General features: G+C 65.8%; 342 protein-coding genes, 3 tRNA genes and 1 pseudogene (2 of these 346 only partly in view). 146 read left to right on the top strand and 200 right to left on the bottom strand.

The window, feature by feature from the left end; all coding sequences use genetic code 11:
- A protein-coding gene (locus SH602x_RS02335) for a rolling circle replication-associated protein (RefSeq protein ID WP_479475273.1) crosses the window boundary here: on the top strand, positions 1-1,093 show its 3' portion. Its footprint begins 53 nt before the window's first position; the window shows 1,093 of its 1,146 coding nt (coding positions 54-1,146); the start codon falls outside the window, past its left edge; its stop codon occupies positions 1,091-1,093.
- Positions 1,090-2,226 (top strand): tyrosine-type recombinase/integrase, encoded by a 1,137-nt coding sequence (locus SH602x_RS02340; protein ID WP_479475274.1) that lies wholly within the window; start codon positions 1,090-1,092, stop codon positions 2,224-2,226. The genes SH602x_RS02335 and SH602x_RS02340 overlap by 4 nt, the downstream gene beginning before the upstream one ends.
- Positions 2,227-2,238: 12 nt before the next feature.
- Here the strand turns inward: SH602x_RS02340 and SH602x_RS02345 are convergent, their stop codons facing one another.
- The 5 genes from SH602x_RS02345 to SH602x_RS02365 all read right to left on the bottom strand — a co-directional run bounded on the left by SH602x_RS02345 (position 2,239) and on the right by SH602x_RS02365 (position 6,442).
- Positions 2,239-2,502 (bottom strand): hypothetical protein, encoded by a 264-nt coding sequence (locus SH602x_RS02345; RefSeq protein ID WP_479475275.1) that lies wholly within the window; start codon positions 2,500-2,502, stop codon positions 2,239-2,241.
- A gap of 118 nt (positions 2,503-2,620) precedes the next feature.
- Positions 2,621-2,702, bottom strand: a tRNA-Leu gene (locus SH602x_RS02350).
- Positions 2,703-3,099: 397 nt separating this feature from the next.
- A complete protein-coding gene (locus SH602x_RS02355) occupies positions 3,100-4,434 on the bottom strand; it encodes a hypothetical protein (RefSeq protein ID WP_479475276.1) in 1,335 nt (444 codons plus the stop codon).
- Positions 4,431-6,101, bottom strand: coding sequence for a radical SAM protein (locus tag SH602x_RS02360; protein WP_479475277.1), 1,671 nt, complete (start codon positions 6,099-6,101; stop codon positions 4,431-4,433). Before SH602x_RS02360 ends, SH602x_RS02355 begins: the two co-directional genes overlap by 4 nt.
- On the bottom strand, positions 6,095-6,442 hold the full coding sequence (locus SH602x_RS02365; protein ID WP_479470063.1) for a hypothetical protein: 348 nt from the start codon (positions 6,440-6,442) through the stop codon (positions 6,095-6,097). The genes SH602x_RS02360 and SH602x_RS02365 overlap by 7 nt, the downstream gene beginning before the upstream one ends.
- Positions 6,443-6,958: 516 nt before the next feature.
- On the opposite strand from SH602x_RS02365, the gene SH602x_RS02370 reads away from it, so the two are divergent.
- Complete coding sequence (locus tag SH602x_RS02370; protein WP_479474954.1) at positions 6,959-7,912, top strand: IS110 family RNA-guided transposase; 954 nt, start codon at positions 6,959-6,961, stop codon at positions 7,910-7,912.
- 48 nt (positions 7,913-7,960) lie between these two features.
- Here the strand turns inward: SH602x_RS02370 and SH602x_RS02375 are convergent, their stop codons facing one another.
- Positions 7,961-8,290, bottom strand: coding sequence for a hypothetical protein (locus SH602x_RS02375; protein ID WP_479470062.1), 330 nt, complete (start codon positions 8,288-8,290; stop codon positions 7,961-7,963).
- Between the two features lie 268 nt (positions 8,291-8,558).
- Here SH602x_RS02375 and SH602x_RS02380 point away from each other — a divergent pair, with 268 nt between their 5' ends.
- The 5 genes from SH602x_RS02380 (at position 8,559) to SH602x_RS02400 (ending at position 15,231) form a co-directional block, all read left to right on the top strand.
- Complete coding sequence (locus tag SH602x_RS02380) at positions 8,559-9,956, top strand: hypothetical protein (protein ID WP_479475278.1); 1,398 nt, start codon at positions 8,559-8,561, stop codon at positions 9,954-9,956.
- A gap of 431 nt (positions 9,957-10,387) precedes the next feature.
- Positions 10,388-10,879, top strand: coding sequence for a YciE/YciF ferroxidase family protein (locus SH602x_RS02385; protein ID WP_479470060.1), 492 nt, complete (start codon positions 10,388-10,390; stop codon positions 10,877-10,879).
- Positions 10,880-11,161: 282 nt separating this feature from the next.
- Positions 11,162-11,878 (top strand): SGNH/GDSL hydrolase family protein, encoded by a 717-nt coding sequence (locus SH602x_RS02390; protein WP_479475279.1) that lies wholly within the window; start codon positions 11,162-11,164, stop codon positions 11,876-11,878.
- 184 nt (positions 11,879-12,062) lie between these two features.
- Complete coding sequence (locus tag SH602x_RS02395; protein ID WP_479475280.1) at positions 12,063-14,219, top strand: serine/threonine-protein kinase; 2,157 nt, start codon at positions 12,063-12,065, stop codon at positions 14,217-14,219.
- A gap of 157 nt (positions 14,220-14,376) precedes the next feature.
- Positions 14,377-15,231, top strand: coding sequence for a ThuA domain-containing protein (locus SH602x_RS02400; protein WP_479475281.1), 855 nt, complete (start codon positions 14,377-14,379; stop codon positions 15,229-15,231).
- A gap of 161 nt (positions 15,232-15,392) precedes the next feature.
- Here the strand turns inward: SH602x_RS02400 and SH602x_RS02405 are convergent, their stop codons facing one another.
- Positions 15,393-16,283 (bottom strand): DUF6690 family protein, encoded by an 891-nt coding sequence (locus SH602x_RS02405; protein WP_479475282.1) that lies wholly within the window; start codon positions 16,281-16,283, stop codon positions 15,393-15,395.
- Positions 16,284-16,472: 189 nt separating this feature from the next.
- On the opposite strand from SH602x_RS02405, the gene SH602x_RS02410 reads away from it, so the two are divergent.
- Positions 16,473-17,678 carry a class I SAM-dependent methyltransferase gene (locus tag SH602x_RS02410; RefSeq protein WP_479475283.1) on the top strand — a complete coding sequence of 402 codons (1,206 nt, stop codon included), beginning with the start codon at positions 16,473-16,475 and terminating at the stop codon, positions 17,676-17,678.
- A 92-nt stretch (positions 17,679-17,770) separates the two neighbouring features.
- Here the strand turns inward: SH602x_RS02410 and hisG are convergent, their stop codons facing one another.
- Together hisG and SH602x_RS02420 are read right to left on the bottom strand one after the other, a co-directional pair.
- The gene (gene hisG, locus SH602x_RS02415; RefSeq protein ID WP_479475284.1) at positions 17,771-18,625 is read right to left on the bottom strand and encodes an ATP phosphoribosyltransferase; all 855 of its coding nucleotides are present in this window, start codon (positions 18,623-18,625) and stop codon (positions 17,771-17,773) included.
- Complete coding sequence (locus SH602x_RS02420; RefSeq protein ID WP_479475285.1) at positions 18,622-19,029, bottom strand: phosphoribosyl-ATP diphosphatase; 408 nt, start codon at positions 19,027-19,029, stop codon at positions 18,622-18,624. The genes hisG and SH602x_RS02420 overlap by 4 nt, the downstream gene beginning before the upstream one ends.
- A 253-nt stretch (positions 19,030-19,282) precedes the next feature.
- Here SH602x_RS02420 and miaA point away from each other — a divergent pair, with 253 nt between their 5' ends.
- From miaA to SH602x_RS02440, 4 genes are all read left to right on the top strand, one after another.
- Complete coding sequence (gene miaA / locus SH602x_RS02425) at positions 19,283-20,257, top strand: tRNA (adenosine(37)-N6)-dimethylallyltransferase MiaA (protein ID WP_479475286.1); 975 nt, start codon at positions 19,283-19,285, stop codon at positions 20,255-20,257.
- A 116-nt stretch (positions 20,258-20,373) separates the two neighbouring features.
- Complete coding sequence (locus SH602x_RS02430) at positions 20,374-21,267, top strand: EboA domain-containing protein (protein ID WP_479475287.1); 894 nt, start codon at positions 20,374-20,376, stop codon at positions 21,265-21,267.
- Between the two features lie 67 nt (positions 21,268-21,334).
- Complete coding sequence (locus SH602x_RS02435) at positions 21,335-22,237, top strand: TatD family hydrolase (protein WP_479475288.1); 903 nt, start codon at positions 21,335-21,337, stop codon at positions 22,235-22,237.
- A gap of 185 nt (positions 22,238-22,422) precedes the next feature.
- Positions 22,423-22,497 (top strand) — tRNA-Pro (locus SH602x_RS02440).
- A gap of 124 nt (positions 22,498-22,621) precedes the next feature.
- On the opposite strand, the gene SH602x_RS02445 is transcribed toward SH602x_RS02440, so the two are convergent.
- Positions 22,622-24,079 carry a hypothetical protein gene (locus SH602x_RS02445; RefSeq protein ID WP_479475289.1) on the bottom strand — a complete coding sequence of 486 codons (1,458 nt, stop codon included), beginning with the start codon at positions 24,077-24,079 and terminating at the stop codon, positions 22,622-22,624.
- Positions 24,080-24,113: 34 nt separating this feature from the next.
- Positions 24,114-25,277 (bottom strand): hypothetical protein, encoded by a 1,164-nt coding sequence (locus tag SH602x_RS02450; RefSeq protein WP_479475290.1) that lies wholly within the window; start codon positions 25,275-25,277, stop codon positions 24,114-24,116.
- Positions 25,278-25,503: 226 nt separating this feature from the next.
- On the opposite strand from SH602x_RS02450, the gene SH602x_RS02455 reads away from it, so the two are divergent.
- Entirely contained in the window at positions 25,504-26,160 is a 657-nt protein-coding gene (locus SH602x_RS02455) for a tetratricopeptide repeat protein (RefSeq protein ID WP_479470045.1), read from the top strand.
- Between the two features lie 256 nt (positions 26,161-26,416).
- Here the strand turns inward: SH602x_RS02455 and SH602x_RS02460 are convergent, their stop codons facing one another.
- From SH602x_RS02460 to SH602x_RS02470, 3 genes are all read right to left on the bottom strand, one after another.
- The gene (locus SH602x_RS02460; protein WP_479475291.1) at positions 26,417-26,875 is read right to left on the bottom strand and encodes a thioredoxin family protein; all 459 of its coding nucleotides are present in this window, start codon (positions 26,873-26,875) and stop codon (positions 26,417-26,419) included.
- A gap of 351 nt (positions 26,876-27,226) precedes the next feature.
- On the bottom strand, positions 27,227-27,970 hold the full coding sequence (locus tag SH602x_RS02465) for a hypothetical protein (protein WP_479475292.1): 744 nt from the start codon (positions 27,968-27,970) through the stop codon (positions 27,227-27,229).
- 295 nt (positions 27,971-28,265) lie between these two features.
- On the bottom strand, positions 28,266-29,381 hold the full coding sequence (locus tag SH602x_RS02470; protein WP_479475293.1) for a Gfo/Idh/MocA family protein: 1,116 nt from the start codon (positions 29,379-29,381) through the stop codon (positions 28,266-28,268).
- A gap of 263 nt (positions 29,382-29,644) precedes the next feature.
- Between SH602x_RS02470 and SH602x_RS02475 the strand changes: the two genes are divergently transcribed.
- Both SH602x_RS02475 and SH602x_RS02480 read left to right on the top strand, forming a co-directional pair.
- Positions 29,645-29,932, top strand: a complete 288-nt coding sequence (locus tag SH602x_RS02475; RefSeq protein ID WP_479475294.1) for a hypothetical protein — start codon at positions 29,645-29,647, stop codon at positions 29,930-29,932.
- A gap of 129 nt (positions 29,933-30,061) precedes the next feature.
- Positions 30,062-30,262 (top strand): annotated as a pseudogene (locus SH602x_RS02480) (tautomerase family protein); the annotation flags it as partial.
- A 62-nt stretch (positions 30,263-30,324) separates the two neighbouring features.
- Here SH602x_RS02480 and SH602x_RS02485 read toward each other — a convergent pair.
- The gene (locus SH602x_RS02485) at positions 30,325-31,275 is read right to left on the bottom strand and encodes a hypothetical protein (RefSeq protein ID WP_479475295.1); all 951 of its coding nucleotides are present in this window, start codon (positions 31,273-31,275) and stop codon (positions 30,325-30,327) included.
- 275 nt (positions 31,276-31,550) lie between these two features.
- On the opposite strand from SH602x_RS02485, the gene SH602x_RS02490 reads away from it, so the two are divergent.
- The 4 genes from SH602x_RS02490 (at position 31,551) to SH602x_RS02505 (ending at position 34,058) form a co-directional block, all read left to right on the top strand.
- Entirely contained in the window at positions 31,551-32,006 is a 456-nt protein-coding gene (locus SH602x_RS02490) for a DIP1984 family protein (protein WP_479475296.1), read from the top strand.
- A gap of 369 nt (positions 32,007-32,375) precedes the next feature.
- Complete coding sequence (locus SH602x_RS02495; protein WP_479475297.1) at positions 32,376-33,110, top strand: hypothetical protein; 735 nt, start codon at positions 32,376-32,378, stop codon at positions 33,108-33,110.
- A 233-nt stretch (positions 33,111-33,343) separates the two neighbouring features.
- Positions 33,344-33,658: a cupin domain-containing protein gene (locus SH602x_RS02500; protein WP_479475298.1), complete on the top strand. Its 315-nt coding sequence runs from the start codon at positions 33,344-33,346 to the stop codon at positions 33,656-33,658.
- A gap of 34 nt (positions 33,659-33,692) precedes the next feature.
- Positions 33,693-34,058: a VOC family protein gene (locus SH602x_RS02505; RefSeq protein WP_479475299.1), complete on the top strand. Its 366-nt coding sequence runs from the start codon at positions 33,693-33,695 to the stop codon at positions 34,056-34,058.
- A gap of 102 nt (positions 34,059-34,160) precedes the next feature.
- Here the strand turns inward: SH602x_RS02505 and SH602x_RS02510 are convergent, their stop codons facing one another.
- The 3 genes from SH602x_RS02510 to SH602x_RS02520 form a co-directional block, all read right to left on the bottom strand.
- On the bottom strand, positions 34,161-35,636 hold the full coding sequence (locus SH602x_RS02510; RefSeq protein ID WP_479475300.1) for a caspase family protein: 1,476 nt from the start codon (positions 35,634-35,636) through the stop codon (positions 34,161-34,163).
- A 106-nt stretch (positions 35,637-35,742) separates the two neighbouring features.
- Complete coding sequence (locus tag SH602x_RS02515) at positions 35,743-36,909, bottom strand: HEAT repeat domain-containing protein (RefSeq protein WP_479475301.1); 1,167 nt, start codon at positions 36,907-36,909, stop codon at positions 35,743-35,745.
- Between the two features lie 130 nt (positions 36,910-37,039).
- The gene (locus SH602x_RS02520) at positions 37,040-37,366 is read right to left on the bottom strand and encodes a hypothetical protein (RefSeq protein WP_479470033.1); all 327 of its coding nucleotides are present in this window, start codon (positions 37,364-37,366) and stop codon (positions 37,040-37,042) included.
- A gap of 266 nt (positions 37,367-37,632) precedes the next feature.
- Between SH602x_RS02520 and SH602x_RS02525 the strand changes: the two genes are divergently transcribed.
- Positions 37,633-38,505 (top strand): ThuA domain-containing protein, encoded by an 873-nt coding sequence (locus SH602x_RS02525; protein ID WP_479475302.1) that lies wholly within the window; start codon positions 37,633-37,635, stop codon positions 38,503-38,505.
- A gap of 8 nt (positions 38,506-38,513) precedes the next feature.
- Here the strand turns inward: SH602x_RS02525 and SH602x_RS02530 are convergent, their stop codons facing one another.
- The 4 genes from SH602x_RS02530 to SH602x_RS02545 form a co-directional block, all read right to left on the bottom strand.
- Positions 38,514-38,855, bottom strand: coding sequence for a hypothetical protein (locus SH602x_RS02530; protein WP_479475303.1), 342 nt, complete (start codon positions 38,853-38,855; stop codon positions 38,514-38,516).
- Between the two features lie 161 nt (positions 38,856-39,016).
- Positions 39,017-39,487 (bottom strand): DinB family protein, encoded by a 471-nt coding sequence (locus SH602x_RS02535; protein ID WP_479475304.1) that lies wholly within the window; start codon positions 39,485-39,487, stop codon positions 39,017-39,019.
- 248 nt (positions 39,488-39,735) lie between these two features.
- Positions 39,736-44,142 (bottom strand): PVC-type heme-binding CxxCH protein, encoded by a 4,407-nt coding sequence (locus tag SH602x_RS02540; protein ID WP_479475305.1) that lies wholly within the window; start codon positions 44,140-44,142, stop codon positions 39,736-39,738.
- Between the two features lie 252 nt (positions 44,143-44,394).
- Positions 44,395-45,594 (bottom strand): XylR family transcriptional regulator, encoded by a 1,200-nt coding sequence (locus SH602x_RS02545; protein WP_479475306.1) that lies wholly within the window; start codon positions 45,592-45,594, stop codon positions 44,395-44,397.
- A gap of 398 nt (positions 45,595-45,992) precedes the next feature.
- Between SH602x_RS02545 and SH602x_RS02550 the strand changes: the two genes are divergently transcribed.
- The gene (locus tag SH602x_RS02550) at positions 45,993-47,336 is read left to right on the top strand and encodes a sugar porter family MFS transporter (RefSeq protein ID WP_479477089.1); all 1,344 of its coding nucleotides are present in this window, start codon (positions 45,993-45,995) and stop codon (positions 47,334-47,336) included.
- Between the two features lie 113 nt (positions 47,337-47,449).
- Here the strand turns inward: SH602x_RS02550 and SH602x_RS02555 are convergent, their stop codons facing one another.
- Positions 47,450-48,841 carry an alkaline phosphatase family protein gene (locus tag SH602x_RS02555; protein ID WP_479475307.1) on the bottom strand — a complete coding sequence of 464 codons (1,392 nt, stop codon included), beginning with the start codon at positions 48,839-48,841 and terminating at the stop codon, positions 47,450-47,452.
- Between the two features lie 280 nt (positions 48,842-49,121).
- Here SH602x_RS02555 and SH602x_RS02560 point away from each other — a divergent pair, with 280 nt between their 5' ends.
- On the top strand, positions 49,122-50,123 hold the full coding sequence (locus tag SH602x_RS02560) for an AAA family ATPase (protein WP_479475308.1): 1,002 nt from the start codon (positions 49,122-49,124) through the stop codon (positions 50,121-50,123).
- 38 nt (positions 50,124-50,161) lie between these two features.
- Here the strand turns inward: SH602x_RS02560 and SH602x_RS02565 are convergent, their stop codons facing one another.
- Positions 50,162-50,437 carry a hypothetical protein gene (locus tag SH602x_RS02565; RefSeq protein ID WP_479475309.1) on the bottom strand — a complete coding sequence of 92 codons (276 nt, stop codon included), beginning with the start codon at positions 50,435-50,437 and terminating at the stop codon, positions 50,162-50,164.
- 344 nt (positions 50,438-50,781) lie between these two features.
- Here SH602x_RS02565 and SH602x_RS02570 point away from each other — a divergent pair, with 344 nt between their 5' ends.
- The 11 genes from SH602x_RS02570 to SH602x_RS02620 all read left to right on the top strand — a co-directional run bounded on the left by SH602x_RS02570 (position 50,782) and on the right by SH602x_RS02620 (position 67,463).
- On the top strand, positions 50,782-50,979 hold the full coding sequence (locus tag SH602x_RS02570; protein ID WP_479475310.1) for a hypothetical protein: 198 nt from the start codon (positions 50,782-50,784) through the stop codon (positions 50,977-50,979).
- A gap of 292 nt (positions 50,980-51,271) precedes the next feature.
- Positions 51,272-53,761: a serine/threonine protein kinase gene (locus SH602x_RS02575; RefSeq protein ID WP_479475311.1), complete on the top strand. Its 2,490-nt coding sequence runs from the start codon at positions 51,272-51,274 to the stop codon at positions 53,759-53,761.
- Between the two features lie 598 nt (positions 53,762-54,359).
- On the top strand, positions 54,360-56,132 hold the full coding sequence (aspS, locus tag SH602x_RS02580; protein WP_479475312.1) for an aspartate--tRNA ligase: 1,773 nt from the start codon (positions 54,360-54,362) through the stop codon (positions 56,130-56,132).
- A gap of 215 nt (positions 56,133-56,347) precedes the next feature.
- A complete protein-coding gene (locus tag SH602x_RS02585) occupies positions 56,348-56,818 on the top strand; it encodes a hypothetical protein (RefSeq protein ID WP_479475313.1) in 471 nt (156 codons plus the stop codon).
- A gap of 156 nt (positions 56,819-56,974) precedes the next feature.
- Positions 56,975-58,414, top strand: coding sequence for an efflux RND transporter periplasmic adaptor subunit (locus SH602x_RS02590; protein WP_479475314.1), 1,440 nt, complete (start codon positions 56,975-56,977; stop codon positions 58,412-58,414).
- Positions 58,415-58,624: 210 nt separating this feature from the next.
- Entirely contained in the window at positions 58,625-61,798 is a 3,174-nt protein-coding gene (locus SH602x_RS02595; RefSeq protein ID WP_479475315.1) for an efflux RND transporter permease subunit, read from the top strand.
- Positions 61,799-61,953: 155 nt separating this feature from the next.
- Positions 61,954-62,307 (top strand): hypothetical protein, encoded by a 354-nt coding sequence (locus SH602x_RS02600; RefSeq protein WP_479475316.1) that lies wholly within the window; start codon positions 61,954-61,956, stop codon positions 62,305-62,307.
- A 151-nt stretch (positions 62,308-62,458) separates the two neighbouring features.
- Positions 62,459-63,007 carry a hypothetical protein gene (locus SH602x_RS02605; RefSeq protein ID WP_479475317.1) on the top strand — a complete coding sequence of 183 codons (549 nt, stop codon included), beginning with the start codon at positions 62,459-62,461 and terminating at the stop codon, positions 63,005-63,007.
- A 163-nt stretch (positions 63,008-63,170) separates the two neighbouring features.
- A complete protein-coding gene (locus tag SH602x_RS02610) occupies positions 63,171-64,577 on the top strand; it encodes a hypothetical protein (RefSeq protein WP_479475318.1) in 1,407 nt (468 codons plus the stop codon).
- A gap of 23 nt (positions 64,578-64,600) precedes the next feature.
- Complete coding sequence (locus tag SH602x_RS02615; protein WP_479475319.1) at positions 64,601-66,016, top strand: hypothetical protein; 1,416 nt, start codon at positions 64,601-64,603, stop codon at positions 66,014-66,016.
- A gap of 19 nt (positions 66,017-66,035) precedes the next feature.
- Positions 66,036-67,463: a hypothetical protein gene (locus SH602x_RS02620; RefSeq protein WP_479475320.1), complete on the top strand. Its 1,428-nt coding sequence runs from the start codon at positions 66,036-66,038 to the stop codon at positions 67,461-67,463.
- Positions 67,464-67,521: 58 nt separating this feature from the next.
- Here the strand turns inward: SH602x_RS02620 and SH602x_RS02625 are convergent, their stop codons facing one another.
- Positions 67,522-68,001, bottom strand: coding sequence for a hypothetical protein (locus tag SH602x_RS02625; RefSeq protein WP_479475321.1), 480 nt, complete (start codon positions 67,999-68,001; stop codon positions 67,522-67,524).
- 126 nt (positions 68,002-68,127) lie between these two features.
- A complete protein-coding gene (locus SH602x_RS02630) occupies positions 68,128-71,526 on the bottom strand; it encodes an aminotransferase class I/II-fold pyridoxal phosphate-dependent enzyme (RefSeq protein ID WP_479475322.1) in 3,399 nt (1,132 codons plus the stop codon).
- Positions 71,527-72,564: 1,038 nt separating this feature from the next.
- On the opposite strand from SH602x_RS02630, the gene SH602x_RS02635 reads away from it, so the two are divergent.
- On the top strand, positions 72,565-73,560 hold the full coding sequence (locus SH602x_RS02635) for a metallophosphoesterase (RefSeq protein ID WP_479475323.1): 996 nt from the start codon (positions 72,565-72,567) through the stop codon (positions 73,558-73,560).
- A 328-nt stretch (positions 73,561-73,888) separates the two neighbouring features.
- A complete protein-coding gene (locus SH602x_RS02640) occupies positions 73,889-74,989 on the top strand; it encodes a hypothetical protein (protein WP_479475324.1) in 1,101 nt (366 codons plus the stop codon).
- Positions 74,990-75,293: 304 nt separating this feature from the next.
- Here the strand turns inward: SH602x_RS02640 and SH602x_RS02645 are convergent, their stop codons facing one another.
- The gene (locus tag SH602x_RS02645; RefSeq protein WP_479475325.1) at positions 75,294-76,727 is read right to left on the bottom strand and encodes a hypothetical protein; all 1,434 of its coding nucleotides are present in this window, start codon (positions 76,725-76,727) and stop codon (positions 75,294-75,296) included.
- A gap of 549 nt (positions 76,728-77,276) precedes the next feature.
- Here SH602x_RS02645 and SH602x_RS02650 point away from each other — a divergent pair.
- Positions 77,277-78,641, top strand: coding sequence for a Gfo/Idh/MocA family protein (locus SH602x_RS02650; protein ID WP_479475326.1), 1,365 nt, complete (start codon positions 77,277-77,279; stop codon positions 78,639-78,641).
- A gap of 221 nt (positions 78,642-78,862) precedes the next feature.
- Here SH602x_RS02650 and SH602x_RS02655 read toward each other — a convergent pair whose 3' ends face one another.
- The 22 genes from SH602x_RS02655 to SH602x_RS02760 all read right to left on the bottom strand — a co-directional run bounded on the left by SH602x_RS02655 (position 78,863) and on the right by SH602x_RS02760 (position 111,587).
- Positions 78,863-79,258 carry an HPF/RaiA family ribosome-associated protein gene (locus SH602x_RS02655; protein WP_479475327.1) on the bottom strand — a complete coding sequence of 132 codons (396 nt, stop codon included), beginning with the start codon at positions 79,256-79,258 and terminating at the stop codon, positions 78,863-78,865.
- A gap of 161 nt (positions 79,259-79,419) precedes the next feature.
- Complete coding sequence (locus SH602x_RS02660) at positions 79,420-79,995, bottom strand: rhodanese-like domain-containing protein (RefSeq protein WP_479475328.1); 576 nt, start codon at positions 79,993-79,995, stop codon at positions 79,420-79,422.
- A gap of 89 nt (positions 79,996-80,084) precedes the next feature.
- The gene (locus SH602x_RS02665; protein ID WP_479475329.1) at positions 80,085-80,399 is read right to left on the bottom strand and encodes an ArsR/SmtB family transcription factor; all 315 of its coding nucleotides are present in this window, start codon (positions 80,397-80,399) and stop codon (positions 80,085-80,087) included.
- A 30-nt stretch (positions 80,400-80,429) separates the two neighbouring features.
- Positions 80,430-80,984 (bottom strand): GNAT family N-acetyltransferase, encoded by a 555-nt coding sequence (locus SH602x_RS02670; RefSeq protein WP_479475330.1) that lies wholly within the window; start codon positions 80,982-80,984, stop codon positions 80,430-80,432.
- A 34-nt stretch (positions 80,985-81,018) separates the two neighbouring features.
- A complete protein-coding gene (locus SH602x_RS02675; protein ID WP_479475331.1) occupies positions 81,019-82,086 on the bottom strand; it encodes a TIGR02996 domain-containing protein in 1,068 nt (355 codons plus the stop codon).
- Positions 82,087-82,170: 84 nt separating this feature from the next.
- Entirely contained in the window at positions 82,171-82,614 is a 444-nt protein-coding gene (locus SH602x_RS02680; protein ID WP_479475332.1) for a hypothetical protein, read from the bottom strand.
- Between the two features lie 107 nt (positions 82,615-82,721).
- Positions 82,722-83,150, bottom strand: coding sequence for a hypothetical protein (locus tag SH602x_RS02685; protein WP_479475333.1), 429 nt, complete (start codon positions 83,148-83,150; stop codon positions 82,722-82,724).
- A 258-nt stretch (positions 83,151-83,408) separates the two neighbouring features.
- Positions 83,409-84,200, bottom strand: coding sequence for an aldose epimerase family protein (locus SH602x_RS02690; protein WP_479475334.1), 792 nt, complete (start codon positions 84,198-84,200; stop codon positions 83,409-83,411).
- A gap of 236 nt (positions 84,201-84,436) precedes the next feature.
- Positions 84,437-84,619 carry a hypothetical protein gene (locus SH602x_RS02695; protein WP_479470000.1) on the bottom strand — a complete coding sequence of 61 codons (183 nt, stop codon included), beginning with the start codon at positions 84,617-84,619 and terminating at the stop codon, positions 84,437-84,439.
- Between the two features lie 528 nt (positions 84,620-85,147).
- Positions 85,148-87,109, bottom strand: coding sequence for a S8 family serine peptidase (locus SH602x_RS02700; RefSeq protein WP_479475335.1), 1,962 nt, complete (start codon positions 87,107-87,109; stop codon positions 85,148-85,150).
- Between the two features lie 259 nt (positions 87,110-87,368).
- Positions 87,369-90,194: an HYR domain-containing protein gene (locus tag SH602x_RS02705; protein ID WP_479475336.1), complete on the bottom strand. Its 2,826-nt coding sequence runs from the start codon at positions 90,192-90,194 to the stop codon at positions 87,369-87,371.
- Between the two features lie 220 nt (positions 90,195-90,414).
- Positions 90,415-93,312, bottom strand: a complete 2,898-nt coding sequence (locus SH602x_RS02710; RefSeq protein ID WP_479475337.1) for a S8 family peptidase — start codon at positions 93,310-93,312, stop codon at positions 90,415-90,417.
- Positions 93,313-93,615: 303 nt separating this feature from the next.
- Complete coding sequence (locus SH602x_RS02715) at positions 93,616-95,820, bottom strand: HYR domain-containing protein (protein ID WP_479475338.1); 2,205 nt, start codon at positions 95,818-95,820, stop codon at positions 93,616-93,618.
- 187 nt (positions 95,821-96,007) lie between these two features.
- Positions 96,008-98,098: an HYR domain-containing protein gene (locus SH602x_RS02720; RefSeq protein WP_479475339.1), complete on the bottom strand. Its 2,091-nt coding sequence runs from the start codon at positions 98,096-98,098 to the stop codon at positions 96,008-96,010.
- A 615-nt stretch (positions 98,099-98,713) separates the two neighbouring features.
- Positions 98,714-101,131: a hypothetical protein gene (locus SH602x_RS02725; protein WP_479475340.1), complete on the bottom strand. Its 2,418-nt coding sequence runs from the start codon at positions 101,129-101,131 to the stop codon at positions 98,714-98,716.
- A 227-nt stretch (positions 101,132-101,358) separates the two neighbouring features.
- Positions 101,359-101,685: a tetratricopeptide repeat protein gene (locus tag SH602x_RS02730; protein ID WP_479475341.1), complete on the bottom strand. Its 327-nt coding sequence runs from the start codon at positions 101,683-101,685 to the stop codon at positions 101,359-101,361.
- A gap of 53 nt (positions 101,686-101,738) precedes the next feature.
- Positions 101,739-102,212, bottom strand: coding sequence for a hypothetical protein (locus SH602x_RS02735; protein WP_479475342.1), 474 nt, complete (start codon positions 102,210-102,212; stop codon positions 101,739-101,741).
- Between the two features lie 108 nt (positions 102,213-102,320).
- Positions 102,321-103,229: a DUF1559 family PulG-like putative transporter gene (locus SH602x_RS02740; RefSeq protein WP_479475343.1), complete on the bottom strand. Its 909-nt coding sequence runs from the start codon at positions 103,227-103,229 to the stop codon at positions 102,321-102,323.
- Positions 103,230-103,716: 487 nt separating this feature from the next.
- The gene (locus tag SH602x_RS02745; RefSeq protein ID WP_479475344.1) at positions 103,717-104,175 is read right to left on the bottom strand and encodes a hypothetical protein; all 459 of its coding nucleotides are present in this window, start codon (positions 104,173-104,175) and stop codon (positions 103,717-103,719) included.
- A 348-nt stretch (positions 104,176-104,523) separates the two neighbouring features.
- On the bottom strand, positions 104,524-108,195 hold the full coding sequence (locus SH602x_RS02750) for an FtsX-like permease family protein (RefSeq protein ID WP_479475345.1): 3,672 nt from the start codon (positions 108,193-108,195) through the stop codon (positions 104,524-104,526).
- Positions 108,196-108,198: 3 nt separating this feature from the next.
- Positions 108,199-109,524, bottom strand: coding sequence for a S41 family peptidase (locus SH602x_RS02755; protein ID WP_479475346.1), 1,326 nt, complete (start codon positions 109,522-109,524; stop codon positions 108,199-108,201).
- A 239-nt stretch (positions 109,525-109,763) separates the two neighbouring features.
- On the bottom strand, positions 109,764-111,587 hold the full coding sequence (locus tag SH602x_RS02760; RefSeq protein ID WP_479475347.1) for a hypothetical protein: 1,824 nt from the start codon (positions 111,585-111,587) through the stop codon (positions 109,764-109,766).
- Between the two features lie 280 nt (positions 111,588-111,867).
- Here SH602x_RS02760 and SH602x_RS02765 point away from each other — a divergent pair, with 280 nt between their 5' ends.
- The 7 genes from SH602x_RS02765 to pyk all read left to right on the top strand — a co-directional run bounded on the left by SH602x_RS02765 (position 111,868) and on the right by pyk (position 119,434).
- A complete protein-coding gene (locus SH602x_RS02765) occupies positions 111,868-113,565 on the top strand; it encodes a DUF1553 domain-containing protein (protein ID WP_479475348.1) in 1,698 nt (565 codons plus the stop codon).
- Between the two features lie 364 nt (positions 113,566-113,929).
- Entirely contained in the window at positions 113,930-114,229 is a 300-nt protein-coding gene (locus tag SH602x_RS02770; RefSeq protein WP_479475349.1) for a hypothetical protein, read from the top strand.
- Between the two features lie 180 nt (positions 114,230-114,409).
- The gene (locus SH602x_RS02775) at positions 114,410-115,732 is read left to right on the top strand and encodes a DUF1501 domain-containing protein (RefSeq protein WP_479475350.1); all 1,323 of its coding nucleotides are present in this window, start codon (positions 114,410-114,412) and stop codon (positions 115,730-115,732) included.
- A gap of 258 nt (positions 115,733-115,990) precedes the next feature.
- Positions 115,991-116,305, top strand: coding sequence for a hypothetical protein (locus tag SH602x_RS02780; RefSeq protein ID WP_479475351.1), 315 nt, complete (start codon positions 115,991-115,993; stop codon positions 116,303-116,305).
- Positions 116,306-116,370: 65 nt separating this feature from the next.
- Positions 116,371-116,664 carry a ribosomal protein L7/L12 gene (locus SH602x_RS02785; protein WP_479475352.1) on the top strand — a complete coding sequence of 98 codons (294 nt, stop codon included), beginning with the start codon at positions 116,371-116,373 and terminating at the stop codon, positions 116,662-116,664.
- Between the two features lie 110 nt (positions 116,665-116,774).
- A complete protein-coding gene (locus SH602x_RS02790; protein ID WP_479475353.1) occupies positions 116,775-117,872 on the top strand; it encodes a class I SAM-dependent methyltransferase in 1,098 nt (365 codons plus the stop codon).
- A 113-nt stretch (positions 117,873-117,985) separates the two neighbouring features.
- Positions 117,986-119,434 (top strand): pyruvate kinase, encoded by a 1,449-nt coding sequence (gene pyk, locus SH602x_RS02795; protein ID WP_479475354.1) that lies wholly within the window; start codon positions 117,986-117,988, stop codon positions 119,432-119,434.
- 267 nt (positions 119,435-119,701) lie between these two features.
- On the opposite strand, the gene SH602x_RS02800 is transcribed toward pyk, so the two are convergent.
- The 4 genes from SH602x_RS02800 to SH602x_RS02815 form a co-directional block, all read right to left on the bottom strand.
- Complete coding sequence (locus SH602x_RS02800; protein ID WP_479475355.1) at positions 119,702-121,147, bottom strand: DUF1501 domain-containing protein; 1,446 nt, start codon at positions 121,145-121,147, stop codon at positions 119,702-119,704.
- A gap of 29 nt (positions 121,148-121,176) precedes the next feature.
- Positions 121,177-123,906 (bottom strand): PSD1 and planctomycete cytochrome C domain-containing protein, encoded by a 2,730-nt coding sequence (locus SH602x_RS02805; RefSeq protein WP_479475356.1) that lies wholly within the window; start codon positions 123,904-123,906, stop codon positions 121,177-121,179.
- On the bottom strand, positions 123,903-124,934 hold the full coding sequence (locus SH602x_RS02810; RefSeq protein WP_479475357.1) for a hypothetical protein: 1,032 nt from the start codon (positions 124,932-124,934) through the stop codon (positions 123,903-123,905). The genes SH602x_RS02805 and SH602x_RS02810 overlap by 4 nt, the downstream gene beginning before the upstream one ends.
- A gap of 152 nt (positions 124,935-125,086) precedes the next feature.
- Positions 125,087-125,629 carry an RNA polymerase sigma factor gene (locus SH602x_RS02815; protein ID WP_479475358.1) on the bottom strand — a complete coding sequence of 181 codons (543 nt, stop codon included), beginning with the start codon at positions 125,627-125,629 and terminating at the stop codon, positions 125,087-125,089.
- 312 nt (positions 125,630-125,941) lie between these two features.
- On the opposite strand from SH602x_RS02815, the gene SH602x_RS02820 reads away from it, so the two are divergent.
- The 3 genes from SH602x_RS02820 (at position 125,942) to SH602x_RS02830 (ending at position 131,362) form a co-directional block, all read left to right on the top strand.
- Positions 125,942-126,976 carry an LLM class flavin-dependent oxidoreductase gene (locus SH602x_RS02820; protein WP_479475359.1) on the top strand — a complete coding sequence of 345 codons (1,035 nt, stop codon included), beginning with the start codon at positions 125,942-125,944 and terminating at the stop codon, positions 126,974-126,976.
- 93 nt (positions 126,977-127,069) lie between these two features.
- On the top strand, positions 127,070-130,696 hold the full coding sequence (locus SH602x_RS02825) for a protein kinase domain-containing protein (RefSeq protein WP_479475360.1): 3,627 nt from the start codon (positions 127,070-127,072) through the stop codon (positions 130,694-130,696).
- 54 nt (positions 130,697-130,750) lie between these two features.
- Entirely contained in the window at positions 130,751-131,362 is a 612-nt protein-coding gene (locus tag SH602x_RS02830; protein ID WP_479475361.1) for an RNA polymerase sigma factor, read from the top strand.
- A gap of 29 nt (positions 131,363-131,391) precedes the next feature.
- Here SH602x_RS02830 and SH602x_RS02835 read toward each other — a convergent pair whose 3' ends face one another.
- Positions 131,392-131,571 carry a hypothetical protein gene (locus SH602x_RS02835; RefSeq protein WP_479475362.1) on the bottom strand — a complete coding sequence of 60 codons (180 nt, stop codon included), beginning with the start codon at positions 131,569-131,571 and terminating at the stop codon, positions 131,392-131,394.
- Between the two features lie 75 nt (positions 131,572-131,646).
- Between SH602x_RS02835 and pdxA the strand changes: the two genes are divergently transcribed.
- Complete coding sequence (gene pdxA / locus SH602x_RS02840) at positions 131,647-132,630, top strand: 4-hydroxythreonine-4-phosphate dehydrogenase PdxA (RefSeq protein ID WP_479475363.1); 984 nt, start codon at positions 131,647-131,649, stop codon at positions 132,628-132,630.
- 373 nt (positions 132,631-133,003) lie between these two features.
- Positions 133,004-134,032, top strand: coding sequence for a YsnF/AvaK domain-containing protein (locus SH602x_RS02845; RefSeq protein ID WP_479475364.1), 1,029 nt, complete (start codon positions 133,004-133,006; stop codon positions 134,030-134,032).
- A gap of 81 nt (positions 134,033-134,113) precedes the next feature.
- Here the strand turns inward: SH602x_RS02845 and SH602x_RS02850 are convergent, their stop codons facing one another.
- Both SH602x_RS02850 and SH602x_RS02855 read right to left on the bottom strand, forming a co-directional pair.
- The gene (locus tag SH602x_RS02850; RefSeq protein ID WP_479475365.1) at positions 134,114-135,193 is read right to left on the bottom strand and encodes an aldo/keto reductase; all 1,080 of its coding nucleotides are present in this window, start codon (positions 135,191-135,193) and stop codon (positions 134,114-134,116) included.
- A gap of 252 nt (positions 135,194-135,445) precedes the next feature.
- Positions 135,446-136,423, bottom strand: coding sequence for a DUF1559 domain-containing protein (locus SH602x_RS02855; protein ID WP_479475366.1), 978 nt, complete (start codon positions 136,421-136,423; stop codon positions 135,446-135,448).
- Between the two features lie 317 nt (positions 136,424-136,740).
- Here SH602x_RS02855 and SH602x_RS02860 point away from each other — a divergent pair, with 317 nt between their 5' ends.
- From SH602x_RS02860 to SH602x_RS02870, 3 genes are all read left to right on the top strand, one after another.
- Positions 136,741-139,674, top strand: a complete 2,934-nt coding sequence (locus tag SH602x_RS02860; RefSeq protein ID WP_479475367.1) for a PAS domain S-box protein — start codon at positions 136,741-136,743, stop codon at positions 139,672-139,674.
- 277 nt (positions 139,675-139,951) lie between these two features.
- Positions 139,952-140,959 (top strand): non-homologous end joining protein Ku, encoded by a 1,008-nt coding sequence (ku, locus tag SH602x_RS02865; protein ID WP_479475368.1) that lies wholly within the window; start codon positions 139,952-139,954, stop codon positions 140,957-140,959.
- Positions 140,960-140,985: 26 nt separating this feature from the next.
- Positions 140,986-142,212 carry a tetratricopeptide repeat protein gene (locus SH602x_RS02870; protein WP_479475369.1) on the top strand — a complete coding sequence of 409 codons (1,227 nt, stop codon included), beginning with the start codon at positions 140,986-140,988 and terminating at the stop codon, positions 142,210-142,212.
- A 304-nt stretch (positions 142,213-142,516) separates the two neighbouring features.
- Here SH602x_RS02870 and ligD read toward each other — a convergent pair whose 3' ends face one another.
- The gene (gene ligD, locus SH602x_RS02875; RefSeq protein WP_479475370.1) at positions 142,517-145,258 is read right to left on the bottom strand and encodes a DNA ligase D; all 2,742 of its coding nucleotides are present in this window, start codon (positions 145,256-145,258) and stop codon (positions 142,517-142,519) included.
- A gap of 133 nt (positions 145,259-145,391) precedes the next feature.
- Here ligD and murJ (SH602x_RS02880) point away from each other — a divergent pair, with 133 nt between their 5' ends.
- Positions 145,392-146,924: a murein biosynthesis integral membrane protein MurJ gene (gene murJ / locus SH602x_RS02880; RefSeq protein WP_479475371.1), complete on the top strand. Its 1,533-nt coding sequence runs from the start codon at positions 145,392-145,394 to the stop codon at positions 146,922-146,924.
- Positions 146,925-147,032: 108 nt separating this feature from the next.
- Here murJ (SH602x_RS02880) and SH602x_RS02885 read toward each other — a convergent pair whose 3' ends face one another.
- From SH602x_RS02885 to SH602x_RS02895, 3 genes are all read right to left on the bottom strand, one after another.
- Complete coding sequence (locus tag SH602x_RS02885; protein ID WP_479475372.1) at positions 147,033-147,329, bottom strand: hypothetical protein; 297 nt, start codon at positions 147,327-147,329, stop codon at positions 147,033-147,035.
- Between the two features lie 495 nt (positions 147,330-147,824).
- Positions 147,825-149,780 carry a peptidylprolyl isomerase gene (locus SH602x_RS02890; protein ID WP_479475373.1) on the bottom strand — a complete coding sequence of 652 codons (1,956 nt, stop codon included), beginning with the start codon at positions 149,778-149,780 and terminating at the stop codon, positions 147,825-147,827.
- A 484-nt stretch (positions 149,781-150,264) separates the two neighbouring features.
- A complete protein-coding gene (locus SH602x_RS02895) occupies positions 150,265-151,692 on the bottom strand; it encodes a DUF1570 domain-containing protein (RefSeq protein ID WP_479475374.1) in 1,428 nt (475 codons plus the stop codon).
- Between the two features lie 283 nt (positions 151,693-151,975).
- On the opposite strand from SH602x_RS02895, the gene SH602x_RS02900 reads away from it, so the two are divergent.
- The 5 genes from SH602x_RS02900 (at position 151,976) to SH602x_RS02920 (ending at position 165,386) form a co-directional block, all read left to right on the top strand.
- Positions 151,976-152,785, top strand: a complete 810-nt coding sequence (locus SH602x_RS02900; RefSeq protein ID WP_479475375.1) for an inositol monophosphatase family protein — start codon at positions 151,976-151,978, stop codon at positions 152,783-152,785.
- A 274-nt stretch (positions 152,786-153,059) separates the two neighbouring features.
- Positions 153,060-156,530 (top strand): hypothetical protein, encoded by a 3,471-nt coding sequence (locus tag SH602x_RS02905; RefSeq protein WP_479475376.1) that lies wholly within the window; start codon positions 153,060-153,062, stop codon positions 156,528-156,530.
- Between the two features lie 230 nt (positions 156,531-156,760).
- Complete coding sequence (locus tag SH602x_RS02910; protein ID WP_479475377.1) at positions 156,761-163,459, top strand: hypothetical protein; 6,699 nt, start codon at positions 156,761-156,763, stop codon at positions 163,457-163,459.
- Positions 163,456-164,253, top strand: coding sequence for a hypothetical protein (locus SH602x_RS02915; protein WP_479475378.1), 798 nt, complete (start codon positions 163,456-163,458; stop codon positions 164,251-164,253). The genes SH602x_RS02910 and SH602x_RS02915 overlap by 4 nt, the downstream gene beginning before the upstream one ends.
- Positions 164,250-165,386, top strand: a complete 1,137-nt coding sequence (locus SH602x_RS02920) for a serine hydrolase domain-containing protein (RefSeq protein ID WP_479475379.1) — start codon at positions 164,250-164,252, stop codon at positions 165,384-165,386. The genes SH602x_RS02915 and SH602x_RS02920 overlap by 4 nt, the downstream gene beginning before the upstream one ends.
- An 82-nt stretch (positions 165,387-165,468) precedes the next feature.
- Here SH602x_RS02920 and SH602x_RS02925 read toward each other — a convergent pair whose 3' ends face one another.
- The 3 genes from SH602x_RS02925 to SH602x_RS02935 form a co-directional block, all read right to left on the bottom strand.
- Positions 165,469-166,392: a DUF1559 family PulG-like putative transporter gene (locus SH602x_RS02925; protein WP_479475380.1), complete on the bottom strand. Its 924-nt coding sequence runs from the start codon at positions 166,390-166,392 to the stop codon at positions 165,469-165,471.
- 294 nt (positions 166,393-166,686) lie between these two features.
- Positions 166,687-167,748, bottom strand: a complete 1,062-nt coding sequence (gene rlmN / locus SH602x_RS02930) for a dual-specificity RNA methyltransferase RlmN (RefSeq protein ID WP_479475381.1) — start codon at positions 167,746-167,748, stop codon at positions 166,687-166,689.
- A 115-nt stretch (positions 167,749-167,863) separates the two neighbouring features.
- A complete protein-coding gene (locus SH602x_RS02935) occupies positions 167,864-168,322 on the bottom strand; it encodes a hypothetical protein (RefSeq protein ID WP_479475382.1) in 459 nt (152 codons plus the stop codon).
- Between the two features lie 149 nt (positions 168,323-168,471).
- Between SH602x_RS02935 and SH602x_RS02940 the strand changes: the two genes are divergently transcribed.
- The 5 genes from SH602x_RS02940 to SH602x_RS02960 all read left to right on the top strand — a co-directional run bounded on the left by SH602x_RS02940 (position 168,472) and on the right by SH602x_RS02960 (position 171,879).
- Positions 168,472-169,641 carry a M20/M25/M40 family metallo-hydrolase gene (locus SH602x_RS02940; protein ID WP_479475383.1) on the top strand — a complete coding sequence of 390 codons (1,170 nt, stop codon included), beginning with the start codon at positions 168,472-168,474 and terminating at the stop codon, positions 169,639-169,641.
- 13 nt (positions 169,642-169,654) lie between these two features.
- Positions 169,655-169,975, top strand: a complete 321-nt coding sequence (locus SH602x_RS02945) for a (2Fe-2S)-binding protein (protein WP_479475384.1) — start codon at positions 169,655-169,657, stop codon at positions 169,973-169,975.
- Positions 169,976-170,204: 229 nt separating this feature from the next.
- Positions 170,205-170,501, top strand: coding sequence for a hypothetical protein (locus tag SH602x_RS02950; RefSeq protein WP_479469954.1), 297 nt, complete (start codon positions 170,205-170,207; stop codon positions 170,499-170,501).
- Between the two features lie 178 nt (positions 170,502-170,679).
- The gene (locus tag SH602x_RS02955) at positions 170,680-171,507 is read left to right on the top strand and encodes a hypothetical protein (RefSeq protein WP_479475385.1); all 828 of its coding nucleotides are present in this window, start codon (positions 170,680-170,682) and stop codon (positions 171,505-171,507) included.
- Positions 171,508-171,684: 177 nt separating this feature from the next.
- Positions 171,685-171,879, top strand: a complete 195-nt coding sequence (locus SH602x_RS02960) for a hypothetical protein (RefSeq protein WP_479475386.1) — start codon at positions 171,685-171,687, stop codon at positions 171,877-171,879.
- Positions 171,880-172,265: 386 nt separating this feature from the next.
- Here the strand turns inward: SH602x_RS02960 and SH602x_RS02965 are convergent, their stop codons facing one another.
- Positions 172,266-172,709: a hypothetical protein gene (locus SH602x_RS02965; RefSeq protein WP_479475387.1), complete on the bottom strand. Its 444-nt coding sequence runs from the start codon at positions 172,707-172,709 to the stop codon at positions 172,266-172,268.
- A gap of 126 nt (positions 172,710-172,835) precedes the next feature.
- Here SH602x_RS02965 and SH602x_RS02970 point away from each other — a divergent pair, with 126 nt between their 5' ends.
- Positions 172,836-173,048, top strand: a complete 213-nt coding sequence (locus SH602x_RS02970; protein WP_479475388.1) for a hypothetical protein — start codon at positions 172,836-172,838, stop codon at positions 173,046-173,048.
- Positions 173,049-173,082: 34 nt separating this feature from the next.
- A complete protein-coding gene (locus SH602x_RS02975; protein ID WP_479475389.1) occupies positions 173,083-173,292 on the top strand; it encodes a hypothetical protein in 210 nt (69 codons plus the stop codon).
- A 96-nt stretch (positions 173,293-173,388) separates the two neighbouring features.
- Here the strand turns inward: SH602x_RS02975 and SH602x_RS02980 are convergent, their stop codons facing one another.
- Entirely contained in the window at positions 173,389-174,672 is a 1,284-nt protein-coding gene (locus tag SH602x_RS02980) for an IS4 family transposase (protein WP_479475390.1), read from the bottom strand.
- A gap of 325 nt (positions 174,673-174,997) precedes the next feature.
- On the opposite strand from SH602x_RS02980, the gene SH602x_RS02985 reads away from it, so the two are divergent.
- Together SH602x_RS02985 and SH602x_RS02990 are read left to right on the top strand one after the other, a co-directional pair.
- Positions 174,998-175,228 carry a hypothetical protein gene (locus SH602x_RS02985; protein ID WP_479475391.1) on the top strand — a complete coding sequence of 77 codons (231 nt, stop codon included), beginning with the start codon at positions 174,998-175,000 and terminating at the stop codon, positions 175,226-175,228.
- Positions 175,229-175,306: 78 nt separating this feature from the next.
- The gene (locus SH602x_RS02990; RefSeq protein WP_479475392.1) at positions 175,307-176,080 is read left to right on the top strand and encodes a ThuA domain-containing protein; all 774 of its coding nucleotides are present in this window, start codon (positions 175,307-175,309) and stop codon (positions 176,078-176,080) included.
- A 10-nt stretch (positions 176,081-176,090) separates the two neighbouring features.
- Here the strand turns inward: SH602x_RS02990 and SH602x_RS02995 are convergent, their stop codons facing one another.
- The 5 genes from SH602x_RS02995 to SH602x_RS03015 all read right to left on the bottom strand — a co-directional run bounded on the left by SH602x_RS02995 (position 176,091) and on the right by SH602x_RS03015 (position 181,521).
- Positions 176,091-176,747, bottom strand: a complete 657-nt coding sequence (locus SH602x_RS02995) for a polysaccharide deacetylase family protein (RefSeq protein ID WP_479475393.1) — start codon at positions 176,745-176,747, stop codon at positions 176,091-176,093.
- A gap of 100 nt (positions 176,748-176,847) precedes the next feature.
- Positions 176,848-177,600, bottom strand: coding sequence for an SDR family oxidoreductase (locus SH602x_RS03000; RefSeq protein ID WP_479475394.1), 753 nt, complete (start codon positions 177,598-177,600; stop codon positions 176,848-176,850).
- A gap of 81 nt (positions 177,601-177,681) precedes the next feature.
- Positions 177,682-179,205, bottom strand: a complete 1,524-nt coding sequence (locus SH602x_RS03005; RefSeq protein ID WP_479475395.1) for an OprO/OprP family phosphate-selective porin — start codon at positions 179,203-179,205, stop codon at positions 177,682-177,684.
- Between the two features lie 242 nt (positions 179,206-179,447).
- The gene (locus SH602x_RS03010; protein ID WP_479475396.1) at positions 179,448-180,383 is read right to left on the bottom strand and encodes an energy transducer TonB; all 936 of its coding nucleotides are present in this window, start codon (positions 180,381-180,383) and stop codon (positions 179,448-179,450) included.
- Between the two features lie 19 nt (positions 180,384-180,402).
- Positions 180,403-181,521, bottom strand: a complete 1,119-nt coding sequence (locus SH602x_RS03015; protein WP_479475397.1) for a D-TA family PLP-dependent enzyme — start codon at positions 181,519-181,521, stop codon at positions 180,403-180,405.
- 386 nt (positions 181,522-181,907) lie between these two features.
- Between SH602x_RS03015 and thrS the strand changes: the two genes are divergently transcribed.
- Positions 181,908-183,914 carry a threonine--tRNA ligase gene (thrS, locus tag SH602x_RS03020; protein ID WP_479475398.1) on the top strand — a complete coding sequence of 669 codons (2,007 nt, stop codon included), beginning with the start codon at positions 181,908-181,910 and terminating at the stop codon, positions 183,912-183,914.
- 286 nt (positions 183,915-184,200) lie between these two features.
- Positions 184,201-184,701, top strand: a complete 501-nt coding sequence (gene infC, locus SH602x_RS03025; RefSeq protein WP_479477090.1) for a translation initiation factor IF-3 — start codon at positions 184,201-184,203, stop codon at positions 184,699-184,701.
- Positions 184,702-184,823: 122 nt separating this feature from the next.
- Here infC and SH602x_RS03030 read toward each other — a convergent pair whose 3' ends face one another.
- Positions 184,824-186,170, bottom strand: coding sequence for a glycosyltransferase family 4 protein (locus SH602x_RS03030; RefSeq protein WP_479475399.1), 1,347 nt, complete (start codon positions 186,168-186,170; stop codon positions 184,824-184,826).
- Positions 186,167-186,316 (bottom strand): hypothetical protein, encoded by a 150-nt coding sequence (locus tag SH602x_RS03035; protein WP_479475400.1) that lies wholly within the window; start codon positions 186,314-186,316, stop codon positions 186,167-186,169. Before SH602x_RS03035 ends, SH602x_RS03030 begins: the two co-directional genes overlap by 4 nt.
- A 103-nt stretch (positions 186,317-186,419) precedes the next feature.
- Between SH602x_RS03035 and SH602x_RS03040 the strand changes: the two genes are divergently transcribed.
- On the top strand, positions 186,420-187,601 hold the full coding sequence (locus SH602x_RS03040; protein ID WP_479475401.1) for a hypothetical protein: 1,182 nt from the start codon (positions 186,420-186,422) through the stop codon (positions 187,599-187,601).
- A gap of 27 nt (positions 187,602-187,628) precedes the next feature.
- On the opposite strand, the gene SH602x_RS03045 is transcribed toward SH602x_RS03040, so the two are convergent.
- From SH602x_RS03045 to SH602x_RS03060, 4 genes are all read right to left on the bottom strand, one after another.
- The gene (locus tag SH602x_RS03045) at positions 187,629-188,057 is read right to left on the bottom strand and encodes a hypothetical protein (protein WP_479475402.1); all 429 of its coding nucleotides are present in this window, start codon (positions 188,055-188,057) and stop codon (positions 187,629-187,631) included.
- Between the two features lie 492 nt (positions 188,058-188,549).
- Positions 188,550-190,226, bottom strand: coding sequence for a TolC family protein (locus tag SH602x_RS03050; RefSeq protein ID WP_479475403.1), 1,677 nt, complete (start codon positions 190,224-190,226; stop codon positions 188,550-188,552).
- Positions 190,227-190,279: 53 nt separating this feature from the next.
- Positions 190,280-191,623, bottom strand: coding sequence for an HlyD family secretion protein (locus tag SH602x_RS03055; RefSeq protein WP_479475404.1), 1,344 nt, complete (start codon positions 191,621-191,623; stop codon positions 190,280-190,282).
- A 29-nt stretch (positions 191,624-191,652) separates the two neighbouring features.
- Entirely contained in the window at positions 191,653-193,866 is a 2,214-nt protein-coding gene (locus tag SH602x_RS03060) for a peptidase domain-containing ABC transporter (protein ID WP_479475405.1), read from the bottom strand.
- A gap of 123 nt (positions 193,867-193,989) precedes the next feature.
- Between SH602x_RS03060 and SH602x_RS03065 the strand changes: the two genes are divergently transcribed.
- Positions 193,990-194,946 carry a LysR family transcriptional regulator gene (locus SH602x_RS03065; RefSeq protein WP_479475406.1) on the top strand — a complete coding sequence of 319 codons (957 nt, stop codon included), beginning with the start codon at positions 193,990-193,992 and terminating at the stop codon, positions 194,944-194,946.
- A 16-nt stretch (positions 194,947-194,962) separates the two neighbouring features.
- Here the strand turns inward: SH602x_RS03065 and SH602x_RS03070 are convergent, their stop codons facing one another.
- From SH602x_RS03070 to SH602x_RS03090, 5 genes are all read right to left on the bottom strand, one after another.
- Positions 194,963-195,805, bottom strand: a complete 843-nt coding sequence (locus SH602x_RS03070; RefSeq protein WP_479469927.1) for an ABC transporter ATP-binding protein — start codon at positions 195,803-195,805, stop codon at positions 194,963-194,965.
- A gap of 179 nt (positions 195,806-195,984) precedes the next feature.
- Positions 195,985-197,007, bottom strand: a complete 1,023-nt coding sequence (locus SH602x_RS03075; RefSeq protein WP_479475407.1) for an ABC transporter ATP-binding protein — start codon at positions 197,005-197,007, stop codon at positions 195,985-195,987.
- A 184-nt stretch (positions 197,008-197,191) separates the two neighbouring features.
- Positions 197,192-198,349, bottom strand: coding sequence for a prenyltransferase/squalene oxidase repeat-containing protein (locus tag SH602x_RS03080; RefSeq protein WP_479475408.1), 1,158 nt, complete (start codon positions 198,347-198,349; stop codon positions 197,192-197,194).
- A 337-nt stretch (positions 198,350-198,686) separates the two neighbouring features.
- On the bottom strand, positions 198,687-199,205 hold the full coding sequence (locus tag SH602x_RS03085; RefSeq protein ID WP_479475409.1) for a YcxB family protein: 519 nt from the start codon (positions 199,203-199,205) through the stop codon (positions 198,687-198,689).
- Positions 199,206-199,608: 403 nt separating this feature from the next.
- Positions 199,609-201,246 carry a Do family serine endopeptidase gene (locus tag SH602x_RS03090; protein WP_479475410.1) on the bottom strand — a complete coding sequence of 546 codons (1,638 nt, stop codon included), beginning with the start codon at positions 201,244-201,246 and terminating at the stop codon, positions 199,609-199,611.
- Between the two features lie 521 nt (positions 201,247-201,767).
- Here SH602x_RS03090 and SH602x_RS03095 point away from each other — a divergent pair.
- Complete coding sequence (locus tag SH602x_RS03095) at positions 201,768-203,270, top strand: sensor histidine kinase (protein ID WP_479475411.1); 1,503 nt, start codon at positions 201,768-201,770, stop codon at positions 203,268-203,270.
- Positions 203,267-204,649: a sigma-54-dependent transcriptional regulator gene (locus tag SH602x_RS03100; protein ID WP_479475412.1), complete on the top strand. Its 1,383-nt coding sequence runs from the start codon at positions 203,267-203,269 to the stop codon at positions 204,647-204,649. Before SH602x_RS03095 ends, SH602x_RS03100 begins: the two co-directional genes overlap by 4 nt.
- A gap of 34 nt (positions 204,650-204,683) precedes the next feature.
- Here SH602x_RS03100 and SH602x_RS03105 read toward each other — a convergent pair whose 3' ends face one another.
- A complete protein-coding gene (locus SH602x_RS03105) occupies positions 204,684-205,766 on the bottom strand; it encodes a hypothetical protein (protein WP_479475413.1) in 1,083 nt (360 codons plus the stop codon).
- A 113-nt stretch (positions 205,767-205,879) separates the two neighbouring features.
- The gene (locus SH602x_RS03110; protein WP_479475414.1) at positions 205,880-206,539 is read right to left on the bottom strand and encodes a hypothetical protein; all 660 of its coding nucleotides are present in this window, start codon (positions 206,537-206,539) and stop codon (positions 205,880-205,882) included.
- 333 nt (positions 206,540-206,872) lie between these two features.
- Here SH602x_RS03110 and SH602x_RS03115 point away from each other — a divergent pair, with 333 nt between their 5' ends.
- The 3 genes from SH602x_RS03115 (at position 206,873) to SH602x_RS03125 (ending at position 209,469) form a co-directional block, all read left to right on the top strand.
- The gene (locus tag SH602x_RS03115; RefSeq protein ID WP_479475415.1) at positions 206,873-208,207 is read left to right on the top strand and encodes a twin-arginine translocation signal domain-containing protein; all 1,335 of its coding nucleotides are present in this window, start codon (positions 206,873-206,875) and stop codon (positions 208,205-208,207) included.
- 68 nt (positions 208,208-208,275) lie between these two features.
- Positions 208,276-208,665, top strand: coding sequence for a cupin domain-containing protein (locus SH602x_RS03120; protein WP_479475416.1), 390 nt, complete (start codon positions 208,276-208,278; stop codon positions 208,663-208,665).
- A gap of 81 nt (positions 208,666-208,746) precedes the next feature.
- Complete coding sequence (locus tag SH602x_RS03125; RefSeq protein ID WP_479475417.1) at positions 208,747-209,469, top strand: hypothetical protein; 723 nt, start codon at positions 208,747-208,749, stop codon at positions 209,467-209,469.
- Between the two features lie 7 nt (positions 209,470-209,476).
- Here SH602x_RS03125 and murJ (SH602x_RS03130) read toward each other — a convergent pair whose 3' ends face one another.
- Complete coding sequence (murJ, locus tag SH602x_RS03130; RefSeq protein ID WP_479475418.1) at positions 209,477-211,123, bottom strand: murein biosynthesis integral membrane protein MurJ; 1,647 nt, start codon at positions 211,121-211,123, stop codon at positions 209,477-209,479.
- Positions 211,124-211,291: 168 nt separating this feature from the next.
- On the opposite strand from murJ (SH602x_RS03130), the gene SH602x_RS03135 reads away from it, so the two are divergent.
- Positions 211,292-211,831 (top strand): VOC family protein, encoded by a 540-nt coding sequence (locus SH602x_RS03135; RefSeq protein WP_479475419.1) that lies wholly within the window; start codon positions 211,292-211,294, stop codon positions 211,829-211,831.
- A 68-nt stretch (positions 211,832-211,899) separates the two neighbouring features.
- Positions 211,900-212,124, top strand: coding sequence for a FeoB-associated Cys-rich membrane protein (locus SH602x_RS03140; RefSeq protein ID WP_479475420.1), 225 nt, complete (start codon positions 211,900-211,902; stop codon positions 212,122-212,124).
- 266 nt (positions 212,125-212,390) lie between these two features.
- Here the strand turns inward: SH602x_RS03140 and trxA are convergent, their stop codons facing one another.
- Positions 212,391-212,720 carry a thioredoxin gene (trxA, locus tag SH602x_RS03145; protein ID WP_479469919.1) on the bottom strand — a complete coding sequence of 110 codons (330 nt, stop codon included), beginning with the start codon at positions 212,718-212,720 and terminating at the stop codon, positions 212,391-212,393.
- Between the two features lie 203 nt (positions 212,721-212,923).
- Entirely contained in the window at positions 212,924-214,087 is a 1,164-nt protein-coding gene (locus SH602x_RS03150) for a 3-dehydroquinate synthase (RefSeq protein WP_479475421.1), read from the bottom strand.
- A gap of 284 nt (positions 214,088-214,371) precedes the next feature.
- On the opposite strand from SH602x_RS03150, the gene SH602x_RS03155 reads away from it, so the two are divergent.
- Both SH602x_RS03155 and SH602x_RS03160 read left to right on the top strand, forming a co-directional pair.
- Complete coding sequence (locus SH602x_RS03155) at positions 214,372-216,465, top strand: hypothetical protein (RefSeq protein ID WP_479475422.1); 2,094 nt, start codon at positions 214,372-214,374, stop codon at positions 216,463-216,465.
- Positions 216,466-216,511: 46 nt separating this feature from the next.
- Positions 216,512-218,146 (top strand): S1C family serine protease, encoded by a 1,635-nt coding sequence (locus SH602x_RS03160; protein ID WP_479475423.1) that lies wholly within the window; start codon positions 216,512-216,514, stop codon positions 218,144-218,146.
- 52 nt (positions 218,147-218,198) lie between these two features.
- Here SH602x_RS03160 and SH602x_RS03165 read toward each other — a convergent pair whose 3' ends face one another.
- From SH602x_RS03165 to SH602x_RS03195, 7 genes are all read right to left on the bottom strand, one after another.
- Positions 218,199-218,822 (bottom strand): hypothetical protein, encoded by a 624-nt coding sequence (locus SH602x_RS03165; protein WP_479475424.1) that lies wholly within the window; start codon positions 218,820-218,822, stop codon positions 218,199-218,201.
- A 19-nt stretch (positions 218,823-218,841) separates the two neighbouring features.
- Positions 218,842-220,860 carry a sensor histidine kinase gene (locus SH602x_RS03170; protein WP_479475425.1) on the bottom strand — a complete coding sequence of 673 codons (2,019 nt, stop codon included), beginning with the start codon at positions 220,858-220,860 and terminating at the stop codon, positions 218,842-218,844.
- 358 nt (positions 220,861-221,218) lie between these two features.
- Complete coding sequence (locus SH602x_RS03175) at positions 221,219-221,911, bottom strand: response regulator transcription factor (protein ID WP_479475426.1); 693 nt, start codon at positions 221,909-221,911, stop codon at positions 221,219-221,221.
- Positions 221,912-222,155: 244 nt separating this feature from the next.
- Positions 222,156-224,039: a thioredoxin domain-containing protein gene (locus SH602x_RS03180; protein WP_479475427.1), complete on the bottom strand. Its 1,884-nt coding sequence runs from the start codon at positions 224,037-224,039 to the stop codon at positions 222,156-222,158.
- A 319-nt stretch (positions 224,040-224,358) separates the two neighbouring features.
- A complete protein-coding gene (gene htpG, locus SH602x_RS03185; RefSeq protein WP_479475428.1) occupies positions 224,359-226,245 on the bottom strand; it encodes a molecular chaperone HtpG in 1,887 nt (628 codons plus the stop codon).
- 116 nt (positions 226,246-226,361) lie between these two features.
- Positions 226,362-228,386: a prolyl oligopeptidase family serine peptidase gene (locus tag SH602x_RS03190; protein ID WP_479475429.1), complete on the bottom strand. Its 2,025-nt coding sequence runs from the start codon at positions 228,384-228,386 to the stop codon at positions 226,362-226,364.
- Positions 228,387-228,453: 67 nt separating this feature from the next.
- Complete coding sequence (locus SH602x_RS03195) at positions 228,454-230,046, bottom strand: serine/threonine protein kinase (RefSeq protein WP_479475430.1); 1,593 nt, start codon at positions 230,044-230,046, stop codon at positions 228,454-228,456.
- Between the two features lie 204 nt (positions 230,047-230,250).
- On the opposite strand from SH602x_RS03195, the gene SH602x_RS03200 reads away from it, so the two are divergent.
- A complete protein-coding gene (locus SH602x_RS03200) occupies positions 230,251-230,892 on the top strand; it encodes a LuxR C-terminal-related transcriptional regulator (RefSeq protein WP_479475431.1) in 642 nt (213 codons plus the stop codon).
- Between the two features lie 74 nt (positions 230,893-230,966).
- On the opposite strand, the gene SH602x_RS03205 is transcribed toward SH602x_RS03200, so the two are convergent.
- From SH602x_RS03205 to SH602x_RS03215, 3 genes are all read right to left on the bottom strand, one after another.
- The gene (locus SH602x_RS03205) at positions 230,967-231,791 is read right to left on the bottom strand and encodes a 3-keto-disaccharide hydrolase (RefSeq protein ID WP_479475432.1); all 825 of its coding nucleotides are present in this window, start codon (positions 231,789-231,791) and stop codon (positions 230,967-230,969) included.
- Positions 231,792-231,971: 180 nt separating this feature from the next.
- Positions 231,972-232,973, bottom strand: a complete 1,002-nt coding sequence (locus SH602x_RS03210) for a transglutaminase-like domain-containing protein (RefSeq protein ID WP_479475433.1) — start codon at positions 232,971-232,973, stop codon at positions 231,972-231,974.
- A 175-nt stretch (positions 232,974-233,148) separates the two neighbouring features.
- Positions 233,149-233,559 (bottom strand): hypothetical protein, encoded by a 411-nt coding sequence (locus SH602x_RS03215; protein WP_479475434.1) that lies wholly within the window; start codon positions 233,557-233,559, stop codon positions 233,149-233,151.
- A gap of 391 nt (positions 233,560-233,950) precedes the next feature.
- On the opposite strand from SH602x_RS03215, the gene SH602x_RS03220 reads away from it, so the two are divergent.
- On the top strand, positions 233,951-235,006 hold the full coding sequence (locus tag SH602x_RS03220; RefSeq protein ID WP_479475435.1) for a hypothetical protein: 1,056 nt from the start codon (positions 233,951-233,953) through the stop codon (positions 235,004-235,006).
- Positions 235,007-235,121: 115 nt separating this feature from the next.
- Here the strand turns inward: SH602x_RS03220 and asnS are convergent, their stop codons facing one another.
- The 5 genes from asnS to SH602x_RS03245 all read right to left on the bottom strand — a co-directional run bounded on the left by asnS (position 235,122) and on the right by SH602x_RS03245 (position 246,179).
- Positions 235,122-236,516, bottom strand: a complete 1,395-nt coding sequence (asnS, locus tag SH602x_RS03225) for an asparagine--tRNA ligase (RefSeq protein WP_479475436.1) — start codon at positions 236,514-236,516, stop codon at positions 235,122-235,124.
- A gap of 45 nt (positions 236,517-236,561) precedes the next feature.
- Positions 236,562-238,382: a divalent metal cation transporter gene (locus SH602x_RS03230; RefSeq protein WP_479475437.1), complete on the bottom strand. Its 1,821-nt coding sequence runs from the start codon at positions 238,380-238,382 to the stop codon at positions 236,562-236,564.
- Between the two features lie 223 nt (positions 238,383-238,605).
- A complete protein-coding gene (locus SH602x_RS03235) occupies positions 238,606-239,676 on the bottom strand; it encodes an NAD(P)/FAD-dependent oxidoreductase (RefSeq protein ID WP_479475438.1) in 1,071 nt (356 codons plus the stop codon).
- Positions 239,677-240,339: 663 nt separating this feature from the next.
- The gene (locus SH602x_RS03240; protein WP_479475439.1) at positions 240,340-245,139 is read right to left on the bottom strand and encodes a DEAD/DEAH box helicase; all 4,800 of its coding nucleotides are present in this window, start codon (positions 245,137-245,139) and stop codon (positions 240,340-240,342) included.
- Positions 245,140-245,294: 155 nt separating this feature from the next.
- Positions 245,295-246,179 (bottom strand): CAP domain-containing protein, encoded by an 885-nt coding sequence (locus tag SH602x_RS03245; protein WP_479475440.1) that lies wholly within the window; start codon positions 246,177-246,179, stop codon positions 245,295-245,297.
- Between the two features lie 315 nt (positions 246,180-246,494).
- On the opposite strand from SH602x_RS03245, the gene lysS reads away from it, so the two are divergent.
- The 5 genes from lysS to SH602x_RS03270 all read left to right on the top strand — a co-directional run bounded on the left by lysS (position 246,495) and on the right by SH602x_RS03270 (position 252,794).
- The gene (gene lysS / locus SH602x_RS03250; protein ID WP_479475441.1) at positions 246,495-248,072 is read left to right on the top strand and encodes a lysine--tRNA ligase; all 1,578 of its coding nucleotides are present in this window, start codon (positions 246,495-246,497) and stop codon (positions 248,070-248,072) included.
- 62 nt (positions 248,073-248,134) lie between these two features.
- On the top strand, positions 248,135-249,763 hold the full coding sequence (locus tag SH602x_RS03255; RefSeq protein WP_479475442.1) for an ABC transporter permease: 1,629 nt from the start codon (positions 248,135-248,137) through the stop codon (positions 249,761-249,763).
- Positions 249,764-249,788: 25 nt separating this feature from the next.
- Complete coding sequence (locus SH602x_RS03260; RefSeq protein ID WP_479475443.1) at positions 249,789-250,583, top strand: ABC transporter ATP-binding protein; 795 nt, start codon at positions 249,789-249,791, stop codon at positions 250,581-250,583.
- Positions 250,584-251,067: 484 nt separating this feature from the next.
- Positions 251,068-251,925 (top strand): branched-chain-amino-acid transaminase, encoded by an 858-nt coding sequence (gene ilvE / locus SH602x_RS03265; protein WP_479469894.1) that lies wholly within the window; start codon positions 251,068-251,070, stop codon positions 251,923-251,925.
- A 101-nt stretch (positions 251,926-252,026) separates the two neighbouring features.
- Positions 252,027-252,794: a hypothetical protein gene (locus SH602x_RS03270; protein WP_479475444.1), complete on the top strand. Its 768-nt coding sequence runs from the start codon at positions 252,027-252,029 to the stop codon at positions 252,792-252,794.
- Here the strand turns inward: SH602x_RS03270 and SH602x_RS03275 are convergent.
- The 3 genes from SH602x_RS03275 to SH602x_RS03285 form a co-directional block, all read right to left on the bottom strand.
- On the bottom strand, positions 252,781-253,176 hold the full coding sequence (locus tag SH602x_RS03275; RefSeq protein WP_479475445.1) for a DNA polymerase ligase N-terminal domain-containing protein: 396 nt from the start codon (positions 253,174-253,176) through the stop codon (positions 252,781-252,783). The genes SH602x_RS03270 and SH602x_RS03275 overlap by 14 nt on opposite strands.
- The gene (locus tag SH602x_RS03280) at positions 253,173-254,534 is read right to left on the bottom strand and encodes a CPBP family intramembrane glutamic endopeptidase (protein WP_479475446.1); all 1,362 of its coding nucleotides are present in this window, start codon (positions 254,532-254,534) and stop codon (positions 253,173-253,175) included. The genes SH602x_RS03275 and SH602x_RS03280 overlap by 4 nt, the downstream gene beginning before the upstream one ends.
- Before the next feature lie 125 nt (positions 254,535-254,659).
- On the bottom strand, positions 254,660-256,333 hold the full coding sequence (locus tag SH602x_RS03285) for a 30S ribosomal protein S1 (RefSeq protein WP_479475447.1): 1,674 nt from the start codon (positions 256,331-256,333) through the stop codon (positions 254,660-254,662).
- A gap of 293 nt (positions 256,334-256,626) precedes the next feature.
- Between SH602x_RS03285 and SH602x_RS03290 the strand changes: the two genes are divergently transcribed.
- The 10 genes from SH602x_RS03290 (at position 256,627) to SH602x_RS03335 (ending at position 267,255) form a co-directional block, all read left to right on the top strand.
- Positions 256,627-257,208, top strand: coding sequence for a hypothetical protein (locus SH602x_RS03290; RefSeq protein WP_479475448.1), 582 nt, complete (start codon positions 256,627-256,629; stop codon positions 257,206-257,208).
- 590 nt (positions 257,209-257,798) lie between these two features.
- Complete coding sequence (locus SH602x_RS03295; protein ID WP_479475449.1) at positions 257,799-260,684, top strand: ribonucleoside-diphosphate reductase subunit alpha; 2,886 nt, start codon at positions 257,799-257,801, stop codon at positions 260,682-260,684.
- Positions 260,685-260,881: 197 nt separating this feature from the next.
- Positions 260,882-261,550 carry a hypothetical protein gene (locus SH602x_RS03300; protein WP_479475450.1) on the top strand — a complete coding sequence of 223 codons (669 nt, stop codon included), beginning with the start codon at positions 260,882-260,884 and terminating at the stop codon, positions 261,548-261,550.
- 54 nt (positions 261,551-261,604) lie between these two features.
- Positions 261,605-262,036: a GIY-YIG nuclease family protein gene (locus SH602x_RS03305; RefSeq protein ID WP_479475451.1), complete on the top strand. Its 432-nt coding sequence runs from the start codon at positions 261,605-261,607 to the stop codon at positions 262,034-262,036.
- Positions 262,037-262,195: 159 nt separating this feature from the next.
- Positions 262,196-262,750, top strand: coding sequence for a DUF1572 family protein (locus tag SH602x_RS03310; RefSeq protein ID WP_479475452.1), 555 nt, complete (start codon positions 262,196-262,198; stop codon positions 262,748-262,750).
- Between the two features lie 193 nt (positions 262,751-262,943).
- Entirely contained in the window at positions 262,944-263,183 is a 240-nt protein-coding gene (locus SH602x_RS03315; protein ID WP_479475453.1) for a hypothetical protein, read from the top strand.
- Between the two features lie 448 nt (positions 263,184-263,631).
- Positions 263,632-264,684, top strand: coding sequence for a ribonucleotide-diphosphate reductase subunit beta (locus SH602x_RS03320; protein ID WP_479475454.1), 1,053 nt, complete (start codon positions 263,632-263,634; stop codon positions 264,682-264,684).
- 258 nt (positions 264,685-264,942) lie between these two features.
- Positions 264,943-265,845 (top strand): DUF72 domain-containing protein, encoded by a 903-nt coding sequence (locus SH602x_RS03325; protein ID WP_479475455.1) that lies wholly within the window; start codon positions 264,943-264,945, stop codon positions 265,843-265,845.
- Positions 265,846-265,961: 116 nt separating this feature from the next.
- Positions 265,962-266,375 carry a hypothetical protein gene (locus SH602x_RS03330; protein ID WP_479475456.1) on the top strand — a complete coding sequence of 138 codons (414 nt, stop codon included), beginning with the start codon at positions 265,962-265,964 and terminating at the stop codon, positions 266,373-266,375.
- 37 nt (positions 266,376-266,412) lie between these two features.
- Positions 266,413-267,255, top strand: coding sequence for a DUF1559 family PulG-like putative transporter (locus SH602x_RS03335; RefSeq protein WP_479475457.1), 843 nt, complete (start codon positions 266,413-266,415; stop codon positions 267,253-267,255).
- Between the two features lie 2 nt (positions 267,256-267,257).
- Here the strand turns inward: SH602x_RS03335 and SH602x_RS03340 are convergent, their stop codons facing one another.
- The 4 genes from SH602x_RS03340 to SH602x_RS03355 all read right to left on the bottom strand — a co-directional run bounded on the left by SH602x_RS03340 (position 267,258) and on the right by SH602x_RS03355 (position 274,623).
- Positions 267,258-269,231 (bottom strand): WD40 repeat domain-containing protein, encoded by a 1,974-nt coding sequence (locus SH602x_RS03340; RefSeq protein ID WP_479475458.1) that lies wholly within the window; start codon positions 269,229-269,231, stop codon positions 267,258-267,260.
- Between the two features lie 339 nt (positions 269,232-269,570).
- The gene (locus tag SH602x_RS03345) at positions 269,571-272,201 is read right to left on the bottom strand and encodes a WD40 repeat domain-containing protein (protein WP_479475459.1); all 2,631 of its coding nucleotides are present in this window, start codon (positions 272,199-272,201) and stop codon (positions 269,571-269,573) included.
- A gap of 239 nt (positions 272,202-272,440) precedes the next feature.
- Positions 272,441-273,772 (bottom strand): MFS transporter, encoded by a 1,332-nt coding sequence (locus SH602x_RS03350; protein WP_479475460.1) that lies wholly within the window; start codon positions 273,770-273,772, stop codon positions 272,441-272,443.
- Between the two features lie 410 nt (positions 273,773-274,182).
- The gene (locus SH602x_RS03355; protein WP_479475461.1) at positions 274,183-274,623 is read right to left on the bottom strand and encodes a hypothetical protein; all 441 of its coding nucleotides are present in this window, start codon (positions 274,621-274,623) and stop codon (positions 274,183-274,185) included.
- 246 nt (positions 274,624-274,869) lie between these two features.
- Between SH602x_RS03355 and SH602x_RS03360 the strand changes: the two genes are divergently transcribed.
- Positions 274,870-276,141, top strand: coding sequence for a glycosyltransferase (locus tag SH602x_RS03360; RefSeq protein WP_479475462.1), 1,272 nt, complete (start codon positions 274,870-274,872; stop codon positions 276,139-276,141).
- A 40-nt stretch (positions 276,142-276,181) separates the two neighbouring features.
- Here SH602x_RS03360 and SH602x_RS03365 read toward each other — a convergent pair whose 3' ends face one another.
- Genes SH602x_RS03365 through SH602x_RS03385 form a run of 5 tightly spaced genes read right to left on the bottom strand, consistent with a single transcriptional unit; the run spans position 276,182 to position 281,667 of the window.
- The gene (locus tag SH602x_RS03365; RefSeq protein ID WP_479475463.1) at positions 276,182-276,964 is read right to left on the bottom strand and encodes a DUF1295 domain-containing protein; all 783 of its coding nucleotides are present in this window, start codon (positions 276,962-276,964) and stop codon (positions 276,182-276,184) included.
- The gene (locus tag SH602x_RS03370; RefSeq protein ID WP_479475464.1) at positions 276,961-278,070 is read right to left on the bottom strand and encodes an SAM-dependent methyltransferase; all 1,110 of its coding nucleotides are present in this window, start codon (positions 278,068-278,070) and stop codon (positions 276,961-276,963) included. The genes SH602x_RS03365 and SH602x_RS03370 overlap by 4 nt, the downstream gene beginning before the upstream one ends.
- On the bottom strand, positions 278,070-279,368 hold the full coding sequence (locus SH602x_RS03375) for a class I SAM-dependent methyltransferase (protein ID WP_479475465.1): 1,299 nt from the start codon (positions 279,366-279,368) through the stop codon (positions 278,070-278,072). The genes SH602x_RS03370 and SH602x_RS03375 overlap by 1 nt, the downstream gene beginning before the upstream one ends.
- Positions 279,365-280,369, bottom strand: coding sequence for a DUF1365 domain-containing protein (locus SH602x_RS03380; protein WP_479475466.1), 1,005 nt, complete (start codon positions 280,367-280,369; stop codon positions 279,365-279,367). The genes SH602x_RS03375 and SH602x_RS03380 overlap by 4 nt, the downstream gene beginning before the upstream one ends.
- Positions 280,366-281,667 carry an NAD(P)/FAD-dependent oxidoreductase gene (locus SH602x_RS03385; RefSeq protein WP_479475467.1) on the bottom strand — a complete coding sequence of 434 codons (1,302 nt, stop codon included), beginning with the start codon at positions 281,665-281,667 and terminating at the stop codon, positions 280,366-280,368. The genes SH602x_RS03380 and SH602x_RS03385 overlap by 4 nt, the downstream gene beginning before the upstream one ends.
- 244 nt (positions 281,668-281,911) lie before the next feature.
- On the opposite strand from SH602x_RS03385, the gene SH602x_RS03390 reads away from it, so the two are divergent.
- On the top strand, positions 281,912-282,328 hold the full coding sequence (locus SH602x_RS03390; protein ID WP_479475468.1) for a DUF2177 family protein: 417 nt from the start codon (positions 281,912-281,914) through the stop codon (positions 282,326-282,328).
- 240 nt (positions 282,329-282,568) lie between these two features.
- Positions 282,569-284,035, top strand: coding sequence for an arylsulfatase (locus tag SH602x_RS03395; protein ID WP_479475469.1), 1,467 nt, complete (start codon positions 282,569-282,571; stop codon positions 284,033-284,035).
- 27 nt (positions 284,036-284,062) lie between these two features.
- On the opposite strand, the gene SH602x_RS03400 is transcribed toward SH602x_RS03395, so the two are convergent.
- The 15 genes from SH602x_RS03400 to SH602x_RS03470 form a co-directional block, all read right to left on the bottom strand.
- Positions 284,063-285,418 (bottom strand): serine/threonine-protein kinase, encoded by a 1,356-nt coding sequence (locus tag SH602x_RS03400; RefSeq protein ID WP_479475470.1) that lies wholly within the window; start codon positions 285,416-285,418, stop codon positions 284,063-284,065.
- Between the two features lie 111 nt (positions 285,419-285,529).
- On the bottom strand, positions 285,530-288,748 hold the full coding sequence (locus tag SH602x_RS03405) for a UvrD-helicase domain-containing protein (RefSeq protein ID WP_479475471.1): 3,219 nt from the start codon (positions 288,746-288,748) through the stop codon (positions 285,530-285,532).
- Between the two features lie 94 nt (positions 288,749-288,842).
- Positions 288,843-289,652, bottom strand: coding sequence for an ABC transporter permease (locus SH602x_RS03410; RefSeq protein WP_479475472.1), 810 nt, complete (start codon positions 289,650-289,652; stop codon positions 288,843-288,845).
- Positions 289,649-290,452: an ABC transporter ATP-binding protein gene (locus tag SH602x_RS03415; protein WP_479475473.1), complete on the bottom strand. Its 804-nt coding sequence runs from the start codon at positions 290,450-290,452 to the stop codon at positions 289,649-289,651. The genes SH602x_RS03410 and SH602x_RS03415 overlap by 4 nt, the downstream gene beginning before the upstream one ends.
- Positions 290,453-290,522: 70 nt before the next feature.
- Positions 290,523-291,050: a cytochrome C oxidase subunit IV family protein gene (locus SH602x_RS03420; RefSeq protein WP_479475474.1), complete on the bottom strand. Its 528-nt coding sequence runs from the start codon at positions 291,048-291,050 to the stop codon at positions 290,523-290,525.
- Positions 291,051-291,160: 110 nt separating this feature from the next.
- Positions 291,161-292,327: a cytochrome c oxidase subunit 3 gene (locus SH602x_RS03425; RefSeq protein ID WP_479475475.1), complete on the bottom strand. Its 1,167-nt coding sequence runs from the start codon at positions 292,325-292,327 to the stop codon at positions 291,161-291,163.
- A gap of 184 nt (positions 292,328-292,511) precedes the next feature.
- Complete coding sequence (locus SH602x_RS03430) at positions 292,512-294,215, bottom strand: cytochrome c oxidase subunit I (RefSeq protein ID WP_479469865.1); 1,704 nt, start codon at positions 294,213-294,215, stop codon at positions 292,512-292,514.
- Between the two features lie 119 nt (positions 294,216-294,334).
- Positions 294,335-295,585: a cytochrome c oxidase subunit II gene (gene coxB, locus SH602x_RS03435; RefSeq protein ID WP_479475476.1), complete on the bottom strand. Its 1,251-nt coding sequence runs from the start codon at positions 295,583-295,585 to the stop codon at positions 294,335-294,337.
- 60 nt (positions 295,586-295,645) lie between these two features.
- A complete protein-coding gene (locus SH602x_RS03440) occupies positions 295,646-296,587 on the bottom strand; it encodes an SCO family protein (protein WP_479475477.1) in 942 nt (313 codons plus the stop codon).
- A gap of 47 nt (positions 296,588-296,634) precedes the next feature.
- Positions 296,635-296,955 carry a hypothetical protein gene (locus tag SH602x_RS03445; protein WP_479469862.1) on the bottom strand — a complete coding sequence of 107 codons (321 nt, stop codon included), beginning with the start codon at positions 296,953-296,955 and terminating at the stop codon, positions 296,635-296,637.
- A 55-nt stretch (positions 296,956-297,010) separates the two neighbouring features.
- Positions 297,011-298,270, bottom strand: coding sequence for a quinol:cytochrome C oxidoreductase (locus tag SH602x_RS03450; RefSeq protein ID WP_479475478.1), 1,260 nt, complete (start codon positions 298,268-298,270; stop codon positions 297,011-297,013).
- A 59-nt stretch (positions 298,271-298,329) separates the two neighbouring features.
- The gene (locus SH602x_RS03455) at positions 298,330-299,979 is read right to left on the bottom strand and encodes a quinol:electron acceptor oxidoreductase subunit ActD (RefSeq protein WP_479475479.1); all 1,650 of its coding nucleotides are present in this window, start codon (positions 299,977-299,979) and stop codon (positions 298,330-298,332) included.
- A gap of 63 nt (positions 299,980-300,042) precedes the next feature.
- Positions 300,043-301,527, bottom strand: coding sequence for an NrfD/PsrC family molybdoenzyme membrane anchor subunit (gene nrfD / locus SH602x_RS03460; protein WP_479475480.1), 1,485 nt, complete (start codon positions 301,525-301,527; stop codon positions 300,043-300,045).
- 67 nt (positions 301,528-301,594) lie between these two features.
- The gene (locus SH602x_RS03465) at positions 301,595-304,894 is read right to left on the bottom strand and encodes a TAT-variant-translocated molybdopterin oxidoreductase (protein WP_479475481.1); all 3,300 of its coding nucleotides are present in this window, start codon (positions 304,892-304,894) and stop codon (positions 301,595-301,597) included.
- A gap of 88 nt (positions 304,895-304,982) precedes the next feature.
- Positions 304,983-305,690, bottom strand: coding sequence for a cytochrome c3 family protein (locus tag SH602x_RS03470; RefSeq protein ID WP_479475482.1), 708 nt, complete (start codon positions 305,688-305,690; stop codon positions 304,983-304,985).
- Between the two features lie 604 nt (positions 305,691-306,294).
- Between SH602x_RS03470 and SH602x_RS03475 the strand changes: the two genes are divergently transcribed.
- Positions 306,295-306,867, top strand: a complete 573-nt coding sequence (locus SH602x_RS03475) for a hypothetical protein (protein ID WP_479475483.1) — start codon at positions 306,295-306,297, stop codon at positions 306,865-306,867.
- On the opposite strand, the gene SH602x_RS03480 is transcribed toward SH602x_RS03475, so the two are convergent.
- Both SH602x_RS03480 and SH602x_RS03485 read right to left on the bottom strand, forming a co-directional pair.
- Positions 306,828-307,283 (bottom strand): hypothetical protein, encoded by a 456-nt coding sequence (locus SH602x_RS03480; protein WP_479475484.1) that lies wholly within the window; start codon positions 307,281-307,283, stop codon positions 306,828-306,830. The genes SH602x_RS03475 and SH602x_RS03480 overlap by 40 nt on opposite strands.
- Before the next feature lie 130 nt (positions 307,284-307,413).
- The gene (locus SH602x_RS03485) at positions 307,414-307,821 is read right to left on the bottom strand and encodes a hypothetical protein (RefSeq protein ID WP_479475485.1); all 408 of its coding nucleotides are present in this window, start codon (positions 307,819-307,821) and stop codon (positions 307,414-307,416) included.
- A gap of 387 nt (positions 307,822-308,208) precedes the next feature.
- Between SH602x_RS03485 and SH602x_RS03490 the strand changes: the two genes are divergently transcribed.
- The 5 genes from SH602x_RS03490 to SH602x_RS03510 all read left to right on the top strand — a co-directional run bounded on the left by SH602x_RS03490 (position 308,209) and on the right by SH602x_RS03510 (position 314,307).
- Entirely contained in the window at positions 308,209-309,012 is an 804-nt protein-coding gene (locus SH602x_RS03490) for an ABC transporter ATP-binding protein (RefSeq protein ID WP_479475486.1), read from the top strand.
- Entirely contained in the window at positions 309,009-311,381 is a 2,373-nt protein-coding gene (locus SH602x_RS03495) for an ABC transporter permease subunit/CPBP intramembrane protease (RefSeq protein WP_479475487.1), read from the top strand. Before SH602x_RS03490 ends, SH602x_RS03495 begins: the two co-directional genes overlap by 4 nt.
- Before the next feature lie 18 nt (positions 311,382-311,399).
- Positions 311,400-312,686: an amidohydrolase family protein gene (locus SH602x_RS03500; protein WP_479475488.1), complete on the top strand. Its 1,287-nt coding sequence runs from the start codon at positions 311,400-311,402 to the stop codon at positions 312,684-312,686.
- Positions 312,683-313,183: a TrmH family RNA methyltransferase gene (locus SH602x_RS03505; protein WP_479475489.1), complete on the top strand. Its 501-nt coding sequence runs from the start codon at positions 312,683-312,685 to the stop codon at positions 313,181-313,183. The genes SH602x_RS03500 and SH602x_RS03505 overlap by 4 nt, the downstream gene beginning before the upstream one ends.
- A 200-nt stretch (positions 313,184-313,383) precedes the next feature.
- Complete coding sequence (locus SH602x_RS03510) at positions 313,384-314,307, top strand: hypothetical protein (RefSeq protein ID WP_479475490.1); 924 nt, start codon at positions 313,384-313,386, stop codon at positions 314,305-314,307.
- Between the two features lie 89 nt (positions 314,308-314,396).
- Here SH602x_RS03510 and SH602x_RS03515 read toward each other — a convergent pair whose 3' ends face one another.
- From SH602x_RS03515 to SH602x_RS03540, 6 genes are all read right to left on the bottom strand, one after another.
- Positions 314,397-315,779, bottom strand: coding sequence for a hypothetical protein (locus tag SH602x_RS03515; protein WP_479475491.1), 1,383 nt, complete (start codon positions 315,777-315,779; stop codon positions 314,397-314,399).
- The gene (locus tag SH602x_RS03520) at positions 315,776-316,945 is read right to left on the bottom strand and encodes a lactonase family protein (RefSeq protein WP_479475492.1); all 1,170 of its coding nucleotides are present in this window, start codon (positions 316,943-316,945) and stop codon (positions 315,776-315,778) included. Before SH602x_RS03520 ends, SH602x_RS03515 begins: the two co-directional genes overlap by 4 nt.
- A gap of 120 nt (positions 316,946-317,065) precedes the next feature.
- Positions 317,066-317,278, bottom strand: coding sequence for a type II toxin-antitoxin system HicA family toxin (locus tag SH602x_RS03525; protein ID WP_479475493.1), 213 nt, complete (start codon positions 317,276-317,278; stop codon positions 317,066-317,068).
- Positions 317,275-317,520 (bottom strand): type II toxin-antitoxin system HicB family antitoxin, encoded by a 246-nt coding sequence (locus SH602x_RS03530; protein ID WP_479475494.1) that lies wholly within the window; start codon positions 317,518-317,520, stop codon positions 317,275-317,277. The genes SH602x_RS03525 and SH602x_RS03530 overlap by 4 nt, the downstream gene beginning before the upstream one ends.
- 50 nt (positions 317,521-317,570) lie before the next feature.
- Positions 317,571-317,957 (bottom strand): group I truncated hemoglobin, encoded by a 387-nt coding sequence (locus SH602x_RS03535; RefSeq protein ID WP_479475495.1) that lies wholly within the window; start codon positions 317,955-317,957, stop codon positions 317,571-317,573.
- A gap of 40 nt (positions 317,958-317,997) precedes the next feature.
- Entirely contained in the window at positions 317,998-320,733 is a 2,736-nt protein-coding gene (locus tag SH602x_RS03540; RefSeq protein WP_479475496.1) for an efflux RND transporter permease subunit, read from the bottom strand.
- Between the two features lie 251 nt (positions 320,734-320,984).
- Between SH602x_RS03540 and SH602x_RS03545 the strand changes: the two genes are divergently transcribed.
- The 3 genes from SH602x_RS03545 to SH602x_RS03555 all read left to right on the top strand — a co-directional run bounded on the left by SH602x_RS03545 (position 320,985) and on the right by SH602x_RS03555 (position 324,797).
- Positions 320,985-322,331, top strand: coding sequence for a hypothetical protein (locus SH602x_RS03545; RefSeq protein WP_479475497.1), 1,347 nt, complete (start codon positions 320,985-320,987; stop codon positions 322,329-322,331).
- A 474-nt stretch (positions 322,332-322,805) separates the two neighbouring features.
- Positions 322,806-323,783, top strand: a complete 978-nt coding sequence (locus SH602x_RS03550; RefSeq protein ID WP_479475498.1) for a lysophospholipid acyltransferase family protein — start codon at positions 322,806-322,808, stop codon at positions 323,781-323,783.
- A 33-nt stretch (positions 323,784-323,816) separates the two neighbouring features.
- Complete coding sequence (locus SH602x_RS03555) at positions 323,817-324,797, top strand: hypothetical protein (RefSeq protein ID WP_479475499.1); 981 nt, start codon at positions 323,817-323,819, stop codon at positions 324,795-324,797.
- Positions 324,798-324,835: 38 nt separating this feature from the next.
- On the opposite strand, the gene ribD is transcribed toward SH602x_RS03555, so the two are convergent.
- The 5 genes from ribD to SH602x_RS03580 form a co-directional block, all read right to left on the bottom strand.
- Positions 324,836-325,936, bottom strand: coding sequence for a bifunctional diaminohydroxyphosphoribosylaminopyrimidine deaminase/5-amino-6-(5-phosphoribosylamino)uracil reductase RibD (gene ribD / locus SH602x_RS03560; RefSeq protein WP_479475500.1), 1,101 nt, complete (start codon positions 325,934-325,936; stop codon positions 324,836-324,838).
- 30 nt (positions 325,937-325,966) lie between these two features.
- Positions 325,967-328,135, bottom strand: a complete 2,169-nt coding sequence (locus SH602x_RS03565) for a tetratricopeptide repeat protein (RefSeq protein WP_479475501.1) — start codon at positions 328,133-328,135, stop codon at positions 325,967-325,969.
- 198 nt (positions 328,136-328,333) lie between these two features.
- Positions 328,334-329,071, bottom strand: coding sequence for a ribonuclease III (rnc, locus tag SH602x_RS03570; RefSeq protein WP_479469839.1), 738 nt, complete (start codon positions 329,069-329,071; stop codon positions 328,334-328,336).
- Between the two features lie 159 nt (positions 329,072-329,230).
- Positions 329,231-329,686, bottom strand: a complete 456-nt coding sequence (locus SH602x_RS03575) for a hypothetical protein (protein ID WP_479475502.1) — start codon at positions 329,684-329,686, stop codon at positions 329,231-329,233.
- Positions 329,687-329,873: 187 nt separating this feature from the next.
- Positions 329,874-331,259 (bottom strand): bifunctional folylpolyglutamate synthase/dihydrofolate synthase, encoded by a 1,386-nt coding sequence (locus tag SH602x_RS03580; protein ID WP_479475503.1) that lies wholly within the window; start codon positions 331,257-331,259, stop codon positions 329,874-329,876.
- Between the two features lie 443 nt (positions 331,260-331,702).
- On the opposite strand from SH602x_RS03580, the gene SH602x_RS03585 reads away from it, so the two are divergent.
- The 3 genes from SH602x_RS03585 (at position 331,703) to SH602x_RS03595 (ending at position 336,633) form a co-directional block, all read left to right on the top strand.
- Positions 331,703-332,662 carry an ABC transporter ATP-binding protein gene (locus SH602x_RS03585; protein ID WP_479475504.1) on the top strand — a complete coding sequence of 320 codons (960 nt, stop codon included), beginning with the start codon at positions 331,703-331,705 and terminating at the stop codon, positions 332,660-332,662.
- Positions 332,663-332,728: 66 nt separating this feature from the next.
- On the top strand, positions 332,729-335,041 hold the full coding sequence (locus tag SH602x_RS03590; RefSeq protein ID WP_479475505.1) for an ABC transporter permease: 2,313 nt from the start codon (positions 332,729-332,731) through the stop codon (positions 335,039-335,041).
- Entirely contained in the window at positions 335,038-336,633 is a 1,596-nt protein-coding gene (locus SH602x_RS03595; protein ID WP_479475506.1) for a hypothetical protein, read from the top strand. The genes SH602x_RS03590 and SH602x_RS03595 overlap by 4 nt, the downstream gene beginning before the upstream one ends.
- A 144-nt stretch (positions 336,634-336,777) precedes the next feature.
- Here SH602x_RS03595 and SH602x_RS03600 read toward each other — a convergent pair whose 3' ends face one another.
- The 5 genes from SH602x_RS03600 to SH602x_RS03620 are packed head-to-tail and all read right to left on the bottom strand — an operon-like array spanning position 336,778 to position 345,804.
- Positions 336,778-340,767, bottom strand: coding sequence for an ion transporter (locus tag SH602x_RS03600; RefSeq protein ID WP_479475507.1), 3,990 nt, complete (start codon positions 340,765-340,767; stop codon positions 336,778-336,780).
- 56 nt (positions 340,768-340,823) lie between these two features.
- Positions 340,824-342,071, bottom strand: a complete 1,248-nt coding sequence (locus tag SH602x_RS03605) for a glycosyltransferase (protein ID WP_479475508.1) — start codon at positions 342,069-342,071, stop codon at positions 340,824-340,826.
- A gap of 23 nt (positions 342,072-342,094) precedes the next feature.
- Positions 342,095-343,741: a lipopolysaccharide biosynthesis protein gene (locus SH602x_RS03610; protein ID WP_479475509.1), complete on the bottom strand. Its 1,647-nt coding sequence runs from the start codon at positions 343,739-343,741 to the stop codon at positions 342,095-342,097.
- Entirely contained in the window at positions 343,738-344,595 is an 858-nt protein-coding gene (locus tag SH602x_RS03615) for a polysaccharide deacetylase family protein (protein ID WP_479475510.1), read from the bottom strand. Before SH602x_RS03615 ends, SH602x_RS03610 begins: the two co-directional genes overlap by 4 nt.
- A 39-nt stretch (positions 344,596-344,634) precedes the next feature.
- On the bottom strand, positions 344,635-345,804 hold the full coding sequence (locus SH602x_RS03620) for a GNAT family N-acetyltransferase (RefSeq protein WP_479475511.1): 1,170 nt from the start codon (positions 345,802-345,804) through the stop codon (positions 344,635-344,637).
- Positions 345,805-346,329: 525 nt separating this feature from the next.
- Here SH602x_RS03620 and SH602x_RS03625 point away from each other — a divergent pair.
- The 3 genes from SH602x_RS03625 (at position 346,330) to SH602x_RS03635 (ending at position 350,723) form a co-directional block, all read left to right on the top strand.
- Positions 346,330-348,342 (top strand): GumC family protein, encoded by a 2,013-nt coding sequence (locus SH602x_RS03625; protein WP_479475512.1) that lies wholly within the window; start codon positions 346,330-346,332, stop codon positions 348,340-348,342.
- Between the two features lie 83 nt (positions 348,343-348,425).
- Entirely contained in the window at positions 348,426-349,877 is a 1,452-nt protein-coding gene (locus tag SH602x_RS03630; protein WP_479475513.1) for an O-antigen ligase family protein, read from the top strand.
- Positions 349,878-349,904: 27 nt separating this feature from the next.
- Positions 349,905-350,723 (top strand): WecB/TagA/CpsF family glycosyltransferase, encoded by an 819-nt coding sequence (locus SH602x_RS03635; protein WP_479475514.1) that lies wholly within the window; start codon positions 349,905-349,907, stop codon positions 350,721-350,723.
- Positions 350,724-350,874: 151 nt separating this feature from the next.
- Here SH602x_RS03635 and SH602x_RS03640 read toward each other — a convergent pair whose 3' ends face one another.
- Entirely contained in the window at positions 350,875-351,504 is a 630-nt protein-coding gene (locus SH602x_RS03640) for a BMC domain-containing protein (RefSeq protein ID WP_479475515.1), read from the bottom strand.
- 168 nt (positions 351,505-351,672) lie between these two features.
- On the opposite strand from SH602x_RS03640, the gene SH602x_RS03645 reads away from it, so the two are divergent.
- On the top strand, positions 351,673-353,184 hold the full coding sequence (locus tag SH602x_RS03645) for a PLP-dependent aminotransferase family protein (RefSeq protein WP_479475516.1): 1,512 nt from the start codon (positions 351,673-351,675) through the stop codon (positions 353,182-353,184).
- A gap of 86 nt (positions 353,185-353,270) precedes the next feature.
- On the opposite strand, the gene SH602x_RS03650 is transcribed toward SH602x_RS03645, so the two are convergent.
- The 4 genes from SH602x_RS03650 to SH602x_RS03665 all read right to left on the bottom strand — a co-directional run bounded on the left by SH602x_RS03650 (position 353,271) and on the right by SH602x_RS03665 (position 356,741).
- The gene (locus SH602x_RS03650) at positions 353,271-354,788 is read right to left on the bottom strand and encodes a radical SAM protein (protein ID WP_479475517.1); all 1,518 of its coding nucleotides are present in this window, start codon (positions 354,786-354,788) and stop codon (positions 353,271-353,273) included.
- 34 nt (positions 354,789-354,822) lie between these two features.
- Entirely contained in the window at positions 354,823-355,299 is a 477-nt protein-coding gene (locus SH602x_RS03655) for a hypothetical protein (protein WP_479469822.1), read from the bottom strand.
- Positions 355,296-356,003, bottom strand: a complete 708-nt coding sequence (locus tag SH602x_RS03660) for a hypothetical protein (RefSeq protein ID WP_479475518.1) — start codon at positions 356,001-356,003, stop codon at positions 355,296-355,298. The genes SH602x_RS03655 and SH602x_RS03660 overlap by 4 nt, the downstream gene beginning before the upstream one ends.
- Before the next feature lie 81 nt (positions 356,004-356,084).
- Complete coding sequence (locus tag SH602x_RS03665) at positions 356,085-356,741, bottom strand: hypothetical protein (protein ID WP_479475519.1); 657 nt, start codon at positions 356,739-356,741, stop codon at positions 356,085-356,087.
- A gap of 293 nt (positions 356,742-357,034) precedes the next feature.
- Here SH602x_RS03665 and SH602x_RS03670 point away from each other — a divergent pair, with 293 nt between their 5' ends.
- Positions 357,035-357,391: a hypothetical protein gene (locus SH602x_RS03670; protein ID WP_479475520.1), complete on the top strand. Its 357-nt coding sequence runs from the start codon at positions 357,035-357,037 to the stop codon at positions 357,389-357,391.
- Between the two features lie 191 nt (positions 357,392-357,582).
- Here SH602x_RS03670 and SH602x_RS03675 read toward each other — a convergent pair whose 3' ends face one another.
- Both SH602x_RS03675 and SH602x_RS03680 read right to left on the bottom strand, forming a co-directional pair.
- On the bottom strand, positions 357,583-359,598 hold the full coding sequence (locus SH602x_RS03675) for an ABC transporter ATP-binding protein (protein WP_479475521.1): 2,016 nt from the start codon (positions 359,596-359,598) through the stop codon (positions 357,583-357,585).
- Positions 359,599-359,962: 364 nt separating this feature from the next.
- A complete protein-coding gene (locus tag SH602x_RS03680; RefSeq protein WP_479475522.1) occupies positions 359,963-361,168 on the bottom strand; it encodes a hypothetical protein in 1,206 nt (401 codons plus the stop codon).
- A 216-nt stretch (positions 361,169-361,384) separates the two neighbouring features.
- Between SH602x_RS03680 and aroF the strand changes: the two genes are divergently transcribed.
- Positions 361,385-362,431 carry a 3-deoxy-7-phosphoheptulonate synthase gene (gene aroF / locus SH602x_RS03685; RefSeq protein WP_479475523.1) on the top strand — a complete coding sequence of 349 codons (1,047 nt, stop codon included), beginning with the start codon at positions 361,385-361,387 and terminating at the stop codon, positions 362,429-362,431.
- Between the two features lie 172 nt (positions 362,432-362,603).
- On the top strand, positions 362,604-363,374 hold the full coding sequence (gene tpiA / locus SH602x_RS03690) for a triose-phosphate isomerase (RefSeq protein ID WP_479475524.1): 771 nt from the start codon (positions 362,604-362,606) through the stop codon (positions 363,372-363,374).
- Positions 363,375-363,379: 5 nt separating this feature from the next.
- On the opposite strand, the gene SH602x_RS03695 is transcribed toward tpiA, so the two are convergent.
- The gene (locus SH602x_RS03695; RefSeq protein ID WP_479475525.1) at positions 363,380-363,682 is read right to left on the bottom strand and encodes a hypothetical protein; all 303 of its coding nucleotides are present in this window, start codon (positions 363,680-363,682) and stop codon (positions 363,380-363,382) included.
- Between the two features lie 194 nt (positions 363,683-363,876).
- On the opposite strand from SH602x_RS03695, the gene secG reads away from it, so the two are divergent.
- Together secG and SH602x_RS03705 are read left to right on the top strand one after the other, a co-directional pair.
- The gene (secG, locus tag SH602x_RS03700) at positions 363,877-364,344 is read left to right on the top strand and encodes a preprotein translocase subunit SecG (RefSeq protein ID WP_479469814.1); all 468 of its coding nucleotides are present in this window, start codon (positions 363,877-363,879) and stop codon (positions 364,342-364,344) included.
- 50 nt (positions 364,345-364,394) lie between these two features.
- Positions 364,395-365,276, top strand: coding sequence for a YicC/YloC family endoribonuclease (locus SH602x_RS03705; protein ID WP_479475526.1), 882 nt, complete (start codon positions 364,395-364,397; stop codon positions 365,274-365,276).
- 20 nt (positions 365,277-365,296) lie between these two features.
- Here SH602x_RS03705 and SH602x_RS03710 read toward each other — a convergent pair whose 3' ends face one another.
- The 8 genes from SH602x_RS03710 to SH602x_RS03745 all read right to left on the bottom strand — a co-directional run bounded on the left by SH602x_RS03710 (position 365,297) and on the right by SH602x_RS03745 (position 377,178).
- Positions 365,297-366,706, bottom strand: coding sequence for an undecaprenyl-phosphate glucose phosphotransferase (locus SH602x_RS03710; protein ID WP_479475527.1), 1,410 nt, complete (start codon positions 366,704-366,706; stop codon positions 365,297-365,299).
- Between the two features lie 158 nt (positions 366,707-366,864).
- Positions 366,865-367,965, bottom strand: coding sequence for a BRCT domain-containing protein (locus SH602x_RS03715; RefSeq protein ID WP_479475528.1), 1,101 nt, complete (start codon positions 367,963-367,965; stop codon positions 366,865-366,867).
- 328 nt (positions 367,966-368,293) lie between these two features.
- A complete protein-coding gene (locus tag SH602x_RS03720; RefSeq protein ID WP_479469810.1) occupies positions 368,294-368,527 on the bottom strand; it encodes a hypothetical protein in 234 nt (77 codons plus the stop codon).
- Positions 368,528-368,708: 181 nt separating this feature from the next.
- The gene (locus SH602x_RS03725; RefSeq protein ID WP_479475529.1) at positions 368,709-370,070 is read right to left on the bottom strand and encodes a 3-keto-disaccharide hydrolase; all 1,362 of its coding nucleotides are present in this window, start codon (positions 370,068-370,070) and stop codon (positions 368,709-368,711) included.
- 50 nt (positions 370,071-370,120) lie between these two features.
- On the bottom strand, positions 370,121-371,080 hold the full coding sequence (locus tag SH602x_RS03730) for an SMP-30/gluconolactonase/LRE family protein (RefSeq protein WP_479475530.1): 960 nt from the start codon (positions 371,078-371,080) through the stop codon (positions 370,121-370,123).
- Positions 371,081-371,194: 114 nt separating this feature from the next.
- The gene (locus SH602x_RS03735; RefSeq protein ID WP_479475531.1) at positions 371,195-372,649 is read right to left on the bottom strand and encodes an endo-1,4-beta-xylanase; all 1,455 of its coding nucleotides are present in this window, start codon (positions 372,647-372,649) and stop codon (positions 371,195-371,197) included.
- A gap of 306 nt (positions 372,650-372,955) precedes the next feature.
- Positions 372,956-374,428, bottom strand: coding sequence for a DUF1501 domain-containing protein (locus tag SH602x_RS03740; protein WP_479475532.1), 1,473 nt, complete (start codon positions 374,426-374,428; stop codon positions 372,956-372,958).
- Between the two features lie 272 nt (positions 374,429-374,700).
- A complete protein-coding gene (locus SH602x_RS03745; protein ID WP_479475533.1) occupies positions 374,701-377,178 on the bottom strand; it encodes a DUF1549 domain-containing protein in 2,478 nt (825 codons plus the stop codon).
- A gap of 321 nt (positions 377,179-377,499) precedes the next feature.
- Between SH602x_RS03745 and SH602x_RS03750 the strand changes: the two genes are divergently transcribed.
- The 3 genes from SH602x_RS03750 to SH602x_RS03760 all read left to right on the top strand — a co-directional run bounded on the left by SH602x_RS03750 (position 377,500) and on the right by SH602x_RS03760 (position 383,493).
- On the top strand, positions 377,500-381,030 hold the full coding sequence (locus SH602x_RS03750; RefSeq protein ID WP_479475534.1) for a PPi-type phosphoenolpyruvate carboxykinase family protein: 3,531 nt from the start codon (positions 377,500-377,502) through the stop codon (positions 381,028-381,030).
- 25 nt (positions 381,031-381,055) lie between these two features.
- Positions 381,056-382,105, top strand: a complete 1,050-nt coding sequence (locus tag SH602x_RS03755; protein WP_479475535.1) for a cell division protein ZipA C-terminal FtsZ-binding domain-containing protein — start codon at positions 381,056-381,058, stop codon at positions 382,103-382,105.
- 143 nt (positions 382,106-382,248) lie between these two features.
- Positions 382,249-383,493: a PQQ-binding-like beta-propeller repeat protein gene (locus SH602x_RS03760; RefSeq protein ID WP_479475536.1), complete on the top strand. Its 1,245-nt coding sequence runs from the start codon at positions 382,249-382,251 to the stop codon at positions 383,491-383,493.
- 292 nt (positions 383,494-383,785) lie between these two features.
- Here SH602x_RS03760 and SH602x_RS03765 read toward each other — a convergent pair whose 3' ends face one another.
- From SH602x_RS03765 to SH602x_RS03800, 8 genes are all read right to left on the bottom strand, one after another.
- Positions 383,786-384,889 (bottom strand): slipin family protein, encoded by a 1,104-nt coding sequence (locus tag SH602x_RS03765; protein ID WP_479475537.1) that lies wholly within the window; start codon positions 384,887-384,889, stop codon positions 383,786-383,788.
- A 624-nt stretch (positions 384,890-385,513) separates the two neighbouring features.
- Positions 385,514-385,586 (bottom strand) — tRNA-Ile (locus SH602x_RS03770).
- Positions 385,587-385,874: 288 nt separating this feature from the next.
- Entirely contained in the window at positions 385,875-387,104 is a 1,230-nt protein-coding gene (locus SH602x_RS03775; protein ID WP_479475538.1) for an IS4 family transposase, read from the bottom strand.
- A gap of 297 nt (positions 387,105-387,401) precedes the next feature.
- The gene (locus SH602x_RS03780) at positions 387,402-389,291 is read right to left on the bottom strand and encodes a sulfatase-like hydrolase/transferase (protein ID WP_479475539.1); all 1,890 of its coding nucleotides are present in this window, start codon (positions 389,289-389,291) and stop codon (positions 387,402-387,404) included.
- A gap of 102 nt (positions 389,292-389,393) precedes the next feature.
- Positions 389,394-390,746 carry a type IV secretory system conjugative DNA transfer family protein gene (locus SH602x_RS03785; protein ID WP_479469798.1) on the bottom strand — a complete coding sequence of 451 codons (1,353 nt, stop codon included), beginning with the start codon at positions 390,744-390,746 and terminating at the stop codon, positions 389,394-389,396.
- Between the two features lie 327 nt (positions 390,747-391,073).
- Positions 391,074-392,204, bottom strand: a complete 1,131-nt coding sequence (gene rsgA, locus SH602x_RS03790) for a ribosome small subunit-dependent GTPase A (RefSeq protein ID WP_479475540.1) — start codon at positions 392,202-392,204, stop codon at positions 391,074-391,076.
- 20 nt (positions 392,205-392,224) lie between these two features.
- A complete protein-coding gene (ftsH, locus tag SH602x_RS03795) occupies positions 392,225-394,264 on the bottom strand; it encodes an ATP-dependent zinc metalloprotease FtsH (protein WP_479469796.1) in 2,040 nt (679 codons plus the stop codon).
- 231 nt (positions 394,265-394,495) lie between these two features.
- Positions 394,496-394,972, bottom strand: a complete 477-nt coding sequence (locus tag SH602x_RS03800; RefSeq protein WP_479475541.1) for a hypothetical protein — start codon at positions 394,970-394,972, stop codon at positions 394,496-394,498.
- Between SH602x_RS03800 and SH602x_RS03805 the strand changes: the two genes are divergently transcribed.
- Entirely contained in the window at positions 394,971-395,153 is a 183-nt protein-coding gene (locus SH602x_RS03805; protein WP_479475542.1) for a hypothetical protein, read from the top strand. The two genes, SH602x_RS03800 and SH602x_RS03805, sit on opposite strands and share 2 nt — an antisense overlap.
- A gap of 96 nt (positions 395,154-395,249) precedes the next feature.
- A complete protein-coding gene (locus SH602x_RS03810; RefSeq protein WP_479475543.1) occupies positions 395,250-396,401 on the top strand; it encodes a S1C family serine protease in 1,152 nt (383 codons plus the stop codon).
- 2 nt (positions 396,402-396,403) lie between these two features.
- On the opposite strand, the gene SH602x_RS03815 is transcribed toward SH602x_RS03810, so the two are convergent.
- A complete protein-coding gene (locus SH602x_RS03815; RefSeq protein ID WP_479475544.1) occupies positions 396,404-398,485 on the bottom strand; it encodes a thioredoxin domain-containing protein in 2,082 nt (693 codons plus the stop codon).
- Between the two features lie 488 nt (positions 398,486-398,973).
- On the opposite strand from SH602x_RS03815, the gene SH602x_RS03820 reads away from it, so the two are divergent.
- Together SH602x_RS03820 and mqnC are read left to right on the top strand one after the other, a co-directional pair.
- Entirely contained in the window at positions 398,974-399,816 is an 843-nt protein-coding gene (locus SH602x_RS03820) for a menaquinone biosynthetic enzyme MqnA/MqnD family protein (RefSeq protein WP_479475545.1), read from the top strand.
- Positions 399,797-400,963, top strand: coding sequence for a cyclic dehypoxanthinyl futalosine synthase (gene mqnC / locus SH602x_RS03825; RefSeq protein WP_479475546.1), 1,167 nt, complete (start codon positions 399,797-399,799; stop codon positions 400,961-400,963). The genes SH602x_RS03820 and mqnC overlap by 20 nt, the downstream gene beginning before the upstream one ends.
- A gap of 222 nt (positions 400,964-401,185) precedes the next feature.
- On the opposite strand, the gene fliM is transcribed toward mqnC, so the two are convergent.
- The 3 genes from fliM to SH602x_RS03840 all read right to left on the bottom strand — a co-directional run bounded on the left by fliM (position 401,186) and on the right by SH602x_RS03840 (position 405,071).
- Positions 401,186-402,211 carry a flagellar motor switch protein FliM gene (fliM, locus tag SH602x_RS03830; protein WP_479475547.1) on the bottom strand — a complete coding sequence of 342 codons (1,026 nt, stop codon included), beginning with the start codon at positions 402,209-402,211 and terminating at the stop codon, positions 401,186-401,188.
- A 65-nt stretch (positions 402,212-402,276) separates the two neighbouring features.
- Positions 402,277-403,548 carry a glutamate-5-semialdehyde dehydrogenase gene (locus SH602x_RS03835; RefSeq protein WP_479475548.1) on the bottom strand — a complete coding sequence of 424 codons (1,272 nt, stop codon included), beginning with the start codon at positions 403,546-403,548 and terminating at the stop codon, positions 402,277-402,279.
- 266 nt (positions 403,549-403,814) lie between these two features.
- Positions 403,815-405,071, bottom strand: a complete 1,257-nt coding sequence (locus SH602x_RS03840; protein ID WP_479475549.1) for an SGNH/GDSL hydrolase family protein — start codon at positions 405,069-405,071, stop codon at positions 403,815-403,817.
- A gap of 415 nt (positions 405,072-405,486) precedes the next feature.
- Here SH602x_RS03840 and SH602x_RS03845 point away from each other — a divergent pair, with 415 nt between their 5' ends.
- Both SH602x_RS03845 and SH602x_RS03850 read left to right on the top strand, forming a co-directional pair.
- Positions 405,487-408,423 carry an HYR domain-containing protein gene (locus tag SH602x_RS03845; protein ID WP_479475550.1) on the top strand — a complete coding sequence of 979 codons (2,937 nt, stop codon included), beginning with the start codon at positions 405,487-405,489 and terminating at the stop codon, positions 408,421-408,423.
- A gap of 238 nt (positions 408,424-408,661) precedes the next feature.
- Positions 408,662-411,154, top strand: coding sequence for an HYR domain-containing protein (locus SH602x_RS03850; protein ID WP_479475551.1), 2,493 nt, complete (start codon positions 408,662-408,664; stop codon positions 411,152-411,154).
- Positions 411,155-411,257: 103 nt separating this feature from the next.
- Here the strand turns inward: SH602x_RS03850 and SH602x_RS03855 are convergent, their stop codons facing one another.
- The 12 genes from SH602x_RS03855 to SH602x_RS03910 all read right to left on the bottom strand — a co-directional run bounded on the left by SH602x_RS03855 (position 411,258) and on the right by SH602x_RS03910 (position 421,829).
- Positions 411,258-411,644, bottom strand: coding sequence for a hypothetical protein (locus SH602x_RS03855; protein ID WP_479475552.1), 387 nt, complete (start codon positions 411,642-411,644; stop codon positions 411,258-411,260).
- A gap of 162 nt (positions 411,645-411,806) precedes the next feature.
- Positions 411,807-413,342, bottom strand: a complete 1,536-nt coding sequence (locus SH602x_RS03860; protein ID WP_479475553.1) for a hypothetical protein — start codon at positions 413,340-413,342, stop codon at positions 411,807-411,809.
- A gap of 124 nt (positions 413,343-413,466) precedes the next feature.
- Positions 413,467-413,931: a carboxypeptidase-like regulatory domain-containing protein gene (locus SH602x_RS03865; protein WP_479475554.1), complete on the bottom strand. Its 465-nt coding sequence runs from the start codon at positions 413,929-413,931 to the stop codon at positions 413,467-413,469.
- Between the two features lie 102 nt (positions 413,932-414,033).
- Positions 414,034-415,350, bottom strand: a complete 1,317-nt coding sequence (locus tag SH602x_RS03870) for a PQQ-binding-like beta-propeller repeat protein (protein ID WP_479475555.1) — start codon at positions 415,348-415,350, stop codon at positions 414,034-414,036.
- A 299-nt stretch (positions 415,351-415,649) separates the two neighbouring features.
- The gene (locus SH602x_RS03875) at positions 415,650-417,386 is read right to left on the bottom strand and encodes a recombinase family protein (protein ID WP_479475556.1); all 1,737 of its coding nucleotides are present in this window, start codon (positions 417,384-417,386) and stop codon (positions 415,650-415,652) included.
- 122 nt (positions 417,387-417,508) lie between these two features.
- Positions 417,509-418,078 carry a DUF2213 domain-containing protein gene (locus tag SH602x_RS03880; RefSeq protein ID WP_479475557.1) on the bottom strand — a complete coding sequence of 190 codons (570 nt, stop codon included), beginning with the start codon at positions 418,076-418,078 and terminating at the stop codon, positions 417,509-417,511.
- 2 nt (positions 418,079-418,080) lie between these two features.
- Positions 418,081-418,302 carry a hypothetical protein gene (locus SH602x_RS03885; protein WP_479475558.1) on the bottom strand — a complete coding sequence of 74 codons (222 nt, stop codon included), beginning with the start codon at positions 418,300-418,302 and terminating at the stop codon, positions 418,081-418,083.
- A 26-nt stretch (positions 418,303-418,328) separates the two neighbouring features.
- Positions 418,329-418,778 (bottom strand): hypothetical protein, encoded by a 450-nt coding sequence (locus tag SH602x_RS03890; protein WP_479475559.1) that lies wholly within the window; start codon positions 418,776-418,778, stop codon positions 418,329-418,331.
- Between the two features lie 14 nt (positions 418,779-418,792).
- The gene (locus tag SH602x_RS03895) at positions 418,793-420,193 is read right to left on the bottom strand and encodes a terminase large subunit domain-containing protein (RefSeq protein WP_479475560.1); all 1,401 of its coding nucleotides are present in this window, start codon (positions 420,191-420,193) and stop codon (positions 418,793-418,795) included.
- Positions 420,190-420,567, bottom strand: coding sequence for a hypothetical protein (locus tag SH602x_RS03900; protein WP_479475561.1), 378 nt, complete (start codon positions 420,565-420,567; stop codon positions 420,190-420,192). The genes SH602x_RS03895 and SH602x_RS03900 overlap by 4 nt, the downstream gene beginning before the upstream one ends.
- Positions 420,568-420,649: 82 nt before the next feature.
- A complete protein-coding gene (locus tag SH602x_RS03905; protein ID WP_479475562.1) occupies positions 420,650-421,258 on the bottom strand; it encodes a recombinase family protein in 609 nt (202 codons plus the stop codon).
- 145 nt (positions 421,259-421,403) lie between these two features.
- Positions 421,404-421,829, bottom strand: coding sequence for a hypothetical protein (locus SH602x_RS03910; RefSeq protein WP_479475563.1), 426 nt, complete (start codon positions 421,827-421,829; stop codon positions 421,404-421,406).
- Between the two features lie 376 nt (positions 421,830-422,205).
- Between SH602x_RS03910 and SH602x_RS03915 the strand changes: the two genes are divergently transcribed.
- Together SH602x_RS03915 and SH602x_RS03920 are read left to right on the top strand one after the other, a co-directional pair.
- Positions 422,206-423,348: a DNA cytosine methyltransferase gene (locus SH602x_RS03915; RefSeq protein ID WP_479475564.1), complete on the top strand. Its 1,143-nt coding sequence runs from the start codon at positions 422,206-422,208 to the stop codon at positions 423,346-423,348.
- 66 nt (positions 423,349-423,414) lie between these two features.
- Complete coding sequence (locus SH602x_RS03920) at positions 423,415-424,782, top strand: transposase (protein WP_479472661.1); 1,368 nt, start codon at positions 423,415-423,417, stop codon at positions 424,780-424,782.
- Positions 424,783-424,836: 54 nt separating this feature from the next.
- Here SH602x_RS03920 and SH602x_RS03925 read toward each other — a convergent pair whose 3' ends face one another.
- The 7 genes from SH602x_RS03925 to SH602x_RS03955 form a co-directional block, all read right to left on the bottom strand.
- Positions 424,837-425,493 (bottom strand): type II restriction-modification system restriction endonuclease, encoded by a 657-nt coding sequence (locus SH602x_RS03925; RefSeq protein WP_479475565.1) that lies wholly within the window; start codon positions 425,491-425,493, stop codon positions 424,837-424,839.
- A gap of 309 nt (positions 425,494-425,802) precedes the next feature.
- Positions 425,803-426,678: a hypothetical protein gene (locus SH602x_RS03930; protein ID WP_479475566.1), complete on the bottom strand. Its 876-nt coding sequence runs from the start codon at positions 426,676-426,678 to the stop codon at positions 425,803-425,805.
- A 157-nt stretch (positions 426,679-426,835) separates the two neighbouring features.
- The gene (locus SH602x_RS03935) at positions 426,836-427,177 is read right to left on the bottom strand and encodes a hypothetical protein (RefSeq protein ID WP_479475567.1); all 342 of its coding nucleotides are present in this window, start codon (positions 427,175-427,177) and stop codon (positions 426,836-426,838) included.
- 1,260 nt (positions 427,178-428,437) lie between these two features.
- A complete protein-coding gene (locus tag SH602x_RS03940; RefSeq protein ID WP_479472661.1) occupies positions 428,438-429,805 on the bottom strand; it encodes a transposase in 1,368 nt (455 codons plus the stop codon).
- A gap of 271 nt (positions 429,806-430,076) precedes the next feature.
- Positions 430,077-431,300 (bottom strand): polysaccharide biosynthesis/export family protein, encoded by a 1,224-nt coding sequence (locus SH602x_RS03945; RefSeq protein WP_479475568.1) that lies wholly within the window; start codon positions 431,298-431,300, stop codon positions 430,077-430,079.
- Between the two features lie 86 nt (positions 431,301-431,386).
- Positions 431,387-432,889: a tetratricopeptide repeat protein gene (locus SH602x_RS03950; RefSeq protein WP_479475569.1), complete on the bottom strand. Its 1,503-nt coding sequence runs from the start codon at positions 432,887-432,889 to the stop codon at positions 431,387-431,389.
- 384 nt (positions 432,890-433,273) lie between these two features.
- A complete protein-coding gene (locus SH602x_RS03955; RefSeq protein ID WP_479475570.1) occupies positions 433,274-434,233 on the bottom strand; it encodes an MBL fold metallo-hydrolase in 960 nt (319 codons plus the stop codon).
- Between the two features lie 166 nt (positions 434,234-434,399).
- Here SH602x_RS03955 and SH602x_RS03960 point away from each other — a divergent pair, with 166 nt between their 5' ends.
- Positions 434,400-435,221, top strand: coding sequence for an AAA family ATPase (locus SH602x_RS03960; RefSeq protein WP_479475571.1), 822 nt, complete (start codon positions 434,400-434,402; stop codon positions 435,219-435,221).
- 39 nt (positions 435,222-435,260) lie between these two features.
- Here SH602x_RS03960 and SH602x_RS03965 read toward each other — a convergent pair whose 3' ends face one another.
- The 3 genes from SH602x_RS03965 to SH602x_RS03975 are packed head-to-tail and all read right to left on the bottom strand — an operon-like array spanning position 435,261 to position 439,366.
- Entirely contained in the window at positions 435,261-436,274 is a 1,014-nt protein-coding gene (locus tag SH602x_RS03965) for a calcium/sodium antiporter (protein ID WP_479475572.1), read from the bottom strand.
- A gap of 50 nt (positions 436,275-436,324) precedes the next feature.
- Positions 436,325-437,278: an endonuclease/exonuclease/phosphatase family protein gene (locus SH602x_RS03970; protein WP_479475573.1), complete on the bottom strand. Its 954-nt coding sequence runs from the start codon at positions 437,276-437,278 to the stop codon at positions 436,325-436,327.
- Positions 437,279-437,332: 54 nt separating this feature from the next.
- Complete coding sequence (locus SH602x_RS03975; RefSeq protein ID WP_479475574.1) at positions 437,333-439,366, bottom strand: DUF1559 family PulG-like putative transporter; 2,034 nt, start codon at positions 439,364-439,366, stop codon at positions 437,333-437,335.
- 270 nt (positions 439,367-439,636) lie between these two features.
- Here SH602x_RS03975 and SH602x_RS03980 point away from each other — a divergent pair, with 270 nt between their 5' ends.
- The 8 genes from SH602x_RS03980 to SH602x_RS04015 all read left to right on the top strand — a co-directional run bounded on the left by SH602x_RS03980 (position 439,637) and on the right by SH602x_RS04015 (position 449,251).
- Complete coding sequence (locus SH602x_RS03980; RefSeq protein ID WP_479475575.1) at positions 439,637-440,890, top strand: DUF58 domain-containing protein; 1,254 nt, start codon at positions 439,637-439,639, stop codon at positions 440,888-440,890.
- Between the two features lie 53 nt (positions 440,891-440,943).
- Positions 440,944-441,801 carry a dihydropteroate synthase gene (folP, locus tag SH602x_RS03985; protein ID WP_479475576.1) on the top strand — a complete coding sequence of 286 codons (858 nt, stop codon included), beginning with the start codon at positions 440,944-440,946 and terminating at the stop codon, positions 441,799-441,801.
- 102 nt (positions 441,802-441,903) lie between these two features.
- A complete protein-coding gene (locus SH602x_RS03990; RefSeq protein WP_479475577.1) occupies positions 441,904-442,410 on the top strand; it encodes a hypothetical protein in 507 nt (168 codons plus the stop codon).
- 156 nt (positions 442,411-442,566) lie between these two features.
- A complete protein-coding gene (locus tag SH602x_RS03995) occupies positions 442,567-443,667 on the top strand; it encodes a hypothetical protein (RefSeq protein WP_479475578.1) in 1,101 nt (366 codons plus the stop codon).
- A gap of 90 nt (positions 443,668-443,757) precedes the next feature.
- Entirely contained in the window at positions 443,758-444,804 is a 1,047-nt protein-coding gene (locus tag SH602x_RS04000) for an RluA family pseudouridine synthase (protein WP_479475579.1), read from the top strand.
- 320 nt (positions 444,805-445,124) lie between these two features.
- Entirely contained in the window at positions 445,125-446,786 is a 1,662-nt protein-coding gene (locus tag SH602x_RS04005; RefSeq protein ID WP_479475580.1) for a DUF1800 family protein, read from the top strand.
- A gap of 141 nt (positions 446,787-446,927) precedes the next feature.
- Complete coding sequence (locus SH602x_RS04010; RefSeq protein WP_479475581.1) at positions 446,928-448,232, top strand: DUF1501 domain-containing protein; 1,305 nt, start codon at positions 446,928-446,930, stop codon at positions 448,230-448,232.
- Positions 448,233-448,246: 14 nt separating this feature from the next.
- A complete protein-coding gene (locus SH602x_RS04015) occupies positions 448,247-449,251 on the top strand; it encodes a WD40 repeat domain-containing protein (RefSeq protein WP_479475582.1) in 1,005 nt (334 codons plus the stop codon).
- A gap of 8 nt (positions 449,252-449,259) precedes the next feature.
- On the opposite strand, the gene SH602x_RS04020 is transcribed toward SH602x_RS04015, so the two are convergent.
- Positions 449,260-450,231 (bottom strand): YihY/virulence factor BrkB family protein, encoded by a 972-nt coding sequence (locus tag SH602x_RS04020; protein WP_479475583.1) that lies wholly within the window; start codon positions 450,229-450,231, stop codon positions 449,260-449,262.
- 308 nt (positions 450,232-450,539) lie between these two features.
- Here SH602x_RS04020 and SH602x_RS04025 point away from each other — a divergent pair, with 308 nt between their 5' ends.
- On the top strand, positions 450,540-451,802 hold the full coding sequence (locus tag SH602x_RS04025; RefSeq protein ID WP_479475584.1) for a hypothetical protein: 1,263 nt from the start codon (positions 450,540-450,542) through the stop codon (positions 451,800-451,802).
- A gap of 16 nt (positions 451,803-451,818) precedes the next feature.
- Here the strand turns inward: SH602x_RS04025 and SH602x_RS04030 are convergent, their stop codons facing one another.
- Complete coding sequence (locus SH602x_RS04030; protein ID WP_479475585.1) at positions 451,819-452,913, bottom strand: LCCL domain-containing protein; 1,095 nt, start codon at positions 452,911-452,913, stop codon at positions 451,819-451,821.
- Positions 452,914-453,180: 267 nt separating this feature from the next.
- Here SH602x_RS04030 and SH602x_RS04035 point away from each other — a divergent pair, with 267 nt between their 5' ends.
- Together SH602x_RS04035 and SH602x_RS04040 are read left to right on the top strand one after the other, a co-directional pair.
- A complete protein-coding gene (locus SH602x_RS04035) occupies positions 453,181-453,702 on the top strand; it encodes a hypothetical protein (protein WP_479475586.1) in 522 nt (173 codons plus the stop codon).
- A gap of 302 nt (positions 453,703-454,004) precedes the next feature.
- Positions 454,005-454,796, top strand: a complete 792-nt coding sequence (locus SH602x_RS04040) for a LysM peptidoglycan-binding domain-containing protein (protein WP_479475587.1) — start codon at positions 454,005-454,007, stop codon at positions 454,794-454,796.
- A 69-nt stretch (positions 454,797-454,865) separates the two neighbouring features.
- Here SH602x_RS04040 and SH602x_RS04045 read toward each other — a convergent pair whose 3' ends face one another.
- Positions 454,866-456,707 (bottom strand): sigma 54-interacting transcriptional regulator, encoded by a 1,842-nt coding sequence (locus tag SH602x_RS04045; protein WP_479475588.1) that lies wholly within the window; start codon positions 456,705-456,707, stop codon positions 454,866-454,868.
- A gap of 461 nt (positions 456,708-457,168) precedes the next feature.
- Here SH602x_RS04045 and SH602x_RS04050 point away from each other — a divergent pair, with 461 nt between their 5' ends.
- A complete protein-coding gene (locus SH602x_RS04050) occupies positions 457,169-458,221 on the top strand; it encodes a mandelate racemase/muconate lactonizing enzyme family protein (RefSeq protein WP_479475589.1) in 1,053 nt (350 codons plus the stop codon).
- A 147-nt stretch (positions 458,222-458,368) separates the two neighbouring features.
- Here SH602x_RS04050 and metE read toward each other — a convergent pair whose 3' ends face one another.
- Positions 458,369-460,657: a 5-methyltetrahydropteroyltriglutamate--homocysteine S-methyltransferase gene (metE, locus tag SH602x_RS04055; RefSeq protein WP_479475590.1), complete on the bottom strand. Its 2,289-nt coding sequence runs from the start codon at positions 460,655-460,657 to the stop codon at positions 458,369-458,371.
- A gap of 102 nt (positions 460,658-460,759) precedes the next feature.
- Between metE and SH602x_RS04060 the strand changes: the two genes are divergently transcribed.
- Positions 460,760-461,373 carry the 5' portion of a LysR substrate-binding domain-containing protein gene (locus SH602x_RS04060; protein ID WP_479475591.1) on the top strand. Its footprint extends 313 nt past the window's final position, so 614 of the gene's 927 nt are visible here — the first part of the coding sequence; the start codon lies at positions 460,760-460,762; its stop codon lies off the right edge, out of view.

Genomic DNA, 461,373 nt, shown 5'->3' on the forward strand with positions numbered 1-461,373 from the left:
GACGTTGACCGTCGATCCGTCGCTCTTCGAGGGCGATCCGCAAGCCGCCTTCGAGTACCTCTGCGCGAAGCGCTGCGTCGCGGAGTTGGTTCGCACGCTGAGGGATCAAGGGCTGCTCCTCTCCGATCGGTATTTCTACGTCATCGAGTTTCACAAAAACGGGTTTCCGCATATCCATATCATCTTCGACGCGAAGTTCATTCCGCATCAAGCGATACAGGCTCGGTGGAACCTCTTTCGCCCGGCATGGGCTGGACCGATTGAGGGGAACCGACCGGCCTTCGGAATGGTGCGATTCTCGCGACGCGAGGACGGCAAGCGGGCCGAGTTCGAGAGCGCGGAGCATGCCGCGTTCTACGTGACGGCGTACCTGACGAAGCATCCCGAGTACGGCTATCCGGAGTGGGTGCTGAACAGCAAGCGTCGCATCGTGCGCTATCGAAGCAGCCGCGGCCTCTTCAACTTCGCCCCCGGCTCCGAAGAGACGGCCCCTGCCGAAGTCTTTGAAGAGGAACCGATCGCCGCCGTGGCTGTCCCTGGGCCTCAGGGGGACGGGGTCGAAACCTGCTGCGGCGATGAAACCTGCTGGTGCCCGGTCTGCCGCGGCGACGGTCTCTCGACGGTCGCAGAACGTGTCAGTCGGTGCGGAAAAGAATCGGTTCTGCTGACGCGCTATCCGGCGGGCGAAGATGGTGTCGAGCGTCGGGAGTTCCGCCGCCGTCTGGTCGTTCCGTTCGATGAGGTCTCGCAGCGCCTCGGGCGGGCTCCTATCGCCGGAGGCGTCGATCTCGCTCCTGCCGAAGCGGCGGAATTGGAAAGGCAGTTCGGCTACGTTCCTTCTGCGATTCTGGCCGATCGGGAGAACCGCTCAGGGCTCTGCTGCCCGTTCGGCGACGATGAACGGCACGGATCGGTGCGGGCGTTCCTGACGCATCTGCGAGAGTCGCATGGCGTCTCCGGCGAACGGGCGTTCGATCTGCTGGAGGGGGCTATCGACGCGCTCCCTGCCGGCGAAACGCGAAGCGTGTGGGGCGATGCCGTCGAACGTTTGCTCGTCCAATTCGGCGGGGACGTCGAGGAGGCCGCGTCGTGATTCAGAGCGTCAAGGTACTCGTTCTCGCGACCGATCAGCCGACGCGGTGGAAACTCCGATGGCGCGATCCGCTCTCCGGGAAGGTGAAGCAGCGTCGCATCGACGCCAAGAATCGCAAAGAGGCGACTCGGCAAGCGGGAGCGCTCGAACAGCAGATCGGCGAAGGAGCCGTTCTTCAGACGCGACCTCTCCTGTGGACCGAGTTCAAACGACGCTACTTCGCCGAACATGTTTCAAGGCTCGCCATCGGGTCGCGAGGGAACATCGCGACCTCGTTCCGGCACGTAGACCGAATCCTGCGATTGCGGCACGTGGGCGAACTCGATGCGCAGAGAATCAGCTACTTCCAATCTCAGCTTCGCGAAAAGGGGGTCGCCGCTGCGACGGTCAATGCGCACGCTCGCAACCTGCGAACGGCTTTGAACTGGGGCGTCGAGATGGAACTGCTAGCGAAGTGTCCGCGAATTCGCTTCGACCGCGAACCGAAGGGTCCGAAGATGAAGGGCGGCCACGTCGCCGAAGCGGACTTTATGCGGTCGCTCGAAGTGCTGCCGGAGATCGTGCCGCCGGAAGCCGTCGAGTCCTGGCGGTTCTACCTGCGAGGCATGTGGGAGTCGGGCCTGCGGTTGAAGGAGTCGCTTGCGCTCTCGTGGGATGATCCCAACCGCTCGCATGTCGATCTCGCGACACCTCGCGGCGAGAAGATCGTCATTTTGGCCGAATGCGAGAAGGGCCGTCAGAACCGAATTTGGCCGATGCCCCCGCGACTGGCATTGCTCCTATGCGCGGTCCCTGCTGAACGGCGGACGGGCCTCGTCTTTCGAATCGCCGGTCCTCGGGGCGGGCTGACCGACGACAAAGCGGTGTCACGTACGGCCGGCAAAATCTTCGAGCGTGCGGGCGTGCAAGCGGTGTTCGGCCCCAGGTCGAGACGGGCGACCCTGCACGATCTGCGGCGAACGTTCATCCTCCGGATGAAGCGGGAGCTACAGGACCGGTACGATCTTCAGCGGATCTCGCGGCACAACGATTTCAGCACGACCGAGGACTATTACCTCGGTGATGATGACGCCCACCTGCAAGCGAGGCTCTGGGCAGCGTTCGACGCCGGGGGCGGTAGTGGGTCAGTTTGACGTGTCGTGCTGCTAGGCCACCCAGTAGTCCGGTCGAACAAGCGCGTCGATTTGAGTAAGCGGCCAAAAAATGATTTCAGCCGTCCTCCCGCCGAAGCGAAAGTTCGGACGCCTTCCTACGAAAGAGGTCGGGTGCAAGTCGCCGCTGTCAAAGACGGGGATCGGCTTCGACAGCGCAAGATAAGAGCCGACGTAAATCGCGGCAAACAGCATCACAACTGCAACGCACTCGACGATGCCATGGATGCTCCGCCCTCTGTCACCACCATCGCTCATGTCGCGCCTCGCGATAGACCGACTCGGCAAACGGACGCACTAGGTCGGGAGCGGTCCGCTTGTGCCGGCTGGGGCGGAAACGGTAAAGTAAGTGACGATTCGAGTGACATCGAGCAAGTGCGAGAGGGGGGACTTGAACCCCCACGTCCGAAGACACCAGATCCTAAGTCTGGCGCGTCTGCCAATTTCGCCACTCTCGCGATAGGGCGTCGCAGGCGAACAAGGTTCGCCCGCTTATGCGATCCGCCGGAAACCCGTCCAGGCCGCTCGGACGGCGCCGCTCTGAAGCTTCGAGAGCCTCTGGCTTAGGGAACCAAGGGGCTCGCCGTGTTCGGATCCGACGCCGACAAGCCGTCAATCTAAATCGCGGGGCGGCGAAAGTGAAGGTGGAAGAGCCAGGCGGAACAAGTCGCGGCGGCGAGACGCCTTTCTGAGCGGGGGGTGTGAACCCCCCGAGGTATCGACGCGAGAGGCAGGCGCCGACGTCGGGCGTTCGGCGCTCGTGCCTGCCCGGCAGATCGAAAGCGAACGCGAGCGAGACACCGGCCGGAGACTCGGGGGGTTCACACCCCCCGCTCAGAAGAAGAACGTTCAATCTCAACACTCCTCCGCCCACGCTTCGGGGCAGACGAGCGGATGGGAGGGAGCGTCACCGGGCTGATGGCCGGGGGAGGCGTGACAGGTCACGGCGTACGCCGCTTCGCCCAGTTCGATCGCGGCGACGATCTGCCGGAAGGCGGCGACCTTCGGACGCATGCGAAGCGCCGACCACGCGTCGGAAATCGATCCGACGGGCCGGCAGGGTCCGCGAGGAAGGAAGATCGCGCCCGCTGCGTCGATCCGCAGCGCCAGGTCGCCCGCGGTGCGGGGGCCGCCGCGAACGATCTGCTCCATCGAGCGGCCCCGGGCGTGGATCGGCGGGAGGAAGGCGATCGGCGTCGTGCCCCGGCTCCCAAGGTCCTCGACGAAAGTCGCGAGTTGCGGAAGCTGGGCCGGCAGGAATTTCTCGCCGGACGTCTGATCGCCGACGACGGCGTAGGTCTCGACGTAGTTGCCTCCCTGCCCGACGAACCGCTCGATGGCGGGCTCCAGCGCGTCGAAGGCGTCGCTCGTCAGGCCGAGCTCGATCACCGCGGCGATCTCCCGCTCGTTCGTCAGGCGGATGGCCCGTGCGAGCGCGTCCCAGTCGGCGTCGCCGAACGCCCGGCGGTGTGCCGCTTCCGTCAAACCGACGGGCAGGACAAGATAGTCGAGGCCGAGCTCGATCCACCGCAACAGCGCCGCGCTGCCGATCGTTTCGCCCGCCGTCATCCGGACGCCCGCGATCAGGCCGCGATCCTCGGCGTACTCGATCGCGCCGGCGAGCGCCGCAGCGCCGGCGTAGGCCTCTCGCGGACTTCCCTCGGGCAGCAGAAAGCGAACGTGCGGGATGCCCGCGCTGACGAGCCAGTCGACGGTTCGCTTGAGGGCGGCGAGATCGTCGACCGCATCGACGTCGCCTTGCAGCGGCTCGATGCCGTGCGTGCCGTCTCCCTCCAGCGGATCGACCAGCGCCATGGCCGGGTAACGCCGATCGGGCCGGCCCAGTTCGTCGATCGCCAGCGTCGCTTCCTCGATGAGAGCGCCCGCTTCCCCGACGTGCAGCTTCTCCCGAATCGCGTCGGAGGCGCTGCCGTTAAGGAGTTCGTACACGACGAAGCAGCCGACCGGCGAGAGCCGCAGCGCTTCGGAAGCGTCCGCGATCAGAACCCCGGCGCCGCTGTCGTCGACGCGAAGGAAGAGCTTGCGAACGCCGTTCTCCGTTTCGCGACGGAACGGATGGACGCCGAGGGGCGCCCGCGGCGGCTGGTAGACGTCGACCCGGGAGATTTCCGGCTGGGGGAAGATCCAGCTTGCGAGCGTCTTCCGCCAGTCGCCGTGGGCGGCGTTCATCGGGGCTCTCCGTCGAGGTCGACGAGAGAAGAAGACTTGACCGGCGCGGCGACGACGCGGAACTCGCCGGAGGAGCGCTTGCCGCGGACGGACTTCGCTGCCGATTCGTCCAGCTCCAGCGTCACGAGGCCGCCGGCGCTTTCCTGGGAGCCGCATCCGCCAGAAGCACAGCCGCCCGAGGAACATCCGCCGGACGAGCAGCCGCCGACGGAGCCGCTGCTGGAAGACTCTTTGCCGGTCGAACAACCTCCGCCGGAGCATCCGCCGCAGCCGGGTCCGCCGCGATCGCGGGCTTCGCGTTCGATCCGGCAGCCTCCGCCGCAGAGCGGAAGGTCGGGGCACTCCCAGCACTTCTCCGGCAGGCCCGACGCGGCGGGATCGAGTTCGCGGTCGCGAAACGAGCGGAACAGATCGCCCCGCCAGATCTGCTCCCAGGGATCGCGGAGCAGGTTGCCCGCTGCAGCGTAGAACGACTGGCAGGGAAGGACGTCGCCGTTCGGTTCGACGCAGAGCGAATACTCCCCCGCGTTGCAGCGCTTGGCGCCGATCTCCAGTTCGACGGGCGACAGCCGGCAGTATTCCGTCGGCGTGTACCACAGGAACTTCATGCCCAGTTCGCGGGCACAGTCGCGGATCTCGATCAGCCGCGGAACCATCTCCTCTTCGCGGAGCGCCTGGCCCGTCGATGCTCCGCCGCCCGAGTAGATCATGCCGTTGATGGCGAACGTCTTCACGCCGATCGAATGGAGGAACTCGACCGTGCCGACGATGGTGTCGGCGTTCATCCGCATCAGCGTGGTGTTCGTGATCGCGTGCAGGTCGGATTCGATCGCGTTCTGCAGCCCGCGGACGGTCTGATCGAACGAGCGGGCGTTCATCATCGCGTCGTGCAGCTCGGGCACGTGGCTGCCGAGCGTGACCTGCACGTGGTTCAGCCCCGCGTCCGCCAGTTCGCGAACGTAAGCCGCGTGAGACATGCGGCGCCCGTTCGAGTTCAGGCCGCAGATCGGCCCGGCGGCGTTCGCGTGGGCGATCAACTCGGGCAGATCGGGATGCAGCGTCGCTTCGCCGCCCGTGAAGATCAGATGCGGGACGCCGACCTCGACCAGACGATCGATGATCCGCTTGCCGTCCTCCAGTCGCATGTGGCCGTGGCTATGCCGGTCGGCTTCGTTGTAGCAATGCGGGCAGTCGTTGTTGCACTGGTACGTGACGGCGAGGTCGGCCTTGTAGGGCGCTTCCACCGATTGCGAGAAGAGGGGCGCCGTCTCGGCGGAGAAGCGTCGCGTCGTCTCGCAGGCCGAACAACCGAGGTCGGCGCGGCGAAGCTCGTCCGCCAGATCGAACGCGGCGGAGAGATCGCTGGCAAGCGCCGTTCGCGAAGCGCCCAGGTAGAAGGAATTCAGCCGGCGGTTCGCTTCGCCGCGACTGACGCCGGAGAGGGCCCACTCGACCAGCAGCGCGCCGGAAGCGTTGAAGCGGATGACGTCGGTGACGTCGACGAAGAGCAGGCTCGACCCGTCGCGATCGATCCGGTGATGGATCCGCCGGTGACCGCCCGGCAGTCGCAGATCATACGTTCGCATGCCGGGCGCCAGGTTCGGCAGGGGCTGCGCGTACGAACGACTCGGCAGGGCCTGGCGCAGGAGTCCGGCGAGACTCACCATTTCGGAGCCTCTTCGATCTGATAGTTGGCCCCGCAGAAGGGGCAATGGACGAAGACCGTGCCCGCCTTGTACGTGATCGCGTCCGACGAAAGCTGGGCGCTGCACTGGCGACAGGTGAGATTCTCGAGCTTCACGTCGCCCGAGAGATCGAGTTCCAGCTTCTGCACGTGCGTGACCGTGGACTTCTTGAGCCAGGTCATTGCGACGAGAGCGACCGCCGCGAGCAGACAGAGGGCGCCGATGGCGACGCGGGGAATCGCGTTCCCCTGCCCCGCCGCGACGAGGAACAGCAGGCCGAGCAGGCCCAGCACGACCGCGATGATGACCGCGAGAACTTTCACCGGTCGTCAGCTCCGCCGAATCGCGAGGAGGTCGCGTACGTCCGGCGGCAGCATAACAGATCGCGAGAGCGAAGTGAGCGCGAGCGCCTTAAAGGCTAGCGGGGGACGGAAGTCCCCCGAGTTCGCGACGCCTAACTCGCGGAGCGAGTCGGGCGAGACGCATTTCGACGGTAGGAGCAGGGTTTCGCATCGCCGATCGCCGGCGGTTCCAGGCTCGTTCGGTATCTGCCGATGACCGAACGACGGACTCGGGGGACTTGTATGTTGCCCCGGAGGTCGAAGATGGCGAGAAACAAGGTCGCGTCGGTTCCGCGAAGCGAGCGTAGCGAGCGAAGCGGAACCGACGCCGCGGTCGCGAGGTCGAGGGGGACTGGGACGAAGATCCCGTACGGAAGCCGGACCCGCGCCGCGAACATTCCGAAATCCCGAACAGTCGCCGGGGCCGGCGCGGTCGATGCGCCGCTTCGCAAGCGTCGGGGCCAAGCCGAGCCCGCATCCGCAAGTAAGGGAACGCGAATGAACGCCTTCGTCGGAGTCGACGTCAGCAAAGACCGCCTCGACGTCCATCTTCTGCAGGAGGGCGAGCGTCCGCTCGTCCGGGCTTTCTCCAACGACTCCGAAGGGGTCGACGCATTCCTCGCCTGGCTGCGAGAGCGTCCGATCGAACGGGTCGTCTGCGAAAGCTCCGGAGGCTACGAGCGCCTCTTCGTCGCCCAGGCGTGCCTCGCCGGTCTGCCGATCGTGCAGGTCAACGCCAAGCAGGTTCGCGACTTCGCGAAGTCCTGCGGCCAGCACGCCAAGACCGACAAGCTCGACGCCCTGGCGATCGCCCGGTTCGCCCAGGCGATCCGTCCGGAACTTCGTCCGCTCCCCGACGAAGCCGAACGAAAGCTGAAGGAGACGCTGGCCCGACGGGCCCAACTCGTCGCCATGCGAACGATGGAGAAGAATCGCCTGCCGCAGGCTGCGACGGTCCGCGTCCGCCGGTCCATCGAGGCCCACCTCAAGTTTCTCGAGAAGCAGCTCGCCGGCGTCGACGACGACCTGGACGAGGCGATCCGGAACTGCCCGGCCTGGCAGGAGAAAGTCGATCTGCTGAAGACCGTCCCGGGGATCGGCGACCAGACCGCCCGCGTCCTCGTCGCCGATCTGCCCGAACTGGGCCAGGGAAAGAGCGCGAACGTCTCGTCGCTCGTCGGCGTGGCGCCGATGAACTGCGAGAGCGGGAAATGGACCGGCAAGCGCTCGATCCGCGGCGGCCGCGCGAGCGTGCGGGCGACGCTCTACATGGCGACGCTGACGGCGACGCGCTGCAATCCCGTCATCGCCGCGCATTACAAGAAACTCCGCGCCGCCGGCAAACCGGCCAAGGTCGCCATCGTCGCCTGCATGCGAAAACTGCTGGAGATCCTGCACGCCATGGTCCGCAAAAACGAGGCGTGGCGAGAAAACCTCGCCCCCGCCGCTTGAATCAAGACACAGTCGCTTCCGTCCCCCGCTGGCCCGGATCCAGAAGCGTCACCCGCCCTCTTTCCGCATGGCGAGGCTCTGGAAGGTGAGTACGGCGCCGATCGAGATCAGCGACCAGCCGATCCACCGGGGCGGGGAGATGACGCGGTAAGGCTCCGGCGTGCCGGTCGCCGAGATCATCATTTCCTGCGGGCTGCCGGCGCGGACGCGATCCAGTTTCTGGGCCAGAAATCTGGCCGCCGGTTCGTTGAGCGTGAAATTTTCGACGAGGCGAAATTCGGTCCCGATCGCGAGCGCGAGCAGGCCGATGAGCAGAAAATGATGTCGCTTGAGATCCATGGCGTCGGCATCGGGCGCGGGGGCGGGAGGCGTCGTCACGCCGTCTTCTCTACCATCGGCGCCGCCGGGCGGAAGCGATCAGAAGCGCCTCATTCCCGCCGCCTGTATCGCGAAAGCCGGTTCCGCGGACGACGCCCCCTCGGCGGGTTCTCGCGAGCGAACGGGCGGTCTGCCGCGAGCGTCCGCCGCTTGTCGGTCTGTCGGGCCGTGGTTATCGTCAGAACCTGCGCATTTTGGGATCTGCAGCGGCTCGGGCGGAACGCCGAGTCCTTCCCCTCCGACCGAACTCGACGCCCGGGAACCCTGCATGAACGAACGCGGAACGATCCTCCGGGCGATCGCTTGGAACGATCTGTTCCCGTGGCTGCTCTTGCTGCGCACGTTTCGCCTGTCGATCAGCTTCACCGTCATGGCCTTGGCGACGCTCGGCACGCTGCTGACGCCGGTCGGCTGGTGGGCGGCGGAGGCTCTGTTCGTCAGCGACGAGATGCGGCAGGTCGGTTCGACCGACGGCCTGGTCTCCGGGTCGCTGAATGAATGGGCCGCGGATCGTCGCCAGATCGTCGACGGCGCCCAGGCGACGAACGTGCCGGACGCGTACCCCCTGCTCGTGGAGCGGCGTTGGTCGTTCGGCCAGGCGTGGGAGACTGCCTGGGAAGGACTGTCGCGGCCGTTTCTGCGGATCGCCGAACCGTTCCGGATGCTGCTGGTCACGAACGCCAATCCGGCGACCTACGCCTATTTCCTGATGGGCGGCCTCTGGACGCTGCTGGTCTGGAGCCTGTTCGGCTTCGCGATCTGTCGCCGGGCTGCGCTCTATCTCGGTCGCGAGGAGAAGATCGGCTTCGTCGAAAGCCTGACCTTCGCGGCCAGACGCCTGTTCGCGTCGTGGACCGCGCCGCTCTACCCGTTCCTGGGCATGATCCCGTTCGCGGTCGTGCTGTTCGCGGCGGGTCTGCTGATGCAGTCGGACTTGGGCGCCGCGATCGTCGGCGCGCTCTGGATCTTCGCACTCCTGGCGGGCCTGGCGGTGGCGCTGTTATTCCTCGGCTGGTTCTTCGGCTGGCCGCTGATGTGGCCGACCCTGGCGGCGGAAGGCTCCGACGCGTTCGACGCGCTCGGGCGATCCTACGCGTTCACGTTTCAGCGCCCGCTGCACTACTTCTTCTACATTTGCGTGGCTGCCGGGGTGGGGGCGTTCGCCTTTACGTTCGTGCAGTTCTTCGGCGACGCGGTCCTCTACCTGACGCATTACCTGGCGACGTGGGGGATGGGGATCGAGCGGGCGATGGAACTGGCGATGGCCAACGACCGGCCCGACGCGTCGGGGCCCCTCGCGTTCGCCGCGGACGCGATCCGCTTCTTCGATTCGGGCGTGCGGGTACTGCAGGAGGCGTTCCTGTACGCCTTTTTCTTCAGCGCGATGACCGCGATTTACCTGCTGCTGCGCAAGGACGTCGACCATACGGAACTCGACGATCTCTATATGGACGGCGACGTCGAACCGTACGACCTGCCGCCTCTCTCCAGCGACGCTCGCGGCGTCCCGCTTCCGCCCACGACGCGTCCGGCCGCCGACGCGGCGAAGGGAGACTCCTCCGCCCCCTCCGCGTCTGCCGGCACCGCTTCGTCAGCCAGTTCTGCGGTCGACGAGTATCCGTCCGACACCGAACCGCACCGCTCGTTTCCCGACGAGACGAACTAACCGATTGCTTGCGGAACGCCTTCGTGGCGTTCTGCAAGCCTCGCCAGGTTCGGAACAAGTTCCTCGCGGCTCGCGAGAGGGCGGCGAACCCGCCCCCTCGTCGTCGCATCCTGCGACGAACGCAAGCTGACTGCCGTTTGCAGCAGCCTGCTCCCGGCGCCGGAAAAGTTCCTGCGGCGTCGGACCGATCGCTCCGGCGGAAAAGCTGCCGGACCTTCCATCCTCCCGCTGTCGGCGGGGAGGTTCCGCGAAGGTGACGCGTGGCCGCTAGGACCCCGCTTTCCCGCAGTCATTCGCGGCTCGCCCGTCGTTCAGGCGGTTCTTGAGCGCCAGCATGCATTCCCCGGCATGGCGTTTGCGATTGTTCGTAACCGTTCGCGGCGGCGAAACGTTCAGCCGCCGGACGTGACTATCGAACGGAGGAAAAGACCATGGCTACCAAGCGCACGCTGGAAGACGCTTTCGTCGACGAACTGAAGGACGTCCTGAGCGCGGAAAAGCAGATCGTCGCCGCTCTTCCCAAAATGGTGAAAAAGGCGACTCATCCGAAGCTCAAGAAGGCCTTTCAGGATCACCTCGAAGAGACCAAGGTGCAGGTCCAGCGCCTGGAGAAGGTCTTCGAATCGCTCGGCAAGGCGCCCCGGTCCAAGAAGTGCGCCGCGATGGAAGGCATCCTGGAAGAGGGCAAGGAAATCCTGGAAGAAGATGCGGATCCCGAAGTGCACGACGCGATGCTGATCGCGGCCGCGCAGAAGGTGGAGCACTACGAAATCGCGACCTACGGCACGCTCTGCACCTGGGCCGAACTCATCGGTCAGAACGAGGCGTACGGTCTCCTTAAGGAAACGATGGCCGAAGAAGAGAACGCCGACAAGCTGCTCACGACGATCTCCGAGACGGTCAACCAGAAGGCGAACGTCTAAAGCGAGTCTCGCGAAACTGTAGCGGCCTGTGCGCCGGCTACGCGACGATACAGATCGCCGGGAACGCTACATGTGAGTGCGACACGCACTAGTTCGCTTTCGCGATCCGATCGCACGATCGATTCTTCAGGGACGGCGGCCTATCCCGGCTGTCGTCCCTTTTTCGTGTTCCCCCGCTCATGCCAGCAGCACGGTCCGTTTCGATTCTTCCGATGGGGGGGCTACAATGATCGGCGAAGGCGTCGCCTGCTCGTCCTGGTTCCCTCCTGCCGCTTGTCCGAAATGAACCCTTCGCTCACCCGACGCGCTGCGGTCGCCTGGATCGCGTCGACCGTCTGTTCGCTGGCGCTGTCGTCCGGCGTCGAAGTCTTCGCCGCGGAACCGGAGAGCCAGGAACCCGAACGCTGGCAGTCGGAGATCGATCGCATGGCTGCCGCGGACGCCAAGGATCCGCCCGCGAAGGGAGGCGTGCTGTTCCTGGGAAGTTCCAGCATTCGCCTGTGGAAGCTGGACCAGTCTTTCGCGGGCAAGGACTACCTCAACCGGGGCTTCGGCGGTTCGGAAATCTCCGACTCGCTGCGCCTGCTCGACACGCTCGTCTTCCCGCACGAGCCGCAGACGATCGTGTTCTACGCGGGCGATAACGACCTCGCGAAGGGGCAGTCGCCCGAGCGCGTCGCGGCGGACTTTCGCGAACTGAGCGAACGGATCGCTGAGCGACTGCCCGAGACCCGGATCCTGTATATCGCGGTCAAGCCGAGCCTGAAGCGCTGGTCGCTGATCGACCAGGTGCGTGCGACGAACGACGCCATCGCGAAGTATTGCGAGGCCACACCGCGTCGCACGTTCGTCGATATTGCCGCGCCGATGCTGGGCGAGGACGGTCTGCCGCAGGAGAAACTCTTCGTCGCCGACGGCCTGCACATGTCCCCCGCAGGATATGAGATCTGGACGAAGCTGGTCGCGGCGGAGTTGGAAGAGGGCGAAGCGAAGGAATAGGGTCGGCGCGTACCGACTTCCGTAGGGTGGGTCATTGACCCACCTTCTTTCTTGTCAGCCTTCCCGCCCACGTCGAACGGCGTCCTGACGCAACCACATGGTGGGTCAATGACCCACCATGCGAAGACTTCGATAACGCACGCTTACTTCTCGCTACCCGCATCACCAACGAATCGGCCCATCCATGAGCGAACGGTTCGGTCCCTACGAGGTCGTGCGGCTCCTCGGCAAGGGAGGGATGGGGTCGGTCTTCGAGGCCGTTCACGAAACGACCGGCGAACGGGCGGCGGTCAAGATTCTGAACCAGCAGTTCTCCGCCGACCCGCACTTTCGCGCCCGCTTCGAGAGCGAAATCGAAGCGATGAAGCAGGTCGTCCATCCGAACATCGTGCGGCTCTTCGCGTTCGGCGAACAGGACGGCGCGCTCTTCTACGTGATGGAGATGGTGCCGGGGGCGAGCCTCCAGGATCGCATCGTCCAGGGGAAGCGCTTCACGGCCTACGAGACCGCCAGGATTGGCGTCGGCATCTGCAACGCCCTGAGGATGGCGCATGATCGCGGGATCATTCACCGCGATCTGAAGCCGGCCAACGTGATGTGGGACGGCGCCGACGTCGTGAAGCTGACCGACTTCGGCATCGCGAAGCTCTTCGGCGGCTCCCAACTCACCGGCGAAGGGGGCATCATCGGTACGGTGGAGTACATGGCGCCCGAGCAGGCGGCGGGCAAGCCGGCGTCGGTGCGGTCCGACCTGTTCAGCCTGGGCTGCGTGCTGTTCGCGATGCTCTCGCGGAAAACGCCCTTCGTGGCGAAGACCATTCCCGAGATTCTGCACAACGTTCGCTACAAGGAAGCGCCCCTCATTTCGGATCTGGTGGACGAGGTTCCGCCGGCGCTGGAGAAGCTGATCGAGAAGCTGCTGAGCAAGGATCCGCAGAACCGCGTGCCGACCGCGCTGGCCGTCGGAAAACGGCTGGAAGAGATCCGCGCCGAACTCGAGCCCGACTCGCCCGCACCCGGAACGTCGGTCGGCGGACCTGCCGCGACCGGTCCGGCAGCGGGCGGCGCTTCTTCGCCGGGACATGCAGCCAGCGGCGCGTTCGACACGGATCTGCACCGGCGGGTGACGAAGCCCGAAATTCCGCCTCCACCCGCATCGAGGCCGGCCGATAAAACGGCGGGCGGCGCCGCTCCGGCGGGATCGTCCCAGACGGCAGCGGACGGCGCGACGGTCTTCGAGCCGAAGCGATCCGTCACGCGGCCTGCTGCTTCTTCGCCCGCGTCGCCCACGAACCCTGCTCCGCCCGTCAATACCGACGCGCCGACGCGAGCTTCCGCGAACGATGCGGCGATGGGCGCGACGGGAGAGTTCGCCCCGCCCCCGAAAGCTTCCTCCCCGGTCAGCGAGCGCGCGGCAGCGACCGGAGTCGGAGGCGCGACCTCCGAGTTCACGCGTCAGCCGACGCCGCGAGCGGGAGCCGCCGCCAAGGCCGACTCGCAATCCTTCGTATTGGGTCGGGGAACGAAAGTCGCCACCGGCCGAAGTCCCAAGCCGGGCGTCGCCGGCGACGCCGCGGAGGACGACGACGCCGCGTCGCGGTTCATGACCGTCGAGGAGGAACTCGCTCGGAAGCGGGCGGAAGAGCCGACGGCCTGGGACGCGACGAAGCGCTCGCTCCTGATCGCGGCGCCGCTGGCCCTGGCGTTCGTCGCGCTCCTCACGGGAATCATTCTCTTCGCCATGCCGGCGAGCGCGGACGATCTTTACAGCCGCATCATGCAGACGACGGGCGCTCTGGAGCCGGCGCAGTATGCCGCCGCGATTCCCGACATCGACGAGTTTCTGCGGCGCTTCCCCGACGATTCACGAGCGAGCGAAGTCGAAGGCCTGAAAGAAAGCTGGTCGGCGGCGAAGCAGCGGAAGAACGCCCTGCCGCTCGCGAGCGGCGACGTCCTCGCTCTTCGCCCGCCCGTACAGCGGTTCTATGAAGAGGCGCTGGCAGGCGTCGGCACGGATCCCGAGGGTTCGCTGAACCAGCTCGACGCGCTGTTGGCAGCGTTCGACGAGCGTTCGGTCGGCGAGGCGGGGAAGCCGTTTCTCGCGGATGCTCAGAAGCTTCGCGACGATCTGGCGGAAGCTCTCGACGCCCAGCGCGAACTGGAACGGGGCGTCCTGAAAACCCGCATCGCCGACGAGAAAAAGCGCCTGGAGACCAAGCAGGCGCCCGACGCCCGCGAAGCGCTCGCCAGTCTCGCCGCGCTCTACGCCGACGAACCCTGGGCGGCGGATCTCGTCGCGGAGGCGCGGGGTCTGGCGACTTCCGAGGCGAAGACGCCTTAGTATGCTGATAGAGCGTTCGCTCGACGCGATCGACATAACCTCTGAGCGGGGGGTGTGAACCCCCCGAGGCTGCGTCGAACGTCGCGGCAAAAACTCGGGGGGTTCACACCCCCCGCTCAGAGATTCCCCCTGCCTTTACCCCTCCCCGAGAATTCACATGCTCCTGAAGTACCTGGCGGCGGCTGCGCTGTTCGCGGCGACGCTCTTTCCCGCTCTCTCGTTCGCGGACGAGGCGCAGAAGCCGGTCCGGATCCTGATGCTGACGCAGAGCGCTGGCTTCAAGCACGGCGCGGTCACCCGGAAGGAGAACGCGCTCTCCCCGGCGGAACGCGTTCTGACGGAACTCGGCATCAAGAGCAACCTGTTCCGCGTCGACGCCACGCAGGACGCGGCCAAGGACTTCACCAAGGCCAACCTGCAGAACTACGACATCGTCTTCTTCTATACGACCGGCGACCTGCCGATCGCGAAGGAGGATCTGGACTACTTCTTCAACGAATGGCTGAAGCAGAAGGGGCACGGCTTCATCGGCGCCCACTCGGCGGCGGACACCTTCCATAACTACGAACCTTACTGGGACATGATCGGCGGCACGTTCAACGGCCATCCCTGGAACGCGGGCGAGAAGGTCGCGATCAGCGTTCACGATACGACGCATCCCGCGTCGAAGCCGTGGGGCGAAGCGTTCGAGATCACCGACGAGATCTACCAGTTCAAGAACTGGCAGCCGGAGAAGGTCCGCGTGCTGATGAGCCTGGACATGGCGAAGACGGCGCTGAAGAAGCCGTACCACGTCCCCGTGCTGTGGGTGAAGGAATACGGCGACGGCAAGGCCATGCACATGAGCCTGGGCCACCGCGAGGACGTCTGGGAGAACCCGACGTACCAGGAATCGCTCCTCGGCGGGATCAAGTGGGTCCTGAACATGGAACCCGGCGACGCCACGCCGAATCCCGAAGTCTCCGCCGAGCAGGAAGCCCTCGCCAAGCAGGCGACGGAAGCGGCGAAGTAGGGGCGCCCTCGCCGATCGCAATAGGACGAACGGCGAGCGGAGGGCGTCAGCCCTCCGAGTCTTCCCGTCGGTTTCTTGGTAGGGTGGGTCATTGACCCACCGTGGACCCGACGCCGATCGCAGGGAGAAGGTGGGTCAATGACCCACCCTACGAAGAGGCTCTACAAACTCCAGCGCTTCGCCTGGTGCGTTCGCTGAAGCAGAGCGGACGCCTGGGGACTGACTTGCATGTGGGAGCTGGGGCGGTTGATCTCCAGCGTCACGTAGTACTGCGTGCGGGGCGAATCGGCGCGGATCACCGGCGCCCGCGCGACGTGCAGGACGCTCGTCGGCATGCCGTTCCACTGGGCGATGTACATGCCCGCGTCGAGGCTCGCCTGCTTCTCCAGCTTGTACCCCTGCTCGCAATGGGCGATCAGTCTCGAGGCGTCGCCGGTGAAGCCCTGCAGCGAGATTCGCTGAAGCTGATCCTGTTCGTCGAAGTAGTACGTGATCGACCCGGCGAGGTCCGAGATGTCCGGACCCGTCACGACGGCGACCCGCATGCCGAGCAGAAAGTGCTCCGACTGGGTCGTCGTGACGCGAGACCAGTTCTGCGTGATCGAATCGGGGGTAAGATCGAAACGGATGACCTGGTCGAACGGCATCGGCCCGTCGCCGGGTCGCATCGGCGTGACGTACGCCGCGTTCATGCCGGTTCCGCCCGCGGTCGAAGCGAGAAGACCCGGCGATGTCGGATCGATTCCGCCGTACGCTTGGCCTTCGTGCGCTCCCGGTAGACTGGCGAGCTCGCCGGAGAGCGCGGCGGTCGTCGCGACGCGTCGATGCTGCAATTGGCCGGCGACGTCCGTCGGCCAGGGACGCGAATCGCCGAGCGTGACGGGACCGTAACCATTCGACGAATCGCCGGAGGAGACGGAGATCGCATCGCTCGACAGACCGGCCACCCGTTCGCGCACGGTCTGCATCGTCCCCTCGTCGAACAGGACGAAGGGGGCGCCGAGCGCCGAGGCGAGCGCCGGGATCATCCAGAGTCTTTTGCCGTCCGACATGGCGTCAACGCAATCGAGAGAGAAAGCCGTTCGTCTATCATCGGTCCGGTCCGCTCCGCGGTTCGGTCGATCGTTCCGGGACGGCGCCGGGCGAACGATTCTCCCTTCCGGCATATCGCGGTCGAATCCTTTCCGCGGCATGTCGCGCATGATCGGGCATCGCCGTTTCACCCATGGAACCGGAACTTCGTGAACGACCCCACCTCTGCCCCTTCGCTGGACGTCGACGGTTTTTCGCTCGCCGAGTGGAAGCAGTTCGCGAGCGCCGGTGTCTCGGGCGATGCGCGAAAGATCTCGCCGCGGGAGCGGGCCTTTCGGGACTGGCAGGCGCGTCTTCGCGACCGGGCGACGAAGAAGTTCCCGCACGCGGAGGACATGTTCTTCGCGGAGACCCTGTTGCAGCAGGCGTCGAGCCTGGCGATCGGTCGGTACAAGGCGAAGCGCCTCGCCGGCGTCGGTCCCGTGGCCGATCTCTGCTGCGGTCTGGGCGGAGATCTGATCGCTCTGGCGGAGGTCGGCGAAGTGATCGGCGTCGATCGGCATCCGGTCGCGGCCCTGCTCGCGCGGCAGAACCTCTCCGCGTTCGGGCTTCATGCGAACGTCGTCGAAAGCGACGTGGAATCGTTCGATCTGGAATCGGTCGCGGCGTGGCATGTCGATCCCGATCGGCGGACCGCGACGTCGCCTGAACGAAGCTCGCGGACGGTCCACCTGGAATCGTTTTCGCCCGACGTCGAGTGGCTGCGTGCGGCGCTCGGGCGTAGGCCCGATGCCTGCCTGAAACTGGCGCCCGCGACGCCGGTGCCGGACGATCTCGCCGCGCTGGGGACGCGGGAATGGATCGGCGCCGAGGGAGAGACCAAGCAGCAGCTACTCTGGACCGGACGCTTTCGCGAGGCGAACGTCGATCGGGCGGCGACGCTGCTCGATGACGCCGGCGAGCCGATCGCGCGGTTCGCCTCGAACGTCGGCGACGAGGAGACTTGCGAACTGGCGGACGGACCGGACGCTTTCGCCTACGAGCCGCACTCCGCGCTGCTGACCGCGGGACTGGCAGAGCGCTGGGCCGCGTCGCACGGCCTGTCGCGGGTCGCGTTCGGCGTCGAGTACTTCGTCGGCCCGGCGCCGATTGATTCCCCCTGGAGCGCCGTCTTCGCCGTCGAGGAAGAGCTTCCCTTCGATCGCCGCAAGCTGAAGGCTTGGCTGCGCGAGCGCAAGGTCGGCACGCTGGAAATCAAAGTCCGCCGCGCCCGCGTCGTGCCGGAAGAACTCCGCCGCGAATTGAAGGTTCCCGGCGACGAATCCCGGACGCTGCTCGTCTACGCCGAGCCGTCAGGGAAACATCGGGTGATCGTCGCGAAGCGAGGGGCGTCTCTTCCTGAGCGGGGGGTGTGAACCCCCCGAGGAATGGTCGGCGGACCTTCGCGGCGAACGACTCGGAGGGTTCACACCCTCCGCTCAGAGCAGGCGATCGCGACCGTCGGCCCCTACAGCCGGCAGTTCACGATGCTCGTTTCAAGGATGGCGGAGGCGCCGATCTGGTCGAGGCGTTCCATGGCCTCGATGACTTCGCCCTGGCGGACCATGGCGCGGACGGCGAACCAGCCCTGCTCGTCGAGCGCCGTGACGGTCGGCGAATTGAAGCCGGGCGTGATCTTCTTGGCCTCTTCCAGCTTGCCGGCCGGGACGTTGTATTCCAGCAGCGAATAGCTTCGCGCGATCACGACGCCTTCGATCCGACGGACCACGCGATCGGCCTGGGCCGTGTCGAAACAGCTCGGATTCTGCACGAGCACGGTCTGGTACGTGCCGATCTCCGACAGGATTCGCAGCCCGTTCGCAGCCAGCGTGCTGCCCGTTTCGACGAGGTCGACGATCGCGTCCGCGACGCCGAGCGAGATCATCGATTCGACCGAACCCGACAGGTGCACCAAGTGGACCTGGGCGCCGTGACGCGCGAGGTACTTCTCGGTCGTGTTCGGGAAGCTGGTCGCGACGCGCTTATTAGTCAGATCGCCCGGCGACTGCACGTCCGACTCTTCCGGCACGCAGACGGCCAGACGACATTGTCCGACGCCCAGTTCCAGGCGGGTCAGCACGTCGGCGCCCGACTCGGCCACCAGGTCGCTGCCGGTGAAGCCCATCTGCACCGCGCCTTCGGCGCAGAGGACGGGGATATCGTCGGCGCGGAGGAACGTGATTTCGATCGTCGAGTTCTTCACCCGCGCGAAGAGGGAGCGCTCCTGGCGACGAAAGCGGAAGCCGGCCTGCACCAGCAGATCGGCGCTCAGTTCCGACAGACGCCCCTTGCTCGGAATGGCGATGCGGAAGGGGTCGCTCATGCGGAGTCCTCGTTCGTGTTCGTTCGGGTTGCGGTGCGCGACGCCTTCTCTTCCAGTCCGGAGATGCCGAAGCGCCGGGCGAGTTCGGCCTCGACTTCTTCCAGCGGGACGTCGCGATGGGCGAGCAGGACGAAGAGGTGATAGACCACGTCCGCCGCCTCCCGCACCAGATGGAGGCGTCCCTCGTCGCCCGGTTCGCCTGCGGCCTCGACCGCTTCTGCCGCTTCCTCGGTGACCTTCGCGCCGATCTTCGGCACGCCGCCGGCGAAGAGCTTCGACGTATACGACTTCTCCGACGGGTTCTCCTTGCGTTCCCGGATGGTCCGCATCAACGCCGAAAGGACGCCGTTCGGAACGCCGGCGTCGGCGAAGCTCGATTCAGGTCGTCCCGTATCGGATTGCATGGGGGCCCGGGTTGCACAGAAGGACCGCCGGCGCGAACAATACGTCGCCCGCCGGTTTCCAGAGAGTCGGGTCGAACGGAGGCGAAAACGCGGGAAATACCCCCTTTCGCGGGCCGTCGCGACAGGTCGCTATCGTAACAGCCGGTCGACGATTGTCTATCGGACCCATTGTCTATCGGACCCAGGGGCGCCCCGCCGTTCCGAGGGCGACCGCTCAAGACGCTCTCCCCAACTTTCCGCTGTCGCCGTCCCAATGACTCCCATCGAACGCATCCCGGGCGTGCCTGAGACGACCGCTGACTGCTGGTTCGTCACCGGGCCGACGGCGGCGGGAAAAACGCGGGTGGGGCTCGCCCTGGCCCAGCGGATCGACGGAGAGATCCTGTCGCTCGATTCCATGGCCCTGTACCGCGGCATGGACATCGGGACAGCGAAGCCGACGGCGGAGCAACGGGCGCTCGTTCCGCATCACCTCTTGGACCTGGTCGATCCGACGGAAGAATTCAGCCTGGCCCAGTACCTGACGCACGCGGTCAGGGCCGTCGAAGCGATCCGCGCGCGGGGGAAGCAGCCGATCTTCGTCGGCGGCACCCCGCTCTACCTGAAGGCCCTGCTCCGCGGGGTCTTCGAGGGGCCGCCCGCCGATCGGGAGCTGCGCCAGGCGCTCGAGGCTGAGGCAGAGGAGTTCGGCTCGGAGGCGCTGCACGAACGGCTGGCGCTGGTGGATCCGCTCTCCGCGTCGAAGCTTCACCCCCACGATACCCGGCGGCTGGTCCGGGCGCTGGAGGTCTTTCGTGCGACCGGCCAGCCGATCAGCCACCTGCAGTTGCAGTTCGACGACGGGAAGCCCTCCGCGGACCGGCGCGCCTACTGGCTCGCGTGGGATCGCAGCGAACTCCACCGGCGGATCGAGGAACGGGTCGATCGGATGATCGAACAGGGCCTCGTGGAAGAGACCCGCGGACTGCTCGACCAGTTCGGCGAACTCAGCCGCACGGCGCTCCAGGCGGTCGGCTACCGCGAACTGATCGCCCATTTCCGCGACGGTTCGCCGCAGTCCGAAACGATCGAGACGATCAAGGTCAGAACGCGCCAGTTCGCCCGGCGCCAGGAAACGTGGTTTCGCAGCCTGAAGGAACTGCGGCGGATCGAGCTCTCCGCCGCGAAATCGCCCGACGCCATCGCCGACGAGATCGTGCAGTCGGCTGAATCTGAGCGGGGGGCGTGAACCCGCCGAGGTTTCCTGTGGCGACAGCCCTACGAAGCGACGCAGGCTCGGAGGGTTCACACCCTCCGCTCAGAGGCTCGTAGAATAGAGAACCCTTCCCTCCGAAACGCCTGCCGATGAACGCCCCGCCGGACGAAATCCGCCGCACGCTGGCCGAGTGGCTCGAATCCCGGCTGCAGCCGCCCGCACGCGACTGGCTGGCCCAGCGCAGGGATCTGATTCGCGAAGGCGACGCGAAGGCGCTCTATCTCGGCATCGGGCTGGTCGGTCGCAAGCTGCCGAAGGACGATCTCGCGTTGTCGCCGGACGAACTGCGCCGCGCCGCGGAGGTCCGCCAAGGCTGGGATCCGTCGCGGTGGTCGGTCGACCAGACGGCACGCCTGCTCCTGCTGTTCGAGGCGCCGCTGGCTGACGAGGCCGCTTGGACCGGCGCCCTCGATACGCTCTTCGCCGCCGCCGACGTGGGGGAGCAGGTCGCCCTGTATCAGGGCCTGCCGCTCTATCCCTTCCCGGAGGCGCATCGGTTCCGGGCGACCGACGGACTGCGCACGAACATTAAAGGCGTTTTCGAGGGCGTAGCCCATCGCAATCCGTACATGGCCGAGCAGGCGAGCGAGGCGAGCTGGAACCAGATGGTTCTGAAGACGCTGTTCATCGGCTCCACGCTGCGACCGATCGTGGGCCTCGACCAGCGAGCGAACGCGACGCTCGCGCAGATGCTGATCGAATACGCCCACGAGCGCTGGGCGGCGGGTCGCCAGGTGACGCCCGAACTCTGGCGCTGCGTGGGGCCGTTCCTGAACCATGGTCACGCAGCGGAGATGGAACGTGTCCTTTCCAGCGCCGACGTCAACGAGCGGACCGCCGGCGCTCTCGCCCTCGCCGCGGCGCCTGCTGACGTACTCCTTCCGACGCGCGAAAAATTCGCGGCGGAACTGAACCGAGTCAGCATGGCCGGCCTGGAATGGGACTCCCTGGCGCTCGAACCGATCGTGCCGGCGACAAGCTGACGACCCGATCGCGCCGGCGAAGAACTGAAGTCGACGACTTTCAACGAACCATCGAACGAGCCAGACGATGCGCATTCTCGATCCGCACGCTCACATGACTTCGCGGACGACCGACGACTACGAGGCGATGGCCGCGCAGGGGATCGTCGCGCTGATCGAGCCGGCGTTCTGGCTCGGTCAGCCGCGGACCAACGTCGGATCGTTCCAGGACTACTTCAGCAGCCTGGTCGGCTTCGAACGTTTTCGCGCGGCCCAGTTCGGCATCCGCCACTACTGCGCGATCGGCTTGAATTCCAAGGAAGCCAACAACGAGGGCCTCGCCAAGGACGTGCTGGAGATCCTGCCGCTCTATCTGGCGAAGGAGGGCGTCGTCGCGGTGGGGGAGATCGGCTACGACGACCAGACCCCGGCAGAAGAGCACGCGTTCCGCGAGCAGCTCGCGATGGCGCTGGACGTCGACCTGCCGGTGATGGTCCACACGCCCCATCGCAACAAGCATCGGGGGACGCTCAGGAGCATGGACCTGTGCGAGGAGGTCGGCGTGGCGCCCCACCTGGTGGTGATCGATCACAACAACGAAGAGACCGTGAAGGACGTCCTCGACCGGGGCTTCTGGGCCGCCTTCACGATCTATCCCAAGACCAAGATGGGGAACGAGCGGATGGTCGAAATCGTCCGCAAATACGGCAGCGAGCGGGTGATCGTCGACTCGGCCTGCGACTGGGGCGTCTCCGACCCGCTGGCCGTGCCCAAGACCGCCCGACTGATGCTGGAACGAGGGATCGCCGAGGAGGACGTCCTGAAGGTTTGCTACTCCAACGCCCTCGCCGCGTACGGCCAGAGCGCCGCGATGCGGGAGGACGACTGGCTAAAGCCCGCCCCCATCGATCAGCGGACGCTGTTCGAAGGAAGCTCCGTCCTCCGCGGCGGCCAGGCTCCCCGGGTAGAATCGGGCGAAGTGATCGACTGAGTTTTCGACCGCTTCTTCCGCGAGAATGCGGATCCCCGATCCGGGCGGCGCCACGTCGAATCGAACAGACGAAGCGGCGAACCTGCCCCGCCCTTTCCCGGTCCCTGTTTCAGAGTTCCCAGACGTCGCGAGCGGCATTGACCGTGCGGCGGCGCGCTCGTATCTTTAACCCTTCGCAATCGCACCGGGGTGTAGCTCAGCCTGGCTAGAGCGCTACGTTCGGGACGTAGAAGTCGCAGGTTCGAATCCTGTCACCCCGACTTGGACGTAAAGTCCATTCCGAAAAGCAGTAAGGGCGACGGCCGGCAGGCCGCCGCCCTTCTGTTTTGGACGCCGTCATACCTTCGGCGATACCTTGGGTGCGACGATCGGTACGAGAGCCCGTTAGTCCCCTGCTTCTTCCAGCGCTTTCGCTTCCGCTTCGGAAACGTAAGGCTCGCCCAAGACCTGGCTCGCGAAGCCGGTCTCGAACGTTCGCATCTCCGGAATGTTCTCCGGTCGGAAGTGGGCGACGGAGTGGATGATCGCCTGCTCGCCCCGGACCTCGTATCGCAGCGGGCGATCGTCGACCGGATCGAGCGGAACGGCTGCCAGGTACTTCGGGACGAGGGCCGCCAGCGTCGGCGGCCACTCGCCCTGTTCCTGTCGATAGCGTTCGCAGGCGCAGCAGGCCTCGGCCACGCGTGCCTCCGCCTGGACGCGGATGCCGGCGTTGACTACGGCGCCGAATGCAAGCTGAACGTCGAGCGTGACTCCGTATCGCAGCTTGTCGAGCTGCGAATTCTGCAGTTCTGCCAGGCGCGTCTCGACCGTCCGGGCGGCACGATCGGCGGCTGGAAAGCCCTCGGCGGCGCCTTCTAGAAACTCGCGATGCAGCGTGAGATGCATCGCCTGGTCTTCGCCTCGCAACGGATAACGTCGGAGATCGTCTTGCAGTCCGACACTGCTCGGCGTCTCCGTATTGAAGTGCATCAGGCCTTGGTGTTGATGGCCCTGTACAGCGCGCGGCATCTGCTTATGGAAGTCCTGCCGCGCGAACGCGAGTTGGAGACGCTGCAGGTCCTCCGGCGGAAAGTCCGCTCGATCGATGAGCTCCATCGCCAGATCGACGTCGACGCCGAAGATCGCGAGCCGAATCAGATAACAGATTACGTCCGGAGCCTCGGACAGCGTCTCGCTCGCCGCGACCAGCGTGAGCAGACTGTCGGTCGCCCGAGTCATCTCGCCGCGCGACGCATGAACCTGCGTTTCGAGCGAGAGGAGGTTCGCGAGCGTTCGCAGCTCCTGGATGTTCGTCAGGTCGCCGTCGAATCCCTTCTGGAAATCGAGCGGGAACCGAACGTCCCTCGCCGAATCGCGCGCGGCATGCGCCTGCTTTAGAGCGTTTGCGGCCGTGTCGGCGAGGAACGGTTTGACGCGTGCGAGCGTCGCTTCGTCGTACAGGCCGCGCTTGTCAAAAGTCGGCGCCGCTTGCGGGATACCGAGGATCGGCATGTTCCGGGCCTGCGGATGCTCGCCGACGGTCCCCACTGCCTCGACCACAGCCAACCAGCGAGCCGTGGCCGCCTCCGTTGCCTTAGTCTGGCCGTAGAAGGCTTGCATCTCGGCGGGAGTCACCGGGTCGCCCGCGTCTCGCGCCCGGCGAATCGCCTCCTCCGCGGCCTGCCTGTCGGCGACGACGAGAACGGCGCCGACCGCCGCGAGAATCACGAGCGGCAGCACGAGCAGGAGCCCGACCCAGACGAGGCAACCCCAGCGCGCGCGACGCTTCGCCGTTCGCTCCTGGCTCTCCCGCGCCGCTTCCGCTGCGAGCTGATCGCTATCGGGTTCTTCGTTCGTCATTTCGTTCGCCGAAGCCGCCGGCGCCCCATGCCGGTCACGGCGCTTCCCGCTCGCTCAAGATCAACTTCGTGCCTTCGATCTGAAACTCGACGCCGACGGGGTGGAGGGTCTGGCGGAGGAGGTCGTCGCGTTCGACTTCGACGGCGTCGAGCGTGACGCGGGACTTGAGGCGCTCGATCAGGTCCTGCGGGAACTGGACCTCCAGGCCGAGCTGCTCCGCCATCTTCTTCACCACGCTGCCGGCCATCTCGTTCTGCACGCGAAGGGTGTACCGCTTCTCGCCGGGTCCTGCCGCGGGGATCGTGCGGGGCGTTTTGTCGCCGGTCGCCAGTCGCGACACGCGGACGAGCTCGGCCCACGGTCCCTGGGCGTACAGAATGCCGTCAGTGCGTTCGAACTTGACCTGCGGGAACCGCTCCGCCCAGGTCGTCGGCGCGATCGAGGCGGCCAGGCGTCCGTTGATGGCGGTCAGGCCCTCGTCGTTGCCGTCCATGGAGCCGATCTCGATCGCCGTGCCGCTGTTCCGCCAGGCGAACGTCTTGTCGAACGGCGCGAGAACCAGCGAAAGCTGCGTCGCGGCGTCGGCGTCGGGCAGCGCGGCCCCCGGCCAGAGATCCTGCGGGATCTGGTCGAGGCCCTGAATCTCCAGTTCGAACGCGGCGCCGATCTGTTCCAGGATCGCCCGGGGTTCGGACGCCGGCTCCCACCCGAACGGCTTCTTTTCGGCGAGCCGCTTCGGGCGGGTTCCCGGCGCCTTGGTCGCTTCCGCCCGGCGAAGCTCGGAATAGGCCTCCACCCGCTCGGCGACCTTCGGCAGGCCGACGTACAGGACGTCGCCGCAGCGGCCCGTCGCCGCTTTCTCGGGCGCCAGATGGCGTCCGATCGCTGCTTCGAGGGGCTCTCCCGTCGTCCGCCAGGCCCGTTCGACGCTCGGATCGAGCCGGCGATCGAGCCAGATGGCAACGCCCGTCGACTCGGAAGTCCGCACCAGCGCCTCCCGCCGCGTGAGCCCCTCGCGCAGGAACTCCTGCGGCTGGGACAGTTTCTGGCGAAACGCCTCGCCCGTCGCATATTCGGTCGCCTGCGGCGTGGCCCAGAGCGGGAACTCGGCCGCCCGAGCGCCGGAGTCGACGCCCAGAAGAAGCGCAAGGGCGAGCCCGGTCCGAAGCGAGAGGGAGTTGGCCGGATGCTTGATCAACGCTTGTTCCCCTGCGCTAGCCCTTTTCGTGACAGCGCTTGCGCCTTCGCTACGACGCTCCGTCCGTTACGAATTCCCCAGACGGAAATGGGCGAAAAACGTTCAAGAAACCTGTCGCTTTTTCGCAACATGCCGGGAGGCCGCTCGTTGTTCGCGGGGGGGCGCCTAACTAAACTCACGAGACGTTACGACGATGATTCATCGATCGAGAAAGCGCTTGCCCGCCATGTCCCGCCCCAGCCGACGTCCAGCGCTCGATCGTATTTACGAGAGCTATCTGAAGCACGAGCGAACGGCTCGCTTCATCGGCGACGTTTCGAACCATTATACGACGGCCACCATCGCCCGCCTGTTGCAGACGGGCGATCGGATGACGCGTCGGGCCGCGGCGCTGGCGCTGGGGTTCCTGGGTTCGGAAGAGGTCAACCACGCGCTCGGCATGGCCCTGCATGACGAAGACCGCGGGGTCCGCTTCCTGGCCGAGAACGCCCTTCGCGAAGCCTGGCTCCGCGTCGGCACCGAGGACCAGCGTCGCCGCCTGCGGGTGGTGATCCGCTACTGCCAGTCGGGCCGCTATCACGAGGCGATCGACGAAGCGACGAAGCTCTGCGAAGAGGCGCCGAAGAACGCCGAGGTCTGGAACCAGCGGGCGATCGCCTGGTACCAGCTCAAGGAATACAAGAAGTCGGCCCACGACTGCATGCAGGCCCTGGAGCGGAACCCGTACCACTTCGGCGCCGCGGTCGGTCTGGCCCATTGCTGCCTGGAACTGAACGACGGCTTCGCGGCCATCGATCATCTGCGCCGGGCCGTGAGCCTGAACCCGAACATGGACGGCGTGCAGGCCCAGCTCGAGTTCCTGGAACGCTCGCTCGAGTCGTAAGAAGACTCGTCAGCTCAACGAATCATGCTTGGCAAGCGGGGGGCGGAAGTCCCCCGTGTCTCATTTGCGATCTGAGATTTCGTAGGTCAGGCATTGCCTGACGGCTACTTCAGACCGTTCGACGCGATCGAATCCGCTCGCTTGTGAAGTAGCGCGGCCACGATGCCGACCGGCGATCTGCCGTCGTCAGGCAATGCCTGACCTACAGGAACTCGCTCGTAACGAGTTCTCCGCGTCTCGAAGCGAATGCCGTCGTCTACTCCAGATGCGGCTGCACCGCCTGGTAGATCTCTTCGGGCGAGTGGACGCCGACCATGCGATCGACGACCTGGCCTTCCTTGTAGATGATCAGCGTCGGAATCGCGCTGACCTCGTAGGCCGCGGGGATCGAAGGCTCTTCGTCGACGTCGACGACCACGAAGCTCGCGACGTCGCCGTACTGACGCTTCGCATCGGCGAACAGGGGTTTCTGGTCCTGGCAGGGAGGACACCAGGTCGCGTAGAAGTCGACGACCGTCGGCTTGGGCGACGAGATCGTGGCGACGAACTCCTCGGGCAGCGTGCTGAGATCGACGGAACTCGCCTCAGTCGTCGTGCTTCCGCCCCGCTCCGCCTGCCGCACGTTGCATCCGGCGATGCCGCCGACGTAAATCGCACCGGCGGCGAGGAGGCTCGTTCCCGCAATGAGTCGGGTCCACGAGAAGCGAGCTTTCATCACGAGAGCCTTTCGAGAGCGGGAGTCGAACGGTGATCGTGCATTCTACGCGTCGTCGATCGGTCGCGCGCGGTTTCCGAGCGGGAGGCGTCAGCCCGTTTCGGTAGGTCAGGCATCGCCTGACGGCTACCTCGAGTCAGGACGCACTTCGCGATCGTTCATCTTTCCGACGAACGAACGCAGGTTCGAGCAGTCTTAATCGCGTGTGTGCCATGCCCACATCGCGTCAGCAGGGTGGGCATGTAAGGTTCGGCCGGCCCTGAAGCATGCCCACCCTTCCTTCGGAGAGGTGGGCATGGCACACAGAACCGTTGAGCATGGCGAATATGACTGGCTCGACGGCTACGAAAATCAGTTCCCCGCCTTGCGCATCGCGCCGAGTAGACCGCCGATCTGCGGATGGACTTCCGAAGGCGCGGAGACGACGAGCGCCTGCAGCGGGGCGTAATATTTGATCGTCGAGGCGCCGCCGTTGATCGCCCAGGAATCGGGCGAGATGGTCGACGTGATCAGATCGACGAGCGCCGTGCCGTAGTCGCGGATCGTTCCGCCGCCGAACGCGACCAGTTCGCCGCTCCCTTCGCCCGAGTTCGCCAGCGACTGCGCCACCAGATGCATCGGCCCGCCGTTCAGCCCGGCATCGAGAAAGGCCGAATCGATCGACCCTGACAGCGCCTGCAGGTCGGCGATCTGCTGCCGACGATCGACGGACCGTTCGATCTGCTTCACGCTCGGCCGCACGCTGGGAGCGACCGCCGCGCGGGTTTCGGCGACGGTCGGAGGCGGAGCGAGATCGAAGTCCTGCGCCAGATCGTCGCGCCAGTTCCGGATCCTGCCGCGGATCTTCAGTTCCAGCTTCTCCAGCGTGGGCGAGCGCCCGTACTTTTCGTGACGGACGATTTCCTGATGCAGGCGGACCAGCTTCTCCAGCGCCGGCGCCGCGTCGATCGTCTCGTCCGCCTCGCGGACCTGCTTCAGCGCCGCGTCGATATCGTCGTCGATCGCGTCGAACTTTCGCGGCTCGTCGCCCGCTGCGGCCGCGGCGAAAACGAACAGCCCCAACCCCCATGCCGCGGTCGCTATGGTCCGTCGCATCGTCCCCGCCTCACTTCCTGACGCCCCGTCTCCTTCGTTGTCGCGCATCGACGGATGGAAGGCAAGGTCTTTCGTCTCGGACGGCTTTCGCTTCGCCGTTAGGGTTTCCTCGGCGAGCGGAGGGTGTAAGCCCTCCGTGGCGTAGCTGAATGCGCCGACATCGCCGGTCAGCACGCCGTCCGCTTCGTCGCATGCATTCCGAAACTCGATCGTCGCTGCGCCCAGTCGACGGCCTCGGGGGATTTACATCCCCCGCTCGCCTCGGACAGAGAGTGCGAATCGCGAATTTCGCGATCTACTCCAGCGTGAACGCGGGGAGCTTCACGACTTCGCCCCCCTTGAGCGCGCTCTGATGGGCGCAGATGCCGACGCAGGTCCAGTTGGCGCTGGTCACGGCGTTGGGCCAGGGGTCGCGGTCCTCGACGAGCGCGCTGACCATCTCGTTGACCAGATGCGGATGCGAGCCGCCGTGGCCGCCGCCCTGGATGAAGGAGAGATGCTCCGCGTCCTGAATCGACTGCGTGAACTTGCGGATCGGCTCGGGCAGCAGGTGGGCGAAGTCGGGCACTTCGATCTTCGACGCGATCTCGTGCTCCGGCTTCTTGGCCGTGTGCATGACGTGCGGCTCGCCTTCGACGAGCGACCACTCGAAGGACTTCTTCGTGCCGTAGACGTCGAACGATTCGCGGTACTGCCGCGCGACGTCGTACAGGAAGCGCCAGATGTGGGCGCTGACGTCGGAGTCCTTGATCTTGATGTGACAAGATTCGACGGCGAAGGAGTTGCCCGACTTCTTGGCGATGTCTTCGCGGACGGTTCCGCTGCCGAAGCAGCTGACGTACTCCGCGCGCCCGTCGAGGATGCCCAGGACCGGGCTCACCACGTGCGTGGCGTAGTGCATGGGGATCATGCGTTCCCAGTACTCGGGCCAGCCGTCCATGTCCTGCGGATGGGAGGCGGCGAGGTGCTGGATCTTGCCGAGCTCGCCCTTCTTGTAGAGATCCTTCAGGTACAGGAACTCCCGGGCGTAGACGACGGTCTCCGCCATCATGTACTTCTTGCCGGTCTCCTGCACGAGTCGGCAGATCTCTTCGCAGTCCTCGATGTTCGTCGCCATCGGGACGGTGCACATGACGTGCTTGCCGGCCTTGAGCGCCTCCTTGCTCATCCAGGCGTGGTCGGGGATCGGGCTGTTGATGTGGACGAAGTCGACCTGCGGATCGGCCAGCGCGTCCTCGTACTTCGTATACCGGGCGCCGATGCCGAGTTCGTCGCCGACCTTGTTCAGATGGGCCTCGTTCCGCTGGCAGATCGCGTACGGATTCGCGTCCGGATGGGCCTGGTAGATCGGCAGAAACTCCGCGCCGAAACCGAGACCGACGACGCAGACGTTGACGGGCTTGCGAGGCATAGCGTTCAAGGGATCAGGGAGAGAAGCAGTGCGAGAAAGCGCCGGCGAAAACGCCGCCTACGACGCCGGTTTCATTCGGCCCGATGGTAGCAGGCGGAGGGGTCGTTCGCTACGACGGCAGGGCTACCTGGCGAGTAGGATGAAACGGTCGCCTCAATCGCCGTTCGCTGCCGTTTCGCGCGGTGGTTGGTTTCGCGAGAGGCACTTCCGAATTGTCGCGTCGCCGGGACTTGGACGAGGAATCTGAGGAAGGAGGAACGGGGATGATCACGAAGGAGGATGCGATCCGTATTGCCTCCGAGTTCGTTCTTCGAGAGATGGGACGACCTCTCGCTCTGGAATTCATCAGCCACAAAACCCGGGCGATGAGGGAGATCGACGTCCGGCGCCCGTCGCTTCGTGCCTCGGAATCTGAACAGCGACGCCTTCTGGAAAACTACCGCGACCACTGGTGCGCTTCATTCGCTTTGGAGATCGATGGAACGCCGATCGATGCAGGGGTGTTCGTGCGCGTAAGAGACGATTCCGGCGAAGCGAGCTGGGGTCCATAGTCGAAGGTCCCGTTGAGAGAAGCGTTGCGCCGCGTGCTCTGAGGGCAAGTCGCGTGCTTGCGGAGCCACTCCATCCAACGAAGCCGTTGTTAGACTGACGCTCGTTCAGCCTTCTACCACAAGAGCCGCCGCATGCCGTACGTCAACGTGCAGATCACGAAGGGAGCCACGCGAGAGCAGAAGGAGACGATCGTGCGGGAGATCACCGACACGCTGGTCCGCACTCTCGGCAAGAAGCCCGAACATACCCACATCGTGCTGCAGGAGATCGACGAGGAGAACTGGGGCTTCGCGGGGATGCTGACCGACGAGTGGCGCAAGAAGGGCTGAATGCAGTCTACGGAGGCAGGCCCGTGCAGCGGCGGGCTGCGGGACTGCCGAAGCTTCGTCGATCAGGCCATCAGGTAAAGAAACGCTTCGTCAGCGCGCTTTCGCTGGGCGTCTTTCTCGATGAATCGCTGGAGGATCCCGTAGCCGTACAGGGTCTTGATCCGGTGCGTCAGGCGGGCTTCGTCGCGCTTCAGCATCCCCTTCCAATAGTCTGGATCGTGGGGGTCAAGTTCGGCCTTGGGTACGGCGCCCAGTTCGTTCTGCACGTCGGGGAGGGTCCGCCACAGCCGAATGTGTTGATGGTGAGCGGGCAACGCGCGCTTCGCCAGAGACTTGAATCCGAAGCGATCCATCTCCGTGATCGCCGCGGCGTGATTCACGAGGTGCCAGAGTCCGCCGAACCCCTGCTTCTTCACGGCGGCGGTCGCGATCAACTCTTCGACCGTGACGTCGACCATCTGCTGAATTGAGGCATAGGGTCGAAGCGAGCTGGCTTCGGGAAGCTCGACCTGATCGCCGTTCAGCCAGCCTCGCTCTTTGCCGTAGTAACCCCGGCCGGCGTGCGCCGTATCGAAGCCTGCGATCAGCTTACGAATGCCCTCGACGACGGTCGGCGTCGCGAAGTCGGCATGATCGCGCAGGGCACGAATCGCAATAGACGCGAAGATGATGTTGTGACCGGACTGCCGCGTCTCTCCGACGTTCTCTTCGAGAGCTTCGGCGATCGCGTCGATCGTGCCCGGCCCGGGGCGCTCTTCGGCGGGCGGAATGAAGAGATCTGCGGGCGCGATCCCTGCCTGCTTGACGTTCCACCAGATCGCTTCTTCGCCGGCGATGACTCGCTCGATCTCGCCTTCGACGCCTCGAAAGACTTCGTCGGGCAGATCGCTCTGGTCTTCTCCGAAGAAGTAGCCGGCCGCGACCGCGGCGCCCAAGTGCCCGGCCATCGTCCCGGCCTTGTGCGCGTTGGCGAGACCGTAGACGCCGGTCTGGAGGTACTTGAAATCGATCATGGTCCGTCGTCTCCTGATCGATTCACTCTACCATCGATCTTTCACGCCGACCCGACCTTGTCGTCTTCGGATCGCTAAGTCTCCAACGCGAACCGCAGCGACCAGCCTATCGATCGGTCGTTCTCCGGATGGGCAAGGGGTCAGCATGAATCGGGGCGGCAGAATCGTGCGAACGACCGGCGCCTCGGCGATCGCTCGGCCTACAATCGTTCCCTTATCGCTCACCAGCCTAAGATCGTGGCCGACCGTCTTTGAGACGTCACGAGGGACGAACCATGAAACTTGCCGAGGCGCTCGCTGAGCGATCCGACGCGCAGAAGCGGATGGAGCAGTTGAAAGCTCGCATGCTGCGCAACGCGAAGGTTCAGGAAGGCGAGACCCCAGCCGAGGATCCCCAGGCGCTCCTTGCCGAGTACGAAGCGCTGGCAGGACGTCTCGTCGAAATGATCCGGCGCATCAACTTGACCAACGCGGTCGCGACGGTCGCCGGAAGATCGCTGACCCAGGCGCTGGCAGAGCGGGACGTTTTGAAGCTGCGTCAGGCGACGCATCGCGATCTTGCGAACGCCGCGACGGTGACGCAGTCGGTCGCGACGCGATCGGAAGTGAAATTTCGTCCGACTGTATCCGTCGTCGCAGTTCAAAAGCAGGCGGACGCGATCGCGCGGGAACTGCGCGAACTGGACGCCCGCATTCAGGAGGCGAACTGGCTGATCGACTTGCTCGAGTAGCGGAACGCAGGTAGTCGAATCGAAGCGGTGAGCACGAACCCTTCCGGCAGGGTATGCCGGGTTCTGGTCCGCGCTCGGGGCGGCGCTGGCGGGTTCGATCCCCGCACCTCACGATGCATGCCCAGAACGCTTACAAGAGTATGACGCACGTAGATCCCGCACCACCGCGTGCTGGGCTTCGATTCGACGAGGGCGGGCAAGGGGAAACCGGCGTCTTCGCGACGCCGGGCGTTCCGCGAAAGGGCGACGTTTCCGGTGAGATTCGATCCGCCGATCGGCTCGCCGGTTCGCCGTGAGAGGTATCGTTTCGTAGGGCGCCTCAAGACCCGCATTTCGAAGAAGAGCTTCCTCGAACCCTGCTGAAACTCCATGCTTCGCATCCCTGAATTCGGCATGCTGATCGACGCGGCAGAGAACTGCGGGCTCGCGTCGCATGAGGGGCTCACGCTGTACGGTCCGATGGACGGCAGCTTCGGCGTCGGGATTACTAAACCGCAGCCGGGCGACGATCCGCAGGGGCAAATGGAGGAGCAGTACGCCCTGATGGCGGCGCTCGGTCCGGTGGGCGATAAGGGGGCGACGTTTCTGAATCGCAAGGGCGACCCGAGCGTCCCCTTCATCGGCGCGATCCGGAACCCGCATACCGAGCAGCTCTACCTGCTGATCCCCTACAACAACGTCGGCCTGGACGAGACGCAGTTGCGCAAGGCGATCGCCGGCCTGGTCGTCTGCATCGGCTTCGTCAGCCCCGCGATGGAGCGATGGGAGAGCGTCCTTCGCGGGCGGGCCTTCACCGCCGCTGATCATTACCAGCGGCAGCTCGGGTCGAGCGACGGCGCCTCGCTGGAAGTGACGATCCTCTTCCGTCCGGACGGCATATACGAGCGCCGCACGACGGGCCACGTCAGCGTCAGCAGCGGCGGGCTCTCCCTCGGTCGCGTCCGCGACGACCGCGAGACCGGACGCTGGGACGTCGTCGAGGCCGACGGCTCCCCTGCCCTGCGTCTGGAGAACGCTGCCGACGGCGAACAGGTTCTCTGGTCGTTAAGGCGGACGGAGACGACGTTTTTCTTCGAGGATCGGCCGTTCGTGAGGACGGGGTGAGCGGACCTTTCATCGACCGCAAGGCGAGCGGGGGATGTGAATCCCCCGGGTTCGTCGATCGACCGCAGCGATAGTCGAGCGTCGGCGGATCAAGTTCGTCCTAGACGGATGCAGCGTCAACGGCTGAAGAGCGCGAGCCGGCCTCGGGAGGGTCACGTCCCCCGCTCGCCGAAAGAATCGAATACGAAGAGCGTTACCCGATCTGAAATCAGTCTCTCCGACTTGGCGCCGCCGTGAACGAATACTCCATCCGTCAACTCGCTTCCGAACTTCCCTACCCCGACTCGGGCAAGAAGAGCGTCGTCGTGCAGGATGACGAACGGACGAAGGTCGTGCTGTTCGCATTCGCCGCGGGAGGCGGGCTGGCCGAGCATGTCGCCCCCCTGCCGGCGATCCTGCAGATCGTCGCGGGCGAAGCGGCGCTGACCGTCGGCGACGAGCAGGTCGCGGGCGTTCCCGGTACGTGGATCTCGATGCCGCCTGCGACGCCGCACAGCATTTCTGCGTCGCAGCCGACGCTGTTGCTGTTGACGCTGCTGAAGAGCTGATTGCGACGGACTCGAACGAACGAAAAGGGGATCGATGGCCGGAAAAGACCGGACGTTTCGCGCGACGGCGCTGATCGTGGCCTGCACCGACGTGAAGCGCTCGGAGGCGTTCTATCGTGACATGCTGGGGGCGACGATCGTTCCGACCGACAACGGCATCGGCCGGCGCTTTCGATTCGGAGAACTCGAAATCGTCCTGATGCCCAACGCGGTAAAGGCGAGCCCGGCCGAGTTTCCGACGCACGCGATGCCCATCCTGCGGCTCGAAGTGGACGACGTCGCCGCGACGACCGAATGGTTCGCCGAGCAGGACGTCCCCATCGTCGATCCGGGCGACGATCAGTTCGTGATGATCGCCGACCCCGACGGACTGGTGATCGAGGTGTGGCAGGCGGAATAGGCGGCCAGATCATGACGAAGTTTCGCTCGCTCGCGGGACTCGCGCTCCTCGTTTCGGCGGCTGATCCGTCGACGGAATGCCGGGCGGCGCTCGAGGGCGAGTTCACCCCCCCGGCAGCTTCAGCGTGGCCCCCGCCCCCGCGAGATAAGCCACCGCCTTCGACGCGTTCTGGATCAGCGAGGCGAGGTCCCGGCGACCGTCGGAGAGGAACGCGATCCGGGCGGCCGTCGCGTGCATCTTCACGGGCAGGCCGGGAAGCTGGAGCGTGAACCAGGTCGCTTCGCGATCGTATTCGAGCTCGTCGGCGAGCGCGTCCGAGTCTTCGATCTCGTCGATCTTCGCTTCGACGTCGAGCGGCGTTTCGAGTTCGATCACGACCCGGTCGAACCGTTCGTTGAAGATCCGCAGGAACTCCGGATCGCTGACGATCTCCGGCCGGCGAAAGGCGCTCGCCTGCGTCGTGATCCGGTACCGCGCCGCGTCGTCGGGATCCTGGTCCAGCGACAGATCCGCGTCGAAGGCCGGCGTGCGGATCGACGCCGTCGGCCCCTCGCAGGCGAAGTTGACCTCGCGCCGCTTGAAGTCGAAGGACGTACGGATCTCCTCGAACAGCGCCTCGGCGGCCTCGCTCACTTCGCGAGCGCCGGCCCCCTGCACGAACTCCCGCTCCCAGCGACTCCCCGAACCGAGCGCCTGCTTCGGCTTCTTGTAGCCCGACAGGTCCTTCACGCGTCCGCTCGTGAAACCGGCGAGCGACGCGCGGGGAAGCATGCCGGCGCCCGACGACTTGCCCTTGCGCCCGGCGAGCAGATCGTCGAGGTCGGCCAGCGGGCGCTCGTCGTTCGCTGAGCCGAGACGTCTCGGCGTCTGCGTGACGGCGCCGGCGATCGCTTCGCGGAGCGTGCGCGGTACGGCCTCTTCGAGATGGGCCTGCAACGTCCCGACGGTGAGGAATCGCTTCCTCGCGAGCGCGGCCGGCGCTTCGCCGCGGAGCGCCTGCACGACGGCGTGCGTCCAGAGTCCGTGACCCAGCTTGCGACTGGCATGCGACCGTTCGCCCCGTCCGCAGGAGACGAAGACATGCCGGCCAGCGCCCCCTGCGCAGAATTCGCGGAGCTCGTCCTCCGCCGCGGATGCGTCGAGATCCTGCGGCTCGCCCTCGACAGCAAAGCCGCCATGCGTCATATCGAGGAAGACCGTGATTCGTCCGGCCTTCGACGCGGCGAACGTCGCGAGCAGATCGGCCAGCGGCAGACTCGTTCCCTCCGCGTCGTCGGTCTGCGTGTCGTGCATTGCGAGGAGCGTCTCGCCTTCGATCGTGATCCCCTGGCCCGCGTAAAAGCCGATGATCGCGTCGTCCGGCCCCGCGTTCTTGAGGAAGCGTCGCAGTCGGGATCGCACGGAGGTCAGCGTCGCCTGGACGCCGGTCAGCACGACGGATTCTTCGGTCGCGGCGCCGAGTTCGTGCCAGGCATCGGCGGACGCCTTCGCGTCATTCTCCGCGAACAGCGTCGGCGGAATGGCTTCGTCGAGATAGGTCTCCGCCCCCACGGCGAAGACCAGCGTTCTTCCGCTCATATGCTAAAGATGACCTGCGGATGCGTTCGATTTCCTGAACGCATCGTACGCGGTCGGCCTTGCATCGTGGGGCCCCCATTCCGTCGAAGCGGCGGAGCGACCTGCCTTACTTCTTCCCTGCGATGAGGGCGATGGCCGCCGTCGCGGCAGTGCGGACGACGGGGTCGTTCTCCGCTCCGCGGAGAGCGGGCAAGGCAGCTTCGGCGCCGGGACCGATCTGACCGAGAGCGATGGCCGCGTCGATGCGGACCTGTTCGCTGGGACTTCGCAGTTCGCGAATCAGGCCCGGCGTCGCGGGCGCGGCTGCGGCGCCGTAGGTCGCGAGCATCTGGGCAAGGCAATGCCGTTCGACGACGACGCTGCCCTCCGCGTTCATCATCCGCACGAGATGGGGCAGCAGATAGTCGCGCGGACCTTCGCGACGCTGAAGCGCCGCCGCCGCGCGATCCGCCAGTTTCGGCTCGTCCAACGCCCTCATTAGCGCCGGCTGAATCCGAGCGGGAAAGTGCGGATAAAGTTCGTCGAGCGCCTCGACCAGCGCGGCATCCTGATGGGCGTTCATGGCTTCGATCAGGGCGGGAACGGCGTCGCTTGCGGCCGGTCCCATCTTCGCCAGCTGATCGGCGGCGCCGTTGGGCTTTCGCTCTCGCTCGTTCTGCAGCAGCGGAACGAGGCGTTCGACCGCTTTGGAAGCGTCTCCGTCCAGCCGCCATTCGACGAACGCGGCCAGGCTGGCAAGTCCTTCGTCCGGTGTGTTGCCCGCGGCTTGAACGTCAGGCAGCGTTTCTTTCGCGAGAGGTCCGATCTCGGCGACGACCTTCAGTGCGTAGGTCCTGCCCTTCGGCATCGGATGTCGAAGCGCGGCCTTCAGAACCGGCAGCGCCTGAGCTCCCTGCGCCACGAGGCCCCGATAGGCGATCATTTCTTCGCCAGTGCCGTACCACGCCTCCGGCTGCGCGAACGCGTCGAGGATCTCGTGCGTCACCGCGTCGTCGTACTGGCCGGTCGCCGAAAGGCCCAGCGCGGAATAGACGCGAATGCGATCGTCGGGATCCGCGAGCGAGTCGCGGAGGACGCTGCGATATTCCTCGCCCAGCGATGGAACCTCTTCCAGCTGCGAGAACAGCCAGAGCCTCTCCTCCGGCGTCATCTTCTCCTTCGAGGTCGTGAATACCTCCGGCGTGGAGGGAGCCGCGAAAGCCGTCGCGTCGAGGAAGAAGCAGCCGCCGAGGGTCGCGATAAAGATACTCGACGCTCGAATGCGGTTGCGCATGCCGGGACTGTCGCTGGCGGTGAGGAAGCGTCGCTCCCATTCTAGGACCGACGGACCCGCTTCCTCGTAACGCCGGCGTAAAGGCTGCCACGGCGAGCCTCGTCTACGTCGAGCGCCAGGCGCGGCACGCTCACCAGCCGGCGTACCCGGGACCATTGATCGGTCCGACGCCGCGGTGATACCGGGTGCCGATGGTCGTGCCGTCGCCGCCGTAATAGACCATCGGCGGGCCGCCGTAGTAGACGACGGGAGCGCCGCCGTAGAACGGTTGAGCGAAAGCGCCCGCCGGTCCGCCATAGTAGCCGCCGCTGCCGTAGCCTCCGCCGTAATCGACGACCGTACGCGGATAGTATCCGAAATGTCGATAGCCCCGCTGCGCGTCAGCGGACGGGACGAACGCGAGCGCCGCGATCAGGGCGATGACGCCTGCCGCGAGAGACTTCGTCGCGAAACGCATGAATCAGGTTCCTTGAAGGATTGGGCGTCGAGGGGCAGCGAGTCCGTCCGCGCTGCCGGTTCCCGGCTTCGGCAGGGCGCTATAGTCGCGCCGATCTCTCAGGTTAATTGCCGACGCGAAAGAATCGTCAGAATGATGGGAAGGATCCCTTCGCGAAGTTCGCGAAGGCGAACGGACCGGTACGTGCCTTTCCTGAGGCCGCCGCACGAACTAGAGTCGGGCGCTGCTCCTCTTCCCTCGCTCTCGTTTCTTATTAGGCCTTCGCGATGACGCGATTTCAGCTTGGACGTCGGTCGGCTCTGCAGGCGCTCGCCGCGCTGGGATCGGGTCTGCTCGTGGCGGGCGAGGTCGGCGCTCAGGAGCCGAAGATTCCGAATGACGAAGGGAAGACCGAAGGCAGCGAGAAGCTGCCGGCCAAGGCGCTGCTCTTCTCGGGCACGGGCTGGTATCGCCATCCCGAGATTCCGCAGTGCAACGGCTGGCTCGTCAGGACGCTGGGCCAGGCGGGGTTTCAGGTCGACGTGACCGAGACGCCCGGGGATATCACGCCCGAGCGACTGGCGACGTACGACCTGCTGCTGATGAACAACTGCAACGAGCTGACGACGCTGCTCAGCGACGCCCAGCGCGAGGCGATCGAGAAGTGGTACGCGGGCGGCAAGGGGATCGTCGCGCTCCACGCGGCGCTCGTGCATAACACGGAATGGAAGTGGTTCTACGATCTGGCCGGATGCGACTTCGACAGCGACTCGGTCTTCTCGAAGGCACGGGTGAAGGTCGATCCCGCCGCGGCGGATCATCCCGCGGTCAGCGGCCAGCCGGAGGAGTTCTACTACGAGGCCGACTGGACCAATCACGACAAATCCGTGACCGGCCTGCCCGGCGTGACGGTCCTGCTCCGCGTCGACGAATCGACGTACGAACCCGTTCGGCCTTACTTCCAGGAGCGAGGCGGCAAGCCGATGGGCGAAGACCATCCCATCGCCTGGCTGCGTCCCCACGGCGGCGGTCGATTCTTCTATACCGAGCTCGGCCACGACCTCCGCTCGCTCGACACGCCCTTCGGCAGGAAGCACCTTGTCGAGGGAGCCAGATGGGCCCTAGGCGGCGAAGCGCCAGCGGGGAGGCGAGTCCGCTGAAGGTCGCGTCAGTCGGTGAGCAAAACGACGCCGACGAAGGTTTGGGCGATGCCGGAAGCGAGCGTCGCGAGCGCGACGAACCACATCTGGTCCGCACGAGTCTTCGCGAAGAACGCGAACGGAAGCGTCAGTCCGCCGAAGACCGCTGCGAAGAATCCTACGGACATGATGGCGGCTGCCAGGGCGTGGAATTTCCCTCGGTCTCCGAAACGCATGCCGGGGAAGATCCGGTCGATGAGCGAATCGTGACCCGCGGCAAGCAGGCCGACGAGCGCGAGAAGAATGAACGAGGTCAGACCCAGCGACACCGCGATCGCGAGCAGAGTTCGAGCGATGAGCGAGATCCACATAGGACCATCGTAACTCCCGAAGACTCGGACCGCGGAGCGGTCGCTTCGTCGGGTGGGCCTTGGCCCACCTTCTTCGACCATTCGCTGGCGGAGCGTCGATCGAATGGCGAGCGGGGGATTCACATCCCTCGCTCGCCGAAGGACCGGATTCGAAGCCGCTCTCACCCCGGCAGCCCGAGGGCGACGCGCTTGTCATGCACGAAGCGGAGGTGATGGTCCATGTGAGTCATGCACTTCATGAACGCGTCCTCGAGCGTGACGGGCCCGCTCACGCTGTGGAGGCCGACGCGGGTCATCGCCTCGTCCGGAACCGTACGCAGGATCGAGGCCATCTGCTTTCGCGTCAGCTCGATCAGGCCGATCTCCGTCTCCAGGTCGCGCTCGTTGTAGGCCAGCGCGGGCGCGAAGAGCTGCGGGTCGGCGAACTGCAGCGTCGGTCGCTCCTCCGCCAGGATCCGCTTCATACGCTCGGCGAACAGGGCCTCCGAATCGGCCAGGTGACTGACCACCTCCAGCACGCTCCACTTCCCCTCGATCGGCCGCGCCGTGAGTTGCTCTCGCGTCATCCCCGCCGTCGCCTGCTTCACATGCTCGGCGCCGACGAGATAGAAGGAGAGGAGGTAGTTTTGCATGGGGGGGCCGCTCCTTCTTCGTAGGGTGGGTCATTGACCCACCTAACCCAACGGCGGCTGGCGGAGAAGGGTTGTATACGGCAAGACTTCGCACAGATCCTGCGTCGGACGCCGAAACGCGGCCAATAGAATAGGTGGGTCAATGACCCACCCTACTGAATACGCTGCGCGGGAGCTCGGGGGACTTTCGTCCCCCGCTCAGGAAGAGAAGAGATCGAGCGCCGAAAGAATTCCTCGATCGCCTGTCCCTACTCCCGCATCTCCGCCGTCGCGGCCATGACGATGGGGGCGGTGTCGTCGGGGCCTTTGAGGAAGGCGACGGAGGCGAGGGGTTCCGCACGCTCGGGGCGGACGGTCAGGAAGCGCAGCTGCTGCCCGCCCGGAAGAGCGAAGGCGAACTTCGACTCGGGGACGTCGACCCGGCGGATGTAGTCCGCGAAGTGAACGCCGTTCTTCAACTCGTGATCCTCCGTCTTGCCGTCGGCGTACGTGAAGCGGACGACCAAGGTCGTGGTGCCGCTCTCGCTGGCGGGAGAGCCCCAGCCGGAGACGCCGGAGAGCAGGTGCACCGCCGCGACGGGACCCGACAACGGAAGCTCGACCTGCTTCGGCATTTGCGGCGGCAGGTAGCCGGTCGGGCCGTACATCAGCAGCGCGTTCTTCACGCGGCCTTCCTTCGGGTCGACGAGCGCGAAGGGGACGCCTTCGAACGTCTTCGGGTTCCAGTCGTCGAAGACCAGCCGTTCCTGCCGGGCGTCCTCGCTGTAGAACATCCCCTTCGTGCTGACGGCGCTTGCGACCTTGGACAGGTCGAGCGGGACGTACTTGCCGCGCTTGGTCATGTAGGCCAGGAGGTCGGTCATGGCCGCGACGTCGAGCTGCTTCTCGAAGCCCTCGGGCATGAGCGACTTGGACGACGCGACCAGCTCTTCCAGATCCTCGCGAAGCAGGTTGTGCTTCTTCGCCTCGGCGTCGATCAGTTCGATCGACGTGCGGGTCTCGCTGGCGAGCAGGCCCGAGCGGACGCGACCGTCGGCGAGGATCGCCTGGTAGACGCGGAAGTTCCCTTCCACGCTGCGGCTGGGGTCCAGGATGTGGATCAGCAGTTCGTGCCGCGGGTGAACGGCCATGCCAGTCAGATCGGGGCCGATGGCGGTCCCTTCGCCCTGCATCTTGTGGCACTTGCCGCACTCTTTGACGAACAACTCCTTGCCGCGTACGGCGTCGCCCGGCTCGGTCAGCGCCGCGTGGTAGGCGTCGATGGCGGCCTGGCGATCGGCATTGGGCAGACCGCCCGCGTTCATCAGGATCTCGGCGGCCCGCTTCTTGATCGCGGGATCGGGATGCGCGGCCAGCGCCTGACGCTGATCGAGGGCCAGATCCGACAGCGGGATGTCGTTCTCCGCGAGCGCGGTGACCAGCCGATCGGTCCACTCCGCACGCGAGAGGAGCATCGAGAGCGCCCGTTGACGCAAGGAAGGCGTGAGCGAACTAAAGCGATCGGCGATGCCGGAGGCGACGGCGACCGACTGCGACTTCGCCAGCGCTTCGAGCAGGCCGACGGAGACTTCCGGCGGCGTCTGCGGCTGGATCTGTTTCAGGATCGAGGCGACGACCGACGCGTCGTTCGGACGGAAGGCGACCAGTTCCTGAGCGGCGAAGAGGCGCTTCTCGCTATCGAGCGAACTGTCCGCGATCTGCTTGACGTAGCCCGCGACCAGATCGCCCGCGAAGCTCTCCATCTTCTCGCTGCCGAGCGAGAGACCCAGCCGCACGAGGACGGATCGGAGATCGGCGGGCGCGGCGGCCATGGACTTCGCCAGACCCTCGTCCGCTGCGGCAGAGAGCTTGGCGGTCGCCTCCTTCGGCAGGCCCTTTTCGAGGCCGACTGCGATCGCGGCGATCGAGCTCTCCGCGTGCTCAGTCTGGCCCATCGCGACGAACAGGTCGTTCAGTTCGTCCGTCGGTTTGCCGCGGGCGAAGTGCTCGGCGACGCGAGCGACGACGGCGTCGAGTCCGGCAGGACGCTGCTCGGAATCCTCGTGCTGATTCTCGTTCGCCAGCGCGATCTTCAGGAACGGCAGGGCGTGCTTCGCCGCGGCGGCGGTGACGGCGTCGGCGAGCCACTTGTCCTGCAGCGTCGGCTGATCGCCGGCGACCGTGAAGATCTGCTCGGCGAGCGTCTCGTCGGTCGGGAATTCGCTGGCGCGGAGGAGCGCCGCGAGGCGGACCTGGGGATCGATCGTGAAGAGGACGCCGCTGCCGACGAAGGCGTCGAGCGATTCGTCGTCGATCGATTCGGCCGCGGCGCGCATGACGCCGGCGGGCTTGTTGACCAGCGAATCGGCGATCGCCTTGCGCACGGCCTCCTGCTTCGCCGTAGGAACCGGAACGGCGTCGAGCAGCCAGATCGCGTGCATCGCTGCGGGAGCGAGACCCGCTTCGTCAGTCTTCGCGTTCTTCACCAGATCGACGAGCGCGTCGGTGACGTCGCCGGCCCGGCCCTCTGCGATCAGGCGATGGGCATGGCGACGCCAGAAGAAGTTGGAGTCGGAAAGCGCTTCGACGAGTTGCGCCTGCGTCGCGTTCTCCAGCGAGGCGATCTTCGTCGGATGCGTCGACTCGTCGCCGACGTACTTCAGGCGATAGATCCGGCCATGCTTCTTGTCGCGGAGGTCGGTGACGTAGGCGGCGCCCTTGCCGGTCTCGAAGCCGGCGGGCGTGGGGTTGTGCTGAACGACGATGTTGTACCAGTCGATGATCCAGACCGATCCGTCGGGTCCGACCTCGGCCATGATCGGCGCCTGCCATTCGTCGACGCCGGCGATCAGGTTCCAACTGTTCTTCGCGACGAACGTGCTCCCCTGCGGTTCGAGCGTGAACGTCGCCGTCAGGTGGGCGGTCGGCTCGCTGACGAAGGCGGTGCGGTTCCACCACGCCTTCGGGAACTGCCGGGCGGTGTAGAGGGCGTGACCCGCGGCGGCGGTGAAGCCGCCATGATGGTCGACCTGCCGCACGACGTCGGTGATCGGGTGAATGCGATCGTTCGTTGCGATCGTCCCCAGCACGCTGGGCGACCAGCCGCGGACGGCCTCGTAGTAGCGATTCGCGACCGGCATGTGAACGCTGGGATTGCCGTTGGCGGTCGAGCCGAACAGGATCCCCTCCTCGCTGACGGCGACGCCCCAGCAATTGTTGTTCACGTTGCGGAGGAATTCGAACTCGCTCACGACCAGCGGATCCTGCATGTTGCGCGTGGGCGCGACGCGGAAGCGGTAGAAGCCCTGGCGGAAGTTGCGATCCTCGCCCGCGATCTCGCCCCGGAAGCCGGCATAGCCGACCTGGCCGTAGTACCAGCCGTCGAGCCCGTAGGTCAGGCTGCTGGGCCCCGCATGCGTGTCGTTGGTCGACCAGCCGGTGAAGAGGACGCTCCGCACGTCGGCCTTATCATCGCCGTCGTCGTCGCGGAGGAACAGCGTCTCCGGCGCCTGATGCACGATCACGCCGCCGTGGGCGAAGGTCAGGCTCGTCGGGATGGAGAGCCCTTCGGCGAAGATGGTCGTCTTATCGATCTTGCCGTCGCCGTTCGTGTCTTCGCAGATGCGGATCCGGTCGCGACCCTGACCCTTCAGTTGCAGTTCGTTGGGGTAGTCGACCGTTTCGAGCAGCCAGAGCCGGCCGCGCTCGTCCCAGTTCATCCCGATCGGCTTGCCGATCTGCGGCTCGGACGTGACGAGTTCCAGTTCGAAGCCGACCGGGTGCGTGTAGAGCTTTCGCGAGTCCTCCGGGGACAGGGGGGCCTGGAACTCGGTGACAGGGTCGCCGACGGTGCCCCACTTCTCGCCCGCGGGATAGAAGGGGAGCTTGCCCTGCATCTTCTGCGTCTCGGGCAGATCCTGAGGCAACTCCGTCATCTGCGGAGCGTCGCGGAAGGTCGGCGCCTTCGACGGATCGTCCTTCACGGCCCAGCGGATGCCTCGCTCGACCAGATTGACGAAGCCGGGGTTCGTGAACGTTCGCGCATCGTGACCCCACGCGGTGTAAAAGACGCGACCCTTCCCCTGCTCGCGAACCCAGGTCCAAGGTTCAGCGGAGTTGTTCCTCTCCTCACGGACCTCCAGGACCGTGCGGCCCTCGTCGTTGTGGCGAGTGTGGACGTAGGTCTCGTCGAACGATTCGAACCCGCCGAAGCCCTGCATGATCGGGTGATCGGGCGCGACGATCTTCGTGCGGAATGTGCCCGTCCCGTGGCGCTGGAACTGGGCGCCGACGAGGTCGATGTAAGCGTCCGAGTTGCGGAAGCAGTACGACGCGCAGTGCAGCGGGATAAACCCCTGGCCCTGCTCTTCGACGTAGGCCAGCAGCGCCTTTTCCTGCTCGGCAGGGAGCTCGTCGATGTTGGCGTAGACGATCAGGCCCGCGTAGTCGGCGAGCGTGTCGGCGTTGAGCGCCTTCACGTCGTCGGTGTACGTCAGGTCGATCCCCCGCTCCGCGAGCGCCGGCGCCAGTTCCTTGAACCGTAGCGGCGGCTGGTGATGGCCGTTGTCGCCTAGGAAGAGGAGCGACAGGCGTTCGCCCTCGGCCTTCGCGGGAGCGGCGAAGAACGACAGCGCGAGGAGCGAGAAAGCGATCAGACCGAACAGACGCTTCGACACGGCAACGTTCCTGTCACGTCGGGAGAGACGGGGGAGGAGGTTCGATGACTAGAGACAGGCGAGCGGGGGACGTCAGTCCCCCGAGGCCGTCGATCAAGCAGAGCGGAGATCGAACGTGAGAGAACCGACCGGACGACGGCGGGCGCTCCCTTTCGCCGGAGAACTCGCGATCGAGGTCGATCTCCGACCTTCCATATTCGCCCGGCGAACGATCACGGGCCATGACAAATAACGCAAACTGCCTGAGATATTTTACCGCCCGGCGTCCTCGTTCGCCCGGACCTGGCTGTCGCCGGAGCGGCCCTGGACGGACCGGCGGTACTGACTGGGCGTCTCTCCCGTTTCGCGTTTGAACGCGAACGAGAGGTACTCGACATGCTCGAAACCGGCGCGATTCGCGATCTCCGCCAGCGACATATCCGTTTCCGCGAGGAGATGCTTCACGCGGTCGATCCGCAGGCGCTGGATCTCCTGATGCGGCGTCCGTCCGAGAAGCTTCCGGAAGCGACTTTCCAGGACTCGCCGGGAGACGGGAACTTCCTTCAGGATGTCGGAGACGTTCATGCCGAAGCAGGCGTTCTCCCGGATGTAACGGAGCGCGGAGGCGACGTCCCGGTCTTCGATCGCGAGCACGTCGGTCGACTGTCGCGTTTCGACGCCGAGCGGATCGATGAAGTGGCCGACCGGAGGGACCGTCTCGCCCGCCATCATCAGGTCGAGCAGCCGGGCCGCTTCGTACCCGGTCCTTTGCACGTTGGGAATCACGCTGCTCAGCCGCGGCGAGGCCAGTTCGCACACGAGCGGATCGTTATCGACGCCGATTACCGCGATCTCTTCCGGCACGGCGACGTCGATATCCCGGCAGACGTCGAGAAGCTGCTGCGCCTTGATGTCGTAGCAGGCCATGATTCCGACCGGCTTAGGCAGCTTGCGGATCCAGCGGGCCATCCGCTGACGCTCGCGGGTCCAGGAATAGGCCGGATCGTTTCGCGAGATCGAATCGTAAACGTGAACCTGGCGCCCGGACTCCTCGACGATCTGAACGAAGCGATCCCGACGCCAGACCGACCAGTTGAAGCCGGGGTCGCCGCAGTAGGCCAGATCGCGAAAGCCTCGCTCCATCAGATGATCGGCAGCGAGGCGCGCGATGGCCTCGTCGTTCGTTTCGACCCAGGCCATGTCGGGACAGATCCGCGCGGCGCTGACGTCGATCACCGGCAGCCCCGTCTTGCGCACGGCAGCGGCGATCTCATCCGTCTCGATTCGCGCGATGATGCCGTCTCCTTTCCATCGCGACAGCCAGTCGGGCGGCGTCGCCCCGCGTTCCTGTTCGGGAACGTAAAGCGACCAGGCTTCGTGCCGCCGCACGTATTCGAGCGCCCCTTCCAGCACGCCGCGGGCGTAGGCGTTCGAGGTCTCGATCAATAGCGCGACGGAGCGGCGGCGTTGCATGGTCAGGCGTCTTTCGTCGGCATCGCCATTTCGCTTCGGAGAGTTCTGCACGTCTGGGCGTCCCCTGGCTGGCTCGCCCATACGTGCAGCGAAGCCCGCGGAGGCATGCCGCCCGGGATTCGTTTTCTCCAGCGTACTCGGCGAAGAGATGCCGTTTCGGCGAGCGCTCGCCGAACGCTGAGTCGATGGCCACCCTGCATGAGCGGAACGCCTCGCACCGTTAGTGCGTGTCGCACTCACATGTAGCGTTCCCGGCGATCTGAATCGCCGCGTCATCGGCGCACAGGCCGCTACAGTTTCGCGAGACGCGATCTAGAATGTCCGCTTCTCTTCTCGGGGCCGAGGATCGTCAAGGGCTGGCGTGGGTCGGTCGCGCCTGCACAGCGAGCCTCGTCGCCATGACCGGTCGCCTCTTCTTCTGGTCGCTCACCTCGGCGCTGGCCGGATTTCTGTTCGGCTTCGACACGGTCGTCATCTCCGGCGCCGAGCAGAAAATCCAGACGGTCTGGGAACTGTCGGCGTTTCAGCACGGCATCGTCACGAGCGCTGCGCTCTGGGGGACGGTGCTCGGCGCCCTCGTCGGCGCCTGGCCGACCGATCGATGGGGACGGAAGCCCACGCTGATCGCGATCGGCCTCTTCTACTTTTTCTCCGCCGTGTGGTCGGGAATGGCGTTCGGACCGATCGACTTCTGGATCGCCCGGTTCCTGGGCGGACTGGGCGTCGGCGTCGCGACGGTCTGCGCCCCGCTCTATATCTCCGAAATCGCGCCGGCTGCCTGGCGGGGACGGCTGGCGGGCCTGTTCCAGTTCAACATCGTGTTCGGCATCCTCGTGGCGTTCGGATCGAACGCGGCGCTCGCAGGGGTGAGCGAACACGACTGGCGCTGGATGCTGGGGGTCGAGGCGATCCCCGCGGTCATCTATGCCCTGCTCTGCCTGACGCTGCCCGAGAGCCCGCGGTGGCTCATCACGAAGAAGCATGACCTGAAGAAGGGTCTCGAGGTCTTGGAGCAGATCTCCCCGCAGGAGGATCCGAAGAAGATCGCGGAATTGGCCGATCAGATCGCCGCTTCGTCGACGGAGAGGTCGGCCCGCGAGCCCTTCTTCACGATGCGGCTATTCCGGCCGATTTCGCTGGCCATTCTGATCGCCTTCTTCAACCAGCTCTCGGGCATCAACGCGATTCTGTACTTCGCGCCGCGGATCTTCGAGATGACGGGACTCGGCGAGCAGGCCGCGCTGTTGAGGTCGATCGGCATCGGCGTCACGAACCTGATCTTCACGTTCGTGGGGCTGTGGCTGATCGATCGCGTGGGGAGAAGGACGCTGCTCTATATCGGGTCGACGGGCTACATCGCGTCGCTGGGGCTGTGCGCCTGGGCCTTCTTCTCGGAAACGTATTCGATCGTGCCGGCCTGCATCTTCGCCTTCATCGCCGCGCATGCCGTCGGCCAGGGAGCCGTGATCTGGGTCTTCATTTCGGAGATCTTCCCCAACGAGCATCGGGCCGAGGGGCAGTCGCTGGGGAGCTTCACGCACTGGATCTTCGCGGCGCTGCTGACGACCTTCTTTCCGCAGATGGTCACCGCGTTCGCGCCGGGCTACGTGTTCCTCTTCTTCTGCGGCATGATGGTCCTGCAACTCGTCTGGGTCGCGCTCGCCGTGCCTGAAACGAAGGGCGTACCGCTCGAGGAGATCGCCGCCCGGCTGGGCATACGCCCGCGGGACGATCTCTCGTAGGTCAGGCATTGCCTGACGGCTTCTTCGTGGCGGCGCCGATCGGCGATTCGCCTTCCCGCGAACCGGATACTTTGCGCCGTCCGCTTCCTCCGCGTCGTCAGGCAATGCCTGACCTACGGAAGCAGCGCTTCTTCCAAGGCCTCGCCGTCGCAGGCGAACTCGGGCAGGTCGAGCAGCTTCGCGATCGTGGCGGCGACGTCGATGTTCTCCGCGCCCGAGAGCTTGGCGCCCTGCTTGATGCCGGCGCCGGAGAGAACGCACAGGGCGTTCATCTTCTTCAGGTCCGAGACGAAGCCGTGCGACCCGAGGGAGGTTTTCGCCTCGACGTTGCCGGCGACGAAGGCTTCCCCCTCGACGGACCCTGACACGGCGTAGCCGTCCTGCGCCACCAGGATCGCGTCGGGCGCCTGGGCGTACTCCCGGGGATGCGGCATGCCGTACTTCGCGAAGTCATCCGGACGCACGACGGCGGCGACCCCTTCCTGACCCTCGAAGAGCTTCGCCGCCCGATCGCGATCGGCCTCGGCTTCGCCCGGGTGGGTGCAGTAGACCAGGCCGATGCCTCCCTCCGGAACGACATGCACCCGGGCGTCGGTCATCTTCCCGGCGGCGACCGTCAGCAAGCCCTCCTGCCGAAGCAGGACGTTGGGGCAGATCGCCTTCGGCGTCATCGCGAAGCCGTGATCGGAGACGACGATGATCGTCGTCGAGTCGCGGATGCCGGCGTCGTCGATCGCCTGCACGATGCGGGCCAGGCACATGTCGGCGTAGGCGTTGGCCGTGTACCCGGGCTGCGACTGCGCGCCCTCCGCGTGATGCGTGGCGTCGACGTTCAGCAGGTGGATCAGCGTGAGGTTGGGCTTCCGTTCGCGGATCAGGTGGCAGGCCGTCTCGGTCCAGACCAGATCGCGTCCGACGATGCTGCCGGACATGAAGGACTTCTGCGTGTCGTCCTGCAGGATGCCCTCGGCGATCAGTTCGTCCCGCAGTCGGGGCGTCATGTGCTCGACCTGCTCCGGCACGTCGGAGAAGCTGTCGTCGAGCGTCTGCGAGCCGCGCGTGCAGGGCCAGTTGACGTCCGCCGTGGTCAGGCCGGCAGCATGGGCGGCGTCGAACACGGTCGGCGCGTGGACGAGATCCTTCTGATCGCGACGAGGGTCGACCGTGACCGGCTGATCGGCCCCTCCCCGGACGAGCACGCCGTTGGCCAGCACGCCATGCTTGATCGGATGGACGCCGGTCACCATCGACGTGTGGTTCGGCCAGGTGACCGACGGGTTCGAAACCTGCATTCCTTCGGGCGCGTGACTCCCCTCCTTCGCCAGCCGGCGGAGCGTCGGAACGGGCGCCTTCGGATCGTCGAGCAGGAACGCCGCGAACCCGTCGATGCTCACGACGACGACGTGGCGGTCCTTCGCCTGGGCGAGCGCCGACGAGGCGCCCATGCCGCCGGCGACGAGGGCGAGCGTCAGGATCAGCGCGGGCCGGAAACGGAAAGATCGCATGTGCGTCGCTTCGGAGGAGGGAGATCCGCAGGCGGGGCCGCCATTATCGTCCGCCGCGACAGGCCCCACAACAGAGTCCCTTCCGCGGCTGGACGCCGGCAGCGGAACTCCGACGCCGCACCGGTCGACAGGCTCGCCAGACTCCACTTGAAGCCCGTTCTGAGCTAGGATGATCGGACGCCCGGATCGCCGGACGCGGGCAGTTCGCTGCCCCGCATGCGGCGCCCGAGAAGCTTTTCCCCAGGTCGTCTCTCCGTTCTTTGCCCAGCAGCGAGGCTTCGTGACCGCCGTCCCGGAACAGCAGCACGAATCGTCCCCTGAGGCTTCGTCCCTGGTCGCCGCTTCGACGGCTCCGGTGGAACTGGCGCAGCGGCTGCTCACGCATATCGGCAACGTCGTTCTGGGGAAGCGCGACCTGGTCGAGTTGTGCCTGGTCGCGATGCTGGCGGGCGATCACGTCCTGCTCGAAGACGTCCCGGGCGTCGGCAAAACGCTGACCGGCAAGGCGCTCGCGAAAAGCATCGCCGGCAGGTTCAGCCGTCTGCAGTTCACGCCCGACCTGCTCCCCAGCGACATCGTCGGCAGCACGGTCTACGACCCGCGGGAGAGCCGCTTTTACTTCAACGAGGGGCCCGTCTTCGCGAACATCGCGCTGGCGGACGAAATCAACCGCGCTCCTCCGCGGACGCAGAGCGCGCTCCTCGAAGCGATGAGCGAGGCGCAGGTCAGCGTCGACGGCAAGACGTACAAACTGCCCCGCCCGTTCGTGGTGATCGCGACGCAGAACCCGTACGAGTTCGAGGGGACCTATCCGCTCCCCGAGAGTCAACTCGACCGGTTCCTGCTGCGCGTCTCGATGGGCTACCCGAATCGGGAGACGGAGAAGCGGGTGCTCTCCTCGCACCTGGCGGGAGAGCCCGTCGACCTCCTCGAACCGATCGTCACCTGCGAACAGGTGGTCGCCATGCAGGACGCCGTCAGGGCGGTCCGCGTGGAGGACTCGCTGTACGACTATCTCCTGTCGATCGTCGAACGGACCCGGCGCCACGACGAGATCCACCTCGGCGTGAGCACCCGCGGGGCGTTGTCCCTGTTCCGGGCGAGTCAGGCGCTGGCGTTTTTGCGGAAGCGGGATTTCGTCATTCCGGACGATATCAAGACGCTCTGCGTCCCGGTGCTGGCCCACCGGATCCTGCTCAAGGGGACGCTGCTGGCGGCCCAGCGGGAAGCGGCGGAAAACTGCATCCGCCGGATCGTCGATTCCACGGATGCGCCGGTGTAAGTGAGCCGCCCGTCTTCGCGAGACGGCGGCGGGCGGCGCTAGGTCCCCTTCTTCCCTTCGGAACGCTTCTTCGGCGAGCCGTCGCGACCGGGGACGCTGCCGGGCGGAGCGGCTTCCTGCTCGGTTTCGGGGGCTCGTTCGAGCGAGAACGGACGGCAGGAATAGCCGTTCTCCCTCCAGCCGGACCAGTCCGGCGAGCTGACGTTCTTTTCCTTCATGGAAGAAACGAAGGCGATGATCGCGCGCAGCTCGGTCGGCTGAACCGATCCGGGTTGCGGAACGCCTTGCGAATCGACGACAGCCCAAACGGGCATTTTCCCTGCCCTTGCTGCAAGAAAACGGAAGCTTGCAGGTATCCTGCCCCGCTCTGCCCCATTTCGTCAAGCAACTTTGACGGAAGCGGAGAGAATCGCCCCGAATACCTGATATCTCGGTCGAAATCGATCCAGGGCGGTCGATAAATAACCACCCGACTGGGCGGTGGGCGACCAGGCCGGTATCTCGGCCACCGCGCCGGAGACGTAACTCCTTGCTGAAGACGAAACGGACACGGGAATTAACTGGTCCCTTACGTAAAGCCGTTTCGGGCGGTGGTATTCGCCCGGTATTTGCAGTGACTCGGGGGACTGGGGAAAGGCGGCGCGAAGGGAGGTAGGAAATGTTTTACGTTTGGGCCGTGGTGAACGGCGAAGGGCTGCCGATGATCGACGCGATCGAGTCGGACCCCGATTCCGCGATCGCGAAGTTCCTCCGCACTCGTCCGCCCGAGTCGCCCCTCGACTGGAGCGCCTGGCAGGCGCTCGGCTACGCCTGCGAACGATTCCGCCTCGCGAAGGAGAACGGTCGGGAGCGGTAACTGAACGGGCGGGAACCGGCGGATCGCCCCGCCAGGATTTCCCTTGCCAAAACCGCCCTGCGGGAATCATCATCAGAGAAGGCAAATCTGTCGGAACGATGGAGACGGCGGCCCTGTCGTCTGCGTTAAGTCCGGTAGGTGAAGCGGTTTTCGCGTCGCGAAGCGCTTCGCCCCCTCCTTCTGCTGCCTTCTCCCGCCCCCCCCGCCTCGCGTGAATCCGCTCGAATACCTTCGATCGTTCCGTCGACGACCGTCGACTCTGTCGCCCCGCGCGACGTGGGCGATGCAGTCGATGTCGTATTCGCTCGGCAGGACGCGGCTTTTCTTCAAGAAGCAGCTCTGGGTCTGGCCGATCGTCGGCGTGCTGCTGCTCGCAGCGACGGGGCTTTACGTACGCAGCGCCGTCGAATCGACGATGCGGTCCAGCCTGCAGTCGGAATTGCAGACCCTGCTCGACATCGAAAAGGCGATGCTGCTGACCTGGCTGGAAGCCCAGGAGGCGAACGCCGAATCGCTGGCGAACGACATCGACCTCCGCACCGACGCGCATGCCCTGCTGTCGCAACTCGAGGCGACGCACGCGGTGACGATGGGGTCCGAAGCGACCCCTCTGGAAGGAAACGCGACGCCCCGTGCCGAAGCGGCGCCGACCGTCGCTGTCGATCCCGGGCCGGTCGCGACGTCTCTTTCGCCCGACGCTTCGCGAACGGCGGCGCTGCTGCGACAAGCGCTGGCGAAGAAGATCGCGCCCGATTTGTCCGCGCACGATTACGTCGGCTACTTCATGGCCGACAAGTCGCAGCGAATCATCGCCGCCGCCGACGAGTCGATCGTCGGCCGTCAGGAAGTGCCCGAGTACCAGGCGTTTCTCGCGAAGGCGTTGCAAGGGGAGACGACCGTTTCGCCCCCCTTCCCCAGCGTCGCGCGGATCAAGGACGAATCCGGCCACTTGAAGACGGGCGTGCCGACGATGTTCGTCTGCGCCCCGGTCCGGGACGAGAACTTCCAGGTCGTCGGGGCGCTCGCGCTGCAGATTCGACCGGGGCAGGAGTTCACGCGCATTTTGCAACTCGGACGCCTGGGCGAGACGGGCGAAACCTATGCGTTCGACGCCGACGGGCTGATGGTCTCCAATAGCCGGTTCGACGAGGAACTGATCCTGCTGGGCCTGTTGCCCGATCAGCCCGGTTCTCAGTCGATGCTGCAACTCTCCGTCCGCGATCCGGGCGGCGACATGACCGCCGGTCATCGTCCGGGCGTTCGTCGGGCCGAACTGCCGCTGACCAAGATGGCCTCGGCCGCGACGGCCGAGAATTCCGGCATCGATCTTGACGGGTACTCGGACTATCGCGGCGTGCCCGTGGTGGGCGCCTGGACCTGGCTGCCGAAGTACGGCATGGGCCTCGCGACGGAGGTGAACGTCTCCGAGGCGTATCGCCCGCTGACGATCCTGCGGTGGACGTTCTGGGGCCTGTTCGCGCTCCTGGGCGCGACGTCGGTCGCGATCTTCGTCTTCACCGTGATCGTCGCCCGGCTGCAGCGCGAGGCGCAGAAGGCCGCGGTCGAAGCCAAGAAGCTGGGACAGTACGCCCTCGAAGAAAAGCTCGGCCACGGCGGCATGGGCGTCGTCTACAAGGGGCGGCATGCCATGCTCAGGCGGCCCACGGCGATCAAGATGCTCGACCCCGACAAGGTCACCGACGCCGCGATCGCGCGGTTCGAGCATGAAGTGCAGATCACCTGCCAGCTCAACAACCCGCACACGGTCGCGATCTACGATTACGGTCGCACGCCCGAGGGCGTCTTTTATTACGCAATGGAGTACCTCGACGGCATCGACCTGCAGAACCTGGTCGACGACCACGGACCGCAGGGGGACGGTCGCGTCGCGCATATCCTCAAGCAGATCTGTGAATCGCTGTACGAAGCCCACTGCACGGGGCTCGTCCATCGCGACGTGAAGCCGGCGAACGTGATGGTGACCCGTCGCGGCGGCATCGCCGATATGTGCAAGACGCTCGACTTCGGCCTGGTGAAGGCGGTCGACGAACGCAAGCTCGCGAACATCTCCGGCGATCGGGCTCTGACCGGAACGCCGCTCTACATGTCGCCCGAGGCGATCCAGTCCGCCGCGCTCGTCGACGCGCGGAGCGATCTCTACGCCGTCGGCGCGGTGGGATACTTCCTGCTGACCGGACGCCCCCCGTTCGAATCGTCGAGCCTGGTCGAACTCTGCCGAATGCACGTCTCCGAGACGCCTGTTCCGCCGTCGGAGCGCGACGGAGCGCCCTGCACGGCCGAGATCGAAGCGGCGATCATGAAGTGCCTGGAGAAGAACCCGGCCAAGCGCCCGCAGACCGCCCGCGAGCTGGCGAAGATGCTCGAGGCGGCGCCCGTCGTGGAGCCCTGGTCGACCGACTACGCCGAGGCGTGGTGGATTCGCCGGGATAACGAGATCGCCGCGGCGGCCAGCGAAGCGGCGAACGGTCCCTCTCGCGGTTCCGGCCGGCGGAGAAAATTCGGCGCCTCGCGCGGGGGCACGTCGCGATACGCCGGATCGACCTCTCGCGCGGCGTCAGTGCATGGTTCCCGCGCCGGCGTCTCGCACGGCAGCGATCCGGAAGACGCCGCCGCTCCGCTTCCGGTCGGCAATGGCGCGGGCGCCCTTCCCCGCCGCGGCGCAGCGCGTCCCGGCAACGGCGCAGGGCCCCACACGATCGACCGCCCCTCGCCCAGCTTCCACGGCGAGACGATGCAGTTCCGCCAACCGTCGGACGAGTAGCAAGCGCGTCGCGTGCGTCGTTCATTCTTCGGCGAGCGGGGGATGTTAATCCCCCGAGTCCGTCGATCGAGCGCAGCGTCGATCGAGCGCTGATCCAGTCGATGCCGGCGTACGGCTCGCGACGGCGCATGGCCGGCGCCCGTTCCCGTAGTGGTTCGTCTACCGTTCGGTGTCAGGCTTCGGCTCTTGTGTGCCATGCCCACATCGCGAAGCAGGGTGGGCATGTACGGTTCGGCCGGCCCTTTACATGCCCACGCTTCCTGCGGAGACGTGGGCATGGCACACGTACCCTTACATCGAGCGCTTGACGAATCGGCAGTTCAGGCCGTGCCTGACGACGCGGAGGAAGCGTTCGCCGGCGAAGAATGCGGGTCGAGGGCGGCGTCGGAACAGGGACGGGCCCTCACGAAGTAGCCGTCAGGCGGTGCCTGACCTGCGGGAGGGACGTCGGGAACCTTTTCACTTCCCGCCGCTCCTTCTAGAATCAGCCCTTTTCCGCGACTGCGCCGCCCGGCGGGATGACTGTGCCTAACTTCTGAAAGGCCAGACGGTTCCGGCGCTTCGACACCCGCGATCGCACGCCCGTCAGGAGTTTTCTTTGCTACGCACCCACACTTGCGGCGAGCTGCGACCCGAGCATGTCGGCCAGGAAGTGACGCTCTGCGGCTGGCTCGATCACAAGCGCGATCACGGCGGCGGGGTGTTTCTGGACCTCCGGGATCGGTACGGCACGACGCAGGTCCTCGTCGGCGCCGAACTGGGCGCCGAGATCGTCGAACGCGCGAGCAAGCTCGAACGCGAATCGGTCGCGAAGATCACCGGCAAGGTCGAACCCCGCCCCGCCGGTCAGGACAACCCGAAGCTCGCCACGGGCGGCATCGAGGTCAAGGCGACCGCCTTCGAGATTCTGAACCCCTGCCCCACCCCGCCGTTCTTCCCGGGCGGGCAGGAACTGCCGGGCGAAGAGCTCAGGCTGAAGTACCGCTTTCTGGACCTGCGTCGCAAGAAGATGCAGGACACGCTCGCCCTTCGCAGCGGCATGATCCAGAACATGCGGGCGTTCTTCCACGAGCGCGACTTCCTGGAAGTCGAAACCCCCATGCTGGGGCGCAGCACGCCGGAAGGGGCGCGGGACTTCCTCGTTCCCAGCCGCGTCCATCCGGGCCACTTTTACGCCCTGCCGCAGTCGCCGCAGCTTTATAAGCAGATCCTCATGGTGGCGGGGTACGACCGCTACGTGCAGATCGCGCGGTGCTTTCGCGACGAGGACCAGCGGGCCGACCGCCAGCTCGAGTTCACGCAGCTCGACCTGGAAATGTCGTTCGTCGATTCGGACGACGTCATGGGGATGATCGACCAACTGATGGTCGGCCTGGCCAAGGAGTTCCTGGGTATCGAGCTGAAAACGCCGCTGCCCCGGATGACGTACGACGAGGCGATGCGGCTGTACGGCCACGACGCGCCGGACCTGCGGTTCGACTGCCGGATCTTCGACTGCACGGACCTGGCGAAGGAGTCCGACTTCCGCGTCTTCAAGCAGGTCGCGGAGGAAGGGAACTTCGTACGCGGGTTCAAGGCGCCCGGCGCCGCGGCGATTTATACCCGCCGCGTGCTGGACGGATTGACCGAGTACGTGCAGCACGACTTCGGCGCCAAGGGAATGGCCTGGTTCCGGATCGAACCGGACGGCACGGTCTTCTCCCCGATCGCGAAGAACTTCAGCGAGGATCTGCTGAAGAAGTTCGTCGAGCGTTTCGACGCCAAGCCGGGCGACCTGATCCTGTTCAGCGCCGACACGTGGGAGGTCACCTGCAAGGCGCTGAACGGTCTCCGCCGGAAGGCAGGCGCCGACCTGAAGCTGTACGATCCTGCGGCGATGCACTTCTCGTGGATCGTCGAGTTCCCGATGTTCGACTGGGACGCGGAAGAAAAGCGCTGGGTCGCGATGCACCATCCCTTCACTGCGCCGCTGAAGGAGCATCGCGAACTGCTGAAGACCGACCCGAAGGCCTGCCGCGCGCAGGCGTACGACCTGGTCATCAACGGCTTCGAGGCGGGCGGCGGCACGATCCGGATCCACGACGGCGCGGAGCAGTCGCAGGTATTCGAACTGCTCGGCATCGACGAGACGGCCGCGCGCGAAAAGTTCGGCTTCCTGCTCGACGCGCTGAAGTACGGCGCTCCGCCGCACGGCGGGATCGCGCTCGGCATCGACCGGACGGTGATGCTTTTCGCGGGGCTGGACAACATCCGCGACTGCATCGCCTTCCCCAAGACGCAGAAGGCGATGGACGTCATGACCGAGGCCCCCGGCACGGTCGACGCGAGGCAACTTCGCGAGTTGTCGATCCGGACGACGACGAAGGAGTGAGCGGTCTTATTGGCGAGCGGGGGATGTAAATCCCCCGAGTCCGGTTCGCGATCTTCGGTCGCGAACGCGGTTCTGGTCGACGGGAAACCTTGATCGCCATCGCTCGCTCTTCGCTACGCTCGATCGACAGACTCGGGGGATTCACATCCCCCGCTCGCCGTTCGGGAATCTTTCGGCGTTGTACGGACAGGGGCGCTGGGCCTAAGATTCCCCATATGGTCCGCAGCGCTCTAGTTCTCCTGACGGCGATCGCCGTGCTCTGGCACGCGACGGCGGGCTGCTGCGCGCATCACGACCATGCCGCGTCGACGGCGTCGCCCAACGGATCCGCTTCGTGCGGGTGTCCTGCCCATGCTTGCGGCGAGGAACCGGCGGCGCATTCGGACGCTTCCGAGCGTTCGAAGCATGCCGAGGCGTCGGACGGCCGGACGCATCTGGGCAGCCCGCACGATTCCTCCCGCGACGGCTGCGGCGAGCATTGTTCGTTCCCGCAGACGGACGAGAGCGGCGCGTCGCTGCTCAAGCATTCGCTGGCGGCATGCGATCTGACGCTGCCCGTCGCGACGCTGGTCGCGTCCTGGAGCGTCTCGCAGCCGGAACCGAGGCGAGCGTTCGACGCCCCCCCGCCCTCGCACGTCGGCCACGCTTTGCGCCGACATCTGGCTCTCGGCGTGCTGCTGGTTTAGCGGCTCCGCCCGCCCGTTTGCGCCTGCTGCGCAAGGGCTCCCGGCTTGCATCCCTGTAGGGTGGGTCATCGACCCACCTGATGCAGCGCTTGGACTCGAAGAAGGTGGGTCAATGACCCACCCTACGAAGAACGCCGCCGCCGAAAAGCCTTTCCCATGAATATGCGCCTTCCTCGTTTGCGTACCTTCGCCCTTGTCGGGACCGTCGTCGTCGTGCTGAGCGCCGCCGGCGCTCTGGCGGCTACGTATCGCCTTTGGTTGCCCTGGGCGACGACCAGGCTGGCGGAGCTGCGCGGCGCCGCGACCGCTCCTGCCGACGATCATTCCGGCCATGATCACGAGGGCGAAGACCATGCGGGCCACGATCACGGCGACGAGGGGAACTCGATCAAGCTCTCCGACGCGGCACTGAGGAACGTCGGGTTCGAGCCGTTCGCGCTCGAACTCCGGCCCTACGAGAAATCGACCTCGATCCCGGCGCTCGTCGTCGAACGGCCGGGTCGCTCGCAACTGCTGGTGACCGCCCCGCTGACGGGCGTGGTCACGGAGATCCACGTCATTCAGGGCGTCGCCGTCGCGGAGGGCGATCCCCTCTTCGAGCTGCGCCTGACGCATGAGGATCTGGTTCAATCGCAAAGCGAGCTTCTGAAGACGTCCGAGGCGATCGCCGTCGTCGAGCGCGAACTGGCGCGGCTGAAGACGCTGGACCAGGGGGTCGTCGCGGGGAAGCGACTGCTGGAACTGGAGTACGAACTGCAGAAGCTGCGGGCGACGCTGCAGTCCGACCGGCAGACGCTCCTCCTGCACGGCCTGAACGAAAACGACGTCGCCGGCATCCTGCAGACGCGGCAACTGGTCCAGTTCGTCACGATCCGGGCGCCGGCGCATGACCACGCGGGCGAGAACTGCAAGGAAGACCATCTCTTCACCGTCGCCCAGGTGCCGGTGAAGAAGGGGGAACTGGTCGAGATCGGAGGGCTCCTGGCGATGCTTGCCGACCACTGCGAACTCTACGTGGAGGGGATGGCTTTCGAGGACGACGCCGACGAGCTTCGACAGGCGATGGTCGAAGGGCGCAAACTCTCCGCCACGCTGAGCTCCGTCGGCGGAGGTTCGGGCACGGGCGGCCCGGGTTCAGGGAGTCAGGGCGAAGTAACCGACCTGTCGATCCTCTACCTCGCCGACACGGTCGATCCCGACTCCCGCGCGTTCCGCTTCTACGTCAGTCTGCCCAACGAAATCGCGGCCGATCGACGCGACGCCAGCGGCCTGCGGTTTCTCGACTGGCGTTTCAAGCCGGGCCAGCGGATGACGCTCCGGGCGCCGCTGGAGACGTTCGAGAAGCGCTTCGTGCTGCCCGCGAACGCGGTCGTCGACGACGGGGCGGAGACGTTCGTCTATCGCCAGAACGGAAGCGCGTTCGAGCGCGTGCCGGTGCATGTCGCGATGCGGGACGATCGGTTCGCCGTACTCGGACCGGGCGGCTTGCTCTTCCCCGGCGACGTCATCGCCGGAACGGGCGCCTACCAGATCCATCTCGCCCTCAAGAACCAGGCCGGCGGCGGCGTCGATCCGCACGCGGGGCATAACCATTGAGTCTTGTAGGGCTGGCGCCCTCGCCTGCCACGATGCTGGTACGAGGGTTCATGGCAGGCGATGGCGCCTGCCATGCAAGAAGACACCGTTCTGAGCGGGGGGTGTAAACCCCCCGAGGTTTGAGCGCTGCGAAGAGATCCGGACTCGGGGGATTTTCATCCCCCGCTCAGGAAGAAACCGAACGTACGAGCTACCTGAACCGAGCCTGACATGCTGAACGCCGTCATTCGATTCTCGCTGCGGAACCGCCTGCTCGTCTTCGCGCTGGCGGCGTTCCTGACGGCGTACGGCATGTGGCAGGCGATGTCGCTGCCGATCGACGTCTTCCCCGATCTCGATCGACCGCGGGTCGTGGTGATGACCGAGGCCCATGGCCTGGCGCCGGAAGAGGTCGAGACGCTCGTCACGATTCCGATCGAAACGGCAGTCAACGGCGCGACCGGCGTCGAGGCCGTGCGCAGCCAGTCGGGCGTCGGCCTGTCGGTCGTCAACATCGAGTTCGACTGGGGGACCGACATCAACGTCGACCGCCAGATCGTGACCGAGCGTTTAAGTACGATCTCGGGCAGCTTGCCGGAAGACGCCAAGCCGCAGCTCATGCCGATCAGCTCGATCATGGGCCAGATCCTGATCGCCGGCATGTACGCCGAGAGCGGCGACGTCACGCCGATGGAACTCCGGACGATCGCCGACTGGAACGTCCGCCAGCGCCTGCTGAAGATCCCCGGCGTGTCGCAGGTGATCGTCATGGGAGGCGATCGCAAGCAGTTTCAGGTGCTGGTCGATCCGGAGTCGCTTCTCCGCATGGGCGTCACCCTGCACGAGGTCGAGCAGGCGCTGGAGGAGAGCAACCAGAACGCCTCGGGCGGCTATCTCGACCGGCAGGGGCCCAGCGAGTACCTCGTCCGTTCGCTCGGTCGCGTCACGACGAAGGAGGAGATCGAACGGATCGCCGTGAAACGCGTCGGCCGGCAGTCGGTCGCCCTGTCGCAGGTCGCCCGGGTCGTCGAAGCGGGGCAGACCAAGCGGGGCGACAGTTCCGCGTTCGCCCGCGATCAGGCCGGCGTCATGCAGGGCGGGCCCGGAGTCGTCATCACCGTGAGCAAGCAACCGGGCGCCGATACCCGCGCCGTCACGGACAAGGTGATCGCGGCGCTGGAGAAGGTCGACGAGGAACTTCCGGGCATCCGCATCCTGCCCGACCTCTACCTGCAGAAGGACTTCATCGACCGGGCGGTCGACAACGTGATGGAAGCGCTTCGCGACGGCAGCCTGCTGGTCGTCGTGATCCTGTTTCTGTTCCTGATGAACTTCCGCACGACGTTCATCACGCTCACCGCGATCCCGCTCTCGATCTTCGCCACGGCGCTCGTCTTCGCCGCATTCGACCTGTCGATCAACACGATGACGCTGGGGGGCCTGGCGGTCGCGATCGGCGAACTGGTCGACGACGCGATCGTCGACGTGGAGAACATCTATCGTCGCCTGCGGGAAAACCGACACGCCGCGGCGCCGCTGCATCCCCTGCTGGTCGTCTATCGGGCGAGCTGCGAGATCCGCAACTCCATCGTCTACGGCACGATCATCGTCGTACTGGCGTTCGTCCCCCTGTTCGCCATGTCGGGCATGGAGGGGCAGCTCTTTCGACCGCTGGGCGTGGCGTACGCCGTGTCGCTGATCGCGTCGCTGGGCGTCTCGCTGACGGTGACGCCCGCGCTCAGCTACGTCCTGCTCGGTCATCTGGCCTACAAGGGAACGCATACCGACAGCCTGCTCGTGCGCTTTCTGAAGAAGATCGCGGGCGGCGTGATGCGGGCGAGCCTGACGGTTCCCTGGCTGGTGCTCGCGCTGGCGGGCGTCGCCACGCTCGTCGCAGGAATCGGCGTATCGCAGCTCGATCGGGATTTTCTGCCGCCCTTCAACGAGGGGGCGATGCAGATCAACGTCGTGCTGCCGCCGGGAGCGTCGCTGCGCACCAGTCGCGAGGTGGCCGAGAAAGTCGACGCGACCCTCAGCGAGCTGGACGACGTCGTGGCCTTCGTCCGGAAGACGGGTCGCGCCGAACTCGACGAGCACGCGATGGACGTCAACATCACCGAGTACATCGCCACGATCGATCCGGAGTCTCCCCGCAGTCGCGAGGAGGTGATCGAGGAGATCGAGGACGCGCTGGCCGACGTCCCGGGCGTGGTCATCGCGGTCGAACAGCCCCTCGCCCACCTGATCAGCCACATGCTCTCGGGCGTCAAGGCGCAGGTGGCGGTCAAGCTTTACGGCGAGGATCTGCAGGTTCTGCGTCGCGAAGCCGCGAAGATTCAGGCCGCGATGAACGGCATCGAAGGGATCCGCGGCCTGCAGATGGAGCCGCAGGTCGAAATCCCGCAGCTCCGCATCGAAGCCGACGGTCAGAAGCTGTTCGAGTACGGGCTCACGCGGATGGACGTCAACGAGCTGGTCGAGACCGCCATGCAGGGACGCGTCATCTCCGAAGTGGTCGACGGCCAGCGGCGGTTCGATCTGCTCGTCAGGCTCGACGAGCCCTACCGCGAAGACCTGCAGGCGCTGCGGCGGCTGCGCATCGAAACGCCCGACGGCGGAGCGGTGAAGCTGGAGGACGTCGCGCGGATCTACGAATCGTCGGGGCCGAACGCCGTGAACCGCGAGCAGGTCAGTCGGCGGGTCGTCGTGCAGTGCAACGTCAGCGGCCGGGGACTGGTTGACGTCGTCGACGACATCAAGGAACGCGTCGGCCCGATCGAGGCGGAGTTGCCCGAAGGTTACTTCATCGAGTACGGCGGCCAGTTCGAGAGCCAGCAGTCGGCGTCTCGGACGATCGCGATCCTGTTCTGCGTCTCGCTGGTCGGCATCTTCCTGGTGCTGTTCACGATGTTCCGTTCGATCAACCTCGCGCTGCAGGTGATGGTCGCCCTGCCCACGGCGTTCATCGGCGCGGTTGCCGCGCTCTACGTGACGGATCAGACGCTGACCATCGCGGCGATCGTCGGGTTCATCTCCCTCTGCGGCATCGCCTCGCGCAATGGCATTCTGCTGATCGATCACTATCTCCACCTCGTGAAGCACGAAGGAGAAACGTGGTCGAAGGAGATGATCATCCGCGCGGGCAAAGAACGGATGTCGCCCGTCCTGATGACGGCGCTCGCGTCGGGGATCGGCCTGGCGCCGCTCGCGCTCGCCGCGGGCGAGCCGGGGAAAGAGATTCTCTATCCGGTGGCGACGGTCATCATCGGCGGATTGATTTCAAGCACGGCGCTGGAGTTCCTCGTGCGGCCCGCGTTCTTCTGGACCCTCGGCATCGGCGCCGCGAGAGGGACGGTCGAGCACGAGGAATCGAAGGTCGAGTTGACGGACGTAAGCGACGGGTGACCTCCTTCCCGTAGGGTGGGTCATTGACCCACCTCGGCCCCAAGCATTAAGTCGAAGAGGTGGGTCAATGACCCACCCTACGAAAGTCGGACTCGAAGAACTCCGCCGCGTCGAATGACGTACGGAACTTTTTCACTTCAAGAAGGATCGAAAGCATGTTCGTTCGGATGCAACGGAAACAGACGGCTCTCCTGGCGGGAGCCCTCCTGGCGGGCTTTTTCGCGTCAGGGCTGATCGCGCCCGCCTTCGCCAGCGGCGCGGAGATCGTCAAGTTCCGACTGACCGCCTGGAAGGCCCAGCACTTCCCTGACCCGGCACAGGCGAAGACCTTCGCCGATACGGTCGCCCGTCTCGGTGCCGAGGCCAAGACCGGAGCCCACGGCGATCACGTCGACGTCACCTATCGCTGCGTCGAATGGCGCTCGCTTCAGGCGCCGTCGCACGAATCGGCCCACTCGTGGGAGACCTGGCTGAAGGCAGCCGGTTTCGAGACGCAGCATCAGCACTGACGGACTTCGGATCGACGCGTCGTTCGATCGATCTGGCGAGCGGAGGGCGTGAGCCCTCCGTGTCTTCGGCACGACGAACGAATCGGAATCACGGAGGGCTGACGCCCTCCGCTCGCCTTACGCACTTTCTCTCAGCTCAGGATCCTCACGAATGTCGCATGCATTTCGATTCGGCGCCGGCCTCGCGCTATCCGCAGTTCTTCTGTTCCCGTTCGGCTGCACGAAGACGGACGAAGCGATCGTCGTCGACGGCGCTCCGCCCGCCCTGCCCGGCGGCGATGAGGGGCATAGCCACGACGCCCACGGTCCGCACGGCGGCGAGATCGTCGAGATCGGCTCGGACGTCCATCATGCCGAGATCTTGCATGACGAGACGGCGAAGTCGGTGACGATTCATATTCTGGACGCGTCAGCGAAGGCGGCCGTGCCGATCGAAGCGGCCGACGTGACGATCAACGTCACGCACGAAGGGGAACCGATGCAGTTCAAGGTCGCCGCGTCGCCCGAGGCCGACGATCCGGCGCCGCTGACCTCGCGATTCGCCTCGACCGACGCGGCTCTCTCCGACGAACTCCATCACGCCCACGACGATGCGACCCTCGTGGTCTCCATCTCCGGCAAGCAGTACCGCGGCAAGCTCGTGCACGATCATGATCATGAAGGGCATGATCACGATCATGAAGGTCATGACCACGATTGACCCCGTCCGAACAGGCGAGCGGGGGACGTGAGTCCCCCGAGGCCGCGTCTGGCGAGGACGCAACGCCGGCGACGAAAACGATCGAACCGCTCTGGACCAGAGGGTACGATGCCCGGGGCGAATCGTCGCCTGCGGCTTCATCGTCCACGAGCCGACTCCGCTCATGCTCCGTTTTCTTCTTCGCCGGATACCTCGGTTCGGCTTCCTGACGCTGTTCGCCGCGATGCTGCTGTTCGTCAGCGTCGCCGGCTGGGCGAAGTGGAACCTGGATCTCTGGCAGGAAGAGGAGGCGCTGCTGGCGGATCTCGCCGAAAAAGGGTTGGCGGTCACGTATCGACGGGGACTCGCCGATCCCGTCGAAACGGACGCGTTTCCGGGACCTTGGACGATTCCTCCGGCCTGGTACGCACCGATCGTCGAGCGCTTCTCGCGGATCGAGGAGATGAAGTTCCGGCACGGCGAGCCGCAGGAACTGCTCGAACGCGCGGCCCGGCTGCCGTACATGCGATCTATCTCGGGCAACGGACGCCCTGACAAATCGCTTTCGACAGAATCGATCGCCGCCCTCGCGGGATTGGAAGTGACGCCCCTGCCGACGCCTGAGCGGACGGTCGATCTCCCGCCGCTGCCGCGGGGCGAAAGCGTCGAAGGGGAAGCGAAGGCGTTCGCGATCGAAAGCATGATCGCGGCGCTCGACGCCGACCGACCGCCGCCGCCGCCGAAGCTCGGCACGATGTACAACGTTTACTCGAAGGGCCACCGGATATTCGCGGCATGCGACGCCGGGAAGAGCCTCTTCCTGTGGGACGGCCACGTCGAAATCAGGACGCCGGACTCAGATGAAACGTTCGTCTGCGAAGGGGCGAAGTTTCGACAGGTCGGTCGAAAGGAGGCTTCGGCGTTCGGTAAACCCTTCGCAGCATCCTCGCCCCTGCCCGGCTTCGAACCGCGTACGGCGCTGAAGGAAAATCTCGACGTGTTGCGCTTCGATGCGCAGTTCCGCGCGGCGCTCGGCGACGTCAACGCGATCCAGGTGGAACGGATCGACGAGACGTCCTATCGGTTCGATCTACCCGCCTTCGTCTTGAAGTTCACCTCGGCGCCTTGCGAAGACGCTTACGCGATTTCGCTGATCGCGAGGTCGGACCTCGACTGGGCCATCGAGTCGTGGGACGTGCAGGGGACGCGAACGGGCGACGTCTCGAAGTTTCCGTTCATCGGTCCGATCGCCAGCCTCTCCTGCCGGAGCGTTCTCAGGCGGGAACGCGACTGGATCGTCCCCGAATCGTGGACGGTAGATCTCGTGATGGGGAGCTTGCGAAGTCCCGCCTATCCCGACCAGATCGATCCGATGCGAGACTCCGTCGTCGCGAAGTACGACTTCACGTCCGACGTCGACATGTCGCACGTGACGCCGGAAGTCTTCGACGCGAAGATGCTTCCCCCGCGAGAGCTCCCCAGGCTGCCGTGGCATCGCGTGACGTTCGGGCTATCGCTCGCGCTGTTCGCGTGGGTTGTGGTGCGGAAGCTCGTCGAGCGAAAGCGGCCAGAAGAAGTCTTGCATGTATAGATCCCTTAAGACGAGGTCCGCCCATGCTCCGCTTTCTTCTTCGCCGGATACCTCGGTTCGGCTTCCTGACGCTGTTCGCCGCGATGCTGCTGTTCGTCAGCGTTGCCGGCTGGACGAAGTGGAACCTGGATCTCTGGCGGGAAGAGGAGGCGCTGCTGGCGGATCTCGCCAAGGCGGGCGTGGACTATTCCTATACACGCAGCTCGGGCGTCGTCGTCGAAACGAAGCAAGCCTGGAAGCAGCCCTGGAGCGTCTGGCATTGGACGCCGCCGATGCTGTGGCGGATCGACAGCCTCTTTCTGCGGGGTCCTGTTCCGCGGGAACTGATGGAGCGCGCGGCGACGCTGCCGTACGTCAGGACGGCGAACCTGGGCGGCCCGCTGATCGTCGCGCCGACGATGCCTGCGGAAGCGATCGCCAGGAAACTCGGACTCGAACCGGAAGCGCTCGACGCTCAGGACCTGAAGACGAGCGTTGCGAAACTGCCGCGCGGCGAGCCGATCGAAGCATCGGCCATGTCGGCGCCTCTCGGGCGAACCATCGAGGCATGGAACCATCCGGCGAAGGCTCCGACGAGCGGAACGGCGGACACGCTGCTCGTGCTGCCCTTCCCGATGCGCATCGTTCAGGCCCGCGGCGATGACATTCGCTTCGTCGCGAACGACGGCTCTTTCTCGACCTGGACGCCTTGGTCGAACGAGGCCTTCATCGAAACGCCGGCAGGATTCGAGCAGATCAATCGTCTCGACGACGCGGAGCAGACGAAGGATCTGTTCGTTCGCGCGAGCCCGCAGATGATCGCGTTCGATCCGAAGGTCGCTCTCCAGGAGAACCTCGGGACGTACGGGATCGATAAACAGTTCGAGGCCCTTCTTCGCGATCCGGATCAGGCACGGGTCGAGCGGATCGACGAGGCGACGTATCGCATCGACTTGCCGGCGATCGTCGTCGACTATCCCGCAGTCGATTGCGAAGACGCGTACACGGTCACGTTGATCATACGGTCGGATCTCGACGGGGCGCTGGAAGCGTGGGACGTGCAGGGCATTCGCGACGAAGGGCCGGCCGCGCCTGCCGGATTGCCGCCGATCGCCAGCGTCTCCTATCGCGGCACGTTGCGACGCGAAGGCGATTGGGTCGTCGTCGAAGAGTGGGTGAACGACCGGTTGCAGCAAACGCCCGCCGCGGCGCCGGGTCAGCCCGCGACGCTGACTCCGTTCCGCACCGCCGGGATGGGGAAGTATGACTTCGCGTCGAACCTCGACCTCTCGCACGTTATGCCGGAAGTCTTCGACGCGAAGATGCTTCCGCCGCGGCGGGAGCTTCCCTGGCTACGGTGGCATCGCGTGACGTTCGGGCTGTCGCTCGCGCTGTTCGGATGGGTTGCGGTGCGGAAGCTCGTCGAGCGAAAGCGGCCAGAAGAAGTCTTGCATGCATAGATCCATAGAAGGTCCGCTCATGCTCCGTTTTCTTCTTCGCCGGATTCCGCGATTCGGCTTTCTGACGCTCTTCGCCGCGATGCTGCTGTTCGTCAGCGTCGCAGGCTGGGCGAAGTGGAATCTCGATCTCTGGCAGGAAGAGGAAGCGCTGCTGGCGGATCTGGCGGAGGCGGGAGTCGGGGTCATGTATCGTCGTGACTCCGGCGAGGTTCGCGATATGAGGGCGACGCCGCCGCAGTCGTGGCAACCGGCCTGGCTTCCGCTGACGTCGCTTCGCTCTCGCATCATTCGCATCGACTTCTTCGATCCGATCCCGCGCGATTTACTGGACAGGGCTGCGAGCCTCCCGTTCGTCACGCTGATCGACGCACGGGATAACCCGCCAGGAACTGCCTCGCCGGAGTCGATCGCCGCGAAGGCAGGCTTCCGCCTGGAGCCGCTGACGGCGCTCCCGATTTCCGCGAACGTCAATCCCTTGCCGCAAGCGAAACCGATCGAGGATTCCGAGGCCCGGCGGGCGATCGAACGGTTCGTGGAAGCGTGGGACTCGCGGGAATCGCGTGAGCCGCCCTCGAACACGACGGCACATATCGTCGGCGCGTCGTTCGCCGAAACTCGCGGCTTCTTCGCGCGAGACGGATCGACGGCGTTCAAAGCGCTGGAAGGAAGCTTCGAACTGGACAGGCCGGAGTCCAGCGACGCGTTCGTCTCTACGCCGGACGGCTTCGAACAGGTCTTTCGCTGGAACGATCCGGGACGAGTGCGGGAGAGCTTCGCTCCCGACGCGTCGCCGGGCCTTTACGACCCGCAGGAGAGTCTGCGAGCCGGTCTGAAGAGTCGTCTGGTCGACGCGAAGTTCGATGCGGCGCTCCGATCGAGCGCAGGCGTTCGCGTCGGACAGATCGACGAACGGACCTATCGCTTCGACTTGCCGCCGCTTTCGGTCGAAGGCTTCGACGGCGACGTCTACGCGATTTCGCTCGTCGCACGGGCCGATCTCGACTGGACGCTGGAAGCGTGGGACGTGCGGGGTAGCCGTAGGGAGGGCGCCGTGCCTCCTCCGAACGTTCCGCAGATCGACAACGACGTCTATCGCGGCGAACTGCGTCGGGAGGGCGCCTGGGTCGTCGCCGAGAAGTGGACGCTCGGTCGCTTGTACGGATCCGCGGGACCGACGGTTCCCGATGCGATCGCCGCCCTCATTCCGGTCAATTACGTCGGAGTCGCCCGCTACGACTTCACGACTGACCTCGACCTGTCGCACGTGACGCCGGAATTGTTCGACGCGAAGATGCTTCCGCCGCGGCGGAAACTTCCCTGGCTGCGGTGGCATCGCGTGACGTTCGGGCTGTCGCTGGTCCTGTTCGCGTGGGTCGCGGTGCGGAGGCTCTTCGGGCGGAAGCGAGGCGACGAGAGCGGGCTGCTCGCCGATCGCGCGGCCGCGTAGGATCGCAGGCGCCTTCGGCGTCGTTCGAGTCCAGCGGTTCGCTCCGGACTTCCCCAGCTCAGCGTTCGGATACCGCGCTGCGTCGACGCGAAGCGACGTCGAACGTCATGCCCAGCGCTGCGAGAGCGACGACGATGAGCGCGGGCGCCGCAGCGAACATGCGAATGATCAGGATCGCGTTCCGCCGCGGGATCTCCTCGATCGACGTCACGAACCATAGTTCGATCGCCAGGAACGCCAGCCACGCGAAAGCGAGCGCCGCGATCGCGTAGACGGCCCAGCGCACTCCGAACGCAGCGGAGAGCCCCAGACTAACGAGCGTCGCGCCCGCGAGGGCGAGGATGATCCACTCGACAGCGTCCGCGGACACCAGCCCCGCGAACAGCGTCGGGCCGCCGATCAGGACCGCGAGGAGACCGACGAGAATCCCGCAGAACCGAGAACCGGCGCCTTGCCGCGGGAGGTTCGCATCGGACGGGCGTCCTTCCGAGGGAGAAGGCCCGGCTCCCGTCTGCGGCGATGCGTACGGATTCGTCATGCCGTCAGCGACGATGGAAGCGATGCGGGTCGATACTCCGCACGACGACGATGACGAGATCGAACGATCTCGTTTACACGGCCTCGGGGGACTGTCGTCCCCCGCTCGGCAGAAGCGAGATTTCGCTCAGCCCTGACGCACGGTCTCGACCGTTTCGGGCTCGTGCGAGTCGCGGCGGCGGAGGCGTTCGAGGGAGTCGGCGGTCGCTTCGACCGTGGTCCGGATCTGGGCCTCGGTGTGCATGCTGCTGATGAAGAAGCGGACGCGGGCTTCTTCGTCGGCGACTGCCGGGTACAGGATCGGCATGGCATGCACGCCCTGCTCTCGCAGCGACTGCGACAGTTCGAGGGCCAGGATCGACGAACCGGTGATCACCGGCACGACGGCGGTGCCCTGGCTCGATCCGGTGTTGAGGCCGGCCTCGCGTGCCAGCCGCAGGAAGAGCATCGAATTGTCCTGCAACTTCTTCACCCGGTCCGGGTGCTTCTTGAGCTGCCGGAGCGACGCCAGCGCCGCGCCGACGTTGCCGGGCGAGATGCCGCAGGAGAAGACGAAGAAGGGGTTCGTGTACTTGAGGTACTCGATCAGTTCCTTAGAGCCCGCGACGTAACCGCCGCAGCTTCCCAGCGACTTGCTGAGGGTGCCCATCCAGAGGTCGACCTGGTTCGGGTCGAGACCCTGCGCCTCGCTGATGCCGCGGCCGGTGGCGCCCATCGTGCCGAGCGAGTGGGCCTCATCGACGTAGAGCCAGGCCTTGTGAGCCTTCTTCACCTCGATGAACTTGGCCAGGTCGGGGAAGTCCCCGTCCATGCTGTAGACGCCTTCGACGACGATCATCGCCCGGCGATATTCCGCCCTGAGATCGGACAGCAGTTCGTCGAGATGCTGCCAGTCGTTGTGGCGGAACGCGCGGCGGCGGGCCTTCGACGCCTCGGCGCCCGCGACGATGCTGTTGTGGGCCAGCGCGTCGTGCAGGATCAGGTCGTCCTTGTCCATCAGGTGGCTGATGGTGGACTGGTTCGTCGCATGACCGGCGGAGAACAACAGCGACGCGGGGACGCCCAGGAATTCCGCGATCTCGCGTTCCAGTTCGTCGTGGATCGTCTTCTGTCCGCTGACGAGCCGGCTGGCGGATACGCTCGTGCCGAAGCGATCGATGGCCGCCTTGGCGCCCGCCTGGACGACCGTGTCGGCGGACATGCCGATGTAGTCGTAATTCGAGAAGTTGATGACCCGCTGCCCCTCGATCAGGGCGGTCGCCGACGTCACCGACTCGTGCGAGTGAAAGAAGGGGTTGCGCGTGCCGGAGGCCTCCAGCATCCGCATCGACGCCTTCAGGCGCTCGTACTCCGGCAGCGAATCGAAGCGGTAGAAGCTCTCCGGGATTTCGCCGGTGTGGGAGCGCTTCGAGGCGCCGTTGTGCGCCTTCTGAAGCGGATGCACCTTCTGCGGCGCGGGGCCGAGATGACGCTCCACCGCGAGCGCGACCGAGCGGACGGTCTCGATCTCGGCCAGGACTTCGTCGGGAAAGCGCCCGCCGAACGCGTCTTCCAGCGTCGCGGCGATCTGCGTTCGCTCGAGCGAATCGAGTCCCAGTTCCAACAGGTTCGTTTCCAGCGTCAGGTCGCGAGCACGTTCCTGGCCGATGTCGCGGATCGCTTGAAGGACGATGGCTACGACGGTCGAGTCGGGCTGAGCCACTTCGCCGTCGGTGCCTGAAAGCGGAGGCGTTTCGCCCGGCTTCACGGTCGCTCGGGCGGCCATCGCGTCGCCGGCGGTCCAGCGGGCGATCTCGATCAGCTCGCCCTTGAGGTATTCCTGCTTGCACGCGTGGCGCTGAATCTTGCCCGATGACGTCTTCGGGATCGATTGCTTCCGCACGAGGACCACCCCGTCGGGCGGCACGTCATGCTCGGCGGAGACGGCCTGACGCACGCTCTGGATGATGGGGTCGTAATCGAGCAGCGGCGAGCGTTCGACCTCGCACACGACGATCAGCCGTTCGCGTCCCGCCTGGTCGACGGCGAAGGCCGCGGCGCCGTTGGACTGGATCTTGGGATGGGCCCGCTCGACGGTCTGTTCGATGTCCTGGGGATAGCGATTGACCCCCCGGATGATGATCAGATCCTTCAGGCGCCCGGTGACGAAGAGCTCCCCTTCGTAGAGGAAGCCGAGGTCGCCCGTGCGGAGGAAGGGCCCCGTCTTGCCGTCGGCGAGGTACGCGTGGAACGTCTCCTGCGTGACGTCAGGCTTGTGCCAGTAGCCGAGACCCTTCGACGGGATGTCGATCCAGATCTCGCCCACTTCGCCGACCGGCAGTTCCTGGCGGATCTGCGGATCGACGACGATCATCCGTTCTTCGGCGACCGGCTTGCCGCACCCGACTAGACGACGACCGTGCGAATCGTTCTCGTCGGCGAGCGCGACGCGCTTCGCGTCGAGTTCCGTACCGTCGAACGTGCGGACCACGGGAGGATCCTGCTTCTTGCCGCCCGTGACGAGCAGCGTCGTCTCGGCCATGCCGTAGCAGGGATAGTGCGAGCTATGCGCGAAGCCGTACGGCGCGAACTTCTTGGTGAACTTTTCGAGGGTCTCGACGCGGATCGGCTCGGCGCCGTTGAAGGCGAGCGTCCACTTCGACAGATCGAGCCCTTCGCAGTCGGCGAGGTCGACCTTCTCGTTGCAGAGTTCGTAGGCGAAGTTCGGTCCGCCGCTGATCGTGATGCCGTAGGTCGAGATCGCCTTCAGCCAGCGAACCGGCCGCGCCAGAAACGCCATCGGCGACATCAGGACGTTGGGGCGCCCGATGAACATCGGCTTGAGCACGCCGCCGACCAGGCCCATGTCGTGATAGAGCGGCAGCCAGGTCATGCCGCTGCCCCCCGGCAATCCCTGGAACAGCTCCGCGATGTACTGGCAGTTCTTGATCAGGTTGCGATGCGTCAGCATCACTCCCTTCGGCGTGCCGGTGGAGCCGGACGTGTATTGCAGCATCGCCAGATCGGTCGGATCGATGGCAGGCGCTTTCCACTGATCGGCGAGGGCCGGATCGAGCGCGTCGGTCGCCTGCCAGATCAGGTTACGAAGCTGCGGCGCTTCGTCGAAGGCGTCGGGCTGCTGATCGAATTTTTCGAGTTCGACGGCGACCGTCAGCGCGATCTTGGCCTCGGCATCCTGCGCGATCGCCTGGATGCGGGTGACGGTCCGGTTCTTCTTCGGAGGATAGGCCGGAACGGCGACCGTGCCGGCGTAGAGACATCCGAAGTAGCCGATGACGAAATCGAGCCCGGGCGGATAGAGCAGCAGCGCCCGCTCGCCTTGCAGGTTCTTCGACTGCAGGAACGCGGCGCACGCCCGGGCCGCGCGGTCGAGCTCCGCGTACGTCAGATCGACGCAGTCGTTCTCTCCGTCCCGCAGGTAGCGGAAGGCGAGATCGTTCGGCTTGTGTTCAGCCCAGTAGCGAAGCCTGTCGACCAGATGACTCTTCGGCGGGTGGTACGGCAGGAAGGCTTCGTCGAGGTTCACCTATGCGGTCTCCGTACGGCGGATCGAAACGCGGCTGCCGGGGCGTCGTGTTACCGACGGTCCCGACGCCGGGCTGTCAGCCGTCGCCAAGTCGTTCGAGGAAAGGCTCGCGCTCCGTCGACGCCCGGCGACGATTTCGCGCCCCGTCAGCGTTCCGTCAAGAACGCCGGGGCCGTCGAAGATCGCCGGCCAGATCGTCGCCGCAGTCGTGCAGGCGCTATGCGTCACCCGGCATAGCCGAGTTCGACGCTCCATTCGTGCATCGCCGACGAACGAACTGGGGTTCGTCGCCCGACCGATGCGCCGGTCACTGATTCACTACTTCTCCGCCGCTGCTTTCCGCCGAACGCTTCGCGATCGGCGGCGATTACGCGATATCCGGCAACGCCGATTCGACGCTCCGCTCGTAATCGTCGTCGAGCGAAACGCCCGGGAAGTTCCGTGGGTTCCGCTCGTACGTCCGACGTCGAAAGGGCTCGCAGCGCGCAAAGCGGGCCGAAACGCCGTCGTGCGACGAACAAGCAGGACGCCGATTCCAAACTTCGTCCGGCGCTCGGGGCCGGGCTGAACGTTTTCGCTTCCAATTGCACGGATTCAGCGGATTCACCATCTTAACCCGGTCGTGCCGACGGTGACAATTCGCTAAACCCGGCGGACCGCGGAAGATATTCCGGTAGTCTTCGCGCGCAAACGCCTCTCTGGGGGAATGTCCCGCGATGCCATAGCGGGTTTCCCTAAGAGCCGGGGAAGGCCTGCCTTTGGCGCGCTGCTTCGGTATTTCTGACGAGCGGAGGACGTCGGCTCGCCGTGCTTGCAGTGAATGCGTCGCCAAGAAAACACGGAGGGCTTACTCGCTCCGCTCGCCCCGGACAGGCTCTCGTGGAAGCCAAGCCCAGATAGAATAGGCGTTAAGCTTTCCGCGAATCGGCATGAACCCTGCTTCTCTCCCTTGGCTCCTGCCGAGAGGTGCGTTCCTGTCGACCAAGGCGCCGCTCTCCGGCGTGACTTTCTGATGCCCGATTCCTGAATTTCGATGCGATGGGACAACTGATCGCGGCGCTGCCGGATGGGCCGCTGGACATCGTCGGCGACGTGCATGGCGAGCTCGAACCGCTGCGAAATCTGGTTCGCCGGCTCGGCTATCGGGCAGACGGATCCCACCCCGAGGGGCGCCGGCTGATTTTCGTGGGCGATCTGGTCGATCGCGGCCCCGACAGTCCGGGCGTCGTGCGACTCGTCCGCGACTGGATCGAGGCGGGTAACGCCCAAGCCGTGGTCGGCAACCACGAATTCAACCTGCTGCGTCGCCTGGAACGGATGGGCAACGCCTGGTTCTATGGTCGCCAGGAATCGAACGACGGACGCGGCCCGGTCGATCCGCAGGTTCTGGCCGACGAAGCCTTTCGCGAGGAGTTCGACCGTTTCGCGTCGCAGCTCCCCCTGGCGCTGATCGGCGAGCGGCTGATCGTCGTGCATGCCTCGCCTCATGAAGCGTCGATCGCCCGCGCGGAGCAGACGTCGCTCGGGCTGCTGGCGTTCTACGACGAAGAGCACGACCGGGCGAAGCAGATCGCCGAGCGTTGGCCGGAGGGATCGGTCGACTGGGGCGTCGCGATGCAGAACGAAAACGCCGTCCGGGTCATCGTTTCGGGGCCTGAAGAACCTTCGGCCCGAGTCTACGTGAGCGCGGGCAAGCAGCGAAACAAGCAGCGCGTGCGGTGGTGGGATCGCGAACTGCCCGGCGTTCCCGTCGTCTTCGGCCACTACTGGCGGATCGCCGAACCGACCGACGCACCGGAACTGCACGTCTTCGAGGAGGACGACCCGTTCGCGTTCAACGTCCCGGGCCGCGCGATCTGCATCGACTACTCGGTCGGCAAGCGGTGGCTCGAGCGTCGCGTGGACAAGACCTGCGGCTTTCGCGCTCAACTCGCGGCGCTCCGCTGGCCCGAGTGGCGGCTCGTCACCGACGAAGGCCACGAGATCGACCTCCAGCCGGCGCTCACCCCCGATCGCGTCAGCGCGGACGCGTAGCTTCCTGTCCATCGAGCGTTGCCGGCATGGGCGACAGCGAGAATCCGTATGAGTCGCCGCGTGAGCCGGGGGAGGCTCCGCGCGAGGTTCCGCGGCAGAAGGCCGTTCTGTGGAAGACGCTTCTTCAACTCGCACTGGGCGTCGTGGTCGGCGTCGCGTTAGCGCAAGCAGCGTTGCGATTCATGCAGTGGATTTCTCCGTAGCCGGCCTTGGTGCGAGGAAGGCGCCGGACTGCAGATTCCTTCGCCTCTTGGAACGGCGTCGGGTAGTCTGAATCAGCCGGATGCACGCCCTTCTCTTCAGCCTCGAACGCGGATCGGGCGGAACCATGACGCCTTCTGAAGCGCTCGACGCGCCCTCGCCGCGGAGCGAACGTCCGCCTTCGCGCAGACTCCTTCCCCGCTTCGGACTTAGGTCCCTCTTCGTCTTCGCGCTGCTCTTCTGCCTGTTCTTCGCCTGGGTCGGCAGGAACTTCGTGCAGATCCGACGAGAAGACGCCGCGATCGAAACGCTGAAGCAGTCGGGCGCGACGATCTACGTTGGGAGCGCCGAGGGGTGGAGGAATCATCCGGCGACGCCCTATCGGTTCGAATCGGCGAACTGGGACAGCGTTCCTTCCTTCGCGGCGCGACTGTTCGGCGCATCCGGTCGGGCGCCGGTTAGGTGGGTCGATCTCACGGGCGACGACCCCGAGGACGAAGCGCAGCGCGAAGCTCTGGCGACGCTCGCCCGATTCCCGGAACTGGAGATCGTCGGACTTTCCGGCTCCGCATTCACGGACGATTCGCTGGACGCGCTGACGCCGCTGCCGAACCTGCAGGAGCTATCCCTTCAGTCGACGGCCGTTACCGGAGAGGGATTGGCCCGTATCGCTTCGCCGGAGCGGTTCCGCCGCGTGGTTCTGAAACCGGCGTCCCCTTCCAGGGACGTAATCGCCGGACTTTCGGCGCTGAAGGAGTTGCGCTACGTGCAGATCTTCGACGGGCCGGCGTCGCGGGCGGATATGGAGGTTCTCGCTTCGCTGCCCGAACTGGAGTCTCTCAATCTTTTGCTCGTGCGACCGTCTGACGCAGACTTCTACACTGGGCTGGCGAAGGCCGAGGGGCTCAAGGAACTCCGCGTCGCGCACAGTTCGCTCAGCGATGCGGACGTGAACTCGATCGTCAAGCTGACGCGCCTGGAGCGTCTGGTGATCGACGGCATCACGGACGACGGCCTCGAGCAACTCCATTCGCTGACGAATCTTCGGTGGGTCAACTTCAAGGAGCCCGTTACGCCCGCAGCCGCTCTCGCATTCTCGGCGGCGCACGAAGGCTGCGTCGTCACCGATTGGATTTCCGAGGGCATCCAGTACTACCTGTCGGGCGAAAAGATCGACCGCGAAACGGCGTTGAAGTACGACGCTACCGCAGCATCGGCCGATGACTGACCCGTCTGCCAGACCCGCGAGTCGAGATCTCTTGGACATCGTCGTCCGCGCGACTTTACACTTCAGGGTTCGGTCCTTCGGGCCGCTGCGAGTAGGCGTCACGCGATGCCTGACCTGCCGGTCGGTCTATCGTTCGGCGTCAGGCTTCGGCTTCTGTGTGCCATGCCCACATCGCCGAAGGCAGGGTGGGCATGTACAGGGCCGCCCGAACCTAACATGCCCACGCTGCTTCGCGACGTGGGCATGGCACACATGAGTGACGTCGAACGATAGACCGATCACGACGCCAGCGACGCACGAACCGTTAAGGCACGTTGCGTCGAAAGCTTCGCAGCGTCGCTTTCAATGCCTCGGCAGAGGCTTCCTGCTGTTCGTGCAGCGCCATGTTGAGCAGGTACACGAAGCGCTCCTCCTGCACCAGCGCGAAGAACATTCGCGAACGAGCAGGCGGCTCGTCGGACGGGCGACTTTTCGTAGGCGCCTGACGAGTCTGATGAAGTCGAATCGCGGCTGCCGCGGCTGCGATTTCGCAGGTGACGAATCGCAACGGCAGTCCGTCCGGCGTCGTCTCGCACAGGTCTTCGATCACTTCGCCCGGCAGGTTGCCGAGCAGCATCGCCGTCGAGTCGAAGTCGCGTACCGCCAGCATGCCGACCTGTTCGTGGAGGCGAAGAAGACACAACGACGAGTGAGGCGGCGAGGGGTCGATCGTCACGCCCGGCGCCGGCGTCAGGGCGATGCCGTATCCCTGATGCACGTAGCGTTCGCCCTGTTGGACGAACGCTTGCGAGTCTGAATTCCCTTCCTCCAGCGCGAGCTCTCGCAGGGCCCGACGGAGCGCCGACTCCTCGAAGCTTCCCGCGGGAGCGCGCATCCTTCCCAGTATCCAGTGGGGACGAAAGCGAAGGACCAGCACGATCGGCAGCGCGATCGCGCGGATCAGCAGGCCGATCGGAATCGCGAGCGCCCGCAACACGGCGATCGTCCAGATCATCCCTTCCGTGATCGCGGCCGGATCGCCGACGAACTCGCCGGGCACCGGCGACGCGACCTGTCGAGCCGGCACGTGGTGCAGACTCCAGCCCCGGTCGCCCGGGGCCGTTCGCGGCACGTAGACGATCGCGTGAATGCGGTGACCGGCGACCTCTCGAATCGCGTGGGGATAGGCGTGCACGCCGAGTTCCTGCCAGTCCTGATAGTCGAGCGCGAGCGCCGGCGCTTCGATCAGATCGGCGAAGGCGTCGGTCAGACTCTCGGCGAAGACGCGCTTCTTCACCTGCAGCGCGCGCAGTTCCGGTTCCTTCTCCTCGATGCCCAGCGTCTGGGTCAGCAGCCGCGCGTCGCCGTTTCGCCCCAGGCGAATCGCCTCGGCGTCGAAATCTTCGCCGCCGAAGTACCGCGGATTCGAGCAGAAGCTGGCGATCGTCTCCCCCTCGCGGAGCAGCTTGTACCCCCAGATATCGCTGTCGTGCAGCCAGCATTCGAGCAGGATCGGCCCGAGCCTTCGCAACTCGAAGATCAGCCGGTCGCCTTCGCTCCAGACTTCGCTGTAGCAGATCGCGACACCCCGTTCGTTTTCCGCCAGGACGAGCCCCCGCCCGCCCAGATGCTGGACCCAAATCTGCGACGGGCGGTCGTTCGGCTCGAAGCCTTTGGCCGACAGCCAGGCGCTGATCGCCGGTTCGACCTGATCGATGCGACCGTTCGGCAACCAGTGCGTTCGGAGATTCGCGCCCAAGCGGAGATTCCTTCGCGAACTTGCGCAGCAGGACGACGCAGCGCGGACGACGCTACATTCTGCGCTTCGCCCAATTGAATGAGGAGACCGACGGCGCGTAGCGATCGGGAGCAGAACGACGATTGCGGTAGAAACGCCCGATCGCGCGATCCCGTACTGCCGGCGCCACGCACGAGACTGAAAGCGACAATTTCTGAATCCCCCCAGGAGGCGAGTTTTACGCTCCCGCAGTGACGCTTCCGGTCGCGAAGAGTCCTTTCGCAACGGTCCCTGAAGCCCCCAAGCCCCCGTCGGTCGCTGACTTACGGGGGTTTTCTTTTGCCCAGCGAAAATACCCGTCGTTGAGAACGCAATTCAATTGCAATGCGTTGTCTGGCTCCCTTAGGAGGTTCTTTAGGAGAAATCCTGCACCGCTGCTTTACAGACCTGCGACAATCGATACCATAAGAGGACCCTCTCAGCCGGCGATCTCTTGTTCGCCGGCCACCGTCGAACCGACCCTTGCAGATGTAATCGCTTCCCCAGACTTGCCTCCAGCGACGAGAACGCATGGCTTCGCGAAACCCCTCGGCTCCTCGTAACAACGATCGCCGGGCATTTCTGAAGACTTCCGCCGCGGTCGCTGCCGCGGGCATGGCCGTTCCCTACTTCTCGACTTCGCTGTCGGCTCAGGAGTCGAATCCCGCCGACAGCGGACGCTTGAAGCTGGGCTGCATCGGCACGGGCAGTCGCTGGGACGGCGTCGGTCCCAACGCGATGGAGTTCGCTGACTGCGTCGCGGTCTGCGACGTCGACAAGAACCACGCCGCCAAAGGCGTGAAGAAGGTCGAAGAGCGTCAGAAGCGGACCCCCGTCGTTCACGAGGACTATCGCAAGCTCCTCGACGACAAGTCCATCGACGTCGTCACGATCGTCACGCCGGACCACTGGCACACGAAGATCGCGATCGAGGCCCTGAAAGCGGGCAAGCACGTCTACTGCGAAAAGCCGCTGACCCTGACCATCGACGAAGGCAAGCTGATCGGCCAGGCCGTCGAAGAGACGGGCAAGACCTTTCAGGTCGGCACTCAGCAGCGCAGCGAAATGGGCGCCCTGTTCCTGAAGGCGGTCGCGCTCGTTCGCGACGGGCGCATCGGCCAGCTTCAGGAAATCGAATGCCGCATCGGCGGCGCTCCCGCGAGCGGTCCGCTCAAGACGGAGCCCGTTCCGCCCGAGCTCAACTGGGATATGTGGCTCGGCCAGGCTCCGATGGTCGACTTCATCCCCCGCCGCTGCCACTACGAATTCCGCTGGTGGTACGAATACTCCGGCGGCAAGATGACCGACTGGGGCGCGCACCACGTCGACATCGCTTCGTGGGCCTCGGGCAAGGACAAGACCGGCCCGGTCAAGGTGACCCCCGTCAGCGCGACGCATCCCGTCCCGCTCGACGAGCGGGGCATGCCGACCCGCGACAACGAATACAACGCCGCGACGAAGTTCAACGTCGCGCTGCAGTTCGCCGACGGGCTGAAGATGATCATCCGCGACGACGAAGAGAACGGCGTGCTCTTCACCGGCACGGAAGGTCGCTTCTTCGTCAACCGCGGCAAGCTCACCGGCAAGCCGGTCGAGGACCTGAAGGAGAAGCCGCTGCCCGAGGATCTGATGACCCAGATCTACGGCGGCGACGACTTCACGAAGGGCAACGCCCACATGCGGAACTTCTTCTCCTCGATCGCGGCGGAGAAGCAACCCGTTTCGGACGTCTTCACCCATCACCGGGCGATGACGAACTGCCACCTGGCTAACATCGCGATCCGCCTGGGCCGGGAGATCCAATGGGATCCCGATACCCAGCAGGTCGTCGGCGACGATCAGGCCCGCGCGATGCAGTCGCGCGAGCCGCGAGCGGGTTACGAAATCGACGCGTAGCGTCTCGGATACAAGTTCTCTCCCACAGACCTTGGAGTGCCCTCTCCCGCCTGCGACAGAGACCGCTAAGGGACGTTCGCGGAACCGCTACCCCCCGCATCCCGAAGCCTTTGCCGCCCGATTGTGTAGCCCTATTCGGCTCTTCTTTTTTCTCGGAAGCAGGTCTGGTTCCCGCCAGACCTGCTTTCATTTTGCGCCGACGGTTCGAAGGCGTTCGCGGCTCAGCGATCGAGCGCTTCGTCGCCGAGTTCGGCGTCTTCTTCGCGGATCACGCCCTCGCCGGCGAAGGAGACGTTCCCCTTGTGGTTCGCCAGCCGATCCTTCGTATCGCCCAGGAGCCGGACGAGTTTCTTGACGCTCGCCTTGAGCGCCTGATCCGCGGTCGCCGCCTGATGAGTCACGCTGACCGGTTGCTGACCGGCGGGTCGGGCCTCGATGACGCAGCGAATGTCGTCGTCAGCCGTCTTGGCGCTGCTGTTCTCGTCGCTGAGTTGCACCTCGACGCGAGTGATCCAGTCGCCGAATCGGCGGAGGCCCTCCTCCACTTCGGTCCGGACCTTCGCGGTCAGCTCTTCGCTGCCCTGGATGTTGTTGTCGGTGTTGACCTGAATCTGCATGGTGACCGCCTGGGTTAAGTTACGCGGGCGCGACCGTTTCAGTCCGCTCGCAAGTTTCGTCGCATCGAGAAGCGACGCGGCGCTGTTCGCTATAACCGCTGCGCCCTCCTGCGAGCGTAACGCAATTAGCGTTCCGTGATTCGGTCGTCGCTCGAAACGCCTCACGAAATCCGGCACGCGGCCCCGCTCTGGTCGTCGCGGACCTGGTTCCACGGCATCCGCGCCAGCAGCAATCCCATGCCGCAGGTGTCGGTCACCCCGGCGAAGACGAGTCCCGCGCCGACGAAACCGGGAAGGATCAGGAACCACGGGCTGACGAAAGCGCCGAGCGCGACGCCGACGACCACGAGCGATCCGGCGGCGATCCGGACCTGGCGTTCGAGCGAGACGGCCTTCCTTCCGCGAACGATCGGCAGGCCCGCCTGCTCGCACGCTTGCGAGCCTCCCTCGACGTCGATCGCGTCGATGCCCGCGACGCGGAGCTTCTCGCACGCCTGCTTGCTCCGTCCGCCCGATCGACAGAGGACGTAGATCGGCCCGCTCCCGGAGGGTTCGCCGAGCGAACCCGGCTTCGATGCTTCGAGGGTCTTCGCGTCCAGGCGGTCGAGCGGCACGTTGACGGCGCCTTCGACGTGGAACTCGCGAAACTCCATCGGCGTCCTCACGTCGATCAATCGGGCGCGGGACTCCGCACGGAGCGCTTCCTGCAGAAGTCGGGGACTGACGGAACGGCTCATCTCGAAACTCCCTGGCGAAAAGCGACGCTCCGAACTATCGAAAGGTCGCGAAATGACGATCTATCGGCGCGAAAAAAAGGAAGAACGACCTACTTCGTGCCGAACCGGCCTTCGACGCAGGCGAGAATCCCGGCCAGTTGCGGCTCGGCGACGGAGTAGAAGACGCTACGTCCGCGCTTTTCCGACGAAAGCAGACCCGCATGCTGCAGGAGCCGGAGGTGCTCCGACGCCATGTTCGACGGGATCGAACACGCCTCCGCCAGTTCGCCCACGGCGAACTCCCCCTGGAGCAGCATCTGGATCATCCGCAACCGGTGCGGATGCGCGAGCAGCCGCAGGCACTCCGCCGCTTCGGCGAGCGCTTCCAGTTCGGTCAATCGCAGGCGTTTGGTTTTCGCGGCCATGCGTCTTAGATTAACTGAAATGTCGAAAGGTTACGACACGTCTGGAGAATCGCCGAAATCTTTCGGCGGCAGGTTCAGATCGAACCAGTACCGCCGCTTCGCTTCGCCGCCGTCGGCGGGACGGTGCAGGGACTCGAAGACTCCGCCGGACTTCTCGATCGTTCGGCGCGAGCCCGCGTTGCTTTCGTTGCAACTGACGAGCGCCCGCCCGACGCCTCGTCGGCGCAGCTCGGCGAGCGACGCTTCGAGCATCCGTGTCGCGATCCCTCGCCTGCGCCAGGCGGGCAGCACGCCGTACCCGACGTGTCCGCCGAACTGTGCGAGAGCTTCGTTCAACCGATGCCGGACGCTCGCCATCGCGACGAGCTCGCCGTCGACGAACCCGCACAGAATCGTCGCCGGCACGCGGCCCTCCTGAACGTCGATGCCAGCCTCCTCCGCCCGCCGGCGATCGATCCACTCGCCGAACGTCTGCCCCGGCGCCGGTCTGGCCCAATGGAACGCCGGCGCCTCGTCCCACGCCGCGACGGCGTCAGCGAACGCCGCTTCGTCCTCGAGTTCCAGGCGACGGATGACGAGGTTCATCGGAGGATCTTCGCGTCGGCTGCGATCGGTCGCATCACGTATGGATGGCGAACGAGCGTCCGGACAATGAAACGAAGCGTCCGGTCGAGGTACGTTTTGGTTCGCCGCTGTCGATCCAGGCGACGCCATCTTCGACCGACTTTTCGTCGTCAGAAAGGAACGGATAGAACACGCAGAGGTTCGGATGTCGATGACGCGACCGCGCCACCAGCCGGCGGGACCGCCCGCCGAGCGAAAGATGGGGCAGATGAAGCAACCGCAGCTCCGCGAGCCCCGGCCAATCCGCCAGCGACGCGATCGGTCTTCCTTCGATCACGAGACCGACGAGCGCCAGGCAACGCAGGTTCGTGGGGCGCCACTTGTCGAGCAGCCGCTCGAGCGCTTCGGACGCGTTGTCCCTCGGAAGCTCGAGGAAGAGCGACTCGATCGGCTTGGCGCCCAGGAACGCCGCCAAAGCCTCGGCCTTCAGATAAGGTCCGGTCGCCAGCGCCCGCACGCCGTCCGTCACGGCGGCGAACTCCTGGGCGCGAACGAGCGACGTGAACGGCGCGAAGCCCTGATTAGGCCCGTGGGCGTAGTCGACGATCCGCTCGATACCTCGCCAGATCGCCCTGCCCCCGCGACGCAGCTCTTCCGGTCCGTGGGCGCTGCCGCTCATCGAAGAGACGCCGCGCAGCGGGATCGAGCGCCGCAGTTCGTCGCCGAACGTTTCCAGCCCCTGCCGGCCGATGGCGACGTTCTCGACGAAGCCGCCGCAGTACCAGTGTCCCGTCGTCGCCTGGCGAACGAGATCGGGGAGGTCCTTCCAACCGGGCGTTTCGCAGACGTTGCAAGTCTCGAAAGCCGCCCTCGCCCGGTCGTCGCGTTCCAGCAGCTTCCGCGCCAGCGGGCGCCACATGCGAAACGCGAAGCCCCAGCCGAGACTTTCGATCGCCTGCTCGATCTCCAGCGACGCGCGGAGCCACTCGCCGCGCGGATCGCCTCGTTCGTCGAGCCAGTCGGCGAAGATTAACCGCGGCGCGCGATCTGCCGGCTGGGCACAGATCGCGTCGACGAACGGCTGCTCGTCGGTCGTCGGCTGCTCGAAGATCGCGTCGGACATGGGGAACTCGCCGTTCCGAAGGCGCCGGTCAATTCGCCGCTCATCTTCGCACAGGGACGTTCGCCGTTCGAGGAAAGCGGCGTTTCAGTCGAACGACTCGCGTCGCTTGCGCGCGGCGAGGCGGTCGATGAGTCGCAGGGCGCGGCGCTCTTCCCGGCGACGTTCGGCTTCGATCGTAATCTGCACGGCCCGCTGTCGATCGCCGCTCTGCCAGGCGCGACGCGCGTGGGGATTCGCGAGATCGACGCCGGGCGGCGGCTTGCGAAGTTCTTCCGCCGCGACTTCCAGCCGCGCGAGCGCAAGCCCGACGGACTGACAGCGCCCGAGATACTCTGCCGCGCGCTGCACGTCTGCCCTGTCGGTCTCGGCGGAGAGATCGCACAGGAAGTCGTAGGCGACGGCGATTTCCGCCGGGCTTGGTTCGTCCCATGCCCCGCCCAGGAACAGGCAGGCGACGGACGCGAAGCCCTGCTCGCTCAGAGCCTTCGCGGCGAAGAGACCCCAGCCGGGAATGGGCGGTCGCGACAACTCGTTCTCCGTACGCTTCGCGACAGGTCCAATGCATCGCTCATTGTTCCGCGAAGCGTGCAATCTGGCGAGCGGAGGTACTCCGCCCTCCGCTCGCCCCGATCGCGCTACGCTCGCGCGGCCATCCGTTCGCGCCGTCGCTTGGCGTCGCGACGCTCTTCGCGGCGCTGGCGAGCGAGCGACTCCTTCATCGCACGGGCCAACTCGCCGCGAAGCTCCGCCCGGCGGACGCGTCGGTTCTTGATGACGATCGTCTCCGGATCCGAGGCCGGAATCACCGGCGCCGCCGCCTCGATGAACGCGAGCCCGAACCCGATCTGCCGACAACGACCGAGGAAGATCGCGGTGCGCTGCACGTCCTCGGAATCGGTCGCGACGTACAGATCGCCGAGGAAGTCGTAGGCGACGGCGATTTCCTCGGCCGGCACATCGTCCCAGGGGTAACCGCGCAGCAGAGCCGCGACGCGCGGGAACCCGTTCGCGTGCAGAGCGTCCGCGGAAAACGTCATCCACGGGTAAGCGTACCCGGCGGCCATGAGAGTTCGATTCGCCTCGCCACGACGATCGTCTTCGCAGCCGCGCGATCGCTACTCGCTCACGGCTCGAAAGAGTTCGTCAGAAGCAGGAGCGACCGGAAGTCGAGACGGTTCGCCTTTAAGCGAAGAAGTCGGCGAGCGGAGGGTGTGAGCCCTCCGTGCTTGCTGCGTCGCGATCCGTTCGGACACGGAGGGCTTACGCCCTCCGCTCGCCTAGTATCGTCCGGCAACGACGTTGCATAGTCGCCGATTCGGCGTTCACTCGCTAGCGGCGGCGTCGCCGGGGCCCGGTTCGGGCACGATCGACATGCCGTCGGAAGCGCGAAGGTTCAGGCGGTAGGAGCGGCCCTCTTCGAGCTTGATGGAGACCGCTTCGCCGTGAGCCGCGCGGATGCCGAGCGCCTCGGCGGCCGCGCGATCGTTGGCGATCTTCCAGAAGTCGTTCCAGATCTTCTGTTCGAACTCGCTCGGGGCTCCCCCTTGAGCGTACTTCGCGGGCAGCGAGTTCGGCTCGTCCAGCACGAAGCCTTCTTCCGGCTTACGTTTCTCGCTGAAGATCCGACGAAAGAGGGCGATCGAAGTCGCACGATCGATGTCGGCTTCCTCGACGTACTTGTCGTCGAACTTCACGACCCAGTAGTCGACGTAGATCTGGTCGCCTTCGATCGGCAGAACCTTCGGGTCGCCGATCTCGTTTCCCTGGTCGTCGAGCTCGACGAATTCGACGGTGGTCGTCAACGCGCCCGCTTCGTCGGTCTCTTTGCCGAGGACTCGCAACCGCGCGATGCGAGAGTCCATTTTGAGCAGGCGCCGAGCGGTCTCGAGCTTCTCGACCTCGACGTTAAGCGATTCGATCTCAGCCTGCTTGGCCTTCAGATCGTTTTCAGCCTTCGCGAGGTTCGCGTGGAGCGTATCGAACGCACGATCGTTCTCGGTGTACTTCGTCCAGCCGAGGAAGCCGGCCACGCCGAGCACTCCGCAGACGGCCAGCGCGAGGACCGTGCGAATGAAGCTGTTGATCGAATTTACGCCGTCCGACATGCGTCCCATGGCGATTCCTTCTCCCTCGTCAGGTTCTCGGCGAGCGAGCGATCGCCGTCGAAAGCCTAGCAGAGGAAGCGGAAACCGCCAAGTTTCGCACGGACTCCGCCGACGTTCGCAGGACGCCCGGGGGCAGTCGCGCGGCAGGCGTCGGTTATAGCGACGATCGGCGGACCTGCCGCGTCTCGGAAATGCCGATCGGGCGTCGAAGGCATATCCCTTCGGCGCCGATCAAGGATCGGCCCTCAGCACGCCGCGCGACGGCGACGCGATTCCTGGCGTTCGCGGAAGATCCGCTGGGCCAGCTCGCGTTGACGCGTATCGCTCAGGCGGTGACGGGTATCGCGTTGTTCGTTATCCCACGTCGAGCGAATGCGCGAGCAGGCTTGGCGGATTTCGTTTTCGGACGGCAGATAGGAGTTCGTCATCGAATCATTCCTTCGGTTCTCAGGCGAGCGAATTCCTCGCGGGCGTTCTTCCCAGACGCGAGGCGCCCCGGCAGGACCTTCCTGCAACGCACTCCCTCTGAAGCGAATGGCGTGCCATTTCATCCTTCACCACCGCGAATTAATCAATCGCAAGATGCTCGAAGCCATCTGACCGGCACGAATAGCTCGTCTTCCTTCGTTTTCGCCCGCATTTTCGCGATTCGAAGGCCTGCGGAACGTCGGCGCCAGCGCAACCGATACTGCGACAGGTCGTCTCGTAACGAGACGGAATCCGCGGGGAGAGAGAGAAGCTCCGCGAGCTACGGCATTTCGCTGCAAGGCGACTCGAAATACAGCGCGGTCACGAAACGGCCTGCCATCAGATTTATCCGCATTCATGGATGTAATCACGAGCGAGAGCCGCTTGGGGCGATCCCTGTGAGCGTTCGATCGAACGAAAAGAGCCTCGCTCGCGAGTGCGAACGAGGCTCTGGATCGGGAGGTTCGGGACTCGACGGACCGGTCGCCTTAGCGGCGCCGGCGGTTCTTCGGCTTGTCCCGCGCCCGCGTCGGTTCGAGCTCGGGCGAGATCTGAATGTCGTAGTACGCGTAGAGCGTCGAGTAGTACAGGTAGAGCGCCGCGGCGCCGGTGATTTCGTCGCCGGTCGCAGAGTACGAGTAGTACGCGTACGACGTGGCGTAGTACGTGTAGACGAGCTGCCCGTACTTCACCTCCGAGTAAGCCGCGAAGGCCTGGCCCGGCGAAACATCCTGATTCCAGTAGACCACCGTGCCGGCGAGCAGAGCGTAGTAGTACGCCTGCTGAGCCTGGTTGTAGGCGTCGGTGGAGAGGCTCGACTTGGGTCCGTAGTAAAGATCCAGGAAGGCGTAGTAGAACCCGTTCCCGAGCAGGTTCGTCGCCTCGGCGCCCAGTTCGCGGAAGTCGCGACCTGCCTCGCGGTCGGGACGGTTGCCTCCGCCCGGCGGCGGCGGCGGCTGGGAGGGCGGCGGAACCGCGTTCAGCGTCCTCAGGAGGTTCAGCCTTCCGCCGGTCGAGCAGAAGCCGTCGAGGCTCGCGACGGGATCGACGTGGTCTTCGATCAGGCGCTTCACGCGGTCGTAGTTGAGATCCGGATTGATCGCGTAAATGAGCGCCGCCGCTCCGGCGACGAGCGCCGCCGAGCCGTGGGTTCCGTCCTCGCTGCGGTAGGCGTCGTCGACCGTGTCGTCGATGTCGCAGCCCCAGATCCCTTCGCCCGGCGCGCCGAGGTGGACCGCGTCGGGTCCGTAGTTCGACGTCGGCAGCCGGTCGTCGGCCGTGGCGCCGGCGCCCTCGATCGTCGCCAGGACGGTGATCTGGTTTTCGAGGTCGTAGTTGGGCGGATAGTAGTCGGAGGCCGCGAGTTCGACGTTGCTGTCGAAGTCGCCCGCGGCGCAGACGACCAGGATCTCCTCGTCGAGCGTCGCGTCCATCGCGTTGGACAGGATCAGCGTGTCGAAACCGATCACCCAGGGGATGAGGATGACGTCCGCTTCTTCTTCGATGGCGTAGTCGATCGCTTCGGCGACGTCGAGCAGGTTCCCGAACACGGGCGAGCGTTCGTCGAAGACGCGGAGGTTCATCAACTGGATGTCCCAGCAGATGCCCGCGATCCCTTCGTCGTTGTTCGCTTCGGCGCCGACGACGCCCGCGACGAACGTTCCGCGATCGCCGGCCAGGCCGTTGCGCTGCGGTTCCGGATCGTCGTAAGGCGAGGGATCGTTGTCGTTCTCGAAGAAGTCCCAGCCGTTCGTGTCGTCGACGTAGCCGTTGTTATCGTCGTCGTCGCCGTCTCCGGCGTCGAGGTTGTCCTCGTCCTCGTTCTCCCACATGCGATTTTCGAGATCGAGGTGTTCGTACAGGATGCCGTCGTCGATGACGGCGATCGCGACGTTCTGGGCCCGGCTCTGAACGTCCCAGGCCTCGGGCGCTTCGATCCGATCGTAGTACCACGACTGATCCGCCTGGTACTGGGGATCGCTCGGGATCGCCTCCAGACCGCGCGTCGCGTGGAGGCTCCTGCGATTCGTGCGGGTCTCGCCCCGAACGGGCCGGAACAGGTAGTTCGGCTCGACGCCCGCGACGCCCTCCACCTTTGCCGCGGCGGCCGCGGCGGCCGCGCCTGCCTCGGGCGGCGTCTTCAGCTTCAGCAGACGCACGTGCCGGCAGGCGGTCGTCGGATAGCCGGTGGCCCGTTCGACCGCAGCGCGGACTCTTTTCACGTCGGCGTTCTTCTTGACCGCGACGGCGTACTCGCCCGGCACGGCCGGACGATCGACGGCTTCGACGGCTGCAGCCGCCGCATCAGCGTTATTGACCGGAGCGTCGGCGGCCTCGACCTCGGGGACCGTTAAAAAGAGCGACGTCGCGAGGCAACACGCCGCCAGGACCGACGTCGCCGCCCCCCACGTGGCGCGTCGCGCGACGGCCGTAAGGGAAGTCGTTTTCATTCCAGGAATCCTGCGTCGAAAGACGGGAGAAGATGACGCCCGCGATGGCGGGTAGTAACGCCCGCTATAGCGGGAAAGATTGGGCGGGAGACTCTGAGCGGCGACGTCCGGACGGCGAGCGCCGTCGATCGCATCGAGAAAAACCGACCTATCGAATCGAGCTTCCGTTATAGTTCGCGCGTCGCGTTTCCGCCACGGAAAATCGTCACCATCGAAATAGACGGCCGTCGTTCGGCGTTCCGCCGACACGCTAGTCCGTCTACCTTTCCGTCAGATCCGCCGCGGCATAGGCCGTGCCGTAGGCCGCGTAGCCGTAGGCTGACAGCAGGCTCTCGTCGCCTGTCTCGGCATAAGCGCGGAGCAGCGCGTTCGCCGCCGCTCCGCCGTACGCAGCTTGCGCGGCGCGCAACTCGGCGTAGAAGACCTCGCTCTCCGCTGACGCCTGACTCGCCTCTTCCGGCGCCGCGAACGCGAGCGCGGCGTCGCCGTACGCGGTCGCGGCCTTCGCGCAGGCGAGACCGGAGAGCGCCGCTGCGCTCGATCCCTTCGCGGCGGCGGCCTTCTCCGCCTGCTGAGCCGCGGCGGCGAAAGAGCGGTCGGCATCGCTTCCGCGAGGTCGTCGCTTCTTCAATTTCACGGTCACCTTGACGATGTCGGAATGCTTCGCCCCGGCTGCGTCGGTGACGGTCAGCATCACCGTGGTCGTTCCGACGGGAAAGCGACCTGCCGGCTTCGCCCCCTTACCGGGCGCCAGGCGGACGCCCTTCGACGCCTTCCACGCGTACTTCAGCGCGTGCTTGTCCGGATCGGACGAGCGGCTGCCGTCGAGCCGCCGGCGGACGCCGCTCTTCGAAGTCGTGGCGATCGTGATGTTCTTGCCGGCGAAAGCTCGGGGCTTGCGATTGACGACCGTGACGGACTGCACCCACTGGGACGCGTTGCCGAACGAGTCGGTCGCGGTCCACAAGACGCGATGCTCCCCGATGCCGAACTGCGTCCCTGCGCCCGTGCCGATCGTGACGCTTCCGGGCACGTTGTCGGTGACCAGGGGCGGCGTCAGCGTTCGCGTCGCGAATGTCTTCCCTGGATCGCAGAACGCGACGATCGCTGCCGAGGGAACGATCGCCGGCTTTTCCTGGTCGATGACGACGACCCGCTGGGGAGCAGCCGCTTGATTGCCCGCTTCGTCCGTCGCGGTCCAGACGACGGTCGACTCGCCGAGGGGAAACTGGGACGGCGCGTCGCTGGTCAAGGTCACGGGATGCCCGCTGCCGTCCTGCGCCGTCGGCACGGGCAGGCGAGCCTGCGACGCGTAGGCCTTGCCCGGGTCGGTCGTCAATACCGCGTCTGACGCGACGACGATCGTCGGAACGGCCGTATCCTGCACCGTCACGGTCGTGCCGGCGGTCCCCATCGCGAAGCCGTCGCTCGCTTCGACGACGACCGAGTGAACTCCGTGAGCGTAGTCCGCTCCGAACGTCACCGTCGCGCCGGACGGAACGGCGGTCTGGGTCTTCTTCACGACTCCGCCGACCTTCCAGGTCACCGTAAGCGGATCGGCGTCGGCGTCGGCGACGACCGTCGACAACTCGACGAAGTGATCGCCTTCGACGCATTCGATCGTTCGCGGAGCGAGAGCCGCGACCGTCGGCTTCACGTTGGAACGAACGTAGATCGTGAAGTTGCGGCTCACTACGACGCCGAAGCTGTCGCGATAGGAGATCGTGATCGGACGCCACGTACCGACGTCGGCCGCAGACGGCGTCCATTCGAACGTCGCCAGGAAGGGCGCCGCCGCCGTACCCGGACCCTTCGTGCCCGCAGGGGGCGTCATGATCGCACCAGGAGGCAGGCCGCTGACTTCGAGCGTCAATTCCTCGTCATCGTCCGCGTCCTGACCGCGGAAGGTCGCCAGAAACGTCGAGTCCGCCGCGGCGATCGGCATCGATCCTTCGGCGATCTGACTCTGGATCGTCGGCGCCGTGTTGAGTCTCGGCAGAGCGACTCTGAAGGGAGCCGCACGCACGGGTCCGGGCGGCGTCGGCCAGTAGGTGCCGACGCCGGTGAAAACTGTGCCGTCGGCCGAACAGGAATGAATTTCGTTGAGTTGGATCCAACCCAGGGCATCCAGATCGATTCCGTAATCGTCGATCAGCATGTCCGGCAGAGACCGCGGCTGGCCGTCGATCCAGATGCACGCATCTCCTTCGGGAGACATGACGTTGGCCATCCCGACGATGATACGACCGTCGTCTGAAATGTCGTAGGCGCGTGTGAGGCCGGGGACGGGGTTCGGGAGTTCTTGCATACCGCCCGCCCGTGTCCAGCGAAAAGCTCGTTGACCGGAGGCGGTCTGCGAATAGCCGACGACGATCTCGCCGTCCGCGCTGACTGCGTGAGCTTCGCTGGTGCCCGGCGACCCGCCGAGGAAGCCAAGGTTCTCCATCGCGCCGTTCTCCCAGCGAAACGCGCGCATGAAGAACGAATCCGGCGTCGACGACTGGCCTACGATGACGCTGCCGTCGGGCGTGACCCCGTAGGCTGCGCTCATGCCGCTGGGAGTGTTCCCGACTGTGCCGAGACTATGAATGCCGGCCGAGTCCCAGTAGCAGGCATGTTCGAAAACGCCGTTCGTCGGAATAGCCGAACCCGCCACGATCTCGCCGTCGTCCGAGATCGCGAAAGCGGAACTCGACTTATCGGCGCCCGGGAAGATCGGAAGCGCTTGCAGCCCTGCCGAAGCAGTCCAGCGAAACGCGCGACTGAGATGGATCGTCTGCGAGAGTCCGACGACGATGCTGCCGTCTCCCGAGACGCCGTGCGCTTCGCTTCGGAAGTCATATCCAGGCAGCGGTCCCAGGTTCTGATAGGCGCCCGCGTTCCACCGCGAAGCGAACCAGGCGCTCGACCCGGAATAGCCGACGACGGTCTTTCCGTCGCCCGAGACGCCTCGACCTTGTGCTTCGGTATGGTCCGCGGGGCTCGGCAGGCGTTCGATCGTCGCCGTCGTTTGCCCCCACGCCGCAGCGGGAGTGGAACTGATCGCCAGAACCGCGAACGCGAGGAGCACGTAGGGCCGGAACATGGGCGACCTGTCTGAAGCGGCTGGCGGAGGGAGAAGGAAGAGTGGCCGCGCGCGAATAGGGGGATCCTGCCCGAACGCCTTATCGGCGCTCGCGAGATCCATCGAAGCGTACCGGCGCCGATTGATCGACGCCGGTCTGCGGATGCGTTTCTCTGCTGCAAGCAGGCCGGGACCTGACGGCCCCGGCCTTGAAGGAATCGCTAGGGGCTGCGAGTACGACCTACCGCTCTGTCAGATCCGCGGCGGCGTAGGCCGTTCCATAGATGGCGTAGCCGTACGCGGCGAACAGGGTTTCGTCGCCCGATTCCGAGTAGGCCGCCAGGAGGGCTCGGGTCGCCGCTTCGCCGTAGGCGGCTTGCGCGGCGCGGAGCGTCGCGTAGGAAAGCTCGGCGTCGTCGATCGACTCCCCTTCCTCCCACCGAACGGCGGCGCCCGCGGCGTCGCCGTATGCCGACGCCGCCTGGGCGTAGGCGAGACCCGCGATCGCGGCTTCGCTTCCTGCGCCGGAGGCGAAGCTGCTGCCGGCCTGCTGCGCCGCGAGCTCGAAGGACCGGTTAGCGTCGGATCCCTGCGAGCGAGGTCGTCCGTTCTCCAGTTTCACGGTTACCCGCACGAGGTCGGAATGCCGGGCGCCGACGGCGTCGATCACGATCAGCCGCGCGACCGTCGTGCCGATCGGGAAGAGGCCGGAAGCCTTCGGGCGCTTGTTCGGGGCCAGCCGCACGCCCTTCGCACTCCAAGAGTACTTGAGTCGGTGCTTGTCCGGGTCGGAGGACCGGCTTCCGTTCAGCGTGACCTGTGCGCCCTTCTCCGACGACGTCGTGACGGTGATGTCGCGACCGGCCCGCGCCTTCGGCTTGCGGTTGACGACGGTCACCTTCTGCTTCCGCGTCGCTTGATTTCCGGAAGCGTCCGTCGCGGTCCAGACGACCGTCGTCGTGCCGAGCGGGAAGACCTTTCGACCGCTCTTCGATACGGTCGTCCCCGGTGCGTTGTCCGAGACTCTCGGCGGGGAAAGATCGATCGTCGCGTACTTCTTCCCCGGATCGCAGAACGATTTCACGTTCGCGATCGGCACGATGACCGGCGCCTCCTGATCGACGACGATCACCTTCTGCGTCGCGCTGGCGGCGTTGCCGGTTTCGTCGGTGGCCGTCCACGTGACCGTCGTCTGTCCGATGAAGTAGAGCGTCGGCGCGTCGTTCGTCAGCGTCACGGGATGGCCGCTGGCGTCCGATACCGTCGGCGCCGGCAGGACCACGCCCGAGGCGAACGCCTTGCCCGCGTCCGTCGGAACGGTCACGTCGGCCGCGACGATGACCGTCGGCGCGATCGTATCCTGCACGGTCACCGTCGCCCCGGTGGAGGCCGAGGCGCTGCCGTCGGAGACGGTCGCTTCCACTGCGTTCGCGCCGTGGGGATAGTCGAACAGGAACGAGACCGCGCTCCCGGAGGCGACGGCGCTTTGCGTATGTCGCAGCGTGCCGCCCACCTTCCAGGTCACCGTCAGCGGATCGCCGTCAGGATCCTGCACGGTCGTCGCGAGCGTGACCAGATGCTGACCGTTCACGCACTCGATCGTCTGCGACGCGATCGGCGCGATCGTCGGCGGCTGGTTCGGATCGACTTCGGCGGTGAGCGAGAAGGAGAACTGCGCGATCGCGTCGAACTTATCGCGAAAGCGAATCGTCAACGGATAGGTGACGCCGACGTCGCCCGCCGTCGGGGTCCAACTCAGCGTCGTCAGGAAGGGACTGGACTGCTCCGTCCCTTGAATCGGATTCAGCGACGCGCCCGGCGGCAGGCCGTCGACCTCCAGCGTCAGGTCGTCGCCGTCAGGGTCGATGCCGGTGAAGGGGGCGGCGAACGTATTCCCCACCTGCGCGGTCTGCAACTGGTTCGCCGGGAGAGGGGTATCGATCGAGGGAGCGTCATTCGTCTCCTGCTCGATCAGTTCCAGCGCGTCGAGTGCGTTGACCAGCCGGAACGCCAGTCCCGTGTGCGTGACGTTGTCGTCCTCGTCGTCGCCGTCGACGATCCCTTCCGCCGACTGGCTCATCCAGGTCTCGATCTGGTTGACCGTCGGCATCGATCCGGTCCGCTTCTTGTAATAGTCCTGCATCAGCAGCGCGACGCCGGCGAGAACGGGCGAGGCCTGACTCGTGCCGTGCATCGTGGAAGACGCCGTGTTCGATGTCCATCCAGAGGAGGTGAGCGCGGCGCCTGGAGCGAACATGTCGGTCTGAAAGACCGAGGAAACGTTCGAGTGCAATCGCTGAGAGAACGGCGTGATCCGCCGGGGCCCGGTCGTGAACGCGGACGCGCCGCTGCCGTAGTTGACCGGGCCGATGTTGGCGTCGTAGACCGCGCCGACGCTCGTCGTCCCGGAGCAGATGCCGGGGAAGCCCATCCCCTGCACGCTGCCGAAGTTGAAGAAGGAATTCCCCGCCGAGACGCAGACCACGACGCCTGCGGCGCGAAGCTGGTCGATCACCGCCTGAATCTGGAGGAACTCAGTGAACGTAGGAACGCTGGTATGGTTGCCGCTGTCGCCCAGCGACATGTTCACGACGGTGATATTGTACGTGGCGCGGTTGTCGCGTGCGTAGATCAGCGCGTTCAGCAGCCAGGACCAGGCTCCGCCGCCCGAGTTCGGGAGAACCTTCATCGCGAAGACGTTCGCCCCCGGCGCGATGCCCGTATGGATGGCGCCGTTGGCCATCGTGATCCCGGCGACGTTCGTTCCGTGACCCTGGCCATCGGTGAAGATCAAGGGATCGCCGCCGTAATCCGACGTGAAGTTCCTCCCACCGACCAGGCGACCCTGCTGGAAGTCCACGTGCGTCGGGTTAATGCCTGTATCGAGCACGCAGACGGTGAGGCCCGCGCCGTTGACGCCGTAGGTCGACCGTGCCAGGGGCGCGTCGATCAGGCCGCCCGACTCGACGAGCTGACCTCGAAAGTCGCCCCGCTCGAAGCTGATGACTTCGCCCGGCGGAGCGATCGGCGGCGGCTCCTGCGACCAGCCGCTGGTCGCAGTCAGGCTCGCGGCGAACAGGGCCCAAGTGCCGATAAGGAAGAGCCGGGCGCCGGTGGGAACATAAGGAGTGCGTGGCATGGAGGCGGGCCCTCGAATCGAGGGGAGAGAAGGAGAGACCGCTCCCGGTCGAGACGCCCGCGTCCTTGCGAGAAGAAGGAAGAGAAAAGTCGCCGTCTGGGCCCTGCCCTTTCGCAGCTCGCCCCAGACGTCGTACGCCCCATTGAAACGCCCCGCACGTCAGGGATCAACTGTCGTGGATCGGTTTTCTCCGGCTTTTCATCGGCGGACGGCGCCGGAACGACTCGTAGCTTCGGCGCCAATGCGAGAGAGGCCGGACCGCGCCTCGCGATCCGACCTCTCGAAGAACCGACTCGTCGGCGACTACCGCTCTGTCAGATCCGCCGCCGCGTAGGCCGTTCCGTAGGCCGCATAGCCGTAAGCCGACAGCAGGCTCTCGTCGCCCGTTTCGGCATAGGCGCTAAGTAGCGCCTGCGTGGCGGCCTGGCCGTAGGCCGCCTGCATGCCGCGCAGTTCGGAGTACCCGGGCAGCGCGTCGGCTTCGGACTGTCCGTCCTCCCAGCGAACGAACTCGCCTGCTGCGTCCCCGTAGGCCGCCGCCGCGTTGGCGTACGCGAGTCCGGATAGCGTCGCGCTGCCGGAGTTCTTCGTGCGGACCGCCTTCGCCGCTTCCTGCGTGGCGTCGGCGAAGGAGCGGTTGGCGTCGGCGCCGCGGGGTCGTCGCGTAGCATTCTTCAGCCTCACCCGCACGCGAACGGTGTCCGTATCCTTCCCGCCGCCGGCGTCGGAGACGGACAGGGTCGCCACGGTCGTTCCGATCGGAAAGACGCCGATCGGCTTCGGGGTTGTCGCCTTCGAGAGCTTGACCCGCTTCGCCGTCCACTTGAACTTGAGCGCGTGCTTGTCCGGATCGGAAGAGCCGCTGCCGTTCAGGGCGACTCTCGCTCCCCGTTCAGACGACGTCGTGATCACGACGTTCTTTCCCGCGTCGGCGGTCGGCTTGCGGTTGGTGACGATCACCTTCTGGTTCTTCCGCGCGACGTTGCCTGCCGCGTCGGTCGCCGTCCAGACGACGTTCGTCGAGCCGATCGGGAAGCGCGGACCCGCCTTCGTCTCGACGACGACCTGGCCCGCGGCGTTGTCCGTCACCTTCGGCTTCTTCAAATGCACGGTCGCGAACGTCTTGCCCGGATCGCAGAAGGTCCGGACCGGCGCGAGCGTATCGAAGACCGGCCCTTCGCGATCGGCGAAGATATCCGGGATCGTTACGCGGAACGCGGTACGCTCGGTCCCGAACGTCCCCTCGCCGACGAAGACCGTGCCGTCCGCCGAACAGAAGTAGATCCAGTCGAGCGAGACCCAGCCCTCCGGAAGCGTTACTCCGCGTACTGCGAGCAACTCTTCGAGCGAGTGCATCCGGTTGTCGATCCAGACCTGCGCACCGGGGTGGTCCGACCGCGGCGAGCCGCCCCCGGCCAACACACGGCCGTCGTCAGAGACATCCTGCGGGGCGACGACGCCGAACCCCGTGGACCCCAACTCCGTGGCGACGAGCTTGCCGTCGATCAGGTCGAAGCGGGCGGGAAAGCGCACGTTGTCGTGAACGGTGTTGCCGACGATCAACTTGCCGTCGGGCGTCATCGCGCGATGCTCGCCCGGCAACTCGACGACGCTTCCGTCGCTGAGCCAGCAGACATTCGCGTACTTGATGAACGCACCCGTGCTGGAATACCGCTCGAGCGATCCGACGATGACCGATCCGTCGCCGGAGCAGAGATCGGCGGTCCCTTGCGTGTGACCGTCGGGGTTGGACCCCAGCAGAGGCAGCGCCGTGACCGACCCGTCGGCATTCCAGCGTACCGGGCGACCGTCGAAGCCGCCGTCGCCGGCGATGAAGACGTAGTCCGATCCGACGGCGATGGTCCCGTCGATCGAGGTGGCGGTCATTTGAAGCGGCAGGTTGTCTCCCGCGTACAGCGTCTGCAACATCGTCGCCTCGCCGGCAGCGTTCCAGCGGAAAGGCCGATAGCCATCGTTGAAACCTTCGAGGGGCGGCATCTGGCACCAGCCGTACATATAGGCGCCGTTCGGAGAGACGGTTGACACGAAGCCGTTGGTGGAGACCCCGAGCCCGACGAACGGAGCAGGCAACTCGCGGATCGCGCCGCTGGCGTCCCAAGAGACCGGCGGGCTGCCGTGGAAGCCCGAGGGGTGGCTGGCTGTTTGGCAATAGCCTCCGATCAGCGATCCGTCATCGGAGATCGGCTGGCGGAAGCCAGTCCCCAAGTACGTGCCGGCGAAGCCCGGTTCAGGCAGCAGGCCGAGAATACTGGGATTTCCCGCAGCGTCCCAAACGACGGGTCGATAGATGCCGTCGAGGCTCCTGCTGAACGTCGCGACGACGCGAGACCCGTCCGCCGACATGCCGTCGAGATACTCGAAGCTGGTGAACGGCGGCCGGGCCAGACGCTCGAACTTGCTCCCCTGGGCCGACGCAGACGCGGCTAATAGACAAACGGAGAGCGCGAACGAGGCCACGCTCAAGCTGCGACTGAAACCTTGGGGCATCGAACGGGCCTTATTCGAATGCATGACGGAAGCTCAGGCCCGATCGACGAGCGAGCGAGGCGATCGTCAGATCCTAGTCGTGCGGCGGGTTCCATGCAATTGCGCGGATGCGTTCTGGCTACGAAAACAGGGCCGTGACCTAACGGCCCCGGCCCTTTTCGAATAGCGCAGGACTCCGCGTTCAGCCCTACCGCTCGCTCAAATCCGCTGCGGCGTAGGCCGTCCCGTACGCCGCATAGCCGTACGCGGCGAGCAGGCTTTCGTCGCCTGTTTCGGCATAGGCGCTGAGCAGCGCATCAGCCGCCGCTTGACCGTACGCCGCCTGAATCGTGCGCAGTTGGGAGTACGTGACCAGAGCGTCGTCTTCCGACTGACCTTCCTCCCACTGGACGAACTCTCCCGCCGCGTCGCCGTAGGCGCAGGCCGTGCTGGCATAAGCCAGGCCGGTCAGCGCCGCATCGTCGCTCACGCCGTTCGCGGCGGCGCTACCCGCATGCTGCGCGGCGTACGCGAACGATTGGTTGGCGTCCGAGCCGCGGGGTCGCTGTTTCCCATTCTTCAACTTCACGTTCACCGTCATCGTTCTTTTGTGCTTCAGACCGCCGGCGTCGGTCACGGTCAGCGTCACGACGGTTCTGCCGACCTTGAAGATGCCGGTCGTCTTCGGCGCCGTCCGCTTGGCGAACTTCACTTTCTTCGCCTTCCAGGCGTACTTCAGCGTGTGCTGGTCGGGATCGGACGAACGCCGACCGTCGAGCACCACCCTCGCCCCCTTTTCCGACGATGTCGTGATCGTGACGTTCTTCCCGGGGATCGCCCGCGGCGCCTGGTTGATGACGATGACGTTTTGCGTCATCGTCGTCTGGTTGCCTGCCGCGTCGGTCGCCGTCCAGACGACGCTCGTCGTGCCGATCGGGAACTGGGTTCCCGACGTCGTCGCGACCGCGACCTCGCCGGGGACGTTGTCGGTCGCGCTAGGCTTCGGGAGTTCGACGGTCGCGAAGAGCTGCGCTGGATCGCAGTACCTCGAGACGTCCGCCAGCGACGCCATCGCTGGTGCTTCCTGATCGACGACCGTCACCTTCTGCGTCGCCGTCGCCTGGTTGCCCGATTCGTCCGTCGCGGTCCAGGTGATGAAGGTGTCGCCCAGCGGATAAGTCTCCGGCGCGTTGTTTTCGATCGAGACTGGATGGCCGCTGGCGTCGGTCGCCGTCGGCGGAGTTAACGTCACGTTCGTCGCGAAGTCTGCGCCCGCGTCGGTCGGAACTTCGACGTCTGCCGCGACGATGACTATCGGGGCCACCGTATCCTGGACGGTGACCGTCGTGCTGGCGATCGTCGTGTCGTATCCGTCGTAAACGTCCAGCCGCACAGCCGTCTCACCGTGCGGATAATCGTGCTCAAATGAAACGACGGCGCCGGTCGCGAGACCAGTCTCGGACTTTTTCGATTCGAAAACGCCCTCTGCGTTCTGCACGTACCACGTCGCGTCGAGCAGGTGGCCATTCGCATCGGCGATCGTCGTGGACAAGCCGACGGTATGGAGTCCGTCGATGCATTCGATCGTCGTGGGCGCGATCGACTGGATCGTCGGGGCGTTATTGCCGACGGTCACGTTGAACGAACCCGTGATCGAGCCGCCCAGCCCGTCCGTCACGCGCACTCGCAGGACATGCGTCCCGGCGCTCGCGAGCGTATGCGATCCGGTCGCCGTCAGGCTGCCCGTGCGCGTCAGATCGTCGTAGGCGCCGTCGTTGTCAAGATCGAACTCGAACTTGATCGTCTCGTTGCTGGCCACGCCGCCCGGATCGGTCGCCGTCGCGGTGAACGTGAATGGCGATCCCGCGACGACAGGCTGCGACCACGTCATGCCTGTGAGCGCCGGATTCTTGTTCGTGACTGTGACCGTCCTGGAAGCGCTGTAGTTGAGCGTCCGCTGCTCATAGGAGTACGGAACGTTCGCTGTGACGGGAACCCAGACTTGCCCGAGCGCATTCCAGGTGTAGACGTCTGCTCTGACTTCGTCCATGCAAGTGACGGACGAGCTGATCGACGCGGCGTTCGCTCCCGGCTTCGTATAGGAGAAGTTCTTGGTGGACGAGAATGACAGAGAGTTGACCGCGGTCTTCGCGATGCTCGTCGTCTGTCCGTTTCCGCCGACGATCGATCCCGACACGTCCTTAATGTAGCCCCCGCCGCCCCAGAACAGGTCATACCGTGCGGTTCCGCTGACGATCGTGTTCTTTCCGCCTGCCAGTCGTGCCGGCGGCGTATACACCAGATTGAGCCTTAGTCCCGAAGAACTTCCTTCATCGACGGGATTCGGGGTCGCCGTTAAGGTGGCCGCGATGCCGAAGGCCTGCGCTTGAGAGAGAGCCGGTAGAAATCCGGCGAGTAAGGTGATACAGAAAAGAGCCGATCGCGTCATCGATGTGAATCCCTTGGAGTGATAGACCGCCAGCCCGCGTTCAATGCGACTGGGAAGGTAGAGTCTTGGATGCGTAATCCGGCCCGCGATTCTCTCAGAGGCCCAGCGGGAAGTTCGCGTTACCGGGGCGGTCAATGAAAGTCGGACGATTGTTCACGAATCGGAATTTGCTGAACGGATCGCAGCTTATTTACCCAAGCGAGCTCGCGAAGCATAAACGGACAGGAATTCATCCCGTTTTGTGACTCGCGGGCGGATGTACACTCGCGAAGGTGCCCCTTCGCCGCGGGGGACTTCGGCATGCCGAAGTCGCGTGCGGTTTCTCGGGCACGGGCAGGTGCCCGCCTCTGAATGAAGGTGGCGCCTTCGTTCAGGTGAAGAAACGCGAAAGGCCTGACGCTAACTAGGTCTCGAGCGGCGACAGACCCGCAGCGGCGAGCGCCGTTGGTTCGGCGACGCTGCGTCTCACCTCCCCGCCGTCTGCTCCAGCTCGATCTGCTTGAAGATCGGGAGGTGGCGGTAGTAGACCTCCAGCGTGCAGGCGGCGAGGGCGGTCATATAGAGCCGACCGCCGGCGCTGGCGTGGGGGCCGCGGGGAGCCCAGGAGCCCGCTTCGGCGCCGCGCTTTTCCTGGCTATGCACCAGGACGTCCCGCATCTTCTCGTTCCAGCGCTCCCACGTCGGGCCGCCCAGATGATGCATCGACTGGGTCGCGTAGTACCAGTAATAGACGTCCGGCGCCTTCTCGTCCGGCGGATAGTTCCGCTCGCAGTAGCCGAGCCCCGTCTCCAGGCCCGGCTCGTCGCGACCCCACCCCAGATAGATCCGGCAAAGGAGCGCTTCCGCCGTCATAATAGGAGTGGCGTTCTGGCCCGGCTGATAGGCATAGAATCCGGTATCCAGCCCCCGCTCCAGCGCATAGAAGGCTTGCACGCCGGCATCCAGCGCCGCGACCGCGTCGGTTCGATCCTCGGGCCGGGGGCGTTCGATCTCGAGCGACTGCGCCGCCGCTTCCAGCCGACTGCGGAAGATCAGCGCCGGCTCGCCTCCCAGCAGTTCGGTCGCCTCGATCATCTCTCGCAGACGTCTGGCCAGCTTCTTCGAGAGCGGCTTCGTCTGGTCGACCTCCAGTTCGCGGACCTCTTCCAGAACCTTCGACAGGTCAGCCAGCAGCGGCCCCGACTTCTCGGAGAGCTGCGGATCGAGGACCGAGTTCAGATAACTCTGCGACCTGGTCAGGGTCTCCTCGGGCACGGAGAGCCCTGCCGCGCGGGCGCTCTGCAGGGCCATCAACTGCCAGCCGACGACGCTGGTGTCGCCCGGCTGCTTGGGCGCATAGCGCCAGCCCCCCGCGTCATGCTGGGCCGCGGCGATGAAGTCGATCGCCTTCTGCGCGGGCTCGTGGAAGACCTCGTCGCGGGTCATCGCGTAGGCCTCGCACAAAACGATCGCTCCCTGGCCATGTGCGTACATGCCCGCCTGGCCGACGGAATCCGCGCGGAGATCGCCGTCTTCCTTCTGCATGCGGATCAGACGCCGCAAACCGCGGGAGACCGTATCGCGATGCATGCCCGTCGTGTGCGTCTGCCCCGCCCCGAGGAAGGGGAGCAACGCCAGCGACGTCGCCGCGCTGTCGCTCTTCTGCGATCCGCCGTCCTTGACCTCCTGCAGCGACCAGCTTCCGTCGGGTCGCTGTTGATCGGCCAGCCATCGCAGGGCGCGTGCCACCGCCGCCTCGGTCAGCGTGGTCCCCCCCTCCTGCGTGACGAGCTCCGCCCGAAGGCGCGGATCGCGCAGCAGGTAGGTATCCCGCGGCCCCGCGGCGTTGGCGACCTGCCGACGAACGTCCTCCACGGGGCGCAGCGTCGGATCCTTCGCCTGCGGATCGAGGCGCAGTTCCCGCGCATCCTGATCGGCCCGGATCAGCGTCTCGCGCTGCACCACGTCGGAGAGATCGACCGTCTCCGGAATCGGCAGATCGAACGTCGCCTCGTCGTCGGGCGTCACGGAGATGTCGCCCCCCTCGCGCGGATCGGCTGCGACCGCTGCAGAGAGGAGGATCATATCGGGCTCCGGCTCTTCCTCCGGAATCGTGAGCAGCGCCAGGATCGTCAGCAGGATGAAGTGCAGGATCGCGCTGAAGATCCAGGCCGGCACCGAATCGAAGAAACCGTCGACCAGCGTCGCCACGGCGCTCTTGCTGCGCAGCGCCTGTTCCGACCGCGCTTCCGCTGCCGTGCGACGGCGTCGCACCACGCGAACCTCCGCCTCCGGCGGTTCGGATGCGGGAGCAGGCGGCAGGGGCGGCGTCGGAGCGGGAGCCGTCGGGGCGACAGGAGGCGCCGCGCGGGCGACGGCGGCGGCAGGTTCGGGCGCGGGAGGCTCGGTTTCGCGGACGCGACGCGACGGAGACTCGACCGGGGCAACGATCGCGGCAGGACGTTCCCGCTTCGTCTGACGACGCGCGGCCTTTTCCGCTTCGCCCAGCATCTCCTCGGTGATCTCGATGCCCGTCCCGCAGCGCCAGCAGTCGGCTCGCATCAGCCAGAGCCGCACGGACATCGGCGACCCGCAGTCGGGGCATCCGCACAGCAGCGCCCCGCCCTCCAGCCGCACCGCGGGGCGACGCCGCGGTCGCGTCCGATCGCTGTCGAGACTCTCCCACGCGATCGATTCGGGATCAGGCGCCTGCGTCGGGGCGATCGGCCAGTCGGACAGCGCCGGGAGGGGCGAGCTCGATTCCAGGCTGACCCTGGGGGGGCCGGCGACTCCCGCAGCGGGCGATCGACGACGACCGTTCCCGGTCCGGGAAGAGTGACCGTTCCCGTTCCGGGAATCCCCGGCGACGGGCGAAGAGCGGGGACGCTGCGGAGAGTCGGACATCCGTCGGCAGGAGCGACTCCTGCGGCAAAGCGAATCGGCAGCGAACGATAACGCGAAGACGTTCCGCCGGGCGGGCGTTTTTTCCGGTCGGCGAACCAGATGGTCGCCCGGACTCAGGTCGTTAGCCTCGCCCCTGCGAAAAACCGTCGCTTCATCCTACCGGCGAGCCCTTGCTCGACCAAGGTCGCGCTCTGTACGTCCGGGCCTGACGCCGACGACGCTTCCCCCTACCGCTCTCCCCGCTTTCGCAGTCTTTCCCGGCGGAGGATGGCTTCGTTCTTGACCCGTTCGGGGACGCCCGGCATGGCGAGCATCTTGTCGAGATCTTTGGCCGCCTCGGCGTGTCGCCCGAGCGCGTCGTAGGCCAGCGACCGGTTGTAGACCGACATCGCCTTGATGTCGTCGGGCACGTCCTTGTCGGCGATCACGACGCCGTAGTCCTCGATGGCGCCGGCGTAGTCCTTCTTCTTGGACTTCGCCATGGCGCTCCGGTAGATCCCGAGCGACTTCTGCCGCGACGAGAAGATCCCTTTGAGCCACGTCAGCGGGTTCATGCCTGCTCGCCCTGGACCGAAGAACGGACCGCGAGTCGTTCGCGGCTTTTTTCCTACTTCGTCAGTTTAACCTCGAAGTCGTTCGGTCCGTCGGGGCTGATCTCGTATTCCAGGCCGCTGGTGGCCGGATTGTTGTAGCGGGCCGGAATGAGCGAGGCGCCTCCGGACATGTAGTCCATGCTTACCGGACCCGCCGCGCCGGGATCGGCAGGCGTCGCCGCAGGACTCGCCGCCGGGGCGGATCCGGTGGCGAAGACCGCCGCTTTCGCACGGCCCGGGATCGCTCCTCCGTCGCCCGGTTCGAAGGTGAAGACGTCGACGATCCTGCCGTCGACGATCTTCCCTTCGGCAGATCGCGCGCCCGCGACTTCGAAGATGATCTTCCCTTCCTTGAGCGGCTGACCTTCGTAGGTCACGTTCCCCGTCACGGGAACGCGGGAGGGACGACCGTCGCAGCCCGAGAACGCGGCGGCGGAGACGATGGCCGACAGGAATAAGGCGAACGATCGGATCACGACGCGCTTCATCGGGCGGGGTTCGTAAGTGAGAGAGAGAGAGCGACGAATCGTTCTGGCGAGCGGAGGGCGTCAGCCCTCCGTGTCATTCGTAGCGAAACACGTATCTGGAGATTTCGCTTACGGCAACTGCGTCGATTCCCCGTTCGCTCGCGACGCGGCGCCGCGATAGGCGACCTGATCGATCGTCTCCGGAACGAATCGGACCGACCCGTCGCCCATGCAGAACTGCGCCCCGCCCGGATGAAAGCTGCGAAAACCGATCGACTCGTCCCAGCGCGCGTTGGCCTGCGTCGGCAGGGTCTGCTGCAGGCTCTGGTTCAGATAGTTGATCGGGTGGGCGGTGGTCCCCCAGCACTGCGTCCCGAAGTTTTGCGTAATGCACATGGCGCCGATGCATTCGCCCAGCATGAACGTGTTGGTCAGTCCGTCGGTCACGCCGGCGAACTTCGTCCCCCAACCCCAGCGTCCCGACATGCCGCGGACCTGCGGCGCTCCGAAGCCCGTGTTGCCGTAGTCAGGCGTGGCGCCGACGCCGGTGCTGTTCTTGTAGTCGCCGATGACAGTCCCGTAGTCGCACTGCGAAAGAGCCCACGTCGGCCCCGCGAAGCCTTCTTCCTCGCGGATCTCCTCCGCCAACGCATCGGACGGGCACAGGAACATCGGCATCGGATCCTTCAGCAGCGCATAGTTATTCGCTTCCCAGGCGTTGAGGGAAAAGTTGAGGCCGTCGTAGCGCGCCGTCTGTTCCATGAACGGCAGCATCCGCGGCATCCAGCCCCATCGAAACTTCGTTCCCGCGCCGGGGTCGTGGAACGTGTCGTACGGAACCTTCTTGTACGTGTCGTGATAGTTGTGGAACGCGATGCCGAGCTGCTTCATGTTGTTGCCGCAACTCATGCGATTCGCCGCCTCGCGCGCGGCCTGCACGGCGGGGAGCAGGAGCGCCACCAGCACGCCGATGATGGCGATCACGACCAGCAGTTCGACCAGCGTGAAGCCGGTCCGAGATGAACGCGCACGCGCCATGACGGAAGTCCCCTGAAGGCGGTGTCGATCGGCCTTCGAACGCGAGCGCGGCGATCCGGAACCGTCGGTTCGGCGGGATGCGCTTCGGCGCAGGCTTGATCGATCGGAGACCGAGCCGGAAAGAAGAAAGGAGGAGAGAGCGAGTCGCGAGGAGATCGTGACCTAGCGTACGAAATCGCAAGTCACGATGCAAATAGAAATGCGCCGCAGCGGTCGCGTGAAAGAAAAGTGTTGCCGCAGCGCCGGGCCGAGTTGAAAGATTGCCTCGCAGGGAGACGGCACGCACTAGCACGTGCAAACGTCGTTCAAGTTCAGGGGCGCCATGCAACTCGTCGACGAGTTCCGCCGCAGGTCGCGCCTGGGCGATCGGACCGCCCGCTACGGGCATCGCCCCTTCTATTACCTGCCCCATCTGCCGGTCTGCGGCGACGGTCCGGCCTTTGCGGAGGACTCGGAAAGCGAAGCGCCGGAAGCGACCGGCGAACGATCACTCGCCGAGGGCCACGGTCGCCCGGCGGATCAGGAGAAAGTTGGCGCCCTGGTACTCGGTGACCGTCGCCTCGACGCTCCACAGCCGGGAGCCGGTCGAATCGCGGAGGGCGCTCACGACGCGCTCGAGGGCGAGGTTCTCCAGCGTCCGAAAGCTGGCCGAGCCGTCCTCGGGGTAGAAGGTCGCCCGCTCGCCGACGAGGTCGAACCGTCCCTTCAGGGTCAGGATCGTTCCCTCGCGCAGCCGCTCGGGCGTTTCCGTCGCCGCATCGCGCGGGACCTGACCGACGAGCTGCCGCTGGCCGCCCGCGGGAACGGAGACGTTCGCGCCGCCGGCGTTTCCGTAACCGCGTGTCCCGGCAGGACCGTCATCGCCGGTCACGTGCGTTCCGACGACGCCGACTCCGACGAGCAGCGCGGCCAGAGCGACGAAGCGGAGCGTCCAGTTCGCGAGCATCGTCATTCTTTCCAGGCTGAAGTCGTACCGGGATCATCGGGCGGAAGCGAAGAATCGCTCAACCCTCGCACGGTTCCGCTCTTCTCGGGCGGCGCTGGCTCTGCCAGTGTCGAAGCGGCAAAGAGCCATCCACCTTCAAATGGATCGGCCCGCAGCGCCGGATCCGCCCAAGACGGAACTAGGGAACCCCGACCGCTCACGGTCGAATCGGACCAGGGGCAACACTGGCAGAGCCAGTGCCACCCGAAGGAGCGCACGAACCTTACATGGACCTGGCACAACGACCCCGTGATCCTCTTCCGGATCATCGACCCGGCGTCGGCGGCGCTTGAGTCGATCGGGGGCGGCTCATTCTCCCCGCAGAGCCGTCAGAAGCGGCAGACGGAACAGAAACCGCGTCGCCAGCCAGCTCGTAATCGCGCCGACGCCGACGATCGCGATCGCCAGGGCCCCGATCGCCCCCCAAGGCGCGTCGAGCCCGCGCAGAAAGACCTGCGGCAGCGCCGCGGCGCCGGCGGCGATCGCCCCCAGGCACAACCCCACCGCCAGCAGCGCCAGGTTCTCCGTCAGCACCGCGCTGCCGACGCGGGCGCGCGAGAAGCCGACGGCGCGGAGCAGCGCCAGTTCCCTGCGGCGTTCGAACACGTTCCGCATCTGCGCCGCGGCGACGCCGAACGCGCCGAGCAGCAATCCCAGGGCGCCGAGGCTCTGGAACGTCTGGAGGTAGGTGTTCTGTACGGCCAGAAACCCGGCGAGTCGTTGATCCGCTTCCTCCAGCGTGAGTCCGTCGCTTCCGAGCGCCGCGTGCAACGCCTCTGTCGCCTCCTCGCGCTTCGTCGGGTCGGGCGACCGCGTGTCGACCAGGAAGAAGCGGAAGCCGGGCGACTCGGGAAACTGCTCGATGAAATCCTGCTCCGACAGGAGCAGGCCGCCTTGCAGGATCGTGTCAGCCAAGAGTCCGCTCACGCGAAATTTCACCGTCTGCCCCGCGCCGTAGTCGACGGTGAACGTTTCGCCGATCCCGCCGTACAGCTTGAGCGAGTACATCGCCGTGTTCCGGTCGATGATCACCGGCACCGCGCCGTCGAAGTCCTGCTCCAGCGCCAGCCAGGGGTTCTCCTCGAAGCCGGGCTCGACCGCGCCGAACGCGAAGCCGGCGTAGCCCGAACCCGATGTGCGGTTGCGCCGGACGCCCAGGCGCTCGATGACCTCCCGGGGCAGACCCCACGCCTGCGGTCGCGTCGCCTGGTACAGGTTGTTGCAACTGGCGTCGTCGCCGATGCGATACCGCATCGGAAGCATCTCGACCTGCGCGAGTTCGTCGGCACGCGTCTTGAACAGCGAAAGCCTGCCCGCGTCGCTCAGGGGGTTCTCGAAGATCGGGCGATCGACCTTGGCCAGGAACTCGAATCCGCCGGTCCCCTGCTCCGTCGGCGCCAGGCGAAAGGCGCTCACGCCGATCACCAGGAAGGCCGCGATCGCGACCGAGGAGATCGTCAGCACGCTCCTTCCGGGATTGCGCCGGGCGTTCTCGAACAGGAAGCGAAACCAACCGAATCGCGTCGTCGTCGCGCCCCGCGTGCCCGAGCGCAGCGCGCCCCACACGATGGCCAGACCGCCCGTCAGCAGCAGCGCCCCGCCGCCCAAAAACGCGCCGGCCTGCTCCATGCCGCCGAGTCGCACCGCGAAGAGCGCGAGGCCGACGCCGGCGATCACGGCGACGATCCCCAGCGGAATCGACCAGCGCTGCAGGAAGCTGCCTCCCTGAAGACGTCCGCCGTCGTCGCGACCGCCGCGCAGCAGCGCGCGAACGGAGGAGCCGCGCGTCCGAAAGGTCGCCCAGGCGATCGTCGCGCAGGAGGCGAGCAGACCGGCGCCGAATCCGGCCAGCAGACTGACCGGGTCGAAGTGGAACGTCAGGCTGGTCGTCGAGATGGCGCCGATCCACCACGTCGTCAGCGCCAGGATCATGAGCTGCGCGTAGCCGACGCCCAGCAGCACTCCGACGAGCGAGCCGACGGCGGCGACGATCGCCCCCTCGGCCAGAAAGGCCAGGCCGATCTTCGCCCTCGTCCAGCCGACCGCGGCCAGCAGTCCGACCTCGGTCGAACGCATCTCGAGCCCCAGCCGGAAGAGCATCAGCACGAGCGCGAGCGCCGAGCCGAGGATGAACATGCTCAGCATCAGGAACAGCACGTCGAACGGCGTCGATCCGCTCGACGCGACAAGCCCCTCCGCCTTGACCGGCCGAAAGACCAGGCGACTCTGCATCGCGTCCGACTGCACGGTTTCCGTGAGCGCGCTGGCCAGCGCCGCGGGGTCGTCGACGTTCTTCGCAGGAATGCGGAACGAACTGACGTGACCGAAGCGGCTCCCCCACAACTTTCGAGCGACGCCCGGGGAGACGAAGGCCTTCGGCGTCGTGCGGTGGTTCGTCCAGTACCCGTCGTCCTTGGGGCGGGTGGTTCGCGTCATCTCGAAGGGCGCGTCCCACGCGTCGATCGACTCGCGATCGGAAAGGCCCGGCGCCTCGGGCGTCAGATTCGGATCGTTCGCCAGCGTCGGCGGCTGTTCGTAGATGGGCGGAATATCGCGACGCCAGCCGCGCGCCGGATCGGTCAGCGGCGTCACCGCCTTGACCGTAAAGACGCGGGAGGTCTCTTCGTTCGTCCCCTCGACGCTCTCGGGCAGGTAGTACCACAGGCGGATTTTCGCCCCCGGTCCGACGCCCAGATCCTCCGCCGCCCAGGAGTTCAGCACGATCTCGTCGTCGGCCAGCGGATCGATGGTCGCGCCGTACACGTCGCGCAGCGGAAAGCCCTCCCCCAGTTCGATCCCCGTCACCAGCGAATACGGGATGCCCTTCGGCGCGTCGTTCTCTTCGTCGCCTTTCTCGCTCTCGTCGTTCTCGGCGCCTTCTTTCTCGCTGGCTGCGTCCTCCGGAGCGGAGCCTTCGACTTCGATGAAATTCGCGAGGTAGGTCAGGACCGGAATCGCGTCGAGATGACGCATCCGTTCGTCGAGAACCCGCTCGACGTCGGTCGGAATCAGCAGCCGGTCGCTGGTGAGCGACCAGTAGTCGTAGACGACCTCGGGCGCTTGCGCCTCTTCGGCTTCCGCGTCAACCGCTTCGTTTTCGGCCGGGAAAGCCATCCGCTCGCGCGTCAGCGACAGGCCCAGATCTTCCAGTCGCGGATCGAGCGCCGCCTGGAGCGTGCGCTGCGCCTCCGCGGAGGCGTACGTCCTCGGATTCTTCCCCGCGACGAGCAGCACGTTCGCCTGCCCCTCGCGATCGACCTCCCCTTGCAGGAACGTCCGGTCGATGAAGGCGACGGGACTGGGGATCTGCGACGGGAAGAGCCCGAAGCGCCCCATTCCTTCGCTCGGCACGATCTCGACGACCTTCAGCCGGGCAACAGTGATCGAGCGACGATCCTTGCGACCGAGCGACGCCTCCTCCGGCACGCCCAGTTCGTCGGGCACGCGGACGAGCACGTACGCTTCGCTATCGGGGTCGCGAACGTCCTCCGGCGAGAGCCCGATACGCTCCGCGGCGACCTCGTTGAGAATGATCTCGTCGCGAGCGAGAACGCGGGAGCCTGTCCGTCTCATGACCGAGTGGGACGCCGCAAGATCGACTTCGTCCCACAGACCGAAGAACTCGGGCGGCACGCCCCAGAGCGCGACGTCGCCGGCGAAGCTGCCCGGCTCGTTCTGCCGCGCGAGCGTCGTCTGCGGATACCAGACCGCGGCGATGGCGCCGGCGTACTCTTCCTCGACGGGCGGCGCCTGTTCCAACTCGCTCGCCAGCTCTGCGCGGAACCAGCCGGTCGAGATCATCGCCGAGTCGACGGCGCCGAGTCGTTGCACCGTCAGGTCGGCCAGGCTCGCCCGCATCGACGCGCCGATTTCCAGCGCCCCCACGACGATCGCCGTCGCCGCCGCCACGCCGAGCGCGACCGAGAAGTGCATCCGCGCGTGATGCCGCGCCCCTGCCAGCACGAGTTTCCAGAAGGTCATGCGTTACGCCGCCTCGTTCGCTCGGGCTCGCTGACGAATCTTCTCCCGCGCGACCTCCAGCGCTTTCGCCAGTTGCGGATCGTTGGCGGCGATCGTGTCGTCGACGGTCGTCGTTTCCGGAGCGGCCTGCACCAGTTCGACGACGTCGCGACGCCGGCGCCAGCGATACCTGGCGATCCGCTGCTCGTCGGTGAGCGGAACGAGCATCCCTTCGTTCGGCGAGACGCCCCACTCTTTCTCCGGCCCGTCTTCCTCGAAGCGATGAATGTTCTTCTCGCTGGGACGCCAGTAGGAGGCGGTCGTGAGCTTGAGCGCGCTTCGGCCCCCCTCCATGCGGATGACCGTCTGCACGGTCCCCTTGCCGTAAGTACGCTCGCCCACGATCGTCGCCCGGTCATGATCCTGCAGGCAGGCGGCGAAGATCTCCGCCGCGCTGGCGGAGTTTTCGTTCACGAGGACGACGATCGGCACGTCGACCGGAAAGCGGACGGCAGGCTCCGCGCTGTAGATCCGGCGGACCTCGTTGTCGCGGCCGCGCGTGCTGACGATCGTGCCGCCCGAAACGAAGGCGTCGCAGGCGTCGACCGCGGGATTCAACAGCCCGCCCGGGTTGTCGCGAAGATCGATGATCAGCGCCTCGACCGGGTCTTGCTCGAAAGTCGCCAGCGCCGCGTTCAGTTCGTCGCTGGTCTTCTCGCCGAAGTTATCGATCCGCAGGTAGCCGACGTTCGGGGAGCCCTGGAGGCGGAAGGACCAGCCCCCTTCCGGCTTTCGCAGATCGCCGGTCACCGAATCGAGCACGAAGGCGTAGCGTTCCATCGAAAGTTCGATCGGGTCGGCCACGTCCTTTCGTCGGATGGAGACCTGCACCGGCGAGCCCTCCGGCCCGCGAAGCTGTTCGATCGCCTTGTCGACGCTGCCCAGTTGCACCAGCGTCAGGTCGTTGACCGCGACGATCTCGTCGCCCGGCAGCACGCCCGCTCTCTCCGCCGGCGAACCGGGGAGCGGCGTCAGGATGACGAGGCGATCTTCGGCGGCCTCAGGGTCGATCATCACGCCGATGCCGACCTTCTCCTGGTTCATCAGCTCGTCGAACCGCTCCATCGGCTCGGGCCGGATGTAGCCCGAGTAGGGATCGAGGTCCTTGAGCATGCCGTCCATGGCGTTCTCGAAGAGTTGCCTGCCGGAGACCTCCTTGATGTAGTTCTCTTCGGTGATGGCGATCGCCTGGGCGATCTCCGAGGCGTAGCGGTTCGTGCGGGCCTTGTGGTAGCAGACGATGCTGACCATCGACGCGACGAACAGGATCGCCAGATTGCGAAGGGGCATACGAGCGAAGCGATCGACGGATCGCGCAGGATCAGCGAGGAGAGCGGAGAGCGAGAACGCTCCGGCACGGCGAATGTCGCCGACGATTCCTTATCTTACCGCTTCCGCCCGACAGCGACCAAGCGGCGACGCGTGTTGATCGCTCAGGCTCTTGTAGGGCTGGCGCCCTCGCCTGCCATCGCAGCGGGAACAAGCTCTCCTGGCAGGCGAGGGCGCCAGCCCTACAAATAGGACGCCGCTCAAAAACTCAAAAACGGCGTCGGCACCAGAACCGCGTGCTGCTCGAAGAGCGACCAGCTTCCGTACCAGCAGAAGTACTGCGTCAGGAACACGAACGTGGCGTAGATCGCCGCGATGGGAACCAGCGCCATGCGGCTGATCCAGCGGAACAGAAAGAACCGCGGCTGCTCCCGCTGCGTTCCGCGGGTCATCGCCCAGCCGGTCAGCAGCCGCGCGGGATACATCAGCCCGACGAAGAAGAGCGCCTCCAGCCAGCCGAACTCCGAAGGGGGCATCTCGATCTTGAGCAGATAGAGCGGCAGCGCGAGCGCCAGCGTCACGAAGATGCCGAGCCAGAACACGAACGGCGCGCGGTTGAACGCCCGCCGGACCGCGAAGACGTCGAACATCGCCCGGAAGCGATTCTCCGCCGCGAAATGGGCCTGGAGAAACGGCAGGTAAACCATCGCCAGGCCGAACAGGAATCCGCCGGCCAGCGCGGACACGATGCCTGCCCCTTCCGGCAGTCGGGCGCCCCCGATCAGCAGGATCACCGGGAACGCGAGCCACAGGATCGTTCCGACGAAGCCTCGCAGGCCCAGCCAGAAGTAATAGGGCAGCCGCAACGAAACGACGAAGTTCCAGACCGTATCCCGGGCCTCCGCATAGGGGCGCCCCCGCAACATCCCGGCCAGCAGCACGGCGGGCGGAAACCAGGTCGTCAGCGGATGGTAGTGCGTCAGATCGTCGGCGAACTTCGCGAACCAGCCGGTCCCCCCCTGATGCGGTAGCGCCGGCGAAAGGATCAGCCGCAAGAGACCGCGGACGATCCAGACCGCGAAGAAGAAGGGCGCGAACAGAGGCCAGAAGAAATGTCGCAGTCGCCCCCCTGCCGCCCAGGCCATGACGATGTTCGCCACGCCCAGGATCATGCAGACGATCAGGGCCAGCGCGAGCAGTCGCGAGTTGCGACTCTCCGGATCGATGAGGTAGGCCGAATACGAAACGTCGGCCAGGAACCGCAGCGGAATCAGGATGGCCCACGTGCCGACGACGACCGATCCGATCCGGGCGAACGTGCGGATGCCGATGAAGCCGCTGGAGAACTTCTGCGTGCGGACCATTCGCCCCACGACTTCCAGCAGATACCCCAGCGACAGGAACTGCACGATCGGAATCGTGGAGAGCGCCGCCAGCGTCGCGAGCATGCTGACCGCGCCGAGGCACCATTCCCATCCCGATCCGATTCGCTCGGCGACGCGGAACGGCCAGGTCTTCGGCCGCGGTCGGGGAGCGACGTTAGATGGCGTCGCATCGACGGGCGTCGCATCGGGGCTCAGCAAATTTTCTTCAGGCGAGCGGAGGGTGTCAGCCCTCCGTGTTTCTTCGTCGTGTTGCTCGTAGGTCAGGCCGTGCGAGACAGATCTGGGACGAACGGCCGGCTCGTCGAGATCGCCTTCGACCTCCGGCTGTTCGATGATCGCGACCGCACCGGGATAGCCGTCAGGCGATGCCTGACCTACAGGAGGCGACGGACTGGTCGACGATGCGAAACGGGGCGTCTTGCTGACCGACGGAAGCTCCGGCGGATCGCGAAAGGGGGGCTCGTCGGTGACCGAAAGGATCTCGATGCCCTCGTCGTCGGCGGGAAGATCTTCAGCGAAGGCGGCTTCCGCGGCCCCTGCCTGGAACCCGGGCGACACGCGATAGAACGAAGCGCGAACCGGCGGCTGGCGCGGCGGCGGATCGTCCCGGCCCTGGTCGGAGCCGATAAGCCCCGGGTCGAAACCTGCACGCGTGGCATCGCTGCCCCGATCGATCGACGTTTCGCCCGTTCGCGTCACGAAAGACTTTCCTGCGTAAGTTCCGTAGGGCAGGCGCCCCGCCTGCCATGGAATCTCGTACCCGCTTCGCGGCAGGCGGGGCGCCTGCCCTACAAGAGAATCTCGTTCTCCGGGCGGGGTTCCCCTTCCTCTTTCGTAAAATATCCAGGAGTCTTGCCTGCGGATTCGAAGAAACCGAAATCCGGAGCGAATCGCTCTCCGCGGGTGCCCGCGCGGACCGGCAGCTTGTCCCCCGGCGCTTCTCTCGAAACTTCCGGCGTTCCCAGGCAGTAACTGAATTATGAACGCCTTCCTCCGCCGACCGCTGACGATCGCCGTCGCCAAGAACGCCCTGTTCGTCGGTTTATGCGTCGCCGGGGCGGTGTCGCTGGCCGTCATGCTGCTGCAGCGGGATCGCATCCCGGAACCGCCGGAGGTTCGTCTGGCGACGGCGCCCGAAGACGATTTCCTGCAGGCGGTCGAGCGGATCGACGCGGAGTTCCGTCAGTCCTGGGGGACGCAGGATCTGCAGCATGCCGGACCGGCGCCCGACGAACTGATCATGCGCAGGCTGGCCCTAGCCCTGATGGGGACGACGCCCTCGCTGGAGGAAATCCGCGCGTTCCAGGCTGAACCCGCGGATCGTCGCATCGCCTGGTGGACCGCCCGGGTTCTCGACGACAAGCGGAGCCACGATTATCTGGCCGAGCGTTTCACTCGGGCGTTCGTCGGCACCGATCAGAGTCCGTTTCTGTACCTGCGACGCCGGCGGTTCGTCCTGTGGCTGTCGGAGCAGATCGCGGCCAACCGCCCCTACGATTCGATCGCGCGGGAGATCCTGACGCAGGAGGGGCTCTGGACCGATCGCCCCGCGACGAACTTCGTCACGGCCACGATCGTCAACGATCAGAACGAGAACCAGCCCGATGCGGAACGGCTGGCCGCGCGCGTCACCCGGGCGTTCCTCGGCATGCGGATCGACTGCCTGCAATGCCATGACGACAACCTCGGCAATCTGAACCTGGGCGAGGTCGCCGACGTTCGGGGAGGTTCGCAAGAGGATTTCCACCAGCTCGCGGCCTTCTTTTCCGAGGTCTCGACTTCGCTGGCCGGCATCCGCGATACGAAGGACGAAGCGTACGAATACCAGTTCCTGCATGACGAAGAGAAGACGCTGGTCGAGCCGAGCGTTCCCTTCCTCGCCGACCTGTACGAGCCGACCGGCTCGCGTCGCGAAGCGCTGGCGAACTGGATCACGCATCCCGACAACGAGATGTTCGCCCTCGCGACGGTCAACCGCGTCTGGGCCATCCTGCTGGGTCGCCCTCTGGTGGAGCCGGTCGACGACCTGGGCCTGTTCGACGAACGCCCCCCCGGGATGAAAGCGCTGGCCGAGGACTTCGCGCGGAACGGCTACGACCTCAAGCGTCTGATCCGCCTGATCGCCGCGACGGAAGTCTTCCACTCGTCGAGCGAAGCGAATTTCGACATCACGTCCGAGCATGAAGACGCCTGGGCCGTCTTTCCGCTGACCCGTCTGCGGCCCGAGCAGGTCGCGGGCAGCCTGTCGCAGGCGACTTCGCTCCGCACGATCGACGAGAACGCTCACATCATCAGTCGGATCACCCGCTTCGGTCAGGAGACCGACTTCGTCCAGCGTTACGGCGACAAGGGCGAGAACGAGTTCGTCGACCGGGGGGGCACCATCCCGCAGCGGCTGTTGCTATTGAACGGCGAACTGCTCGACGGCGTGACCGACGAGGAGAACTTCTTCATGGTCGCCGGCGGCCGCATCGCCAGCCTCGCGCCGGATGCGGAAACTGCTGTCGAGACCACCTATCTCTGCACGCTCACCCGCAAGCCGACGCCGAAGGAGGCCGAGTACTTCGAGCAGTTCCTGACCGAGGGCGAGAAGGAAGGCGCGAACGAATACGCCCGTCGCGTCGGCGACCTCTTCTGGATCCTGATGAACGGCACGGAGTTTTCGTGGAATCATTAAGCGAGGGCGGCGCCTCTTCGTAGGGTGGGCCTTGGCCCACCTGTCGTCATCACCGAGCTGCCGCGTGGGGAGGGAGTAGATTTCGACGCGGAGAACCGTCCGGATTGAACGTCGTGAAGACGTAAAGCCGGCTCGACATCGAACGATTGTGTGAATGACAGGTGGGCCAAGGCCCACCCTACGAAAGCAGAGCATCCCAATACGACCGAACGTATGTAGCTGACAGGCACGAATTGAACGTCGAAGCTGGAATATCGAATGACGCGAGAACGCGATGGATCAGTCGGGCGATCGCAGCGACTGTCCCACTCGCGGCGATCGTCGTCGTCCTTCTCTCTCCGACGGCGAATCTGGAACTGGCGCTGTGGCTGACGATCGGCTGCCTGATCTATCTGCCGATCGCAACATTGTGGAGCTGTCGGGAACCGGGCATGGGTTTTTCTGGATCGCGTTCGGACGCTCGTTCGCCTCGATCGTAGCGATGGTCGCGGGCGGAATACTGGGACTCGTCGTGCATCTGATGTTTCATCGAGAGATTCACTTCGAGCCGATCTCGATGTGGGCGTTCGTCGGTTCTATCGCTAGCCTTTCCGCCAGCCTTCTGTTTCCCTGGTTCGGAGATGCGTCCCTGGTTGTCGCCGACTTCTTCATCAGCGGGATTTAGTCTTCGTAGGGTGGGTCTTGACCCACCTGTCGCTTGCACCGAGCTGTCGCATTGGGTGCGCATAACCTTCGACGCGCAGATACGTCCGAGCCGAACGTCGTGAAAAACGACCTCGACTTCTTATCGATCGATCGTGAAAACGGCAGGTGGGTCAAGACCCACCCTACGAGAGAACGAACCATGAACCGAACCTTCGATCCTGCCTGCCATTCGTCCGCCCATTTCTCGCGCCGGGGCTTCCTCGCTGGCGCGACGGCGGCGGGTAGCTGGCTGGGGCTGTCGGCCATCGCGTCGAAACTCGCGCAGGCGGAAGAGGCGGCGCCGAAGGGAGCGCCGGCGAAGTCGGTGATCGTCCTCTGGCTGCAAGGGGGACCGAGCCAGCTCGAAACGTTCGATCCCCATCCCGGCTCCCCGATCGGCGGACCGACGAAGGCGATCGAGACCAGCGTCAAGGGTCTGCAGTTCGCCGAGGGGTTCGAGCGCGTCGCCGAACTGGCCGATCGCATGGCGATCGTGCGGAGCGTGACCAGCAAGGAAGGGGATCACGAGCGGGCGACCTACAACCTTAAGACCGGCTTTCGCCCCGATCCGACGCTCGTTCATCCCGCGGTCGGCGCCGTGGTCTGCCACGAACTGGAAGACGAACTCGACGTGCCGCGGTACGTGTCGATACTGCCGAGCCAGTGGCCGGGACGGGGGGGCTACCTCGGCGATCAGTTCGACGCGTTCCAGATCGGCGATCCGGTCGGTCGCATCCCCGATCTGCAGTCGCCCGTCGCTGACGAACGATTCCAGCGCCGGGTCGAGGCGCTGCAGCGGATCGTGGAGCCGACCTTCGCCGAGAAGCGGATGAAGGGTCTGGACGAGAACAAGACGCTCCATCTGAAGAGCGTCCGCTCGGCGCTGAAGATGATGTCGTCGGAGCACTTGGCCGCGTTCGACGCGACCACCGCGACGAAGGAGCTGCGCGAATCGTACGGCGACACGGCCTTCGGTCGCGGCTGCCTGACCGCGGTGCGACTGATCGAGCGGGGCGTTCGCTGCGTCGAGGTCGAACTGGGGGGCTGGGACACCCACGCCAACAACTTCGAATTCGTGAAGGCGAACCTCGTCACGCTCGACCAGGCGTTCGCCTCGCTGATCAGGGATCTGGAAGACCGCGACCTGCTGAAGCATACGCTCGTCGTCTGCATGGGCGAGTTCGGTCGCACGCCGAAGATCAACCCCGCCGACGGTCGCGACCACTGGCCGCATGGCTTCTCGCTGGCCCTCGCCGGCGGCGGCATCCGCGCGGGCGTGGTCCACGGCGAGACCGCCGCCCATCCGAAGCTGGCCGAGGACAAGCCGCTCGACGACGTGCAGTCCCCCGTGACCGTCGAGGACGTTCACGCCACCATGCTCTCCTGCCTCGGCATCGACTTCGAGCAGGAGCTGATGACCCCCATCAAGCGGCCCATGATCATCAGCCAGGGGAAGGTCATCGAGCGGCTGATCGAGGCGTAGAGGGACCGTCTCTTTCGTAAGGTGGGTCATTGACCCACCTGCCGTTTTCACGGTCGATCGATACGGATCCCCGGTACGTCTAAGGCGGTGAGTTCAAGAGGGTGCCACTGGCTTTGCCAGTGCTGGAATGAACGGCCCGGTCGGCCATGTTAGAGGGTCGATCCAGAGTCGGCACTGGCGGAGCCAGTGGCACCCGAACTTCTTCGGCTACCCACACGATTAAGCGAGGCGAAGCCCTACGAAACTGAGGCCTAAGCGATGTGGATTGCTTTCTTCGTATACCTGACCGCGGCGGCGATTCTCTATCGCACTGCGGCATGCGGCAGCTTGCGTAAGCTCGAAGCTTCTCGTACGACTTCCGAGGCTGAATTCCGCCAGGCGGTCGTGAGCTGCCGGATCGAGGGAACGGTGGGCTCGATCGCCTGCCTCGCGATGATGATCGGCAGTCCGTATGCGGCGCTGGGCGTCGACGGAGAAGAAGGACTCGCGATCGTTCTTCTCCTCGCCAGCGGGTTCCTGTTCTGGCTATCGTTGCGACTCTGCGTCTGGGGCTGGCGAACGCGAATCGCCTGACGGCAGCGCCGAAGACCTGATACTTTCGCGGCGAATCGTCCGCGTCTCGCCACTCGAAAGGTCCCATGCCCGATACCTGGATCATCGTCCTCGCGGTTCTCGCCGGCTGCGCGATCGGGCTGGTCTTCGGGCTTTACCTGCTCGTGCCGCGGACCGATCCCAAGCTGGAGGCGTTGCGGCGGCAGGCGGACGCTAAGCCGACCGGCCCTGCCGTGAACGCGGTCGCCTCCCCCGACGCCGCGACGCACGAAGCCGCCAAGCTGATGCGGGCAGGAAAGAAGATCGAAGCGATCAGGGTCTATCGCCAGATGACCGGCGTCGGTCTGGCCGAAGCGAAAGAGGCCGTGGAGCGGCTGTAGGGCGTTCGCTTCCAGGCGAGCCGGCGCTTCCTCGGAGTTCCGAGCCTGCGCGTTCACGCGTACATTGAGCGCCGGGAACGGGGAACGATCGGACGTGCGGGAGCGTGAGCGTGGCGAGCGAATCGGGGAGCGGCGAAACGGCGACGTTTCGCGTCGAGCCGTTCCCCCAGGAAGAGTTACTGCTGCGCGCGGCGGATGAGATCTCGGGCGAACGCCTGATCTGCACGTCGGCTGGCGCTGCGCAGTTCGCCGGATTCGTCGCCCGGTCGCGACCGCAGATGGCCGTGCAGTGCCTCTTCATCGATCTCTACCGGGCCGATCGGGCACGGGAGGCCTGGCACGACGGGCCGCCCAACCTGGAGATCCTCTGTGCGGCTGATCTCCCGCAAGCGGCGCCCGACCTGCCGCAGGAGACCGCCGACGTCGTCGCGCTGCCGTTGTCGTCGAGCGGCGACGCGGAACTCGCGCGGGAACTCCTTCAAAGCGGGCACGAACGGCTGAAGAGGGGCGGTCGGCTCTACGCGTCGACGAACAACCCGCGGGACACGTGGCTCGCCGGGCAGATGGCGGCGATCTTCGACAAGGTCGAGCGGCGCGCGTCCGAGACGGGCGCGCTCTACGTCGCTGCGAAGACCAAGCCGCTCAAGAAGATCAGGAACTTCGCCTGCGAGTTCGCCTTTCGCCATGAAGGCAGACTGCTGCGGGTCGTCAGTCGTCCGGGCGTCTTCTCCCATCGCCGGGTCGATCCCGGAGCGCGGCGGCTGATCGACGCCATGCACGTCGCGCAGGGCGAACGGGTTCTCGACATCGGCTGCGGCTCGGGCGTGGTCGCCCTGGCGGCGGCGTCGATCTCGGAGGAGGCGACGGTCCATGCGGTCGATTCCTCGATCCGAGCGGTCGAGTGCGTCGAACGGGGGGCGCTGCTCAACGGGCTGACGAATCTGACGGCGGAGTTGAACGCCCATGGCGGCTATCGCGGCGCGGGCGACTACGACCTGGCGCTGGCCAATCCGCCTTACTACGCGAGCTTCCGGATCGCCCGGCATTTTCTCGAGGCGGGCCGCGAAGCGCTTCGGCCGGGCGGGCGGATCCTCGTCGTGACGAAAAGTCCCGAGTGGTATGCGGAGCAGATGCCGCAATGGTTCGACGGACTCGCATTCGAAGAGGTGAAGGGCTACTGCGTGATCCGCGGCATCGCTCGACCTTGACTGTAAAGACCGCTGTCTGCTAGCGGCGCCGTTCTGCCTTCATCGTGCGAATATGGATTCGACGGGAGGAGATCTCGCCTTCCGCCGATTCGCCGCGCCGCTATAAATGGGCCATGTATCTACCGCGCCATCACACGAAAATCGTCGCCACGATCGGTCCCGCCACGGACGACCCGGTGAAGCTGGAACAGCTCATCCGGGCAGGGATGAACGTGGCCAGGCTGAACTTCTCCCATGGCGACTTCAGCCAGCACGCAGGTCGCATCGAGCGCATCCGCGCGGCCGAGAAGGCCGCAGGCGCTCGCGTCACGATCATGGCCGATCTCCCGGGGCCGAAGATGCGGCTGGGCAAGATCGATCCGGAGCCGATCCACCTTTTGCCCGGCGATCCGTTCACGCTGACGAGCGACGAGATCGTCGGCGACGCGACGCGGGCGTCGATGAGCTTCGAGCCTCTGCCGCGGGTCGCGAAGAAGGGGGATCGTCTGTTTCTGGACGACGGCCTGGTGCAACTGGTCGTCGAGGAGGTCGTCGGAAACGAAGTCCGATGCACGACCGCGATCGGCGGCGATCTGCGTTCGCGGAAGGGACTCAACCTGCCGGGCATCGACCTGGGCATCAGCGCCTTCACCGACCATGATCGCAAGTGCCTGGAGTTCGCCCTCGCCCACGGCGTCGACGCGATCAGCCAGTCGTTCGTCGAACGGGCAGCGGATATCGAAGCCGTTCGCGCGGCCGCCGAAGCGCTCGGCAAGCGTCCCTTCATCATCGCCAAGATCGAACGGGCGGGCGCGCTGAATCATCTGGACGAGATCCTGCGGGCGGCCGACGGGATCATGGTCGCGCGCGGCGACCTGGGCGTCGAAGTGCCGATCGAACAGATCGCCGTGATTCAGAAGCAGATCATCGCCAAGGCGACGGCGGCCGGCAAACCGGTCATCACCGCGACGCAGATGCTGGAGTCGATGACCTCCAGCCGGATTCCGACGCGTGCGGAAGCGACCGACGTCGCCAACGCCATCCTCGACGGAACCGACTGCGTGATGCTGTCGGGCGAATCGGCGATGGGAAAGTTCCCCGTCGAAGCCGTCGCGATGCTGACCAAGATCGCCGCCAGCGCCGAAGCGCACCGCGAGTCCGTACGGTCCGGCCTGGGGATCCCGCTGAAGAACCCGACCATGCCGACGACCGCGGAGGAGACGATCGCCGCGGTCGTGCAGTACTCCATCGGCGTCGCGCCGGCCTCCGCGGTGTTCGTGCCGACGCATACGGGCGGAACGGCCCGGATGCTGTCGCGGTACAAGCCGCGCGTCTGGGTCGTCGCGGTGAGCCGGGACGAAGCGGCCTGCCAGGCGCTCGCCTTCTCGTACGGCGTGCGGGCGATCCATACGGACGCCGAGCCCGAAGACTGGCGGAGCTTCATTCACAACTGCTTCCAGCAGCTCGGCCTGCCGCTCGGCCTGACGATCCTGCTCGACGGACCTTCGCGACGCGATCCGAACGCGAACTACCGCGTCGAGTTCGTCCTGCTGGGCGAGGACGCGGGGCACAAGCGTCCGTAGGGGTTCGATGAGTCCCGGGCAGTCGGTCGAGCCTTAAAAGGCAGTCTCTCCTCTGGGCGCCACTGGCTTTGCCAGCGCTTTTCCGGAGGCCGGATCGCTCGTGTTAGGCAACCTTTCAAGCTGCGGCACTGGCAGGGCAGGTGGCACCCGAAACTCTTCGATCGACCTAACGAATAAGGCTCGGTCGACTACCAGCCGCGACGCGGGCATGGCACACAGCCACGGAGGGCTGACACCCTCCGCTCGCCGGGGATCCCGCAGGAGCGATCAGGCGACGATGTCGGTCACGACGCGGCCATGCACGTCGGTCAGTCGATAGTCGCGCCCCGCGTACTCGAACGTGAGCCGTTCGTGGTCGAAGCCGAGCAGGTGCAGGATCGTGGCGTGCCAGTCATGGATGTGGACCGGGTTCTCGACCGCCTGGTAGCCGAGCTCGTCGGTCGATCCGTAGCTGAGGCCGCCTTGCACGCCGCCGCCCGCCATCCAGAGGGTGTAGCCCTTGTTGTTGTGATCGCGTCCGGTGCCGCTCTGGGCGTAAGGCGTTCTGCCGAACTCGCCCGCCCAGATGACCAGGGTATCTTCGAGCATCCCCCGCTGCTTCAGATCGCGCAGCAGCGCGGCGACGGGGAGATCGGTCGCCTGGCAACTGGTCTTGAGCGCGCTGTCGATCAGGAAGTGATGGTCCCACGACCCGGGCGCCGTGATCTCGATGAAGCGGACGCCCGCCTCGGCCAGTCGCCGGGCCAGGAGGCACTGCCGGCCGAAGCGGGCCGTCGGCAGATCGGGTCCGATGCCGTACTCGTCGAGCGTCGTTTGCGACTCGCCTGACAGCTCCAGCAGCGCGGGCAATTCGTCCTGCATCCGGAAGGCGAGTTCGAACGATTCGATCGCCCCTTCGACCTCCGGGTTTCGCACGTCCCGTTCGAGCTTCTGCGAATCGAGGTCCCGCAGGAAGTCGAGCTGGTGGCGCTGCTCCTCCCGGGTCATCCATTCGTTGGAGACGTTCCGGAGCGGCGGACCCGGTTCCTGATCGATCCCCAGGATCGCGGCGTAGAAGCCGGGAATCTGGTTCGCCCCGATCTTCGTCGCCTGGTAGGGCGCCGGGAGAAAGGCGTTGCCGTAGTTCCGCGCGCCGCCGTTATCGGTCGGCGGGTTGATCGTGACGAACCCGGGCAGGTTCTGATTGGCCGAGCCCAGGCCGTACAGCGTCCAGGCGCCCACGGAGGGACGCGTGAACTGAAAGCTGCCGGTATGCATCTGCAGGAAGGCCTGCGCGTGGTTGGGCAGGTCGGTGTGCATGCTCTTCACGAAGCAGAGGTCGTCCGCCTGCTTCGCCAGTTCGGGCATCAGTTCGGAGATCCACTGCCCCGACTGGCCATGCTGCGAAAAGCGGAACGGCGACGGCATCAGCGCCGCATTCCCCTTGAGCGGACTGTCGGCGGTTTTGCGCCCCTCGGCGTCGTTCAGCTTCGGCTTGTAGTCGAACAGGTCGACGTGCGACGGGCCGCCGTTCATGCAGAGAAAGATGACCCGCTTCGCGCGTGCGGGAAAGTGCGTCTCCTTCGCGGCGAGCGCGCTTCCAGCAGGCGACGCCAGGCCGACCGTTGGGCGCTGGGCGAGCGCCGCGAAGGCGAGGTAGCCGAAACCGGAGGCGAGCGATTTCAGCGCCGTACGACGCGAGGGTCGAAGATGATCGTCGTGAAAGAGCGGCATGGAAGATCCTGGCTTGCGGCGGGCAGCGGTTAGTCGAGTTGACGGAATTCGGCAGCCGAGAGGAGCGCCTGACAGAAACGATTCCAGCGTTCTTCGTCCGCGGATGATTCGGATGCAGCATCGGATGCGGAGGCGAGGTAGGCGGACGCGCGATCGGCCTCGTGAGTCGTCGGCGTGCGACCGAAGCAGAGGCGAAAGGCCAGGTCGATGCGGGCCTCGTTCGTCTCCGCTTCCTCGCTCAGCCGCGCGGCGAAGGCTTCCGCCCGCTGACGGACGAAGGGACTGTTCATCAGGTAGAGCGCCTGGACCGGAACGTTCGTCGTGTCGCGCTTTCCGGTGACGAGGGCGGGCTCCGCGAAGTCGAACAGCTCCAGCACATCGGGCAGGCGGTCCCGGATCACCGGCAGGTAGACCGAGCGCGTCGTCGAACCGTCGAGATCCTCCGGCAGCGCCTTGTCGAGACCGATCAGCGAGATGGGCTTGTCCTGAATCTTCTTCGCCACCAGCGAACCGTCCGGTCGGGCGGGATCGAGTTCGCCCGAGACGGCGAGCATGGCGTCGCGGATCGCTTCGGCTTCCAGTCGACGTTTCGGCATCCGCCACAACAGCCGATTGTCAGGATCGGCCTGGAACGACTGCTCGTCGAAGGTCGACGCCTGGCGGTAGGTACGCGTCAGCACGAGCCGCCGGATCAGACGCTTCAGCGACTGCCCTTCCTGCACGAAGTCGACGGCCAGCGTGTCGAGCAGTTCGGGATGACTCGGCGGTTCGCCCGTACGGCCGAAGTCGTCGACCGTGCGGACGAGTCCGTCGCCGAACAGGTGGCTCCAGACGCGATTGACGAAGACGCGCGCGGTCAGTGGATGTTCCGGATGCGTCAGCCATTGAGCGAGTTGCAAGCGTCCGCTGGCGTCTTCCGGCATCGGCGGAGCGTTCTCCGTGCGCAGTGCCTCCGGGTAGCCGCGGGGAACCGGATCGCCGGGGCGAGCGACCTCGCCTCGCGTGAACAACGGCGATTCCGACGGCGCGGGATCGTCGAGCACGCCCATCGTCACGGGAACGGCCTTGCCGTCGTCGCCGATCGTCTGCAGCTTCCCGACCAGCGGCCCCGTCTGCCAGATGTTGCGGAGCGCGTCGGTCAGCGTGAACTCCTTCTTCGGCTTCAGGCCAGCGAACGCCGCTTTCTGCGCTTCGTCCATCTCCGCCTTCTCGGCCTGGAGCGCGGCGAGCTGCGTCTTCATCTCCGCGTAGCGCTTCTCCGTCACCGATTCGTGCAGCACGACCTCGTCGTCGAGCTGCGGCAGGCGGATCAGGTCGCCCCCCTGCTGACTGGCGGGCGAGACGAACGTTCCGAAGTAGGTCTGCGAGCTGCCGAAGATCCCGGCCAGCGCGTAGTAATCCTTCATCGAGAAGGGATCGAACTTATGGTCGTGGCACCGCGCGCAGGCGATCGAGCTGCCGATCAGGGCTCGCGACAGGCTGTCGATCTGCTCGTCGATGAGGTCGGCCTGGAACTGCTTCTCGTTCGACTCGGACAGGTTCTTCGTGCCGACCGCCAGGTAGCCGGTCGCGACGAGCAGCTTCGCCCGCTCGCGATCCGACTCGTACGGCAGCAGGTCGCCCGCGATCTGGTCGGTCAGGAAGCGATCGTACGGAACGTCGGCGGCGACGCTGTCGATGACGTAGTCGCGGTAACGCCAGGCGTAGGGAAACGGGATGTTCGCTTCCTTGCCGCTCGATTCGCCGAAGCGGGCGACGTCGAGCCAGCGCCTGCCCCAGCGTTCTCCGAACGCAGGCGACGCGAGGAGACGATCGGCCTCGGCAGCGATCGCGGCGTCGATCCCGCTGGCGGCAGCCTCGGCGAGGAAGCTGTCGACCGCTTCCGGCGCCGGGGGAAGGCCGACGAGATCGAAGTGCAGGCGCCGAACCAGCGTCTCCGGCGAGGCGTCGGGCGAGGGAGAGAGCCCCCGCTCGGTCAGCCGCGCGAGAACGAACCGATCGACGTCGTCCCGGGGCCAGGTCTCGTCCGCGACCGCGGGCGGCGGCGACGCGACGGGCCGCCGGTAGGACCAGAAGTTCTTCGCTTCGGCGAGCAGCGCCGCCTGGTCGGTCGAGGTCGTCGAAGCGCCGTCGCGGGGGTCGTGAGCGCCCCGTTCGATCCAGCGGCGAAGGTCGGCGATAACCTCCTTCGGTAGCTGCGGCTGATCGGGGGGCATCTCCAGATCGCGGTCCGCATGCTCGATCGCCGAGAGCAGCAGGCTGGCCTCGGGTCGCCCGGGAACGACCGCCGGTCCGCGGTCGCCGCCGGCCCGGATCGAGGCGCGATCGTCGACGCGGAGGCCCCCTTCCGCGGCGCCGGCTTCGGACGAATGGCACTCGTAGCAATGCTTCACGAGCGCCGGCCGGATCTTCGATTCGAAGAACGCGACCTCCGCGGCGTCGGGAGCGTCGGGCTTCGTCGGTTCTTCCGCCGCTGCGATCGCAGAGACGAAGAGCGTCGTCAGGAAGAGGGCGCTAGCGGTTCGACCAATGTTCGACGTCCAGGTTATCGGAGAGGTTCGGGTGCCACTGGCTCCGCCAGTGCCGAAGCTGATTCGATCGTCCAACACAGTTGACCGGGACGTCGGGGCCGGCACTGGCAGAGCCAGTGGCACCCCGCAAAATGCCTGACGTCGTACGATCGACAGCGCGCTAGTTAGACGCGACATGGGGCTCGCTTCGGAGAAGGCGAAAGGCGGCTCGGAGGGGGCGTGATTCATTCTTCCGGCGTCGGCGAATCGGATGCGGCGGAATCAGGTTCGAACGCGCGCTCGGAAATCTTCGCGTCTTCGTCCACGTGATACGGCAGGCGATAGACGGCGTCGTCGAGGTCGGCCGTTTCGATCAGCGTGTAGGTCATCGTTCCGCGGGGCCGGCCGTCGTCGAGCGTCCAGAGGATCAGCCGGACGAGCGTGTCCGACTCGTCGATCTCCAGGAGCGCCGACGAAAGGAAGGGATGCGAGCGCCCCGGTTTGAGCGTCGCCAGCACCCCGGTTCGCCTCGGGCCCAGCGTCCGCGTTCCGACGTCGGAATCTGTTCCGCTGTCCGCTTCGCCCGAAACGTCGCAGGTCTGCAGATCGAAGTCGGCCAGAACGTCGTCGAGCAGTCGGGACGCCGTCATGGAGTTGATCGCGCAGTAGAGTTCGATCTCCGCCGGCGTCTGTCCGCCGGAGAATCGCATTCCGCTGGAACGGGAGGGGCTGAGCCAGATCGTTTCCGTCTCATCGCGACCGTAGACGAGACGGACGTCGTTCCAGCGGGTCTCGGCCCAGAACCGATCGCCTCGCGTCCAGAGGATCGTCTCGGACGGCCCCCGCAGCAGGTTCTTGCCGTCCCAGTACGACGGATCGGGATGGAACGTGCCGCGGTACGACCGGTCGCCGTGCAGTCGCAGGGCCGCCCGCGCGGCATGCACGACCTGCGCCGCGTCCGCCGTCGAGGGCGAGAGCCAGCGCCCGATGAAGAAGGCGGCGACGACGACCGCGATCGTCGGAACGGCCCAGGCGAGTCGTGGGGCACGCCAGGCCTTCGTTCGTCCTGCGCTCCGTACGGACGGCGCTTCTTCTGCCGTATGCAACTTCGAGGCGAGCGTCAGCGGTTGAGGGCGAACGGACGCCGCTTCGACGTTGCGCAGACGATCGATCAGCGCGGTCGCGTCGATCTGCGACGCGCGCCGTTCGAGATGCTCGCGCACCAGTCGATCGACATCGGCCGCCGAAGGTTCTGAATCGTCGAAATCTTCGTTCACTTCATCCCTCTATCAGTTACTGCACAACGCCTTCGTGGCGTTGTGCAGGCTCGCCAGGTTCGGAACAAGTTCCTCACGGCTCGCGAGAGGGCGGCGAAACCGCCCTCTCGTCGTCGCATCGTGCGACGAACGCAGGCTGAGCGCCTTCGGCATCAGCCTGCTAAATACGGCTTCAACCGTTCCGCCAGTCGCGCTCGCCCGCGGTGCAGCAGAACGCGTGCGTTGCCGGGCGTCGTCTCCAGCGCCTCGGCGATTTCGATCGCATCGTGACCCAGCGAGTGCAGCTCCACGGCCGCGCGCTGTTCGATCGGAAGTTCGGCGAGCGCGGCGTCGATCGCCTGGCTCAGTTCGCTGAACAGCGCGGTCTCGAGCGGTCCGCTCGCCGGAGAGATGCACGCGTCGCTTTCCTCGCCCTGCATCTGTTCCAGACTCAGGATCGGTCGGCGACGCTGGGTCCAGTTGATGCAGGCGTTGGTGATCGACTTGAACAGCAGGCGAGCGCCGTCGGTCGGCAGGTCGTACCGATCGGCCTTCGCCAGCAGTCGCTGAAAACAGTCCTGAACGAGATCCTCCGCGACGGCTTCGTTCCGCACGAGCGTCCGCGCATAGGCGAGCGCACGCGGGGCGGTCTGGACGATCCAGTCGCCCGTCGCTTCCGCAGCGATCGAAGAAGCGTCATCAGGAAGACGCCGCACGCTTACCCTCGCCGAAAGCCGGCTGCCGGACGGACCGATGACCGCTGGTCGAAGAAAGACGGCGACTTCTCGCGCTCTATTCTTCCAACACGTCCGACCGGCAGGCGTTACAGAACCCTGTCAGAAATTTTCAGGCCAGGCGTCATTCTCGTCGGCGAAGGGGTTTTCCCATCGCGAAATTCTTAGCCGTCCAGGATCGACGGATCGACAGATCGTCGAATCGGCTTGGAACGGCGAGAAACGATCGCCTCGCTTGCTCGCCTCCCTAAGATGCCGGTAGCTTTCGCGTTCCCTTCGTCATCTGGCGTTCCGATGTCCGTCGCATTTCCCGTTCTTTCCGTTCTTGACCTGGTCCCTGTCGGCGAAGGTCGAACGCCGGGCGAGGCGCTGCGACTTAGCCTGGAACTGGCGCGGCACGTCGAGCGGCTGGGTTACCGCCGTTTCTGGGTCGCCGAGCATCACAACATGCCCGGGATCGCCAGCGCCGCGACGGCGGTCGTGATCGGCTATCTCGCCGGCGGAACGTCGACCCTCCGGATCGGCGCCGGCGGCATCATGCTCCCGAACCATTCGCCGCTGGTGATCGCGGAGCAGTTCGGGACGCTAGCCTCGCTCTATCCCGACCGGATCGATCTGGGGCTGGGGCGAGCGCCGGGTACGGATCAGCTCACGCTTCGCGCACTCCGGCGGGATCCGGCGACCGCGGAGAATTTCCCGCAGGACGTGCTGGAATTGCAGGCCCTGCTCGCGGAGCCTGAGCCGGGACAGGCGATCCGCGCCGTGCCGGGCGCGGGGACGAACGTTCCGCTCTGGATTCTCGGGTCGAGCCTGTTCGGCGCCCAGCTCGCGGCGGCGTTCGGTCTGCCCTACGCCTTCGCTTCGCACTTCGCGCCGGACGCGCTGTTCGACGCCCTGCGGATCTACCGCGAGCGGTTCCAGCCGTCGGAACAGCTTAGCCGGCCCTATGCCATGGCGGGGGTGAACGTCGTCGCGGCGGAAACCGACGCGGACGCGCAACGGCTGTTCACGTCGTTGCAGCAGGCGTTCACGAATCTGCGTCGCGGTCGTCCCGGTTTGCAGCCTCCGCCGATCGACGACATCGAAACGTACTGGACGCCCCTCGAAAAGATGCAGGCGTCGCAGATGCTCCGGCAGTCGATCGTCGGATCGCCCGCGACCGTTCGGGCAGGGCTCGAGAACTTCGCCAGCGCGACCCAGGCCGACGAACTGATGGTCGTTTCGGCCATCTATGACCCGGCGGCCCGTCTACGGTCGTACGAGATCCTCGCCGACGTCGCCCATGAGCTGGGGGCGTCTCCGGCGACCGCGGTCGGAAACAGGAACTGATCCACTTTTCACGCGGGTTCGTGTACAACTTTCGGGAGAGACGCATCGATACGCTCCGCTCTGTCGTTGATCGACTGACCGCAGGAAGGACCTATGCAGAACGGCGACGACGGTCGGCTGCTCGACCTTCTGGAGGAATGGGAACGGCGCGTCGATGCGGGCGAGCGTCCCGAGCCTGAAGATCTGGCCGGAGACGATCCGGAGCTCGCGGAAGAGCTGCGTTCCGCGATTCGCGACCTGGAAGACGCGCATTGGCTTGATCGGGCGACGACGGGCGAGGAAGCGTTCGAGACCGTCGGCCTGCAGGTCGCGGAACCGTCGCTCGGATCGACTTCGTATCCGCTGTTCGGCGATTCCGACAGCACGCGCGGCGGTTTGAACGGCGTGACCAAGGGAACGCATCGCGACGGCGCGGCTCGCAATGGCCCCTCTCGCAACGAGTCAGGGACCGCGAACGGCTCGCCGGCGGATGACGGCGCCGCGGTCGGCCATCGGTACGAGATTATCGAGCCGCACGCGAAGGGGGGACTCGGCGTCGTCTACAAGGCGGTCGATCAGGAACTCGATCGCGAGGTCGCGCTCAAGAGCGTCCGGCGGGACAAACCGCTGGATGACGTCCGCCGGGCCAAGTTTCGCCGTGAAGCGAAGATCACCGGGCGACTGGAACACCCGGGCATCGTGCCGGTCTATTCGCTCGGCGTCGACGGTCGCGGCGAACCGTACTACGCGATGCGATTCGTGCAGGGCGAGAACCTGAAGGCCTGCCTGGAACGGTTTCACGCCGAGCGAATCAAGGAGCGGCGACCGCTCGACGGGGCCGAGTTGCGGAGTCTGCTGCGGCGTTTTCTGGCCGTGTGCGACGCGGTCGGATACGCGCACGATCAGGGCGTCGTGCATCGCGATCTGAAGCCCGACAACATCATGCTGGGAACGTACGGCGAAACGCTGGTCGTCGACTGGGGACTGGCGAAGCGCTTGCGGGAAGCGGACCCGCCCCGGTCGCGCTCGAAGCGTCGTACGCTTCCGGAAACCTCGCTGGAAGACTCGGCGGAGACGAAGGACGGCGCGCTCCTGGGAACGCTCGCCTACGCGCCGCCCGAGCAACTGGCCGGACGCCTCGACGCGATCAGTCCGGCGTCCGACGTCTACAGCCTCGGCGTCGTGCTGTACGAAATCCTGACCGGAGCGCGACCGATCGAGAGTCAGTCGATCGTCGAGCAGGCGAAGCGGGTCGAGCGCGGCGAGCACGTCCCCGCGCGGGAGCGTCTTCGCGAGGTTCCTGCCGCGCTGGACGCGATCTGCCGCAAGGCCTGTGCGGTCGAACCGCTCGATCGGTACGCGACGGCCAGGCTGCTGAAGGAGGACGTCGAAGCGTGGCTGGACGATCGACCGGTCCGCGCCAAGCCCGATACGATCGTCGACCGGTGTCTGCGCTGGTCACGGCGGCATCCCGCGCTGGCCGCCGGTTCGATGATCGCGATCGTCGCCGTGGGTCTCGCCGCGAGCGCGCTGTTCTGGATCGACGGTCGACGAAGGGAAGCCGTCGCCGCCGCCGAAACCGAGCATTACTACAACGAGCGGGCGATCCTGAACGAACTCGTCGCGGAACGACAGGCCGGATGGACGCTCGCGGCGGAGCGGCAGATCGCGAAGATGCGGGAAGCGCCTCTCGCGCGCAAACCGGCGGAAAGAGCGACGCTCGCGAGCGTCGAATGGTCAGCGGCGCTGGGCCGGGAACTGACGCCGGAACCCTGGCCGCTCGACAAGCTCGATTATCAGCCCTACCGCGCGGCGCTTTCGCCCGACCGGAAACTGCTCGCCCTGCCGCAGAGCCGGGCGGCGATTCGGATGTGGTTCGCCTGCGCGATCGCGGATGCCGAGACGGGCGAGGTCGTCCGCCGGCTCACGTACTTCGCGTTCCCCTCGCTGCCCAGCTTTTCGACTTCGGGCGGGAAAGCGAAACCGACGTCGCCCAACGGCATGCGCGCCGCCGGGTTCAGCGACGATAACGCCTGGATCGCGGTCGGACTCCGGCACGGCGAGTTGCTCGTCTGGCAGATCGGCACGACGCCCGACGATTCGCCGATGGTGTTCGACAGCGGCTGGTCGGAAGCGATCGGGGAAATCGTCTGGCTGAAGAACGGCGCTTCGTTCGTCGTCACGTGCGGGGCCGAACTGCAACTCTGGAAGCGCGACGGCGATTCGTTCACGAAGGCCGCCACCGCATCCATTCCGGGTCGGTCGGGCCGCCTGGTTCGGGAGCCAGAGACGGATCGTCTGTTCGGCGTGGTCGACCGGAAGGTCCAGGCGTTCGACGGAGCGACGCTGAAGCCGGCGAAGGTCGGAACGACGAAGTGGAGCGAGCTTCCGCCAGGCAGCGGATTCCTCGCGTTCGGCGGCGACGCCGGCGTGCAGGCGTTCGATCTGGCCGATCCGGCAGATCCCTTCACGCTGTTCACCTATGAAACCGTCGGCAGCGATGCGCGGGTCCACCCCGTCAGTTTCAACCGGGACGGATCGCTGGCGGTCGCCGGCACGGAGAGCGAGAGTCAGTACTCGCTGCTGCTCTTCGACGCGGCCTCGGGCGAAATGCTGTCGCGGCGAAAGGTCGCCTCGGGGAACGACGTCGTCCCGGTCTGGGCCGACGATGACACCGTGCTGCTGATTCAACCCTTCGGCGTATCGCGCTGGAACGTACGCGGCATGGCGGCCCATCGCACCGTCGCCATGTCGGCCCGCCCTGCGGTCGACGCCGATTGGGCCGCCGAGGGAGGGCTCGGCCTGGTCTCCGTGCCGAATCGAATCGTGAGCGTGCGCGTCGACTCGCAGGGACAGGCTCTCGACAGTCGCAGCGTCGGCGTCGCGGGAGACTGGCGCGTTCGCGTCAGCCCGTCCGGCGATCGGGCGGCTCTGCTGACGACGGCCGAGGACTCCACGTGCCGGATTCTGCGGGGCGTCATCGACGCCGGGACGGGAGAGTTGACACTCGACGGAAATCCCGAGCTCCTGCCCGAGTGCGAGGTGGCGATCTGGAACGCGGACGGACAGTCGCTGTGGTCCTACCGGGGGCATGACGATTCGAGCTCGACGGGCGGCAACGCCAGGATCGAGCTGCGATCCTGGCCCAGCCTGACCGGGGCCCATCGCTGGGACGGACCGTCGCGGGAGACCGTCGAAACGGGCGAGGGACAGGTTCAGGCGCTCGCCGCGAATCGCTTCTGGACCGTGGGAGGATTTCGCAGCGGCAGGCTGTTCTGCCTCGATTCAGGCGACGCGACGGAAGCTGCCGAAGTCCGGAGGGTGAGCGATCAGCGAATTCTCGCGCTCGATGCGTCGTTCGGGGAGAACGAGGCGTTCGTCGGCCTCGAAGACGGGCGACTGCTCGCCGTGCGTCTGCCGGATCTGGCGACTGAAAAGCTCGACAAGTACGAAAACGCTGTCGTCGCGGTCGACCTGAGCGCCGACGGAGCTCGCCTGTTGAGCGTGTCCAAAGCGGGCCGCCTGGCCATCCGCGGACGGGACGGCGGCGAATGGCGTAAGGCGCTGGAGATTCGCCTCGGAGTGCCGATCGTCGACGCCTGCTGGGCGGACGACCTCGGGCAGTCGCTCTGCGTGCGACTCGAAAACCAGCGGGGCGTGCGCATTCTCTCCATCCCGCCGACCATCTGGGGGCGTGCCGTCGAATACGAGTCCGTTGCGACCGCGACCGCTTCGCGTTAGAGTCGCAGTAGCAGGTCGGGCAGGACCTGTCGGAAACAGGCGACGGGAGCGACGATGGGAGATCCGGACGAGTCGGTTTTCGCCGAGTGGGAGCGACGTCGCCTCCAGGGCGATCCGCAGGCTTTCGACGAACTCCTGCGTCGCACCGGACGGCGGCTCGAGTCGCTCGCGCGGAAGATGCTTCGCGGCTTTCCTAAGGTCCGCCGCTGGGAAGATACCGCGGACGTGCTTCAGGAATCCCTGCTCCGGCTCGACAAGGCGCTCCGCGAGGCGCCGCCGAACGACGCGCGACACTTCTTCAACCTCGCCACGGTGCAGATTCGCCGAACGCTGCTCGACCTGGCTCGTCACCACCAGGGGCCCATGAGCGATGCGGCGAATCACGATTCGGCCTTCGCGTACGCAGAACGTCGGGGGGACGCGATCCCGCTGGCGGTCGTCGATCGCGAGCCCGTGTCGCTGGAAGACTGGACCGCCTTCCACGAGGCCGTCGGCATGCTCCCGGACGAAGAGCGCGAGGTGTTTCAACTGACCTGGTACCAGGGCCTGACGCAGAAGGAAGCGGCGAAGCTGATGAACGTCGACGAGCGAACCGTCCGAAGGTATCGCCTGTCCGCGAAGCTGACGCTCGCCCGGCGGCTGAAAGAGTCGGACACGCCGAGGTAGATCGGCTCAGTTTTCGGAAAGCGTGTCGCTCAGTTGTCGTCCGGACCACCGACGAGTTGAATTCCGGTCACGATCTCGAAGACCGCCCACGCCAGAATCGCGACGAAGAAGATCACGATAAGCAGCACAAGATACCCAAGCGCCTTTAGAAAATCGCTCCCGCGATTCGGCGCGCTGCCCTGACTCTTTAAGGTCTCGCGTTCGTCCATCGTCACCGCCCCTGATTGCCTCAGCTGAATTCTACGCCTCCCGACTGCCGTACCGTTCGTCGACCGAAAATCTGCATGAACCGTCCCCGCATCGCGCTCACGATGGGCGACCCCGCCGGCGTGGGTCCGGAGATCTGTCTGCGCGCGCTGGCGAACCCCGAGATCGCCGAAGTCTGCACGACCGTCGTGTTCGGCGACGCGGAGACGCTCGCGCAGTGTGCCGCACGGACCGGACTGTCCGCCCCTTCGCGAACGATCTCGCCGGCGGAACTCGACGGCGTCGATACGCCCGCCGTGCTGGACCTGGGCGTGTTGCCGGTTTCCGACTTCGAGCCGGGGACGATCAGCGCGGCCACAGGTCGTGCGGCGTTCACGTACGTCGACCGTGCGATCGACGCGGCGCTCGCCGGTCAGGTCGCGGCGGTCGCCACCGCTCCGCTCAGCAAGGAGGCGATGCATCTCGCCGGGATCGATTTCCCGGGCCATACGGAGATCTTCGCCTCGCGCACGAACGCCGCACGGTCGTGCATGATGCAGTATTCCGAGGAGATCACCTGCACCTTCGTCACCGTGCACGTCGGTTACCGGGACGTTCCGGCGCTGCTCACGCAGGAACGCATCCTGGAAGTGATCGAGCTGACCGCCGCGGGGCTGCTGCGGATCCGGGGGCGAAAGCCGAAGATCGTCGTCTGCGGCCTGAACCCGCACGCAGGCGAGCATGGCCTGTTCGGCGATCGCGAGGAGGAACGGATCATCCTTCCGGCGATCGAGGCGGCCCGGGCGTCAGGTCACGACGTCGAAGGGCCCCTCCCGCCTGACACGGCCTTTCTTCCGTGGAAGCGAAAGAGCACGGACGCCTTCGTCTGCATGTATCACGATCAGGGGCACATCCCGGTCAAGGCGCTCGCGTTCGACTCTGCAGTGAACACGACGCTCGGACTGCCCTTCGTTCGGACGAGCGTCGATCACGGCACCGCGCTCGATATCGCCTGGCAGGGAACGGCGAACCCCGGCAGCCTGTTCGCCGCGCTGCGGCTGGCGGCGAAGCTGTCGCGTTGATTCGCGCGTAGTTCGAATCTGCTCATTAGGCCCCGCTGTAATCGGCTGCGCGGCAGACGACCGCTGCGATCGTTCTGCACCATCGATGAAATGGCGAGGCGCCGCGATCGGCTGCCGGAACGGCGACGAGAGGTTGCGTGCGCTTGCCAGCTTCGCATGCTCCACCCCTCTGCGGGCGGTCATCGGAGGTTCCTGACGTTCTTCGGCGGTCTTGCGCGTTCTTTCGAGGTTCAGGTACGCGCGTTGCGTCAACCCGCTACTCGAAACCTGATGCGGCGGACGGAAACGGACCGGTCCGCCAGAAGGAGACTGGCCCCGCAATCGCGGACGCGCCGAGCCTCCGGGTACGGAGAACTTTCGAAGGAGAACGATCATGACTAAGCGAGAAATGCAGCGTCCGGCTGTCGGAGTATTCGAGGATCGGACGAAGGCTCAGCACGCGATCGCGGAGCTGAAGCGCATGGGATTCACCGATCAGCAGATCGGCGTCGCCGCGCAAGGCGAGCATAAGGACGAACTGGTCCACGCGAACCATGAAGAAGGCAATCATGCCGGCTCCGGAGCCGCGGCAGGCGTCGCCGGCGGTCTGGGCGTCGGAGCCCTGTGGGGACTGGGCATCGTCGCGGGCATGCTGCCGGCGATCGGTCCGGTCATCGCTGGCGGCGTGCTCGCCAGCATCGCAGCCAGCGCGGCGGCAGGCGCCGCGGCGGGCGGTCTGGTCGGCGCCCTCGTCGGCATGGGCATCCCTGACGACGAAGCGGAATACTACGAAAACGAATTCCGTCAGGGTCGCACGATCGTCACCGTGCAGTCCGGCGATCGCTTCGACGAAGTTCGCGGCGTGATGCGTCGCTTCGGCGCGTACGACATGAGCAATCGCGACGAGCGTCGCGAGACGACCGCGTCGCCGATTACGCAGAACCGCACTGCGGCGACCCAGGAACGTGCGTCGCTCGGAAACCGCGGCGCCCTGAACGCCTCGGACCGCGACTCGACGCACATGGAGCTTCGCGAGGAGCGCCTGACGCCGCATAAGGAAACGACCAGCGCGGGCGAGGTCCACGTACGTAAGGAAGTGGTCACCGAACGTCAGCAGGTCGACGTGCCGGTCGAGCGCGAGGAGGTCGTCATCGAACGCCATCCGACCGCCGCGCACCGTGCGTCGGGAGCCGTCGGCGAGACCGACGAAATCCGCATCCCGGTGAAGGAAGAGCACGCGACGATCCAGAAGGAGACCGTCTCGAAGGGCGAGGTGGACGTCACGAAGCGGACGGTCCGCGGCGTCGAACACGTCGAGGACACCGTGAAGAAAGAACGCCTCCGCGTCGACAAGGAAGGCCAGGCCAATGTCCGCGACGCGGCCTGCGACACCGACCTTCGCGACAAGACGAAGCGCAGCTAAACGCGAAAGCGATCGCGGCGAACTTGAGGCTCGGCGGAAACAGTCTTCCGCCGAGCCCTCTTTTCGTATGGGCCTGGGTACTTAGACGCCCTGGTAGCTCGCGACCGCGGCGGAGATGACGGAAAGCTCGTCGGCTTCCAGTTCGATCGAGCCGGCGCCGCAGTTATCGATCGCCTGCTGCGGGTTCCGGGCGCCGCACAGCACGTGCGAGCAACCTCGCTGGGCCAGCGTCCAGGCCATCGTCAGTTGGGCCAGGCTTACTCCCCGGCGCTCCGCGATCGGACGCATCGGCTCGAGCATGGCGTTCGCCTTCTGCACGTTCTCGGCGGCGAAGCGGGGCTTGTAGCGTCGCAGGTCGTCCTCCGGGTACTCGCGATTCGGGTCGATCTTGCCGGTCAGCAGGCCCTGCGCGAGCGGGCTGTAAGCGAGAAACGCGATGTTCTCGTCCGCGCACTTCGGTAGGTTCGTCGATTCCATCTGCCGATCGAGCATGGAGTACTTCTCCTGATCGGCGTCGACCTGACCGACCTTCGCGTACTCGTCGATCTGTTCAGGCCTGGCGTTGGAGACGCCGATCGCGCGGATTTTGCCCTCCCGCTTGAGCCCTTCGAGCGCGCCCATCTTTTCGGCGATCGGAACCGAGTCGTCCTGCCAGTGGGTCTGGTAGAGGTCGATGACGTCGACCTGCAGGCGCTTCAGGCTGCGTTCGACCTCTTCGCGGATGCCGTCGGCGCCGCCGTAGATGAAGACCTCGAAGCTGTCCTCGCCCGACTGACCGGGTTGATCGATGATCTTTTCGCTGGTCGTGAACTTCTTGCCCGCCCGGCGAAGCTGCTCGGGCGAAAGGTCCCAGCGCATGACGCACTTCGTCGCGACGAGGACCTGATCGCGTCGGTCCCTGATCGCCTTGCCGACGATTTCCTCGCTCCGTCCGAAGCCGTAGATCGGCGCCGTGTCGATCAGGTTGCCGCCCGCGTCGAGGAAGGCATGGATCGCGCGGATCGATTCCTGTTCGTCGGTTCCTCCCCAGGTCCAACCTCCGATGGCCCAGGCGCCGAAGCCGATAACCGAAGCCTGGATGCCGGACTTTCCGAGCGGTCGCATTTTCATCGCGGAGACGTTCCCTTCGCTGTCGTAACCGGTCGTGCGTCGGCCCGACATTCGGCGACGCGATTCGAGGCGGCAGTTTAACGGACGGTCGTCGTTCGAGGGGCCCGGCAACGTAGCGGCTGGCGGACTGCTTGTCCGTCGTCCGCTGAACTTCAACTGCTCCTCCGGGCGCCACTGGCTTTGCCAGCGCTTTTCCGGAGGCCGGATCGCTCGTGTTGGATGGTCATTCGAGCTTCGGCACTGGCGGAGCCAGTGGCACCCGAAACTCTTCGTTCAACCGAACAGTCACCGAGAGACGCACCGCTATGGTCCTTCGGGAACTTCGCCGCCGCTGCGCGACGCGAGGGCCTGCCAGGTGGCGAGATCGACTTGCTCGCTCTGAAAGGCGACCGAGCCGTCGCAGCGGAGGAGCAGCGCTCCGCCGGGGTGGGCGCTGCGCGCTGCCATCCGCCCCTTCTGCTGGCGCATGTCCATGCAGTCCCACTCCGCGGAGTTCGGCGGAGCGGAATGGTTGTAGAGCGTGTTGCCGTAGTTGCCGAGAATCCACTTGCCGCCCCGTTCGACGAACCAGTCGCCGGCGGCAGAGGCGCCGCACGCCGCGTCGTTCGGATCGGTTCCGAACGGCAGCTCTCTGACCGCCCGTTCCGAGGCCGGACTCGGGACGGAGGCAGGCGGAGCGCCTTCGCCGAGCGGACGCTCGCTGAAGGCGGCCGTGTTCGACGTGCCGTCTGTGACGGAGGCGAATCGCGTCTTGGAGTCGAGGTAAAAGACGCCGTCCGCGGATGTGAGACTGCCGCCGTCGCGCGTGCCGGTTCCCGCACAGGCGGCGTAGTTCGTGGCGCCGTAGAGACTGCCGGGGACGCGGTCGCCCGTCGGATCGCTCGGACAAAGAAGCGTTTCGATGCCAAGGATCGCGGCGTCGTAGTTCGCGTCGCCGGAATAAGTCGTGCTGCCGACGCTGAAGGTGGTGGGCGCGGAGTCGAGATCGAGCCGATCGGCGACCTGGTTCTGCTCCAGATAGGGGAGCAGGTAGGCATGTGCGGAGAAGACCTTCGGCAGCGGCGCGCCGCGACCGGGCGGAAGTCGCTTGCGGGCGCTTTCGAAGTTGTGGAGCGCCAGCCCGATCTGCCGCAGGTTGTTGCCGCACGACGAACGCCGCGACGCCTCGCGGGCCATTTGCACCGCGGGCAGCAGCAACGCCGCCAGCGCTCCGATGATCGCGATCACGACCAGCAGTTCGACGAGCGTGAACGCTCCTCGCGAATGTTCGACCCTGCGCATGCCGCTCCTGCTTCCTTCGATCCGATTCCGGCCCTTCGCCGTCTTCTCCGTCGACAAGCCGTTAAGCAGGATTGGCGATTCCCGGCGTTCGTCGAGCCGACGGCGGCGGAATTGGGGGCAAGTCTCCCCCTCGGAAAGGCGGCGTTCAGGAGAATTTCCGGCGCCGGCCAGAGGGAATCTCCTGGTAACGCGGGCGTTTCGATTGTGCTCGGACGGGCAGCGCCGGAAGATAGGCGGTGCGCTGGGCCGGGATCGATGCTGCGTCCTTTCGGACGCGGGCGTTTCGGCGGCGTTCGCCGATGCACGGCGGGTTGCGCATGGACTCCCTGGACGAATCGACCATCGCGCCTCCTCGAGCCTATGCCTCACCCGGCGACGCTCCTGAGCGAAGCGAGAGCGTGGGTCTGGAGGACGTGCTCATCACGTCGGAACTGGCTGGTCGCAGCATGCGACCGCGCAGCTTCGATGCGGAGAACCGGGCGCTGATCGCGCTGGCGGAAGAACTGGCCCTGCGTCCTGAGAATCTGCTCTGCAAGCTCGCGCAAACCATTCTCGAACTCTGCGACGGCGGTTCGGCTGGCGTCGCGATTCTCGAATCGGACGATTCGGGACATCGCAACTTTCGCCTGGGAGCGGTCGCCGGTCGCTGGGCCGGTAGCCTCGATCGCTGCTTCCCCGCCGACGCCTGCCCTTCGTGCGTCGCGCTCGCCCGCGGCGCCACGCAGTTGTTCGACCGACCGGGGCGGCATTTCCCTGGTTTGGACGGCGAAGGCGCCGCGATCTACGAGTGCCTGGTCACTCCCATCCTGTTCGAGGGGAAGGCCATCGGCACGCTCTGGGCGATGGCCCACTCGCGGGAACGGCGCTTCGACGCCGAGGATGGCCGCCTGCTCGAAAGCCTGTCCCGATTCGCGGCTGCCGGTTATCGCACGACCGCCTCTCTGAATGAGGCGACCGCAGCGCGGGACGAATCGCAGCGCCGGATCGAGGAACTCGACGCCGCGCATCGGGCGCTGCGGGGGAGCGAGCAGCGACTCGCCCTGCTCGCCAGCGCGGTGCCGACGCTGATCGCCACGCTCGATCGCGACGAAATCTTTCGCTTCTGCAATCGCGCCTACTGCGAATGGATCCGCCTGCCTCAGGATCGGATCGTCGGACGGCACGCTCGCGACGTACTGGGCGAGGAGGCTTATCGGGCGATCGCCGTTTCGCTGGAATCGGCCCTCGCCGGACGGGCGGTCGACTGCGAAGAGAAGCTGCGACTCCCCAGCGAAGAGCGGAAGTACCTCCTTGCTGCGTACATTCCCGAACGCGACGCCGCGGGCGAGGTCGTCGGCGTCTACCTGGCCGCGAGCGACATCACCGACCGGCGTCGCGCCGAAGAGCGGCTGCTCGCCAGCGAGCGTAACTTCCGCGCGATGTTCGAACTCGCCGGATCGGGCAAAGCGCAGGCCGATCCGAAGTCGCACCGCTTCACTCGCGTCAATCGCAAGTTCTGCGAGATCACGGGCTATCACGAGCGCGAACTGCTGCGGATGACCTGGGCCGATCTGACCCATCCGGACGACGTCGGCGACGACTGGCCCCAGATCCAGGCGGTCCTGAACGGCGAGCAGGCGAGCTGGACGCGGGAGAAGCGCTACCTCCGTAAGGACGGACGCATCGTCTGGGTCATGGTCTCGGGGAGCGTCATCCGCGACGCCGCGGGCAATCTGACCAGCATGGTCGCGACCATCACCGACGTCACGAGCCGCCGCACGGCGGAGGACGCCGTGCGCGCGAGCGAAGCCAGGTACCGCGCGATCGTCGAGAGCCAGTCGGAGATGATCTGCCGCTTTCGAACGTCGGGCGAGATCCTCTTCGTCAACGCCGCGTACGCGCGGACGCGTGGGTCGACGCCGGATCAGTTGCTGCACGCGAATTTCTGGGACTTCGTCGACGAGGAGGATCGCCCTGCCGTCCTCGCGAACTTGGGAACGCTCGGCCCCCAGACGCCGTCCTGCCGGATCGAAAATCGGTTTGTCACGTCCGACGGACCGCGGTGGACGCTCTGGACGAATCACGCGATCGCGTTCGACGAAGCGGGCCTGCCGACCGAGGTGCAGTCGACCGGCATCGACGTGACTGAGCTCCGCGAGGCGCAGGATGCTCTCAAGACCGCGGACCGGCGCAAGGACGAATTCCTCGCCATGCTCGGTCACGAGCTGCGCAACCCGCTCGCTCCGATCCGCAGCGGTCTGCAACTGCTGACGCTCGACACGACCATCGCGCCGGAACGCGACGAAACGCTCTCCGTCATGAGCGGACAGGTCGACCACCTCGTCCGGCTGGTCGACGATCTGCTGGACGTGTCGCGAATCGTGCGCGGCCGGATCGCTCTCAAGCGCTGTCCCGTCGATCTTCGCGACGTCGTGCTCCGTGCACGGGAGGTCGTCGCCGGCGACGTGGCGAGCCGCGATCAGATCCTCCGGATCGATTTGCCGGAACATCCGCTCTGGGCGGACGGCGATCCCGTGCGGCTCGCCCAGGTGCTGGAGAATCTGCTCGTCAACGCGTCGAAGTACAACGTCCGAGGCGGACGAATCGAGGTTTCGGCCCGTCGCGACGGCGCCTCGATTACGATCGGGGTGCGCGACACGGGCATCGGCATCGACCCCGAGCTGCTGCCGACGCTTTTCGAATTGTTCACGCAGGCCGGTCGTTCGATCGATCGGGCCGAAGGGGGCCTGGGGCTGGGACTGGCCCTGGTGCAGAATCTGGTCCATCTCCATGGAGGGACGGTGAGCGCTCACAGCGACGGTCACGACTTAGGAAGCGAATTCACGGTGCAGTTGCCTTCCATCGAAGCTCCGACGCGAATGGAACAAGAACCCACTCCGGCCGGCCCGCCCCGCGGTCGCCGCATGCTGCTGGTGGACGACAACGCGGCCGCGCTGTTCGTCCTGTCGAAACTGATCGCCAAACTGGGCAGCCACGAAGTCGCGACCGCCGCCGACGGTCCCGCGGCGATCGCGCAGGCGAAGGCGGTCCGGCCGGAGATCGTGCTCCTCGATATCGGCCTGCCCGGGATGGACGGCCTGGAGGTCGCGCGACGAATGCGGGCCGATCCTGATCTGGCGGGCACGAAGCTGATCGCGCTGACCGGATACGGCCAGGACGAAGACCGCCGCATGTCGCAGGAAGCCGGCTTCGATCGGCACCTCGTGAAGCCGGTCTCGATCGACGACTTGCGCGGTCTGCTCGCGGAGTAGGTCGCGTACGTCGACGGGCGATTCGACGAATCTGTCGGAACGTTCGAGAGCCATGCCCACGTCGCGCAAGCAGCGTGGGCATGTTCGGTTCGCGCGGCCCCTTTTCATGCCCGCCCTTCCGGAGATGTGGGCATGGTCCTCCGAGAGTTCGGGGCGGCTGTCTGAACGCCCGTGAGGTCCGGCGCTGGCGCTTCTGGCGCAAGCTTTGCTAGCTACGCGTGGGGCAGGATGGTCGGTTCGACGCAGGAGGCGTGCGCCCGCTTCCGAAGCGTCCCTCATGCCCAGTCATGCCGCCTGGAAAGGCTACGTCCGCGTCAGCCTGGTCTCGATCCCCGTCGCGGCGTTCACCGCCGCGAGCCGTCACACGTCGCGCGGGATCGAACTGAACCAGTTGCATGCGACCTGCAAGAGCCGAATTCGCTACCAGAAGGTCTGTCCGATCCACGGCGAAGTTTCGTCGGACGAGATCGTCTCCGGCTACGAATACGCCGAGGGGCAGTACGCCGTGATCGACAAGGCGGAGATCGACGAGATCCGCCTGCCGGGCGACAAGTCGCTCGCCGTCGACGCGTTCGTGCCCGGCGATTCGATCGACCCCGTCTATCTGGCCGGCCAGACGTACTACCTGACGCCGGACGGACCGGTCGGCGAGAAGCCCTACGCGCTGTTCCGCGACGCGCTCGAAGAGGAGTCGCTGCACGCGGTCGGGAAGGTGGTGATCTCCCGTCGCGAACGCCTGGTTCGCCTGCGCGCGTCGGGACCGCTGCTCGCGATGGACGTGCTGCAATTCGAGGCCGAAACGAAGCCGCGCTCCGCCTTCGAAGACGAAGCCCCCGCCGCTTCCGCCGCCGCTCATGAAAAGAAGCTGACCCGGTCGCTCCTGGAGGCGATGACCGTCGAGGCGTTCGATCCCTCGCAGTACAAGGACGACTACGTCGAGCGGATGACCGAACTGATCCAGGCGAAGGTCGAAGGGCACGAGCTGGTCACTCCGCCGCCTGAGGTAGAGCCGAACGTCATCAACCTGATGGACGCCCTGCGCGAGAGCGTCAAACGCATCTCCAAGCCCGGCGCCGCGGCGGCGAAGAAGGCCGCTCCGAAGAAGGTCGCTCCGAAGAAGTCTGCATCCAAGAAAGCCGCTTCCAAGCCTGCGGCGGAGAAGCGCGCGACTCCCGCGAAGAAGGCCGCCTCGGCGAAGAAGCCCGCGCGGCCTGCCGCCGCGAGCGTGGCCAGCCGCGGCGCCGCGAAGGCGAAGAAGAAGACGGCGAAGCGGAAGTCGGGTTGAGACCGTTCGAGCAGGGAGGTCCGAGCATGAGCGCGGAATCGAAGCCGCGAAAACTGCCCCTCGCCGGCGAACGGGTCGCGTTCGTGGGCAAGCTCGCGTCGCTGTCGCGAGCCGAGGCGAAGCGACTGGTCGCCGAAGCGGGCGGACAGACCTGCCGGCGGTCGGACGGTCGGGCCTCGCTGATCGTGATCGGGCAAGGCAGCTGCCCCATCTCGCGGACCGGTCGCCTGCCCCTTCCGCTTTCGCGAATGGGCGTCGAGCGTACGGGGGGGTCGAATCCCCGCGTCGTGCGGGAGGAGGACTGGCTCGCTCTGCTCGGTCTGTCCGAACGGAGCGAAGCGATCCGCACGCGGTATTCCCTTTCGGAGATCGCCGAGCGGACGAAGATTTCCGCCGAGCGCATTCGCCGCTGGATTCGCGCAGGACTGCTCGCGCCGGTCGAGACCGTCCGCGGGGTCGACCTGTTCGACTTTCCGCAGATCGCGGCCGTCCGTCGGCTGGACGACCTGGTCCGTGCGGGCGTCGACGCGAAGCGACTCAAGCGGACGCTGTCGCGGTTGCGGCGCTGGCTGCCCGAGGCCGAGCGGTCGCTCGTGCGGCTGGACCTGCTCGACCGGCGGATGACGCTCCGCGACGACCGCGGCGAACTGATGGATATCGACGGCCAGCGCCTGTTCGACTTCGCGGAAGAGGAACAGACCGCTCCGCGCCGCCTGTCGATCGTGGCGTTCGCCGAGCAGCGCGAGAACGCCGATCGACGCGAAGCGCCGGGCGATCACGCTGCTCCCGACATCGAGCGGGAGTTCGAACGGGCCTGCCGACTGGAATCGCAAGGCGATCACGAGGCCGCGGAGGGGGCTTATCAGGAGTGGCTTGAAAAGTACGGTCCCGACCCGGACGTCTGCTTCAACCTGGCGAACGTGATCCGCGCGCTTGGCCGGCTGGAGGGAGCGATCGAACGGTATCGCCAGGCGATCGAGCTCGATCCGGAACATGCCGCCGCGTGGCTCAACCTCGGCATCGCACTCGCCGATGCCGGTCGCTGCCAGGCGTCGGTCGCCGCCGCGAAGCGAGCCGTCGCGCTCGACCCCGACAACGCGGCAGCCCTCTACAGCCTGGCTGACGCTCTGGACGAAACCGAGTGTGCGTCCGAAGCAGGCGAATGCTGGCGAGCCTATCTCCGCCTCGACGACGCCAGCGAGTTCGCCGACCACGCGCGGCAGCGGCTGGAAGAGCTCGGTCCAAATTCGTAGGTCAGGCACCGCCTGACGGCTACTTCGACGGTGGTCGCGTCTCTGTGCCATGCCCACATCTCCGAAGGAAGGGTGGGCATGTAAAGGGCCGGCCGAACCCAACATGCCCACCCTGCTGCGCGATGTGGGCATGGCACACATGACAACTGAAGACTTGTCCGACCAGCAGGTCAGGCATTGTCTGACGGCTACTTCGACGGTCGTCGTCCCTCGATCGCCGCTTTGTCTTTTCGCCGCGTTAGCTCACGCTCGATCCGTTCAGCGATAGCCGTCAGGCAATGCCTGACCTACGAAAGGGCTGCCGTTACGGCTTCGCGTCGACCTGCTTCAGCATGGCGGCGGTCAGCGACTGCCGCGTCTGGAGCAGCTCCTCCCACGGATCTCGCTTCAGCGTCGAGAGCCGGTCGGCGATGTTGCCGAGATGGAAGCTGTCGGACTTGACGCCCTGGCCCAGTTCCTCCCAGGCGATCGGCGTCGAGACCGGGGCCCCGGGCTTCGATCGCGTGGAGTAAGGGGCGATGAACGTGGCGCCGCGATCGTTCCGCAGGTAGTCGAGGAAGATCTTCCCCGTGCGGCCCGCCTTCGACATCTTGGTCGTGAAGGCGCTGGGCGCATCGTCGCGGACGCGCTCGCAGAGCGCCTTGGCGAAGGCCTTCACGTCGTCCCAGCCGCGACGACGATCGAGCGGCACGACGACGTGCAGCCCCTTGCCCCCCGTGGTCTTGAGAAAGCTCGCGAGCCCCAGGTCGGAGAGCCGCTGCCGGAAGTCGCGAGCCGCTTCGGCGACGCGCGGCCAGGCGACGGACGGATCGGGATCGAGATCGAACACGACCCGGTCGGGCCGTTCGAGATCGTCGATCCGGCAGCCCCAGATATGAATCTCCAGCACGCCGATCTGCACCAGCGAGAGAATCCCCGCCAGGTTCTTCGCGGCGAGATAAGGTTCCTCGCCTTCCTTGATGTCGATTCGCACGAGCGCGTCAGGCACCGCCGCGCCGGCGTGCTTCTGGAAGAAGCACTTCGCTCCCGCCCCTTGCGGACAACGGACCAGGCTGAGCGGACGGTTCATGACGTGCGGCAGGATCCAGTCGGCGACCTCGACGTAGTACTTCGCGAGGGCGAACTTCGTGATCCCCTGCTCCGGATAGAGCACGCGGTCGGGATTCGTGAAGGTCACGCCTTCGAGTTCGGCGACGTCGTCGTCAGTCATGGCCCGGCGCCTCTTTCCGTGGACTTCGGATTCGTCGGATGCCGAAAAGGTCGACGCCGACTTCTTCCGCTTCGGACCCTTTCGCTTTTCGGCCGCGACGACGTGCTTCGCCCGTTCGAAGGTGACGCTCTCCGCGGGCTTGTCTTCGCGGAGGCCCTGGAAGGAGGGATGTCGCAGCAGGCCGTCGGTCGTGCGGTTGGAGTACTCCACCTGCACGACGAGCTCGGGTCGCACCCAGACCGTCTGCTCCTTCACCGGGTTGCGGTCGAGGTTCGCGAACGGACTCGCCTCCGTCTGCCGCGCCATGAGTCGCTCCCGCAGGTCGTCGAGCGCCGCCTGATCGAAGCCGGTGCCGACCTTGCCGGAATAGATCAGGTCGCCGTTCTCGTCGTGGGACCCGACGAGGATCGCTTTCAAGCCCCGGCGGACGGCGGTCGACTGGGAGAAGCCGCCGATGACGAACTCCTCCCGCCGCGAATGCTTGATCTTGAGCCAGTCGCCGACGCGTCCGCCGCGGTAAGGCGCGTCGGGTCGCTTGCTGATCGCCCCTTCGAGTCCCAGCCGCTTCGCGCTCTCGACGAAAGCGGCTCCGTCGCCGACGACATGCTCCACGTACTGCACGCGTGACGTTTTTTGCCTTGCGAGGACCTGTTCGAGCGCTTGCTTCCGATCGACCAGCGCCGCGCCGCGAAGGTCGAAGCCGTTCAGGTAGAGCAGGTCGAACGCGAAGAAGACGAGGTTCTTCGAGTTCTTCTCCCGGAGCGCCGCCTGCAACATTTCGAACCGGCTGGCGCCCTGCTCGTCGAGCGCGACCGCCTCGCCGTCGAGAATCGCCGATTCGACGTTCAGTTCGCCGAGCGCCGTCGCCAACTCGCGAAAGCGCGCGGTCCAGTCCAGGCCGTTTCGCGTGACGAGCTTCGTCGACCCGTCTTGCACGTACGCGATCAGTCGATATCCGTCGAACTTGATCTCGTACAGCCGCTCCGGATCGGCGGGGACATTATCGACCAGCGTCGCCAGTTGGGGCTCGACCCCTTTGAGGAACGGCGCCTTCTTCGCTTGGGGGATCGCCGCTTCCTCGTCGCTGCGTGAACGGGACGACTTCTTCGCCGGCGTCGCCTTGGCGGGGGACGTGGATTTCGTCTTCTTCTTCGCGGTCTTCTTTTTCGTCGCGGGTTCCGACTGCTCGTCGCGTTTCGATTTCCAGACCCGACCAGGCGAGGCGGCGGTTTCGTCGATCGTGCGACCTGAAAGAACGCTCTCCGGACGATCGTCGAGGACGTCGTATTCAGAGAGGGGCCGAACTTCGTCGTCCTTTTCCTTGATGAGCAGCCAGTTGTTTCCGTCGCCGCCGCGGGAACGCATCCGCACCAGCGTCCATCCGCCGCGAAGCTTCTCCCCGTCGAGTTCGAACTTCAGCTTGCCCGCCGCCAGGGATTCATGCGGATCGCCGAGGGGGGTCCACGTTCCGCGGTCCCAGACGATGACCGTGCCGCTTCCGTACTGGCCGGGCGGAATGATCCCCTCGAAGCCGGCGTAGTCGAGCGGGTGGTCCTCGACCTCGACCGCCAGGCGCTTCTCCCGCGGGTCGAACGACGGCCCCCTCGGCACGGCCCAGCTCTTCAGCGTTCCGTCCAGTTCCAGGCGGAAGTCGTAATGCAGCCGGCTGGCGTCATGTTTCTGAACGACGAAGGAAAGCGCCTTCGCCCCACGCTTCTTCGCGGCTTTCTTCCTGGCGGCCTTCTTCTTCGTCGACTTCGCCGTGTCGGCAGAGCCGGTCGGCTCGGGCGTCTGGTCGAAGCGACGCTTCCGGCGGTATTCCTCGAGGGGAGCCATCGCGAGACCCTCAGGTCAGCTGATTCAGAGTTGCCGGGGAATTATGGCAGGCAGCCGAGTTTCGACGAGTCGCCTGCGATCGTCCCGGGCGACGTAAACTTGGGCGATCCTGCTCCGACACGACGAAGCGCCGATGGCGGAAACGCCCGATCAAGATAAGCCCTCCGCCGGTTCCTTCTCGCTTCGTTCGGTCGCGGGCGTGACGGCGTTGTCGTTCGCGCAGCTCGCGCTGTTGTTCGTGCTGCAACTGGTTCTCGCCCATGCGTTCGGGGCGTCGCTCGACCTGGACGCCTACCTCGCCGCGTACGCGATTCCGCTGACGATCGGCGGAATTATTTCCGGCGCGGCGACGAGCGTCTTCGTTCCGCTCTACCATCGCCGCAAGTCGGAAAGCGGGACCGCTGCGGCGGAGAGCGAAGTCGCCTGCGTCCTGTTTTCGCTCGCGATCGTATCGACGCTCTTCGCCGCAGGCATCGCGCTCGGGGCGGAGGAGATCTGCCGGTTGCTGTATGCCGAGCTTGTCGAGGCGGATGTCGTGACGCTGCTGGCGATCCTCGCGTGGCTCATTCCGCTGAGCGTGCTGACCGGCGCCTACTACGGGATCGAGCACGCGCGCGGAAACTTTCTTTATCCCGCGGCATGGGGCGTCGTCGGGCCGGTCGCGACGATCGTCGGTTTTCTCGCCCTGTCGGATCGGTCGGTCGAAGCCCTCGCGTGGGCGACGCTCGCGGGCGCAGCCGTCGGACTGGTCGGGCTCGCGGCGAAGACGCCTTCGCCGCGCGGCTTGGCGTTCGCCGGTTCCTGGACGGCGCTCGTGCCGTTTCTCGCGATGGGCGCGCCGCTGCTGCTCGGACACGCGGTCTCGCGCCTGGATCTGATCATCGATCGTCCGCTCGCCGCGGCGCTTCCCGAAGGGAGCATCTCCCATCTGGGCTATGCCTGGCGGATCGTTCTGGCGGCGGCGACGATCGCGACGACGGGTCTTTCGGTCGTGATCTTCCCGGCCCTCGCGCGTCGCGCGGCCGCGCGGGAGATGGACAAGCTCGGACGCGATCTGGCGGAAGGATGGCGCTTCCTCGTCGTGGCGCTGATTCCGATCGTCCTCGGAATCGGAGTCTGCGGCGAATCGATCATCGCCGCCTGCTTCGAACGGGGCGAGTTCTCTTCGCACGATACGGAGCGCGTCGCGACGCTGCTGAATCTTTACCTGGGCGCCCTGATCGCGGCGGTCGTCGGCGAGTTGGGCGCGAAGACCTTCCTCGCGTTCGGCAGGACGTGGCTGCCCACGGCGATCGGCGTGTCGGGCTTCGCGCTGGGAGTCGGGCTGAAGTTCGCGCTCGTCGATCGCTTCGGCGCGAATGGTATCGCCGCGGCGACGTCGGCCTACATGCTGCTCAACGCGAGCGTCCTGCTCGTCGCGGTCGCGCTGCTCCGGCTGCCCGGTTCAGCGCGGGGGCTGATCGCGACGATCGTCCGATCAGGAATCGCCGCGGCGCTGAGCGTCGGCGCGGCGTACGTCGTGATGCAGCACGGATCGATCGCGAGCGTCGTCGCCGGGCTGTTCGTCGCGGTCGCTGCGTACGTCGCCCTGCTCTACGGCCTGGGCGACGAGTTCGTCAGGCGAGGCGTCGCGGCGGCAGCTTCCGCGACACGACGGACTTCGTGAGCGGCTCCGCGTCAACTGAGTTGGACGATCGAAACAGCTTCGGCACTGGCGGAGCCAGTGGCACCCGGAACTCTTCGATCAACCTTACAGAGAACGATCGACGGGCCGCTAGTTTCGGCTGAAGCCGAGGACGGAGGGTTCGGCGCCGAGGGGCGACTTGCGGTACTTCTCGTAGCACTCTTCGCACAGTTCGTACGTCGCTTCGAGCGGTTCGTAGTCGGTGACGAGCCCCCCGGCAGTCGACTCGATCGCGTCGAGCTCTTCCACCACTTCCATCAGATGATCGCGGTCGTCGTCGGACGCGAGGACGTTCGCGTGCGGCAGCGCCTCGATCCGGAGCGCGTACCAGACCTCGTTCTCCGTTTCGATTTCCCGCCGACAGCGGTCGCACTCATGACGCATCATCTGACGTTCCTTCAGGACGAGAACGACGGGAGGAGACCATCGGTTCGATTCCGCGAAATATTCGCGAGTCGCGTCGACGTCTCCTCGCATGTCCGCGCTTGATCGCTTCGCGCACGGACGTCGGTCGATGACTTCATCCTAACGTCGCTCGATTCGGAGCGGCAACGGGATAAGCGGACGAATGTGGACGCTCGAAAATTCGCTTTCGCGTTTTTCGTCGCGCGCTCTTGACGAAGCCTCTGCCGGTCGGGCGATATCGAACGAAGCGAGCCTCGCTCGAAGCGAGTGACGCCGCGCTGTCAGCGACTGATGTAGGGCTGGCGCCCTCGCCTGCAATGAGGCTGGTACACGATTCTGGCAGGCGAGGGCGCCAGCCCTACAAGAGCCGGAGCTTCGAGACTTACCTGTCGAACGAAGCGAGCCGCGCTTGAAACAAGCGCGGCTCGCGATCGATCGTGTTCAGTTCCGCTCGACTTCAGCGAGCGGGGCTCGACGTCAGCGCGGCGTGACCGGCAACCGCGCTCGCAGGTCGCCTCCGACGGGCAGCTCCGCCGAAGCCTGGCGAACGCCCGACTGCGAAGTCCCTTCGAGGAAGTTGTCGATCTGCGACGACTCCTTCAGCCGGTCGAACGTCTTTTCCATCTCCACGCGGAGCTTCTTCTCATGGATGTCCTTGTAGAGTTCGTCTCGGACCGAGGCGAACTCGGTCACGACCGGCTCGGTGCGACCCGTGCATCGCAGCACGAGGAACTTGTCGCCGACGGCGATCACGCCGGAGAGTTCGCCCTTCTGCAGTCGGAACGCTTCGGTCTCCAGTTCCGGACGTCCGCCGAACTGCTGGATCGGCGGGATCTTTCCGCGATTAGCGCGGGAGACGGGCTCGACGGAGTACTGGTACGCCAGTTCGCCGAAGAACTCGTCGGTCGGGTTCTGACGGGCCATCTCCCAGCACTTGGCCGCCTGACGCTGATTGGTGCAGACGATGGCGAGCGCCTCGACGCGCTGTCCGAAGTTGGCCTCGAAGCCCTTCTGCAGATCGTCTTCGGTCACGACCACTTCGGAGTCGACGAGCTTCTTGAGCGCGACCGAGGGCCAGACCGCGTCGCGAACGTAAAGCTCGATCGTCGAGGCGTCGTCCTTGGTGACGTACTTCAGCCAGGCGTCGATGTCGGGCGTGCCGTCCGGCTTGGAGTAGCCGTAGAGTTCCGCGGCGCGGGCGATCTCTTCGTCGAGATCGGCCTCTTCGACCTTCGCGTCGCGCTTCCGCATCTCCTGTTCCAGGATCAGGCGATGCACCTCGCCGGTGAGAACGTCCGAAGCATGACGCTCCAGGCATTCGTTCGAGAGCTGCTCGATCGTGACGGGGACGCCGTTGACCGACGCGGCGACGCCGGGCATCGACTGCCGCAGGGCGTCGTCGTTGTAGACGTTCTTGATTTCGGATTCGTTCTGCAGCTTCTCGAACAGGTTGGCCGCGACGTCGCGCATCTTCCGGTCGCGGAGCTGCTCGACGATCTGCGCCTCGGCGTGGGCCTTATGTTCTTCCGGCAGGAAGACCGGGCCTTCGTGCTGCACGCACTTGAAGATGAAGTGCTGACCCGCGGCGGAGACCACGGGCGAAATCTCGCCTTCCTTCAGGCCGAACACGACGCGTTCGATCTCGGCGTCGCCCATGTGCTTCCGGACGGGCGGAATCCAGCCGCGACCGCTCGCGCTCGTGCGGTCCTCGCTGTAGTCCTTCGCGAGGGTGCCGAATTCGTCCGGGTTCGCGACGGCCTGCTCGCGGAGCTGGGCCAGTCGCTGCGGATCCTTGCCGGAGATCATCTGCACGCGGACCTTGGGACCGAATTCGGTCTCCATCTGTTCGGCGATGTCCTGCGGCGAGACTTCGATCTGGTTAGCCGCGACCTTGCGGAGCGCGAGCATCGGCCAGACGATTTCGTTCATGTACTTCGAGGGGGGAATGTCCCGCTCGATTTCGAGCATCTGCAGGTAGCGTTCCCGCGACAGGCCGAATCGCTGTGCGATGCGATCGACTTCGTCGTGGACGTCTTGTTCGGTGACCACGACGCCGGCGCGCTCGCAGGCGGTCAGGATCAGACGCTTGTTGATCAGGTTCTGAAGCACCTCTTCGCCGTAGCGGCGGAGGCATTCTTTGGCGAGCTGATCGCGGGAGATGGTCTCGGCGTTGACGACGGCCATGACCTTCATCTCGCTGAGCTTCGGCTTGCGCGCCTTGGCGCTCGCGGGGGTCTTCTCCGCCACGGTGACGGAGACGCCGGGAGCGGCAGGCCGCGTCGCCGCCTTCGGCGGACCAGTCTGCGCCTTCGCCGGACCGGTCTGCGCCTGGACCGCTTCGCCGGCGAAGGCGCCAGCCAGCGCGATCGCGGCTGACTTCAGGAACAATCCGGACGCCAGCGCGGCGCGGCGGTTCGCGAGAAACTTCGACATCGTTCGTCGCTCCTTCAACCTTCTCGTCGCTCTTCGTGAGCGTCGACCTGGGCAGTGACTTCCGGAGCGATCGGACCGGAACGCACGCGAAAGTCGCGAAGCGCACGCCGATCGCCGGACGGTTGCGCGGGAGAATACGGGGAGCGGTCGCCAGGCGTCAAGGCGAATCGGCCGACGCTGAACTTTTCGAGTGCAGTTCGCAGTTCGCAATGGGCACGAAAGTCCTGATATCGAATCCGCGACGCCTCAAAAACGAGACGTCGCGAAACGGACTATCCGTGTGCCATGGCTGGCTCGTCCAGCCGTGCAGCCTCTCGAAGCGCTCGTCCAAGGGGGAAATCCGCTCGACGCAGCTCGATCGTGTAAGCCGAGAGCCTGCGGGACGACCGTACTCCGCTTTCGGCACGGCTGGACAAGCCAGCCATGGCACACGGGAGACTCGCACGCGTCGAACTCGCCAGCGGCGCGAACCGTGAGTTGCACTCTACGGTTTCGGCGCGAGGGACCGCATGAACGTCCGCCACTCGGCGTCGAGCGAGCCGACGTCGGCGCCCAGTTCGTCGGTCAGCAACTGCCGCAGACGCTCGGGCGGAAGCTTCGCCCCCTTGGATTCTTCGCCCACGGATCGACAGAAGCGGAAGAACTCCGCGGGCCGGGTCTCGGCCAGAAAGTAGGTCGCGCCCCAGGCGTAAGCGTACGCGTCGAGCGGCGCCAGCTTCGCTCCGCCGACGGGCGATCCGTCCTCCAGCGCCTCGGCGAGCGTGTACGAGTCGGGCTGATCGAGCAGTTCGATCAGCCGGGCGTGACGTTCCTTCAGCAGCGCGCCGGGCCCGGCCCAGTCTTCGCCGTCGTAGCCTTCGAAGTAGGTCGCCAGACCTTCGTGCAACGATCGGGGCGGGTTCGAATCCGAGGGAAACATTCCGGATAGGGCGAGGAGTTGATGCACCGACTCGTGCACGACCGTTTCGACATCCGCCCGTTCTTTCGCGGCCTTCGCGACGAGTTGCATCGCGTCGGCCCGGCGGGTGATTTCCGCGAGGTTGGGGTGGTTCTGGGCCTTCGCCTGTTTCCGTTCCGACTGCATCGCCGCGGCGAGCGAGAAGTAGGGGGCAAAGCGTTTGCCCGTCGACTGGTCGTAAAAGACCGAGACGCCGGGGTCCGCGGCGAAGAAGCCGGTCGCTTCCGGAAACGTCGGTCCGTGCGATTCGCGAAGTCTCTGATAGTCGGCAGCCTGCGTACACCAGACGCCCACCAGCGGCCGGTCGGGCAGCTTGAGGTCGAGTCCGTCGAGGACCAGCAGAAAGAAGAAGGCCTCGCTCGTCCGCTCCATCAGGGTCGCGCGCGCCTCGGCGAGCGCTTTCGATGCGTCGTCCGGCGCTGGATCGATGACGTACAGCCGCACCCGCAGCCGATCGAACGCTGCGAACGGACCGTTCTCGCCGAACGTCGTCCGCTCGAGGGCAGCCTGGTCCCGGTCGCCCGGCGCCGCGTCGTACGCCGCGACGAACTTCGTCAGGCGCGCGACCTTCGGATGATCCGGCGCGAGCTCCTTCAGCGAAGCGAGCGCCACCCGGAACAGGTCGGGGCGTCCGGCCTTGAGCGCGAGGCGTCCCGCGGCCAGCAAAGCCTCGACATCCTTCGCACCGGCGGCATCCCGAATCAGCTTCGGAATAGCGTCGCGGTCGGACGGGATCCGGACGAAATCGACTTCGTCCCGGGCGAAATAGACCGAGCCGAACCGTCCGTGGCGGATCGAGATCATGCGACCCCGGAGGCGGATCGTGCCCGGAATCGACAGGACGACGTCCGTGTCCGGGAGGCGGTACGTCACTTCGTCGCCGCGAATTGCGTGAACGGCCGTCGCGAACGCGATGCACGCCGCGACGCAGCCGACGACCGAAACCGTTCGCATCGGGAGACGGAAGAGGGAATTCGACGACGTGGGAGACAAGGCGAACGAGCGACGAGGAGCGAACGGACGGAACGAAGCCGCCCCTCAATCGTAACTGACCGGCTGCCGACAGGTCCAATCGAAGACGTGGCCTGGCGGAGGCTGGGTACGCCTTCGTGCCGGTCGTCCAGACTTTGCGCGTCGGGGCGGGAGGCTATGATGGCCGACGCTCAAGGAACCGCGGTCGCTTCCGCGGATTTCGGCAGCTTCCGGCGCTTCGTTTCTTCCTGACGACTGGTATTCCATGGACGCCTCCGATTCTCGCTCCGACTTCCGGAGCCTGTGCGTGGAGGCGGCTCTCGTGGGGGGCGAAGTCCTCGATCGCTGGCGGGGCAAGTTCAACGCCCGCGAAAAATCGCCCGGGGATCTCGTCACCGAGGCGGATTTCGAAGCCCAGCAGGCGATTCAACAGTTCCTGGAGCAGCGAACGCCGGAGTTCGCGTTTCTCGCAGAGGAAGCCGACGCCTCCGACCTGGCTCGGCTGAAGGACGAGTATTGCTGGATCGTCGATCCGCTCGATGGGACCGTGAATTACGCCTACGGGCTCGCCCCCTATGCGGTTTCGATCGGTCTGGCCCACAACGGTCGGATCGTCGCGGGCGCGATCTGGGATCCGCTGCTTCAGGAGATGTTCTCCGCTGCCGTCGGAGAGGGCGCCTTCTGCAACGAACAGCCGATCAAGCCGACCGCGTGCGTCGATCTGGATCAGGCTCTCATCGGCGTCGGTTTCGCCCCGCGCATTTCGCGCAAGCATCGTCAGATTCAGCAGTTCCTGCGCGTGCTGGAAGACTCGCGCGGCATTCGCCGGCTCGGATCGGCGGCGCTGACCATCTGTTACGTCGCGGTCGGGCGGCTGGACGCGTTCTGGACGGAAACCGTGAAGACCTGGGACGTCGCCGCGGGGATCGTCATTGCCGAGGAAGCGGGGGCGACGGTGAGCCGGGTCGACGGTCAGCCGCTGGACCTGGCCGATCCGAAAATCGTCATTTCCGCGACCCCTGCCCTGCACGAACGGTTCGTGGAACTGCTCCGAACCGCGCCTGCGGAGTCGTGATTTCCGATTGCGGCTAACGAATCCGGGGGGAGCGGCGATAGATTCCGGTGACGAGCGGCGCTACGGAATCGTGCTGACGCGGTTCGACTTAAACGCAAGGGCCGCTTGCATATCCGTTCCAGCCGGCAAGGTTTTCCGTACCGGAGCGGAGGGGGAAACGCTCGATTCTGCGTGCTCAGCGGTAGAATAGAGGGCGTCGAATTCACGTCGCCGGTCGTTGCCGCTTTCGCTGGGAAGCGGCTGCCGCTTTTCTTCTTCGTCTTGCGTCCGCCTCATGGACCGTCGCCCGCGAATGATTCGCGAATCGCTGCGCCTCACGGCGACGGCGCTTCTGGCGGCCGCGTTCGCCCTGTCGACGCCTGCCTGGACGGCGGCCCAGCCTGCGAGCCCGGTCGCGCCGGGATCGTCGCCCGGTTCTTCGCCGGGGGCCTCATCGAGCGCCGCAGCGGTCGATCCGCCTGCGACCGGCTCGTCGACGCCGATGCCTGCGACGCCCGCGCCGCCGCGGGTGGACGAATCGCCGCTCGAGACGTTTTATCTGTTCGACGAAGAGGGGAACCTCGTCCCGGTCATCAAGGCGTACACCTACGAGGAACTGGAAGAGTTCCTGCGTCAGAAGTTGGCCGCGGACGGCGGGGAGGAGTCGCCGCGAGCTTATTCGCTGCAGGAAGTCGACGTCGACGTCCGCATCGATCCGAAGCGCGTTTCGGCGACGGCCAAATTCAAGATCAAGCTGCACCGTTCGGGCTGGGCTCGCGTGCCGCTGCGATTCGACGGAATGGCCCTGGAAGGCGATGCTCAGTCGCCGACGGGAAAGGCGTTCGACCTGGAATACGACGGGGCCGAGGGCTGGGTCGTCTACGTCGAAGGCGAACCGGATGAGACGCTCGAGCTTTCGCTCCCTCTGATTTCGACGGCGACTGACGCTTACGCCGATCAGACGTGGCGGGCGACGTTGCCCAGCGCGACGAGTTCCACCGCCCGGTTGTCGATCGCGGGCGGCCCGTGGCAGGTCGAAGAGGCTCCCCGCGCAATCGTTCGCGAGCCGACGTTCGACGGCCAGAGGACCTCCATCGCCTTGCGGCTGGTGGGCGAGGCGGCGATTTCCTGGTCGAAGCCGGCTGAATCCGAGAGCGCGGTCGCGACTTACGAAGCGATCGAGACGTCGCGAATCTCCGTCGACTCTCAGACCGAGGCCGCCTGCGAGTCGTCATTCCTCGTGCAGCCGCTCGACGGTCCGCTCAAGACCGTTTACGTCGTGCTGCCTCAGGGGGCGAACTTCGTTCCTGCGGCGGGAGCGCCGTCGCCGGGTCAGCCGACCGTCATGATCGCGACTCCGGAAGAGCGTCAGCGGATCTTGCCCAGCGGCGGAGGCGGGACGTTGCTGCGGGTCGACGCGGCGATGCCCGCGATGACGAGTTTCCGCTTTCCGCTGGTCTACCGCGCGGTCTCTTCGACCTCCGACCGGATCGTGCTGGAGCGTCCCCGGCTGGTGCGCGCGGTGCGGCAGTCGGGGACGGTCGAAGTCATGGACTCCGACAAGTGGAACCTGGGCTGGACGCCGCGCGGATCGCTCGAGCGAATCGATCGTTCGGCGGATGATGGAGACCAGCCGGGCGCCGCCGCCATGTTCGCTTACTCGCAGGCGCCCGCGCCGCTCGAAATCGCCGTCGAACCGCGGACGAGCCAACTCATCGTCGACCCGGTCGTGCGGTTCGACGTCGGACGTCGCGAGACCGTGCTGGACCTGCGTCTGACGTGCCGCTTTCACGGCGTCGGCGAACTCAAGGTGCAGTTGCCCGGCTGGACGGTCACCGAGGTCGGTCCGTCGACGCTGGTCGACGGGGAACGGCTAAATCTCACGCAGGTCGATCCGCTGAGCGTGCCCTTCGCGGCGGGCTCCAACATCAAGTCGGGCGAAGCCGAGATTCGCATCCTCGCGACGAAGCGACGACCCGAGGGCGAGACGCGAATCGAACTGTCGATTCCGCGCATCGAGGAGGCGGTCGTCAACCCGGCGATGATCGTGGTGCAGTCCGCCGACGAGGTGCAGGTTCTCGAAGTTCGGGACGAGACCCAGGGCCTGGCGCCGGACGTCTGGACCTCCGAAATCGCGCTGGAGGAGCGACAGCAGGCGCCGATCGTCTATCGAAATTACGGCGACGTGAGCGACGCCCGGATCGTGCTGACCGCGGAGGCGAAGTCACGCCAGTTGGCGGTCGACGAACGTACCGAACTGACGGTCAGCGCGGAAGGTATCGCGGTCGAACAGCGCTTCGCGGTCCAGTCGTCGTATGGAACGCTGGACCGCCTGGATTTCTGGATCCCGGTCGAGCGCCTGCTCGAAGGGTCGGCGCCGGCGGTAACCGTTGACGGCGTCGCGGCGACTCCGACGCTGATCGAGAACGTCGATCCGACGCTGGAAGCTCCGCTGGAAACGCCGGTTGGAATGAAGCGTTTTCGGATCGCGATCGGGTCCCCCCGCGCGGGCCTGACGACGGTCGGCATGCGCTGGACTCGCGACTTGCCGGTAGGCGCCGGAACCGCCGAGGAGAGCGTGCGCCTGGCACAGGTCATTCTTCCGGCGGACGCCCAGCGCACGGTGCAACCGGCGGTCGCACGTTCGGCGGCTCCTGCGCGGCTGGAGATGGTCGGCGATCGCTGGCAGGCGACTAGAGAATCCGCCACTTCTGCCGAAGGGGTCGATCGGTTCATCGCCGCGAACGCCGCGAGCCTCTCAGCCATCGACTTCCGCCGCTCGCTGCGACAGATCGTTCCCGACGCGGACCCGCGGGCCGAACGGATGTGGCTGCATACCGAGGCGAGCGCCATGGGCCTGCGGCAACGATTCGTCGTTCGCGTGCGAAATCCGGAAGGCTCGCTGCGGGTGCGCCTGCCCGAGACGGCGTTGCCGGCCTCGGCGGTGGTGGCGTGGAACGGCGTCGAGCAACCTGCCGCGCTGGACGGCGAACTCCTGGTGGATCTCTCGGAAGCAGGTCCCTCGGCGCTCGACGCTGACGGAAGCGTCGCCCGTCAGGCGCCCGGTACGCTCGAGATCTGGTACGCCGAGACGCGCGATTCGTCCTGGAACGGTTTGTCGTCCCCTCTTCCCGAGACGAACCTGAAGACCGAAGGCGCTCCGTTCCACTGGAGCGTCCGTCTGCCGCCGGAAGAGACCGCTCTGGCCGCGCCCCGGGGCATGCGAGCGGAAACGAACTGGAAGTGGACTGGCTGGCGCTTCGTGCCCGAACCGGCGCTGACGCTGCGCGAACTGGAACAGTGGACGGACGCGACCAGGCAGCCGCCCGTCGCTTCTCGAACCGGCATCGTCGTCTACAGCGCCTTTCAGCCGCCCGAGCGAGTTCGTCTGGTTGCCGTGCCGCGAACTTGGGCTTACCTGCTGTATGGCCTGGCGGCGTTCGCGCTCGCCTCCGCATGGATTTACGTTCCGCGCGTACGGCGGGCGTGGGTCGCGTTAGCCGCCGCGGTGGCGATCGCGCTGCTGGCGCTCTGGGCGCCGGAATTGGCGCTGCCTGCCGCACAGGTCGCCGCCTTCGGCTTGGCGTTCGCGGTCGTTGCGGCGGCGATCGACTGGTGGATCAACGGTCGCGCCGCGCCCGCCCCGTCGGTTCGTTCCGTTACGACTTCCCGTCGCGGACATTCCGAACAGGGGACGCGACTCGAAGAGAAACGCGAAGTCTCCACGCAGTCGTTGCAGTCTCCTCAGGCTGAAATCACGGCCTAGCGGTTTGTACATCGTTATCCGTCGGCTTGATCGAAGAGTTTCGGGTGCCACTGGCTCCGCCAGTGCCGCAGCTCGAACGGTCGTCGAACATGAGTGATCCGGCCTCCGGAAAAGCGCTGGCGGAGCCAGTGGCACCCGGAGGACAAGAGGACTTCTACCGAGACTCGAACTACTAGCACGATCCTTCTACGCCGACTTGCCCGGAGGGCTCCGGCGACCGCACACGCAACATGACCCGAACCCGCACTCCCTCGAATTCGTCGCTCGATGCGTTTGACGCAGCGCAAGCGGGCGACGATGCGCGGGGGAAGTCACTGTGCGGGTGCGGCGGATGGCTGCGGGGGTTCTTCGCCGCGGCGGCGCTGCTCTCGATGCTCTGCCCGGGGCCTGTCTCCCTGCTGGGCCAGGAATCGACGCTGGACTTTCGGAGAACCTACGTTCCGCGTGCGGAAGTCGAGAAGGTCGGCGCCGGGTTCGTGCCGCTCCCGCGAGACAAGTTCGAGGCGACCGTCGCTCGCCTGCGCGAGGCGCCGTCGGCTGTCGAGCCGGCGAGAACGCGATTGACCAGCGCGGTCTGGATCGGGATCTTCGACGGCGAGAACGTCAGCGGCATCGCTCGCTGGACGCCGGCGAAGTCGGCCTCCTCATCGACGGACGCGACTGCCGTTCTGGGATCGACGAACCTCTTCCTCGATCCCCCTTTCGCGACCGAGCACGTTCCCGCGATTCCCGACTTCGCGGTCGCGGCGATCGAGGCGCACGGAGACGCCGCGGCGCTGGCGTCGGACACGAACCGGCCCCGTCTGTTTCTGCGTGCGGACGGCCTGCTCGGCGGCGAGTTTCCTCAAAGCCTTCCCGCCACGACGGCCTGGTCGGCCCGCACCGAGGCGACGGACGTTGGAACCCGCATCGCCGAATGGCGGTTGCCCCAGTCGCTTCGCACGACGCTCTGGCTGGCGGTTCCCCCCGGCGTCCAGGTTTCGACCGACAGCGACTGGCTGGTCGAGCGAGTCGCCGAGGGAGAGTCGGGAGGCGAAGTCGCGCCGTCCGCGATCTATCGGCTGCAAGGCCATCCGCTCGCGGAGGAGACGCTCAAGCTGCGCTTCGCGTCCGTGAGCGAGCCGACGCCGGAGGAGTTCCTCTATCGCGTCGCCAACCGCTACGTCCGCTCGTTGCAAGGGCTGGACGTCGAGTATGACGTGACGCTCGACTGCCGCGCGGGCGAGTTCGACCAGGTGCGATTGCTCTTTCCCAGCGCCGTTTCGCCGATCGAGGCGCTGCATGGCGAGACGCGGCTGGACCTCGTACGAAGCGAGGCCCTGCCCGACGCTACCGGCAGCGTCGAGTGGGTCGCCGAACTTCCTGCTGCCGTCGCTCCGTCGGTAAGCGAACTCACGGTGCGCGGCATCGCTCAGTTCGAGGCGACGGGCGACACGCCCCTTCCGCAGGTTCGCGTCGCCGGCGCGACCTGGGCGGGCGAATCGTCGACCGTCGTCGCCGAACCGCCGCTCGAGATCCAGGGGATCGTCTGCGCCGACTGCGTTCCCGCGGCAGGTCCGGACTCTGGCGGATCGGGCGGTGAACGTTATCGACATCGAAGCGAACAGTCTACCGTCGCGGCACGTTTCGGCCGTCCGCCTGGACGCGGCTCGGTCGAGTCCGTCCTGTCGCTGCGGGCCGGGCGATCGTCGCTGGAAGCGTCGCTGTTCGCGGAAATCTCCGCATCGGAAGGCCCGATCTTCGAACAGCAGTTGCGCCTGCTCGGCCCCTGGAGTCTGGACCGGATCGAAGTCGAACCGGCGGGCGCCCTGCTCGACTGGTCGATCGACGAACGCCGGACGATCCGCCTGCGATTCCGCGACGGCATTCTGCCCGGGCAGTCGGTCCGCGTCGGATGCGAGGCCCATCTGCGGGTGGACGACCCGAACTCGGTCCGTTCGGGCGAGACGCTCCGCGTGTTCGAGTTCGTCGAGAACGTGCAGGAAAATCGGGCGATCGCGCTTTTCGACGATGCGTCCTTCCGCTTTCGACCGGTCCGGATCGACGACTGGCGGACGCTGACGCGAACGGATCTTTCCGCCGCGCAGCGGGCGAGTCTGGGGTCGACCGCTCCCCGAGCCCTCCTGAAGGACGACGCGGCGTTTCGCGCGATGGAGTTCGCTTTCGAAACCGAGGAGAGTCGCCTCGACGTGCGATCGACGACCTCGCTGGAGCGCTCCGGCGCGTCGGTGGCAGGACGCATTCAGATCGAATGCCTGTCGCTTTCGGCGCCGATTGACCGGCTGCTGGTCGTCTTCTCTTCGCCGTTGCCGCCCGGATCGCGATGGAGTGCCCCCGACGCGGAGGACGTCCCCTTCGACGCGCAGCGGATCGGCGACGCTCCCGCGACGCCGGACGGGGGCGAGACGTGGGAGTTGACGTTCGCGCGACCGGTCGCGACGCCCTTCGAAGTTCTCGCCGCGTACGAACTGCTGGAGGAGAACTCGCTCGCCGCGCCGCTCGCGTCGGCGCCGGCGGCTCTCTCGCAGACGGGACGCCTTTCCATCGAAGCCGACCTGCTCGCCGAACGCGAAGCGACCGGCGTCGGTCTCGAACGCGTTCCGGCGGCAGACGATCCGGACGAACCGGAGGCGATTCGGTTCCGTTACGATCCGGCCCGGCGGCATAACGCTTCGCTGGAACCTGCTCCCGGCAGCGGTGGTCCGGCTTTGTCGCTGAGCGCGCCCGTGGCGTTGTCGACCGAGATTTCGTCCGCGGGACTGCATCATCTCGCGATCTATCGAGCGCAGGCCGCTTCGCCGTCGATGCCGACGAAGCTCCGCATCGCGGCGCCGACCGGCGCTCTACTGAACGAAGTCCGTGCGATCGGCGAGCAGGAAGAAACCGCATCCACCCCGGGCGCGAAGGGCGTCGTCGAACTGGCGGCTCCGTCGGGCCTGCATACGATCGAGGTGCGATTCTTCCAGCCCCTGCCGGCGTTCGCGCTCTGGAGCGAGCAGAACGTCTCGCTGCCGCAGATCGAGAACCTGCACGCCGACGTCATCGAGTGGCGCGTCGATCCGCGCGGCGCCGTGGCGTTCGCCGTCGATGCCGACGGATGGCGCGGCGCCGAGGACGACGACGCGACCGGAGCGGACGCTTCCGCTTCGGGAGAGGCGTCCAGCGAACCGGCGACCGGCGATTCGTTCGGCGGGCGAGCCTTCGTCGCCCTCTCCGCCGACCGGCCGCTGAAGCTGGACGTCTATCGCACGGATCTGATCCTTCAGGCCGCCTGGATCGCTTTCTTCGCGACCGCGGCGTTCGTCTGGGCGCTCGCATCGCGTTCGCCTGCGGCCAGCGCCATCGTGATCGCCGCACTCGCGGCGGCTCTCGCGTTTCTGCCCGAGCAGGCGGAGGCGCTCCGCTGGGGCGCGCTCTACGGCGCGGCCGCGGGTCTCGTCTGCTGCGCGTCGTTCCGCAAGTTCCGAATCGCCGCGTCGTCGTCCGAAGAACCGCTCGACGGCAAACGAGGCGACGGAAAACGCGGCCTGGCGACGGCGTCGATCCTGGCGACGCTCGCGCTCGCCTCCGCCGGGGCGCTTTCCGCATTCGCACAGGAGGTCGCGGCGCCGAAGTCGGAGTCGCGAACTTATCGCGTGCTGATCCCGACCGACGACGCGGGCCGTCCGACGGGCGCCTACTACTACGCCTCGCGAGAGTTTTACGATCGTTTCCTCGCGGTCGAGCGCGAGCTCGCGCGACCCGCGGAGGAGTGGCGGATCGTCGATGCGGCCTACGAAGGGACGATGTCGCCCGGGCTGATCGACGGCATGCCGCGGCTGTCGCAACTGACGCTGCAACTGGAGATCGAGACCTTCGCCGACGGCGTTGTGGCGACTCTTCCGCTGAATCGTCGGTATGCGGAGTTCGCCGGCATGATGGAGGACGCCGGCGCCGGCAGCGTCGAGGTGGAATGGAACGAGACGGGCGACGCGCTGTCGCTGCGCTTCGAACAGAAGGGCCGCCGGGAACTCGCGATTCCCTTTTACCCGCTGGTCGTTCCGGATCTGCCCGGCGGAGCGCGCTCGGTGAAGATCCTGCCGATCCCCTGGGCGAAGCTCTTCGTGACCGGACCGGCCGACGCTCTGGACGACCTGAGCGTGACCGGCGCGCTCGGCGCGGGAGAGCGACGGCCGAATCGCGAGAATGTGGAGATCGATCTGGGGCAGGCGAGCGAATTGACCTTCAGCAGTCGCCGGGCCGCGAGCAGCGCGAGCGCGGGACCCGCCCTTCGCTGGACCGCCGGTTTGATCCTGTCGGGCGACCCCGCCGCCTGCCGCATCGACGCACGGGTGACGGGCGAAGCTCCGCTCGGCGTGCTCGTGTCCCGCTCGACGGTCGAAGTCGGCCCGGGCTGGTCGGTCGACGCCGCGTCCGCCCCGGGCGCGAGCTACCGCATCGAACACCTCGCCTCGAAAACCCCGGGACTTCGTCGCTTCGACGTGGTCTTCGACGAACCGCGGGCGGGCGAGATCGTCTTCGACTTCGGGCTGCTTCCCGAATCGTCGCAGGAGGCCGGCCTGTTTCGTACGCCCCGTCTGACGATCGACGGCCTCGTCCCGGCGGCGACGTTCGCGACGCTGGATAAGAAGTTCGCCGTCAACGCCGAGTGGACGCCGGTCGCGCCGGGCCGCGCGGCGACGGCTCGGGAAGTTCCCGCAGCGCTGGAACTGCCCGTCGCGGAGGACCTCGTGCGCCTGGCGCCGCCTGGCGAGTCGGCGAACTTCGTCGTGCTCGATTCGATCGCGTCGCGGTTCTATGCCGTGCAGGCCGAGTTCTTCGTCTCGCCTGCGGACGTAAGCGTGCGGTACGAAATCGCCATGCCCGTCGGGACGGAACGCTGGCAGGAGATCGATCTTCCGGAGGCGATCGAGGTAGCGGACGTTTATCGGGCGCCGGCGAACTCGCGCACGCCCCTGCTCTGGCGCCGGGACGCCCGTCGACTGTTCGTGAAGCTGCCGACGAGCGGAGCCGTTCCGGAGCCGTCCGCGCCGATCGTGATCGACGCGTCGATTCGCGGTCTGCGGGACGGATCGGCGAGTCTCGCCACGCCGACGCTGCGACGCGCCTCTCTGAGTCAGATCGATCTGAGGGTCTACCGGAGAGCGGGACTCGACGTCTCGATCGAAGCCGGAGCAGGGTTTCAGGTCAACCCGTCCTTCGTCCCCGGCGCCTACATCGAAGGCAAGGGTCGCGGCGTCGGAGCCTTCCTGTCGGTCAAGAGCGTCGAGGCCTCGAACGGAGTTGCGCCTGCCCCGCCGGCGCTCCGTTCGCGTCCTGCGGCGCCGGGCAGCGCAACCCTGTGGACCAGCGTCGCATCGCAGGACCTTCGCCAGACCGCGCGGTTCGACGTCGAGGTCGACCCGGGTTCCGGCCTGATCGATCGACTCGCGACGGAGGCCCCGGCGACGCTCGGCGCTCCGGAGGTCGTGTCGCCTGCCGGAACGTTGACGGTGCGCGAGTCGGCCAATCCGGACCGTCGCTACTGGATCTTCGTGCCGCTGCAACCGCTGGGGCCGGGAGCGTCGGTGACGCTGTCGGCGCCGCTGGATCCCGCCGCCGCAGGTCGCCCGGCGCTGCGACCGATCCGCCTGCTCAACGTCGCGACGAGCGATCGGTTCGTGCTGCTTCCGGAGAGGCTGGAGGACGAGGAGGTCGCGTGGTCGGTCACGCGTCTCCAGCCTGCGCGCGACGACGAACGGATCGGACGGCGCATCGCCGCGCTCGGCGGCGACGCGATCGCGTTCGAAGCGCCGGACGAGACCTTCTCCGCTCGCGCCCGGCGGGTCGATCCGCAGACGGCGACGCCGCTCGCGATCCACTGGACCGAACGCCGCCTGCGATTCGAGGCGCCCGGAGAGTACCGCGCGGTCGTCGCGTGGGACGTCTCTCCGCAGGAGCATGCGACGCTCGAAATCGGAATGCCCGCGGGCACGACTCCGACGGCTCTCGACGTCGACGGCATCCCCTGCCGCTGGACGCCCACGGCGAACGGCATCCGGGCGACGCTCCTGCCGACGGCGCTGCCGTTCCGGCTGACGCTCGCCTACCGCGGCGCGGTCGCGGCGGATAAGGTTTCGGCGGAAAGCGACGGAGCGACGTTGACCCTCGCCTCGCCCGTCCTGGGCGACGGCGTTTCGCGAGCCGATGCGTGGATCGTCGAAGCGTCGTCCGCCGCGCCTTGGTCGATCGTCGCGAACGAGGCGAGCGATCGTACGTCGCTCGACTACGTCGAGGCGCGTCTGGCCGCGTTCGAGTCGACCTTCGCCGCGGCGGCGTCGCGGACCGACGGCTTCGCGCCGGAGGAGACTCGCTCCTTCGCGCAGATGCGGCTCGGCGATCTGACGGCGTTGCAGCGTCTCGCGCAGGCGGAGCCGGCCTCCGCGAAGCGCGACGAGGCGCTCGCCCGGATCGAGGCGTCGATGAAACCCTACCGCGAAACGCTGCGGCAGTTCGCGACGGCTTCGAAGTCCGACGCCGATCTTCTCGGCGACGCCGCGAGCGCGAACGATCCGCCGTTCGAGCCGGGAGGCGCCAAGCTCCTCGCGATGCGGCTCGGCGACGGCGCGAATCTGTCAACGATCGATCTGGCCGTGACCAGTCGTACAGAAGCGAGGCAAGTTCCCTGGCGGCGCATCGCGGAGACCTCGGCGATCGTGCTCCTCTGTCTGGTCGTCGCGTTCTTCGGGCGAACGCTGCTGCGCTGGTTCGAGCAGATGCCCCTTCCGATCGGGACGCTCGCGTTCGTGGCGCTCGCGCCGCTGTTCGTTCCCGCAGGCTGGATTGCCCCGGCGATGGCGCTCGCGTTCCTCGCGTTCGCCCTGGTGGCGGCCCGGCGCTGGTTGCTGCCCCTGCTCCCCGCGCGAGGGCGTCGCGCTCCGGCGCCATGATTCGCGCCGAGGTCGACGCCAATCCGTTCCGCGACGGGCCGGACGACTTTCCCCGCCCGGTCGTGTGGGCCAGGACCGCGTCGGACGCTCCCCCCTGGATCAGTCGGCTCGGCGCGGAGAAGGCGACGTTCCTCTGCGAAGGGATCGCCCAGCGCGACGCGCTGAAGCGAGGCGAGATCCTGGAACTCTTCGCCGGATCGTCGCTCTCCACCGCCGCTCTCTGCCGAACGATTCGGGGCGCCGACCGCGTCGTCGCAGGCGATCTGCGGTACGCGATCCGACCGCGGCGGTCGCCTGACCAGCCGGGTCGCGACTGGGCCTACGCCTGCGAGGAGAACTTCGACCGGATCGGCGCCGCGTGGAGGATGCCGTCGGGCGCGCGTCCGCGATTCGTCGCGCTCGACGCGGCGCGGCTGCCGTTCGCATCGGGCTCTTTCGCCGCCGTGCTGATGCCCGATTCTCCGCGCGACGCGGGGGAGCGCTTCGCCGCGACAGGTTCTGACGATCGACGCCTCTCCGGAGGGGAGTCCGATTTGGATTATGCTGCTCAGCAGGCGCTCTTCGTCGCTGCGGTCGCCGAGGCCAGGCGCACGCTGAGGCAGAACGGCGTGCTCGCCGGCACGGCGCCGCGAAGCTGGACCCGCGCGGTCGACGCGCGGGCGTGGGCCCGCTGGCAGGTCTTTTCGTCGGAGCGGATCGACGACGAAGTGACGGTCCTCGCGATCGGCAGGCGGCTCCGCTTTCGGACCGAGGGAGCGCTCGACCCCGTGGTCTACTTTCGAGGCGTGCGATGAATCGGAAACCTGATCGGCGAATGTTTCTGTCCGCAGGCGCTGCCGGGCTCGCGGCGGTTTCGCTGTACGACCCGCGGCGGTCGTTCGCGGATGAGCGACCGTCGCCCGAGGAAGATCTGTCGGACGTCGTCGCTGAAAAGCTGCGCGCGACGAGCGTGCCTGCCGCCGCGATGGCCGTCCTCGTGCAGGGCGAACTTCGCGGCGCAGGAGTCGCCGGCGTGCGCAAACGCGGAACGGACGTCCGCGCGACGATCGACGACAAGTTTCATCTCGGCTCGTGCACGAAGGCGATGACCGCGACGCTCGTCGGGAAGTACGTCGAGCGGGGCGACCTCGCCTGGACCGCCACGATCGCGGAGCTCTTCCAGAAGCTGAAGATTCACGAAGGCTATCGCGACGTCACGATCCGCCGGCTGCTGAGTCATGTCGGCGGCGTCCCCACGAAGATCGAGAAGGATCTCTGGAATCGCCTGTTTCGCGACCGCGACATGGCGCCTCGGAAGAGCCGGGAAATGCTCGTGCGCGAAACGCTCGCAGCGCCGCCGCGGGAGGAACCGACGAAGTTCGAATACTCGAATACCGGCTACACGATCGTCGGCTCGGCGCTGGAACGGATGCAGGACGTCGCGTGGGAAGAACTGCTCAGGAGAGAAGTCTTCCAGCCGCTCGACATGACCAGCGCGGGCTTCGGCGCGCCGGCCACGAGGGACATGGTCGACCAGCCATGGGGTCACCGTCCGGATCCCGTGCCGCCGCATCCGTTCGGCGACAACCCGCCTGCGATCGGACCGGGAGGGACCGTCCACGCCTCAATTCGCGACTGGGCGAAGTTCGTGCGACTCCACCTGAAGGGCGAGCCCCAGGGGATCGTCGGCGCGGAAACGCTGGCGACGCTGCACGAACCGGTCGAGGGCGGGGGCGGCTACGCGCTCGGCTGGCATTCGCTGAAGCGATCGTGGAGCCGCGGCCCCGTGCTGACCCACAACGGGACCAACACGATGAACTTCGCCGTCGCGTGGCTCGCCCCGCAGGAAGGCTTCGGCGTGGTCGTCGCCTGTAACCAGGGGGGCTCCGAGGCGGAAGGTTTGTGCGACGCGCTGGCCTCGTACGCCGTCGACCGCTACGCCGGTTGACAGGAGCGCATCAGGCGCATGAAAAACGCCCGCTCGAACGGAGCGGGCGCTTTTCTTGACTCGTGCGAGCGACAGTCCGCGATTAGGGGGTCAGGTCGCCGGCGGTCACCGGGACGCTCTGCAACGCGGCGACGGCCGCCGGCAGCGTATCCCCGCCTCGCGGCGTCATGATCCTCGCGAAGACGGTCATGTCGATTTCCTGGCTGAGCGGTCGGACCGAGCCGTCGGCGAAGACGTTGTTGAAGATGTCGGAATGATTCGCCGAAGGGCGAGCGTACGCATACCCCGTCGACCCGGTGTCCGGCGAGTTGATGACGTCCATCGCCGTCCCGCCCAGTTCGGCGGCGTCGACCGCCCAGACGAAGCCCAGGTTGTACTCGTTCAGGTCGGTCCAGGTCGTCGCGTTGCGGTTCTCGGTATACAGCAGCGTGTTCGAGGCGCCGTCCCCCCTGGTGACGTAGAGCATGTTCACGTCATGCTGCGGGAACGCGCGGGCGTCATGGAAGATGCCGTTCGCTTTCAGGTTCCGCGGCAGCGTTCCGACCGAGCTCGCGATCGGCGAACCAAGTTCGTCCGGGCGTCCCACGTTCGCGACGTACGACAGGACCGGTCCGTCGCCCGCGTCGGCGTCCGCCGCGCAGACGAGCGTTTCGACGTACTGCGCGGACGCCATCGTCGGGTCGCGATTCACGATTTGATCGTACGCATTCTGCTGATCGATGAAGGGCAGAATCCGCACGGCCCAGGGAAGAGTGTTCGTAAGCGCAGGACCGTTCTCGGCCCAGGTGACGCTGCTGGGGAACTTCTTCTTTCCGGTCTCGTAGTTCTGCGTCCCTTGCGCCAACTGACCCAGCCGGGCCTGGCAGGTCGCCCGGAGCGCGGCCATCCGCGCGGCGTTCACCGCCGGCAGCAACAGGGCCATCAGAACGCCGATGATGGAGATCACCACCAGCAGCTCGACGAGCGTAAAGGCGGATCGTCCGGTCCGAGATCGCGAATGGGGCACAGCGGAGCCTCCCAGAGAAGAGCGAACGGGCGCGACGGGGGGACGAATCGTCCGAATGAGCGAGTCGCGCACGCTCGATGACTGATTCATTTTTGCAAGCGCCGCGACCGATGTCGAGTCGAACGGCTCTTTCGGAAGCGCGAAAATTCGGCGAATCTCGACTGGTTTTTTCGTAGGGCGGGTCGCTGACCCACCTTTTTCCGGAATAGCGAGTCGCGTTGGCGTTCGGCAGATCGCCGCGAACAGGATCTCGTCGAACCAGTCGTCGAGCGACAGGTGGGTCAATGACCCACCCTACGAAAGATCGCTCGATTCCAGCGAAACGAGCGGCTTTTCCTGCTCCCGGCGGAGCTGGCCGCAGGCGGCGTCGATCTCGTCCCCCTTCCGCTCGCGGACCTGAACGTTGATCCCCGCGTCGGTCAGAATCCGGCAAAAGCGGTGGGTCGAATTGCCGGAGGGCGTCTTGTAGGGCAGACCCGCGACCGCGTTGTAGGGAATCACGTTCACGAGCGCCGTCTTCCCGCGGAGCCGCCTGGCCAGTTCCTCGGCATGCTCGGGCGCGTCGTTCAGACCGCCCAGCAGGACGTACTCGAACGTGAGCCGGCGACCCGATTCCTCGTAGTAGCGATCGGCTTCCGCCAGCACGGCGTCCATCCCGATCTTGTCGTTCACCGGAACCAGGCGATCGCGAATCTCGTCGTTCGGGGCGTGGAGCGACACGGCCAGGTGGTACCTCGCGCCGCGATCGACCAGCCGTCGCATGGCGGCCGGAAGGCCGACGGTCGAGATCGTGATCCGCCTGGCGCTGATGCCCAGTCCGTCTGGCGAGCTGGCGACGTCGAGCGCCGGCAGCAACCGGTCTAGGTTCGCGAGGGGTTCGCCCATCCCCATCACGACGATGTGGCTCAGCCGTTCGTCCTCGGGCAGGAGCCGTTGCAGGTGCAAAGCCTCCTCGACGATCTCGTCGGTGGAGAGGTTTCGCTCGACGCCGTTCAGTCCGCTGGCGCAGAAGACGCAGCCCATTGCGCAGCCGACCTGCGTGCTGATGCAGATCGTGCGGCGGTCGCCCTCGCGGATCAGGACGCACTCGATCCGCTTGCCGTCAGACATCTCGACCAGCAGCTTCTCCGTACCGTCGGCGGCCTTCTTGTGGAGCGCCACGCTCGACGACAGGACGACGAAGTTCGCCGCCAGTTCGTCGCGCAGCTTCTGCGGCAGGTCGGTCATCGCCGCGAAGGAATCCGCGCGCTTCTGCAGAATCCACTTGCGGATCTGCTTCTCGCGGAACTTCGGCTGGCCATGCTCGACGAGCCAGGCGACGCGTTCGGATTCGGGTAAGGAAAACCAGGCTGGCATATGCGTTCGAGCGTTCTTTCTTCGTAGGGTGGGTCATTGACCCACCTTCGTTTTTCGCTTGTGCGGTTGAGGCGCTCTGACGATGGATGGTGGGTCAATGAACCACCCTACGTGATCAAGACGCCGTGCTCGATTCGCGCGCTGCGACGATTCCCGCGATCCGTTCGGCGGCGAGGCCGGACGCGACGTCGTCGCAGAACTGGTCGAGGTCGTCCCACCGCGCGTGACTGCAAAACTTCACGACCCAGTTCTTCGACAGCGGACTGATGCAGAGGACGACGCGACCGTTGCGGAACGCTTCCCACATTTCGATCGCCGTCCCCATGGAGGCTTCCGGGATGTAAGCGACGACGACGTCGACTTCGCCGCACATCTCGTTGTGCCGCAGGAAGACGCCCCGGGCGGCCTCCGCGCTGTAGGAGAGCGAATCGGAGTGGCCCGCGAACGGATCGTAGATCTCCGCCTGCGGAAACGCCGCCGCGAGAGCCTCGGTCAGCCGCGTGCGATACGATTGAGTATGCATGGCGTCGCCGAAATGCGACCCCTGCATGATGCCGGCCAGAAAGAAACGCAAGCGGAAATCCTCTCGTCGGGTCGACGTGCGGGCGATTCCCCGTATTGTGAGATCCGCCGCCGGCCGCGACTAGGGCCGCCCTTCCGCGACCGCCCCGTCCGCGACGCGTTCGGCGACTGGCGGTTCGACCCTCTAAGCCATCGAACGGAATGAACGTCGGGACGCTTCTGGAATTACTGGCTCTGCCCGGGAAAAGCGGGCAGGAGCGGCTCGTCGCCGACTATGTCCGGGCGGCGCTGATCGGGATCGGCGTGCCGAACGAGTGCGTCTTCGAGGACGACGCCTGCGAGCGGACCGCGATCCGCGGCGACGCCGGGAATCTGATCGTGCGACTCCCCGGGACGCGCCCCGGCCCCCGGCGGCTCTTCACCGCCCACATGGACACGGTCCCGATCTGCGTCGGAGCGAAGCCAGTCGTCGAGGAGGGTCAGATCACCTCCGAAGATCCCGAGACTGGTCTCGGGGGGGATAACCGGACCGGCGTCGGGGTGTTGCTGGAAACGCTCGCCGCGCTGGTCGCCCGGGGGGCGCCCCATCCGCCGACGACGTTCTGCTTCTTCGTGCAGGAGGAGGTCGGACTGCACGGCGCCCGCTGCGTCCGGGTGGAGGATCTGGGGCATCCGGCGTTCGGTTTCAACTTCGACGGCGGATCCCCGGCGAAGCTGACGATCGGCGCGACGGGGGGCTATCGCCTCTCCATCGAGGTCTTCGGTCGCGCCAGTCACGCGGGCGGAGCGCCGGAAGAAGGGGTCAGCGCCATCGTCGCCGCGTCGCGGGCGATCGCCGATCTCGCAGCGCGAGGATGGCTGGGAAAGGTCGAAAAGGAAGGTCGCACCGGCACGAGCAACGTCGGCGTCTTCAACGGCGGGCAGGCGACGAACGTCGTGACCGACCGCGTCTCGCTGCGCGCCGAAGCCCGCAGTCACGACCCCGCCTTTCGCCGGACGATCGTCTCGGAAATCGAAGAGGCCTTCCTCGGCGCCTGCGTGCAGACGACCAATATCCGGGGCGAATGCGCCCGGGCGGAATTCGAGGGGCGGCTCGATTATGAATCGTTCGCCATCGACCCGCACAGCCGCTGCGTCGCGATGGCGCAGCAGGCGCTCGAACGACTGGGGAGCGCGCCCGAACTGGCGATCTCCAACGGCGGTCTCGACGCCAACTGGCTCAACGCCCACGGCATTCCGACGGTGACGCTCGGCTGCGGGCAACGATCGATTCACACGGTCGACGAGCGGGTCGATCTGGCCGATTACGCCCTGGCCTGCCGGACCGCGATCGAACTGGCGACCTGCGAGGACGCCGCGAACGGCGACTGACGAACGGAAGACGATGCGCGACCGCGACGACGAACTTTGCCTCTGTTTTCACGTCACCCGGCGGAAGGTCGAAAACTTCCTCCGCGTCGAGCGACCCCGGCGGGTCTCGCAGATTTCGGAATGCTTCGGCGCCGGGACGGGATGCGGGTGGTGCCGGCCCTTTTTGCAGAAGCTGTTCGACGCTTACGCCGCCGGCGAAGATGCCGAGTTCCCGGACGCCGCCGCCTACGCCGCCCAGCGGGCCGACTACCGCCAGAAGAAGAACGACGAACGCTCCGCCGTCGAACCCCCCGAAGCCGTTCCTGATGCTGCGTCCGACGAGAACCCCGGATAAACGGGGGGGGTGAAGGCCTCGGGCGAGCGACGCCGGCGCTTTCGCTCCAGGCGCCGGCGCTGCCATCGTTTTCGATGACGGAGGCTGCCGAGACGTTCGCGATTGCCCATGAAACGCCCCCGCCGGGCGGTAGCTGGTCAATTCTTCCGAAATTGTTTATATTGGCCGGCTTACGGTCGACCGCCGGTTCTTTTAACGCCGGCGTCCTCTAGCGCTCCACGAAGTCGGCATGGCACGGAAAACGGTCAATCGCGAGAAGGTCAAGGAGCAGATTCAGACTGAAGAATCGGCTGCCGTCGCGGCGCCGAAGAAGAAGCGGAAGGCGTCGACGACGCCGCGGAAGAAGCGCACGAAAGTCGCGCCGATCATCCGCTACAAGGTCTTCTGGGCGATCTACAACCAGTCGATGAAGCGGGTCGCGACTTACGACTACGCCGACGAGGCCGCCGCGAAGGAAAAGGCCGAAGATCTCTCCAAGAAGACGCCCCACTTCGTCCTGCGGGTGAAGGAAGAGATCGCCGAATGACGGCGTAGCGTTCCCGAGCGGAGTTCGGCGCCCATCGAGGATTTAGCGTCTGTCCGAAAAGTCGGCATCCTGCCTCCTTTCGGACGTTTCGCCTCCGCAAGACTTTGCGGAGTCGCGGCGACCTCCGTGTCCGCCGACGAGGCTCTCCGGTTCGCCTCTTTCAGAAAGTCGATCGGTCATGCTTCTCTCTGCCGGTCTGCGTTCATCGGTCCCCCGGGTTCTCGCGCTGTCGTCCGCGATCGCGCTGACGTCGCTGGTCGTCGGTTGCGGCGGAACTGAATCGCCCGGGCCGAGCGCTCCCGCTCCTTCGATCTCCGGCGAAACGCCGACTGGCGAAGCTCCTCCGAGCGAAGCGCCGGTCGCCGCGGAATCGACCGACGAGGTCAAGCGGATCGTGAACGGCGAGGGGTACGACCTCTCGACCGAACGCGAATTGCCGAATCTCAAGGCGGGAACCGCGAAGCTGACCGTGTCGGCGCCGAAGGGATGGGTCCTGCCGACGCGTCGACAGGAATACGTGGTCTGGTTCGCGAAGGAACTGGGCGAGGAATTCCCGCGGATCTTGGTGACCGCCGAGCCTGCCCCCGTGGGCACGCCCGACACGACCGAAGCGAACGTCGGACAGTTCGCGCAGCAGGTCGCCGCGACGGTCTCGAATCCGCTCGAATCGCCCAAGCCGCTGATCATCGGCGGCGTCCCCTGCGTTCGCTACGTGACCGAGGCGAAGGCCCGTTCGACGTCGCTCGAGGAGCAGGTCCTGAAGACGGTCCAGCAGGGACAACTCTTCACGGTCACGCTGCAGGCCGCCGTCGTCACGCAGGGGGAGAGCCCGCTGCCGCAGTACCGCGACGCCGGTTACGCCGTGCTCGCCAGCATGAAGTTCGAAGCCGGCGAGGCGGCGACCGAAACGCCTGCCGCGCCGGAATCGCCTGCGGCGCCGGCCGCGGAAAGTCCCGCTCCCGCGTCGGATGCGCCGGCTGACGAAGCCGCTCCGGCGGGAAGTTGAGCGACCCGATCGCCTGACGCGAACGACCGTCGGAACCCCGTCGCCTGCGCGGACGAATCTTTCGCGAGCGGTACTTGTGGCTCGCGAGGCGGGCGGGAATCATAGAGCCAGCCAGCCCGCGAAGACTGGTCCCTTCTCGACCGGTCTCTCGATCGACGCACCCCGGATCAGACAACGATGGAACGCTTCAAGCTCCCGCTCGTCGGCTTCAACTTCGCGTTCATCATCTACATGCTGATCATGGCGACGGGGCTCGTCAGCCCGGCTCCCGACTCGATCGCCGGCGTGATGATCCAGGCCGCGATCGGCGCCGCGATCGGACTGGTCGTGGCCGGGCTCATCTACGCGGCAGTCGCCTTCGCCGGGAAATAGCGATAGTCCCAGGAGCAGCCGCCGGCAGAACCCGCTTGCGGTTTGCGAGTCTACTCCGGGTGGCCGCGATTGCTTTGCAATCGGGGTCGCCGAAGGCGACAAGAGGAATCGACCTGATGTTCAAGGAATGGCGACGGACTCGACGCAAGGTCCGGCCGTCTTCGTCTTGCGGCTTCATCGCTAGTCGGCGGGACGCCCTTGAGCGTCAGAAGTCGATCCAGAATGGCATCGTGTACCAGAACGCGAACGTCATGATTGCGACGAGAGAAGCGACCACCGCTCCAATCCCCACGGCTTTGACGATCGGTCTGTTCGACTTCGGCATAACGCGACGCTTAGTCTGATCCAACGACGCGTTCGAATCAGCCACTACCGCCTGCTGTCGATCAGGCCTTGTCCTTCGCCGAGTCCGTGCCGCGGGCGGACGCCTGCTCCTCCGCGGCCAGCAGTTCCAGGGCCGCGGCGATCCGCTCGCCGGGAAGGTTCGTCCTGAGATCGCTCTTGCCGAAGCCGGGCATGGCGCCCGCTTTCACCGCTTCCTGCTGGGCGTCTTCGTAGCCGCTGATCAGCAGGGCCTGCATCGGCCTCGCTGCGGCGTCCGGACGGTTCTTGCCGAAATGGCGCCGGATCCAGTCGATGCCCGAGCCGCCGTCGCGATCGAAGACCCGGTTCACCAGAATCAGATCGACCTCCCGCTTGGCCAGCGCCGCGTCCGCGTCGGCGGCCCGATCCGCCGTCAGCACGGTCGCGTCGAACCGCGACAGCAGGTAGGAGTTCAGCGACGACTGGTCGAAACCGCAGTTTCCGACGCAAAGAACGGTTGGCTTCATCGTTTTCCCGGCAAACGTAGCAAGAAACGGGGCGGCGTCGCGAATGGTTTCCGGCAGGAAGTTTCGTGAAAGTCTCGAACGGTCGCCTGCGACCTGAAGCAGACTACTGCACAGAAGGGGCGAAGCATGTTCGCAATCGGCGTAATAGAGATCCTGATCCTGCTGCTGATTCTGTTCGGTCTGGCAGCCGGAGTCGTCGTCGTCGTCGTCCTCGCCACCGCCTCGCGACGAAGCGACGCGATCGTCGGCTCGCCCGGCGCGTTCCCCTGTCCGAAGTGTAAGGCGTTCGTTCCGTCAGGAAAGCGGTCGTGCCCCGCCTGCGGCGTCGCGGTCGGCTGAATCCGGAGGCAGGATAGCTTTGCAGGAACCCATCATGGGCGTCAGCTTCGCCGGACTCTTGTTAGTCGCCTTCGTCGTCGTGCTGGTCGTCGGGGCGCTGCTCGTCGTCGTCGCAGCAGCCGTGTCGGCCCGTCGATCGTACGCACCAGAGACGAACGCTGACGCGGCGCCTTGCCCGCAGTGCGGGGCCCTCGTTCCGCTGGCGAAGCGAAACTGTCCGGCGTGCGGCGTCCGCGTTTCCTGACGACGCCGTTCTTCGCTCTCGCGCGAAACTAGCGGTCCGCCCATCTGCCGATGTCAGGTTGAATGGAGCGCTTCGGGTGCCACTCAACGCCGTGCGTCAGATGAGTAGGCGGAGCGGCTTTAGTCGCGTGGCCAGTTGAAGTTGTCTCGCGCTGGGCGGCTGGATTCCAGGCGGCTGAGGAGGGCGGTGACGTTTCTTTCGCGGGTAGGGTCGCGTCGCTTTCGGGCGCAGCCGGACGTACCGGTCCTTCTTGCAGTCGGCGAAGACGCCCGCGCAGCTTCGGCGATCGCGACAGGCTCTTCGAGGCGGAGCGGCCTTGTGCTTCCTCGGCGGCGAGCCTGCCCGAAACGTGCGTCGCACGACCTGCATCGCCGCGGCGTAAGAGACTTCCGCGGGATCGTCGCCGGCAGCGGACAGATCGCGGGCCGCCATCAGCCCCAGCAGCCAGACCCCCAGCACGCACCACGTCAGTTCCAGTTCGCATCGCGACGGCGTGCGGCTGCGCAGCGTGCGACGCTCGAGCGTCTGCTTCGTCGTGCGATAGAAGACCTCCACGCCCCAGCGCCGGTCGTAGAACGCTTCGGCCTCGGCGTCCGACACCCGGTCGTCGTCCGGCACGCTCGTCACGAGATAAATCGGAAGCTTGCCCGGCTTCCGAACGACGATCAGACGCAACTCGATCGGCGGCAGGCCGGCGTCCTGCTTGTCGGCAGGCCAGAGATAGACCGTGCGACCGGGAACGTCGCCCGGATAACGCAGGCCGTCGATCAGTCGCACGTTGCCGCCGACCCGCATCAGGAAATGGCGTCCCTTCGCCAGCAGCGCGGCGCAGAGGTCGTAGCCGACGAAGCCGGCGTCGGCGACGACGAGCGCATCGCCGGGGAGTTCGTCGACCATGTCGAGCAGATGCGTCCGTTCGCCCGCCGTCCCCGGTCCCGTGCGAAACGCCCAGGGAAGTCCCAGCCGCAGATGATAAAGAACCGTCAGCGACATCTGCGGCATGCCGTCGGGCTTTCCGACGTCGCCCAGCGCCCGCTGGTTGGCCGGCGTGCGAGGACAGGCGAGTCGACTGCCGTCGACCGCGAAAGGCTCCCAGCGTTTCTGCCGACGACCGGCTCGCGAAGCGCCTGCTTCGTCCGAAATCCCGAGCATGACCTCGCGCAAGCGGGCGACGACGCGAGGCACGAGACGCTCCCTTTCACGAGCCAGGGCGTCCATCCAGGCGTTGTACGAGTTCGCCTTTCGCCAGGCGGGACGGATCGTGCGCAGAAACGTTTCGACGACGCGAAAGCGCTCGACCGCTTCCTTCGGCTCGGCCCAGGCCATGAACAGGCCCGACCAGACCAGACGATGCGGCGTCCAGACCGAGCCGCCATGCACGATCAACGCTGAAAAAGCCGCACAGGCAGGACCTCGCGCATCGCCGCGGCCAGTCGCTCGGGATACGATGCAATCATGTTGGGGCCTCTCGATCGGATCGGAACTTTAAGCGGAACCGATGATGACCGGAGGCCCCAACTCTTCCTAGAGCAATGCCTTACCGACCCGCCCCGAGCCCTCTTCCGCACGGCGTTGGGTGCCACTGGCTCTGCCAGTGCCGAAGCTTGAATCGTCGTCCAATATGAGCGATCCGGCCTCCGGAAAAGCACTGGCGGAGCCAGTGGCACCCGGAGAAGATGCGATAGATGAATCAGTAGGAGAAGCCATGCAGACACCTGCCGAAGCTTTTCAGGCCTGGGTCCTACCGCTCGGCATCGGGGCGGTCGTGATCGTGGGATTGATGCTGGCCGCGTTCGGCGTCGTTCTGGCGATCGCGTCGATGCGAAATCGGTCGTCGGATCCGCTCGTCGCGGACGCGGTCCGTTGCGGAGCGTGCGGCGAACTCGTGCCGTCGGCGAAACCGGGCTGCCCCCGCTGCGGCGCCCGGACCGCGTGAGCGTTCGATTACCATGGAGTCCGCGCTGATCGCTCGTCGCGATCCGTCAGCGCGGCGACTCTTCCAGGGAACGCAACGATGGCCTCTTCGACCCGCGGCGCCGGACGCCTCTCCCGTCGGACTCTCTTCGCGCTGTTCGTATGGAGCGCTCTTCTGTCCGTCGTCGGCGCTGCCGCGCAGGCGCAGCAGGAAGCGATCATCCTTGCCCCGCCGCTACACATTCACGTCATCGCGGCGTGCAAGGAATACGAGGCGCCGGCCTCGCTCCAGCGTTGGGCGAAGGCGTACGCGGCGCAGGGGGATGTCCGCTTCACGTTCTCGATCGGCGAGGACGGCGACGAGGATCTGCCGAACCTGGACGAGGTCGCGAAGGCCGATCTGGTCGTGCTGTTCGCGAGGCGCCTGAAGTTGAAGCCCGAACCGCTGGCGAAGATCGCCGCGCGCTGGGAAGCGGGAAAGCCGATCCTCGGTATGCGAACGGCCAGCCACGCGTTCGACAACGAGACGAACGCCCTGCTCGACGGCCAGGTCTTCGGCGGCGCCTATCAGAACCACCTCGGCGATCTGCCCGTCGAAGTCACGATCCGCGAATCGGCGAAAGAGAGTCCGCTGCTCGAAGGGGTCAAGCCCTTCGCTTCGAGCAAGCTCTACAAGCAGGGCGAACTCTCGGAGAAGGCGACGGTCCTGCTCGACGGTCGCACGGGCGACGAGACCTACCCCGTCGCGTGGACGCACGAGTTTCGCGGCGGGCGGATGTTCTACACGTCGCTCGGCGTGCAGACCGACTTCGACGATCCGAACTTCCAGCGCCTGCTCGATAAGGCCGTGCAGTGGTTGACGGCGAAGCCGTAGCTCATCGCGATCAGAGCGAACCGCAATCCGCGAAGGTCGTCCCCGGCAATGCCTGAATTCCTTCGACGAACTTGCCGAAATGTTCGGCGGTCGTTCGATGGATGTCGTGCGCCAGTACGACGCTCCGCTCCTTGTTTCGGATCTGATCGAGGCCGTGCCGAACCCACCGGTCCGGCTGATACTCGTCGTTCCAATCGACGGTGTCGACGTTCCACAGAATGGACTCGTATCCCAGCTCCTCGGCGATCGCTTCGACCGCACGGCTCGTCGCTCCGTAGGGCGGGCGGAAGAGCTTCCTCTCGGGCAAGAAGTCTTCAATCAGGCCTTCGCACTCGGAAATTTCCTCGCGAACCTGATCCGGCTTCAGTTTCGTGAGGTCCTGGTGCGAGTAGGTGTGATTGCCGATGCAATGACCCTCGTCGACGGCTCGCTTCAGCAGGTCGACGCCATGCCGTCGGACGTTGGCGCCGAGAACGAAGAAGGTCGCCCGGGCGCCGGCCGCCTTGAGCACGTCGAGAATCGTCCTGGTGTGCGCGGGATGCGGCCCGTCGTCGAAGGTGAGATGGACCGTTCTCGCGATCGCCTTTTCATCGCCCACGGCCTGCCCGCCGAGCATCGCCGCCGAGAGCGCTGCGACGTTGAACGTTCGCCGGTTCATGCACGTCATGGGAAGCCCCTTCGAGGTTTGCGCTGATCGTCTCGCTTCGATCAGCGGCAAGGACAGCACGGCGAAACGAGGGATCGTTCCGAAGGCCGTGCGTCGTCGATCACACGTAGTGCTGCACCAGCGGCTTAACGAAGATCTCGGGCACGTGCGCGCGGGGAGGCAGCGACGCGATCGCGACCACCAGGTCCGCGACGTCGGAGGGGAGCAGCATCGAGGCGCGGCGCTCTTCGCTGACCGGCGCGGGGCGCTGTTCGAGCAGCGGCGTATCGACCTCGCCCGGGTAGACGTTGGTGATGCGGATGCCCCGGGGAGCGAGCTCGTTGCCGACCGACGTGCCGAGCGCGGTCGCGGCGAACTTCGACGCGCAGTAGGCGATGCCGCCCAGTTCGAGCGCCCGTTTGCCGGCGATCGACGAGACGTTGACGATCAGCCCCCGCTTACGCTGCAGCATGGGGGGCAGTACGGCATGCAGGCAGTTGTAGGGACCTGTCGCGTTGATCGCCATCACGCGATCCCACTCCGCGGGGTCCATCTCCGTCATGGAACGCTGCTTGATGTTGATCCCGGCGCACATCGCCAGGATTTCGATCGGCCCCTCGGCCTCGCGTTCGCGAAAGAAGCGTTCGGTCGCCGCCCGGTCGGCGACGTCGAGAATGCCGCAGGCCGCCTCGCCGCAGTCGTTCAGCCCGGCCAGCGCCTGCCCGAGCTTGGCGAGCGCCTGCTCGAGCACGTCGGCCCGGCGCCCCGCGATGCAGACCTTCGCGCCGGCCTTGCAGAACGCTTCGGCGATGCCGAGTCCGATCCCGGTACCGCCGCCCGTGACGACGACCTGTTGCCCCTTCAGCGAACTCATGAATGCGAACTCTAGCGAGCGAGGGAGAGCCTGACGACGAAGCGTCGCATTGTAGAAGGTCTCCTCCCCGTCGCCAGCTAACTAGAAGTCGCACGCGAAGCGAAGGCCGCTGGTCCAGAAGTTTCCGGAGGTGAAGCCGGCGACCGGCTCGCGATCGTAGATCTCGCCGTAGCCGAGGTCGTACTGCAGCTTGGCGTGGGCAGTCCAGTGCCAGTTGAGCGCCAGCGTCGCGTTCTGTTCGGTTCCGCCGAGGATATCCTCGTCCGTCAGATCGATGTACGAATAGCGAGCGCCGACGTTCCACGCTCCCCAGCCTCTGCGTTCGCAGGGTTTCCAGGGGGTCCAGGGGTTGAACGGTTCCAGGCGACCCAGTTGCGCGGTATCCCGATCCCACGGAATGTGTTCGCCGGTGAGGGTATAGGAAACGTAAACGTATCCGCCGTGGAATCGCAGATCTTCCGGAGCGCCGGCGACGACGTCGTTGCGCTGGACCCAATTCGTCATCCACTCGCCGACGACCTGTAGAGGGCCTTCGTTATAGACGGCCTCCAGTCCAGCGATTTCATACCATTCGGCGCCGGCGATTCTGCCGGTATCGACCCAGCGGCTGTCCGAGCGGGCCTCAGGACGAGCTCGAAATCTCGCCTCGTTTTCGTTGGTATCGGCGTCCGTAGCGTCGCCGTCCGGATGCGCCACCATGATCGAAGAGCCGAAGTACGCGTACTGGCGCCCTTCGCATGCCCAGAGGAAGGTGTTCCCCAGCCGGCCATTTCCGGAGAGCTGCATCGAGTCTCCGATGACGCGTCCGTCGTCTTGCGGATTTTCGAGCGTGAAGAGCCCGTACTGCCAGACCCAAGTCTGCTGGTCGGATACGCCCCACATGCAGGCGCCCAGACGTCGAGCGTCTTCGTCGTCGCCGTCAGCGATCGTCGGTCGCTCCATGAAGACGTTGTATCGGCTGCTGTTCCACTGATCGAGCGACAACGGACGCTTCTGTAGGCCTACCAGCAACTTCTGGTTGAACGCCAGATTGTCGAAGCCCAGGTAAACGTCCTTGAACTCAGGCTCTGACGGATTGTTGAATTCGATCTGCATGCGATAGAAGAGATCCTGCGGGATCGTTCCGGAGATCTCCAATCGAACTCGTCGGAAGGCGATGCGATCCTCCGGATCCGTGCCGTAGTTCGCGGCCGTCGGATCGCTATGTTCGAAGAACCCGATTCCTTCGCTGTTGTCGTGGAAGTTCCAATAATCGAGCTGAATGCGCCCGTTGATCTTCATCGTGGGCTTTTCAGCGTCCGCCTCCTTCTTTTCCTTCTGGGCGTCCTGGAACTCGCTCCAGTCTTCTTCGAGCGAACCGAAGCGCTTCTCCAATTCCTCCAGCGCTTTGAGTCGCTCTTCGAGATCGGTATCGAGCGAGCCGTCCTGCGATGCGTTCCCGGTCGGAGGCACAGGCGGCGACAGAACGGAGTCTTCCGCCGCCGACTGGCTGACGAAGGCGCTCGGTCCGTAGTACGGAAACGACTGTCCCTGAACCGCAGCGGCGATCAGCGACGACGCCGAGAACGCGCAGACCAGCGACGAACGCATGAACGATTGACGCACCTGTACCGCTCCGACCGAAAGAGAGGCTCGTTCGGCTGACGCCGATCCCTCCCTCTTTTCGGACGTTGCGGGAAATGCGCGTTAATCTGATGCAAATCTTAACAATCGGATCCAGGGCGATCTAAGTCTCTGACGCTGCGTCGGTTACGGACGTTCAAGCGGTCTCGGATGGCTTCCGCACAGTGACTGGCTCAGTCGGGTCGCGCCGCGCGTGCGGGTGGTAACGATCGGAGGGAAGCGGACTACTTGGCCGCGCCATCCGGCGAAGCGTCACGATCGGCAGAATCCGCAGCGTCGCGCGCCTCCTGAAGCGCTTCCCGGATGGAGAAGACGACCGGCACGCCGACCTCCATCTCGACCGCCAGGCCGAACCGCAGCGCGGGCTGAAACGTCCAGCGCCGAACCGCTTCTTCCGCGGCAGCATCCAGCAGCGCGGAGCCGCTGCTCTGGGCGATCGCCGTCGTGAGGACGGTCCCCGTGCGGCTCACCTTCGCTCGCACGATGGTCCGCCCCTCGAGGCCCTGCTCCAGCGCGGCGGTCGGATAGACCGGCGGCGGGTTGCGCACCAGTTGCGGCAGAGCCTCGGCTTCGGCGCCGAGCCGAACTTCGGACGCGATCTGCGAGGGCGAGTCGACCGCATGCGATCGGGCCGTACGGTAGGCGTCGGCGACTCGCTCCGCCGCGCGCGGCGCGGTCGAATCCTGTCGCCGGGCGAGCGGACGCACGGCGGGCTGCTTCGCCGAGGGAGACTCGCCCGGCGGGGCGAGCTTCGTCGGCTCGCCCTTCTCCGAAAGGACGACGGTTGGCGCCGCGATCGTACGGCTCACGTTCACGGGGGCGGCGGTGAGCAGATCGTGCGACTCGGCCGCGTCCTCTTCGGAGTCGCTCTCTTCGCGCAGCAGCGACTCGGTCAGTTTCTGCGGACGAACGACGACCTCCGCGCTCGGCTCGCTCGCTTTCGACGCGAACGCCAGCGTCAGTTCGATGCTCGCCCGATCGCGCGGGAGAGCGAACAGGCGGACCGATTCGTTCGTGGCGACATAGTAAAGCGCGGGCGCAGCCGCCGCATGGACGTACGCGCTGACGAAGAGTCCCACGCCGAGAACTTCCAGCGCGAACCGGCGATGAGCCGGCGCCTGGGAAGTCGCTTCCTCGGGAAGTTCGAAGGACTGCGTCATGACTCGTTCGCAAGACGCCTCAGACTGTCAGCCGCCGATCGCGGGCGATCACTTTCCAGGGCGAGTCGATCTGTCCGTTCCTGACGACGACCATCTCCCGGTGGAGCGCTGAACTGGGGCAGATGTGCCAGGGAATGCCGAAGATCCCCTGCCCGATCGCCAGATCGAATCCGACGGGTCGCTCGAGCACGAGATGTTCCTCGTTCTGCATCGCGATGGTCGCATCGGGAAAGGCGGGGAAGAACAGCCGTTTCTCCATCGGCGGATCGCTGGCGACGGACTTGCTTCCCGCATCGAACGTCAGCCGCGTCGGAGAGGGCCGACTGATCGCCCGAGTGAAGATCGCTGCCGCGGGCTCGAACGGCAGGTCGGGAAAGGTTCGGCGGTAGCCTTCGTCCCAGAATGACGTCGTCCCGGGGCTGAGCCGCAACGCCGGATCGTCGAAGGTCGCCCAGACCGGGAAGGAACCCGTCCCGCCGACGACGAGCTCTTCGACGGCGTGTCCCGCGCGAACCAGTCCGTCGCGGAAGGCTCCGATTCGGTCCCGCAACTTCGAGACTTCGACGGTTCGTTGCGTTACGTCCGCTTCGCGACGATGACCGTCATAAACGTGGAGTCCGCGTGCCCGAACGGCGTCGCTCCGATCCATAAGAGCGTACAGATCCGACCCTCGTTCGTCGAGCGGCGCGCCGGTGCGGCCGAGCCCCGTCTCGACGTCCAGGAACAGGTCGATCGTCGCGTTTCGTTTTCTTGCCGCCGCTTCGACGAAGGCCAGGTTCTCCGCCGAATCGACGAGCGCCGAGAACCGCACGCCGGGATGACGCTCCCGCAGGTCGAGCATCCGATTCGCGTTCGGCCCGACCAGCGGATAGGCGAGCAGCACGTCCCCCGCGCCGGCGTCGGCGAGCGCCTCGCACTCGGCGATCGTGGCCGCTTTGTGGGCGAGAACGCCCCGTTCGACGTACAGCCGCGTCACTTCCAGCGTTTTGTGCGTTTTGCAGTGCGGACGCAGCCGCTCGGGTCGTCCGGCGATCTGAATCGTCTTTTCGACGTTCGCGACGACGGTTTCGTAATCGACGACCAAAGCCGGCGACAGGACTTCGTCGAAGATAGGGCAGGCGATCTGGTCGAACCGCATCGTCTGAGGCGCGTCTTTATCTTGGCGGAAGAATCTGGGTGGCGCCGGTTGTCTCAACCGGCGTCCGCGAAGCGGATCGGAGGCCTCGGGATCGACGTGAACCGACGGGTTCGGTCACCCATTCCTGTCGTCCTCGAAATCGAATCGCGAACGTCGCGTGGGATCGGTCCTGAGGCCTCCGACGGGCTGCGCCCGCGCTGGTTGGGGCAACCAGCGCCACCCGGGCTAGCAGCCGAACTGCACCGTGCGGCCAGCGGCTCCGCCCTGTCCGAAACCCTGAAGCTTTCCTATCTTAGACGCTTTCCATCACGCGGGCGAAGGGTCGAAAGGTCCGAGGCATTGCGCGCTCGGGATCGGCTTTTCCGCTGAACGAAGGAACTCTCCGTATGCTGACCGTATCGCTCCCGAACGGCGATCGGAAGACCTATGACCGCCCCGTCACCGCCGGCGACGTCGCCGCGGAAATCGGCGCGCGTCTGGCCAAGGCGGCCGTCGCCGCGCAGGCGAACGGCAAGATCGTCGGCCTGACCGAGACGCTTCCGACCGAGGGCGAGGTCTCGCTGCGACTGCTGACCGAGAAGGATCCCGAAGCGCTCGGCGTCCTGCGGCACTCCTGCGCGCACGTGATGGCCCGCGCGGTCATGCGGCTGTACGACGGCGTGCTGCTGGCGTTCGGTCCCACCACCGGCAGCGGCTACTACTACGACATCGACTGCGAAACTCCGATCACCCAGGACGACTTCCCGGCGATCGAGGCGGAGATGCAGAAGATCGTCGACGAAGACGAGCCCTTCGAACGGCTGGAGCGCAGTCGCGAGGAGGCTCTCGCCGTCTGCGAGAGCCTGGGGCAGTCGTTCAAGGTCGAGCATATCGAGACCGAACTGGCCTCGCACCCGAGTCTGTCGTTCTATCGCCAGGGGGAGTTCATCGACCTCTGCCGCGGACCGCACATCCCTTCGGCAGGACGCATCGGCGCGTTCAAGCTGACCAGCGTCGCGGGCGCCTACTGGAAGGGCGATTCCAACCGTCAGCAGTTGCAGCGTCTGTACGGCACGGCCTTCTTCGACAAGAAAGCGCTCGACGAGCATCTGGAGCGGCTCGAAGAAGCCAAGAAGCGCGACCATCGCGAACTGGGCAAACGGCTCGACCTGTTCACGATCAGCCCGCTGGTCGGTTCGGGGTTGATCCTGTGGATGCCGAAGGGGGCGACCGTCCGCGGCGAACTCGAATCGTTCATCAAGGACGAGTTGAAGAAGCGTCGGTACCAGCCGGTCTATACGCCGAACATCGGGCGGATCGAGCTGTACGAGACCTCGGGGCATTATCCGTACTACGCCGATAGCCAGTTCCCGCCGATCGAGGTGGACCAGAACGAGCGCTATCTGCTCAAGCCGATGAACTGCCCGCACCACATCCAGATCTACAAGGCCCGGCCGCGGACCTATCGCGATCTGCCGCTCCGGCTGGCGGAGTTCGGGTCGGTCTATCGCTTCGAGCAGTCGGGCGAACTGTCGGGCATGACTCGCGTCCGCGGCTTCTGCCAGGACGACGCCCACATCTTCTGCACCCCGGACCAGGTCGCCGACGAGTTCCGCGGCTGCATCGAGATGACGCAGCTCGTCCTCGACTGCCTGGGGATGAAGAACTACCGCGTGCGGCTCGGTCTGCGCGATCCGAAGAGCGACAAGTACGTCGGCGGCGACGAACTGTGGGACAACGCCGAGCGTTCGATTCGCGAGGTCTGCGAGAGCGTCGGCATCCACGCGACCGCCGAGCAGGGCGAAGCGGCGTTCTACGGTCCCAAGGCGGACTTCGTCGTGACCGACTGCATCGGGCGGGAATGGCAGCTCGGCACGGTGCAGCTCGATTACAACCTGCCGAGCGCGGCCCGGTTCGACCTGGAATACACCGGAACGAGCAACTCCGCCGAGAAGCCGGTGATGATTCACCGCGCGCCGCTGGGATCGTTCGAGCGGTTCGTGGGCGTGCTGATCGAGCACTTCGCGGGGGCGTTCCCGCTGTGGCTGGCGCCGGAACAGGTCCGCATCCTGCCGGTCAGCGAGAAGTCGACCGAATACGCGAAGGAAATCGAGAACGCGCTGTTCGCCGAGGGCTTCCGCGTCTCGGCGGATTACCGATCGGAAAAACTGGGTTCCAAGATCCGGGATGCGCAGCTCGAACTGATTCCTTACATGCTGGTCGTGGGCCCGCGGGACGCCGAATCGGGCACCGTTTCGGTTCGCGATCGCATCGAAGGAGATCTGGGCGCCATGCCGCTCGACGCGGCGATCGCCCACCTGAAGAAGGAAGTGGCCGAGAAACGCGTCCGCCAGACGTTCAGCGCCGCTCCCGCACCTCCGGCGACCGAATCGGCGGCGGCGAACGAGTACTGATTCGACTTTTGGCGAGCGGAGGGCGTGAGCCCTCCGTGTTTTTCGCGTCTGCGATCGGCCCGGGCACGGAGGGCTTACACCCTCCGCTCGCCAGGAGCTACGCTTTACGGGTTACTCGGATTCGTCCGTCTTGAGGAGTCGTTCTTCTTGACGAATAGAATTCGATTGCGGCATACTTGCCGGTACGGTGCGGCGATTCCGCCGCTGTTTTCGCGTTCGGCGCGACGCCATATTCCACGGCGAGCGGCTGAACGCCACGATTCCTCTGCACGAAAGGGCGCCTGAGATCGACCGCCAACAGACTCGAGTGAACGAACAGATCCGCATCACCCCGATCCTGGTGATCGGCGAAGAAGGTCAGAAACTGGGCGTGATGGCCACGCTTGCGGCTCTCACTCGTGCTCGCGAACTGGAACTCGACCTGGTCGAGGTCTCGCCGACGGCGAAGCCTCCCGTTTGCCGGATCATGGATTACGGCAAGTACAAATATGAAAAGGGGAAGAAGCAGCGCCACGCGCCGCAGGCCAAGCTGAAGGAAATCCGCCTGCGTCCCAAGACCGGCGACCATGACATCGAATTCAAGGTCAAGCAGGCCAAGGGCTTCCTGGAACACAAGGACAAGGTGCAGGTAACCGTCGTCTTCCGCGGACGCGAGCTGGCGCACATCGAAGAGGGCCGCCGCGTGATGGACGAGGTCATCAAGGATCTCGCCGACATCGGCAAGCTCGAGTCGCCGCCGCAGCAGAACCAGAAGCGAATGATCTGCACGATCGCCCCGAAGGCATAACGCCGGGCCTGTGTGCCATGGCTGGCTTGCCCAGCCGTGCCGAACGGCGACGCGAAACTGCACGGCTGGACGAGCCAGCCGTGGCGCTCGGAGAAGCGACCCGGTCCAGGGAACTCGTTCCTTCAGGCGCTCTCCGCCGGAACCGGGGGCGAAGCGATCGCCCGATCCCGCAGCTTCGCGAGGAGACGCGCGAACAGGGCCCGCGTCTCCTCCGCCATCGCGGCCTCGTTGAGACGTCCGAGCACGCCGCGTCGTCCCTCTTCCGACCACCGCCGCAGACGGTCTTCGTCCGCCAGCGCGTCGTGCAGGGCGTTCGCCAGCGCGGTCGGTTCGTTCGCCTCGAACAGGCGGCCCCCTTCGACCCGGGCGAGCATCTCGGGAAAGGCGCCGTGGTCCGGAACCACCACCGGCAGACCGAGCGCCATCGCCTCGAGCGCGTAGAGCCCCTTCGGCTCTTCGAAAGTCGCCGGTACGGAGAAGAGCGACAGCGAACGGAGGAACTCCACCTTCGCCGCCCGGTCGAGTTCCCCGTGATACTTCCAAAGTCCGCCGAGACCGGCGGCGTCGAGCTTCTTCCACTGCTCGTTCGCGTAGTCCCTGCGGTGGTCGCCCAGCCACCCTGCGACGTGAAGTTCCACGTCGTTCGTGCCTGGTAACTGCTTAAGGCGAATGAACGCGTCGACCAGCAGGTGCAGGCCCTTCTCCGGCGCCAGCCGCGCGAGGTAACCGATCTTGCGTGGCGGCGCGGACAGATTCCGCCTGGGTTCGACGGCCGAAAGTTCCCGCGTATCGAGGCCCAGCGGGACGACGTGCAGCTTGTCCGGCGGAATGGCGAAGCGATCGCCCATCTTGCGGGCGTAGAACTCCGAATGGACGAGGAAGCCGTCGATGTGGCTGACGAGCCGGCGGATCTCTTCGACGCACCGGGACTGAAAGGGCTCGGGAAGCTCGTCCAGAAAGACGTCGTCCCCCTGCAGCGTCGCGACGATCGCGGCCCGCGGGAGCTTCTCGCGGATCGCCGGGACGCTCCCCGCGATCAGGACGTTGGAGAGGCAGACGACGTCCGGAGACTCTTCGCCGAGCCACGCGGCTAGCTTCTCGACCTCCCGCCGCTGATGGCCGTGCCGCCCCTGCAGCATCGAGACGGCGAGCGCGCCGAGATCCCGGTAGTTCATCGTCGCCGAGCCCGACGTCGCCCAGCGGAGGAGCGCCGGACTTTCGAGGAGCCGATCGACGAACGCGGGCAGATGCCGAAACAGGGGGACACGCTGCTGCAGAAAAACGCTGACGCCGCTGAAGAAGACGCGGTCGATGCTGACGTTCCCCTCGTCGGTCCTTATCGGCGTGTAGAGCGGGACGAGCATCGCGTCGACGCCGATCCGCTGCAGCGCAGCCGCGAGCGCGTTGTCGTGCATGCAGCTTCCGCAGAACATGCCGGCGGCCCCGGCAGTGAGATAGACCGCTTTCATAGACGCTCCTGCGGCGCCGCGACGTTGTGCGAACCGTCCATCTTCGGGTACAGGACGAAGCGTTCGGCGCCGTCGCGGCTCTTGGTCGTAACTGTCGCATTATCCGCAGCCGCGACCGCGGGACCAACCGGCGTGGTTCCATCCATGGCGGCGGATGGACAAGGCGCCGCGGGCGGGCGATTGGCCGAATCCCGCCCTCGTCGCAAGAATGCAGAAGCGACTCGAAACGAAAATAGCGGGAGAGACGGCGTGCGACGGCGAATCGAATCGACGATCATCGGAATTGCGGCAGCGGCGTGCGCCTCGCTCGTTCCTGGACGGACGACGCACGCGGCGACGCCGCCTGAGGTCGTGCAGGAGCACGGAGACGTGAAGGGGCAGGAGCCCGAGTTCGGACAGGAGCAGGAGACGGAACCGATGACGCTTCGCGGATCGGACGCGACCGGTTCGGTCGGCGAGGAGGCCGTGAAGGCGACTCGCCCCTGGAACTGGAGCGTCGCCTACTTCGCGCTGGGCGAATCGCAATTCTGGTCCGACGAATCGGAGCGGGCCGGCTACCGCATTCAACGGAACTCGGAAACCAAGAGCTATCGCCTGGTCTCCCCCACCGGAAAGCGACTGGTCTCCGGAGACTTCAAAACGTGCCGCGCGCATCTTGATCGCATCGCCGCGGACGAGGGTCTTCCTCCGCACGAGCGGGAGGTCGTGATCTGCCTGCATGGGCTCTGCCGGACCCGGGGGAGCATGGCCTCGCTCGCCCGCACGATCGAGGAAGAGACGGGTCTCGAAACGATCAACATCGGCTACGCCAGCAGTCGCGAACCGATCGACGCGCATGCCGCGTCGCTCGAACGGATGCTGGAACGGATGCCCGAGGTCGATCGGGTCCACTTCGTCGGCCACAGCATGGGGAATCTGGTCGTCCGGCGGTTTCTGGCGCGCCGGGCTTCGGGCGTTTCGACCGCGACGAAGCCGGAGATCGGGCGCATCGTGATGATCGCGCCGCCGAACCAGGGATCGCGGGTCGCAGGCTTCTTCGCGAAGAACCCGCTGTTCGGCATGATCTGGGGGAAGAGCGGCAAGGAGATCGCCGGCTGGACCAGCGAGCTGCAGCGCGAACTCGAAATCCCCGACGGCGTCGAATTCGGAATCATCGCCGGCACGAACGAGTGGGGTCAGGGCTACAACCCGCTGCTCTCGGGCAACGACGATCTGATCGTCTCCGTCGACGAGACCAAGCTTCCCGGCGCCGCGGACTTCCGCGCGACGCCCGCGCTGCACTCCTTCATCATGCATGACAAGAGCGTCAAGCAGCTGACGACCCGCTTCCTGCAGACGGGGCTGTTCGGATCGCCGGAAGAAGCTCTCCCGCTGCCGAAGGCGACCGGCGTCGCCGAAGCGCAGGCTCAATCCGCGGAGGAGCGGCTGTAACGGTCGGCGCCTCATTGCGCGGATCGTTCACTCGACCGGGGATTCCTCCGGCTGAACGGAACGCGGCAACGCGAAGAGCGCCGGGGCGACCGCGGTGAGCCCGATCAGGAAGTAGTAGAGCGCGCCCGTCAGCGAGTCTCGCCGGAACAGGATTTCAGGCGGGGTCATCCCTCGCGACGAGAGGCCGACGGCGACCTCGGCGAGCAGAAACGACGCCGCAGCGGCGACTCCCGCGGCGAAGAGCTCCTTCCAGGTCAGTCGGCGGAAGATCCGGCTGACGATCCCTGCCGCGAGGAGGATCGCCACGAGCATGGCCGGCCCCTCCGCGAGTTCAGCGTTGCGCGGTCCCAGTTCCGGGGCCACGGCGGCCGCACGAACGACGCTTAGCGCGTAACTCGCGCCGAAGATCAGGGCGAAGTACAGGAGCGCGGCCCCCACGAGTCGCAACGGCGTCATCGGGCGGCCAGCGATCGGAGCGAAAGGCTGATCAGTCAGAAGGCCTGATCAGGGGAAAGTTCGATCAGGTAGCGTAGGCCGACCGCCCGCTTGCGGAAGACCCCGTTCTGCGATCGATCTTCCCGCCGGCGGCGCCGAATCACGATACGTCGTCGGTCTCGGCGAGGTACACGATCAGGGGTGGCCCGGGCTTCTGGGTGGCCGCGATTGCTGTGCAATCGGGGCGGCGTCAGCCGCAAGAGGTAGGCGGCCGGACCTTCGATCGCAACGTGCGGATTGCAAACGGCGACCGCTACAGGGTGGCGCCGGTTGTCTCAACCGGCGCGGGCGCAGCCCGTCGGAGGCCCCCGAGCGAATACGACGCAAGATCGCCGTTCTGCGTCGAGAGAACGCTTCGACGGAACCCGGCTGCGAGGATTCCGACGTGCCGCTGAGGCCTCCGATCCGCTGCGCGGACGCTGGTTGAGTCAACCAGCGCCACCCACTCGCCAATCAAGGCGCGCCCGGACGGAGCGCGTCGACGCCGAGGGCGGCGCGATAGGCGGACTCGGCCCGGAAGAAATCGCCCAGGGCTTCGTAGAACGCCGTCTCGGAATCGATCAGGTCCTGCTCGCGCAGATTGACCGTGAACAGCGTGCTGTCTCCGTTGTCGAAGGAGAAGCGCTCCAGTTCGACCAGTTGGGCGCTCCGGTCGCGGGCTCGCTGGGCACGCTCTGCCCGTTCGGCAGCGGCGACCATCGCGGACACGGCATCGCGCACTTCAGCCGCGATCGAGTCCTCGGCGTACTGCCGATCGCTCTCCAGCGCCATGATCCTGGCGCGGGCGGCCCGCATGCGGCCTGCCCCCTTACGGGCCTGGACGGGAAGTTCGACCGAGAGGCCTGCCTCGAGTTCGAAGGGCTTCTTGTCCCCGCTCGGAGTCGCGCGCTTGCCTACGTCCTGCGACGCGACCACGATTCCCTGAACGTCCGCCAGGGTCAGGTTCTCCCCCTGGGCCAGTTCGATGCGTTGTCGTTCGATATCGAGCGCGATCGCACGGAGTTCGGGCCGCTGTACCAGCGCCGACTGCACGTCGCGCTCGGCCTGCGTCCCGTCGAGTTGCGGCAATTCGGGGAACGCGGGCGGAAGCCACTCGATGGGAGGAATCACCGGATCGCCGGCCGGGGTTCGCAAGAACAGCGACAGCTTCAGCGCGGCGGCCTGCAACTTGCGCTCGGACGCGATCAGCTTTTCTTCCCGACGGGCGAGTCCCCGGTCGTTGTCGATCAGATCGATTTCGGCGACGTCCTGCTGGCGGAACCGCTCCTGGATCTGCAGCGTACGGATTCGAATCAGTTCCAGCAGCCGTTTCTGGATCAGGTACTGCTGCCCCGCTTCGACCCAGGTCCAGTAGGCGTACGACGCCTGCAGGGAATAGTCGAGCAGTTTCGACTGGATCTCCGGCTCGACGGCCTGTCGGTCGACGCGAGCGGTCCAGAGCTTCGCCCGCCACTCGTCGATCGACCGATTCCGCCAGAGCGGGACGCCGACCGCGGCCTGGAATTCGCCTCCCTGGTCGGTCTGTCGTTCCTTGTACCAGGGCTCGAACTCGCCTCGCCCCGCACGGTACTGGAACGCCGAGTAGCCCCCCTGATTCCAGGGCTGCTCGACGCCGAGTTTCGACTGGTAGTTTTCGTAATAGCCGAGCGGCTGGGCGATATGCTCGCCCTTTAGCTTGGTATCCCACTCGCCGAGAGCTTCGAGAGTCTTGCCCTCGTAGACCGCCCGCTTCCAGAGCGCCGCTTCGGTCAGCGGAAACGTTTCCACCAGCGACACGAGGACGTCTTCGAGCGCCAGCGGTCGCTCCTGGCCGAACGGCATCGCGACGGCGCCGGCAGGAGCGGCGAACTCCGGAAGCTCGCGCTCGACGGGGGCCGCTTTTTCGGCTCCTGCGGCAGCGGGGTCCTGCGGAGAAGGGAGCAGGTCCGCGGCGCCTCCGCTCGCGCCCGCGCCAGCGCCTCGGTCATCGCCAGGAGGAAGCGGCTCCTGGGCGGCGACGAGCTGCACCTCGGGCTGAACTTGCTCAGGCGGGGCCGCCTCAGACGGCGTTTCGGGGGCGCCGATCGATGTCGCAGGTTCCGGCGTCGATGTGCGCAGCGCCGCGTCGGGTTCCAGCGGAGCGCCGGACATCCGACATCCGACTGCAACGCAGGCGAGCAACGAGAAAGAGAGCGCACGACCGATCATTTCGGTAAATTCGGCTTTACCGGCTTCTCTTCTTTCTCCTTTTTTCGCTCCTCCGCAGGGATGTTCGGCGGGAAGCCGTTCATCTGGCGCCAGATCTCGTAGCCGATCGGCACCGTATCGAGCATGACCCATCCGTTGACGCGCGAGCCGCGACGAAGAAAGGGTTCGCTGGGCCAGTCGTCGAGGGACACCGGACGCACGAGTACGCGGAGCGTGCCGTCTACGTTCTGCTGGGGATCCACCGCGGCGACTTCGCCGTCGAAGACGTTCACCGAGGCCGCCCGCCAGCCGGAGAACTGAATCGCAGGCAACCCTTCGAACTGCAGACGTACCGGGCGCCCGACCGTGACCAGGGGGACGTCGAGACCGCGCACGTTCAACTCGACCGCCAGGTCGTCGGTATCCGGTATCAGCTCCAGCAGCGGTTGGTCCTGCTTGACGTAGTCGAACTCCCGATTGAACAGGATGCGATGCACGATGCCGTCGGCCGGAGACAGAACTTCGTTCGACAGTTCGAATTGCGAGATCTTCGTATCGAGTTCCGCGAGCTCCTTTTCGGCGAGCGAGACTTCTCCCAGCGCTCCCTGAACGAGCGCGGCGATGGACGAGATCTTCGCTTCGGCTTCCTGCCGGTAGCGATCCCGGTCCAGTTCCTTCGACGCCAGGGACCGCGCGGAGGCGGCGAGGTACTTTTCCGCCTGCTCGCGTTTCAGCGTCGCCGCACGGCTTTCCGTTTCCGCCTTCAGCGCCTCCAGGCCCGATTTGATGCCCTTGTCGGCCAGGGCCTTCTGCGAGCGATAGTTCTGCGTGGCCTGGCTTTCGTACGCGATCGCCGAGTCCAGATCCCGCTGCAGGGCCTCGATCTTCGAACGCATCTCATCGACGAGCGCGTCGGCCGAGGCGAACGTCTGATCGCGATAGGTCTCGATCAGCCCCCCCTGCTCTTCGTAGAGCCGGACTTTGACGCGGGCCGCTTCGAGCTTCTGTTCCTGGCTGACGCGCTGCAGCTTTAATCGTTCCAGGTACTGGGGGTCGTTGTCCTCGATGCGGAACAGGAAGTCCCCCTGCTTCACGCGAGAGCCTTCGAAAACCGTATCCGACACTTCGACGATGCGTCCGGAGATGCGAGCTTCGACCGTCGCCTGGCGTTCGTACGGCGCGAAGGCGGAGACCATCCCCGTGCCGCGCGATGACTGCTGCCAGGGGAGAAAGAGCATCGCCCCCGCCGAAAGAATCAAGATCGCGAAGAGCGCACGACCCATGCGCCTCGCCGCGAGGGACGAGCGCACGAGCCGCATCGCCGGCAGTTCGAGCGTGCGAGTCGGCAAAGCCATCAGCATGGGAAGTTCGCGAACGAAAGGTATCGCGCTCAGGCGTGAGTCAGGTCGGGGGCGGACGAAGTTTCCGGCGAACGATTCGCATTCCCGCCCGGCGCGGTTCGCCGGTGCGTACGCAGCAGGCGATCGAACTTTCGCTGGAGGTCGCGCCGCCCGGTGACGACGATCAGGGTCCACGGGTGCGATCCGTCGCAGAGGCGATCGAGGATCCGCTCCGCCGTGTCGTCCGGCAACGCGTCGAGCGTGCCGTCGATGACGAGCAGCCGCGGCGCCGCCAGCGTCGCCCGGGCGATCGCGAGCCGAATTCTCTGCGAACGGGAGAGAGGGACGCCGTCGGTGAGCAGTTCGGTCTGAAGGCCTTGCGGCAGCGCGTCGACTTCCTCGTCGAACTCGGCGTCGACGAGCGCCTGCCGGAGTTTGGAGTAGCTTCCGCTCGGCGCGGCGATCGCGAGGTTCTGTTCGAGCGTCCCGGCGAAAATCTCTGGATCGCCGACGAGTACCGCCTGTTCGCGCAGCGAGTCGGGCCGCACGGCCCGCAGGTCGACGCCGTCGATCTCCACGTGCCCCGAATCGGCGTTCCGCAATCCGACCAGGGCTTCGACGAGGCGACTCTTTCCGCTTCCGGGCGGTCCGATGATCGCGACGCGTTCGCCCGCTTCGATGGTGACGCGTCCCGCCGCTGATTCCTCCTCCAGATCGTCCCCGAAGCGTCGCAGGTCGCTCAGTCCGGCGGCGTCGAACTCCAGGGCGGCCGGGTCGCGAAGGGAGGGCAGCACGCGCAGGCGCTGGTCTTCGAGAGGAAGGTCGAACAATTCCCCGATTTTTCCCATCCCGGCCATCAAGTCGTAGAACGACTCGATGTGTTTTCCGAACTTGGCGAACGCGCCGACGATGGTCGCGATGATCAGTTCCGAGGCGACCAACTGGCCGAGCGATAACTGCCCCTGAATCACCAGCCAGCCGCCCAGGCCCAGGAGGGCCGTCAGCGCGACCGCCTGCAGGGCGATGGCGAAGGCCGACTGGCGCAGCACGACGCCGAACTGATCGCCGCGATAGTGCAGCCACTGGACGGCCAGGCCGTCGGCGCGGTCGAACGCGTAGCCCGCTCCGCGCGACGACCGAAACAGGACCGGGTGTCGCGCGAGTTCCTGAAGCCACGCGGCCGTTCCGTACTTCGCTTTGGACTCTTTGATGGCCGTGCGAATGCCGCCCGCCCCGAGCGCGAAGATCGTGATCGCCATGCCCGCGAGCACGGCCACGCTGAATCCGATCAGGAACGTATGGTAGAAGCCGAGAACCACCATACCGATGAGCGTCTGCAACAGGATCGCGATGCCGTCGAGCAGCAGCGTCGCCGTCGCCTTCTGAACGGTGACCACGTCGAAGAAGCGGTTCGCCGTCTCCGGTCCGTACTTCTCGCGCCAGACGCTCGACGGGACCCGCGGCAGACGATAGGCCAGATCCTCCACCGCCCTGACGAAGAACCGTCGCTGGAGCAGTTCCACGACCCAGATCTGGACCAGCCGCACGAGTCCGCCGAGGCCGAGGAACGTCAGCAGCATCAGCGAGAGCACGAACAGCGGCTGCACGAACTGGCTGAACGCGACCGTGTTCACGAGCGCCTCGACCGCCAGCGGGGACGCCAGCGCGAGGCTCGAGACGACGAGCGAAAAAATCGCGACGAGGATGACGTCGCGGCGCTCGAGCTTCAGGAGCGCGAACCCTCTTCGCAGCGGCGAAGGGGTCTTCCCGCTGCCTGACAGCGCGGACATGCCGAGCGCTCGATAAGGGAGCGTCGCCTGCCCCAGCGTCCACTTCGCCTGGCCGAAGTCTGATGCAAGCCGCTCGACCTCTCGCGGAGAGACGACTCGCGGCGCGGCGAGGCCGGAATAGAGCGTCGCCTGCACCTTGTCCTTGTCGCTCTGCGCCAGCACGCAGATCGTTTCCGAGCCGCTCGCACCGACGACGGCGAACGCCGGCGCGCCGCTGCGCACCGCGTGGTGGACTTCCTTGAACGAAGCATCGATCGTCCGGCAGTGCAGGCCCGTCGTGCGCGCGACCTCGACCATCGCCTGGGACCAGAGTTCCCGGAGGGGTTCGTCGACGGTCTCCAGAATCTCGTGGACCGCGTACCGGGCCGAGTGACGGTCGAAATGGACGCCGCACGCCTCCGCGAACGCTTCCGCGGCCGCGAGGACGGTGTTATCCGCAAGTCCGGTCGAACCCGCGATGCGGGGCTCGGCCATCGGACGGATTCCGGACAGAGGGTCGGGAGTCGGGGACGTCATTCGGTCGGCGTCTGAGGGCGAAAGCGCTGGCGTTTATTAAATTACGTTCATTCTCGGCTCGTTGGCACGTCTATATTTCCTATGAGCCTATCGCTTCTGCTTATATCCTTCGTCGGGTCGTTCATGGACTGGCTGAATTTTCACCAGCTTCTGTACTTTCGTGAGGTAGCGCGGGCCGGAACGATCTCCGCGGCCGCGCGAACGCTTCACGTTTCGCAGCCCGCCGTCACCGCTCAATTGCGGCAACTCGAAAAGCGACTCGCCGGCCCTCTTTATCGACGGAAAGGGAACGGACTCGAACTGACGGAACTGGGACGGACGACGCTCGCCTACGCGGAGGACATTCATGCGCTCGGACGGGAGTTGTCCGCACGCGCCCGGGAAGCCCGCGAGAGGACGCCCCGGCTGCGCGTCGGCATCCCGGACACGATTTCGAAATGGGTCGTCAATCGGCTGCTTTCGCCGATCTTCTCTCGCGCCGACGGGACGTGGCTTTCGGTCCGCGAAGGCTCGCTCGATCGACTGGTCGACGAACTTCTCGATCACCGGACTGATCTCGTGGTCAGCGACCGACCCAACTTCGCGTACGAGGCGAAGCGCCTGCGGCAGACCCTGCTGCGCACGTCCGAGGTATCGCTATTCGGAACGGCTCGGCTGATCGAACCCCTGCGCGAACGGTTTCCGCAGTCGCTGGACGGCGCTCCGTTCCTGCTGCCGGGCGAGGACCTGCCGATGCGTCGCCGCCTCGACGAATGGTTCACCGAGATCGGCGTGACGCCGAAGGTCGTCGCGGAAGTGGACGACAGCGCCCTGCTCAAGGTCTTCGGCAGCGAAGGACACGGCATCTTTCCGGCTCCGACGTGGGTCGCCGAAGAAGTGATCGCCCGGTACGACGTCGCCGAACTCGGCGCGGCGAAAGGCCTGAGCGAACAATACTACGCCCTGACCGCCGCGCAGCCATCCAGAATCACCGCGATCGACGACCTGCTCCTGAGTTTCGCCCCCGGACTGATCGACCGTCCGGGAACGCGGGCATGAAGGCGATCGCGGCGGATTACGCCTCGCTGTAGGCGATTCTGCGGCGTCCCCGTTCGACCTCGGGATCCGGGATCGGAGCGGCGGAGAGGAGCGACTGCGTGTACGCGTGTTGCGGCGATGCGAACAGCTTCTGCGCGGGAGCCAGTTCCACGATCCGCCCGCGATACATCACCCCCACGCGGTGGGCGATGTGCTTCACCACGGCCAGGTCGTGCGCGATGAAGAGATAGGCGAGCCCGAATTCCCGCTGTAGATCGGTCAGCAGGTTGATCACCTGGGCCTGGATCGAGACGTCCAGCGCGCTCGTCGGCTCGTCGCAGATGATCAGCTTCGGATCGGCGGCCAGCGCCCGGGCGATGCCGATCCGCTGTTTCTGCCCGCCCGAGAATTCATGCGGATAGCGGTTGATCATCTTGGGGTTCAGCCCCACGACGTCGAGCAGCCGCATGGTCTCCAGCGTCCGCTCGCGGGAGTTCTTCTTCCCCAGAAGCCGCATCGGTTCGCTGACGATGTTGCCGACGGTCATCCGCGGATTCAGCGACGCGTGCGGATCCTGAAAGACCATCTGGATCTCGGGAATCCCGCCCGGTCGAACGTGAGCGATCGAGCGACCCTCGTACAGGACGTCGCCGGCGGTCACCTCGACCAGTCGGGCGATCGCCTTGGCGGTCGTCGACTTGCCGCAGCCCGATTCGCCGACGAGGCCGAGAGTCTCGCCCGGGAAGATTTCGAAGTCGACCCCGTCGAGCGCCTTCACCGTCGGCGCGCTGCCGAACAGGCTGGTCGAGCCGAAGTGAACCTTCAGCCCGCGGACCTGCAGCAGAGGGAGTCCTTTGGACGATTCGCGACCGTCAGTCATGAGCGCTCTTTCGCTGTCGAGCGAGTTGCTTCGGGATTTAGCAGCTTCAATCTGTGTGCCATGCCCACATCGCCGAAGGCAGGGCGGGCATGCAAAGGGCCGGCCGAACCTGCCATGCCCACCCTGCTGCGCGACGTGGGGATGGCACGCATGCACCACGTCGAACGATCACCTGATTGCTAGGCTGTTCGTTCAGCGAGGGGAATCGCGTTCGCCGGCTTGTGACGGATATCGAACCAGCAGGTCTTCTCCCCTTCGCCGTCAGGTCGCGGCATCAGAGGCGGACGTTCCGAGACGCACTTGTCCGGTTCCATGTAAGGGCACCGTGGATGGAACGGGCATCCGCTGGGGGGACGCGTCATGTCGGGCGGCTGGCCTTCGATCGGGATCAGCCGCGTCTCCGTCGAATCCCACCGCGGCACGCTCTTCAGCAGGCCCAGCGTGTACGGCATGTAGGGCTGGCGGAAGAGGTTCGTCGCAGGCGCCCGTTCCACGATTCGCCCGGCGTACATCACGATCACGTCGTGACAGACGTTCGCGACCACGCCCAGGTCGTGCGTGATGAACAGGATGCTCGTGCCGAACTCTTCTTGCAGTTCCCGCAGCAGGTCCAGAATCTGCGCCTGGATCGTGACGTCGAGCGCGGTCGTCGGTTCGTCCGCGATCAGCACCTTCGGATTGCAGAGCAGCGCCATCGCGATCATCACGCGCTGCCGCATGCCGCCCGAGTATTCATGCGGGTAGCTGGCCAGGCGCCGGCGGGCGTCGGTGATGCCGACCCGTTCGAGCATCCGGACCGCATGCTCGCGGGCCTCCTTCGCGGTGTGGCCCAGGTGGCGCCGCGTGACCTCGGTCAGTTGCTCTTCGATCGACAGGTACGGATTCAGGGCCGTCATCGGCTCCTGAAAGATCATCGCGATGCGACTGCCGCGAATTCGTTCGAGTTCTCGCTCGCCGGTCTTGAGAAGATCGATCCCCTCGAACCACGCCTCGCCGCCGACGATGCGGCCGGGAGGCTCGGGAATCAGCCGCAGCAGGGCGAGATTCGTGACCGATTTGCCGGAGCCCGATTCGCCGACGATGCCGAGCGTCTTGCCCGGCATCAGGTCGAAGCTGACGCCGTTGACCGCCTGAACGACGTCTCCCTCGTCGACGCGGAACTCGACCCGCAGGTCGCGTACGGAAAGCGCTGGCTCCGTCATGAGGCCTCGAAGCGGCGAGGGAACGTGATCGACGCGGCAGGCGCCGCAGTGACGAGTCTACGTTCCCCGGGCGCCTCGAACCAGAACGGGCGAGCGGAGGGCGTCAGCCCTTTGTGTTCGAATCGACAAGAGCGTCGACGACCTCGGGGGACTGTCGTCCCCCGCTCAGGAAGGAAGAGCGACTTCACTCGCCCGCTGCCGCCGCCGACTTCGGGCGGCAGTAATCGAGCGCGAGCAGCGCGAAGGAGGTGGCGAGGTTCGCGTCGCCTTCCATGAAGCGCTCGTTCTCGTTGGCCCAGGATCCGTCGGGCTGCTGACGCTTGATCAGCTCCGCGGCGAGCTCCTTCCGCCAGTCGTGCTTGACCCCTTCGGCGTCGGTCAGCAGGTCCTGCCCCGTCGCGTCGAGCGCCTTCGCGAACGTGTGGTAGTAGTAATACAACCCGGCGTTGCCCTGCCCCGGATGGTCCGTGACGGAGTAATGCTTCGCGATCCAGGCGGTCGCCGCCTTCACGCGCGGATCGTCCTTGTCGACCCCGGCGTAGAGCATGCTCTTGAACCCGGCGTAGGTCATCGAGCCGTAGCTGTCGAGTCCGCCCGCCGCGTTCTCGCGATCCGATCCGCGGCTGTCGAGGACCGGCGTGTAATAGAAGCCGCCGTCGTTGACCTTCGCCGAGAAGGGCGTGGTGTTGTACTGCGATTCGAGGTTCTGGCAGCGCGAGACGAAGACCAGCGCCTTCTGGATGGCTTCGTCGTCCTCACTCGCGCCGGTCGCCTTGAGCGCGTCGAGCATGAAGGCCGTGTTCGACAGGTCGGGACGCGTACTGCCTCCGTAGCCGGAACCGCCGTAGGAGTAATCATCCCGTTCGACGTTCTCGCCCTCGTCGATCTGGGCGCCGCGGATGTAAGCCTCGGCTTTCTCGATCTGTTCGGCGTACGTCTTCGCCGTCGCTTCCGTCGACGTGAAGCACATGATCGCGGCGCACGTTTCGTAGTTCTTGGTGAACGCCTTCGGGGCGTAGATGCCGCCGTCTTCCTGAGCCAGGCTGGCGAGATACGCGAGCCCTTTAGCGACCGCCGGATCCTCGGCCGGACGACCATGCCGAAGCAGGGAGGTCACGGCCAGCGACGTGGGACCTGAGCCGACCTGACGGGAGAACGAGCCGTCCTCCGCCTGGCCGCTCTGAGACAGATAGGCGATCCCCTTCTCGACGGCGGTGGCGAACGCGGCCTGATCGGGACCGACGGCTTCCTGAGCCGCGAGTTGCGGGGCGACTGCCCCGACGAAAGGGGCGGCACAGACGATCGCGATCGAGGCGCAGGCGCGAAACGTGAACGGCATCATGGAACTTCCTTCAGCGAGTCGGGAATCGGACGCCTGCGTCCGCGACACGGCGTGTCGGGCGCGAAGCGACGAACGGACGGGCTGATCGAAAGCGGAGCTAGGTGCGTGTCGCACGGACGTGCTGCATGCCCGGCGGTCGGAATCCTCGCGGAAACGACGATCAGGCCGCGACAGTTTCGCGAAACTCGCTCCCGCAGGCGATGAAACCGCAGGGCGTGGCTAGCGTTCGATCGGTAAGCAGGCGACGGAGATCGCCGACCGCAGTTTCTCAACCCCGCTCGGCCCCGTCAAGTTTCGCAGCCCGCAAGGTTCGACCGAATCGACGCGCGCGTTCGAACTATCGCGCTCCGGACCCGACCGGCTCGAATCGCTCGGAACGCGGCACGATCGAGGAGCCGCGGAAGCGCAGTTCGCGCAGCGTCTCCAAGGCCTGGCGGAATTTCTCCTGCGTCCCTGAGGGACAGTGCAGGTAGAACGCGTCGAGCGGCGAACCGAGTCCGCGCTCGCCGCTGCAGTAGAGCAATAGCCCCCCGCCGCTCCGCTCGACCCGGTCGATCTCGTTCCAGAGGACGCGACGCTTCCAGAAACCTTTCCGGATGAGCACGCCCTGCGGCTGAAAGGTGAACCGCGTCGGCACGAAGGAGGGAATCCCCGAGGCGATCAGCACGGTCAGCGCCAGCGCGGCAACGCCAGCATGCAGCCAGTAGGCGATTCCAGCGGTCGCGACCGCTGCGAGCACGCCCCAGGCGAGGAACGTCAGCGGCCGCTGTCGGACGGGCCATGTCGTCGACTCGAGCGCCGGCAGCTCCGCCAGCAGGCTCGCGAACGATCGATTGGAGGATCCGACGCTCGGCATGACTCTCTCGAAGCCTCGGTTTTCGCCTTCGACCAACGCTGGTTGACGCAAGCGGCGCGAAATCTAGTGTCGCAGATCGATCCTCTATACCAAAATCTTAACGTTTACCGGAGGATAATCTCGCATAAAGGTTTTTCGTTCGCGCCTCGCCGCGAGGGTCGGCAGAGAGAGTCGACCACGCAAGCGTCGCGACCCGGCCTGCTGATATATGTCTCGAGATGGCCGTTCGGTTACGTGAAATCGGCGGCCGCGAATCGGTTTCTCCCGCTTTGCATTCCCCGTCGGTCGTTCCGGCCCAGCCTGCGCCGCACGCAACAGGAAAGAGGGGAGACGCCTGGCGCGCCTCCCCTCTTTCGTACTTATCGTCCCGATCCGGGCGCCGGCATGAAGCGCCGGAAAAGCGTCACTTCATGACGACGTACCGCGAACCCTGCCCCGTCTTCACCAGAAGGAGCGCCCCTTCTTCCGGATCGACCTGCTTCAGCATGGCGACGGCGGCTTCCGCGTCCACGACATCCTGACGATCGACCTGGACGATCGCCATTCCGGGACGGAGCCCCGCCGCGGCGGCGCGACCGTTCGGATCGACGTTCGAGATGACGATGGCGGGAGCCTTCGCCAGGCCGAGCGACGCCGCGGTCGCGGGATCGACGTCGGAAAGGGTCAGGCCCCAGTCCTTCGCCTGGACTTCGTTCTCCGGACCCGAGCCGCCGCGGGTCGGTCGCGAGGCGACGCCGTAGTCCGAAGGCTGTTCGGCAGGAGCGACCGAAACGTCCTGACGCTTTCCGTCGCGAACGATCGTGACGACGCTCTTCGTTCCGGGCTGGACCTGTTCCACGGCCAGTTGCAGCGATCCGGCGTCATCGACGTTCTTGCCGTCGAAGCTCAGGATCACGTCGCCGCGACGCAGGCCGGCTTCAGCCGCGGGAGCGCCTTCGAAGACTTCCGAGACCACGACGCCGTCGCCTTCGGGGACGCCGAGCTTTGCGGCCAGTTCAGGAGTCACCTCCTGAATTCCGACGCCGAGGTACGACCGGCGAACCTTCCCCTCTTCGACGAGTTGCTTGGAGACCCACTTCGCCATATCGACCGGGATGGCGAAGCCGATTCCTTCGTTGCCGCCCGAGCGGGAGTGGATAGCCGTGTTGATGCCGATAACGCGACCGTCGAGGGTGACGAGCGGGCCGCCGCTGTTGCCCGGGTTGATCGCCGCATCGGTCTGGATGAAGTTTTCGCGGTCGTTGATGCCGATGCCGCGATGCTTCGCGCTCACGATGCCGGCGGTGACCGTCTGTTCGAGACCGAACGGCTGGCCCAGCGCGAGGACCCAGTCGCCGACTTCCAGCGCTTCGCTGTCGCCCAGTTCCGCCGCGACGAGGCCCGTGGCGCCGGAGATCTTCACGACGGCGAGGTCGGTCTTGGGGTCGGTGAAGACTTCGTCGGCGACGAATTCGCGACCATCGCCGAGGCGGACGGTCACCTTTTCCGCGTTACGGACCACATGGTTGTTCGTCAGGATGACGCCCGCCGCGTCGATGATCACGCCCGAGCCGAGCCCTTCGCCCGATTGCGGTTGAAACTCGAAGCGCTGCATCCCCTGGCCGCCGTTACCAGGGCCGCCATTGCCGGGGACGCCGTTCTCTCCGAAGTACTTCTCGAATGGCGTGCCCTCGAACGGATTGCCTCCGAAGCGCCGTTCGAACTCCTCGAACGGAATGCGCTGGCCTTGTCCTTGACCCGGACCGCCTTCGCCCATGGTCATCTCCTGCGGACCGACGGTGGTCTCGATGGCGACGACGGAGGAGAGCGCCTTGCCCGCGGCGAAGCGGAAGGCCTGCGACAGATCGTTCGCCGAAGCGATCCCTTCGCGAGCCTTCTCCGGCGCGACGGGAGGAACGGAGGCGTCCGCCGCGACGGCGGCGTAGGTCCGCGATTCGATGTCGCCGCGCATGATCGCGGCGCCGAGCATGCCGCTGCCGACGCATCCCGCTCCGATAGCGACGCCTGCGGCAGCCCGACGAAAGTAAGTGACTCTTCGCATTTCTGAAAACTCCTGACTCGATTCGAAGTCGGACGTGTCGATGTCTGGCGCGGTCGGTCGCATCGGCGACGCCGCGACTGAGGACGTGGGAATCCTTCGCCGGGCCCAGCAAGGCCCGCGGCGGAGCGCGACCGGTTCGGACCGCGCGACTCCCGCGATCGTTCGCGGAAAGACCCGGCGAAGCGACGGCGAAGAAGGGAATGGCACATCGCGTGCCTAATGTCTTCGCCAGGTCGAAATGCGAGCGCCGCGAGGCGCCGAGGCGACGCGGGATTCGCGGCGCTGCGTGCGGCGTCTGATCGCGGCGAAGGGTCGCGTTTTTCCTGTCCTGTACGACGCGTTCGACGCGTCGGTTCGCGATCGGCGACAGGGGGCGCGAACGAGCCCCGCAATTCGTCCGATCGCATCCGGCGAAGACCGGCTAACTTTTTCCTCGCGGAAGATCGCCGCCTTCGGCGTGGCATAATGCCTCGGCGGGGGAGTTCCGCCCCGACACCTTTCGAAGAGACTGCGACGACCTCATGAAGGTCACCTTCAAACTTCTGATCGTTTACTTCTTCGCGCTGCTGCTGATGACGGCGGTGTCGAGCTATCTGACCGTCTCTCGTATCTACGAGAGCTACGAGATCAGCCACCGGGCGCTGCTGGACAGCGTCGCGGACGAACTCGAGCGCGATCTGGAGCAGGCCTTCGCCCTGCAGGGGCCGTCGGGTCCTCCGCGCCTGCTCGAAGAGCGTCGGGACGATTTCGACGCCCTGCTCGGCGGTTCGAACGTCGCCGCGGTCGAGCCGTTCCCCACCGAGGTGCGGCTGAAGTACGCGTCCGCCGTTCCGCAGGTCCTGCGGGCGGTGTGGGTGGACGGCGAAGGCCATCGCATCCTCACGGTCTATCGCCCGGTCGTGCATGGCCCCGAAGCGATCGGCGCCCTGGAACTGACCGGCTCGATCGACGCCCTCGACGAGGAAGCCCGGCGAACCATTCTGCAGAACCTGGCCCTGCTGGGAGCGGCGGCGACGCTCGGGCTGGCGATGGCGTATGCCGCCGGCGTGAAGTGGATCGCCCGGCCGCTCGATACGCTGATCGACAAGACCCGCCGCATCGGTCAGGGCGACCTGAGCGGGCCGGTCACGATCCAGACGCGGGACGAATTGAACGAGCTCGGCCGCTCGATGAACGAGATGTGCGACCGGATCGCGGCCCAGCAGGATGCCATTCGACGCGAGACGGCGGAGAAGCTCGCCGCGACGGATCAACTCCGTCATGCCGACCGGCTGAAGACGGTGGGGCGCCTCGCGGCAGGCATCGCGCATGAACTGGGGACGCCGCTCAACGTCGTCTCGGGTCGGGCAGGGATGATCGCGTCGGGCAATCTTTCGCCTGAAGCGATGCAGTCGAACGCCGTCATCATCAAACAGGAGTCGGAGCGCATCGTGCAGATCGTGCGGGGGCTGCTCGACTTCGCTCGCCGCAAGCCGACGCAGACGCTGGAATTCGACCTCGCCGAACTCGTCGCGCGGACGACGCGGCTGCTGGAGCCGCTGGCCGAAAAAGCGGGAGTCGCCCTCGACGTCAGCGGCGTGACGACGGACGTCGGAGATGCACAGACGACGGTCGTCGGAGACTCCGCCCAGATCCAGCAGGCCCTGACGAACCTGGTGATGAACGCGGTACAGGCGTCGCAGTCAGGCTCCGTCGTGCGGGTACGGCTGGAAGAGCGGACGCTCGATCCGGCGGCGTTGCCCCCGGCGAGCCTGCGGGTCGGTATGGTGCCCGATCCCGGAGCTGCTGCGGCGAACTACGTAACGCTGATCGTCGAAGACGACGGTTCCGGTATCGCGCCGGAGAACCTCGCGCACCTGGTCGAACCCTTCTTCACCACGAAGGACGTCGGCGAGGGGACGGGGCTCGGGCTCTCGATCGTTTACGGCATCGTGCAGGATCATGGCGGCTGGCTGGAGGCGGATTCGACCGTCGGCGCCGGCTCGACCTTTCGTATCGTCCTTCCGCGGGAGAGCGGCGAATGACCGGACGGATACTCGTCGTCGACGACGAGCCGAATATGGCCGACCTCCTGCAGGAGGACCTCCGGCGACGGGGCTTCGACGTCGATGCGTTCACGACGCCCGAGCAGGCGCTCGCGGCGCTGCGCGAACGGGACTACGACACGCTGCTGACCGATCTGCGCATGCCGCGGATGTCGGGCCTGGATCTCTGCCGCAAGGCGGCGGAACTGAAGCCCGACGTCCCGGTCGTCCTCATGACCGCGTTCGGCAGCATGGAATCGGCCGTCGAGGCGCTGCGCGCGGGGGCGGACGACTTCATCACCAAGCCGGTCGAGCTCGACCTGCTGGCGCTGACGCTGCAACGCTCCATCGACCGGGCGCGGATGCGTGACCGGGTGAAGACGCTGGAATCGGCCCTCGATGAGTCCGCCACGTTCGGCGAACTGGTCGGCGAGAGCGATCCGATGAAGCGCCTGTTCGATCAGTTGCGGCGCGTCGCCCCCAGCGACGCCAGCGTCCTGATCACGGGCGAAAGCGGCGTCGGGAAGGAGGTCGTCGCACGGGCCATTCACGAACACAGCCGGCGCAGCGCCGGCCCCTTCATCGCGGTGAACTGCGCCGCGATTCCCGAAACGCTGATGGAGAGCGAACTGTTCGGGCATGCCAAGGGAGCGTTCACCGACGCCCGCACCGATCGGGCCGGCCTGTTTCGCGAAGCGGAGAAAGGCACGCTGTTTCTGGACGAGATCGGTGAGATGCCGGTCGCGCTCCAGGCCAAGCTCCTGCGTTCGCTCGAAAGCGGCATGGTCCGCCCCGTGGGCGGCGCACGGGAGATGCCGTTCGACGTCCGGATCGTGACGGCCACCAATCGCGAACTCGAACAGGCCATCATCGATCAGGAGTTTCGCGAGGATCTCTACTTCCGCATCAACGTCATCCAATTGGAAGTTCCGCCGCTCCGGCGTCGCGGGGCGGACGTGCTCCTGCTCGCGCGGCACTTCCTGAAGATGTTCGCCGCACGTACCGATCGTCCGGTTCGCCGGATCTCCGAGGCGGCGGCGGCGAAGCTGCTGTCCTACGACTGGCCCGGCAACGTCCGCGAACTGCGGAACGTCATCGAACGGGCGGTCGTGCTGACGCAGTTCGACGCGCTGGCCGTCGAAGACTTGCCCGAGAAGGTGCAGAAGTTTCAGCGCGACCGGCTGGAGGTTCCCGGCGCCGTACACGAGGACGAACTCGTGCCGCTGGACCAGGTCGAACGGCGCTACATCGAGCATGTCCTCGAACGGAGCGGCGGGAATCGCACCCTGGCCGCGAAGATCCTCGGCCTCGACCGCAAGACGCTCTACCGCAAGCTGAAGACTTACGGCATGGAGGAGGAGAAGTCGCCGGCGCCGTGAGAGACGTGTTCGAGCTGGCCTGAGTTCTGACGCGCTACCGGATTCGCGGCGCTTCGGCGCCCTTGGCGTTGAACGGCTCGATCCAGAGGAAGGCCTGCTCGGCTTCGTCCATGCGGACCTCGCACTTGAGCTTCGCCTGGTAGAGCAGGTTCTCCATGATCCGCAGGTACGTCAGCGTCTTCTTGGCCGGAAGCGTCACCTTCGCCGCCGTCGGATCGACGCCGTTGCGGGCCATTCCGTTGTAGTCCCACAGAAACGGAATCTGCACGCGGGAACGGATCGCGGCCGCGGAATCGGAGAGCGCGACGTCGGTGATCTCGACCTCGCTGACGTGCTTCGTCAGGTTCGGCGCCGCGGCGAGGACCGATCCCGCGAGCGGCCAGCCGACGGGCCAGACTTCCGGCGCCTCGCTCGCGTCGGCGATGACCAGCTTCGCCTGGTTGCCGCCGATCGAGACCGGGTAGAACGCCAGCCCCGCGGGACGCAGCGCCGCGGCGAGCGCCGTGCCGCAGGCCATCCCCTGCAACTCGTCCTGAACCGTTTCAGGCGACTTGCGAAAGACTTCCTGCGCCTTGGTCGTGACCTCGAACGGGAGACCGACGGCGCTGGTCAGCGTGCGCGCGACGTCGCCCGGACGCTTGCCCGCCGTCGACTCGGGCGCGAGCGTCTTGAGTTCGCCGTGCAGCGCGACGAGTCCTTCCGCCGACAGGCCGAACGCCAGTTTCGGGGCCGCCAGTTCTTGAGCGCCCTGCATGCTGAGCTGGGACGCCCAGGTCTTCACGGCGGCCGCCGAACGGAGCGGGAAGCGCTCGTTGGGAGCGACGAAGCCTTGCGAGCCGTACAGGACGGTCGCATGGTAGCGCCGGCTCGCCCCTTCGCCCGATTCTTCGAGAGCCGGTTCTTCCGACTGCTTCGCAGCGCGAAAGTGGACGCCCTGCATGCCGACTTCAGCGAATTCCTGCGCCAGTTCCTGCGTGGTCGTGATCGGCATCCGCGGACTGACCGCAATCTCGACGTCGACCCGCCCCTGGGCGTGCAGGCTGGTCGCGGCGAAGAATCCCGCGACCGCGACGACGACCGCGGCTGCGGGCTTTCTGAAGTTCATTCCGTCGACCATGGATCGTCCTCGCATCGAGACGTCGAACTGCCTGCCCCGTTCGTTCAGTCTGAACGAAGCGGACGTTCCCGAATAGCACATCGCGTCCTGTGACGAGCTTCGAACCGTGCGGCTCAGTCCTGCTTGATCGACAGGTTGCTGAACAGGATGTCGTACAGATGGGGCGATCCGAGCGTCTTCCGCGCGACGGCGGCGAGCGTGATCTTCACCCCGGCCAGCTTCGGATCGAACAGGTCCTTCGCGTCGGACTTGGCGATCGTCGACCGCAGAGCCTCCCGCATCGCTTCCCGGCGATTCGCGAGCGCGTGGTCGAACTCCGCCAGATGCCCCTCGTCGACGAGACCGAAGAGCTGCGACTCGAACAGGTAGGTCGTTTCGTCCGGACCCTGAAGCGTCACGAAGACCTCGCCCAGGTCGACTTCGACGAGCTGCCGCGGACGCGCGATGAAGGCGATGCCGGTCTCCAGTTCTTCGTCGGTCGGACCGTGCGACGCCGGCGCCTCCGCGGTCGCGCCATGTCCGCCGTGCGAGTCGCCGCCATGCGCGTCGGCGCCGTGCCCGCCGTGAGAACTTTCGCCGTGAGAACTCGCGCCGTGCGAAGATGCGGCGCCGTGGCTGTCGTGACTAGCGGCGCTCCCATGGCCCGAGTCGCTGCCGTGGCTGCTGCCGTGCCCGGAGGAAGCATGGCCGCCGTGACCGCTATCGCCGCATCCGGCGAGCGCGAGCGACGTGAAGACGATGATCGCGGCGAACAAGCTGCGTTGCGTAGGCATGGCGTCTTCAGGCAGAAAGGCAGACGAACGAGAATCCGCGGGCGACGCCGATAAGGCGCCGCCGGACGAGCAAAGATAGCTTCCGGTTCGTTCGCCCGATCCCGCGGCGGCCAAGGCATTCGGGGTCGGCGCCGCCGGCAGAACCGTCATGGACCGTCGTTGTCCGCACGACCGGTCGTGGCTATCTTCGGTTAGTGCGTGTCGCACTCCCATGTAGCGTTCCCGGCGATCTGACTCGCCGCGTATTCGGCGCCCAGGCCGCTACAGTTTCGCGAGACGCGATCTAATCTCGTTCTTCGTCGCGATTCCCCTCCTCTTCCGCCGGTCGCGCTCATGTCCGCCTCTCGACCCGGACCTGCTTCGCCGTCGCCCCGGCCTTCGCGACGATCGTTTCTGCAAGGCGCCGCGGCCGGCGCGGCAGGTCTCGCCGCAGGGTCGTTACTGTCCCGCACCAGCTTCGGCGCCGACTTCCCGGGCGGAAGCGTTCCGGGCGTTCCTATCCGGGCGTTGACGTCGGGGCCGAAGTTTCACTGGTTCGGCTATTACGACAAGGAGCAGTTCGACCCAACGAACCGCTTCGTCCTGTCGAACGAGGTCGACTTCGAACATCGCACGCCGACGGAGGCGGACACGATCGGCGTCGGGATGATCGACCTGGAGAAGGGCGACGCCTGGAAGGAACTCGGACGGAGCGCCGCGTGGGGCTGGCAGCAGGGATGCATGCTGCAATGGGTTCCCGGCACGCCGTCGAGCGTGATCTGGAACGATCGCGAGGGCGACCGGCATGTCAGCCGCGTCGTCGACGTCGCGACGGGCAAGTCGCGGACGCTTCCCAGGCCGATCTACGCGCTCTCGCCCGACGGTCGTTCGGCGGTCACCTCCGACTTCGCGCGGATTCAGAACCTGCGTCCCGGGTACGGTTACCAGGGAATCGCCGATCCGTTCGTCGAAGAGCGAGCGCCGAAAGACTCGGGCATCTGGCGCGTCGACCTGGAGACGGGCGAGGCGAAGCTGATCGTCTCGCTGGCCGACGTCGCGAAGATTCCGCACCAGGGCGCGGCGCTGGGCGACGTCTGGCAGTGGTTCAACCACCTGCTGATCAGTCCCGACGGCGAGCGGTTCATCTTCCTGCATCGCTGGCGCGACAAGTTCGACCCGGCGACGGGCAAGTTCAGCGATCCGTTCCACACCCGCATGTTCACCGCCAAACTCGACGGCAGCGATCTGTTCGTGCTCGATCCGTCCGGACATACGTCGCACTTCATCTGGCGCGACGAGCGGCACGTCTGCGCGTGGACCAAGCCCTACGGCAAGGGCGCGGCGTTCTATCTCTTCGAGGACAAGACCCGCAACGCGGAGGTCGTCGGCGAAGGGATCATGACCCTGAACGGGCACAATACCTACCTGCCCGGCACGAACGGAGAATGGATTCTGAACGACACCTATCCCGACAAGGATCGCCGACAAAATCCGTATCTGTTCCACGTTCCGACCGGCAGGCGCCTTCCGCTGGGGGGCTTCGTTTCGCCGAAGGAATACGCCGGCGAGTGGCGCTGCGACACGCATCCGCGGAGCAGTCGCGACGGGCGGCTGGTCACGATCGATTCGCCGCACGGCGGCAACGGCCGCCAGGTCTATCTTCTGGACGTGAGCGGCATCGTCGGATGATGCGGCGTCGGCTACGCTGAAAGAGCGGCGCCGGAGCCGCGATTCGCGCTGATACAGGGAGCTGATCGATGCAGGTCAAGTCGACCGAGAGCGTGCCGTCGCAGAAGGTCGTCATGCCGGGCGCGAGCGGGTGCACCGTTCGCTGGCTGGTGAGCGACGAGGACGGCGCTCCGAATTTCGCCATGCGGGAATTCGAGGTCGCCGTCGGCGGCTTCACGCCCCGCCATAGTCACCCCTACGAACACGAGGTTTACGTCCTCGCCGGCGAGGGGGTCGTCTACCGCGGCGACGAAGCTCATCCGCTCAAGCCGGGCGACGCGGTCTACGTCGAATCGGACGAGGTGCATCAGTTCAAGAACGTCGGATCCGCGCCGATGCGGTTCCTCTGCATGGTGCCCAACAGCGTGAGGACGTTGCCCGTCACGGCAGCGCCCGAGTGCGAACAGGTCGAACGCTGAGAGTTCGATTCGCGAGGCCGACCCAGGCCATTCACGAAGTCGATACAAGCCTTTCGCGAAGCCGATACAGGAAGAGCGACGATGCGAACGAGCCGCCTGGCGGGAATCGGATATTCGGGAGCGCTGGCTCTCGCGGCCTTCGTCGGATGCGAGGACAAGGCGCAGACGGCGCGCGTCGCCGAGCTTGAAGCTGCGGCCGCCGTCGCCGCCGAGGAGGCCGCCGCCCTGAACAAGGCCCGGGCGGACATGGAGTTCGAGCGCGACAGGGCGCTCGCGGATCTGAAGGAATCGCTGACGTCGCTGAAAGCGGAACAGGCACGCGTGACGGCGATTTCCGAGGAACGAGCGAAGCTCTCGGCCGCGATCGAACAGGAAAAGGAGCTGACCCAGACGGCGAAGCAGGCACAGGCCGCGATCGAGCAGGAGCTACTCGCCGCGAAGACCGCCGCCGAAGCCAAGGATGCGCAAGTCGCTGAGGCCCAGGCGGCCGTCGCCGCGAAGGATCAGGAGATTTCGACGATGGCCGACGCTCTCGCGACTGCGAAATTCGCGGCTGCCGAAGCGAAGACGATGGGCGCCGAGCTGGCGACGACGAAGAAGGCGCTCGAAACTTCGACGGCGCAGGTCGCCATGCTGCAGACGGAACTCGACGCCGCGAAGAAGGTCGCGGGCGAGCAGGCGATCGCGCTCGAAGAAGCCAAGGCCGAAGCCGAAGCGCTCGGCAGGAAGGTCGCCGAACTGGTCGAGCAACTGAAGAAGGCGGCGACCGACGGCGGCGACGAACCGTCGAGCGAAACGCCGTAATTCGCGACTACTTTCGGCGTCCCTTCCGCGCGGCGAGCAGTTCCTGCCCCTCCGTCATACGCAGGACATACGACGCGGCGAAGTAGACGGCGCCCCCCGACACGGTCGCGGCGACGATATACAGTGCGTCTCCGAGCGCTCCGCTTGCGGTCGCGAGGTCGGAATCGCCTGGCAGCGTCATCCGCACGAGGCTCAGGCACGCGAGCATCGCGCCTGCCGCGACGGCGCTCTTCGCGAGCGTGCTGATCCAGCCGGGATCGAGTCCCTGCCGACGGATCGCGGCGTAGAACGCGAGTCCCGCGGCATGTGCGTAGGCAAGCGCCGACGTGCTCCAGGCGAGCGCCAGTTCCTGACCCGCGAGCGCGGCGAGCGCGTCGACGACGAACGAGACGGCGATGCAGGCGAGCCCCCAGATCGCCGCGAAGCGAAGCGCGCCGGTCGCCGCGAGTCCCCGCACGAGAATGCCCCCCCAGGCCGCCGGCGGGATGAGGAACGAGTAGGCGATCACCCACTGGCCGATGCGCTCGGCGGCCTCGGGTCCTGCCTCGCCATGTCCGAACAGAGCCCGCGATAGCGGCTCGCCGACGAACCAGACGCCGGCGCCTGCCGGGACGGCGAGAAACGTCGCCCAGCGGAGGGCTCGCGTCCACTCCTTGCGGACGGTCGGTTGCGACGAGCGCGAGGCGGCGGCCGCGATGGCGGGCAATGCGACGGCGCCGATCGCGCTGGCCGCGATGCCGACGGGAAGCATGCAGATCCGCTCGCTGCAGTACGCGGCGGAGGCGGCGCCCTCGGCCAGTCGGAGCGACCAGTTCTCCGAGAACGGAAGGTAGGCGTAAGCGGGGAAGCCCTCGCTGCGCGACGCGGCCCAGGCCCAGGCGCCGTCGAGCGCCATGCAGAGCGGCACGACCAGCAGAGCGACCGTGACCCCCGGCGCGCGAAGCGCGAACCGTCGGGCCAGGCGAGTCTCTTCGGCGTGCGGCACGCTCCAGGTCAGTCCGGCCCTGTGCGCTGCGAAAGCGAGCATCAGGAACTGCACCGCTCCCCCGAGCGTCAGCGTCGCGGCGAGCAGCGTCGCCGCGTCGACGGCGTTCCGGTTCGGACTCGCGAAACAGAGCGCCAGCGCGGCAAGCCAGACGACGTTGAGCAGCGCCGAAGCGAAGGCCGGAATGCGAAAGCGACCGATCGCCTGCAGCGTTCCCGCCAGCAGCGACGAGCCGACGATCAGCGGGAGGAAGGGAATCGCGATCGCGAACAGTCGCCGCGTCAGTTCGTCGCGCGTGCCGAGAGCGCCCCACGAGAAGAGCGCCAGCGACGCGCCTTCCGCCAGAATCAGAAACAGGACCGACAGGAGGAGCCACAGTCGGAGCGCCGCTCCGAGGAACCGCGAAGCCGCTTCGAGCCGATCGCCCTGTTCGCGTTCGAAGCGCCGCGCGACCTCGGGAACGAATTCCGCGGTCAGCGCCCCCTCCTGCATCAGCCGCCGCGACAGGTCGGGCAGGCGCAACGCCGTGACGAGCGCGTCCATGACGTCGCCGATGCCCAGGAGCGCCGCGAGGAGCGCATCGCGGAGCATGCCGAGCGCGCGGCTCAGCGCGGCAGCGGCGCCCGTTCCCCCGGCCCTGCGAAAAAAGCGGCGCGTCTCGTCGGACATCATGCCCTTCGTGGAATCGGACTCGACGAGAAGTTTCGACCATCCCGATCGTCTTGAGGAGTCGGACGAACGGTCGAATCGAATGTGCGGGCGGTTAGAATGGTCCTCTCGTCGGAATCCTCCGGCCCCGCCCTCCCTGGCTGCTCGCCTCACGAGGAAGAACGTACCATGCGCCACGGTCTCGGATCGCTGATCGCCCTGATTCTCCCGCTATCGCTTGCCCTCTCGCCCATGACGCACGCCCAGGAAAACGAGTTTTCGACCGACGTCTTCGACCTCGGCGTGGTGGTGTCCGACGTGGAGAAGTCGGTGAAGTTCTACACCGACGCGGTCGGAATGCAGAAGGTCGGCGCCTTCTCGGTCGACGCCGAGACCGCGACGTCGGCGGGACTGACGACGAACCAGAAGCTGGACGTGACCGTCATGGCCTGCAGCGACGGCGCCACGGCGGCCCGGCTGAAGCTGATGGCGTTCCCCGATGCGCCTGGCAAACCGTCCGACAACTCGACCATTCATGCGCAACTCGGATTCAGCTACCTGACGCTGAAGGTGAAGAGCGTCGACGCGGCGACGGCGCGGCTCGCCAAGGCCGGCATCAAGCCGATGGGCCAGGGTCCGACGCCGATCCCGGGCCGCGAGCCGGCGGTCTACATCCTGCTGGCCCACGATCCGGACGGCAACATTGTCGAATTCGTCGGCCCCAAGTAGGTCGAAGGGTCTAGAATTCCTTCAAGCGGCGACGGTTCGACGCCGCTCCTTCGCCGACAGGCCCATCGATGGCGGACTGGGTGCAATTCGGGATCGTGGCGCTCGTCGTCAGCGCGGCGGCGGCCTACCTCGGTCGTCGCGTCGCAGCGGTCCTGCGCGCCCGACAGTCAGCCGATTGCGGCGGAGGCTGTTCGGGCTGTCCGAAATCGGCGGCCCGGAAGCCCTACGAATCCATCGGCCCGAAGCTCGTCCAGATCGACGGCTTCAGCCCGCCTGGTCGTAGTCAGGCATAGGCCTCCCGTAGAGCGTTTTTCACCGCCGTGTCGCGTCTTGAACGCTCCGGTGTGCCACGGCTGGCTTGTCCAGCCGTGCCGAATCCGGCAAAGCGCCAACACGGCTGGGCAAGCCAGCCGTGGCACACAGTACGAAGCCGCTACATCCCAATGAGACTCGCGACAGGCGTATGTGCGCGCGAAAAAAGGCGAACCGCATCGCTGCGGTCCGCCTTGCCAACGTGGTTCGCTTTCGCATCCGTCCGGGAAACTGATTCCCTGGGGACTTAGCTCGTCGCGCCGTCGAGGGCCGACTGCAGACGGTTCTTGGACTGCACGCCCATCATCTTGTCGACGACCTGACCCTGCTTGAAGACGAGCAACGTCGGGATGCTCTGGATGCCGTACTTGATCGCCAGATCGCGATTGGCATCGACGTCGACCTTGCCGATCTTCGCCTTGCCGGCGTTTTCGTCGGCGAGCTGATCGATGACGGGAGCGATCTGACGGCAGGGGCCGCACCAGGTAGCCCAGAAATCGACGAGCACGGGCTGGTCGGAGTTCAGGACCTCCGTTTCGAAGTTGCTCTGGTTGAATTCCGTGACGTTGCCCGCCATCGCTGAGGCTCCTTTCGTCTAAGTGCGTTTTCCGATCCGGCGTATTATCGAATGCCGGCGTCGACCGTCAACCGACCGTCGAGACGCCGTTCATGCGCCGGCGACTGGTCTTTAGAGAGCCATTCGACTCGCAAGGTTACCGCGAGCCGGGCCAATCCGCCGGCAGCCCCCCTCGGGCGGCGCCGGCGGAACGATTCTACCAATCAGGCAGGCTCGGCGACGAAGGCACGGACCGTTCCGATCGCTTCCTGCATGGCCGCATAATCGACTTCGTGCACTTCGAACGGTTCGCCGACGTCGTGCAGCATCGTCAGGGTCAGCCTTCCGCCCAGATGCTGGCGGAATTCCTCCAGACCCCGGAACAGGGCTGCCGGGTTCTCCAGCGTCTCGTGATCGAGCGGCAGGCCCAGCTTCGCCAGGCACGTCAGCACGTCGCGGACGCGCGCTTCGGGAAAGCCGAATTTGAGCGAGGAATAGACCGTGTCGATCGCGACGCCGATGCCGACCGCTTCCCCGTGCAGCAGCCGGAAATCGCTCAGCGGCTCCATCTTGTGGGCCGACCAGTGTCCGAAATCGAGCGGACGGGCCTCCAGCGCCTCGAACGGGTCGCCCCCCTGCGTGATGTGTCGCAGGTGCCAGTGAGCCGACTGCTCCAGCACGGGGCGGAAAGCGTCCTCTTCCCGGCGGCGGATCGACTCGGCGTTCGCGCAAAGTTCGTCGAAGAAGGCGGGGCTCTTGAGCAGGGAGACCTTCACCGCCTCCGAAAAGCCGCTGACGAACTCTCGATCGGGCAGCGTTTCCACCATTCGCAGGTCGTTGACCACGCCCCACGGGACCGCGAACGAGCCGAGCCAGTTCTTTTTCTGAAACAGGTTGACGCCGTTTTTCACGCCGACGCCCGAATCGCCCTGGCCTAGCGTGGTGGTCGGGATCCGGACCAGGCGCAGGCCGCGATGCGCGATCGCGACGGCGAAACCGACGGTATCGAGCGCCGCCCCGCCGCCGATGACGACGACGTAGCTCCGCCGGTCGAGGTCCGCGGCGTTGAAGACTTTCAGCATCCGTTCCAGGATGTGAACGTCGTTCTTGATCGCTTCGCCGCCCGGGATGACCTGCAGGTTGCCGACCATTTCGAGATGGTCGGCGCTGCGGACGAACGCGCGGATACGCTGCGGCAGGTCGGGATTCGCGTCGAGGACGTTCTGGTCGATCCAGAACTGCACCCGGGCGCCCCGATCGTGCGTCGGTTCCAGCAGATCTGCGAGCGTCTGAGCGTCCTTGCCGAAGACGTCCCGCGTCACCCGAAAGCGATGCGTGAACGGCACGGCGAAGGCGTAGTCGCGGCTGACGGCGTCCATCGGCTCCATGGCGTACGTCGAAGGGGTTGCGTCGAGAACGTTCAGCGCCGAGCGTACAGGAATCCCGCGTCGCTCGCTCGATAAGGGCTTCGCAGACGTCGGTATTCGGCGAATAGGGGGCGGGCGATCCCGGCGGGGATGCGGCAGGTCCCCCTATCCTACGCGGCGGAAAGGGCATCGTAAACAGTTGACGGTCCGGCCTTTGCATGCCGGCGGAGTCGAATCGAGCTTCGCCGCTGTCCGCTGCCTATGATAGTCTTGAGGCACCGCCATTCACTTTTCAGCGTTTCGCCGTGCAACGACCGCCGCAGTTTCCCTCCGAAAGCCCCGTCGGCCCGCCGGACCCTCCACCCCCGGGCCCGCCGCGGGAAGCGCCGTCGAACGGACGCGACGCTTCGGCGGAGCTTCGGACCTCGACGAGTTCGCCAGGCGCTTCGCCGACGACGCCGGTTGCGCCTCCTCCGCCGCTGGAGATCGACGCCGAACTTCAGCCGGCCCCGCGGTACGACGAAGATCGATCGAGCGATCTGGCCTCTCCCGTTCGGCGACGCCGCACGTCCGAGAGCGGCAGTTGGGGCCTGCTGGCCGGAGCGTTCGGCGTCGCGGCGCTGTTGCTCGGCGTGGCGGTCGCGTTGCTGGTGATTTTCCGCGAACGTCCGCCCTCGCCGGTCGAACCGCGCGCCGTCGCGTCCCGCGGCAGCGATTCGAAGCCGGTCGTCGACGCCGATTCCGCTGGCGCCGCCGCGACGACGCCGACCGGGGACTTCGTACCCAGCCTCTCGAAGGCGGATCTCGATTTTCGGCGTCGCGAGATCATCGCTCCTTACGTTCACTTCGTACGCTCGGACGGCGACGCCGGCCTCAAGAGCGCGACGGGTATCCTGGCCGATCCGCAGGGGCTGTACGCGGTCCCGCTGTCGTCCGTGCGCGGCGCGGATCTCGTCGTGATCTCCTCGGCGTCGGGCTTGCGAACTTCAAGGACTGACGCCGGCGTCGAATCGCCCGGCGCCGCGGCGGTCGATCGCGAATGCGACTGGCTTCTGATCGCGGCCCGTCCCCTGCCTGGAGCTCCGGTGGTCGCGTTGTCGAGGGCGTTCGACAAGCCGCCGAAGCAGGGCGATCGGGTGATCGTCGCCGGCGCCAGCGAGAGGGGCGACGTTCGAGCGTTCGAAGCGGAAGTTCGCGAAGCCCCGGCAGCGGACGCGCTGGCCGAACCGATGCGTCGGGCTCTGACCGCGCGCGGCTGGAGTCTCGAGCGGTTCGACTGGCGCCTGGTCGGTCCGGTCTCGGAGAATCTCCGTCCCGGCGCGGCGTTGCTCAGTCTCGACGGCGTCTGGCTCGGCGTGGTCGCCTCGGCGACGCCCGACGGAAAGACGCTGCTCGTGGCGACGGGGCCCGAACTTTCTTCCATGTTCGACGCCGTCGGCCCGCTGACTACGGGTTTCCAACGCCTCGACGCGCCTGCCGAAGAAGAGCTCGCCGCCGATCCTTCGATCGTCGGACCCGATGCGACTGAATCGAACATCGCTACGGCGGAAGCGGCATCGTCGGGAGCGCCTTCGACAGAGCTCGTCGGGGCCGCGCCCTTCGGCGCCGAGATGCCCGCCGAAACGGCGAACTCGGAAGAACAGGAGTGGATCAAGGCCGCGGAGGAACTGGGCGAGCTGCTCGCGCGACTCGAAGCGAACGGGCTCTACGCCGAATCGCTGGAGGAATACCTCGACCTCGCGGACCTCGCCGAGAACGTCACCGCCTACGGCAAGCGGATCTCCTCCACGCCGGAAAGCGCCGGACGCGTCGCCTGGGAAGCGGAACGCGATGGGGCGCTGGAACTTTTGGCGTCGCGTCCGTGGGAGAAGGACTTCGCCGCCGCCGCCCACAACGAACTTGCGGGCAAGCACGTCGATGCCGTGAAGGGGATCCTCTTCTACGGCGAAGTGACTGCCGCGAAGGACGAAATCGCCGGCGCAGGCGGAACGCAGCCGATCCTGTTTCAGGCGGTCGGACGTTCCGATCAGTACGTCGTCGATATGACGAAGAACTCGGACGATTTCGTGAAAGGGTCGAAGTGGATCGTCGTCGGAACCGCCGATCCGCGGATGAAGATCAGCCTCCGCAAGAGCGCGGACGATCCCGGCACGCTTTGCCCGATCCTGGAGGCGAAGTATCTGATCTCGCGCCCCGGCGACCCGGCGCCGAAGAAGGCTGACGCGACGCCGGGCGCGAGCGAAGAGGCCGCCGAAGCGGTCGACGAAACGCCGGATCCCGCCGAGGACGCGATGCCTGACGCGACCGCTGGCCCCGACGAGTCGGAAGAGACGCGCGCCGCGGTGGACCCGGGCGAAGAGACGATTTCGGATCCTGACGCTGCCGAAGCGACGCCTTAGGCTCGCTACTGAACAGGACGGGAGGGAGACGATTTCCGAGCCGCGTTTGCCCGTCATCGCCGACGTTCGAGAGGATCGCGCCAAACCGGTCGCCGGCGCTTCGCGCGCCCGCATCTTGCGCACGGCCCTCCCCTGGGCGCTGACCGTCGTGCTGGGCATCGCGGTCGCGGCGACGGCGTTCTCGACCGGCGATCGCGGCTTCGATTCGCTCTTCGCGAACGGCAGCCGTCAGACTCGGCCCGACATCGCCCCCCCCGTACTGGTTGTCGAGGGCCCTGCCGAAGTAACTCCGGTCGCTTCCGAAGCGAACGTACAGCCGAGTATCGAAACCAGCGAAGCGCCGCCTGAGGCCCAACCGCGCGAAGCTGAACCGCAAGATGCCGATCCGCCGAGTCCCGCAACGGCAGCGAACGACGTCGCCGCGACGTCCTCCGAGGACGCTTTCGCGGATATCGAAACCTGGCTCGACGCGATCGTCTCGCTGGAGACGGGACCGGCGGAGCGTCGCGAACGAGTCGGCGCCGGGCTGCTCGTGTCGAGGGAAGGAGACGTTCTGACCTGCATGCATGTCGTGCGGGGGCTGAGATCCGTGACGATCGTTCTTCGCGACGGCGCCGCGTACGACGCGACGGGCTATTCCGCGATCGACGAGCGCCGCGACCTCGCCGTGTTGCGCCTCGATCGAGTTCCGCAGGGGGCGAAGGTCTTTCCGATCGAGACCGCCGCGGAGGCCCTGCGGCTGGAGCCTGTCGTCGCCTTGGGGCATCCGGAAGGATCGGGGTTCGCCGCCTTCGAGGGGAATGTATCGAACATCCTGCGACCGGACGATCTGACGTCGCGGTCGCGACGATTCCTGGAGCAGTCGCTCGGCGCCGCGGGAGACGTTCTGTGGGTGCAGCACACCGCGAAGTTGCTGCCGGGATGCAGCGGCGGTCCCCTGCTCTCCCGATCGGGCGAACTCCTCGGAATTAACGCCTGGACCGACGACGAATCGGGTCTCGGCTATGCGGTCGCCGCGCGACACGTCGAAGCGATCGTCGAGCAGTCGATGTCGCGAAGCGACGTCGAACCGCTGGCCGAAGTCGCTGCGAGGAACATCGACTGGCGCGATCTGGAACGCGATCTGTCGGCTGCCAACGTCGAGCGAACGCTGGCGGCGGCGGAGGCATTCGACTGGCGTCCTCAAAGCGAAGACGAGGTACGCACGCTGCGCGAGCTGGCGGCGCTGGTGACGTTCGCGAACCAGACGTCGCACTCCCTCCGCACGCAGAGCGGTCTGGAGGAAAGCGTCGTGCAGGACCTGCGCACGGCGAGCGACCGCGCGGAGACGACGCTTCGCGAACGGAAGTGGGATCCGCTGGTGCAACTCGCGCTGATCAACGAAGGCGCCGAGCGAACGCTGCACGAGCCGCAGGGAGGCTGCTTCCTGTTCGTGACCGCCGTCGAATCGTTCACGGGACGCGACGGGTCGACCGGCTTCCTCGGCGAACTGACCGGCGGGGAACGACGGATCTTTCTGCGCACCGATTCGCTGCTGGAACGTCCCGAGCCCGGCTCGCACTGGCTGGTTCTGGCCATCCGGCAGCAGAACGAGAGCGTTCGCTTCGGCGCCAATCCGCTCGACCCGGAGGTCGTTCCGCAGCTGCGCGTCGGGGCGCTGATTCCGCTGGCGCTCCCCTGATCGCAGGAGCTTTCTGTAGATGCGGCGATTGCCGCAGGAGCGACCTCGCGCGCTATTCGGCCATTTTCGCTCCGGGCGATCGAAGACGCATCGCATCGGCGATCTCGTAGAAGCTCTTCGAACTGCCGCAGCGAGGAATCGCGTACCAGCGATCTCCGACGCGCGTCACGACGATCCGCATTCGATACTCGAGGCCGTCGTAGCTCTCTGCGACGACGTCGACGGTCTCGAATGTCTCTCCGTAGTAAGTGCTCAGCATCTCGAACTGAAGGGCGGCGACCTGCTTGTCCTCGCTATCGAACGCCTGGATGGCCATCGCGCGAATGGGCTTCTCCGGGTCGATCGGCCGGGGCAGGTCGTAGACGGTGAATGAGTCTTCGCCATGACGGAACTCAGCGCGGTGCAGACACTCCGCGAATTTCTGGAGCGTGCCGATCGGTCCGTCGCATACGCCTAGACAGAGATGTTGAACGAAGATCGCGGGAGACTTCGTCGCACAACCGCGGAAGAGCGTCTCCGCCGCCGCTTCAGGCGAGTCCGCGCCTTCACGGCGAAATTCGAAGGGAGGCAAGGCTGCGTCCGCTGCGGGCTCTTGCGCCGTCGCACGATCGAACATCGCGGTCACCGAACTCACCGCGATGACCAGACAGAACACGACGTTGCAGCGATTCGTCATCGTTCGATCTCCGTATGCCTTACGCTTCGATCGGGAGCGACAGAACGAACCTCGCCCCGCCGGCGAGCGGCTGGTAGACGAGATCTCCGCCGAGCTGACGGGCCATCCGTCGGGACAGCGCGAGGCCGAGCCCCACGCCCGGCGCGGATCGGGCCGCTTCTCGATCGGTTTTCGAGAACGGACGAAAGAGCTTCGCCCGCTGCGGCGGCGGGATGCCGGGACCGTCGTCGCTGACGGCGATCTCGACCCGCTTGCCCGTCACGGTCGCAGCCAGCGCGATGCGCTTCGCCGATTCGGTCCGTCCGTACTTACAGCAGTTGTCGATCAGGTTGAACAGGATCTGCTCGACGACGCCCGGGTCGGTCCGGCAAATCGCCGCCGCCGCGAGCGGGTCGATCTGCATCGACCATTCCATCTCCGCCTGCGACGCCCGTTCCGCCAGAGGGCGATTGCACTGGGCGAGCAGTTCGTCGATCGCGACCGATTGCAGGGAGGCGTTCGGCCGCCCCCGTTCGAGCCGCGCGTAGGCCAGCACGTTCTCGACCAGGTGCGACAGGCGTTCCGCTTCCAGGCGCAGCGTCCTGACGTACTGCCGTCGCCGCTCGCCCTCGGGCACCATGTCTTCGGAGAGCATCTCCGCGTACATCCGCAGCGTCGTCAGCGGCGTCCGCAGTTCGTGCGTCACCGCGGAGACGAACGAAGCGCGTCGCTCGGCGAGCTGAATCACCCCGTGCAGGAAGTACGCGGCCAGCGCCGCCACGACGAGGTAGCACGACCACGCGGCGAGCGCCGACAGCCGCATCGGGGCGAACCAGTCGAGCGTCGCGGTCGGCGTCGGCACGGTCAGTTGCAGCGGCAGCGTCGCGCTCAATCGGCTGGCGTCCGCGACGGTCGGTTCCGTCGCCGGAGCCACGTCGGCTTCGGGAACCAGATCCTTCACGCCTTCCAGGATGCGCTCGCGAAGCTTGTTCCAGTCGAGCCAGCTTCCCTGGATCCGGATCTCGTTCCCCTTGGTCGCCCGGCGAGCGAGGAGCAGTTTGCCGTCGATCCAGAGCGCCTGGCTGACCCCCTTGGCGCTGAACTCGGTCTCGACCAGTTCGCTGAGATCGTTCGCCTGCAGAAAGTTCTCCTGGGCCTGCTGGCGGATCTGCGCCTGGTAGTTCGCCCGGGCGCTGCGGTTCGTGTAAGTCTGCGCCGCCTCGGGCGGAGCGTAGGCCTGCGCCGCCTGTTGCAGCGGGGGGACCGCCTGCTGGTTGAGCGCCTGGACGCCCGAATCCTGCTGCTGCGGAGGCACGCCGTAAGGCGACTGGATGTAGGCGCCCTGCTGCGACGAGACCTGCTGCGACCGGTTCGCTTCCGGCAGCTGCACGGGTTCCGCCATCGGCTCTGCCGTCGGTTCGATCGGCGGACCGACGCTTTGCGGGACGTACGCGTTGTTGTCGTAGAAATCGCCGTTGAAGAGCGACCAACTCGTGTTGACCGAATTCGCGACCGCGGGCAGGTTCTCCGCCGGGAGGCACGCGACGAGAAAGTCATGATCGAGGTCGGGCTTCAGCTCCTGAAACCGCTGCTCGTACAGCGGCATCTTCGCCTGCGCGTCTTCGAGCGCCGGATTGCCCGACAGATCGACCAGCGCCAGATCCTGCTCCGGGATCTGCGGCGAGACGACGCGACCCGACGGATCGATCTGAAAATGGAGCAGCGTGAATTCCGACGGCTCCGTCAGCAGGGGCGAGACGAAGTAATCGCGCGGGAACGTCGCGATCGTCCCCTTGCCCCCGCCTGACTGCGGAAGCGGTTTGATCGGTTCGTAGAAGAACGCGGGCAGCGTCGCCTGCTCTGCCACGATCGGCGCGAGGATCTCCGAATCGATCCGCCAGAGCGCCTGCGAGACGCGATCCTCCAGTTCCGCACGCTTCTGCGCGAGCGCTTCCGCCTGTTCGATCTTAAGCGCGAAGTGCGTCAGCGCAGCGAGAGCCGTTCCGACCGCGATCACGCTGACGGCGTAGAGAATCCAGAATCGCCAGGGATACCGCATACGCCTACGTCATCTTTTCGAACTCGATGATGCATCGAGGTAGCGGTCCGACTATCGCTAAAAGTCATCTTCTCCTCCGGGTGCCACTGGCTCCGCCAGTGCTTTTCCGGAGGCCGGATCGCTCGTGTTGGACGACCGTTCAAGATGCAGCGCTGGCGGAGCCAGTGGCGCCCGCAACTCTTCAATCAACCTGACAGAGAACGATAGACGGACCAGTCGGTGTGCCATGCCCACGTCGCGCAGCAGCGTGGGCATGTTGAGTTCGGCCGGCCCTTTGCATGCCCACCCTTCCTTCGGAGATGTGGGCATGGCACACGGACGAAATTCGATCTGCCAAAAGTCGCCACCTCATTCGACTTTAACCGAACATGTACCCGAGACCGCGCACCGTGCGGAGGATCTTGGGGTCGTGCGGATCGTCGCGCAGCTTCGTTCTCAGGCGAGCGACGTGCATATCGATGGTCCGCGTGGAGACGCCGCGCGGCTCGATCTTCCAGACGTGCGCGAGCAGTTCCTCCCTCGCGATCGCGCGTCCCCGATTCAGCGCGAGATACCGCAGCAGGTCGGCCTCGCGCTCGGAGAGCTCGACGGCGGCGGCGTCTTCCTCGAACCGTAACTCACGGCGGTCGAAATCGATCTGCACGCCCGGCGCTTCGCAGAGACTGGTTCCCTGCGGACGCCCCGGGCAGCGCCGCAGCACGGCCTCGATCCGGGCGAGCAGTTCCTTCACGCTGAACGGCTTCACGACGTAATCGTCCGCGCCCGCCCGCAGGCCCGCGACGCGGTCGCGCTCGTCCCCGCGCGCGGTAAGCACGATCACCGGCTGGGCCGGCCGCGCTCTCCGCACGGCGGCGAGGATCTCCAGCCCGCTCCCGTCGGGAAGGACCAGGTCGAGCAGCATCAGATCGTATGGCGACGTCATCGCCAGCCGTTCGCCTTCGCGGGCCGTTCCGGCGTCGAGCGTGCGATAACCTGCGAACGCCAGCGCGTCGACGATCCCCCGGCGAATCGCGGCGTCGTCTTCGACGGTCAGAACGGTGATGGGAGACATTGCGGCGGTTTTCGGATTCGAAGTTTCTGGCGAGCGGGGGATGTGAATCCCCCGAGGCCGGTTCGCCGTCCAGGGACGCGAACGCAGCGATGGATCGACGGAACGTTCGCCACGTCGTTCGATCTCGCCGAACGGACCGGCTGCCGCTTCTCTTGTCGACTTCGTCGACCCAGATTGCAAGAAATCTGGGCCACCCATTCCCTCATCATCCACCGGCTGCGCTTCATTCTATTCGGGAAACCCGTCAGTTCCCGAACAGTCCTTCGCCTTCGATTCCGGTGAAGACGCCCTGCGGAACGAGTCCGATCCAGGGATCGCTCGACGGCGTCAGGAACAGTTCGCCGTAGACCCGCTCGTTGAACGCGACCAGGTCGGTCGGCAGGCCGTCGTCGAGAATCCACTCCAGAATCGTTCGGCGGTGGAGGTACATGTTCCGCGCCGTGTCGAGGGCGATCGATCGTTCGAACGACTCGATCGTCGACGAGGGACAGGTCGATTCCGTCGGCGCTTCCGGGTCGGAATGCAGGCGGTGCATCAGGTTCTTCGACGATTCGTCGAGCCGGCTACCTTCGGCGAACGTCTCGGCGATGCGGTTCCAATCCGCCTCGCTCGTTTCGGCGGTCAGCCGCGGAACCTCTTCGCGACCGACGACGGTCTCGACGAGCGGACGTTCGACGCCCCCCTTCGAAGTCGCCACGAGCAATGCCCGCCACGCTTCCGGCGTGTTCGGCATCAGGGCAACCGGAGCCGCCTCCGCCTGCGGGAGGATCGGCGTCAGCTCCGCGACGAGCGGCCGTTCGACGATGCCCTTGCCGACCGCGAGCGGAACGGCGTCGATCGCCTGGGGAACGGCGACCGGCGCCGCGGCCAGGGGCGCGTTCGGCACGACGCTGTTCACGAGCGGGAACTCGACGGCGAGCTTCGAGGGCGAGATCGGAGCTGCTTCGACGGCCGTCGGCGCCGGAACCGTAGGCGGGGGAAAAGGGGTCGGCGGACCGACCGTCGCTGGAGGACCGTAGGCGGACGCGCCTTCAGGCAGAGGGGGAAGCAGCGGGGCGGGGTTCTCCGGAAACGCCGCCTTCGGAAGGTCGGTCGCGTTCACGACTTCTTCGACCAGCGGCAGTTCCTGGAATGTCTTGCTCGTAGCGCGCGACGCCGCCTCGATCGCGGTCGGCACGGGAAGGATCGGCGGTCCGTTCGGGATCTCGGGCACTGGCCGGATCGCGGTTGTTTCGGTAGCGGTGGAGGCGATCGAGACCGTGGGAAGTACGGGCGTCGGATCTCCAGGGATCGGGTTCAGCGACTGGCTCCACGAGGTCAGCAGGGAGCCGAGTTGTCGCTCGTAGTCGCTCCGAAGGCGGTTCGCCCGCTCGTACGCGGGGAGCGCCGCGAGGTCGCCGTGCTTGCGCAGCCCCTCGTTCAACCAGGTCTCGAACGATTGCGGACTGACCAGGCCCGGCATCGCGTCGAGCAACTGGCCGTCGGCGTTCACGAGATAGTGGATCGAGTTGCCGGTGACGGTCCGTTCGAGCTTGCGACCGTCGCCGTAATCGACGGTGATGACCGGAACCGGGCGGACGCTGGTCCAGCAGAGGACGTAGTTCTCGCGCAGCAGCGTCGCGATCCGCTCGTTGCCGTAAAGCGCCACGCGGAAGAAGCGGCTGTTCGCGCAGCTCAGGTTGTCGGTCAGGCGCCCCATCATGAAGAGCCGCAGCACGGGCTTGCCCGTTCGCTCCGCTTCCGCCTGGGCGAGTTCCCAGTCGGTGTACCAGAAGAGACGCGAGACGTCGGCGTCCTTCTGCTGGGCGGTCAGGTCGATCAGTCGACGCCAGCGGGAATCCTGATCGACATGCGGGTCAAGGACGTCCGGACCTGCGGTGCAATCGATCATCCAGCGGAAGTAAGCCTTCGAAGCCCGTTCGAGTCCCGCCGGTCCTTCCTTCCGGAGATTCTCCGCCGCGACGGCGATCTGGTCGTCCGTCATCCGCGGGACATCGAGCGCTTCGCTCGCAGCAGCATCGGGCGTCCGGACCGGATTCGCCGCTTCGTCCGCCAATCCGCTCGCACCGGCCGACAGCGCCAGCGCGAGTCCCATCGCGGCCAGCGCCATGCTCTTTCGCGTCGTCATCGCCCTTCCTCCCGTGCAGAAACGAAGACCTGTCTCTCTTTCCGCGACTATACGCGAACGAGCGTCAGGTTCTCGTAACCGGTCGGTAACGGGAGCGTTCTCGTAGGGCTGGCGCCCTCGCCTGCCTTGCAGCGGGTACACGATTCCCTAACAGGGGAGGGCGCCAGTCTCGTAGGGTGGGTCATTGACCCACCTGCCGCACGGACGAGGCGAGCAGTTTACGTTGTCCGCTCACTGACTGGCGCTGAAGGTGGGTCAATGACCCACCCTACGACGAAGAAGAGAACGTACTACGACGAAGCAGCGAACGTACTGCGTCCTACTCCGGCAGCGTCCGCTCCAGCAGGCGGAAGGAGCGTTTCGCGAGTTCATGCGGGCTGTCCAGGTACCCGTCGAGCAGCGCGGCGAACTCGTAGAGGTTCTCGATCAGGTCGCTCGTCAGCTCGGGAGAGTCGCCCTTCTCCCGCAGACGATCCAGGCGGACGATCAGCGGGTGACGGCGATTCAGTTCCAGCGTCCGCGGAGGAAGCGGCGCCTGTTCGCCCATCATCCGCATCAGGCGTTCCATCTGGGCCGACTGCTGTCCCGCGTCGCTGGCGAGGCAGACCGGCGAATCGACCAGACGCTCGCTGTAACGAACCTGCTTCACGCGGTCGCCCAGCGTCTGCTTCATGACGTCGAGCAGCGCGTCGGACGCCGCCGGCTTGCTCGCGTCGGAGGCATCCTCCGCTTCGCCCAGCAGTTCGCGCAGCTCTTCCGGCGTCATTCGGTCCGCCGACGTCATCGGCAGGTCCTTGTACTTGCCGATCGACGAGAGCACGATCTCGTCGGCGAGGTCCAGCAGGTACAGCACGGGGATCTTCGCCTGGCGGAAACGCTCCAGTCGAGCGTCGCGGTCGAGTGCGTTTCGCGTCGGGCCCGAAAGGAAGACGATCGCCTTCTGCCGGTCGGGCATCTGCGAACGATAGTCCGCCAGGCTGACGCTTTCGCCTTCGGTCGCGAAGGAAGCCTTGAATCGCAGAAGCTCGGCCAGGCGCTCGGACTGCGCCCGATCGACGTACCCTTCCTTCAGGATGCGTCCGAACTTCTCCCAGAAGGCGCGGTACTTTTCCGGTTCCTCCCGGGCGAGATCCGCCAGCCGATCGAGCACGCGCCCGGTGAGTCGCTGGCCGATCTTCCGGACGAGCGCGTTCTCCTGAAGAACCTCGCGCGACACGTTCAGCGGCAGATCTTCCGACTCGACGACGCCCTGCACGAACCGCAGGTATTCGGGCAGAAAGTCCTTGTTCTCCCGGTCGATCAGCACCCGGCGAACGTAAAGCTGAAGCCCCTGCTCGGCGCGGCCGAAGCCCATCGTCTCGAAGTTCTCGTTCGGCACGAACAGCAACGCCGAGAACTGCACCGGCGCGTCGGCGGACAGATGCACCGTCGCGACGGGCTCCGCGTCGTCGTGACTGAGCAGCTTGTAGAATGCCTGGTAGTCCTCCGGCTTCGCCTGCGTCGGCGGCTCGCGCCACAGGGCCGAGGTCTGGTTGATCCGCTCGCCGTTCAGGCGGATCGGATAGGGGAGAAAGCTCGAATACGTTTTGACCGTCTGCCGGACGGTCGACGACTCGGCGTAGGTCTGCTCGCTCTCCTTCATCAGGATCTCGATCCGCGTGCCGCGCGGCAGATCTTCGTCGAGCTCCTCGACCGAGTAGCTGCCCGACCCGTCGCTCTCCCAGCGGATGGGCTTCGTGCCGGGAAGCGCCGAGCGGGAAAGGATCGTCACCTTCTCCGCGACCATGAAGACGGCGTAGAAGCCGATGCCGAAGCGACCGATCAGTTGCACGTCGGAGGCCGCTTCGGGGCGATCCTTGAGCTGTTCCAGGAACGTCGCGACGCCGGAGTTCGCGATCGTGCCGAGGTGGGTCTCGACCTCTTCGCGGGTCATGCCGATGCCGGTGTCCTGAATGGCGAGCAGCCGCGGCTTGCCCGGCTCCGCCGACTCGATGCGGATCTCCAGTTCCGCCTCGGGATCGACGATCTCCTGCTGCTGCATCTTCAGGAAGCGGACCTTCTCCAGCGCGTCGCTCGCGTTGGAGAGGAGCTCCCGCAGGAAGGCTTCCTTCGACGAGTAGACCGAGTGAACCAGGATCTGCAGAAGCTGCTTGATCTCGGCGCGAAACTCGATCGTCTCGGCGCCGTCATGAGTCGTGGCGTTCATCGTCGTGCTTGTGAAGAAGGTTCTTGTAGGGCTGGCGCCCTCGCCTGCCAGATACCTGGTACTCGCATCGATGGCAGGCGAGGGCGCCAGCCCTACAGGAGAGGAAGCTGGCGCTCTTACTTCTGTGCCGACAGCGGCGGGCCGGGCTTGGGCTGCCAGAACTCGTCGAAGAAGTCGGCGGCGACGACCTTGCCGGCAGCCGTGCCGCTGGGCGGAGTCGTCAGGTCGAAGATGGTCCAGTCGGGCAGCTTCGGGTTCTGCTGCGAGTTCGTCTTGTCATGCTGCTCGCGGAACGTGGGGCCGCTGTTGATGACGACGTAGCGATCCGGCGCGAAGGGGTTCGGGTAGATCAGCGCCGGGGCGTGAGTCGCCGCGTCGAACTTCGAATCGCCGATCGCGATCGTCGAGGCGTTCCATTCGATCGGCAGCTTCTCGACGACCTTCGCGATCGCGCGAGAACTTTCAGGATCGCCCCACAGCATCAGGTTCGCGGACTTCATCTGCTCGGGCGTCAGTTCGTTCCCCTTCACGACGATCGGCTCGCCGCGGAACGTCGCCTTCCAGCGATCGAGGAAATGTGCCAGTTCGAAGTCGACCCACTTCTGCAGCGTCTCGTTCGACGACTTCCCTTCCGGCAGCACGACGATGAATCGCGACAGGAAGGCGTCGTCGATGGGACCTTGAAGGCCGGGCTTCTTTTCGATTGGAATCTCCATCATCGGTCCGCCGACCCAGGCTTCCGCCGCTTCATGCCATGCGCCGTCGCGTTTGACGAAGACGCCGTGCGGTGCATCTCCGCGACCGCGACGACGCAGATCGACCTTCTGTCCGTCGATCACCGCTGCCAGATTCGCATTTTCCTGAATCGGCGAGTCTCGCTCGATCCGAAAGGCATTCACGTTCTCGGTAGTGACGTTGACGCCTTCGGAAGTGAGCGCTGCCGAGATGCGGCTGTCCTTCCAATGCTCTTCAAGAGCCGTCGCCGTGAGCCATCCCGACGAAGGGTAGCGCAGCGTCCGGGTCTGAAGCTCCGCGTGCTTCGGCGCCGGATCCTTGCCGCCGCTGGCCGTCTCTCCGAGACGCTTCAGCAGCTCCGCCAGCGTCGCCGGTTCGTACTTGTGCTCGACGCCGGGCCCGATGAGGTGCGTCAGTTCCTCGCCTTCCGCCTTGAACGCTTCTTCCATCACGCGGGCGGCCTGGATCTGTTTGTCGTTCTCGCCGCTGTAAGCGTAGACCGGCAGGCCGAACAGATTGCGAACGTAGCCCGGCACGTCGTACGCGCCCCACAGCCGCTGTTCGTACAGGGGCGGATACTTCTCGGGCGTCAGGTTCTGATAGCGTGCCGTCTCGGCGAAGCCGGCGCCGGGGCTCGCCGCGACCCAATGATTCGGATAGTGCGCGGCGATATGCCAGACTCCGGCGCCTCCCATGGAGAAGCCCATCAGCACGATCTTGCTGCGGTCGATCGGAAAGCGCTCGCAGAGATCGTCGACCGCTTCCAGGACGTCGATCTCGCCCGCCGATTTGAAGCCGATGCACTGCCTTCCGAAGGGATGCATCACGATCGCGCCGGGCGGCTGAATCTGTCCTTTCTTCGCGAGCCGGTTCGCGATGAAGTGCAGGTCGGTCTCCTTGTCGCCGCGGCCATGCAGGAAGACGTACAGCGGGATGCCGGACTCGGGCAGATCGTCCGGAATCTCGACGCCGTAGGGCTGGGGCGAATCGTCGACGCTCGACCGATACGCGAAGACGCCGGTCCCCGATTCCTTCATCCACGGAGTCTGGTTCTTCTGGAGCGCGACCAGACGTTCCTTCGCGACGGCGAGCAGCTTCTTCGCCTTGTCGACGTCTCCCTTGCCGTAGAACTCGTCGAACTCGATCGCGAAGCGGACGGCCTTGATCAGCGCCGCGACGTCGGCCTCTCGTTCGTGGTCGGCGATCGTCGCGAGCCGCTTCTCCAGGAACTCCAAGTCCTTCTCCAGCGCCTGCCGATCGGATCGCGATAGGGGCTCTCCCTTCGGCGGAAGGACGCGTTCGATCTTCGCGAATTCCTGTGCCGCGAGAGGCGAAAGCGCGAGCGGCAGGACCGCAGCCGCGAGGCAGAGGCTCGCGATCGCGAGCGTGCGGAACGAGGTCGTCATGGGCGGGAATGCGGAGAAGGGGGAAGACGGCCAACGCGGCGAACGCTGAGCATCCGAGGACGGACCGCTACTCCTGCGGAACGTCTTCCGTCACGCGGAGGTTCTGCTCGGCGACCTGCACCAGGGGGAGCAGATGCTCGTCGTCGCGATAGAGCGAAACGATACTTTGCCAGAGCTTGCGGGCCTCGGCAATCCGCCCCGCCTCGACGTGCTCCTCCGCCTCGTCGAGCCGCGACTGCACGAATTCCGACTGCTCGGTCGTGGCCCCTTCCCGTTCCAGACGGAGCGCATCCCGCTCCGCCAGCTTGTACCAGACGCGATCGTCCGACTCCGGATCGAGCGCCTTGACCAGCGATCGGTACTGTTCGATCGCGCCGACCCGGTCGCCGAGCTGTTCCGCCTCCCGCCCCTTCGCGTAGAGACGTTCGGCCTCGGTCTTGAAGGGTCGACCGTACTCCATGCGGATGCGGAGCGCTTCTTCGGAGAGGTACATCTCGGTCGCGTCGAGCTGCTCCCGGATCTCGGGAGTCAGTTCGTCGTCCGGATGCCGGCGGAGCATAGGTCGCAGGATGTCCTGCGCGCTGCGCATTTCGCCGCCCTGACCGGAGGCGACCATCGCGGCGGTGTCGTCCAGCCGACGGGCGTCGGGTTTCGGAATCAGCATCCAGACGATGACCCCGACTAGAGCGATCAGCAGGACCGTCATGCCGCCGATGGCGAGGATCGGAAATGCCTGGCCGACGTCGAACTCGGGAGCGTGAGGATTCTCCTCTTCGGGTTTCCGGTCGAGCCGTTCGAGCGCCTCGCTCTTCAGGTCGGGAGCGATCTGAAGAGGACTGAATCCGCGCGCTGCGTGCTCTGCGACGCCGACGCGTTGCCCAAGGGCTTTGCGGCCCTCTTTCAGCGCGAGCTGCACGGCGCCGGCGTTGAAGGGTCGGGCCGCCGGATCGGGCGAGAGCAACTGCAGCACGATCCGATCGAACCAGTAGGGACAGTCCGTCGCGACGGTCATCATCGACGGCGGTTCGAACGCCAGCCCTTCCGTCTCGGGGGGAGGCCCTCCCGTGACGCAGGCGTAGGCGAGCGCGCCGAGCGACCAGAGGTCGGACTTCACCTGCGGAGCGTCTTCGTTCCGAATCTCCGGCGCGATGTAGCCCCGTTCTGGATGGCCCTTCGGACGTCGGTCGCGATCCCACAGTCCCGTGAGAGAAACGAGCCGCGGCGAGCCGAGCGGGTCGAACAACACTCGGTCGGGAAAGAAGGCGCCGACGTAAGCGTCCCGCGCATGCAGGTACGCCAGCAGCTCGATCATCGGTTCGAGCAGGTCCCAGCTCTGCTCCCAGCTCAAGCGACCGCGGCGATCGAGCGTCTCCGCGACGCTTTCGCCTCGCACCTGTTCGTAGGCGTAGCAGGCCTCCTGCGGTTGCAGGAAGCCGCCGAACGACTTCGCGAGCGCGGGATGGTCCAGCTTTTTGAGCAGCTCGAAGTCTTCGAGCAGGCGACGCTGGGCCTCCGGATTCCCGTTCAGCAGCGGAATGGGGATCCGCTTGAGCGCGACGACCTTTCGTTGTTCTTCGTGAATCGCGCGGTAGACGCGCCCCCGCCCGCCGCTGCCGAGCGATTCTTCGAGGAGGAAGGGTCCGATTCGGCCGCGCGCCATCGCCGTCTGGTTTCGATTCCGGGACTGCGAGGCTCGAACCGCCTCGGCATGCGTATCATCCTAGCCCGCGCGGCCCAGGCGCGAGAGGGGACCCGGCAGGCGAATGCCCGCCGGGCGATTGCTGGGGACGCGGAAAACGTCGCATAAGGGCACGTCATATGCGTACCCTCACTGGCGTATCCCTCTTGAACGAGCTCCGACGTCATGATGAGCGTAGATTCCAAAGGCTCCGCCACGCTGTTTCACGTCGACCCCTATCCCATCTGGCGAGAAGGCTTCGCGCAGGCATTGCAGGGCGCCGAATTCCGGCTCGTAGGCGCTTCCTCCGACGGTCGCGAAGCCCTGGAGGCCTTGCGAGATTCGCCTGCCGAAATGGTCGTTTCCGAGGTCGAGCCGTTCGGCATGAGCGGGTTCGATCTGTTCGAGCGTCTGAAGTCCGACGGGTTTCGCGGACGCTTCATTTTTCTGACCGGCGACCTGAGCCCCGCGCTCAAGGCGAAGGCGCAGCGCGTCGGCGCGGCGGCGACCGTGTCGAAAGGGGTCGAGGAGGAGGACCTTCTGAGGACGCTCAACCGGGTTCGCCTGGGCAAGTCGGCGTGGCGCAAGCGCGATCTGTCGAACGAGCCGGAGCCGTCGCTGGCGACGCATCGGCTGAGCGTGCTGACGTCCCGCGAGCGCGAAGCGCTGGAACTGCTCACGCGCGGCATGACCAACCGCCAGATCGCCGATCAATTGACGATCAGCTACGAAACCGTCAAGGAACACGTGCAGCACATCCTGCGGAAGTTGCCGGCGGACGACCGCACCCAGGCCGCGATCTGGGCGGTGCGGAACGGCCTGGACTGAAAGCACGAAAAAAGGGCCGGTCCTGAGACCGGCCCTTTCGCGTTGCGCCTGGCGCCTTGGGGTTCGGCGCTCGCTTACTCGTCCTTCTCGGGCGGAATCGCCGGCGGGACTTCCGGAACGGTTTCCGGCGGAACGGCGGCTTCGATCTTCGGATCGTCGATGTGTTTCGCCGGATCCAGACCGACGAGCGGCTGGACGTTCTCGCGGACCCAGATGTTGCGGAACCGCACCGGGTTGCCGTGGAACTGCAGGTGCAGCGGCGCCTTCTCCGGATGCGATTCGTACTTCGGCGCGGCGATGTAGGACGTTCCGCCCTGAAGTTCGAAGTGATTCTGAACGACCAGCCCGTTGTGCAGGACGGTCACGTACGCCGGGGCGACCAGCTCGCCCCCCGCGCTGAACTGGGGCGCCTTGAAGATCACGTCCAGCGACTGCCATTCGCCGGGCGGACGGGAGGCGTTGACGATCGGCGGGGATTGCTTGTAGACGGACGCGGCCTGACCGTCGAAGTAGGTTTCGTTGTCGTACGAGTCGAGGATCTGCACCTCGTACCGTCCCATCAGGTACAGGCCGGAGTTGCCGCGGCCCTGCCCTTCCCCCTTCACTTCGGAAGGCGAAGCGAATTCGAGGTGGACCTGACAGTCGCCGAACTCGCGCTTCGAGGTGACGCCCGTCTTGGCGGAGGTCGCGACGCCGTCTTCGACGATCCAGTTGTCGCCGTCCTTCCACTCCGACATGTCGCCGCCGTCGAAGAGCACGATCGCGTCGCTCGGAGGGGCATCCGGTCCGCCCGGATCGACGACCGGCGGTTCGGGCCAGATGATCCCGCTCTTGTATTCGCGCTGCCAGGCGTAGACGACGCCCGTCGCGGTCGCCGCGGCGGCGAGCGTCAGCGCCATGGCGCGCCTTGAGAGAATTCGCGAGAGAATGCGTGGGGGCCGAGTCATGCGATTCCTTCCGAGGAGGCGGGAGGTTCAGCGGCTTCGAAGCGTAAGCCCGGCATTATAGCGCATCGAGCGTCGCGAGAACCTTCGCGACGGCTATCGCGAGCTCGATCGCCGCGCCGCTTCAGATTCGGCTCAACTGACCGTTTCGGTCAGGAACGTAATCCTGGGCGGAACCGGAGCGTCGGTTGCCGCATACGATCCGGCGACGTAGCGAATCGGTTTCTTGGCGCCGGCAGGCAGAAACGAATCGCCGCGCTGCAGGATCGGACGCGCATCGTCGATCGCGCCGAACTGCCGCGCCCCTGCGGACTGGCAGGGAATCCAGCGACGCTCGCCCTGCGCGTCCTCGAGACAAAACTCGGGATAGCAGTGTCCCGGCACCCAGACCGATCGCGCGGGCACGCCCTGGTTCCGGCACAGGGCGATGAACAGGCTGGTCAGTTCTTCGCAGTCGCCGACCTTGCTCTTCAGCGCCTCCTTCGCCCCCTTCAGATTCGGGTCGAACTTGTACTCGACGTTCGCCTGCACCCAGTCGTAGGTCTTCTCGACCTGCTGCCAGGACGTCAGTTCGAGATCGATCAGATCCTCGGCGATCTTGCGGATCTCGCGGTCGTCGGTCTCGATCATCGGCGAGGGGCCGAGGTAAGCGTCGAGATCCTTGCCCGTCGGCAGGTACCACTGATCGTCGCCGCGCCCGTAACGCACGAAGCGGTGCGTCACCTCGTAGGTCAAAACCAACTTCACGGTCTCGGCGCCGCTCATCGCCGGAATCGAGGCGGTCGCCTGACGAACGCCGCCGGCGAGCGTTTCTTCCTTGAAGCCGCGGACCTCCGGCGAACGGTCCTCGTCGATCAGTTCGACGACCTGGTCGGGCCAGTCCATCGGCGTCGGGAAGGTCACGACGCCGCCTCGAACCGCGCCCCCCTGGGCCGCGATTTCGAAGCCGAACTTCCAGCGACTCTTCTGCTCGCGAACGATCGCGGCGTCCGCCAGAGCGAACGTCCTGCTCGCCCAGGAGAGTCCCGCCGCGGCAGCCAGTCCGGCGCCGAGGAACTGCCGACGGGAAGCGCCCGTGTTAACAGCGAAAGGGCCGGCGGCGAACGGTCGAGCAGGCGGAGAAGGTTCGCGATTCACGACAAAAGGCGCCTTGGTCGGTCGAAGCGTCCAGAAACGAAACGAGCGGTCGCAGAGGCGACCGCCGACGTTCCGCTGCTTCGTTCATCGTATTCCGCTCGGCCCCGGGAGGCGAGCGGAACGTCTCTCCGCGGTCGCGGCTTCGACGAGCGAAGCCGCGTCACGCAGGTTCGACTCAGTTCGCCGGACCGGGCAGAACGATCGTGCCGCCTTGCGAGCCGCCGATGATCTCGCCTTCCGAGATGATCGATCCGCCGCTGAAGGAACCGTCGCTGAACGAGCCGTCCATTCCTTCGTAATAGACGCCGCCGTCCATCACTTCCATGCCGGGCGAGTAGGCCGTATAGCCCCCCTCGCAGCCGACGCAACCGACGCACGTGTCGCAAGCGCCGTAGCCGCTAACGACCGGCTGGTACCGATCCCGCGTACCGAACCAGTTCCAGTCGCACAGCCCGCCGCGAGCGGGCTGTGCGCCGCCGCATTCGTCGCCGCGAAACAGGCTGCAGTTCCGGAACGTGTCCCGGAAGCATCCGGTCGTGGCGAAGCACGTCGCCATCAACGCCGCCATCAACGCCAACCGTCTCATCGTTCCGTCTCCACGCGAATCGCGTACAAGCTCTGTCGCATCGGTATCGCCGAAGCGACCCCGGTCCTCGATCGGACGCCGATGCGAGGTTCGACCCTGAGCTTCGAATTTCGAGCCGAGCAACGCTACATCGCCGTTCACGAGGTGCAAACGCCACGCACGTTTTTTTTCGGCAACGTCCAGACCCGCTTCCGGAGAAGGACGTTTACTGCGTGCTACACTTCAGGTGTCCATAGAGGGACGCGGCGCGCGGCGAACGGCCTCGCGACCGGCAGGATCGTCAGGGACGACGCGATCGTTTTTTTCGATGCCGACGGAGCGGCGGGCGAACTATTCGTCCCGGCGCACGTCGAAGTCGCATCGCATCCTGACTCTCCTCCCGATCGACAGCATGGCCGCGACCCCCTCCACCTGCCTGGCCGCCCGCCGCGTCTCGCTGAAGTCCTTCGGCTTCGCGACGCTTCTGATCGCGTGCGGATCGCTCGGTCTCGCCACGCCGTCGAACTCGCACGCGTTTCAGGTACGTCCGCAGGATTCGATCTGGATCGTTTCCACGCGGTGTCTGAACGGCTGCCCCGCCGTCGGTCAGGCGAACTCGCTTTCCGCGACGCGCTATGCGGACGGCAGTTGGCGGTCGCAGTCGTTCGCGGACCTGGCGGCGGAGACGTCGCCCGAGCGGACGGACGTCCTGTTCGTGCACGGCAACGGGGTCGAACCGAACGAAGTCGGCGGCCTGATCTGCCAGATCTACGGTTCGCTCACCGCGTGCGACGGTCCGGCCGTGCGTCTGATCTTCTGGTCCTGGCCCAGCGATAAGGTCGCCGGCCCCGTTCACGACGTCCTGGCGAAAGACGAGCGCTCGTTCGTCGAGATCGCCTGGCTCCGCGAGGCGCTGAGCGAACTTCCCCACGTCGGCGTGCGATCGCTCGTCGGTTACAGCTTCGGCGCCCGGATCGTGGCCGCGGCGACGGCGTCGTACGACCCGCAGCGGATCGCGGTCGTTCCGGCCGGCGAAGCCGCTCCTGCCCAGGCAGTCGCAGCCCTTCCGCCGCAGCGGGCGATCCTGATCGCGGGCGCGCTGGACCGGACCAAGCTTTGCCCGGGGGGAGCCTACTCGGGCATCTATTCGCGGCTCGACCGGGTCTCGGTCTGGTTCAATCAGGCCGACCCGCCGCTGAAGCGTTACGGCTTCATCGACAACGGCGCCGACGCACTGGGCGTCGTCGGCCTGCCCAACTGGTCCGCCATCGGCTCCGCCCAGATCGATCAGGCGAACGTCACCAACTGGATCGGGCGTACGCACTGGCTCAGCGCGTATCTCGAAAACCCCAGCGCCCGAAACCTGCTCCGCCGGCAGGCGCTGTGGGAAGACGCGCCCGCGGCGGACGTCGCTGCGACCGACGCGTCCGCCGAAGCGCCGTCGCAGGCAGTCGCCGTTTCGCGGTAGGGCCCGGTTCGCGCGAAACGCAGCTCGCGGATCCGGGCCTCGCCATCGACGCCGAGGAACTCCGGCGGCGAGTCGACGCGGGCTGAGCGTCGCATCGACTCCTCGACGGACGACTCTAAAACTCCGCGCTGCCCGGCGTACGCGGAAACGGAATGACGTCGCGGATGTTCGTCATGCCGGTGATGAACTGCACGGCCCGTTCGAGGCCCAGGCCGAAGCCCGCGTGCGGCACGCTGCCGAACTCGCGCAGTTCCAGATACCACCAGTAATCCTTGGGATCGAGGTGGCTCTCGATCATCCGCTGCGTCAGCACGTCGAGGCGCTCTTCGCGCTGGCTGCCGCCGATGATCTCGCCCACGCGGGGAGCGAGCACGTCCATCGCCCGGACGGTTCGTTCGTCCTCGTTCAGTCGCATGTAGAAGGCTTTGATGCCGCGCGGGTAGTCATGCACGATGACGGGCCGCTTGCAGAGCTCCTCGGCCAGGTACCGTTCGTGCTCCGATTGCAGGTCGCTCCCCCACTCGGGAGCGTACTCGAACGACTTGCCGCTCTTCTGCAGGCGCTCGATCGCCTCGGTGTAGGACATCCTCACGAACGGTCCGGAGACCATCGACTTCAGCGTTTCGAGGACCGTGTTATCCACGCGTTCGTTGAAGAACTGCAGGTCCTCGTCGCACCGTTCGAGCGCGTCCCGGCAGAGCCGCTGCACGAACCGCTCGGCCAGGTCCATGTCGTCTTCGAGATCGAAGAACGCCGCCTCCGGTTCGATCATCCAGAACTCGGCCAGGTGCCGCGACGTGTTCGAATTCTCCGCGCGAAACGTCGGGCCGAAGGTGTAGATCTTCCCGAGGGCGCAGGCGTAGATCTCCCCTTCCAGTTGGCCGCTGACGGTCAGATAGGTCGGTCTGCCGAAGAAGTCCCGCGAATAGTCGACCTTCCCCTCCTTCATTGGCGGCTTCGCCGGATCGACGGTCGTCACGCGGAACATCGAGCCCGCCCCTTCGGCGTCGCTCGACGTGATGATCGGCGTGTGGACGTAGAGGAAGCCTTCCTCCTGGAAGAAGTCATGCACGCTGCGACTGACGCAGTTGCGCACCCGCGCCACGGCGCCGAGCGCGTTGGTTCGCGGTCGCAGGTGGGCCCACTCGCGAAGCTTTTCGAACGAGTGCCGCTTCTTCTGCAGCGGGTACTTCTCGGGATCGGCGCCCCCCACGAGCGTCACCGACGACGCGACCAGTTCGGTCGCCTGCTCGCCCCCCTGCGACGCCTGGATCGTCCCTTCGACGATCAGACTGCATCCGCCGGTCAGATGCTTGACCACGGATTCGTAATTCGGCAGGTCCGCCGGCGCGAGCGCCTGGAGGTTGCCGAGCGACGAGCCGTCGTTGATCTCCAGGAAGCTGAAGCCCGCCCTGGAATCCCGGCGGGTCCTCAGCCAGCCCTTCACGACGACGGTCTTCCCGATCGCGGCCGACTGTCTGGCCGCGACGACGCTGATCGGCTCCGCCAATTTCGATCCTCCTGGTGATTTTCTGACGCGTCTGCCGCCTGGCGCTTACAGCGCCTCGGCTTCTGGTTCGGGCGGCTTCTTGCGGATGACCTGCACGATCAGCACGAGCAGCAGGAACCCGCCGACGATCGGCACGCTCAACCAGCCGAGCTTGACGCCGTTGAACGACTGATTCCAGAGACTCCACAGGCTTGCGGATAGAGCGACGCCCGTGGAGACGAACATGAGCAGGTTCCAGACGATCCGCTTTCCGCCGCGGGGCATCTCGTCGCCGAGAACCGTCTTCTGGTTCATCAGCGCCATGAACGAAATGTACGCGATCGGCAGCAGGATCATCGCGAAGACCGACGTCGGAATCGCGACGTAGAAGCCGGCGTCCTTCCAGATGAACGGACCCAGCACGCCGGTCACGGCCACCAGGCATCCGATGCGGTTGGGCCAGCCCTTCGGCGGAATCCCCAGCATTTCGCAGACGACGAAGCCGGAGATCAGCATCAGCATCACGATCGTCGAGAGCGTCATGCCCAGCACGCCCAGGCCGAACGCGTAGTTCGCGACGTCCTCCCCCACGAACGGCTTCAGCGACGCGGAAAGTTCGAAGGCGTTCCGATCCTTAAGGTGAAGCGCCAGCTTCCGCTCCGCCGGAGAGAGCGCGGGCAGATCGGCTTCGCGCGCGTTCTGTTCGTCGGCGGAAAGCTTGCGATAGGCCTCCGCGGCGGCGGGATTCGACTGGGCCAGCAGATCGACGCGGTAAGGCTTTTCGAGTTTGAAGTCGACGACTTCGCCTTCCTGCAGTTCGATGACGCCCGGCTTGGGGTGGAACTGGGCCGAGGCCGCGATGACGACGCAGGAGATGGCGATCGTGAAGGGAATCACCATGCCGGTCGCCAGGTCGAAGATCGCCAGGCCGCGGAACTCCTTGGTCCAGCGCTTGGCCAGCATGGAGTAGGGGAAGAAGAAGGTCATGTTGATGCCGACGGCGGTCGCCGCCGCCGAGATCAGGATGCCCCGCTGCTTATCGACGATGTAGTCGTGCCAGTAGGTCGCGTTCGCTTCGCCCGCCTGCGATCCGACGGCCTGAAGCAGGTCGTCGAACGCCGGCGAAGGCCGCAGCATCTGCATCGGATCAGGCAGAAAGCCGCCCGCGACGGCGGACCAGTCGATTTCGTTTCGCAGCGCGATGACGACGCCGACGAAGCAGACGACGACGCTCATGACCATGATCTTCAGGATCGTCTCGTAGACCTTGATCCCCCAGCCGCCGCTCTCGTAGAGCCAGGCGACCGTCAGCGACGCGACGAAGATGATCGCGCACAGGGTGGCGGTGGTCATGCCGCCGCCCGCGCCTGCGGCGAGCGGAAACGATTCCGGCAGCATACCTGCCCAGAAGGCCTCGACGCTCGTCATCAGTTCGGTCGGGAGCAGGTTCTTCTCCAGCACGTCCGTCGAGAGGGCGTACTGCGGCATGGACCAGACCATGCTCGCGGCGAGCGACGCCAGGGCCCAGCTCCACCCGAGCACCGGATTCACGCGGCGATTGATGAGACCGAACGGGCGCTTGCCCGTCGTGGTGGTGACGTAGGCGATCGCCGACAGCATCACGACGCCCAGGATCATCGCGAACGGCTGCACCCAGAGCATGGTCAGCCCGGTCAGCACGCCCAAATACATCGCCGACGCGAGCGACCCGCCGCCCAGCGTGATGGCGCTTTGCAGCCAACCCGGCCCCGAGAGCCGCATGTAGGCGCCGAGCGTCGGAAAGAACCCGCGGCTTTGTGCATCGACGAGAAAATCGCGATCGCGATTGACCTTCGCGATCGGCTCGGGCGAAACGCTCGTTTCCTCGGGAGCGACGTCGGTAGCCATAGGGTTTCAGCCGGGGGAGAGGCGGCGGCGAAAGCGATGAGGGAGGGAGCGACTCTCGAGAGCGGACGGCGCAGAATGCCCGTCAGGGGCTCGATCGAGTCGGCCGCCCAGAATAGGCCAACGCCGCGCGAGGGTCAAACCGGCAGCCCGGACGGGAGGACCGTCCGAGACTGCTTCGTGCCCCAGCCTGGGGTTACCCGACGGCTCTCAGCGAGTGCCGCGCTCAGTGAATGCCGCTCGCGCCGAGCCAGCGTTCCGCGTCGAGCGCCGCCATGCAGCCCGTACCGGCGGAGGTGATCGCCTGCTTGTAATAGTCGTCGGCCACGTCGCCCGCGGCGAAGACGCCCTCGACGCTGGTATTCGTGCGGAAGGGCTTCGTCCAGCGAACGTAGCCGTGCTCGTTCGTTTCGATCTGACCGCGAAGGAATTCCGTATTCGGCGTATGGCCGATGGCGAGGAAAAGCCCGGATACCTTGATCGTCCTCGGAGCGTCCCCCTTCGTGCTCGTCAGCCGCACGGCGGAGACGCCCTCGTGATCGTCGCCGAGGACTTCTTCGACCTCGGTGTTCCAGGCCATTTCGATCTTGGGATTCGAGAGCGCCCGCTCCTGCATGATCTTGGAGGCCCGCAGCGCGTCGCGGCGGACCACCATGTGGACCTTCGACGCGAACTTCGTCAGGTAGGTCGCCTCCTCCACCGCGCTGTCGCCGCCGCCGACGACCGCCAGTTCCTGATTGCGGAAACGCGGCAGCGCCCCGTCGCAGACGGCGCAGGCGCTGACGCCGCGGTTTTTGTACATCGCCTCGGAATCGAGGCCGAGGTAATTCGCTTTGGCGCCCGTCGCGAGAATGATCGTGTGCGTGCGATGGACGTTCCCCTCCAGCGTCTTGACCGTGAACGGTCGCTGGGAGAGATCGACCTCGACGACGTCGTCGGTGACGACCCGCGTGCCGAAGTTGCGGGCCTGCTGACGCATCAGGTGCATCAGTTCCGGCCCCGTCACGGCGTGCTTCCCGTCGTGACGTTCCATGTAACGCCGTTCGGAATCGTCGATCGCCGAATCGAGGAACGGCGCCAGATCGCCCGACGGGAAGCCGGCGTAGTTCTCCACCTCGGTCGTCAGCGCGAGCTGCCCCAGCGGCAGCGTGCCGTTGACGGCGTTCTCGTTGGTGATCGCCCCTTCGAAGACCAGCGGCGAAAGCTCGGCCCGGGCCGCGTAGATCGCGGCCGACCAGCCCGCGGGACCGCTGCCGATGATGATGACCTTCTCGACCTTGTCCGCCTGAACGCTCACGGAGTTTCCTCGATGCGGGATGCGATCGCCTGCGCCGGTTCCGTGACGGCGCCGAAACCGTCCGTCAGGGAAAGCGGATGATTATAGAGGCCCCGGGCAAGGCGTAAACGCGGCGGTTATCGAGGATACGCCCCTTTACCGCAGTGCGAACAGTTTTCACCGTCGAAGTGGTAACTGAAACGGCAGTGCGGACACGGTCCCGCCGAGCCCCACCTCGCGCGATCACTTGGAAATCTGAGCCAACCGCATGCGGAACACTCGCCTTGCGTGCTGAAGGTGAGAACGTTCGAGCATTCCGGACAGAAATGCGTCGGCTCAGGCGGTGGCGGGGGAGGAGGAGGCTCTCGGACTATGTTCCCGGGCGGACCCGGAAATCGTGCATAGTGGTCATCGTCATCGTCTGGATGCTTGGAGCACATACGCTCGCGATATCGGCGCGCGAACTCTTCTCGCATAGGCCACGCATCGAAGCACCGACGATGCATGACGGTATCCGAGTATCGACAGAACGGGTCAGCTTTATCCGTGATGAAGTGCGTCGTGCCGATGATGTCGTCGCCGACGCAAATCGGTTCTCGACACAACGAACACGGCATTCCGATAGAGAAAAGCGCCATTCGACCATACGCCTAGAGAATTGCGGTGACGGATACTCGTCCCCCGCTATCGTCTGCCCTTCCAGAAGTCCCACCCCGGTCCTCCTGCGGCGGGCGGAACGGGGCGGGCGATGCGTCGCGGAAGAAGCGGCGGCGGTTCGACGGGCTTTCGCCGGGCGTACTTCAGCAGGTAGGCCGCCTGGTCCTTCAGCTCGGCGGGAAGCGAACTGCGAAGTTCGATCTTGTCTCCCTTTTTCCGACCGATCAGGCGCCCCTCGAATAACAGCAGGCGATTGCTCGCCGACGACGGCAGACGATTTCCTGGCAGCAGGATGCCCAGCAGGTTCAGCGGGTCGGCCGCGGAGATCAGACAGGCCCGATCGAGCGTTCCGATCTTCGGCGAGCGTCGTTCGCGGAGGCCTCGCAATTCCTCGACGATCCCTTCGAGCGCGTACTGTTCGCCCGAAACGCCGCGGACGAATCGACCGCCGCGGATCTCTCCCCGCATCTCCAGCCGGCGGAAGACGGGAATCAGTTCGCGCCAGGCGGGCGCCGCCGCTTCCCGGGCGAGCAGTTCCCGGAAGACGACGCCGTAGCGATCGAGCAGTTGCCGGCACCAGCGCTCCAGCCGGTCGTTCTCCGAAATCGGCGGCGCCGTCGCCAGGAACCGACCCGGAAAGGCCGACCACCGACCGGCGGGACCGGCAGGCGACGATCGCGAACAGAAGCGTTTCTTCCGACCCTTCGATTTCTCGCCCACCAGCGAACGGAGGGACTCGAACGAATCGGCGGTGATGCGCCCCTGCCCCACCAGTTCCCGCAGTCGGTCGCGCAGATCCGGAGGCGCCATGCCGACGAGCGAAGCGATCTCCTGCGCGAACAGGGCGCCGAAGCGTTCGAGCGCCGCGAAGGCCCGCTCTCGCACGGCTTCCGCGACGGACCGATCGTCGGCCGAGGCGACGGCGGGAATCTCGACCGCCGGGCAGGCTCCGCCCGGTCGCTCGCCCCGAAGTTCGGGCGACAGCCACGCGGCGATCGACTCCCGGAAGCAGATGGCGATCGGCATCGCCCGCGTGAACGACTTCGGCGGCTCGGCCGTGCCCGGTTCGAGCGGGGTCGAAAGACTTGCCGGACACCGAAGCTTGCCCCAGACCAGTTCGCCGGCGAGGAACATCGCGTCGAGACGCTCCGCCCGGTAATCCTCCGCCCGTGACGCGAGCAGCCAGGGCTCCCACGCTCCGGCGGCGATTTCGAAACCCTGCAACTGCTGCAAGACCTGCCGCAGCCCCTCTTCGCCGCGAACCTGGGTCTCCGGCTCGACATGCATCCGCCGCGTGAGATACCACAGGAAATCGTCCGGCTCGACCGGCTGCACCCGCGAACGGAGCCCTTCCAGCGTGAGCCGATGGATGCGAGCGAGCAGTCGACGATCGCACCACTCGACGGCGCTGGTCGGATCGGCGCCTTCCTTGGACGACTCGTTAGCTCGTTCCGTGTAAGCGCCTCGCAGCACGACCCCTTCGCTCTCCAGCGCTTCCAGTGACGCGAAGACCGACGACGGCGTGAAGCGATAGGCCTCGGCCAGTCTGGCCGCGGTCGTCGGCCCCTCGTGCGGCATGCGTCCGCGAATCACTTCCACGCGCAACTCGTGCGCCTCGCGCGGCTCCCGCTTCAGACGCTCAGGCAGTTCGATCGCGGGCGAGAGCACGCCGTCGGGATAGAGCGACTGCGCGAAGTCCTGGTTCTCCGCGGCGAGCCAGAAGGCGTCGCCGTCCGGCAGCACGATTCGCGTCGCCCTGCCCTGCTCCGTCAGACGATCGAACGACGTTCGCCACCGCGCGGCAGCACGCTCCGGCCAGACGATCCAGCCGAGCAGCGCCTCGTGCAGGGCGTCCGCGGTAGCGGGGTCAGCCTCCGCCTCGCGACGCACGAGTTCGATCGCCGCGGGGTCGAGCCGGGCGAGGTCGCGGAAGTCCTCGACGGAGAGCGTCCGGCGGACCGAGACCGCCCGCGTGCGACGCTGTTCCTTATCGGCAGGATCGAGGAACGAGTAAGGATTCGCGTTGATTAGGCTGTGACTGAACGGCGAAGGCTCTCGCGTCTCCCGCGCGACCAGTTCGACCTCGCCCGATTCCATGCGCTCAAGCAATGCCGTCCAGCGGTCGATATCCATCGCCTCGACCAGGCAGTCGCGGATCGTCTGCTGCACCAGCAGATGATCGGGGATTTCGCGGTCGCCGTGATGATTTTCGAAGCAGCCGGTCTGCTCCGGGAAGACCGCGGCCAGCAGATCCTCCGCCCGGTAGCGTTGCAGGTGGGGCGGCACGCGGCGACCCTTCTCCCGGCGAACAATGCCGAGCGCTCGGGTCGCGTTCCAGCGCCAGCGAACCTGGAACATCGGCGCCGCGAGGAGCGCCTGTTCGAGCAGGTATTTGCAGTTCGACGTGTCGACCAGCTTGAACAGGTTCTCGACCGGGAAGCTGTGCTGCGGCGAAAGCGAGAGCAGCACCCCGTTTTCGTCCGCCGCGGCTTGCAGTTCGAAGTCGAAGCTCCGGCAGAAGCGCTTTCTCAGCGCGAGTCCCCACGCGCGATTGATCCGCATGCCGAAGGGCGCGTGGATCACCAGTTGCATCCCGCCCGACTCGTCGAAGAAGCGTTCGAAGACGATCTTCTTCATCGAGGGAACGACGCCGACGGCCGCCTGCTGCGCGGCGATATATTTCAGCGCGAAGCGAGCCGCCTTGCGCGACACGCCGCACGTCTGTTCCAGTTCGCGATAGACCGGGCCGTAACGCCGGGGGTCGAACGCGTCCGCTCCGCGATCGGACTGGCCGCGAACGTCGTCGTAGCGATAGCCCTCGACCGAACCGTCTGTCCGGACCGGATCGACGCCGTGACGCAGCAGGGCCTGTTCGAGATCCTCGCGCAGACTCGAAATTTCTTCCGACAGTTCGTACGTACGCCCCGGCGCCTCGCCTTCCCAGAACGGAACGTCGGGGGGTGCGCCTTCGGCGTCGCGGACGAGGACGTCGCTCCCCTTCATGCGAAGGATCCGCCAGGAAGAGCTTCCCAGCAGAAAGACCGAGCCGATCTGGCTGTCGACGGCGAAGTGTTCGTCGATCGAGCCGACGACGGTCTGTTCGTCTTCCAGCAGCACGCGGTAGTCGGCCATCTCCGGGATGGCGCCGCCGTTCACCAGCGCTCTCAGCCGGGCGCCAGGTTTGGCTTTGACTCTTCCGCCGATGCGATCGCGATAGACGTACGACGTCTGTTTGTTCGATTTGGTGATGCCGGTCTCCAGCATCTCCATCGTCTTGTCGAACGTCGCCCGGTCGAGATCGCGAAACGGGGACGCCCGGCGGACGACGTCGTACAGCGCGTCCTCGTCCCAGTCCTCCGACGCCGTCATGGCGACGATCTGCTGGGCCAGAATATCGATCGGCTGATGCGGAATTTCGATCCGGTCCAGCGCGCCGCGCTTCGCCCCGCGAACGAGCGCCATGCACTCGATCAGTTCGTCGCGCGTCAGCGGAAAGAGCTTGCCGTGCGGTCGCTGCCCCAGCGAGTGGCCCGAGCGTCCGACGCGTTGCAGCAGCACGGCGATCGAGCGGGGCGACCCGATCTGACAGACCAGATCGACGTAGCCGACGTCGATGCCGAGTTCCAGCGAAGCCGTCGCGACGATCGCCTTGAGTTCCCCGTTCTTGAGTCGCGTTTCGGCTTCGTGCCGCATCTCCTTCGACAGCGAGCCGTGGTGGCTGCAGATGCAGTCCTTGCCGAGCGTCTCCGATAGATGATGCGCGATCCGCTCCGCCATCCTCCGCGTGTTGACGAAGACGAGCGTGCTGCGGTGGGTCAGGATCAGTTCGCACAGCCGTTCGTAGACGAGTTCCCATTGATCGCCCGAGCAGACCGCCGAGAGCTCTTCCATCGGCGTCTCGACCTCCAGCGTCATCTCGCGGGAGTGACCCAGGTCGACGATGCGGCAGGGACGGACCTGATAGGAAGGAGATTCCTCGCCGCATGTCGGCAGATCGGCTACGACCTGTGTGCTATGGCTGGCTTGTCCAGCCGTGCTGATTGCGGGCAGCGTCCCGATCGGGCTTGAATCCGGAACCTGACGGTCACAGCCGGTCGTGAGCATCCGGCTGGAATCACGGCCAGGCAAGCCAGCCATGGCACACGGGACCGAGACCGTTCCGGCGACGGAGATCGGTTCAGCCCCCACCAGAAACTCCGCGATGCGCGAGAGGGGGCGCTGCGTCGCGGAAAGGCCGATCCGCTGCATCGGCTGGCCCGTCAGCGCCTCCAGCCGTTCGATCGAGAGCGTGAGGTGCGAGCCGCGTTTGTCGCGGGCGAGGGCGTGAATCTCGTCGACGATCACCGTCCGGACGCTGGAGAGGACGCCCCGTGCTTTGGGCGAGGTGAGCATCAGGTAGAGCGACTCGGGCGTCGTCACCAGAATGTGCGGCGGCTTCCGCATGATCGCCTGCCGCGCGGAGGGGGACGTATCTCCCGTGCGGACGGCGGTGCGAATCGCAGGCGGTTCGCGTCCCTCTTTCTCGAACTCCGCGGCGACCCCTTCCAGCGGCGCGGCCAGGTTTTTCTGAATGTCGTTGGAGAGCGCCCGCAGCGGCGACAGGTAGAGCGCCTGCACCCCGGGCGACAGATCCTGCGACTCCCATCGCCGCACCAGATCGTCGATGCAGACCAGGAACGCCGCGAGCGTTTTACCCGAGCCGGTCGGCGCAGCGAGCAAGGCATGCCCGCCGGTGCGAATAGCGGACCAGCCCTCCCGCTGAATGGGCGAAGGCGAGCCGAAGGTCCCCGTAAACCAGCGGGCGACCAGGGGGTGAAAACCGTCCATGCCCCATCCGTGCTTCTTGTAGGGCAGGCGCCCCGCCTGCCTCCTTTGTAGGGTGGGTCATTGACCCACCTTTTCTTTTGAACGACGCGTTGCGAATTGCGGGCGGCTGTCGGTCGTCCAACGCTTCAGGTGGGTCAATGACCCACCCTACGAGATCAGTTCCGCTTCGTCGCGTACACCACGCACCAGTACCGATCGGTTCCCGTGCCGGCGACGCCGATGCCGACGTGATCCCACTTCAGGTCGCGGATGTTGTTCTGTTCGCCCGTTGTCCGGGCATGCCAGACGGCGAAGGCCTCTTCCGCGGTCGCGTAGCCGCCCAGCACGTTCTGGGCGATCTTCGTGAAGCGGTAGCCTGCCTGTCGGGCGCGTCGCTGCACGGTCTGACCGTTCGGGCCGAAGTGCGACTCGGTATCGTTGGCCAGCATCCAGTCCGCGTGATTCTGGGCGATCCGCATCAGGTCGCGATCGACGGTCAGCGGCTCGAACCCGAGGCTCGCCCGGTCGCCGTTGTGCAGGGCGAGCAGCTTCCGGAACTCCTGCGTCAGCTTCGGTTCGTACGGCGCCTGCGCGAAGGAGGTGTAGTACGACGAGAGATAGGCGTAGTAGAGATAGACGTAGCCGTAGTAGGCGTTGTCGGAGTACGCCGTCTTCAGCGCCCGCTCTTCGTAGTACGACGCGTAGTAGGAGTAAGTCATCTGGATCCGCCAGTTGGCCCGATAGGCTCGCCAGCTGACCGTGCCGTCGAAGTAGCCGTAGTACGCCGTGTTCCAGAGGTAGTCCGCGTAGTCGAGCGCCGCCTGGGCATAGATATAACCCTGCGCCAGATCCGGATCGTTCAGGTCGTTCTGGAACGCCCAGTAGGCGTAAGTCCATCCCGCGTGCGTCAGAGCGTAGGTATCGTTCTCGATCCGCGCCGTACGGCCGAAGTTCGCTTCTGCCGTTTGCGCCGAACCGAAGCAGGCCGCCGCGATCAGCAGGATCGCCAGCGCCGTGCGCCGCGTGCCGGTTAGCCCGAAGGTGAGTATACGCTCGTTCATGTTCGTCCGCTGCGCCTTCCCGGCCGGTAACCGGCGTTTCGTCCTCGCCTGCCCCGCGTCCTGTTCGTGACGAACGGGCTGATTCTGCGGGTCGGAAGGAGGATGCGTGCCCCGGTCCGATTGTACTCCAAGCCCTTGCGGTGCAAGAACCTTCGGCTGGAATCGGCCCGGTCGCGGAGGCGAGTAGCCGTCTGGAAGGGGGAAGGCAGGTTCCCCTAGAATGAACTCTTCCGCGGCAAGGCCCTCTTTGTCGTAAACGGCGCAGCAGAAAAGCGTTGCGTCTATCAATCCGGCGCTCACCTGGCGACTTTACGCATGTCTGACGACGCGACCGCTGCCCGACCTGCAGGAATCGACGAATACGAAGCCGCCCGGCGGGAGAAGCTCGCGCGCCTCGAGGACCTCGGCGTCGATCCCTGGGGGAGGCGTTTCGACGATCGGTCGATGATCTCCGACGCCCGGACCCGCTCGGCAGAGATCCGCTACGTGCTGGAGGGAAGCGACGCGGAGGTCCCCCTTCCCGATTTCCAGGCGCCCGGCTTCGACATGCGGGCGTGGAAGGGACAGGTCGGCAAGGGGAACTTCGTCGGCCCGAAGGTCCGCGTTGCGGGGCGCGTGCAACTTCGCCGCGACAAGGGGAAGCTCCACTTCGTCGACATCCACGACTGGACCGGCAAGATCCAACTCTTCATCGGCCAGACGCAGGTCGGCGAGCGGAACTGGAAGATCGCCGAACAGGTCGATCTGGGCGATCTGGTCGGAGCCGACGGCACCCTCTTCTTCACCAACACGGGCGAGTTGTCCGTGTTGGTCGAGGAACTGCATTTTCTCGCCAAGTCGCTGGAGACTCCGCCCGCGAAGCATGAGGGCCTGACCGATCCCGATCTGAAGCAGCGCCGGCGGTACGTCGACCTGGCGTACTCGGAGGATGCGCTGCCGCGGTTCCTCGACCGGAGCAGGATCGTCCGCTCGATCCGCGACACGCTGCATGGCCAGAGCTTCGTCGAAATCGAGGGTCCGACGCTCCACGCGATCGCGGGGGGCGCCGCGGCGCGTCCGTTCGTGACGCACCACAACGCGCTCGACATGCAACTCTACCTGCGGATCGCGCTGGAACTCCACCTGAAGCGCGTCATGGTGGGCGGGATCGAGCGGGTCTTCGAACTGGGGCGGGTCTACCGCAACGAAGGGCTCAGCCCGCGGCATAACCCCGAATTTACGATGCTGGAGGTCTACCAGGCCTACGGCAACTACGAATCGATGATGGACCTGACCGAGGCGATCGTCGCCGACGCACTGGCCGCGATCGGTCGCAGCCCGGTCGTCGAATGGGGCGGCGTGACGATCGACCTGACGCCGCCGTTCCAGCGGAAGACTTACTTCGAACTCTTCGAGCAGCACGTCGGCATCGCGCCGCACGACGAGGGGAAAGTCGCCGACATCGCGAGGCAGATCGGCTTCGACGTCGAGGGCGTTCACCCCGACGTGCTGATCAGCAACGTCTTCGAGGAGAAGGTCGAAGACGCGCTCGTCGGCCCGATCTTCGTGACCGACTATCCGGCGTCGATCTGCCCGCTGACGAAGCGGAAGACGTCCGATCCCCGGGTGGCCGAGCGGTTCGAACTGTACGTCCGCGGGATGGAACTGGCCAACGCCTATACGGAGTTGAACGATCCCGACCTGCAGGAGCAGCTCTTCCGGACGCAACTCGCCGGCATGTCGGCGGAAGATTCGATGGCGAAAATGGACTATGACTTCGTGCGGGCGCTCCGGTATGGTATGCCCCCGGCGGGCGGTCTCGGGATCGGCATCGACCGGCTGGTAATGCTCCTGACGGGCTCGCCGTCGATCCGCGACGTGATCCTGTTCCCGGTGCTTCGCCCGGAAGAGTGAACCGCGCCGCCCGATAGGTAACGCCTCGCGAAGGATCGCGGGTCTCTCCCACGGAAGGGAAGATGTACAAGTTCCTGCTCGCCTGGCGCTATCTGAGGACGCGCTACATCGCGCTCGCGTCGATCGTCAGCGTCACGCTCGGCGTGATGACGCTGATCGTCGTCAACAGCGTTATGGAAGGGTTCGTCCATGAGATGAACCTCCGCCTGAACGGCGTGCTGTCCGATCTGACCTTCGAGGCGCCCGGCTTCGAAGGGATCCCCGATCCGAACTGGCACATGGCCGAGATCAAGGACTGCCTGGGCGACGACGTCGTGGGCATGACCCCGATCGTCCGCGTGCCGGGCCTGCTGCACCTGAACCATCGCGGTTCGTCGTTCACGCAGCAGATCGTCGTCGTCGGCATCGACAAGAACAGCTACGGCGAGATCGGCGACTTCGAGCAGTTCCTGCTGAACCAGAAGAACCGCGAGCAGTTCAGCTTCGACCTGCAGGAAGAAGGCTATCCCGAACGCCTCCCCCCCAGCGGATGGAACTACCGCCGGACGTGGTCGGCCATCGAAGAGATGGACGCCGAAGCGACGTCGGACGCCGCGTTGGCGGACGAAGAAGCTTACGCCGGAACGGTTCCTGAGATCTTCAGCGAGGGCGAGATCGCTCCCCCGACGGTCGACGTCGAACAGGCGATCGGCGACTTCGACCCGACGAACCCGATCGCGATCGCCGCGACGGAGGTCCCTTCCGGCGAACTGCCCGTCGATCCGTTCACCGCCTCGAACGCTCCCAGGCGGGCGCTCTTCAATCCGGCCAAGACGCAGCGGTCGGGCATCGTGCTGGGCATCTCGGTCGTCAGCACCAAGAAGCGTCATCCCGAAACGGGCGAGGCGCTCGACTGGTTTCTGTGCCGCCCCGGCGACGACGTCTCGGTGAGCCTTTTCACCTCCGCGACGCCTCCCAAGCCGACGTACGAGCGGTTCACGGTGACCGACTTCTACGAAAGCAAGATGTACGAGTACGACTCGATGATCGCGTTCGTCGACATCGAGAAGGTACAGGATCTCCGCGGCATGATCGATCCGCTGTCGGGGCGCCGGGCCGTGACGTCGGTCCTGATCAAGCTCCGCGACGGCGCCTCGCTCGAAGTGGCTCAGGCCAAGCTGCAGGAGCGCTTCCCGCCCGAGAAGTTCCCGTATCGCATTCAGACGTGGAAAGAGATCCAGGGGCCGCTGCTCTCGGCGGTGCAGATCGAGGTGACGATCCTCAACATCCTGCTGTTCCTGATCATCGCGGTCGCCGGCTTCGGCATCCTCGCGACCTTCTTCATGATCGTGGTCGAGAAGACCCGCGACATCGGCGTGCTCAAGGCGCTCGGAGCGCCCAGCGGCGGCATCATGAGCATCTTCCTCGGCTACGGCTTCATCCTGGGCGTCGTCGGCGCGGGAGCGGGCGCCGTGTTCGGCATCCTGTTCGTCGCGTACATCAACGACATCGCCAAGGTCATCGAATGGATCACCGGTCGCGAGGTCTTCGACCCGACCGTGTACTACTTTCAGGAGATCCCCACGATCATGGAGCCCTTCATGATCCTGTGGGTCAGCAGCGGAGCCGTCGCCATCGCGGTCGCGGCCAGCGTTCTGCCGGCGTTGCGAGCCGCGCGACTCCGTCCGGTGGAGGCTCTGCGGTATGAGTAGTCTCGACGTTCAGCGGCCAGCCGCGATGAATCGCTCCTCGGCCGTCATCGAGCCTTCGATCGCCGGCGCGATCGACAAGCCGAGCCAGACGCCCGGCGCGCCGAAGCTGCGCCGCCGTGCGACCGAGCGCTCGACGCTGATCCGCGCTCGCGGAATCAAGAAGACGTTCCGCAAGGGAAAGCTCGAAACGGCCGTCCTGAAGGGCGCCGACTTCTCCGTCGCGGACGGCGAATTCGTCACGATCGTCGGCAAAAGCGGCTCGGGCAAGACGACGCTGCTGCATCTGCTCGGAACGCTCGATCGACCCGACGAGGGGGAGATCACCTTCGACGGAAAGCGGATCGACGAACTCTCCCGACGAGAGCAGGACCGCTTTCGCAATCGCGAGATCGGAATCGTCTTTCAGTTCTATCACCTGCTGCCCGAGCTCACGACGCTGGAGAACGTCCTGCTGCCGACGATGATCCGGGACGGGCTGTTCCGTTACTGGTCGCGTCGCAAGGCTCTGCGCGAGCGTGCGCAGGAACTGCTGGAACGGGTCGGCCTGGGCAGCCGACTGAAGCATCGCCCGAAGGAACTCTCCGGCGGCGAGATGCAGCGGACGGCCATCGCCCGGGCGTTGCTGCTGCAGCCTAAGGCGCTGCTGGCGGACGAACCGACCGGCAACCTCGACGTGCAGACGGGTCGCGGGATCATGGACCTGCTGCTGGATCTGCACCGCGACGGGCTGACCGTCGTGATGGTGACCCACGATTCGAAGCTCGCCGCCGAAGCCGACCGCACGGTCGAACTGGTCGAAGGCAGAGTGCGCGTGGGGTGAGGCCGTCTTCGAACGGGCTGAACGCAAGCATCGCCGGGTGGCGCCGGTTGATTCAACCGGCGCGGGCGCAGCCCGTCGGAGGCCTCAAAGCGAGCTCGGCGCAGGATCGCCGCCATCTCTCGCGAGAACGCTTCGACCCGCCCTGCCGCGAGGATTCCGGCTCGCCGTGGCGGCCTCCGATCCGCTTCGCGGACGCTGGTTGAGACAACCAGCGCTACCCCGGCTCTACGGCTCCGCAGCCGCCCACCTGCGTCGTCAAGCGGCGACTTCAGGCGATCCCCTCGACTTTTCAGCCGACGGTCGACGCTCGCGAACTTGCGCGGAGGGGCCTCGCTCACTAGAATGGCCCGTTTCCGCCGGGAGCCAGTTCCGGCGGAAAGCGCTCCGCCACGAAACGTCGCTCCTTCGTCGCCGTTCGCCCTCTGTGCGGCCTGTCGGTCGACCTTGTAACCACTTGTCGCGGCCTGTCGGCCGCTCTTTCCGCATGTCGCTCCAGATCTACATCAGCGGTCGCTTCTTCCCCAAAGAAGAGGCCAAGATCAGCGTCTACGATCACGGACTGCTCTACGGCGACGGCGTGTTCGAGGGGCTCCGGGCGTACGGCGGCAAGGTCTTCCGTCTGGAGGAGCATCTCGACCGGCTGTGGGAGTCGGCCAAGGCGATCTGGCTGACGATCCCCATCACCAAGCAGGAGATGGCCGACGCCGTCAACGAAACGGTCAAGCGGAACAACATCACTGACGGCTACGTCCGCCTGGTCGTCACGCGGGGAGCCGGGTCGCTGGGCCTCGATCCCAATCGGACCAGCGATCCGCAGGTGATCGTCATCGCCGACAAGATCTCGCTCTATCCCGAAGAGTATTACGAGAAGGGGCTGGAGATCATCACGGCCAGCACGGTCCGGAATCACCCGGCGGCGCTCAGTCCGCGGATTAAGTCGCTGAACTATCTGAACAATATCCTCGCCAAGATCGAAGGCCTGCAGGCGGGCTGCGTCGAGGCGCTGATGCTCAACCTCAAGGGCGAGGTCGCCGAATGCACGGGCGACAATATCTTCCTCGTGAAGAAGGGCGAACTCCTCACTCCGCCGCTCGACGCCGGGATCCTGGAAGGCGTCACGCGGAACGCGATCCTCGATCTCGCGCGGGAACAGGGAATCGTCGCGAAGGAGATCCCGCTCACACGGCATGACGTCTTCGTCGCTGACGAATGCTTCCTCACCGGCAGCGCGGCCGAGGTGATCCCGGTCGTCAAAGTCGATCAGCGCCAGATCGGCGACGGCAAGCCCGGCCCCGTAACGCACGCCCTGCGCGAGGCGTTCCACAAGCTGACGCGGGCGTAATACGACGACGCTTGTGCTGTCTACGCATCGTCGGTGGCGAATGCGACTGACGTTGACGCAGTTCGTCTCCTGCCTAACATTGAACGGCGGGAGGACCGACGATGCGAATGAGAAAAGCAGTCATTCGGGTCGGAGCCGTGACGCTGGCGTTGGCGCTGGCGATCGCGGTCTGGCTCGGGTTCGATGCGTACAGGAAGACGCAGCAGACCCCTGACTTCTATCAGGAGGCGCTGCAGGTTTCTCCCGAGAAGGTGGAGGAGCTGCACGCCGAGGTCCAGCAGTCTCTTAAGCGGCTCGAAATCGTCGAGCCCGCGGAAGAGGCGACCGAGGCCCCGCCCACCTGGGAATGGACGGTCACCGACGACCAGGCGAACGCCTGGCTGGCGACCGAAGGGCCCGAACTGCTCAAGCAGGGCCGGGCGCCCTTCAGCGACCCCCGGGTCGAATTCGAAGAAGGCGTGGCGAAGATCGCCGTGCGCTACCAGGACAAGCGCTTCGCGTCCGTGCTCTCGGGCGAGCTGCGCGTCTCGATCGACGCCGAAACGGGCAAGGTCGAAGCCCAACTGACGGACGTCCGCTCGGGGCGGCTGTCGCTCCCGCTAGACTGGGCGAAGGAACGCATCGAGAAGTCGATCGCCCGGATCAAGTGGCCCATTCAGGCCGAGACGGCGACCGATTCCATTTCGGCGGAATCCGAACTCCCCGACGGCGGGTTCGAGGTTCGCGACGGAAGGCGCTTGCGACCGACCGAAATCGTGGTCGAGGCCGACCGTCTGATCGTACGGGGCATCGTACTTCCCGAGGAGCACGAGGGGGGCCCTACGATGCGGGTGTCGACCCGCGCACCGCACCTGATCAGGACGCTCTGAAGTCGACGCGCCAGCAGGCGGGCGATCCTCCGTGAGGCGCTTCTCGCGCGAGGGTCAGTCGACCCCGCAACGCTGCGCCGCAGAGTTCGACGTCAACGGTCGCGTCGTTCCAGATCGCGATCGTCATGCTGCCGCGATCGACAGCTCGCACTTCCCCGCGATTCCGAGAGACCTGGCCTTCGTAATCGAGATACGCCTTCCGGTGAGGAGCCAGCTCGCGCGCCGATTGCGGAACGCCGGGCGCGAGCGCTTCGCCTAGTTCGAGGGTGAACAGATCGTCGGCACGCTCGAGCATCAGGTCGTAGTGCGACGCCCGATCGGACGAGGGGGGCAACTCATGCCGCAGCAGCACGAAGCGCCGATCGCGTTCAGGTTCCGTCATCGGTCGTCAGCGTTCGTCGTGTCGCCGTCGCTCTCGCGGAGCGGGTCGTCGACCGGAATGGCGTAAGGCGCGTCGTCGTTGTCGCGCGGCGCCCGGTAGGGACGAACGTCGGAAAGGAACTCGACCCCCGCGGGCTCCGCAGCGGTCGGAACGAACTGGACGGCCTGGGCGTCCGCATTCGGATCGGGCGCTTCGGGATGGGGTAAGGGGGGCGGGCTCGAACGGAGTTCCCGCAGGATGCCCGTCGCCAGCAGGTAGAGCCCCGAGACGGCGAAGAAGAACATCGACGACAGCACGACCAGGATGGCCGCCCAGGGCTCCCACCGCGTCAGGTCGATCTTCTCCGGATCCTGGTCCGCGAACGTCGATGCCAGCCGCATCGCGACGAGGGCGTAGGTGTTGTTGACCAGATGGCAGGCGATCGCGGGGAGGAGGCTGTTCGTGCGGAACGCGACGATCCCCATCCAGATCCCGATCGGTAGCACGCCGAGCGACTGGATCGGATCCATATGCGCGGCAGCGAACAGCACGGACGACGTCAGGATCGCCCCCCACGCGGGCCAGGCCCTGAGCAGCCGGGACTGAACGTAGCCGCGGAACAGGAACTCCTCCGCCAGCGCCGGCATGAGCGCGACGCCCAGCACGGTGAGCAGAAAGAAGACCGCGCCGCCCGAAGAGAAGATCTCCTGAAAGTCGGCCAGCGTGCGACTGTCTTCGGCGGTCACGAACTGCGAGAGCGGAACCGTGACGATCAGCGCCGTCGCGGGCGTCGAGAGCGCGAACAGGACCCACAGAACCCAGTGTTCGCGCGGCCAGCGAATCGCCAGGCGTTCGCGCCAGGGTTGCGGCGACAGAAACGCGAACAGCAGCGTCACGCCCAGGAACGCCAGTTGCCCCGGCAGGATCACGACGGCGAATCCGATCGGCGTCTTCGCAAACGAGATCATCCACGCTTCGAAGGGGCTCCGTTCCTTCTTCGGCTTCGCGGCGCTCTTCGCGTCTCCGTCTTCAGCGCTCTCGGCTGCGGTTTCGGAAGCAGGGTTCTCGGCCTTGTTCGCCTGCTCCGCCTCGAACGCCCTTTCTTCGTCCGCGAGTCGCTCGAGCCCTGCGGGACCGAGCGTCACGAGGGCCGCAGCGTTGGAGATGAGCGCCGACGCTCCCATATGAACGACGAGCGCGATCAGAGCCGCGACGAAGACCGTCCAGACGCGCGGATAGCGCCTGGCTCCCTGAGCGGGGGGCGTGAACCCCCCGAGTCCGGGCCGAGCGTAAGAGTCGAAAACTTCGGAGGGCTGACGCCCTCCGCTCGGGAACTCGGGAGCCTGCGGCGAATCGAACGGCGTCGGAGCGTCACTCATCGGACCTGCGCGGCGCCTTTCGTGCGCGTAAAAAAGCGGCGACCGCCTTCGACTTGTCGTCGACAGGGGCGATCGCCGCATGAATCATTCGTCGGCAGAAGCGGGTCGAGCAAGGCGACCCGGTCTCACCACTTCAGGCCGAAGCGTTCGCCGTCGCCCGAAGAACCGCGTCCCCCCTTGAGTTCGCCGGCGACCGGTTTGACGGTCCGTTCGGCGGGCGAGTCGCCTTCGTCTTCCTTCTTCTTCTCGCCCCCCTTCGGCGTCGGCGCGGCCATCACGGCCTTCTTCGACAGCGAGATGCGGCGCTTGTCCGGCTCGACCGCCAGAACCTTGACCTGCACCTGTTCGCCGATCTTGGCGTGACCGCGCGGCTGCAGCACGCGATGGTGGGCGATTTCGGAGACGTGGATCAGGCCTTCGATGCCCGATTCCAGTTTCACGAAGACGCCGAAGTCCATGATCTTGGTCACTTCGCCGTCGACGACCTGGCCGACCGCGTACTTCTCCGTGATGTTGTCCCAGGGGTTGTCCTGCATGTCGCGCAGCGAGAGCCCGATGCGACCCTTGTCCGCCTGGATCCGGTCGATCTTGACCGTGACCTTCTGGCCCTGGGAGACGACGTCCGACGGATGCTTGACGTTATCCCAGCTCAGCTTGCTGATGTGGAGCAGGCCCTCGACTCCGCCGCCGATGTCGACGAACGCGCCGAAATCCTGCACCCGGGTGACGGTCCCTTCGACGACCTGGCCGACCTCCAGCGTTTTGAAGTTCTCTTCCTTCAGCGCTTCGAGTTCCTTCTCGACGACGCGGCGATGGGAGAGCACCAGGCGCTTGCGGCCCGGATTGACCTCGGTGATCTCGCAGAGGAGCTTCTTGCCGAGGTACTGGTTGAAGTCCTCGGTCCGTCCGACGCTGATCTGGCTCGCGGGAACGAAGCCGCGGATGTTGTTGACCGAGGCGTCCAGACCGCCCGTGTTGGTGCCGACGATCTTCGCGTCGACGAGCTGCCCGACCTGCAGGTCGGACCAGTCCTCGACGCTGACCGCGGCGCCCGGGATCGTGACTTCGTAAATGCCGTCCTCTTCGTGGTAGCCCACGACGACGACGTCCAGCATCTCGCCCGGCTCGGGCGTCTTCTTGAATTGCCGCGTGGGAGCGAAGCCTTCGTACGACCCGAGGGTGAAGAAGGTGCTCTCTTCCAAGACGCGATGGACGATGCCGCGGATCCGTTCGTCGATCTCCAGCGGCTTGCCGACCTTCTTTCCCTCTTCTCCCGCCGGTCGCAGCACGGCGTCGAGGTTCTGCGTCTCGGACAGTTCCTCGCCGATCATTCCTTCCAGTTCCGCTTCGAGATCGTCGTCCTTGCGACGCAGGCTCGGCACGGAGACGCGCTCGGGCGGACGGGGCTTGGCCGCGCTCGGAACGACGGGGGGCTTCTTCGACTGCTCAGGTTCCGCTTTCGCTTCCGCCGGCTTCTCGCTCGGCTTGGCCCGGGCGAGCAGGGCTTCTTTCGCCGCGTGGGCGATCGATCCGGCGACCGAGCCCGCCGCCTGCGCGACGTTCTGTGCGGCGCCGACTGCGGCGATCACGACCGAGGCCGCCGCTTCGCCGGCGCGTTCCGCAAGTTCGGACGGCTGCCCCTCCGACGGCGTCGCCGCTGCGGGCGTCTCCGCAGGAGAAACATGCGCCTCGATCGGAGCGGGCGCGGGCGTCGTCTCGACCGCGGGTTCCGTCGCCTGCGGTTCCGCCGGAGAGGTCTGGCCCTGGAGAGCGTCGTCGGGAGTCTGCGAGTCGGTCATGACTGCGTGCGGAAGGAACCTCGACAGGCGGTCGCGATCAGGGTCGCGATGCCCGGCGATGCGAGCGCGAAGAGCGCCGATCGGAACAAGACCGGCAAACGCAACAGTGTACCTGTAAGCCCTTTACCGCAAAAGGTTCGGCGTTGCGGGCCGGCTGATTTTCCGCGGCCGTTCCCTGGCCCGTGTGCCATGCCCCCATCGCGAAGCTGGGCGGCCATGCTGGTTCGATTCGGACGTTAGGATACGAAGTCGTTCCATGTCCGCCGCATTCCCCTGTCTTTGCGTGCTCCGCGATGTCGAACTACTCCCCTGCTCTCGACGCCTGGATCGATCGGGAGAAACTGCCCGAGTTAGGGCCGGGTCATCCCGATTCGGGCTTCGCGGCCGAACTTCGCGGCCTGTCGAACGAGGATCTATTTCGACCGCATGCGGTGAAAGACCGGGCCTACGCGAATCTCTGCCGGTCGGCCCTGCTGCTCCATCGCGACTGCCTCGACGAATCGCACGAAATCAGCCAGGAGGAGGGTTCCGCGACGGGCAGTTACCTCCACGGCATCATGCATCGCCGGGAGCCTGACTTCGGCAACGCGAAGTACTGGTTCCGTCGCGCGGGAACGCATCCGATCGAAAGCGACCTGCTTGCCGAGGCGCGTCGGATCGCGGCGGCGCCCGAGTTCGCGAAGTCCTCCGAGATCCGCTCGCTCGTCGCGAAACCGGCGTGGGACGCGTTCGCCTTCGTCGACCTGTGCGAGAGGGGCTATCGCGAGGGCGGACCGGTCGCCGATTTCGCCCGGCAGGTCGCTCGGGAGGAGTGGCGGTTGCTGTTCGACGACTGCTTTCGACGGGCGACCGGCGGAAAGCCGGGTAACTTTTGAGGCGCTGTCGCGGCGCTGGCTTCACGGCGCTTTCATCGAAAGCGCTCGAAGACTTCATTCGCTCTCCAACGGACCACAAGAGTCTGCTCCCCTCCAGATTGCCCGGCCGGCCGACCTTGCGCCACGCCCGTCGCAAATGCCGAAACGGCCGCGAAGGATCGACTTTTTTCAATCTGGACGACCCGATGAGCAGTCTATATGTTGTGGTTGAACGTGTTTGGCGGCACTGTATACTGCGATAACTGACCGAATGCCTCGGGAAGCGTAAACGCTTGTCCAGAGGTGACGTCGGCAGGGGCGAGGCTCTCTCGCCATAAGGTCTGTCCGGCGGTCAAGTAAGGCCGCGTGGGCGCGTTCGTAAGCCTGGAAGGCCGAGCGAACGCAAACGGTCGTCCTCTGTCTGGCGCCATCGAAAGGTCGGGCCAGTCCGGCGGTCGTCGAATCGAACAGGAAGCTCCGTTCACGGACGATGTCCCGGCGCCGGAATCCCGGCAGTTCGATCGTTCCCCGTACATCCGCCCGGCGCCCTGCTGCGCCGGCACGTTCTTCTTCATCGCGACGTTTTGGATTTCTCACGAAGGATCGGCTGCATGTCTTTGGTTCAAACGACGCAGGAATGGCTCGTTCGCAAGCGTGACGGTCGCGTGGTGCCCTTCGACGTCGAGCGCATCGAGAAGGCGCTCCGCAAGGCCTTCCGCGCCGACCAGGGTCTCTCCGCGGACGCGATTCTGGACGAAGGGGTCGAGAAGGAAATCGCCGACCTCTCGCGCGTCGTGCTGGAACAGGTCGCCAACTCCGCCGGCAGCGACCAGGGCGTCGACGTCGAGAAGATCCAGGACTTCGTCGAAATGCAGTTGATGCGTCGCGGCCACTACTCGGTCGCCCGGCGCTACATCGTCTACCGGGCCGAGCACGCCAAGCTTCGTGCGCTGCGCGATCCGGCGCCGAGCGAACTGGCGGAACGTCCGCGGCTGTTCGTGACGCAGCCCGACGGCACGAAGCGTCCGCTCGATCCCAAGCGGATCGAACGGCTGATCGCCGAGGCCTGCCAGGGACTGGAGGACGTCTGCTCCGTCGAAGAGATCCGCGACGAGGTCCTGAAGACCCTGTTCGACGGCATCACGATGGACGAGATCCAGCGGGCGATGGTGCTCGCGGCGCGGACCCGCATCGAACGCGACCCGGCGTACGACGTCGTCACGTCGCGGCTGATGCTGATGATCGTCTATCGCGAGGCGCTCGGCTCGGTGCCGTCGATGTTCTCGCTCGACGCGATCTATCGCGATCGCTTCGCGAACTATCTCGACGCCGGCATCGCCGCGGGTCGCCTGTCGCCCGATCTGAAGGTTTACAACCTGCACAAGATCGCGGCCGCGCTGCAGCCGCAGCGGGACGGCCTGTTCCAGTATCTGGGTCTGCAGGCGATCTACGACCGCTACCTGATCCACGTCGGTCCGAAGCGGATCGAGACGCCGCAGTACTTCTGGATGCGCGTCGCGATGGGCCTGGCCATGAACGAGGCCGACCGCGAAGCTCGCGCGATCGAGTACTACGACCTGCTCTCGACGCACCGCTTCATCTCTGCGACGCCGACGCTGTTCAACTCGGGCACGCTGCGGCCGCAGCTTTCGAGCTGCTACCTGAGCACGGTCTCCGACGATCTGGAGCACATCTTCAAGGTCGTCAGCGACAACGCGAAGCTCTCCAAGTGGGCGGGCGGTCTGGGCAACGACTGGACCAACATCCGCGCCACCAACGCCCATATCCAGGGCACCAACGGCCAGAGCCAGGGCGTGATCCCCTTCCTGAAGGTGGTCAACGACACCGCGGTCGCCGTCAATCAAGGGGGCAAGCGCAAGGGCGCCGTCTGCTCCTACCTGGAGAGCTGGCACCTCGACGTCGAGGAGTTCCTCGACCTGCGCAAGAACACGGGCGACGATCGCCGCCGCACGCACGACATGCACACGGCGAACTGGATCCCCGACCTGTTCATGAAGCGCGTTCGCGAGAACCGCGAGTGGACGCTGTTCAACCCCAGCGACGTCCGCGACCTGCACGACCTGGTCGGCAAGAAGTTCGAGGCCCGCTACGAGGAATACGAACGCCTCGCCGACGAGGGGAAGATCAAGCTCTTCCGCCGTCTGCCGGCGATGGACCTCTGGCGGAAGATGCTGACGCGGGTGTTCGAGACGGGCCATCCCTGGATCACGTGGAAGGATCCGTCGAACGTCCGTTCGCCGCAGGATCACGTCGGCGTCGTCCACTCCAGCAACCTCTGCACCGAGATCCTGCTCAACACGAGCCAGGACGAGGTCGCCGTCTGCAACCTGGGGTCGATCAACCTCAAGCTGCACGTCGAGGACGGGAAGCTCAACCTCGCGATGCTGGAACGGACCGTCCGCACCGCGGTCCGGATGCTCGATAACGTCATCGACATCAACTACTACCCGATCGAAGAGGCGAAGAACTCCAACCTCCGCCATCGTCCGATCGGGCTGGGGCTGATGGGCTTCCAGGACGCGCTCGTCGCGATCGGCGTCGGCTACGCCAGCGACGCGGCGGTTCAGTTCGCCGACCAGAGCATGGAGGCGATCTCCTACTTCGCGATCCTGGCCTCGGCGGATCTCGCCCGGGAACGGGGTCCCTACCAGACCTACGCCGGGTCGAAGTGGGACCGCGGGATGCTGCCGATCGACACGATCGACCTGCTGGAGCAGGAGCGCGGCGTGAAGATCGACCTCGATCGTTCGTCGACGATGGACTGGTCGGTCGCTCGCGAAGCGGTCGCGAAACACGGCATGCGGAACAGCAACGTGATGGCGATCGCGCCGACGGCGACGATCTCCACCATCATCGGCGTCTCGCAGTCGATCGAGCCGCACTACAAGAACCTCTACGTGAAGAGCAACCTGTCGGGCGAATTCACGCAGATCAACCGCGACCTGGTCATGGACCTCAAGAACCTGGGTCAGTGGAACCAGGACATGATCGACGCGCTGAAGTACTACGACGGGTCGGTCAGCGAGATTCCGGGCCTGCCGGACGATCTGAAGGCCAAGTACCTCACGGCGTTCGAGATCGATCCGAAGTGGCTCATCGAGTGTGCGGCCCGGCGCCAGAAATGGATCGACATGGGCATGTCGCTGAACCTGTACATGATGCATCCGTCGGGCAAGAAGTTGCACGACATGTACATGCTGGCGTGGGAGAAGGGTCTGAAGACGACCTACTACCTCCGCACGCTGGCGGCGACGCAGGTGGAGAAATCGACCATCGACGTCAACCGCTTCGGCATCCAGCCGCGGTGGATGAAGAGCCAGAGCGCCTCGGCAGACATCCAGGTCGTCCGCAACCAGGCCGCCCCGCCGACGGCCTCTTCCGGCTCGGCTTCCTCCCCCCTCGATCAGGGCGAACTGCCGCCCACCGAGGTCAAGCAGTGCCTGCTGGATGACCCGGGCTGCGAAGCGTGCCAGTAACGCAGTCCTGGCATGGAAGACTGAGCGTGTAGAGGCGCTACACGCTCAGTCGTGAAGTAGCGGAGGTAGGTCGACGTTCATAGGGGTACGCTGCAGTCCTGATGGTGCGAGTGTCCTCACTTTCGTGATAAAGGGATCCGATAAAACCCGGCCATCATGGGCTCGTCATCGACGGCCTGAACGATCGTGGTAGCGAATTGAAGGAGGTCGAGCAACTTCTTCTTCGCTACGACATCGCACCGCTGAAGACGTCGCTGAAGGCAATCTACGACTCTCTTCCGCATGCACGGGAAGAGAAGTCATCGCAGGGTTCGGAGACGTTGTTGCGCATCGATGATGCTCAGCAACTGCGGGCGCCAGTCAGCATCAGGCGAAAACTTTATCCGCATCCGAGCAGGCTCGTGTACGCGGGCTCTCATTACGCTCGGCCGTACCTACAAGATTCGCAGGGAAACTCTGAGATCCTGGTTTACGACTTGGTCCGTCATCTCGACGAACACAACGCAATCGCTCCCGGCGGTACGCTTTTCATCGCAGGCTGCAGAGCCGGCGGCGAGATGGAGGCAGTCGCAGCCTTCGATGCGAGCGAAGAACTCGAGTTCTACTGCGGCTGTGAGTACATCACCGAAGCGAGGGTGTTCAGCAACGCGATTGACAATTTCGTGTACCGCATGATGCACAAGAACGACGCTGCGCCGACAGCAGCCAAGGTGGCGTCGCTTGCTAGCGGCCTGCCCTTCAAGTGCTTCTCACGGAGCATGATCGAGACGAAATACTGGCGAAAGCCGACGGTTCAGAAGTTGGCTCGTCGCGGATCTGTTTACGTGGCTGCAACTGAGCGAACGCTGTTTTCGGAGCGTGTTTAGGCCGCAGGCCTATGGTTTGTCCTCGACAGGAAGTCGTACGAAAGGATTTGCAGGATGCACGTGTATGTCCTCGAGAGTCAGGGATATGAGTGGTCGGATTTGGTCGAAAAGAACCTTTCCGAGTTGACGGGGCGCGCAGTCTATTCTTCGGGATTCCGCGGACCGGGTGCGTATCTCGTCTACGACCGCAACGGCTCGCTGATCTACGTCGGTCACGCGTCCGATCTTCACGAACGAATCTGCGATCACTTTGTTCCCTCAGCGGAGAACGAAGTGCTGCGGAGCGAAGCGCATTGTGTCGTCCTCTTGCCTTCCAAGTCGTGCGAGGAGGCAATGCAGGTGGAAGGGCGTGTCTATGACGCATACGCGTTCTCGCACGGACGGATTTTGAAGGCGAACGAGGGAATCCCGGAGCGCTCGCGAATGACGCTTGCGACATTCGGAGAGTGTGTTTTCGGAGTCTCGCTCAAGCGTGTTGCAAGGTGAATCCTGGAGCGTGCAATGATTGACGCAAGTCCGTAGGGTGGGTCATTGACCCACCTTGAATAGCCAAACGATCCAAGCTGCAGGTGGGTCAATGACCCACCCTACGAAGACTCGGGGGATTTGCATCCCCCGCTCGCCGGGAAGATCGAACGACGAACGATGACTGAATTCAACTCTCCCAACCTCCTCTTCGTCGACGCTGCCCTCGACGCGTGGGAGGCGAACAAGAAGCTGGCGGATAAGGCGATCGCGCAGACGTCGGACGAGAACCTGAGGAGGGCGCTGGACGGGAACACGAACTCGATCGCCGTCGTCATGAAGCACGTCGCGGGGAACCTGATCTCCCGCTGGACCGACTTCCTGACGACCGACGGCGAGAAGCCCTGGCGGAACCGGGACGACGAGTTCGTCGACGCGTTCGCGACCCGCGCGGAAATCGAGGCGTATTGGGAGAAGGGGTGGAGCGTCCTGTTCGAGTCGCTGCGAAGCCTGACGGCGGAGGACCTGGCGAAGACGGTGGTCATTCGCGGCGAGCCGCAGTCGGTTCCGAAGGCGATGCAGCGGTCGCTCGCCCACACGACTTACCACATCGGGCAGATCGTGATGGTCGCCCGGATTTTGGCCGGCGATCGGTGGGACACGCTCTCCATCGTTCGCGGCGGATCGCAGCAGTACAACGCAGAACATTGGGGAGGGGGCGGATCGTCGCGATGATCGTCGACGAGAGCCCGGAGACGACGGCGGATCGGGCGATTCGCCCTGCGGGAACGAGCGGCCGCGACGAACTAAGATGGCGGGCTTCCGATCGGGAGCGACAGGTCAGGCGGCCTGACGACGATCGGAGGCCGCGGCGTTCACGAGAACTCTCGCGGCGAATCGGTTAAGCGAACGGAAGGCAGGCAGCGCGGTGGACTGGTCTGACGCAGCGATCAAACGGTCTCTGGGCGAACTTCGGGGGGTGCCGACGTCGGGCGCTCTCGTGCGGTACGTCGCGGGGTGCATGAAACGGGAACGCGAACGGATCGCCCGGATCGTCGAATCGACGCAGGATCCCCAGGAAGTCGCACGACTCCTCCGGGACGAGTCCGAAGACGCCCACGTGTTCAAGCTCGCCGGGCCGCTGCACAAGCTGCCGGAGAAGCCTTGAGCGGGGGCGGACGGAACGTACGCGTGGTAGTCGATCGAGCCTTATTCGTCAGGCTGAACGAAGAGTTTCGGGTGCCACTGGCTCCGCCAGTGCCGAAGCTGGAATAGTCGTCCAACGCGCGCGATCCTGCCTCCGGAAAAGCACTGGCGGAGCCAGTGGCACCCGGAGGAGAGGAGCCGTCAGGCGATGCCTGACCTACGGGGGAGAGAGTTGAACTTTGCCGGCGGGGCGCCTTCGGGCGCAGGCGCCGGTTCGGGCGAAGGAGGGGCGCCGGAAGCCTTTCCTTCCTCGCGAAACGATGATCCGCGTTCCGGAAACGCGGTTAATGTTTAGAGAGCCGTCGAGGCTCGCCCGGACGTGACAGAGTCGACTGGCAGACTCCGTCACCACGGGCCGTTTCGGCGGCGAATTCCAAGGCTGGCAGCTAGCGCAAGGAGCGACGAGCAGGATGATTCAGAAACTGGAAGAGGCCCCCGTCATTTCGACCGATCGCATCCGGGCCAAGGACAAGCGGCTCATCAACTGCTCGAAGGTCGACGTCAACCAGCTCATGCCGATCAAGTACGGCTGGGCCTGGGAGCACTACGTCAACGGTTGCGCCAACCACTGGATGCCGACCGAAGTGGCGATGACCAAGGACATCGAGACCTGGCGCTCGACCAAGCTCTCCGACGCCGAACGGCAGGTGATCCTGCGGAACCTGGGCTTCTTCTCCACCGCCGAATCGCTGGTGGGGAACAACCTGGTCCTGGCCATCTTCAAGCACGTCACGAACGCCGAGTGCCGGCAGTACCTGCTGCGTCAGGCGTTCGAAGAAGCGGTCCACACGCACACGTTCCTGTACGTGGTGGACAGCCTCGGCCTGGACGAGGGCGAGGTCTTCAACATGTACCACGAAGTCCCGGTCATCGCGAAGAAGGACGAGTTCGAGATGGCCCTCACCGCCGAGGTGCTGGCCGACGACTTCTCGACCGACTCGTTCGAAGGCGCCCAGACGTTCCTCAAGAACCTGATCGGGTACTACCTGATCATGGAGGGGATCTTCTTCTACACCGGCTTCGTGACGATCCTGTCGTTCCACCGGCGGAACGTGATGACCGGCATCGGGGAGCAGTTCCAGTACATCCTGCGGGACGAGTCGATCCACCTGAACTTCGGCATCGACCTGATCAACGGCATCAAGCAGGAGAACCCGCACCTCTGGACGACCGAGTTCCAGCAGCGGATCGTGGACCTCGTTCGCGAGGCGGTCGAGCTGGAGATCGAGTACGCGAAGGACAGCCTCCCCAGCGGCATCATGGGCCTGAACGCGGACCTGTTCCGCGAGTACATCCAGCACATCGCCGACCGGCGCCTGGAGCGCATCGGCCTGTCGCCGCAGTACGGCTCGTCCAACCCGTTCCCCTGGATGAGCGAGATCATGGACCTCTCGAAGGAGAAGAACTTCTTCGAGACCCGCGTCACCGAGTACCAGTCGGGCGGCGGCCTGAGCTGGGACTGAGTCAGAAATCGCGTTACGGGTCGTGCTTGCCGAAGTAAGCTGTACGCGAAGAACGGAATGCCCTTCAGGACACGGACGCCGTCACGACCGAGGCGTTTCGTCCGCGGGGTATCCGAACCTTCGCCCAGCGAAGGGGACATGGCCCAGGCAACACGCAGGCGAACGCCAGGAAGCCGCCGTCCGGAGTCAACCTCCGCGACGGCGGTTTTTCGTTGAGGGACCTCTTCCGATCGACGGGCCAGTCCGCAAGAGTGACGCATGACGGATCGACCTGAGACGCTTCCCGATGGCTGGTCGCTGGGGCTGCCGATCTTCGCCTGCCCGGCGTGGAAGGGAAGCGTCTATCCGGCGAAGGCGCCCCGTACGGAGTGGCTCACGCACTACGCGAGGCGCTATCGGACCGTCGAGGGGAACAGCACTTTCTACGCCCTCCCCTCGGCTGACGTCGTCCGATCGTGGATCGAGAAGACCTACCCCGGCTTCGGCTTCAGCTTCAAGTTTCCGCAGGCGATCACGCACCAGCGGCAACTCGAAGACGCCGACGCGGAGACGAAGGCCTTTCTCGAAACGCTCTGGCCGCTGCACGAGGCGCAGCGGCTGGCGCCGACGATGGTGCAGTTGCCTCCGTTCTTCGGGCCCGATCGTCTGCCGACGCTGCTCAAGTATCTGGACGATCTGCCGCGGGAGTTGGAGGTCGCCGTCGAGCCGCGGCACGTCGCGTTCTTCGAGGGGGGGCCTGCCGAGGAGCGGCTCGATCGGGAGCTGGCCGATCGGGGCGTCGAACGCGTGCTGATGGATAGCCGCTGCCTCTTCTCCGCTCCGCCGCGGAGCGATTCCGAGCGCGAGGCACGACGGAAGAAGCCGAACCTGCCGGTGAAGGTCGCCCCGCTGACCGATCGCCCGATCGTCCGTCTGATCTGCCGCGACAGCCTGGAAGAGACGGAGCCCTGGCTGTCCGAGTGGGCCGGGCATCTTGCCCATTGGATCGAGCGGGGGAAGCGTCCGATCCTGTTCCTGCACGCGCCGGACGACGCCGTCGAACCGGGACACACCGCGCGGCTGCTGGAGCTTCTCGCCGAGAAGGGAATCGCGCCGCCCGCGCTTCCTGCGGTCGACGATGCATCGAACGGCGGATCGCGTCAGCAGGGCTCGCTCTTCTGAGGAAACGCCGACGGCGATCGCGCGACCGAACGCATTTACTTTGACAAGCGCTGTTGGATGCGTTAGTTTCCTGATCGCTTCTCTCTCGTCGCTCTTCTCGATCGCTCGGAGGCCTGGTGTCGCTACCGCGCCGACCGTTCGGAGTCGTCTTCGTTCTGGCTGCTTCCGCGCTTGCAGGGTGCGGCGGAGGCGACGGATGGGATCGCGTTCCCGCGACCGGCGTCGTTTCCGTCCCGGGTCTCTCGGCGGAGCAGATCCAGGGTTCGCTCATTCTCGTACCGGCAGCCGGGACGAACGGGCCTTCCGCATCGACGGACATCGTCGCCGGTTCGTTCGCGTTCGATCGTCAGAACGGTCCCGTCCCCGGACCGCACGAAGCTTTGATCCAGATCCTCGCCTCCGCGGACGGTCGACCCGCGTCGCCTGCCCTGCCCGGAGGCAAAGGATCGGCGCTGCTGCAGGACGTTCGCCTCCCCTGCGAAGCGCCGTCGACGGCGCCCTATCGCATGGATCTCGTCGTCACGCAGTGAGGAAACTTCGCGGTCTCCTGACGGAACGGAGCGAGTCATGTCGCGGAAGGTCGCCGGACGAGGCTTCACCCTGGTGGAGTTGCTGGTGGTGATCGCGATCATCGGCGTGCTGGTCGCGCTGCTGCTGCCCGCGGTGCAGGCGGCGCGCGAGGCCGCTCGTCGGACCCAGTGCCAGAACGGCCTGCGGCAGTGGGCGATCGGTCTGCACAATCGACACGACGTCCGGACGCGCTTCCCGATGGGGACGTCGACGAAGTACTGGTCCTGGCGGGCGGAGCTGTTGCCCTTCGTCGAGCAGCAGGCGCTCTACGATCTCATTAACTTCGACTATGCGCCGAACAGCTTCGAGTGGGTCCGGGCGCAGATCGCGATTTCGCCCGACAAGAGCCCCGCGAACAAGCTGTTCGAGATCGCGAAGTGTCCCGACGAACCGCTGTCGGACGACGTCTGGAGCGACCCGCACTGGGGCGATTACGTGAACTCCTCGTATTTCGGAGTCGCGGGGACGTCGCTCGCCGATCCTGACGGCGTGCTGCACTACGAAAGCGCGACGCGGTTCGCGAGCATCGTCGACGGGTCGTCGAACACGCTCGCGATCGGCGAGCGCGGCATCGAATCGAGCCTGAAGTACGGATGGATCGTCTGCGGCGCCGGCATCGACGTCAAAGGCTCGGGCGACAACACGCTGTACACGTCGACCGGCTTCTCGAAGGGCAACGCGACGATCGCGCACGCTCAGCATTTCTGGAGCTGGCATCCGGGCGGCGGTCACTTCGCGATGGCGGACGGCTCCGTGCGGTTCGTTCCGTATTCGATTTCGCACGGCACGTTTCTCGCGCTCGGCACGCGCGGCGACGGCGAAACGGTCAGCATGCCGTAAGCTCACTCCTTCGCCTTCGCGAGGGGTTCGCGTTCGGTCGCGAGGATCTGCAGACCGCCGTTCGCGTCCGAGATCAGCAGGCGTCCATCGTCGAGGATCTGGGCGCCGGTCGTTTCCTGGCCCGATCGCATATGCTGCGACAGGCTTCGCGTCGTTTTGCCCTCCTGGCGATCGAAGATACGGACCTGAGACAGGAGCCACGCCTGTCGATCGGGGAACCACTGCAACGGCCTGCGACTCGAAAAGAGCGCCGGGTCGAGCGCTCCCCCCGAATCGAGCGGCGCCTCGTAGAGGCGTCTGCCGGTCTTCACGTCCCAGACGACGATTCCCCGATGGATTCCTGTCGGACCGGTTTCGTTCTCCAGTCCGTGCATGTAGGCGCCGAACTCCTTGCCGTCGGGAGAGAACGCGAACGCCTGGAAGTAGGCGTCGACCTGTCGGCCTCGTAAACGAAGGGAAGTCACTTTCTCGCCCTTCTGAAGATCGTAAAAGGTCGCGACCTCCGTCGGCGTCGATACCGGGCAGAGCACGAGATAGCGACCCCCCGGACTGACCGCGACAAGGCCGGGGACGAGTTCCGGCGCCTCTTCGATCGCGAATGAAACGATCGGCGTCGCCTGCGGCAACTGCCAGACGTCGATGCGCGGTTCGCTTCCCGTGTCGACGGCGACCAGCACGTCAGGCTTCGGAAACAACAGGATCGGGTCCGCATGGGACCAGGCGAAGCGGTTCAACGTCTTCTTGTCGAAGACGTCGCCGACGTAGATCGACTGCGTCCCGAAATCGTGCAGCGCCAGCAGCCGACCGTCGGGGGAGAGCGCCGGGCCGGTCGGCTCGCTCGGGCGATCCCGTTGATGCAGCCCGTCGACGAAAGCGACCTGCTTCCCGGAGCGGAGATCGAACACGCGAAACGCTTGCGTCTCTCCGATGCCCTCGCTGACGGCCATGAACGGCGAGGGAACCGCAGGCGTCAGCAGTCGGCGGGGCGAGACGCCTTCGAGTCGGTCATACGGAAGCGTCGCGGGATAGGAGGGAAGTTCAACCGCCGGATCGACGACGAGCGTCCAGTCCTCCGGCGGCGGTCCGAGGAACTCCGGTTCTTCGTCGCTTTCTTTCTCCGCTTCTACGTTCTCTTCTTCGCCAGATTCCGCATCGCGGTCATCGTCTTCGGCGCCGACGGCGTCGGCTGCAGGGATCGCGTTCGACGGAGCCTCGCTCATCGAAGGCTTCTCGATCGTTCGCGCGGGCGACTCTTCCATCGGTTCCGCCGAAGCGATCTCGACCGGCGACTCGTTCGGGATCGGCGACGCGATCGACGAGATCGTCTCCGCGGGTGCGGCGGGGGGAACAGTCGTCGGCTGGGCATCGATCGCCCGCGCAGGAGCCATCGCCAGCGTATGCGGCGCCGGCGCGATCGGCGTCGCGGAAGGCGGCTCGGTAGGAACGGCGTTCGCGCGCGGTGCCGACGCCGGATCGTCGTCGACCGTGATCGCGAAGCAGACGGGCGCCGCCCTGGCGTTCGCCGAAACCAGATCGATGGTCGCGACCGGCTTCTCGGGATGCGGATTGAGCCAGCTTGCCTTATACAGCCGGACCTTCACGCCGTACTTCGCCGCGTTCGGATTCTCGCCGTTCCAGACGACTTCCGAATCGGTCGTCGGCAGCGATCGGTCCCAGTTCCAGAAGTCGCGCGTCTCCCAACCGTACCGCAGCGGAAACGTCTCGGCGCTGCCGTCCTCGTAACGGATCACGTACTGCCCGATCGTGACGCCGTCCGATTCGTGCTTCGGATGTCCGGGCTGCTGAAAGGCTCCGCCGTTCGTCGCGTGGAGAAAGTGCGCGACCCGAAAGGTTCGGTCGACCGCGACGCCGGCGACGCTCTGCGGGAACTTGGGGAACGACGGACTGCCGACTCGCAGCGCCGATTCGCCGATGTGAAACGGTACGCCGCCGAGACGCTGATCGCCGGTCGGCATGCCTTGATACTCTGCGATCGGCACGCTTCCGACGGGATCCAGGTCGAGCGCCTGAGCGTTCGAGGCAGTCGATGCCGTCGGCGACCCGGTCGGCGGAGTCGTCGCGAAGCAACCAGCGAATAGCGCCAGCGACGCAGCGCTGAGCGCCGTAGCGACGCGAGCAGAGAACGAGGTTGCCGCCAAGCGCGAGCGCGCGACAAGCGTTGCCGACATGCGATGCCGTGCAGGAAGAGGAGGCGAGGAGAAGCGCGGGCCGATCGCGCGGCCGAGCGTCAGCTTACGGCGCCGGAAGCCGGATTGCACGCGCGCTTCGATCGACCTGCGCGGCGCGAAAACGCGTCAGTTCGCGACGCGGGTCGCTTCCTGAACGACCAGTCCGCTGGCGCCTTCGGCGACGAGGATTTGCGAATCGTTCAGGATCTTCGCGCCGTTCTGTCCGAAGACCGAATCGGCGTAGCCCGCGAGCGTCTGCGAGACGCGACCCTGCTCCCGGTCGACGACGAAGCGCTGCATCGCGAGCCAGCCGCGACCGTCGGGAAACCATTGCAGCGGGTAGTCCGACGAGATGCTCGCCGGGTCGAGCAGCCCGTCGATGGGGCGGGCGTACGTCGGTCGTCCCGAGGCGACGTCCCATACGACGATCCCCTCGCGAGTCGGTCCGACTCCGTCAGAAGGAGGAACGTTCGCCATCACCGCGGCGAACTCCTTCCCGTCGTGGGAGAACGCGAAGGCGAGGAAGTGCGGCACGACTTCGGGACCCTGAAGTTCCAGCGCGCCGACCTCTTCGCCCGAATGTAGATCGAGGAACCTGGCGCTCGTCGGACGGGGCGAATCGTCGGAGATGACGAGATAGCGCCCGCCGGGACTGGTGGCGAACCCGCCCGGTAAGGTCGAGGGCGTCGCGAACAGATCGATCTCGGCGTTCCTCGCGCCCGAAGGGAGCGCGTACGACGTGACGGCCCGTTCCTCCGCGTCGATCGTGATCGCACGGTCCGACGTCGGCAGGAGCACGACCGGCGGAGCGCCCCGGAAGCGGATCGTCGCCGCCGGACGGTTCATGCCTTCTCTTCGGGGGTCCATCAGGAAGAACTCCCGCGAACTCGGGTCGTCGAGCAGACTCCAGCGATCGCCAGCGGGCGAGAGCGCCGAACCCCGCGTGAGCCCGGTCTCCGGACCGACGGCGCCCCCGAAGCTCATGTCCGTGAGCGGACGGCCCGATCGAAGATCGATCAGCCGCACGCCGTTCAGTCGTTCGCTGCCGTAGCCCGCCTGGACGAACGTCGCCGGTCCGGGCGGATAGAGCATGTGCTCCGGGCGTGCTTCGTCGATCCCGCGATAGGTCACGCGTTCCCTCCGCGCGGGAAGCGTCGCGGGCGGATCGACCGCGACTTTCCAGCGGATCGGCGCGGGGCCCATAAAGTCCGTCGGACCGGCCCCGACAGGACCCGCCGAAACGCTCGCCGCAACGGCGGGACGCGAGATCCGCGCTCCCGGCGCCGCCGCGAGCAACCGCTGCGCCAGGGCCAGCTTCGCCAGCGACGCTTCCACGTCGGCGATCTCGGTCCGCAGTTCCGCCTCGTTCGTCGCCGGCAGGTTCGCCGGGCGCCTCTTTTCGAGCGACTTCAGCGAGACGAGGAAGTCATTCTCCCGCGAGACGGTCGTCTGGAAGTAAGTCTCGGTAGGCGTTCTCACGTCGGGGGACTTCGGCGGTCGGAAGCGATCGACCTGGAGCGCGGCGGCGTCCGCTTCCAGCGTCGTGACCTGCTCGTCCCGATTTTCCAGCGTCGCCTTGACCTTCGCGTCCTTGATCTCGTTTCGCAGATGGTCGACCAGATCGACGATCGCCCGATCCCGGTCGGTACGAAGCCGCGCGAGCGACTCGGCCCACGCGGCGGCGGAGTCTCGCGCGGCTGAAGGCATGGCGGCCGAAGGCATGGCGGCGGAGGACGCCGGTCCGGCGGCGCTCGCGGTCGCGTCAGGCTGTTGGGTCTCGTCGCCGCCCCAGAGCGCTTCCAGTTGATCGCGGAACGAGTTCGACTGCCGCTTCACGAAGCCGGAGGGGACCGACGGATCGACGTCGGTCGAACTGGACGGGCCGGCGGAGGGCGTAGCCGCGACTGCCGGGGCGGGCGAGTTTCCGCCGTAGCCTCCGTCGACCGTAATCGCGACGCAGAACGGCGAGGCGATCGACTCGGCGCTGCGAAACTCGATCGTCGAGACTTCGAGATCGGGGTGCGGATTGGTCCAGTCGAACTGGAACAGCCGGGCCGAGTAACCGAGTTCCCGCGCCTTGGGGTCTTCGATCTCCCACACCGTCGCGGCCCCGTCGGCGGCGCGGTCGTCCCAGTCCCACCAGTCGCGAATCTCTTTGCCGTAATGCAGCGGGATCGGTCGCTCCGTGCCGTTCCGATAGATGACGACGTACTCGCCGACCTGCGTATTCTCGAAATGGTCGAAGCGGCCCGCGGAAAGCGCTTCCTCGGGCGGGGCCCCCATCGGCAGCAGGGGCGTGCCGTACTGCGTCGCATGCAGGAAGTGGACGACGGCGAAGGGCCGGTTGACCGGGACGCGAACGAAGCTCGGGTAACCAGGCCGGCGAGAGCTGCGCAGTTGCAGGAACAGGTCGCCGAACAGGAACTCGACCCCGTCGAGATTCTGGCGTCCGGTCGGGAGGCCGCTGGAGAACTGACGGATCGAACTTCCGGCAAGCCCGGCGAAGCTGAGCGGCGTCTGTCCGGTCGCGACCTCAGGCGTCGTCCCCGAATTCGGTACGCCCGGCGCCGTCGGCGGAGGTGCCTGTACGACGGGGGCGGTCGGAATGGCGCCGGGTCGGGCGGGAATCGCTTCCTTGAAGAGATTCGGACAACCGGCGAGCAACGGCACGACGAAAACGAAAACCGCAGGGACGACCTGCCGCGTCGGACGGCGAAGCCTCGCGAACCGTCCGACGGCGCTCCCACGCAATCTCATCCGATCTGCCTATCAACCTAAACGGCGAAGTCGGAGCCGCATCGCTCGACCGCCTCGTCATTAACCAGTCCCGGACGCTGTTCGTCCGTCGACCGCATATCTTAAGATCGCAACCAGTTTATCCAGCGAATCGGGTCTTGGCGCGTGTTCAGTGGAGGCGGGCCGCCCGAATCCCTCCGCCTGCTGCGGATTCTGCACGAGGCGCCGATGAAACAGTCGGCCGGCGCCCTTCGCAAAAATCAGGAAGCCGCCTTCAGGGACGGGAATTCGTCCACGGCGCCCAGAGGAGCCAGGGCGCGAGGCGCCAGCGCCACCGAAGCGTTCGCCATCGGCAGAACCGTCGGCGCGAGTTCGATCGCCGGCGTCGTCGCCGGCGAAGCGGCTCCGCTGCGGGACAGGCTCCGCCGCCAGGCGTAGAAGCCGCCTGCCGAGAGGACGATCGCCCCGGTCGCCAGATGCATCGCGTCGTAGCCGACGCCCGTGGCCAGCCAGCCCAGGAAGGGCGTGCCCGCGATATAGCCCAGGTCCGACATCATCAGCGACAACGTCGATCCCGTGCCGCGGGTCCGGTCGTCGAACGTCTCCAGGTTCAGCGAGGTCATCGCCGGGAAGACCAGCGCGTGCCCTACCCCGCAGACGAGCGCCGGCAGAATCAACAGCCAGGCGCGGTCCGCGGTGACGAACGGAAACGCGAGCAGCCCGACGCCCATGCATCCGATCCCCGCGAACAGAACCCGCTCCCGTCCCAGGCGATCCTGAAACCGGGCGCCGGTGAACCGGGCGATCAGGCCCAGCCCTGCATACGCGGCGAAGAAGAACCCGATCGGCGAGATGCCGGGAATCGACAGCCCCCGCTCGTCGATGAAGCTGGGCAGAAACGCGAACGGCACGGCCATCCCCAGGCCGAACGCCGCGTTGACCAGCATGATCGCGCCGGGCCAGCGCTCCTTGACCGTCGAAACGAACGCGCTGAGCCGGACCTGACCGCGGGCTGTCGCATCGGGCTCGTCCGGCAGAAACCAGACGAGCAACGTCGAGGCGGCGCTGAATGCGATCGAGACGCCGAACAGCAGGTGGAACTGCCAGTGCTCGCGCTGCCCGTCGCCGAGCAGCAGGTCGCCGACGAACGGGCCGATCAGCATCCCGAGGAAGCCGCTGGCGCCAAGCGCGCCGATCGCTTCCGAGCGTCGTTCGGGCGCCGCGTGCCGCATCACGAACGTGAGGCTGGCGACGGCGACCAGAGCCGAGCCGACGACGATCAGCGTCCTGAGCAGCAGCACGGGCCAGTACTGCTCGGCCAGGGCGAAGTTCCCCGAGATGCCGATCCCGAAGATCGCCATCCCGAACAGCCAGGCCCGCCGGCAACCGACGGCGGCGATCCATTGACCCAGCCAGGGTCGCAGCAGCAGGCCGGTCACCGCCCCGCCGCCCATGATCCAGCCGACCGTCGTCGGCGATCCGCCGAGATGTTCGATCCAGCGTGCGTAGTGCCCCAGCAGCGTCGACGAAACGACGAACAGCATCTGGGCGGTCTGAGCGAGCAGAAAGCGGCGGGTATAAAGCGGAGTCACTGCGTGGGGGCCTCCAGCCCCGGGATGCAACTCAAATCACGATCGCAGATGGTATTGCCGCCAGGGTCGATGGCACAGGGCCGTCATGCGGAATCTAGTCAGACCGATAGTTCGCTTGGATGCCGGCGTTCGAAAGAAGGCGCCTGAGAATGGTTCGAACGCCGAAATTCGCGGGGCCGAACGCGTCCCCCCGAAACCGGACCGACAACGACGCAGGCCCCGAGGTTCGCGTTTCGCCGCAGCCTGTTCGGCAGGCCGCAGGCGGCTGCGTCCCACCGCGGCGAACAGCTTATCGCCCGACGAAGGTCGCTCCTTCGGTAATTTCCCGCGAACTGCGACCGAGGGCGAAGCCGTTCTCGCGCCCTTGCCGCCGGCGCTCCGAACGGGGGCTCCGTCCGCCCCTTACCGGCTCATGAAGGGCGTTCCGCGTTCTCCGACGTTCGGTTTCTCCGCGCGTCGACGATCCAGGCCGCGAGCAGCCCGATGCCGGCGAGCCCCAGGCAAATCGGCTCGACGATCGTCCACCACAAGGGCATCCCGCCGGCGGTATCGACGGCGGCGACCGCCAGCGCCTGCAGCAGCTTCAGCCCGCCCAGCCAGGGGACGAGCGGAGCGAACCGGGAGACGTTCAGCGACGCCGCCCACAGCAGCAAGCCGTGCAGTCCGTACTGCAGCGACGCCGTTCGCGCGAGGTAGCCGACGATCGGACTGCGAGGGAGTTCCCCCAGGCCGAGCGCCTGATGGACCGTCCCCATCGCGTCGTCCGACAGGAACAACGCGCCGAAGGCCAGCACGTCGAACGTGCCGACCGCCACGAGGGCGAGACGGGTCCAGGTCCAGCGGTTCGGCATTGCCGGTCGGCAGGGAAAGCGTGCGGGAAACGGTTCGCCCCCATTCTGCTCGAATCGGGGCGGTGCGGAAGCCGCGGCGAGCAGCCCTTCTTTCGGCGCGACCGTCAGAATCGCTTGCGGACGCCTCGATCGGCGCCGGCGCCGTCGGGGGGAACGCCGCAGCGACCTTCCTCGGCTCCGGTGCGACGTAGGCTTCCGTCAGGAGCGGTCGAATCGATCGCTCGATCGTATCGGAGCCTTACGAAGATGTCCCTGGCGCCAGAAATCGCTCGCTCGAACGACCCGGCGACCGTCGCCGCGGCGACCGTCCCCGCGGCGAACCTCGCAGCCGTCAGCGAGGCACGCTCGTCGCGGCGTCCCGTCGCGATGAACGATCTCCCCCCCGAGATTCCGAAGTTCAGTCGCGTCATCCGCGCGATGCACGTCATCAACGGCGAACGCTACTCGGGCGCCGAGCGGGTGCAGGATCTCCTGGGCCTGAACCTGCCCGATTCGGGCGTCGAGGTGACGTTCGTCTGCCTGAAGCCCGACCAGTTCCCGGCGAATCGCCGGGCGCGGCTGGCGACGCTGCTCAGCTACCCGATGGCTCACAAGCTGGACGTTCGGCCGGTCTATCATCTCGCTCGCGAAATCCGGGCCGGGCGATACGACATCGTCCACGCCCATACGCCGCGCACGGCGCTGATCGCGCGGCTGGCGACGCTGGGGCTCGATATCCCGCTCGTCTATCACGTCCATAGCCCGGTCTCCCGCGATTCGACGCGGCGTATTCAGAACGCGATCAACCTGGCGTCGGAGAAGCTCGCCGTCCGGAGCGCGACCCGGCTGATCGCCGTTTCGAAGAGCCTGAAGACCTACATGGAGGAACAGGGCTTTCCCGGTTCCCGCATTCGCGTCGTGCCGAACGGCGTCCCGGGTCCGGCGATCTGCCCGGTACGTACGCTGCCGAAGAAGACTTGGACCGTCGGCGCCGTCGCGCTCTTTCGACCGCGGAAGGGGCTCGAGATTCTGCTTCAGGCGATCGCGAAGCTGCGCGGCGCGGGCGCCGACGTGACGCTGCGTGCGATCGGACCGTTCGAGACGCCCGAGTACGAGGCCTCGATCCGCGAACTGATCGACGAACTGAAGATCAAGGATGCCGTGACCTTCACGGGCTTCTGCCGCGACGTGCAGGCGGAACTCGCGAAGATCGACCTGTTCGTCCTGCCGAGCCTGTTCGGCGAAGGGATGCCGATGGTCCTGCTCGAAGCGATGGCCGCGGGCGTCCCCTGCATCGCGACGGACGTCGAAGGCGTGACCGAGGTCGTTCGCGACAAGGTCGACGGCCTGATCGTTTCGCCCGGCGACGTCGACGATCTGACGGTCGCGATCGGCGAGTTCGTCACGGGCGAGCGCGACGGGGTCGCGTTCGGCATCGCCGGCTTCGAACGCTGGCAGAGCGGCTTCTCCGACAAGACGATGGCTGCCGGCGTGGCGCAGGTCTACTACGATCTGCTCGACGAGCGGGGCGAAGCCTGACGCTTCGGCTGCATTCGTTGGCCTGCATCGGTCCGCCGCTTCATCCCCGGCGCGGCGGTCCGGGGAAGAAGGCGTTGGTGCGGACCTGATAGTCCCGGTACTCGGGTCGGCGCTCCGCCATGTCGCTTTCCAGCAGCGTCACGCCCGAGACGCGCAGCAACAGAAACGACATCGCGATCGGACTGAGGATCGTCCACCAGGCTCCGCCCGCCGCGGCGATCAGGAAGAGCCCCCACCAGACGCAGAAGTCGCCGAAGTAGTTGGGGTGCCGCGTATAGCGCCAGAGCCCTCGATCCATGACGCGGCCCGCGTTCTCCGGTCTCGACTTGAAGCGAGCGAGCTGCCAGTCCCCGACGCTCTCGAAGAAGAGACCGACGCCCCAGACGGCCGCGCCGATGCCGTCCAGCCAGAAGAGCTGCGGCGGGTCGTCAGGCAGGATCGCGATCTGGAGCGGCAGCGCGACGAACCAGAGCAGTCCCGCCTGGAGCAGGAAGACCGTGAACAGGCTGACCCACCAGAACTTCTCGCCATGATGGTCGCGCATCGCCTGGTAGCGGCGATCCTCCTCCTTGCCCCAGTTGCGGCGGAGGATGTGCGCGGCGAGCCGAAACCCCCAGATCGACGTGAGGATCGCCAGCAGCAGATCGCGGGCGTCGTACGCTCCGTCGAACGCGCAGCAGGCCCAGGCGACGAGCGCGAAGCCGACGCCCCAGAAGACGTCGGCGATGCCGGCGTCGCGGCGAAGCAGGCTCACGAGCCAGACGCCGCCGGACGCGAGCAGCAGGCCGGCGAGAACGACCGCGACGGTCGCCGGCATCGTCATGCGTTCGCTGCCGGACGCAGGGTCGCGACCGACGCGTCCTGCCGCGGGCGTTTGCGGCTACCGACCGGTTCGAGCAGATAGTGGGAGACGTACCACTCCGTTCCCTGGCGGAATCCGAACAGCTCCGCCACCGCCAGGAAGAACATTCGCCAGCGGTTGCGCCAGCGATCGGCCTCGCTCCTGCCGTAGGTCGCCTCCAGGATCGGGACAATTTCGCGGGAGCGCGCGTCGAAGTTCGCCAGCCACGCCTCCGCCGTGCGGCGGTAGTGATCGCCGCTCCAGGACCACTGATCGGCCACTCCCAGGCTCCGGTCGAACCGGCTGACCAGATCGGCGCTGGGCATGATGCCGCCGGTGAAGAAATAGCGCCCCATCCAGTCCGCCTCGCCTTCCGTTTCGAACGGATAGGCCATCGTGCGGTGGCAGAAGATATGGAGGAACAGCTTCCCATCGGGCGCCAGCCAACTCGCGATGCGCTCGAACAGCCGGTCGTAGTTCCGCATGTGCTCGAACATCTCGACCGAAACGACCCGGTCGAACGCGTCTCCCTGTTCGGGAGCGAAGTCGTTCATGTCCGCCGTGACGATCGACAGATTGGCCAGGCCCCGTTCGAGGGCCTGCGCTTCGATGTAGCGACGCTGCGATCGCGAATTGGAGACTGCCGTGATCCGGCTGTTCGGGTAACGCTCCGCCATCCAGAGCGAAAGCGATCCCCATCCGCAGCCGAGTTCCAGAACGCGCTGTCCATCCGCCAGCGCCGCGCGAGCGCACGTCGTTTCGAGCGCCCGGCGTTCGGCCTGTTCCAGCGTCTGCACGCCGGCGGACCATTCGCAGCAACTGTATTTCCGATGCGGCCCCAGGACGGACGCGAAGAACTCCGCCGGGACTTCGTAGTGCTGGCGATTGGCGAAATCGGGAAGGGGCGCGATCGGTCCGGCGCTCATCGTCTGGACGAAGTCGCGCACGTCGGCTTCGCGCTCTTCCTCCGATCGTCCGGCGTTCCACTCCACGCGTTTCGCGCAGAGCCGCCGGATCGCGAAACGCGTCGCGGCGTCAGGCACGATGCCCCGCTCGACCGCTTCCGTTCCCAGGGCGAGCAGTCCCATCATCGGCTCCTTTCCGGGAGCGACCGATCCGCGTCGCGGAACGCTCGCGAGGGAAGTCGCGACGCGGCCCGCTGCGGCTTGTCGAACTCCATCTGCACCACGCCGATCTGCTTCTCTTCGAACGCCGCTTCGCAGTAGCAGAGGTAGTACGTCCAGAGGCGGATGAAGCGCTCCGGATATCCGAGCTTCCGAACGTCATCCAGTCGTTCGAGGAAGGCGCCGCGCCAGCGTCGGAGCGTCTCGGCATAGTGCAGACCGAACTCTTCGACGTGCCGGAGGTGCAGATCGCTCGCATGCGAAGCCGAGTCGAGCATCACCCCCATCGTCGGCAGAAATCCGCCCGGAAAGACATGCCGCTGGATGAAGTCGGGCGACCGCAGGTAAGTCTTCAGATTCCGTTCGGGCAGAAGGATCGCCTGCAGCACGCAGGCGCCGTCGGGCTTGAGCAGCTCGCCGCACCTGCTGAAGAACGTGTTCAGGTTGCGATAGCCGACGGCCTCGACCATCTCGATCGAGGCGAGCTTGTCGAACTTGTCGTCGAGGTCCCGGTAGTCCTTCAGCAGCAACGTCACCCGATCCGACAGCCCCGCCTTCGCGACCCGCTCCCGCGCCAGTTCGAACTGCGAAGGCGAGATGGTGGTCGTCGTCACGTGGCAGCCGTACTCGCGGGCGGCATGGATCGCGAAGCCGCCCCAGCCCGATCCGATTTCCAGCACCCGGTCATGCGGCCGAAGGTCGAGCTTCCGGCAGACGCGATCGAATTTTTCGATCGACGCCTCCTGCAGCGTCGCCCCGGGCGACAGGAAGAACCCGCTGGAATACGCGAGCGTCTCGTCGAGCCAGAGCGAAAAGAATTCGTTTCCCAGATCGTAGTGAGCGCGGATGTTCCTTCGGCTGCCCGAAAGGGTGTTCGCGCGGAGTCCGTGCGACAGTCGCGAGGCCCAGCGTGCGAGCGTCGCGCTGGTCGAGTCCAATCGCGACGTCGACGTCGCGTCGCGCACGAACAGCCTCACGAGGCTGGTCAGGTCGTCGCATTCGCAGTCGCCGTCCATATAGGCTTCGGCGGCGCCTACCGATCCGCCGAGCAGCACGCGGCGATAGAACCGCGGGCGACGGACCTCGATCCGGACGTGCAGATCGGTCGCCTCGCCGAAACGCTCCTCGGCGATGTCGTCGCTGAGCTCCAGCGAGCCGGCCCTGAGGCCCGCGAGCTTCCGCACGATGAGCTGCCGCGCGATGCGATCGAGCGATCCGAAGCTCGCCCGCAGAGGGGTCGATACACCGCAACAAGCCGTCACTGCGCCGCCTCCTGCGTATCTAGAGCCAGCGGGCTGCTGCCGACGGCAGTCAGCCTGCCTTCGTCGCACGGATGCGACGACGAAAGGGCGATGGAATCGCCCTTTCGCGAGCCATGAGGAACTTGTTCCGAATCTGGCGAGGCTGCATAACGCCACGAAGGCGTTTTGCAGCAGCATGCGTCGGTCTTCACCGGGACCTCAGCCGTTCGCGGCCGTCCGGGGAGCGTCGTCGTGTCTCCCGAGACGCTCGATCTTACCGGATGCGGAACGTACGGCACGCGCTTCATCCAGAGACGCAACGCCTGCCAGTAAATCCCCGCGAAGATCTGCGCGGTCATCAGCGGATACCGGACCAGCACGCGAGCGAGTTGCGGTCCGGTGAGCGGGACCTGCTGCATGCGCAGTTCGGCTTCGAAGCGAAGCTCGTCTTCGTTCCGGGCCTCGATTCGCACGTTCAAGGATTCGCCCGGCGTCGACAGGCTCCACGCGTACTCGTGGTTCATGTCGAAGAAGGGCGAGACGTGGAATTCCTTGCGACTCCGCGCGGTCATCCCTGCGTCCGACGATTCGCCGCGAAGGTCCAGTACGTACAGATGGCGCTCGTTCCAGGGCGTGTTGCTGACGTCGGCGACCACCGCTTCGACTCGTTCGCCCGCAGCGTCGAAGCAGTAGTGCAGGCTCAAGGGATTCATCACGAATCCGAAGTACCGGAAGCTGGTCAGCAGTCCGATCGGCCCTGCCGGTCGAAAGCCCAGCCGTTCCTCCACCGCGTCCCGCACGCACTCGGCCAGCGGTCGATCGACAGCGCCCAGATGATCGGAGCGTCGGAACCACGCCAGATTGGGCCATCCGCTCGACCAGAAGAGCCGGCGCCGAAAGAGCGTCGGAAGCTCGTCGAGATCGACATACATCAGGAACAGCGAGTACCGGAACTGGTGATCCGCCGACGCGTATCGGCGGTGCAGCACGCGGCCCTCGTAGATGCAACTGCGAAGCGTCATGGGGCGACGAGCTCCCCGGAATCACGGGAGGGAGTCGCGGCAGACGTTTCGCGACCGGCCGTTCGCTCCACGCTCTCTACCGCGACGAGCGCGCTCCGGACGCCGTCCTCGTGAAAGCCGTTGCCCCAGTAGGCGCCGCAGTAGGCCGTACGTAGCGTCCGGTTCAGCTCGACATGCCGCGCCTGGGCCGAAGCGCGTCGCAGATCGAAGCTGGGATGCTCGTAGACGAAGCGGGCGAGAATCTTTTCCGGCGCGATGCGTTTCTCGTCGTTCAGCGTGACCAGAAACCGCCGCTCCGTCGGCAGACCCTGCAGCAGGGTCATGTCGTACGTCACCGTCGCGGCGTCGGCGTCCTCGGCGATGCGATAGTTCCAGCTCGCCCAGGCCTTTCGCGAGCGGGGGAGCGTCGACTCGTCCGTGTGCAGCATGGCGACGTTCGGATTGTAGGGAAACGCGCTCAGGACCTCGCGTTCGGCGTGCGTCGCTTCCTCGCCCAGAATCCGCAGCGCCTGATCGGCATGACAGGCGAAGATCGCCCGGTCGAAACGCTCCTGGCCCCCGTCGGCGAGTCGCAAAGTGACGCAGTCGGCGTTTCGCTGCACGGAGGCGACCGGCGTTCGCAACCGGATCGCGTCGCGAAACGGGCGGATCAGCTTTTCGACGTAAGTGCGCGATCCCCCCTCGACGACGCGCCATTGCGGTCGGTCGATCAGATTCAGCAGGCCGTGGTTCTCGTAGAACTCCGCCACGAAACGCACGGGGAAGCCGGCGAAGTCGCCCGTCGGACAGGACCAGATGGCCGAGCCCATGGGCAGCAGGTAGCGCTCCGAGAAGGCTCGCGAGTATTTCCCGCGATGCAGAAACTCGCCCAGCGTCAGGGAGCAGCTTTCGTCCGACGCGATCCGCCGGGCTTCCCGGTTGAATCGCAGGATATCGAACAGCATCCGGTGGAAGCCGAGCCGCAGCAGGTTGCGTCGCTGGGCGAACAGCTTATCGAGCGACTCGCCGTTGTATTCGAGCCCGATCCGCTCGTCGCGGACGCCGAAGGTCATCGTCGTCGGCTTGGTCGCGACGCCCAGTTCGGCGAGCAACTCGACGAATCGCGGATAGTTCCTCTCGTTGTAGACGATGAAGCCCGTATCGATCGCGTGCCGTTCGCCGTCCAGATCGACGTCGACCGTGTTGGTGTGACCGCCCGGATAGGCGTTCGCCTCGAACACCGTGACGTCGTGGCGCTCGTAAAGTTTGTATGCTGCGACGAGACCCGAAACCCCCGCGCCGATGATCGCGATCTTCACGTAATCTCCTGATCGCGACGCGCGGGGGCGGAAGGAAGGGAAAAGCGCCTGCGGGGCGGGACTGCTGAACGAATGCGAAGGGGATGCGGCGTTATGAAGCGCCCGTCGCCTGCGGGGAACGAACGAAGCTGCGGCATTTCGTCCCCCCGTCGGCTATCCGCAAAAGCCCGGGGACGATAACGGAGATTCCGCCCGTCCTTCTTCGGAGGCGGCGAAGCGAAGCCGATTCACCCGAGGATTCACGATGGCTGGTTGGAAACTCTTTCTGGTCGTTCTACCAGCGTTCCTGCTGCTGGACTTCATCTGGCTCGGCGTGCTGATGAAGAATTATTACAGCGCCGAACTGGGCGATCTGGCACGGCGGAGCGGCGAGTCCCTCTCTCCGCGATGGGGCGCGGCGATCCTGGTGTACGTGCTGATTCCCGCGGGGCTGGTCGCGTTCGTTCGCCCGGCGATGGGAGCCGACGCGTCGATCGTGCGGGCGGCCGTCTGGGGAGCGGCGTACGGCCTGGTCGCGTACGGCGTTTACGACCTGACGAACCTCGCCGTTCTCGAAAAGTGGACGGTCCGCATGACCGTCATCGACATGGCCTGGGGCGCCACGATCTGCGCCCTGAGCGCCGCGTGGATGCGGGGCGTCGAACGGTGGCTTACGGCGTAGTCGTCGTTCGACCCTGCTTCGCTGTCATGTGTGCCATGCCCACCCTTCCTTCGGAGATGTGCGCATGGCACACAGCGGGCTCGGCGTCGGCGGCATCCGGTTTGACCGCTCCTTCCGGCGAAACGAGAATCGACGGCTCTCCGGTTCGTCGCTCTCGCTCCGTCGCCGTTCGAAGGGATGCCGTCCATGCTTCGCACACTGAAACAACCGGAACCGTCTGCGCCTCGGCGCGTCAGAGGGTTGCCTCTGCTGCTCGGCATCGCGATCGCCATGACAGGCGCGACGGCCCGCGCGGCTGACGTTCTGCTGCCGCCGAACGTCGTGCTGATCATGGCCGACGATCTCGGGATCGGCGACCTCGGCTGCTACGGCCAGAAGCGCATCCGCACCCCGAACATCGACGCGCTCGCCCGAAGCGGCCTGCGCTTCACGCAGTTCTACTCGGGCAACGCCGTCTGTGCGCCGACGCGATGCTCCCTGATGACGGGCAAGCATCCGGGGCACGCGTACATTCGCAACAACCGCGAAATGGGGGCGTTCAACGAGAAAGGGGCGGAGGAGGGCCAGGAACCGATTCCCGCCGACGCCTACACGATGGCGGAGCACTTTCAGTCGATGGGCTGTCCCACCGGTTGCTTCGGCAAGTGGGGACTCGGCGGCCCCGGTTCGACCGGCGAACCGAACGCCCAGGGCTTCGATCGCTTCTACGGGTATCTCTGTCAGCGAGTCGCTCACAACCTCTACCCCGATCATCTCTGGAGCGATCGAACGTACGTTTCGCTGAAGAACGAATTCTTCCCGGCAGGAGCGAAGCTCGCCGCCGTACCGGAGGATCCGAACTTCCACCGCGAGTACATGGGGCAGGAGTACGGGCCCGACCTGATCTTCGACGAGGCGCTGAAGTTCCTCAACGCGAACAAGGAGAACCGCTTCTTCCTCTACTATCCGACGGTCATTCCGCACCTAGCCCTGCAGGTTCCTGAGGACTCGCTCGCGGAGTACGACGGCGCCTTCGAGGAGACGCCCTACCTGGGCGACGACGGCTACCTCCCCCACTCGCGTCCGCGCGCGGCTTACGCGGCGATGATCACCCGCATGGACGCCAAGGTCGGCAAGCTGGTCGAGCGGATTCGCGAACTTGGCCTGGAAGAGAACACCCTGATCCTCTTCACCAGCGACAACGGGCCGACCTACCTTCGCGGCCCCGATACCGATTTCTTCGAGAGCGCGCTGGGCTTTCGCGGAAAGAAGGGATCGCTGCACGAGGGAGGCATCCGGGCGCCGATGATCGCCTCCTGGAAGGGCGTCATCGAGCCAGGAACGACGACGGATCAGGTCGGCGCCCACTGGGATCTCTTCGCGACGTTCTGCGATCTGCGGAGGGTCGCGCCCCCCGCCGATCAGGACGGCGTCAGCCTGCTTCCGACGCTGACCGGACGAGGTCGGCAGGCGTCGCACGGGCCGCTCTACTGGGAACTCGGACAGCAGCAGGCAGTCCGCGTCGGCGACTTCAAGCTCTACCGCCGGTACGACAAGCGGGGCCGCGTCATCGAAGAGGGCCTGTTCGATCTGGCCGCCGATCCCGGCGAATCGAACGACCTGGCCGAAGCCCAGCCCGAGAAACTCGCCGAGCTACGCGCGGCGATGGCGCAGGAGCACATCCCCTCCGACGTCTTTCCCGCCGTGTGGGACGCGAAGGCGAATTAACCCGGGCATCTGTCGCAGAAGGCGAATTCAAACGAACCGCATCAACACCCACGTCGCCAGCGCCCCGAGCGCTCCGCCTGCGAAGAAGGTCACCACCGCAAGCGCGAGGGCGGAGGGCCAAAAGGCCTCGTGAAACGACTGGCTCGCCGAGTAGGGAACGGGTTCCTGCTCCATCGGCGGCGGAGGGGGAAGCGCGGCCGAGGAGGCGCTGGCCGAACTGAGGCTTCCTGCGGAGCGTCCGGTCTCCGAAGCGTTCGGATCGGTCTTTTCGTTCGCCTCGAACAGGATGCCGTCGGTCTCGCTCTGCGGCGACGTCGCCGTCGTCAGCCACTGCGGCCGCGACAGTCTGCCGGTCGGAAGGGGCGAAGGGTCGGACGCCCAGGGCTTCAGACGCAGCGCCACTTCCGCCGCCGTCTGGATGCGATCGCGCGGCTCCTTCTCCATCATGTCCGCGACGACTTCGACGAACTCCTCACTGATGTCGGGATTGAACTTTCGCGGATGCCAGGGCACCTCTTCGCAGTGCCGCACGGCCTTGCTGTTGGCGTCGCCGCCAGGAAACGGCACCTTCCCCGTCACGGCGTAGTACAGCGTGCAGCCGAGCGAGTAGATGTCGCTCGCGGCGGTCGTCTCCTTCCGCTTGATCTGCTCCGGCGCCAGGTAATCGGCCGTGCCGACGATCTTGCCTCGCCGGGCGTACTCGTCCAGTTCGCCGAGCTGCTGCGACAGGCCCAGGTCCGAGAGCTTGGCCACCCCCTCGGGCGTCACCAGGATGTTGCCCGGCTTGATGTCGCGGTGGATCAGGCCCCGCTCGTGGGCATGTTGCAGTCCGAGCGCCGCCTGCGACAGGATGCTTGCCGCCTGCTGCATCGACAGGGGCTTCGAATTCTTGACCAGTCGTCGCAGATCGGCGCCGGGGACGTATTCGACGACCAGGTAAGAGACGTTGCCGTCCTCGCCGGCGTCGTACGCCCGCACCAGATTCGGATGGTCGAGCGTCGCCTGCGTGCGGATCTCGCGCAAGAAATGACGCTTCGCCTCTTCCGTCGCTCGGCTGAGGGGCAGGACCTTGATCGCGCACTCGCGTCCGAGGACGGAATGTTCCGCCCGAAAGACCTGGCCCATGCCTCCTTCGCCGATCCAGTCCAGGATGCGGTAGGGGCCCAGCTTGAGCTTCGTCCGGCCCGCCTTGAGCTGGTCCTTCTGATAGCCGGTCAGCACGCCGCGGATCTGGAGGATCTCCGCGACCTGATCGACTTCGAGGATGCCGTCCTGCGGCCCGACGCGGAGCGCCTCGCTCTGCGCGTCTTCCAGTTCGATATCGGTGACCAGTCCGCTCGCGAGGGCGGCCGACCGAAAGGCCTCGAGCGGCGTCGCGTTCACGGAAAGCGCTTCCAGCGGAGACGAAGAGGAGACCGCACGCCTTGCGGTTCCTCCGATCTTATTCGCCGCGGCTGCCGATGAGAACGGGCGCCAGCCCTACGGGACGGAGGCTCAAGTCATTCCGGCGTTCAGGACCCGAATCTCGTCGCGTGCGACGAAGACCAGCGACGCCACGACGGCCTCTTCCGGCAGTCCGGAAGAGTTGACGATCGCCGAACGATAATCGGCGAGCTGCGCGAGGCGGTCGTCGCTGCGATCGTCGGCGAAGGCGTCGGTCTTCCAGTCGACGATCTCGGCGCCCAGCAGCCGATCGCCCGCGAAGAGCCAGACGACCCGATCGAGGCGCCCGAGGATGGTTTCGCCCGCGATCGAGGCGGCGACCTGACGTTCGTTCTCCGCCTCCAGCCGGTCGGCCTCTCGACAGGCGGCGACGAACGTCTCGCACGCAGAGTGACGGCGTGCTGCGTCGTCGAGAAAGCTGCTGCGAACCAGCAGCGACTTGAGAACCTCGCCCTTGCAACTCTGGGCGAAGTCTTCGATCTTGCAGGCCGCAGGAAGGCTCGACCAGCGGAGACGCCGGAGCGCCTTCGCGACCACCGCTTCGATCCCGGCGTCGTCGAAAGCGCCGCCGTCAGGCAGCCATTCCACGCATTCCAGGCAGGCATGCACGAACCGCCCGCGCTCGCGACCGTCGTACGAAGCCGTCTCCGCGTCGCGCGAGAAGGGGTCGTACACGAGGGAGGACGAGGGCCGCCTTCGCGTACGCATGCGATCGCGACCGCGCTCGCAGGGAGTCACGACCGGCGAAGTCCGCGCGGGCCGGCGTTCTTCGCCGGACGCGAGATCTTCGGACTCGTGCCGCTCGACCCGCGAGATCCAGTCGTCGTCGCCCAGCCGGAATAGCGTTCGCGTCGTCCCCTCCCCTGCCCCGCCGCCTTCCACGGCAGCGTCTTCTTGCGGCTCCTTCTCCGCAAGCGTCATTCGCAGCAGATCGGACGAACAACCCGCGTGGTCTTTCGCGTGCTTCGGCGCCGGCGGAACGATCAGGTAGAGACCGTGCACGGCCCGCGTCATGGCGACGTAGAGCATGCAGAGCCGCTCGATCGTCTGCTTGTCGACGTACCGGCGCTGGCCTTCACGAACGAACTCCGGCGCGGCGGTCGCCAGATCCGAATTCAGATACCGGAAGACGCCCGTCGCGATGCCGTCGCCGTCGCGGTCGGCGTAGAAGCCGGCCAGGCCCGTCCCCCAATAACCCGAGAGTTCCGGCAGGATCACCGCGTCGAACTCCAGCCCCTTCGACTGGTGGATGGTCATCGCCCGCAGCCGGTCCGCCGTCGGATCGCCCACCCGCTTCGATTCGAGCCAGCGGAGAAAACTATCCGCACGCAGATCGGTCGGTCGATAGGCGTACGCCAGCTCGACCAGTTGCCGCAGCCGCGTCACGTCCCGCGGACCGCACTGCCCGACCAGCGGCTCGGCCAGTCGCGTCGCGGCGGCGCCGAAACCTTCGCGTGCGATCGTCTCGCGAATCGACCAGGAGAGCTTCACCGCGGCGGCGCCGTCCCGTGCATCGCGAAAACCGAGGCTCTCTCCCAGGCAGGAGTTCGCGACATGGAACCCGGCTGCCGTGTGCTGCGGATGGTCGGCCAGCTTCAACGCGGAAAGAACCAGGTCGGCGGCGGGACTGTCGTCGAGCGCGACGCCCCCCTCCTCGCTGGCGGCGACGCCGTGGTCCTGCCGCAGCATGCCGATGATCGTCGAGACGGTGCGATTCGATCGCGTCAACACGCCGATCGAAAGATCGGGCCGCTCCTTCGACAGCCGGGCCGCGATCGCCGCTGCGGAACGGAGGCACGCCGCCTGTTTCGCTTCGCCCTCTTCTCCCTGCGCCTCGATCAGTTCGACGTATCCGGCGAGGTCGCTCTTCGCCGTCGTGTGGGGACGGAATTGCGACTTGAGCCAGGCGACGGCGCCGGGCGACTCTACCCGATCGACCGCGCCGGCGAAGACGCGGTTGACCGCCTCCATGATGGGCGGGGCCGAGCGGTAGGACTGTTCCAGCGTCGTCTCTTCCGCCGAGTAACGCGTCACGATCCGGTCGAAGATCGCGCTGTCGCCGCCGCGCCAGCCGTAGATCGCCTGCTTCACGTCGCCGACGCAGAAGAACGTCCGGTCGCCCGTCTCGGCGAAGATCCGCTCGGCGAACGATTCGAGCGCCCGCCACTGATGCCAGGAAGTGTCCTGGAATTCGTCCAGCAGCAGGTGATCGACCCGGGCGTCCATCCGCCATGCGAGCGTGTCGGTGCGGTCGCCGGTCGCCCAGGCGCCGATTCGCCGGACCAGATCGGAGAACCCGTATTGCCCCTCGCGGCGTTGCAGCGGGTCGTACTGATCGGCGAACCGCTGGAGCAGGTCGTACGTCGCATGGACCTGCCAGATGATCGGGTTGATCGCCTCCGCGCGGACGTGCTTCAGCATGGGGCGATAGAGTTCGATCAGGTCGTCAGGCAACTCCGACCCGTAATAGGTCGTCCCCTCGGAGGCGAGAACCTTCAGCAGTCCCTTCTTCAGGCATTCGCCCGCGAGACCTTCGCGAACGGCGCAGACGTCGGCCTGAATCGCGGACGCCAGTCGCTTGCCGGTCGCGGGATAGCTTTCGAGCGCGAGCAGCGCCCGATCGAGCTCCTCCGCCGAGAGCGGCGTCAGCGGCTGCAATCGTCGCCAGGCCTCGGCGCCGGCGTCGCGATAAAGCTCCAGGCGCTCTTCGACGGCGCTGTCGACCAGGTTCCGGACGCTCCGCTGCGTCTCGCCCTTGGCCAGCAGATGCAGCAGCGACGTGAGATCCTTGCGCTCCCCCTCGGCCAGCAGGCGCCGGACGGCCCGATTCTTCAAGTCGTCGAACGCGTCCCCTTCCGACAGCGCCCAGCCGAGCCCGAGCCCCAGTTCCAGACTGAAGTGGATGCCGACCCGGGCGAAGAAGCTGTCGAGCGTTCCGACCTGCAGACGGTGCAGGCTCCGCGTGAGGTCGGCCAGCGTCGTCTCGCAACGAAGTTTCGTCAGCGTCGAATCGTCGATCGATTCCCGCAGCGCGGCGAGCGACTTCTTCTCCAGCGCGGCATCCGCAAGGCGTCGCAAGATCCTCCGCAGGATCTCCCCCGCCGCTTTGCGCGTGAACGTCGTGGCGAGAATCTGTTCAGGCGGAACGCCGTTCAGCAGCAGTTGCAGGTAGCGACCCGACAGCCGATACGTCTTGCCCGAACCTGCCGACGCGCGGATGACGAGCCGGCGCGGGACGCGGGGAGCGGGCTGTTCGGCGGCGACGGACATCGAAGAAGAAGGTTCGACCGGCGAGCGATCGACGAAGAGGCGAAAAAGCGAACGGAACGATCGTCCTTTATAGCCCCCGGGGTGACGCGTTCGGTCACGGCGCTCCGGAACCTTCGCGCTTTCGCCTCGTCCAGCGTCGGAGGACCGTCCGTTCGAGCAGCGTCACGGCCAGGTAGAACGACAGTCCGAGCAGCGTCGAGGCGATGACCGCCGCGAACAGCAGATCGCTTTGCAGCCGCTGAAGGGCTCCGTCGATCAGCAGCGCGAGCCCCTTCCATTCGAAGGCGGCGCCGGCGAAGAGCTCCCCCACGATGGCGCCGATCACGGCGAGGCCCGCCGCGGTCTTCGCCCCGGTCACCAGATGCGGCACGGCGGAGGGAATGCGGAGCTTGATCAGCGTCTTCAGGCCGCTCGCCCGATGCAGGCGAAACAGGTCGAGCAGATCGGCGTCCACGGCGAGAAACCCGGCAGTCCCCGACGCGATCATCGGGAACAGGCTGATCATCATCGCGATCAGCGCGACCGAGCGCGGTCCGTAGCCGACGAGGCTGATCACGATCGGGGCGATCGCCACGACGGGCACCGTCTGCATGAAAAGGGCGTAAGGCATCAGGCTCGCCCGGAGCCACGTCGACTGCGAGAACAGAAACGCGAGCGTCGTTCCCAGAACCAGACTCGCCGCGAAGCCGATCGCCGCGGACGCTCCCGTCACGAGCGTCGCCGCCAGAATCTCGGGCCCGCGCGCGACGAACGCTTTCGCGACTTCGATCGGCGAGGCGGCCTGATACCGCGGGACCTCGAACCAGACGATCGCGAACTGCCACGACCCCAGGATGATCGCCAGCGTGACCAGCGGCATCAGGAGGTTTCGCGCGCGTCTCGCGAGCGAGGGCTGAGCGCTCATGCGGCGCCTCCTGCCCGGGCGGCCTGGCGAAGAAGTCGCCCTGTCCGACCGCAGAGCGCGGCGAATTCAGGATCGGCGTAGAGATCCTCGCCGCGCGGCCGGTCGAACGGCACGACGATCTCTCCCGCGACGCGACCGGGGGAGCCGGTCAGCACGATCGCCCGGTCGGCGAGAAACAGCGCCTCCGATACGTCGTGCGTCACGAAGAACGTCGTGCGACGCTCGACCGCGTGCAGACGCTGCAATTCCTGATGCAGCTTTCGCCGGGCGAATTCGTCGAGCGCGCCGAACGGTTCGTCGAGCAGAAGGATCTCGGGTCGCACCGAAAGCGCTCTCGCGATCGAGACCCGCATCTGCATGCCGCCCGAGAGCTGATCGGGAAGCTTCGCTTCGTCCGCGGGCGCGAGACCGACCTGCGCGAGGCGTCCTCGCGCGACGGATCTGGCTTCGCCGCTCGAAACGCCGGATAGCTCCAGCGGCAGCGCGACGTTCTGCAGCGTCGTCCGCCAGGGCATCAGGTTCGCGTGCTGGAACACGAACGCCCGGCGGGGAGGTCCGGCGGCGTCGCGGTCGAAGCGGATGGCGCCGTCGGAAGGATCCAGCAGGCCCGCGATCATCCGCAGCAGCGTCGACTTTCCGCAGCCGGAGGGGCCGACGAGCGCGACGTATTCGCCGGCGTCCGCGGCGATCGAAACCGACTCGAGAACGGGCGGGCCGCTCTTGAACCGGAACGAGACGTCATCGACGGCGACTGCCGGCGGGTCGAACGAATCGGATGCGTCAGCCGAGGATGGCGACATGCGGCGACGACGAAAGACGCGGCGGCTCCTCGAGGGGCGAACTCAGCGGCGAAGCGCCGATCGCGCGGCGTCAGTGCGAGCCCGAATGCTCGGAATCGCTCGTCTGTTGCGACTGGGCTTCCGACTGCTGCGACGCGTCGCCCGGGGCTCCGCCCGCAGGAACGTCGGCGGGTCCGCCCGTCATTTCGACCGGAGGGGGCTGGAACGGGACGTCCTCTTCGCGGGCCTCGACCAGCGGTCGATAGGTCTGCGAGTCCATCGCGGTGAAGCCGATGAACAGGGCGATGAAGCCCAGCGAGAACGTGAACAGCATGATGTTGAACGGCTTGTCGTGGATCAGGTGCATGAAAAAGAGCGCTACGAGCGTCGCCTTCACGAAGGCGATGCCGAGCGAGGCCACGATTTCATACTCTCCCAGTCCGAGCATGCCGGTCGAGACCGTCATGACCGTCAACGCGAGCAGCGTCGCGAAGACCGTCGCCAGTTGCCAGACCGGCGTCGCGTGAGCGAAGTGGGCATGTTCGTCGTGACCTGCGCCGTGGCCATGACCGGTGTCATGAGCGGCGGCGGATCCGTGAGCGGCGGGGGAGTGGGCCATAGGGCTTCGTTGCGCTGAATTCGGCGAGCGGAGGGCGTAAGCCCTCCGTGGGAGCGTCGGGACGCTAAAGATCGGTGAAAAACGTCGTCAAGGCGTTTCGCACCGGTCCGTCAGTGGATCAGGTAGAGCATCGGGAACAGGAAGATCCAGACCAGGTCGACCAGATGCCAGTAGAGACCGACGTTGTCGACCGGTCCGAAGTAATCCGCGTGAAACTTGCGATCGAGGGCCTTCGGCAGCAGCCACGTCAGCGCCACGATCCCCGCGATGATGTGAATCGCGTGAATGCCCGTCATCACGTAGTAGATGCTGAAGAACAGGCCGACCCGGGGCGGCGGCTCGACGGCGTGCGACTCGTGCGAAACGAGCGTTCCCGTCGCGTCGAAGCTGTCGAGGGCGGCATGCTCTTCGACGACGTTCATCGGGGTCGTCGAAAGCTTTTCGAGTTCCGCGGGCGCGTTCGCTGCCGGGTCTCCGCCTTCGTCGGCCGGGGTCGTCGGAGCGACGGGCGCCTCGGCCCCTCGCGTGACCGGGCCCGAAGGAGCGCCGAGCAGGCCGTTCCCGGCGACCAGCGACGTCGAAGCGCTATGCGTCTCCGCGGGCGCCGAAACCGAAGCGACCGCCGCGGGAATGGTCCGCGCGAGGAACACGCCGGTGAAGTACGCCAGGCAGCAGATGGCGAGCACCAGGCTCACGATCGCGTACTTCACGTTCTTCATCAGGAACAGCACGAGAGCGCCGATCGCGAACAGGGCCAGCAGCGCGGCGAACGGAATGCTGAGATTGATCAGCGAATCCGACCAGCCTTCCGAGAGGTGATGCGGAGTCGCGCCGTAGGTGAACCGCGACGACCAGAGCAGGCCTTCGTCCCACTTGTGCGAGTACTCGACCGCCTTCACGCCGAGAAAGATCCCGGCGCAGGCGATCGTGATCGACAGGTTGATGATCAGACCGCGGTTTTGGCCAAGCTGCGAATTGCGAACGGCCCAGGCCATCGTGAAGCTGCTGAAGAGCAGCACGACGGTGTTGAACGCGCCGAGCGACTTGTCCAGGAACTGATGGGCGTAGATGAAGATTTCCGGGTAGAGCGCCCGGAAGACCGAGTAGGCCACGAACAGGCCGCTGAAGAACAGCATTTCCTGGATCAGGAACAGCCACATCCCGAGCTTGCCCGAATCGAACTGCTGCTGCGCAGTGTCGAAATGATGGGCGACGTAGTCCGGGTGATCGTGGTGGTGGCCATGATCGGCGGAATCGGTTTCGACGGCGACGCTCATCGGGAACGGACCTGGCGGTTCGGACGTTTTTGAGGCTCTGGCGAACGTTCTGCGGACTCTTCCGAATCGTCGGCGAGGCCGCTCGTCGGTTCAGCTTCGTTCGAGCTTTTTAGCGAAAGTACGGGACGCGATCGGTCGTCGCGGTCGGAATACGGGCCGACGGCGACGCTGCGATTCGCCCCGCTCAGTGGTGGCCGGGGACGGGCTTGGCCGGCAGATCGGAATGACGGACGTAGCCGCCGATCTGCGGGTCGTAGTACATGCCTTCGTAGTGATACGGGTCGCCGACGACCGGCGCATCCTTGAAGTTGTAGTAAGGCGGGGGCGACATGGTCGTCCACTCGAGCGTTCCGCCGCCCCAGGGGTTCTTCGGAGCCTTGCGACCCCACTTCAGCGAAGCGAGCAGAACGCCGAGCGCCATGAACAGCCCGATGCCGAGCAGGAACGCGCCCGACGTCGACATCTGGTGGAAGATCGTGAACTCCGGATCGTACGTGGCATAGCGACGCGGCATGCCCCGGCTACCCATCACGAACTGCGGGAGGAACGCCAGGTTGAAGCCGACGAAGACGATCAGGCACGACAGCACGCCCCAGAATTCGTCGTACATGCGGCCCGTCATCTTGGGCCACCAGTAGAAGACGCCGCCGAGGAAGGCGATCGCCGTGCTGCCCATCATCACGTAGTGGAAGTGGGCGACGACGAAGTACGTGTCGTGCAGATGCATGTCGACGCCCAGGGCGCCGAGGAACAGGCCGGTCAGACCGCCGATGCCGAACAGGAAGATGAACGACAACGCGTAGCACATCGGCGTGTGCAGGCGGATCGACCCCTTGTACATGGTCGCCAGCCAGTTGAAGACCTTCACCGCCGACGGGATCGAGACCGAGAACGTCAGGCCGCTGAAAATGATGGAGGTCATCATCGACTGCGAGCTGACGAACAGGTGGTGACCCCACACCAGGAAGCCGAAGAGCGCGATCGCGACCGAGCTGATCGCGATGAAGGTGTAGCCGAAGATATGCTTGCGGCTGCCGACCGGGATCAGTTCGCTGATCACGCCCATCGCGGGCAGGATCATGATGTAGACCGCGGGGTGCGAGTAGAACCAGAAGAAGTGCTGGAACAGCACCGGGTCGCCGCCGCGGGCGGGGTCGAAGATGCCGAGCCCCATCGCACGTTCCAGGATCAGCAGCACGCCCGTGATCGCCAGCACCGGGGTCGCCAGAACCTGAATCACGGCGGTCGAGTAGATCGCCCACAGGAACAGCGGCATCTTGAACCAGGTCATTCCCGGCGGCCGCATCATGTTGATCGTGGCGATGAAGTTCAGCCCGGTGAAGATCGAGCTGAATCCGAGCACGAACACGCCGAGCAGGGCCAGGATGACCCGCGTGTCGGAGGTGATGCTGTACGGGGTGTAGAACGTCCAGCCCGTGTCCAGGCCGCCGAACACCATCGCGGCGACGAAGAAGATCGCTCCGCCGATCCAGAGGTAGAAGCTCGACAGGTTCAGTCGCGGGAAGGCGACGTCCTTCGCTCCCAGCATGATCGGCACCACGAAATTCCCGAGCGCCGCGGGAATGCCGGGGATGATGAACATGAAGGTCATGATCGCCCCGTGCAGGGTGAACATCTGGTTGTACGTGTCCTCCGACAGGAAATCGAGTTTCCCGAAGAAGAGCTCCGCACGCAGCACGAGCGCGAAGATGCCGCCCATCAGGAAGGAGGACATCACGGCGACCAGGTACATGATCCCGATCCGCTTGTGATCGAGCGTCGCGACCCAGCTCATCACGCCCTTGTCGTGCGTGAGGTAGTTCTCCTCCGGACGATCCTGGGGCGTAAGGTCGGTCTTCGTTTGGGGGACCGTCAGAGATGCGGTCATGGTTCGATTCCTCGGGTCAAGCTCTCGCCGCGGGGCGGCGCCGGGTCGCGGTCGCCGTGCGGCAGTTCGTAATCCGGACGCGTTCGTTTTCGCGTCAGGTCGTCGAATTCAGTTTAAGGTTACGGAGCGACTTCTTCAGCGCTCTCTTCGGTCGCGGGTTCGGGTTCCGAAGCGGGCGGCGTTTCCGATGCCGGTTCGCTCGGGGCCGGCTCGGTCGGAGCCGGCGTTTCGTCCGTGTTTCGCTCCGGCGTCGGATCGAGTCGATCGCCGTCCGGCTGCTCGACCGGAGAAAGCGTCTCCTGTCCCCGATCGACCGGAGCTCCCTGTCCCGGAGTCACGGGCTCGGAACTGGCGGCGCCCGTTTCCATCGCGGGGTCGCCCCCCTTGTAATCGGGATTCAGCGTCTTGATATAGGCGATCAGCGCCCCGATTTCGTCGTCCTTAATGATGCCCTGGAAAGAAGGCATCTGGTTCTTGAAGCCGACGCGAACCTTGGCGCCCGGCTGCAGGATCGACTCGCGGATGTAATTCTCGTCGACGATGACGGGCCCTGCGGAGGTCTGCTGTTCGGTGCCGTAGACTCCGTAAAAGCTCGGCCCGACGATGGTGCGGTTCGGCTCGAACGAGTGGCACTGTCCGCAACCGCGTCGACGGAACACCTCGGCGCCGGCTTCCGCGGGCGTATCGTAGGACTCGACGTACCGCGATTCCTTATCGAACCACGCCGCGAGCGACTCGGGCGATTCGGAGGTCGCCATCGCCTTCATCTCGGAGTGCTTGGTGCCGCAGTACTCCGTGCAATAGACCTTGTGCTCGCCCTCGCCGTCGGCCTGAAACCAGAGGTAGGTGTACCGACCGGGGATGACGTCCATCTTCACCCGGAAGTCCGGAATGTAGAAGCTGTGGATGACGTCGTCCGACGTCATCACCAGCTTCACGGGACGTCCGACCGGGAAGTGCAACTGATCCGAGACGACGCCGTTGGGATAGATGAACGTCCAGTTCCACTTCTTGGCGATGACGTCGATCTCGTAGCAATCGGGCGGCGGCTGCCGCATGTTGAGATACGAGTTGACGCCCTCGACGAAGATCACGACGGTCAGCAGCGCCGGGATCACCGACCAGGTGACCTCCAGCACGTCGCTGTGGTTGGAGGTGCGCGATTCGACGTGCCCCGGACGATGGCGGTACTTCAGGACGAAGTACGTCATGAGCCCGATGATCAGCACGAAGAAGAACGCGCAGATCCAGAAGATCAGGTCGAAGACGTAGTCGACCTGCGGCGCCACGGTCGACGACTGCGGCGGCATGAAGAACGTGCCCTCGGCCGCGGCCAGCGTCTGGAAGGGGGCGAAAGCGTCAGAGAACATGTCGTTTCAATTCCCGGCGTTCGGCTACTCGGATTCGGTCTCGATCTCGGTCGCTTCGCGTCAGTTCGCAGGTCCCGGCCCCGCAGCGTCAGGCGGCGGCGACGGACCGGACGGCGTGGCCCGCGCGGGCGCCTGTCCGGCGACAGCGGTCCCCTCCCCAGGCTGCTCCGGCGAAGCGGCGGCTTCCGGTTTCGCCCCCGGTCGCATGAACCAGTAGGGAACGATGAAGATCGCCGCGAAAAAGACCGTCATACTGCCCGCCAGCTTCATCAGGTTCGTCGCGAAGGGCGTGTAACGACCTTCTTCCGGATCGAAGTGCAGGCAGAACATCAGGATCTGATCGAACGTCGTCCCGATCTTCCCTTCCGACGCTTCGACCAGCGACAGCCGCAGGTCACGCACCGGGAACTGCACGCCGTACAGGTAGCGGGACAGCCGCCCGTCCGGGGTGCAGATTTCCAGCACCGCCGGATGGGCGTATTCCTTCGTTTCGGCGATGTAGTTGAAGGAGAACCCGACCGCCTCCGCGAGCGCTTCGATATTGGCCTTCGACCCGGTCAGAAAGTGCAGCCCCTTCGCCGCCTGGGAGTCGCCCAGTCGGCGTACGTAGCCGTTCTTGGCGATCCGCGCCCTGTCGGTCGTTTCGAGCGGGTTGATGCTGACGGAAACGAATTCGAAATCGACGCCCGGCTTGAGCGACAGTTCCTTCATCGAATCGAACAGGCCGTTGAGCTGCAGGTTGCAGAGCATCGGACAGTCCGAGTAGTTCATCGAGAGGACGACCGGCTTGGTCCCGTCGAAGTAGTCGCCCAGGAGCACGTCCTGGCCGCGATCGTCGCGGAAGCTGAGCGTCTTCGGAACTTCCGCGTCGAGATGCTCCTGGATCGCGAGTCCCTCGAAGCCCTTGGGGAGCTTGTCGTTCCGCTGCGCGCGGACCTCTCCGACGCCGACGCAGAGGAGCGCCGCGCAGAGGGTCGTGGGCAGAAGGAACTTCGGGAACATCGGGAGGATCGATCGCGTGAAGGGATGGTTGATCGGCAGTTCGCGGGTCAGCGCTCGAGCGGTCGTTCGTATTGTCGCACGACGCTCTGCATCGCGTCGGAAATCGGCACCTGGTAGCGGTTCTTCGCGGCGTCGACGATCGCGTAGCGGGTCAGCGCCTCTTCCTGACTCTGAAGTCGCTCAGCGCTCTCCGTCTGAGCGACCGCGTCGGTCTTCGCCCGCATGTCGAAGGACCTATAGAGATTGTAGACCCCGAGGCACGCGAACAACGTGGCGACGGTGATCGCCGAGCCGACGACGCCGACCGTGACGAGCGTCGGAACGTCGACGTCGTCGTACCAGGGCGTTTCGGCGGCAGAGTGGCTCATCGGAAGTCTCCCGAAACCAGGCGCATCGCAGGCGCCCGGCGGAATGGTTCAGGTCTTAGAGGTTCTTGAACGCGAGCGCTTCGTGGAGACGCGGATCTTTCAGCGGCGCCAGAGGATAGCGTCCCATCATCAGGAACAGGAACCCGCTCAGGTAGGCGACCGCCGCCAGCAGCAGCGCGAAATCCATCACGCCGGGGTACGGCGCGTCGGGCCGGAACTGCGGCGCGATCATCCAGTACAGGTCGATCCAGTGCATGAGCAGCATGAAAACCGCCCAGACGGTCATGTAGGCGGCGTTTCGTCGCAGCGATCGTCGGAGGAGCAAAGGCAGCGGCAATAACAGGTGTCCGATCAGCAGGATGAACGACATCGTGATCCAGCCGTCGTTCTCCTGCCGGAAGCGATACCAGAAGGTCTCTTCCGGGATGTTGGCGTACCAGATCAGCATGTACTGGCTGAATCCGATGTAGCCCCAGAAGACGATGAAGCCGAACAGCAGCTTCGAAAGATCGTGCGTGTGCTCCACGTTCACGATTCCCCGCAGCTTTCCGAACTGGTGCAACAGCGAGACCATCAGGATCAGCGCCGCAAGCGACGACACCATCGTCCCGGCGAACAGATAGACGCCCCACATCGTGCTGAACCAGATCGGCGCCAGCGTCATGATCCAGTCGACGGCGGCGAACGTCAGCGTGAGCCCGAACAGGAACATCGCCGGCGCGGCGAGCGACTGCAGGTGGTAAGTGATGGCGAAGTCGCCCGTTTCGTCCTGCTTCAGCGACTGGCCCACGAACCGCCAGGCGAGGAAGACCCAGATCGCGATGTAGACGACCGCGCGAAGCAGGAAGAACGCGACGTTCAGGTAGGGTTCTTTCCAGGTCAGCAGCGGATCGTGCGCGACCAGTTCGGGATCGGTCCACGGATAAAGCGTGCCGTCCTGCATCAGGACCACGATCGCGATCGGGATGAACAGCAGCGATGTGGGAATCAGCGAGGCGGCGAGAAACTCCGCGGTCCGCCGCACCGTGGCCGACCATCCGGCCCGCGTCAGGTGCTGCACCATCGTGAAGAACAGCCCGCCCAGGCCGAGCGTGAGCAGGAACCAGAAGTTGATCAGGTACGACGCCATGAAATCGGAGAGCGTCGTCCTCGGGAAGCGACCCTCGCCGAGGTCGATCGCCTCGCCTCCGCTGAACGAGAGCGCCGCGCCGATCAGCACGATCAACGCCGCCAGACCGATGCCGCCGAAGGCGATCGCCGGTTGCGACGCGAGCTGCGTACGCTCGTCGAGAGGCAGGTACGTCGATTTGACCATGGTTCGTTCAGAAAACTCTGGATTCGTGCTGTTTCGGCGTCGCGTCGCGGAGCGGATCGTTACGGCGTCTCTTCGACTGCGGGAGCGGCTGCTTCGGTCGATGCGGCTTCGCCTTCGGCAGGAGCGGCGTCCGCCGCCGGGGTCTCATTTTCTTCGAGCGCCGCGTCTTCCGGCGCGGCCGCGTCCGCCGGCGACGCTTCGCCAGAGGGAGCGGCTTCGGTCGGAGGCGTCGCCTCGGCGGGGGCCGTCGCTTCTTCAGGAGTCGCTTCGCCGCTCGGAGCAGGAGTCGCGCCTGCCGAAGCCGCCGAACCGTCCGTCGCCGGGGTCGAAGCCGCAGCGGGGGCCAGTTCCTTGAGGTCGCCGCGAAGGTTTTCGGGAACGTCGTCGAGCGACGCGGTTCGCGACTTCTGCAGGGCTCGCACGTAGAGCACGATCGCCCAGCGATCACGCGGCGTGATCTGGTCCGCGTACGCCGGCATCTTCCGGACGCCGTTCGTGATCGTGTTGAAGATCTGCCCGACCGGCTGCTTGATCACTTCGTCCGTATGGAGCGACGTCGGCGGCACCCAGGTCGCCTGCTGCAGCTCGATGGCGCGCTGCGCGACCAGACCGTTGCCGTCGCCGCCCAGCCCGTGACAGACGCCGCAGTAGATGTTGTAGCGCGCCCGGCCCCGGGCCATCAGACGCTCGTCGATGACGAGTTCCGACGGGAAGTCCGCGATCCAGGGGAGCTCCGGTTCGGCTGCATCCGGCGTCGCGGGCGCTGCGCCATCGCCGTTGGGGGCGGCTTCATCGGGAGCGGCGCCTTCTTCGGCCGGCTGGAGCAGCAGCGAGATCATCGTGTCGTCGACGCGGGCGGGATCCAGTCCGCGCTCGTAGTCGAACGCGCTGACGTTCTCGGACCACTCGACCGTCCCGGCGACCTGCGGTCGCATCGACCGGGCGTCGGCGAAGAACACGCTCGTCTGCTGCGCCTTGTACTTCGGCTGGTTGTCCATGTCGAAGATGACGTGGAGCCGTGGCTGCTCGCTGGTGACGCCGCGCATGCCCCAGACGAAGAAAGGCGGGATCGCGAGAAGCGACGCCACGCAGATCAGGAGCAGCTTGAGGTTCCGGGGAATCCCCGCGTTATGGACCGGCGCGTAGAGAGGTTCGATCTCCGTCGCGCCCCAGTTCCGCAGGCGATTCTCCATCTCTCCGGCAGGAGCGCTTTCGGAAACCGTCGCCGGAATGAATAGCACGAACTTGTCGTTCGTCACCCGGTCGAAGATCGCCGTCTGCATCAGCGGCTGGTAGAGCCGGGGGAGACGGTTGAGCGCGAGCATCGACAGGAACGCCGTGAAGGCGCTGAAAAGCACCGTCACTTCGAACGTGACCGGGATGTTCGCCGGAATGCTGAACAAGGGCTTCCCGGAGATGATCCAGGGATAGTCGATGCCGTTGGCCCAGAGCTGGAACAGCAGAATGCTGACGCCGCCCGTCACGCCCATGACGAACACGAGCCAGGGGAGACGCGTCGGGCGAATGCCGAGGGCGTCGTCCAGCCCGTGGACCGGGAAGGGAACGTGCGCGTCGAGGTGCGTTCTCCCCGCCGCGCGTGCCGCCTCCGCGCCGTGAACGAGCGCATCCGGGCCGGCGAATGCGGCCAGGTAGCCGCGGAACGCGACTTCGTCTCGATCCGGCTCGACCGCCGGGGGGTGATGGGCCATGAAAGGGAAGCTCCGAAACAGTCGTTATCCGGGAACTGACTCAGCGACGCGTCGGCGTTCGGATCAGTGGTGGTCGGGGTGTTCGGGATGGGAGCGGAAGTCGCCGGGCCGCGATTCGGGCTCGTCGTGATGACCGTGCCCCGCCAAGGCGTGATCGAGATGCCGCTGGTGTTCCATCGTCATCTTGATTTCGGCGATCGCGACCACGGGGAGGAACCGCAGGAACAGCAGGAACAGCGTCATGAACAGCCCGAAGCTGCCGATGAGCATCCCGACGTCGACCCAGGTGGGCGAGAAGTAACCCCACGACGACGGGAGGAAGTCGCGGCTGAGCGAGGTGATCGTGATGACGAAGCGCTCGAACCACATGCCGATGTTCACGAAGATCGTGATCACGAACATGACCGGGATATTGGTGCGGATCCACTTGAACCAGAAGAGCTGCGGCGAAATCACGTTGCAACTGACCATGGTCCAGTACGCCCACCAGTAGGGCCCGAACGCCCGGTTCATGAAAGCGAACGATTCGTAGGAGTTCGCCGAGTACCAGGCGATGAAGAACTCCATCGCGTAGGCGTACCCGACCATCGAGCCCGTCGCCAGGATGACCTTGTTCATGTTCTCCAGGTGACGCATCGTGATCAGATGCTTCAGCCCGTAGATCTCACGCGCGGGGATCGCGAGGGTCATCACCATCGCGAAGCCGCTGAAGATGGCGCCCGCGACGAAGTAGGGCGGGAAGATCGTCGTGTGCCAGCCCGGAAGCTGCGAAACGGCGAAGTCGAACGACACGATCGTATGGACCGAGAGCACCAGCGGCGCGGCGAGCGCGGCGAGGATCGTGTAGGTCTTCTCGTAGCGGACCCAGTGCCGCATCGAACCGTTCCAGCCCAGCGACAGGGCGCCGTAAAAGACCCGGCGCCAGGTCGACTTCGCCCGGTCGCGCAGCGTCGCCAGGTCGGGGATCATCCCCATGTACCAGAAGACGAGCGATACGGATCCGTACGTGCTGACCGCGAAGACGTCCCACAACAGCGGGCTGCGGAACTGGGGCCACATCGCCAGGTGTTCGGACGGAAGCGGCGCGAGCCAGTAGACGAGCCAGACGCGACCGACGTGGATGCCGGGGAACGTTCCGGCGCAGACGACCGCGAAGATCGTCATCGCTTCGGCGAAGCGATTGATGCTCGTCCGCCAGTACTGGCGGAACAGGAACAGGATCGCGCTGATGAGGGTTCCGGCGTGGCCGATACCGACCCAGAACACGAAGTTGACGATCGGCCAACCCCAGTAGACCGGGTTGTTGTTGCCCCAGACGCCGGTGCCGGTGAGGAACAGGTGCCCGATCAACGCCCCGAACATCGTCGCCAGCGACGCCGAGAACAGGAAGATCAGGATCCAAAACACGTTCGTCTTGGGCAGCTCGACCTCGGCGATCCGGCAGACGTCGTCGGTCACGCTCGCGAAGGTGGGATTCCCTTCGACGAGCGGCCGCCGCGTGCGCGGGTCGACCATATCGTCGGCGATTCTTAGATCGGCAGTGGCCATGGCGGGTCGGCTGATGCAGTCGGGTCAGGCAGTCTCGCGGATTCGACGTCTCGGACTCTGACGCAGGTCAGACCTTCGTGCGGTTCTCGAATTCGTGCAGCGCCGGGTGCGGATTGGTGATCTGCGCCAGGTAGCGGTTGCGCGGCTTGATGTTCAGTTCTTCGAGCAGGGCGTAGGCCCTCGGCGAACGATGCAACTGTGCCGCGCGGCTCTCTTCGCGATTCAGGTCGCCGAAGACGATCGCCTGCGTCGGACAGGCCTGCTGGCAGGCCGTCTGGATCTCGTTGGCGCCGAGCGGACGACGTTCCGTCTTCGCCTCGATCTTCGCGTTCTGGATTCGCTGCACGCAGAAGGTGCACTTCTCCATCACGCCGCGAGTGCGGACGGTCACTTCCGGGTTGAGCACCAGGTTCGTCAGATCGCCGTCGTCCTGGTTCAGCCGCGGATTCCCGCGATACCAGAGGTAGTTGAACCGGCGGACCTTGTACGGACAGTTGTTGCCGCAGTACCGCGTCCCGATGCAGCGGTTGTAGACCATGTCGTTCAGGCCTTCCGTGCTGTGCACGGTGGCCGCGACCGGGCAGACCGATTCGCACGGGGCGTTCTCGCACTGCTGGCACAGCATGGGCTGATGCAGCGCGGCGGGGTTCTCTTCGGTTCCGGCGAAGTACCGGTCGACGCGGAGCCAGTGCATCTCGCGGTTGCGAGCGACCATCTCTTTGCCGACGATCGGGACGTTGTTCTCCGCCTGGCAGGCGACCGCACACGAATTGCAGCCCGTGCAGCGGTTCAGGTCGATCGCCATGCCCCAGGCCTGGCCCTCGTAGGACCATTCGGTCCAGAGGCTCACCAGCGGGGGATGATGCCCTTCCTGCGGCGGGAACTGACGGTGGTGACCCGTTCCATGTTCGTCGGCGTGGCCGTGTTCGCCGTCATGAGCGTGATCGTCGCCGTGCGGATCGCGTTTCGCTTCTGCCACGACCGACGCGGGCGCAGCGACTGCGGGCGAAGTTTCGTCGATCGGGGCGGTATCGGAATCGCCCCCCTTCGCTTCTTCTGCGCCGTGCGAATGACCGTCGTCGTGGCCCTCGTCCAAGAACTTGACGTATTCCTCGAACGTCCCTTCGCGAACCAGCTTCGGAGCGCGCCGCTTGATCTCGTCCATCCCGAACTGGTCGATCGCGTTGTGATCCTGCGTCGTCGCGATCTTATACGGCGTGCCCGTGCCAGCGACCTTGACGTCGGCGGCGATCCACCACGTGTCGCTGCGACGGACCGGGGCCACGTTCGTGCCGACCGGTTCGATCCCTTCGGAGACGAGTCCGCCGATCTTGCCGGCGGCAGCGCGGCCGTAGCCGAGAGCGATCGCCAGCGAGCCGTTCGCCTGACCCGGCTGAATGAAGACCGGCGCGGCGATTTCCGACCCGGCGACGCTGATGCGAGCGAGTTCGCCCTGCTTCAGCCTCAGCGCGTTGGCCGTTTCGCGATTGACGTACAGGACGTTGTCCCATGTCACCTTGCCGACCGGATCGGGGAACTCTTGCAGCCAGCCGTTATTGGCGAAGCGACCGTCGTAGAGCTTCCGGCAGGGGAAGAACGTCAGTTCGATCGATTCGTTGATCCGCTTCGAGTCCTCTTCCCACAGCGTCGGATCGAGCGTTCCCGTCAGCTCCGCCTCTCCAGAAACGGCGACCGCGGCCGCGTCGCCAGCCGATTCGGCCGCGAAGCCCTTCTTCACGATCTCCCGCCAGGCGACTTCTCCGCCCAGTCCGAGCGTGCCGCGAGCCGTTTCGCGAACGAGCGCCTGCCCGTCGAGGTCCTGGCCGAGAGCCTCCGCTGCGAAGCCGATCGCCGACCACCCGAAGTGGAGCGGAGCGATCATCGGCTGCGAGATCGACCAGACGCCGTAAGACGAAACGACGTCGCCCCAGGTCTCGAACGCATGAAGCTGCGGCAGGTGCAGGTCGGAGGCGAGCGACGTTTCGTCGACCCACATGCCGATCCGGACGACGTTGCCGGCCTTCTGCATGGCCGCCGCGAAGTCGACGTCGGACGGAGCGTCGAACGCCGGATTCCCGCCGATGACGACGAGATTGTCGACCGTGCCGCCGTTGAGCCGATCGGCCAGCGTCGCGAGCGCCTCGATGCAGACGGGTCGCGGATTCGGCGCCGGGCGATACTCGAGCGTGGCGCCGGTCGCGCCGATCAGGTCGTTTAGGCGTGCGGCGAGGGCGTGAACCTCGGGCGGCTGATTCTGCCCGACGAGCACGACCGCCTGGCCCTGCGACGCGGCGAGATCCTCGGCGACCGCGGCGAGGAAGACCGGAGCGCGATCGGAGCCGGACTCTGCGGCCTGCTTGGCATGGTTCGCGGCGCCCTGGCCCTTCAGACGCTGGACTTCGCCGTAGAGCTGGCCCAGGAAGCTGCCGATGAGCGACGACCGGATCGCGAGGCGATGGTCGGCCTTCATGCCCGTCATCGAGAACTGGCTCTCGACGCAGTACAGGCGGTTCATCTGTCGTTCGTCAGGATTACGACCTTCGATGAAGTCGTGCTGATGACGAACGGTGGCGCCGTCGTAGCTGGCGATGAAGTCGTGATCCAGGGTCAGGATCACCTTCGCCTGGTTGAGCAGCGGGCGAGCGACGACGTCCGACCCGAAGACTTCGCGCAGGCCGACGCGCTCGTTGTCGTCGGTGACGGGCGAGTACTGCACCCATTCCACGCCCGAACCGGCAAGCTGACCCATGAGGCGGGCCATCGTGGGGGACGACGTCGCCTCGGTCAGCACGACGGTCGATCCGCCTTCCCCGCCGCGGATCGCCGCGAAGAACGCACGAGCGCGGCGGCGGGTTTCTTCCTCGTCCAGTTCTTCCGAGCGACCTTCGAGGATTTCGTATCCGGTTCGTGAACGATCCGGATCGTACAGCTCGAGCGTCGCGGCCTGGGAGTAAAGATCGGTCGCGCCGAACGACTCCGGATGGTCCGGATTCCCTTCGGGCTTGACCGGGCGTCCGTCGAAGCAGGTGACCAGCAGCGGCCGCGCGGCGCCGGCGTACTCGATCGTCGTCGCGAAGCGCTGCGGCTTGCCGGGGATGCGGTTCTGCGGACGCTGCGCGAAGGGAGCGATGATCTCCTTCTCGTACCGGCAGCCGACGGCGCCGGCGAGCGTCAGCGACGCGCCCATCAACTGGAGCCAGCGACGGCGCGAGAAGTTGTCCGGAAACTGATCGCCCGAGACGGGAAATTCCCGGCGCAGATAGTCCTCGAACTCAGGCTTGCCCTCGAGTTCGGAGAGGCTCCGCCAGTACTTGCGTCCGGTGGACGGGCTACCGGCTGAAAGGGCGTCGGCGTTAGCGGGATTCATGGGCGATACGCGGAAACCTACGGGGCGCCTCGGCAAGACTCGGTCTTCAGGCTCTGGATTCGCGAACGATCGACGAAAGGTCGAGCGATCAGCGATGGCAAGTCGAGCAGGACGTATCCGGCGCGAGCTTCAGTTCTTCTCGGATCTGGGCTCCGACCTCGGCCGCCGTCATGCCTTCGAATTCGGGATCTTCGTCGGGAGTCCAGTCGAGCTGGGTCACCTTGTCGACGGGACGCAGATGCGGATCAGGGTTGCGGTGGCAGTTCAGGCACCACTTCATCGACAGCGGTTCGACCTGTTCGACCTGCGCCATCCGGTCGACGCGACCGTGGCAGGAAACGCAGCTCACGCCGGCGGTGACGTGGGCCGAGTGATTGAAGTAGACGAAGTCGGGCAGGTTGTGGACCTTGATCCAGGGGATCGACTGGCCCGTCTCGAGCGATTCGCGAACCAGCTCCAGCTTCGGGCTGTCGGTCAGCACCGCCGCCTTCGCGACGAGGCCCTGTTCGTCCTTGCCCGAGTGGCAGTTGCCGCACGTCGCCGTGGGGGGAACGGCCGCGTGGCCGGCCTTTTCCACGGTGTTGTGGCAGTACCGGCAATCCATCTTCAGCTTGCCGGCGTGGATCTCGTGGCTGAACGGGACCGGTTGCCGCGGCGAATAGCCGACGTTGATCAACTGGGGGTCGATCGCGAACCACGTCACCGCTCCGGCGTAAGCGCCGAAGCCGAGGATTCCGATGAGCAGGACGACCACGAAGCGGTTCGTCCAGCGCGGAAAGAAGAAGGGTCTCGTCATTCTCCGAAGACCTGTCTCGTCTGTCGGGCGGCCGACGCGAACTAGTCCTGTCCGCCGCGGAAGGCGCCGCTCGCTTCCGGTCAGGCGTCGGGGACCTGAACGAAACGAACGCTCCGCGAACGAACCTTACGCGAACCTACGGCTGCGACCTGCCGATGCATCCTCGTGCCGGGACACCCCGGGGTAGAGGCATCCTGATGCCGAAGCCGTAGGGTTGCCGCTGCCGGGCGAAAAGAGCACCCGGGGCAGCGGCGACCGATCTGCGGTATCTTCGTGCGTCGACCGAACTTCCGTCCAGCCGGCCTCACGCGGCAACTCGTCGCACCGATAACTTCCCCGTCAGCCGCCTTGTCTGCAAGCTAGGGGAGCGACCCGACGAGCGGAATATTTTCGTTCGACCGCCGGACACGTCGGCGACGCGACGATCGCGACGGCGGTTACTCGAAAAAGGACGACCGTCGCCCGCTCCGACAGGCCGGCAGTTCAGACGAACGGCTCGTGCGGCAAAGCGTCGCACCTTGATCTGAACGCTCTCAGGGCGGACGCTTGAACGTACACGGCTCGCCTCGCGAGCCGATCGACCACGCCGTATCGACTGTCGCCGATGACCGCTATTGATGCTTCCCAGAGCCCTGACGACGACGAACGTCCGCCGGGCATCGAGCTTTCCCGGACGGCGTTCACGATCACGCTGCTGCTGGTCGCGTCGCTGCCGATCGTGATCGTGGGCATTCTCTGGTTCGCGTTGCCGGTGAATCCCTATCCGCCGGTCGAAGTCACCCTGGAATTGGCGGCGCCGGCCGGCGCGACCGACGCCGAGACGGGTCGACCCGCGGCGTTTCCGCTTTATCGCATCACGAACGTCGGCCGCCGGGACCTCGCTCGCGTCGCCGTGTATGCCCGGGACGTCTTCGGCAACCGGTTCGAGTTCAACTTCGAGGAGCCTCTGCCCGCGGGCGAAGAACTGACGTTCCACTCGGGCGATCTGGCGATGCGGACGGCGCATACCCTTAGAGAAGGGGCCCAGCTCGAATCGATCGAGATCTCCGCCCGTCTCCCCAGCGGCGCCCGGGCGCTCTCCAAATGGATGATGGAGGGAGACAATCCGCGTCTGGTCGAGGACAAGACGGTCCGGACCTACGTGCAGGACGAGCCGGAGGCAGCGGCCGCGCAGTAGTCGCTTACGTTTCCTTCTCGCTCGAACCCAGCGATCAGACGCGCCCTGATCGCGTCGATCTCGACCCTGACGTCAAAGCTTTCTCGCTGTCCGATGCAATTCACCGCCTGGTAAAGGCGATCGAGCGCGCGCGTCAGCAGCCGCAGATCCTCTGGCCGTGCGGCGATCTGCCCGCGGCGCCGTGCGTTCAACAGCGCCGCCAAGGCGCACGAGAGCCGGCTGACGTCATCGAATCCCAGAAAGCTGGCGGTCTGCTCGACGGCAACGGTCGCGCGGAGCGCCTGTTCTTCCAGTTCGGGTTCCAACTCCGCTTCCTCGCGCAGCCGCGAGTGAGGCGCCGTTGCGATCGGAGCGAGCGTGAGCTGCGCCTCGGCCACGAACGCCGCGACGATTTCCGGATCGAACGGCTGAGACATCCGGCGGAGCTCCTGCCAGGACGGCGCGTCGACGCCAAGTCGAAACAAAATCGACGACCGGAGCGTTTCTGATCCGGTCGTCGATGGGTGGGTGTCGTGCGAGCTTCGTCGTAGCTCGTGCGAAGTCGCGTTAGACCGCGGCGGTGCGCGGCCCTTCGCTGCGAATCATCGTGTGCGACGATTCCTCGACCGTGAGAAGGCGGAACAGTCGCCGCTCGCGTTCCAGTTCCTCGGCGTCGAGCGCGCCGGCCTGCACCAGGCACTCCGACAGCGTCAGCGTCCGCTCGCTCTGCAGGAGGAGCATCTCCGCGAGATCTTCCCGCGTCAGAAAGCCGAGCTGGATCGCGATCTCGCCGAACGGGAGCTTCTGTCCCGTTCCTTCGGCGAGCACCAGGAAGAGCTGATTCATCGTCAGGCGCTTCTGCTCCAGGCAGATGCGTCCGATCGGCTGGCGCTGCTCGATCTGCATCTCCAGCGCACGCACGAAATCATCCGCCGTGACGATTCCTTTCCTGACCAAGCTGATTTCGAACAACATCGACCTGCCTCTGCCCCGTGAGCGGTTCCGTTGAGCTGCCGAGGATCTAAAGCGACGGCCGGCAGCGAGCCTGCGAAACCCTAAGACGCAGGAAGCGCCCCACCTCCGCTCGCCGGAAGAGGCCACCCAAAAAGATGGGCCGGTTAGGCGGAAAGCGCCGATGACGCTGAACACGACGGGCAAAGGCATCGGCGCCGGTCGATGCGGCTGCGGATTGGGTCGCGGTCCGTCGAAACCTTCGGAAGCGACGCCCTTCGAAGCGCCGCACGCGGCGATCCGTGAGATAGGCTTTCCCGACGCGTTTCATCGCTCGCGTTTCCGTTCGTTTCGCGATAACTCGACGCCGGCGCCTCCGCATGCGGGGCGAAGGGCGACAGGAGGATGAGGATGATCGAGGTTCGCGATCTGACGAAGGAATACGCCGACCTGAAACGGGGGACGTTCCGCGCCCTCCGCGGCATCTCGTTCGACGCCCGCGAAGGAGAAGTCTTCGCGCTGCTCGGCCCGAACGGCGCCGGCAAGACGACCGCCCTGCGAATCCTCAGCACGATCCTCTCCCCTACCTCGGGTACGGTCCGCATCAACGGCCTCGACGTCGTCGCGTCGCCGGCGGAAGTCCGTCGGCAGATCGGCTTCGTCTCGGTCAACACCGCCGTCTACGACCGGATGACCGCCTGGGAAATGGTGGAGTTCTTCGGGCGCCTGCATGACCTCGCCGCGGAGACGCTCCGCGAGCGGATGGAGTCGCTCTTCGGCAGCCTGCAGATGAACGATTTCCGCGACGTGCTGGGCGCGAAGCTTTCGACCGGCATGAAACAGAAGGTCTCGATCGCGAGAGCGCTGGTGCATGACCCGCCCGCGCTGATCTTCGACGAAGCGACGTCGGGCCTGGACGTCCTGGCCGCGCGTTCGCTGATCGACATCATCCGGGGGATCGGCGCCTCGGGGAAATGCGTCGTTTTCTCCAGCCACGTCATGCGCGAGGTCGAACGCGTGAGCGATCGCGTCGCGATCATGCACAAGGGCGCCATCCTGGCCGAGGGAACGACCCGCGAACTGATCGATCGCTACGGCCAGCCCGACCTGGAAGAGCTCTTCTTCGACTTGATCAGCCGGCAGGACCGCGGCCCCGAGCACGATCGCGGCGCCGGCGAAGCCGGTAATGAACACGCTCCTCAGGAGGTCGCATGATCCGTCTCGGAGCCGTTCGGCTGATTTACGTCCGGGAGCTTCGCGATCAACTTCGCGACCGCAGGACGCTGTTCACGCTCGTCGCGCTACCGCTGGCGCTCTATCCGCTGCTCGGCTTCGGCCTGCTGCAGATGACGCAGTTCCTGCGCGAGCGTCCGACGAAGATCCTCCTCGCCGGCGTGGAACAGTTCGAAGGCGATCCGGCGTCGCCGCTGGAATTGCTCGACGAACAGGGCCGGTTGCGACCGGAGTTCGCCTCCGAACGCGAATCGGGACTGCTGGAGATCCATTCCGATGCCCGCGCTGACGCATCCGACGCTTCGGCGCCCGCTGCTGAATCGCTCGATCCTGAATCACCCGTTGAGGAGGAGATCGATCCCGAGCTGCGGGACGAGCTGGCGCGACGCTGGATCGCGGAGGGACAATTCGACGCGGTCGTCTGGTTCCCGCCCGGCTTTTCGGAGCGACTGACGGAGTATCGCCGGCGACTCATCGAACGGGCCGATCTGCCCCGCGGCACGCAGGAGCCTGAGGCTTCCGTCGAAGCAGATGCAGAACTGGCGCCTCCGGAGCCCCAGCTCTATGTCGACACGGCCAGCGATCGTTCGCGGATCGCGTGGAGTCGTATCGAACTGGTCCTGTCGCGCTGGCGCGAAGCGTGGGTTCAACGCAGTTTCGAGGAGGTGAACCTTCCTTCCGACGTCGCGCGACCGTTCGAACTGAAGACGACCGACGTCGCTCCCGAACAAACGAAGAAGGCCCATCTCTGGGCGAAGATCCTGCCGTTCGTCGCGCTGATCTGGGCGCTGACCGGCGCCTTTTACCCTGCCATCGACCTGTGCGCGGGCGAGAAAGAACGGGGGACGCTGGAAACCCTGCTCTCCTCGCCTGCCGAGCGCAGCGAAATCGTCGGCGGCAAGCTGCTCGCGATCGCGACCTTCAGCATGGCGACCGCGATCCTGAACCTCGCCAGCATGGGCATCACCGGCGCCGTGGCGATGCGGCAGATGGCAGGTCTGGCCGCGCAGGCGGGCGCGAGCGTGCCGTTAGGCCCGCCTCCGCTGCTGACCGTGCTCTGGCTGATCGTCGGCCTGCTTCCGATCTCGCTGTTGTTCAGCGCGCTGTCGCTGGCGATCGCCTCGTTCGCCCGCAGCAGTAAGGAGGGCCAGTATTACCTGATGCCCCTGCTGCTGGTCGCGCTTCCCCTGATCCTGGTGCCGATGCTTCCCTCCGCGGAGCTCGACCTGGGAACGAGTCTGATTCCGATCGCGGGCATGATGCTCTGGATGAAGGCCCTGATGGAGGGGGACTGGTACGACGCTCTGCGGTTCGCAGTGCCAGTGTTCGGCATCACCGCCATCGGCGTTCTGTTCGCCGCGCAATGGGCCGTGCGCCAGTTCTCCGACGAGAGCGTCCTGTTCCGCGAGAGCGAACGGTTCAGCCTGCGGTTGTGGGTGGCCCACCTGATGCGCGACCGCGGCGAACTGCCGACCTTCAGTCAGGCCATGCTGTGCGGCATCCTGATCCTGGTCGTGCGGTTCTTCGCGACCTTCGCGGCGACGATGCCGACCTCCTTCGGCGAATTCGCGATCGTCCAGACCGTCTCGCTGATCGCCTTCTTCGCCGCGCCCGCGGCGCTGATGGCGGTGATGCTCACGCGGAAGCCGCTCGCGGCGCTGAAGCTCAACGTACCGCACTGGGCGACGATTCCGCTGGCCGTGCTGCTGGCGATGTTCGTTCATCCGGCGGGGCTGCTGGTCGCGAACTTCATTCGCCAGCTCTATCCGCTCAGCCCCGACATGCTCGCGAGTCTGCAGCAGATCGACGCCGCGATCACGGGCGCGCCCAATTTCTTCCTGCTGCTCCTCGTCTTCGCCGCCCTGCCGGCGATCTGCGAGGAGGTCGCCTTCCGCGGCTTCATCCTGACCGGGCTCGAAAGTTCGGGCAGGAAGTGGCTGGCGATTCTCGCCTCCGCGGTCTTCTTCGGCGCCGCTCACGGCATCCTGCAGCAGTCGCTCTCCGCCTGCGTGCTCGGCGTGGTGATCGGCTACGTCGCCTACCAGACGAAGTCGCTCTTCCCCGCGATCGCCTTCCACCTCACGTACAATTCGATGACGATGATCGTCGGCGTGCAGGGCGCCTGGCTGCTCGATCGCATCCCGGCGCTGCGGTTCGTGCTCAAGCCGGTGGTCGTCGACGGCGGAACGTCGTTCGAGTACGAAGCGATCTACACGCTCGCCGCGACGTTGATCGGCATCGGCATCCTGTACTGCTTCCGGCAGTACACCCGCCAAGAGTCGCTGCTGGCCGAAGTTCGGCAGCGGTACGTTCCCAAGGCCCTGCTTCCTGCCGTCGACGGTTCCGAGTAACGATTCACCGCTGCGATCATGGATGACGATAACGAATCGCCCGACCCCGATCGGCTCTGGACCGTCCGGGCTGCCTGGGTCTTTCCCGTCGCGGGCCCGCCGCTGAAGAACGGCGCGGTGACGATGCGCGGCGGAGAGATCGTCGCGGTCGAAGCCGTTCCGTCCCGGGCCGTCGACGAAGAGCGTCGAAAATCGGCGCTCCTTCCCGGGCTGGTCAACGCCCACACGCATCTCGAGTTCAGCGATCTGGCCGAACCGCTGGGCGAGCCGGGCGGACGCTTCGCCGACTGGATCGGGAAAGTGGTCGCCTATCGAGCAAGCCGCCTCGATGAAGCCATTACCCACCAGGCCATCATCGAAGGAATGGAAGAATCCGCCGCGGAGGGCGTAGCTCTCGCGGGAGAAATCGCGACGAACGATTGGGCCTCGTCTTTAGGCGGCGCCGCGTGGTCTTCCGCAGGGGACATCAGCCCCATCTTCTTCGCCTTCCGCGAAGTCCTCGGCCTCGCGGCGGAACGCAGCGAGGAACTACTCGCGACGGCGGAGCGATTCCTTGAATCGAGCCGGTCGCGGCTCGACCGACGCTTCGCCGGGCTCAGTCCGCACGCTCCCTACACCGTTCGCTTCGATCTGTTCGAGCGCCTTGTCGGACTGTGCTCTCAGTACGAACGGCCCGTCGCGATGCACCTCGCGGAATCGGGCGAAGAACTCGAACTGCTCCGCTCGCACAGCGGGCGCTTGGTCGAGTTCCTTAGTTCGCGCGGCTTCTGGCGACCCGACGCGATGCCGCGCGGCGCCCGGATCCTCGACTACCTGGAGGTTCTGCAGCGCGCGCCGAGCGCGCTAATCGTGCATGGGACGTTTCTCGACGACGAGGAGATCGCTTTCCTGGCTGAGCGTCGCGATCGGATGACCGTCGTCTACTGCCCTCGCACGCACGCGCGGCTGATCGGTGGAAAGTATCCGCTGGGAGACTTTCTGGCCGCGGGCGTTCGCGTCGCGCTCGGCACAGACTCCCGCGCGTCGAATCCGGACCTGTCGGTCTGGAACGAGGTCCGCTTCGTCCGTGAGCGCTTTCCTTCGATCGAGCCCGAACGCCTGCTGGAGATGGCGACGAAGCACGGGGCCGAAGCGCTGCTGCTCGCCGATCGTTTCGGAACGATCGAGCCGGGACGTTCGTCTCGGCTGGCGACGATCGGCCTCGACGCCGCGGCACGATCGGCAGGCGTCGACGATCCTCCGTGGGACGCGCTCTTTGCGGAGGCGAGCCAGCCGCGGCCGTTCGTTCCGGGAGGTCGTTCATGAGCGGCTTCGTCCATCTGCGGCATAAGGAGCCGCTCGAACTGGCGCGGCCGCGGGAACTGGCGGTCGCCGTGCCCCAACTCCAGAGCAAGGTCAACCTGTCGCGCATCGTTCGCGCGGCAGGCTGCTGCGGCGTGCCGTGGATTCTGGCCGAGGGGAACGGCAAGCTCGACCCGAAGATCGCTCGCGACGGCGCCGATGAGGTGCGGATCGATACCTGCCGGACGCTCGGCCCCGCGTTGAAAAAGTTACGCGCCGAGGGGTACGTTCTTGTAGGTCTGGAGCAGACCACCGGATCGGTCTGGATCCACGAATACGCTTTTCCCCGGAAGACGCTGCTGGTTCTCGGCAACGAGCGGGCAGGCATTCCGCCGGAGACGCTGGAACTGCTCGACGCCACGGTCGAGATTCCCGTCTACGGCCTGCCGTACAGTCATAACGTCGCCACCGCGGCGGCGCTCGGCATGTACGAATACTGCCGGCAGTACCCCAAGGGTTGAGTCGCGCTTCGACTGGTGAAAGGTAGGGTTACGGCCTCGTTGGGCTCGGCTCGTCGTGTTTCGGCACGCTTTTCGCGAGAGTACCCCCTCCGGTGCGAAGGGAGTGCGATCGCCCGGTCCATCCGACGCCGCTTGCAGGTCGCCGCCGTCCGAAACGGGGAGCGACCTGGCGACGAGTCCCCTGCTCGGGATCTCCGCTCATGTCTGCGCTCTCTTCGCACTCTGACTGCGACTTTCGCTTCGCTCCCGCTGTTTATTCGGCCTGCTTCGCCGCAGCAGTCGTTCTGAGCCCCGGCCTTGGCGCCGCAGACGAACCCTCCCAGGCCGCTCCGTCGGGCGAAGGCTGGACCGACGCACAGGTCGCCGAGCACGCTTCGCAGCTCGCCGGTCCGAAAACGATCGCCGTTCTCCATTTTCAGACGGCCCCCTGCGAGAGCGCCGACTACGCGGCCTCGTGGTTCGATCGGTTCGAGAAGCGACTCGCGGGCGAGGCCCTGCAGGAACTGGGCGTGGAAGAAGCCGTCGCCGTGGTCGACCTGGGATCGTTCGGTCAGACGTCGACCCGCACCGTCGTCCGGATGCAGGAGGGCTATCGCGAATCGCCGACGTGCGAGGAAGACCTGAAGGCCCTCTTCGCTCCGCTCGGCGAGCATGTCACCTTCCACGAACGGACGCTGCATATCGCGCCGCACGAACGAAACGTCTCGGCGGGAACGGATGCGGCGCTCGACGTCCCGTGCATCGCGAAGCGCCTGGCCGCGGTCGGTCCGGCGCCGCTTCGCGTCGTGACCGTCGAACCGCGGAAGAACGACGACGCGACGTTCGTCTCGCTCCCTGAAACGGCGGCTGCGACCTCGACCGCCGGCACGTGCCTAGCTCTCGGATTCGACTATCGCTCGTCGACCGGCACGCTGCGGATCGTCAGCGACGGACCGGACGTCGAGCTGCTTATCGACGAGGAAAGCGGTCGTGCCCCGACGCTGCGAGCCTTCGCCCGCATGGCTCGGGCGCTGAGCGACCGATTCCTCGCGACGAGCGTCGTCATCGCGCCGTCAGAAGCGCCGGAAGCTGAAGCGCTGGCCGAGATCGCACTGCCGCCGTTCGGCCTGCCGATCGCTCAGTGACCGCGCGTCGAGTCGATGCTGGATCTACGAACGCTGGGGCGTGGGTGTTTCGACCCCGCCCTTTTTTCGTTGTCGCAAAGACGCGGACGCTACTCGCCCAGCAGCGTCACGCTCTTCAGATGAAACCGCCGGCAGCCGGCCGGCGGATCGATGCGAAGCGACCGCATCCCGCTGGCGTACCCGTCGATCGCTTCGATCGGAATCTCATAGCTCTGCGTCGCCGCTCCCGCCGTCAGTCCGACGGTCGTCATTCGCGGCGAAGAGCGACCGAAGGGTTGAAGGAAGATCTGTGCTTCGCCGCCCCCTTCGCACGCGGCCTCGAGTCGCAGCCGCTTGGCGCGTTCGGCTCGCCAGAAGGTCGGCGGACTGAGGAGTTGCGGATCGTCCCCCTGCAGCACGACGGACCAGACGCCGTCGAGCGGGTAGCCGCCGTCGGTCGCCTGCCGCAAATTCCAGCCGTCGCGACCCGGTCCGAAGGTCCAGGCGGGTAACGGCGCCGCGGCGAATTCTCGCTTCGCCGCTTCGCGAATCTGCTCGACCGATCCGACGACGAGGGCGTAGCGGTATTCATGCTCGATCTTCGCGTCGAGCGTTTCCTGGCGGATCGGCGCGACGTAGCCGCAGGGCGCGTCGCGTTCGCCTCCGCTGCCTGGCTTGCCGCTGAACCCGCCGAGGAAGGAAGTCGTTTCAGGCGAAAGGATGCCCAGGCCGAACCCGGCTTCATCGACGAGCGCGGCCCAGCGCTCGGTCGCATCGAACCTTCCCCACCCTTCCGCCGGGCTCCGCTTCGGAACCTCGGTCAGTTTATCGCCCGCGAACGGCCGTTCGCCCGAGTAGGTCAGCAGGCGATGGAACCGCCCGTTGGCGTAGACCGCGGGCAATTCCTGGTCGCGCGGAATCGGCGTCGCTTCGTCGGTGCGATCGCATCGCAACCGGCAGTTCGCCCGGACGATCGGCCCGTCTAGCGACAGTCGCGATTCGAAGACGCACTCCGCCGGTTCGTTCTCCAGCGGCCAGTGCATGGGCTGGGCGGCGACGAACAGCGAGTTCCGCTCGCGGCGGAAATCGAGAACCTCGCTCGGATAGCCGAAGGCGTCGCCCGACTGCACCGGGTTCCAGCCGAGCTGCGCCCAATGAGGCGCCGGTCGCTTGCCCCGCGGCTCGAAAGGGATCGGCGCCGCGTAGTACGACATCTGAACCTGCCGGCCCCAGTCGTGGCTATTGACCAGGTTCTCGCCGGTCGCGACGCTCGCCAGGAAGGTGATCGACCCGCCCAGGGAGAGATCGATCCCGACCCGGACGAGATCGTTCTCCAGATACTCCCGGCGCGGTTCGACGACGGGCGGCTCCGCACGAAGATTGCGGAGGCCCAGCGCGCCGCCTGCGAACAGGGCGGCGCCCGTCGCCAGCGCGGCCCTGCGGGAGGGAAGCGCCGGCGTCGAACGAACGCGGGAGCGACGCGACTGGCTCACTTGGCGACTGCGAAGCGGACGCAGACCGGCGTCGGGATCTCGATCTTCGCGTCGGTCGGCGTGAGCACGCCCGATTCCTGATCGATCGCGAAGACGACGATCGAGTCGGAGTTCTGGTTGCCGACGAGCAGGAACTTGCCCGACGGATCGATGCGGAAGTTTCGCGGTTCGTCGATCGATTCGCGGGCGAATCCCAGCGGCGCGAGCTCGCCCGTCGCCGGATCGAGACCGAACATGGCGATGCTGTCGTGACCGCGGTTCGACCCGTAGACGAACTTGCCGTTCGGATGGACGACGACCTCGGCGGTCGTGTTCTTGCCGTCGAAACCCTTCGGGAGCGTCGGCACGCTGGAAGCGATCTTCAACGCGCCCGACTCGCCGTCGACGGTCAGCGTCGTCAGGGTGTTCGACAGTTCGTTGATCACGAACGCCAGCTTGCCGCTGGGATGGAACGACAGGTGCCGCGGACCCGAACCGGGCGGCAGCGCGACCTCCTGCTGCGGAGTCAGCTTGCCCGTCTCGGCGTCGACGCTGTAGATCAGAACCTGATCGGTCCCGAGGTCGCAGGCGTAGGCGAAGCGCCCGTCGGAGGAGAGGTTGATCGAGTGGGCATGCGGCGCGTCCTGACGACCCCTGTCAGGACCCGAGCCCTCGTGCTGGATCCGCGAGGTCGCGGGGCCGAGCGTTCCGTCGGCCTTGATCGGGAAGCCGGCGACGGTGCCCGCGCTGTAGTTGGCGACGTAGAGCGAGTCGCCGGTCGGATGGACGGCGACGTAGCAGGGCGCGGTTCCTTCCGACGGCTGATGATTCAGCTTCGTCAGCTTTCCGGTCGCGGAATCGATCGAGTAGGCGATGACGCCCCCCTGCTTCATCCCTTCCATGTCGTCGACTTCGCTGACGGCATAGAGGTACTTGCCGTTCGGGTGGAGCGCCAGGAACGAAGGCTTGACCGCTTCGCCCGCATGCTCGACGTCGAACAGCCGGCCCGTCGCGGGGTCGAACTGGGCCATGAAAATGCCCTGCCCCGGCCCGCCCGAGTAGGTGCCGAAGTAGACGCGGAGGGCGGTGGACGCAGACTTCACTTCTTCTCCCTTGGTAGACAGAACGGACATCGCGATCGGCGCGACGCACGCCAGCAGCAAAAGCGATCGGAGCAGGACGGACATCGCGAGAGAATCTTTATAGAGGAGAGGAAGGAATGTTGAAGTCGAACATGGCGACGAACGGAGTCTGCGCACAGCTACGTCGCCGCCGTTCGAGTAGAGACGGTCGTTTCGCGGGAGGAGCTACGCTCGTTCGAATGCCGGCCACTCGATGCCCAGTTGGCGGACAGCGCTGCGCACGGTGCCGGTCTTCAGGTCGCGACCGCTCCAGTCAGGCAACACCGTCGAACGATTGGTCGCAGGATTGTGCCACTTGCGATGCGAGCCGCCGCCTTTCCGCGGTAGCTCCATGCATCCGAGCGCCTGAAGTTTTCGGGCCGCCTCGCGGTAGTTCATGGACGACTTACCAACGCTTCCGTCCAAAGCACTTCGCTCTGCGCCGGAAGCGAAATGGCTGCCGGGAGGGTACGGCCCAGTTCCGCGTACAACTCGACCACAGTTTCGAAGGCGTCGCGAACGTTGGCCTGAGCTTCTTCGAGACTGTCCCCTTCGGTCAGCAGTTCGGGAAGCGCCGGCGAAGTGACGGTGTAACCTCCCTCCGGCTGCGGAGTGAACACCAACGGAAGTCGGTACATCATGCGAAGCGGTCTCCGCGGCGGAACGTTCTGACTATCGAGAATAGCATGACTCACCCGTCCACGTTCGACTGACCGACGATCGGGTCCTTGTACATCGACAGGCGGGCCATCGCGGCGTTGACGTCGTTAGGGCCGATGCCCCGCGATTCCATCGCATCGGCGAAGTGGCCGCAGAACTTCGCGAAGGCCTGGTTCGTCACGCTGACCTTCGCGTGCGCCATGCGCAGTTCCTGACCCTCGTAGACCATGGGGCCGCCGAGCGCCGCGGAGGTGAACTGAAACTGCATCCGGCGCAGGCGTTCGAGATCGGCGTTCGCGAAAAAGGGAGCCAGCTCCGGATCCTGCAGAATCCGGTCGTACATGGCGCGGACGATCTGTTCGACCCCCTCGACGCCGCCGAGTTGCTCGAACAGCCGATCTTCTTCGTTCTCGGTCAAGTTGCGGTTCTCCTGGCCCAGATAAAGGCGACGCCCACGCTCATTCTTTCGATCCGGTATCCTCCCGAATCTCTTCATTGGATTCTATCCGGACAGCGGCTGAAGAACTGTCTGCGACGCCGGCGCCTTCCGCGAACCCGGGCACGCGTTCCGGCATGACCATGCGGATCAGACCGGGTAACAGAAACAGGTTGCCGACGAGTCCCCCCAGCATGGCCAGGCAGACGAGCCCGCCGAAATAGACCGTCGGCATGAACGAACTGCCGCAGAGCGATCCGAAACCGAGCACCAGCGCGATCGTCGAGTAGGTCGCGGCGCTGCCGACGCTCTGCTGCGCCGCGTCGAGACCGAGCGACGTGCTGCCCGTCGCGTTGCGCGCTCGCAGAAACGAATAGACGTAGTGCAGCGAGCTGTCGACGGTCAGCCCGATCGAGACCGCCGCGATCATCGCCGCGCCCATGTTCACTTTGCCTCCCAGCGTTCCCATCATCGCCAGCACGAACATCACCGGCAGGACGTTCGGCAGGATGCAGACGAGCGCCAGTCGCAGGCTCCGAAACGCGATCACCAGCATGATCGCGATCGCCGCGTTCGCGACGCCGAAGGTCAGCCACTGGTCCGCGATCAGGCTCTCGATCAGGTAGGCCAGCAGGACGTACACGCCGGTGACCGCCGGCGCCTGGGGATTCTCCGCTTCGGGGAACTCTTCGAGCGTGATCGCTCGCGTCCGCTCGATGATCGCCTGCTTGACCGCGCTGGGCTGGCGCTCGCGAGAGCGGAGCATGATGCGGTAGTACCGCTGCTCGGGGTCGCTGGCCGGATCGACGGCGAAAAGCTGATCGCCCAGGCCCGGCAGGCTCGCCTGCAACTGCGTCAGCAGGATCCGCAGCGGCACGATGCGAAACAGGATCGGATTCGCCGCGCGGAAGGCATCGACCGCATCGACCAGCGACAGCACCTTCGTCAACCCCGGCTCGCCGGGAGGCGAATCATCCGCCGCTTCGTTCTCCGAGGCTTCGTCCGCTGCTGCGATCGGTTCGACCGTCAGCAGCGATTCGTCGGGTCCGATCCGCACTTCGCGCCGGAGGCGATCCTGCAGCGTGCGAACGCGGCCGAGATACTGGGCGTCCAGTTCTTCCGGAGCGGGCAGATGAATCTCCCACACGCCGGCGCCGCCCAGGTTCGACTCCACGAATTCGTACGACTTCACGAGTTGCGAATCGCTGCGGAAATTGCGGGTGAAGTCGGACTCGATCTCCATCCGGAGCGAGCCCCATACGGAAAAAATCAGCACCGCCGCGGTCGCGACGAGCATCGCCGCGCGATATCGCGTCACCGCGAGCGCTCCCCGCAGGATCTTCGACAGGAGCCCGTCCTCTCGTTCCCTGCCCGGGTCGGCGCTGAACCAGCGCCAGGCCCAGGCGGCGACGACCCAGGCGCCGGCGCCGATCCATTGCACGGTCCAGAAACCGTCGTTGGTCGCGAAGTATCCGAACCGCGAATCGAGCGACGACTCGCTCTCGTCGAGGCCCGCGATGAAGCCGAAGGTCTGAAGCGCTCCCCAGAGCAGGCATGCCAGACCGATCAGCGTCGCGATCCATGCCAGACCGATTCGCAGCGCCCTGCCCCATGACTCGCCGCGAGGGGGCGAGATGCGTTCTTCCCAGGCCGGCAGCAGCGCGATCGCCGGGGCGAGGAACATGGCGCCGGGCAACACCATCGCGGCTCCGACCGCCATCATCAGGCCGAAGTCCCGCACCGGTCCGACCTCCGCCAGCATGAGCGAAGTGAACCCCGCCACGTCCGTCAGGATGGCCCATGCCACCGGCGCGGCCAGGACGCTCCACGCGCCGATGTACGAGCCCTCTCGCGTCTGACCTTCCGCACGCCTGCCGGAGAACCTCACGAGAACATGCACCATCGTCGCCACTCCGACGACGGTGATGATCGCCGTGAGCATCGAACTGACCATGCTCAATTGCACGCCCGAAAGCGCGAGCGCCGCACGCGTCAGGATCGTCGCGCTGAACACGATCGCCAGCGGCAGCACGGCCCAGCGGACGCTGCGAAACAGGACGAGCAGCGCCAGCATCAGGAGCAGGCCCGAGAACCACGCCAGCCGGAAGCCGTCCTGCTCGACCAGGCGGAATCCCTCGATCACCATCACCGGCTCGCCAGCGATTTCGACCTGATCGTAGCCCTCCGCTTCGAGCTGTTTGGCGACGTCGCGCAGTTCCAGCAGCGTCTCCCGCCGCGAATTCAGCCGCGACTCCGGCGCCGGCAACAGGGCTCCCTCTTTCCGCGGCGGTTCCCGATCGAGCGTGATCGCGATCGCCACGACGGTCCGGTCGGCGTCGTGCGTGAACCCTTCCAGCAGCTTGAGCAGTTCCCGCGACTGCGTCGAATCGCTGGCGAGCGACATGCCGAACTTCTCGTTCAGCGATGCGTCGATCGTCGCCAGGCTGACGATGCTCTGCACGCCCTGCACTTCGAGCAGTCGCTCGCCCGCGACGCCGAGCCGATCGAGCGCCTCGCGCGGACGCTCCTGGAATTCAGGGCTCGCGTACGCGAAGAGGAGCAGGTCGGACCCGCCGAACGTGCGCTTCAGCCGCTGGTAGGCGTTCATCAAAGGACGCCCGGGCGGGAACATGGTCTCCATCGTGCGGGAGAACTTCAGTTCCCGCGAGGGAAGCCACGCCGCGGCCGTCAGCGCCAGAAACAGGACCGCATAGATCCAGCGCCAGCGAACCAGGCGATCAGCGGAAAAGGGATTCATGAGCGCCGGCGCTTCCTGGTCCTGATGCATGCCGCGAGCGGTCTCGCGAAACTCGCCCGTCCGAAGTCGGAAGGCGTCCGCTACGATGGTCGACTCTCGGCTGGATCGCTCGAAGCTGCGTTCGAGCGGCCAGCGTCATTGTCACGCATGGCGCCGATCTGCGTAGCGGCGAGCCGAGCGCATTCTACGGCGCCCGTGTCGACCGTTCGAAAGTCCGCCGGCTCGAAGGCGCGGCCGACCCTCAGGCAAAATTGAACAAGACTTCGCCAGCCTTTCGAGCCCTCGCTGCGACGATCTGCTTCTGGATCGCGGTTGCCGGGATTCGCGTGGGGGCCGTGCTGGCGCTTTGGCCCGGGCTGTCGACCGATCCTGACGCTTACGTGGCGCTGGCCGAAAGCTGGCGGCAGAGCGGAACCTACGGCCTGCTCGATGATTCCGGCGATGCCGATGCGACCGGCAATCCCGGCGAGATCGGCGAGCCGCGACCGACCGCCTTCCGGCCCCCGGCCTATCCGGCCTTGCTCGCCGCGACGACCCTCGACGGACGGATCGATCCTCGTCAGATCGCGGCGCTGCACGTGCTGCTGGGACTGGGTACCGTTCTGGGCGCCTTCGCGTGGGGAAGCGTCGTCGATTCCGCGCGAGCCGGTCGCCTGGCCGCGCTCGGCGTCGCGGTCGATCCGATCCTGCTCCATCAGTCGGCCCAGCCGATGACGGAAACGCTAGCCACGTTTCTCGCCGTCTGGGCGATCGCGGCCCTGGCCTGGGGCATGAAACGAGAGCGACCCGGTACCTTGGCGCTCGGCGGCCTTATGCTGGGCCTCGCCTGCCTGGCGCGGCCGGCGTTCCTGCCGGTGGCCGGGCTCTGGGCGGGGTATCTCCTCGTCGTCGCTTTGCGGAATGCGAGAAGCTCGGGCGAACCGCTCCAGCCTCGTTCCGTCATTCCGCGGATGCTGGCCCTGCTCGGCTTCGCGATTCCGATCGCGGCGCTGGTCGGCGGCTGGACGCTACGGAATCAGATCGTCCTCGGCGCCCCGGTCGCCGCGACGACTCATGGCGGTTACACGGCGCTGCTGGGGAACAACGACGACTTTTACCGCTGGCTGAAGGATCCCGAACGGGCGCCGATCTGGACCGCCGAACGATTGCAGGCCGATCTCGCCGAAGATCGAATCGCCGCGGGACCGGAGTCCGAACTCGAAGAAGACCGCCGGCTGCAACGGACGGTGCGGGAGTGGATCGCCGCGCATCCCGTCGCGTTCGCCGAATGCTCCCTCTATCGACTCGGTCGCTTCTGGGCGCCCGTGCCGGCGAGCGTCGGCGCCGAGGGCGGCGTGCGCTCGTCGATCCTGCGGTTCGCGATCGGAAGCTGGTACGTCGCCGCCTACCTGCTGGCCGCGATCGGACTGTTCGCTATGCGGAAGCGTCTGGCCTCCGCCGACTTCGCGCCGGCGCTGCTGATGACGTTCGCCTTCGTCGCCGTGCATGCCGTCTATTGGACCGATGTCCGGATGCGGGCGCCGATCCTGCCGGTCGTCTACCTGTTCGCCGCGCTCGGAATCGGCTCTTTGATAGAACGGCTGAGGAAGTCGCGCTGAAAGAAAAGTGTCGCCTTCTCAGGTGGACAGCGCGTATCGTTCCTTTGGCGGGGATAATCGCCGGCCCAGGCGTCGCGGTCGAAATTCTAGATACTCGACCCTCGACTGGCCCACGACGACCGCGCGCCCCCGCCAGCCGACGTCGGCCTTTTTCGTACAAACCGAGGAAAAGTCCAACGCTTGAGTTGATCTGTGTCCCATGGCTGGCTTGTCCAGCCGCGTGCCGGAAGTCAAGGAGCGGCTATCCGATCGAACCGGTTCGGACCTTCTCTGGTCGATCTCGAGACGCTCTCGTGCGCGCGGGCATCGTCGGCAGGCAGCACGGCTGGACAAGCCAGCCATGGCACACGGGAAGTTCGACGCCGCAGAGCGACCGCGGAACGGACCTTGGCGTCCGCGATTGACCTTTCCTCGCTCTTCGACGATCGAGTACGTTCGCGACGTCAGGAGCGAACCTTCGGCCGCGGGGGACCGATGCGAGGCGGGGCGAGAATCAGACAGGCGCTGCGAACGTGCGTCGACGCGGCGGTTTACGTCGCCGTCCGCACGCTGCGCTGCGCTGCCGAGATCCTGCCGCTCGATACGTGCGAGAGCGTCGCAGGCGCCCTCGCCACGTTCCTCACGTACGTCGTTCCGATCCGGCGAAAGACGGTCGACGAAAACCTTCGCCGCGTGCTGCCCCAGGCGACCGTCGCCGAGCGGCGGCAGCTGACGTGGGAGATGTGGCGCCATCTGCTGCTGATGGGCTGCGAGATCGTCCAGTCCCAGCGCAAGGTCCACGATACCAACTGGCGGGAGCACGTCCGCAATCCGCGAAAAGCCGAACTCGTTCGCTGGCTGCTCGACGACCGGCCAAGGCTGATCGTTTCCGGACACTTCGGCAACTTCGAGTTCGCCAGCCTGTTCCTGGGCGTGATGGGCTTTCGGTCGTACGCCATCGCCCGCGATCTCGATAATCCGTTCCTGCATCGTTACGTGACGAAGGTCCGCGAGGCGAAGGGCCAGTTCATCCTTTCCAAAGACGGCAGCGCGGCGATCGTCGACGGCCTGCTGGAACGGGGGGAACTGCTCGCCCTGCTCGGCGATCAGAGCGCGGGCCCGAAAGGCTGCTGGGTCGATTTTCTCGGCCAGCCGTCGTCGTGCCACAAGGCGCTCGCCGTGTTCACCCTGACGGGCGGCGCTCCGATGATGGTCTCCGGGACGCGGCGCCTGGGGAAGCCGCTGGAGTTCTCGATCGATCTGGAAGACGTCGCCGACCCCGCGGCGCTGCCCGAGGGCGTTCGCGGCGTCAAGGAACTGACTGCCTGGTACAACGACCGCCTCTCGCGAATGATCCTCCGCTGCCCCGGCCAGTACTGGTGGCTGCACAAACGCTGGAAGTTCGCTCCCCCCGCGAAGTACGTCTCGACGAGCAAGCCTGCCGTCGAGGACTCGCATCGCGCCGCGGCGTGACGCCCTGCTCTCTCCCTTTGCGGAGTCGGATCGATGCGACCGCTGGCCTGCTGCGTCTGGTTCGTCCTCTCCGGACTTACGTTCGCCTGCTTCGTTCGAGGCGAAGAGCCGTCGAAGGTTCTGCCGCCCGAAATCCAGAAGCTCGTCGCCGAGCATGAAGCGACGTGGGCGAAGATCGAGACGCTCGACGTCGAGTATGAAACGACGGCGAGCATACCGATTTCCGCTCCGTCCAAGACCTTCGCCGGTCGGTGGGTCCGCGGCGAGGGATTCGAGCGGCTAGTCGCCGAACAGGACGCCCTGGGACCGGGCGGCGCCGAGGTCGTTCGCGTCGAGGAGTTGAGCGCCATCGGCAACGAGTCCCGAAGTTTCACCCGCGAGATCGGCGGGGACTACGAGCGCGAGTCGTTCGACGAATCCTACGTTCGCCGCTGGTTGGCGATGAGGAGTCAGCAGTGGATGCGGCAGTTCGCTCACGAACTGGGCGGCGAGATGACGCTGCGCGAACTCGTGACCGAGTGGCCCACGTCGCTCGAAGAGGAGGCGACCGCATCCAGCGGCGACCGATTGCGATCGCTCAAGGCCCTGCGTCCCGTCGCAGCAGGCTCGCCCGAAGCGGGCAGCTTCGTCTGCGTAACGCTCAACCTCGACAAAGGCTGTCTGGTCCAGCGAGTCGACCAGTTGGCGAAGGACGGCGGACTGAGAAGGGTCAAAGCGCCCGCGAAGCGGACGCCCGTCGATGTAGGAAACGTGCTCGTCGCGACCGACTTTCTCGACTGCGGTGACGGGATCTGGTTCCCCGCCGAGGTTCGGGGGTACATCCTCGTCGACTGCCTGCCTGAAGACGTGACGCGCCTCGACGATTACCTGGGAATCGTGACGTGGAAGACGGTCTCCGCGAAGGCGAACGAACCGCTCGACCCGTCGATCGGCGGTCCGATCGCGCGCGAAGCGAGCATCGCCAACTCGTTCGGTAACGTCCCTCAGCCGGCGATCCTGCCGCTCCGCCGCTGACGACGGCCTGAGCGAGTCGCGTCGATTGGCGATGTCGCCTACGTCGACTTCTTCGCGACGCGACCGTTCAGATAAACGTCGTCGCCGATCGTCTCGACGCGGACGTCTTCAAGCGAGACGGCGTCGGCCATCGTGCGATGCAAATCGCCCATGATCGGGCTGAACGCCCACCGAGCGCCGATCAACTTCGGCGCGAAGAACGCGTGGACCTCGTCGATCTCGCCGGCGCCGAAGAAAGAACCGAAAGTACGAGCGCCGCCTTCGACGAACACGTTCGTCATTCCGCGGCGACCGAGTTCGTCGAGCAGCGCTTTGACCCGGGGTTCGCCCGGCGGTGCGTCGAACGGAACGATCTCGACTCCGTGCGCCGTCAGATCGGGTCGGTCCGACGGCTGATAGGTTGGGCCGCAAGCGATCAGCGTCGGAGTTTGCCGCGCCGTTCGCGCCAGGATCGATTCGCCCGGGGTGCGAAGGTCCGAATCCAGGACGACCCGAACGGGCGTTCGCGGCCCCGGCGGTCGCACCGTCAGTTGCGGATCGTCCGCTCGCACCGTTCCGATGCCGACGACGATCGCGTCCATCCGTCCGCGCAGTTCATGCACCCGGGCGCGCGAGGCCTCGGACGTGATCCACTTGGAGTCGCCGGAAGGCGAGGCGATGCGACCGTCCCATGTCGCCGCCCACTTGGCATGGACCCAAGGGCGACCCGTGCGGAGGCGCTTGAGATAGGGCGCGAGCAGCGAGGCCGCTTCCCGTTCCAGCACGCCGGTCTCGACTTCGATGCCGGCTTCGCGCAGTTCGCGAATGCCGCCGCCGGCGACTTGCGGGAAGGGATCCGTCAGCGCGACGACGACCCTCGCGACGCGAGCCTCGATCAGCGCCCGCGTGCAGGGAGGCGTCTTGCCGAAGTGGCGACAGGGTTCGAGCGTGACGTAGGCCGTGGCGCCGGCCGCGGCAGATCCCGCCTGCCGCAGCGCGTCGACCTCGGCATGATCGCCGCCGAACTTTCGATGGCGTCCCACGACGAGCAGTCGCCCGCCCTTCACCAGCACGCATCCGACCGGCGGATTCGGCTCGACGTATCCCACGCTGCGGGCGGCAGCCTGCAGCGCGATCCGCATCCAGTCGGCATCGGTCATCGATCGGCGGCGCCAGGGAGCTTCGGAAGATCAGTCCATGCCCGGCAGCCAGAGCCCCGATCCGGAGGACTTCTCGGCGGCGGCGGGCTTGCCCTGATCCGGCGTCCAGAGACCGCTGGCCGAGGGAGCCGCAGCTTCCGCCGCGGCGCCCAGCGCTCCGGCGCCAGCCATGCCCTGCATCCCTTGCATGGCCTGCTCGAACCGCGCCGGGTCCTGAGACGCCATGCGATAGAGCAACGCCTGAAGCAGGTTCTGGTACATCGCGGCGACCTGCGGGTCGCTCAGATGCCGGGCTTCGACCTCTTCGAAGATCCGGGAGACCGTCGCTTCGTCGCCGCGGGCGAGCGCGAGCTGCGCCTCCTGCAACAGCCAGATCCCTTCCTTCACGCCGCGCTTCAGGCCGATTTCCTTCGCCTGCGCGAGGAACTGATCCGCCTCCTCCGACTCGATCATCGTCAGCGCGGCGCGCGTCAGGGCGTGCGTCTTCGCCGGAACGTCGTCGAGGCTGGGACGCTGCGACATCGCGCGAGCCAGTTCGATCGAAGCCGGGCCGCCGCCGAGCGCCTGGACGTGCTCGTACAGCTCGACGATTTCCTGATCGGAAAGCTGTGCGTACGGGAGTCGCGGATAGTACACGGGGCAGAGCCGCGTCAGGTCGAGGCCTTCCGCCGGAAGCGTCGTCGGCACGGACAGCCCGAGCTGTTCCCGCAGCCGGTCGCAGGTCGCGATGTCGCGGGGATGCGCGGCCGACGATTCGACCCACAGGATCAGACCCTGCACGCGCTTGGCGAGCGCCGGATCCTTCGCCGCCTCGGCCACGGTCTTGCCGCCCAGTTCCGCCAGCGTCGTCGCGGGCAGACGTTCGAGCAGGGCCGCGTCCCACGACGAATCGCGGAGTTCCGCACGCTTCTTGTAGTCGAGATCGCCCGAAAGCGCGTAGCGTTCATGCATCGCTTCGCTGACGCGAGCGACGGTGCCCAGGACTTCGCGCGTGGGCTGACCCGAGAGGGCGCCGCCCGTGCGCTCGTTGATCAGCGTGACGATCTGCTGCGCTGCGGCGTCGCTGCCGGCGCTGATGACGACCTGCGGCGGACGGTCCGTCTGGCGTCCGAACAGCAAGGCGCTCCCCAGCGAACGCGGCAGCGCGTCGAGCGAGATCGAATCCGTCTCCGTCGGCGGCTGGCGATCGAGGAAGCCGAACGCGGCCTTGGGCGGGATCGCGTCGTCTTCGCCGCGCTCGGGCGCGAAGGGGCTGATCCGTTCGTCGCCCGGAATCTTGTCCAGCAGCGACTGTAGTTCTTCGACGTCGTAGGTCAGTTCGACCTGTTCGACGTAATCGGCGAAGGGGCCGATCGCGAAGGCCATCGCCTCCGCTTCGATCGCGTCATGCTCGTCGACGCCGGGCAGCGAGGCGAATTCGCGGAAGCCGTCGCGGGCTTCGACGCGACGCCCCAGCATGGCCCGCAGGATGGCCTGATTGCGAACGATCGAAGGCTCGCCCGGGTTCTGTTGCCGCAGACCCTCCATGATCTGGAGCGCCTCCAGCCAGCGACCGCGGGCGGCGTAGAAGAGCGCGGCGTCGAACGTCTTGCCCCACGCGGCATCGGCGGGACGCTTCGAAAAGAGCGTCTGCTGCCGGAGCATGAGCGAGACGTCCGGATCGCGACGGATCGTCTGCAGGATCTCCTGCGGACGCTCGGCTCCTTCGGGAAAGAGCGAGCACTGCAGCAGCAGGTGGACGATCGCCGCGAGGTAGTTCTCTTCGGAAACGAAGTGAATCGCGAGCGCGTTCGCGGCCACGAACAGCTCGTACGGAACCGTATCGCCCGCGAGCGCGAGGCCCCGCTGCAGCAATTCTTCCGCACGGTCGAAGTCGCGACGAATCGCCGCGATCAGAGAACCCTGGGCGACGGCGACGGCGTTCTGCGGATGAACCTCCAGAAACCGGTCCGACGATTCCGCGGCGCCCTCCATGTCGCGCAGGTCGAGCAGCGCCCGGGCGTTCATCGCGAGCAGCGACGGGCGGTCCGGGTGCTTCTTGAGCAGCGAGGCGAGCATGTTCTTGGCCGCCAGGCGTTGCTCGCCCTCGATGGCCCGCTGCACCTTCTCGATATCGGCGGCGATGTCCCGGCAGCATTTGCACGAGCGGATTTTCTCGCCCGTGCCGCCCGGACAAACGCCTAGCCCCGTTGTCGTCATCTATCGAATCCCGTCGGAATACGCAGTCGATCGAAACCCCGAGTCTACCGGATCAGCCGTTGACTGGCGAGGACGCGACGCGGCTGGAGACGAGCGCGACAGGCGTCTGGCGAGCGGGGGCGTCAGCCCCCCGTGCATCTTGAGCACGACGAACAGCTCAGGACACGGAGGGCTGACGCCCTCCGCTCGCCCCGGACGTCAATTCGAATCGGATCCGAGGCCTTCGAGCGCTTCCTTGGCGGCGAGTTGCTCGGCTTCCTTCTTGTTGCGTCCCCATGCGGGGGGAAACGTTCGATCGCCGATTTCGACCGCGATGCGAAAGCGTTTCGCATGATCGGGACCCGTCTCCTCGATGACGACGTACCGCGGCATCGCGGCGAAGTCCCGCTGCGATTTCTGTTGCAGCAGCGACTTGTAGTTGCCGCCCCCCTCGACGTCGGTCGCCTCCTCGATGATGGGGGAGAGCAAGGGATGGAGAAAGGCCTGGGCCGCCTCCAGCCCCTGATCGAGGTAGATCGCCGCGATCAGCGATTCCAAAACGTCCGCCAGCAGGGACGACGGCAGCGCGGCGACTCCCTTCATCCCCTTGCCCACTACCAGAAATCGGGCGATGCGGAGCCCCTCCGCGACCTGGGCACAGGCGCTGCGACTGACGACGGCGGATTTGATCTTCGTCAGATCGCCTTCGCGGAGGTGGGGATACTCGCGAAACAGCCGTTCGCAAACGACGAAGTTCAGGATCGAGTCGCCCAGGAACTCCAGCCGCTCGTTCGAACCGAGCCGATGGTCAGCGCCGGACGCATGCATCAGCGCCCGCCGGAGCAGCGCGGGGTCGCGAAAGCGGACGCCGAGCGCCTCCTCGCACTGAGCAAGTTCTTCGCGAATCTCGTCCGTGAGGGAGATGGCCGGGATCGCCGAACGGTCCGGATTCGGCATAGAAGAGCGTCGCCTGCGCGTTTCTCCGCTTCGGTGACTTCGAGGCGGAGATTCCTTGACCGCGTGCAGGCGCCCGCGCCTGCATCGAAGGCGCCAGTATAAACGACGCCGACGTCCGAAGTCGCGTTCGCAGGCTGCGCGGACGATGGCGCGCGTCGGTTACTCTTCGGTCGGCACGATATCGTCGAGCGCCAGAACGTCGGTCTGAAACGCGACGTGCAGGAGCTGCGCGGCGCTCCCCGCGCCGTTGGACGTGGGGGGGCGGTAGTAGATGAACGTCCAGACGGAGACCGAGTTCGATCCCTTCAGCAGGTACTTGTAGATCGTGACGCTGCTGCCGACCTGCTTGGTCTGAACCAGTTCCGAGTCGAGCACGTCGCCGATCTTCGACTTCATCACCTGCAGGTTGGACGAAATCGTATTGAACGACTCGGCGTCGATGTTCTTCAGCGGCGTCGTATCGAGGAACTCCCGCATCGCCGCCTGCGGCTGAACCTCGTCGCCTTCGAGCGACTGGAACAGCTTCTCGATTTCCGTCGTCTGGGCGAAGGCGGAGCCGGCCTGAAGGGCGACGACCGCGAACGTCAGCAGAGCAATCGTGCGGGAAGCGAGCATGATCGAATCGTCTGGAAAGAAGCGAAGGCGCGGCCCCGTGACAGGAGCCGCCCCGGGGGAGTCGTCAGGATCAGTATTCTAATCCCCGCACGCAACGACAGTCCCTGAAGCGAGTGGACGAAGCGCTTGAAGCGAGCGAGACGAAGTCCCAGCGGCAACGAGGACGAGCGAATCTTACGGGCGTCGATCACGATTTCCCGCAACTCGCGTCGATCAGCGGAAGCGTTTCGGCGGCCAGAAAAAAAGACCCGACGACGCAGCCGAGCGTCTGCGGATCGGTCGCGGCGAGGTACTTCTCCCAGGCCTCGGCAGGAGTTCGCGTCACGATCGTGGTTCCTGACGCTCCGCCGGCGAACTCGTCCGAGGCGAGGTAGTCCGCCATCTCTTCGGGCTCCGCCGCGCGCGGGTTCTCCACGTACTTCGTGAGGATCAGCGTCCGGCAGCGGGGGGCGAGCCGGTCCAGCATCGCCCGCCAGGGCTTGTCCCGGCTGGCGGCGAAGATCGTCACCAGCGGCCGATCGCGAAGCTCCGCGTCGAGCGTCTCCAGCAGCGCCGAGACGCTTTCGACCGTATGCGCAGCGTCGACGTACGTCAGCGGTCGCTCGCACGCCCGCTCGATCCGCGCCCGACAGAAGGCGCCGGCGAGGCCCGCGCGAATGGCCGATTCGTCGATGTCCGGGAACGAGCGCCGGAGCATGCGGACGGCCGCGACCGCGAGCGCGCCGTTTCGTTTCTGGTGAGCGCCTGGCAGGTGAACGATCAGGCGCTCGAGTCGGAACGGCGTGCCGTCGAACCGGTCGACGTAATCGAAGGCGCCCGGTTCGTCGCGATCGACGAGTCCGAAGTCGGTCTCGACGGCGAAGATTTCGGTTCCGCGATGCTCGGCGACCTCGCGAATGGCGGAGAGCGGTTCCGGGTCGGTCACGCCGACGACCGCCGGGACGCCCGGCTTGAGGATGCCGGCTTTCTCGCGCGCGATCGACCCTAGATCGTAGCCGAGCTGCTTCATGTGATCGAAGCCGATCGACGAAATGACGCAGACTGCCGGCTGGCATACGTTCGTCGAATCGAGGCGTCCCCCCAGTCCGACTTCCAGCACGGCGAGGTCGACCTCGCGATCGGCGAAGTGAGCCATCGCCATCGCCGTCGTCGCCTCGAAGAACGTCGCCTGCAGCGGCGAGCCGTCGGCGTCGCGGGCGACTTCCTCCGCGGCAGCGGTCCGCCGGGCGAGATCGATTACGTCCGCAGCCGTGCAGGGAACTCCGTCGACGGCGAAGCGTTCCTCCAGCCGCAGCAGATGGGGGGACGTGTAGAGCCCGGTGCGAAGACCGGCGGCGGTCAGGATCGACGCGATCATCGTCGCGGTCGAGCCCTTCCCCTTGGTTCCGGCGACGTGTACCGCCGGCCACTTCGTATGCGGATCCCCGAGCGGCGCGAGGAGCGCGCTCATCCGGTCGAGCCGAAACTCCGAATTGCTCGAAAGCGAGATCGGGATCTTCTCGTAGTCGATCCGTCGGTGGAGATACTCCAGCGCCTGGGCGTAGTCGTTGATGGTCGCCGAAACGCTGGACATGGATCGAGGGCGCGGTCGAGAACCGGAACGGATCGAGAGCGAGTCGGCAGCCGGGGCCGAGCTCGGCCGGTTATTTTACGGCCTCGTCGGCCCCGCGCGGCGGAGCGTGACGGACAGCCTTCTCGCCGGTGGGGCGCTTTTCCCCACCGCGTAAGAGTCCTGCGAATTCCGGCGCCGAAGCGGTCCGCACGATCCGAAGAATCGGCGTTTTCACCGGGAGTTTCATGAAGAATCACCCCAGGCTCGTACCTGGGACGGCTGGCCGTTCGTAGAATGGCGGTACGGCCTTATCCCTCGACCGAGCCGCTGGTTCGGCCATTCCCTGGGCGAGGCATCGCTCGGGCAGCCTTTTCATTTTTCGGGCTTCCCGTCGCCGCTCGCTCAGGTCGGTTCGTTCGAGCCGTTCGTCTGTCCCTGCATTCCTCCGCTAGAGCCTACTCTCGATGTCAGTCGAAACGCAGGAGCGCCCCGCTAATTCCCCCGTCGCAGCGCCCACCGACGAAATCATCGTCGAAACCCGCGGTCTGACGAAGATCTATCGTGACTTCTGGGGTCGCGTGAAGGTCGCCGCGCTCAAGGGGCTCGACCTGAAAATCTACAAGGGCGAAATCTTCGGCCTGCTCGGTCCCAACGGCTCGGGCAAGTCGACCACGGTCAAGCTGCTGCTCGGCCTGCTCTTCCCCACGTCGGGTCGCGCCCTGGTCTTCGATCGGGACGCGTCGGACGTCAAGAAGAACGAGCGGATCGGCTACCTGCCCGAAGAGTCGTACCTCTACAAGTTCCTCAGCGCCGAGCAGACGCTGGACTTCTACGGACGGCTGTTCGACATGCCGGCGAAGGTCCGCAAGGAGCGGATCGACAGCCTGCTCGACCTGGTCAACCTGCAGCGCGCCCGGCGTCGTCAGCTTCGCGAGTATTCGAAGGGCATGACCCGCCGCGTGGGCCTGGCGCAGGCGCTGATCAACGATCCGGACCTGATTCTGCTGGACGAGCCGACGTCGGGTCTCGACCCGATGGGGACGCGCGAGATGAAGGACATCATCCTGAATCTCCGCGACCAGGGCAAAACGATCATCATGTGCAGCCACCAACTGAACGACGTGCAGGACGTCTGCGACCGGATCGCGATCCTGCACCAGGGCGAGCTGCGCGAGCTGGGCCGCGTCAGTTCGCTGCTCGAGCGGTCGAACGCCACGCAGATCACGGCCCAGGATCTTCCGCCTGCGGCTGAAGCGGAAATTCGCGCGGTGATCGCCCGCCACGGCGGTCAGGTGCAGAGCGTCGGGCGACCGACCACGACGATGGAAGATCTGTTCCTGCGGATCGTTTCCGAAAGCACGGCCCGGCCCGGTCGAAGGGTCGAGGAACCGGTCGAACGACAGGACGACAAGCCCCAGTCGTAGTCCCGGTTTCCCCGCTCTCGTCTCGTCCGCATTCGATCCGGTCTCCGCGTTCCGATCGCCCCGCTCATGATCGAACAACTCGAAGTGCTTCCGTTCGGCGAATGGTTCGTCTCCTCGGCGATCTTTTACGTCGTCGTGGTGACGCTGCTCATCGTCATCGGTTTCGCGATCGCCGCCCTGCTGAACGTCGTCCGGTACGGACCGCTCGAAGCGTTCGACCGACTGACGCTGATCGCCGGGACGGCCTTCTCGGATCTCGTCAACTTTTCGCCGCGCCGGATGTGGGCCATCGCCCGGCTGGCGTTCATGGAGGGCATCCGGCGCTACGTTCTTGCGGTCTTCGCCCTGTTCGTGGTCGTGATGCTGTTCGCCGGCTGGTTCCTGGAACCGAACGCCGACGAACCGGCGAAGCTCTACATCTCGTTCGTGCTAACGACGTCGAACTACCTCGCGCTGATCATGGCCGCGCTGCTGAGCGCGTTCAGCCTGCCCAGCGACATCGCGACGAAGACGATTTACACGGTCATCACCAAGCCGGTCCGCGCGGGAGAGATCCTGCTCGGAAAGATCGTCGGCTTCTCGTCGCTGGTCGGGCTGATGCTGATCGCGATGTGCGCGATCAGCTACATCTTCGTCGTCCGCGGCATGTCGCACGAACATAGCGTGACCGTCGCCGACCTGACCGAGCAGCGCCTCCCGAACAGCGACGTCTATCTCTATCGCGGCGTCACGACGCGCGCCAGCGGACACCTGCACGCCTTCACCGTCGACAGCCAGGGTCAGGGCGAAACCGAGATCGAGAACGGGCACTTCCATCGCATCGCGACGCTGTTCGACGTCCGCGGCGCCTGGACGTTCACCGTCGCCGATTCCGCGAGCGGCTCGGAACAAACCTTCGTCGCGGTGATGTCGGGCAGCCCCGGCTCGCCCGCCGTGCAGGTCGCTCTGGGCGACGGCAGCCTCCCCGGCGCCGAATCGCTCGAATCGTGGAGCCGCCCCGAACTGTCCGACGCCGGTTTCGCGACCGTCGAAACCGCCCGCTTCGAGTGGACGGTGCCCGAAGAGTTCACCGGCAAGGGACGGGCGCTGCGTCTCGACGGCTCGATCGAGCTTCCCGTCCGCGAGCGCGACGGGTTCCTGTCGATCCAGGGCGAACTGTTCGAGACCGACGGCGACGGGGAGATCGTCTCCGGGGTGACCGTCCGCGGCTTGCAGCGGCTGGCCGAGAACGAGGACGCCGTCTTCGACATGCAGGTCGGCGATCACGAGGGGATGCTGGAAGCGAGGCAGCCGGTCTACGGCACGCTCCGCTTCCTCGGTCGCGACGGCAATCCCGGTCAGGGCATCGACGTCGGCATGGAGTCGCGCTACCGCGGCTACGTCGAAGGGGGAACCCTCGGCGCGGCGATCTTCACCTACGAAGGCATCACGCCCGAAGCGTTCCCGGACGGCCTGCCGGTCGAGATGGACATCCGCGTCTTCCGCACGATCAAGGGCGACATCGAACGGACGATCCGCGGCTCGCTGCAACTTGTCCGCCCGCAGACGGCGACCAGCACGAGCGTCGTCGAGTCGCGAAAAATCGACTTCGCGTCGACCGAGTTCAAGCTCAAACGGGTCGACATTCCCCGCAAGATTCAGTCGGAAGACGGTTCGCGGGAACTCGATCTGTTCGACGATCTGGTCGTCGACGGAAAACTGGAGATCTGGCTTCGCTGCGAAGAGCCGCAACAATACTTCGGCGCCGGGGCGAAGGATATTTACCTCCGCCGGGGCGACAGCTCGTTCTTCGCGAACTTCGTGAAGGGCTACTGGAGCCTGTTCCTCCAGGCGACGGTGATCATCGCGTTCTGCGTGATGTTCTCGACCTTCCTGAAGTCGGCGGTGACGCTCCTGGCGGTCGCCTGCGTGAGCATCCTGGGCTTCGCCCTGAACATGGTCACGCTCGGCACGTTCCGCGGCATCATCACGGTCATGCGGGAGAAATCCCCGTTCTTCAATCGCATCGTCTCGACGATGGGGCTCGAAGGGGGCGTCTGGGGCGACGTGTTCCAGGCTCGCGAGAATCCGGGCGGCGGCGTGGTCGAATCGGCGATCCGCATCGTCATGCAGAAGAATCAGACGATCGACATCGATACGATTCCCGAAGCGATGATGATGGCGATCCGCTGGTTCGACTTCTTCACGATGCTGATCGTCTGGCTCTTCTGCCAGGTGGTCCCCAACTTCAATTCGTTCATGACCGCCGACTTCGTCGCGCGGGGCTACGACATCACCTGGAACCTGGTCGCGCAGCAGACGCTCGCCACGGCGGCTTACGTGCTGACGCTGACCGTTCTCGGCTACTTCTTCCTGCGGAGTCGCGAGGTGGCTGCATGAGCATGGATCCGAAACGCAGCTCGCTCGTTCGTAAGCTCGTGTATCTGGCGATCGCGGCGGCGCTGCTCATTCCGCTGTTCGTGATCGGACGCCCCGCCGTCGTGCAGGAAGAGGGGCGATCCTCCGGCGGCGGCATCCTCGCCGAGATGCGGCAGCGGGAAGGCATCGCGCAGTCCGAACTGGGCGACGTCGACCCGGCCTCCTCGGCGATGCGTCTGGCCTCGCTCGGTCTGCACGGCGTCGCGGTCGCAGTCCTGCAGTCGCAGGCCAACCAGGCCAAGATCGACCAGGACTTCGACGAGATGACGGCCCTGAACAACCAGATCCTCCGGTTGCAGCCGAACTTCGTGAAGGTGTGGGACTTCCAGGCCCACAACATGTCCTACAACACGTCCGTCGAATTCGACGACTATCGCCAGCGCTACGCGTGGGTGAAGAAGGGGATCGACTTCCTGATGGTGGGCGAGCGGTACAACCGCGACGATCCCCTGATCCTGAAGGATCTCGGCTGGTACATGGGACAGAAGGTCGGACGTGCGGACGAACACAAGCAGTTCCGCCGGCTGTTCCGAACGGACGACGAATTCGTCCAGTCCTTCCCCGCCTACATCGACATCAACCGCGCGTACACCCGCTACGGCTACGACAACTGGCTGATGGCGGGGCTGTGGTACGACCGGTCGGTCTCGGCCGTCGATGAACGAGGCAAGCGCCTGTACGGCGACGGTCCGCTGATCTTCTATCGCAATCCGGCGATGTCGAAGATGAACCATGCCGAGGCGCTGGAAGACGACTTCCGGCCCGACGAGGTCGCTCAGAACGCCTGGGGCGAGGCCGAGACGGCGTGGCTCGGCTTCGGCGATCGGCCCGTGAGCTCTTCGTGGGGCGAGGCCCTGCGACTGAACCAGCTCGAGCAGATCCGCGTGCAGATCGCGGACCTCGAACGGAAGCTCGACGAATTCGCGCCGGGCGTGCGCGAGCGTCTCGTCGAGGAGCGCTCGAAGCAGCTCGACCCGCTCTTCGTCGAGGCCGTGAAGACGCCGCCCGAAGAGCGAACCCAGACGCAGGTCGAGCAAGCGAACGCTGCGGCGCCCTTCCTGGAGGTCGACGCGGAGTTGATCTTCGCGGAGATCCCCAGCGACAAACGCACGGGCGAAGCCGTTCGCCTGACCGACCAGATCGCCAAGCTGAAGCAGTACGCCACGTACGTCGATCGCTATCGCAATCAGATCGCGTTCGACTACTGGCTCGGTCGCGCCCGTCTGGAGGGGACGTCGGACGCCATCGCCGCGCGAAACTTCGTGCTCGACGCGAAGGAAGATTTCCAGGCCGGTCGACTGGAAGAGGCGAAGGAAGGCTTCGAAAAGGGCTTCGCGCTCTGGAAGAAGCTCCTGACCGAGTTCCCCGTCACGCTCGACAGCACCATGACGGACGACCTGTCCGAGAACATCGAACTCTACGGACGGACGCTCGACAACCTGGGCGAGCCATTCCCCCAGCCGTTCGATCTGCAGATGGTGATCGACCGTCAGACGGGCGGCGAGACGCCGGCCGCGCCGCCCGCGGAATCCCAGGAAGATCCCGCGGCGTAAGTGTCCGTTTTCGTCGATCGCTCGACGCGCCTGGGCGACCCCGATAGCTCCGCTATCGGGGTCGACGAAGTCGACAAGAGAAGAGAGGACCGCCGCCGCGAGCGTCTCCGGCCTCTTCCGTAGACGCCGCCGCTTAGGCCTCGCTCACACGGGTCGCAGGTCGCTCTCCCGCTCGGACGATTCGCGGCGCGGCCTTCCGGTCGTCGTCCCGGCGGCCTGATCGGACTTGCCCCAGTCGCGGCCCATCCAACGCAGGCGGTCGCTGAAGTCGAGGCCGCTCTCGGCGTAGGCGCCCAGGCGATAGACCTGTCGCCGATAGTACGCCACGTCGAGCAACGCGAGAGTCTGGATCGTCCTCAGCGACATCAGGTACTCGTCGACCCGCCCCGGATGCCGCAGGAGCTCGGCCAGTCGCCGCTCCCCTTCCGCCCGGGCGGACTCGCCCAGTCGATCGCGAATCCGCAAGGCGTCGCCTGCATCCCAGACGTCATGCACGACAGCGCGCCAAGCCAGTCGCCGCGCGGCAGGCGCCAGGTCGCGGAGCTTCGCCCACTCGCGGAACGCGCGCCCCAAGAGCAGGTTCTTCCACCGCACGGGCCCGAAGGCGTGCAGCAACTGCGTGCGCTCCGTCGCCTCGTGCAGGATCTCCGCCGAAGAGAGGAAGACTCGCACTCCGTCCAGGTCGGCGTAGTAGGCGACCGCGATCGTGCGGATCGACTCCGGAGCGCTCAGCGACGGGGCGGCGACGTCCAGCCGTTCCGCCAGACGTTCGAGCAGCCCCCCTTCGATCAGGCGTTCGAGCCGCGACATATCCGCGGCCGCGCGGAGGCGCTGATCGCGCTGTTCCTCCTCGAACGTCGAATCGGGACGCAGGAACACGAGATCCTCGTCCAGATCGGTTCCCGCCCCGGCGGAACGTTCCCGCAGCGGAATCGCGGCGCCGAGATATTCCGGATCGACGAGCGATCGCAAACGCGTCGCCGCGAGCGCGATCGGGCGCCGCACGCGGTCTATCTTTCGCACCGCCGCGAGGAAATCGGGCGCGAGTTCGCTCCGGGTCCGACAGCTTCGGTCGGGACGACGGATCTCCCAGATCGTCCGCGCCGTCCAGCGCACTCCCCCGCCCGCCTTCCGCGCCGACCAGATCGCCAGGCGCAGCGGCGCGAAAAGCCAGCGTCCACGCTCGACGTGCCGCCGGTAGGCGAGGTAGGCGTTGAAGACCCGCTCTTCCCGCGGTCGATCGTGCAGCGGCGCCGTGCCGAAAACGGTGCGGATCAGATGCACGCGGTCGGCCCGCATCCGGTCGAGCGTCGCCTCGCCGAAACGCAGGGCGATCTCCTCGTCGCGCAGCGGATCGTCGTCCAGAAAGTGGAGCGCGTGAAACGCGTTCGTGACGTAGCGATCGCGGCCCGGGTCGGGCTTGCCCGCGCGCTTCGCCGAGGAGGCGCTTTCGTCGCCCTCTTCCTCCCGCAGCGCCCATCGGCGATGCCGCTCCCGGCTTTCCGCGTCGAGCAGGTCGATCTCGTCCAGCGGAACCGCCCGGCGGTTGTACTCGGCCAGCAGCGCCGCGAGCCCGTGCGAGATCGATCGCGAGATCCGCTGGAACCACCGCGACGGACCGTCGAACGCGCGCAGCCGTTCAAGATCCAGGCCCTCCAGTCGCCGCAGCTCCCGCTTGGGGATGCGATGCGACATTTCGTAGAACTGCTGCAGGCAGGGGTTGCCCAGGAGCTGCGCCGTGACGCGGCAGTCGTTGTCGACGAACAGCCCTCCGTCCAGCCAGTCGCGATAGAGCAGCCCCGCACGTTCCGTTCGCGCCAGCGCGAGCGCGTCGGCGGCGTCGTGTCGCTCCCGCGTCGCCGAGGCGAGCGACTGTTCCAGCAGCGCGAGCCGGCGCTCGCGATCGTCGTCGGACTCCGGCCCGGCGATGCTCCATTCCGCACGCAGCACGCGCTCGTAGAGCAGACGCAGATCGCTCTTGCGCCGGCGTTCGCGGATGGTTTCCGTCAGGGCGAGGAACTGCGCCTGAGCGAAACGTTCGTAGAACTCCGTCGCCTCCTTGGCGATCTGCCGCAGCCACCAGCCGATCGTGAAGACGACCAGGCAGACGCTGCCGAGCGCGAGCAGCGTCGTTCCGACGAAGCGCCGCAGGAAGAGTTCGACCGGGGTGAGCGCGTCGATCGGCGTGATACGCAGGATCGCGATCACGATCAGATAGCCTCCGCCGAAGAGCGCCAGCCGCGTCGCCGGTCGCACGGAGTTCTTCACCATCAACGTGCCGACGCGGTCGATGAACAGCGACGGCGAAATCGTTCCGTGAAGGTCGGCGGCCCAGTAGGCTGCGTCATGCCACTTCGACAGCGTCGCCGCGGCCTTCCGGCAGGCGATCGCGGCGACTTCCGAATCGGACAGCGCCGTGCGGGCGGGAACGAAACTCGCCCAGCCGAACCAGGCCGTCGGAACGTACGACGCGCACCGCGCGACCTGAGCGATTCGCGCGACCGTGCGGGGATCGAAGAGCGAATCGAGTTCCTCGGGCGCGACGCTCGCCATCCGTTCCAGCAGCCGCGACGCGGTGATCTCCTGCGCTTCGATCGAAGCGGACGACCGGGGCGCGACGCCGTGCCGCGTCATCGCCTCGTCGAGCAACTCGCCAAGAGACTTCGCCCGCAGCGACGCCAGTTCCGTCCGAAGCTCGGGCGGAGCGTCCTCCACCGCCCTGCGCCAGACCTGCCGGAGTTCCCGCTCGAAGAAGCGTTCGTCGAGCGCCGCCCGGGGCGAGGGGCCGAGGGCCGCCTCCATCTCGTCGCGATTCGGGTAGAGGATGACGTCCCGGTTCATCAGTCGGGCGTACCGCCGGCCGACGCGATCGATGCCTCGCGCGAAGAAGGCGACCGCACGGAGCGTCTTGAGCAGGGGCAACAGGGCCCGCAGGTACCGGATCCCCTGCGACAGCCTCAGCAGCCGCAGCCATCGCCCCGCCTGGAGCCAGTTCGCCGCCTGCGCATGTTCGACGAAGGAAAGCGCCACGCCGACCGGGATCGCGGGCAGCAGATCGATCAGCCAGTGACGCTTGAACCAGGAGGCGCTCCAGCCGGCGAAGCGCCACTTCACGAAGAACTCCGTCAGGAAGACCGAGCAGATCGCGAGGTCGGCCGCGTCGAGCCAGAAGCGCTGCGTCGGCGTCGGATCGGCGAGCCACTCGACCAGCAGCAGGCCGGTCAGAACGAACAGCAGGACGAACACCAGCCGTTCGAACCACGTGACGGTTCGACGACCGAAGGCGTTTTCCAGCCGAAGCTGCACGGTCCGTTCTTCGCGTTCCGCCCTCAGCGTGGCCAGGCGGCGCTTCAGCGCCCTGCCTCCTCCGCCATATGGCCGCTTGCCATCGCCATAGGGCCCGCTGCCTCCGCCGTACGGCTTTTCGACCCGGTCGAGATGCCAGAGAACGTCCTCTTCGGCCGCTTCGAGATGGCGGATCGCCGGTTCGAGTTCCGACTCCTCGGCGTCGGCGATCGCCGCGGCGGCTCGATCGACCGTCGCGCGGCGCCACTGCGCCAGGAGCCGGCTGCCGGGCGAACGATCCGAGATGCGGTACTCGATCCGTTCGCGAATCGCGAGCTTGGTCCTTCGCAGGATCTCCGACGCTTCCCGATCGCCTTCTTCGAGGTCGGTTTCCCGTTCCAGGCGGAGCGTATCGAGCAGCAGCTCGAACAGGTCCTCGTCGGACGCTCCGTCGATCGCGGCGACGGTTTCGGCCCGCCAGGCAGCCGCGCGACGAAACCGCCAGCGACGGAGCGCCTCCTGGCATTCGTCATGCGGGCCGCTGAAGCCTTCGCGCTCGCAGAAGGCTCTCCACGTTTCGAGACCGCCCGCGAGTTCGGCGACCTCGAGCAGCCCCTCCCCTTCGAAGGCGTCGGCGGATCGAGGCCGCGCATCCGCGACCTCCGCTTCGCCGGGAAGGGATGTCCGGCGGCGTTCGGACTGGAGGAAGCGATCTCGTTCCAGCGCTGCCAGAGCGGCAGCCGTCTGGCGAAACTCGTCGGGCGTTTCGGGCTCCGCCTGCTGCAACTTCAGCAGGCGGTTCTCCAAGTCCCGCAGCGCCGTTCCGTCCTGCCCTCGGGCGTCGATCATGGGGAGGTCGAACTTGTCCCGAGAGGCGGCGAAAGAATCAGGGTGCAACCCCGAGTCTAACGCATCGAGCGGCTTCGCTCGCACCCCGATTCCTGCTTGCGAATCCAGGTCTCGACGATCAACCGTTCGTAGCCGCCGACGGTCGCCTGAATCGACCAGCGTTCGGTCACGCGGCGGCGGGCCTCTGCCCCCATCGCTCGGCGGAGTTCGTCGTTCTCCAGGATCGACAGCCAGGCCGCCGTCGCCGCGTCGACGTCGAGCGCCGGGAAGAGCTTTCCCGTCTCGCCGTCGACGACCGATTCGTGGATCGAACCGACGTCGGGCGCGGCGACCGGCGTGCCGCAGGCGAACGCTTCCAGGATGGAGATCGGGTTCGCCTCGTTCTTCGACGTGAGCGAAAAGAGATCGAACGCCGGCAGGATCTCGTGGATATCGCTCCGCGAACCGAGGAAGCGAACGCGATCGGCGATGCCCAGTTCGCTCGCCTTACGTTCCAGCTCCGCGCGCTCGGGTCCGTCGCCTACGATCACGAACCGGGCACGGTCGACGCGCTGGCTGACCCGATGCGCGGCCTCCAGGAACATCGTCAGATGCTTCTCCGGTCGCAGCGCCGCGACCACCCCGATGACCAGGGCCGCCTCGTCGAAGCCGAGTTCCCGTCGCATCCGGGTACGAACTTCGGGATGCGGTCGAAACCGGTCGACGTCGACGCCGTTCGGAATGACGAAGACCTTCGATTGCGGAAAGCCTTCGCCGTCGATCAGGTGTCGCCCATGAGCCTTGGCGACGCCGATGAAGCCGTCGGTCCAGGGCGTGAGGAGACGGTTGAGTCTGCCGACGCCGTCCGGCCAGCCGGTCGAATGGAGCGCCGACAGCACGACGGGAACGCCTGCCATCCGGGCGGCGATGCGACCCCAGAACATCTTGTCGCCGGCGCCGACCGTCACGACGGCGTCGATGCGACGCTCCTGAAACAGTCGCTTCAGTCGCGACAGCACGCGGAGGTCGTATTTGCTGTTCAGGAAGCCGGAGTGAACGGGGAACTCTTTCGCCAGGACGTCGCCCAGCGGCCCGGGCTCCTTCAGGCAGACGACCTCGGGACGGATCGTCGCCGGATCGAAGCCGCGCATCATCGCCGCGAGCAGCGTCTCGGCGCCGCCGACCGGCAGGCTCGTCGCGAGGAACGCGACGCGCAGCGGACGAGTTGCGAGCGGATCGCTCTTCCGGAGCGACGACGACGGACGGCGGGTCGCGACGGATTCGATTTCGCAGTCGACCTGCGCGGGAGCTTCGAGAACGCTCATGGCGAGCCTCAGTTGAACGGACGTCAGGCGGAGGGCGTGGACGGGGATCGGAATCGTGCGAGCGTCTCGGCGAAGAGCTCCCGCACCTGCTGCAGTTCCTCCGGCAGGATCAGGACGCCCCGCAGCAGACACGCCGCGAGCGCCAGGCCGAAGATCGCCGTTCCGTTGACCGGTCCCGCAGCGAGCGTCAGGGGGAGCAGCAGCGCGAGCCAGAGCGCGAGCGGCGTCTTGAGTCCGTAAAGTCGGTTCACGAGCAGCAGCACGAGCAGCGCGACCGCGTCGCCGGCGAGCGTCGCGATCACGACGCCGGGCAAGCCGAAGCTCGGGACGAGGGCGACGTTCAGCGCCACGTTCACGATCAGGCCGAGCAGGAACGCGAGCGCTCCGAAGCGGGCCTTCTCGACGCACCAGAGCCAGTTCTGCACGAGGAACGCCGCGCTCAGCCAGACGCCGTGCATTAGCGCGAGGCCGAGCACGTTCTCGCCCTCGGCGAACTTTCCGCGCCACAGCAGGTCGAACAGGAACGGCCCGCTCCAGAGCGCGGCGAACCCTGCGAAGACGAAAAGCACGACGATCAGTTTCGTCGCGGTGACGAGCGTCTTGCCCGCGCCGGCGATGTCGCCGGCCGCGCGACTGCGCGCCAGATGGGGCAGCATGGCTCCGCCGAACGCGGCGCCCATTCCGATCAACAGCGACGGCAGGAGCAGGCTGCTCTGGTACTGGCCCACGAGCGCTTGCGCGGCTTCGGCGCCGAGCCCGCCGAAGTGTACGAGGACGTAGCGATCCGCCGCGTCGAACAGATTCGCCAGCAGGTTCACGACCCAGATCCAGAACGCCATGGCCGCGAGCTTGCGCCCGACCTGACTCCAGGCGGGCGATTCCTCCGCAGTCGGAATTTGCTTCCATCGCGACGCGAGGAGTCGGATCCCCGGCACGGCGGCCACCGCCGCGGCGATGCCGTAGACCGCGATCAGCAGTTCGGCGCTCGCGTACCCGGCCGCCAGAAAGCCGACGCTCAGCAGGGCGAAGACGGTCGCATGCAGGAACTGCATCGAGCTGACGAGCCGGTTCACGCGCAGCGACGTGAAGATCTCGCTGGAGGTATTCAGCGCCAGCACGCCGAGCAGCGCGAAGGCAGTCGCGACGATGAGCGACTTTTGTTGCGCGTCGCCGAAGAAGAGCCAGCTCGCCTGATCGGCGAACGCCAGGAAGGCTCCGATCCCGATCGCGGCCGCCACGGCGGAGAAGGCGAGCGACCGCGTCAGGAACGCGCGCATCTGCCCCCGGTCGAAGAACTCGCCGAGGTAGCGCCCGAAGGTGCCGGGTAGTCCCAGCACGATCAGCGGCGCGGCCAGGTTCAGGAAGCTGATCGCGAGCGACCAGCGACCCAATTCGCCGTCGTCGAGCCAGCAGCCGAACGCAATGCCGCGGACGAAGCCGATCCCCTTCTGCACGACCGTCATCGCGGCCATCGCGACGACGCCGACCACCAGCGAATCGACGGCGAACAGTTCGTCAGGCTTTGATCCGCGCGCTTCGCCTTCGGCGTCGTCTGATGGAAGCGAGGCATCCTCTTCCGAGAAATGCGCCAGCGCATGGTCGAGCGAAAGCGTCGTGGCGAGCACGCGCTGTTCCGTTTCGAGATCGCTTTCCTTCAGCAGCAGCGTCATGGGCGCTCCTGCGGCAGGTGCAGGTCGTCGGCTCGGACGTTCCGCCAGCGCGGGTCGCCGGTCAGCCAGTTCGAAAGCCGCACGAGCGACGGATCGCCGTGAAAGCGAAGCAGGTGTCCGTCCGACCGGCCCGGCACGTTGTATCCGCCGAAGGCGCTCGACCAGCTCGCGTAGCCCGCCGCTTGGACCTTCTTCACGGCCGCGGCGCCGAGGTTCTCGCGCTGGCCGAAGGGAAACGCGAAATGACGCAACGACTGGCCCGTCATGCTTTCGAGCAGGTCGCGGGCGCCGACGATTTCCTCGTCAAGATCCGCGCCGGAGAGCGGCTGCCCCAGATCGCGGTGAGTCATCGTATGGACGCCGATCTCGACCCCTTCCCGCGCGAGATCGGCGATCTCGTCCGCCGAGTGCGGCGGGAGGTCGAGCCCCAGCGCCCGATCGTGCGGAAAGGCCTCGCCCGAGACGACGTTGCCCGCGGTGACGAAGTACGTCACGGGGATGCGAAGCTTCAGCAGCAGCGGCAGCGCGAAGTCGAGGTTTTCGCGATAGCCGTCGTCGAAGGTGATCGCGACGGCCGCGCGAAAGCTCGAACGCTCCTGCATGCGGCGTCGTAGTTCGTCGAGCGACACGAACTCGAATCGCTTCGCCATCCAGTCGATCTGGCGCTGGAAGTCCGTACGGCTGATCGTCCAGGGCGTCGGATGCGTATCGGCGACGCGGTGATAGAACAGCGCCGGGATGGGGAGCTCGCCCCGGGCGGCGTCGCGGCGGTTGAGGCACGCGCGGTACGGCATGCTGGCGCGCTGCCACATGGCAGCCGTCGTCGTGCGCCAGTCGAACTTTTGCAGCGTCATGCCGTCTGCTCGTTTCGGGGGTCGTCTTCTTCGACGCGTTTACTCTTCGCTCGCTTCGACCGGCGCGGGAGGCGTCGATCGCGCGGGCTCGGGACGGAGCCAGCGCTTGGCCGCTTCGCGGGTTCGCAGCAACTGCGAGCGAAGCCGGGCGCTCAGCGTCGGCGGCGACAGGCGGAGGCGTCCCAGTTCGATCGGCTCGGCGCGGAAGTGGGCCTTGTAAGGCTCGTCGCCGCGGAGGAAGTCGATCGCTTCCAGCCGCTGATCGATGAACTTCTGCAACAGGGCGATCGTGATCAGACGCCCCGGCTCGCAGTCGAGCGCTTCGGGATCGAGGCCCGACTGGTACGCGTAGCTCACGCGGTCGCTGCGAAAGTGAATCTCCGCCGCGACGGGGACGCCGGACAGTTCGAGCCAGTAGAGACCGAGTCGGTTCTCGGCCAGCGCGACTCGGGCGGCTGCCTCGATGAACCGTTCGAAGCGGGCGTCTTCGAAGCGACCCACATGCCCGAGCGCCGTGCGACGCCGGTCGTGCAGATCGCACAGGATCGCAAGGCCGGAGTCGAGCGACGCATGATCCTGCGCTTCGTGCAGGACGCAGCGCCCCGTCTCCAGCCAGTCGCGGGTCAGTCGCCGGATCTGTTTGCGATGCGACTTCGAGAGGGACGCCAGATAGCCTTCCCACGTTTCGGGCAGCGCCAGGCGCCAGCTTCGCTCGATCGGCTGACGCGCGCTCTCGAAGCCCCGCTCGCGAAGACGCTCTGCAAGGAGCTTGATCGATGAATCGCTCTCGGCGAAGCCGTCGAGTTCGATGGCGTCGAACCGGTCGCCTGCCGTTCCGGCCGCACGATAGGCCAGCTCTTCGGCGAAGGCTTCGACGACGACTTCTTCGTTCTCGGGTCGGCAGAGGACCGACAGGTAATCGGAGCAGACCGTGCCGCTGCCCAGAAAGCGGAGCGTTCGCCCGCGGATCAGATCGCGTTCGAGCACGCAGGGAAGCAGGCCGATCGTGACGCCGTCGCGCTCGCAGGCGAGGACATACGGCGCAACGCCGGCGGCGTCTCCGTAGGCGTCGAACCAGCTCTTCAGCCAGGCCAGCCGGCGAAACGGCGTCTCCCCGGCGAGCAGGTTCCAGCCCTGCCGCGGGTCGGCGAACTCGAACGGCTCGAGTCGTCGAACGACGGTCGCGGAATCGACGGCGGTGCGGATCATAGGGGCAGTGAGTAGTGACCGAAATGCGCAGAGCGACGAATTCACGAGGGGTGCCACTGGCTATGCCAGTGCCGGCCCCGATGTCCCGGTCGTCAAAGTTGGATGATCGATCCAGATTCGGCACTGGCGGAGCCAGTGGCACCCGAACCCCTTCGATCAACCCATCGATTCGTGCGAGTCGGCATCCGGTATCAGTCGCGGAAATGCCGCACAAACTTGGGTCATGAATCGCACCGGGGCAAACGCGTGGCGCGGCGACGTTGCGAAAAGTCTCTGTCCCTCGACCGCGTGATGCGAAGTCGCCACGCGCGTCGTCTCTTCGCCACGAGGCGTTTTTCGGGACGTTGCGGCGGCGCCACGCCCGAACGGAGCGTGCGGCGATGCGTAAGCGCTGACGGCGAAAGCGTTAAGGCGCTCCCGGCGTCCCTCGTACGAGCGGGTCGCAGGCGGCGGATCCGGGTCGCGGCGCTCTCTTTGCGAAGGTAAGTCGGCTCCGAGCTTTCCTGCGACTGGAGCCGCTGCGCCATGAGCTTCCCTATCCGAGCCTCCCGCCCGATCGCGGACGCGTATCGCATCGTCAAGGCACACCCGCGCAGGGCGTTCATCCCCGCGGCGATCATCGCCTGCGCGGGACTGGCGTTCGCGGCGTTCGGTCCGGAGACCTGGCAAGCCTCCTGGGCGGTGCAGATTCGCGACGAAGCGATCGGCAGCCGGGACCGGCTGGGTAAGTTCGCGACGCTCGACTCGATGAAGACGGCCCAGGAGACGATCCAGGAACTCGCCAAAAGCGAACTGGTCGTCGCCGCGGCGCTGCGGGCGATCGGCCCGGCGGAAGGCGAGTCAGCGAAAGACTGGCCCAACCCGGATCAGATTCGCGAGGCGCAGGAATCGATCGCCATCGAGGCGCCGAAGGGGGTCGAGTTCGGCAAGACTGAGCTGATCTTCGTGCGTGCCGACGCCGATTCCCGCGAACGGGCGCTCGCCCTGAACGAGGCGATCTGCAAGGAGACCGAGCGCCAGCTTCAGGCGCTGCGACGGGCCAAGGCCCAGAGCCTGATCGATGAACTCGATCAGCGCGTCGTCGTCGCGCGGTCCGAACTCGACGGCACGACGGAACGTCTGTCGACGATCGAAGCGGAGGTCGGCGGCGATCTCGGCGAGCTGCGACTGCTGAACGAAGCGGGCGCGGGCGAGAGCAACCTGCGGCATAGTCTCGTGGGCGTGAAGACCGAGCTGCGGCAGGCGACGCTCAAGCAGGCCAGCGGCAAGAAGCTGCTCGAAATGCTGACCGAGGCGGAGAACGATCCGGTCTCGCTGGTCGCCGCGCCGAATCAGCTATTAGATTCCGTTCCGACGCTGCGTCAGTTGAAGGACGGTCTCGTCGCCGCGAAGCTGCGCGTCGCCGAAGCGACCAGCCGTATGACCGAGCGCCACCCGCTGGTGCAGTCCGTGATGATCGAACTGGACGAGATCAAGTCGCAGATCCGCGGCGAGATCGCGACTTCCAAGGCGGGCCTTCAGGCGGAACTCGATCTTTCGGGGATCGCGATCCAGTCGCTCGACGAGCAGCGCCTCGACCTGGAAACGCGGATGAGCCGGGTGGCCGGGCTTCGGGCGAAGTACGGCAATCTCTCGCTGGAGACCGAAAAGCAGAGCGAGCTTCTGAGCGAAGCGATCCACGATCTGATCGACGCCCGCTCGCAGTACGCGGCAGCCGAGGCGACGAGCGTGCTGACCTTCATCGGTTCGCCCACGACGGGCGGTCGTCCCCTGCCCCCCGGTCGTACGACGATCGCCGTGCTGTCGATCCTCGCCGGAGCGTTCGCCGGCCTGGGATGCCTGGCGCTGAGCGTCCCCTGGCGGTTCGTGTCGCAGGAAAGCGAAGCCTCGATGCTGAGCGCTTCGCACGAAACGGTCGCGCGGCCTGACTCGATGACTGCGACGCTGAGCGAGGTCGAACCGTCTGGCGAGGAGTTCGTCCGCGTCTCGCGCGACGAGTTCCAACGACTGACGTCGCTGGCGGAAGGCCATGCGGAGGTCGCCCCGACGACGACCGGCGAAGAGACGCTTTCGGAAGCGATCGCCTCCGCGCAGGAGCGCTCTTCCGACGCCGCGGCGGAGTGGCTCGAAGAGGAAGCGATCGACATCGCGACCTTGAACCGCCAGGGGTATGACGAACTGCGGCTGCCTGAGGCGACGATGGGTCGAGCCCACGGCGTCGATCTGTCGGGCTGGGGGCCGCTGCCGGATCTTTATTCGAACGATGTCTCGATTCCTGAGGAGGCGTCCGACGACGCGGACTTCTTCCAGACGCCGGCAGATCCGGAAGCTTCAGAATCTTCCGTACCTTCGGATGAATCGACCGAGACCGAATCGACGGACCAGCCGGAGCGACAGGAGCAGGCTTCCATCCCGGCGACGTCGTATCGTCCGCCGACTTATCCCGCGCGTGTTTATCCCGGGATGCACCCGAAGCGAAAGCTATCGTTGCGGCAGGCGTTCGTCACGCTGTCGAAGCGACGGCCCAAGCGCCCGTAAGCGATTCATCGCCTGCTTCGATTCCGATTCTCGCTCGCCTCCTTTGCGCTCTCGCGCGAGGAGGCGTCGCCGATCGTTCGCTCATGGAATTCCTGCTGCTCGCTGCCGGGATCGTCGGCTTGATCTGGGGGCTCGTCCTCCTGGTCCGCGGCAATCTCGTGGCCGGCTGCATGGCCTACCTGCCGCTGACGTGCTGCTTCGGCACGTACTTCTGGCAGATCGATCTCGGGCCGACGACGCTCTCGCTCGACCGGTTCTACCTGGTCGCGCTTGCGGCGGCGTTCGTCGTGCACTGGAAGCTCGACAAGCTCGACTTCAAGCCCGTGACGTGGATCGACGGCTGCTTCGCGGCGTTCATCGGCGTCGTCTTCGTGAGCATGATCGCGCACGATTTCCGCAATGCGCTACCCGGCACGCCCGCGATTCCGCAGCACTTCATCAACGGCTACCTGATCCCGACGTTCCTGTACGTCGTCGTCCGTTCGGCGCCGTTGCGTGCGAAAGAGATCACGATCGGCTTGTGGACGCTGACCCTGTTCGGCGTCTACCTGGCGATCACGGGCATCATGGAGGCCCAGGGCCAGTGGTGGGCCGTGTTTCCGAAGTACATCGCGAATCCGGAGATCGGCCTGCACTTCGGTCGCGCCCGGGGACCGATGATTCAATCGGTCAGCTACGGCATGTACCTGGCCAGTTGCCTGGCCGCGGCATGGATCCTGAAGGATCGCCTGATGGGCATGGCGAGCGCGTCGCTCTGGCTGCTTCAGCCCCTGTTCGCGGCCGCCGTCTACTTCACGAAGACGCGATCGGTCTGGCTGGGAGCGGCGTCCGCGCTGCTCGTCTATTTCATGCTCGCGACGCGCGGCAAGGTCCGGGCGGTCGTGCTGGGAACGGCGATCCTGGGCGGCCTGGGCGTCGTGGCGATGAAGTCCGACGCCATCCTCAGCATGAAGCGCGAGCACTCCGCCGCCGATACGAAGAAGAGCGCCGACATGCGCGGCAGCTTCGCGTACGTCTCCTGGAAGATGTTCCTCGACAGTCCGATCCTGGGCTTCGGATTCGGACAGTTCGCCAGCGAGAAGCTCCCCTACCTGGGCGACCGGAGCGTCGATCTCGATCTGGAATCGATCCGCCCCTACGTCCATCACAACACGTTCCTCGCCGTACTTACGGAGACCGGCCTCGTCGGCTTCATCCCGTTTACGGCGACGCTGATCGGCTGGGCCTATGCCGGAGTGAAACTATCGCGCGATCGCGAAGGCTGGGTGCGGGCGCAGGGCCTGCTCTGCGTCGGGACGCTCGCCGCGGCGTTCTGGCAGATGACCGGCCACGAAATCACGTTCACCACGTTCGATAACTCGCTGATCTACGCCGTCGCCGGCATGACCAGCGGCCTGTACGCCATGCGAGCGACGCAGGCGAAGGGGAGCGCCCCTTCTGCCGCATCGCCGGTCGTCAGCCTGCCGACCAGCGCTTCGGAGGTCGAGGCGTTGCTCGTACGGGCCCGTCGTGCGACGGAACGATCGACGACCTGACTCTTTGCATCGATCGAGCCGCTACCGATGAAAACGATCCAGCTCTTCGGCATGAAGATCGATTCGCTCCGCATGCCGGAGGCGGTCGCGCGGGTGCGATCCTGGATCGACGAGCCGTTCGTGCAGTTGCGGTACGTCGTTACGCCGAACCTCGATCATGCCGTCCTGTTTCAGGATCGGGACGACCTGCGGGCGGCCTACGCCGAGGCCTCGCTGACGATCGCCGACGGCCAGCCGTTGATCTGGGCGTCGCGACTGCTCAGGAAGCCGCTGCCGGAACGCGTCGCTGGATCGGACCTCGTGCCGCGGCTGTTCGACGACGCCGATCGTCGCGGAAACGAACTGACCGTCTTCCTGCTGGGCGCCGCGCCGGGCGTCGGTGCGCGGGCGGCCGAAGCGATCGCGAAGCGCTGGAAGCATGTCCGCGTCGTCGGCGTCGAGAGTCCGCCGATCGGGTTCGACAAGAGCGATGCGGAGAACGATCGCCTGCTGAGCGCGATCGAACAGGCGTCGCCTGACTTGCTGCTGGTCGGACTGGGAGCGCCGAAGCAGGAACTCTGGATTCACCGCCATCGCGAGCGGATTCACGCGAAGGCGGCGCTCGGCATCGGCGCGGTGATCGACTTTCTCGCCGGCGAACGTCAGCGGGCGCCGAAGTGGATGCAGCGCTGCGGGATCGAGTGGCTCCACCGCATCTCGCAGGAACCCGGACGCCTCGGCAAGCGCTACGCCTACGACGCCTGGCGCTTTCCCGCGTTGCTCCTTCGCGAAGCGTTCGCGAGCGAGAAGGAGGTCGCCGCTGCGACGGTTGCCAAGCTCGCTTCCACGGGCGAGCGGGGGATGTAAATCCCCCGAGTCCAGTTCGCGATCTTCGGTCGCGAACGCGGAATGCTTCCCGTGCGAACGCGAGATACGGTCGCTCGAACTTCGCTGCGCTCGATCGACGAACTCAGGGAATTTACATCCCCCGCTCGCCGACAACGGGCAGTGCGAACGCCTACTTCGCAGGCGCGATGGGAAGCAGGCTCATCACGCCGGCGCTCGGTCGCGTGACGACATGTGCGGCGATCAGCTTTCCGAGGGAAGCGACGTTCGTCTGGGCGGCATCGACGGCGGCTTTCACCGCGGCGACGTCGCCGGAGACGATGACCGTCACGTAGCCGCCGCCCAGCTTTTCCTTGCAGACGACTTCGACAGGCGCGGCTTTGCAGGCGCGATCGATCGCGTCGAAGACGGCGGTGAATCCCTGGGTCTCGATGAAGCCCAGGGCGGAGGGAAGCTCGGCCATCGGTGCGGACGCTCCGAACGAACGGGGAAGGTGAACGACGTTCTGCTGAATCAGCGGGTTGTATTCGACGGGACCGTCGGCGAGCAGGGCGACCTGCGGATCGGGCGCCGAAAGCGTCGTGACGATCGGCTTGCCCTGCATCTTTTCGGCGACCGCTTTGCCGATCTCCAGCGCCGCCTGGACGCTTTCGACCCCTCCGACGATCTTGACGACCGTTCCGAGGAAGTCGTTCAGCTCGACCTGCAGGACGCGAATGTTCGCGCCCTTCTCCATCGCGTCGAGCGCGACCATCGCCGGGGAAAAACCGGACGTTTCCAGGATGCCGAGGGATTCGGGCACGGCGGCGACGCGAAAGGAGAGAGGAAAAACGCGAGCGCGGGGCGCGATCTAAGTCTACTTCACGGTTAGGGGGGCGGAAGCGGTCGGCGAGACTCTGCCGGGCAGGTAGATTAAAAGCAGGACCCGCCTGCGGGGTCGCAAGCTTCCGTTACGACCTGAGACATCGCCATGCAACGCCGCTTTCCGAACATTCCGAACGTCTACGAAATGCTCGACGCGCCCGCGATTCAGGGCCTGTTGCAGCGGTTTCAGCCGACGGTCGTCGCCAGCGGGATGCGGACCTTCTGGGAGCGAATGCAGACCGAGGTCGCCGGCCGGTCGAAGGACTGGACCCCCCCTGCCCCGGCGGAACTGGCGGAGAAAGTCGCCGCCTGGCTGCTGCAAAAGCCGCCCGCGGCGCTGCGGCCCGCCATCAACGGCACCGGCGTGCTGCTGCCTGAGGAGAGCCTCCTTTCGCCGCTCGGCCCCACGGCAGGCGCCGTCGTCGGAGCGTTCGAGCGGCAATACGGTTTCGGGGCGAACGACCGGACGCGAGGCGCTCACCGGGAACTGGAGGCCAACCTGACGTCGCTCGTCGGAGGGCAGGCCGCGCTCTTCTTCGAAAACGAAGCGCTCGCGGCGTTCGCGATCTGCCGGGCGTTCGCTGCGGGCGGAGCGACGGTGAAGACGGCCCTCCGCGATCTCGAACGCCGGTCGCCTGCCGGGACGTGGGTCGATCTGGCCAAGGAAGCGGGCGTGCGGATGGACGCCTGCGGCTCGATCGAGTCCTGCGGGATCGAGGCCTACGATCTGGCCTCCGGCGGGAACGTCTGGATCTGGAAGCACTTTCCCGCCAATGCGGAGGTCCGGGGATCGAGCGGTTCGCCGACGGTTCAGGAACTGGCTGACGCCGTGCATGAGCGAGGCGGGAAGCTGCTCGTCTCGCTGGGCGTCGGCGCGCTGAACTTGCGGGAGGAGCTGGCGAACTGGAACGAGCCGAGCGTCGAAGCCTGTCTGGAACAGGGCGCGGACCTGGTCCTGCTGCGCGGCGACGGGCTGCTCGGGGGACCGCCGTGCGGTATCGTCGTCGGCACGACGGCGGCGATCGAACCGATCGAGAAACAGATGGCCTACTCCGTCGGCAGGCTCTCGCCGCTGACCGGCGTGCTGCTCGAACGGATCCTGCTCGCCCACGCTTCGCCGCAGACCGACGAGCGGGTGGAGATTCTTTCGCTGCTGTCGACGTCGAAGGAGAACCTGGCTCATCGGGCGCAGCGGTTGGCGCCGCAGATCGCGGCCATGAACTGGGTCGCCGAGACCGAGATCCGCCAGACGGAGGCCTTCCTGCGTTCGCGGAACGTCGCCTCGCAGGCCGTCGATTCCGTCGCTGTCGCGATCCGACCCGAATCGATGTCCGTCGCCGACGTTCGCGCGCGGCTCACGCTGGGGCGCCCTGCCCTGTACCTGGCGAGCGAAGGCGAGTGGCTGATCTTCGACCTCCGCGGCCTCGCCCCGGCGCTCGATTTGGCCGCGATCGATGCGCTCGCGAGGCTCTGCTCCAGCGAGCGCCCTCGCTCCGCGGACGTCATGGTCGACGGATCGTCGGGCGACGTCGACTTGACGCGAGCGCCCCTCGCCGGTGACGCCGAACGTGCGAGCGAGCAGCACGCGAAGGACGACGGGCCGAACTACGAGGAGTGAGACGCTTGTCGGCGAGCGGAGGGTGTGAGCCCTCCGTGGCCGAATCGACCGTTGCGCGGAAACCTCGGAGGACTTACGTCCTCCGCTCAGGAGGATGGGAGCGCCGCGGTCGTCTCGCGAATCGTCAACTCCGGCAGCGCGACGTGGCCATTGCGGTAGAGGACGTTGTAGGCGCAGAACGGAATGACGTGGCCGCTGGGCAGGACGTGATGCGTGCAGCAACGCATCAGGCGGCGAATGTCGAACGTGTAGGCGTCCAGAAACGACGTGATCGTGATCCGCAGCAGGTCCCGCGCGCCGAGCTCTTCATTGATCGCGCGGGCGAAGAACTCGATCGCCGTCGGGTCGAGGTTGCCCGGGTCCATGCCGAAAGGCAGCGTCGGCTTCGACTCGCTTCCGTTCGAGAGCGACACGAGCGAATCCGCCTCGCCGCCGTTCGCTGACGACCCGCCGCAGTCGCCGCCCGAACAGCACCCCATGCGTCCGAGATAGGCGAGCGCGACGGCCCTGGCTCGCGGACGGGTGAAGGTGATCCCGTTGGCGAGCAGGTCGTAGTTGTTCTTCGCGTCGAAGAACCGCATCAGCGGGAAGAGCTTGCCGCCGCTGCGATAGGCGAAGCTCAGCGAGTGGCAATTGGGATGCGCGCAGGGAAGGGGCATGAAGTCCTCTTCCCGGAACAGGCCGTTCGTCTGCGACGCGATCCCCTTGATCACGTCAGGAAAAGTGACGCGACGCTCCAGCGTCTCGGGCAGCACGTGCCTGCCGGAGTAGGTCGCCGGCTGGAAGTTGATGCCGGTGATCCAGGGTCGCTTGCCCGCGAATTCGACGATGCGGCCCACCTGATCGTCGTTCACGCCCCCCTGCAGCGTCACGGCCAACGTGACGTGGATGCCCGCCTCGCCCAGCTTCTCGAGCGCGCGAAGTTTCAGATCGGTCAGCGCTTCGCCGCGAAGGGTGCGGGAGACGTCGTCGTCGAAGCCGTCGAACTGGAAGAAGGCTTCTACCCGGTCGCGATGCGCCGCGACGCGGGCGAGTAGTTCCGGATCCTTCGCGAAGCGGATGCCGTTGGTGTTGATCGTGACGTAGTCGATGGGCTGCGCGACGGCGTAGTCCAATATCTCCGCGAACTGCGGATGAATCGTCGGTTCGCCGCCGGAGAGCTGCAGCGTCTCGGCGTGGCCTTCGATTTCGACGAAGCGGTCGATGGCCCGTTTGCACTCTTCGACGGTGCGATGCTTGCCGCCTGGGGCGCTGGCGGCAAAGCACATCGGGCATTCGAGGTTGCAGCTCTCGGTCAGTTCGACGAGCGCGATGCAGGTGTGCTGTTCGTGCTCTTCGCACAGGCCGCAATCGTAGGGGCAGCCCTTCTTCGCCTCGGTTCCGATCGAGCGGGGAAGCTTCGCCGGCGTGGAGTATTCCAGGCGGTCGTAGAAGCGAACATCGGAGCAGACGAAGTCCTCCCGCCTGCCGTGCGTAGGGCAGTTCTTGCGGAAATAGACGCGACCGCCGCGCTCGATGATCTTCGCGTCGACGAGGCCGAGACACTCGGGGCAGAGGCTCTTCGTCGTGCCGAGATAGTTGTAGTCGCGAAGCGGCAGAGTCATTCGATTCTCTCGTTGCAAGACCCGGCCAAGCGGCTCACTGCCCCAGCATCTGCAGGCAGGCGACGAACAGCAGCACGACGCCGACGACGATCAGGATCGCGGCGATGCCGACGGTGACGATCACGGTGATCGCCATCGCGAGGACGCCGCGGAGGTAATCGACCTTGCCGGTGGAACTGTAGCGAATCGCCATCGTGATGCCGCTGACCAGCACGACCGGGGCGATCGCGACGAACGCCACCATGCCGAGCGAAGGATCGGCAAGGAACGCCCCCACGACGACGACGAGCATCGCGCCGAGCGCGAGGAAGAAGAGTACGGCGAAGTAGATCTCGAAGAAGCGGTGGTGCGACGAGTCCGCTACCGGCTGAGGCGGCGGAATGAACGTGATCCCCCCCTCGCTCTTCGGCAGCGGCGCGTAGCAGAGCCAGCACTGCGCGGCGTCGGGATGGTTGCCGGCCTGGCAGTAGGGGCACTGTTTCTTCAGCGGGGGAACGGAAGTCGGCGTCATGCCCGGCCCTCCCCTTCCGGAGCCGCGGCGACGGCTCGCGCTTCGCGATCGGCGTCCGATTCGTGCGAGACGCCGTCGATCCCTTCGATCAGCGCGGCCCGCGCCGCGTACTCCCGGCAGACCCGCTTCGCCTGGCGAACGGTCTGACCCAGCGCGGCGCCCAGAAGGCCGAGCGCGAGAACCATCCCGGCGATATCGACCGTCCGATAGGCTGGAACCGGGGCGCCCTGGAAATCGACGCTTCGCAGGGTGAACAGAGCGAACATCCCGGCCGCGCCGCCGAGCGTCGCGAAGGTGATCAAACCGGGTCGCATGCGGATCGCCGCGACGCCGACGAGCGCGAAGTAGGCGTAGACGATCGGGCTGCCCAGCTTGCTGCCGAACGCGGCCAGAAACGTGATCAGCAGCAGATCGACGCCGGTGGAGACGTACTTCAGCCAGGCCGGGAAGAACTGCTTTCGCAGCAGGAGCATCACGACGGCGCCGAGCGCGACCGCGACGACCGCGATCAGCGTCGCCCGGCGATGAAAGTCCGCGTCCGCCTGGGTCGGCGTCGACCAGACGTAGTAGTCGAGGAGGTGGATCGCGTAGAAGCCTCCCGCGCCGGCGAGTCGGATGCCGTTGGCGAGCAGTTCGCCGCGCAGCTCCGTCCACCTTGCCGTCGCGATCCACGCCCGCTCCCGCGGATCGATCGAGTCTTTCATCGTCCGCCCTTCGTTCGCCCTTGCATCGACATCGCCAGTCGTTCATCCATGCCGGGCGTAGCATACCGCGCGGGCGAAGTTCTAGTCCGCGTCCGCGAGAAATCGAATCTCGACGCGGACCAGTCGATCTTCCGCAATGTGACCGACGACCTCGTAGGTTCCTTCGCCCATTCCTGAGAGTCCGACGAACGCCTGCGGACCTTGCGGTTCGCCGATGGGAAGGAAGCCGACCCCGCGGAACTCGTTCATTCGATCGAACGTGCTGTCCGTCACAAGCGTCAGCCCGAAGTTCGGATAGACGTCGTCCGTGGGCGGGGCGTTGCCCGCGGCGATCCAGCCGACTCGCTGCATCGCGACATACTCGTCCTGTTCGACCGGGCGAGTCGCCGCGTAGACCAGTCGGTGGAGGTCGATCGCTCTCCAGGCGACGCCGAATTGCTTCATGATCGCGAAACGGACTCTTCCGTCCGGATCGAAGCGGGCGTTCATCCGAAGTTCTCGCAGCGGTCCGACTTCCTGTCGGTGGCGTTTCCAGTCGTCGCGATCGGCCCCCGCGATCCGGGCGGAGTCGATTTCGAGCGCCCCCAGCTTTCGAGTTTTGTCAGCCGAGGCGTCCGCGTCGAAAACCAGTTCGATCCTGCGGAGCAAGAAGTTGAAGTTCGGATTGCGCAGATCCTCGACGGGATCTTGGAACTCCTCGACGATGACCGTCGCGCGTCGCTCGACGAATCCGGACACTTCGACGACGCCGTCGGAACAGGGATCCAGCAGCAGAGCGACGCCCGATGGCAGCTCGAGCGACCCGACGACGCGTTTCAGAACGACACCCTTGGTTTCCAGAAAAGAAACCGGGTCGGCGATCGCTTCGCGGAACGATGCGAGGGACGGTTGAACCGCTCCGTCGAAAAGGGATCTAATCCACGCGAACATGGGAAGCTGCTGTATGCGTTCGATCGGCGCCACGAACCGATTCTAAGCGAATGCAGATTTGCAGGCGGTCGACGACCCGCCTTCGTTCGGATGAGGCCGGCATGTCGCAGGAACGCGAAGATTCCGACTTTCGGTTCGACATTGTCGACGCCGTCCTGTTGATGCTCGTCGCCTCGCTGCTCTCCCTGGCGAACGCGTTCGTCCGCGTCGAGCCGATGCGGTTCGAGAAAGAGGGCTCGTTTCAGATGACGCTCGACCGATCGCAGGTCATCGGCTGGCCCGCTCCGATCCGGCGATGGAAGCCCGGCGAAGAATCCGCCGGCTGGCTACCGGGCGGAATCGTGATCGACGCCTTGTTCGCCGTGGCGCTCGGAGCAGGAGCCGTCTACTTCCGCCGCTTCGTCGCACACTGGATCGCCGCGCGGAAGCGAAGGGACGCTTCAGGCCAGGAGGATTAGTTTCGTAGGGTGGGTCATAGACCCACCTTCCTTCGGCGCGACGCTTTCGCACCGGCGAACTATCCGTGTCGTCGATCGCGTCGGACGCTTGTATCCCGCCATCGACGACTCGCTAACGAGGACGTCAACGAAAGGTGGGTCAATGACCCACCCTACGAAGGAAGACTGACGCGAAAGGAAGAGCTTCTCGCCTACGCCGACTTCTTCAACTCGCCCTGGAACAGCCTGCGAAACAGGTCGCAGCGGGCGAGGAGTTCGGCGTGCGTGCCGAAGTCGACGAGGCGACCGGCGTCGAGGACGGCGATCTTCTTCACCAGTTCCAGCGTCGACTGGCGGTGGGTGATCATGATCGTCGTGCGACCCTTCATGAAGTCCCGCAGCGACTCGTGAATCAGGTACTCGCTTTCAGGATCGATCTGGCTGGTCGCCTCGTCCAGCAGGAACAGCGGCGGGTTCTTCAGGATGGCCCTTGCGAGGGCGATCCGCTGCTGCTGGCCGCCGGTCAGACGGGAACCCTGCTCCCCGATGAAGGCGTCGTAGCCGTCCGGCTTCTCGCGGATGAACTCGTCGGCATGCGCGCGTCGGGCGGCTTCTTCGATCCGCTCGCGCGAGGCGCCCGGCGTGCCGTAGGCGATGTTCGCGGCCACGGTGTCGGCGAACAGGTGGGCCTTCTGCGTGACGATGCCGATTCGTCCGCGCAGCTCCCGCGTGCTGAGCCGTTCGTAGGGAATGTCGTCGAAGACGATCCGCCCGGAGTTGGGCTCGTAGAGCTTGAGCAGCAGCCAGAACAGCGTCGACTTGCCGCTGCCGTTGGGACCGACGATCGCGACCGACTCGCCCGGCTCGATCGTCAGGCTGACGTTCTTCAGCGCCAGCCGCTCGGGAACGTAGCCGAACGTGACGTTCTGCAGTTCGACGGAATAGGCCGGTCGGTTCTCGATCGGCAGCGGGTCGACGATCCGGGCGTGTTCGTGCTTCGTATCCAGGATCGGCATCACGCGGTCGCTCGCCGCGGCGGCGGTCTGCAGCAGGCTGTAGACGTCGGCCAGCTTGCGGATCGGATCGCTCACGCCGATGAGGAATCCGTAGAACGCGATCAGCGCCCCCAGTTCCAGCGGCCGCGCCGACATCGGGATCCAGAAGAGTTCGGTCTCGCGATTGATGACCAGGTAGCCGCCCGCGAGGACGGAGAGGCTGATTACGCCGATGCCGAGGATCTCGTTGTTGACGCGAATGAGCCCGTCGTAGAACGAGATCTTCATCGCCTTCCGGAAGAACTGCCGCGACGATTCGTGGAAGCGGCTTCGCTCGAAGCCCTCCATGCGATAGGCCTTGACCGTCAGGATGGCGTTGATCGCCTGGAACAGGCGGGAGAGCATCTGCGACGACTCTTCCAGCGCGCGGCGATTGGCCCGCTTGATCGACTTGGCCAACCGCAGCATCAGGAACATGCAGATCGGGCAGATGATCAGCGAGAAGGCGAGCAACCGCCAGGAGATCAGCGCCGCGCCCGTCAGGCAGACGATCATCTTCAGCGGCTCGGTCAGCGTCTTGCCGAACAGGTTCGAGATGCCCGCGGCGACGGCGGCGGTATCCGTATTGATGCGGCTGACGAGGTCCGTTCCCTGCTGCTGATTCAGGCGATGCATGTCGGAGGAGAGGACGTGGCGGAACAGCTTGTTCCGCAGGTCCAGCACGGCCGACTGTCCGATGTATTGGACCAGCGTCAGGTTGCCGAGCAGAAAGACGCACTTCACGATCGTGCCGACGATCAGGAAGCCGATCACGGCGACCAGCGTCAGGAACGGATCGTCCGGCAGGTAAGCCTGGATCCAGGGCTTCAACGAGGCGATGCGTTCGCGATGTTCGAGTTCCGCCTGCGCCTGGAAGGCGAGTTGCTCGACGCGGTTTCGGAAGACGGCGGTTTCCGCGGCGTCGGCGGCGGGATCGGCTTCGCGGGCGGCGAGTTCGAATTGCAGCGCCTGCTGGCGGACGGTCAGGTCGGCCAGCGTCTGGTCGGCTGTCGCGATCTGCTTGTCGGCCCAGGCGTGAAGCGAATCGCCTTTGAAGACGGCTTCCACGAAGGGATAGATGGCCCCGATGTTGACGCCCCAGAGCAGGGCGACCATCAGCGCACAGAAGACCGCGCCAGCGATGGCGAGCCGTTGTCGGAGCGCGAGCTTGAGCGCCCTTCCGAAATTCCCCATGGACCTACCTTCAGCGATTCCATTCGCAAGGCGGTCAGTTTCGGGGAAAGCGGTCGACCGAGGCAAGAGCGGTTCGGACGGGTACATCCGGGTGAGTGCAGTGGGCGGTTTGCGACAGGCACGAAAGTTCGCCGAACAGATACGGGAATCGTCGCCCACTGGGTGGCGCTGGTTGTCTCAACCAGCGTTCGCGCAGCGGATCGGAGGCCTCCGAGGCGCGCCAGAATCCCCGCTGCCGGGTTCAGTCGAAGAGTTTTCTCGAAGTTGGCCGGCGAGCTTGCGCCGAATTCGTTCCAAGGCCTCCGACGGGCTGCGCCCGCGCCGGTTGCGACAACCGGCGCCACCCAGCACAAAGCGCCGCCAGCTAGTTCGTCGGATCGAAACCGATCGGCGGCAGCAGCGCTTCGCCCAGCAGCGAGTCGCCGGAGAGGCGTCCGAAATGTCGGCTGTCGGTGGAGTAGGCGGGATAGTCGCCGAGCGCGAACCAGCCGGCGTGCGAGGCGCCTTCCGGTTCGGTCCAGGAATCTTCGCCGGAAGCGGGCGACAGATAGTGAACGTCCCGTTCGACGCGCAGGTCGGCGAGCGTCGCCGTAGCCGGAATCGCGATTTCCAGCGGCGAATCGGACGGAGCGAGCGGCGAATCCTCCTCCAGGAGAACGACGATCGACTGCCGCTCGGGCCGGACGAGGAAGATCTGCCGATCGAGCATCCCGAAGCGGAAGCGTTCGTCGCTCGACCAGTCGGCGAGCGCTCCCTGGCTGATCGGCGACGAGGCGGCTGATTGGTGCAATTCCCACCGGCCGTCCGGGGAAACGGTGAGCGAGAGCGTCGTCTCGCCCGCGCGGTAGCGGAACGCGACGGCGACGGGTCGGTCCGATCGCAGGCGCCCCGCGGCGCTGACGTCGGGCACGAAATTCAGCCGACGGCGCTCGACCGCCTGGCTTGGATGAGCGTCGAGCACGGGCGTCGGACGGGGGGCGGCGGTCCAGAGCGACAGGGGGCGAAAGGCGAACGTCGTTCCGTCGACGTCGGTTTCTTGCGACCAGAGCGCCTCCCCCGCATGGACGAGAATGCGGGGAACGGCGTCGTCGCGGGGATCCTTTCGCAGGATTTCTTCGTCGAGGGTGAGATCGCCCTGCACGATCGAGACCCGCCGGCCCGGCCCTGCGACGATTCGCTTGACGATCGGTCCGGCGTCGCCTCCCTCAGGAGCGGAAAAGACGTACAGGCGACCGATTTCCGGCGCTTGACCCGGGGCGAGAGTGCGAACGGCGATTCGATCGGCGGGTCGGGGCTCCAGGGCGTCCGGATCGATCGCCGCGCCGCAGTTGGGGCACAGTACGTCGCCGGATCGCGGAAGCGACTCGAACGCGAAACGGAGCGGATGCCCACAGGCGTGACACGATCCGACGACGGTCGGCCCGTGGAGCGTTTCCGCCAGCGAGGAGCCGACGATGATCGCGATCGGCAGGCGCGGCTCGGCAGCCTGCTGAACGCGGCGCCAGAGCGAGATCCCGGCGAAGACGCAGGCGATCCCCCCTGCCCCGAGCAGGATCAGGGGGAGCGTCATCGATCGCCCCATCGCTGCCGCCTTCGCCGGATGCGTTATTTCTTGTAGGGCAGGCGCCCCGCCTGCCATTTCAGCGTGTACCAGCGTCGCGGCAGGCGGGGCGCCTGCCCTACGGGAGGGAACGTGCTAACGCCCCCGCATTTTCGACGCTTGTGCTATCATACGCGACTCATTGGAGTCAGGCCTTTCCGGCGTTTTTTTCGAAACCAGACAGCCGTGATCCTCATTCTTAAATCGGGCGCGACCGACCAGCAGATCGACCACGTGCTCGACCACGTCGAAGGTCTCGGCTTCAAGGCCCACCTGAGCCGCGGCACGTTCCGTACGATCATCGGACTGATCGGCGACGAGGCGAAGGCCCGCCCCGATTCGCTTCTCGCCATCCCGGGCGTCACCGAAGTCATCCCGGTTATGCCCCCTTATAAGCTGGCGTCGCTCGAAGCCCATCCGCAGCCGAGCGTGGTCGTCGTCGGCGTCCACAAGCTGGGGGCGAACCCGGTCAAACAGGTCCGCATCGGCGGCGGGCACCTCGCCATGATCGCCGGTCCCTGCTCCGTCGAAGAGCCGGAGCGGATGGACCTGATCGCCGGCGAAGTGAAGAAGGCGGGCGCCAACATCTTCCGCGGCGGAGCGTTCAAGCCCCGCACGAGCCCCTACGCCTTTCAGGGGCTGGGCGAAGAGGGCCTGCGAATCCTTCGCGAGGTGGGCGACAAGCACGAGTTGCCCGTCGTGACGGAGGTCACCGATCCGCGGCTGGTGGAAATCGTCGATCAGTACGCCGACATGATCCAGATCGGCGCGCGGAACATGCAGAACTTCGCCCTGCTGCAGGAGGTCGGCAAGACGAACAAGCCGGTCCTGCTCAAGCGGGGCATGAGCGCGACGGTGACCGACCTGCTGATGTGCGCCGAATACATCCTGTCGCAGGGGAATTCGCAGGTCGTCCTGTGCGAGCGGGGCGTGAAGGGCTTCGACAACGCGACGCGAAACATGTTCGACGTCGCCGCGGTTCCGCAGGTCCATCGCCTGTCGCACCTGCCGATCATCGTCGATCCCAGCCACGCGACGGGTCGCCCCGATCTGATCCCGCCCTGTGCGCTCGCCGGTCTGGCCGCCGGCGCCGACGGGGTGCATATCGAAGTCCACAACTGCCCGGAAGAAGCCAAGTCCGACGGGGCGCAGGCCCTGCTTCCTGCGCAGTACGCCGAGATCGCCGCCCAGATGAAGAAGCTGGCCGAGTTGCTGGGCAAGTCGATCGACTGAGCCGGGATTCGCTCGCGTGACGTCGGTCCCTGGCGAGCGGATGGTGTAAGCCCTCCGTGTCGTAGCGGACTACGCCGCATCCGACGTCTGCACGCTCGGAGGGTTGACACCCTCTGCTCAGATTCAAGATCACGTCTACACAGATCCATTCGCTCCCGAGGAACGTTCGCCGATGCCTGACCGTACGCCTTTCATCGCCGGCAACTGGAAGATGAACCTCCGCCGGGCGTCGAGCGTCGCGCTCGCCCATGCGATCCGCAAGGGAGTCGAGTCGGAAGATCTCGCGAAGGGGGTCGATATCGCGGTCTGCCCCGCGCCGGTCTACGTCGACGCGGTCGCCGAGGCGCTGCGCGGGTCGGTCGTGGGCGTCGGCGTACAGAACGCGATCGAGAAGGCCGACGGCGCTTTCACGGGCGAGATCAACCCGGCGATGGCGCTCGACCTGGGATGCAAGTACGTCATCCTCGGCCACTCCGAGCGCCGGCAGTTCTTCAATGAGACCGACGAAGGCGTTCGCGCGAAGACGGTCGCCGTGCTGGAGGCGGGCCTCGTGCCGATCGTCTGCGTCGGCGAAACGTTGGAGCAGCGTCAGTCGGGCGACACGATGAACGTCGTCGGGACGCAGGTCCGCGGCGCCCTGTCGACGCTGTCGCCCGACCAGATGGCGAGCATCGTCATCGCCTACGAACCGGTGTGGGCGATCGGCACCGGCGTGACCGCGACGCCGGATCAGGCTCAGGAGACGCACGCCGCGATCCGGGCCCTGCTGAACGAGATGTTCGGCGACGGCGTCGCGTCGGCGACGATCATCCAGTACGGCGGGAGCGTGAAAGCCGACAACGCCGCGACCCTGCTCTCGCAGCCCGATATCGACGGCGCTCTCGTCGGCGGCGCGGCGCTGAAGGTCGATTCGTTCCTCGACATCGTCCGCGCGGCGCAGTAGGGCGACTACGGCTGATCGACGAGGTAGTCGTACGAATAGTCGACCGGTATGCCCGGTCCGCGCCCTTCGTGATACATGGAACTTCGGTAGCCGGGTCCGTGGAATGCAGAGCCTTCGTATGCAGGGCCCAGCCCTTCGCCTTCCCGACGGACCGCGGGCTTCGTTCGGCCTTGGAGCAGGCCTAGCGGGTCCCACCAGACCGTAGGCCGGGACGTCGGATCCGGCTCAACCGCGTAGGTATTCGACGCCGCCGCGTTCACGAACAGCATGAGGACTGTCGCACCCAGCGATGTCATTTTGCGAGACAAACGTCGCTCCGTGAGTAAGAAGACCGCGGATCCTCGCGATTTCCGACTCCGCCGTCCATGGCGACCTATCCGCTCCTGGCCAGACTCGGCAGGCAATCTGGCTTGCTACCGGTTTCCCATCGCGATTGCGGGAAACGCAGGTCTGCCCCTATACTTAGCCCTTTCAGCTACGCGTCCGTTTCCGGCGGAATCTGATGGATACGTTTCTGCAACTGATTCTCGGCGGCACGCTCATCGTGACGTCGATCTTCCTGATCCTCCTGGTGCTGGTGCAGCGCGGGCGGGGAGGCGGACTCGCCGGCGCCCTGGGCGGCATGGGGGGCAGCAGCGCCCTCGGCACCAAGGCGGGCGATACGTTCACCCGTATCACCATCGTGGCGGTCGTCTTCTGGATCGTCCTCTGCTGCGTCACGATGCTCCTGCTGCGGAAGGCCCCGGATCAGTTCGGAACCTCCGGCGCCGGAGTCGTGGGCGAAGTCGAATCGGAACTGACGGTTCCGACCGGCGATGCGCGGGAGTCGGGCGAACCGGGCTCGGGCGTCGGCGCCGCGGTCGATCCGGACCGCAGCGACGCCGGCGACGAAGCGCTTGAAGGCGATCGCCTCGACACCGAGGGCGCCATCGGCGAAGGCGCGGCCCCGGCTGCGGCTCCTACCCCGTAATCTCGCCGCCGCACGATTCCTGCGACGACTGCGACCCGAAAGCCGCGACTGTGACGCTCAGCATGACCGGCCACGGCGAGGGCCTCGCCGAGAACGAGCGGGTCTCCGTTCGCTGCGAAGTCCGGACCGTCAACCACCGATTCCTGAAGGTCTCGGTCCGCACGAACGAGTCGAATTACGGCCTCGACTCGCGGGTGGAAGAGATCGCGCGGGAACGCCTGTCGCGCGGCGCCGTTCATCTGGACGTGCGCGTCGATCGCAAGTCGTCTCGCGGCGCCTACTCGCTCGATCTGGAAACGCTCCGGATCTATCGCGATCAGCTCGAGAAATTCTGCGACCGGATCCATCTGACGACGAGCGTCGGGATCGAGGCGCTGCTGCAACTGCCCGGCGTCGCTGCCGAGAACGTCGCCGAGAAGTTCGATATCGAACGCGACTGGGCCCCGGTCGAGAAGGCGACGCGCGAAGCTCTCGATCGCCTGCAGTCGATGCGGGAACGCGAAGGCGCCGCGATGGCCGCCGACCTGCTGGCCAACGCCGCGGTCATTCGCCGCGAAGCGCAGGCGGTTAAGGAACTCGCCCCGCGGGTGTCTGAAAAGTACCGCGACCGGCTGCTGGAACGGGTGCGGCAGTTTCTGTCAGGCGAAGGCGTCGAAATCGAACCCGCACACATCGTGCGGGAGACCGCGCTGTTCGCCGAACGGGCGGACGTCTCCGAGGAACTGGTCCGGCTGGACAGTCACCTCGACCAGTTCGCCGAAGTGGTCGGCGAGCCCGCCGCAGGTCGCAAGCTCGACTTCGTGATCCAGGAGATGTTCCGGGAGACGAACACCGTCGGATCCAAGGCGAACGACTCCGACATCGCCCGGCACGTCATCGAGATGAAGACGGCCATCGAGCGGATGCGCGAGATGATCCAGAACGTCGAGTAGGCGCCTGTCCTACGGGAAAGTCAGTAAGCGTTCTCGCGTTTCAGCACGACGAAGAACGTTCGCAGCAGGATCCGCACATCGAGCCACCAACTCCACTCGCGAATGTACTGGTGATCGAAGCGGACGCGGCCCTCCATCTTTTCGAGGGTGTCGGTCTCGCCGCGGTAGCCGTTCACCTGGGCCAGCCCGGTGATGCCGGGCTTCACCTTGTGCCGCAGCATATATCCCTGAATCTGCTGGCGGTACTGTTCGTTGTGAGCGCTCGCGTGGGGGCGCGGCCCGACTAGCGACATGGTCCCGTCGAACACGTTGAAGAGCTGCGGCAGTTCGTCGAGCGACGACTTCCGCAGGAAGGCGCCGATCTTCGTGACCCGGGGGTCGCCCTTCGTCGCCTGCGAGACGACGGCCCCGTCTTCGCAGACGCGCATCGTGCGGAACTTCCAGACCAGGAACTCTTCGCCGTCGATGCCGTAGCGCCGCTGCCTGAAGAAGATCGGCCCCGGGCTCGACACCTTCACCAGCAGCGCGACGATCGCCATCGGGATCGCCAGGACCGTCAGCAGCGCCGCGCTGAGTGCCAGATCGGTCGCCCGCTTCACGACGCCGTCGATGCCGTAGAGCGGATTCTCGAAGACGCTCACGACCGGCAGGCCGTTCACGCTCGACCAGCGCGAGTGGAGCAGCTCGAACACGAAGAAGTCGGGCACGATATAGACCGACGCCGTCGTATCGGCGAGCCGTTCGAGCGCCTCCTGAATGCGTTTTTCCGCCCGCATCGGGAAGGTGATGTAGATCCGCTGGACGTCGCCGCGCCGGGCGGCGGCGTAGAGCTGGTCGAGGTCGCCCAGGCGCTTGCCGACTTCCGGCGGCAGTTCGGCGACGCGCTCGCTCGGGCGATCGTCGTAGAAGCCGGCCAGTTGGAGCCCCAGTTCGGGCGCGGCCTCGATATTGCGGGCGAGCTGGATCCCCAGCGGCGTCACGCCGACGATGGCGAACCGCTGGTGGTTGAGCCCGTGCGCCCGCAGCGACCGGAAGGTCCACCGCAGGCTGACTCGCAGCAGAATCGCGAGCGCAGGCGTCGCCGCGGTCCAGACCAGCATCAGGCTCCGCGGCACGAGCAGCGTGTACCGCGTGAGAAAGCCGACGATCAGCAGCGCCGCGACGGTCAGGCACCAGGTGCCCAGAAGGCAGACGAGTTCCTTTTCGCCCGGGATGCCGCGCCAACTGCGGTACGCATGCGTCAGTTCGCCGACCAGGGAGAACGTCGCGACGGCGGCCATGCCCATCAGGACGTAGTGCTCCCAGGCCATCGGCGTGCCGAAGGAGTGGGCGATCCAGAGTCCGGCCAGGATGCAGCCGGCGTCTGCGAACCGCTGCACTCCCGTCAGGAAGAAGAATTCCTCTTCGATTCGGCGGACAGGAAGGACCACGCTCACGCTCCCCCAGGCTCAGGCGAAACCCGGGCGCCGCGTGCGCCGACGGATCCGATTCGCCTTCGGGGAAGCCTAGGTCACGCTTCGCGGCGCGCCCGTCGTTCGGGTCGTGCGGGCTATAGCGTAGGTAGCGAGCCGCGGGGGAGAAGTCGAACCTAATTCACCCGCACCAGGCGGCGGAACTGGCTCTCGCCGATGACGGAGATCGGCTGACCCGACTTGATCAGACGCTCGGCCGTATGCATCTGGGCATTTCGGCGTCCGGGCGCGAAGCGGGAAGCCGACCCGCCGTGCACGATCAGGTCGACGTGCCGGTTGACCCGCTTCGACACGTGCCCGCCGGCCTGGATCACCAGCACCTCGGCGTCGAATCGCGAGAGCGACAGGGCTCCGGCGAAGACGACGGTCTTTCCGGCGAGCGTTTTCACGTTCGACTCGGTGACCCCTTCGTCGCCGTCGAGCGCCCTCAGCATCTCGTAGGCGTCGGGAAAGCGTCGCGATCGGGGCCCGATCGCACAGCGGACGATCCGCTTGGTCGCGTCGCTGCACGGCAGCGCGTCGACGATGGCCGACGTGATCGGCTTCTCGCACTCGCCGAGAAGCAGCATGCCCAGAAGCTGGCCCATCTGGAACACGTCGTCGACGGCCAGCCAGTAGCGATGCTTCTTGTCGATGATCCCCTGCGTCACGAACGCCGGGTTGAAGGCCTCGATATTCGCGGGCTTGCCCGGGATCTGGTGCCGGGCGATGCCGAAGTCGCCGAGCTTCAGCACGCCCCGCGAGCAGACGAAGATGTTCATCGGCGTGATGTCGCGATGCGTCGCGTTGCCGCCGTGAAGCTGATCGAGCAGCCGAAGGAGCGCCTTGATCTCGCGCAGCGCGCGGGCCTCGGGCCAGGGCTCGCCGTGTTTTTTCAGGTAGTCGGCGATCGTGCCGTGCTCGGCCAGTTCCATCCCCAGGCAGTAGATCATCCCGCCGGTCGCCGCCCGGGAATAGGAAGCGATGGGGAACGAGTCGTAGACCTGCAGCACGCGGCGATTGCGGGCGAAGAGTTCGCCGAAGTAGCTCTCGCGATGCCAGCTCGCCTGATCGATCGTGGTCTTCAGGCAGAGTTCGTCGACGACCTTGCCGCGACGGTTGATCTGCTGGGCGCGGTAGGCCTTGCCGTATCCGCCTTCGCCGAGCAGCTCGGCGATCTGATAGCGGTTCCCGGTAGCGGGACTGACGACGACTCGACCGATGCGCAAGGTTGCCACGTCGAAATCGCTCCCGCGAATCCCCTGCTCCGAGAACCAAGACGAACGGGACGTTTTATGACGCCCAGGCGAGGGCGCCGCCCCTGCGACGGAGGCGTCCGGCTACGACCCGATCAGGCGATTCCGGGCATGGAATCGGCCCCTGATCGAAGGCCTTCGCAGGCGTTTCCGCGAACGCTTGATTATTCGCCGAGTCCCGATTCGCAGACGCGCGAATCGCGAAAAAATCGGCGAAGAAAGCGCCGTCCGACGGAGCAGAGCCGCGGAGGCGAGACTTCCGAAGATCCGACCCGCGAACAGGGCGCGTCGGACCCGGATAGCGAGCGAATTAGGGCTGAGCCAGTTCGCGTTCGGCCTTGTACTTCTGCATCGCCGCGGCTTCGTTCGAGAGCTTGAACTCAGGGCCGGGCGGGAAGTACTGGACGTCGTCGCTGACGTAGTAAGGGCTCGGCAGAATCTGCCCCCCTTCGACGACCTGGCACCCGACCATGGAACAGACGGACGCCAATCCCGCGCAACCGGCGAGAAGGGGCGCGACCCATCGCGTTTGTCGAACCTTCATGGCGCTCTTCCGCGAGAACATGCGTCTTTCGAGAGGAACCGCGTCCGACGAGGTCGCGCGTTCCGCTTCTCCGAAATAGCTATCGACGTTCTCACGGGGACGGTTCGGCGTTTTTTCCCGAACTTGCCGGAATTCGCGGTTCGACCGGAAAGTCTTCAAGCGCCGCAGGAACCGGCGGCGCCTACCGCTTCCAGCAGCGAAACGCCCGGAAACAGCCGTGCCTGGCCCGCGTCGGGGCACAGACGGGCGGCGCCGGCTCGCAGGTCGCCGGGACGACGCAGGGACAGCCGACGGCCGCTGGGGGCGTGCCGCAGCAGGCGGGGCCCGCCGACGGATCGACCACCAGCGGAGTCGCTTCCGCCGGCGCTGTCTCGGTCGCGGGGTCTGCCGCCGCTTCCGGAGTCGCCGGCGCTTCCGGCGTTTCCTGGTTCAGGTCCGAGGGGGACGGGGGTTGCGGCGGGACTTCCTGGGCTGACGTCGAGACCGGGGCGAAGTTCAGCCGGGAGAACGCCTCGACGCTCATCGGCGAGTACGAAAGTCGCTCGATCGCGGCGATCTCCCGCTCGTTCGGCTGGCCCGGCACGATCCAGAGGTTCCGGAACGCGACGGGATCCTTGTGGTTCTGGAACAAGATGGGGCGAAGGTCGGGGCTTTCCGGCTTCCCGGCGCCGGTCTTGTTCGGCACGTCGAGATGGTCCTGCACCAGTTGCCCGTTCTGGAATACGGTCAGCCTGGCGTTTTCGACCTTCTCGCCCGCCTCGTTCCACGTCGGCGCCTGGAAGAAGATGTCGTAGGTCTGCCAGGTCAGCGGCGGCAGGCACATATTCACCAGCGGCGGCACGCTGCGGTAGAGAGCGCCGCATTCGTTGAACGCCCCGGGCAGCCCGAACGAATCGAGGATCTGGACCTCGTAGCTTTGCAGCAGGTAGCAGCCGCTGTTGCCGCGTCCCTGCCCTTCGTTCGCCGGCTGGTACGGCGTGCGGAATTCGACGTGCAGCCGGAAGCTGGAATAGCGGTCCTTCGTGATGGCGCCGATCTTCAGCAGGCCCTCGTCGTCGACGTCGGCGTTGTCCAGGCCGGAGGCTTCGCCGTTCGCGAACAGAACCGACGCGTAGGCGGGCGCCGGGAGGCCCATCGTGGGGCTCGTTCGCCGCACCCGTTCCAGTCGACCCAGGTCGTTTCCTTCCGAATCGGTGGCGGTCGCCGCGTTCGGCTCGACCTCGAACCGCAGCGTGACGCCGTAGAGCGAGACGAACGACCCCTGGCGAGCGCCCTTCACTTCCAGCGGTTCGTAGCCGGTCCATCCGGCGCCCGGAAGTCCGCCGTGCAGCGCGCGACCCTCGAACTGTCCGTCGCCCTTGGCGATCACCTGAAGTCCGACGAGCGCCCGCGGAAAGCCCGGAAGCGTCATCTGGCCCCAGAACTCGCCCTGGTAAGCGAAGTCATCGTCCGCTTCCGGCGACGCCCACGCCCGCGAGGCAGGCATCGCGGCGAACAGGTAGAGCGCTCCGAGCAGCGGCAGTGCGATTCGAGAGACAGTCATCGGCAGGATCGTTCAGGCGGAAGGAGAAGAAAGCGAACGGGGGTGCGGCGTCACTCGCCCTTCCCGGGAAAGCGCCAGCCCTTCGCTTCGATCGGGATCTTATAAACCGACGTTCGGGCCGTGGCGTACAGCACGTCCAGGTCCTTTCCGCCGAAGGCGCAGTTGGCCGGCTGCTCGGGCAGGGAGATGATCCCGAGCGCCTCGCCCTGAGGCGAGAAGACCTGGAGGCCGAGGTTCGTCGTGATGTAGAGATTGCCCTTCGCGTCGACGGTCAGCCCGTCGCCGCCCGATTCGCGATCGGCGCCGTCGGGCTGCGCGAGTTCGCAGAACGTCTTCGCGGGGCCGAGCTTGCCGGGCGCCTGGACGTCGAAGGCCAGCATCGTCTTCGACATCGACGGAACGACGTACAGGGTCTTTTCGTCGGGCGAGAGGATGACGCCGTTCGGCGCGTCGTCGCTTTCGTGCAGGCGGGTCACCGTTCCGTCAGCGGCACGGTAATAGACCGCCTCGACCTTCTGCGGCAGCGGGGTCGCGGCGCGGAATCGCGGATCGGTGATGTAAATACCGCCCGACGAATCGACGACCAGGTCGTTCGGTGCGTTGAACGGGGCCCCGCCGTACGCTTCGGCCAGGGTCGTGGTCTTCTTCGTTTCCGGGTCGATCTGGACGAGCTTGCCGTCCATCTGGCAGGCGAAGAACCGTCCGCCGCCGTCGATCATCAGGCCGTTCGCGTGGCCGGAAGGTTGCAGGAAGACCTCGATCTTCTTGTCGCCGTCGAGCTTGTAGATCCGCTCGGCCGGAATGTCGGTGAAGTAGAGCGCGCCTTCGGCGTCGGGCGTGGGGCCTTCGGTGAACTGCAGGTCGCCGGCGACCTTTTCGACCGGTCCCCACTTGCCGACGGTCTCGATCTGTCCGGTCGCTCCCGCCTCGTCGGCGGCGAACGTCAGGCCGGCGCACGGCGCCGTCGCGGCCAGAAGCATCGGAACGAAGAGGCGACGAAGGGATCGCATGGCGGATTCCCGGAGGGGCGGGTCGAGGAGACGCGGGCGCGCGGCCCGGAAGAGGCTTTTCGCAGCTCCGTTATTCTAGCTCCCGAGATTCCCGGCGCTATCGGCGGCGCGAGCTTACGCCCCGTCGCCGCAACGCTTCCGGAAATCGGCGAACGTCTTCAGCAGGGCCGTCGGCCGCCCGGGGCCTTCAAAGAGTCCGCTCCGCGGAAAGCGGGGATCGTCCCGGTCGTACAGAGCCTTCCAGAAGACGCCGTAGATGAAGTCCTTCGCGGCGATTACCGGAAGAAGCTCCTCGAACAGCGCGCTGCGCGGCTGGGAGACGAACTCGGTCCGATCGCGGCCCGCGCCTGCCGGCGCCGGGGCTTCGGGAGCGGAGAGCCGCACGACCAGCGGAAGCTGCGTCAGGCGCCAGCGTTCGAGCAGGAGGTGCATCTCCCACAACGTTCGGGGGAGCGTGCCGTGGGGCTGGTATCCGAGATCGAGTTCGATGCCGATGCCCGCGATGCCGATGTCCGCATGGGCGAGCGACTCGGCCATGTGGAAGCCGGCCAGTTCGGCTTCGTCGTGCATGAACGACTCGGCGAAGGGCTGGTCGAACGAAACGAGGATCGGCGAATCGGGGTCGACCTGCCGCAGCACGTCGATCGTCGCCACGGTGAGACGCAGCGCCTGTTCCGGATGGAGCTTGAGCATGCCGGGACTGTTGACCCCGGCGACGGCATGCCAGAAGTGGACCTTTCCCTTGCAGGCCTGCGCCGCCTCCCGCACGTACCGCAGGATATGCGCCTGCATCGCGGAGAAGTCGTCGTTCCAGAACTGGAGCCAATCGGGAAGGAACTCGCGATCGAATCGCAGGATCGGGCCCGCGCAGACGTGGAGGCCCTGCGAAGCGGCCCAGTCGAGCGTCTTGAGCGCCGGGGCCCAGTCGTGGCGGCCCTCGTCGGGCTGGACCTTGTTCCAGACGAGCGGAACGCTGATCGAGTTGAACGCGCCGAGGATCCGCGGCCAGTCCTTCTCGGAATCGGACCAGGGGTCGAGTTGCACGCCGAACATCGTGGCCAGCGGCCCGTCCTGTCGACGACTCTCGAGCGCCTTCTCCGCCGCGACGAGCGTCACCCGATCGAGCAACGGCGCCGCGATCGAAAGCGCGCGCTGTGCATGGACATGGCAGGCCTGCGGATCGCGCTGGGAGACCGCGGCGAGCAGGAACGCCTCTTCCGCTTCGTCGATTTCCCGTTCCGGCGGTTCGCCGTAGTCGACGTCGACGTAATCCCAGACGCTGATCTGGCTCTTCAGGCGATGCAGCGTTCCTCGCGCCAGTTCGAGCGTGAGGTGATACGCCTCCTCCCGTTGTCGCAGGGAGGCCGTGGTGAGGACCGCGGGCGTACGACCGCCGTAATCCCACAGGAAGCTGCCGTAGCAGGAGTCGGTCGCCTCTCGCACGATCGCGAGATAGGGCGCTTCGTAGGCGAGCTTGCGACGCGAGGGGATCCCTTCCGCGCCCGCGAGATAGGCATGGGCGAGCAGATCGCCTCGCCGGGCGTACTCTTCGGGAACCCAAAAACGCAATCGCCCCATCGGCCGCGCTCGATTCCCTGCGAATCCCCGGTTCGTAAAGCTCCCTGAACGACGGAGACAGTCTAACGGAAGCGACAGCGCAGCGGGCGCTCGTTCGGCGATCGACGCAGTCGCGAAGCAGGGTGGGCATGCTGAGCGGGGCCGGATCGCTCATCGTTTCGTCGCGGCCGAAGTCGTCACGTTTCCAGGTCGGAACGCGGTTCGAATCGTGCGGATCGAATTGCATTTCCGACTCGAACCTGCATGCCCACCCTGCTGCGCGATATGGGCATGGCACACGGGAGATTCCGATCGAGGCTACGCGATCAGTTCGTGGATCGGCTCGGTCGCTTCGACCCCGACCAGCTTCCGGTCGAGCCCGCCGAAGAAATAGGACAGCGTATTGGGATCGACGCCGAGCTGATGCAGGATCGTGGCGTGCAGCCGCTTAACGTGAAACGGCTTGTCGACAGCGATGGCGCCCAGTTCGTCGGTCCCGCCGACGCTCTGGCCTCCCTTGATGCCGCCGCCCGCCATCCACATCGTGAAGCCGAAGGAGTTGTGATCGCGTCCCGTCCCGACCGCGTATTCCGCCGTCGGCTGGCGACCGAACTCGCCGCCCCAGACGATCAGCGTCTCGTCGAACAGCCCGCGGTTCTTCAGGTCCTGGATCAGGGCCGCGATCGGCTGGTCAGTATTGAACGCGTGGTAGTCGTGGTTCTTCTTCAGGTCGCCGTGGGCGTCCCAGTTGTTGTCGTTGTGGTTGCCGCCCGAGTAGAGCTGGATGAACCGTACGCCCCGCTCGACCATGCGTCGGGCGAGCAGGCAGCGCTTGCCGAAATCGGCGGTCCGCTCCTGGTTGACGCCGTACATCTCGAGCGTCCTTTGGTCTTCCTGCGTCAGGTCGACCGCTTCCGGCGCCGATGCCTGCATCTTGTACGCCAGTTCGTAGCTGTTGATCCGGGCGGCCAGATCGCTGTTGTCGGCCCGCGCGGCGAGGTGCTCCTCGTTCGCGACTTTCAGCGAATCGAGCAGCGTCCGCTGGGCGTCGCGGCCGATGGCTTCGTCGGGCGTCAGGTTCAGGATCGGGGCGCCCTTGGACCGCATCACGACGCCCTGGTACGTCGCGGGCATGTAGCCGCTGGACCAGTTCTTCGCGCCGGAGATCGGTCCGCCGGTCGGGTCGAGCATGACCACGAAGCCGGGCAGGTTCTCGTTGACGGTGCCCAGCCCGTAGTTGATCCAGGAGCCGAGCGCCGGATGGCCGCTCAAAATCTGGCCCGAGTTCATCTGGAGCATGGCCGAGCCGTGGATCGGCGAGTCGGCGGTCATACTCTTGAGGAAGGCGATGTCGTCGACGTGGTGCGAGAGATGCGGAAACAGCTCGCTGACCCACTGCCCGGATTCGCCGTACTGCTTGAAGCTCCACTTCGGACCGACGACGCGACCTTCGTTCTTCTCCCCGCCGCGACCCTTGGTCTTGACCGGGATCGTCTTGCCGTCGAGGTCGTAGAGCTTGGGCTTGTAGTCGAACGTGTCGACCTGGCTCGGCCCGCCGTACATGAACAGGAAGATGACGCTCTTCGCCTTGGGGGCGAAGCGATGGGCGGCTGCGGCGAGCGGGTTCCCGAGCGGCGTCTGACCGTCGGCGGCGACCGCCTGCTTCGCGAGAAAGCCGTCGCGGGCCAGCATCGACGAGAGCGCGACGCCGGTGAATGCGGCGCCCGATTCCCACAGGAACTCGCGTCGCGTTCGGCCACAAAACGATCCGGCGCTTCGGCGGTCAGTCATCTTCGTTCTCCGGTCTCGTCTATGGTCATGGGCGAGCGGGGGACGGAAGTCCCTGGAGTCTTCCGTAGGTCAGGCACTGCCTGACGGCTACTTCGATTCGGTCGACTAGCTCGCTTCAGCGTTCAGGTTCGGCGTTTTCAGACACGGTCCAAGCTGCAAGAAACTCGATCGTCGCTGCACTCGATCGACGGACTCGGGGGACTTCCGTCCCCCGCTGGCCGATGATGTCGCTCGACGACGGTCCTTCAGTACTCGAATCGATCAACAGGCAATCAGTCCAGGAACACGAACTCATTCAGGTTCAACGCATACAGGCAGGCGAGGTCGAATGCGGTCTCTTCCGACAGCGAATGCTCGGCCTTGAGTCGGTCCATCAGCGCGGCGACTCGTTCGATCTCTTCGGCGTCGGCTTCGCGGGCGAGAACGCGCTCGAGCAAAACGCGGATCTGCGTCTTGCGGTCGGCGTCGCCGAGTTCCTGACGGATCGTCGCGGCGAGAATCGCGGCCTGCTCCTGGGCGAAGTCGCCGTTAAGCAATTCCAGCGCCTGCTGCGGCTGGGTCGTCATGAAGCGGGCTTCGCAGGTCGCGTCGGTCTCCGGGAAGTCGAACACCGCCAGCAGCGGGACCGGCAGCGAACGCTTTACGTGGACGTAGACGCTCCGGCGGTTCTGGTTGGCCGGCGATTCGTTGAGGTCCCAGCCGGCGCCGAACTGCGACTGCCCTTCGAGGACTTCCTTCGACAGCTTCGGGTGCACGCTCGGTCCGTGCAGGCGATCGTTGAGCGAGTCCGAGACCAGCAGGATCGAATCGCGGATCTCTTCGCCGCTGAGCCGCCGCATGTCGAAGCGCCAGAACAAGTCGTTCCGCGGATCCTTCGCCAGCGCCTCGTTCTGAGCGGCGGACGACATGCGATAAGCGTTCGACAGAAGGATCTCGCGGTGGACGTCCTTCAGTCGCCATTCGCTGGCGACGATCCGCTCGGCGAGCCAGTCGAGCAGCTCGGGATGCGTCGGCGCGTCGCCGAGCAGGCCGAAATTGTTCGACGAACGGACGATGCCGCGTCCGAAGTGAAACTGCCACAGGCGATTCGCCAGCACGCGCGACGTCAGCGGGTTGTCGTCTTCCGCGATCCAGTCCGCCAGAGCCTTGCGCCGACCGGAGGAGCGATCGGTCGCGGGACGTTCGATCTTCGGCGCGGGGGCGCTGAACAGGGTCGGGAAGCCGGGCGCGACCTCCTCTTCTCCGGGCGAGTGCGGATTGCCGCGCATCATCACGAACGTCGGCGGCGGCTGGTGCAGCGGGTTGCCGATGCCAAGCGCCTCGTTTCGCGGCGGAAGCTCGGTCTTCTCCAGCGCCTGCTTCCGGTCGCGAAGTTCGCGGTAGTTTTTCCACGCCTGCTCGTCGAGGTGATCGCGAAGCTTCTCCTTCAGGACCTTCTCCCGATCGCGCCCTTCGGTCGCGCGCTGATCTTCCGCCGACATGCGGACGATGCCCGACTGCTCGATCTCCCGCAGGGTCTTCTCGACTTCGCGCTTCTCGCGATCGAGCTGGCGGTACTTTTCCTGAACGTCGGGCGACGAAAGATCGACGAGCGCCCGGTGGTCGCCCACCCGCGGAACGTCCTGGAAGAAGGCGACGAGCTGGTAGTAATCCCGCTGCGGGATCGGGTCGATCTTGTGGTCGTGACACCGGGCGCAGTTAACCGTCAGGCCGAGAAAGGCCTGGCCCGTGACGGCGACCAGATCGTCGAGGCCGTCGAAGCGGGCCTGTTCTCGGTCGGCGGGCTCGTCATCCCACAGGCCGAGCATGTAGTAGCCCGTCGCGATCTGCGCCTCGTGACTCTCCGGCGCGATTTCGTCGCCGGCGAGCTGCTCGCGCACGAAGGCGTCGTACGGCTTGTCGGCGTTCAGCGAATCGATGACGTAGTCGCGATACTTCCAGACGTGCGGCTTCTTTCCGTCGCGTTCGAAGCTGTTCGTCTCCGCGTAACGCACCAGGTCGAGCCAGTGCCGACCCCAGCGTTCTCCGTAGCGGGGATCCGCGAGCAGACCGTCGACCAGCCGTTCGTAAGCGTCGGGACGCTCGTCGGCGACGAACGCGTCGACCTCGGCCTTCGACGGCGGCAGGCCGATCAGGTCGTAGGTGATGCGGCGGATCAGCGTCCGGCGGTCGGCCGGTTCGTTCATCGTCAGTCCCGCGGGCTCCAGCTTCGCCAGCAGGAAGGCGTCGATCGGCGAGGCGACGGCGTCGACGTGCTGCACCTGCGGAACGGGCGGATTCGTGCGGGGCTGAAACGCCCAGTGGGCTTCCCACTCGGCGCCCTGATCGATCCAGCGGCGCAGCAGATCGACTTCCGCTTCCGTGAGAGCCGCGCCCTCGGGCGGCATCCGCAGGGAATGGTCTTCCTCGGTCACGCGAGCCAGCAGAGCGCTCTCGTCCGGCTTGCCCGGAACGATGGCATGTTCGCCCGAGTCGAGATCGGCGAGGCTCGTTTCGCGCGAGGAGAAATCGAGGCCTCCTTCCTGATCGCCCGGTCCGTGACAGGCGAGACACTTCTTCGCCAGGAGGGGTCGGATGTCGCGGCCGAAGTCGACCGCCGACAGTTCTTCCGGAGCCGCTTCGTCCTCTTCCTGACCCCACGCCGCGGTCGCGCCGCCGAAGCCGATCGTCAGCGCGACGCCGAACGCGAAGGCCGTCAGCAGGCGACGGGTTCCCGTCGAACGATAAATCTCGGGCAATAGCCGGGGCATGAACGATTCTCGCCGGAAGATGAGCGGACGACGGCGGGAGAACGCGGCCCCGAGGGGCGCACGCTCGCGGGGGCGGGTGCATTATGTAAAAGATGTTTACGAAATCAAGGCTGCGAGCCAGGCGGCGCAGTTCCGATTCCGGCGACCATCTCACGCTCTATCTTCTGCGGTCGACCGGCGAGACTCAAGCATGTAGCGCCCCGCGGTCGGCGGGAAGATCCGTCGAAAGCGCCGACGGCGACAGGCGTAAGCCCCGGAAAATCCATTATCATTGGCGGCGATCTGCCCCACTGAACTCTGTAACTGCCGGGGATTCGCAGGATGAATGACGCGAAACGCGCCATCGGTTATCGGTCGCATCTCTCGCACGAGGCGCTCGACGGCGAGTACGAGCGTCTGGCGCGTCACGCGAACCTGCAACTCTCGGCGCTCGGCCTGCCGTCGTCGTTCGAGCGGGACGATCAGGAACTCGCCGACATCGCCGGCTCGCTCGTCCAGAATTATCGGCAGCAGCTCGATCTGCTGACGGACGAACGCTGCGCGATCGACCAGCGGATCGAGGGCTTCCTCGCCGCCTACATGGCGGATCTGAACCTGGCCGAGCCGCTGCGCCTGCCGGATCGCACGCTGATTCTCGATCGCCACGGGATGGCCCGCGCGCTCTCGCTTCCCGTGGACAGCGACTACTACAAGAACGAGTGGCTGCAGTCGTACCGCGTGAAGAACGGCGTCCTGCATAACCCCCGCAGCGATCGTCGCACCACGGTCGGAACCTTCCACATCGCCGAAGGCGGCCTGCCGATTCCGGGCGACAAGAAGGCGGTGCCGAAGGCGGTCTTCGCCCGGCTCTTCGAGGCGGCGCTTCACCCCTCGCACGATTCGCTGCGCCTCCCCTTCACGGCCAATCAGGAGACGCAGGCGGAGACCTTCGTTTCGCTCTACCTGCGGCCGCTCGTGCGCCCCGAGGTGCCCGGGGTTGAGCCCGAACGGAAGATGGAAATCCGCTTCTTCGTGCCCGGCACGCTGGTCAGCAACCTGGACTTCGTCGAATCGATCTTCGGCAACGCGGGCGATCCCTGGCTGCCGGAGAACGACGCGGCGCTCGACGTCGAGCGCTGGACGGGCCACACGGGCTGCGTGATCCTCGCGCCGAATCTGCTGAAGCTGACCAAGAAGGAACTCGGCCTGCCCCGCGCGAGCGAGGCGACCGAGCGTCAGCGTCGCGACGGCATGTGCTGGTCCGACGAGGGCGAACTCTACAACGAGGGCCAGGCCTTCAAGATTTCCTGCCGCGACGCGTCGGGAACGGTGATCACGCTGATCGCCGACAACTATTACGGCTACTGCAAGAAGGAAGTGAAGACGCAGATCTCCTTCGCCGCGAACCTGATGGGGAACGCCGAGGAAGAACATGCAGGCGGCGCCGTCGCCTTCGCCGGCTACAGCCTGGGCGATCAGTTTCAGGCCGACAGCCGGGCCTACAACGGTCGCACCTTCGAGGACGTCGTCCGCGACTATGCCTCGTTCATCGAGGTGCAGGCCGACGGCTACGGCAAGGATCAGCGCTATCCCGATCTGATCTACATTCCGGAGAACGCCTTCGCGACGCTGCGCGGCCAGTGCATCACGTGGGATCATGAGGGCACGCAGCGGAAGATCCCGCTGCAGCCGGGCAAGGTCTACATGACCCCCAGCGGCTACAAGCTCCGCATGGAGAAGCATCCCGAAGCGCCGAGCTGGCGCCTGATCGGGACCGTCGCGGAGGGCGTCTTCTGCCACAAGCCCTGCACCGTCTCCGGCGGCGGCAAGAGCGAGATTTCGAAGTCGGTCGCCGACTACATGCACTACGGGCCGGTGTTCGTCACCGACGCCGATGCCGACCTGGCCCACGTCAAGCGGCTGATGGACTTCGACTATTCGCGGCGCTGGAAGCCGGGCGCCGCGGGAAGTCCCGACTACCGCATCCGCACCAGCCGCAAACTGCTCGATCCCGCCCGATCGCTGGGAAGCGTCATCAAACTGCTGACGCCGTCGTCCGACTACACCGACGAATACAACGAGACGCTCCGCAGCATCCCCGACGAGATCAAGGCGCTGATCTTCGTCATCAAGCGCTTTCAGGAGCCGGGCTGGGAGGAGAACTGGCACGAACAGTTCGGCGTCGACATCATCAACGGCGAGCCGGGCCACGAGCTGAAGTTCCGCGATCGCAAGCTGATCGGATCGTATCTCCGCGTCGGCTATTTCAAGACCACGACCTGGCGGACGTTCAAACTCCGCCAGGACTTCGCCGCCGCGTTCAAGTTGCAGACGGAGGACGACATCACGGCGTCGACCGTCGTGCCGCGGGCTCTCTTGGGCGACGTCGGTCCGGGAGTGGAAGGCGAGAGCCTGAAGCTGGCCGTGAACTGCGAGTATCGCCTGTTCCAGCGACCCGACGAGGCCATTCACCGCGGCTTCGACAAGCAGGCGGAAGCCGATCTGGCCGGGGGCGATAACTTCGTCTCCAACTTCGAACCGCTCAGCAAGAACGACGTCCACGACATGCTCCTGCTGGTCGCCGACTTCGACGCCTTCAGCGAGCCGATGCAGCGTCTGCTGCGGGAGATGGCCGACGATCCGACGGCGAACTTCGTCGTCTGCTCGGCCAATCCGCGGAAGGTCGACGGAAAGCCGAGCAAGAACCCGCGATACCTTCAGAACCGGCCCGACCTCGTCCGTCCGTTCGATTACTACGTGGCGGAGACCGGCATGCGGCTCCACCGGGCGCTCTCTGCCGACGCGCCCGTCGTCGCGCCGGTGAACGCCGTGCTGATGGGTCGCCGCAACAACCCGCCCGAGCCGGACAAGGGAATCAAGGAGCTCGCGGTCTACAGCCCGATTCACTATCAGGAGCTGCCCGAGCTGTTCATGGACTTGATCGCGTCGCTGACGGGGAAGAGCCCTTCGACGACCGGGTTCGGTTCGGAAGGCGCGCTCACGAAGAGCCCCTTCAACTGTCTGCGCGTCGCGGCGGATCTGAATACGGCGCTGGTGTCGTACCTGCTGACGGGCCTGGCCGGGTTCTCGACGCCGGCGGGTCACATCGGGCCGAACGTCCGCGTCGACCACGACATCAGCCTGCTGATCCCGGAAGTCTGGTGCCGCATCTCCGTGAAGGAGCGGGAGCCGTCGCTCCTCATTCGCGAGGGCTACCTCGAACCGCTGCAGGACGTTCAACGCGGCGAGACCGTCGTCCCCGTAAGCCGCCTGGGATATCGCATCACCGAGCGGTTCGTGCAGCGCTTCTTCGGTCGTATCTTCGACAACCCGGACAAGGTTTTCGACGAGGCCATGCTGCGACCCGAATCGCAGGACGAGGAGGCTTTCCTCGACGGCGTGGCCTACATCGCCGAGTCGCAACGCACCGTCGCGCAGGGCCTGATCGAGGACGGCACGATCGAAGAGCTTTGTCCGCCGCTGGCCGCGCTCGTGCAGATCATGGCCGAAGGAACGTGGAACGGCCTCGACGTCCACAGCCCCGAATTCCGGGCCCTGTTCACGCGCGAGGCCCTGCTGTCGAGCGACTGGTACCGCGAGCGTCTGGTCGCCTATCGCGACCGCGCGCTGGAACGCTGCCGGAAGATCGAAGAGCGCCTGGAAGCGACCCGCCGGCGCTACGCCGAACGCTACCTGCGTCCGCCCCTCGATCTCGACTCCCGTCAGGAATCGATCGAGCGTCAGAAGGCGAAGCTGAACGCGCCCGACTTCCTCGAACGGTCCGTCGGAACTCTCGGCGCCGATCCGATGGGGCAGACGGCGAAGAGCGGCGCGGCGAAGGAACTGGAATCGAGCGGCGCCGCGGCGGACTGAGCCGCGCGTCAGCGGAGGAACCGATATGACGGACGATTCAGCCGAGGAAGGCGACGACGATCTCGCGTACTTCGGAGCGGACGGTCTGGAACTGATCCCCGCGTCGATGAGTCGAGAGCGCGCGGCCCTTCTTCCGACGACCCCCTCGGAGGACGCCCTCCACGTGTTGGGATCGATCGACCTCCCCTCGATCGTCCCGGTCGACGACGAGGATCGCGACTATCTGCCCGATCCCTCCGTCTCGTGGATCGTCGATGCGCGAGTCGCCGGCGACCCGGCGCTCGATCCGCAAAAGGTTTCCGCGATCTTTTATCAGGATCGGTACAAGCGACTCGGACGCTTCGTCATCTTCGGTCGCGACGTCGACACGGGGCGCTGGACGTATCTCATCTCGGCGGAAGGACCGACGGCGGTCGATCGCCTGAAATTCGCGTTCGACTATCTCGACGTCGTCGATGCGGAGGCCTCGCTCCCTGACGGGCGAATCTACGAGGAACGTCTCGCCGCGCTGGCCGAAGGGATGCAGGCGCTGGGCCAGGCGACGGTGTCGGCCGATCGTCCGCCCGAAGACGCAGCGGACCGATCGAGGCTGCTCGTGGAGATCCTCGGCGAACTGGACATGATCGCCGTGCTCCGGCTCGAAGCGCCCGCGGGCGAGCCGTTCGACGCGAAGCGCATCTGGGACGCCATGCTCTGCCTGGGCCTGGAGTGGGGAGACATGGACTGCTTCCAATGGCCGAACCCTTCCGGCGTCGGCGACGATTCGTTCTTCAGCGTGGAATCGTCCACGCCGCCCGGCTACTTTCTGCCCGAGGATATCGCCGCCGGCGGAGTCGCGTTCGACGATCTCCTGTTCGTCTACTCCGTCCCCCGCAACGCCCGGCCCGTCGAGACGTTCGACGCCATGCTCCGCGCCGCGGAATACTGCGGAGAGCGCCTGGGCGGAACGATCGTCGACGAGGAAGGCGACGCGATCGACCCCGCCATGATGCGCGAAGCGATCGCCCTCGTCGCCGAACGCCTCCGCGCCGCCGGTTTCGAGCCCGGCGCCGACGCGACGCTGCAGCTTTTTTGAAGCGGTCGCAGGTACGGCGCTTCAAAGGAACAAGGCAGCCCGCATTCCGCACGTTGCATTGCCTCGCTCGGCGGGGCAGAATCCTGTTGTCCGGTTGCGTCTGTCCGCCTGCCTGTTCGCCGCTTCTCCGAAAGCCCGCCTCGATGCGTCTCTTCTTCGCGCTGCTGCTTGCCTGCGGTCTCTGCTCCGTCGCCGTGGGGCAGGAGTGGACCCGGTTTCATGGACCGAACGGCCAGGGACGCGCGGAGGGCGTGACCGTTCCGGCGAAGTGGGCCGCGGGAGACTATGCCTGGACGGCGGATCTGCCGGGGATCGGCAATTCGTCGCCGACGTTGTGGGGCAAGGCGCTGTTCGTGATGTCGGCGAACCCCGACGACGCCACGCGGTACCTGCTCTGCTTCGACGCCGACAGCGGCAAGGAACTCTGGCGGAAGAGCTACGCGTCGCGACCGCACCATCTCCACAATCGCAATACGTTCGCCTCCTGCACGCCGGCCTGCGACGCGGAGCGGGTCTACTTCGCCTGGTCGAGCGACGACGAGACGACGCTGATCGCGCTCGATCACTCGGGCGAGCCGGTCTGGGAGAAGTCGCTCGGCCCCTGGGTCAGCCAGCATGGCTTCGCCACCAGCCCCGCGGTCTACGACGGCGTCGTCTACCTCAACGCTAACCAGGAGGGTGAGCAGCTTCCCGCGGGCGTCGAACCGGGGAAGAGCTTTCTGTTCGCTTTCGACGCGGCGAAGGGGACCGAGCTGTGGCGCCTTCCCTGCGAGAGCAGCAAGCTCTCCTACAGCGTCCCCTGCGTGGTTACGAACGCGGGCGGCAAGAAGGAACTGGTCTGCACGAGCACGTCGGAAGGGATGTTCGCCGTCGATCCGAAGACGGGCGAAATGTCGTGGAATCTGGACGTCTTCGAGCAAAGGACGGTCTCCTCCCCCATCGCGGCGGGCGGGATGCTGTTCGGCTCGACCGGTTCGGGCGGGGGCGGCAACTACCTGGTCGCGATCAAGCCGGGCGACTCGCCGGAAGAAGCCTACCGCGTGAAGGGTCTTGTGCCGTACGTCCCGACCAGCGTCGCCGACGACGAGCTGATGTATCTCTTCAACGACAAGGGGATCGTCAGCGCGATGGAGCTGGCCACGGGCGAGATCGTCTGGCAGGAGCGGATCGGCGGAGAGTTCTCCGGCTCGCCCCTTCTGATCGGCGACCGGATCCTGATGGCGAACGACTCGGGCGAGGCGCTGGTCCTGAAGGCCGGGCGCCAGTTCGAACTGCTCGGCAAGACGTCGCTGGGACAACCCTCCCGTGCGACGCCCGCGGTCGCAAACGGCAACATCTTTTTCCGCACGGACTCGAAGCTCCTCTGCCTGCCGGGCGAGAAGACGTAAGCGACTCGGAATCGAACCATGGGCGAGAAAAGCGATACGTCCGGAAGACGTCTGCGTCCTCGAACCGCCGTTCGAGGCAAGCGCTACCTGTGCGCCAAGTGCCGCAAGCGGAGCCCCCAGCCAGTGATCGCGCCGGCGCCGTGGTACTGCGAGAAGTGCCTCGCGGCAGCCGAAGCGAGGGCGGGGATGAGGGAGACTCGTTCCTGACGGCGACCGGCGACTGATCCCGAAGCGCCAGAAAACGAAAACGCCTCGGCCGCGATCGCTCGCAGCCGAGGCGTTTCTATTAGGGTCAGATCAGGTTCATGATCCGGTCGGCGAGACCCTTCTCGCCGGCGACGATCTGGAGCTTGCCGCTCGTCGCGATGCGCTCGAGGACCTCCAGTTCCCGCATCCGCATCAGGCCCGGGTTGTCCGCCAGCAGCTTGGCCGTGTTGGCCTGGCTGCGGATGGCGGCGGTCTCTTCCCGGCGGACGATGAGGTTGGCCTCGGCGGCCTTGCGGGCCTCCATGACCTTGTTCATCAGCTCCTTCATGTCGCCCGGCAGGATCAGATCGCGCACCCCGACGGTCGTCACGGCGAGACCCAGCCGCGCCGCACGCTCCTGCAGCGCCGCGAAGGCCTCGACCGAGACGGACTCCTTGTCCGCCAGTACGGCATCGAGTTCCCGCGCGCCGATCGCCGCACGAAGAGCGAGCTGCGCCTCGCGGTAGATCGCCTGACGAACGTCGTCCGACTCGCTGACCGCCTTACGGGGATCGACGATGCGGTACGTCGCCAGGGCGTTCAGCCGGAGCGTCACCTTGTCGGCGGTCATGATCTCCTGACCCAGGATCTCGACCGTCGTTTCGCGAAGATCGACCTCCACGACGCGCGCATCCTCCGCGCCCTTCCAGAAGGCGTACTGCCCCGGGGGAAGGGTCTCTAGGAAGCGACCGTCCAGGAAGAGCACGCCCGCCCGATCGCGCTCGACCGTGCAGACGTCCAGCGCGGGCCGGGCCGTCGGCGCCTTTACGATCGCCTTCAGTTCCGGATGCTCCAGTCGCGCGACCGAAGCGTCGAACGTTTCGACGCGGACGTCGTGCCGACCGGTCCAGTAGACGTACAGGCCCGGGGTCAGAGCCGCGTGGAAGCGACCGTCGATCCAGACGAGCGCCCGCTGGCGGTCCTTGAGGTCGACGACCGTCGCGCGACCCTTCAGGGCGCCGCTCTTCACGATCTCGTCCAGCCGCGGGTGCACGAACTGCGTCGCGCGCAGGTTGGCGAGCTCGATGCGCGTGCGACCTCGGGGATCGAAGATCCAGCGGATGCCCGGTTCGATTAGGCCGACGAACTGGTCGTCCCGGAACTTCAGGCCGAGCTCGAACTCGCGGATGTGGATACGGTGCAGGAACATCAGGGCCTCCCTCCTTTCTCGAGGGGGCGAACGGGAAGAAGCCGATCCGGCCGCCGCGGAGTGCGACGACCGGTCGGTGAAGTAGCTCCGCTCGTCGCCGTTCCGCGATGAGAGCGGATGCGGCATGACGCACGGGTCGAGCCCGACGATGCCGATGAGGGGCGAATGGCCGCAACCCGGTTCGTCGGACGATGGCATACAGGAGTTTCAATCTCAGGCGTCGCTAGGATCTCGCTGCCGAGTCGTTCGGCAGGAGACGCGATGCGATTTCTACGTGAGCCTTCCGAAGACGAACGGTCGTTCGATCGCGCGAGCGGATCGCGGAGCGAGCAGGATCTTCGCCCGCTTCGTCGAGGTCCGTTCGCTTCCGCGAAACGTTCGACGCCGGCGCTGGGCCAGCGAGGATCGTTCGCTACGGCGATGGACCTTCGACGAGTCGCGGCGTCGATCGCTGGCTCGCTGCAGGGCGTTCGTTCGCGTTGCCGGTTCCGCCCCTGGCTTCACTGGCGCCGAAACGCTTGCGAAGGGGGACAGGTCGGCGGATCTTGCGTCGTTCGTCTCCGTCAGGCCTCAGGGTCGACGTTTTCAGCGTCGGGGAGCCATCGCCCTCATCGGGACGGCGGCGAGTCGGTACGGGAGTCGAACCCGTGACAGCCAGATTATCGGTCTGGAGCTCTACCTCTGAGCTAACCGAGCGTCGACGCCGCTTCGTCAGAACCCATGTCCGGAACGTGCGTCCTTCGATCGCTTTCGCGAGCGACGCACGCCGCTGGCCCGCGACGCCGACGCCACATGGACAGTCGGTCGGCAGGACGGTTCGCGAGAAATAGAAGAGTTTCGCGATGGAAGGTGCGGCTTCCAAGTCGCACGCCTCCTCTTCTCCTTCGGGTGGCACTGGCTCTGCAAGCGCTTCACCTTGAATAGCGCCAAGTCGACTCTCTCCCACTCCGACACTGGCAGAGCCAGTGCCACCCAACGCCGTGCGTCAGATGAGTAGGCGGAGCGGCTTTAGTCGCGTGGCCAGTTGAAGTTGTCTCGCGCTGGGCGGCTGGATTCCAGGCGGCTGAGGAGGGCGGTGACGTTTCTTTCGCGGGTAGGGTCGCGTCGCTTTCGGGCGCAGCCGGACGTACCGGTCCTTCTTGCAGTCGGCGAAGACGCCCGCGCAGCTTCGGCGATCGCGACAGGCTCTTCGAGGCGGAGCGGCCTTGTGCTTCCTCGGCGGCGAGCCTGCCCGAAACGTGCGTCGCACGACCTGCATCGCCGCGGCGTAAGAGACTTCCGCGGGATCGTCGCCGGCAGCGGACAGATCGCGGGCCGCCATCAGCCCCAGCAGCCAGACCCCCAGCACGCACCACGTCAGTTCCAGTTCGCATCGCGACGGCGTGCGGCTGCGCAGCGTGCGACGCTCGAGCGTCTGCTTCGTCGTGCGATAGAAGACCTCCACGCCCCAGCGCCGGTCGTAGAACGCTTCGGCCTCGGCGTCCGACACCCGGTCGTCGTCCGGCACGCTCGTCACGAGATAAATCGGAAGCTTGCCCGGCTTCCGAACGACGATCAGACGCAACTCGATCGGCGGCAGGCCGGCGTCCTGCTTGTCGGCAGGCCAGAGATAGACCGTGCGACCGGGAACGTCGCCCGGATAACGCAGGCCGTCGATCAGTCGCACGTTGCCGCCGACCCGCATCAGGAAATGGCGTCCCTTCGCCAGCAGCGCGGCGCAGAGGTCGTAGCCGACGAAGCCGGCGTCGGCGACGACGAGCGCATCGCCGGGGAGTTCGTCGACCATGTCGAGCAGATGCGTCCGTTCGCCCGCCGTCCCCGGTCCCGTGCGAAACGCCCAGGGAAGTCCCAGCCGCAGATGATAAAGAACCGTCAGCGACATCTGCGGCATGCCGTCGGGCTTTCCGACGTCGCCCAGCGCCCGCTGGTTGGCCGGCGTGCGAGGACAGGCGAGTCGACTGCCGTCGACCGCGAAAGGCTCCCAGCGTTTCTGCCGACGACCGGCTCGCGAAGCGCCTGCTTCGTCCGAAATCCCGAGCATGACCTCGCGCAAGCGGGCGACGACGCGAGGCACGAGACGCTCCCTTTCACGAGCCAGGGCGTCCATCCAGGCGTTGTACGAGTTCGCCTTTCGCCAGGCGGGACGGATCGTGCGCAGAAACGTTTCGACGACGCGAAAGCGCTCGACCGCTTCCTTCGGCTCGGCCCAGGCCATGAACAGGCCCGACCAGACCAGACGATGCGGCGTCCAGACCGAGCCGCCATGGACGATCAGGGACGAAAAAGCCGCACAGGCAGGACCTCGCGCATCGCCGCGGCCAGTCGCTCGGGATACGATGCAATCATGTTGGGGCCTCTCGATCGGATCGGAACTTTAAGCGGAACCGATGATGACCGGAGGCCCCAACTCTTCCTAGAGCAATGCCTTACCGACCCGCCCCGAGCCCTCTTCCGCACGGCGTTGAGTGCCACCCCGAGGAGCCGAACAAGGCAGATCAAGATCGTTGAACGATCAGTTCCCTCGCAGTTTCGCCAGCAGACGCGCCACGTACTCGCCGCTGCGGGGGGGAGGGTTCGCGGGCTGCTCGATCGCGAGGACGTCCTCGACGATCGGCGACGCGAGCGGGCCGAGGCGGTCGATCGCGTCGAGCGCGAGGACCGTCGCGTAGTAGGCCGTCGCCCCCTGCCCTGCGACTTCGACGAGGGCGGCCAGACCGGCGTCGCGAGCCTGCGCGGAGCCGTAACGAATCAGCGCTTCCGCCGCCGGCACGCGGACCGGAAGGCTCTCGTCCCCGAGCCGTTCGAGGAGCTCGCTTTCCGATTCGACGACGCCGGACGCTTCCAGCATCAGCAGCCCCATCGTGCCCCAGTATCGCACGCCCGAGTCTTCGTCGTGCAGCGCCTTGCGAAGGGCGGGGATCTGCTTCGGATCGCGCTGCGAGGCGAGATCGGCGATCGGCAGGATACGTTCCAGCGGATACTTCGCCCGATCGTGTCCCATCTGGTAGGGCGTGCTGCCCTTCGACCGATCGAGCATCTCCTGCTCGGGCAGGAAGCCGACGTCCCGCATGGCGAGCAGCTTGTCGAACAGCGCCGAACGCATCCGCTCCAGGATCTCCTGATGGGCAGGCGAGCCGGCGAGGTTACGGACTTCGTCCGGATCGGCGTGCAGGTCGTAAAGCTCCTCCGTCTGCTTCGGCTGCCAGAACAAGTCCTGCTCCGGCGTGAGCTTGCCCTCCTCGTGCAGGCGATGCCAGACCTGCGTCGTGGGGGTGATGAACATGTATTCGTTATGTTGCCCCCAGGGGAGATGGGGCATGAAGTTCCGCACGTAGACGTACCGATCGTTCCGCAGCGACCGCGCGAGGTCGTACCGCTCGTCCATGCGACCGCGGAAACCGAACAGGTAATCCGACGGCGGCGCGATCTCCGTTCCGAGGAATGCGCGGCCCTGCATGTACCGCGGGATCTCCGCTCCGGCGAGCGACAGGACCGTCGGCGCCAGATCGACGAAGGCGACCAGTTCCTTGCGCTTGCCGCCGATCTGCCAGTCGGCCGGCGCGAGGTCGCGGAACTTCTCCGGCACATGCACGATCAGCGGCACGCGCAGGCCCGAATCGAGCGGCGAACGCTTGTTCCGCGGCAGGCCCGGCCCGTGATCGCCGTAGTAGAAGACGATCGTGTCGTCGGCGAGGCCCGCCTCTTCCAGTTCGGCCAGACGCCGTCCCATCTCGGCGTCCATGTCGCTGATCTTGTCGTAATACTGCGCCCAGTCCTGGCGAACCTCGGGCACGTCGGGATGGTAGGCCGGAACGCGGACGCCGGCCGGATCGTGCACCGCCTTGTGGGGGCGCATGCGGATCTGGCTTTCGTGCGTCGTCGTGACGTTGAAGACCGCGAAGAAGGGCGAGTCCGCCGGGCGATTCTTCCAGTGAGCCTTATTGCTGGCTTCGTCCCAGATCTTGCCGAGGTCGAGGTTGTAATCCGTCTTGCTGTTGTTCGTGCAGTAGTACCCTGCCTCGCGCAGCAGCGTCGGATAGGCATGAAATCCTTCCGGCAGGCTGACCTGGCTCCGCATATGCTCGGCGCCGGTCGAGGGGGGATACATGCCGGAGATGATCGTCGTTCGCGCCGGCGCACAGACCGGCGCGTTCGACCAGCAGGCGAGATAGAGCGATCCCCGCGCGGCGAGCGAGTCGAGATTGGGCGTCGTCGCGTATTCGTCGCCGTACGCGCCAAGGTGCGGACCGTTGTCCTCGCTGGTGAGCCAGAGAATGTTCGGCCGGTCGGCAGCCGCGAGGGGCGAAGCGACGGCGAACGTCAGGCAGGCGATCGCGGCAAGGCAGGCGAACGCCGCGAAGGAGGGCGACGAGAGAGCGGAAACGCGCAGAGCGAAGGGCATAATCGCGTCGCAAGACGAGGACGGAGGCGCCGGGGGCGGCTCCGCATTCTCGTCATCCGCGGCGGCGGGGTCAAACGTCGCGAGGCGAAAGCGCCGCTTCGCTCACTTCCCCATCGGCTGCGGCGCCTGCGGGTGGGGGCGATTGGCGTAGAAGCTGTTCTTGTCGAACATGCCGGCGAAGCGGCGATCGGTGAGATAGTTCAGCCGCCGGCAGCGGAGTTCGCCCCGTCCGTGAATGGCGAGGATCTGTTCGTCCGGCGTCAGGGCGCGGAGTTCCGCCGGGCCGGCGTCGAAGTACTCGCCCCACTGCACGGCCATGTCGCGGTTGTAGATGCCGAACGTCTGGATCACGCCGCAGTTGTTGAGGATCGTCTTCCACGATTCGGGATAGCAGGTCTTGAGCTGCGACAGGTCCTGCCAGAACGTGTGAACCCAGACGCCGTAGCCCGCGGCGAGCGTGATCATCGGTTCGAGCAGCGGGAAGCTTTCGAGCTGCGCCGCCTCGTCGATCAGGAACAGCGTGCGCAGGCGAGGGATCCGCTTCCGCGTCAAGAGCGCGGCGAGCAGCGTTCCCATCCAGAGCTTCAGCAGCCCGCGATGGCTGTGCAGGCGGCTGGGCGGAAGGACCAGATAAATGGAGATCGGCTTGCCGTCGACGAAATCCTGCAGCGAGAAGCTCGACTTGTTCAGCGTCCGTCCGATCAGGTCGGACATGAAGGGCTTGAAGTAGGTCTGCGCCGTCGCCAGGACGCCGCCGCGCGTGATGTCCGGCATCTGGAGCATGCTGGCGATCTCGCGATGGGCGTACCGGCTGATCTCCTTGCCGACCGTGTCGAGCACCACGGCCAGGTTGTAGACCACGTCGTCCCTCGTCAGCGCGTCGACGACGTAGTTCAGGTTCTTCTTGCTTTCGTCCCCCTGCGTCAGCGCGCAGGCGATCAACCCGCCGGAGAGTCCGCTGCCGTTGATGTCCCAGAACGGCTCCTTCGATCCCGTGATGCCGCGGGAGAGCAGCGAAGCGATCGACTGGGAATCGCACTCGACGTCGATCCCCTTGAGGTCGAACAGTTCGAGCGGGTTGAACGAATCGCCCCCTTCGCCGCAGACTTCGAACGGGTCGAGCCGGACGACCTGGTGCCCCATCTCGCGACGCCGTCGGGCGGTGATTTCGTAGTTCTCTCCCTTGGGATCGAACACGACGACGGGGCCGCGATAAGTGAGCAGATTGGGCGCGATGACGCCGACCCCTTTGCCCGAGCGCGTCGGCGCGACGGTGCAGAGATGGGCGTCGCCGTCGTACATCGCGGCCCGGCTCTCGGTGCGGCCGGCGGCCTTCGAATGAAAGCCGAGTCCCTTGCTCGTTTCGCGGTGGGCGCCGAGCAGAAGCGTATCGAGACCCGACTCGAACGAGAGCGGTTCCTCGAACTCGTCGTAGGCGGAAGCGGTTTCGACCATCGTCCAATCCCTTTGCGGCGAGGCAGACGTCGGCGCGGATCTCGTTCAGTTCTATCAAACGATACGCGCGAAAGCTCTCTCCGGCGACGCGAAGCGAGGCGACGAATCGCAAAGAGGCAGGGACCGACCAGGCGAGAACGGTTCGGTTCCGGCGGCGTGGCCCTGAAGGAGCGTGCCGCTAACTCTCTCGCGCCGTCAGCGGTTGCGCCGCTCACGCGGGGAAAGCGACGCTCGGGGGAAGGGAGCCGCCTCGCACCTCGGAAGCGTCCGAGGCGGGCCAGAAAAAAAATCTTCCGGCCGGCATGCTCCCGTCGAAGTGTCCACCTCTCAGACCATGTCGCCCTGGAAGAGGTGGACGTAGCTCTCGTACCGTCGCAGGTCGAGGCGTCCGTCCGCGACCGCGCCCTTTACGGCGCAGTCCTCTTCGTCGATGTGGGTGCAGTCGGGGTACCGGCAGAGGCTCACGCAGGGTCGCATGTCGCGAAAGTAGCCCTCCACCTCCGCGGGCGAGACGTCCCAGAGCTGGAACTGGCGGATGCCGGGCGTATCGACGAGCCAGCCGTCGCCGAACGGAATGAGCGACGCGGCGGTCGTGGTGTGGCGACCCTTCTGGTTTTCGGCGCTGACTTCGGCGACGCGGAGTTTCAGCGTGTCGTCGATCGCGTTCAGCAGGCTCGACTTGCCGACCCCCGACTGACCTGCGACGGCGGTCTGCCGGCCGCGGAAGAGCTTCCTCAGCGAGTCGAGATTGATCCGGCGGTGAACCGACACGAGAAACGTCGGATAGCCCATCTGCGAATAGACGCCGACCAGCGGAACGAGCTCCGCCGGGTCGATCAGGTCGATCTTGTTGATGCAGATGATCGGCCGGATGCCCGACGCTTCGGCGGAGACGAGGAACCGGTCGATCAGGTTCGGCTTGAGGTAGGGCTCCGCGGCGCTCCCCACGATCAGAAGCTGGTCGACGTTGGTCGCGATGACGTGCCGCTTGTTGCGGCTGGTGCGACTGAGCACCTGGGAACGCGGCTCGACCCGCTCGATGACTCCCTCGCGCTCCGCGATCGGCAGAAACTGCACCCGATCGCCCGCGGCGATGACGTGGCGCTGGTCGGTGCTGATCGACTTGAGAATGCCGCGGGTCGCACAACGAAACACGACCCCCGCGTCGTCGGCGACCCGGCAGGAGAGCCCATGCACGCTGAGCACCCGGCCCGAGCGGCACTTCTCCGGATCGACCTCGCGGAGGATCGCGACGCCGGAGGACTCATCCGCGTCTTCGGCGCCGATCAGCGTTCGGCGCCGCGTAAGAGCCCCCTTCCCCGACATCCGCTCGCCCGCCGTTTCGACGTCGAGCGAGTCGTGCTGGGAAGCCTGACTGGTGAAGTCGTTCTTCCGCGTCCGGGAATCGTGGTGCTTGCGGAACTCCGCCCGGACCTTGCTCGCCCGCTTCTTGGCCATAGGGAGAGCGATTCTAGCGACTACCGATCGGGCGAGCCGCCGGTCGGGACGTTGAGGTACGAGTTATCCGGGTGATCGAGGTGCGCCGGATCCTCGTTCTTCTCGCGGTGAAGATTCCGAACGGGCGGGCCGAGCAGCTCCTCGATCTGAGCCTCGGTCAGCTCTTCGCGTTCGAGCAGGGTCTGCGCCAGCTTTTCGAAGTCGGCCCGATGCTCGATGAGGAGGTCGGTCGCCCGCTGCGCCGATTCGTTCAGAACGCGGGAGACCTCTTCGTCGATCAGCTCCATCGTGTGTTCGCTGAACTGACGCTGCTGGTGCATTTCGCGTCCGAGGAACGGATCGTCTTCCGAAAGTTTGTAGCTGACCGGGCCGAGCCGCTCGCTCATGCCCCACTGCGTGATCATGTTGCGCGCGAGTTGCGTGGCCCGTTCCAGATCGTTGGACGCCCCGGTGTTGACGTCGTCGAAGACGAGCTTCTCCGCTGCCCGACCGGCGAGGGCCATCGTGAGCCAGTCGGTGATTTCCGCCTCGCTCATGTTCGACTGGTCGTCCTCGCGGCGGAACTGCACGCGACCGCCGGTCCGTCCCCGGGCGATGATCGTCGCCTTGTGGATCGGATCGACATGCGCGAGCTTCCAGCCGGCGATGGCGTGACCCGCCTCGTGATAGGCCGCCTTCTTCCGCTCGCGGGGATTGAGCAGGTCGTCGCGCTTCGCGCCCAGCGTCACCTTGTCGTACGCATGTTCGAAGTCGGCGCTGTCGACCTGGCTCTTGTCCTGACGAGCCGCCCACAGGGCCGCCTCGTTGACGACGTTGCGGATGTCGGCGCCCGTCATGCCGGCGCTGTTCGCGGCGAGAGCCCCGATGTTGACGTCGTCCGACAGCGGAACGTTGCGAACGTGGACCTTGAAAATCTGCTTGCGTGCCTTCACGTTCGGACGGTCCACCGTCACGTGCCGGTCGAAACGGCCCGGCCGAAGGAGCGCCGGATCGAGCACGTCGGGCCGGTTCGTCGCGGCGACCACGATGACGGAGTCCTGTCCGCCGAAGCCGTCCATCTCGCTCAGGATCTGGTTCAGCGTCTGCTCACGCTCGTCGTGACCGCCCCCCAGGCCGGCGCCGCGCTGGCGTCCGACGGCGTCGATTTCGTCGATGAAGATAATCGCCGGGCTCTGTTCCCGCGCGGTGCGGAACAGGTCGCGGACGCGACTGGCGCCGACGCCGACGAACATCTGAATGAATTCGGAGCCGTTCACGGAGAAGAACGGCACGCCCGCTTCGCCCGCCACGGCGCGAGCCAGCAGCGTCTTGCCCGTTCCCGGAGGGCCGAACAGCAGGACGCCCTTCGGGATGCGACCGCCTAGCTTGCGGAACTTCTCAGGCGACCTGAGGAAGTCGACGATCTCCTGTAGGTCTCCCTTCACGCTTTCCAGACCGGCGACGTCCTTGAACGTGACGGCGTTGCGCGAGGCCTCGTACCGCTTGGCCGGACTGCGGCTGAAGCCGCCGAGGAATCCGCCTCCCATGATGTCGTTGCGCGTGCGCCGGTACTGCAGCCAGATCCAGAGCACGAACGCGAGCGGCAACAGGATGGCGATCATCCAGATGATGGTCAGCACATGCTCGGTCGGTTCCGCGAAGACGTAGTCGACGACCTTTTCGGGCTCGCCCGCTTCCCGGAACCGGGAGTTGATCGCCTTGAATTCCTTGTCGAAGTCCGACTGAACCTGACTTCCGCCCGAAATCGTGACGCGGAACTTCTTGCTGAGCGTCTGCTTGGTCGCCTTCGGAGCCCCCTCTTCGTCGACGATCGGGGCCTTCGGCGGGACGCGGAATTCGCCGCGGATCTCGGTCGTGCCGATTTCCGCCGCGGCGATGTTTCCTTCGGCGAGCTGCTGCCGGAAGAAGTCCAGGCTGATCGAGTCGGCGGTGGAGATATTGGTGACGAGGGCGTAAACGCCGATCAGCGTCAGCAGAGCCGCCACGAGCCAGAACTGCGGACTGCGCAGGAACTGGCCTTGGTCGTTGGGCTTCTGCGATTCGTCGTTGCGCCTCTCCATCTCGATTCCTTAACGATTCCTCTCGAACGGACGCGGCGGAATCGCCGTCGTGCCCCGCTTCCTACCCGCGAACGGTCGCGCCGACTTAGCGCGCTGCCTGTCGCAGCATGGCCGATGCCGATCCCCGGCAGAATCCGCAAGCTAGTAAGTTTACGCCGCCGCCTGAAAGGGGGAAACCGAGCGAGAGCCTTTTCGACCTTTCGCGGTTTCTCGGCGACGATCGGCAGCCCGCTACAGGTACATCCCCAGGTAGCCCTCGGAGGAGTCGGTCTCCTCCTTAAGCTTCGCCAGCCGCTCCTCGGTCTTAGCCAGGTCGCCGGCCTGGATATAGCGGTTGAACTCCGTCAGGACGCTCCGCGGGACCGTTTCGGCGAACCACTGGACGACCGGTTCGGTCAGCCAGTCGCACGTTTCCCGGACCAGATCGACCCGCAAATCGGCGTGCCGGCCGACGCGATCGTCCGATTCGGTCAGGAGCGTCCCCTCGAAGCTGAACTGGACCATTCCCGCCGTCGGGTCGTTCAGCAGGCGATACGTGCAGGTCGCCCGGTAGAGGTAATAGGAATTCAGGCTGCCGTGCTTTTCGAGGGCGGCAAAGACATCCTCCAGGAACTTGCGGTATCTGGGGGAGGCGTCGATCGGGATATCGAACCGATTGATCGACCGAAGGGGGAGGCAATCGAACTCGATTTCGACCCAGCGTTCCATGCTTCCGATCTCTGACGACGCGATTTTCGAACGAATTCCGGCGTTCCTGGTCGCCGAAACGCTCCGCGGCCATCGTAGCGGCCTCGTTACGCTCGGCACAACCGGCGCCGCCGTGCAGGTCGACGGCGTTCGTCCGCCGCCGGACGACACGCATTTCAGAACGGCGCCGTTCGGCAACTAGACTGTAGCGACGAATCTGCGTTCGCCGCTCGATAACCTGGGCGGGTTCAAAACGCGGATCGGCTCTTCGCAAGGACGCCGCCCGCCTGTTGAAACTATGACGCGCCACCCCCGCCGAGAAAACAGCCGTCGTGTCGAGGAGTCCTCGCGGATTCCGCGCCGGACCCTCCTGCGCGCGGCGGCGGTCTGTACGGCGCTGGCGCTGGGGCTCTTCGTGACGGGACCGACGGTCGCTCGCGGACAGTATGCCGACGCCGCGTCGCTCTCGGCGGCGTTTCGTCAGGCGATGCAGCGCGTCGAGCCGACGGTGGTGACGATCACGATCGGGTACGCCGGCGATCCGGTCGGAGTCGTTCCGGTCGGCGTGGTCGGAACGGACGATCGCCCCCGCGTGGGCGCCGGCGTGATCATCACCGAAACGGGACACATCGTCACCAGCGCCCGGTTGCTTCAGTACGCCGCCGCGGCGCGCGTCCGCACGGCAGACGGTCGCGTCTACGACGCCCACTCGCTCAAGTCCGACGGCGCGAGCGACCTGGCGGTCATTCGCATCGATCCGACGACCCGGCTTCCCTTCGCACCGTTCGGCAACTCGCAGACGCTGCAGCGCGGCGACTGGGTTCTCGCCGTCGGCGGCGGCACGGGCGACGTCGCGACCTTTTCGGCAGGCGTCATCGGAACGAAGTCCGCGCGCAGCCCCGATCTCGGCGGCGTCTACGCCTTGCAGCATGACGCCGATACCGACTGGTCCCAGGCAGGCGGACCGCTGCTGAACCTGGCCGGCGAAGTCGTCGGATTCAACCTGTCGCCGACGATGACGCCCCGCGGCAGCGCGGCCTCGTTCGCGTATCCCGTCACTGAATCCAAGACCATTCTCCGTTCGCTGCTTCAGGCTTCGGGAACCGGAACGGTCGGCGGCGGCGGCGGTATTCCGGCGACTGGCTCGCGGGCCTACTTAGGGTTGCTCGTCACGGAGTTGCTCGCCTCCGATGTGCAACGCCTCGGTGCGACCGGCGTTCAGGGCGCGCTGGTGACCAGCGTCATCCCGGGCGGTCCCGCCGCTGCATTGGGTGTCGAAGCCGATATGATCCTCCTCTCGTTCGAGGGTCGTCCCGTCTCCTCTCCACGGGATCTTCAGGCGCTGCTCGAACAGCGCCGGCCTGGCGACAAGGTGCTCCTCACGGTTTGGGACGCCGGTAAGCGCTACGAAGGTCAGACGACGCTGATCGATTCGGCGAATCGACCGTAGCCCTATTCCTCCAGCGTCGCGCGGATCGCGTCCCAGCCGACGACGGGAAGTTCGCACGAACGCCCGCGGCAGCGATAGAGCGTCGGCTGATCCTGTTTCCTGACGAGAAAATCGCGGATCGAGGCGTCGACCAGTTCGTCGTGCTCCGGCAGCGAGGCGATGAACGCCGTCCCGGGATAGCGGCGGTTCCAGAGGACGCGGAATTCCTGCGCGTCGACCGAATCGGCGTCCGCGGCCAGACGCCATTCCTCGCCCTTTTCGAGCGCCAAGGCCGCCAGCATGAGGTTCGTCGTCGCCTGCGGCGCCCTTCGCATCGTCGGCGCTCCGGCATCGATCGCGCGACGGGCGGCTTCCAGGTATTCGTCGCGTCCTAGCAGACGCCCCAGCGCGACGAGCGCCTGCGCCGCGGCAGAGTTCCCGCTCGGCGTGCTGCCGTCGAAGAAGTCTTTCGTCTGCGCGATCATCCGCTCGCCTGACTTCGGAGCGTAGAAGAAGCCCCCCTGCTCTGCGTCCTCGAAGTCCGCGAGCATGCGATCAACCAGTTCCACGGCGCTCGTCAGATGCTGACGGTCCCAGGTCGCTTGGTACAGGGCCACCAGTCCGCAGGCGACGCAGGCGTAATCGTCGACGAAGGCAGCAACCTTCGCGGCGCCGTTCCGCCAGGCGTGCAGCAGTCCGCCGTCGCTCGACCGCATCTGCGTCAGCAGAAACCGGGCGTTTCTTTCCGCTGCCTGGCGATAGCGTTCGTCGCCGAACGCGGCGTATCCGACGGCCAGCGCTTCGAGCGCCATGCCGTTCCAGTTCGCGAGAACCTTGTCGTCCGTTCCGGGTCGAACGCGTTCCGCCCGCTTCGCGTAGAGCCGCCCCAGCGCTCCGGCGAAGCGGGCCCTTAGAACCGACGGCTCGAAGCCGAACTCCGCCGCGACCTCTTCCAGCGGACGGCGCTCGTGCAGAATCGTCTTGCCTTCGAAGTTCCCGCGGTCGGTCACGCCGTACCGGGCGCAGAACGGCTCGAAGACATCGGGCTCGACGACCTCCTGAATCTCCGCCTTGTTCCAGACGTAGAACTTTCCTTCCTCGCCTTCCGAATCGGCGTCGAACGAACTGTAGAAGCCCCCCTCCTCGTGCGTCATCTCGCGTAGCAGAAAGTCGAGCGTCTTCGCCGCCGTTTCGCGGAAGTGGGGAACCTCCAGCGCCTGCCACGCCCGTGCGTACGACTTCGCGAGAAGCGCGTTGTCGTAGAGCATCTTTTCGAAGTGCGGGACGAGCCACTCCTGATCGACGGAGTAGCGTGCGAAGCCGCCGCCGACGTGATCGAAGATGCCCCCCTCGGCCATCGACCGCAGCGATTTCTCCACGATCGTCTTGAGTCGGCCGTAAGCGTCGTCCGCGGCTTTCTGCTCCGGCGAAGCGGTCTGCTGCCCCGCATGCCAGGCGAGCAGCGCCAGATCGAGTTCCATCGAATGGGGGAACTTCGGCGCGCTGCCGAACCCGCCATGCTCGGGATCGAACGACTCGGCCATGTGCGCGAGCGCATCCTCGGCGAAGCGAATCTCCCACTGCGATTTACTGTCGCCCGCGGGGGGGCGATTCAGGTACTCCGTGACCCGTTCGCCCTGGTCGAGCAGCGTCGCCCGGTCATTCTTCCAGAGGTCGGCGATGCGGGCGACGACCTGCGGAAAGCCGGGGCGTCCGAAGCGAGGCTCGGGCGGCCAGTACGTTCCGCCGAAGAACGGCTTGCCGTCGGGCGCCAGGAAGGCCGAGAGGGGCCAGCCGCCTCCCTGCTGCGTGATGGCCTGGACCGCCGCCATGTAGACGTGGTCGAGATCGGGTCGCTCCTCGCGATCGACCTTGATCGAGACGAAGTCCCGGTTGAGCGCCTCGGCGATCGCTTCGTTCTCGAAGCTCTCCCGCTCCATCACATGACACCAGTGACAGGCGGCGTATCCGATCGACAGAAAGATCGGCTTCTCCTCCCGGCGTGCCTTTTCGAGAGCCTCTTCGCCCCACGGGAACCAGTCGACCGGGTTGTGCTGGTGCTGAAGCAGGTAGGGGCTCGATTCCCCGGCGAGGCGATTGGTCATGACGAGGCAGCAGGCGGGAGAACGCGGGCGGAAAAGTACTCGGCAGTCTAGCCGCGTCCCGGGTCGTCCGAACCCCCGGAAGTGTCGCTAGCGGAGGACCTGTGTGCCACGGCTGGCTTGTCCAGCCGTGCTGAACCCGCGAACCGACGATCAGTCGCTTATTTGCCATCCGTCAGCAGATGTCTCTATGGAATACGTGTCCTCGTCGCCTGCACGGCTGGGCAAGCCAGCCATGGCACACCGGAAATCTTCTGAAGTTCCGCGTGATACGACCTGCGGCGGCTGGTCGCAGGCGAGCGAACGGTCGTTGAGGAGGGCCTCGCGAAAACGGTTGAAATAGCGGCGATCGATGGGCACGCCCTCCACAGGCGCTGCCTGTCCGCCTGACGGCGCTGCGGACGTCGAAGCCGGAGCGATCCGGCTTCGACGGTCCCGCGTTCCGCGGTTAGAATCGCATCGTCCAGCCGCTTTCCGACGAGCCGCGTTCCATGACCGTCGATAAGCTCCGACCGATCCGGGTGGGGGCCGTTTCCTATCTCAACAGCAAGCCGCTGCTGTTCGGACTCTCCGAACAGGCGCCCTTCGCGACGCTGACGCTCGACCTGCCGAGCCGTCTGGCGACGGGTCTAGCGGAAGAGCGCTACGACGTCGCGCTTATCCCCGCGATCGAATACTTTCGTCAGCCCGGCTGCGAGATCGTCTCCGACGCCTGCATCGCCGCCCGGGGTCCGGTCTGGAGCGTGAAGCTCCTGTTCCGAACGCCGCCCGAGCAGGTAAGGACGCTGGCGCTCGACGAAGGATCGCGGACCAGCGCGACGCTTGCCCGGATCCTGCTGCATCGACGCTGCGGGATCGAGCCGGCGACGCGTCCGCTCCCCATCGACGCCGATTTCCGTTCCGCTGACGCGGACGCGATCCTGGTGATCGGCGATCGGGCGATGCATGTCCGCGACGAGGATTACGCCTGCGTCTGGGATCTGGCCCAGGCGTGGGGGGCCGAAACCTGGGGAACCGTACAGAACCTGCCGTTCGTGTTCGCCATGTGGGTCGCCCGGCCCGGAGTCGACCGCGAAGCGCTGGCCGAACTGGAAGCGGCTCTCGAGCGGTGTCGCGACGAAGGCCTGATTCATGCCGAGCGGATCGCCGCCGAAGAAGGTCCGCCGCTCGGGCTGTCGCCGCAGGCGGCGCTCGATTACTTTCGCAAGCATCTGCACTTCCGACTCGGTCGCCGGGAACGTGCGGGGCTGGCTGCTTTCTATGAGCAGGCCGTGGCCCTGAACCTGGCGCCGGCGGGACGAGAGGTCCGATTCCATGATTGCCTTCAGCATTGACGCTATTCTCGACAAGGCCGTCGCCGGCGAGCGCATCACGCCCGCCGAGGGGGTCGCGCTGCTGGAGTCGCACGATCTGGCGAAGATCGGACGCGCGGCTGACGCCGTGACGCGGCGCCTCCATCCGGAGGACTTTCGCACCTACAACATCGACCGGAACGTCAACTACACCAACGTCTGCACGGCGGTGTGCGACTTCTGCGCGTTCTATCGCACTCCGAAGTCGGAGGAGGGTTACGTCCTTCCGCGCGAGGTCCTGCTCAAAAAGGTAGAAGAGACCGTCGCTCTCGGCGGCGAGCAGATCCTGATGCAGGGAGGACTCCACCCGAAGTTCAAGCTCGACTGGTACGAGGAGCTGCTTCGCGACATCAAGCAGGCCTTCCCGCAGGTCAACGTTCACGGCTTCAGCCCGCCGGAGATCTACCACTTCACGAAGGTCAACAAGCTTTCGCTAAGAGAGATCCTGACTCGTCTGAAGGAAGCCGGCCTCGGCAGTCTGCCCGGCGGCGGAGCGGAGATCCTGGTCGATCGCGTCCGTGCCGCGATCACCCGCGGAAAGGTGATGACCGACGAATGGCTCGACGTGATGCGGGTCTGGCACGAACTGGGCGGCAAGAGCTCCGCCACGATGATGTTCGGCCATGTCGAAACTCTGGCCGAGCGGATCGAGCATCTCGATCGCGTGCGGCAGCTTCAGGACGAAACGGGCGGCTTCACCGCGTTCATCTGCTGGACGTTTCAGCCCGACCATACGGAGATGGCCCACATCGCGCCCGCCGGCAGCTTCGAGTATCTCAAGACGCAGGCAGTCAGCCGGCTCTACCTCGACAACGTGCCGAACATCCAGTCGAGCTGGGTCACGCAGGGGCAGAAGATCGGCCAGCTCGCGATGCAGTTCGGCGCCAACGACATGGGCTCGCTCATGATCGAGGAGAACGTCGTCGCCGAAGCGGGCACGGTGCATCTCCTCACGCTGGAGCAGATTCGCGGCGCGATCGAGGAGTTGGGCTACGTTCCCCGGCAGCGGAACGTCTTCTACCAACTCCTGCCTCTGGAGCAGGAACGCTTCGCGATCGAAGCGAATCGCGATCGGGCTGCGACGCTCAACCGCACGAAGGGCGCCGACCTGGTCGATCTGAAGGCGTAGTCGTAGGCCCATGCGCCATAGAGGCGAGCGGAGGGTGTAAGCCCTCCGTGTCTTCGGCGCGACGAACCATCGATGCCACGGAGGGCTTACACCCTCCGCTCGCCGTGTGCCATGCCCACATCTCCGAAGGAAGGGTGGGCATGCTCCAGGGGCCGGCCGAACCTTACATGCCCACCCTGCTGGCGCGATGTGGGCATGGCACACATGACGGTCAGGCAGGCGTCAACCCTTCTTCGGGGCTTCGACGGGGCTGACGACCTTCTCGATCTGGATGGCCTTTCTCCCCTTGAGCTGGCCGGGGCTGGCGAGAAACTTCGTCGCGTCGGAGATCGAGACCGTCAGCGGCTGGCGGACGTCGTGCTCGGTCAGAATGACGTCGCCGACGCGCAGGCCGATCAGCTCCTCGACGCTGATCTTCCCCGGCGCGAAGCGGACGACCAGTTCCAGATCCGACCGGTCGAGGCTCCGCGAAACGGTCTCCTTCGTCTTCTGCGTGACGTTGGTGCGACCGTAGCCGGCCCAGGTTTTCTCGGCCAGGTTCGAGCCGATGCGCTCGATCGAGTTGTACGGGATGCAGAGATTGATCATCCCACGGACATCGTTCACGCAGGCTTCGAACGTCACGAGGATGACGACTTCGCTCGGCGGAACGACCTGCACGAGTTGCGGGTTGGACTCGATCTTTTCGACGGATAGTTCCAGCGCGACGAGCGTCTCCCACGCACGCTTCAGCTCGCGCAGGAAGAGCTGCACGATCCGCTCGACGATCTTCAGTTCGATCTCGGTCAGCGCCCGCCTGGCGATCAGTCCTGACTCTTTCCCGCCGCCCAGCAGGCGATCGATCATCGGAAACAGGACGACCGGATCGAGATCCAGAATCAGATTGCCGGGCAGCGGGTCCGCCTTAAGCAGGACGAAGCAGGTCGGGTTCTCGAGGCTGAAGACGAACTCGCCGTACGTGAGCTGATCGACGCTGACGAGCTTCAGATCGACGACGCTGCGGAGCACGTTCGAGAGCGACACGCTGAAGTTCCGCCCCAGCCCGTCATGCAGCGTCTGGAGCGCGCGCATCTGCTCCTTGCCGACGCGTTCGGGACGCTTGAAGTCGTACGGGACGATCTTCTCGCGACCGCGCCGCTCTTCGGTCGCGACGTGCTTGACGGCAGGCCGCTGCGCATCGTCCGCGTTCGGATCGAGCGAACTGAGCAGATTTTCGACTTCGTCGTGCGAAAGCACTTCGTCGCTCATCGGTCCCTCCTGGACGTCTCGCGACCCGTTCGGCGGAACTGCCGAATCTTCGGACTCTGGTTCCGTTACTGCCGGATCTGGCCGTCTCCGACGACCACGTATTTGTAGCTGGTCAGTTCTTCGAGGCCGCAGGGTCCGCGAGCGTGGAACTTGTCGGTGCTGATCCCGATCTCGGCGCCCATGCCGAACTCGCCGCCGTCGTGGAAGCGGGTACTGGCGTTGATGATGACGGCGGCGGAATCGACCCCCGCGGCGAACTTCTGCGACGCGGCCAGATCGCGCGTGACGATGGCGTCCGTATGGTGCGAGCCGTAGCGTTCGATCCAGTCGATCGCCTGCTCCAGCGAGTCGACCACCTTGCAGGAGATCGTCGGCCCGAGGTACTCGGTCGACCAGTCTTCCTCGGTCGCGGCGACGGCGGCCGGAATCGCCGCCTGCGTCGGTTCGTCGCCGCGAATCTCGACGCCGCGATCGGCCAGTTCCTTCCCGATCTTCGGCAGGAACGCCTTCGCGACGTCGCGGTGAATCAATATCGACTCGCAGGCGTTGCAGACGCCCATACGACTGCACTTCGAGTTGACGACGATCTTCGCGGCCAAGTCGAGATCCGCAGCCGCGTCGACGTAGACGTGGCAGTTGCCGTCGAAGTGCTTGATCACCGGCATCGTCGCTTCGTCGGCGACCCGGCGGATCAGGCCCGCTCCGCCCCGCGGAATGGCGACATCGATGCAGTCGTTCATCCTGAGCAGATGGCCGACGATGTCGCGGTCGGACGACTCGACGATCTGGACGGCGTCCTCGGGCAACGCGTGCCGGAGGAGTTCCTCGCGCAGCACGGCGACGATCGCGGCGCTGCTGCTCGCCGCCTCTTTTCCGCCGCGAAGAATGACGGCGTTGCCGCTCTTCACGCAGATCGCCGCGGCGTCCGCCGTGACGTTGGGACGCGACTCGTAAATGAAGAAGACCGTCCCGAGCGGCACCCGGATCTTGGAGATCGACAGGCCGTTGGGACGCATCGTGTGATCGATGATTCGACCGATCGGGTCGGGCAGCGAAGCGATCTGTTCCAGCCCCGCCGCGATCGCCTCGACCCGCTTTTTGTCGAGACGCAGGCGATCCTTTTCCGCGTCCGTCAGGCCGAACCCGTCGGCGCTCGCCAGATCCTGGTCGTTCGCTTCCAGAATGGAGGCGGTCGCTTCGCGAAGCGCGGCTGCCGAGGACTTGAGCCAGGCGTTGCGCACCTCTCCCGAGACGGTCGCGAGGCCCTTCGACGCAGCGCGGGCCCGCTCGGCAAGTCGTCGGCTGTAGGTTTTCGAGTCGGTTTCGACGACGGCCATGCGCACAGAGCTTTCGAACAACGTCCGGCAGGCACGGAACTTCCGCGCTCTCGCAGTATGGAAAAGGAGGCAAACCGGGTCAATGCCGTTCGGCAAGCGACCCAGCGACGGGCGGCTGGCTTAAGTCTCTTCGTCGTCGTAGGTTACGCCTGTCGCTTTCGGGGCGCCGGGTCGGCCGGACCTGTTCCTCGAAGAGGGAGGTCGAATGCCTGAGGTTCGACGAGCGGTTCGTCCCCTCCCGTCGAGACCGCGAATGCGATCTGCGGTTACTCGCGGCGGGTGAGCACGAACTCGTAAGGTCGGGGCTTCGCGACGAGGCGCTGCATCGCTTCGAGCTTCGCGTTGGCAGCGTCGGTCTCATGCCGCAGTTCCCGCAGGAGGGCGCTCTCGGGCAGCGTGCTCTCGCCGTTCCGCAGCGCCTGATCAAGTTCGTGCCGCGCCTCGGTCAGCGACTTGAGCATCGTCGCCTGGGCGTCCCAGGGGCCGCCCGGTTGCCAGCCGTCCGCCGTCGCGGAGGCGATGTCGATGCCTCCCGACAGCGTTTCGGCGTCGTACGAACCGACGGCCCGACCGTCGACGACCAGGTCGTACGTCCCCGGCGCCAGGTTCGTCACTTGCAGACGGTAGGCGTTGATCTCCTGGATCGGTACGAAGCGGTAGGAGAACGCCGCGAAGGCGCCGTTGTTGAAAGGGAGCGCGTCGTCCTGCCGCGTAAAGCGGACGCCCTTCTCGTCGCTGTGTATGTCGCGGATGGAGCAGCCTCGCGCTTCGACGGCCTTTTCTGCGTCGGCGTCGATGGTGCAAGCCGAGACTTCCTGCGGCGCGCCCAGGCCCTTCAGGATCGCGTGCGCCATCGCGAGTTGGCCGAGCGCGTTGAGATGGATGCCGTCGGGCGCGTGCAGCGATTCGTGTTTCTCCGTCGGCAGTCCTTCGTTCGCGGCTTCGATTCGACGCTGAGCCTCGCGCATCATGCGCTGCACGTCGATCGTGCCGCCTCCCTCTTCGCGTGCGGCGGCGAGCCCCGCGTCGCACATCTGCTGCAGGTACTCGTGTTCTGACTTGTCAGGATCGGCCGCCGTCACGGCTGCGGAGCAGATGACGACCCGCACGCCCCGCTCGCGACAGGCTCGGACGATTCCGCGGATCGAGTCCAGATAGCGCTGGCGATGCTCATCGTCGGCCTTCATTCCCCAGCCGATGTCGTTGATGCCGTACGCGACGGTCAACAGCGTCACGCCCCGCTCGAAGACGTCGCGCTCCAGTCTCGCCAGCCCGCCCGCCGCCATATCGCCGCCGATCCCCAGGTTGACGAAGCGAACCTCGCGTTCGGGAAACCGCAGCAGCGTGTAGTTCTCGATCAGTTTCCCGTAGGTTCGCTCCGCCGTGATGCTGTCGCCGAGGAATCCGACGACGTCGCCGTCTCGGATGGCGAACTCCTGGCCCAATTCCTGGCCGAGCGCCGTCGGGACGACCAGCAAAAAACTGAGGAGCGCCGAGAGGCGAAGCGAGGCGGCAAGCGACATCGGCGAGATGCGATGAGAAGGCGAAGAAGGGAACAATTACGAGTCACCCACTGTAATTCGCCCCATGCAGGTGCTCTCCCGTTCTCGGCAAGGCGGCGAATCGGTGCGACTGATGGAGCCTGAACCTCGATCCATCTCCTTGAATGACGTCGATCGTTCAATTAGTTTCGGCACAATCGTCAAACTCTGCTCTACTGCCCCCCCCCCTGCCGACCGACTTCCGCACGATCCGGCATCCCAGCGACTCGCTGGCGACGCGTCGCCCCCCCTCCAAAGTCGGGCTCTCAAGTTCGCAGGCGTCGATCGTCTCGCACTCGCGGCGCCTGCGGTCGAACACTAGGTTTTTTATGCGTGCCGTGGATCCGTCCGCGCGGCAGATGGACGCGGCGCCTGTGCCATTTTCGAGGATTCCTGAATGTCGAAATTTCTCAGCGCTGGCAGCCGGTTCTCCGTGCTGCATCGCCGGCCGTTTCTCATCGCCTGGACGGCGGCGCTGCTCGCTGTCGCGATCGTCGCTCCCGCGGCCGCCCAGACGACGTGGACTGTGCAGTCGAACTACTTCGCGGAGCGAAACGCTCTCGCCCAACCGCGAACCGTTCGCAGTCTCGCGCTCAGCGCCGACGGAACCTCGATCTACACGGGCTACATCCAGAGCCCGGGCGCCGGAACGCAGGTGGTTCGGAAGGTGAGTTCCGACATCCTGGCCGTCGCAGGAACGGACACCGTCATTTTCGGTAACGGAGCCGGCCCAGGCGGCGTCGGCGGTCTGGGTCCGGTCGTCGGAACCAACCCCATCTATCCGCCGACGTTCACCACGCCTGGCGTACCCGGTTTCGAGGCCTGGCTGCACGTCTCGGCAAGCAGTCCTCGCGGTCTCGCGACCGACGATCGCGGCAACGTTTATGTATCGCTACGTGACAGCAGCATCGTTCGCATCTACGACGCGAATCTCTCGACGACGCCGCTCGGCGCGTTCGGGCTGACCAAACCTCTTGGAGTCGCGGTTTCGAAGCAGGGGAGCACGTACTACGCCTACGTCGTCAACACCAACGAGGTCCGCCGCTGGGACGTTACCGACGTGGCGTTCCCTGTTTTGGACGCTAGCTGGACGCCGCCGCTGATTCTGCCCGGCAGCGAAGAAGGAAACGGCATCACAGTCGACGCCGACGGCACCGTCTTCGTCGCCGCTTCGGCGACCAGTCGCGTCTATCGCATCTCCGCGGACGGCCTCACCGTCATCTCCTCCGCGCCGATCAACGCAGCGGCGGACGTCGCGGTTTACCAGGACAAGGTCTACGTCGTTTCGCGCGTCAGCGAGGCGACGCCGGCCGTGGTTCCGCCCATCAAGCAACTCCTCAAGGCCGATCTCAGCGCCGGCGGCGCCGACATCGTCGTTCCCGACTTCGGCACGGCGCGCAGCACGATCGCGCAGTTGACCGGCATCGAAGTCAGTTCGGACGGACGGCTGTACGTCTCCGAAGAGAACTATCTGGGAACCTCCAGCGGCATCCCGACCTACACGCCGCCGGCCACGTCGTTCAATCCGACGCCGACGGCGATCACGGGTCGCATCTATTTCGATCGCGTCCTCGTGTCGGACGCGATTCCGCTGAATCTGCCGCCGGTCGTCGTCTCTCCCGACGTCGTCGACGGCGGTACCGTTCAGGTGAAGGTCGGTCAGACGCTGGATATGAGCTTTCTGGCGACCGACCCCGAAGCGGGCGCGATGTCGCTGAGCGCGACGGGCCTGCCGACCGGAGCGACCTTGACTCCTAACGCGGGCACGACCTCCCCGTCGCCGTTCGCGACTGACCTTTCGTTCGCGCCGAATCCGTCGCAGTTCGATACCTCGTACGTCGTGACGCTGTCGTACGAAGATCCTGCGAACAAGATCGGCAGCATCTCGTTCACCATCCAGGTGCCGAAGAACGAAGTTCCGACCGTCACGACCCCCGCGGCGGTGTCCATCGAATGCAAGGGGGGCATGAACCTCGTCACGCTCGCCGCCGACGTCGATGACGCCGACGATCACCCCCTGACCGTCACGTGGAAGGTCAACGGAAACGTCGCGCAGGTCGACAACGTGGCGAATCCGCCGGGCACGGTCGTCTTCCAGTTCGACTATCCCCATGGTCCGAATACCGTCGTGATCGACGTAACCGACGGCTACGACCTCGCGACTGCCTCCACCACCGTGACGGTTCGCGATACGACGTCCCCGACGATCATCGTCGCGGAAGACGTCGTCGTTCCGACCGACCCGAACAAGGCGTTCGCGACGAACGTCGTTCTGAAGGAGCCCGAGGTCTTCGACCTGTGCGACGGCGATCCGACGCTGACGAACGACGCTCCGGTTCGGTATCCGCTCGGCGAAACGACCGTGACCTGGACCGCGACCGACGCCGACGGCAACGTCTCGACCGGTACGCAGAAGGTGACCGTCGTCGATCGCGAACCGCCGCAGATCGTGGGCGGGTCGAACTTCACGGTGAACGTGGACCGGGGCGAAATCTTCGCTACGCCGCGACTCCCCCGACCGGAAGTGAGCGACAACGCTCCGGGTCCGATCACGGTCGTCGACGACGCTCCGTCGCGATTCCCGATCGGCAACACACGCGTGACGTGGACCGCCACCGACGCGGCCGGCAACGAAGCGACCTGGTCGCTGGTCGTCAAGGTCGTCAATCGGCGCCCCGTCGCCGACGCCGGCAACGACCGCGACGCGCTGATGTATTCGCGGAAGGGAGGCGACCTGAAACTGGACGGACGCGGTTCCTCGGATCCTGACCGTCAGGACCTGACGTTCTTATGGAGCGCTCCTGGCGTGCGGTTCGACGATCCGACGTCCCCGACTCCGATCGGGTCGTTCCCTGTCGGAACGACGCGCGTCGTTCTGAGGGTCACCGACGAGGCAGGTTTAGTCGACAGAGACTCCGTACTCGTCCGCATCGAGTACGCTCAGCGGCTCGTGATCGACAGGCGAGCGTATGGTCCGTACGTCCGGCCGTTCGTCGAAGAGGCAATCACCCGCTGCGGAGGTCTCGCGGACAGGGCGCCGACGAACGCGTACTTCGCCGCCGCGGTCGACGCCGCCCGGCTGGCCGGCGAGTACGACCGGGCCGCTGCATCGATCGACTACGTCGACGGCGGCGACTTCCCGAACCGCCTGGGCCTCTATCGTCACCTCCGATGGTACCAGTCGTACTTCAGCTTCTACACGAGGGAGTACGTGCAGTACGCGTACTTCCAGTCGCCGGACGTCGATAGCTACTACGACGAGTACCTGGCCGCCCTGACCGCCGCGTCGAACGCCGCGTATTACGGTCAGGCCGACTTCGAGTCCTCGAACTGACGGCGTCTGACCAGCGCGTCAGATCCAGCAGGAAAAGCATCGAGGCCGTCGCGTTTAGAACGCGGCGGCCTTTTCTCGTACTCGACGATGTTCGGGGAGGTTCTCAGAGTTCGACCGTCCGTACGACTTCCATGAGCGGAACGTGTACGGGTAGACTCCTGTTCGTCCGTGCGGGTGACTATCATAGCCGCTTCGCCGGCGGCGATCGCCGGACGTCGACAGGAAAGGTTGCAACCGCTTGAAATCATCCGTTATCGCCGCCGTAACGTTGATCGTTCTCGCCAGCTTGGACGTCAGTCAGGGTCTGGGGCAGGAAGAGTCGACGATCGAGTCGCTCGGTCACTTGACGACGAGTTACCGCCGCTCCTCCGGTCGCCGCGTTTCCGACGACGGCAGCGTCATCGTAGGCTGGTCCAACGGCCCGATCGGCAAGCCGCATGGATTCCGGTGGACCCTCGAGGGAGGCATGCAGGAGCTCGCGCCCCATCCGCTGGATGACGAGAGCGACGCCCATGGAGTTTCCGGCGACGGGACCGTCGTCGTCGGACTGACTTACGGAGCGTTCCGAAACGCGACTCCGGCACGCTGGAAACCCGACGGCACGCTCGAGGAACCTTACGCGCCGGACACGTTCGATCGCGGCGTCGCGTACGGCATCTCGGGCGACGGCGATTTCGCGGTCGGCTACGGCGGAACCATCAACCGCCTGCCGTCGCATGCGTATCGCTACAGCGACTCGGCGCCGCCGTACGACCTGGGAACGATCGGAGGGTTCAACGGCATCAGCGTCGCCACGGATGCGTCGTTCGACGGCAGCGTCATCGTCGGCTGGTCGGAGTCGGATCAGCCGTTCCGGCGGGCCTTTCGATGGACGGCGGCTACCGGCGTGCAACCGCTCGAACTCGGCGATCTGGGGACGCGATGCGCGGCGACCGCAGTGTCGGATGACGGAAATACGATGGTCGGCAACTTTAATCCGAATACGACCGCCGAGTACGGTTTCGTCTGGACGGCCGCTGACGGAACCCGGACGCTCCCGAAGATCGTGGCAGGGTTCAGCGGCAAGTCGTCGGCGAACGACGTTTCTGCGGACGGCTCGCTCATCGTCGGAAGGTGCGATACGTTCAGCCAGCCTTTCTCCGACGGCGGCGCCGCCTGCGTCTGGAAGAACGGCGAATGTCTCTCGCTGTGGGACCTGCTGGAGCACGAGTATCCGACCGACCTGGAAGGATGGAGCCGACTGGACAGCGTCGAAGGCGTTTCTGCCGACGGAACGACTCTCACCGGACACGGCCTCTATCGCGGGGATCAAACGGCGTTTCGGCTGACGCTTCGCAACTCTCCCCCGACGGTGGCGCCGATCGAGCCCGTCACGGTCGAGTGCGAAGGGGATTCGAACGTCGTCGTTCTGTCGACCGCCGTGGGCGACGACGGGAATCGCGTGACCATCCGGTGGAAAGTGAACGGCGAAGTTCTTCAAGAGGAGAAGAACGTGCCGCCCGGATCGACGGCATTCGAGCACGACTTTCCGCACGGCACGAGCAGCGTCGTCGTCGAAGCGAGCGACGGCGATTCGACGACCGCGTGGGGCACGACCGTCACCGTTTCGGACACGACCGCTCCGACGCTGATCGTCGCAACGGACGTCGTCGTTCCGACCGACCCGACGAAGGACTACGCGACGAACGTCGCGCTCACGCCGCCGCAGGTGTTCGACCTCTGCGACGGCGAGCCGGATCTTTCGCATGACGCGCCCGAGCGGCTTCCCGTCGGGCAGACGATCGTGCGCTGGCGGGCGATCGACGCGGACGGAAATCAGTCCACGGCGAACCAGCGCGTCACGGTCGAGGATCGCGAGGCGCCGTCGCTGGAGTCGCCGTCGGACGTCGCAGTCTATTGCGACTGGGGCGAGGTCTTCGCGACGCTGCGACTGACTCCGCCTAACGCGGTCGATAACGTTACGGACTCGGTCGTCGTGAAGTCCGGCAGGGGCCTGCGCTTCCGCATCGGCGAATCGCGAGTGACGTGGACCGCGACCGACGAAGCGGGCAATTCCGCGACGAAGTCGATGATCGTGAACGTCGTCAACCGTGCGCCCCGCGCCCGTCCCGGCAAGACCGTGCGGATCGAGGCGAAATCCGAGAGGGGTGCGCCCGTTCGGCTCGACGGCAGCGCCTCCTCCGACCCCGACGGACACGCTCTTCGTTATTCCTGGCGGGCCCCGGGCGTTCGGTTCAAGAACTCTCGAATTGCCAAACCTCTCGGCACGTTTCCGGTCGGCACGACCTCCGCGACGCTCACCGTCACGGACTCCGCAGGAGCGAAGAAATCGGCGCGCCTGCGGGTCGTCGTGACGCTCGCGAATTCGCGGGAGCGGCCGCGCGGGGCTCTCGCGAACGTGGCGTTCGACGCAGCCGCGGTCTCCGCGCATCGCGGCGCTGCCTCAGGTGCAGTCAGCGATGCCCGCGCGATCGGTATCGCACATGCGACCTCTGCGCAGCGTCTCGGCTACCAGGCGGGCGAGCGGATTCTCTGGACCGAGGGAAGCCTGTCCGAGGATGCGACGCTGGAGTACGCGACCTTGCGTGCGGAACAGGCACGGCACGGGACGATCGCGGCGACGGCGTGGCTGGAAGCCTACGCCGAAGAAGGCGACGCTGCGGCGCTGGCCGCGGCAATCGACGCGCTGAACGGAACGTCGTACGCCTGGGCCGATCTCGCAGAACGATGATTCGGCGGGCGGCTGAGCTCGGCTCATGAGGCCGTCGCGCTCGCGACGCTTGCAGTCGTTCGTCCGGCTGCAAGCGTTCTCGAATTAAGAGAGCCGCTTGCCGTTACGGAGCGGCGGGAGCGGGAGCGGCGTCCGACGCGGCCGTCGTCGTCGCGGCGGCTTCCTTCTTGCGCTTCAGTTCCTGTTCGTTCTGCCAGAAAGCCCGGACGCGTGCCAGCTTCTCGCGCTGATCGGGGGTGAGCAGTTCCGTCATCTCCGCTTCGCGCTTCGCCTCCAGCGCCTCGATCTGCGCTTCCAGTTCGTCGATCTGGGCTTCGTACTTCTTCTGAACCGCGTAAAGCCGGTCCTTCTGCTCCGGTTCGACGACGTCGCTCCAATAGGCGGGAAGTCTTCCTCGCGGCGACTTCCGGGGCGTCGTTTCCTGGGCCCCTGCCACGGCGACGGCCAACCCCAGCACGAGCGCTCCCTTCAACCATACCGATCGACTCATCTTTAGCTCCGACAGCGGTGTTTCGCGGGACGATATCGCCGGCCGCGCGGACGGTCGGCGGCCCCGCCGATTTTAACTGGGGAGCCTTTCGATGCAATAAAAGCGTTCCGCCGGCGCCGGCAGGCCCGCTGCCTTCGACCGATTCGGGTTCCCCGCGCTGCGTCACGAAATGCCGAGCAGCTCTCGCGCCTCGGCGTATCCAGGCGCGGGGTGGCCGAACTCGCTCGCCGTGACGCGAGCGAGCGCGATCAGGTGCCGGGAACGGAACGTAGGACGCGCGATCGCGTATTCCTCGCACACCGTTCGGTAGTACTTCTCTGCATGGAGGGCTCCGTCCTCGCTGACGGCGTAGCGGAGCAGCAGATCGAACGCCGGACGGTCGGGCAGGCTTGACTCGCAATAACGATGCATGGCCGCGCAGGCGCGAGCCTGCTCGTTCGCGCGGATCGCCTCCTCCGTGATCGCGAGGAGGGTCGCTCCGTCGTTCGCCGAAACCGCCTCGGTCGACTCCACGTAGTGGGGTTGCGGCAGGGAACGCCCCGCCTGTCCCGCGGTATGGAAGGCGCCGGCGATCAGACTGGCGACGCGATTGCGCGACGAACTGACCCGGGCGATCGATCGCCACGCGTTGGCGGCGTCTGACGCGTGGACGCCGACCGAATCGCCGTGGACGCAGCCAGGCGGCTTCTCGGCGTTGCTGTTCTCCTTCGTCCGCCCCGGATCGTGCAGAACCAGTCGAGTCGCCGCGAGCGAAAGCGCCTCGCCGACCGCTTCGGGATCGAATCCCTCAGCGAGCGCGGCAGCGACGGCCTCCGCCGCCTGAGCACGCGAATCGGAATAGATGGCGGTCGAGAGCGCTTCGATCCAGGCATCGTCCGGCCGGCGGGAGCCCGGCGACTGGCCGAGCAGCTTGTATTCCTCCATCAGCTTCGGCATCAGATCGCGCAGCGGCGAGGGCGCGTACTTGCGATCGCGCATCTGCTGTTCGGAGTCCAGGCAGAATCGCAGCGACTGCCTCAGCAGCGCGCTGGCGTACTCTTCTCCTGCGACGTCGAGCATGGCCCAGGCTCGCCAGGAAAGGACGACGCGATGCACGTTCGCTTCGTCCTGCACCGCATACTGCAGGGCGTCGAACGCCTCGATGGGCGAACGGGCCGCCAGGCCCGCCAGGCTCGATTCGGCGCCGGACCAGTCGACGGCGCGCACCGCGCTTCTCAAGTCTTCGCCAGTCGACGCGTCTCCTGACGCCGCGACCAGGTGCAGCGCGTCGTGATCGTCGGCGCCCTGCTCCTGCATGCGGCGACTGTTGCGGTGGAGCACCTTCAAAACCGGCAGCAGCCGCCGATCCTCGGGCGATTCCTGGGCCATCTGCAAGGCCGGAACGAGCGCCATGAACGTGTGGTAGCCGGTGTAATCCTGACCGGCGAAAGCTCGCGCGTTCGCGAGCGCGCCGGCTGCCGTCAACGTTCGCAGGCTGGTTCCGGCTCGCGACTTCTCGACCAGGAGGGGCAGCAACCTGTCGGCGGGCGTCTGCTGCATAAGAGAGACGAGCGGCTCTAGCTCGCCGAACGTCAGGCGCTCGTCCCCTTCCGCCGCGAACGATCGGGAAAGTCCCAAATCGAAAGCGGTCGCAGAGCCGAGGCTCGCGACCAGCATTCCGCGTCCTACATCCGCCAGGAAATCACGACGAGTAGCCATCTTCGGGCAGCCTTGGAGAGGAGGAGTCGGCGCCGACCGGTCTTCGCGGATTGTACGTCTCCTCTCTCGCGATCGCACGGAAATCTTCCGGCGCCGCATCCAGGCCCTGCAGCCGCGCGCCGCGTCACTGGCTCGTCAGGTCCAGCTTCAGAGGAAGCTCCATGTCGGGTTTAACCTCCACGTCGAACGGCGTCGTCTGAAGCGTGCCGTACTTCTCAGGTAACAACTCGACCGCCTGAACGGGCTTCGCTCCGAGCGACGACTCCACGAGCGCTTCGTTCGCGGCCCCCTGGTTCTTCAGATCGGTCTTCTTCACGATCGCCTTGTAGCTGCCGGGGCGGGCGCCGTCATCGTCCTTGAACGTCGTGAGCGTGAACGTTCCGTCCGCCTTCGTGACGGCGCGGGCCGCGTTGCCGCTCCCCGGAACCTGCGACATGAGCAGCACCGCCGCGCCCTCCACCGGTTGGCCGTCGAGCGTCACCACGCCGTTGACGGGGACGGTTTCGGGGTAACTCGGCCCGCATCCTGCGAAGAAGCCGACGGCAAGGACCGCCAGAGACGCGACGCCGTGAGAGAAGAGCTTTCGCATGGTCGGTCGGACGACGAGAGGTCGAAGAAGAGAACGAACAGAGGCCGAAGCGATCGTCGCCCCGGCCTCTCGTAGTTTAAGAAGTATCTCGCCCGCGCTCGATCAGGAAGAGGCGCTGACGTCATAGCACATGAGCTTGTCCTGCTCGCGGAGATAGAGCTTCCCGTCGACCACGACCGGGTGAGCCCAGCTCTCCTTTTCCTGATAGGCGGGGGTGAACTCGCCCAGCAGGCGATACTCTTCCGGCGTCGCTTCGATCAGCGCGACCAGGCCGTTCTGATACCGGAAGATCAGGCAGCCGTCGACGAACAGCACGGCGGCGGAACCCTTGCCCGGCCCGCGATCGACCCACTTCACTTCGCCCGTGGCGGCTTCGATGCAGACGGGCAGGCCCTGGCCGTGCTGGTGACCGGCATAGATATAGTCGCCGATCTTCACCATGCCGCCGTGATGATTCTGGAAGTCGTCCGACTTGAGGAAGTAGACCTCCTCCGCCTTCACGCCGCCGTCCGCCGCCGAGAGCTTCACGAGCGCCGCGCCGGTTCCGTAACCGCTGGAGGCGAAGACGAAGTCGCCGTAGGGAATGGGCGTCGGGATGTTGGCGACGCCGTTGGCGACCTTCTCGTAGGACCAGAGCAGCGCTCCGTCTTCGGCCCGAATGCCGATCAGGCCCTGACCGACCAGCGTGACGTACTGACGAACGCCGGCCGCTTCGGAGACGACGACCGAGGCGTAACCCGCCCCCTTCTTGAGGTTCTTGCCGCGAGCGTCGGTCCCTTCCGCTTCGGGACCGCCGCAGCGCCAGATCTCTTCGCCGGTCTTCTTGTCGAGCGCGACCACGATGGCGTCGTCGCCGCCCGGCGTGCAGATGACCTTGTCGCCGTCGACGAGAGGCGACTCCGAAAAGCCCCAGCCCGACATCATGCGACCGCCGAAGTCGTCCTTGAAGCTGCGGCTCCAGACGACGTCGCCGCCCGCGGAGTCGACGCAGGAAATTCGTCCGTCGGAGCTGACGACATACAGGCGATTCCCGTCGATCGTGGGCGTCGAACGCGCGCCTTCGTACGAATGCTCCGGCTTGCCCTCGGTGAGCTTCGTCTTCCAGAGGGGAGCGGTCTGTCCGTCGGCGATGCAGATCAGGTACTGGCCGTCGGCCAGATTGCCGGTGGTGTAGATCTTCCCGCCGTCGATGCTGACGCTGGCATAGCCTTCGCCCATGCCTTCGGCGGTCCAGAGCAGCTTCGGCGGCGACTTTTCCCAGTTCTTGTTCAGGCCTTTGTACGACGACTGGCCCTCGCGACCCGGCCCGCGCCACTGCGTCCAGGACTTGCCGGGCTGCTGTGCCCAGGCGGCGGGAACCCCTGCCGTCGCGATTGCGGCCGCAGCGACGATGGAAAGGGCGAACGGCTTCGACAGCATGCAGGACGCTCCGTCAGGCGAAGGAAGAATTGCGACTGTCGTTATTCAAGACGCCGCGAGCGAACGAATCGCCAGGCGCCGAGAACGTCAGCCAGGAGGCGGGCGAAGAATCGTCGCTCGCGAGATTCCATCCCTGAAGATGACGGAATCGCTGGCGAACGACGGGCAGGCCGTCAGTCTAGGGCGCCTGCCGGGCGTCCCGCAAGCGAGCGGGAGGGCTTTGGAAACGCCGGAACGGCGAGAGGATCGGGGTGGCCCGGATTGCTTGCCAATCCGGGCGGCGCAGCCGCAAGAGGCGGTCAGCGGCGGTCAGAATTAAAGCACGAGGTTCGCTTGGGACCCTCTTGTCGAACTTTGTTCGACCCAGATTGCAAGCGAAGTGCGGAAGGTTTTAAACCCACCGTAGCCGCCCGCAACTCGGCATCAGCCGCAGCACGATCCGCGGCGAGTTCCGCATCCGCGGCAGCGACACCCCGTAGGAAATCCCTGCGGAGGGTCGCGTTCGCCCTGGCGGCAAAATCCTCCAGCCGCGTACCCATAGCGTACAGCGGTCGCGGATCGCCGGGGAACCTGACGTTGCCCCGGAGCGTCACAACAAACTCGCCCGACTCGTCCTTCCGAACGAACACGCCGTGCGGCGACAGCGCCTTCGCGTCGCCGAAGAGATGGAGGAGGAACTGCTTAACCTCCTCCAAGGGCAGTTCGCTCCATTTCCTGCCCCAGAACTGATCCTTTAGCCGGATGCGCGTCAGCATGGCGGCCGACTGCGTGTGTTCGACGCTCGGCATTTCCGCGAGTTGCGTCTCGACGTCGCGGAGTTGATCAGAGAGCCGTTCACGGTCGGCCATCAGGCTGTCTTGCTTGGCGATGAGCAACGATGGATTCGCGCCCTTCGCGATGGAGTCGACGAGCCGTTGGATCTCCCGCTGAACGCCCCGGTGGAGCTTTTCGCAGCGGGAACGCTCCTTTTCGAGCCGCTTCCGATCATCCTCGGATGGCATCGCCTGAGCGACGGCGGCGTTAAACGCAGGCTCGTCCAGAAACTGCTCGTACAGATAGCCGAGCACGCTCCTTTCGACCTCATCCACAGGCACGCCGTTAAACCCGCATCCGACGGTCCCCTTGTGCCGGTAATAGGCGTATCCGTTGGATGTCTGGCCGGTGAGTGATTTTCCGCAGCATTCGCAATGGATGAACCCGGCGAGGCGGTACCGTCGGACGTCGGTTCGATTGGAGGTCCGGTTGTGTTCGAGGCGCCGCTTCACCTGCGCGAGCAGGCGAGGCGCAACAACGTGCGGAATTGCCGGAACCTCGAACTCCTCGTGAATCCCTACGTCCTTGCTGCTGAACTTGACGACGTATGTCCCGGTCAGTTGCGCATCGTGCACCCAATACGAAACCGACTTCTTGTTGCCGAGTTGAAGTTCCCTACACAGGTCCGTCAGGCTCTCGCCGGCAACGTATCGCTTCAACGCCTCGGCGATTCGTTTCCCCTTGTCATTGACGTACCAGCGTCCGGTCGTCTTGTCGTAGTCCCGACCGATGGGGCGCTTCGGACTCCACGGCTTCCCCTCCCGAGCACGGGCGATGCGCCCTTTGCAGGTCCGTTCCAGGATCGACAGTCGTTCGACCTCGGAGAGGCCGGCACCTACAAAGTTCGTGAGGGTGCGGCTGCGATCCCCGCTGTCGTAAGTCCCCCGCGTGTCCATCAGCCGAACGTTGAACGCCTTCATCAGCGTTCGGGAGGACGCGATGATGTCTGTGCCGTCGCGTCCGAAGCGATTGATGTCGTAGACGACGATCACGTCGAAGTCGCCGTTCGCGGCGTCCCGCATCATGCGGGCAAACTCGTCGCGTCCTTCGATCTTGCTTCCGCTCTTGGATTCGTCGATGTACCAGCCGACGATCGTCCAACCGCGTGCGGCGGCAAAGCGTTCAATCTCGGCCTTCTGCGTCGGGATCGACGTGTTATCCCGCTGTCCCTCGCTCGACGTGCGGCAGTAGCCAGCCACACGGAGCACGATAGTTGTTTTCATAACCTTGACCTTTACCTCGACCGTCGCGGGAAAAACAGGAGGGCGGCTGGCTATCCGGTCAAGGATAAATAGCCCGGCTCGCGTAGCTACTCCCGCGCCGTGCCGCCCTCCATTGGATTCGCTTACGTGCCGCAGAAATGCATCGCTGGAGCGAGCAGCGGTTCGTAAGCGTGTTCGTTACGCACCAGCCCGGCGCCGTCGGCGATCGAGCAGGCTCCTACTTGGTCCGGAAGGATCGCCAAGTGATCCGGCTGGAGGTTCTGAGCGACCATCTCGTACGACTTGCCCCCGTACGATCCGCGGCCGCTCGTCGCTTCGAGTACCAGCCCCGTCGATACCTCCATCGTGCGCTTCGACAGGATGGCCTGCCGGATGCGACCGTCGACCGACGCCACCCGTTCCACGTCGATCCAGGCCTCGGCCCGCAGGCGTCGGTTGTGGTAGCTGACGTTAAATATCGTGCCGATCTTCTGACGGTTGAAGACCTGCGGATTGCCCGCCAGCCCGTCGGAATACATGTCGGGGTGATAAACCACGACCGGCTTGCCGTTCCAGGCGCGGGCTGATTTCCGCAGTTCGTCAGCCGGGTAAAAGATCGGACCTCGGGAGCCGTTAAGCACCCCCTCGACGATCATCACCGCCGGCACGACGTAGTGCGGTCGGCCTTCGAGGTCGCGGATGGAGATGTTCATCGCTACTCCAGCGAGGGGAGAGCCAGGGGTTCCGGGATAGCGCCCCCTGTCGAGGGCTCAGGCGCGTTGCCGGCGCCGGAGTACCTCGGAGGCGGGTCCGGCCAGTCCGCCGCGTTATACGCAGCGACAGGAGGCCCTTCGGCCGTGGGAGGCGCTACCAGCGGTTCGGGCAGGTCGCCCCCGCCGTGGCGGCTACTGACGTTGCAGACGTAAAGTTCGCGCATGACTCTGGTTCGCTCCTGATTGGCGTTCAAATCTTGATCTCGTTGATGGCGGCGAGGTACGCCTCCGTGTCGGCGATGTTCTCCGCGTCCGCCCGCTCGGCGTCGATCAGGCCCTGCGGCTTCGCGGCCTCCATCCGATCGCGGGCCAGCTTGAGGGCGCCGCGGCATTGCTTCACGATCTTCCGCGAGTCCCTGAGCTGTCCGACCGCTTCCTGAGCGCTGCCGTACTCGGCGTTCGCGATCAGCGCTTCGCGGAGCGTGTTGAAGTCGTTCTCCGCCTTGCGGAGCAGCGCCTCGCGATAACGCACCTGGATCTTCGCCCGTTCGTACTTATCTGCGGGCGGATCGATATAGGCGCCGTGCGGATGGACTTCCCGCATGGCTCCGTTGCTGAACATCAGCCAGCCGTTGATCTGCACGGCGTCTTGCCCGTTGCGGATGTCGAATTCTTTCGCTGCCTGCATCGCCTGCGACATAACCTCGTCTCCTCCTAAAGAGCTCCCACTCGAATGACTTTCGCGGCGGCTACGTCCGCCACGCCTGCGACCGCGTTGGCGACGTCGTCATGCCCGCCCGGCGGGTGGTCGATGATGTCCCGGCCTCCGCTCCGCGTTCTGCGTTCCAAGCTCGCGAGCTGGTCGATCAGCGCCTTGTCGTCGAGCAGTTCGACTTCCCGGCTGCACAGCCTGGGGAGCAGTTCGCTGTATAGCTCCGACTTCGCCTTCTCCGCCTTCTGGTAGCGCAGGCCGTTCGCCTCGAACGCTCGCGCTACGAACTCGGCGGCGTAGTTGTCGCCCGTCACGCGGCGCAGGTCGTAGCGCTTGATCTCACGGGCCATCTGCCCGATGACCTCCTGAGGGCTGAACGGCGGGCGGTAGCGTCTCAGGAGATCGATCACGACGACGCGGCCTGAGCGGTGGGCGATGGCTAACGCCGCGTCGTCCCGGCGACCGCCGCTGACATCGACGAATGCCCAGTACCGCACGTTGCTCTGCGGGAGCAGTTCCAAGCGATCTTTGACGACCAGTTGTTCGATCACGGCACGCGGCAAAAACTCCGCGATGTCATCCCTGAACTCGCCGAGATACTCGCTCTTCGCGGCTTGGAGATCCTCGGCCAGCGCGTCGTCGACCACCGACTGCGGCAGCGTCGGGTTCATGTACCGGGAGGGCGCGTTCCAAACGAGCGTGCGTCCGGCGTCGTTGCCGAAGTTGCGTTCGTACTGCTCGAAGCACCAGGCTCGGCGGGCGTACGGGCTACTGATGCAGATCAGCTTGCCGCCGGAGGTCGCCAGCGACGGCTGGATCGCCCGGATCAGTTCCGTGTCGCTCTTTACCTTGCTCTCGGCGTCGTATCCGAAGAACGCGGCCTCGTCGATGATCGCGGCGAGGAGGGTAAACCCGCGGACCGTGCGCCAGTCGCCGGCGAGGATCTCGATGCGATTGCCATTGCGTAGCTGGAACCCGTCCCGCGTCTCCTCAGCGACCTCGGCGTGGAGGAGGGGCGTCTCGAAGATCGATCGCAGGTAGCCTTTGACGATCTGACCCTGTCGCTTCGTGGGAGCGCAGACGGCGACGATGCCCTGTTCGCCCTTCGATAGTTTCGCCTCGCGACCGGCTAACGCCGCTTCGTAGGCTCCGATGACGGCGGCGATACGCGACTTGCCCGACCGTCTGCCGGTGAGGAACAACGCTGTATTGAACCCCGACGCCGGCAGCAGCTCAGGGTCGCGCCCGGTGCATAAATGAACTGGCTGGCCGGCCTGCCCAAGCTCAGGCCGGAGTCCATAGATGCACCGGAGCGCCCTGATCCAGCGTTTCCAACTCTTGATGTCGTCGCCGATGAACGGGCGGAAGAGGTTCGGGTCTTTGATCGCCTGGATGATGTTCATGCTCGGCCTCGCTCGCTGACGTAGGCCTTGAGATCGACGACCTTCTTCGTCTGCCGCTCGATGCCGATGACTTTGGCGAGCCCCTGCAAGCTGTTCACCGCCTGGATCCAGCGGCTGAGGAGTTCGGGGCTCGCGGTGGGGTTCTGAGCGAGTTCCAGTTCCCACGTCTGCACGGTCGCTTCCAAAAACACGAACCGCTCGATGAGGGAGAGCTTCGTATGGGCGAGCGACCCCTCGCCGCCCGCCTCCTCCACGATGGTTTCGTAAGCGGCGACCAGACGCTGGCAGACCTCCGTCCGACCGTCGAGCTTCCGCATAAAGCCGCGTTCGTACTTGTCGGGGAGTTGCTTCTGTTTCTTGGTCGCCGTCGCCATCGCGTTCCCGCGCAGTTGTGGGGTATCTGCCCTCGGTCTGACTTCCAAAGCGGCGGTAATGTAACGCCGTCAAATCTGGTGGCTAGACATTCCTTTTGATTTCATCCACAGCCACCCCCTCACGCTTGAGAGCGTCATATAACGCCTGCCGCGTCTTGCCGAGTTCGCGGGCTGCGGAGGAGAGCGAGTGCCCGGATTGGATGAGGGGCACGATGTCCTTGGCGAACAACTTGGGGCGCTTCCCGAGCTTTACGCCTCGGGCCTTCGCCGCCGCGAGCCCCCGCTTCGTGTTCTCGCGGATGTTCTCGCGCTCCATCTGAGCGATGGCGAACAACACGCTCGCCACCATCTGTCCGACCGTGCCGTTGAAGTCGAGTTGCTGCGATACGGCCACGACCCGCACGTCGTTCTCCAGCCAGTCGCCCAGCACGTTGATGCCGTCGCGGAGGGAGCGACTGAGGCGGTCGAGTTTCCAGCAGACGACCGTTTTGACCCTGCCGTTGAAGATGTCCTTTTGCAGCCTCTCGAACTCGGGCCGCTTCGTGGTCGCTCCGCTCAGGCGGTCGACGTACCAGCGGGCGCCGTCGATGCCGTGGCCGTCGAGGTAGTCCTGGATCGCCTTCTCCTGCGACTTGATCCCCTTCTCCTGATCGAGAGTTGATACACGGACGTAGACTCCGGTTTTGCTCATGACTTTGACCCTTGTGAGTAAACGCAAAGAGGCCCGGGGAGCCCCGGGCCTCGCACAACCTGCTTGTCGTCGCCTGTGTCGCGTTTGGAGGGCCGGGGGAGTGTGGTGAGCCCCCTCAGCGCCTCCGCACGCGATACGCGCCGCCTTACGCGGTCGTAAAGCCGGCCTCCGTCTCCTTCGCCAGCGACTTGGCGAGTAGGCTCTTCAGGTGGGCGCGGATGCGACCCTTGTCGAGGCCGGTCTTATTGGCGATGTCGTCCACGCTGATCGCCTTCTTACTGAGGGTGGCGTTGATGGTCGCCGCCTGGCTCCCCTGGCGGCAGCCGAACGAGTCGCGGGCGACCTGCTCCTTCTTGGTCGCCTCCTTCGCAGGGGCGGCCGGGGTCGCCTTGGTCGCGGCCTTCTTGGTGGCGGTGGAGGCGGGGGCGCTCTTCGCAGGGGTCTTCTTCGCGGCCATGGTGGTGTCCTCGTGCGTGGTGGTGGTGGAGCGTACGACAGGGTGAGCGCCCGCCCGCAGCTTGTCGGCGTAGAACCTCCGGGCCGCGTAGGGACAGGTAAACGAGCGCGACACGCGGAGTCCGCGACGGTCGTACTCGACCTGAACTTCTGGCTGGCGACCGGAGATCCGCATGGTGAGCCGGGAGCGTTAGGGAACGGGTGTTCACTACGCGGCCCAGTGTACGCAGCCCCTGCGCAGGGTGTCTACCGAAGGCTCGTTATCCCGGACGGCTCAGGCGGAGCCGCGTAGCAGCGGGTTTACCGGGATTCGAGGGGCCGGAGCGGGGGTAACTCCGCGACCCCTAAACTTCACGCGATCGTCAGCGGCGGCGGGTAGGGGCAGTACGGCGGAGAGTCCGCTATGGCGTGCGAGCGAGCAAGTGGTTCCCGCGAGTCCGGAAGCCGATACAATCACTCAACAGGTGGTCGCCAAGGAGACGGAAGCATAGATGGATGCAGTTGAACTATTCGCAGGGATCGGCGGATTTCGCATCGCGAGCGATAAGTGCGGATTCCGCACCGTATGGGCTAATGACCTTGCCCCACTCTCATGCTCGGTTTATCGGTCGCAATTCGGAGAGCGTGAGCTAGTCGAGGGCGACCTTCGCGAACTGCTCCCGTCCGTTCCACCGCATGACCTCTTAACCGGTGGATTCCCCTGCCAGCCTTTTAGTAGCGCTGGAAAGAAGGAGGGCATTCGTGACGCACGGGGCACGCTGTTCAGCTTGATTGTCGACGTGTTGCGAACACACCGGCCCAAGTACTTTGTTCTCGAAAACGTCAAGCGCTTGCTGTCAATGGAGCGGGGTACGCACTTCGCGACCATTCTCTCCGCATTGGCGGAATTGAATTATGGTCTTGAGTGGCGCCTACTCAACGCAGCCGATTGTGGACTCCCGCAGAATCGGCAGCGAGTGTTCATTGTGGGCGTGCGAAATGAACAGTCCGCTACGCCTCTCTGCTCGCGACTTGCCTCAGCCGAAGATCTATCTCGGCATAAGAACTTGCTGGATCGCATCACCGAGCCGCAATGGTGGAGTGATATTGCCGATCACGGCACAAAGTTTCCGAACTGGGGACTCGTCGCCGATGGGAGGTTCTTCTCGGCCGTTCTATCGAGCTTCTCGCCCGCGCAGCCCCGCGTGTTGCTTACTTCCGTCCTTGAGGAAAGCGTTTCCTCGTCGTTCGACTTTACTGAGTCCACGTTGGCTCGAATTGAATCGAGCGAGGCGGTGGGACGCTTTGTCGAAGGGGTCGAGATTCTCTCCAACCAAGCAGGCGGCGCCAGAATGGGCTACACCGTGTTCGGCACGGGTGGCCTAGCTCCGACGCTCACCTCGACTGCGAGCCGACACTATGAACGATATCGCATTGGAGATCGTTATCGCCGGCTGACGAATGTCGAGTATGCTCGAATTCAGGGTTTTCCCGACGATCACTGTGCTGCTGTATCGGTCTACAACCAATACGCAATGATCGGGAACGCGGTGCCTCCTCCGCTTGCTGAATGGGTGTTGCATCGCTTGCAAGCGGCTCCCGTCATCATCGACGAGCTTCCGAGGGCGGACTCACAGATGTCTCTTTTCGCCTAGCAGCCCGTTGATTTTCGCCCTGCCTGCGCTATCCTCGCGTGATCTCGACGCGGGGGAGGAATCGCGATGGGCTTGGGCAAGCGGAAGCGGGAGACGCAGGGGACGTTCTGGGTTCCGACGGACAAGCTGGGGAGCGGTCCGCGAAACGTCTTCTACGACCGTCTGAACGGGCTGCTGGCCGAGATCGAATTCGACGGACGGCTCGAAGAGGCGGCCGCTCCGTACTACGAAACGACGGGGCGAAAGAGCCTGGCGCCGGGCGTCTACTTCCGGATGCTGTTCATCGGTTACTTCGAGGGGATCGACAGCCAGCGCGGCATCGCCTGGCGCTGCGACGACAGTCGCTCGCTGGCCCGTTTCCTGGGCTTCGGTCCCGGCGAGGAGACGCCGGACCATTCGACGCTCACGCTGACGCGAAACCGGCTGCCGCTGGAGATCCATCAGCTCGCGTTCGACCTGGTTCTCGGCCTCTGCCACGAGAAGGGTCTGCTCAAGGGCAAAACGCTCGGCGTCGACGCCAGCGATCTCGAAGCGAACGCTTCGATGAAGTCGATCGTCCGCCGGGAGAACGGCGACGACTGGCAGGAGTACGTTCGCAAGCTCTACGAAGCCGAAACGGGCGTAAGCGACCCGGACGACGAGGAGCTGCGCCGCTTCGACAGGAAGCGGAAGGACAAGAAGGTCTCCAACGACGAGTGGGTCAATCCGCACGATCCCGACGCTCGGATCGGGAAGATGAAGGACGGTCGCACGCATCTCAAGTACAAGGTCGAACACGCCGTCGATCTGGAGACGGACGTGATCGTCGCGGCGGAAGTCTACGAAGGGACCGCCGGCGACTGCCGGACGATCGAAGATACCGTGAACGCCGCGCGAACGAACCTGCGCGAGGCGGGCACGGGCTGCGACGTGGAAGAGGTCGCGGCGGACAAGGGCTATCACAGCGAAGAGTCGCTCGACCGGCTGCAGCACGAGACGCACGTGCGGACGTATATTCCGCAGCCGAAGCGAGCGAAGTCTCGGAAGCGAAAACGCAAGCCGCCGAGTCGTCAGGCGGCCTATCGTCGCAATCGCCGGAACGCGCGCGGACGTCGCGGTCGCAGGCTGCAGCGTCTACGAAGCGAGAAGGTCGAGCGGACGTTCGCGCACGTGCTCGAAACGGGCGGCGGCAGGAGAACCTGGCTTCGCGGGCTGGCCAAGATCCGCAAGCGCTACCTCGTCGCCGCCGTCGCTTACAACTTGGGACGGATCCTGCGCCAACTCCTCGGCGCCGGTAAGCCGAAACAGTTCGGAGAACTGGGAGCAGCGCTTTCCGCCGCGTTTGGGCTCTCCAGCTTCGCTGATTTCGCCGTCGGATCGCATCGAGCGATCTTAAGCATCTCGGTCGCCGTCCGGCTCCCGCTCCTGATGCCTCGACGCTCAGCGACCTTTTGAACGCTCAGGCTCTCGCGAACAGGGAAATCAACGGACTGCTAGACGAACGTCCGTCTAGCAGATCCTGTGAATTCCAGCGGTAGTGCCCGCTCGCTCGATGACCCTTGAGTATTGCAGCCGCCATTGCAGGGCATTTGAAATTGTGAGGTAGCCCTGCTCAAGCCCGTCAGCCAAGAGTTCGTCGGCGATCTGCCCGACGGTGATCTCATCGACCGGCAAGTTCTTGTCGTACATGAACGCAATCAGGTCATCTCGATTCCCATCGTTCTCTAAGATTGCGCGTAGCCCCTGCGTGAGTTGAAAGTCACCGGTACACTGACGATCAACATATATCACGTGCAGCATCTTTAAGTTGCCCATGGCAGCTTCGTGGTCGTCGACCTTTTCGTACACGAAGATCAGTACGTCGTAGCCAAGGCCAAAGACCTTCTGCCGTGCATTCTTGAACGGGCAGGACGATTGTGGTTGACGGATGCTGGTAGCTTTTACGTCAACGCCAAGCTCAGGGAAATCAACGCCCCGAGCTGAGCAGCCATCGCTAAATCGGTACTTTAGGTTTAGCCACGTTCGGAACTTGTGTTCAATGTAGGTTCCTACTGCCTTTCCGTCGGTCACCCCGTATATCGCCGGTTCGGCATGGCACGACTCCGACTCGGCAAAGGCACAGGCTTCCCTGCGTAGGTCGTCGATGGTCAGCACCGGCTTGTTCACTGCAGGCTCCCCAATGTGGTTCGAGTGTTAGCGGCTGCGGGCCGTTCGGACCAGCGACGTAACCGCTCGTAGCGTAGTCTAACCGGCGGGCGGATGGTCCGGACCGAGGTCGCTCATAACCTCCCGCACAGCAAGTCAACTTACCCGTCGTGATGGTCGAACGAAGATGGCAACGCACGAAACATGCAGCAGCTGGATCGGCCCACTGTCGCTGCTCGTCGTAGAGTCCGGGCGGCATGGACGACTCTGGAGCCGGGGAGCCTCCTCCACACGCCGTCGAGCCTGTAGCGAGGCATAGAGTAAAGCCGTCTATTCCGTACGAAGAATCTTGTCCAAGCTCTGCTTGATCTTTGAAGCGGCGGTTCGACAGCCCTCTCGGACGGCCTCAAGCGTCAGAACATCACTGTTCGGGATAGACTCCGCGATCAGATTCATTTCGACTCCCATGACAATCGCTGACTGAATAGTTGCGTTAGCGAACTGTTCCAATTGTTTGAACCCCGGGCGCGATTCCTGCCCAAGCATGAAGTCTGCTGCATCCGCGTGGTGATGGAGCATCCGCATTAGTGAGCGGCGAGCGTTGTAGTCGATATGGTCCAGAAGTTCTTTGGGCGTTCCGTATTGATTGTTGAGCAATGCCTGCGCGATCGTGAGTTCTGAGACATAGTGCATGGCGTATGCATCGGAGATCGTTTGCGGCAACCTAGTTTCAAGGTTCTTTGCCTTGCTCGACGCCATGCTGGTAAAGGCAGCTAGACCGGATTGCTGAACTCCGCAGTGGATCTGCAATGCGGCCATAGCGGTCGCAAACAACTGAGCGTTTGCCAGCCGGTCTTGATGGGATGCCATCTCTTGATTGGCCTTCAGCGTCTCGCCAAGCTCCCTGCGAGTGTGCTGTAGCTCTGCCTGCTGCTTGAGGAGAGCGAGCGCTACGAACGCCACGCCCAGAGCAGAGAGCAGAGCGTTGATCGCTCCAAAGCTATCGCCGAACACACCGGCACCCGTGGGCGTAGCGCGGAGGCCGTCTGCCTCACCGAAGTCGATGCCGATCAGGTACGGCAATGACCCTGCGGCCCAAATGATGACGGCAACGACGATGAACACCCAAACCGCCCAGCCTTGCTCGTACCATTGTTTATTGAGGTCTCGATCTTCCGTGCTCGGGGTTTCAGGTGCGGCTTCCATCGCGGTGGTTCTCGCGTTGCGGAGTGGTGCAATTCGCGAGCATCATCCCCCGCGTCTGCACTCGCCGCAACTCACTCGCCAGCCTCCGTCTGACGAGCCGCCTGTCGCGGCCCGTCGCTTGAGATACCTGGCTCAGTGGGCACCGGAGCCGTTTCGCCTACTCCGGCTTGCGTCGCCGCGCTTCGCGTTTCTGGCGCAGAGCCTCGTCGGCCATTTCCCTGGCGATCGCGTCGAGGTTCCGACGCCCCAAGGCGATCCACCGATCCGCCGACTTGGTCTCCGAGCCAAAGAGATGATCGCGAGTGATCCAGCGGCGCTTGAGGATCTCCTTCGCCCTCTTGAGTTCTGCGGCGTAAACTGCCTCGCGCTCGTAGATGATCTCAGCCCTGGGATTGCGGCTGCAGGTGAGGTGCTCTGGAAAAAAGCGTGAGCGTCGCAGCTCGTTCCGCTCCTTCCGCTTGCGCCGCCGTGTCGCCGCCTCGCGCTCCTCCTTTTTCAAGTTGGAGTTCCGACGCTTGTCCTCGTCCTTCCAGGCCTCGCGAGTCTTGTATTGCGTGCCCCAGAGGGTGTTCCGCCCGATAAGCGGGTCGTCACCGCCTGGCGCGGGGGCCGAGGTTGCCACAGGTGGCCTTCGTCGAGTCATCGTCTGCGTCTCCGCTGCTAGTGAGCTAGGCCCCAGGATTGAGCCTGATGTTTAGGAGTCGCAGGCAGCAGCCAGAGGGTCGACGCAGTTTTTGGAGATTTGGACTTTCGCTGAGGAGTCTGACCCAGGCCGATGGGATTCTCGCATGAGGGATGATGGTCAGTGAGGGTTTTTCTCTGGCGACTGATTCACGCATAGGCTGTCAGGCACCGTGTTTTGCGACGTTTGCTGCTCCCGCGTGCCCTCGCTGCTTTTTCTCATCTGACCACCGAGGCCCCCAGTCTTTGAGCCATCGGTAGATGGTCGCCTGCGATGGCCGACGGCCGCGGGGAGCCTTCAATTGCACTACCTCGATAATCGACCGCCGGCGCATTCCGTTCTCCCAAGCTACGACCGCGGCCAATCGCAGCGACTTGAGATGCTGCTTGACTCGCTTCAGGCGCGGCCGTCCGCCGCGATTGCCCTTCATTCGCTGCCCGCGGTCTTGCATGTACCTCCGCTCCACACTCAACGGGGCGTCAGGGCAGACCACCGTCTTAATGGGCACCCCACCTGCCGCCTCAACAACGGCCTTGAGGTCGAGGTCGCGAGGGCGAGCCTTTGTGTCCGGCTTCCCACCAACCATCTGTCCGTAAGCCGGGTTTCGGATCAATCGGCTGGTGCATTCCGCCACAAAGATCGCTCCATGCTTCTTCGCGAGCGGAACGACCTCCGCGATCCAAGCGGGTTCCCACCCCGGGCCTACGTGGGGCTGGGCGAAAATGACCACGCCTCCTTTCTCATCTACGATCCGCCGCATGTCTGATTCAGACTCAGCGAGGTTTCCCCTGCGTTCGCCATTGCTGACGCGGCACAGCAAAATCACTGGCTGACCCACCTTCAACTCTTCAAGCTTTTCAAAGTAGTCGCTGGGCGTACCCACTTCGTCGCCCCTCCCCTGTGCACGCGGGGTCAGGGTCCGAACTGTACGACGCTGCTTCGGAGTCTTACGCATTGCCGTTACCTCCACGGCCACCCCGAAAAAGAAAAACGGGAGCAGGCGGGCAGGGTGCACCCGCTTTTCGGCCCGTCGGCCTAGCAGTCCGTTGATTTCCCTGTTCGCGAGAGCCTGAGCGTTCAAAAGGTCGCTGAGCGTCGAGGCATCAGGAGCGGGAGCCGGACGGCGACCGAGATGCTTAAGATCGCTCGATGCGATCCGACGGCGAAATCAGCGAAGCTGGAGAGCCCAAACGCGGCGGAAAGCGCTGCTCCCAGTTCTCCGAACTGTTTCGGCTTACCGGCGCCGAGGAGTTGGCGCAGGATCCGTCCCAAGTTGTAAGCGACGGCGGCGACGAGGTAGCGCTTGCGGATCTTGGCCAGCCCGCGAAGCCAGGTTCTCCTGCCGCCGCCCGTTTCGAGCACGTGCGCGAACGTCCGCTCGACCTTCTCGCTTCGTAGACGCTGCAGCCTGCGACCGCGACGTCCGCGCGCGTTCCGGCGATTGCGACGATAGGCCGCCTGACGACTCGGCGGCTTGCGTTTTCGCTTCCGAGACTTCGCTCGCTTCGGCTGCGGAATATACGTCCGCACGTGCGTCTCGTGCTGCAGCCGGTCGAGCGACTCTTCGCTGTGATAGCCCTTGTCCGCCGCGACCTCTTCCACGTCGCAGCCCGTGCCCGCCTCGCGCAGGTTCGTTCGCGCGGCGTTCACGGTATCTTCGATCGTCCGGCAGTCGCCGGCGGTCCCTTCGTAGACTTCCGCCGCGACGATCACGTCCGTCTCCAGATCGACGGCGTGTTCGACCTTGTACTTGAGATGCGTGCGACCGTCCTTCATCTTCCCGATCCGAGCGTCGGGATCGTGCGGATTGACCCACTCGTCGTTGGAGACCTTCTTGTCCTTCCGCTTCCTGTCGAAGCGGCGCAGCTCCTCGTCGTCCGGGTCGCTTACGCCCGTTTCGGCTTCGTAGAGCTTGCGAACGTACTCCTGCCAGTCGTCGCCGTTCTCCCGGCGGACGATCGACTTCATCGAAGCGTTCGCTTCGAGATCGCTGGCGTCGACGCCGAGCGTTTTGCCCTTGAGCAGACCCTTCTCGTGGCAGAGGCCGAGAACCAGGTCGAACGCGAGCTGATGGATCTCCAGCGGCAGCCGGTTTCGCGTCAGCGTGAGCGTCGAATGGTCCGGCGTCTCCTCGCCGGGACCGAAGCCCAGGAAACGGGCCAGCGAGCGACTGTCGTCGCAGCGCCAGGCGATGCCGCGCTGGCTGTCGATCCCCTCGAAGTAACCGATGAACAGCATCCGGAAGTAGACGCCCGGCGCCAGGCTCTTTCGCCCCGTCGTTTCGTAGTACGGAGCGGCCGCCTCTTCGAGCCGTCCGTCGAATTCGATCTCGGCCAGCAGCCCGTTCAGACGGTCGTAGAAGACGTTTCGCGGACCGCTCCCCAGCTTGTCCGTCGGAACCCAGAACGTCCCCTGCGTCTCCCGCTTCCGCTTGCCCAAGCCCATCGCGATTCCTCCCCCGCGTCGAGATCACGCGAGGATAGCGCAGGCAGGGCGAAAATCAACGGGCTGCTAGCTCCGCGTTCTAACGAAAAGAGGCCCCGCCGCAATAGCAGCGAGGCCCCACGCAGTTTCGATTACGCTGCCTTCAGGTAGACTCGACAGACGAAGGGCAGCGTTTTAAGACCTTCCGCAGATCGCAAGCAATCTGGGCCACCCAGTTCCAGGCATGCGAAACCTCGAACTGCCACTCGACCAGCTAAGGTCGCATGAACGCCTACAGCGTCGACGCCTTCGCGAAGTTCATGGCGACGCCCTGGAACGGGACGACGCCGTAAATGCCGCGGGTGAAGACCAGTTCGATGAAGTCGTCGGTCAATTGGATCGGGCTCTTCGGCACGAGCAGCACGTCGCTGTCCCGCAGCCAGATCTCGTCCGCCGGGTTGGGGCGTTTGCCGAACAGGGCGCCTTGCAGGTCGAGCTTCGTCGCCATCATCCGCCAGTCCTCCGCCCGGCGGAAGACGACGATCTGGCGGAGGTTGCCGCCGATTTTCCAGCCGCCCGAGAGAGCGATCGCCTGCATGGCGGTCGTCGGTCCGGTCAGTTCGTAACGTCCCGGCGTCGGAACTTCGCCGAGGACGTAGACGTACCGGGGCGCCCTCTGCTTCAGCACGGGCTGAGCTTCGATGCCGTCGACGATGCGAAGATATCGCAGGTCGACCTCCCGCTTCGCTTCCTCCAGCGTCATGCCGATCACCGAGACCGTGCCGATGCCGGGAAGCTGCACCGTTCCGTCGGGCGTCACCTTGACGGTGATGCTCTGTCCGCCGAAACCGTCTCGGCTGTCGACGGTCGCCCGCAGGTCTTCCAGCTTCGTGTTGACCTTGATCGGAGTGACGGTGATCGAGGGGACGTTGTAGAACGTCTTGAATTCGTCTTCGAGATGCTTGCGCAGTTCCTCGACGGTCATCCCCGCGGCCTTCACGGGCGGGAGCAACGGCAGCGTGATCGAGCCGTCGGGCTGAATGACCAGTTCCCGGGCGAGCGCCGCGTCGGTCAGCGATTCGACCTTGATCGTATCGCCGACGTTCAGTTCGTACGGCGTCGGACTCACGTCGCGCGTCAGGCGATAGACGAAGTCGATCTCGTCGTCCGGTCGCAGGCGATAGGCGTCGACGTGCGGCCAGCGAACCGGGCCGATGTACTCGCCCTGTGCATAGGGTTGCCAGGGAAGCGGACCCCGCGCTGCCCAGGGGAGTTCGCCGCCATGGGGATTGCACGTCGCGCTGTCGACGCCGTTGATCGGATAGGGAGCCGCAGGCGTCGGAGCGCAGGTGGGCCAGCCGGGCGCCGCATGCGCTGGAACATGGTGCGACGCCGACGGCGCCGGACCGTAGAAGACTTCCTGAGCCGATACGGAACCGCCAAGCATCGATGCGGCGGCCGCGCAGGCGGTCGCGACGCGGCGGACGTCGAACAGGATGGCCGACAGGGTCTTCATGCTTCGCTCGATCGTTGGGCTGGCGCTTGTCGCACGGACACTCGGCGTGTGCGGCGCTCTGGTTCGTCGCGGTCGCGGCATCGCTCTCAGCGGCGGACGTCGGAGCCGTCGGATTCGGGTCGGGCGGTGCGTACCGGCTCAGCCCCGGAGGCGGGCACGGCTTCGTTTTCGAACGTTTCGGCAGGCGGCGTCTTCATCGTGTCGGGTGCGACCCAGGTGACCCGCGGGGAAGCGTACGGACCGAGAGCGGCATTCGCCCCTCCCTGGACCGCAGCGATCGACGTGAATCGATCGCGGGCCTGAGTCGCGAGATCGGTCTCCCCCAGTCGCTCGTGAACGATCGCCAGGTTGTGCCACGCTTCGGCCAGCGGCTCGGAAGCGACGGCTCGTTGCAGCATGGCTCTCGCGTTCGCGTAGTCGCCCGACTTCGCGAGCAGGAACCCGAGTTCGTTTCCGGCCCGAGCATGTCGGGGCGATACCGCCAGCGCCGCATGGAACAGCGCGGTCGACCGGGGAATCGAGGCGGTCGATCCGACCGATTCCTGTTCGACGAGGAAGGTCTGCAGCTTGCCGAGTTGATAGAGCGCTTCCGCCGCCGTCTCGGACGATCCGCCGCAACGGCTCAGCGCCTCGGCAGAAAACGAGTAGTACGCTCGCATCGCGTCATTCGGCGTCGCGGTGGCGGCCTGCTCCCTGGTCAGAGCGGGCGTGCGGTGTCCCGCCGCGACGGCCGCCACTTCGACGCCGGCGACGCGAGCGTCTCCGCGGACCGCGAAGTCGTCCGCTTCGTGGAGCGCATCAAGACCCATCGCGAGCGCTTCGGCGTGGACGGGACTCTGCGAGTCTCCGTCCAGGGCCTGAGCGATCGTGCGCAGGGCGTTGACGAAGTTCGATCGTGCGGAGAGGAAGGCGCCCCGTTCGGCGAGGCCCATGCCTTCCAGCACCTGACCGCGGGCCTGCTCGGCCACCACGCCGAGCTGCGCGTCGTCGACGTTCAGGCGATAGTCTTCCAATTCGCCCAGTTGGGGTCGAACCGGGCCGCGAGCGTCCTGTCGGTTCCGTTCGACCTGCGCGAGGGTGAATCGATTCGTCGGCGACGGCGCGGGCGACGCGATCGCTTTGACGGGCGTCGGCGCGGAGGCGGTCAGGTTCGCAGGCATCCGCGACTCGAGCGGCAGCGTCGGAGCCAGCGCCGCGACGACCGTCTCGGACGACGGAAGCAGCGGCGGCAGTCGACGGGGCGGAGTCGTATCGGCGGTCGCGACTTGCGCGGGGGTCGTCGTCGGCATCGCCGGCAAGCGGCGCAGGTTCGATCGGGTCGAAGCTGCCGCGGCGAGAGGCGCCGGAACGTTCGGAGCGGGCCCTTGCATGGAAGGCAAGCTCGTCGCCGGGCGAGCGGCAGTCGTCGCGACCGGACCGACGGACGGAGTCTGAGCCCCGGCCTGAAAGAACGGGTTAGCTTCCAGCGTCGAACCGTTCCGGCCGTCATCCGCGGCGAAGGTCAAATCCGCGACGCCGCAGGTCGCCGCCGTGATGGCGAGCGTGCTGATCCAACAGACGCCGGGAGACCGCGTGGGGCGCTTGCGCATGCTTCGGGCTCCGTCCGTGCGAACGCTGCGTCTCGATCATCCGATCGATCCTCCGCAGCAGCGAAGCGTCGCGTTCGCGCATCCTCGCACGAACTTCGTGACGCCTCCGTCGGCAGGATCCGTACCTGCCCGCTAATCGATCGTCGCGACGATCCGCCGCGAACGATCGATTCGAGCCTCCGAGAGAGGGAACTTCGGAGCGCCGGACGGCGCATCCGGTACAGGCCGAACGCCGCGTACGACCGGTCCCTGCACAGCCGGAACGGCGGGAATAGCCGGAGCGACGCGCTCGATCCACAAGAACGGCGCTTGTCGGACAACCGGCGCCGTTTCGCGCACCGGCGCGAAGCGCACTTCCGCTCCGATCGCGCTCGGCGCCCGTCTCTAGACGGGGAGAAACGACCGCTCGCCGAGCGTTTCGGCGCGGTACCCGCGAGACCGCAGATCCTCGGCGAAGCGGGGCGAGCCATGCGTGCAGAAGATCCGGCTCGCGCCCGACCGTTCGACCGATTCGAGCAGCTCTTCGTAATCGGCATGGTCGGACCAGGGGATCGCGGCGTCAACCTGCCACTTCGCGAGCGTCCGATCGTCCAACGCCCAGCCGGTCAGAGCGCAGCTCCACGTCGAGCCGAGCCTCGCGATCGGACGCTTCAACTGCGTTCGGGGGGGAGCGACGACCACGCTGCCCGGCGGAACCGTTCGCGGAAGCGCCGACCATTCGCCCAGGCGGACGCCGTCGTTCTCGTAAGCCTGATGAAAGGGCATGATCCAGTCGTGAACGAAGTAGGCGATCCCCGACGCCGCGAACAGGGCCCCGACTTCCTGCGCCTTGCCCAGACCGTAAGCGTGAACGACGGCCACTCGGTCCGTACGCTTCGCCGCCTGGATCCCTTCGAGCAATCGCGCTTCCGACTCCTCGCGCGGCGGCATGACGTAGTGCGGCTCGCCGAAGGTCGATTCAGTGATCAGCACGTCCGTCTGCGGGATATCGGCAAGCTCGCTCGTCCGTGACGGTCGCAGGCGAAAGTCGCCCGTGTAAAGCAACGTCGTCCCGGCGCATTCCGCCAGCAGCATGGCCGAGCCGCGGATATGTCCGGCGGGGTACGTCGTCAGGCGGCAATCGGCCAGATCGACGGGCTTTCGAAAGTCGAGCGTTCGGTAGCGGGGGATCGGGCCCAGTCTTCGCCGGGCGATTTCGGCGGTGAAGGGGGTGCAGTAGATCGTCTCGTGTCGCGCCAGGTGATCGGCATGAGCGTGCGACACGAAGCCGCGCAGATGCCGGCGCTGCCCGTCGAGCGCCAGGCGGGGACGAGTCAGAATCAGATCGCGATCGACGTGAAACACGTTTCTCCGGTCGTTCTCCTGCGTCGTCGGCGTCCGGCCCGGGACGTAAACGGCGCAGGCTCAAGTTCTTTCGACGCTTCCGCCGATGAAGAAAGCGAGGCGCTCCCTTCTGCGCCCATCCTTCGTGGCGAGGCCCTCAACGGCTCGCCGATGCCTGCGATCGGTTATGGAACGCCACTGGGGCCTCCAGCGCAATCCTTTCGTCGATCCGAACGGCGGCGTCGCAATCGTAGCGACTCCCGTTCTGGAAGAGGCGCTCGCGCGCCTCGATTATCTCTGTCGGCGGCGGCGGCGGCTCGGAATCGTCTACGGCGAACCAGGATTCGGCAAGACGGTCGTGCTGCGATCGTTTCGGCGGGAACTGCTGGCGTGCGGAGAATCGTGCGCCCTGATGACCGCTGCGGGGTGCGACGGCGACGAAGCCCAGTACCGCTTCGCGGACGCGTTCGGCGCGCTTCGGTCCCCGTTGCGAACGCCGGGCGACGTACGACGAGCGGTGACTCGCGCGGTCGAGAACTTCGCGATGGTGGAGCAGCCCTTCACGCTGCTGATCGACGACGCGGATCGGGCGGCGGCAGGCTTTATGGAAGCGCTGCTGGCGCTGACGAAGGTCGGAGAACACGCCGGGGCGCCCCTCTCGATCGCCGTCGCCTCGTCGTCGGGCAAGATTCCGGCGAACGTCGCGGCGCAGGTCGACCTGACCGTTCGCCTGGCGCCCTGGTCGACCGCTGACGTGCAGCAGGCGCTTTCCTGCCTGCTCGCCGAGGCGGGGCGCAGCGAGCCGGCCTTCGACGACCAGTCGATCTGGCGGATCCAGGAACTGGCCGGCGGCGTTCCGCGCATCGTCATGCGCCTTGCGGAACTCGCGCTGGTCGCCGGGGCCGCCGATCGACGCGACCTCGTGACGGTCGATCTCGTCGACGCCATCGCGAGCGAGATTCTTCCGCCCGCCGCTCCGCCTCGATTCGACGGCGTCTTCGCCGACTGACGCTCGCCCGATCGGCGTCGGATCGATCGACGCGCTTCGTCAGAGCATCGCGGCGGCGGTCTCTTCCGGCGCCCGCAGCCAGAGCGCGAAGAGATACGCCAGGTAGAGCGCGAACAGGAACGCGCCTTCCAGGCGCGAGACGCGGCGCCCGGTCCAGCAGATCGGGAAGCAGATGGCGCAGGCGCCGACCATCACGATAAAGTCGAACGTCAGCGTCTCGTACGGCACGGGGACTTCGCCGCCGATCGCGCTCGCGGCCCCGAGTACGCACAGCATGTTGAAGATATTGCTTCCGACGACGTTGCCGACGGCGATGTCCCGTTCGCCCTTGACCGCCGCCATCACCGAGGCCGCCACCTCGGGGAGCGACGTTCCCGCCGCGACGAGCGTGACGCCGATGACGAACTCCGACACGCCGATGGCTCTCGCGATCGCGACCGCGCCGTCGGTGAAGAGATGGGACCCCGCCACCAGCAGCGCGAGCCCCACGATCACCAGACCGAGATGCAGCAGCGTGCGAAGCAGCGTGGGGTGACCCTGGTCGAGAGCTTCCGGAGTACCTGTGGTCGCCGTCTCGGCGAACGCGGGCGCCTCCGCGGCGACCTTCTTCGACCGCCGGCTGATCCAGATCGACGTCGACGTATAGCAGGCCAGCGCGATCAGGAAGGCGATCCCTTCGCACCGCCCGATGCCGCCGTCGATCGCGAGCAGCCCCGCGATAGCCGAGGCGCCGATCATCAGCGGCAGGTCGACGCGCAGCAACTGCGGCGCGACGGTCAGCGGCACGATCATCGCGGAGATCGCGAGGATGAAGAGCACATTGAAAATGTTGCTCCCCACGACGTTGCCGAGGGCGATCCCGGGCTCGCCCTCGAGAGTCGCCGCGACGGTGACGAAGAGTTCCGGCGCGCTCGTGCCGAAGGCGACCACGGTCAGCCCCACCACCAGCGGCGAGATCCGCGCCGCGAGCGCCAGCGTCGACGCCCCGCGTACGAGCCACTCGGCTCCGAGGGTCAACAGAGCCAGTCCGATCGCCAGCCAAAGAAAAGCCACCCGCCGCTCCCAGTCAGTGAATTCGAGTCCGTCGTCCGCGCGCCCCGATCCTAACGTTCTTCCGAGGACGCCGTCTCGCCGGCAGGCACGAGCAGGGTCGTAACGGGGAAGTGATCGGAGGGGGTGCGTCCGTCGCGCTGCGTGCGGTCGATCGCCGCAGATCGAACGTCGAAATCGCGAGACGCGCCGATCCAGTCGATCCGCGCGCCCTGCTTCGCGCCGGCGACGAAGCCGGAGAACGAACCTTCGTCGTCGCGGCGCTCGGGATGCGCCAGGCGATAGACGTCACGCAGCGGCGAAGCTTCGCCGTTCGCATCTCCGAAGAGCGCGACATACGGGGGTGACGCCTCTCCCGCGTTGAAATCGCCGGTCAGCACGACCCGGCAACCCTCGCCGAGGCGGGTGACTCGTTCGCGAATGAGCTTCGCCGACTCTCGTCGCGCTTCGGCGCCGCGATGGTCGAAGTGCGTGTTGACGAACAGGAGGGTCTTCGCGTCGGCGTCCTGGCGATCCTTCAGCTTCACCCAACTGGCGATCCGGGGAAGCGAACTGTCCCAACTTTTGCTGCCCGGCGTTTCCGGGGTCTCGCTGAGCCAGAAGTGTCCGCCGTCGGTGCGCTCGAAGCGCTTCGCCTTGTAGAAGAGCGCCGTCTGCTCGCCCGCTTCTTTGCCGTCTTCGCGGCCGACGCCCCAGGCTTCGTACCCGTCGATCTTCTGCTCCAGATACTCCCTCTGGAACAGGAGCGTTTCCTGCGTTCCCAGCAGGTCGGGATCGAACGCCTCGATCGTCTCGACGACGAAGTCCTTCCTGAGATCCCACCGGTTCTCGCCGTCGTTCGCCGAGCCGTAGCGGATGTTGAAACTCATCACGCGCACGGCGTTCTCCGGTTCAACGGCAGCCTGAGCGACGTTCGCTTCCGCAGGTTCCTGGGCGGCGCCGATCAGCGCCGGGATCGCCAGCGTCGCGATCAGGAACGACAGGGTCAATATTCGTCGGCGGTGCATGGCGGTTCCCTTGGGCAGGAGGGAGCTTCGCGGTTGAACGAGACGCTTACGCAGCTACGGCTGAAGCTGCGGCGCGATCGGCTCTTCGGACGACGTCGCCGGTTCGTCGGCGAACGGGTTCTTCTGCGGAGCAAGCTGACCTGCCGGAACGAGCGGCGGGGCCGCTTCGATCTCTGGCAGCGACTCCGCGGGAACGGCATCCTGCTCAGGATCGACTTCGACGCCGGGCAGGCTTTCGATGTCTCCGGCCGGAAGAGCGTCATCGCGCTCGACCAGTTGCCGCAGCAGTTCCGGCCCGACGTTTCGCAGCAGGTGGACGCGTCCGTCGGCGAAGCCCGTCAGAACGCCGGCATCGGTCCAGGCCAGATCGGAAAGCGCCTCCGTCGCCATGGCGTCGATGTCCTGCGGACGGATCCACGGAATCGGCAACCGCACCGTCGCGAGCGCGGCCGTCCGCGCTCCGCCGTCCGCGATGTCAGCTCCCCGGACTTCGCCTTCGGGGCTGAAGACTCCCTCCGGATGGACGAGCGCCGCGAGCGCCAGCCCCGGAGGGTTCGCGGTGTCGAACGACGATCGGTAAACGTCCGGAATGCGGTCGATCAGGCTTCGATTGTGCGGGCTGTCCCAGGGCTCGTCCCGTCGATACTGCGCGAACAAATCCTCTTCGCCGAGAAACGGCAACAGTTCCACCCGCCAGCTTCGTGGTTGACCTGATTGGGCGTCGTACACGACGGGCGGAGGGAGATGTCCGTTCGCGTCGTAGTACGCCCGCATCGCGCGCAGAACCCGGCGCTGTCGCTCGCGATCCTGTTCCAGGGCGTCTCCGTTCGGCGCCGCGAAGAGCATCCCCGACAGCATGCCGGGGAGCGCTTCCATCTCCTCGGGAAGCATGACCAGCCGCACGCCTGCCGCCGGGCCGATGTGGCCGACGGAGAGCCTCCGCTCATCGATCGAACGCACCAGGAGCTTCGCCGCGGACGAGGCATCGCCAGCAGGCTTGTGGAGATCGCTGGATTCTCGGCTGGTCGACGGGTCTTCGTGCGCGGTCTGATCGCGAGCGGCAGCCAGGGCCAGACGCACGACGCCGACCAGATCTTCCTCGAGCGTCGTCGCGACGGCTTCGCTGTTCGTGACGATCATCGCTTCGAAAACGAAACGCGTCGTCTCCCGAACCGTGACCGAATCGAGCCGCAGCGTCCAGGCTTCGACCCGATCGCCCCAGAACGTTCGGAACAGGGCCCGGTCGTCCACCGTGAAAGCGGTCGAGCCGAGCTCCCGCAGCAGACTGCCTGAAACAAGCGCGCGGGCTCGCAGGGTCGGCCCCTCGAGTTCCGCGATCCGTAAACCCGTCGGCGTGCGCGCGAAGGAGCCCGGGTTCAGGTACGGGATCACGCCCGGCGACAGCTCGTTCTGCAGCAGAACGAGGTAGCGGTTCTCCAGCAACCGCACCGTGCTGCCGCGAAGCTGATACGTCGGGATGAGCGCGGAACCGATTCGTACCGCCTCGGGACCGAGGGCCTGCTTGAGATCGCGGTCGTAGAACGGCTCTCGAAAGCGAAGCACGAATCCGTAGCCGTACTGCGTGGAATCGACCGAGGACTGAGCCAGGTAGGCCTCCGGCGTGGTCACGGGATCGACGAACGCCATCCCGTTCGCTTCGGAGTCATACGGCACGAGGAAACAGGTGAAGCCTTCGAGGTCTTCCAGGCGGTCGGACGGAATCGGCGCCGACGCGAGCAGCGCCTGCAGCAGCGTGCCATAAAGCGGAAGGAGCGCCGGGTCGTCGCCGAACGCGGAGAGCTCCGCCGTCAGGATGCCTTCCGCCGAGGGAGGTACGTAGACGAGCGCCGGATCGCCGAACGGTTGCGGCGCGGAGAGCGCCGCAAGATCGGGCCCGGTCCGCAGCGCCTCGACGCGCGGGGAAGCCTCCGCCGCCGCCGCCGCCGCCGGGGGCGGAACGTCGACGGGATTCTGCGCCCGCAGATCCGCCTGCGGAGCCAGCAGGGCCCAGCCGAGCGCCGCCGCGAACGCCGCCAGCCGGGGATGCGGCGCCGGGAGCCCGCGTTTCAGGAACCGTCCGCACGCCATCGCATCGCTCCGCAGGTTCGCCCGCGCTCGAGGATCGTCAAAGCCAAGGATCGTCAAACCGTCGCACTTCGAGCCGTCGCACGAAGGCTTCGCCCGGCGCCGGTACGCATAGGGTTCTCCAAGAGGGCCTGTTTCGCAATCGCCCTCGGGGGAAAGTCGCCAGCATAACCGCCTGAAGCGCCTGGCCCCACGTCCAAATCGAAGTCGATGCGGCAGTTATAATCGCCGATGTTCGCCTCTCCCTTGCGCTCTCCGAGCGTCGGAAAGTCCATGGCATCGCCTTACCGCCGTACCAAGCTTTGCCTGGAGGGGTGGTTCTACGTCATGGTTTTCTGCTTCATTCTGAGCGGGGCCGTGTTCCGCCAGGTGAACCTGCTGATCTTTCTCGCCGGCCTGATGCTGGGGCCGCTGCTTTACAACTGGCGCTACGCGGTCGAAACGCTGCGGCTCGTTCGCGTCAGGAGGAGCCTGCCCCGCATGGTCAGCGCGGGAGAGTGGTTCACCGTCAACCTGGCGGTCTCGAACGATCGCCGGAATCTGCTCAGTTACGGGGTCGTGGCGGAAGACAGCATTCGTCCGATCGGCGATTCCCGGTCGAGGGCGGAAACCCTTTCGCAGACGCTGGTCGAGCGACTGGAACCGCAGTCGACCGTCGCTCGGGCCTACACCGCCTGTATTCCCCGTCGAGGCAAGTACGACTTCGGGCCGCTCGTCGTCGAGACCCGCTTTCCGCTGGGACTGGTCGAAGTCGGAATGGTTTTCCCGGAGCGTCAGTCCCTCCTCGTCGCGCCGCAAGTCGGCAGACTGACGCCGAAAGGACGCGCGCTGCTCGGCTTCGACCCGCAGGGTTTGCGGATGCTGCGTCGACGGATGCTAGACAACGAAGGGGAGTTCTACGGCGTGCGAGAGTGGCGGGCGGGCGATAGCCGCAGACTCATCCACTGGCGAACGGTCGCGCGGACCAATCGTCTGGCCGTGCGTCAGTTTCAACCGACGCAGCGCGAGGACCTGACGCTCGCGCTCGACGGCTGGCTGCCTCCCTCTCCGCAGCCTGCCGACATCGAGGCGCTGGAGAACGTCGTCCGCCTGACCGCCACGATTCTGGCCGAGCTAAGTCGCGAAGGGGGGACCCGCATCTCGGTGATCCTCGCCGGCAAGACCTTCGAAGACCGCCACGGCGTCGCGAATTCGTTCTTCCTGACCGAGGTGCTCGAATTGCTCGCGGAATGGCAGGGAGGCGCCGAGCGCTCCCCTTCGGAGGCCGCCGACCGAGCGCTGCAACGTTCGCTCGGAAGCGGCAACGTCGTCTTTCTCACCTCGCGGACGCTCGCTGACCTGACCGCCGCGGTCGCAGCGCAGCCCATCGCCCGCGAGGACAGCTTCGTGCAGGGTCGCTTCCTGCGGCTCTCGTCGCGCGAAGAGACCTTTCAGACGCTGGCCTTCTACGAACCGATCGCGAAGGACGCGAAAGCGAAACCCGCCGCCTCCGATCGAGTCGGTTCGGCTAAGCAACCCGCCTACTGACCAGTCGAGTCGTGAACGGATCAACTACCGAGTTCGCTCGAAACCACTGAGCTATGCCCTCTCGATCCTGGTCGCTGCGAACCCGAACGCTCGATCTCGGCGGCGCGCCGAAGCTGATGGGGATCGTCAACGTCACGCCCGATTCGTTCTCGGACGGGAACGCGTTCTTCGACGCGGAGCGGGCGATCGAGCAGGCGCTGCGGCTGGCGGACGAGGGGGCGGACATTCTCGACATCGGCGGCGAGAGTACGCGGCCCTACGCCACGCCGGTCGAGCAGGCGGAAGAGCTTCGGCGGATCGAACGCGTCGTCGCCGAGGTCTGCCGAAGGAGGAACGTCCCCGTCTCGATCGATACGTACAAGGCGTCCGTCGCGCGGGCGGCTCTCGACGCGGGCGCGGAGATCGTGAACGACGTCACGGGGCTGGAGGGCGATGGGCAGATGCTGGGCGTCGTTCGCGAGTTTCGCCCCGGCGTCTGCGTCATGCACATGCAGGGGACGCCGCAGACGATGCAGGACGATCCGCGATACGAGAACGTCGTCGAGGAGATCTACGGCTACCTGCTGGCCCGATTCGAATCGCTCGTCGGGGCCGGGGTTCCCGCGGAAGCGATCTGCCTCGACCCGGGCATCGGGTTCGGCAAGACGCATGAACACAACTTCGCGCTGATGCGATCCGCTCGGCGGTTCCTCGATCTGCCGGCGCCGATTCTCGTCGGGCACTCGCGAAAGGGCTTCATCGCCAAGGCGATCGGCAGCAAGGATCGCGACCGAACCGCCGGCACGCTCGGCGCTTCTCTGGCGCTCGCAGCGTCGGGCATCCCGATTCTCCGCGTTCACGACGTTCAGGCGACGCGGGACGCTCTCGCCGTGTTCGCGGCGTGCGGCGGCTTGGGATCGCCCGGAACCTGAGCGGCGACAGACATCCGAAAGCGGCGAAAATCCTCGACAGAAGCGCCAGGCGCCGGCGAAATAGGGTCGTAGAGACCGGTCCGCTCGCTTGGGAGACGCAGGATGTTCGCGGGAAACGCTCGTTCGACGTCGTTCGTCTTCGCTGCCGTCGTGCTGACGGCGACGAATCTCGCCTGGGGGCTCGGTTTCGAACTGGGCGAAACGAAGGAGCAGCTCAAGCTGCGATATGACGTCTCCTGGATGGACCATCACACGGGACGAGTGACGGTGAATGTGACGCTCGCCGACGAGGGAAGGCTCGGCCCCCTGCGTTCGGTCGCATTGCAGATCCGCCCCGAAGAGGGCACGGGATACGTCGACCTGTCGACGACGCTCTCTCCCCGGGAATCCGAGGGGAAGCGAATCTACACCGTGCACCTGACCCGGGAACTGGCCGAACGGGCGGAGATTCACCTGGTCACGGACCATCTCGATGGAAAGCAGCAGCTCCGGACGTGGTATTACCACCGGATTCCGATGTCGGAGAACCTGACTGCCGATCAGCAGATCCCCAATCCGCCTGGCGCGAAACCGAAGGCCGGGGACGCGGAGACGGCGCCCCGGGGATGACCGATCGACGCCTCCGCCGGCGAGCCCCTCGCCTTGACCCTCGCGAGCGAAGGTCTTTATACTTCGCCCCTTAGGTCGAATTCTTCTGGACAAGACTCTCGCAAGGCGGCCGGCCTGCGACGACGTCCGCGCTGATAGCCCCCGCTCGGCTTTTCCATGAACAAGCGTCGCCACGAACTCGAAGAGAACGAACTCGCGACTTTTCTCGAGAAAAAGATCGGCGCCGCACGGGAGAACCCCGACGACGTCAAGAAGTGGGCCGTTCCGATCCTCCTCGGGATCATCGCCATCTGCGGCGCCTGGATCGCGGTCTACATGGTCCGGACCATGAGCCGCCCGACCCCGGGTTCGTGGCTTCCGCTGATGGTCGCGGTCACCATGACCGAGACGCCCGAGGCGACGCGCACGCAACTCAAGAACATCGCCGAGACGCCTGACGAACCGGCGGCTCTGTGGGCCCAGCAGATGCGGGCGGACTCGTTCCTGCAGGAAGGCGCCTCGAAGCTGTTCGCCGCGACGAAGAAGGAACGCAACGAGGGTCTCGACATGCTGAAGTCGGCCCAGGAAGGGTTCGCCAAGGTCCGTGCCGAAGCGGCCGACCGCGGACAGGATTCGCTTCTGATTCGTCGCGCGACGTTCGGCGAAGCGCAGGCCTGGGAAGCCCTGGCCGAGCCCGGGAAGGCGATCGAGCTCTATGCGGAACTGGCGAAAGACGCCGCCGACACCGCGGTCGGCGAAGCCTCCAAGCAGAAGCTGACGTTCCTCGCCCGCAAGAACGACAAGGGCGAGTGGGCGGTTCGCGAGGACGTCGCGAACTTTCTGACGACCTACGAAGCGTTCGTTCCGACGCCGCCGCCCGTGACGACCTCGCCTCTCGGAACGCAGCCCGCCGCCGATCCGGCCGCGGACGTGCTCAACATGGCTCCCGCGCCCGATCTGAGCTTCCCGGGCATGGACGAATTCCTCGGCCCGGGCGGATCCGGCGCCGAAGATCCGGCCGGCGGCAGCTTCGCCCCGGAAGGCTCCTCGCTTCCGTTGACTCCCCCGGCAGACGCTCCCGGCGACGAGACGGAGCCGCCCGCGACTCCGGAAGGCGAGGCCCCGGCAGCGCCTGAAGCGGTCGAAGAGTCGACGTCTCCCGAGACGACCCCGTCGGCGGAAACGCCTGCGGAACCCTCGTCGCCGGAAGACGCCCCGGCGGAGACTCCCGCAGAGGAAGCGCCGGCTCCTGAGTCGAGCGAAACGCCCGCTCCGTAAACTGCCGGTATCCCGGCGTCGATGGATCGTCGCCTCCTTTCGCTGTCGATCGTCGCTGCTTCGCGACGATCCCGAGGTGCGACGCTTTCCATGCGCGACCGGATGATCGCCGACGACGACGCGGGCGAATCGACGTTTCCCGTCGAGGCGGCCGACGAAGGCGAACGGCTCGACGCGTTCCTCGTCAAACGCTTTCCGCACTTCAGCCGGACTCAGATTCGCAAGGCGATCGAGGACGGCCTGGCGTTCGTGGATAGCACGCCGGCGAAGGTCGGCGTGAAACTGAAGCTGGGGCAGGCGGTGGCGTTCACGCCCCCGCTGGCTCCGCCTGCCGGCTCGCTGCCGGAGGACATCCCGCTCAACGTCGTGTACGAGGACGACGACCTGGCCGTCATCGACAAGTCGGCGGGCATGGTCGTCCACCCGGGGCGCGGAAACTGGTCGGGCACCCTCACGAGCGCCATCTCGTTCCGCTTCGCTGAGCTCTCCGAAACCGGCGGCCCCACGCGGCCCGGCATCGTGCATCGGCTCGATCGCGACACCAGCGGGCTGATCGTGATCGCGAAACACGACGCGGCCCATCTCGCGCTGGCGAAGCAGTTCGAGGAACGGACGGTCGAAAAGTGCTACGTCGCGATCGTCCACCCGGCGCCGGACCGCGACCGGGACCTGATCGACGAACCGATCGGCCCCCACCCGTACATGCGGGAGAAAATGGCGATCCGGCGAAATCACGCACAGAGCCGCGAAGCGACCACGTTTTACGAGGTCGTCGAGCGTTTCGGCGGCGTCGCGGTCGTGCACGCTCATCCGAAGACGGGCCGCACGCACCAGATCCGGATCCACCTCACGCACGTCGGATGTCCGATCCTGTGCGACAAGCTCTACGGCGGAAGGGCGCGCGTCACGCCCCGCGAGTTGATCGGCCTGTGCGGTCGGGACGCCACGCCGGAGTTCGGACCTGACGATCCGCCGGCGGACGAGGTTCTGCTCGATCGGCAGGCGCTGCATGCGCAAACGCTGTCATTCACGCAGCCGACGACGGGAAAGCGACTCTCGTTCGAGTGCGACCTTCCGCCCGACATGTCCCGCTGCATCGATCTGCTCCGGCGTAAGGCCAAGCGGAAGAGCGGCTAGAGCGACCGCCCGCTCGCGATCGAAACCTACGCGCCGCCCGGGGAAGCTGATCGTTTCTCCGGGCGTTTTCGTGCGCTCGCTGTCTCGCGACCCGCCGGCGCTCCCCGCACAGTGGTCGTTCGATCGGATTTTCCAGTTGACCCACCGGGCCAAATCTGGACAATTATCCGGCGGGACACCATGGTCCATTAAAGCCGGATTTAGGGTGTCCTTCCCGCCGCCGTGACTTGGCCCTCTTTTGCCGGGTCGCGCAAACACCCTCCCATCAGCTGAGGCCGCTCAAGATGAAGCTGCCTGGAACCTCGCAGGGATTCGCGAACGTGTCGTTTTTCCATTCGACTCGTTCGCGCTCCGTCGCCCTCGCCGCGACTGCGATCGCCGCTCTGTTCTTCGGAGCCCCGCTGGCGCTGCATGCGGACGAAGCGTCGCCGCAGGATCTCTCCGTCACGGAGCTGATCGACCGCGAAATCGCCGCCAAACTGGGCGAAGCGAACGTCACGCCCGCTCCGGCGATCGACGACGTCGCCTTCGTGCGACGCGTCACTCTGGACCTTGCCGGACGCATTCCGACCGCTCGCGAGACCGAGGAGTTTCTCGCCTTAGAGACGACCAGCCGTCGCGAGTCGTACGTCGACCGACTGTTGCAGATGCCGGACTACGCGGTCCACCTGCGAAACGAGCTCGATCTGCTGCTGCTTGCCAAGGTGCGGCGGGACGACGACTGGCGGAACTATCTCCTCGGAGCGACGTCGGAGAATCGTTCGTGGGACAAGCTCGTTCGCGACATCCTCGTCCCCGAGAAGAGTCGCCCGGGCGAGAAGGGTCCCGCCGCGTTCCTGCGCGAGCGAACGGGCGACCTCGACAAGCTGACCAGCGACGTGAGCGCGACGATGTTCGGCGTGAACATCTCCTGCGCGAAGTGCCATGATCACCCGCTGGTTCTCGACTGGCAGCAGGACCATTACTACGGGCTTTCCTCGTTCTTCAGCCGGACCTATCGCACCAATGCGGGCTCCGTCGCCGAACGATTCGAGGGGAGGCCGAAGTTCACCACGACCTACGGCGAGGAGAAGGAGGGGCGCTTCATGTTCCTCACCGGCGTCGAAGTCGCCGAGCCGGAACAGAAGCTGTCCGACGAACGCAGGAAGGAACTCCAGGAAGCGATCAAGAAAGCGGAACAGGAAAGCGACGCCCCTGCGCCGACGCCGGAGTTCAGTCCGCGATCGGAGCTGGTCGAGCTCGCGCTCGCCGAACAGGAAGAGCCGATGCTCGCCCGTAACATCGTCAACCGGACCTGGGCCCGCTTGATCGGTCGGGGAATCGTCGAGCCGTTGGATCAGTTCCATTCGTACAATCCGCCGTCGCATCCGGAGTTGCTGGAAGGACTCACGGCGACGTTCATCGCTTCGGGATACGACCTGAAGTCGCTCATCCGCGGGATCGTGCTGTCGCAGCCCTACGCCCGTTCGAGCGAAGTTCCCGAAGGGTCGGAAACGCCCGCGCCGGAACTGTTCGCGGTCGGCGCCGTGCGGGCGCTGACGCCGCGGCAGATGGCGACCTCGCTGGCAGTCGCGACGGCGGCGCCCGAGAAGTTGCCGGGCATGTCGCTGCCTCCTTCGTGGGACCAGGATCGTCGGTCGATGGACGATCGGGCGACGGGGCTGTCGGAACTGTTCGCGATTCCGGAGGTCGGGTTCCAGGTCGGCGTCGACGAGTCGCTGCTGTTCAGCAACGGTTCCCGGATCGCGGAGGAACTGCTCCGCGACGATTCCGACCGACTGCTCGGCAGCCTGAAGCAGATCCCTGAGGACAGCGCGGCCGTCGACCGGGCGTTCTTGTCGATTCTCTCGCGACCGCCGGCGCTCGAAGAACGCGAAACGGCGATCGCCTACGTGACGGATCGCAAGGACCGTCGCGACGAGGCCCTGAAGCAACTCGCCTGGGCGCTGCTCGCGACGGCGGAGTTTCGTTTCAACCACTGAGATCATCGAAAGGCGTGACGCATTGCGGATCGCCTTCCATCGATAGGATCGTCCGGCGCGTCCGGACGCAAGGAATTCTGTCGCACGGCGAAGGGCGTTCGCTTCTCCGCCGCTTGCGATCCCGATCAGGAGGGATGTCTGATGAATCACGCGAATCCATCGCGAACGCTCGCCGGCCTGGGGCTCTCCCGCCGGAAGTTTCTGGGCACGATCGGCGCAGTCGCCGCGGCGGGCGCCGCCGCCGATATGACCGGGCTGAACGTGCTGCGGCAGAAGGCGGTGGCCGAGGAGCTGAAACGCCGCGGCAAGCGCGTCATTCTGCTCTGGCTGGCCGGCGGAGCGAGCCAGCTCGAAACTTGGGATCCCAAGCCTGGGCGTCCGACGGGCGGTCCCTTCGCCGCGATCCCTTCGTCCATCCCGGGCGTGCAGATCAGCGAGCTGCTCCCGAAGATGGCGGACAAGCTCGACCGGACGGCGATCATCCGCTCGCTCAACACGAAGATCGCCGATCACGGCCAGGGCGCCGAACTGATGACGATCGGTCGGCGACCGGAGCCAGGCGTCGAGTATCCCGATCTCGGCGCGATCGTCGCCGCGGAACTCGCCCGGGTCGACAGTCAGGTCCCGGACTTCGTCTCCATGTATACGGCGACCGAGGGGCGCACCAAGACGAGCGCGGGCTTTCTCGGCGCGCGCTACAACCCGATGTTTCTGACCGACGACCCGACGCCGCGCCATCTCGCGAAGATGGAAACCATCTCCGAGATCGACCATCAGGACCGGGCCGCGCTGCGCAGCTTCCTGTCCGCCGGCTTCGCGCGTCGCGTCGAGAGCCCCGCCGTCGCCAGTCATGGCGCGGCCTACGAACGCGTCCGGGGCCTGATGGCCAGCGAGAAGCTGTTCGACGTCAATCAGGAACCGCAGGCGATGCGGGATCTATACGGCCCCACCCAGTTCGGCGAGCAGACGCTCGTCGCGCGGAGGCTCGTCGAAGCGGGCGTGCCGTTCGTCAAAGTCGCCCGCGCGTGGTGGGACAGCCACGGCCAGAACTTCGAGACGCATCGCGAGCTTTGCGCCGATCTCGATCGCGTGATGTGGGCCCTGCTCACCGATCTCGAACAGCGGGGCCTGCTCGACGACACGCTGGTCGTGACGCTCAGCGAATTCGGCAGAACGCCCCACATCAACGGCAGCCTGGGACGCGATCACTTCGCCAGCGCCTGGAGCTGCACCCTTTCGGGCGCAGGCGTGCTCGGCGGAAGCGTCTACGGCAAGACGAACGAGGACGGTACGGAAGTCGCCGAAGGCGAGGTCGGCGCGGGCGATCTGTTCGCGACGATCTTCGCCGCGCTCGGCATCGACGAGCATAAGGAATACGTGCTCGGCAGCCGACCGATCCCGATCGCCGACTTCGGCGCCAAGCCCATCAAGGAGGTCCTGGCGTAACGTCGGGATACCGCATGGATCCGAAAACCTACGAACGGTCGTTCGAGAAGCGCGGGAAGGAAATCTACTTCTGCGCTGCCCTGTCTTCCGACGGCGCGGTCGGCTTCGCCGGCGCCTCCGACGGCAAGGTCTATCGCTTCGATCTGAACGAAGAAAAAGCGGAACGCGTCGCGCTGGAAGGTGCAGGGCATTTCAGCTACGTCACGGGCCTCGCGCGGGCGGGCGAGGTTCTCGTCAGCGTCGGTTACGACAAGCGGATCGTCTTCTGGAACGCGATCGACGGGAAGCAGATTCGCGCGATCGAGGGCGCGCATGCGAACTGGATCCGCGCGGCTGTCCCCTATCCCGACGGCTCGCGCGTCGTCACCGTCGCGGACGATATGCAGGCCTGCGTCTGGGACGTCGCCACGGGCGAGAAGTTGGCGACGTTCACCGACCATGCGCCGCTGACGCCAACGCACTATCCGTCGATGCTCTTCGCGGCGGCCGTCTCGCCGGACGGCAAACGAATCGCGACCGGCGACAAGGTCGGCCACGTGGCCCTGTGGGACGCCGAATCATTCGCAAAGATCGGCGAGTTCGAATCGCCGGGCATGTATACGTGGGACCCCAAGGCCCGCGTCCATTCCATCGGCGGCATCCGCGCCCTCGCCTTTTCGCCTGACGGGAGCAAGCTCGCGGTCGGCGGCATCGGCAAGATCGAGAACGTCGATCACCTCGGCGGCAGGCGCCGCATCGAGATCTTCGACGTCGCCGGCGGGTCGAGCCTGCGAGAAATCACCGGGGAGAAGGACGGCCTGGTCGAACGCCTCGTTTGGGCGGACGACAGTTCCTGGCTGCTCTCCGCGGGCGGTTCCGGAAACGGCTTCCTGATGTTCTGGGAGCCGGAGACAGGCGTGCTGCTCCGCGAAGAAGAGATCGGCGGCTTCGTACACGACGTCGAATTCGCTTCCGATCAGTCCGCCTTCTTCCTCGCCGCGCACGAGCGCGCGGAACTCTGGAAGCGCAAGGCCGAGTAGGGTCGCCTTTAAGTTGCCGGTTCGACCTGGGGCTTGTTGCCGGTCGTTTCGCCTTCGTCCGTCGGTTCGACGCGGCGTCCTTCGCAGCGCGTGGCATAGACCTGCGCGAACTCGGCGCCGAGCAGCAGGATCTGCGCGCTGAAGTAGATCCAGATGACCATCGCGACGACGGAGCCCGCGGCGCCGTACGCCGATCCGGGGGCGCTGTAACCGAGGTAGAGCGTCAGCAGGTACTGCGCGACCATGAACAGCGCCGCGGCGATGAAGGCGCCGAGCGCGACGTGCTTCCACTTGATGCGGGCCGAAGGGAGGAACTTGTAAATCGCGCCGAACATCACGAAGACGATCGCGAACGTGACGACGATGTTGACGCCCCCCCAGAACAGAGAGCCGAGCGGAAACTGCTCCGAGACGAAATTCTGCGCCGCTTTCAACGCCACGCTCAGCACGAGCGAGACGAGCAAGAGAAACCCGCTGCCGAAGACCATCGCGAGCGACAGAAAGCGGTTCTTCAGCATCTCCAGGATGCCGGCGCCCTCCTTGGGCTGGACGTCCCAGATGACGTTGAGCGCGGTCTGCAACTGGATGAAAACGCCCGACGCGCCGACCAGCATCGTGACGACGCCGACGATCGAACTGAACCAGCCGGAGCCCTTCTTCTCCTGCGAACTCTTGATCACCTCCTGAATCGTTTCGGCGTTGTCGGAGCCGACGATCGGCCGGATCTGCTCGACGACCTCGCCCCGCGCGGCTTGCTCGCCGAAAAAGAACGCGACCGTCGTGACCAGAAACAGCAGCATCGGCGACAGCGCCAGCAAGCTGTAGAACGCGAGAGCTGCACCGAACTGGGCTCCGTTGTCGGCAGTCCATTCGGCCCACGTCCGCTGCAACAGGCTGAGCAAGTTCAGCGAGGAATCCTCGCAGTCGCCCGACTTCGACTTTTCCGCGTCGCGAAGGAGTTTCTCCTGGGAGACGATCATGGGAGCGTTCTCGCAATGACAGGGTCGCGCAGTTCAGGTACGTCAGATCGACCGGCCCGGCAGCGCCCGCACGGTTGAACCGGGTCAATCGAACCGCGATGAAGGAGCGAACGTATTCGGCCAGTCGGTTCAGTATTTCGGCAGGCGGCTGGGAGCATTCTTCGGTCTCTCCCCAGTCTGCCTAGTCCGCCTTGCGACGCTCGGGAGGCCCATGTTAGGTAGACGAACGCCGAAGGATCCGTTCCGACGGACGCATAATCCGCGCCGGCCCGCCTCCGAATTTCCTGCCTCGACGTTCGCCGCTTCCGATGTTCCGACTCGTCCGCTCGATCGCGTTCGCTCTTTCTGCGACGACCTTCGCGCTGACGTTCCATCCCGCGTCGGGCGATTCGCCGTCGAAAGAAGGGGAGGCGAAGAAATCCACGGCTGCCGACGCTTCGTCGCTGGATGCGTCGGTCGACCTTGAAATCGAAGACGAAGAGCCGAACGCGGTCACCGCGTTCCTGGACGACGGTTCTCTGCCGGAATTGCCTGGGTTTTCCGAACTGCCTCAGGCGGCGGTCGCGACGCGGATGGAATTCCGCGACTGGATCCGGGAGGAGATCGATCCGCCCGGGCCGTTCCTGCACGAAGATCGCGTCGACCTGCGGGCGCCGGTTTCCGTCGCCAACATCCTGATTCCGCAGCCTGAAGGATGGCTCGTCGACTGTCGCTTCATGACGACGCAGGCGAACGGCTGGATTCAGAAGGGCAATCCCGTCGCCGACGACGAGGTCTCGACGACGTGGGGCAGTCAACTTGCGGCGGCCGGCTACTGGGCGACCGATCGCCGCATTTACGATCGCCACACCGTCGACCTGACCTACGCGGTCCAGCGGGGCGTCGGCGTCTACATCCGACCGCAATTCGAATCGGAGGTTCTACGTCAGCGTTCGTTCGCCGCATCCGGCGGCAAGCGCTCCTTCGGACAGTCAGGCATCAGCGAGGTCGCGGCCGGCGCGCTGATCGACGTCTACGACGATCCGCAGAACGTGGTCGTGCTGCAGATGGGAACGGTAGCGCCGGTCTATGTCGTGTCCGGGTATCGTCCGAGCTGGGCGATCGACGCTCCGGCGGGAACGACCCGCGAAGACTGGTTCACCCCCGACTGGCGCATCCAGCCGGCGCTGACGTACAAGCACTTCGGGAAGTGGTGGTCAGGCGGCGTCCAGTGGCTGAGCGACTGGGAACTTTCCGGCTCGCCCACCTCGGGCGTCATCGACCAGTCGACCCACGTCAACGTGTGGTTCTCGTACCTGCTCGATAGTCACAAGGCGCTCGCCTTCACCGTGCGCGGCGAAGCAGTCTGGCGGGAAATCGGAAACGAGGATCTTATTCCGCCCAGCCTCGCCCTCAGCGATCCCCGGCTGCAGGACGGACAGACCTTCAACCTGGGCTACGGACTGATGTTTCAGTTACCGATGGGCGGGCGACTGAACCTCGAGATGGCCCACCTGCTGTACCAGTACTCGCCCGACGTTCAGATTCAGGATCAGTTCGCGCTCGCCGCGAGCTATTCGAAGACGTTCTGACGAGATCCGATCCGATTCACTTGGGTACGTCGTAATGAAGGGACGTGACCGGCGGACCTTCGACGAAGCGGTAGCTGGCCGTCCAGGAATTGTACGGACGTGAGATGACGCCGTTACGCTCGGACGCTTCGTACGAATCGCGACCGGCGAGGAATTCGATCGTGACGATCGCCTTTTCCCCTTCCGCGACGACCCCTGCATGCACGGCGGCGGCGTCGAGAGTCGAGTCGTCGGTGTAGACGTCGGTGCCCCAGACCGCGCCCGCGTTCGCCGAGCCGACTACGAAGACGGGCAGTCGTTCGAGTCCCTGTCCGCGAAGGGCGTAGGGATAGGTCAGTCGACTCGCCGCCGCGTCGACGCGGAAGCTTCCGCTGTAGGACCTCCAGTCTCTGGTCGCGACGCCGTTCGCGGCAGACGCGCTGTAGGACGGTTCGCCGGGAAGAATCGTGAACTGCACGACCTTCGTTTCGCCCTCCTGCAGCACGCCTGCGTGAACCGCGGCGGTCGCCAGGTCCGAGTCGTCGGTATAAACGCCGTCGCCCCAGACGGAGCCCGTCGTCGAGCCGGTCACCTCCGCATAGAAGCTCTCGCCGTTTCGTCCGCGGAGCGAGTAGGGACGCCCGTCGTCGATGCCGTTCGCCGCGGGCTGACCAGGTACGCCGGGCGGAGCAGCGATCGGCGGCAGGGGCACGCCGCGCAGAGCCTCCAGCGCCCGCACCTGATCGCGGACGACGATCGCTTCGTCGAGCATCGCGGCGCGACAATAGGCATCCTGCAGTTGTCGCAGCGACCCGATCAGGCGCTCGCGCTGGGCGGCGACGACGTCCGGCAGCGACGCGCTGTCGTAATCCAGCAGCAGGCCGCATCCGCCCGGGTATCCGGACGGCATGCCGCCTCCGACGAAGCCGCCGCCTGCTCCCATGCCCATTCCGGGCGGGACGTAACCGACGCCCCGCGATTCGATGGCGGCTCCTTGGTCCGTCGATTGCAGAACCCCGCCGAGTCCGCTCGACTCGCTGACGGCTACCTGTGCCGTCGCCGGAGCGCTCCAGGCGACGGCTGAAACGAAGAGGAGGATGCAGGCCCGACAGGCGAAAACACGCCGCTTCATGTCATGGCTCCCGAAAGAAGAGCGGTTCCCCCCGCGTCGTACGAGAGGAACGTCTGAACGACAAGGGTCGAACGTCGCGGCGCCGGCGGCGCAACGCGGTCCGATATTCCAGATTCTCTGCGCAACGCGTTCGTCTTCTGAGCGAAGTTCTCTTATCGTTACCGAACGTTTACGCAGCCCATTCGACGCGATGCGTCGGGCGAAAGTTCCTTCGCGATCGTTCGCGGCTCGCGCGCGAACCTCCGGCAGTCACTTTCGAGGCGGACGATGCAGATCGGAAAGCTTCACGTCGACAATCGAATCTTCGCAGGCGCCGGAATCGTCCTGCTGCTCGTGGGAGGTCTGCTCTGGCCCTGGTCTCGCCCGCAGAACGAGATCCTGCGACTGCACGTTGATCCGCAGTACAACGCGATCCAGCGCAGGTTTCTGACGGCGAAGACTCGAAAGCCCCGCAACCCGTGGGGGCGAGGGGGCGTCGTGCCGTTCAATCCTCTGTCGATCACGCTGAAGAGCGACGGCCCGCGGTTCGACGCCTACGTGCTGGACCTGGCCGAACTTGACGCCGATTCGTCGGTCGACCATTTCCTGGACGCCTCCCGCCGGATCGAAGCGGGCGAAAAGCTGGACGAGTCCGCGACGGTCTTCCGCCGGCTCGACGTGACGGAGACTTCGTTTCCGCTGGCCAGCGTCCCGTTCGGCTTCCGTGCGAAGTACATGCTGATCGTCTGCGGCGAAGAAGCGACCGAAGTGATGGGCGTGGTCAGCTACGGCGGCGCCGCGGCGGAGTGAGGCGCACGATTCGCCGCGCAGGGTTCGCTTCGGCGGAGGAATCGAGGAATTCTCGCCCGTTTTCTCCGCTCTGTCGCGTCATGCGACAGGCGTTCCGCGTTCGTCAGTTCGTGCGGAATCGGCTCCGCGGGAAGGACGCGAGGATTCGGAACCGGATCGGGAGATTCGTTCAAGATCCGGGCGTGATCGGGCGAAGCCGCGCGGCTCGCTGAGACGAACTAGAAAGGCGAGGCGGGAGACTCTTCGTTCTCCTGCCTGCCGATCGCTTTCTTCGTCCTTCGTCAGCTGGACCGAGCCCGTCGATGATTCCTCGTGGAGCGCTGGTGGCAGGAGGCTTCGCAGTCGTCGCAGGAGGCGCCGTCTATCTTCTTCGCAATCAATCGCCCGAACGGACCGACGCTCCCGACGTCGATCCGCGCGTGCGATGGGTCGTCGATTCGGGCGGTCCGTCCGGTCTAAAGCCCGACGCCGGGCTCGCGATCCCGGACCCGCTGCAGAGCGTCGCCGCGACCGATAGCCCGGTCTCGGCCAGGCTGGCCTCTGCGGCGATCGAAGAGAGCGCGCTCGTTCCTCCGGCGCGGACTTCGTCTCGACCGACGTTCATCTCCGATCCGGCGCTGTCGCCTCGCTTCGCGGCGCCGGCATCGGCACAGTTCGCTGCATCGCTGCGGAGCGACGCGCGAACGGCTCCGATCGCGCCGCTCGAGGATCCAGCGCGGGCCGTCCTCGCTGTTCAGGAGGCGACCCCCGCGACGCTCGAACTCGCTCCTCCCACGCTGGCGAAGGAGGAAGCCGTGTCGAACCGCCCCGTCGCGATCGGTCGCCATCTCATTCAGGACGGCGACACGCTGGAGGAAATCGCGCTCGCGAACTACGGCGATCGGTCGCTGGCAGCATTTCTGTTCGAGCGGAATCGACGCGTGCTCAAGTACGCCGATCTGCTGCCGGTCGGAAAGGAGATCGTTCTGTACGCTCCGCCCGAGAATCCTCCGGCAGGCGAAACGCCGGCGGCCTCCTCGTTAGTCGCCGCGCCTGTCATTCCCCGCTCCACGCTTCCGGGCGTCGCCCCGCCCGAGCTCGCGCCGTTGGAGTGATGCCGTGAATACGGAAGGGAGTTCGCCTGTGCTATGGCTGCCAGGGCACACCACAGGAAGTCCATTCGACTATCGCTTCAGATCGTACTCTTCGAGCTTGCGATAGAGCGTCGCTCGGCTGATGCCGAGCAGCTTGGCGGCTTGCGGAACTCCGCCGCCGGTGCGCGAGAGCGCCCGCTCGATGAGCTTCTTCTCCCAGCGATCGATGCGGAGGTCGTCGGCTGATTCTTCGGACGACGCGTCGCGGAGGCCCAGGTCCTCGGGATCGATCGTGCTGCTGTCGGCCATCACGACAGCGCTGTCGATCACGTTGCGAAGCTGCCTGACGTTGCCGGGCCACGAGTAGGCGATCAGTCGATCCCGCGCGGCAGGGGCCAGCGTCAGTTGCAGCCGGCCATGCTGGAGCTTGAAGTGCTCGAAGAAGTGATCGACGAGCAGCCCGACGTCCGGACCGCGGTCGCGCAGCGGCGGGATCTGCAGTTCGAAGACGCTCAGGCGGTAGTAGAGGTCCTCGCGGAACTTCTTCTCGCGAACGAACTCCCGCAGATCGCGATTCGTGGCCGCGAGCACCCGCACGTCGACAGAGACTTCCTTCACGCCGCCGACGGGGAGGAATGCATGCCCCTCCAGAATACGGAGCAGCTTCGCCTGCCCTTCGAGCGTCAGCTCGCCGACTTCGTCGAGGAAGAGCGTCCCCGTATCGGCCTGCCGGAAATAGCCCGGATGATCGGCGTCGGCGCTGGTGAAGGAGCCCTTCTTGTGGCCGAAGAGCTGACTCTCCATCAGTTCGGCCGGGATCGCGGCGCAGTTGACCGACAGCATGGGTCGATCCGCTCGCGGGCTCATCCGGTGAAGCGCCCGGGCGACCAGTTCCTTCCCGGAACCGCTCTCGCCGCGGATCAGAACGCAGCCGCTGGCCCTGGCGATCCGCTTGATCTTGTCGAGCAGTTCGACCATCGGCTTGCTCTCGCCGATGAGTTCTCCCTGATCGGCGTTCTTCGCGACCAGGCGGGCGTTCTCCTCCCGCAGGCGGGCCTGTTCGCGAGCGCGGACGAGCGCGATCACGAGCGCGTTGGCGACGAGAATCGCGTAATCGAAGTCGGAGTCTTCGAAGCGGCCCCCCGCGCGGTAGAGATGGATCGCGCCCAGCGTCTCCTCGGAATAGATCAGCGGAACGCAGATCGCTTCGTCGAACGCCGCCAGATCGCGACCGGCGCTGCTGCTGTCCCGGCAATCGACGCGAATGGCGTTCTGTTCGCGGATAACCTTCTGGGTCAGTTCCTTCGACAGGACCGCGCGGTGGGCGTCCTTCTCCGGAATGGCCAGCTTCGGCTTGAGGCGTCCCTCGTCGACCCAGAGGAAGCCGATCACCGTCGCCTTGGTCCGCTCCTTGAGATCTTCCAGCGAGACGCGAACGACGTCGTCGGGATTGGAGTTGCCGAGCAGCCGGACGCTCAGGTCGCTGAAGCGGATGAAGTCCGTATCGGGACCGCGGCCTTTCACGCCGACCGGTTTACGGAGCGAGCCGGCGCTCCGTTTGACGTCGACCTTCGCGCCGAAGTTGAGCGTCTGCGTTCCGGAGAGATCGTCGTCGTCCTCGAACGAGCGGACGCTCGGGCTCGCCCCGCTGAACCGCATCGTAGTCGAGCCGATCCGGATCTTTCCCCCCTCGCGGATGGGCGCCTGCTCGATCTTGCGCCCGTCGAGGAAGGTGCCGTTGCGACTGCTCGAGTCGCGCACGTACCACTCTTCGCCGGCGCGGTAGATCGCGGCGTGAACGCGCGAAGCCAGCGGGTCGGTCAGCACGATCCGGCACTCGGTGCCGCGTCCGATGAGGTTCTCGGACTCTTCGTTCAGCGGGATGGGCCGACCGGCCCGGTCCCCGTCCAGGATGCTCAGAAAAGCGTTCAAGCGGCGTCCGTCATGCGCGGGCGGCGAGAAATGAAGTCTGCCTGCATGCATTGTATCGCATGCCGTCGATCGTCAGCGGGGTCGGAGAGCAGGACGACCGGCGCGTCTTTTTCGCAGCGGGCCAGATGTTATTGGGTGGCCCCGATAGCTCCGCTATCGGGGTCGACGCAGTCGACAAGAGGATTCGACTCGACGCTCAGGTCTTCGTTTCGCTCGCCCTTCGAAGTTCGACCGGGCGATCGCCACGCCGCTCGATGATGTCCTCGCTTTCCGGCTGCCGCTCCTCTTGTCGAACTTCGTTCGACCCAGATTGCAAGCAATCTGGGCCACCCGGAGGAACATTTGAACGCTCCGTATCTCCTCGAAAAGCTACGGTTGTCGGCATTGCCGGCCCTACCGATGCCCGCGACAATCCAGACCTTCTCCCGCCCGTCCCGCCGCGCCTGCTCCGTCGATCGCCCATGCGCATCCGCCGAATCCGAATCCTGCATCCCGAGAACGCCAGCCGGACGCCCGCCTGGAAACGCTCCAAGGGCCACGTCGTCGTGGGTCTCTGGACGGACGACGGACTGGTCGGCCTCGGCGAAGGGGGCGGCGGCGAACGAGGAATTACCTTCCTCGTCGACGAGATCTTTCCCCAGCTCTTGAGCTGGGAGTTCGCCGATCTGGACGGCGCCTTCGCCCGCGTCGCCGAACTGCTGAAGCAGCATCGCGAGCCCCATCAGACGATGGCGCTCAGTTCGCTCGATCTGGCGCTTTGGGATCTCCGCGGCAAAACGCTCGGTCAGCCGGTCGCGCGCCTGCTCGATCCGAAGGTCGATCTCTCCGCGGCGCTGCCGGTCTATCGGGTCGCCACGTCGCGCGACGAAACCATCGCCGCGCTCGACGCCGGCTTCGCGGGCGTAAAGGTCCGCCAGATCGAGGCAGATCGCCAGCCGCGACCGGAAAAGATCACGCGACTCTTTTCCGAGATGCGCGAGGTCGTCGGTCCGGACTATCCGCTGATGCTCGACGCGTTCGGATACTGGACCGCGGAGCAGGCGATGGACGTCGCCCTGGCTTCGTCGGACTTCCGCCCCTACTGGCTGGAAGAGCCGTTTCCGAATTACGACATCGAAAGCTACCGCCGCCTGGTGAACGTCTGCCCGATCCCGATCGCGGGGGGCGAACACGAGACGAACATGGAGCAGTTCGACACGATCATCGACGAGCGGATTCACAGCATCCTTCAGCCGGACATCTCCTGGTGCGGCGGGATGACCGCGCTCAAGGCCCTTTACTCCAAGGCGAGCGACCGGTATCTCCGCGTCTGCCCGCATCGCGGCGGCGAACCGTACGCGCTGCACGCGATCGCGGCGTACGACGGAATGCCGCTGGTCGACGAACCGCGTTACTGGACCGACTGCTACGTCGAACGTCCTCAGCCGCAGAACGGCGTGCTCCGTCTCTCCGACGCCCCCGGCTTCGGGATCTCCGTCGCCGAGAACCGCTGGGAGCGGGACTTCGTCGCCTGAGGCGATTTCGTTCGACGGATCGCACGGTTCACGATCGCGGTCGCCACGAATCATAAAGAAGCCGGCGTGCCTGCGACTGTCGCGGCACGCCGGCTTTCGTGAACTGCCCGATCGCTTCGCTGCGATTGGCCGCATCGAGCAAGAAATCTACGCGGTCGCCGTCAGCCGCTCGCGGCCCTGCTTCGCGGCTTGCGTCAGAATCGGCAACGCGGCGTCGACTTCGCTCCAGGTGCGGGTCTTCAGGCCGCAGTCGGGATTGATCCAGAGCCGCTCGATCGGAAAAGCCGAGAGGGCGCTGTCGATCCGTCGCTCCACCTCTGCCAGCGTCGGCGCGTTGGGCGAATGGATGTCGTACATGCCGGGACCGATCTCGCGGGGGTAGCCGCCGGCGGAGCCGAATTCGCGAGCCAGTTCGTCATGCGAGCGGGCGGCCTCGAGCGTGATCACGTCCGCGTCGAGCGCCACGATGCCGTCGCGGATGTCGCCGAAATCGCTGTAGCACATGTGCGTGTGAATCTGCGTTTCGGAGCGCACGCCCGCGGTCGAGAGGCGAAAGCTTTCCGCCGCCCAGGCGAGATACCCAGCCCGATCGTCCTGCCGCAGCGGCAACCCTTCGCGAAACGCCGGCTCGTCGACCTGCACGATCGCGGTGCCGGCAGCCTCCAGAGCGACGACCTCGTCGCGCAGAGCCAGGGCGATCTGCCGGGCGACCTCCGAACGCGACAGGTCGTCTCGCACGAACGACCATTGCAGGATCGTTACGGGCCCGGTCAGCATGCCCTTCACCGGGAAGGGCGTGAGCGACTGTGCGTACTTAGCCCAACGGACGGTCAGGTCGGCGGGACGATCGACGTCGCCCCAGATGATCGGCGGCTTTACGCAGCGGCTGCCGTACGACTGCACCCAGCCGAACCGGGTGAAGGCGAACCCGCCGAGCCCCTCGGCGAAGTACTCCACCATGTCGTTCCGTTCCGGTTCGCCATGCACGAGCACATCGAGACCGTACGTCTCCTGCTTGCGGATCGCGAACGCGATTTCATTCTCGATCGCCCGGTCGTAGTCTTCCGGCGAAAGTTGCCCGTCGATGAAGCGCTTTCTCGCCGCGCGAATGGCGTCCGTCTGCGGGAACGATCCGATCGTCGTCGTCGGCAGGGGCGGCAACTTGAGTCGCTCGGCCTGCTTCGCCGCGCGGTCGGGATAAGCTTCCGCCCGCTCGGTCATCGCTCGATCGACCGTTGCCGAGCGACTGCGGACAGCGGCGTTCTGCACGCCGGGTTCCTGCTGCCAGGCGGTTCGCGATTCGCGTTCCTCCGCGAACTCGGTTCGCACGGCGACTTCGCCGAATTCGAGCGACCGCTTCAGCAGGCGCAGTTCGTCCAGCTTCTGCAGCGCGAACGCCAGGCGCCCTCGCAGCGCTGGCGGAAGATCGGTCTCGACCGCGGCGTCGTACGGCACGTGCAGCAGCGAACACGACGTCGCTAGCTTCAGCCGGTCGCCCAGCTTTTCGTACAGGGGCTTCAGCCTGCGGTGCGTCTCGTCCAGCGGCGTTCGCCAGATCGAACGCCCGTCGACGACGCCAGCCGAGAGATACTGATCCTCGCGGATCGCCTCCGCCGCTGATTCCCAGGCCTCCGGATCGCGGCAGAGATCGAGATGAATGCCCGCGACCGGCAGATCGCGGAAGAGGTCCCTGCGATCGTTCGTGCGCGCGAAGTACGTCGCCAGCAGCATCGGCGGGCCCGCCTTTCCGAGGCGATCGTACGCCGTGCGAGCAGCGTCAATCCATTCGTCGCTGAGATCGGTCGCCAGGATCGGTTCGTCCATCTGCACGCACGCGACGCCGAGCGACTTCAGCCGGGCGAGCGTCGCGGCATACGCTTCAAGCAGCGCCGGGAGCAGTTCCAGCGGGCTGCCGTCGGCTTCCAGCCAGCGTCCCAGCGCGAGGAACGTCACCGGCCCGACGAGGACGACCTTCAGCGACCGGTCGAAGGTCTTCGCCTCGGCGATCTCGGCGTCGAGCGAACGGTCGATCGTCGAGAACGTGGTCGCCCGATCGAACTCGGGGCGGAGATAGTGGTAGTTCGTGTCGAACCACTTGGTCATCTCGAGCGCGTGCGTCGGCTGGCCCGTCGGCGCCTTGCCGCGCGCCATCAGGAACTGGACGTCCTCGGGGACGTCGGTCGTCCGGAAGCGCTGCGGGACGACGCCGAATCGCCGGGCAAGCGTCAGGACGTGGTCGTACGCGGCGAAGTCGCCGACCGTCAGAAGGTCGAGCCCCGCCTCCTTCTGCGCCTGCCAGCCGAAGGCGCGGATCTGTCGCTGGACGCCCGCCAGTTCGGCGAGCGAAGACTGGCCCTTCCAGTACCGTTCAAGCGCCCGCTTATGTTCGCGGAAGGCTCCGATGCGGGGAAAACCGAGGACGTGGGTCGAGATCATTCGGCATGCGCTCCTTGCGTAAGGCGTCTGAATTCGGGAAGCTTACGCGGAAGGTCGCTTGAGCGATAACGAATTGATCGCCATCTAACTTGAAATCAGCTCATGACCATCGAGCGGCGACATCTGGAGACCCTGCTGGCCATTCGTCAGTCCGGATCGATGCAGCGCGCGGCGGAAGAGCTGGGCCTGACGCAGTCCGCCGTCTCGCATCAGGTGAAGAGCCTGGAGCAGGCGCTCGGGACGCAGTTGCTGCGAAGAGAGGCGCGTCCCGTCACGCTCGCGGAGGCGGGGGACCTGCTCGCGGACTTCGCGGCTCGCACGCTGCCGGAGTTCCACGCGCTCGAGCAGCGGATCCGCGAACTGGGCGAGGGACGATCAGGCCGCCTGCGGATCGGCGTCGAATGCCATACGTGCTACGAGTGGCTGCTGCAGATCATGGACGCCTATCGCCGCGACTGGCCCAGCGTCGAAGTCGATATCGCCGCGGAGCACAAGTTCGCCGCGCTTCCCGCGCTGATCGCAGGCGAACTGGACCTGGTCATCGCCTGCGACCCGGTCGCCCACCGCGGCGTCGGGCTTGCCCCGCTGTTCAAGTACGAGGTCGTGCTCGCCGTACCCGCGGAGAGTCCGCTGGCTTCGAAGCCGTTCGTCGTCGCGGCGGATCTGGCCGATCAGACGGTGATCACCTACCCCGTCGATCCGTCGCGGCTCGATCT

Source organism: Lignipirellula cremea (assembly GCF_056501455.1).

Excerpts from the sequence above, each read along its gene's own strand:
- SH602x_RS02345 (WP_479475275.1), bottom strand. The coding sequence starts at position 2,502 with ATGAGCGATGGTGGTGACAGAGGGCGGAGCATCCATGGCATCGTCGAG.
- SH602x_RS02355 (WP_479475276.1), bottom strand. The coding sequence starts at position 4,434 with ATGAACGCCGCCCACGGCGACTGGCGGAAGACGCTCGCAAGCTGGATC.
- SH602x_RS02360 (WP_479475277.1), bottom strand. The coding sequence starts at position 6,101 with ATGGTGAGTCTCGCCGGACTCCTGCGCCAGGCCCTGCCGAGTCGTTCG.
- SH602x_RS02370 (WP_479474954.1), top strand. The coding sequence starts at position 6,959 with ATGAACGCCTTCGTCGGAGTCGACGTCAGCAAAGACCGCCTCGACGTC.
- SH602x_RS02380 (WP_479475278.1), top strand. The coding sequence starts at position 8,559 with ATGAACGAACGCGGAACGATCCTCCGGGCGATCGCTTGGAACGATCTG.
- SH602x_RS02385 (WP_479470060.1), top strand. The coding sequence starts at position 10,388 with ATGGCTACCAAGCGCACGCTGGAAGACGCTTTCGTCGACGAACTGAAG.
- SH602x_RS02390 (WP_479475279.1), top strand. The coding sequence starts at position 11,162 with ATGAACCCTTCGCTCACCCGACGCGCTGCGGTCGCCTGGATCGCGTCG.
- SH602x_RS02395 (WP_479475280.1), top strand. The coding sequence starts at position 12,063 with ATGAGCGAACGGTTCGGTCCCTACGAGGTCGTGCGGCTCCTCGGCAAG.
- SH602x_RS02400 (WP_479475281.1), top strand. The coding sequence starts at position 14,377 with ATGCTCCTGAAGTACCTGGCGGCGGCTGCGCTGTTCGCGGCGACGCTC.
- SH602x_RS02405 (WP_479475282.1), bottom strand. The coding sequence starts at position 16,283 with ATGTCGGACGGCAAAAGACTCTGGATGATCCCGGCGCTCGCCTCGGCG.
- hisG (WP_479475284.1), bottom strand. The coding sequence starts at position 18,625 with ATGAGCGACCCCTTCCGCATCGCCATTCCGAGCAAGGGGCGTCTGTCG.
- SH602x_RS02420 (WP_479475285.1), bottom strand. The coding sequence starts at position 19,029 with ATGCAATCCGATACGGGACGACCTGAATCGAGCTTCGCCGACGCCGGC.
- miaA (WP_479475286.1), top strand. The coding sequence starts at position 19,283 with ATGACTCCCATCGAACGCATCCCGGGCGTGCCTGAGACGACCGCTGAC.
- SH602x_RS02430 (WP_479475287.1), top strand. The coding sequence starts at position 20,374 with ATGAACGCCCCGCCGGACGAAATCCGCCGCACGCTGGCCGAGTGGCTC.
- SH602x_RS02435 (WP_479475288.1), top strand. The coding sequence starts at position 21,335 with ATGCGCATTCTCGATCCGCACGCTCACATGACTTCGCGGACGACCGAC.
- SH602x_RS02445 (WP_479475289.1), bottom strand. The coding sequence starts at position 24,079 with ATGACGAACGAAGAACCCGATAGCGATCAGCTCGCAGCGGAAGCGGCG.
- SH602x_RS02455 (WP_479470045.1), top strand. The coding sequence starts at position 25,504 with ATGTCCCGCCCCAGCCGACGTCCAGCGCTCGATCGTATTTACGAGAGC.
- SH602x_RS02460 (WP_479475291.1), bottom strand. The coding sequence starts at position 26,875 with ATGAAAGCTCGCTTCTCGTGGACCCGACTCATTGCGGGAACGAGCCTC.
- SH602x_RS02465 (WP_479475292.1), bottom strand. The coding sequence starts at position 27,970 with ATGCGACGGACCATAGCGACCGCGGCATGGGGGTTGGGGCTGTTCGTT.
- SH602x_RS02470 (WP_479475293.1), bottom strand. The coding sequence starts at position 29,381 with ATGCCTCGCAAGCCCGTCAACGTCTGCGTCGTCGGTCTCGGTTTCGGC.
- SH602x_RS02475 (WP_479475294.1), top strand. The coding sequence starts at position 29,645 with ATGATCACGAAGGAGGATGCGATCCGTATTGCCTCCGAGTTCGTTCTT.
- SH602x_RS02485 (WP_479475295.1), bottom strand. The coding sequence starts at position 31,275 with ATGATCGATTTCAAGTACCTCCAGACCGGCGTCTACGGTCTCGCCAAC.
- SH602x_RS02490 (WP_479475296.1), top strand. The coding sequence starts at position 31,551 with ATGAAACTTGCCGAGGCGCTCGCTGAGCGATCCGACGCGCAGAAGCGG.
- SH602x_RS02495 (WP_479475297.1), top strand. The coding sequence starts at position 32,376 with ATGCTTCGCATCCCTGAATTCGGCATGCTGATCGACGCGGCAGAGAAC.
- SH602x_RS02505 (WP_479475299.1), top strand. The coding sequence starts at position 33,693 with ATGGCCGGAAAAGACCGGACGTTTCGCGCGACGGCGCTGATCGTGGCC.
- SH602x_RS02510 (WP_479475300.1), bottom strand. The coding sequence starts at position 35,636 with ATGAGCGGAAGAACGCTGGTCTTCGCCGTGGGGGCGGAGACCTATCTC.
- SH602x_RS02515 (WP_479475301.1), bottom strand. The coding sequence starts at position 36,909 with ATGCGCAACCGCATTCGAGCGTCGAGTATCTTTATCGCGACCCTCGGC.
- SH602x_RS02520 (WP_479470033.1), bottom strand. The coding sequence starts at position 37,366 with ATGCGTTTCGCGACGAAGTCTCTCGCGGCAGGCGTCATCGCCCTGATC.
- SH602x_RS02525 (WP_479475302.1), top strand. The coding sequence starts at position 37,633 with ATGACGCGATTTCAGCTTGGACGTCGGTCGGCTCTGCAGGCGCTCGCC.
- SH602x_RS02530 (WP_479475303.1), bottom strand. The coding sequence starts at position 38,855 with ATGTGGATCTCGCTCATCGCTCGAACTCTGCTCGCGATCGCGGTGTCG.
- SH602x_RS02535 (WP_479475304.1), bottom strand. The coding sequence starts at position 39,487 with ATGCAAAACTACCTCCTCTCCTTCTATCTCGTCGGCGCCGAGCATGTG.
- SH602x_RS02545 (WP_479475306.1), bottom strand. The coding sequence starts at position 45,594 with ATGCAACGCCGCCGCTCCGTCGCGCTATTGATCGAGACCTCGAACGCC.
- SH602x_RS02550 (WP_479477089.1), top strand. The coding sequence starts at position 45,993 with ATGACCGGTCGCCTCTTCTTCTGGTCGCTCACCTCGGCGCTGGCCGGA.
- SH602x_RS02555 (WP_479475307.1), bottom strand. The coding sequence starts at position 48,841 with ATGCGATCTTTCCGTTTCCGGCCCGCGCTGATCCTGACGCTCGCCCTC.
- SH602x_RS02565 (WP_479475309.1), bottom strand. The coding sequence starts at position 50,437 with ATGCCCGTTTGGGCTGTCGTCGATTCGCAAGGCGTTCCGCAACCCGGA.
- SH602x_RS02570 (WP_479475310.1), top strand. The coding sequence starts at position 50,782 with ATGTTTTACGTTTGGGCCGTGGTGAACGGCGAAGGGCTGCCGATGATC.
- SH602x_RS02575 (WP_479475311.1), top strand. The coding sequence starts at position 51,272 with ATGTCGTATTCGCTCGGCAGGACGCGGCTTTTCTTCAAGAAGCAGCTC.
- SH602x_RS02585 (WP_479475313.1), top strand. The coding sequence starts at position 56,348 with ATGGTCCGCAGCGCTCTAGTTCTCCTGACGGCGATCGCCGTGCTCTGG.
- SH602x_RS02590 (WP_479475314.1), top strand. The coding sequence starts at position 56,975 with ATGAATATGCGCCTTCCTCGTTTGCGTACCTTCGCCCTTGTCGGGACC.
- SH602x_RS02595 (WP_479475315.1), top strand. The coding sequence starts at position 58,625 with ATGCTGAACGCCGTCATTCGATTCTCGCTGCGGAACCGCCTGCTCGTC.
- SH602x_RS02600 (WP_479475316.1), top strand. The coding sequence starts at position 61,954 with ATGTTCGTTCGGATGCAACGGAAACAGACGGCTCTCCTGGCGGGAGCC.
- SH602x_RS02605 (WP_479475317.1), top strand. The coding sequence starts at position 62,459 with ATGTCGCATGCATTTCGATTCGGCGCCGGCCTCGCGCTATCCGCAGTT.
- SH602x_RS02610 (WP_479475318.1), top strand. The coding sequence starts at position 63,171 with ATGCTCCGTTTTCTTCTTCGCCGGATACCTCGGTTCGGCTTCCTGACG.
- SH602x_RS02615 (WP_479475319.1), top strand. The coding sequence starts at position 64,601 with ATGCTCCGCTTTCTTCTTCGCCGGATACCTCGGTTCGGCTTCCTGACG.
- SH602x_RS02620 (WP_479475320.1), top strand. The coding sequence starts at position 66,036 with ATGCTCCGTTTTCTTCTTCGCCGGATTCCGCGATTCGGCTTTCTGACG.
- SH602x_RS02625 (WP_479475321.1), bottom strand. The coding sequence starts at position 68,001 with ATGACGAATCCGTACGCATCGCCGCAGACGGGAGCCGGGCCTTCTCCC.
- SH602x_RS02635 (WP_479475323.1), top strand. The coding sequence starts at position 72,565 with ATGGGACAACTGATCGCGGCGCTGCCGGATGGGCCGCTGGACATCGTC.
- SH602x_RS02640 (WP_479475324.1), top strand. The coding sequence starts at position 73,889 with ATGACGCCTTCTGAAGCGCTCGACGCGCCCTCGCCGCGGAGCGAACGT.
- SH602x_RS02650 (WP_479475326.1), top strand. The coding sequence starts at position 77,277 with ATGGCTTCGCGAAACCCCTCGGCTCCTCGTAACAACGATCGCCGGGCA.
- SH602x_RS02655 (WP_479475327.1), bottom strand. The coding sequence starts at position 79,258 with ATGCAGATTCAGGTCAACACCGACAACAACATCCAGGGCAGCGAAGAG.
- SH602x_RS02660 (WP_479475328.1), bottom strand. The coding sequence starts at position 79,995 with ATGAGCCGTTCCGTCAGTCCCCGACTTCTGCAGGAAGCGCTCCGTGCG.
- SH602x_RS02665 (WP_479475329.1), bottom strand. The coding sequence starts at position 80,399 with ATGGCCGCGAAAACCAAACGCCTGCGATTGACCGAACTGGAAGCGCTC.
- SH602x_RS02670 (WP_479475330.1), bottom strand. The coding sequence starts at position 80,984 with ATGAACCTCGTCATCCGTCGCCTGGAACTCGAGGACGAAGCGGCGTTC.
- SH602x_RS02675 (WP_479475331.1), bottom strand. The coding sequence starts at position 82,086 with ATGTCCGACGCGATCTTCGAGCAGCCGACGACCGACGAGCAGCCGTTC.
- SH602x_RS02685 (WP_479475333.1), bottom strand. The coding sequence starts at position 83,150 with ATGGCCGCCGGGTACGCTTACCCGTGGATGACGTTTTCCGCGGACGCT.
- SH602x_RS02690 (WP_479475334.1), bottom strand. The coding sequence starts at position 84,200 with ATGGGACGCATGTCGGACGGCGTAAATTCGATCAACAGCTTCATTCGC.
- SH602x_RS02695 (WP_479470000.1), bottom strand. The coding sequence starts at position 84,619 with ATGACGAACTCCTATCTGCCGTCCGAAAACGAAATCCGCCAAGCCTGC.
- SH602x_RS02700 (WP_479475335.1), bottom strand. The coding sequence starts at position 87,109 with ATGAAAACGACTTCCCTTACGGCCGTCGCGCGACGCGCCACGTGGGGG.
- SH602x_RS02705 (WP_479475336.1), bottom strand. The coding sequence starts at position 90,194 with ATGTTCCGGCCCTACGTGCTCCTCGCGTTCGCGGTTCTGGCGATCAGT.
- SH602x_RS02710 (WP_479475337.1), bottom strand. The coding sequence starts at position 93,312 with ATGCCACGCACTCCTTATGTTCCCACCGGCGCCCGGCTCTTCCTTATC.
- SH602x_RS02715 (WP_479475338.1), bottom strand. The coding sequence starts at position 95,820 with ATGCCCCAAGGTTTCAGTCGCAGCTTGAGCGTGGCCTCGTTCGCGCTC.
- SH602x_RS02725 (WP_479475340.1), bottom strand. The coding sequence starts at position 101,131 with ATGTCCGACTCTCCGCAGCGTCCCCGCTCTTCGCCCGTCGCCGGGGAT.
- SH602x_RS02730 (WP_479475341.1), bottom strand. The coding sequence starts at position 101,685 with ATGAACCCGCTGACGTGGCTCAAAGGGATCTTCTCGTCGCGGCAGAAG.
- SH602x_RS02735 (WP_479475342.1), bottom strand. The coding sequence starts at position 102,212 with ATGAAGCGCGTCGTGATCCGATCGTTCGCCTTATTCCTGTCGGCCATC.
- SH602x_RS02740 (WP_479475343.1), bottom strand. The coding sequence starts at position 103,229 with ATGGCGCGTGCGCGTTCATCTCGGACCGGCTTCACGCTGGTCGAACTG.
- SH602x_RS02745 (WP_479475344.1), bottom strand. The coding sequence starts at position 104,175 with ATGCTCGCGAACTGGACGCTCCGCTTCGTCGCTCTGGCCGCGCTGCTC.
- SH602x_RS02750 (WP_479475345.1), bottom strand. The coding sequence starts at position 108,195 with ATGACCTTCTGGAAACTCGTGCTGGCAGGGGCGCGGCATCACGCGCGG.
- SH602x_RS02755 (WP_479475346.1), bottom strand. The coding sequence starts at position 109,524 with ATGCCCCTTCGCAATCTGGCGATCCTGTTCGTCGCGTCGATGGTCAGC.
- SH602x_RS02765 (WP_479475348.1), top strand. The coding sequence starts at position 111,868 with ATGAACGCCTTCCTCCGCCGACCGCTGACGATCGCCGTCGCCAAGAAC.
- SH602x_RS02775 (WP_479475350.1), top strand. The coding sequence starts at position 114,410 with ATGAACCGAACCTTCGATCCTGCCTGCCATTCGTCCGCCCATTTCTCG.
- SH602x_RS02780 (WP_479475351.1), top strand. The coding sequence starts at position 115,991 with ATGTGGATTGCTTTCTTCGTATACCTGACCGCGGCGGCGATTCTCTAT.
- SH602x_RS02785 (WP_479475352.1), top strand. The coding sequence starts at position 116,371 with ATGCCCGATACCTGGATCATCGTCCTCGCGGTTCTCGCCGGCTGCGCG.
- pyk (WP_479475354.1), top strand. The coding sequence starts at position 117,986 with ATGTATCTACCGCGCCATCACACGAAAATCGTCGCCACGATCGGTCCC.
- SH602x_RS02800 (WP_479475355.1), bottom strand. The coding sequence starts at position 121,147 with ATGCCGCTCTTTCACGACGATCATCTTCGACCCTCGCGTCGTACGGCG.
- SH602x_RS02805 (WP_479475356.1), bottom strand. The coding sequence starts at position 123,906 with ATGAATCACGCCCCCTCCGAGCCGCCTTTCGCCTTCTCCGAAGCGAGC.
- SH602x_RS02820 (WP_479475359.1), top strand. The coding sequence starts at position 125,942 with ATGTCCGTCGCATTTCCCGTTCTTTCCGTTCTTGACCTGGTCCCTGTC.
- SH602x_RS02825 (WP_479475360.1), top strand. The coding sequence starts at position 127,070 with ATGCAGAACGGCGACGACGGTCGGCTGCTCGACCTTCTGGAGGAATGG.
- SH602x_RS02830 (WP_479475361.1), top strand. The coding sequence starts at position 130,751 with ATGGGAGATCCGGACGAGTCGGTTTTCGCCGAGTGGGAGCGACGTCGC.
- SH602x_RS02835 (WP_479475362.1), bottom strand. The coding sequence starts at position 131,571 with ATGGACGAACGCGAGACCTTAAAGAGTCAGGGCAGCGCGCCGAATCGC.
- pdxA (WP_479475363.1), top strand. The coding sequence starts at position 131,647 with ATGAACCGTCCCCGCATCGCGCTCACGATGGGCGACCCCGCCGGCGTG.
- SH602x_RS02845 (WP_479475364.1), top strand. The coding sequence starts at position 133,004 with ATGACTAAGCGAGAAATGCAGCGTCCGGCTGTCGGAGTATTCGAGGAT.
- SH602x_RS02850 (WP_479475365.1), bottom strand. The coding sequence starts at position 135,193 with ATGTCGGGCCGACGCACGACCGGTTACGACAGCGAAGGGAACGTCTCC.
- SH602x_RS02855 (WP_479475366.1), bottom strand. The coding sequence starts at position 136,423 with ATGCGCAGGGTCGAACATTCGCGAGGAGCGTTCACGCTCGTCGAACTG.
- SH602x_RS02860 (WP_479475367.1), top strand. The coding sequence starts at position 136,741 with ATGGACTCCCTGGACGAATCGACCATCGCGCCTCCTCGAGCCTATGCC.
- ku (WP_479475368.1), top strand. The coding sequence starts at position 139,952 with ATGCCCAGTCATGCCGCCTGGAAAGGCTACGTCCGCGTCAGCCTGGTC.
- SH602x_RS02870 (WP_479475369.1), top strand. The coding sequence starts at position 140,986 with ATGAGCGCGGAATCGAAGCCGCGAAAACTGCCCCTCGCCGGCGAACGG.
- ligD (WP_479475370.1), bottom strand. The coding sequence starts at position 145,258 with ATGGCTCCCCTCGAGGAATACCGCCGGAAGCGTCGCTTCGACCAGACG.
- murJ (WP_479475371.1), top strand. The coding sequence starts at position 145,392 with ATGGCGGAAACGCCCGATCAAGATAAGCCCTCCGCCGGTTCCTTCTCG.
- SH602x_RS02885 (WP_479475372.1), bottom strand. The coding sequence starts at position 147,329 with ATGATGCGTCATGAGTGCGACCGCTGTCGGCGGGAAATCGAAACGGAG.
- SH602x_RS02890 (WP_479475373.1), bottom strand. The coding sequence starts at position 149,780 with ATGTCGAAGTTTCTCGCGAACCGCCGCGCCGCGCTGGCGTCCGGATTG.
- SH602x_RS02895 (WP_479475374.1), bottom strand. The coding sequence starts at position 151,692 with ATGCGAACGGTTTCGGTCGTCGGCTGCGTCGCGGCGTGCATCGCGTTC.
- SH602x_RS02900 (WP_479475375.1), top strand. The coding sequence starts at position 151,976 with ATGGACGCCTCCGATTCTCGCTCCGACTTCCGGAGCCTGTGCGTGGAG.
- SH602x_RS02905 (WP_479475376.1), top strand. The coding sequence starts at position 153,060 with ATGGACCGTCGCCCGCGAATGATTCGCGAATCGCTGCGCCTCACGGCG.
- SH602x_RS02910 (WP_479475377.1), top strand. The coding sequence starts at position 156,761 with ATGACCCGAACCCGCACTCCCTCGAATTCGTCGCTCGATGCGTTTGAC.
- SH602x_RS02915 (WP_479475378.1), top strand. The coding sequence starts at position 163,456 with ATGATTCGCGCCGAGGTCGACGCCAATCCGTTCCGCGACGGGCCGGAC.
- SH602x_RS02920 (WP_479475379.1), top strand. The coding sequence starts at position 164,250 with ATGAATCGGAAACCTGATCGGCGAATGTTTCTGTCCGCAGGCGCTGCC.
- rlmN (WP_479475381.1), bottom strand. The coding sequence starts at position 167,748 with ATGCCAGCCTGGTTTTCCTTACCCGAATCCGAACGCGTCGCCTGGCTC.
- SH602x_RS02940 (WP_479475383.1), top strand. The coding sequence starts at position 168,472 with ATGAACGTCGGGACGCTTCTGGAATTACTGGCTCTGCCCGGGAAAAGC.
- SH602x_RS02945 (WP_479475384.1), top strand. The coding sequence starts at position 169,655 with ATGCGCGACCGCGACGACGAACTTTGCCTCTGTTTTCACGTCACCCGG.
- SH602x_RS02950 (WP_479469954.1), top strand. The coding sequence starts at position 170,205 with ATGGCACGGAAAACGGTCAATCGCGAGAAGGTCAAGGAGCAGATTCAG.
- SH602x_RS02955 (WP_479475385.1), top strand. The coding sequence starts at position 170,680 with ATGCTTCTCTCTGCCGGTCTGCGTTCATCGGTCCCCCGGGTTCTCGCG.
- SH602x_RS02960 (WP_479475386.1), top strand. The coding sequence starts at position 171,685 with ATGGAACGCTTCAAGCTCCCGCTCGTCGGCTTCAACTTCGCGTTCATC.
- SH602x_RS02965 (WP_479475387.1), bottom strand. The coding sequence starts at position 172,709 with ATGAAGCCAACCGTTCTTTGCGTCGGAAACTGCGGTTTCGACCAGTCG.
- SH602x_RS02970 (WP_479475388.1), top strand. The coding sequence starts at position 172,836 with ATGTTCGCAATCGGCGTAATAGAGATCCTGATCCTGCTGCTGATTCTG.
- SH602x_RS02975 (WP_479475389.1), top strand. The coding sequence starts at position 173,083 with ATGGGCGTCAGCTTCGCCGGACTCTTGTTAGTCGCCTTCGTCGTCGTG.
- SH602x_RS02985 (WP_479475391.1), top strand. The coding sequence starts at position 174,998 with ATGCAGACACCTGCCGAAGCTTTTCAGGCCTGGGTCCTACCGCTCGGC.
- SH602x_RS02990 (WP_479475392.1), top strand. The coding sequence starts at position 175,307 with ATGGCCTCTTCGACCCGCGGCGCCGGACGCCTCTCCCGTCGGACTCTC.
- SH602x_RS02995 (WP_479475393.1), bottom strand. The coding sequence starts at position 176,747 with ATGACGTGCATGAACCGGCGAACGTTCAACGTCGCAGCGCTCTCGGCG.
- SH602x_RS03000 (WP_479475394.1), bottom strand. The coding sequence starts at position 177,600 with ATGAGTTCGCTGAAGGGGCAACAGGTCGTCGTCACGGGCGGCGGTACC.
- SH602x_RS03010 (WP_479475396.1), bottom strand. The coding sequence starts at position 180,383 with ATGACGCAGTCCTTCGAACTTCCCGAGGAAGCGACTTCCCAGGCGCCG.
- SH602x_RS03015 (WP_479475397.1), bottom strand. The coding sequence starts at position 181,521 with ATGCGGTTCGACCAGATCGCCTGCCCTATCTTCGACGAAGTCCTGTCG.
- thrS (WP_479475398.1), top strand. The coding sequence starts at position 181,908 with ATGCTGACCGTATCGCTCCCGAACGGCGATCGGAAGACCTATGACCGC.
- SH602x_RS03030 (WP_479475399.1), bottom strand. The coding sequence starts at position 186,170 with ATGAAAGCGGTCTATCTCACTGCCGGGGCCGCCGGCATGTTCTGCGGA.
- SH602x_RS03035 (WP_479475400.1), bottom strand. The coding sequence starts at position 186,316 with ATGGATGGAACCACGCCGGTTGGTCCCGCGGTCGCGGCTGCGGATAAT.
- SH602x_RS03045 (WP_479475402.1), bottom strand. The coding sequence starts at position 188,057 with ATGACGCCGTTGCGACTCGTGGGGGCCGCGCTCCTGTACTTCGCCCTG.
- SH602x_RS03050 (WP_479475403.1), bottom strand. The coding sequence starts at position 190,226 with ATGTCCGGCGCTCCGCTGGAACCCGACGCGGCGCTGCGCACATCGACG.
- SH602x_RS03055 (WP_479475404.1), bottom strand. The coding sequence starts at position 191,623 with ATGCTGATGGCTTTGCCGACTCGCACGCTCGAACTGCCGGCGATGCGG.
- SH602x_RS03060 (WP_479475405.1), bottom strand. The coding sequence starts at position 193,866 with ATGGCCGAGCCCCGCATCGCGGGTTCGACCGGACTTGCGGATAACACC.
- SH602x_RS03065 (WP_479475406.1), top strand. The coding sequence starts at position 193,990 with ATGAGCCTATCGCTTCTGCTTATATCCTTCGTCGGGTCGTTCATGGAC.
- SH602x_RS03070 (WP_479469927.1), bottom strand. The coding sequence starts at position 195,805 with ATGACTGACGGTCGCGAATCGTCCAAAGGACTCCCTCTGCTGCAGGTC.
- SH602x_RS03075 (WP_479475407.1), bottom strand. The coding sequence starts at position 197,007 with ATGACGGAGCCAGCGCTTTCCGTACGCGACCTGCGGGTCGAGTTCCGC.
- SH602x_RS03080 (WP_479475408.1), bottom strand. The coding sequence starts at position 198,349 with ATGATGCCGTTCACGTTTCGCGCCTGCGCCTCGATCGCGATCGTCTGT.
- SH602x_RS03085 (WP_479475409.1), bottom strand. The coding sequence starts at position 199,205 with ATGCCGAGCGTCGGATCCTCCAATCGATCGTTCGCGAGCCTGCTGGCG.
- SH602x_RS03090 (WP_479475410.1), bottom strand. The coding sequence starts at position 201,246 with ATGCGAAGAGTCACTTACTTTCGTCGGGCTGCCGCAGGCGTCGCTATC.
- SH602x_RS03095 (WP_479475411.1), top strand. The coding sequence starts at position 201,768 with ATGAAGGTCACCTTCAAACTTCTGATCGTTTACTTCTTCGCGCTGCTG.
- SH602x_RS03100 (WP_479475412.1), top strand. The coding sequence starts at position 203,267 with ATGACCGGACGGATACTCGTCGTCGACGACGAGCCGAATATGGCCGAC.
- SH602x_RS03105 (WP_479475413.1), bottom strand. The coding sequence starts at position 205,766 with ATGGTCGACGGAATGAACTTCAGAAAGCCCGCAGCCGCGGTCGTCGTC.
- SH602x_RS03110 (WP_479475414.1), bottom strand. The coding sequence starts at position 206,539 with ATGCCTACGCAACGCAGCTTGTTCGCCGCGATCATCGTCTTCACGTCG.
- SH602x_RS03115 (WP_479475415.1), top strand. The coding sequence starts at position 206,873 with ATGTCCGCCTCTCGACCCGGACCTGCTTCGCCGTCGCCCCGGCCTTCG.
- SH602x_RS03120 (WP_479475416.1), top strand. The coding sequence starts at position 208,276 with ATGCAGGTCAAGTCGACCGAGAGCGTGCCGTCGCAGAAGGTCGTCATG.
- SH602x_RS03125 (WP_479475417.1), top strand. The coding sequence starts at position 208,747 with ATGCGAACGAGCCGCCTGGCGGGAATCGGATATTCGGGAGCGCTGGCT.
- murJ (WP_479475418.1), bottom strand. The coding sequence starts at position 211,123 with ATGTCCGACGAGACGCGCCGCTTTTTTCGCAGGGCCGGGGGAACGGGC.
- SH602x_RS03135 (WP_479475419.1), top strand. The coding sequence starts at position 211,292 with ATGCGCCACGGTCTCGGATCGCTGATCGCCCTGATTCTCCCGCTATCG.
- SH602x_RS03140 (WP_479475420.1), top strand. The coding sequence starts at position 211,900 with ATGGCGGACTGGGTGCAATTCGGGATCGTGGCGCTCGTCGTCAGCGCG.
- trxA (WP_479469919.1), bottom strand. The coding sequence starts at position 212,720 with ATGGCGGGCAACGTCACGGAATTCAACCAGAGCAACTTCGAAACGGAG.
- SH602x_RS03150 (WP_479475421.1), bottom strand. The coding sequence starts at position 214,087 with ATGGAGCCGATGGACGCCGTCAGCCGCGACTACGCCTTCGCCGTGCCG.
- SH602x_RS03165 (WP_479475424.1), bottom strand. The coding sequence starts at position 218,822 with ATGACGAATCGCTGCAACGTCGTGTTCTGTCTGGTCATCGCGGTGAGT.
- SH602x_RS03170 (WP_479475425.1), bottom strand. The coding sequence starts at position 220,860 with ATGCGGTATCCCTGGCGATTCTGGATTCTCTACGCCGTCAGCGTGATC.
- SH602x_RS03175 (WP_479475426.1), bottom strand. The coding sequence starts at position 221,911 with ATGTCTCCCATCACCGTTCTGACCGTCGAAGACGACGCCGCGATTCGC.
- SH602x_RS03180 (WP_479475427.1), bottom strand. The coding sequence starts at position 224,039 with ATGACGACGCGAAAGAGCATGGCGCTGGCCGCGATGGGACTCGCGCTG.
- htpG (WP_479475428.1), bottom strand. The coding sequence starts at position 226,245 with ATGAACGCCACGACTCATGACGGCGCCGAGACGATCGAGTTTCGCGCC.
- SH602x_RS03190 (WP_479475429.1), bottom strand. The coding sequence starts at position 228,386 with ATGACGACCTCGTTCCGCACGCTCGCGATCGCGAGCCTCTGCCTCGCG.
- SH602x_RS03195 (WP_479475430.1), bottom strand. The coding sequence starts at position 230,046 with ATGGCGCGCGGCCGAATCGGACCCTTCCTCCTCGAAGAATCGCTCGGC.
- SH602x_RS03200 (WP_479475431.1), top strand. The coding sequence starts at position 230,251 with ATGATGAGCGTAGATTCCAAAGGCTCCGCCACGCTGTTTCACGTCGAC.
- SH602x_RS03205 (WP_479475432.1), bottom strand. The coding sequence starts at position 231,791 with ATGGCGCTGACGCTCGCCGCCGCGGCGACCGCGACGGGCGTCGTCTAC.
- SH602x_RS03215 (WP_479475434.1), bottom strand. The coding sequence starts at position 233,559 with ATGAGACGGTTGGCGTTGATGGCGGCGTTGATGGCGACGTGCTTCGCC.
- SH602x_RS03220 (WP_479475435.1), top strand. The coding sequence starts at position 233,951 with ATGGCCGCGACCCCCTCCACCTGCCTGGCCGCCCGCCGCGTCTCGCTG.
- SH602x_RS03230 (WP_479475437.1), bottom strand. The coding sequence starts at position 238,382 with ATGGCTACCGACGTCGCTCCCGAGGAAACGAGCGTTTCGCCCGAGCCG.
- SH602x_RS03240 (WP_479475439.1), bottom strand. The coding sequence starts at position 245,139 with ATGGACGGTTTTCACCCCCTGGTCGCCCGCTGGTTTACGGGGACCTTC.
- SH602x_RS03245 (WP_479475440.1), bottom strand. The coding sequence starts at position 246,179 with ATGAACGAGCGTATACTCACCTTCGGGCTAACCGGCACGCGGCGCACG.
- lysS (WP_479475441.1), top strand. The coding sequence starts at position 246,495 with ATGTCTGACGACGCGACCGCTGCCCGACCTGCAGGAATCGACGAATAC.
- SH602x_RS03255 (WP_479475442.1), top strand. The coding sequence starts at position 248,135 with ATGTACAAGTTCCTGCTCGCCTGGCGCTATCTGAGGACGCGCTACATC.
- SH602x_RS03260 (WP_479475443.1), top strand. The coding sequence starts at position 249,789 with ATGAATCGCTCCTCGGCCGTCATCGAGCCTTCGATCGCCGGCGCGATC.
- ilvE (WP_479469894.1), top strand. The coding sequence starts at position 251,068 with ATGTCGCTCCAGATCTACATCAGCGGTCGCTTCTTCCCCAAAGAAGAG.
- SH602x_RS03270 (WP_479475444.1), top strand. The coding sequence starts at position 252,027 with ATGCGAATGAGAAAAGCAGTCATTCGGGTCGGAGCCGTGACGCTGGCG.
- SH602x_RS03275 (WP_479475445.1), bottom strand. The coding sequence starts at position 253,176 with ATGACGGAACCTGAACGCGATCGGCGCTTCGTGCTGCTGCGGCATGAG.
- SH602x_RS03280 (WP_479475446.1), bottom strand. The coding sequence starts at position 254,534 with ATGAGTGACGCTCCGACGCCGTTCGATTCGCCGCAGGCTCCCGAGTTC.
- SH602x_RS03285 (WP_479475447.1), bottom strand. The coding sequence starts at position 256,333 with ATGACCGACTCGCAGACTCCCGACGACGCTCTCCAGGGCCAGACCTCT.
- SH602x_RS03290 (WP_479475448.1), top strand. The coding sequence starts at position 256,627 with ATGTCGAACTACTCCCCTGCTCTCGACGCCTGGATCGATCGGGAGAAA.
- SH602x_RS03295 (WP_479475449.1), top strand. The coding sequence starts at position 257,799 with ATGTCTTTGGTTCAAACGACGCAGGAATGGCTCGTTCGCAAGCGTGAC.
- SH602x_RS03305 (WP_479475451.1), top strand. The coding sequence starts at position 261,605 with ATGCACGTGTATGTCCTCGAGAGTCAGGGATATGAGTGGTCGGATTTG.
- SH602x_RS03310 (WP_479475452.1), top strand. The coding sequence starts at position 262,196 with ATGACTGAATTCAACTCTCCCAACCTCCTCTTCGTCGACGCTGCCCTC.
- SH602x_RS03320 (WP_479475454.1), top strand. The coding sequence starts at position 263,632 with ATGATTCAGAAACTGGAAGAGGCCCCCGTCATTTCGACCGATCGCATC.
- SH602x_RS03325 (WP_479475455.1), top strand. The coding sequence starts at position 264,943 with ATGACGGATCGACCTGAGACGCTTCCCGATGGCTGGTCGCTGGGGCTG.
- SH602x_RS03335 (WP_479475457.1), top strand. The coding sequence starts at position 266,413 with ATGTCGCGGAAGGTCGCCGGACGAGGCTTCACCCTGGTGGAGTTGCTG.
- SH602x_RS03340 (WP_479475458.1), bottom strand. The coding sequence starts at position 269,231 with ATGCCGACCGGCGATCAGCGTCTCGGCGGCGTACCGTTTCACATCGGC.
- SH602x_RS03345 (WP_479475459.1), bottom strand. The coding sequence starts at position 272,201 with ATGAGATTGCGTGGGAGCGCCGTCGGACGGTTCGCGAGGCTTCGCCGT.
- SH602x_RS03355 (WP_479475461.1), bottom strand. The coding sequence starts at position 274,623 with ATGCCGAACCGCTGGACCTGGACCCGTCTCGCCCTCGTGGCGGTCGGC.
- SH602x_RS03360 (WP_479475462.1), top strand. The coding sequence starts at position 274,870 with ATGTCCCTGGCGCCAGAAATCGCTCGCTCGAACGACCCGGCGACCGTC.
- SH602x_RS03365 (WP_479475463.1), bottom strand. The coding sequence starts at position 276,964 with ATGACGATGCCGGCGACCGTCGCGGTCGTTCTCGCCGGCCTGCTGCTC.
- SH602x_RS03370 (WP_479475464.1), bottom strand. The coding sequence starts at position 278,070 with ATGGGACTGCTCGCCCTGGGAACGGAAGCGGTCGAGCGGGGCATCGTG.
- SH602x_RS03380 (WP_479475466.1), bottom strand. The coding sequence starts at position 280,369 with ATGACGCTTCGCAGTTGCATCTACGAGGGCCGCGTGCTGCACCGCCGA.
- SH602x_RS03390 (WP_479475468.1), top strand. The coding sequence starts at position 281,912 with ATGGCTGGTTGGAAACTCTTTCTGGTCGTTCTACCAGCGTTCCTGCTG.
- SH602x_RS03405 (WP_479475471.1), bottom strand. The coding sequence starts at position 288,748 with ATGTCCGTCGCCGCCGAACAGCCCGCTCCCCGCGTCCCGCGCCGGCTC.
- SH602x_RS03410 (WP_479475472.1), bottom strand. The coding sequence starts at position 289,652 with ATGAGCGCTCAGCCCTCGCTCGCGAGACGCGCGCGAAACCTCCTGATG.
- SH602x_RS03415 (WP_479475473.1), bottom strand. The coding sequence starts at position 290,452 with ATGTCGCCATCCTCGGCTGACGCATCCGATTCGTTCGACCCGCCGGCA.
- SH602x_RS03420 (WP_479475474.1), bottom strand. The coding sequence starts at position 291,050 with ATGGCCCACTCCCCCGCCGCTCACGGATCCGCCGCCGCTCATGACACC.
- SH602x_RS03425 (WP_479475475.1), bottom strand. The coding sequence starts at position 292,327 with ATGAGCGTCGCCGTCGAAACCGATTCCGCCGATCATGGCCACCACCAC.
- SH602x_RS03430 (WP_479469865.1), bottom strand. The coding sequence starts at position 294,215 with ATGACCGCATCTCTGACGGTCCCCCAAACGAAGACCGACCTTACGCCC.
- coxB (WP_479475476.1), bottom strand. The coding sequence starts at position 295,585 with ATGTTCTCTGACGCTTTCGCCCCCTTCCAGACGCTGGCCGCGGCCGAG.
- SH602x_RS03440 (WP_479475477.1), bottom strand. The coding sequence starts at position 296,587 with ATGTTCCCGAAGTTCCTTCTGCCCACGACCCTCTGCGCGGCGCTCCTC.
- SH602x_RS03445 (WP_479469862.1), bottom strand. The coding sequence starts at position 296,955 with ATGAGCCACTCTGCCGCCGAAACGCCCTGGTACGACGACGTCGACGTT.
- SH602x_RS03450 (WP_479475478.1), bottom strand. The coding sequence starts at position 298,270 with ATGGTCAAATCGACGTACCTGCCTCTCGACGAGCGTACGCAGCTCGCG.
- SH602x_RS03455 (WP_479475479.1), bottom strand. The coding sequence starts at position 299,979 with ATGGCCCATCACCCCCCGGCGGTCGAGCCGGATCGAGACGAAGTCGCG.
- nrfD (WP_479475480.1), bottom strand. The coding sequence starts at position 301,527 with ATGGCCACTGCCGATCTAAGAATCGCCGACGATATGGTCGACCCGCGC.
- SH602x_RS03465 (WP_479475481.1), bottom strand. The coding sequence starts at position 304,894 with ATGAATCCCGCTAACGCCGACGCCCTTTCAGCCGGTAGCCCGTCCACC.
- SH602x_RS03470 (WP_479475482.1), bottom strand. The coding sequence starts at position 305,690 with ATGACGAGACCCTTCTTCTTTCCGCGCTGGACGAACCGCTTCGTGGTC.
- SH602x_RS03475 (WP_479475483.1), top strand. The coding sequence starts at position 306,295 with ATGACCGCTATTGATGCTTCCCAGAGCCCTGACGACGACGAACGTCCG.
- SH602x_RS03480 (WP_479475484.1), bottom strand. The coding sequence starts at position 307,283 with ATGTCTCAGCCGTTCGATCCGGAAATCGTCGCGGCGTTCGTGGCCGAG.
- SH602x_RS03485 (WP_479475485.1), bottom strand. The coding sequence starts at position 307,821 with ATGTTGTTCGAAATCAGCTTGGTCAGGAAAGGAATCGTCACGGCGGAT.
- SH602x_RS03490 (WP_479475486.1), top strand. The coding sequence starts at position 308,209 with ATGATCGAGGTTCGCGATCTGACGAAGGAATACGCCGACCTGAAACGG.
- SH602x_RS03495 (WP_479475487.1), top strand. The coding sequence starts at position 309,009 with ATGATCCGTCTCGGAGCCGTTCGGCTGATTTACGTCCGGGAGCTTCGC.
- SH602x_RS03500 (WP_479475488.1), top strand. The coding sequence starts at position 311,400 with ATGGATGACGATAACGAATCGCCCGACCCCGATCGGCTCTGGACCGTC.
- SH602x_RS03505 (WP_479475489.1), top strand. The coding sequence starts at position 312,683 with ATGAGCGGCTTCGTCCATCTGCGGCATAAGGAGCCGCTCGAACTGGCG.
- SH602x_RS03510 (WP_479475490.1), top strand. The coding sequence starts at position 313,384 with ATGTCTGCGCTCTCTTCGCACTCTGACTGCGACTTTCGCTTCGCTCCC.
- SH602x_RS03520 (WP_479475492.1), bottom strand. The coding sequence starts at position 316,945 with ATGTCCGTCCTGCTCCGATCGCTTTTGCTGCTGGCGTGCGTCGCGCCG.
- SH602x_RS03525 (WP_479475493.1), bottom strand. The coding sequence starts at position 317,278 with ATGAACTACCGCGAGGCGGCCCGAAAACTTCAGGCGCTCGGATGCATG.
- SH602x_RS03530 (WP_479475494.1), bottom strand. The coding sequence starts at position 317,520 with ATGATGTACCGACTTCCGTTGGTGTTCACTCCGCAGCCGGAGGGAGGT.
- SH602x_RS03540 (WP_479475496.1), bottom strand. The coding sequence starts at position 320,733 with ATGAATCCCTTTTCCGCTGATCGCCTGGTTCGCTGGCGCTGGATCTAT.
- SH602x_RS03550 (WP_479475498.1), top strand. The coding sequence starts at position 322,806 with ATGCGAGGCGGGGCGAGAATCAGACAGGCGCTGCGAACGTGCGTCGAC.
- SH602x_RS03555 (WP_479475499.1), top strand. The coding sequence starts at position 323,817 with ATGCGACCGCTGGCCTGCTGCGTCTGGTTCGTCCTCTCCGGACTTACG.
- ribD (WP_479475500.1), bottom strand. The coding sequence starts at position 325,936 with ATGACCGATGCCGACTGGATGCGGATCGCGCTGCAGGCTGCCGCCCGC.
- SH602x_RS03565 (WP_479475501.1), bottom strand. The coding sequence starts at position 328,135 with ATGACGACAACGGGGCTAGGCGTTTGTCCGGGCGGCACGGGCGAGAAA.
- rnc (WP_479469839.1), bottom strand. The coding sequence starts at position 329,071 with ATGCCGAATCCGGACCGTTCGGCGATCCCGGCCATCTCCCTCACGGAC.
- SH602x_RS03575 (WP_479475502.1), bottom strand. The coding sequence starts at position 329,686 with ATGCTCGCTTCCCGCACGATTGCTCTGCTGACGTTCGCGGTCGTCGCC.
- SH602x_RS03580 (WP_479475503.1), bottom strand. The coding sequence starts at position 331,259 with ATGTCCAGCGTTTCGGCGACCATCAACGACTACGCCCAGGCGCTGGAG.
- SH602x_RS03585 (WP_479475504.1), top strand. The coding sequence starts at position 331,703 with ATGTCAGTCGAAACGCAGGAGCGCCCCGCTAATTCCCCCGTCGCAGCG.
- SH602x_RS03590 (WP_479475505.1), top strand. The coding sequence starts at position 332,729 with ATGATCGAACAACTCGAAGTGCTTCCGTTCGGCGAATGGTTCGTCTCC.
- SH602x_RS03595 (WP_479475506.1), top strand. The coding sequence starts at position 335,038 with ATGAGCATGGATCCGAAACGCAGCTCGCTCGTTCGTAAGCTCGTGTAT.
- SH602x_RS03600 (WP_479475507.1), bottom strand. The coding sequence starts at position 340,767 with ATGATCGACGCCCGAGGGCAGGACGGAACGGCGCTGCGGGACTTGGAG.
- SH602x_RS03605 (WP_479475508.1), bottom strand. The coding sequence starts at position 342,071 with ATGAGCGTTCTCGAAGCTCCCGCGCAGGTCGACTGCGAAATCGAATCC.
- SH602x_RS03610 (WP_479475509.1), bottom strand. The coding sequence starts at position 343,741 with ATGACGCTGCTGCTGAAGGAAAGCGATCTCGAAACGGAACAGCGCGTG.
- SH602x_RS03615 (WP_479475510.1), bottom strand. The coding sequence starts at position 344,595 with ATGACGCTGCAAAAGTTCGACTGGCGCACGACGACGGCTGCCATGTGG.
- SH602x_RS03620 (WP_479475511.1), bottom strand. The coding sequence starts at position 345,804 with ATGATCCGCACCGCCGTCGATTCCGCGACCGTCGTTCGACGACTCGAG.
- SH602x_RS03625 (WP_479475512.1), top strand. The coding sequence starts at position 346,330 with ATGAGCTTCCCTATCCGAGCCTCCCGCCCGATCGCGGACGCGTATCGC.
- SH602x_RS03630 (WP_479475513.1), top strand. The coding sequence starts at position 348,426 with ATGGAATTCCTGCTGCTCGCTGCCGGGATCGTCGGCTTGATCTGGGGG.
- SH602x_RS03635 (WP_479475514.1), top strand. The coding sequence starts at position 349,905 with ATGAAAACGATCCAGCTCTTCGGCATGAAGATCGATTCGCTCCGCATG.
- SH602x_RS03645 (WP_479475516.1), top strand. The coding sequence starts at position 351,673 with ATGCAACGCCGCTTTCCGAACATTCCGAACGTCTACGAAATGCTCGAC.
- SH602x_RS03650 (WP_479475517.1), bottom strand. The coding sequence starts at position 354,788 with ATGACTCTGCCGCTTCGCGACTACAACTATCTCGGCACGACGAAGAGC.
- SH602x_RS03655 (WP_479469822.1), bottom strand. The coding sequence starts at position 355,299 with ATGACGCCGACTTCCGTTCCCCCGCTGAAGAAACAGTGCCCCTACTGC.
- SH602x_RS03660 (WP_479475518.1), bottom strand. The coding sequence starts at position 356,003 with ATGAAAGACTCGATCGATCCGCGGGAGCGGGCGTGGATCGCGACGGCA.
- SH602x_RS03670 (WP_479475520.1), top strand. The coding sequence starts at position 357,035 with ATGTCGCAGGAACGCGAAGATTCCGACTTTCGGTTCGACATTGTCGAC.
- SH602x_RS03675 (WP_479475521.1), bottom strand. The coding sequence starts at position 359,598 with ATGGGGAATTTCGGAAGGGCGCTCAAGCTCGCGCTCCGACAACGGCTC.
- SH602x_RS03680 (WP_479475522.1), bottom strand. The coding sequence starts at position 361,168 with ATGACGCTCCCCCTGATCCTGCTCGGGGCAGGGGGGATCGCCTGCGTC.
- tpiA (WP_479475524.1), top strand. The coding sequence starts at position 362,604 with ATGCCTGACCGTACGCCTTTCATCGCCGGCAACTGGAAGATGAACCTC.
- secG (WP_479469814.1), top strand. The coding sequence starts at position 363,877 with ATGGATACGTTTCTGCAACTGATTCTCGGCGGCACGCTCATCGTGACG.
- SH602x_RS03720 (WP_479469810.1), bottom strand. The coding sequence starts at position 368,527 with ATGAAGGTTCGACAAACGCGATGGGTCGCGCCCCTTCTCGCCGGTTGC.
- SH602x_RS03725 (WP_479475529.1), bottom strand. The coding sequence starts at position 370,070 with ATGACTGTCTCTCGAATCGCACTGCCGCTGCTCGGAGCGCTCTACCTG.
- SH602x_RS03730 (WP_479475530.1), bottom strand. The coding sequence starts at position 371,080 with ATGCGATCCCTTCGTCGCCTCTTCGTTCCGATGCTTCTGGCCGCGACG.
- SH602x_RS03740 (WP_479475532.1), bottom strand. The coding sequence starts at position 374,428 with ATGACTGACCGCCGAAGCGCCGGATCGTTTTGTGGCCGAACGCGACGC.
- SH602x_RS03745 (WP_479475533.1), bottom strand. The coding sequence starts at position 377,178 with ATGCCCCGGCTATTGCCCGAGATTTATCGTTCGACGGGAACCCGTCGC.
- SH602x_RS03750 (WP_479475534.1), top strand. The coding sequence starts at position 377,500 with ATGAATGACGCGAAACGCGCCATCGGTTATCGGTCGCATCTCTCGCAC.
- SH602x_RS03755 (WP_479475535.1), top strand. The coding sequence starts at position 381,056 with ATGACGGACGATTCAGCCGAGGAAGGCGACGACGATCTCGCGTACTTC.
- SH602x_RS03760 (WP_479475536.1), top strand. The coding sequence starts at position 382,249 with ATGCGTCTCTTCTTCGCGCTGCTGCTTGCCTGCGGTCTCTGCTCCGTC.
- SH602x_RS03765 (WP_479475537.1), bottom strand. The coding sequence starts at position 384,889 with ATGTTCCTGCACCGTATCCACATCCGCGAGTTCGAGCTCGGCCTGAAG.
- SH602x_RS03775 (WP_479475538.1), bottom strand. The coding sequence starts at position 387,104 with ATGGCCTGGGCCGAGCCGAAGGAAGCGGTCGAGCGCTTTCGCGTCGTC.
- SH602x_RS03780 (WP_479475539.1), bottom strand. The coding sequence starts at position 389,291 with ATGCCCTTCGCTCTGCGCGTTTCCGCTCTCTCGTCGCCCTCCTTCGCG.
- SH602x_RS03785 (WP_479469798.1), bottom strand. The coding sequence starts at position 390,746 with ATGGTCGAAACCGCTTCCGCCTACGACGAGTTCGAGGAACCGCTCTCG.
- rsgA (WP_479475540.1), bottom strand. The coding sequence starts at position 392,204 with ATGGCCAAGAAGCGGGCGAGCAAGGTCCGGGCGGAGTTCCGCAAGCAC.
- ftsH (WP_479469796.1), bottom strand. The coding sequence starts at position 394,264 with ATGGAGAGGCGCAACGACGAATCGCAGAAGCCCAACGACCAAGGCCAG.
- SH602x_RS03805 (WP_479475542.1), top strand. The coding sequence starts at position 394,971 with ATGCTTCCGATCTCTGACGACGCGATTTTCGAACGAATTCCGGCGTTC.
- SH602x_RS03800 (WP_479475541.1), bottom strand. The coding sequence starts at position 394,972 with ATGGAACGCTGGGTCGAAATCGAGTTCGATTGCCTCCCCCTTCGGTCG.
- SH602x_RS03810 (WP_479475543.1), top strand. The coding sequence starts at position 395,250 with ATGACGCGCCACCCCCGCCGAGAAAACAGCCGTCGTGTCGAGGAGTCC.
- SH602x_RS03815 (WP_479475544.1), bottom strand. The coding sequence starts at position 398,485 with ATGACCAATCGCCTCGCCGGGGAATCGAGCCCCTACCTGCTTCAGCAC.
- SH602x_RS03820 (WP_479475545.1), top strand. The coding sequence starts at position 398,974 with ATGACCGTCGATAAGCTCCGACCGATCCGGGTGGGGGCCGTTTCCTAT.
- mqnC (WP_479475546.1), top strand. The coding sequence starts at position 399,797 with ATGATTGCCTTCAGCATTGACGCTATTCTCGACAAGGCCGTCGCCGGC.
- fliM (WP_479475547.1), bottom strand. The coding sequence starts at position 402,211 with ATGAGCGACGAAGTGCTTTCGCACGACGAAGTCGAAAATCTGCTCAGT.
- SH602x_RS03835 (WP_479475548.1), bottom strand. The coding sequence starts at position 403,548 with ATGGCCGTCGTCGAAACCGACTCGAAAACCTACAGCCGACGACTTGCC.
- SH602x_RS03840 (WP_479475549.1), bottom strand. The coding sequence starts at position 405,071 with ATGTCGCTTGCCGCCTCGCTTCGCCTCTCGGCGCTCCTCAGTTTTTTG.
- SH602x_RS03845 (WP_479475550.1), top strand. The coding sequence starts at position 405,487 with ATGTCGAAATTTCTCAGCGCTGGCAGCCGGTTCTCCGTGCTGCATCGC.
- SH602x_RS03855 (WP_479475552.1), bottom strand. The coding sequence starts at position 411,644 with ATGAGTCGATCGGTATGGTTGAAGGGAGCGCTCGTGCTGGGGTTGGCC.
- SH602x_RS03860 (WP_479475553.1), bottom strand. The coding sequence starts at position 413,342 with ATGGCTACTCGTCGTGATTTCCTGGCGGATGTAGGACGCGGAATGCTG.
- SH602x_RS03865 (WP_479475554.1), bottom strand. The coding sequence starts at position 413,931 with ATGCGAAAGCTCTTCTCTCACGGCGTCGCGTCTCTGGCGGTCCTTGCC.
- SH602x_RS03870 (WP_479475555.1), bottom strand. The coding sequence starts at position 415,350 with ATGCTGTCGAAGCCGTTCGCCCTTTCCATCGTCGCTGCGGCCGCAATC.
- SH602x_RS03875 (WP_479475556.1), bottom strand. The coding sequence starts at position 417,386 with ATGAAAACAACTATCGTGCTCCGTGTGGCTGGCTACTGCCGCACGTCG.
- SH602x_RS03880 (WP_479475557.1), bottom strand. The coding sequence starts at position 418,078 with ATGAACATCTCCATCCGCGACCTCGAAGGCCGACCGCACTACGTCGTG.
- SH602x_RS03885 (WP_479475558.1), bottom strand. The coding sequence starts at position 418,302 with ATGCGCGAACTTTACGTCTGCAACGTCAGTAGCCGCCACGGCGGGGGC.
- SH602x_RS03890 (WP_479475559.1), bottom strand. The coding sequence starts at position 418,778 with ATGTCGCAGGCGATGCAGGCAGCGAAAGAATTCGACATCCGCAACGGG.
- SH602x_RS03895 (WP_479475560.1), bottom strand. The coding sequence starts at position 420,193 with ATGAACATCATCCAGGCGATCAAAGACCCGAACCTCTTCCGCCCGTTC.
- SH602x_RS03900 (WP_479475561.1), bottom strand. The coding sequence starts at position 420,567 with ATGGCGACGGCGACCAAGAAACAGAAGCAACTCCCCGACAAGTACGAA.
- SH602x_RS03905 (WP_479475562.1), bottom strand. The coding sequence starts at position 421,258 with ATGAGCAAAACCGGAGTCTACGTCCGTGTATCAACTCTCGATCAGGAG.
- SH602x_RS03915 (WP_479475564.1), top strand. The coding sequence starts at position 422,206 with ATGGATGCAGTTGAACTATTCGCAGGGATCGGCGGATTTCGCATCGCG.
- SH602x_RS03920 (WP_479472661.1), top strand. The coding sequence starts at position 423,415 with ATGGGCTTGGGCAAGCGGAAGCGGGAGACGCAGGGGACGTTCTGGGTT.
- SH602x_RS03930 (WP_479475566.1), bottom strand. The coding sequence starts at position 426,678 with ATGGAAGCCGCACCTGAAACCCCGAGCACGGAAGATCGAGACCTCAAT.
- SH602x_RS03940 (WP_479472661.1), bottom strand. The coding sequence starts at position 429,805 with ATGGGCTTGGGCAAGCGGAAGCGGGAGACGCAGGGGACGTTCTGGGTT.
- SH602x_RS03945 (WP_479475568.1), bottom strand. The coding sequence starts at position 431,300 with ATGAAGACCCTGTCGGCCATCCTGTTCGACGTCCGCCGCGTCGCGACC.
- SH602x_RS03950 (WP_479475569.1), bottom strand. The coding sequence starts at position 432,889 with ATGCGCAAGCGCCCCACGCGGTCTCCCGGCGTCTGTTGGATCAGCACG.
- SH602x_RS03960 (WP_479475571.1), top strand. The coding sequence starts at position 434,400 with ATGGAACGCCACTGGGGCCTCCAGCGCAATCCTTTCGTCGATCCGAAC.
- SH602x_RS03970 (WP_479475573.1), bottom strand. The coding sequence starts at position 437,278 with ATGCACCGCCGACGAATATTGACCCTGTCGTTCCTGATCGCGACGCTG.
- SH602x_RS03975 (WP_479475574.1), bottom strand. The coding sequence starts at position 439,366 with ATGGCGTGCGGACGGTTCCTGAAACGCGGGCTCCCGGCGCCGCATCCC.
- SH602x_RS03980 (WP_479475575.1), top strand. The coding sequence starts at position 439,637 with ATGGCATCGCCTTACCGCCGTACCAAGCTTTGCCTGGAGGGGTGGTTC.
- folP (WP_479475576.1), top strand. The coding sequence starts at position 440,944 with ATGCCCTCTCGATCCTGGTCGCTGCGAACCCGAACGCTCGATCTCGGC.
- SH602x_RS03990 (WP_479475577.1), top strand. The coding sequence starts at position 441,904 with ATGTTCGCGGGAAACGCTCGTTCGACGTCGTTCGTCTTCGCTGCCGTC.
- SH602x_RS03995 (WP_479475578.1), top strand. The coding sequence starts at position 442,567 with ATGAACAAGCGTCGCCACGAACTCGAAGAGAACGAACTCGCGACTTTT.
- SH602x_RS04000 (WP_479475579.1), top strand. The coding sequence starts at position 443,758 with ATGCGCGACCGGATGATCGCCGACGACGACGCGGGCGAATCGACGTTT.
- SH602x_RS04010 (WP_479475581.1), top strand. The coding sequence starts at position 446,928 with ATGAATCACGCGAATCCATCGCGAACGCTCGCCGGCCTGGGGCTCTCC.
- SH602x_RS04015 (WP_479475582.1), top strand. The coding sequence starts at position 448,247 with ATGGATCCGAAAACCTACGAACGGTCGTTCGAGAAGCGCGGGAAGGAA.
- SH602x_RS04020 (WP_479475583.1), bottom strand. The coding sequence starts at position 450,231 with ATGATCGTCTCCCAGGAGAAACTCCTTCGCGACGCGGAAAAGTCGAAG.
- SH602x_RS04025 (WP_479475584.1), top strand. The coding sequence starts at position 450,540 with ATGTTCCGACTCGTCCGCTCGATCGCGTTCGCTCTTTCTGCGACGACC.
- SH602x_RS04030 (WP_479475585.1), bottom strand. The coding sequence starts at position 452,913 with ATGAAGCGGCGTGTTTTCGCCTGTCGGGCCTGCATCCTCCTCTTCGTT.
- SH602x_RS04035 (WP_479475586.1), top strand. The coding sequence starts at position 453,181 with ATGCAGATCGGAAAGCTTCACGTCGACAATCGAATCTTCGCAGGCGCC.
- SH602x_RS04040 (WP_479475587.1), top strand. The coding sequence starts at position 454,005 with ATGATTCCTCGTGGAGCGCTGGTGGCAGGAGGCTTCGCAGTCGTCGCA.
- SH602x_RS04050 (WP_479475589.1), top strand. The coding sequence starts at position 457,169 with ATGCGCATCCGCCGAATCCGAATCCTGCATCCCGAGAACGCCAGCCGG.
- metE (WP_479475590.1), bottom strand. The coding sequence starts at position 460,657 with ATGATCTCGACCCACGTCCTCGGTTTTCCCCGCATCGGAGCCTTCCGC.